339 protein-coding genes, 1 tRNA gene and 2 pseudogenes are annotated in these 340,588 nt (G+C 62.6%); 180 read left to right on the top strand and 162 right to left on the bottom strand.

Annotation, left to right across the window (positions count from 1 at the left end):
* Positions 1–344: 344 nt before the first annotated feature.
* A complete protein-coding gene (locus tag NKI37_RS05510) occupies positions 345–1,139 on the bottom strand; it encodes an SDR family NAD(P)-dependent oxidoreductase (protein WP_023815018.1) in 795 nt (264 codons plus the stop codon).
* Positions 1,140–1,319: 180 nt separating this feature from the next.
* Here NKI37_RS05510 and NKI37_RS05505 point away from each other — a divergent pair, with 180 nt between their 5' ends.
* On the top strand, positions 1,320–1,784 hold the full coding sequence (locus NKI37_RS05505; protein ID WP_352667249.1) for a MarR family winged helix-turn-helix transcriptional regulator: 465 nt from the start codon (positions 1,320–1,322) through the stop codon (positions 1,782–1,784).
* 29 nt (positions 1,785–1,813) lie between these two features.
* On the opposite strand, the gene NKI37_RS05500 is transcribed toward NKI37_RS05505, so the two are convergent.
* On the bottom strand, positions 1,814–2,992 hold the full coding sequence (locus NKI37_RS05500; protein WP_023744337.1) for an MFS transporter: 1,179 nt from the start codon (positions 2,990–2,992) through the stop codon (positions 1,814–1,816).
* 199 nt (positions 2,993–3,191) lie between these two features.
* Here NKI37_RS05500 and NKI37_RS05495 point away from each other — a divergent pair, with 199 nt between their 5' ends.
* Complete coding sequence (locus tag NKI37_RS05495) at positions 3,192–3,548, top strand: ArsR/SmtB family transcription factor (RefSeq protein WP_352789497.1); 357 nt, start codon at positions 3,192–3,194, stop codon at positions 3,546–3,548.
* Between the two features lie 23 nt (positions 3,549–3,571).
* On the opposite strand, the gene NKI37_RS05490 is transcribed toward NKI37_RS05495, so the two are convergent.
* Positions 3,572–4,042, bottom strand: a complete 471-nt coding sequence (locus NKI37_RS05490) for a nucleoside deaminase (protein WP_023672423.1) — start codon at positions 4,040–4,042, stop codon at positions 3,572–3,574.
* Positions 4,043–4,221: 179 nt separating this feature from the next.
* Between NKI37_RS05490 and NKI37_RS05485 the strand changes: the two genes are divergently transcribed.
* From NKI37_RS05485 to NKI37_RS05470, 4 genes are all read left to right on the top strand, one after another.
* Positions 4,222–4,998 carry a metallophosphoesterase family protein gene (locus tag NKI37_RS05485; protein WP_023672422.1) on the top strand — a complete coding sequence of 259 codons (777 nt, stop codon included), beginning with the start codon at positions 4,222–4,224 and terminating at the stop codon, positions 4,996–4,998.
* 248 nt (positions 4,999–5,246) lie between these two features.
* Positions 5,247–6,299, top strand: a complete 1,053-nt coding sequence (locus NKI37_RS05480) for an SH3 domain-containing protein (protein ID WP_352789509.1) — start codon at positions 5,247–5,249, stop codon at positions 6,297–6,299.
* Positions 6,300–6,534: 235 nt separating this feature from the next.
* Entirely contained in the window at positions 6,535–10,038 is a 3,504-nt protein-coding gene (gene carB, locus NKI37_RS05475) for a carbamoyl-phosphate synthase large subunit (RefSeq protein ID WP_352712059.1), read from the top strand.
* A 200-nt stretch (positions 10,039–10,238) separates the two neighbouring features.
* A complete protein-coding gene (locus NKI37_RS05470; protein ID WP_352789494.1) occupies positions 10,239–11,648 on the top strand; it encodes a hypothetical protein in 1,410 nt (469 codons plus the stop codon).
* A 51-nt stretch (positions 11,649–11,699) separates the two neighbouring features.
* Here the strand turns inward: NKI37_RS05470 and NKI37_RS05465 are convergent, their stop codons facing one another.
* The 3 genes from NKI37_RS05465 to NKI37_RS05455 all read right to left on the bottom strand — a co-directional run bounded on the left by NKI37_RS05465 (position 11,700) and on the right by NKI37_RS05455 (position 13,648).
* A complete protein-coding gene (locus NKI37_RS05465; protein WP_352789492.1) occupies positions 11,700–12,092 on the bottom strand; it encodes a Rid family hydrolase in 393 nt (130 codons plus the stop codon).
* A gap of 238 nt (positions 12,093–12,330) precedes the next feature.
* Positions 12,331–12,795: a cupin domain-containing protein gene (locus tag NKI37_RS05460; protein WP_023823444.1), complete on the bottom strand. Its 465-nt coding sequence runs from the start codon at positions 12,793–12,795 to the stop codon at positions 12,331–12,333.
* 301 nt (positions 12,796–13,096) lie between these two features.
* Complete coding sequence (locus NKI37_RS05455; protein WP_352712055.1) at positions 13,097–13,648, bottom strand: DUF4142 domain-containing protein; 552 nt, start codon at positions 13,646–13,648, stop codon at positions 13,097–13,099.
* A 325-nt stretch (positions 13,649–13,973) separates the two neighbouring features.
* Here NKI37_RS05455 and NKI37_RS05450 point away from each other — a divergent pair, with 325 nt between their 5' ends.
* Complete coding sequence (locus NKI37_RS05450) at positions 13,974–14,312, top strand: hypothetical protein (protein WP_023697061.1); 339 nt, start codon at positions 13,974–13,976, stop codon at positions 14,310–14,312.
* A gap of 287 nt (positions 14,313–14,599) precedes the next feature.
* On the opposite strand, the gene NKI37_RS05445 is transcribed toward NKI37_RS05450, so the two are convergent.
* Complete coding sequence (locus NKI37_RS05445) at positions 14,600–15,088, bottom strand: GNAT family N-acetyltransferase (RefSeq protein ID WP_352789489.1); 489 nt, start codon at positions 15,086–15,088, stop codon at positions 14,600–14,602.
* 5 nt (positions 15,089–15,093) lie between these two features.
* Positions 15,094–15,942: a transglycosylase SLT domain-containing protein gene (locus tag NKI37_RS05440; RefSeq protein WP_502896358.1), complete on the bottom strand. Its 849-nt coding sequence runs from the start codon at positions 15,940–15,942 to the stop codon at positions 15,094–15,096.
* 258 nt (positions 15,943–16,200) lie between these two features.
* Between NKI37_RS05440 and NKI37_RS05435 the strand changes: the two genes are divergently transcribed.
* Positions 16,201–16,782 carry a methylated-DNA--[protein]-cysteine S-methyltransferase gene (locus tag NKI37_RS05435; RefSeq protein ID WP_023691537.1) on the top strand — a complete coding sequence of 194 codons (582 nt, stop codon included), beginning with the start codon at positions 16,201–16,203 and terminating at the stop codon, positions 16,780–16,782.
* 162 nt (positions 16,783–16,944) lie between these two features.
* On the opposite strand, the gene NKI37_RS05430 is transcribed toward NKI37_RS05435, so the two are convergent.
* Positions 16,945–17,271 (bottom strand): hypothetical protein, encoded by a 327-nt coding sequence (locus NKI37_RS05430; protein WP_352789506.1) that lies wholly within the window; start codon positions 17,269–17,271, stop codon positions 16,945–16,947.
* A 298-nt stretch (positions 17,272–17,569) separates the two neighbouring features.
* Between NKI37_RS05430 and NKI37_RS05425 the strand changes: the two genes are divergently transcribed.
* Positions 17,570–17,782, top strand: coding sequence for a cold-shock protein (locus tag NKI37_RS05425; RefSeq protein ID WP_015316174.1), 213 nt, complete (start codon positions 17,570–17,572; stop codon positions 17,780–17,782).
* Positions 17,783–18,012: 230 nt separating this feature from the next.
* Positions 18,013–18,213 carry a hypothetical protein gene (locus tag NKI37_RS05420; protein ID WP_023671961.1) on the top strand — a complete coding sequence of 67 codons (201 nt, stop codon included), beginning with the start codon at positions 18,013–18,015 and terminating at the stop codon, positions 18,211–18,213.
* A 100-nt stretch (positions 18,214–18,313) separates the two neighbouring features.
* On the opposite strand, the gene NKI37_RS05415 is transcribed toward NKI37_RS05420, so the two are convergent.
* On the bottom strand, positions 18,314–19,174 hold the full coding sequence (locus NKI37_RS05415; protein ID WP_023689726.1) for an EAL domain-containing protein: 861 nt from the start codon (positions 19,172–19,174) through the stop codon (positions 18,314–18,316).
* On the bottom strand, positions 19,171–20,070 hold the full coding sequence (locus NKI37_RS05410; RefSeq protein WP_023828094.1) for an EAL domain-containing protein: 900 nt from the start codon (positions 20,068–20,070) through the stop codon (positions 19,171–19,173). Before NKI37_RS05410 ends, NKI37_RS05415 begins: the two co-directional genes overlap by 4 nt.
* Positions 20,071–20,344: 274 nt before the next feature.
* Between NKI37_RS05410 and NKI37_RS05405 the strand changes: the two genes are divergently transcribed.
* Positions 20,345–21,547 (top strand): pyridoxal phosphate-dependent aminotransferase, encoded by a 1,203-nt coding sequence (locus tag NKI37_RS05405; protein WP_023744327.1) that lies wholly within the window; start codon positions 20,345–20,347, stop codon positions 21,545–21,547.
* A gap of 59 nt (positions 21,548–21,606) precedes the next feature.
* Here NKI37_RS05405 and NKI37_RS05400 read toward each other — a convergent pair whose 3' ends face one another.
* Both NKI37_RS05400 and NKI37_RS05395 read right to left on the bottom strand, forming a co-directional pair.
* Positions 21,607–22,002 (bottom strand): (R)-mandelonitrile lyase, encoded by a 396-nt coding sequence (locus NKI37_RS05400; RefSeq protein WP_023695758.1) that lies wholly within the window; start codon positions 22,000–22,002, stop codon positions 21,607–21,609.
* A 48-nt stretch (positions 22,003–22,050) separates the two neighbouring features.
* A complete protein-coding gene (locus NKI37_RS05395) occupies positions 22,051–22,602 on the bottom strand; it encodes a methyltransferase family protein (RefSeq protein ID WP_023695759.1) in 552 nt (183 codons plus the stop codon).
* A gap of 148 nt (positions 22,603–22,750) precedes the next feature.
* Here NKI37_RS05395 and NKI37_RS05390 point away from each other — a divergent pair, with 148 nt between their 5' ends.
* The 3 genes from NKI37_RS05390 (at position 22,751) to NKI37_RS05380 (ending at position 27,131) form a co-directional block, all read left to right on the top strand.
* Positions 22,751–23,611: an alpha/beta fold hydrolase gene (locus NKI37_RS05390; RefSeq protein WP_023711179.1), complete on the top strand. Its 861-nt coding sequence runs from the start codon at positions 22,751–22,753 to the stop codon at positions 23,609–23,611.
* 245 nt (positions 23,612–23,856) lie between these two features.
* Positions 23,857–25,908 (top strand): elongation factor G, encoded by a 2,052-nt coding sequence (locus tag NKI37_RS05385; protein WP_023711178.1) that lies wholly within the window; start codon positions 23,857–23,859, stop codon positions 25,906–25,908.
* Between the two features lie 725 nt (positions 25,909–26,633).
* Positions 26,634–27,131 carry a methyltransferase family protein gene (locus NKI37_RS05380; RefSeq protein WP_023711177.1) on the top strand — a complete coding sequence of 166 codons (498 nt, stop codon included), beginning with the start codon at positions 26,634–26,636 and terminating at the stop codon, positions 27,129–27,131.
* 22 nt (positions 27,132–27,153) lie between these two features.
* On the opposite strand, the gene NKI37_RS05375 is transcribed toward NKI37_RS05380, so the two are convergent.
* Both NKI37_RS05375 and trxB read right to left on the bottom strand, forming a co-directional pair.
* A complete protein-coding gene (locus NKI37_RS05375; RefSeq protein ID WP_023671970.1) occupies positions 27,154–28,050 on the bottom strand; it encodes a LysR family transcriptional regulator in 897 nt (298 codons plus the stop codon).
* An 80-nt stretch (positions 28,051–28,130) separates the two neighbouring features.
* Entirely contained in the window at positions 28,131–29,105 is a 975-nt protein-coding gene (trxB, locus tag NKI37_RS05370; RefSeq protein WP_023689720.1) for a thioredoxin-disulfide reductase, read from the bottom strand.
* 256 nt (positions 29,106–29,361) lie between these two features.
* On the opposite strand from trxB, the gene NKI37_RS05365 reads away from it, so the two are divergent.
* Positions 29,362–29,838, top strand: coding sequence for an Lrp/AsnC family transcriptional regulator (locus tag NKI37_RS05365; RefSeq protein ID WP_352789479.1), 477 nt, complete (start codon positions 29,362–29,364; stop codon positions 29,836–29,838).
* A gap of 422 nt (positions 29,839–30,260) precedes the next feature.
* Here NKI37_RS05365 and NKI37_RS05360 read toward each other — a convergent pair whose 3' ends face one another.
* The 5 genes from NKI37_RS05360 to NKI37_RS05340 all read right to left on the bottom strand — a co-directional run bounded on the left by NKI37_RS05360 (position 30,261) and on the right by NKI37_RS05340 (position 34,925).
* The gene (locus NKI37_RS05360) at positions 30,261–31,241 is read right to left on the bottom strand and encodes a phosphodiester glycosidase family protein (protein WP_245260033.1); all 981 of its coding nucleotides are present in this window, start codon (positions 31,239–31,241) and stop codon (positions 30,261–30,263) included.
* A gap of 206 nt (positions 31,242–31,447) precedes the next feature.
* Positions 31,448–32,101, bottom strand: a complete 654-nt coding sequence (locus NKI37_RS05355; RefSeq protein WP_352789476.1) for a D-glycero-alpha-D-manno-heptose-1,7-bisphosphate 7-phosphatase — start codon at positions 32,099–32,101, stop codon at positions 31,448–31,450.
* Entirely contained in the window at positions 32,094–32,666 is a 573-nt protein-coding gene (locus NKI37_RS05350) for a D-sedoheptulose-7-phosphate isomerase (RefSeq protein ID WP_023701614.1), read from the bottom strand. The genes NKI37_RS05355 and NKI37_RS05350 overlap by 8 nt, the downstream gene beginning before the upstream one ends.
* A gap of 8 nt (positions 32,667–32,674) precedes the next feature.
* On the bottom strand, positions 32,675–34,168 hold the full coding sequence (gene rfaE1, locus NKI37_RS05345; RefSeq protein ID WP_352655126.1) for a D-glycero-beta-D-manno-heptose-7-phosphate kinase: 1,494 nt from the start codon (positions 34,166–34,168) through the stop codon (positions 32,675–32,677).
* 124 nt (positions 34,169–34,292) lie between these two features.
* Positions 34,293–34,925, bottom strand: coding sequence for a LysE family translocator (locus tag NKI37_RS05340; protein ID WP_023671977.1), 633 nt, complete (start codon positions 34,923–34,925; stop codon positions 34,293–34,295).
* Positions 34,926–35,059: 134 nt separating this feature from the next.
* Between NKI37_RS05340 and rfaD the strand changes: the two genes are divergently transcribed.
* Genes rfaD through waaC form a run of 3 tightly spaced genes read left to right on the top strand, consistent with a single transcriptional unit; the run spans position 35,060 to position 37,961 of the window.
* The gene (gene rfaD, locus NKI37_RS05335; protein ID WP_352789473.1) at positions 35,060–36,010 is read left to right on the top strand and encodes an ADP-glyceromanno-heptose 6-epimerase; all 951 of its coding nucleotides are present in this window, start codon (positions 35,060–35,062) and stop codon (positions 36,008–36,010) included.
* Positions 35,983–36,990 carry a lipopolysaccharide heptosyltransferase II gene (gene waaF, locus NKI37_RS05330; RefSeq protein WP_023683755.1) on the top strand — a complete coding sequence of 336 codons (1,008 nt, stop codon included), beginning with the start codon at positions 35,983–35,985 and terminating at the stop codon, positions 36,988–36,990. Before rfaD ends, waaF begins: the two co-directional genes overlap by 28 nt.
* The gene (gene waaC, locus NKI37_RS05325; RefSeq protein WP_023683754.1) at positions 36,987–37,961 is read left to right on the top strand and encodes a lipopolysaccharide heptosyltransferase I; all 975 of its coding nucleotides are present in this window, start codon (positions 36,987–36,989) and stop codon (positions 37,959–37,961) included. The genes waaF and waaC overlap by 4 nt, the downstream gene beginning before the upstream one ends.
* A gap of 23 nt (positions 37,962–37,984) precedes the next feature.
* Here the strand turns inward: waaC and greA are convergent, their stop codons facing one another.
* Complete coding sequence (gene greA, locus NKI37_RS05320) at positions 37,985–38,458, bottom strand: transcription elongation factor GreA (RefSeq protein ID WP_023683753.1); 474 nt, start codon at positions 38,456–38,458, stop codon at positions 37,985–37,987.
* A 288-nt stretch (positions 38,459–38,746) separates the two neighbouring features.
* A complete protein-coding gene (locus NKI37_RS05315) occupies positions 38,747–39,283 on the bottom strand; it encodes a tetratricopeptide repeat protein (protein WP_023683752.1) in 537 nt (178 codons plus the stop codon).
* A 229-nt stretch (positions 39,284–39,512) separates the two neighbouring features.
* Between NKI37_RS05315 and NKI37_RS05310 the strand changes: the two genes are divergently transcribed.
* The 3 genes from NKI37_RS05310 to NKI37_RS05300 all read left to right on the top strand — a co-directional run bounded on the left by NKI37_RS05310 (position 39,513) and on the right by NKI37_RS05300 (position 42,135).
* Positions 39,513–39,938 (top strand): DUF3775 domain-containing protein, encoded by a 426-nt coding sequence (locus NKI37_RS05310; RefSeq protein WP_023683751.1) that lies wholly within the window; start codon positions 39,513–39,515, stop codon positions 39,936–39,938.
* A 198-nt stretch (positions 39,939–40,136) separates the two neighbouring features.
* Positions 40,137–41,213 (top strand): extensin-like domain-containing protein, encoded by a 1,077-nt coding sequence (locus NKI37_RS05305; RefSeq protein ID WP_352789503.1) that lies wholly within the window; start codon positions 40,137–40,139, stop codon positions 41,211–41,213.
* A gap of 130 nt (positions 41,214–41,343) precedes the next feature.
* Positions 41,344–42,135 carry an extensin-like domain-containing protein gene (locus NKI37_RS05300; protein ID WP_023695766.1) on the top strand — a complete coding sequence of 264 codons (792 nt, stop codon included), beginning with the start codon at positions 41,344–41,346 and terminating at the stop codon, positions 42,133–42,135.
* Positions 42,136–42,154: 19 nt separating this feature from the next.
* Here NKI37_RS05300 and NKI37_RS05295 read toward each other — a convergent pair whose 3' ends face one another.
* Positions 42,155–42,874 carry a gamma-glutamylcyclotransferase gene (locus NKI37_RS05295; protein WP_502896357.1) on the bottom strand — a complete coding sequence of 240 codons (720 nt, stop codon included), beginning with the start codon at positions 42,872–42,874 and terminating at the stop codon, positions 42,155–42,157.
* 112 nt (positions 42,875–42,986) lie between these two features.
* Between NKI37_RS05295 and NKI37_RS05290 the strand changes: the two genes are divergently transcribed.
* Together NKI37_RS05290 and NKI37_RS05285 are read left to right on the top strand one after the other, a co-directional pair.
* On the top strand, positions 42,987–43,694 hold the full coding sequence (locus NKI37_RS05290) for an LssY C-terminal domain-containing protein (RefSeq protein WP_023724930.1): 708 nt from the start codon (positions 42,987–42,989) through the stop codon (positions 43,692–43,694).
* 70 nt (positions 43,695–43,764) lie between these two features.
* On the top strand, positions 43,765–45,075 hold the full coding sequence (locus tag NKI37_RS05285) for a hemolysin family protein (RefSeq protein ID WP_023689708.1): 1,311 nt from the start codon (positions 43,765–43,767) through the stop codon (positions 45,073–45,075).
* Between the two features lie 28 nt (positions 45,076–45,103).
* On the opposite strand, the gene NKI37_RS05280 is transcribed toward NKI37_RS05285, so the two are convergent.
* The gene (locus tag NKI37_RS05280) at positions 45,104–45,982 is read right to left on the bottom strand and encodes a DMT family transporter (RefSeq protein ID WP_023671990.1); all 879 of its coding nucleotides are present in this window, start codon (positions 45,980–45,982) and stop codon (positions 45,104–45,106) included.
* A gap of 258 nt (positions 45,983–46,240) precedes the next feature.
* Between NKI37_RS05280 and NKI37_RS05275 the strand changes: the two genes are divergently transcribed.
* On the top strand, positions 46,241–47,536 hold the full coding sequence (locus tag NKI37_RS05275) for a glucoamylase family protein (RefSeq protein ID WP_023671991.1): 1,296 nt from the start codon (positions 46,241–46,243) through the stop codon (positions 47,534–47,536).
* A gap of 165 nt (positions 47,537–47,701) precedes the next feature.
* On the opposite strand, the gene NKI37_RS05270 is transcribed toward NKI37_RS05275, so the two are convergent.
* On the bottom strand, positions 47,702–48,307 hold the full coding sequence (locus NKI37_RS05270; protein WP_023671992.1) for an NADPH-dependent FMN reductase: 606 nt from the start codon (positions 48,305–48,307) through the stop codon (positions 47,702–47,704).
* Between the two features lie 89 nt (positions 48,308–48,396).
* Between NKI37_RS05270 and NKI37_RS05265 the strand changes: the two genes are divergently transcribed.
* Positions 48,397–48,765 (top strand): winged helix-turn-helix transcriptional regulator, encoded by a 369-nt coding sequence (locus NKI37_RS05265; protein WP_023683744.1) that lies wholly within the window; start codon positions 48,397–48,399, stop codon positions 48,763–48,765.
* Between the two features lie 500 nt (positions 48,766–49,265).
* On the opposite strand, the gene NKI37_RS05260 is transcribed toward NKI37_RS05265, so the two are convergent.
* The gene (locus NKI37_RS05260) at positions 49,266–49,661 is read right to left on the bottom strand and encodes an acyl-CoA thioesterase (protein ID WP_352789467.1); all 396 of its coding nucleotides are present in this window, start codon (positions 49,659–49,661) and stop codon (positions 49,266–49,268) included.
* 223 nt (positions 49,662–49,884) lie between these two features.
* On the opposite strand from NKI37_RS05260, the gene NKI37_RS05255 reads away from it, so the two are divergent.
* The 3 genes from NKI37_RS05255 to NKI37_RS05245 are packed head-to-tail and all read left to right on the top strand — an operon-like array spanning position 49,885 to position 53,626.
* Positions 49,885–51,501 (top strand): GMC family oxidoreductase, encoded by a 1,617-nt coding sequence (locus tag NKI37_RS05255; RefSeq protein WP_023724935.1) that lies wholly within the window; start codon positions 49,885–49,887, stop codon positions 51,499–51,501.
* Entirely contained in the window at positions 51,498–52,712 is a 1,215-nt protein-coding gene (locus tag NKI37_RS05250; RefSeq protein WP_352789464.1) for a mandelate racemase/muconate lactonizing enzyme family protein, read from the top strand. Before NKI37_RS05255 ends, NKI37_RS05250 begins: the two co-directional genes overlap by 4 nt.
* Entirely contained in the window at positions 52,709–53,626 is a 918-nt protein-coding gene (locus NKI37_RS05245; RefSeq protein ID WP_023728216.1) for an NAD(P)-dependent oxidoreductase, read from the top strand. The genes NKI37_RS05250 and NKI37_RS05245 overlap by 4 nt, the downstream gene beginning before the upstream one ends.
* Positions 53,627–53,718: 92 nt before the next feature.
* On the opposite strand, the gene NKI37_RS05240 is transcribed toward NKI37_RS05245, so the two are convergent.
* Entirely contained in the window at positions 53,719–54,657 is a 939-nt protein-coding gene (locus tag NKI37_RS05240) for a diacylglycerol/lipid kinase family protein (protein ID WP_023683740.1), read from the bottom strand.
* A 660-nt stretch (positions 54,658–55,317) separates the two neighbouring features.
* On the opposite strand from NKI37_RS05240, the gene NKI37_RS05235 reads away from it, so the two are divergent.
* A complete protein-coding gene (locus NKI37_RS05235) occupies positions 55,318–55,554 on the top strand; it encodes a hypothetical protein (protein ID WP_023683739.1) in 237 nt (78 codons plus the stop codon).
* A 118-nt stretch (positions 55,555–55,672) separates the two neighbouring features.
* Here NKI37_RS05235 and NKI37_RS05230 read toward each other — a convergent pair whose 3' ends face one another.
* Positions 55,673–56,305: a hypothetical protein gene (locus NKI37_RS05230; RefSeq protein ID WP_155923215.1), complete on the bottom strand. Its 633-nt coding sequence runs from the start codon at positions 56,303–56,305 to the stop codon at positions 55,673–55,675.
* 286 nt (positions 56,306–56,591) lie between these two features.
* Here NKI37_RS05230 and NKI37_RS05225 point away from each other — a divergent pair, with 286 nt between their 5' ends.
* The 3 genes from NKI37_RS05225 to NKI37_RS05215 all read left to right on the top strand — a co-directional run bounded on the left by NKI37_RS05225 (position 56,592) and on the right by NKI37_RS05215 (position 58,716).
* Positions 56,592–57,107 carry a hypothetical protein gene (locus NKI37_RS05225; protein ID WP_023672002.1) on the top strand — a complete coding sequence of 172 codons (516 nt, stop codon included), beginning with the start codon at positions 56,592–56,594 and terminating at the stop codon, positions 57,105–57,107.
* A 62-nt stretch (positions 57,108–57,169) separates the two neighbouring features.
* Complete coding sequence (locus tag NKI37_RS05220) at positions 57,170–57,703, top strand: YegJ family protein (RefSeq protein WP_352789461.1); 534 nt, start codon at positions 57,170–57,172, stop codon at positions 57,701–57,703.
* An 11-nt stretch (positions 57,704–57,714) separates the two neighbouring features.
* Entirely contained in the window at positions 57,715–58,716 is a 1,002-nt protein-coding gene (locus tag NKI37_RS05215; RefSeq protein WP_023823422.1) for a serine hydrolase domain-containing protein, read from the top strand.
* A gap of 28 nt (positions 58,717–58,744) precedes the next feature.
* Here the strand turns inward: NKI37_RS05215 and NKI37_RS05210 are convergent, their stop codons facing one another.
* Both NKI37_RS05210 and NKI37_RS05205 read right to left on the bottom strand, forming a co-directional pair.
* Positions 58,745–59,722: a DUF3137 domain-containing protein gene (locus NKI37_RS05210; protein ID WP_023741083.1), complete on the bottom strand. Its 978-nt coding sequence runs from the start codon at positions 59,720–59,722 to the stop codon at positions 58,745–58,747.
* Positions 59,723–59,768: 46 nt separating this feature from the next.
* Positions 59,769–60,815 carry a CapA family protein gene (locus tag NKI37_RS05205; protein WP_031199227.1) on the bottom strand — a complete coding sequence of 349 codons (1,047 nt, stop codon included), beginning with the start codon at positions 60,813–60,815 and terminating at the stop codon, positions 59,769–59,771.
* 146 nt (positions 60,816–60,961) lie between these two features.
* Here NKI37_RS05205 and NKI37_RS05200 point away from each other — a divergent pair, with 146 nt between their 5' ends.
* The 3 genes from NKI37_RS05200 to NKI37_RS05190 all read left to right on the top strand — a co-directional run bounded on the left by NKI37_RS05200 (position 60,962) and on the right by NKI37_RS05190 (position 67,387).
* Positions 60,962–62,227, top strand: coding sequence for a hypothetical protein (locus NKI37_RS05200; protein ID WP_023754565.1), 1,266 nt, complete (start codon positions 60,962–60,964; stop codon positions 62,225–62,227).
* A gap of 122 nt (positions 62,228–62,349) precedes the next feature.
* Positions 62,350–65,520, top strand: coding sequence for an excinuclease ABC subunit UvrB (gene uvrB / locus NKI37_RS05195; RefSeq protein WP_352789458.1), 3,171 nt, complete (start codon positions 62,350–62,352; stop codon positions 65,518–65,520).
* A gap of 340 nt (positions 65,521–65,860) precedes the next feature.
* Positions 65,861–67,387 carry an ABC-F family ATP-binding cassette domain-containing protein gene (locus NKI37_RS05190; RefSeq protein WP_352789455.1) on the top strand — a complete coding sequence of 509 codons (1,527 nt, stop codon included), beginning with the start codon at positions 65,861–65,863 and terminating at the stop codon, positions 67,385–67,387.
* Positions 67,388–67,424: 37 nt separating this feature from the next.
* Here the strand turns inward: NKI37_RS05190 and NKI37_RS05185 are convergent, their stop codons facing one another.
* Positions 67,425–69,548 carry a hypothetical protein gene (locus NKI37_RS05185; RefSeq protein WP_352789452.1) on the bottom strand — a complete coding sequence of 708 codons (2,124 nt, stop codon included), beginning with the start codon at positions 69,546–69,548 and terminating at the stop codon, positions 67,425–67,427.
* Positions 69,549–69,860: 312 nt separating this feature from the next.
* On the opposite strand from NKI37_RS05185, the gene NKI37_RS05180 reads away from it, so the two are divergent.
* Complete coding sequence (locus tag NKI37_RS05180; protein WP_023672009.1) at positions 69,861–70,034, top strand: hypothetical protein; 174 nt, start codon at positions 69,861–69,863, stop codon at positions 70,032–70,034.
* A 49-nt stretch (positions 70,035–70,083) separates the two neighbouring features.
* On the opposite strand, the gene NKI37_RS05175 is transcribed toward NKI37_RS05180, so the two are convergent.
* Complete coding sequence (locus NKI37_RS05175; protein WP_352629404.1) at positions 70,084–70,698, bottom strand: glutathione S-transferase family protein; 615 nt, start codon at positions 70,696–70,698, stop codon at positions 70,084–70,086.
* 220 nt (positions 70,699–70,918) lie between these two features.
* Between NKI37_RS05175 and NKI37_RS05170 the strand changes: the two are divergent.
* A pseudogene (locus NKI37_RS05170) lies at positions 70,919–71,260 on the top strand (VOC family protein); the annotation flags it as partial.
* On the opposite strand, the gene NKI37_RS05165 reads toward NKI37_RS05170, so the two are convergent.
* On the bottom strand, positions 71,167–71,532 hold the full coding sequence (locus tag NKI37_RS05165) for a hypothetical protein (RefSeq protein ID WP_352460608.1): 366 nt from the start codon (positions 71,530–71,532) through the stop codon (positions 71,167–71,169). The pseudogene NKI37_RS05170 and the gene NKI37_RS05165 overlap by 94 nt on opposite strands.
* Between NKI37_RS05165 and NKI37_RS05160 the strand changes: the two genes are divergently transcribed.
* Entirely contained in the window at positions 71,419–71,772 is a 354-nt protein-coding gene (locus NKI37_RS05160) for a DUF1428 domain-containing protein (RefSeq protein WP_023683729.1), read from the top strand. The genes NKI37_RS05165 and NKI37_RS05160 overlap by 114 nt on opposite strands.
* Before the next feature lie 7 nt (positions 71,773–71,779).
* Here NKI37_RS05160 and NKI37_RS05155 read toward each other — a convergent pair whose 3' ends face one another.
* On the bottom strand, positions 71,780–73,414 hold the full coding sequence (locus NKI37_RS05155; RefSeq protein ID WP_023831415.1) for a tetratricopeptide repeat-containing sulfotransferase family protein: 1,635 nt from the start codon (positions 73,412–73,414) through the stop codon (positions 71,780–71,782).
* Positions 73,415–73,617: 203 nt separating this feature from the next.
* Positions 73,618–73,800, bottom strand: a complete 183-nt coding sequence (locus tag NKI37_RS05150; protein ID WP_023695784.1) for a hypothetical protein — start codon at positions 73,798–73,800, stop codon at positions 73,618–73,620.
* 321 nt (positions 73,801–74,121) lie between these two features.
* Here NKI37_RS05150 and NKI37_RS05145 point away from each other — a divergent pair, with 321 nt between their 5' ends.
* The 3 genes from NKI37_RS05145 to NKI37_RS05135 are packed head-to-tail and all read left to right on the top strand — an operon-like array spanning position 74,122 to position 74,829.
* Complete coding sequence (locus NKI37_RS05145; RefSeq protein WP_023701590.1) at positions 74,122–74,391, top strand: hypothetical protein; 270 nt, start codon at positions 74,122–74,124, stop codon at positions 74,389–74,391.
* On the top strand, positions 74,388–74,654 hold the full coding sequence (locus NKI37_RS05140) for a hypothetical protein (protein WP_023814998.1): 267 nt from the start codon (positions 74,388–74,390) through the stop codon (positions 74,652–74,654). The genes NKI37_RS05145 and NKI37_RS05140 overlap by 4 nt, the downstream gene beginning before the upstream one ends.
* Before the next feature lie 37 nt (positions 74,655–74,691).
* Positions 74,692–74,829 carry a hypothetical protein gene (locus tag NKI37_RS05135; RefSeq protein ID WP_023695786.1) on the top strand — a complete coding sequence of 46 codons (138 nt, stop codon included), beginning with the start codon at positions 74,692–74,694 and terminating at the stop codon, positions 74,827–74,829.
* A gap of 554 nt (positions 74,830–75,383) precedes the next feature.
* Here the strand turns inward: NKI37_RS05135 and NKI37_RS05130 are convergent.
* On the bottom strand, positions 75,384–75,806 hold the full coding sequence (locus NKI37_RS05130; protein WP_352789447.1) for a Kazal-type serine protease inhibitor domain-containing protein: 423 nt from the start codon (positions 75,804–75,806) through the stop codon (positions 75,384–75,386).
* Positions 75,807–76,290: 484 nt separating this feature from the next.
* Here NKI37_RS05130 and NKI37_RS05125 point away from each other — a divergent pair, with 484 nt between their 5' ends.
* The 3 genes from NKI37_RS05125 to NKI37_RS05115 all read left to right on the top strand — a co-directional run bounded on the left by NKI37_RS05125 (position 76,291) and on the right by NKI37_RS05115 (position 77,687).
* Positions 76,291–76,503 carry a cold-shock protein gene (locus NKI37_RS05125; protein WP_006202520.1) on the top strand — a complete coding sequence of 71 codons (213 nt, stop codon included), beginning with the start codon at positions 76,291–76,293 and terminating at the stop codon, positions 76,501–76,503.
* Between the two features lie 352 nt (positions 76,504–76,855).
* Positions 76,856–77,068 (top strand): cold-shock protein, encoded by a 213-nt coding sequence (locus tag NKI37_RS05120; RefSeq protein WP_023672019.1) that lies wholly within the window; start codon positions 76,856–76,858, stop codon positions 77,066–77,068.
* A 193-nt stretch (positions 77,069–77,261) separates the two neighbouring features.
* Positions 77,262–77,687: a BA14K family protein gene (locus NKI37_RS05115; protein WP_023672020.1), complete on the top strand. Its 426-nt coding sequence runs from the start codon at positions 77,262–77,264 to the stop codon at positions 77,685–77,687.
* Positions 77,688–77,754: 67 nt separating this feature from the next.
* On the opposite strand, the gene NKI37_RS05110 is transcribed toward NKI37_RS05115, so the two are convergent.
* From NKI37_RS05110 to NKI37_RS05100, 3 genes are all read right to left on the bottom strand, one after another.
* Positions 77,755–78,393 carry an MBL fold metallo-hydrolase gene (locus tag NKI37_RS05110; RefSeq protein WP_023683724.1) on the bottom strand — a complete coding sequence of 213 codons (639 nt, stop codon included), beginning with the start codon at positions 78,391–78,393 and terminating at the stop codon, positions 77,755–77,757.
* A gap of 231 nt (positions 78,394–78,624) precedes the next feature.
* Positions 78,625–78,939, bottom strand: coding sequence for a hypothetical protein (locus NKI37_RS05105; protein ID WP_023686110.1), 315 nt, complete (start codon positions 78,937–78,939; stop codon positions 78,625–78,627).
* A gap of 145 nt (positions 78,940–79,084) precedes the next feature.
* Positions 79,085–79,978, bottom strand: coding sequence for a branched-chain amino acid aminotransferase (locus NKI37_RS05100; RefSeq protein ID WP_352789445.1), 894 nt, complete (start codon positions 79,976–79,978; stop codon positions 79,085–79,087).
* A 244-nt stretch (positions 79,979–80,222) separates the two neighbouring features.
* Here NKI37_RS05100 and NKI37_RS05095 point away from each other — a divergent pair, with 244 nt between their 5' ends.
* From NKI37_RS05095 to NKI37_RS05080, 4 genes are all read left to right on the top strand, one after another.
* On the top strand, positions 80,223–80,756 hold the full coding sequence (locus NKI37_RS05095; protein ID WP_023683723.1) for a MarR family winged helix-turn-helix transcriptional regulator: 534 nt from the start codon (positions 80,223–80,225) through the stop codon (positions 80,754–80,756).
* On the top strand, positions 80,743–81,462 hold the full coding sequence (locus tag NKI37_RS05090; protein ID WP_023744302.1) for a response regulator: 720 nt from the start codon (positions 80,743–80,745) through the stop codon (positions 81,460–81,462). The genes NKI37_RS05095 and NKI37_RS05090 overlap by 14 nt, the downstream gene beginning before the upstream one ends.
* Positions 81,463–81,537: 75 nt before the next feature.
* Positions 81,538–82,953, top strand: coding sequence for an ATP-binding protein (locus tag NKI37_RS05085; protein ID WP_352521343.1), 1,416 nt, complete (start codon positions 81,538–81,540; stop codon positions 82,951–82,953).
* A 223-nt stretch (positions 82,954–83,176) separates the two neighbouring features.
* Entirely contained in the window at positions 83,177–84,199 is a 1,023-nt protein-coding gene (locus tag NKI37_RS05080) for a glycosyltransferase family 4 protein (RefSeq protein WP_023683722.1), read from the top strand.
* A gap of 10 nt (positions 84,200–84,209) precedes the next feature.
* On the opposite strand, the gene NKI37_RS05075 is transcribed toward NKI37_RS05080, so the two are convergent.
* From NKI37_RS05075 to NKI37_RS05065, 3 genes are all read right to left on the bottom strand, one after another.
* Entirely contained in the window at positions 84,210–84,569 is a 360-nt protein-coding gene (locus NKI37_RS05075) for a tRNA-binding protein (RefSeq protein WP_023672028.1), read from the bottom strand.
* Positions 84,570–84,575: 6 nt separating this feature from the next.
* On the bottom strand, positions 84,576–85,076 hold the full coding sequence (locus tag NKI37_RS05070) for a type III secretion system chaperone family protein (protein WP_352789440.1): 501 nt from the start codon (positions 85,074–85,076) through the stop codon (positions 84,576–84,578).
* A gap of 310 nt (positions 85,077–85,386) precedes the next feature.
* The gene (locus NKI37_RS05065; protein ID WP_023711152.1) at positions 85,387–85,689 is read right to left on the bottom strand and encodes an accessory factor UbiK family protein; all 303 of its coding nucleotides are present in this window, start codon (positions 85,687–85,689) and stop codon (positions 85,387–85,389) included.
* A 77-nt stretch (positions 85,690–85,766) separates the two neighbouring features.
* Between NKI37_RS05065 and NKI37_RS05060 the strand changes: the two genes are divergently transcribed.
* From NKI37_RS05060 to NKI37_RS05015, 10 genes are all read left to right on the top strand, one after another.
* On the top strand, positions 85,767–86,003 hold the full coding sequence (locus tag NKI37_RS05060; protein ID WP_352789438.1) for a hypothetical protein: 237 nt from the start codon (positions 85,767–85,769) through the stop codon (positions 86,001–86,003).
* Positions 86,004–86,085: 82 nt separating this feature from the next.
* Positions 86,086–86,325, top strand: coding sequence for a BrnA antitoxin family protein (locus NKI37_RS05055; protein WP_023683720.1), 240 nt, complete (start codon positions 86,086–86,088; stop codon positions 86,323–86,325).
* 103 nt (positions 86,326–86,428) lie between these two features.
* On the top strand, positions 86,429–87,313 hold the full coding sequence (lgt, locus tag NKI37_RS05050; protein WP_352789437.1) for a prolipoprotein diacylglyceryl transferase: 885 nt from the start codon (positions 86,429–86,431) through the stop codon (positions 87,311–87,313).
* Entirely contained in the window at positions 87,310–88,374 is a 1,065-nt protein-coding gene (locus NKI37_RS05045; RefSeq protein WP_352521345.1) for a class I SAM-dependent methyltransferase, read from the top strand. Before lgt ends, NKI37_RS05045 begins: the two co-directional genes overlap by 4 nt.
* 151 nt (positions 88,375–88,525) lie before the next feature.
* On the top strand, positions 88,526–89,320 hold the full coding sequence (gene pgeF / locus NKI37_RS05040) for a peptidoglycan editing factor PgeF (RefSeq protein WP_023695793.1): 795 nt from the start codon (positions 88,526–88,528) through the stop codon (positions 89,318–89,320).
* Positions 89,320–90,471: a M24 family metallopeptidase gene (locus NKI37_RS05035; RefSeq protein WP_023733348.1), complete on the top strand. Its 1,152-nt coding sequence runs from the start codon at positions 89,320–89,322 to the stop codon at positions 90,469–90,471. Before pgeF ends, NKI37_RS05035 begins: the two co-directional genes overlap by 1 nt.
* Positions 90,472–90,526: 55 nt before the next feature.
* Positions 90,527–91,114, top strand: coding sequence for a hypothetical protein (locus NKI37_RS05030; RefSeq protein WP_023695795.1), 588 nt, complete (start codon positions 90,527–90,529; stop codon positions 91,112–91,114).
* Positions 91,115–91,255: 141 nt separating this feature from the next.
* Positions 91,256–92,191, top strand: coding sequence for a ribose-phosphate pyrophosphokinase (locus tag NKI37_RS05025; RefSeq protein WP_023686119.1), 936 nt, complete (start codon positions 91,256–91,258; stop codon positions 92,189–92,191).
* A 92-nt stretch (positions 92,192–92,283) separates the two neighbouring features.
* Positions 92,284–92,799, top strand: a complete 516-nt coding sequence (locus tag NKI37_RS05020) for a hypothetical protein (protein ID WP_023670049.1) — start codon at positions 92,284–92,286, stop codon at positions 92,797–92,799.
* A 146-nt stretch (positions 92,800–92,945) separates the two neighbouring features.
* The gene (locus NKI37_RS05015) at positions 92,946–93,917 is read left to right on the top strand and encodes a Bug family tripartite tricarboxylate transporter substrate binding protein (RefSeq protein WP_023695796.1); all 972 of its coding nucleotides are present in this window, start codon (positions 92,946–92,948) and stop codon (positions 93,915–93,917) included.
* A gap of 35 nt (positions 93,918–93,952) precedes the next feature.
* Here the strand turns inward: NKI37_RS05015 and NKI37_RS05010 are convergent, their stop codons facing one another.
* Positions 93,953–94,825 carry an AraC family transcriptional regulator gene (locus tag NKI37_RS05010; protein WP_352510482.1) on the bottom strand — a complete coding sequence of 291 codons (873 nt, stop codon included), beginning with the start codon at positions 94,823–94,825 and terminating at the stop codon, positions 93,953–93,955.
* Positions 94,826–95,028: 203 nt separating this feature from the next.
* Between NKI37_RS05010 and NKI37_RS05005 the strand changes: the two genes are divergently transcribed.
* Together NKI37_RS05005 and NKI37_RS05000 are read left to right on the top strand one after the other, a co-directional pair.
* On the top strand, positions 95,029–96,273 hold the full coding sequence (locus NKI37_RS05005; protein ID WP_023670046.1) for an MFS transporter: 1,245 nt from the start codon (positions 95,029–95,031) through the stop codon (positions 96,271–96,273).
* A 141-nt stretch (positions 96,274–96,414) separates the two neighbouring features.
* Entirely contained in the window at positions 96,415–97,329 is a 915-nt protein-coding gene (locus tag NKI37_RS05000; protein ID WP_352789434.1) for an alpha/beta fold hydrolase, read from the top strand.
* Between the two features lie 79 nt (positions 97,330–97,408).
* Here NKI37_RS05000 and NKI37_RS04995 read toward each other — a convergent pair whose 3' ends face one another.
* Positions 97,409–98,251 (bottom strand): alpha/beta fold hydrolase, encoded by an 843-nt coding sequence (locus NKI37_RS04995; RefSeq protein ID WP_155921599.1) that lies wholly within the window; start codon positions 98,249–98,251, stop codon positions 97,409–97,411.
* Between the two features lie 150 nt (positions 98,252–98,401).
* On the opposite strand from NKI37_RS04995, the gene NKI37_RS04990 reads away from it, so the two are divergent.
* Positions 98,402–98,833 (top strand): MarR family winged helix-turn-helix transcriptional regulator, encoded by a 432-nt coding sequence (locus NKI37_RS04990; protein WP_023670043.1) that lies wholly within the window; start codon positions 98,402–98,404, stop codon positions 98,831–98,833.
* Positions 98,834–98,855: 22 nt separating this feature from the next.
* On the opposite strand, the gene NKI37_RS04985 is transcribed toward NKI37_RS04990, so the two are convergent.
* The 4 genes from NKI37_RS04985 to NKI37_RS04970 form a co-directional block, all read right to left on the bottom strand.
* The gene (locus NKI37_RS04985) at positions 98,856–99,617 is read right to left on the bottom strand and encodes a glutamine amidotransferase (protein ID WP_352789432.1); all 762 of its coding nucleotides are present in this window, start codon (positions 99,615–99,617) and stop codon (positions 98,856–98,858) included.
* A gap of 79 nt (positions 99,618–99,696) precedes the next feature.
* Positions 99,697–100,698 (bottom strand): rhamnose ABC transporter substrate-binding protein, encoded by a 1,002-nt coding sequence (locus tag NKI37_RS04980; protein ID WP_031203833.1) that lies wholly within the window; start codon positions 100,696–100,698, stop codon positions 99,697–99,699.
* A gap of 46 nt (positions 100,699–100,744) precedes the next feature.
* Positions 100,745–101,734 (bottom strand): ABC transporter permease, encoded by a 990-nt coding sequence (locus NKI37_RS04975; protein ID WP_023670040.1) that lies wholly within the window; start codon positions 101,732–101,734, stop codon positions 100,745–100,747.
* Positions 101,731–104,292, bottom strand: coding sequence for an ATP-binding cassette domain-containing protein (locus NKI37_RS04970; RefSeq protein ID WP_352510480.1), 2,562 nt, complete (start codon positions 104,290–104,292; stop codon positions 101,731–101,733). The genes NKI37_RS04975 and NKI37_RS04970 overlap by 4 nt, the downstream gene beginning before the upstream one ends.
* A gap of 242 nt (positions 104,293–104,534) precedes the next feature.
* On the opposite strand from NKI37_RS04970, the gene NKI37_RS04965 reads away from it, so the two are divergent.
* From NKI37_RS04965 to NKI37_RS04935, 7 genes are all read left to right on the top strand, one after another.
* Complete coding sequence (locus NKI37_RS04965) at positions 104,535–105,767, top strand: ROK family transcriptional regulator (protein WP_023701572.1); 1,233 nt, start codon at positions 104,535–104,537, stop codon at positions 105,765–105,767.
* A gap of 265 nt (positions 105,768–106,032) precedes the next feature.
* Complete coding sequence (locus tag NKI37_RS04960; RefSeq protein ID WP_023686131.1) at positions 106,033–106,677, top strand: 50S ribosomal protein L25/general stress protein Ctc; 645 nt, start codon at positions 106,033–106,035, stop codon at positions 106,675–106,677.
* Between the two features lie 21 nt (positions 106,678–106,698).
* Entirely contained in the window at positions 106,699–107,439 is a 741-nt protein-coding gene (gene pth / locus NKI37_RS04955) for an aminoacyl-tRNA hydrolase (RefSeq protein ID WP_023701571.1), read from the top strand.
* A 95-nt stretch (positions 107,440–107,534) separates the two neighbouring features.
* Entirely contained in the window at positions 107,535–108,638 is a 1,104-nt protein-coding gene (gene ychF / locus NKI37_RS04950; protein WP_023701570.1) for a redox-regulated ATPase YchF, read from the top strand.
* Positions 108,639–108,847: 209 nt separating this feature from the next.
* On the top strand, positions 108,848–109,822 hold the full coding sequence (gene corA / locus NKI37_RS04945; protein WP_023701569.1) for a magnesium/cobalt transporter CorA: 975 nt from the start codon (positions 108,848–108,850) through the stop codon (positions 109,820–109,822).
* Positions 109,823–109,900: 78 nt separating this feature from the next.
* Complete coding sequence (locus tag NKI37_RS04940) at positions 109,901–110,362, top strand: MaoC family dehydratase (RefSeq protein WP_023670033.1); 462 nt, start codon at positions 109,901–109,903, stop codon at positions 110,360–110,362.
* The gene (locus NKI37_RS04935) at positions 110,359–110,823 is read left to right on the top strand and encodes a MaoC family dehydratase (RefSeq protein WP_023748156.1); all 465 of its coding nucleotides are present in this window, start codon (positions 110,359–110,361) and stop codon (positions 110,821–110,823) included. Before NKI37_RS04940 ends, NKI37_RS04935 begins: the two co-directional genes overlap by 4 nt.
* Before the next feature lie 128 nt (positions 110,824–110,951).
* Here the strand turns inward: NKI37_RS04935 and NKI37_RS04930 are convergent, their stop codons facing one another.
* The 5 genes from NKI37_RS04930 to petA form a co-directional block, all read right to left on the bottom strand.
* Positions 110,952–111,497, bottom strand: a complete 546-nt coding sequence (locus tag NKI37_RS04930) for an adenine phosphoribosyltransferase (RefSeq protein WP_013529989.1) — start codon at positions 111,495–111,497, stop codon at positions 110,952–110,954.
* 9 nt (positions 111,498–111,506) lie between these two features.
* Positions 111,507–112,652, bottom strand: coding sequence for an alpha-hydroxy acid oxidase (locus NKI37_RS04925; RefSeq protein ID WP_023821603.1), 1,146 nt, complete (start codon positions 112,650–112,652; stop codon positions 111,507–111,509).
* 186 nt (positions 112,653–112,838) lie between these two features.
* Positions 112,839–113,711, bottom strand: coding sequence for a cytochrome c1 (locus NKI37_RS04920; protein ID WP_352789590.1), 873 nt, complete (start codon positions 113,709–113,711; stop codon positions 112,839–112,841).
* A 23-nt stretch (positions 113,712–113,734) separates the two neighbouring features.
* The gene (locus NKI37_RS04915; RefSeq protein ID WP_023683697.1) at positions 113,735–115,078 is read right to left on the bottom strand and encodes a cytochrome b; all 1,344 of its coding nucleotides are present in this window, start codon (positions 115,076–115,078) and stop codon (positions 113,735–113,737) included.
* Between the two features lie 16 nt (positions 115,079–115,094).
* A complete protein-coding gene (gene petA / locus NKI37_RS04910) occupies positions 115,095–115,655 on the bottom strand; it encodes a ubiquinol-cytochrome c reductase iron-sulfur subunit (RefSeq protein WP_023670027.1) in 561 nt (186 codons plus the stop codon).
* Between the two features lie 259 nt (positions 115,656–115,914).
* Between petA and NKI37_RS04905 the strand changes: the two genes are divergently transcribed.
* Genes NKI37_RS04905 through NKI37_RS04895 form a run of 3 tightly spaced genes read left to right on the top strand, consistent with a single transcriptional unit; the run spans position 115,915 to position 116,962 of the window.
* Positions 115,915–116,190, top strand: a complete 276-nt coding sequence (locus tag NKI37_RS04905; protein ID WP_023701566.1) for a type II toxin-antitoxin system Phd/YefM family antitoxin — start codon at positions 115,915–115,917, stop codon at positions 116,188–116,190.
* Positions 116,190–116,612, top strand: coding sequence for a type II toxin-antitoxin system VapC family toxin (locus tag NKI37_RS04900; protein WP_352594782.1), 423 nt, complete (start codon positions 116,190–116,192; stop codon positions 116,610–116,612). Before NKI37_RS04905 ends, NKI37_RS04900 begins: the two co-directional genes overlap by 1 nt.
* A gap of 5 nt (positions 116,613–116,617) precedes the next feature.
* A complete protein-coding gene (locus NKI37_RS04895; protein WP_023701564.1) occupies positions 116,618–116,962 on the top strand; it encodes a cupin domain-containing protein in 345 nt (114 codons plus the stop codon).
* A 20-nt stretch (positions 116,963–116,982) separates the two neighbouring features.
* On the opposite strand, the gene NKI37_RS04890 is transcribed toward NKI37_RS04895, so the two are convergent.
* From NKI37_RS04890 to NKI37_RS04870, 5 genes are read right to left on the bottom strand one after another with little or no spacing between them, the layout of a single operon-like run.
* Entirely contained in the window at positions 116,983–117,291 is a 309-nt protein-coding gene (locus tag NKI37_RS04890; protein WP_023701563.1) for a DUF6665 family protein, read from the bottom strand.
* 1 nt (position 117,292) lies between these two features.
* Entirely contained in the window at positions 117,293–117,769 is a 477-nt protein-coding gene (locus NKI37_RS04885; RefSeq protein ID WP_352789594.1) for a GNAT family N-acetyltransferase, read from the bottom strand.
* A gap of 3 nt (positions 117,770–117,772) precedes the next feature.
* Positions 117,773–119,656, bottom strand: a complete 1,884-nt coding sequence (locus NKI37_RS04880; protein WP_352789597.1) for an ABC transporter ATP-binding protein — start codon at positions 119,654–119,656, stop codon at positions 117,773–117,775.
* A gap of 10 nt (positions 119,657–119,666) precedes the next feature.
* Positions 119,667–121,562: an ABC transporter ATP-binding protein gene (locus NKI37_RS04875; protein WP_023701561.1), complete on the bottom strand. Its 1,896-nt coding sequence runs from the start codon at positions 121,560–121,562 to the stop codon at positions 119,667–119,669.
* A gap of 27 nt (positions 121,563–121,589) precedes the next feature.
* Positions 121,590–121,997, bottom strand: a complete 408-nt coding sequence (locus NKI37_RS04870; RefSeq protein ID WP_023705916.1) for a hypothetical protein — start codon at positions 121,995–121,997, stop codon at positions 121,590–121,592.
* 445 nt (positions 121,998–122,442) lie between these two features.
* On the opposite strand from NKI37_RS04870, the gene NKI37_RS04865 reads away from it, so the two are divergent.
* Both NKI37_RS04865 and soxR read left to right on the top strand, forming a co-directional pair.
* Positions 122,443–122,901, top strand: coding sequence for a tRNA (cytidine(34)-2'-O)-methyltransferase (locus NKI37_RS04865; RefSeq protein ID WP_023751254.1), 459 nt, complete (start codon positions 122,443–122,445; stop codon positions 122,899–122,901).
* Positions 122,902–123,047: 146 nt separating this feature from the next.
* Positions 123,048–123,494, top strand: a complete 447-nt coding sequence (gene soxR / locus NKI37_RS04860) for a redox-sensitive transcriptional activator SoxR (RefSeq protein WP_023691595.1) — start codon at positions 123,048–123,050, stop codon at positions 123,492–123,494.
* Here the strand turns inward: soxR and NKI37_RS04855 are convergent.
* Positions 123,491–123,748, bottom strand: a complete 258-nt coding sequence (locus NKI37_RS04855; RefSeq protein WP_023683688.1) for a hypothetical protein — start codon at positions 123,746–123,748, stop codon at positions 123,491–123,493. The two genes, soxR and NKI37_RS04855, sit on opposite strands and share 4 nt — an antisense overlap.
* A 275-nt stretch (positions 123,749–124,023) precedes the next feature.
* Here NKI37_RS04855 and hemF point away from each other — a divergent pair, with 275 nt between their 5' ends.
* The 3 genes from hemF (at position 124,024) to NKI37_RS04840 (ending at position 125,855) form a co-directional block, all read left to right on the top strand.
* Entirely contained in the window at positions 124,024–124,938 is a 915-nt protein-coding gene (gene hemF / locus NKI37_RS04850; protein WP_352789601.1) for an oxygen-dependent coproporphyrinogen oxidase, read from the top strand.
* Positions 124,939–125,176: 238 nt separating this feature from the next.
* Positions 125,177–125,437, top strand: coding sequence for a DUF1344 domain-containing protein (locus NKI37_RS04845; RefSeq protein WP_352789604.1), 261 nt, complete (start codon positions 125,177–125,179; stop codon positions 125,435–125,437).
* A 232-nt stretch (positions 125,438–125,669) separates the two neighbouring features.
* Complete coding sequence (locus NKI37_RS04840; protein WP_023670013.1) at positions 125,670–125,855, top strand: DUF1059 domain-containing protein; 186 nt, start codon at positions 125,670–125,672, stop codon at positions 125,853–125,855.
* A gap of 6 nt (positions 125,856–125,861) precedes the next feature.
* On the opposite strand, the gene NKI37_RS04835 is transcribed toward NKI37_RS04840, so the two are convergent.
* The 3 genes from NKI37_RS04835 to NKI37_RS04825 are packed head-to-tail and all read right to left on the bottom strand — an operon-like array spanning position 125,862 to position 128,391.
* On the bottom strand, positions 125,862–127,133 hold the full coding sequence (locus NKI37_RS04835) for a CCA tRNA nucleotidyltransferase (protein ID WP_352789605.1): 1,272 nt from the start codon (positions 127,131–127,133) through the stop codon (positions 125,862–125,864).
* Positions 127,130–127,762, bottom strand: coding sequence for a CoA pyrophosphatase (locus NKI37_RS04830; protein ID WP_352789679.1), 633 nt, complete (start codon positions 127,760–127,762; stop codon positions 127,130–127,132). Before NKI37_RS04830 ends, NKI37_RS04835 begins: the two co-directional genes overlap by 4 nt.
* On the bottom strand, positions 127,762–128,391 hold the full coding sequence (locus NKI37_RS04825; protein ID WP_023670010.1) for a DUF1285 domain-containing protein: 630 nt from the start codon (positions 128,389–128,391) through the stop codon (positions 127,762–127,764). The genes NKI37_RS04830 and NKI37_RS04825 overlap by 1 nt, the downstream gene beginning before the upstream one ends.
* Before the next feature lie 144 nt (positions 128,392–128,535).
* Between NKI37_RS04825 and NKI37_RS04820 the strand changes: the two genes are divergently transcribed.
* The 4 genes from NKI37_RS04820 to NKI37_RS04805 all read left to right on the top strand — a co-directional run bounded on the left by NKI37_RS04820 (position 128,536) and on the right by NKI37_RS04805 (position 135,572).
* A complete protein-coding gene (locus tag NKI37_RS04820) occupies positions 128,536–129,540 on the top strand; it encodes an AAA family ATPase (RefSeq protein ID WP_023754586.1) in 1,005 nt (334 codons plus the stop codon).
* Positions 129,540–130,454, top strand: a complete 915-nt coding sequence (locus NKI37_RS04815; RefSeq protein ID WP_023683683.1) for a DUF58 domain-containing protein — start codon at positions 129,540–129,542, stop codon at positions 130,452–130,454. The genes NKI37_RS04820 and NKI37_RS04815 overlap by 1 nt, the downstream gene beginning before the upstream one ends.
* Positions 130,451–133,276, top strand: a complete 2,826-nt coding sequence (locus NKI37_RS04810; protein WP_352789608.1) for a DUF4159 domain-containing protein — start codon at positions 130,451–130,453, stop codon at positions 133,274–133,276. The genes NKI37_RS04815 and NKI37_RS04810 overlap by 4 nt, the downstream gene beginning before the upstream one ends.
* 211 nt (positions 133,277–133,487) lie before the next feature.
* On the top strand, positions 133,488–135,572 hold the full coding sequence (locus NKI37_RS04805; protein WP_352510473.1) for a hypothetical protein: 2,085 nt from the start codon (positions 133,488–133,490) through the stop codon (positions 135,570–135,572).
* 44 nt (positions 135,573–135,616) lie between these two features.
* Here NKI37_RS04805 and clpS read toward each other — a convergent pair whose 3' ends face one another.
* The 4 genes from clpS to NKI37_RS04785 form a co-directional block, all read right to left on the bottom strand.
* On the bottom strand, positions 135,617–135,922 hold the full coding sequence (gene clpS / locus NKI37_RS04800; RefSeq protein WP_023705923.1) for an ATP-dependent Clp protease adapter ClpS: 306 nt from the start codon (positions 135,920–135,922) through the stop codon (positions 135,617–135,619).
* A gap of 133 nt (positions 135,923–136,055) precedes the next feature.
* The gene (locus tag NKI37_RS04795; RefSeq protein ID WP_023728268.1) at positions 136,056–136,403 is read right to left on the bottom strand and encodes a hypothetical protein; all 348 of its coding nucleotides are present in this window, start codon (positions 136,401–136,403) and stop codon (positions 136,056–136,058) included.
* Positions 136,404–136,557: 154 nt separating this feature from the next.
* Positions 136,558–136,788 (bottom strand): hypothetical protein, encoded by a 231-nt coding sequence (locus tag NKI37_RS04790; RefSeq protein ID WP_023670004.1) that lies wholly within the window; start codon positions 136,786–136,788, stop codon positions 136,558–136,560.
* A gap of 39 nt (positions 136,789–136,827) precedes the next feature.
* A complete protein-coding gene (locus NKI37_RS04785; RefSeq protein ID WP_023705925.1) occupies positions 136,828–137,130 on the bottom strand; it encodes a hypothetical protein in 303 nt (100 codons plus the stop codon).
* 258 nt (positions 137,131–137,388) lie between these two features.
* Here NKI37_RS04785 and NKI37_RS04780 point away from each other — a divergent pair, with 258 nt between their 5' ends.
* The 3 genes and pseudogenes from NKI37_RS04780 (at position 137,389) to NKI37_RS04770 (ending at position 140,008) form a co-directional block, all read left to right on the top strand.
* Positions 137,389–138,105, top strand: coding sequence for a response regulator (locus tag NKI37_RS04780; protein WP_023670002.1), 717 nt, complete (start codon positions 137,389–137,391; stop codon positions 138,103–138,105).
* Positions 138,102–139,511: an ATP-binding protein gene (locus tag NKI37_RS04775; RefSeq protein WP_023670001.1), complete on the top strand. Its 1,410-nt coding sequence runs from the start codon at positions 138,102–138,104 to the stop codon at positions 139,509–139,511. The genes NKI37_RS04780 and NKI37_RS04775 overlap by 4 nt, the downstream gene beginning before the upstream one ends.
* A gap of 93 nt (positions 139,512–139,604) precedes the next feature.
* Positions 139,605–140,008, top strand: a pseudogene (locus NKI37_RS04770) (YciI family protein).
* Positions 140,009–140,026: 18 nt separating this feature from the next.
* Here NKI37_RS04770 and NKI37_RS04765 read toward each other — a convergent pair.
* Both NKI37_RS04765 and NKI37_RS04760 read right to left on the bottom strand, forming a co-directional pair.
* The gene (locus NKI37_RS04765; RefSeq protein ID WP_352789611.1) at positions 140,027–141,502 is read right to left on the bottom strand and encodes a pyridoxal phosphate-dependent decarboxylase family protein; all 1,476 of its coding nucleotides are present in this window, start codon (positions 141,500–141,502) and stop codon (positions 140,027–140,029) included.
* A 19-nt stretch (positions 141,503–141,521) separates the two neighbouring features.
* Positions 141,522–142,607, bottom strand: coding sequence for a PLP-dependent cysteine synthase family protein (locus NKI37_RS04760; RefSeq protein ID WP_352789614.1), 1,086 nt, complete (start codon positions 142,605–142,607; stop codon positions 141,522–141,524).
* Between the two features lie 202 nt (positions 142,608–142,809).
* On the opposite strand from NKI37_RS04760, the gene NKI37_RS04755 reads away from it, so the two are divergent.
* Complete coding sequence (locus NKI37_RS04755; protein ID WP_050485815.1) at positions 142,810–144,840, top strand: transcriptional regulator; 2,031 nt, start codon at positions 142,810–142,812, stop codon at positions 144,838–144,840.
* A 97-nt stretch (positions 144,841–144,937) separates the two neighbouring features.
* Here NKI37_RS04755 and choV read toward each other — a convergent pair whose 3' ends face one another.
* From choV to NKI37_RS04740, 3 genes are all read right to left on the bottom strand, one after another.
* Complete coding sequence (choV, locus tag NKI37_RS04750; RefSeq protein WP_023669996.1) at positions 144,938–146,119, bottom strand: choline ABC transporter ATP-binding protein; 1,182 nt, start codon at positions 146,117–146,119, stop codon at positions 144,938–144,940.
* Positions 146,116–146,970, bottom strand: coding sequence for a choline ABC transporter permease subunit (choW, locus tag NKI37_RS04745; protein WP_023669995.1), 855 nt, complete (start codon positions 146,968–146,970; stop codon positions 146,116–146,118). Before choW ends, choV begins: the two co-directional genes overlap by 4 nt.
* Positions 146,971–147,107: 137 nt before the next feature.
* Positions 147,108–148,043, bottom strand: a complete 936-nt coding sequence (locus tag NKI37_RS04740; protein WP_023686157.1) for a choline ABC transporter substrate-binding protein — start codon at positions 148,041–148,043, stop codon at positions 147,108–147,110.
* Positions 148,044–148,280: 237 nt separating this feature from the next.
* Here NKI37_RS04740 and NKI37_RS04735 point away from each other — a divergent pair, with 237 nt between their 5' ends.
* The 7 genes from NKI37_RS04735 to NKI37_RS04705 all read left to right on the top strand — a co-directional run bounded on the left by NKI37_RS04735 (position 148,281) and on the right by NKI37_RS04705 (position 155,355).
* Positions 148,281–148,892, top strand: a complete 612-nt coding sequence (locus tag NKI37_RS04735) for a thymidine kinase (protein ID WP_352789618.1) — start codon at positions 148,281–148,283, stop codon at positions 148,890–148,892.
* A 14-nt stretch (positions 148,893–148,906) separates the two neighbouring features.
* A complete protein-coding gene (locus NKI37_RS04730) occupies positions 148,907–150,085 on the top strand; it encodes a glycosyltransferase (RefSeq protein WP_023744275.1) in 1,179 nt (392 codons plus the stop codon).
* An 84-nt stretch (positions 150,086–150,169) separates the two neighbouring features.
* Complete coding sequence (locus tag NKI37_RS04725; protein ID WP_023669991.1) at positions 150,170–150,553, top strand: c-type cytochrome; 384 nt, start codon at positions 150,170–150,172, stop codon at positions 150,551–150,553.
* 321 nt (positions 150,554–150,874) lie between these two features.
* Positions 150,875–151,963 (top strand): hypothetical protein, encoded by a 1,089-nt coding sequence (locus NKI37_RS04720; protein ID WP_023669990.1) that lies wholly within the window; start codon positions 150,875–150,877, stop codon positions 151,961–151,963.
* Between the two features lie 27 nt (positions 151,964–151,990).
* Complete coding sequence (locus tag NKI37_RS04715) at positions 151,991–153,136, top strand: hypothetical protein (RefSeq protein WP_023683666.1); 1,146 nt, start codon at positions 151,991–151,993, stop codon at positions 153,134–153,136.
* A gap of 59 nt (positions 153,137–153,195) precedes the next feature.
* The gene (locus NKI37_RS04710; protein ID WP_352789622.1) at positions 153,196–153,423 is read left to right on the top strand and encodes a hypothetical protein; all 228 of its coding nucleotides are present in this window, start codon (positions 153,196–153,198) and stop codon (positions 153,421–153,423) included.
* 21 nt (positions 153,424–153,444) lie between these two features.
* On the top strand, positions 153,445–155,355 hold the full coding sequence (locus NKI37_RS04705; RefSeq protein WP_352789624.1) for an ATP-binding protein: 1,911 nt from the start codon (positions 153,445–153,447) through the stop codon (positions 155,353–155,355).
* A 68-nt stretch (positions 155,356–155,423) separates the two neighbouring features.
* On the opposite strand, the gene NKI37_RS04700 is transcribed toward NKI37_RS04705, so the two are convergent.
* Positions 155,424–155,561, bottom strand: a complete 138-nt coding sequence (locus tag NKI37_RS04700; protein WP_352789627.1) for a hypothetical protein — start codon at positions 155,559–155,561, stop codon at positions 155,424–155,426.
* Positions 155,562–155,688: 127 nt separating this feature from the next.
* Between NKI37_RS04700 and NKI37_RS04695 the strand changes: the two genes are divergently transcribed.
* The 3 genes from NKI37_RS04695 to NKI37_RS04685 all read left to right on the top strand — a co-directional run bounded on the left by NKI37_RS04695 (position 155,689) and on the right by NKI37_RS04685 (position 160,125).
* The gene (locus NKI37_RS04695) at positions 155,689–156,993 is read left to right on the top strand and encodes a DUF6638 family protein (protein ID WP_023744273.1); all 1,305 of its coding nucleotides are present in this window, start codon (positions 155,689–155,691) and stop codon (positions 156,991–156,993) included.
* A gap of 16 nt (positions 156,994–157,009) precedes the next feature.
* On the top strand, positions 157,010–158,134 hold the full coding sequence (locus NKI37_RS04690) for a DUF2333 family protein (RefSeq protein WP_352789630.1): 1,125 nt from the start codon (positions 157,010–157,012) through the stop codon (positions 158,132–158,134).
* 311 nt (positions 158,135–158,445) lie between these two features.
* Positions 158,446–160,125: a formate--tetrahydrofolate ligase gene (locus NKI37_RS04685; protein WP_023686166.1), complete on the top strand. Its 1,680-nt coding sequence runs from the start codon at positions 158,446–158,448 to the stop codon at positions 160,123–160,125.
* A 74-nt stretch (positions 160,126–160,199) separates the two neighbouring features.
* Here NKI37_RS04685 and NKI37_RS04680 read toward each other — a convergent pair whose 3' ends face one another.
* Entirely contained in the window at positions 160,200–160,838 is a 639-nt protein-coding gene (locus NKI37_RS04680) for an isochorismatase family protein (protein ID WP_023748141.1), read from the bottom strand.
* 127 nt (positions 160,839–160,965) lie between these two features.
* Between NKI37_RS04680 and NKI37_RS04675 the strand changes: the two genes are divergently transcribed.
* Positions 160,966–161,961, top strand: a complete 996-nt coding sequence (locus NKI37_RS04675; protein ID WP_023669983.1) for a GlxA family transcriptional regulator — start codon at positions 160,966–160,968, stop codon at positions 161,959–161,961.
* Between the two features lie 15 nt (positions 161,962–161,976).
* Here the strand turns inward: NKI37_RS04675 and NKI37_RS04670 are convergent, their stop codons facing one another.
* Positions 161,977–162,534, bottom strand: a complete 558-nt coding sequence (locus tag NKI37_RS04670; protein WP_352789633.1) for a sugar O-acetyltransferase — start codon at positions 162,532–162,534, stop codon at positions 161,977–161,979.
* Between the two features lie 154 nt (positions 162,535–162,688).
* Here NKI37_RS04670 and NKI37_RS04665 point away from each other — a divergent pair, with 154 nt between their 5' ends.
* The 4 genes from NKI37_RS04665 (at position 162,689) to NKI37_RS04650 (ending at position 166,979) form a co-directional block, all read left to right on the top strand.
* A complete protein-coding gene (locus NKI37_RS04665; protein ID WP_023686170.1) occupies positions 162,689–163,150 on the top strand; it encodes a membrane protein in 462 nt (153 codons plus the stop codon).
* On the top strand, positions 163,147–164,538 hold the full coding sequence (locus NKI37_RS04660; protein ID WP_023686171.1) for an FAD-containing oxidoreductase: 1,392 nt from the start codon (positions 163,147–163,149) through the stop codon (positions 164,536–164,538). The genes NKI37_RS04665 and NKI37_RS04660 overlap by 4 nt, the downstream gene beginning before the upstream one ends.
* A 115-nt stretch (positions 164,539–164,653) precedes the next feature.
* Entirely contained in the window at positions 164,654–165,832 is a 1,179-nt protein-coding gene (locus NKI37_RS04655) for an MFS transporter (RefSeq protein ID WP_023683655.1), read from the top strand.
* 91 nt (positions 165,833–165,923) lie between these two features.
* The gene (locus tag NKI37_RS04650) at positions 165,924–166,979 is read left to right on the top strand and encodes a succinylglutamate desuccinylase/aspartoacylase family protein (protein ID WP_352789636.1); all 1,056 of its coding nucleotides are present in this window, start codon (positions 165,924–165,926) and stop codon (positions 166,977–166,979) included.
* Between the two features lies 1 nt (position 166,980).
* Here the strand turns inward: NKI37_RS04650 and NKI37_RS04645 are convergent, their stop codons facing one another.
* Complete coding sequence (locus NKI37_RS04645; protein WP_023683653.1) at positions 166,981–167,751, bottom strand: isocitrate lyase/PEP mutase family protein; 771 nt, start codon at positions 167,749–167,751, stop codon at positions 166,981–166,983.
* A gap of 321 nt (positions 167,752–168,072) precedes the next feature.
* Here NKI37_RS04645 and NKI37_RS04640 point away from each other — a divergent pair, with 321 nt between their 5' ends.
* Positions 168,073–170,262, top strand: coding sequence for an anthranilate synthase (locus NKI37_RS04640; protein WP_023683652.1), 2,190 nt, complete (start codon positions 168,073–168,075; stop codon positions 170,260–170,262).
* Between the two features lie 5 nt (positions 170,263–170,267).
* Positions 170,268–171,215 (top strand): cation diffusion facilitator family transporter, encoded by a 948-nt coding sequence (locus NKI37_RS04635; protein ID WP_352789639.1) that lies wholly within the window; start codon positions 170,268–170,270, stop codon positions 171,213–171,215.
* 6 nt (positions 171,216–171,221) lie between these two features.
* Here the strand turns inward: NKI37_RS04635 and NKI37_RS04630 are convergent, their stop codons facing one another.
* The 3 genes from NKI37_RS04630 to NKI37_RS04620 all read right to left on the bottom strand — a co-directional run bounded on the left by NKI37_RS04630 (position 171,222) and on the right by NKI37_RS04620 (position 173,004).
* Positions 171,222–171,608, bottom strand: coding sequence for a type II toxin-antitoxin system VapC family toxin (locus NKI37_RS04630; protein ID WP_023711114.1), 387 nt, complete (start codon positions 171,606–171,608; stop codon positions 171,222–171,224).
* Positions 171,605–171,850 (bottom strand): antitoxin, encoded by a 246-nt coding sequence (locus tag NKI37_RS04625; RefSeq protein WP_023724992.1) that lies wholly within the window; start codon positions 171,848–171,850, stop codon positions 171,605–171,607. The genes NKI37_RS04630 and NKI37_RS04625 overlap by 4 nt, the downstream gene beginning before the upstream one ends.
* A gap of 65 nt (positions 171,851–171,915) precedes the next feature.
* Complete coding sequence (locus tag NKI37_RS04620; RefSeq protein ID WP_023817394.1) at positions 171,916–173,004, bottom strand: hypothetical protein; 1,089 nt, start codon at positions 173,002–173,004, stop codon at positions 171,916–171,918.
* A gap of 100 nt (positions 173,005–173,104) precedes the next feature.
* On the opposite strand from NKI37_RS04620, the gene NKI37_RS04615 reads away from it, so the two are divergent.
* From NKI37_RS04615 to NKI37_RS04595, 5 genes are all read left to right on the top strand, one after another.
* On the top strand, positions 173,105–173,533 hold the full coding sequence (locus tag NKI37_RS04615; RefSeq protein WP_023686179.1) for a DsrE family protein: 429 nt from the start codon (positions 173,105–173,107) through the stop codon (positions 173,531–173,533).
* A gap of 73 nt (positions 173,534–173,606) precedes the next feature.
* A complete protein-coding gene (locus NKI37_RS04610) occupies positions 173,607–174,386 on the top strand; it encodes an SDR family NAD(P)-dependent oxidoreductase (protein ID WP_023686180.1) in 780 nt (259 codons plus the stop codon).
* Positions 174,387–174,465: 79 nt separating this feature from the next.
* Positions 174,466–174,774 carry a putative quinol monooxygenase gene (locus NKI37_RS04605; RefSeq protein ID WP_023691624.1) on the top strand — a complete coding sequence of 103 codons (309 nt, stop codon included), beginning with the start codon at positions 174,466–174,468 and terminating at the stop codon, positions 174,772–174,774.
* Between the two features lie 80 nt (positions 174,775–174,854).
* Positions 174,855–175,943, top strand: a complete 1,089-nt coding sequence (locus tag NKI37_RS04600) for an AbrB family transcriptional regulator (RefSeq protein ID WP_352789644.1) — start codon at positions 174,855–174,857, stop codon at positions 175,941–175,943.
* Positions 175,944–175,988: 45 nt separating this feature from the next.
* The gene (locus NKI37_RS04595; RefSeq protein ID WP_023669968.1) at positions 175,989–176,741 is read left to right on the top strand and encodes an SDR family NAD(P)-dependent oxidoreductase; all 753 of its coding nucleotides are present in this window, start codon (positions 175,989–175,991) and stop codon (positions 176,739–176,741) included.
* Between the two features lie 53 nt (positions 176,742–176,794).
* Here the strand turns inward: NKI37_RS04595 and NKI37_RS04590 are convergent, their stop codons facing one another.
* Positions 176,795–177,691, bottom strand: a complete 897-nt coding sequence (locus NKI37_RS04590) for a LysR family transcriptional regulator (RefSeq protein WP_023669967.1) — start codon at positions 177,689–177,691, stop codon at positions 176,795–176,797.
* 146 nt (positions 177,692–177,837) lie between these two features.
* On the opposite strand from NKI37_RS04590, the gene NKI37_RS04585 reads away from it, so the two are divergent.
* Positions 177,838–179,373 carry an MFS transporter gene (locus NKI37_RS04585; RefSeq protein ID WP_352789647.1) on the top strand — a complete coding sequence of 512 codons (1,536 nt, stop codon included), beginning with the start codon at positions 177,838–177,840 and terminating at the stop codon, positions 179,371–179,373.
* 10 nt (positions 179,374–179,383) lie between these two features.
* Here the strand turns inward: NKI37_RS04585 and NKI37_RS04580 are convergent, their stop codons facing one another.
* From NKI37_RS04580 to NKI37_RS04570, 3 genes are read right to left on the bottom strand one after another with little or no spacing between them, the layout of a single operon-like run.
* The gene (locus NKI37_RS04580) at positions 179,384–179,698 is read right to left on the bottom strand and encodes a nuclear transport factor 2 family protein (RefSeq protein WP_031197571.1); all 315 of its coding nucleotides are present in this window, start codon (positions 179,696–179,698) and stop codon (positions 179,384–179,386) included.
* Positions 179,698–180,474, bottom strand: a complete 777-nt coding sequence (locus tag NKI37_RS04575; protein ID WP_352667077.1) for an esterase family protein — start codon at positions 180,472–180,474, stop codon at positions 179,698–179,700. The genes NKI37_RS04580 and NKI37_RS04575 overlap by 1 nt, the downstream gene beginning before the upstream one ends.
* A gap of 5 nt (positions 180,475–180,479) precedes the next feature.
* The gene (locus tag NKI37_RS04570; RefSeq protein WP_023686186.1) at positions 180,480–181,646 is read right to left on the bottom strand and encodes an ATP-grasp domain-containing protein; all 1,167 of its coding nucleotides are present in this window, start codon (positions 181,644–181,646) and stop codon (positions 180,480–180,482) included.
* 481 nt (positions 181,647–182,127) lie between these two features.
* Between NKI37_RS04570 and leuA the strand changes: the two genes are divergently transcribed.
* From leuA to NKI37_RS04550, 4 genes are all read left to right on the top strand, one after another.
* The gene (gene leuA, locus NKI37_RS04565; protein WP_352543309.1) at positions 182,128–183,804 is read left to right on the top strand and encodes a 2-isopropylmalate synthase; all 1,677 of its coding nucleotides are present in this window, start codon (positions 182,128–182,130) and stop codon (positions 183,802–183,804) included.
* A 192-nt stretch (positions 183,805–183,996) separates the two neighbouring features.
* Positions 183,997–185,766 carry a tetratricopeptide repeat protein gene (locus NKI37_RS04560; RefSeq protein WP_352789650.1) on the top strand — a complete coding sequence of 590 codons (1,770 nt, stop codon included), beginning with the start codon at positions 183,997–183,999 and terminating at the stop codon, positions 185,764–185,766.
* Between the two features lie 103 nt (positions 185,767–185,869).
* A complete protein-coding gene (locus NKI37_RS04555; RefSeq protein ID WP_023686188.1) occupies positions 185,870–186,673 on the top strand; it encodes an alpha/beta fold hydrolase in 804 nt (267 codons plus the stop codon).
* Between the two features lie 84 nt (positions 186,674–186,757).
* Positions 186,758–187,375 carry a hypothetical protein gene (locus NKI37_RS04550; RefSeq protein ID WP_023686189.1) on the top strand — a complete coding sequence of 206 codons (618 nt, stop codon included), beginning with the start codon at positions 186,758–186,760 and terminating at the stop codon, positions 187,373–187,375.
* Here NKI37_RS04550 and NKI37_RS04545 read toward each other — a convergent pair whose 3' ends face one another.
* A complete protein-coding gene (locus NKI37_RS04545) occupies positions 187,376–188,302 on the bottom strand; it encodes a metallophosphoesterase family protein (protein ID WP_023683636.1) in 927 nt (308 codons plus the stop codon).
* 70 nt (positions 188,303–188,372) lie between these two features.
* Here NKI37_RS04545 and NKI37_RS04540 point away from each other — a divergent pair, with 70 nt between their 5' ends.
* Positions 188,373–188,873, top strand: a complete 501-nt coding sequence (locus NKI37_RS04540; protein WP_352789653.1) for an NUDIX domain-containing protein — start codon at positions 188,373–188,375, stop codon at positions 188,871–188,873.
* Between the two features lie 16 nt (positions 188,874–188,889).
* Here the strand turns inward: NKI37_RS04540 and NKI37_RS04535 are convergent, their stop codons facing one another.
* Complete coding sequence (locus NKI37_RS04535; RefSeq protein WP_352789656.1) at positions 188,890–189,876, bottom strand: glutathione S-transferase family protein; 987 nt, start codon at positions 189,874–189,876, stop codon at positions 188,890–188,892.
* A gap of 271 nt (positions 189,877–190,147) precedes the next feature.
* Here NKI37_RS04535 and NKI37_RS04530 point away from each other — a divergent pair, with 271 nt between their 5' ends.
* The 6 genes from NKI37_RS04530 to NKI37_RS04505 all read left to right on the top strand — a co-directional run bounded on the left by NKI37_RS04530 (position 190,148) and on the right by NKI37_RS04505 (position 194,889).
* Complete coding sequence (locus NKI37_RS04530; RefSeq protein ID WP_023683633.1) at positions 190,148–190,684, top strand: GNAT family N-acetyltransferase; 537 nt, start codon at positions 190,148–190,150, stop codon at positions 190,682–190,684.
* Between the two features lie 106 nt (positions 190,685–190,790).
* Entirely contained in the window at positions 190,791–191,552 is a 762-nt protein-coding gene (locus NKI37_RS04525; protein ID WP_023683632.1) for a 3-hydroxyacyl-CoA dehydrogenase, read from the top strand.
* 6 nt (positions 191,553–191,558) lie between these two features.
* On the top strand, positions 191,559–192,725 hold the full coding sequence (locus NKI37_RS04520; protein ID WP_352789659.1) for a CaiB/BaiF CoA transferase family protein: 1,167 nt from the start codon (positions 191,559–191,561) through the stop codon (positions 192,723–192,725).
* Positions 192,726–192,760: 35 nt separating this feature from the next.
* On the top strand, positions 192,761–193,531 hold the full coding sequence (locus NKI37_RS04515) for a HugZ family pyridoxamine 5'-phosphate oxidase (RefSeq protein ID WP_352789682.1): 771 nt from the start codon (positions 192,761–192,763) through the stop codon (positions 193,529–193,531).
* Between the two features lie 153 nt (positions 193,532–193,684).
* A complete protein-coding gene (locus NKI37_RS04510; RefSeq protein WP_023669951.1) occupies positions 193,685–194,023 on the top strand; it encodes an ArsR/SmtB family transcription factor in 339 nt (112 codons plus the stop codon).
* A gap of 71 nt (positions 194,024–194,094) precedes the next feature.
* On the top strand, positions 194,095–194,889 hold the full coding sequence (locus NKI37_RS04505; protein WP_023683629.1) for a TrmH family RNA methyltransferase: 795 nt from the start codon (positions 194,095–194,097) through the stop codon (positions 194,887–194,889).
* Between the two features lie 38 nt (positions 194,890–194,927).
* Here NKI37_RS04505 and NKI37_RS04500 read toward each other — a convergent pair whose 3' ends face one another.
* The gene (locus NKI37_RS04500) at positions 194,928–196,088 is read right to left on the bottom strand and encodes a coiled-coil domain-containing protein (protein ID WP_352794382.1); all 1,161 of its coding nucleotides are present in this window, start codon (positions 196,086–196,088) and stop codon (positions 194,928–194,930) included.
* Between the two features lie 155 nt (positions 196,089–196,243).
* Entirely contained in the window at positions 196,244–196,780 is a 537-nt protein-coding gene (locus NKI37_RS04495) for a DUF1134 domain-containing protein (RefSeq protein ID WP_245259859.1), read from the bottom strand.
* Between the two features lie 390 nt (positions 196,781–197,170).
* On the opposite strand from NKI37_RS04495, the gene chpT reads away from it, so the two are divergent.
* A complete protein-coding gene (gene chpT, locus NKI37_RS04490) occupies positions 197,171–197,800 on the top strand; it encodes a histidine phosphotransferase ChpT (RefSeq protein WP_352789663.1) in 630 nt (209 codons plus the stop codon).
* A 243-nt stretch (positions 197,801–198,043) separates the two neighbouring features.
* Positions 198,044–198,412: a response regulator transcription factor gene (locus NKI37_RS04485; protein WP_023669946.1), complete on the top strand. Its 369-nt coding sequence runs from the start codon at positions 198,044–198,046 to the stop codon at positions 198,410–198,412.
* An 86-nt stretch (positions 198,413–198,498) separates the two neighbouring features.
* Here the strand turns inward: NKI37_RS04485 and ctrA are convergent, their stop codons facing one another.
* Positions 198,499–199,194, bottom strand: a complete 696-nt coding sequence (gene ctrA, locus NKI37_RS04480; RefSeq protein WP_006203583.1) for a response regulator transcription factor CtrA — start codon at positions 199,192–199,194, stop codon at positions 198,499–198,501.
* A 449-nt stretch (positions 199,195–199,643) separates the two neighbouring features.
* Here ctrA and NKI37_RS04475 point away from each other — a divergent pair, with 449 nt between their 5' ends.
* Entirely contained in the window at positions 199,644–200,021 is a 378-nt protein-coding gene (locus NKI37_RS04475) for a flagellar export protein FliJ (protein WP_023669945.1), read from the top strand.
* 109 nt (positions 200,022–200,130) lie between these two features.
* Here the strand turns inward: NKI37_RS04475 and NKI37_RS04470 are convergent, their stop codons facing one another.
* Entirely contained in the window at positions 200,131–200,532 is a 402-nt protein-coding gene (locus NKI37_RS04470) for a winged helix-turn-helix transcriptional regulator (protein ID WP_352789666.1), read from the bottom strand.
* 92 nt (positions 200,533–200,624) lie between these two features.
* Between NKI37_RS04470 and NKI37_RS04465 the strand changes: the two genes are divergently transcribed.
* Positions 200,625–201,554 carry an NADP-dependent oxidoreductase gene (locus tag NKI37_RS04465; RefSeq protein WP_352789669.1) on the top strand — a complete coding sequence of 310 codons (930 nt, stop codon included), beginning with the start codon at positions 200,625–200,627 and terminating at the stop codon, positions 201,552–201,554.
* 67 nt (positions 201,555–201,621) lie between these two features.
* Here the strand turns inward: NKI37_RS04465 and sciP are convergent, their stop codons facing one another.
* A complete protein-coding gene (gene sciP / locus NKI37_RS04460) occupies positions 201,622–201,897 on the bottom strand; it encodes a CtrA inhibitor SciP (protein ID WP_013529904.1) in 276 nt (91 codons plus the stop codon).
* A 257-nt stretch (positions 201,898–202,154) separates the two neighbouring features.
* Here sciP and mnmA point away from each other — a divergent pair, with 257 nt between their 5' ends.
* The gene (gene mnmA, locus NKI37_RS04455; RefSeq protein WP_352789672.1) at positions 202,155–203,345 is read left to right on the top strand and encodes a tRNA 2-thiouridine(34) synthase MnmA; all 1,191 of its coding nucleotides are present in this window, start codon (positions 202,155–202,157) and stop codon (positions 203,343–203,345) included.
* Positions 203,346–203,410: 65 nt separating this feature from the next.
* Here mnmA and NKI37_RS04450 read toward each other — a convergent pair whose 3' ends face one another.
* The gene (locus tag NKI37_RS04450) at positions 203,411–204,370 is read right to left on the bottom strand and encodes a Gfo/Idh/MocA family protein (RefSeq protein WP_023699712.1); all 960 of its coding nucleotides are present in this window, start codon (positions 204,368–204,370) and stop codon (positions 203,411–203,413) included.
* 235 nt (positions 204,371–204,605) lie between these two features.
* Here NKI37_RS04450 and NKI37_RS04445 point away from each other — a divergent pair.
* Positions 204,606–204,682, top strand: a tRNA-Met gene (locus NKI37_RS04445).
* Here the strand turns inward: NKI37_RS04445 and NKI37_RS04440 are convergent.
* The 3 genes from NKI37_RS04440 to NKI37_RS04430 all read right to left on the bottom strand — a co-directional run bounded on the left by NKI37_RS04440 (position 204,639) and on the right by NKI37_RS04430 (position 207,881).
* On the bottom strand, positions 204,639–206,267 hold the full coding sequence (locus NKI37_RS04440; RefSeq protein WP_352789685.1) for a recombinase family protein: 1,629 nt from the start codon (positions 206,265–206,267) through the stop codon (positions 204,639–204,641). The two genes, NKI37_RS04445 and NKI37_RS04440, sit on opposite strands and share 44 nt — an antisense overlap.
* Positions 206,268–206,737: 470 nt before the next feature.
* A complete protein-coding gene (locus NKI37_RS04435; RefSeq protein ID WP_023807257.1) occupies positions 206,738–207,193 on the bottom strand; it encodes a helix-turn-helix domain-containing protein in 456 nt (151 codons plus the stop codon).
* Between the two features lie 7 nt (positions 207,194–207,200).
* Positions 207,201–207,881 (bottom strand): hypothetical protein, encoded by a 681-nt coding sequence (locus tag NKI37_RS04430; RefSeq protein WP_023686248.1) that lies wholly within the window; start codon positions 207,879–207,881, stop codon positions 207,201–207,203.
* A 137-nt stretch (positions 207,882–208,018) separates the two neighbouring features.
* Here NKI37_RS04430 and NKI37_RS04425 point away from each other — a divergent pair, with 137 nt between their 5' ends.
* A complete protein-coding gene (locus NKI37_RS04425; protein ID WP_023699715.1) occupies positions 208,019–208,261 on the top strand; it encodes a helix-turn-helix domain-containing protein in 243 nt (80 codons plus the stop codon).
* 85 nt (positions 208,262–208,346) lie between these two features.
* On the opposite strand, the gene NKI37_RS04420 is transcribed toward NKI37_RS04425, so the two are convergent.
* Entirely contained in the window at positions 208,347–208,562 is a 216-nt protein-coding gene (locus NKI37_RS04420) for a helix-turn-helix transcriptional regulator (protein ID WP_023669907.1), read from the bottom strand.
* A 129-nt stretch (positions 208,563–208,691) separates the two neighbouring features.
* Positions 208,692–211,739, bottom strand: coding sequence for a Ti-type conjugative transfer relaxase TraA (gene traA / locus NKI37_RS04415; protein WP_352794380.1), 3,048 nt, complete (start codon positions 211,737–211,739; stop codon positions 208,692–208,694).
* 173 nt (positions 211,740–211,912) lie between these two features.
* Between traA and NKI37_RS04410 the strand changes: the two genes are divergently transcribed.
* The gene (locus tag NKI37_RS04410) at positions 211,913–212,239 is read left to right on the top strand and encodes a conjugal transfer protein TraD (RefSeq protein WP_023669905.1); all 327 of its coding nucleotides are present in this window, start codon (positions 211,913–211,915) and stop codon (positions 212,237–212,239) included.
* A gap of 1 nt (position 212,240) precedes the next feature.
* Positions 212,241–212,489 (top strand): conjugal transfer protein TraD, encoded by a 249-nt coding sequence (locus tag NKI37_RS04405; RefSeq protein WP_023669904.1) that lies wholly within the window; start codon positions 212,241–212,243, stop codon positions 212,487–212,489.
* Positions 212,490–212,665: 176 nt separating this feature from the next.
* On the opposite strand, the gene NKI37_RS04400 is transcribed toward NKI37_RS04405, so the two are convergent.
* Positions 212,666–212,977 carry a DUF736 domain-containing protein gene (locus NKI37_RS04400; protein ID WP_023669902.1) on the bottom strand — a complete coding sequence of 104 codons (312 nt, stop codon included), beginning with the start codon at positions 212,975–212,977 and terminating at the stop codon, positions 212,666–212,668.
* Positions 212,978–213,638: 661 nt separating this feature from the next.
* Between NKI37_RS04400 and NKI37_RS04395 the strand changes: the two genes are divergently transcribed.
* On the top strand, positions 213,639–213,785 hold the full coding sequence (locus NKI37_RS04395) for a hypothetical protein (RefSeq protein WP_155927107.1): 147 nt from the start codon (positions 213,639–213,641) through the stop codon (positions 213,783–213,785).
* 3 nt (positions 213,786–213,788) lie between these two features.
* Complete coding sequence (locus NKI37_RS04390; RefSeq protein ID WP_023696809.1) at positions 213,789–214,019, top strand: hypothetical protein; 231 nt, start codon at positions 213,789–213,791, stop codon at positions 214,017–214,019.
* A gap of 281 nt (positions 214,020–214,300) precedes the next feature.
* On the opposite strand, the gene NKI37_RS04385 is transcribed toward NKI37_RS04390, so the two are convergent.
* Together NKI37_RS04385 and NKI37_RS04380 are read right to left on the bottom strand one after the other, a co-directional pair.
* Positions 214,301–214,588 carry a hypothetical protein gene (locus NKI37_RS04385; RefSeq protein ID WP_245260592.1) on the bottom strand — a complete coding sequence of 96 codons (288 nt, stop codon included), beginning with the start codon at positions 214,586–214,588 and terminating at the stop codon, positions 214,301–214,303.
* Positions 214,589–214,665: 77 nt separating this feature from the next.
* Positions 214,666–214,803: a YHYH domain-containing protein gene (locus NKI37_RS04380; RefSeq protein WP_023669898.1), complete on the bottom strand. Its 138-nt coding sequence runs from the start codon at positions 214,801–214,803 to the stop codon at positions 214,666–214,668.
* Between the two features lie 97 nt (positions 214,804–214,900).
* Between NKI37_RS04380 and NKI37_RS04375 the strand changes: the two genes are divergently transcribed.
* The gene (locus NKI37_RS04375) at positions 214,901–215,167 is read left to right on the top strand and encodes a hypothetical protein (RefSeq protein ID WP_155927106.1); all 267 of its coding nucleotides are present in this window, start codon (positions 214,901–214,903) and stop codon (positions 215,165–215,167) included.
* A gap of 583 nt (positions 215,168–215,750) precedes the next feature.
* Here NKI37_RS04375 and NKI37_RS04370 read toward each other — a convergent pair.
* The 5 genes from NKI37_RS04370 to NKI37_RS04350 all read right to left on the bottom strand — a co-directional run bounded on the left by NKI37_RS04370 (position 215,751) and on the right by NKI37_RS04350 (position 220,537).
* A complete protein-coding gene (locus tag NKI37_RS04370; protein ID WP_023807252.1) occupies positions 215,751–217,094 on the bottom strand; it encodes a hemolysin family protein in 1,344 nt (447 codons plus the stop codon).
* A 479-nt stretch (positions 217,095–217,573) separates the two neighbouring features.
* Positions 217,574–218,290, bottom strand: a complete 717-nt coding sequence (locus NKI37_RS04365) for a HoxN/HupN/NixA family nickel/cobalt transporter (RefSeq protein ID WP_023807251.1) — start codon at positions 218,288–218,290, stop codon at positions 217,574–217,576.
* A gap of 20 nt (positions 218,291–218,310) precedes the next feature.
* Positions 218,311–218,955, bottom strand: coding sequence for a DUF1007 family protein (locus tag NKI37_RS04360; RefSeq protein WP_155921602.1), 645 nt, complete (start codon positions 218,953–218,955; stop codon positions 218,311–218,313).
* An 87-nt stretch (positions 218,956–219,042) separates the two neighbouring features.
* On the bottom strand, positions 219,043–219,570 hold the full coding sequence (locus tag NKI37_RS04355; protein ID WP_023685957.1) for a hypothetical protein: 528 nt from the start codon (positions 219,568–219,570) through the stop codon (positions 219,043–219,045).
* A 154-nt stretch (positions 219,571–219,724) separates the two neighbouring features.
* A complete protein-coding gene (locus NKI37_RS04350) occupies positions 219,725–220,537 on the bottom strand; it encodes a class I SAM-dependent methyltransferase (protein WP_050587014.1) in 813 nt (270 codons plus the stop codon).
* Between the two features lie 204 nt (positions 220,538–220,741).
* Here NKI37_RS04350 and NKI37_RS04345 point away from each other — a divergent pair, with 204 nt between their 5' ends.
* Positions 220,742–221,335 (top strand): TetR/AcrR family transcriptional regulator, encoded by a 594-nt coding sequence (locus NKI37_RS04345; RefSeq protein ID WP_023807249.1) that lies wholly within the window; start codon positions 220,742–220,744, stop codon positions 221,333–221,335.
* 229 nt (positions 221,336–221,564) lie between these two features.
* Here the strand turns inward: NKI37_RS04345 and NKI37_RS04340 are convergent, their stop codons facing one another.
* The 3 genes from NKI37_RS04340 to NKI37_RS04330 all read right to left on the bottom strand — a co-directional run bounded on the left by NKI37_RS04340 (position 221,565) and on the right by NKI37_RS04330 (position 225,099).
* A complete protein-coding gene (locus tag NKI37_RS04340) occupies positions 221,565–222,602 on the bottom strand; it encodes a Cj0069 family protein (protein ID WP_031198281.1) in 1,038 nt (345 codons plus the stop codon).
* 86 nt (positions 222,603–222,688) lie between these two features.
* On the bottom strand, positions 222,689–224,104 hold the full coding sequence (gene chrA / locus NKI37_RS04335; RefSeq protein WP_031192963.1) for a chromate efflux transporter: 1,416 nt from the start codon (positions 224,102–224,104) through the stop codon (positions 222,689–222,691).
* Positions 224,105–224,121: 17 nt separating this feature from the next.
* Positions 224,122–225,099 (bottom strand): chromate resistance protein ChrB domain-containing protein, encoded by a 978-nt coding sequence (locus NKI37_RS04330; protein WP_352791645.1) that lies wholly within the window; start codon positions 225,097–225,099, stop codon positions 224,122–224,124.
* Between the two features lie 570 nt (positions 225,100–225,669).
* Between NKI37_RS04330 and NKI37_RS04325 the strand changes: the two genes are divergently transcribed.
* Both NKI37_RS04325 and NKI37_RS04320 read left to right on the top strand, forming a co-directional pair.
* Positions 225,670–226,644, top strand: coding sequence for a Fe-Mn family superoxide dismutase (locus NKI37_RS04325; protein WP_023669886.1), 975 nt, complete (start codon positions 225,670–225,672; stop codon positions 226,642–226,644).
* A complete protein-coding gene (locus NKI37_RS04320) occupies positions 226,641–227,111 on the top strand; it encodes a chromate resistance protein ChrB domain-containing protein (RefSeq protein ID WP_023669885.1) in 471 nt (156 codons plus the stop codon). Before NKI37_RS04325 ends, NKI37_RS04320 begins: the two co-directional genes overlap by 4 nt.
* 34 nt (positions 227,112–227,145) lie before the next feature.
* Here NKI37_RS04320 and NKI37_RS04315 read toward each other — a convergent pair whose 3' ends face one another.
* The 9 genes from NKI37_RS04315 to NKI37_RS04275 all read right to left on the bottom strand — a co-directional run bounded on the left by NKI37_RS04315 (position 227,146) and on the right by NKI37_RS04275 (position 236,175).
* Entirely contained in the window at positions 227,146–228,129 is a 984-nt protein-coding gene (locus tag NKI37_RS04315; RefSeq protein ID WP_031198285.1) for an ABC transporter ATP-binding protein, read from the bottom strand.
* Positions 228,122–229,132, bottom strand: coding sequence for an ABC transporter ATP-binding protein (locus NKI37_RS04310; RefSeq protein WP_023725080.1), 1,011 nt, complete (start codon positions 229,130–229,132; stop codon positions 228,122–228,124). Before NKI37_RS04310 ends, NKI37_RS04315 begins: the two co-directional genes overlap by 8 nt.
* A complete protein-coding gene (locus NKI37_RS04305) occupies positions 229,129–230,040 on the bottom strand; it encodes an ABC transporter permease (protein ID WP_023669882.1) in 912 nt (303 codons plus the stop codon). Before NKI37_RS04305 ends, NKI37_RS04310 begins: the two co-directional genes overlap by 4 nt.
* 4 nt (positions 230,041–230,044) lie before the next feature.
* Positions 230,045–230,986 (bottom strand): ABC transporter permease, encoded by a 942-nt coding sequence (locus NKI37_RS04300; protein ID WP_023703912.1) that lies wholly within the window; start codon positions 230,984–230,986, stop codon positions 230,045–230,047.
* A gap of 28 nt (positions 230,987–231,014) precedes the next feature.
* A complete protein-coding gene (locus NKI37_RS04295) occupies positions 231,015–232,577 on the bottom strand; it encodes an ABC transporter substrate-binding protein (protein ID WP_023713971.1) in 1,563 nt (520 codons plus the stop codon).
* 130 nt (positions 232,578–232,707) lie between these two features.
* Entirely contained in the window at positions 232,708–233,148 is a 441-nt protein-coding gene (locus tag NKI37_RS04290; RefSeq protein ID WP_031197584.1) for a YqaA family protein, read from the bottom strand.
* A gap of 9 nt (positions 233,149–233,157) precedes the next feature.
* Positions 233,158–234,480, bottom strand: coding sequence for an MFS transporter (locus NKI37_RS04285; protein ID WP_023669878.1), 1,323 nt, complete (start codon positions 234,478–234,480; stop codon positions 233,158–233,160).
* Positions 234,481–234,544: 64 nt separating this feature from the next.
* Positions 234,545–235,885, bottom strand: a complete 1,341-nt coding sequence (locus NKI37_RS04280; RefSeq protein ID WP_023713973.1) for a cation diffusion facilitator family transporter — start codon at positions 235,883–235,885, stop codon at positions 234,545–234,547.
* An 8-nt stretch (positions 235,886–235,893) separates the two neighbouring features.
* Positions 235,894–236,175 carry a metal-sensing transcriptional repressor gene (locus tag NKI37_RS04275; RefSeq protein ID WP_023669876.1) on the bottom strand — a complete coding sequence of 94 codons (282 nt, stop codon included), beginning with the start codon at positions 236,173–236,175 and terminating at the stop codon, positions 235,894–235,896.
* 104 nt (positions 236,176–236,279) lie between these two features.
* Here NKI37_RS04275 and NKI37_RS04270 point away from each other — a divergent pair, with 104 nt between their 5' ends.
* From NKI37_RS04270 to NKI37_RS04260, 3 genes are read left to right on the top strand one after another with little or no spacing between them, the layout of a single operon-like run.
* Entirely contained in the window at positions 236,280–236,669 is a 390-nt protein-coding gene (locus NKI37_RS04270) for a hypothetical protein (protein WP_023696825.1), read from the top strand.
* Positions 236,670–236,717: 48 nt separating this feature from the next.
* On the top strand, positions 236,718–237,452 hold the full coding sequence (locus NKI37_RS04265) for a HupE/UreJ family protein (protein WP_023713974.1): 735 nt from the start codon (positions 236,718–236,720) through the stop codon (positions 237,450–237,452).
* Between the two features lie 34 nt (positions 237,453–237,486).
* A complete protein-coding gene (locus NKI37_RS04260; protein WP_023669873.1) occupies positions 237,487–238,134 on the top strand; it encodes a hypothetical protein in 648 nt (215 codons plus the stop codon).
* A 210-nt stretch (positions 238,135–238,344) separates the two neighbouring features.
* Here NKI37_RS04260 and NKI37_RS04255 read toward each other — a convergent pair whose 3' ends face one another.
* Positions 238,345–239,415, bottom strand: coding sequence for an NAD/NADP octopine/nopaline dehydrogenase family protein (locus NKI37_RS04255; protein ID WP_031207870.1), 1,071 nt, complete (start codon positions 239,413–239,415; stop codon positions 238,345–238,347).
* A 231-nt stretch (positions 239,416–239,646) separates the two neighbouring features.
* Between NKI37_RS04255 and NKI37_RS04250 the strand changes: the two genes are divergently transcribed.
* The 8 genes from NKI37_RS04250 to NKI37_RS04215 all read left to right on the top strand — a co-directional run bounded on the left by NKI37_RS04250 (position 239,647) and on the right by NKI37_RS04215 (position 246,267).
* Positions 239,647–240,618, top strand: coding sequence for a LysR family transcriptional regulator (locus NKI37_RS04250; protein ID WP_023669872.1), 972 nt, complete (start codon positions 239,647–239,649; stop codon positions 240,616–240,618).
* Positions 240,615–242,084, top strand: coding sequence for an NAD(P)-binding domain-containing protein (locus tag NKI37_RS04245; RefSeq protein WP_023669871.1), 1,470 nt, complete (start codon positions 240,615–240,617; stop codon positions 242,082–242,084). The genes NKI37_RS04250 and NKI37_RS04245 overlap by 4 nt, the downstream gene beginning before the upstream one ends.
* Entirely contained in the window at positions 242,081–242,563 is a 483-nt protein-coding gene (locus tag NKI37_RS04240; RefSeq protein WP_023669870.1) for a CMD domain-containing protein, read from the top strand. The genes NKI37_RS04245 and NKI37_RS04240 overlap by 4 nt, the downstream gene beginning before the upstream one ends.
* Complete coding sequence (locus NKI37_RS04235) at positions 242,560–243,123, top strand: peroxidase-related enzyme (protein ID WP_023669869.1); 564 nt, start codon at positions 242,560–242,562, stop codon at positions 243,121–243,123. Before NKI37_RS04240 ends, NKI37_RS04235 begins: the two co-directional genes overlap by 4 nt.
* 57 nt (positions 243,124–243,180) lie before the next feature.
* Positions 243,181–243,921, top strand: a complete 741-nt coding sequence (locus NKI37_RS04230; protein ID WP_023669868.1) for an amino acid ABC transporter ATP-binding protein — start codon at positions 243,181–243,183, stop codon at positions 243,919–243,921.
* Between the two features lie 24 nt (positions 243,922–243,945).
* A complete protein-coding gene (locus NKI37_RS04225; RefSeq protein ID WP_023669867.1) occupies positions 243,946–244,773 on the top strand; it encodes a transporter substrate-binding domain-containing protein in 828 nt (275 codons plus the stop codon).
* 67 nt (positions 244,774–244,840) lie between these two features.
* Positions 244,841–245,557 (top strand): amino acid ABC transporter permease, encoded by a 717-nt coding sequence (locus tag NKI37_RS04220; protein WP_023669866.1) that lies wholly within the window; start codon positions 244,841–244,843, stop codon positions 245,555–245,557.
* A 17-nt stretch (positions 245,558–245,574) separates the two neighbouring features.
* Positions 245,575–246,267, top strand: a complete 693-nt coding sequence (locus tag NKI37_RS04215; protein WP_352789518.1) for an amino acid ABC transporter permease — start codon at positions 245,575–245,577, stop codon at positions 246,265–246,267.
* A 277-nt stretch (positions 246,268–246,544) separates the two neighbouring features.
* On the opposite strand, the gene NKI37_RS04210 is transcribed toward NKI37_RS04215, so the two are convergent.
* The 6 genes from NKI37_RS04210 to NKI37_RS04185 form a co-directional block, all read right to left on the bottom strand.
* Positions 246,545–246,982: an oligopeptide/dipeptide ABC transporter ATP-binding protein gene (locus NKI37_RS04210; RefSeq protein ID WP_050592897.1), complete on the bottom strand. Its 438-nt coding sequence runs from the start codon at positions 246,980–246,982 to the stop codon at positions 246,545–246,547.
* Positions 246,979–247,428 (bottom strand): acyl-CoA thioesterase, encoded by a 450-nt coding sequence (locus tag NKI37_RS04205; protein WP_023669863.1) that lies wholly within the window; start codon positions 247,426–247,428, stop codon positions 246,979–246,981. The genes NKI37_RS04210 and NKI37_RS04205 overlap by 4 nt, the downstream gene beginning before the upstream one ends.
* Entirely contained in the window at positions 247,425–248,360 is a 936-nt protein-coding gene (gene kce / locus NKI37_RS04200; RefSeq protein WP_352789521.1) for a 3,5-dioxohexanoate:acetyl-CoA acetone transferase, read from the bottom strand. The genes NKI37_RS04205 and kce overlap by 4 nt, the downstream gene beginning before the upstream one ends.
* A gap of 31 nt (positions 248,361–248,391) precedes the next feature.
* Positions 248,392–249,420: an ABC transporter ATP-binding protein gene (locus NKI37_RS04195; protein WP_023713978.1), complete on the bottom strand. Its 1,029-nt coding sequence runs from the start codon at positions 249,418–249,420 to the stop codon at positions 248,392–248,394.
* A gap of 77 nt (positions 249,421–249,497) precedes the next feature.
* Positions 249,498–250,235 carry a GntR family transcriptional regulator gene (locus NKI37_RS04190; protein ID WP_023713979.1) on the bottom strand — a complete coding sequence of 246 codons (738 nt, stop codon included), beginning with the start codon at positions 250,233–250,235 and terminating at the stop codon, positions 249,498–249,500.
* Entirely contained in the window at positions 250,235–251,569 is a 1,335-nt protein-coding gene (locus NKI37_RS04185) for an aspartate aminotransferase family protein (RefSeq protein WP_023713980.1), read from the bottom strand. Before NKI37_RS04185 ends, NKI37_RS04190 begins: the two co-directional genes overlap by 1 nt.
* 121 nt (positions 251,570–251,690) lie before the next feature.
* Here NKI37_RS04185 and NKI37_RS04180 point away from each other — a divergent pair, with 121 nt between their 5' ends.
* The 6 genes from NKI37_RS04180 to NKI37_RS04155 are packed head-to-tail and all read left to right on the top strand — an operon-like array spanning position 251,691 to position 257,757.
* On the top strand, positions 251,691–252,746 hold the full coding sequence (locus tag NKI37_RS04180) for an ABC transporter substrate-binding protein (protein ID WP_023696855.1): 1,056 nt from the start codon (positions 251,691–251,693) through the stop codon (positions 252,744–252,746).
* A 31-nt stretch (positions 252,747–252,777) separates the two neighbouring features.
* Positions 252,778–253,977 (top strand): ABC transporter permease, encoded by a 1,200-nt coding sequence (locus NKI37_RS04175; protein ID WP_023686279.1) that lies wholly within the window; start codon positions 252,778–252,780, stop codon positions 253,975–253,977.
* Positions 253,974–254,783, top strand: coding sequence for an ABC transporter permease (locus tag NKI37_RS04170; protein ID WP_050588874.1), 810 nt, complete (start codon positions 253,974–253,976; stop codon positions 254,781–254,783). Before NKI37_RS04175 ends, NKI37_RS04170 begins: the two co-directional genes overlap by 4 nt.
* Complete coding sequence (locus NKI37_RS04165) at positions 254,780–255,958, top strand: M20 aminoacylase family protein (RefSeq protein WP_023713984.1); 1,179 nt, start codon at positions 254,780–254,782, stop codon at positions 255,956–255,958. The genes NKI37_RS04170 and NKI37_RS04165 overlap by 4 nt, the downstream gene beginning before the upstream one ends.
* Positions 255,958–257,391, top strand: a complete 1,434-nt coding sequence (locus NKI37_RS04160) for an NAD(P)/FAD-dependent oxidoreductase (protein ID WP_023713985.1) — start codon at positions 255,958–255,960, stop codon at positions 257,389–257,391. Before NKI37_RS04165 ends, NKI37_RS04160 begins: the two co-directional genes overlap by 1 nt.
* Before the next feature lie 3 nt (positions 257,392–257,394).
* Positions 257,395–257,757 (top strand): EutQ-related cupin domain-containing protein, encoded by a 363-nt coding sequence (locus NKI37_RS04155; RefSeq protein ID WP_023671808.1) that lies wholly within the window; start codon positions 257,395–257,397, stop codon positions 257,755–257,757.
* Positions 257,758–258,298: 541 nt separating this feature from the next.
* Here NKI37_RS04155 and NKI37_RS04150 read toward each other — a convergent pair.
* From NKI37_RS04150 to NKI37_RS04140, 3 genes are all read right to left on the bottom strand, one after another.
* Positions 258,299–259,453 carry a GNAT family N-acetyltransferase gene (locus tag NKI37_RS04150; RefSeq protein ID WP_023747195.1) on the bottom strand — a complete coding sequence of 385 codons (1,155 nt, stop codon included), beginning with the start codon at positions 259,451–259,453 and terminating at the stop codon, positions 258,299–258,301.
* Complete coding sequence (locus tag NKI37_RS04145; RefSeq protein ID WP_023686296.1) at positions 259,450–260,442, bottom strand: sterol desaturase family protein; 993 nt, start codon at positions 260,440–260,442, stop codon at positions 259,450–259,452. Before NKI37_RS04145 ends, NKI37_RS04150 begins: the two co-directional genes overlap by 4 nt.
* Before the next feature lie 203 nt (positions 260,443–260,645).
* The gene (locus tag NKI37_RS04140) at positions 260,646–262,652 is read right to left on the bottom strand and encodes a heparinase II/III family protein (protein ID WP_023671805.1); all 2,007 of its coding nucleotides are present in this window, start codon (positions 262,650–262,652) and stop codon (positions 260,646–260,648) included.
* Positions 262,653–262,668: 16 nt separating this feature from the next.
* On the opposite strand from NKI37_RS04140, the gene NKI37_RS04135 reads away from it, so the two are divergent.
* Both NKI37_RS04135 and asnB (NKI37_RS04130) read left to right on the top strand, forming a co-directional pair.
* Positions 262,669–263,910, top strand: coding sequence for a glycoside hydrolase family 5 protein (locus NKI37_RS04135; protein ID WP_031192949.1), 1,242 nt, complete (start codon positions 262,669–262,671; stop codon positions 263,908–263,910).
* A gap of 221 nt (positions 263,911–264,131) precedes the next feature.
* Positions 264,132–266,021 carry an asparagine synthase (glutamine-hydrolyzing) gene (asnB, locus tag NKI37_RS04130; protein WP_352789524.1) on the top strand — a complete coding sequence of 630 codons (1,890 nt, stop codon included), beginning with the start codon at positions 264,132–264,134 and terminating at the stop codon, positions 266,019–266,021.
* 18 nt (positions 266,022–266,039) lie between these two features.
* On the opposite strand, the gene NKI37_RS04125 is transcribed toward asnB (NKI37_RS04130), so the two are convergent.
* The gene (locus tag NKI37_RS04125; protein ID WP_352789527.1) at positions 266,040–267,158 is read right to left on the bottom strand and encodes a glycosyltransferase family 4 protein; all 1,119 of its coding nucleotides are present in this window, start codon (positions 267,156–267,158) and stop codon (positions 266,040–266,042) included.
* A gap of 168 nt (positions 267,159–267,326) precedes the next feature.
* Here NKI37_RS04125 and NKI37_RS04120 point away from each other — a divergent pair, with 168 nt between their 5' ends.
* The gene (locus tag NKI37_RS04120) at positions 267,327–268,766 is read left to right on the top strand and encodes a lipopolysaccharide biosynthesis protein (protein ID WP_352789530.1); all 1,440 of its coding nucleotides are present in this window, start codon (positions 267,327–267,329) and stop codon (positions 268,764–268,766) included.
* Between the two features lie 41 nt (positions 268,767–268,807).
* Here the strand turns inward: NKI37_RS04120 and NKI37_RS04115 are convergent, their stop codons facing one another.
* From NKI37_RS04115 to wecB, 3 genes are read right to left on the bottom strand one after another with little or no spacing between them, the layout of a single operon-like run.
* Positions 268,808–269,611 carry a WecB/TagA/CpsF family glycosyltransferase gene (locus tag NKI37_RS04115; protein ID WP_023725122.1) on the bottom strand — a complete coding sequence of 268 codons (804 nt, stop codon included), beginning with the start codon at positions 269,609–269,611 and terminating at the stop codon, positions 268,808–268,810.
* Complete coding sequence (wecC, locus tag NKI37_RS04110) at positions 269,608–270,945, bottom strand: UDP-N-acetyl-D-mannosamine dehydrogenase (RefSeq protein ID WP_023686301.1); 1,338 nt, start codon at positions 270,943–270,945, stop codon at positions 269,608–269,610. Before wecC ends, NKI37_RS04115 begins: the two co-directional genes overlap by 4 nt.
* The gene (gene wecB, locus NKI37_RS04105) at positions 270,938–272,092 is read right to left on the bottom strand and encodes a non-hydrolyzing UDP-N-acetylglucosamine 2-epimerase (protein ID WP_023804769.1); all 1,155 of its coding nucleotides are present in this window, start codon (positions 272,090–272,092) and stop codon (positions 270,938–270,940) included. The genes wecC and wecB overlap by 8 nt, the downstream gene beginning before the upstream one ends.
* 735 nt (positions 272,093–272,827) lie before the next feature.
* On the opposite strand from wecB, the gene NKI37_RS04100 reads away from it, so the two are divergent.
* Positions 272,828–273,742: a glucosamine inositolphosphorylceramide transferase family protein gene (locus tag NKI37_RS04100; RefSeq protein WP_352624245.1), complete on the top strand. Its 915-nt coding sequence runs from the start codon at positions 272,828–272,830 to the stop codon at positions 273,740–273,742.
* A gap of 42 nt (positions 273,743–273,784) precedes the next feature.
* Here the strand turns inward: NKI37_RS04100 and NKI37_RS04095 are convergent, their stop codons facing one another.
* On the bottom strand, positions 273,785–274,888 hold the full coding sequence (locus NKI37_RS04095; protein ID WP_352789534.1) for an acyltransferase family protein: 1,104 nt from the start codon (positions 274,886–274,888) through the stop codon (positions 273,785–273,787).
* Positions 274,889–275,267: 379 nt separating this feature from the next.
* On the opposite strand from NKI37_RS04095, the gene NKI37_RS04090 reads away from it, so the two are divergent.
* From NKI37_RS04090 to NKI37_RS04070, 5 genes are all read left to right on the top strand, one after another.
* Positions 275,268–276,527 (top strand): VpsF family polysaccharide biosynthesis protein, encoded by a 1,260-nt coding sequence (locus NKI37_RS04090; RefSeq protein ID WP_023751290.1) that lies wholly within the window; start codon positions 275,268–275,270, stop codon positions 276,525–276,527.
* A gap of 218 nt (positions 276,528–276,745) precedes the next feature.
* On the top strand, positions 276,746–278,344 hold the full coding sequence (locus NKI37_RS04085; protein WP_031243977.1) for a GumC family protein: 1,599 nt from the start codon (positions 276,746–276,748) through the stop codon (positions 278,342–278,344).
* A gap of 1 nt (position 278,345) precedes the next feature.
* Complete coding sequence (locus NKI37_RS04080) at positions 278,346–279,452, top strand: glycosyltransferase (RefSeq protein ID WP_023671792.1); 1,107 nt, start codon at positions 278,346–278,348, stop codon at positions 279,450–279,452.
* A gap of 169 nt (positions 279,453–279,621) precedes the next feature.
* Positions 279,622–280,350 carry a N5-glutamine methyltransferase family protein gene (locus NKI37_RS04075; protein ID WP_023671791.1) on the top strand — a complete coding sequence of 243 codons (729 nt, stop codon included), beginning with the start codon at positions 279,622–279,624 and terminating at the stop codon, positions 280,348–280,350.
* Positions 280,347–281,462, top strand: coding sequence for a hypothetical protein (locus tag NKI37_RS04070; protein WP_023671790.1), 1,116 nt, complete (start codon positions 280,347–280,349; stop codon positions 281,460–281,462). Before NKI37_RS04075 ends, NKI37_RS04070 begins: the two co-directional genes overlap by 4 nt.
* 134 nt (positions 281,463–281,596) lie before the next feature.
* Here the strand turns inward: NKI37_RS04070 and nadE are convergent, their stop codons facing one another.
* The 4 genes from nadE to asnB (NKI37_RS04050) are packed head-to-tail and all read right to left on the bottom strand — an operon-like array spanning position 281,597 to position 286,392.
* Entirely contained in the window at positions 281,597–282,601 is a 1,005-nt protein-coding gene (gene nadE, locus NKI37_RS04065; protein ID WP_352789537.1) for an NAD(+) synthase, read from the bottom strand.
* Entirely contained in the window at positions 282,598–284,145 is a 1,548-nt protein-coding gene (locus tag NKI37_RS04060) for a class I adenylate-forming enzyme family protein (RefSeq protein WP_352789540.1), read from the bottom strand. Before NKI37_RS04060 ends, nadE begins: the two co-directional genes overlap by 4 nt.
* Positions 284,146–284,168: 23 nt before the next feature.
* Complete coding sequence (locus NKI37_RS04055) at positions 284,169–284,429, bottom strand: acyl carrier protein (protein WP_023696872.1); 261 nt, start codon at positions 284,427–284,429, stop codon at positions 284,169–284,171.
* Positions 284,430–284,454: 25 nt separating this feature from the next.
* The gene (gene asnB, locus NKI37_RS04050; RefSeq protein WP_352789543.1) at positions 284,455–286,392 is read right to left on the bottom strand and encodes an asparagine synthase (glutamine-hydrolyzing); all 1,938 of its coding nucleotides are present in this window, start codon (positions 286,390–286,392) and stop codon (positions 284,455–284,457) included.
* Between the two features lie 298 nt (positions 286,393–286,690).
* On the opposite strand from asnB (NKI37_RS04050), the gene NKI37_RS04045 reads away from it, so the two are divergent.
* A complete protein-coding gene (locus tag NKI37_RS04045) occupies positions 286,691–287,560 on the top strand; it encodes a hypothetical protein (protein WP_023671785.1) in 870 nt (289 codons plus the stop codon).
* Positions 287,561–287,767: 207 nt separating this feature from the next.
* On the opposite strand, the gene amaB is transcribed toward NKI37_RS04045, so the two are convergent.
* The 11 genes from amaB to NKI37_RS03990 form a co-directional block, all read right to left on the bottom strand.
* Positions 287,768–289,282 carry an L-piperidine-6-carboxylate dehydrogenase gene (gene amaB / locus NKI37_RS04040; RefSeq protein WP_023710989.1) on the bottom strand — a complete coding sequence of 505 codons (1,515 nt, stop codon included), beginning with the start codon at positions 289,280–289,282 and terminating at the stop codon, positions 287,768–287,770.
* A 175-nt stretch (positions 289,283–289,457) separates the two neighbouring features.
* Positions 289,458–290,732, bottom strand: a complete 1,275-nt coding sequence (locus NKI37_RS04035) for an RNA polymerase sigma factor (protein ID WP_023683451.1) — start codon at positions 290,730–290,732, stop codon at positions 289,458–289,460.
* On the bottom strand, positions 290,729–291,103 hold the full coding sequence (locus tag NKI37_RS04030; protein WP_023671781.1) for a YciI family protein: 375 nt from the start codon (positions 291,101–291,103) through the stop codon (positions 290,729–290,731). Before NKI37_RS04030 ends, NKI37_RS04035 begins: the two co-directional genes overlap by 4 nt.
* A gap of 82 nt (positions 291,104–291,185) precedes the next feature.
* Positions 291,186–292,286 carry a DNA topoisomerase IB gene (locus NKI37_RS04025; protein WP_352789547.1) on the bottom strand — a complete coding sequence of 367 codons (1,101 nt, stop codon included), beginning with the start codon at positions 292,284–292,286 and terminating at the stop codon, positions 291,186–291,188.
* Between the two features lie 63 nt (positions 292,287–292,349).
* Positions 292,350–293,111, bottom strand: a complete 762-nt coding sequence (locus tag NKI37_RS04020; RefSeq protein WP_352789550.1) for a hypothetical protein — start codon at positions 293,109–293,111, stop codon at positions 292,350–292,352.
* Positions 293,108–293,986, bottom strand: coding sequence for a glycosyltransferase family 2 protein (locus NKI37_RS04015; protein ID WP_286457639.1), 879 nt, complete (start codon positions 293,984–293,986; stop codon positions 293,108–293,110). The genes NKI37_RS04020 and NKI37_RS04015 overlap by 4 nt, the downstream gene beginning before the upstream one ends.
* Positions 293,979–294,914, bottom strand: coding sequence for a glycosyltransferase family 2 protein (locus NKI37_RS04010; RefSeq protein ID WP_352789553.1), 936 nt, complete (start codon positions 294,912–294,914; stop codon positions 293,979–293,981). The genes NKI37_RS04015 and NKI37_RS04010 overlap by 8 nt, the downstream gene beginning before the upstream one ends.
* Before the next feature lie 101 nt (positions 294,915–295,015).
* A complete protein-coding gene (locus NKI37_RS04005; protein ID WP_023683456.1) occupies positions 295,016–295,900 on the bottom strand; it encodes a transglutaminase family protein in 885 nt (294 codons plus the stop codon).
* Between the two features lies 1 nt (position 295,901).
* Positions 295,902–298,313, bottom strand: a complete 2,412-nt coding sequence (locus NKI37_RS04000; RefSeq protein ID WP_023703955.1) for a circularly permuted type 2 ATP-grasp protein — start codon at positions 298,311–298,313, stop codon at positions 295,902–295,904.
* Between the two features lie 6 nt (positions 298,314–298,319).
* Positions 298,320–301,679, bottom strand: coding sequence for a transglutaminase family protein (locus tag NKI37_RS03995; RefSeq protein WP_023733417.1), 3,360 nt, complete (start codon positions 301,677–301,679; stop codon positions 298,320–298,322).
* A gap of 248 nt (positions 301,680–301,927) precedes the next feature.
* Entirely contained in the window at positions 301,928–303,124 is a 1,197-nt protein-coding gene (locus tag NKI37_RS03990; RefSeq protein ID WP_027049851.1) for an acyl-CoA dehydrogenase, read from the bottom strand.
* Positions 303,125–303,230: 106 nt separating this feature from the next.
* Between NKI37_RS03990 and NKI37_RS03985 the strand changes: the two genes are divergently transcribed.
* Positions 303,231–304,142, top strand: coding sequence for a LysR family transcriptional regulator (locus tag NKI37_RS03985; protein ID WP_352789557.1), 912 nt, complete (start codon positions 303,231–303,233; stop codon positions 304,140–304,142).
* Positions 304,143–304,153: 11 nt separating this feature from the next.
* On the opposite strand, the gene NKI37_RS03980 is transcribed toward NKI37_RS03985, so the two are convergent.
* The 9 genes from NKI37_RS03980 to NKI37_RS03940 all read right to left on the bottom strand — a co-directional run bounded on the left by NKI37_RS03980 (position 304,154) and on the right by NKI37_RS03940 (position 315,012).
* Positions 304,154–304,336 carry a hypothetical protein gene (locus NKI37_RS03980; protein WP_023714001.1) on the bottom strand — a complete coding sequence of 61 codons (183 nt, stop codon included), beginning with the start codon at positions 304,334–304,336 and terminating at the stop codon, positions 304,154–304,156.
* Between the two features lie 65 nt (positions 304,337–304,401).
* Complete coding sequence (locus NKI37_RS03975) at positions 304,402–306,714, bottom strand: Tex family protein (protein ID WP_352789560.1); 2,313 nt, start codon at positions 306,712–306,714, stop codon at positions 304,402–304,404.
* 114 nt (positions 306,715–306,828) lie between these two features.
* Positions 306,829–308,010: a serine hydrolase domain-containing protein gene (locus NKI37_RS03970; protein ID WP_352536585.1), complete on the bottom strand. Its 1,182-nt coding sequence runs from the start codon at positions 308,008–308,010 to the stop codon at positions 306,829–306,831.
* Between the two features lie 33 nt (positions 308,011–308,043).
* Positions 308,044–309,240 carry a serine hydrolase domain-containing protein gene (locus NKI37_RS03965; protein WP_352536584.1) on the bottom strand — a complete coding sequence of 399 codons (1,197 nt, stop codon included), beginning with the start codon at positions 309,238–309,240 and terminating at the stop codon, positions 308,044–308,046.
* 62 nt (positions 309,241–309,302) lie between these two features.
* Complete coding sequence (locus NKI37_RS03960; RefSeq protein WP_352510423.1) at positions 309,303–310,337, bottom strand: ABC transporter substrate-binding protein; 1,035 nt, start codon at positions 310,335–310,337, stop codon at positions 309,303–309,305.
* A 23-nt stretch (positions 310,338–310,360) separates the two neighbouring features.
* The gene (locus tag NKI37_RS03955) at positions 310,361–311,161 is read right to left on the bottom strand and encodes an ABC transporter permease (protein ID WP_023686325.1); all 801 of its coding nucleotides are present in this window, start codon (positions 311,159–311,161) and stop codon (positions 310,361–310,363) included.
* Positions 311,154–312,074 (bottom strand): ABC transporter permease, encoded by a 921-nt coding sequence (locus NKI37_RS03950; protein WP_023686326.1) that lies wholly within the window; start codon positions 312,072–312,074, stop codon positions 311,154–311,156. Before NKI37_RS03950 ends, NKI37_RS03955 begins: the two co-directional genes overlap by 8 nt.
* A 2-nt stretch (positions 312,075–312,076) precedes the next feature.
* Positions 312,077–313,177, bottom strand: coding sequence for an ABC transporter ATP-binding protein (locus tag NKI37_RS03945; protein WP_023691713.1), 1,101 nt, complete (start codon positions 313,175–313,177; stop codon positions 312,077–312,079).
* 155 nt (positions 313,178–313,332) lie between these two features.
* Entirely contained in the window at positions 313,333–315,012 is a 1,680-nt protein-coding gene (locus NKI37_RS03940) for an amidohydrolase (RefSeq protein WP_352789568.1), read from the bottom strand.
* Positions 315,013–315,289: 277 nt separating this feature from the next.
* On the opposite strand from NKI37_RS03940, the gene NKI37_RS03935 reads away from it, so the two are divergent.
* Complete coding sequence (locus tag NKI37_RS03935) at positions 315,290–315,943, top strand: TetR/AcrR family transcriptional regulator (protein ID WP_023804754.1); 654 nt, start codon at positions 315,290–315,292, stop codon at positions 315,941–315,943.
* A gap of 24 nt (positions 315,944–315,967) precedes the next feature.
* Positions 315,968–316,999 carry a histone deacetylase family protein gene (locus NKI37_RS03930; protein WP_352789571.1) on the top strand — a complete coding sequence of 344 codons (1,032 nt, stop codon included), beginning with the start codon at positions 315,968–315,970 and terminating at the stop codon, positions 316,997–316,999.
* 90 nt (positions 317,000–317,089) lie between these two features.
* Here the strand turns inward: NKI37_RS03930 and NKI37_RS03925 are convergent, their stop codons facing one another.
* On the bottom strand, positions 317,090–318,283 hold the full coding sequence (locus tag NKI37_RS03925; RefSeq protein WP_352789574.1) for a TMEM43 family protein: 1,194 nt from the start codon (positions 318,281–318,283) through the stop codon (positions 317,090–317,092).
* A 64-nt stretch (positions 318,284–318,347) separates the two neighbouring features.
* Positions 318,348–321,254 (bottom strand): M16 family metallopeptidase, encoded by a 2,907-nt coding sequence (locus NKI37_RS03920; RefSeq protein ID WP_352789576.1) that lies wholly within the window; start codon positions 321,252–321,254, stop codon positions 318,348–318,350.
* 507 nt (positions 321,255–321,761) lie between these two features.
* Here NKI37_RS03920 and NKI37_RS03915 point away from each other — a divergent pair.
* Together NKI37_RS03915 and NKI37_RS03910 are read left to right on the top strand one after the other, a co-directional pair.
* Positions 321,762–322,472, top strand: a complete 711-nt coding sequence (locus NKI37_RS03915; protein WP_023671758.1) for a helix-turn-helix transcriptional regulator — start codon at positions 321,762–321,764, stop codon at positions 322,470–322,472.
* Positions 322,469–323,239, top strand: a complete 771-nt coding sequence (locus tag NKI37_RS03910; protein WP_023733429.1) for a helix-turn-helix transcriptional regulator — start codon at positions 322,469–322,471, stop codon at positions 323,237–323,239. Before NKI37_RS03915 ends, NKI37_RS03910 begins: the two co-directional genes overlap by 4 nt.
* 33 nt (positions 323,240–323,272) lie before the next feature.
* Here the strand turns inward: NKI37_RS03910 and NKI37_RS03905 are convergent, their stop codons facing one another.
* From NKI37_RS03905 to motA, 6 genes are read right to left on the bottom strand one after another with little or no spacing between them, the layout of a single operon-like run.
* Positions 323,273–323,710 carry a BspJ family T4SS effector nucleomodulin gene (locus tag NKI37_RS03905; protein WP_023820681.1) on the bottom strand — a complete coding sequence of 146 codons (438 nt, stop codon included), beginning with the start codon at positions 323,708–323,710 and terminating at the stop codon, positions 323,273–323,275.
* The gene (flhB, locus tag NKI37_RS03900; RefSeq protein ID WP_352789579.1) at positions 323,707–324,789 is read right to left on the bottom strand and encodes a flagellar biosynthesis protein FlhB; all 1,083 of its coding nucleotides are present in this window, start codon (positions 324,787–324,789) and stop codon (positions 323,707–323,709) included. Before flhB ends, NKI37_RS03905 begins: the two co-directional genes overlap by 4 nt.
* Before the next feature lie 13 nt (positions 324,790–324,802).
* Positions 324,803–325,819 carry a flagellar motor switch protein FliG gene (locus NKI37_RS03895; protein WP_352789582.1) on the bottom strand — a complete coding sequence of 339 codons (1,017 nt, stop codon included), beginning with the start codon at positions 325,817–325,819 and terminating at the stop codon, positions 324,803–324,805.
* A 38-nt stretch (positions 325,820–325,857) separates the two neighbouring features.
* Positions 325,858–326,247, bottom strand: a complete 390-nt coding sequence (gene fliN / locus NKI37_RS03890; RefSeq protein WP_023714014.1) for a flagellar motor switch protein FliN — start codon at positions 326,245–326,247, stop codon at positions 325,858–325,860.
* 33 nt (positions 326,248–326,280) lie between these two features.
* Positions 326,281–327,213: a FliM/FliN family flagellar motor switch protein gene (locus NKI37_RS03885; RefSeq protein ID WP_352789584.1), complete on the bottom strand. Its 933-nt coding sequence runs from the start codon at positions 327,211–327,213 to the stop codon at positions 326,281–326,283.
* A gap of 35 nt (positions 327,214–327,248) precedes the next feature.
* The gene (gene motA / locus NKI37_RS03880; protein WP_023671751.1) at positions 327,249–328,124 is read right to left on the bottom strand and encodes a flagellar motor stator protein MotA; all 876 of its coding nucleotides are present in this window, start codon (positions 328,122–328,124) and stop codon (positions 327,249–327,251) included.
* 144 nt (positions 328,125–328,268) lie between these two features.
* Here motA and NKI37_RS03875 point away from each other — a divergent pair, with 144 nt between their 5' ends.
* The 15 genes from NKI37_RS03875 (at position 328,269) to NKI37_RS03805 (ending at position 340,512) form a co-directional block, all read left to right on the top strand.
* Positions 328,269–330,080, top strand: a complete 1,812-nt coding sequence (locus tag NKI37_RS03875; protein ID WP_352758654.1) for a DUF1217 domain-containing protein — start codon at positions 328,269–328,271, stop codon at positions 330,078–330,080.
* A 7-nt stretch (positions 330,081–330,087) separates the two neighbouring features.
* The gene (flgF, locus tag NKI37_RS03870; protein WP_023671749.1) at positions 330,088–330,813 is read left to right on the top strand and encodes a flagellar basal-body rod protein FlgF; all 726 of its coding nucleotides are present in this window, start codon (positions 330,088–330,090) and stop codon (positions 330,811–330,813) included.
* A 4-nt stretch (positions 330,814–330,817) separates the two neighbouring features.
* On the top strand, positions 330,818–332,239 hold the full coding sequence (fliI, locus tag NKI37_RS03865) for a flagellar protein export ATPase FliI (RefSeq protein ID WP_023751306.1): 1,422 nt from the start codon (positions 330,818–330,820) through the stop codon (positions 332,237–332,239).
* Positions 332,226–333,092, top strand: a complete 867-nt coding sequence (locus NKI37_RS03860) for a hypothetical protein (protein WP_031195436.1) — start codon at positions 332,226–332,228, stop codon at positions 333,090–333,092. The genes fliI and NKI37_RS03860 overlap by 14 nt, the downstream gene beginning before the upstream one ends.
* An 85-nt stretch (positions 333,093–333,177) precedes the next feature.
* Positions 333,178–333,558, top strand: a complete 381-nt coding sequence (gene flgB / locus NKI37_RS03855) for a flagellar basal body rod protein FlgB (protein WP_023683310.1) — start codon at positions 333,178–333,180, stop codon at positions 333,556–333,558.
* Positions 333,559–333,560: 2 nt separating this feature from the next.
* Positions 333,561–333,977, top strand: a complete 417-nt coding sequence (gene flgC / locus NKI37_RS03850) for a flagellar basal body rod protein FlgC (RefSeq protein ID WP_023686341.1) — start codon at positions 333,561–333,563, stop codon at positions 333,975–333,977.
* A complete protein-coding gene (gene fliE, locus NKI37_RS03845) occupies positions 333,977–334,312 on the top strand; it encodes a flagellar hook-basal body complex protein FliE (RefSeq protein WP_023673649.1) in 336 nt (111 codons plus the stop codon). Before flgC ends, fliE begins: the two co-directional genes overlap by 1 nt.
* A gap of 12 nt (positions 334,313–334,324) precedes the next feature.
* Positions 334,325–335,113: a flagellar basal-body rod protein FlgG gene (flgG, locus tag NKI37_RS03840; RefSeq protein ID WP_023673650.1), complete on the top strand. Its 789-nt coding sequence runs from the start codon at positions 334,325–334,327 to the stop codon at positions 335,111–335,113.
* Positions 335,114–335,119: 6 nt separating this feature from the next.
* Complete coding sequence (gene flgA / locus NKI37_RS03835) at positions 335,120–335,647, top strand: flagellar basal body P-ring formation chaperone FlgA (protein WP_023714018.1); 528 nt, start codon at positions 335,120–335,122, stop codon at positions 335,645–335,647.
* Positions 335,644–336,885 carry a flagellar basal body P-ring protein FlgI gene (locus NKI37_RS03830; protein ID WP_352673412.1) on the top strand — a complete coding sequence of 414 codons (1,242 nt, stop codon included), beginning with the start codon at positions 335,644–335,646 and terminating at the stop codon, positions 336,883–336,885. Before flgA ends, NKI37_RS03830 begins: the two co-directional genes overlap by 4 nt.
* A 9-nt stretch (positions 336,886–336,894) precedes the next feature.
* Entirely contained in the window at positions 336,895–337,470 is a 576-nt protein-coding gene (locus NKI37_RS03825) for a MotE family protein (protein WP_023710974.1), read from the top strand.
* Entirely contained in the window at positions 337,467–338,171 is a 705-nt protein-coding gene (gene flgH, locus NKI37_RS03820; protein WP_023673654.1) for a flagellar basal body L-ring protein FlgH, read from the top strand. The genes NKI37_RS03825 and flgH overlap by 4 nt, the downstream gene beginning before the upstream one ends.
* Before the next feature lie 17 nt (positions 338,172–338,188).
* Entirely contained in the window at positions 338,189–338,689 is a 501-nt protein-coding gene (locus NKI37_RS03815; protein WP_023673655.1) for a flagellar basal body-associated FliL family protein, read from the top strand.
* Positions 338,686–339,417, top strand: a complete 732-nt coding sequence (gene fliP / locus NKI37_RS03810) for a flagellar type III secretion system pore protein FliP (RefSeq protein ID WP_023686348.1) — start codon at positions 338,686–338,688, stop codon at positions 339,415–339,417. The genes NKI37_RS03815 and fliP overlap by 4 nt, the downstream gene beginning before the upstream one ends.
* A 210-nt stretch (positions 339,418–339,627) precedes the next feature.
* Positions 339,628–340,512: a flagellin N-terminal helical domain-containing protein gene (locus NKI37_RS03805; protein WP_023683303.1), complete on the top strand. Its 885-nt coding sequence runs from the start codon at positions 339,628–339,630 to the stop codon at positions 340,510–340,512.
* Positions 340,513–340,588 lie beyond the last annotated feature (76 nt).

The following is a 340,588-nucleotide window of genomic DNA, read 5'->3' as shown; positions in this document are numbered from 1 at the left end:
CCAACCTTGCCAAGGCAGTAAGCCAGTGTCAGGCGCAACAGGTCGCTCGCCGACCTGACGCCGCGCGGGCGCAGGAACGCCTTCGTCTCGCGGGCGCTCTGCGTGAGCAAATCTTCGCCGCCCAGAAGCTCAATCGTCTCGGCCCAGCCGTCATCAACAAGCGATTCGTGTGTCATCGCAGTGTAGAATCACACCCGATTCCGCAGGGCAATACCTATCTTAGCGCCTATGCCCACAAGGGGGAGGTAGGGGAGCGCGCACTTTACCCTCCCCCCTTGTGGGGAGGGTCGCGAATGTAGTGAGCGGGGTGGGGTCCTGGTTCGCGAAGCGAACCAGCTCTCTCCTCAGGCCGCGTAGCGGGCAGCAGGCTTGTCGGCGTGCAGGCTGCCGTAGAAGACTTGCCTTGCGCCGAGGAAGGTGTCGAGCTTGGTCGCATCGGCAAGTGCCGGCACGGTGACGGCTTCGCCCCTGGATAGGCCCACAAGCGCGGCATCGACCATATCGTCGGCGGACATGATGATCTCCTTCGGCAGATTGTCGATGTCGCCGCCGGCAAGCTCCCAGAAATCGGTGCGGGTCGCGCCCGGCAGCACCGCCTGCACCTTCACATTGGTGCCGGCGACTTCGCGGTGCAGCGCCTCGGTGAAGTTGACGACATAGGCCTTGGTGCCGCTGTAGATGCCGCCGAACGAGGTATCATAGGCGAGCACAGAGGCGATGTTGACGATGGCGCCGCGGTTGCGCGCAAGAAGCCCCGGCAGAACGGCGCGGGTCAGGCGGGTCAAGGCGATGACGTTGACCTTGATCATGCGCTCGGCCTCGTCGGCGTCGGCCGTTGCTACCACGGCCTGGCCGCCAATGCCGGCATTGTTGACCAGGAACGTGGTGCTATCGTCGGCTGCGATCGCCTGCTCGACGCGGCGCACATCATTGTCGTCGGCAAGATCGGCTGATATCACGCTGACCTTGCGCTTGTAAGCATATCGCAGCTTTTCAGCCAGTTCCTGCAGCCGGTCGGCGCGCCGCGCCACCAGCACCAGATCGTAGCCCTGCCCGGCCAGCCGGTCGGCATAGACAGCACCTATGCCGGCCGATGCGCCGGTGACGACTGCGGTACCCTTGTTGTCCTGTCCACTCATTGTCCTGTTCCTTTTTTCTGCCCGGCGAGACAGGTCGATGAACCCTCGTCCCGCCCTGGTCTCCAATTAGTGGCATATACCACTTTCAGGAAGTAGGCATATACCACCATCTTGTCAACGGAGGCGGCAGAAACTATTTCTGCGACAGGCCGGCAGCGGTTTTGCCGGCAAGGAGTCGTGATGAGCAAGACCGTGCTGCCGGGATTCAGCCTTTGCAACAACGCCACGCTGCGGCGCGCCGCGCGCAAGCTCGGCCGCTTCTATGACGATGTAATCTCGCCTTCGGGTCTGAAGGGCACGCAGTACGGCCTGCTCTACCAGATCCATGTCAGCAACGAGCCGGCGATGGGCACGATAGCCGAAGCGATGGTCATGGATCTCTCGGCGCTCGGCCACACGCTGAAGCCGCTGATCCGCGACGGCTATGTCGACACCTTCGCCGACAAGGACGATCGCCGCGTCAAGCGGGTGCGGCTGACGCCGCAAGGCCAGACCAAGCTCGAGGAGACAACGCAATTGTGGAGCACTGCTCAGCAGCGCTTCGAGACGCTGTTCGGCCCGCAACGAGCGGCAGATCTGCGCGCTATGCTGGATGAAGTCGCGGCGCTGGACTACGACGTGCCGGCGGCCGCCCCTTCAAGCTGAAAGAACGGCCGCCGGTCCTTTGCAAAGATCTATTCCGCCGGCATGGCGACCGGCCGGGCCGCCCAGCGGCCGGCCAGCACCACGCCAAGCCCGATCAGCGGGAAGATGGCGGCGACCAGGCCGAGGTCGGCCGGCACGCCGTAGCGAAGCACGGCGCCGCCGGCCACAGCGCCCAGCGCCACGCCGAGATAGAGGGCCGAAGCGTTGAGCGACAGCACGATCGGGGCGGCGTCGGGCGCCAGCTTGATGATGCGGCTGGCCTGCGCCGGCGGAAATGCCCAGCCGACCATGCCCCACGGCACCATCATGGCCATCAATGCCGGCCCGGCGAGATGCTGCGGCAGGAAGGTCGGGATGACCGAGAGCATCACCAGCATGACGGCGCTCAGCGCCAGCGACCAGCCGACGGTGCGCGTCGCACCAAAACGGTCGGCCGCCTGGCCGCCGGCTATGTTGCCGATGACGGCGCCCACACCGAAGGCGAGCAGCATGCCGGGCAGCGCAATCGGGCTGAGGCCGCCGCTCTGGATGGCCAGCGGCGCGATATAGGAAAACACCGAGAAGGCGCCGATCAGGGCAAGAGCGGTGGTCAGCAGGATCGGCATGACGCCGGGGCGCAGCGCCGCAGCCAGCCGCCGCCTGAGCGGCAGCTTGGTGCCGACAATTCCGCGCGGCAGCCGGTACCACAGAATGGCGCCGACCAGCGCGCCGAGCCCGGCAATGGCAAAGAAGGTCCCGCGCCAGCCGGCTATCGTGGCAACCAGCGCGCCGAGCGGTGCACCCAGCGCAACCGCCACCGTGGTTCCGCCGACGACGACTGCAATGGCCCGCGCCCGGTGGTGGTCATCGACCAGCGCCACCGCCGTGCCTTGAGCGGTCGCGGCAAACAGGCCTGACGACAGCGCCATGATGATGCGGGCAATGAGCAGCAGCTCGAAGGACGAGCTCAGCGCCGCCACCACATTGCCGATGACGAAGAACGCCAGCGTCCACAAGATGACGCGGCGCCGGTCCCATTCGCCGGTCAGCGTTGCCAGGATCGGCGTGCCGATGGCGTAAGCCAGCGCGAAGGCGGTGATCAGCGTGCCGGCGAGCGGAATGGAAATGCGGGCGTCGGTGGCGATATCAGGCAGCAGGCTGGAGATGACGAAGCCTTCGGTCGAGATCGTGAACGATCCGAGCGCAAGCCAGAAGAGGCGCTTGTCCATAGGGCGTGTCCTTAGTTCAAAACTTATTGAACAATTGGACATAACAGGACATGATGTCAATGAAGCCAGGTGAAAATAGCTGAAGCCTGCTGACAGCCCTGTGTCAGGACAGCCATTGGGCCAATCGCGAAACGGACCGTGCATGCCCGCGAAAGATCGACGCGTTGAAATCGCCACCGACTGTGCTTAGTTTCGGGCCATGACTTTGCCGCACCCCAATACAGACCAGATCAGCCTGCCGGTTGTGCTCGGCGTGCTTGGCGACCCGACCCGGCTCGCCATCGTGCGCTATCTCGCCTGCAAGGAAGGCGTGCCGCTGAACTGCAGCCGGTTCCTCGACCTCGGCTCCAAGACCAATCTCAGCTATCACCTGGCCAAACTGCGCGAGGCCGGCGTCACCCGCGCCGAAGTGGCCGGCACCAACCGGATGATCACGCTGCGCCGCGCCGACCTCGACGCCCGCTTCCCCGGCCTGCTCGACAGCGTGATTGCGGCGGCCGGAGATGACCCGGCTCTACCCATCGTCGGCGGCCACGACATCGAAATGCCGGCGTAGCTGGTGCCGAAGTCAGGCCGCTCCTAGCGCTGCCAAAAACCGATATGCGGGGCGAGGAGTTCCTCGTCCATCTCGGGGAAAGGGCCGTGGACCTCGACCGGCTTCTGCCCGGAGCCGAGGACTGTGCGCGACGAGAGGTTCATCGTCGGGTTCTCTGCGTGATTGCCGGTCAGCGCGAGAAGCTTGGTTTCCTCGAAGCCGTAGACCAGCCGGCCGATATTCGCCCAGTACAGCGTTCCCGTGCACATCGCACAGGGCTCGCCGGTTGTGACCAGCGTGCAGGACCAGAGGAAATCCGGCGGATAGGTGTCGGCGGCACGCCGGGAGAGCTCGGTTTCGGCGTGGCGCACGGTGTTGATGTTGCCTTGCCGCATCAGGATGCGATCGTCGGGGCCGACGAGCACGCAGCCGAAAGGATGGTGCCCGTGCGCGGCAGTCTCGCGCGCGACGTCATTGGCGGCGCGAAGGTGGGCAACCATCTGGTCGCGGGTCATCGCCTGTCCTCCCCCGGATGAACTCTGGAGCGGCGTGGACGCTAGCAGATGGAGTGCTTCCGCGATAGGCGGGGCTCCCGGCTGTCTCGAACGATCTCAAGGGCTTGATAATGAAGGCAGGGGCTTGATAACGAAGACGGGCCGCAAGCCTCAACGGGCTGCACCAAGGAGCCCGCCGCATGCGCATTGCCGTTCTCGCCGACATCCATGGCAATGTGCTGGCGCTGGATGCCGTGCTCGCCGATCTAGCGCGGCGCGGCGGCGCCGATCTCACCGTCAACCTTGGCGACTGTGTCTCCGGCCCGCTCTGGCCGCGCGAGACGTTCGAGCGGCTCGAAGCGCTCGACCTGCCGACGGTGCGCGGCAACCATGACCGCCGGGTCGCGGTCGATCCGGCCGACGATATGATGTGGGCTTCAGACCGCTATGCGCAGGAACGGCTGACATCAGCGCAGCGCGAAGCCCTGCTCGCCCTGCCCTTCACGCTGGAGATTGTTCCCGGCGTGGTCGCTTTCCATGCGCGGCCCGACCATGACGAGAAATACCTGCTCGACGCGATCGTCGATGGCCAACTGGTGCGCGCGCCGCTTGCCGCTATTCAGCGGCGGTTGCAGGCGCTGGACCCGGCCTGCCGCATCGTGCTGTGCGGCCACAGCCACCGCGCGGAACTGGTCCGTATCCCCGGCGGCCCCTTGCTCTTCAATCCCGGCAGCGTCGGCGCCCCCGCCTATGAAGATGACACGCCCCCGGCGCATGTTTCGGAGCAAGGCAGCCCGCATGCGCGCTACGGCATCCTCACCTTGGATGGCGATGGTCCAGACCGTTTCGAGACCATCGCCGTCGACTACGACCACGAAGCGGCGGCGAGACAGGCCGCACAGGCGGGCCGACCGGAATGGGCGCATGCGCTGAGGACCGGCTTCATGCCCAAACCCTCTTGGCAAGGCTCCGCTTGACCGCACGGCTGCGCCCTGCTTCCGCCTCGCGGCACCAAACATCGGACGCATTTTCAGACTTACATGGCCGCGTATCGTCCCTTATAAAACCGCCTTGGCATACGGCAGGACTGCTGCCGCAAGGGTAATCGGCGCACGGCCAAATGATGAGGCGCACAATCCGAACCATTTTGCATCGACTGACTGGCGCTCCGCTCCTGCGGGCAGCCCGGTTGTTGGCGGGTCCGTTGGTGGTGGGCCCGTTGTTGGTGAGCTTGCCGGCCAATGCCGAGGACGCGCCTGCCGACATCGTTTCCATAGTGACCGAGCTCGGCCCAGGCGATCTCCTCAACATCCGCGCCACGCCGTCGCCGGTCGGCAGAACCCAGGCGCGCCTGCCGATCGGCTCGAGCGTCAGGAATTTCGGCTGCAGCGAAGTGGACGGCCACCGCTGGTGCAAGGTCGAGGAGATCGACAATCCACTGGTCAAAGGCTGGGCGCCCGCGCGCTATCTTATCCCCGACAATCCGACCGTGGTCGAAGTTGACGCCGCGCCGCCCCAGGCGACCGCCAGCGCTGAAGCCGGCGGCCCGACGCTCGCGCCCGACATGCCGACGCAGCCGGCCGACGTGGCCGCAGCGCCCCGGACGACTGCACCCGCCGCCTCTGCCGCTCCGCCTGTACCCACTCAGGCTCCACCCACCCCGGCTGCACCCGCGCCGGCTCCACTCGACCTGACGGAGCGCCTTGGCAGCACGGATCCGGGCGCGCCGAAGTCCGCCGCCGAGATCGGCAGGACCGCCATGCAGGATGCTTATGGCCTCGCCTTCGCAGCCAATGAAAGCCCGAGGACGGGCGAGATCCCCGCCACGGAGGCTCCGGCGACGGAGGCCACGGGGACGCCGGTACAGGATTCCGCCGCGTCTGCGGGAGCAGCGCCGGATACGGCGTCCGCGCCGGGGGTACCATCCCCGACGCCACGGCCAGACCAGGCCAAAGCTGCGACCGCTACGCAAACCGTTGCACGGCTGGAACCCCCGCCCGCCCTCGGCGCCACCGCCGAGATCCCCTGCGCCCGCTATGTCGGACAACCGATGACCCGCTGCGCCGTCAACATCGTCCACAATGGCGCCGACAAGGCAGACATCACCGTGACCTGGCCCGACGGCGGCACCCGCGTCATCTCCTTCTATGCCGGCATGCCGGCCAACTCGGATTCGCCCAGCGACTTCCGCTTCACAAGGGAAGGCAGCCTCAACATGATCCGCGTCGGGGTATCAGAGCGGTTTGAGATTACGGATCAGCTCGCGCTGGGGGATTAGGTGTCAGGCAGTAGGGAATGGGCAATAGGCGCCTTAACCTCGCTCCTGCCTAATCCCCACTGCCTGATCCCTACTGCCTAATCCCTACTGCCTAGCCTCATTTTCGGGGTTACATCTCCCAAAACTCTTCCCTATAAGGCCCTCCTAGCCTGATACCAGAATCGCAAGCACAACCGGCCGGGTCTTCCCGTCCCGGTTTTTCGTGCAAGCCGCTCGCCGAACGGAACTCACAACGATGCCAAGACGCACCGACATCAAGTCGATCCTGATCATCGGGGCCGGCCCCATCGTCATCGGCCAGGCCTGTGAGTTCGATTATTCCGGCACACAGGCCTGCAAGGCGCTGAAGGAAGAGGGCTTTCGCGTAATCCTGGTCAATTCCAACCCGGCCACCATAATGACCGACCCGGAACTGGCCGACGCCACCTATATCGAGCCGATCACGCCTGAAGTCGTCGCCAAGATCATCGCCAAGGAGCGGCCCGACGCGCTGCTGCCGACCATGGGCGGCCAGACCGCGCTCAATACTGCTCTGTCGCTGCGCCGCATGGGCGTGCTCGAACGCTACAATGTCGAGATGATCGGCGCCGACGCCACGGCGATCGACAAGGCCGAGGACCGGGCGCTGTTTCGCGAGGCGATGAAGAAGATCGGCCTGGAAACGCCGAAGTCGATGCTTGCCAATGCCACCGATGTCAAGAACGCCGACCGCAAGACGCACGAGGCCGAGCGCGCCGCCGTAAAGGCCGAGGCGCCTGCCGACCTCGATGCCGCGCTCGACGCGCTGGAAACCCGCTGGAACCTCGGCGAAGGCGACCGCAAGCAGCGCTACATCAGCCATGGCATGGCGATTGCCGCCCAGGCGCTCGACCATGTCGGCCTGCCCGCCATCATCCGCCCGTCTTTCACCATGGGCGGCACCGGCGGCGGCATCGCCTACAACCGCGCCGAATTCTACGACATTGTCCAGTCCGGCCTCGACGCCTCGCCGACCACCGAAGTGCTGATCGAGGAAAGCGTGCTCGGCTGGAAGGAATATGAGATGGAGGTCGTCCGCGACAAGGCGGACAATTGCATCATCGTCTGCTCGATCGAGAATATCGACCCGATGGGCGTACACACCGGTGACTCGATCACCGTCGCGCCCGCGCTGACCTTGACCGACAAGGAATACCAGATGATGCGCAACGCCTCGATCGCGGTGCTGCGCGAGATCGGCGTCGAGACCGGCGGCTCCAACGTGCAGTTCGCCGTCAACCCGGCCGATGGCCGCCTCGTCGTCATCGAGATGAACCCGCGCGTCTCGCGCAGTTCCGCCTTGGCTTCGAAGGCGACCGGCTTCCCCATCGCCAAGATCGCGGCAAAACTCGCCGTCGGCTACACGCTGGACGAGCTGGAGAACGACATCACCGGCGGCGCCACGCCCGCCTCCTTCGAGCCGAGCATCGATTACGTCGTCACCAAAATCCCGCGCTTTGCCTTCGAGAAATTCCCCGGCGCCGAGCCGGTGCTGACCACCGCCATGAAGTCGGTCGGCGAAGTCATGGCCATCGGCCGCACCTTCCAGGAGTCCCTGCAGAAGGCTTTGCGTGGATTGGAAACCGGCCTCACCGGCCTAGACGAGATCGAGATCCCCGGCCTCGGCCACGGTGCCGTGGCTGCCAACCACGCCGACGACCGCAACGCCATCCGCGCCGCGCTCGGCACGCCGACGCCCGACCGGCTGCGCATGGTGGCGCAGGCGATCCGCATGGGCACCTCGCTGGAAGACGTGCACGCCATGTGCAAGATCGACCCGTGGTTCCTCGAACAGATCGCCGGCATCGTTTCCATGGAAGCCCGCATCCGCGAGCACGGCATTCCGCAAGACGCCGTCAATCTGCGCATGCTGAAGGCGATGGGCTTCTCCGATGCCCGCCTCGCCTCGCTGACGAAGACCGACGCCGAAGTGATTGCGAAGATTCGTGAAAAGCTCGACGTTCATCCGGTTTATAAGCGCATCGACACTTGCGCGGCCGAGTTCGCCTCGCCCACCGCCTACATGTACTCGACCTACGAAGTGCCCTTCGCCGGCGCGCTGGCCAATGAAGCGCAAGTGTCAGCGCGGAAAAAAGTCGTCATCCTTGGCGGCGGTCCGAACCGCATCGGCCAGGGCATCGAGTTCGACTATTGCTGCTGCCATGCCGCCTTCGCGCTGCGCGACGCCGGCTATGAAGCGATCATGATCAACTGCAACCCCGAGACCGTCTCGACCGACTACGACACCTCCGACCGGCTCTACTTCGAACCGCTGACGGCGGAGGACGTGCTGGAGATCCTGCGCGCCGAACAGGCCTCGGGCGAACTGGTCGGCGTTATCGTCCAGTTCGGCGGCCAGACGCCGCTGAAGTTGGCCGATGCGCTGGAGAAGGCCGGCATCCCGATCCTCGGTACGTCGCCCGACATGATCGATCTCGCCGAAGACCGCGACCGCTTCCAGAAGCTGCTTCATAAGCTCAACCTGACCCAGCCGAAGAACGGCATCGCCTATTCGGTCGAGCAGGCGCGCCTAGTCGCCGGCGAGCTCGGCTTCCCGCTGGTGGTGCGCCCCTCCTATGTGCTCGGCGGCCGCGCCATGCAGATCATCCATGACGAAGGCATGCTGCAGAGCTACCTGCTCGACACCGTGCCCGGCCTGGTGCCGGAGGACATCAAGCAGAAATACCCCAACGACAAGACAGGCCAGATCAACACGCTGCTGGGCAAGAACCCGCTTCTGTTCGACACCTATCTCTCCGGCGCCATCGAGGTCGATGTCGACTGCCTCTGCGACGGCAAGTCGACATTCGTCTCAGGCATTCTGGAACACATCGAGGAGGCCGGCATCCACTCCGGCGACAGCGCCTGCTCGCTCCCCGTTCACTCGCTGCCTTCCGAGCTGGTCGACGAGCTGGAGCGCCAGACGGCGGCCCTTGCCCGCGCGCTCAATGTCGGCGGCCTGATGAACGTGCAGTATGCGATCAAGGACGGCACGGTCTATGTGCTGGAGGTCAATCCGCGGGCATCGCGCACCGTGCCCTTCGTCGCCAAGACCATCGGCCGTCCCATCGCCAAGATCGCCGCCCGCATCATGGCCGGCGAGACACTTGAAGATGCCTTCGCCCATTACGGCGCCATGCCCGACCCCAGGAACCCCGGCCACATAGCGGTCAAGGAAGCCGTCTTCCCCTTCGCCCGCTTCCCCGGCGTCGACATATTGCTTGGCCCGGAAATGCGCTCGACCGGCGAAGTCATGGGCCTCGACCGCGACTTCGCGCTCGCCTTCGCCAAGAGCCAGCTCGGCGCCGGCGTTGATCTCCCCCGCTCCGGTACGCTGTTCGTCTCGGTGCGCGACGAGGACAAGGCCGGCATCCTGCCGGCGGTCAAGCGCCTCGCCGGCCAGGGCTTCAAGGTGTTGGCGACATCCGGCACGGCCCGCTTCCTCGCCGAAAACGGCGTCGACGCCCAGAAGATCAACAAGGTGCTGGAGGGCCGCCCCCACATCGAAGACGCCATCCGCAACCGCCAGGTCCAGATCGTCTTCAACACGACGGACGGCCAGAAGGCGGTGTCGGACTCCAAGTCGCTGCGCCGCGCAACGCTGATGCAGAAGGTGCCGTATTACACGACGCTGTCGGGCGCCGCGGCGGTGGCCGAGGCGATTGCGGCGCTGAAGGCGGGGAGCCTGGAGGTTCGGCCGCTGCAGGAGTATTTTGCTTGACGCAATTGGCGCTCTCACCACATCTTTCGGAGATGGCAAGCAGTTTCCATTTTCTCTATAAGGATTTTGGACAACCGAAATTGACCAGAAAAACACAAAATGATAGCTCCGGCAATTGCTGTGAATGGGTCGCGAAATAACTTCTCAGAAACTCAACTTTATGTAGAATGGTACTTTGGATTTTCCGAAAGTGATATTCTATGGCCACGGACAAAGCCCCTATAACGCCTGCAGTGGACCTCCCAGCGCCACCGACCCAGCTCGATTTATCTGGAATCCAAGAGCTAGCTAGCGCGTCAACTATTCCTCCTACAAAGGAAATTGACATTTCATTCTTTTCGCATCGATCGCGAAAATCCACTCAGCTGGTTGGTAACAAGAATACAGTAAATCTCCTCAAAGCAAAGAGAGAGTGGCTCAGTTTCGACCTTGTCGATACCGTATATATAACTTCGATAAAAGTTTTTGCGACCGGTTATGAAGAACACCATGAAATGGAGATTAGCTTCGTAGACGGGTCGAACGGTGGCAGAACCGAAGAGTCGAAACGATATGACGGATCATCTTTTAATTTTGAGCCGAATAGATTTGTAAACGGCTTCGGAATTAGGCCGAGTGAACGATTCTGGAAATCGGCAACCATAACAAGAATCGAAATTAAGGGAGTTGAGCAGAAATACTTTTCCGCGATCGTAAAACTTTTTGACGATATTGCAGGCGAGCGGGAAAAAATCGAAAACTCTCTTAGGGCCTATCTTGAAGAAGCCAAAGTCTCGTTTAACAAAATTGAAGAAAACAGCTTAGAAATCTCCAACCAAAATGACGCGATTGAGGCAGGAGAATCCGAAATCAAAGACCTCAACGCGAAGGTGCAGGAATTAGCCGACACAGCTGACGAGGTTGAAAGACGAATTGCGATTGGTGTTTCGGTTGAGAACGAGCGCAACGAGCGCGTGACGGCGATAGAACTAAACATTGACAAGCTAAATGCCGACAGGAAAGCACTTAGCTCCGAAATATCCAGCAAAGAGGCGATACTTAGGGAGTTAAAGAATAACATAAATTTATTTCCAACCGAAATTGCCGGTTATGTCAAACAAGGAACAAACAACATTAAGCTATATACTGGAATTTGCGCTGTGCCAATTTTAATAATTGGACTAGTAACAGCTAGATTATTTTTAAACTCTGAGCGACTATTGGATTTCTTCCTTCAGAATAATCAAATGGGAATCATCGAGTTCCTGATCTCACGAGCACCGTATGTGATCATATCGGCATCAGTCCTAGCTGTGTGCTATTCAATTCTATATCGTCTAATATCGGAAATTATAAATATCAACCGCAAGAGACAGGACCTCTACAAAATAAGCATCATTGCCACTGACGTCTCTTACGCTTCCCAAGACGAAATGGAATTAACCAATGATGAGCGATATGAACTCCGAACACAGACTAAGATCGAGATGTTAAAGGAGCATCTTAAGCATCATATGAGCGAGGATTATTTATATGCTCCAAGCAAAAGCTACGCGAGTACACTTCTATCGATGCTAGCTAGGCGGGGTAGCAAGGCGGACAACGATGAGACTGATAAGGCGGCCGCATAGAAAATAGCACGGCCGGATTGGAACGCCAGAGACGGCGGCTGCCACCGCTCCTCACGCCATCGCCACGCACTCGATCTCGATATCGAACTCCATCGGCCATGATGCCACCGGCACAAAACTGCGCGCCGGCGGGTTGACGCTGAAATACCTGGCATAGACCCGGTTGATGGCGTTGTAGAAGCCGGAATTGACGGCGTAGATGCGCACCATCACCACGTTTTCCAGCGAGGTGCCGGCCGCTTCCAGGCAGTGTTTCAGCGCCTTCAGCGACGCCTCGGTCTGCACCTCGATGTCGCCGCGCACCATCTCGCCGGTCACCATGTCCACCGGCGGCGTCGCCGAGATGAACACGAAGCCGTTGGCCCTCACCGCCGTCGAGCAGGGCAGCCCGAGCGCCCGCACCTTGGCCGACATCACGGGCACTTCGATGACTTCTTTTTTCACGGTGATGCTCCCTTTGTTTGCCAAGCTGGCGCCAAGGCCCCCTCACCCAGCCTCCGCTTCGCTCGGCTGACCTCTCCCCGAGGGGAGAGGAGCCGGTCAGCGCCAGCGCTTCCCTCTTCTCCCCAGCGGGGAGAAGGTGGCCGCGAAGCGGTCGGATGAGGGGGCCGGCGCCACCTTTAATCGTGAGGAACTTATCCCCCCACCCAGCGAACACCAGCGCCGAAGCATGGTCCAGCCCTCACCCCTGCCCCGGATACAGCGTCCCATCCTTGTGCAGGAACCGGCCATCTGAACTCGGGCTCATCATATCGATATCGGAGCAGGTGATGACATCGTCGGGATTGCGCGAGCCGACTTCGAGATAGCGCGCCGTTGCCGACGAGCGGTTGATCATGTGATGGCCGTTGCCGCTGTTCTTGGCGAACGTCGCGCAGTCGCCGGCTTTGAGCACCGTCTCGCCGCCATCCTCGACCAGCACCAGTTCGCCTTCCAGCACATAGACGAGCTCATCCTCATGGCTGTGCCAGTGGCGCTGGCTCGACCAGCCACCGGGCGGGAGGGTCATCAGATTGACGCCGAAATCGCTGAGCCCGCCGGCATCGCCGAGGCGGCGGCGCGTGCGCTCGGCGCAAGGGGCGTCGAAGGGTGCGGGGTAGCCGGAGCCCTTGCGGACAGGCACGGTGGACAGGTCGATCTTGGGCATGGGAGCTCCATTGAATTGGTGGCGGCAGTGTATGTCACTGCCGGCGCACCCACAGAGCCACTTTGCCGCAATGCCTTGCCAACGGCAGGCATCGGCCGTCGCACTCTACGGCGCCCCCCTCTGTCCTGCCGGACATTTCCCCCACAAGCAGGGAGATTGGCTGTCGCCTCAGCCTTCGCCAATTTTCACCGTCGGTAGAAAAGCACGGCGCCGACGCTGCTGATCTCCCCACTCGTGGGGGAGATGTCCGGCAGGACAGAGGGGGCGCCGTAGAATGCTATTGCTGGCCAGTCACCAACCCTCAACCCTGATGCGCGGCCGCGAGTTCCTTCACGTGCTTCTCGTGCATCTGCAGCGTCGGCAGCGTCTTCTTGGCGAATTCCTTCATCGCCGGGTCGTCGCCCGAGTTGGCATAGGTGCTGAACAGGGCAACGGCCTCCTTGTGCGCGTCCGTCTGCATCTGGATGTACTTGGCGTCAAAATCCTTGCCGCTTGCGCTCTTCAACTCGTCGAGCATTGCCTGCTCCTTCGGCTGCAGGGCCGGTCCCGCGGCTTTGGTCGAACCGGTGGTCTGGCCCTGGCTCAGCGCCGCCTTGAACTCCTTGCCGGCTTTGGTGTGGTCCTTGACCATCTGCTTGGCGAATTTCTTCACGTCAGCCGCCTTGGATTTCTCCTCCGCGAGCTTGCTCGACTGGATTTCGAATTCGTTGGAGCTAGGCACGGTCTTGACGAAGGTTGGGGTATCGACCTTGCTGGCGGCCAAGGCAGGCGCGACCGCAGTCGAGTTGGCCGCAAAGGCGGCAGGGGCACCGGCGAACAAGGCGACGGCGGCAATGGTGAGAAGCGTTTTCATCTGAGGTCTCCGATTTGAAAATTTCCCTCGGCTAATCAAACGCGGCATTGGCGGCAGGGTTGCGTCCGGAGAACTATTCGTCAGCGACCATCTGCCGAAGAGCCGTCCCGAGCCCCTGGCGGACAAACCTCAGGACAGCACGCCTCGCCATATTGCAGCTGTTCGTTCCAGTTCGGTCGACCCTCAGGCGTGAAATCCATAAGGTTCCACAGGATCTCGCAGATGCCGATGGCGCGCTGATCCTAATGGACGGCGCTGCATTGGGAGCCGGTTGCACTTCCCTGTATTGCGTCTGCAGGTTAGATTTCCGGAGCTGGGGAGACACATGCAAGAGGATGAAGAGATCGATCTGCGCTGCCCGCAAGTGGTGGCCGACAATGCCGCCAAGGGGTTGAGGCTGCGAAGAGAATTCGGCCGGGGCGGCACCGAGATCGGCGTGGCGCGGGCGACGGAACTCAAGAACCGCGAAAAGCTGGCGCCATCCACTATCCGCCGCATGGTCAGCTACTTCGCCCGCCACGAGGTCGACAAGCGCGGCAAGAATTACGGCAATGAAGACAATCCATCGGCCGGCCATATCGCCTGGCTGTTGTGGGGCGGCGACGAGGGCCGCGCCTGGGCGCTTGAGCTCAAAAAGAAGATCGGCAATGCGCCCGATATCTGAGGGCTGCCGTAAAACGACTGGCGGGCCCCAAACCCCCGCCTGGGACCCGCCAAGGAGCGGCTGAACACATGCCGGTGCAGCCCCTCCACATCTGCCAGTCGTCGATCCGCCATCGGTCGAAAGGCATGGATGGTGAGGTAGCATCCGGTTGCGGCGGCCAATGTGAAGCAGTTCACAATCCGGAGGTTTTCAACAGCGCTCGAGCAATTCCAGGAAAGGTGGGAACCGGTTTTCCCGGGAAAAGCGGGTAGCGTTTTCCCCAGGGAATTGCGGCAAGAAAAAAGCCCTTACCCTTCCCAGGCGACAGGCATCATTCCCAACCGCTCGTAGAGCCTGAGCGCGGCGGCGTTCTCGACCGTGTTGGTCTTGAGGTCGACATGGGCCGCGCCCCGATCGCGAAAGGCGTTGAAAGCCTGCCACATTAGCGCTTCGCCAATTCCTTTGCCGCGCGCTTCGGGATGGACCGCGAGGTCCTTGACGAAGGCCCTCGTCCAGCACAGCGCTGCCGCCGCCAGCCGTCCCTTGGCGTCGATGACCAGGAAACACAGCGCCGGGTCCAATTCGGCATCGCTGGATATGCGCGGCCACCATTCGTCGAACGGGCCGTCGGTGCCGTCGTCGAACACCTCGGTCAAAAGCGCATGCAAGGGCTGCGCGTCACCATGTTCGAAGCAGCGCATGGCAAAGCCGGCCGGCCAGTGCGGTGCAACGAGCGTCTCGTCGAGGATCTTGCGCAGCCGGATGTCGTTTGGAGCCGGCGGGCGCGGTTCAGGCATCGCGCTCAGGCGTCGGGCTGCAGCCGGCGGCGCTTGCGGTCGACACCGAGGCCGGTGGCCTCGAGCAGGCCTTTGCGCTTGGCGTCGAAATAATAGCCGGTCTGGTAGAGCCAATCGGCCTTCTTGGCGTTGCCACCCGCCACCAGCCAGGCGCCACGCAGATATTTGACCGCGTATTTCAGATTGGTCTCGGCGTCGAACAGGCCCTTGGCCGGCCCGTCATAGCCCATGCCGCGCGCCGTCGCGTGCTTGATCTGCATCAGCCCCCAATGGCCGTTATTGTAAGCCTTGGGATTGTAGGTGCTTTCGCGGTTGACGACGTGGCGCACCAGATCGACCGGCACCTCGTAGAGAGCAGCGTATTTCTGGATCAGCCGGTCGACGTCGCCGCGCATGCCGGTCGCATGCTCTTCTTCCGGGAGACCGAGGGGCGCGGCGGGGAACTGGCCCAGGAAAGCAGGGTTCTGCGGCACGACATAGGCTACCTGCTGCACGCCGGGCATGGCGTTCTGGCCGCCCTTGGCGGTCGCCGGCATGACAAGGCTGGCGGTCGTATATTGCGCCGCGACCGGCTGTCCGGCCTTGGCAGGCGCAGGCGCCTGCCAAGCGTTGGCGGCCATCACCGCAGGCAGGGCCGGGGCCGTGGGCGTCGCGCCGGCAAAGGCCGCGGTCGCGGCAGCCGGCTGCGGGGCGGCGGCAAGTGCTGGTGTGGCGGGAGTTGCTTCGGCCGCCTGGACGGGTGTTATGCCCGAGGATTGCGGCAGCACCGAAACCGTATCAGGCAGCGGCACGGTGAAGCCGGCATCGCTGCCGGCAGCGGTCGCGGTTTCGGTCAGCGCAGGCGTAGCCTTCATTTGCGAGGTCGATTGGCAGCCGCTGAGGGCAGCTGCGCCGACGATCACAGAGATTGCGATAAGGTTGAACTTTGCTGGCAAGCCGCGCGGGTCCGATTTGTCGGTTGTTAAGAAGTCCTTACACCAGCGATTCCTGGTGGGCAATCGGGACCATCTGGTGGTTTTCGGGTGGCGAGAGCCGGGATCAGATGCCATATTGTTCTGCATATGTACCGGTTGGTATCCCGGTTTTCGCCGCTTTGCGGAAAGGAGCGCATCATGGAAACGGCATCTTCGATCACAGCCGGCCACGCAGTGTTAGAAACAGTGATCGGCTTCATGGGCATCGCCTGGAGCGAAAAGGGCCTGATCCGGCTCTGCCTGCCCGAAAGGAGCCGCGAAGCAGTGGAGCGCCGGCTGATGCGGCATGCCGGTGTTGCCGCCAATACCACTGCGAACACTGGGCAGCCGCAATGGGTGGTCGAGCTGATCGCCTCGATCAAGGCGTATGCCACAGGCGAGGACGTCGATTTCTCCGGCGTGCCGGTCGATCTCGACGGCGTCGACGACTTCCGTCTCGCCATCTACGACGCGGCGCGAAAACTGCATTACGGCGAAACCACCACGTATGGCGAACTGGCCAAGCGCGCCGGCCAAGCCGGCCTGCCGCGCGAAACCGGGGCAGCGCTGGGCGCCAACCCGGTGCCGCTGGTCATCCCCTGCCATCGGATTCTAGCCGCGGGCGGCAAGATCGGCGGCTTCTCGGCGCCCGGCGGCTCGGCCACCAAGGAAAAGATGCTGGCCATGGAAGGCGTGCGCGTCGGCCCGCCGCCGGCGGCGCAGGTCTCGTTCGGGTTCTAAGAGCTTGAATGGTATGCCGGCTGGGTATGTTGAGATTCAGGTCAGGCCGCACCGAGAACTATGGTCTTCGAGAACCGGAGCGGAGCGTGCTTAATGTACGTGGGCACCGGACGCGCAGAAGACCATCGTTCGCAGGCCGGCCTCACCTGAATATCAATATGCCTAATGACGGCGCAGGAAGCGGCGGTGAAAATGGTCGTTCTCGATCCGCTTGCAGAGATAGACCGGGCAGGATTCGGTATCGGCGCTCGGTACATAGGCGCGCTTTCTGATCTCGCCGACATTGCAGAATTGCTGGCTCTGCACATAGCGGTCGAAGAGCGGCAGCCCCGGCACACGCCTGGACTGATAGCGCAGGATGACCGCGCCCTGGCGCGCGATCGTGCCTTGCACCCTGTCGCAGCTCATACGAGTGGGGTCGTAGCGCGAGATCGCCTGCGCCTCGGCGGCCGCCAGCGTCAGGCAGGCAGCAAGCAGAATGGTTTTCACAACCGTTTTCATGACAGTCTCCCAAAACCGGACTAACGCCGTCGGGCGTCCCGATCTTCCCGATTGCTGGACGCTTTCATGCGATTGGGGCGGCCTTTGGGCGGCGCCACCGCAACGCCATTTTTCGAGCCATCTTGTTTTTGGTGCGAAACCCGCCTATATCAGCTCCATTGATATTTCGGCCGATCGATCCGGGCCTCGCGATCTTCGCGTTTGCTGACGTCTATCTCCAAAATCTCGATACAAACCGGCTGAACCTCGGTTCGGTCAAACCAAAGCAAATGCGAGGACTATTCATATGGCAACTGGTACGGTCAAGTGGTTCAATGCCACCAAGGGCTTCGGCTTCATTCAGCCTGATTCGGGCGGTGCGGACGTTTTCGTTCACATCTCCGCTGTCGAGCGCGCTGGACTGTCGACCCTGGTCGAAGGCCAGAAAATCAACTTCGAGATCGAGCAGGACCGCCGCACAGGCAAGTCGTCCGCTGGTTCTCTGAGCAAGGCAGCCTGATTTTGCGATAGCGCGCGCCGGACGAGAGTTCGGGGCGCGCGGCAAGTCACGGATGTACTGACGGTCGCGCGAGAAGCGCGCTGGAGCGGAAAGACCCGACAAGCTGGATCAGCAGATAGCTGCCGGCCCGGACTTAAAGCTCCGATCAGGCTAGCGAAAATGGGAAGGCGGGATTTATCCCGCCTTTTTGTTTGTCTGGAATTGGACGATGGCCATGCTAGTATCGCCCCATGACCAAGCTCGAACAGATTGAAAGATCCATCGCAGCCCTGAACACCAAAGAACTAAAGGCCTTTACCAAATGGTTCGCAGCGTATCAGGCAGAGGTGTGGGATATGCAGATCGAGGCGGACGCCAAGGCTGGCCGGCTGGATAAGTTTGCCGAGCAGGCTTTGGCTGAACTTCACGCGGGCCGAGTTCGCCCTCTTTGAATGCGCGCTACGGCCGAAGGCCGCAAGCCCAACCGGGCATCGCGCCCGTTGGCGTCCGGTCCGGAACGAGCCGCGAAGCGGCGGCAAGCGCGAGCACAAATCAGCGCCGCAGATGCAGCGGCACCACCTTGTTGTCGGCGCCAAGCAGCGCCTCGATCGACAGCGGCTCCCGGTTGAAGATCGTGCCGGCCAGCGCCGGGCGGCCGAGATGGAACCCCTGTAGCAGGTCGACGCCGCCATCCAGCGCGACGCGCAGATGCACGGATTGCTCGATGCCTTCCACCAGCACCTTGGCGCCGCGATCGTGCAGCGACGAGACGAGCGGCCGGAAGAAGCGCTCGGCGGCAGCGTGGCGGCAGAATTCGGCGAACCAGCCGCCGTCGATCTTCACGATATCCGGCTGGAGCAGGCTCATCCGCTCCGCGGTCGAGTGGCCGGTGCCGAAATCGTCGATGGCGATGCGGATGCCGTGGCGCCGCATCTCTCGCACCAGCGGGGCCAGCACATTATCGTCGGCCGCCTGTTCGGTGATCTCGCAGACCAGCATGGCGGCATGCAGGTCGAGATCGCCGAGATGCCGCGTCATCAGCCGGATCTCGGCCAGCGCCCGCCCGAGATGATCGTTGATCATCGGATTGTAATTGAAGAACAGGTCGAGCCCGTCGACGCCGATGTTGCGGAAGTTTTTCAGATGCAGCATCCGGCACATCGTCTCGACAAACAGGCGGTCGCCCGGCGCAACACTGTCGAAGAACATGGCCGGTGCAACCGGCATGGAGGCGCGCTGCGGTTCGATCAGCGCCTCGACGGCAACCGCGGCCAACGCGCCACCGCGTGGCGCAAAGATCGGCTGGTAGGCGCTCTTCAGCCGGAACGCGCCGTAGACGCCGTATTCGATGCCGACCTCGTCGGCAAAGATCGCTTCGCCGATATCGCGACGCCTCTCGCGCTGCCCGGTCATGGCCCGGTCCTGCGCCCGAACACCCTGCCCGGCCGCGCCGGAGGCGCTGCAGTCGGGCCGGCAGGCGTCTTGCCAGGCTCGGCCGCCGCGACAGATGGCTGCCCATCCTTGCCGAAAGCGCGAAAGCTGGTCGGCGCCAGTTCCGGCTTCGCCAGCACGAAGCCCTGCACCATCGATGCGCCGGATTTCTCGGCCAATTCAAGCTGCCAGCCTTCCTCGATGCCTTCGAACACCGTGCGGATGCCCTGTAGTTCGAAGTTCGTCACCATGGCAGTCAGCAGGGCAAAGCCGGCGCCGGATTCCATGAGCTGCGTGATCCAGTGCGCATCGAATTTGACGATGTCGGGCTTGAGCTCCTTGATGCGGTTGATGTCGGATTCATCGGCGCCGTAATCGTCGACGGCAATGCGAAAGCCATTGGCCCGCAGCGCCTCGACAAAGCTGTAGAGCGTTTCCTGCGACGCCGACTTCTGCTCGGTCACCTCGCACACGATGCGGCGCGGATCGATCCCGGCTTCGTGCAGCACCAGCCGCATGTCGCGCAGCGCGTTATCGGCGATGGAGCGCTCGGTAAACACCGACGGATCGAAATTGACGAAGATCGAAGCCTCTTGCGGCAGGCAGGCGCCGGCATTGAGCAAATGCAGCGTGCGCGTCAGCGCCTCGATATGCAGGCGGTCGCCGGCCGGACAGGTGCGGAAGAAGTTCATCGGCGATTGCGGCTCGCCGTCACGAAACGGCCGGATCAGCCCCTCGAACGCTGCGATCGAGAGCTTGCTCTCCTTGAAGGCGAAGATCGGCTGAAAGGCGCTCTGCAGCGTGTAGGGACCCCAGACACCTGAAGCGGTGCCGTCATCGTGACGGATGATGTGGGCAAGCCCGGTGCTGCGCGACAAGGGTCCCTCGCTCCGCGAGACAGGCGAAATGGCTGGCGATCCTGCCGTCAAAGGTTTTAGCGGCCGTTGATGAATTTAGTCTTGCCGGGGATAGGCGTCGATTGCAGAGCCCGCAACGCAGAGTGAAACCGTCATGCACGCGCTCCAAAAAGCCGATCTCCACGGGTCCTTGACCCTGGCTCATCCGACAATGCTTGCACTTGCCGGGTCGATGCGACATGAGAGGCGCCGCAGCTGTTTGCGGTTGCGCCGACCCCTCTGGAGATATCTGGCCATGGCCTTTCTTGCCGACGCCCTTGCCCGCGTAAAGCCTTCCGCCACCATCGCGGTGACGCAGAAAGCCCGCGAGCTGAAAAATGCCGGCCGCGACATTATCGGCCTCGGCGCCGGCGAACCGGATTTCGACACGCCCGACAACATCAAGAATGCGGCGATCGAGGCGATCCGCCGCGGCGAGACCAAGTACCCGCCGGTTTCGGGCATCGCGCCGCTGCGCGAGGCGATCGCGAAAAAATTCAAGCGCGAGAACAATCTCGACTACAAGCCCGAGCAGACCATTGTCGGCACCGGCGGCAAGCAGATCCTGTTCAACGCCTTCATGGCGACGCTGAACCCAGGCGACGAGGTCATCATCCCCCGCCCCTATTGGGTCAGCTATCCCGAAATGGTGGCGATCTGCGGCGGCACCTCGGTGTTCGCCGATACTTCGATCGACAATGGTTTCAAGCTGACTCCCGCCGTGCTGGAAAAGGCGATCACGCCGAAGACCAAATGGCTGTTGATGAACTCGCCGTCGAACCCGTCCGGCGCCGCATACACGGAAGCCGAGCTGCGCGCGCTGGCCGACGTGCTCTTGAAGCATCTGCATGTCTGGACACTGACCGACGACATGTACGAACACCTGACCTATGGCGACTTCGTCTTCAGGACGATCGCCGAGGTCGAGCCGAAACTCTACGAGCGCACGCTGACCATGAACGGCGTCTCGAAAGCCTACGCCATGACCGGCTGGCGCATCGGCTATGCCGCGGGTCCCGTCCAGCTGATCAAGGCGATGGACATGATCCAGGGCCAGCAGACCTCGGGCGCCTGCACCATCGCGCAATGGGCCTCGGTCGAGGCGCTCAACGGCCCGCAGGATTTCGTCGCCAGGAACAAGGCGATCTTTCAGGGCCGTCGCGACCTCGTCGTGTCGATGCTCAACCAGGCGCGCGGCATAACCTGCCCGTCGCCGGAAGGCGCCTTCTATGTCTACCCGTCCTGTGCCCAGCTGATTGGCAAGAAGACCAAAGCCGGCAAGATAATCGACACCGACGAGACTTTCTGCTCCGAATTGCTCGAAGGCGAGGGTGTCGCAGTGGTGTTCGGCTCGGCCTTCGGCCTCGGCCCCAACTTCCGGATCTCCTACGCCACGTCGGAGACGCTGCTGGAGGAAGCCTGCACCCGCATCCAGCGGTTCACGGCATCGCTGACCTGAACTGGCGGCACCGAGACATGAAACCCGGCTTCGAGCCGGGTTTTTGTCAGGAGCAGACCTCAGCCGCCATACTGCTCGCTGGTGACCGCTTCCATCCAATCTGCGTGGACGCCGTCCAGCGCTTCCTGCATGGCGACGTGGGTCATTGTCGTCTTTGGACCCGCGCCGTGCCAGTGCTTCTCGCCCGGCTCGAACGAGATCACGTCGCCCGCCTTGATCTGCTGGATCGGCCCGCCCCATGTCTGCGCAAGGCCGGCGCCCGACGTGACATAGAGCGTTTGGCCGAGCGGATGCGTGTGCCAGTGGGTACGCGCGCCAGGCTCGAAGCTGACCAGCGTGGCCCGCAGCCGCGCCGGCGCTTCCTTCTCGATGATGGGCGTCTGCAGCACGCGGCCAGTGAAATACTTCTCCGGTGCGATGAGGGTCGGCACGCTGCCGCAGGCAATGATCTTCATCTCTGGTGACCCCTAAGTTTGGCAGAACCTACCCTGCCCCGGTGCCGGCTACCACCCCAGCCGGGGCCAGAACAGGCCGGCACGTACGCGATAGTCCGCGTAGGCTCCGGCCAGCGGCGTGCGCGAAAATTTCTTCTCTTCGTCCAGCGCCGCAAACACATAGAGGATAGCGATCCCGGCGACCGGCACCACCGCCCAGACCGACCAGATCGCGATCCCCCACCCGATCCAGAAGACGATGTAGGACGTATAGAAGGGGTGGCGGACATGGCCGTAGGGGCCGTCGGTCAGCAGGCTGTGCGGATCGTCGGGTGCGAAGGCGAAGCGCAACCGCGCCTTGCGCGACGTGACAATCGCCCACCAGAACAGGGCAGAGCTCGCCAGTTCGACGGCAAGTCCGGTGAGCTTTGCCGAACCCGGCTGCGATTGGATCCAAAGGATGGCGAGAAAGAACAGCGCCGTGGCGATGACCGCCGCCGAAATCACCATGGCGCCTGGAGACATCGCCTGCGATTGGAAATGCGCCCGCATCGACCAGACATACTGGCCAAGCGTCGCGATGCTGCAGATCGAGACAAGAAGATCGAGGACTGGTTCCATTGTCGGGATTCCGCGGGTGGTTGCCATGGAGCCGGAGGTTCGTGCCGGCTATCTCTTTAGAAATCGTTTCTTAACCACATGTTTAAAGAACATATAGAGCCAGCGATGCGATGTTGGCGGTCAGGCAAATCTCAAGGTCTAATCCAGCATGAGCATCACTCACCGCACCATCCGCACGCCGCAGGCCGACTTGCGCCTCAGCCAGTCGTCTGGGTCCGGCATGCCCATCGTCATGATCCATGGCTCGGGCAGTTCGCGCGCCGTGTTTGCCCGTCAGTTCGATAGCCCGCTTGCCGACGGCCATCGGCTGATCGCCTTCGACCTTCCCGGCCACGGCGAGTCCTCCGATGCCCGCGACCCGGCGACCGCCTATACGATTACCGGCCTTGCCCAGACCACAGCCCGGCTTCTCGACGCTTTGGGCATCGGCCACGCCATCATCTTCGGCTGGTCGCTCGGCGGCCATGTGGCGGTCGAACTGGCCAGCTTTCACCATGCGGTCAGCGGCCTGGTGCTGACCGGAGCGCCGCCGGTGTCGCGAGGGCCGCTTGGCATGCTGCGCGGCTTTCACGCCAACTGGGACATGCTGCTCGCCTCCAAGAAGGTCTACTCCGAACGCGACATCGAGCGTTTTGAGGCTCTGTGCTACGGCGACACCGCCAGTCCGTCTTTCCGCGAAGCCATCAGGCGCACCGACGGTCGGCTTCGCGCCGGCGTGGCGCGCTCCATGTTTGCGGGCAAGGGCGCCGACCAGAAACAGGTGGTCGAGCACGCTCCGTTCCCCGTCGCGGTGATCAATGGCGAGCATGATCCGCTGGTGCGGCTAAGCTATTTCGAGACCGTCGCCTACAGCTCGCTGTGGGAACAGTGCCATGTCATACCAGGCGCCGGCCATGCGCCCTTCTGGGAACGTCCGGACCTGTTCAACCCGTTGCTGTCGCGCTACGCCGAGATGGTGGTGAAGCAGAGTGCAGCCGCCACGCCCACGCGCCGCACTCAGGCAAGCTGAAATCGCCCGACGGTTCTGATCCCCGGGTCTTGCCTCGGCCGCCTGACGGCGGCGCGATTTCTATTTTCCTTGCCCTCCCGGCTAACCCGTGGGACGATGGGTTGGGCAGGTGGCTAAATGAAAACAACCCCGCCCGCGACGGTCGAACAGGCCGGCCGCCGCTCACGACAGGGTGCGATCGGCGCAAAACCGTTTCCACTTTTGCTGATCGCACTCCAAGGGCAACGCCTGAGTGGAGGTCAGCCATGGGTACTCGCGCCGGAGGACGACGCACGGGACCGAAATGCATTGCCATAGTCGGTCCCTTTGCAAGCGGTAAGACGACACTTCTCGAAGCCATCCTCGCCCGTACGGGCGCCATCCCCCGCCAAAATCCCGTTTCATCGGGAAGCACCGTTTCCGATCATTCGCCCGAGGCGCGGGCGCACGCCATGAGCGTCGAGGCGACCTTTGCCACCACCGAATTCATGGGCGAGCAGATCACCTTCGTCGACTGTCCCGGATCGATCGAATTCTCCTTCGAGGCCGAGCCGGTGCTGGCAGCCTGCGATCTCGCGGTGGTCGTCGCCGAGGCCGACGAGAAGAAGATCCCAGCCTTGCAGCTCATCATGCGCAAGCTCGACGATCTCGGCGTGCCGCGCATCCTGTTCCTCAACAAGGTCGACAAGGCAATCGCCGGCGTACGCGATACGCTGAAGATGCTGCAGCCGACGAGCGCGGCGCCGCTGTTGCTGCGCCAGATTCCGCTGCGCAAGGACAATGTGGTGATCGGTTCGATCGACCTGGCGCTGGAGCGCGCCTACATCTACCGCGAATATGCCGAAAGCCAGGTTGCCGAAATTCCAACTGACGACAAGGCGCGCGAACTGGAGGCTCGCTTCTCCATGCTGGAGACGCTTGCCGACCATGACGACCAGTTGATGGAGCAGTTGCTGGAGGAGATCGAGCCGCCGAAAGACGCGGTCTTCGACGATCTGTCCGCCGACCTGCGCGCCGGCGCCATAACGCCGGTGCTGATCGGCACCGCCGAAAAAGGCAACGGCGTGCTGCGCCTTTTGAAGGCGATCCGCCATGACGCACCGGATGTCGAGGCGACGCGCAAACGGCTCGGCGTCCCCGACGGCAATCACACCGTGGTCCAGGTGATGAAGACCATCCACACCGCGCATGGCGGCAAGCTGTCCGTGTCGCGCGTACTCTCCGGCCAGATCGCCGATGCAGCCGAACTCTATTTGTCGAATGGCGAGACGGCGAAGGTCTCCGGCATCTACAAGATGCTCGGAAAGGACCAGTCCAAGCTCACCGCTGCCAAGGCCGGCGACACGGTGGCGTTGGGCAAGCTGGACGAGGTCAAGACCGGCCAGACGTTGAGCTCCACGAAGGGCGGTATCAAGCCGCTGGTCACGCTGACGCCGCCGCAGCCGGTCTTTGCCTTTGCCCTGCGGCCGAAGGAGCGCAAGGACGAGGTCAAAATGTCGGCGGCCATCCAGCGCCTGGCCGAGGAAGATCCCTCGCTCACCTTGCGCCACAATCAGGACTCGGCCGAGACCGTGCTGTCCGGCCATGGCGAGATGCATCTGCGGGTCGTGCGCGAGCGGCTGGAAGGCAAGAATCAGATTCCGGTCGAAGGCCATGCGCCTGCCGTCCCCTATCGCGAGACGATCCGAAAGACGGTGCAGCAGCGCGGCCGCCACAAGAAGCAGTCCGGCGGCCATGGCCAGTTCGGCGATGTGGTGATCGAGATCAAGCCGCTGCCGCGCGGCTCCGGCTTTCAGTTCTCGGACACCATCACCGGCGGCGTCGTGCCCAAGACCTACATCCAGTCGGTCGAAACCGGCGTGCGCGATTATCTGAAATCCGGCCCGCTCGGCTTCCCTGTGGTCGATGTCGCCGTCAACCTCTCCGACGGCTCCTACCACGCCGTCGATTCCTCCGACATGGCTTTCCAGATGGCGGCCAAGCTGGCCATGAAGGAAGGCATGGCGGCCTGCTCGCCGGTGCTGCTCGAGCCGGTCATGAAGGTCGAGATCGTCACGCCGTACGAAGCCACTTCGAAGATCATCGCGCTGATCCCGCAACGGCGCGGTCAGATCCTTGGCTACGACGCGCGGCCTGACTGGCCGGGATGGGATGTCGTGGAGGCGACCATGCCGCAGGCCGAGATCGGCGACCTGATCATCGAACTGCGCTCGGCGACCTCCGGCGTCGCCAGCTATCGTTGCGCCTTCGATCACATGGCCGAGCTGACCGGACGGTTGGCCGACGAGGCGATGAACGCCAACGGCAAGGCTGCCTGACAGGCCGAAGGATGATCCGCACAAAAAACGGCGCCCGGATGATCCGGACGCCGCTCTTATTGCGGACCGTCTTCTTGGGAGGAAAACGGCAGGTCCGCCGCACGTATCCGCCGCGCCATACGGCACTGACAGACGAATAGGTTCGGACGCGGTAGCCGCCTGAGCCCGGATCTTCCGAGTGATGCCCCCATCTCCCGGTCGAACCACACCGCGTCCTATGATCTGCTTAAACGATGAATCACGCCTGCGGCATGTTACCTGAGGTTACATGTCACTGTTACGCGGCGATTTTGCTCGATTTTTCGCTGGCTACGGCAGGCCCGGAAACAAAAAAGCCGGATCAATGAAGATCCGGCTGAGTTTGATTGGAAGTGCCTGTTAAGGCTAACCTCCAGAGGGGAACACTCGAGGGCGCTAATGGGAGGAGAACGCACCCAGGAGATGATCTATATATGTGCTGTTCATGCCCAAGAAACAAGCATCTATTTTGCAACACACGCATGCAAAAAGGTACAGGCTGTGGTCTAACCCATGTCTAGGGGCCATAGGACCACGAAAAGTTGCCAAATGAATGGCGCGACCATGCTGTTGCCTTCGCAGAACCGCAAGTCGGGCTGATTCTCGCGCTCGCGGGCAAAAAGCCGAATGACGTTGAATCGGGCACCAGGCGTTTATTTTTGCGGCAGCGGGATGGGAAGGGTCGGCCGGAAGAAGGGAGACCTGACATGCGGACACCCCAGGCGATCGCCGGCAGCGCGGTCTTCTTCATCGCCGCACCTTGTGTCGTCGCCGGGCTGGTGCCCTGGCTGCTCACGGACCGCTACCGTCTGCCGCTGTCGACGGTGCCCGGCTTCGTGCCGGCCGGCTCCATCCTGATTGTCGCGGCCATCGCCCTGCTCGTCCAGTCCTTTGCCCGCTTCGCGCTCGAAGGCCTCGGCACGCCGGCGCCTGTCGCGCCCACCGAGAGACTGGTGATCGGCGGCGTCTACCGCCATGTCCGCAACCCGATGTACGTCGCCGTGCTGTCGATCATCCTCGGCCAGGCGTTGCTGTTTTCAAGCTGGAGCGTCGCTGCCTATGCCGCCATCGGCGCGATCGTCATGGGCTCTTTCGTCAGGTTCTATGAGGAGCCGACTCTCGCCCGCCGCTACGGTGGCGAATACGAGACCTACCGCCGCAATGTTCCCGGCTGGCTGCCACGGCTGACGCCTTGGCGGGGGTGACCAGCACCTCCCAAGGGCATGTTTAAAATGACCAGCTGCGCGCTTTGGCGATGATGAAGTCGCGGAAGACGTGCAGCTTGGCCTGGTTCTTCATTGCATCGGGATAGGCGAAATAGGTGTCGAAGGACGGCACCTCGGTCTCCGGCAAAAGCTGCACCAGATCCGATTCCTTGGAGATCACGTAATCGGGCAGCATGGCGATGCCGGCGCCGCCCTGCACGGCGCGCTTGATCGACAAGATGTCGTTGATCTGCAGCGTCGGCACCCTTTGCCCACCGTCGAAATCGCCGATCGTTTCCAGCCAGTTCAGCTCCGACAGATGCGACGGCACCGGCACACCGAAAGTGACGATGCGATGGTTCTTCAGATCGGCGACCGAGGTCGGCTTGCCGTGCTTGCCGACATAGGACGGCGAGGCATAGAGGTGGAAATGCACAGTGAACAGGCGGCGCTGGATCAGGTCCGGCTGCTGCGGCTGGCGCAGACGGATCGCGCAATCCGCCTGGCGCATGGTGAGGTCGAGTTCCTCATTGGCGAGGATCAACTGCAGGCTGATTTCGGGATAGAGCTCGATGAACTCCTGCACCCGTTCGGTCAGCCAACCGGCGCCAAGCCCGACTGTCGTCGTCACCCTGAGCACGCCTGAGGGACGGTCCTTTGCCTCGGTCAGCTTCGACTTGATGGTCTCCAGCTTCATCAGCACGTCATGCGCCGTGCGGAACAGCATTTCGCCCTGCTCGGTCAGCACTAGGCCGCGGGCATGGCGATTGAACAGCGGCACCCCGACGTCATGCTCGAGCGCGCTGACCTGGCGTGAAATCGCCGATTGCGACAGGTGCAAAGTCTCGGCGGCATGGGTAAACGACCCAGCCTCCGCCGCTGCGTGAAACACGCGAAGCTTGTCCCAGTCCAACGCCATTGAATTCCCCTCGTTCTGTTCTTGGCGTCTGAATGAAAAATCAGGCTTTTGAACGGCTTGCGACGCCGTCTTGATAGATTTTATTCCGCCGCTTCGCGGTGCACCTCGATGCCGGCCAGGTATTTTTCCGCCTCGAGCGCGGCCATGCAGCCGAGCCCGGCGGCGGTCACCGCCTGACGGTAGATGTCGTCGGTTACGTCACCGGCGGCGAACACGCCGGGCACATCGGTGCGGGTCGAATTTGGCGCCGTCCACAGATAGCCGTTCGGCTTCTGCTTCAGCTTGCCGACAAACAATTCCACCGCCGGCGCATGGCCGATCGCCACGAACACGCCGTCCACCTGGAGATGGGTGACCTCGCCGGTCACCGCATTTCTGAGCTTCAGCCCTTCGACCGAAGGCGGCAGCGGCGTCTTGCCGGGCCGGCCGGTGATCTCGTCGACGATCGTGTCCCAGATGACTCGGACATTGTCCTTTTTCAACAGCCGCTCACGCAGGATGCGCTCGGCGCGGAAATCGTTGCGCCGGTGGATGACGGTCACGCTCTTCGCCAGATTGGAGAGATAGAGCGCCTCCTCCACCGCCGAATTGCCGCCGCCGATGACAGCGACATCCTTGCCGCGATAGAAAAAACCATCGCAGGTGGCGCAGGCCGACACGCCGAAGCCCATGAAGGTCTGTTCGGTGGGGATGCCCAGCCATTTCGCCTGCGCGCCGGTGGCAATGATCAGCGCGTCGGCCGTGTAGGTGGTGCCGGAATCGCCCGTGGCGCGGAACGGCCGCACATTGAGGTCAACCTCGGTGATGATGTCGTTGACGATGTCAGTGCCGACATGCTCGGCCTGCTTCAGCATCTGCTCCATCAGCCACGGGCCCTGGATCGGATCGGCGAAGCCCGGATAGTTTTCGACATCGGTGGTGATCATCAGCTGCCCGCCCTGCTGCAAGCCTGCTACGAGCATCGGCTTGAGCATGGCGCGCGCGGCGTAGACTGCGGCGGTATAGCCGGCCGGGCCGGAACCGATGATAAGGACAGGCGCGTGCTTGGTGGTCATCTAAAGCCTCTGCGGGGCAGACAATCGAGTGTGCCTTGGAAAACGACGTGAAATGTTGCTGGTAATGTAAGGGTTGCCAACCACACCAGCAAGACGATCAGGCCGTCGTCCCCGGAAAGCTTCGGCCTACAGGCTTATTCGCGCAATGGCCGCTTTCGTTACGGTTGCGAAATCGCCCGACCAAAGGGCTGGCATCGACACAAAAGTCGTTTAAGGACGAGAGCGCGAAAGATTCTTGCGCTAAGCCGAGACCGCCATGCCCCTGAAAGCCGACCTCGATGCCATCGACTGGAAGATTCTGCGCGAGCTTCAGGCCGACGGGCGCATGACCAATGTCGAACTGTCGAGCCGTGTCGGCATTTCCGCCCCGCCCTGCCTGCGCCGTGTCCGGCGGCTGGAGGAAACCGGCATCATCAGAGGCTATCGCGCCTTGCTCAACGCGCCGGCGCTCGGCATGGATGTCGTCGCCTTCTGCCTGATCGGCCTGCATCACCAAGCCGACGCGGAGCTCAAAGCTTTCGCCGAGCGCACTCGCGGCTGGCCGATCGTGCGCGACGCCTGGATGGTCTCGGGCGAATCCGACTTCCTGCTGCATTGCGTGGCGAGTGATCTCGGCACCTTCCAGACCTTCGTCATCGAAGAACTGGCTTCGGCGCCGAATGTCAACACGGTGCGCACCGCGCTGACCATCCGCCGCGTCAAGGACGAAGGGCTGGTGGCGTTCAGCGCCTGATAAGCGAGATTAACTTCGAAAAAGCATGTGCGACGCCGACCAAGACATACCCCAACAGACACACTGCTACCTCTCCGACAACTGGCAAAAGAATGAAGCCGTCCCCAGGGCCGGGGCTCTCACCAGGGGACATCTCCGGCAAAGCTAAAAAGGCTAGCAAAATAGGTGAGCAAGCAAGCCAGACGAATGTGATGACATGCGGCAACCATTTGAGACGGAAAATGTTTTTTGACGCGAGAACGCCGCGCCGATCACAATCATGTTGACGACGAATATGAGCCAGAAAGCGAATTCTGGCGCCGAAATCGTAGGGTATTCCGGGTCAGATTGCGTGAACATGAGCGGCCAAGGTTGAATATGCCATCCGGTTTCAGCTACGGAATCGGGAGTACTTTGACCCACCCTGCCAAGGGCAGGATCTGCTACCTGCGCTCCACCGTGAGAACAACAGGCAATCCCCAGGGCACATCTAGCGGTGCTTGAAGCAGTGAGACGTCGCCATCCGCGACCTGGGCTTCCCACTTGGCATAGTGTTTCAACCGGTAGTTCCCGGAGCGGACGCTGAGGCAGGCAACAGGCCCGCCATCGAGGTTTAGCGCCGTCTTGAGATCGAGGTCGGTCTGCAACAGGAAGTTTGCTAGCCGGTCCAGCGAGAAGAAAGCGTCCTTGGTCGAACCGACGATGATCCAGCCCTGACGATCTTCCGCGATAAAGGTGCGGTTGGCCAACCAGTTGCTCTTGGCGCGTACATTGTTGCGGCCGTCCTCACCGACAAGCAATGGATAGGAAACCATAGCGTTTTCGGCATTCTCCGTGACTGCGCGCCAGTCACGTGAATTGAGATCGACCACATGCGTGCCGGAGGCATTCACGAACCAGGCGCCGGCCTTCGCATCGTATTCATCCGGCCCGAGCCTCGCACCCATGCTGACAAAGGGCGTGTCGGCTTCGCCCTTCAGTCCGAAATAACTGCCATTGACGATCAGAACGGTGCCGCCTGTGCCTTGTGGATTGAGTGCCGCTTCCCACTGGTCGATGTCCTTGGCACCACTGGGCTCGTTACGGGCAACGAAACGGAATTTGGCTGGATCGAAACGGTTGAGATAGAGCCGGTCAATTTCACGGTCGCCCGCCATGACGGGGATTTCTCTGACCTGGAATCCAGGCTCGGTTTCATTCCATGAGCTGGCTCCAGCGGTCACATCAGGAATTTCCGATTTCAACGCAAGCTGCATGGCAGGCGAGAGACGCGCATCGTCGGGTGCAACGGCGATCCAGTAGCTTCCGCCGCGGCGAAGAAGTGCATTGAGCCCATACACGCCGTGTTTTTGCCAGACATACCCCACGGCTGAAAGCACAGCCAATATCAACAAGACAACGGCAACAGAGATTGCTTTCTTCAATGAATTCCCCTCGTTCTTCGATGGAATGACATCTGCAAATTTCTTGCTTGAATGATGTCTGATCTCTGCAGTTTTTCCGCAAAAGAGCGTGGTGCTTTCCTGGGGAATAGCGTCAAAGCAAAGAAATGGATCGGCTCGCCGTTTCTGCGAAACGGTGAAACGCTCAAGCTAACCCATTGAGATTGCGTCGCAACAGATCCGGAAAGCTAAATCAGTCTCGATCCGAGCGACTCGACAGCTCTCAAAAGCCGTTCCAGATCATCGGGGTTGCGCAGCGGCAGAACCTCGAAGCCCGGCTCATTAGTTCCCTCGCCATCCACCAGCCAGCCGCGCGGCAGGCCGGCACGTTGTCCGGCCTGCATATCCGCGGCCTTGTCGCCGACTATCAGCGAGCGCTTGAGATCGAGGCCGAGACGCTGCCGGGCCTGTAGCAGCATGCCCGGATTGGGCTTGCGCATTGGATGGTCGGCGACCGCCAGTGGCCCGCTGCCCGCCTCGTGGTAGGCGCAGGCCAGAACCATGTCGACGAAGGCATCGCCGGCGGCAAGCAGCTTGAGAACCCGGCCGTTGACCGCGGCAAATTCCTTCCAGCCGAAATAGCCGCGCGCGATGCCGGACTGGTTGGTGACGATGACCACCGGGATGTTGCCCCGGTTGGCCGCCGCGATGACCGGCACGATGCCGTCGCGCAGCGCCATTTTGGCGGGATCGTCGGGATAACCCGTATCGACATTGATGGTGCCGTCGCGGTCGAAGAACAGCGCCGGCGTCCCAGCGAGAAAGGACTGCAAACCCACCCGCTCGACCCACAGGCCGGGTTCAGCCAGCGGGTATGGGCCGTAGGCCCCGATGTCAGCCATTCGACAGACGGTCTTCCACCACCTCGCAGAGATAGTGGTAGAGGCAGAGATGTCCCTGCTGGATGATCGGCGTCGAGGTCGAGGGCACGTTGAGCAGGATGTCGGTGAGCGGCTTGAGTTTGCCGCCGCCGTCGCCGGTGAGGCTGACCACCGTCATGCCCATCATGCGCGCCTGTTCGGCGGCAGCCAGAATGCTCGGCGAATTGCCGCTGGTCGAGATCGCCAGAAGCACGCCGCCGGCCGCGCCATGCGCTTCGACCTGGCGCGAAAACACGGTGTCGAAGCCATAGTCATTGCCCCAGGCGGTCAGCATGCCCGCGTTGGCCGGCAGCGCAATCACATTGTAGGCCTTGCGCTCCTTAAGGAAGCGGCCGACCAGTTCGGTGGCAATGTGGATGGCGTCGCTGGCCGAGCCGCCATTGCCGCAGACCAGCAGCGCCTTGCCCGAGGAAAGCGCGGCGACGACCGCACTCACAGCACGTTCCATCTCGGCGGTCAGGTCACGCTCGACTGTCGCGGTGATCGCGGCCGCCGAGCGGACCAGATAGTCATTCAGTCCGGACATGAAATCCCTCAGTTGGTACCGCCGCCGGCGCGCAATTTGCCGATCGTGCCGGTGGTGCTCTTGCCGGCGACAAGGTCGACCAGGACGACGCGCCCGCCCGCCTTCTGCACCACATCGGCGCCGACAACGGTCTCGACCGTGTAGTCGGCGCCCTTGACCAGAATGTCGGGCAGAAGCGCCTCGATCAGCGCCAGCGGCATATCCTCTTCGAACACCACGACCGCATCGACCGAGGCCAGGGCGGCGAGCACGCAGGCACGATCATGCTGATCGTTGACCGGGCGCCCGGCGCCTTTCAGCCGACGCACCGAGGCATCGCTGTTGAGGCCGAGCACCAGCCGGTCGCACTGGCTGCGCGCCGCGTGGAGAAGACTGACATGGCCGGCATGCAATATATCGAAGCAGCCATTGGTGAAGCCGACGCTCAGGCCCTCGTCCTTCCACGCCGCCACCATGCGCGCGGCCGATGCGGCATCGAGGATGGCGTCCTTGTGGGCGGTGGGGCCGTGCGAGCGGAACAGCGCGCCGGTGAGTTCCTCCACGGTCAGCCGCGCGGTGCCGCGTTTGCCCACCACCACACCGCCGGCGGCATTGGCGATGGAGGCGGCCATGACGCGATCGGCGCCCGCGGCCAGAGCCAGCGCGAAGCTCGCGATGACCGTATCGCCGGCGCCCGAAACGTCGAACACTTCGCGCGCCTGGGTGGCGATGTGGCGCGCCTCATCCGCGCCGACGACGCTCATGCCCTTTTCGCTGCGGGTGGCGACGACGAACTCGAAGCCATGCGCCGAAATCAGCTGGCGTGCCGCCGCGACGATCTCGTCGTCGGCGAAAACCGGGCGACCGACAGCTTCGCCAAGCTCCTTGCGGTTGGGCGTGATGGCGGTCGCGCCGGCATAGCGCGCATAGTCGCGGCCCTTGGGATCGACCAGCACCGGTTTTCCCGCCTCGCGGCAGATGGCGATCAGGTCGGCGGCGACGCCGTCGAGCAAGATGCCCTTGCCATAGTCGGACAGAATGACGATGTCGGCGCGCGTGAGTGCGGCGCGAAAATGCCGGACCAGGTCCGCCCGTTCCTTGTCGTCGAGCGGCTTGATCTCTTCCTCATCGAAGCGCAGCACCTGCTGATTGAGCGCGCTGAAGCGGCTCTTCGACGACGTCATGCGGCCGCGCTCCTGCCCTAGGCCCGCCGTGTCGGCGCCGAGTTCGCCAAGCATCCGCACCAGATTGTCGCCGGCCACATCGGTGCCGATCACCGATATGGGAATAGCGCTGGCACCCAGCGAGACGATGTTGGCGACAACGTTGCCTGCGCCGCCCATCGTCGAGGTCTCGCCGCGCCCGTGCAGCACCGGGATCGGCGCTTCCGGCGAGATGCGCTCGATGACGCCGTTGACGAAACGGTCGAGAATGAAGTCGCCGACCACCAGCACGGCAACGTCGCCAAAGCGGGCAATGGCGCGGTGCAAAGGTTCGGGCGAAGGCGGATTGTGCTTGATCATGTCACTGGCAATGCGAGGGAAAGGCCGACCTCAATCACGCTGAAAATTGTCTATTTACGGGCCGGATCGTTCATGGCGAAGCCGATATACCGCAAATCCGCGCAGCGCAACGTCAGGGCGGCCGTCAGCTCTTCTGCAACGCGACGTGGACGCCCAGTCCGACCAGCACCGCCCCGCCCGCCCGCTGCATGATGCGCTGCGCACGGCTGGAGCGCTTCAGCCGGGCGATCACCATGCCTGCCAGCAACACGCAGACAATATCTGCCGAAGAGAACATTAAATTGACGATGGTGCCCAGCACGACGAATTGCAGCCACACAGGGAACCCCGCCGAGGCATCGATGAACTGTGGCAGGAACGCCATGAAGAAGATCGCCGTCTTCGGATTGAGCACTTCGACGGTGATGCTCTCGAAAAATGCCCGGCGCGCCGATTTGCGCTCGATCGCCGGCAGCGCCGTGTCACCGTCCCCGCGCTTGCGGAACAAGGACACGCCAAGCCAGATCAGATAGAGCGCGCCGATGAGCTTGACCGCCATGTAGAGCGGCGGCACCGCATGGAAGAGCACCGACAGCCCGGCGGCAGCCGCAAAGACATGGAAATAACCGCCAAGATGGATGCCAAGTGCCGCCGTCAGCCCCGACCAGCGCCCGCGCGCCATGGTCTGCGCGGCGGCATAGAGCATCGCCGGTCCTGGAATATAGGCAAAGATCGCCGTGGTGGCGAAAAACGCAATGAGCAGTTCGGTCGACGGCATTTTTTGTCCCCTAGCTTGCGGGCCTCGAATAAAGCGGGCCGCTTCGCGGTCTCACTGTGGCGTCGTGGTGCTTCATCGACAGTACGCTTGGCCTCCCTTATAAGGACCGGAATCGCAAGCAACCAGAGGCATTCATGATCATCGTCACGGGCGGGGCCGGCATGATCGGCTCCAACATCGTCGCCGCACTCAATGCCGAAGGCCATTATGACATCCTCGTCGTCGACGACCTCACCGACGGCCACAAGATCGCCAACCTGGCCGATTTGCAGATAGCCGACTATCTCGACAAGGACGAATTCTTGGCCACCTTGGAAGCCGGCGACCTAGGCCGCGTCGAGGCCGTCTTCCACCAGGGCGCCTGCTCGACCACCACGGAATGGAACGGCAAGTTCATGATGGACGTGAACTACGCCTTCTCAAAGCGCTTGCTGCATGGCTGTCTTTCGCTGCGCATACCGTTCCTCTATGCCTCCTCGGCTTCCGTCTACGGCGGCGGTTCGGAGTTTCGCGAGGATCCCGCACTTGAGCGGCCGCTCAACGTCTACGCCTATTCGAAGAAACTATTCGACGACTATGTCAGGCGCACCGTGTTCGACACCGATCATTCGCAGGTCGCGGGCCTGCGCTACTTCAACGTCTATGGCCCGCGCGAGGCGCACAAGGGCGCCATGGCCTCGGTCGCCTTCCATCTGTTCAATCAGGTCGGGCGCGGCGAAAACCCAAAGCTGTTCGGCGCCCATGACGGCTTCGGCCCCGGCGAACAAAGCCGCGACTTCATTCACGTCGGCGATGTCGCCGACGTCAATCTGTGGCTGTGGAAGCGCGGCTCGAGCGGCATCTTCAACTGCGGCACCGGCCGCGCCCAGCCGTTCCGCGCCATTGCCGAGACCGTGATCGATACGCTGGGCCAGGGCGAGATCGAGTTCATCGAATTCCCCGATCACCTCAAGGGCAGCTACCAGAGTTTTACCCAGGCTGATATGTCCCGCTTGCGCGCAGCCGGCTATAATGGGCAATTCCGCAGCGTGGAAACCGGCGTCAGAGACTATGTCGAATGGCTGAAAGCCCAACGATCCTCGTGATCGGCCCACGCTGGGTGGGCGATATGGTCATGGCTCAGTGCCTGTTCTCGGCATTGAAGGAGCTCCATCCCAACGCCGCCATCGACGTGCTTGCCCCGGCCTGGGCGGCCCCGCTGGTCAAGCGCATGCCCGAGATTCGCCAGCAGATCGATTTCCCGCTGCAACCCGGCGCGCTTGAATTCATCATTCGCCGCCGCTTCGGCCGCCTGCTGCGCGGCCGCTACGACATGGCCTACGTCCTGCCGGGTAGCTGGAAATCGGCGCTTATCCCGTTCTTTGCCCGCATTCCGCGCCGTTTCGGCAATTTGCGCGAAATGCGCTATGGCCTGCTGACCGACATCTTGCCGCTGCCCGATGCCGTCAAACGGCACACCGCGCAGGCCTATTTTGGCCTCGCCCAAGGCGGACATTTCCGGCCGCCGCGGCTCACCGTCGACGCCGGCAATCAGAAAGAGCTGCTCGCTCGCTTCGCACTTCAGCCGGGAAAATTCGTCGCCATGATGCCCGGCGCCGAATTCGGTCCGGCCAAACGCTGGCCTAGCGAAAGCTATGCCGGCCTCGCCAGAGAGATGATGGCGAAAGGATTCAAGGTCGCGTTGTTCGGCTCGAAGAACGATCGCGACGTCACCGCCGAGATCGCAGCACTCGCGCCCGGTGTCGTCGATCTGGCAGGAAAGACGCGGCTGGAGGACGCCATCGACCTGATCGCCGCGGCCAGGCTGGCGGTGTCCAACGACAGCGGGCTGATGCATGTCGCGGCCGCCGTCGGCACGCCGGTCGTTGCCGTCTACGGTTCGACCTCGCCGGAAAACACGCCGCCGTTGGCTGAACAGCGCGAACTGATCTGGTTGCATCTGTCCTGTTCGCCCTGCCACCGGAAGGTCTGTCCGCTCGGCCACCTCAACTGCCTGAAGACGCTGGACGTTGCCCGAGTGGCAGCGGCGGCGGACAGGTTGCTGGAACTCCCGGCCGCCGCATGAAGGTGTTGATCGTCAAGACCTCCTCGATGGGCGACGTCATCCACACCTTCCCCGCCGTCGAAGATGCACGCCGCAAGCGCCCCGATATCGCCTTCGACTGGTGTGTCGAAGAGGCCTTTGCCGGCATCGTCGCGCTGCATCCGGCGATAGCAAAGATCCATACCGTCGCCATCCGGCGCTGGCGCAAGCATCTGTTCAACGCCGGCACATGGCGGGAGGCGACAAGCTTGCGCCGCGCTCTGCAAGCAGGCGAGTACGACCTCGTCATCGATGCGCAGGGGCTGCTGAAATCGGCCCTGGTGGCGAAACAGGCAGCGGCACCAATCGCAGGTTTCGACCGCGCAAGCGCGCGGGAGCCCTCGGCAACGTTGTTTTACCAGCGCAAATACGCCGTGCCCCGCAACCTGCACGCCATCGAACGCACGCGCCGGCTGTTCGGGCTGGCGCTCGGCTACGAGCCCGATCTTTCGGCGCTCGCATCCGGGATTGTGCCGCCTCCCGGCGGCCTGGCCGGCATTGACGGCAAGACGGCCTTCCTGCTGCACGGCACCAGCCGCGAGGACAAGAAATGGCCCGCCGAAGACTGGATCGAAACGGCTCGCCTGCTGGTTGGTAGCGGAATGACGCCGGTCACCACCTGGTCGAACGAGCGTGAGAAGGCGGTGGCCAAGGCGATCTCGAAAGCCGTGCCGTCAACGATCGTGGTGCCGAGATCGCCGCTGGCAGACATTGCCGCGATCCTTGGCCGCTCGACGCTGGTTATCGGCGCCGACACCGGTCTGACCCACCTCGCCAGCGCCTTCGGCCTGCCGACGGTCGCGGTGTTCCTGGCGACCGAGCCGGGTTTGACCGGCCCGCGCGGGCAATATGCCTCAACGTTGCTGGCCGCAGCGGGGGAGCGCCTCATGCCGGCACAGGTGGTGCCGGAAGCAGAAAAGCTATTAGCCCTTAAGCTCCAAGCTTCGGCATAGGACCTTCCAGCAATTCTGAGGTGCTAGATAAATTGCACCTGGACGATCTCATAACCCCTGGCGCCGCCGGGGGCGTTGACCTCGATGGCGTCGCCGACTTCCTTGCCGATCAGCGCGCGCGCGATCGGCGAGGAGATCGAAATACGGCCCGATTTCACATCCGCTTCCTGGTCGCCGACAATCTGGTAGGTCTTCTTTTCCTCGGTGTCCTCGTCGACCAGCACCACCGTGGCGCCGAACTTGACCTTGTCGCCGCTAAGCTTGGTGACGTCGATCACCTCGGCCCGAGCAATATAGTCTTCCAGTTCGTTGACACGGCCCTCATTGAGGCTCTGCGCCTCTTTGGCGGCATGATATTCGGCATTTTCGGACAGGTCGCCATGCGAGCGCGCTTCGGAGATCGCCTCGATGATACGTGGCCGCTCTTGCTGCTGGCGCCAGCGCAGTTCTTCCTTCAATGACGCGAACCCCTCGCCTGTCATCGGGACCTTGTTCATGATGCCTGACCTTTCCTGCCGCCACCCCCGCATTTCGGGGAAAGCCTTGTCGATGGGTATAAAAAGAAAACGGGTCCGGCAGCCTCGGGCTAACGGAACCGTTTCACCGCAATTTTCCCCAATATAGCGATCCTCGCGCGTTTTTCACGCTGAAAAAGCAGGCTTTTTGAAAAATCATGAGCCGACTTGCGCAATTGCCGTCACGGCATGTGCAGCGTGTTGCAGTTGCGACAACAAAAACCGGCTGCGATTGCTCGCAGCCGGCCCAGAGAAGCCGTTGGGGTGGGGTCAGCTTCTCATGAAATGGTAGATCTGTTCGGCCAGCATGCCGTATTCGCGCGAATCTTTGCCCGTCCGCTTCTCGATCTCGGCCAGCTGCGCCTGGGCGCCGGCCAGATCGCCGATCTGCAGATGGGCCTCGCCGAGATATTCGCGCACCAGCGTGTAATCCGGGTTGATGCGGAGCGCTTCCTCGTAATAGCCGAGACCGACGGTGACACGGCCGGAATGGCGATGCGAATAGCCGAGATAGTTGAGGATGCGTGGATCCTGCTTGTTGGCGGCAAGGCTGAGCACGGCGATCGCCTCATCATAACGCCCGGCCATGGCCAGGTCGTGACCAGCATCGTAGATGTTGTCGTCGTCCAGCATGCCGTACTTCGGCGCGACGCATTTCTGCTTTTTCTTGTCCCAGACCTGCCCCTTCTTGCACTGGGTGGTGGTCTCGGTACCACCGCCACCGCCGCCGGCCGCAAACACCGGAACCGCAAAGAACTGCAGCGCCACAAGCGCCGCAGCCGCCTGGATCAACACTCTTTTATGCATCGAAGCCTCCTTGAGGGATAATGACGATCTTGAGGGAAAATGACGATAATGAAAAGCTAACGCCGGGATGCAGACTTTTCATCCCGGAAACCCGCAGCCGCCGAAACTATTTGTGCGGCCGTGCCTAACCTGAATTCGGTCAAAGGCGGGAGCCAGGGATCAGAACATGACGTGACGCGCGCTGCAAATCCGCTATCATTCGGGAAATGATCAGCGGGGGTGCCCGAGAGTGCAACAGCGCCGTGAGCGGGAATGGGAGCTATCGATCGGCCCGGACACCGTGCGCCTGTTCATTCTCAAGGCAAAGGGACTGAGTGCTGCCGTCAACGAAGACTATGCCGACGGTGCCGAGCATGAGGTCGAGCTCGATGGTGAATCACATGCCAATCACCACCATGACGGTCTGGCGGAGGAAAGCGCGGAAGACCTCACCGAGGAAGAGCTGCGCGAGCTGATCAACGACCTCAACGTCGACGAAGCGGCCGAGTTGATCGCGCTGGCCTGGGTCGGCCGCGGCGACTATGACGCAGCGGAATGGTCCGATGCGGTTGCCGCCGCGCGCGACCGCGCCAACAAGCGCACGGCGAAATACCTGCTCGGCATGCCGCTTTTGGCCGACTGGCTAGAAGAAGGGCTGGAAGCGATTGGCGCGTAACGACGTCGTTACCGTTCGTGATGGGCCGCAGGCAACCTCCGGGCGTTCGCGCCGTTGAGGACGATGGGGTCTGTTGTACTTTCCCGAACATGCAGGGTTGCACTGGTCATGGTCGTCACGGCTCTGCTGCTGACGCCCCTGCTGACGCAAGCCGACGCCAAACAGCGCAAGAAGCATTACACGCCGCTGTCACAGCGGTTGGAGCAGTTGTTTTCACCGCGGGTCGACTCGCATCCTAAGCCGCGCAGCAAACACCGCCAGAAGCCCAGGCCACAGCGGCACATCACGCCAAAGCAGGTGGAACAAAAGACCCCGGATAAAGAGCCCTCGCCCGCCGATGTTCCGGTGCAGCCCTCGCGCGTTGTCCCGCTGCCCGAGGCGCGTCCTTCAGAGGCGCCGAAGACCGGCGCGGCACCGATCGAAAAGCAAAAGGCCGAAGGTCCGAACCCCCTTGGCGCGCCCAACCGGTCCAATGACGATCGATTCAACGAAGAAAAGTCCCGTTTTAAAAAGCAGGCGCGGCCCGGACCGTCAGCCCCGAAGCCGTCGACCGATAAGCAAAGCGAGCCCGAGCCGCCGGCCGCGGTGCCGATTCCGACACAAAAGCCAGACACTTCGGAACCTGAAGCTCAGCCGCTGGCCGTTGCTCCGCAACCACCTGAAAAACCCGATGCCGGCGACAAGAAGATGCTGCCTGATCCGCGCTCGGCCGATGTGCCCGATGCAAAAATGCCGGCGGCGGAAGTCGCCTGTCGCGAGCGGCTGACGGCCCTTGGTGTCGAATTCGAGGAGCATAAGGCGGAAAGCAATCCCGACATCGGCTGCTCGATCCCCTATCCCCTGCTGCTGAAGTCGCTCGGAAAATCCATCGCTATCGGCCCCGCGACCGAACTCAACTGCCCGATGGCCGAGGCGGCAGCCCGCTTTGCCGCCGAAATCATACAGCCGGCGGCGAAAGCCGAGTTCGGAGCCGACCTGAAATCGATCAACCAGGCATCGGCCTTTGTCTGCCGGCCGCGCAACGGCACGCGCCATCTGTCGGAACATGCCTTCGGCAACGCGCTCGATATTGCCAGCTTCACGTTGTCGGATGGCAGAAAGGTCGAAGTCGGTCCAACGCCGCCCGAGAAGGACGGCAAATTCCTCAATGCGGTGCGCAAGGCCGCCTGCGGACCGTTCAAGACCGTGCTTGGACCGGGCGCGGACCCGGACCATTCCCTGCATTTCCATCTCGATCTCGAACCGCGCCGGAATGGTGGCACTTTCTGCCAGTGATGGCCCTTCAGTGATCGTCACCGGTGATGGTCTGGCTGCCGCATTTCGGCCGCAGGCATGAACGGGAACGCTGAGTTTTCCTTTACCCTTGATCGCTAAAATCCCACCGATCAAGGACAGGATTCCGCCCATGGCCGCAATATTTCGCGCCGCGAAGGCAAAAAGCGCAGCGATACTGGCCGCCGGTCTTGCGCTGGCCGCCGTTTCGGCTTGCAACACTGGCAGCGTGCTGTCGCTGCAGCCGGCCGTCGATGTCGGCTCGCAGACCGCGGCCGTGCCGCAATATGAAGGCATGCAGAAGCTCGTCCCGTCCAATCCCTATATGACTGCCGCCTATCCGCACATGGACGAGCCGATGTCGGAGTCGGAGCCGCAGCAGATGCCGGCCAGCGAAACCGATTGCCGTGGCGAGCTGAAGCGGCTTCGCGTCGTCTACACCGATGTCCAGCCGATCCATGAGGGACAGTGCGGCATAGACTGGCCGGTCAAGGTCTCCGCCATCGGCGGCATCCAGATGAAGCCCGCCGCGACATTGACCTGCGACATGGCCGCAAGTTTCGCCGCCTGGACCAGCAACGAACTGGTTCCTTCCGCCCGCTGGCGCTATTTCTCGGGCGTCAAGACCATCCACCAGGGCTCGAGCTATTCCTGCCGCAACATCGCCGGCGAAGGTGTCCTGTCCGAGCACGGCAAGGGCAACGCCCTCGACGTCATGAGCATCGAGCTCAACAACGGCGACGACATCGATGTGCGCAAGCCCGGCCTGTTTGCCTTCCGCACCCGCGGCTTCCTCAACAATGTGCGCGCCGACGGCTGCCAGTATTTCACCACCGTGCTCGGTCCCGGCTACAATTACGATCACCGCAACCATTTCCATTTCGACATCAAGAACCGCAAAAGCGGCTACCGCGCCTGCCGCTAAAGCGTTCACCGTTCAGAAATCAGTCGGGATTGGCGTTCCCGGTGGAAGCGATGATTTGCTCGGCCACCAGATCCTGAATGCGCCAAAGGTTCCTGTCGCGGATACCGCTCTCTTCCAACTTGCTGACGGTTCGGAACAGGTATTGAGCCGACGAGCCCCAATGCCCGGCAGCCCGCGCCAGCGTGTCGGCAACCTGCTCCAATGGCAGCCGGCCCGCATAGGCCCTGCCGTCTGGCGCGGCGACGAAAGCCAAGGCCCGCAACGGCCCATCCTTGGTCTTGACCTTGATCCAGCATGGCACGTTAGTCGGCGGGTTGGCATCGATCTCGCGGCGCATCAACTGGCCAAGTTGCCCGAAATGGTCTTCCGCGGGCAGCCGATAGACGATGCCGTTGCAGCTGCCGCCTCGATCGAGCGCCAGCATCAGCGCCGGCAAATCACGGGTTCCGCGCCAACGGGTCAGCGTCAGGCAGAACGAGCGGTGCCATCCTGGCGCCGTGGCCGGGCGCTGCTCGACATGTGCAAATTCGGGGTTCCAGATCAGCGACCCGTAGGCAAAGACCCATAGCGCTTCAGGCCGATGCTCCGACAGAAGTTGCTCGACAAGACTATCGAACTCCGCGTCTGTATGCTCGGTTGTTCCGGGCTCGGGACCCGGATCCGGTTCGACACGCTCGACCCTTGCGACAAGGTCCGCGGTCAATGCCATCGAGCTGCGACCCACCGGCTTCTTATCCATTCCTGCTCACCCCACGCAAAAACGATGGCCGACGATAGAACGGCTGCTCGCCGCTGGCCATTGATTTCCAGGGTCCGTCAGGCACAGATACCGCACGGATCGAGCCGCTTTCATGAGCCGACGAAGCCTGCAACGACGCGCATTGACCTGGCTCGCCGCTCTTCTGGCGGTCTGGCTGGCCCTCGCCTATGTCGCTGCGCCGGAATTCTGGACGGTTCGCGACCGCGGCTTTCGCACGCAGACTTTCGAGATGGTGACACACACGCCGCAAGGCATTCCGGGCGACCCGATCAATATCGGCCTTGTCGGTACCGAAAAAGAGATGATCCATGCCTTCGCCATGGCCGGATGGGATACGGCCGATGGCGTGACGCTAAAGACCGCGATCGAAATCGGTGAGAGCGTGCTGTTCGATCATCCCTATCCTGACGCCCCGGTCAGCCGGCTGCTGTTCGAAGGCCGCGCCCAGGATCTCGCCTTCGAAAAGCCGGTCGGCGGCAGCGCCGACCGGCGCCATCATGTCCGCTTCTGGCGCAGCGATGCGACCGGCGACGACGGCCGAACGCTCTGGATGGGCTCGGCCAGCTTCGACCGCGGCGTTGGTCTCAGCCACGATACCGGCGCCATCACCCACCATATCGCCCCTGACATCGACGCCGAGCGCGATCTCGTGATCCACGACCTGTCGGCGGCCGGCATGGTGATCTCGGTGAGCGACATCCCGGGCATCGGCGCCACCAGGACCGGACGCAACGGCGGCGGCGATCCCTATTTCACCGACGGCAAGGCTGTTGTCGGGGTGCTCAGGCAATTCCCCTGAACCACTGTCATTTTCCAAAAATCATCGCGGACTATTTTCCTGCGGCCCGCCGCAATGCTATTGAGCCCTGATGCTATACGTCGAAATCGCCACCGTGGTCGTCCTCATCTGTGTGAACGGCCTTCTGTCGATGTCCGAGCTCGCCATCGTGTCGTCGCGCCCGGCGCGGCTCAAGGCGATGATCGACCGCGGCGTCAATGGCGCCGGGCGTGCGCTGACGCTCGGCTCCAATCCCGGCAAATTCCTGTCGTCGGTGCAGATCGGCATCACTCTGGTCGGCGTGCTGTCGGGCGCCTTCTCCGGCGCCACGCTGGGCGACAGGCTTTCGGTGTACCTGGCCACGACCGGCATGCGCGAAAACATCGCCGACCCGCTCGGCGTCGGGATCGTCGTCGCCATCATCACCTATTTCTCGCTGATCGTCGGCGAGCTGGTGCCCAAGCAGATCGCGCTGCGCGATCCCGAGCGTGTTGCCGCCCGCGCGGCGCCTGCGATGACCATCCTAGCCACCGTCTCCGCGCCGCTGGTGTTCCTGCTCGACATTTCCGGCCGCGCCATATTGTGGCTGCTTGGCCAGCGCGGCGAGAGCGAGGAGAAGGTCACCGACGAAGAGATCAAGATGCTGGTCGCCGAGGCCGAGCACCACGGCACCATCGAATCCGACGAGCGGCGCATGATCGCCGGCGTCATGCGGCTCGGCGATCGCGCCGTGCGCGCCGTGATGACGCCGCGCACCGAGGTCGACTGGATCAATTTGCAGTCCGATGAGGGTGCCATCCGCAAGCTCTTGATGGAGACCCAGCATTCGCGCCTGCCGGCCGGCGATGGCGGCGTCGACGTCATGGTTGGCGTTGTTCAGACGCGCGACGTGCTGGCCGCCCTGCTCGCCGGCCGCGCACTCGATCCGCGCAAGCATGTGCGCGCCGCCCCCATCGTCTACGATCAGGCCGACGCGCTAGATGTGCTGCAGAAGCTGAAGGAATCCGACGTGCCGATGGCGCTGGTGCATGACGAATACGGCCATTTCGAAGGGATCGTCACGCCTGCCGACATTCTCGAGGCCATCACCGGCGTCTTCCGCGCCGACCTTGATGCCGGCGACGAGGAAAACGCCGTCAAGCGCGAGGACGGCTCATGGCTGCTCGCGGGATACATGCAAGCCGACGAGATGGCTGACGTTCTCGGTATCGACCTGCCGGAAAACCGCGACTACGAGACCGTCGCCGGTTATGTGCTGTCGCACATGCACCATCTGCCGGCGACCGGCGAATGCGTCGACGCGCAAGGCTGGCGTTTCGAGGTCGTCGACCTCGATGGCCGCCGCATCGACAAGCTGATCGCCACCCGGCTGCCCAGCGGCCATCGCGAAGTGGTGCGTTGACGCTCTGCCGTCAAAGCGAATAGCGCCCTCAGACCGCGGCTTCGATCGGTTCGGCAAGCTTCGGATTGGAGCGCGAGGCGATCAGGCAACTGGCCACGATCAGGGCCGCTCCAGCCAGCGTGGTCCAGGTCGCCGCCTCGTCGAAGAACAGCCAGCCAAACACGATCGCCCAGATGAAGGCGGAATACTCCGTCGGGATTAGATATTGCGCTTCGGCCCGCGCGTAGGACCAGCTCATCAGGAACTGGCCGGAGAGCGACAGCCCCGTCACCCCGGCCAGTGGAAGCCAGAGATTGCCCGGCAGGGCAACCGCGAGCCAGGGAGCGGCGGGGAGAAGGACGGCGGCAACGCACAGGTTCTGGAACAGCATGATCTCGACTGGTTTGGCTACCAGCGCCTGCCGCCGCGAGAGGATCAGATTGTAGGCGTAGAACACCGTCGATGCGAGCACCGCCACCGTGCCAAGCAGGGCATCCCCGGTATAGTTCCCTTGCCCGAACTGTCCGGCCATGATGATGACGACGCCGGCGATGCCCGCCAGCGACGCCCAGATCGCCTGGCGCTGTATGCGTTCGCCCAAAAGCAGCGCCGCCAGCAGGAGAGCGAACAGCGGCGCGACGAAACTAAGCCCGATCCCATCCGCTAGCGGCAATCTGGCAAGGCCCCAGAAGAACGACAGCAGAACGATGCCCACGATCACGGCGCGCAGCGCGTGTAGCCGCAGCACGGAAGGCGTGGGAAGGGAACGCGGCCCCGCCGCCCAGGCCGTGCCCGCGACCACGCTCGCAAGCATGCTTCGCCACAGCACCGTGTTGTAGACACCGACGGCGATCACCAGGATTTTCATCGCCGCATCCATGGCGGACAGAAGGAAGATCGCAAGTGCACAGACCAGCACCGGGGTCATGGGGGAAACGACGCCTGACAGGCTGGGTGACTTCACGGGGCATGCTCATGTGATGGATCGCAGCCGGATATATCAGGGGAGGACGGCCAGGCCAGATGGCAGGGCCGTGCATATGGCGGTCCAACCGATCTTCGCAGCCCCTCGATTTGAATTCGGTGCGTCGGCAGCGCCTTTCGCTATCGGCCCCAGCCTGCCCTCACCCATGATTGATCCGCTGGAAGAATGGCAAAAGCAGCCAAAGCCTCTATATTGATTGTCATGGATGCATCGAACGAACACGCGCTAAACGACGAGCTTCTCCAAGATATCCAGCGCCTGTCCTTCGAGTATTTTCTCAACGAGGCCAACCCTGCCAACGGCCTGGTCGCCGACCGCAACACGCCAACGTCGCCTGCCAGCATAGCCGCTGTCGGGCTCGCTTTGTCGTCCTATCCCGTCGGTGTCGAGCGCGGTTTCATGACGCGCGATGCCGCAATCGAGCGGACGCTCGCCACGCTTCGCTTCTTCTGGAACGCCCCGCACGGGCCGGAGCCCGATGCCACCGGCTACAAGGGTTTCTACTATCATTTCCTCGACATGAAGACCGGCCGCCGCGTCTGGAATTGCGAACTGTCCACGATCGATACCGCACTTCTGCTTGCCGGTGTTCTGGCTGCCGGCGCTTATTTCGACCAGGACGATGAGCTCGAACTGGAAATCCGCCAGCTTGCCGATGCGCTCTACCGCCGTGCCGACTGGCGCTGGGCGCAGAACGGCGGCGCCACCGTCACCCATGGCTGGCGGCCTGGAAAAGGCTTTCTCCGCTACCGCTGGGAAGGATTTGACGAGGCGCTGATCCTGTACGTCCTGGGTCTCGGTTCGCCGACCCACTCGCTAACTCCCGAGAGCTACGCGGCCTGGCTGTCCACTTACAAATGGAAGACCATCTACGGCCGCGAGATGGTCTATGCCGGCCCGCTTTTCATCCACCAGTTCTCGCATATCTGGATCGATTTTCGCGCCATCCGCGATACCTTCATGCAGGGTCACGACATCGACTATTTCGAAAACAGCCGCCAGGCGACGTATCTGCAGCGCGATTACGCAATCCGCAATCCGAGGGGGTTCGCGGGCTATGGCGAGAATTGCTGGGGCGTCACCGCCAGCGACGGCCCAGGTCCGATCGCGCGGCGAGCCGATGGACGCCGCTTCTTCGGTTATCTCGCCCGCGGCGCACCGTTTGGCCCCGATGACGGCACGCTGTCGCCATGGGCGGCAATCGCCTCCTTGCCTTTTGCGCCGGAAATCGTGCTGCCGGCGCTGCGCCATTTCCACGAGATGGACCTGCGCGACGGCAACCCTTACGGCTTCACCGCGAGCTTCAACCCGACGATCGCTGCCGACGACGGCCGCGCCTGCGGTTGGGTATCGCCGGACCATGTCGGCATCAACCAGGGGCCGATCGCCCTGATGATCGAGAACTACCGGTCCGACTTCCTGTGGCGATTGATGCGCCGCGTGCCGGCCATCACCACAGGACTGCGCCGGGCCGGGTTTTCCGGCGGTTGGCTGTGACAGGCGGCGATCCTTCGCGCGGGATCGTCAAGGCATCAGCGCGACCTTGCCGGTCCGACTCCACCATCCGGCCAAGGGAGCCGAGAGCGCCTCTTCACGTGAATGAAAAAGGGCGGCGCAAACGCCGCCCTTTGGAAAAATCATCGGTCCTTGGGAGGATAAGGCTCAGGCCGCCTGGGCTTCGCCGGCAATCGCGTCGGCCTGACGCGCTGCCTTGAGCACGCGGGCCCACCAGGCAACGTCGTTGACCAGCGCCGTGGCAGCCTGGTTCAGATGCTCGATCTCCTCGAGCTTCTTCTCGCCCTGGCGCACCGCCAGGAAATCGCTCCAGGCAATGTGAACGGCGGATTTGACCGGCGCCATCTGCAATTCGACCGCGGCAAGACGCAAATGTTCGACAGCGCGCGAGCCGCCGACGCTGCCATAGCCGACGAAACCGGCCGGCTTCTTGTTCCATTCATTGGCGGCGTAATCGATGGCGTTCTTCAGCACGGCCGTCGGGCCATGATTGTATTCGGCGGCGGTGAAGATGAAGCCGTCGAATTCGGCGACCTTCTTTTGCCAGCGCTGGGCAACTTCGTTCTGCGACGGCGCCCAGGCGGACGAGGCGACCTCGTCGAAGAAGGGCAGCGGCCAGTCGCGCAGGTCGACGGTCTCGACGTCGATGTCGGCATGGGATTTCGCGATCTTGGCGATCCACTGGGCGGGCACATCGGCGAAACGCGCGGCGCGTGTCGAACCGACGACGATGGCGATTTTGGGCTTGGACATGGGGCTCTCCATATATGCAAAAGCTGGTATCGTTTGGATACCGGCGCTATATGAGATACTGACAAATGGCAGCGCAAGGAGGCACCGTTATGTTACTGAGGCACCCGCACAACACCGAAGACTGCCGCGCCGTCTCGGAAATCCTGCAGCGCGTCGGCGACAAATGGACCGTTCTGGTCGTCGGCAAGCTGGGCGGCGGACCGCTGCGTTTCAATGAGTTGCGCGCCGCTGTCGGCGGCATTTCGCAGAAGATGCTGACCACCACCTTGCGCGGTCTTGAGCGCGACGGCTTCGTCACCCGAACCGTGTTCCCGACCATCCCGCCACGCGTCGACTATGAGCTGACGGAGCTCGGCCATGAGCTGCTGGTGCCGGTCGGCGCGCTCGGCGAATGGGCGCGGAAGAACACCTCGCGGGTCCAGGCGGCGCGTGAAAGATTCGATGGCGTGCACGCCTGAAAACCGTTGCCCAGCAATAGTTTACGGATTTTGCCGTCGACGACGCGTACCCGGGTTTAACTGGATCCGCCCTGGCATCGTTGGTCGCGCCATCGCGACATAGCTGCAGCGTTTCGTTCGCCGGCGCATGATCATTTTGAGGCTGACGAGGTCTTCCGCTGACGGGCCCTCAGGCCTTTGACGCAGGGTTGCTGCAACACACTGCGCCGCACGTCTCTACCCTTGCAGACCGCTGGGCAGTCCGCTCGTTGCCAACGGTCCGGTCGTGCGTGCAGGCAACGCTTGGAAGCTCTTTCCTGATCTCGGTATAAGCGGTCGTGCCAAGCAGCCAGATCACCGCGACGAGGGCCGCCACGAGCCAGCCGTTCAGCATGTGTTGACGCATTGTCTTCCCTCCGCCGCCCGCAGAATCGGATGTGAAGGCAACCATTGGATGTCGCGCAGCGCATCGCCCGCGCGGGGGATGTTACATAAGCGCAAGCTTGGCAGAATCGACGATGTCAACTTTCGGTTGGAATCGGCTTCGGCTTGCCGTCGCTATCCAGCGCCACCATGACGAAATCGGCGTGGGTGACCTTCTCCATCAGGTCGGAGAGGTAGCGTTGCGCCCAGGCCTCGACCTTGAGCGTCATGGAGGTGCGGCCGATGCGCTCGACATGGGTGTAGATGCACAGCGTGTCGCCGATCTTCATCGCCTTGGCGAAGGACATTTCCTTGACCGCCGCCGTCACCACGCGGCCCTTGGCCCGCTCGGCCGCACGGATGCCGCAGGCAAGATCCATCTGCGCCATCACCCAGCCGCCAAAGATGTCGCCGGCCGCATTTGCATCGGCCGGCATGGCGAGCGTACGCAAGGTCAGATCGCCGATCGGCCGTCCGTCCGCGTAATGCACCATCCGAGATTCCCCTAAAGCGATAGCCCTTGATCCCGTAGCGTCACGGGCCCAAGAGGTCAACGCGACGGGCGAGGCTCCCGGCGCAATGTCGGTTCCATGGCAGCTTTTCCGGCCAGGCGTCTCACGGTCGCATTTTTCACAACGCATGCCGGAAGGCACCGCGACTTCGGAAGCCTGCCGCGGATAGGCTGCAGCCAGTTTTGCGGAGCCGCCAACACCAATCATGCAGACCTATGACTTCATCATCGTCGGCTCCGGCTCAGCCGGCTCGGTTCTCGCCGACAGGCTGTCGGCTTCCGGCCGTTACTCCGTGCTGGTGCTGGAAGCCGGCGGCAGCGACCGCCGCTTCTACGTCCAGATGCCGCTTGGCTACGGCAAGACTTTCTTCGACCCCGCGGTCAACTGGAACTACAAGCCCGAGCCGGACCCCGGCCTTGCCGGCAATGTCGACCATTGGCCGCGCGGCAAGCTGCTTGGCGGCTCAAGCTCGATCAACGCCATGGTCTGGATCCGAGGCGCGCGCGAGGATTTTGATGACTGGCGCGATGCCGGCAATCCCGGTTGGGGTTATGACGATCTGTTGCCGGGCTTCAAGGCGCTTGAGGACAATGAGGCCGGCGCCGATAGATGGCGCGGCACCGGCGGGCCGCTGCATATCACCGACACGACGAACGCCGTCCATCCGCTGACCAGGCGCTACCTCGCCGCCGGCCAGCAAGCCGGGCTGCCGCTCAACCCCGACTTCAACGGTGCCGCCCAGGAAGGCGTCGGCACCTACCAGATCTCCACCAAAAACGGCCGCCGCATGTCGGCCGTGCGCGCCTTCCTGCGCCCCGCGATGAAGCGCAAAAACGTCCGCGTCGAGACGAATGCGCTGGCGAGCAGGATCCTGTTCGAGGGCAAGCGAGCCGTCGGCATCGAATATCTGCAGAACGGCGAGACCAAGACGGCGCGGGCCGGCCGCGAAGTCATCCTGTCCGCCGGCTCGATCAACTCGCCGCAGCTCTTGCAACTGTCCGGCGTCGGCCCCTCGTCACTGCTCAAGGGGCTTGGCATCCCGGTCGTCCACGCCAACGAAAATGTCGGCGCGCATCTGCAGGACCATGTCGGCATCAACTATACCTTCAAGGGAAACGTGCCGACGCTCAACCAAATCCTGCGGCCCTGGTGGGGCAAGCTGCTGGTCGGCATGCAGTACATCCTCACCCGCTCCGGCCCGCTGTCGCTGTCGATGAACCATGGCGGCGGCTTCTTCCGAACCGACCCGGCGTTTTCGCGCCCCAACATGCAGCTTTATTTCCAGGCTTTCTCGACCGTCATTCCGAAGAGCGGCGAGCGGCCGATCCTGACGCCGGATCCGTGGCCGGGCTTTTCCATCGGCCTCTCCAACTGCCGCCCGTCCAGCCGCGGCGAGATCATGATCCGCTCCAGCAATCCGCTGGACTATCCCAGGATCGTAGCCAACGCCTATTCCACCAACGCCGATGTCGACGAGATGCTGGCGGCGGTGAAATTCGTGCGCAAGATAGCCTCGATGCCCGCCATGGCCGAGATCATCACTGAGGAGGTTTTGCCGGGCCCATCGATCCAATCGGATGCCGACCTGATCCAGGATTTCAGGAAGCGCTCAGGCACCGTCTATCACCCGGTCTCGACCTGCCGCATGGGGCCGGACGCCGGGGCCGCCGTCGTCGACCCGCGCCTGAAAGTGCACGGGCTCGAAGGTCTGCGTGTCATCGACGCCTCGATCTTTCCCGCCAACATCACCGGCAACACCAACGCCGCCTCGGTCATGACCGGATGGAAGGGCGCCGAACTGGTTCTGGAGGACCAAAAATGAAGATCACCGACGTCAAGACCTGGGTAGTCGGCAACCCGCCGCCCGGCATCGGCGGCAAGTATTTCATCTTCGTCAAGCTGACCACCGATGGCGGCGTGGTCGGTTACGGCGAGGCCTACAACGCCACCTTCTCGGCTCACATAACGGCCAAGCTGGTCGAGGACATGGCCGAGCGTTACCTGATCGGCCACGATCCGCATGACATCGAGACCTTCTTCCGCCGCGCCTATTCCTCAGGATTTACCCAGCGCCCCGACGTTACCGGCATGGGCTGTTTCTCGGCGCTGGAAATGGCCTGCTGGGACATTGTCGGCAAGGAAGCCAACAAGCCGGTCTACAAATTGCTCGGCGGCCAGGTGCATGAGACGCTGCGCTCCTACACCTATCTCTATCCGCACACCGGCAGCGTCCATTCGGAAGACGCGCCGGACGGCAGGAACGTCTACAATGACCCCGAATTGGCGGCCGCCTGCGCGCTCGAATATGTCGAGCAGGGGTTCAACGCCGTCAAGCTCGACCCGGCCGGACCTTATACCGCCTTCGACGGCCACCAGCCGCGCCTGATCGACATCGATGTCTCCACCCGCATGGTCAAGGCGATCCGCGAAGCGGTCGGCACCCGCGCCGATATTCTGTTCGGCACGCATGGCCAGTTCACCGCGTCGGGTGCGCTGCGCATGGCACGAGCCATCGAGCCCTACGATCCCTTGTGGTTCGAAGAGCCGGTCCCGCCGGACATGCCCGAAGTGATGGCGCATGTCGCCCGCGGCACCTCGATCCCGATCGCCACCGGCGAGCGGTTGACCACGAAGTTCGAATTCGCTCGCGTGATCGAGAACCGCGCCGCCACCATCCTGCAACCGGACCTTGGCCGCTCAGGCGGCATTCTCGAAACCAAGAAGATCGCCGCCATGGCCGAGGCATACCACATCCAGATCGCGCCGCACTGCTATTGCGGGCCGATCGTCGGCGCCGCCAACATCCAGCTGGCGGTGACGCTGCCCAATTTCCTCATCCTGGAATCGCTGAAGCAGTGGGACGGTTTCCACGCCACGCTCTTGAAGAAGAAGATCGAGTGGCAGGACGGCAATGTCATTCCGTCGAAGGAGCCCGGCCTCGGCGTCGAGCTCAACGAGGCGGTCTGCGAGGCGCATCCCTACACCGGCAAGGACCTGCATTTGCAGATGATGCAAATGCCGCTGATGCCGTGAGCGAACGTTACGCCTTCATCGGCCTTGGCCATCTCGGCGGCAACCTCGCCGCCAGCCTGTTGCGCAACGGTTTTGTCGTCATCGTCTTCGACCGCGACCCCGCCGCCGTCGAGCGCCTGGTTGCGCTCGGCGCCATCGCAGCGAACAGCCCGGCTGAAGCGGCAGCGCTAGCCGGCAACGCCATCACATGCCTGCCCTCGCCCAAGGTCAGTGAAGCGGTGCTGGCTGGTCCCGGTGGACTGCTGGAAGGATTGCCCAAGGGCGGCACATGGATCGAGATGTCGACGAATGGCCGCGACGAGATTCTGCGCCTCGCCGCCCTCGCCTCGGCCAAGGGCGTCGAAACGCTTGAGTGCCCGGTCACCGGCGGCGTGCATCTGGCCGCGGTCGGAAAGATCACCGCGCTTGTCGGCGGCGATGCTGCGCTTTACGAGCGCCATCGTCCGGCCATCGAAGCGATGTGCGCAAAGTCGTTCCTGATGGGTCCGGTCGGCTCGGCGGCGGTGATCAAGGTCATCACCAACATGCTGGCCTTCATCCATCTCGTCGCCGCCGGCGAGGCGCTGATGTTGGCCAAGCAAGGCGGCCTCGACCTCGCGCAATCCTACCACGCCATCGTCGCCTCCTCCGGCAACAGCTTCGTCCATGAGACCGAAAGCCAGCTCATCCTCAACGGCTCCTACGACATTGGCTTCACCATGGACCTGGCACTGAAGGACCTCGGCTTTGCGCTTGCGATGGGCAGGGAGTTCAGACTGCCACTCCAACTGGCGCCGCTTGTGAGTGAGATTTTCCTGATGGGCAAACAGGAATATGGCGGCGGCGCCTGGTCGACCCAGATCGTCAAACTGCTCGAGGATGCCGTCGACATGGATCTGCGCGCGCCCGGTTTCCCAGCCAAGCTGGAAAGCTAAGCCGGGTAAATATGTCCTGCGATTTCAGGCCCTTGGCCGGTTCGCCGGAATCGCCGCTCAAACCACCTGAATCAATCCCTCAACGCCTTGATTCAATATCTCAGCGTCAGCGCTCCGGGCAGGATCTCAAACGTCGCGGGTATACGCCCCGGCGACTCGCCATCTATGTCGACCAGCGCGCCGTTCTTCTCGACATCGCCGATAGGTTCGACCACCACTTTCCGGCCACGCAATATGGTGATGGCCGGATGGTTGCGGTGCCGGCCGCCATAGAGCAGCCGAATATCCCAGATCAGCTTCAGCTTGCCGGCCGCGCGCAGGATGACGATGTCGAACTGGCCGTCGGCGAGTTCGGCGTCCGGGGCGATCATCATGCCGCCGCCGAAGAACTTTCCGTTGGCAACCGCCACCAGCGCCATGCGCGCCTCGACCGGGGTGCCATCGTCGACGGTGATCCTGACGTCCTGGAAGCGGTAGCGGATGAACTCGACCACGGTGCGCCAGAAAAACAGCGCCTTGGCCGACATCCTGCCCTTGCGCTTGTCGGCATTGACCGCACGGTCCGTGGCGCCGGATAGGCCGAGGCTGGCGATATTGATGAAGTGCCGGCTGGCCAGCGCGCCATGGTCGTCGATGTAGCAGATGCGCCCTGCATCGACCTTGCGCGCCTTGGCTTCGGCGATCCGCTTCAGCACCGCATCCACCTCTTTCGGCAGCCCGAGCCCGCGCGCGAAATCGATGCCGGTGCCGCAAGGCAGCAAGGCAAGTTCGGTTGTCCGGCCGCTCTCATCGAAAGCCTGCAGCAATCCGTCGGCCACTTCGCTGGCGGTGCCGTCGCCGCCGGCCGCGATCACCAGCTCGAAGCCGCTTGCCGCGAGGTCGAGCGCCAGCCTTTCGGCGTCGCCCTCGGCCTGCGTCTCGCGCAGCTCGAATTCGCCGAAATGCTTTTTCAGCGAAGCAGCCACCTCCGGCCAATGCCGTTTCAGCCGGCCGCCGCCGGCAATCGGATTGAGCACCACCCCGACTTTCAATGCGCACCCTCCCCGCACCGAGCCGATAGGCTTGATGCTTTGCCGGCATTGAAGCCCGCGCCAGCCGGCGGAGCAAGGGGCACAGCCGATCAGGCGCCAAAAAGCGGGCGGGCTGTCTAATGCAGCTGGAGTCGAAATTCCGAGCTTTGTGGCAAACGATCCCCGATAATCCCGTTATCCACAGGCTCACGCCCATTCCCCAAAACCCTTACCCAGCGTAAGTTTAGCCCATCTCAGGCGGCTACCGATCGCCACGCCGAAAGGCAAAGCGAAAAGGCGGATTTCCTGAGGCCCGTACGGCCCGAAGCGAGAGCAGGCTTGCCTGTTCGAGGGACGGATGCCGAGACCTACGGGGCCGCGGAAAGCGTGCGAACGCCAACGGCGGACCGATGCTGCCATGAAGGACGGCGAAAACCTTCGATGGCGCGCCGAACGAAGCTCGCAAGGGTGGAGAACGGCGTGGTCTGGAACGGGCACTGCCCTCGGGCGGTGACTGGCAGGACCGTCAAAATCAAGGCCGGCATGGCGCGACGACTTCACGGAAGTTGCTGCCGCGACCGTGTCCTGATCTGACAGGGAGGCGCTGGGAGAAATCCCGGCGCCGACTGTCTTTTGGGCCAAGGGTCCGGTCGGCGAAGCGACGCGTAAGAAGCCGATACTTTGCTGGAACGCGATTTCGGCGCTGACGGCACCATCTTCATCACCAGGCGCGGTCAGCAATTCACCGACATGATCCCGCGCCTGATCGACAGAGGCGTGTCCTTCGTCGAGATCGGTGGCAACGACGCGATCATGCTCACCGTGCTTTCGGCGGCAGACTTCGCTCCGCCCGAAGGCGCCCGGGCGCTGTTCAGCCAACCGTTCCGATCGATCCGGCCACCCGTCGCACCGGGCTGATCGTCGCCGTGCGCAAGCTGCACATCGTGCTGCCGGCGCTGTTCGAAGCAGGCGCGAGGCTGGAGCGCGTCTACAACTGAAGCCGCGCCCTGCACCGCGGCCTGCCCGGCGGGCCAAGCTACTTCTTCGGGCCGATGCCCGGGATCAAATTGAGGCCAGCGTTTATATATTCCGGCCGTATGGCGCCGCTGATGAGCGTGAAGGTGGCGAGCATGATGCTGGCCAGCGCACCGTCATGCCATGGCCTGAGGGCCAGCGCGTTTACGGCATAGGCCCAGAATGGGAAGGCGAGCATCGACATGACGATGTTGGCTCCCGGAGCCTCCGCATTGTCGGCTGAATCGCTGACCGATTTCAGATACACCGGCGTCATCGCCAGCGCGACGATCAACATGATCCATGAAATGGTCCAGACGCTGATACCGGCCATTTCAATCTTATAGATGGCTGCCTGCACCTTACCCGGAATGTCCCCCGGATTGCCTTTGGTCTCTTCCGCCACCGCATCGGTCAACGCCTTGGCAACCGGCTGCTCAGTGGCATTGACCAGGATGGAGTTGACGAAGATGAAAAATGCCACGACTTCGGCAGGCACGTACTTCGCCACCCGGTCGAGATAGCCGTCGCCGCCTTTCGATCCTTGATCTTCTTGCTTGTCATCGTCGACGCCGAGCGGAGCATCGCCTGGAATGCCCTCGAGCGTTGAATCCCTTTTCGGCACAGGCTCAGCGGACCGAACAATTCTTCCCATGACAAACCCCTCCTATATTGTTGTATCGCCCCGTGAGTATCGTAGTAGAAAACCGGGCCAAGAAACAGTTGTCGCGGCCATAGCCAACAAGATTTATTCAGGCTTCTTCCTGCAAATGCATCACGCTCCCGCCCTATCTGCTACCGGGTGTCTCGAAATCCACCTATAGTGAGCCGTACCCGAAAAACGCATCCCCCGGCTCATCGCGTGATCGCGGCCAAAATCCCGCCTTGTTCGCGCGCGATGGAAGGACTGGCTGCCGGGGGGCAATCCGAAGGACAAGACCGTGATCAAGACCGCCCTTGTCGCCATGACCATTGTCGGCTGCGACTGCGACGCCAAGCTTTGCGAATATATCGGCGAGACGCCGGCGAAGTGGGCGACTATCGCCGACTGCGAAGCGGCGATGAAAAGCCAGATGCTGCACCAGAAGAACTTCGACTATCCGCTGGTCTCTGGCATCTGCCGCAGCAAGGGGTCGGCGTCTTCTTCGCAACTGGCGGCGGCCGCATCCCGCCCGGAACTGAAGCCGGCCAGCCGGAATGTCCAAACCCCGTTGCCGCCGGAACTGAGCCATCGGCCGAGCGTTCCCGTCGGCTCCCCGACGACGGCCATGGAGGCAGCAGCGGTACGGCCCGTCGCCTACGAGCAAGTGGTCGATGGCGGAACAGGCGTGCTCTACCGCACCAGGAACGGCTACGCCGTGGTCAAGACAGATCTCGGCCGCGTCGCGTCGGCAACGGTCGGCATTGCCAAGCGGTCCGCGAACTGGCTGGCAGGGCTGGTGCCGAGCGGGTTGTGAGCGGCCTGCCGTTCGGACCATACCACGCTGTCGCACTGCCGTTGAAAACTCCAGATAGATGCATGATGGTGTCAGGCATCGACACGCAGGAGCGCCATTTCATGAAGCATGCAGTTCGAACCGTGCTGTCCCTGGTGCTGGCCTTGGCGCCGATTCCGGCCGGTGCGCAGGATTCCGGCCAGGGCGGCGACAAGGTTGTAGGCGTCGCCAGGGACGATCCGGAAATGGCGGCGGCCATTGCGCAGGCGCGCGCCAGCCTCGATGAATTCCTGTCCTTGTCGGATGCGCCGCCAGCCGGGACAACCAGCTACAAATTGAAGGTCGAGGTCAGGGACGGAGACGCCTCGGAACATTTCTGGATCATCCCCTTCCACAAGACCGCGACCGGCTTTGCAGGAACATTGGCCAATGAGCCGCAAGCGGTGCACAATGTCGTGGCCGGCCAGGAACTCGAATTTAACCGGGACGATATTTCCGACTGGGGCTACACCAGAAACGGTCGCCAGGTCGGCAGCTTCACCGTCTGCGTGATGTTCAAGACGATGGCGCAAGAAGATGTCGAATATTATCGCCAGAACTACGGCTTCGACTGCTGAGGCGCGGCGACATGAAAGGGGCTGAATATCCCGGCGAAAAATGGAACGTCGTATCGGCGGCCGATGCCGGATGGAACGTCGATCTCCTCGCCGAGGCGAAAGCAGCGGCACGGCAATTTGGTTCGATAGCGTCTGTGGCCATCCATCGCGGATCTGTCGTCGCATCCAGCGGTTCGGCCTCGAAAAAAGTCGTCATCCGCTCGGTCCGCAAAAGCCTGCTGAGCGCTCTAATCGGCATCGAGGTCAAGCGCGGACGCATTCGTCTGGACAACACGCTGGGCGAGCTCGGCATCGATGATGTCGCGCCGTCGTTGAGCGAAGCCGAAAAGCAGGCAACAGTCGGCGATCTCATCAAGGCTCGGTCCGGGATTTACCACCCGGCGCTCGCCGAATCCGAACAGATGAAAGCCAACCGGCCCGTCCGCGGCAGCCACCCCAGGGACAGCCACTGGTATTACAACAATTGGGACTTCAACGCCCTTGGCACCATCTATGAGAGGGCAACCGGCCGCTCCGTTTTTGACGGCTTCCATGCCGACATCGCCGTCCCGCTCGGCATGCAGGATTTTCACCCTGACGACGGCGCGTATTTGCGCGGCCCCGAATCGGAGCACCCCGCCTATCATTTTCGCATGACCGCGCGCGATCTTGCCCGATTCGGCCTTCTGTACCTGCGCAAAGGCAGCTGGCGCGGCACGGAGATCGTGCCGCGGGCGTGGATCGAAGACAGCACAAAGGCTTATTCGATCACTCCAGACGGAAGCGGCTATGGTTACATGTGGTGGACGACCGGCCGTGATGGCGAAGCCCAGTCCGAAGCCACCGTTCTTCGCAATGCGGATTTGCCCAGGGTTCGCTATTTCGCCCATGGCGGTTTCGGTCAGATGATCGGCGTCTTGCCGGCAGCCGAACTGGTAGTCGTCAACCTCGCGGTCAGCCGCTCCAGATCCGCCGAGGAGCAGCGCAGGCTCGGCGATATTGTCCGCCTTGTCGCGAGAGCCGCACCCGGATGAATGGCGGCTTGTTGCAATCGGGAACTGCCTAGCTTGCGGCCGCCTCGCCATCCGTCGCGCCGATCTTGCGCACCAGCGCCGCGGTCGCCAGGATCGCGCCCATATCGGCGATCATCGGGGCGATGTGCTTGGTGTAATCGAGTGGCACGGAAATGGCGGGCAGTTCGAAGAAATTCTTCGGCTGCGGCAAGAGCAGGAAACCATCGCTGCCATTAAGTGCCACCCGCGCCGGATCATCGCGCCATGTCTCGTGCAGCCATTTCAGCGCCTGCGCCAACCGGCCGCTCACCAGCGGCTGCGCGGCGGCGACATTGTCGGTGCGAAATTCGTAGTCGCCGTCGAGCAGCGGATCGCCGCTGGACAGTTCCTGCATCTTGCCGGCGAAGATGCCGCGGAAGAAACCGACCACCGCGTTGCTGCGGCGCGTCGCGACCAATATGCCGGGGAACGGCGCGATCGTCTCGAACGCAACGATGACGCCCTTGAAGACCGTCGACGAGCCTTTGCCCGAACCTTGGCGCAACTCCGCCTCGTAGAGCTCGAACGGAAAATCCTCGTAGCGGCCTGACACGATGTCGTCGAAGCTCTGCCGGTTGAAGGCGCCGACCACGGCGCGCGGCAGCCGGTCGAAGGAATTCGGCGTCACGCTGTGCTGATAGCGCACATCCCTGATGAAGCCGAAGATGATCGGCAGCAGCGTGTCACGGAACGATTGCTGCAGCCGCGTCGCCGGCCTGATCGCCAGGAAGTACAGCAGCAGCGCCGCGAAGAAACCGCCGACATAGAGGAACACATGCGGCGTCGAGAACCATTGCTCGTTCAAGTCGGCGACCTTGTTGAACAGCCAGGCCACCAGCACGACAAAAACCAGCAGCAGCCCCAGAAACACCGGCACCCGCCAGCGCACCTGGCGGCAGGCCGAAGCCCGTCCAGCCTCATAGATCTCGATATTCTTCCTGATGCCGGCGACCACCGCTTCATCAGGCATGAACTCAGCTGCTTCCATCGCCCCCTCGCAAAGTCCTATTATACCTATGATAACGGGAAAGTTGTCAGTCGCCAAAGATCGCCTTCAGCCTGGCCTGGACCTTGCCCTTCATCCGGCCAGTCAGCGCCTCGACCGGAACCAGCCGCTCATGCCCGCCTGCGCGCAGCCGCATGAAGGGATGCATCCGGTACCCGGCGATCGCACCGCGCATGCCGAGATCTGCGCTGACATCGACGACGAAAATGCCGGCGATGCGGCCGGGCCAGGGCTGCCGCGCCAGCGCCGTGCCGAGGAAGTCGCCAAGCCCGTAAGCCACGAGCGTCTTGCCGACCCATTGCACCGGCTGCACGACATGGGCGTGGTGCCCGGCAATCAGCCCCACGCCGTGACCGGCCAGCAACCTCGCCAGCGTTTGCGTTTGCGGCTGCGGAAAATGCCGGAACTCCCAGTCCCAGTGCGGCACCGCACAGGTGAGATCGATGTTCTTGTCGGCCGCGCCTCTCGGCCATGCCGCCGGATCGCCTTGCATCGAGACAAGCTCGGTGAATGGCCCGGCGTCACCATTGCGCCACAGTGTGAAGGCGGCAAAGCCGATCGTCAGCGGCCCGGCCTTGACCTGCTCGACCGATCCTTTTTTCGCGGTGCCGATGGTGCGGATTCCAAGCCGCTTCAACGCCGCAACGGTCTCGTCGAAACCGGCGACGCCCTGGTCGAGCACATGGTTGTTGGCCAGCGACAGCACGAGCTTTTCACGCGCGATGCCTACGGCAGCAAGCGCCGCGGCAAGAAACCGCTCGCTCATCGCATGGTGAGTGCCAAGCCGCGTGCCAAACGCCACGCTCGGCCGCTCGACGACCGGACTTTCGCAATTGCCGATCACCAGATCGGCTGAGCCCAAGAGCTTTGCGATTTCCGGATCGCACTCCGGCGCACTACGGTTGGCCACCGCCGAAATATCGCCGACAAAGGCCAGCCGCACCTTCCGCCCCGGCGGCGGATCGATGATCGTCGTCGCCGCCCTCGGTGCGAGATCCCTGACATCGCCGCCGAGAGACGGTTTCAGGAAGCGCGGCAGCCATGACAGTTTGTAGGAAAGCGGATAGTTCGACACGCGACGCCCAATCGTTTGCCCAATCGGTTAGCTTGTGTAGACGGTCTGCCCGGGAAGTGTCGACCGTCAGTCCTTGAAACACTGCCGCCGGCAGACACGGCGCCAAATGCGTGTAATGTCTGCGCATCGCATAGTGGAGGGATGAGATGACACGTTTTGCAGGCCTGCTGGCGTCCGCCCTCCTCCTGTTGCTGCCTTTATCTTCGGCCCGCGCCGCCGCGCCCAAAGCGGCAACCGCTTTGTTCGAGGCCAAAACGGTGACCGAGCGCAACGCCGCGCTTACCACGCTCGAGGCTGCAGCCCAGGGCGATCCGGCGTCAGCCTATGCCGCCGGGGCCGGCGAATTCTTCACCGCGCTGGAAATCCTCGCCGGCGGTCTGCACCGCCACGGGTTCGAAAGCCCGCAATCATTCATGCTGCCGCTGATGCGGCTGCCGATTCCGGACAATCCCAATCCCGAACCGCTGACCTATGAGCAGTTCCGCGCCATTCTGGTCGCCTTCCGCGACCGGCTGGAGACATCCGCGGCCACTCTGGGCTCGGTACCCGCCGATGCCGATATCGGCATGGTCGTCGACCTCACCCATGCCGGCATCGATCTCAACGAAGACGGTGCCATCGCGCCGGATGAAAGCATGGCCGCGATCATGGCCTCGCTGTCGCGCGGCGGTATCTCGTCGGACGGCGCCGCTCCCTCGCTCACATTCCGCTTCGACCGGGCCGACGGTTTCTGGCTGCAGGGCTATGCCGAATTCCTGATGGCGCAGGCCGATTTCTGGCTGGCGCATGATTTCAGGACCATGTTCGACGGCTCGTTCCACATGCTGTTCCCGCGCGCCAAACTGCCGCTGCAGGACGTTCTGGTGCCTCCCGCCGGGGACATGGGCAGCAGCATCTTCTCATCGGAATGGCGCATCGCGGATTTCATCTCCATGGTTCACCTCGTCAACTGGCCGGTGGTCGAGCCCGAGCGACGTCAAGCGGCGCGCCGCCATCTGCTCGAAATGATCCGGCTGTCGCGCCAGGACTGGAAGGCGATCCGCGCCGAGACCGACAATGACCGCGAATGGCTGCCGGGACCGCAGCAGAAGGGCGAGAACCCGCTCACCGGGCTCGAAGTCGGCGAGGAGCAGGTCGAGGCCTGGCTCGCCACTCTGACCATGGCCGAAGACCTTTTGGAAGGCCGCAAGCTGCTGCCGCATTTCCGCATCACGGTCAGCACCGGCCAGGGCATCAACATGAAGCGTTTCTTCGAAGAACCGAAGCCTTTCGACCTAGTGCTGTCGATTACCGGCCCGGCCATCGCGCCCTACCTCGAGAGCGGTGAGATCGTAACCAGCGGCGAGTTCGACCAGATCCAGCGCCAGTTCGGTGGCGGTGGGTTTTTGACCTTCGCGCTGTGGTTCAATTGAGCAGGCGGCCTGGCTTCGCGTAACACAGCTCCTGACACCCTTGTGTCAGGAGCTTCGACCCGCTTAGCGCCCTTCGCCACTGCACTCTTTCCATTTTGGCGGACTCTGCCCATATTTGGGGCATGGCCAAACTCCCTGACAAAAAGACACCGTCTCCGGCGGGTGACAACGGCGCTTCGCCGCCGAAGCGGCGCAGCCCGCTGACCGATTTCCTCGATGCCTCGGAGCCTCTGCACAGAGGCGGCTTCGCCGAGGCGCCGCAGGCCGACTTCACCGGCACGCCGCTGAGCGGCTCGATTGCCGACTGGGCAGAGCAGATAGAGCAGGAGGCCGAGAAGGAAGGGCGTAGTTCCGGCGGCGCCAAGCCGCCGAAGGTGGCGAAGAAGATTCCGGAACGCTCAACCTCCCCCGGCCGCAGTTCGCGCGGCACCTCGATGGGCGGCGCGGCCACGGCCCGCGAGCGCACCGCCGCCGGCCTCAACCCGGTCGCCGGTCTCGACATCTCGCTGGAAGACGCCGAGACGATGGCCTCGGGCAGCGTCACCGCGACGGTCGCGGCGCTGTCGGCGCTGATCGAATCCGGCAACCCGCTGCACAAGGACGGCGTGCTGTGGACGCCGCACCGCCCTGCCCGCCCGGAAAAATCCGAAGGCGGCATCGCCATCAAGATGGTGTCGGATTTCGAGCCGGCCGGCGACCAGCCGACCGCCATCAAGGATCTTGTCGAGGGCGTCGACAACAATGATCGCACTCAGGTGCTGCTCGGCGTCACCGGCTCCGGCAAAACCTTCACCATGGCCAAGGTGATCGAGCAGACGCAGCGCCCTGCTTTGATCCTGGCGCCCAACAAAACGCTGGCCGCGCAGCTCTATTCCGAGTTCAAGAAATTCTTCCCCGACAATGCGGTCGAGTATTTCGTCTCCTACTACGACTACTACCAGCCGGAAGCCTACGTTCCGCGCACCGACACCTTCATCGAGAAGGAATCCTCGATCAACGAGCAGATCGACCGGATGCGCCATTCGGCCACGCGTTCGCTGCTCGAGCGCGACGACGTCATCATCGTCGCCTCGGTGTCCTGCATTTACGGTATCGGCTCGGTCGAGACCTATACTGCGATGACCTTCCAGATGCAGATCGGCGACCGGCTCGACCAGCGGGCTCTGCTCGCGGATCTGGTCGCCCAGCAGTACAAGCGCCAGGACATCAATTTCGTGCGCGGCTCGTTCCGCGTGCGCGGCGACACGATCGAAATCTTCCCGGCCCACCTTGAGGACCGCGCCTGGCGCATCTCGATGTTCGGCGACGAGATCGAGGCAATCACCGAATTCGATCCGCTCACCGGCCAGAAGACCGGCGAGCTGAAGAGCGTCAAGATCTACGCCAACTCGCACTACGTGACGCCGCGTCCAACGCTCAACCAGGCGATCAAGTCGATCAAGGAGGAGCTCAAGCACCGGCTGGTCGAGCTCGAGCGCGCCGGCCGCCTGCTGGAGGCACAGCGGCTCGAACAGCGCTGCCGCTTCGATCTTGAGATGCTGGAAGCCACCGGCTCCTGCGCCGGCATCGAGAACTATTCGCGCTATCTCACGGGACGCCAGCCGGGCGATCCGCCGCCGACTTTGTTCGAATATATCCCCGACAATGCGCTGGTCTTCATCGACGAAAGCCACGTCACCGTGCCGCAGATCGGCGGCATGTATCGTGGCGACTTTCGCCGCAAGGCGACACTGGCGGAGTATGGTTTTCGCCTGCCCTCCTGCATGGACAATCGCCCGCTGCGCTTCGAGGAATGGGACGCCATGCGTCCGCTCTCCGTCGCGGTTTCTGCGACACCCGGCGCCTGGGAGATGGAACAGGCCGGCGGCGTGTTCGCCGAGCAGGTCATCCGCCCGACCGGCCTGATCGATCCGCCGGTCGAAGTCCGCCCGGCGAAAAGCCAGGTCGACGATGTCGTCGGCGAAATCCGCGACACCACGGCCGCCGGCTACCGCACGCTGGTCACCGTTTTGACCAAGCGCATGGCCGAAGACCTGACCGAATATTTGCATGAGCAAGGCGTGCGCGTTCGCTACATGCACTCCGACATCGACACGCTGGAGCGCATCGAGATTCTGCGCGATCTCCGCCTCGGCGCTTTCGACGTGCTGGTCGGCATCAACCTGCTGCGCGAAGGCCTCGACATTCCCGAATGCGGTTTCGTCGCCATCCTCGACGCCGACAAGGAGGGCTTCCTGCGCTCCGAGACGTCGCTGATCCAGACCATCGGTCGCGCCGCCCGCAACGTCGACGGCAAGGTCATCCTCTATGCCGACCAGGTCACCGGCTCGATGGAGCGGGCGATGGCCGAGACCAACCGCCGCCGCGAAAAGCAGATGGAATGGAATGCGGCCAACGGCATCACCCCGGAATCGGTGAAGTCGCGCATCTCCGACATTCTGGACTCGGTCTACGAGAAGGACCATGTCCGCGCCGATATCTCGCAGTTCACCGACGGCGCCGGTGCGATGATGGGCAACAATCTCAAGGCTCATCTCGACGCCATGGAAAAGCAGATGCGCGACGCCGCCGCCAATCTCGACTTCGAGAAGGCCGCCCGCATCCGCGATGAGATCAAGCGGCTGCGCGAAATGGAACTGTCCATCTCGGAAGATCCGCTGGCCAAATACGCCGACATGGAAAGCCCGGTCTCGGGCCGCGAGAAGGGCAAGCACAACAAGGGCGTGGCCAAGCACCGTACGGCTGAGGAACAGGAGCGGTTCCGCAAGTTCGATGAGGCACGTGCCGCCGAAGAGGCGGCCAGGGCTGCCCGGTCCAACCTCTTCCGCAAGCCGGCGCTCGACGAAATGGGCGCCGACGGCGCCGTGCCGGTAAAGAAGCCACTGTTCGCCAAGCCCTCGATCGACGACATGGGCCCAGGCACCGACATGCCGACACCGGCCGGAGCGGTATCGCGCTCGCTGTTCAAGAAACAGTCGGCCGAAGAGGCGCACGGCTCCGACTTCGGCATTCCGGGCGATGCCACCAAGCCGCTGTTCAAGAAAAACTCGCTGGACGAGATGACCGTGCGGCGCACGGAAAAGCCGGTCGAAGGGAAAGTGCCGGCCAGGCCCCAGCCAATCTCCCCCCGAGTGGGGGAGATGCCCGGCAGGGCAGAGGGGGGCGCGAAGGAACGCGACGATTCCCCAAAACCATTCGTTCGCCAGCGCGCCGGCATCGGCTCCTACGAAGACCCAGGCGACGCCCGCCGCGAAAAGCGCCGGCCGGGCAAGACGGGACGGCCGGGGAAATAGCACCTCTTTCCTACTCCCCTTGTGGGAGAAGGGAAGAGCGCTCCACCACCGCCGCATCCGTCGCCCACTTGCCTCCACCCCCGCCTTTGGTGTAATCGCTCCACACACTCAAAGTTTTGTCTTGAAAGGAGGGCTGCGTGTCTATCGATCACCATCGTCAGCGTGGCCCGATTTCTGCCCTGCGAGTTCGCTTGCAGGGCTGACCAGGGACATCACGGGTTTTTTCCCGTTTCGATTTTTTGGTCTGCCCTTCGTGGTGCGCAAAGCTGAGCCTGATGGCCGGCAAGCACACCGTCAAAGTGCATCCGGAGTTGTCTCCGGCAAGACCAGAGAAATCACAATGGCCCTGATCAGCCTCAAATCCCTTGGCGTCACCATGAGTGCGCCGCTGTTTTCCAACCTCGACCTCACCATCGGCACCGGCGACCGGCTCGGCATCGTTGCCGCCAATGGCCGTGGCAAGTCGACCTTGCTGAAGTGCCTGACCGGCGCGCTGGAGCCGACCTCGGGCGACATTTCTCGCACGCGCGGCCTGCGTGTCGGCCATGTCGAGCAGTCGGTTCCGCCTGCCCTTCTTAGCCGCAGCTTCCATCAGGTGGTGGCCGATGCCTTGCCGGCCGAGCAGGCCGACAGCGAGATGTGGCGCGTCGATGTGGTGCTGGATTCGCTCGACGTGCCCGAGCCGATGCGCGAACGGCCGATGCAGGCGCTGAGCGGCGGATGGCAGCGGCTGGCCCTGATTGCCCGCGTCTGGGTCACCGACCCCGATGTGCTTTTGCTCGACGAGCCCACCAACCATCTCGACCTCGCCAAGATCAGCCAGCTGGAAAGCTGGCTGAACGCCCTGCCGCGCGAGGTGCCGGTGGTCATCGCCAGTCACGACCGCGCCTTTCTCGACGCCGTCACCAACCGCACGCTGTTCCTGCGCCCGGAGGACTCGCCGGTGTTTGCACTGCCCTATTCCAGGGCGAGGCAAGCGCTCGACGACCTGGACGCTTCGACGGCGCGCCGGTTCGAGCGCGACATGAAGGTGGCGCAGCAACTGCGCAAGCAGGCCGCCAAGCTCAACAACATCGGCATCAATTCCGGCAGCGACCTTTTGACGGTGAAGACCAAGCAACTCAGGGAACGGGCGGAGAAGCTGGAAGACGCCGCGGTATCGGCGCATCGCGAGAAATCAGCCGGCGCGATCCGGCTGGCCAACCGCGGCACCCATGCCAAGGTGCTGATTACGCTGGACGACGCCAAGGTGGAAACGCCGGACGGCATGCTGCTGTTCAAGACCGGCAAGCGCCACATCTGCCAGGGCGATCGCATCGTGCTGCTCGGCCGCAACGGCGTCGGCAAGTCGCGTTTCGTCAACCTGATCCGCAATGCCATCTCCGAGCCTGACACGGTGCCGAACGTCAAAGTGACGCCGTCGACGGCGCTCGGTTACAGCGACCAGGCGCTGGCCGGCATCAGTGGCGACGACACGCCGCTGGCCATGGTCTCGCGCCGCTACGATGTCGGCGAGCAGCGCGCCCGTTCGCTGCTTGCCGGCGCCGGCGTTGTCATTGAGATGCAGGAGAAGAAGATCGGCGTACTGTCCGGCGGCCAGAAGGCGCGGCTGATGATGCTGGCGCTGAGACTCGCCAACCCCAACTTCTACCTGCTCGACGAGCCGACCAACCATCTCGACATTGACGGCCAGGAAGCGCTGGAGGAGGAACTGCTCAAGCACCAGGCGAGCTGTGTGCTCGCCTCGCATGACCGTTCCTTCATCCGCGCCGTCGGCAACCGCTTCTGGCTGATCGACAAGCGGCGGCTGACCGAGGTCGAGGATCCCGAGGATTTCTTCCGCTCGGTGGCTGAAACGGCGGGCTGAGGAGCCGCGCCCAGATCGCAGTGGATGGCGCGCCAGCCTATTTTGCCTGGCGCGCATAGCCGCGCAGACGGATCCAGTTGATAACGGCCAGAAGCACATTCACGGCATAGGCGCCTGCTGCCCCGATCGTGCCAAAGGGGATCGGGTCGTCCTCAATCGGGTAGAGGTGTAGTAGCACCACGCCACAGCCAACCGCGCCTAAAACCGAAACGAGCGCCGCGATGGCGACAAGGCGCGGCGCTCGACGGGCAAGGTCGGCATATTCCGGAATGTCGCTGCCCAGAACCTCCTTGAGTGTCGAAATGCTCCGGCTTTGCACCACCGAGGCAATGATGTTGGCGAACGGGATCACCGAGATCGCTAAAACGACTTGGAAGCTCGCCATGTATTCGTCGCGCACCTGGGCAGGGATTTGGCTTGATATGCGTTCGGCGTCACCAAATGCGATAACGAGCTTTTCGCTGTCGGCACGCTTCTGTCGCAAATCGGCCTTGGCTGTGAGATAGCGGGTCAGGCCATGTTTGCCGATTGTCTCGGTGGCGTCCTTGGTCAGAAGCTGGCGCCCAATTGCCTGATCGATCATGTCCTCGACCTTGGTTCCGGCGCGTCGATCCGCCTCGATGTTCAAGGCCGCGCAAAAGTCTGCTGTCGACCGGCTGACCTCTGTCGAGGTCGTCGCGTTCGAAATCAACGCTTGCATCCACCATGTCGCCTGGGCGGCTGACGCATCGTATCTGGCGGTCATGTCCGCCAACATGCCGTCGACACTGGCCTTCACCGCATCGATCATGGCGCTCAATTCCGGCGCCCCATTGTCCAACTCGTTTTTCAGCGCTTCGATGTGCTTCACGGTCATCGCGCGCCCGCTGTGGCGTTTCTTTTTATCATCAGCGAGATCGGCGGGATTCATCCGGCCTTTCGAGTCGGGGACTTCAGGCAAATCGACCTTCTGCAATTTGTGGAAATCATCCAGTTTCCCGGCAAGTGCGGCGGCGGGCAATTCGGCAAGCTTGGCCGCTATCGCGTCCAGTCCCCCACGGTTTTCGGCAAGCACGTGCTGGAGAAAACTGGCGCTCCCCAACCACAATCGCCCCAGTTGATCGCTCGCCTTCTCGATCTGCTCCCCGATTGCTTCCTTTTTGTTGGAAAGCAGATCGGAGACTGTCTGGACACTTCCTGTCTGCGCCAGCACGTGTTGAAATCGTTCACCCAGGCTTGCCGCAAGGAGATACAGGGCGAACCCTTCGAAGCTGCCATCCGACAGCAGCGGCGGCGCGCGATCCAGCAGGTCCGACAGGCAAGCGATAATGTCCCTGTCGCGCGCGACACTAATGGCGGCTTCGTAGCTCTTCTTGACTGGAACCTGGTCGAGGCGAGAGCTTTCTATCTCACTGTCCAGTCTTTTCGCGTCGGTTTCCTTGCTGGCAAGCTCGGCCTCCATGGCGGGAATCTTGGCCTGCGCGTCGTTGTATTTTGTCAGGTCACTTTTGTAGGCGTCCAATGATTCATGATATTGCTTGACGCTGAAGTCGCTGGCGCCGGGCGTCGAGAGCACTTTTGAATCGGGCTCGCGCGGGGCAGCGGCCGATTTAGTGGACCGTATCAAATCGCGCAGTTGACTTATGCTCCTGGACATCTCGGATTTCTGCGACTGCAAAGCTTGCTCGTGCCGAGAAACCTGACTTAAGTACAGCTGCATGGCCGCCTTCGCTTCGACCGTGTTCTTCCCCGGAAGCGCGCCGTCTACGTCTTCGACCGTCAATGGTGACGTTTTCAGAGCAAGCTCGACGAATCCTTGTGGCGTATTCTTGAGCGCCTCGACCAGCGCGGCGAATAGTTTCGCTTCTTCGGCACCATCGAACGATATCGACGACAAATCGATCGTGCTCAGAGGCAGGTTCGCATTGTCATCCGTTTCCTGCAAAAACTTCGCGGCCAGTTCGGAAAGGCCCGCGTGCTGCTCGACTATTTGATCTATCAGCTTTGGCAATTTTTTTTGCCTGCGGCCTTGCTCCAAAAGCAAGGACCATGATTTCAACGGCTCATCATTTAAGTCGACTTCCGTCATATCGATCTCGGCCTTTACACCAAGCTGGTTCACCTCTTTGTCCGACCAGTAGATATCCGCAAGCTCGTGACGCAGTTCAAAATAAAAGCGCATTGCAGCGTACTTCTTTCTGGGATTTATTTGCCCGGAATAGATACAGACAGATAACGACCGTGCGCAAGAGGCCGCAGCAGCCGGCGTTTTGGTAGGTCGATGTCCGATGCGGTCGCTCACCGGTGCCAATGCCCGCCTGCCGCTTCGGGCGAAGGCCGCACAGCTGATCGATTTTCAGCGGGCGGGGATTATATCGCTCTATTGAAACCAGCCTGCCGTAAATATTTTCAGCGCTCTGTCGGATCGCCTGAACCTGCTGCGTCCTTGGGATGCCGACACGATGATGCCGGCTTCATCTGAGGAGAACGCATCATGTCCATCCTGTCATCCATAGGCCGCGTCGCCGCCCGTTACGCACAGAACCGCGCCCGCTATCGAAGCGAGCGCGAGCTTCTGGCCCTGCCGATCGAACTGCGCAAGGATATCGGCTGGCCGGAAATCCTCATCGACGCGCAAAACGGCCCGCGGATCTGCAGGGCGCCCTGACCATGCGGTCGGGAAAGATCGATGCAGGCCGCCGCGGGGCGACCGTTGCTCAGTCATGCGTATCGCCCGACAGCGGCGTCGCCTGCATCGATCGACGCTTTTCGAACGCCTCGAACCAGCGCGTCAGCCGCGCCCGCGCGCGAAAGGACGGCAGCTGGCGGAACGCCATCCAGGACAGCGTGGTGGCAAGCGCTATATGGCCGACATGGAGCGGTGTCTCGTCGTCCAGCGCGCTTTCGATCCAGTCATAGCTGGCCTCGATTTTTTCCCGGTAGCCTTCGGCAAGCGCTGCATAGCGCAACTGTTCGGGCCGCCTTTCCGTCTCCCAGCGCAGGCCTATGCCCGTCTGCGCCAGGCCTTGGGCGACCGCCTGCAGCCGCAACGCCTGCCAGCGCGCTTCGCCGTCCTGCGGCAGCAATTTGCGGCCGTCATGCAGCGTATCGAGATAGGCGCAGATGACATCGGAATCGAAGAGCGGCGGCGCATCCGGCCGCAGCAGCACCGGCACCTTGCCGAGCGGGTTTTCGGCGTAGACACGGGCATTGCGCAAGGTCGGGCTGGTCTCGTGATGAATGACCTCGAGCCGGTCGGCAAGCCCGACCTCATGGGCGAAGACGAGCGCCTTGCGCGCAAAGGGCGAATGGGTCTGGTAATAGAGGATCATTGTCGTCTCAGCGGGTTGGAGAAGCAGTCCCCTTTTCTAGCCTGCTCATACCGAGGATTGCGCTCTGATTGGGCGCCGCCGACGCAAGTTCATTTCACCCCAAAAATCGCATCGGCCCAAAAAATCGCATCAGACATGTAGGATTGCCGCCGCCTCGTTCGTCCTGAGGTTCGCAAAGGCCAGACCAAGCGCCCAGACCAAACCCAAAGAGGAACAAGACATGACCGACCAGACCCCCATTCAGCCGGCCGCGAAAGTTCTCGGTGGATTGACCCCCTATCTGCAGCTGGACGGCGCCTTCAAGGCCGCCGAATTCTACAAGAAGGCCTTCGGCGCCGAGCAGGTGTTCTTCTATCCGCCCGATGAGCAGGGCCGCACCATGCACATCCATCTCCACATCAACGGCTCGACGCTGATGATTTCCGATTTCTACCCCGAAAACGGCATGCCTGCCGTCAAGCCGCAGGGCTATACCATGCAGCTCCATCTCGGCGCCGACGAGATCGATGACTGGTGGAAGCGCGCGGTCGATGCCGGCTGCGAAGTCGCAGTGCCGCTGCAGCTGATGTTCTGGGGCGACCAGTGGGGCAACATGCGCGATCCCTTCGGGGTCGAATGGGCGATGAACGCGCCGGCGAAGAAAGACTGACCACTGCTGACAAAGCTCCTCACCGGCTGACGCCGGTAAGGAGCTTTGTGAGATACTCCAAGGAGAACCTGATGTCCTATGTCGATGGTTTCGTGCTCGCCGTGCCGAAGGCAAATATCGATGACTACAAGAAGCTGGCCAACCTCGCAGGCCCGATATGGAAGGAACACGGAGCGCTCGCCTATGTCGAATGTATCGCCGACGACGTGCCCTATGGTGAGTTGACCTCGTTTCCGCGTGCCGTTCAGGCAAAAGACGACGAGATCGTCGTCTTTGCTTGGGCCGTCTATTCGTCCAGGCAAAGCCGCGACGCGGTAATGGCCAAGGTGATGGCCGATCCCCGTTTGACACCCGATTTGGGGCCCATGCCCTTCGATATGAAGCGCATGATCTTCGGCGGCTTCCAGCCCTTCATCGAGCTTTAGCCGCTGCTCAGTCCAGCTTGTCCAGCAGCGGCTTCAACCTGGCGCCATAGCGCTTCCAGAGATCGACCGAGCCCTGATACATCGGCTGGCGCACCTGCGCGGCCGAGGCCGTGCGCACCGGGCGGTCGGTCTCGTGGAACGACAGCGCCTTGTCGTCCCAGGAGAGGCCGAGATGCCCGATCAGCGCCCGCGTCTGTCCCTCCTGGTCGGCCACGAAATCCTCGTAACGCACGTCATGGACGACGCCCGGCAGAACATCGTGCCAATGCGCCATGATGTCGGTGTAGATGTTGTGGAAATCGGCGAGCTCGCCCAGATCATAGCCGTAGCGGTGGTTGTCGCCGCGGAAATGCACCTTGTAGATCGAAAGGCAGGTCGCCGCCGCATCGCGCGCGCAATGGATGATCTTGGCTTTCGGCAGCATCATATGGATGAAGCCGATGAGCAGGAAGTTGCCGGGCATCTTGTCGGTGACATGCCTGAAGTTGGGATAGCGCTCATGCAGCATGTCGAGATAGGCTTGGCCCGCCTCCGCAAACTCCGCGTCGGATACATCGACCAGTCCCCAGGGGAAACCTCCCGGCATGGTCAGCGGAAATTGCTTGCCGACCGCGGTTTTCAACATGCTGAGCTCGCCCGCGCCATAGACTTGTGGATGGCTGGCGATGATCTGTTCGACCAGCGTGGTGCCGGAGCGCGGCATGCCGACGACGAAAATCGGCGTGTCGTCGGAGATTGCACTTGGCTTGTGCTTTTCGAAAAAGCCGGCGTTGAACACCGTCTTCATCGCCTCGAATTCGGCCCGCGTCCTGACCGGATCATAATCGATGCCCTTGCGGCGGATCGCATTGCCTTCAGCGAAATAGTCGAAGGCCCTGTTATAGTCCTTCAAATCGTCATTGGCCTTGCCGAGACCGAAGGACAGCTGCATGCGTGCCAGGCTGTCGGCCGGCGCCTTGGCATGCTGGGCCTCCATGCCGGCGAGTTCGGCGTCGCGCTCCTTCTGGCGCTTGACCTGCGTCAGCATCAGCCAGGCCTTTGCCATGCCTGGCGTGATCGCCAACGCCTGCCGAAACAGGTCTGCCGCTTCATCGAGCTTGCCTTTTTCCATCAGCCCGACGCCGAGCCCATGCAACAGGTCGGCATCCTTGGGCCGGATCGTCAGCGCCTCGCGAAAGGTCGCCAGCGCCTCATCCAGACGACCGGCTTCCTGCAACGTTTCGGCAAGCCCGATGCGGGCGCGGACATGGAAGGGATTGCGCCCGATTGTGCCGCGATAGATGTCCTCCGCAGCCTCGAACTGGCCGAGCTGTTTCAACGCCGAACCCAGATTGTCGCGTGCCGCGAGCTGGTCGGGCTTGAGATCGACCGCGCCGCGGAAGAAATCGGCGGACGCGGCAACGCGGCCGAGATCGCGCATCACCGTGCCGAGATTGTTGAGGAAATCGGGATTCTTCGGCTGCAGACGCACAGACTGCTCGATCAGCTCCAGCCCTTCGGGGCTGCGCCCGGTCTGGTGCAGCAGCAGGCCCAGGAAATGCGCCGCTGCCGGGTGATTGGCCTTGCGCGCCAGCACCTGCCGGTACAGCGTCTCGGCCTCCTGCCGGCGCCCGCCCTGATGCAGCTGCAGCGCCTGCTGCACATATTGGTCGAGGCCCAGCGGCGGCTGTCCGCCAGCTCCAGCACCCGCCGCTCTTCTCTGATCTCTGTTGATGGGAAACCTGCCGTGTTTGTCCGCTTGCCGGACCTAAGGCATGGAAGAGACAGATTCAAGGGTGCCGCCGGATATCCTCTTCGGTCCGGACAAGGTGTTGCTGCGGTTGAACCCAAAGCAGCGCAGCCCGGTCAAATCAACCGGTTGCTTTCGGCGAGCCGGCGCTCCCGCCGCTGCGTGCCGTCGGTGTCGGCAATCTTGCGCCGTGCCGCTTCGTCGCTTCTTATCGTCAGGCGCACTGACATTGCCTTGGGGAAGAGGACGATTGGCTCGATTGTTGCGGTCGGACGATCCGGCGTTTTCATGATTCTCATATATTTTGCCCTTTCGTAAAAAATAATCTTAGGCACTGGAATAATTATTCCGATGCTCTCTAAATAAGAAACTGGCTGATATTGTTCCAGGATAGCAGATTTATTAGAGGTTTATACGAGAAATTTTTTATATCGGCCGAGCCGTGGCGGAAATCAGCTTGAATAATCAGCAATTTCGGATTATTGGTCTGAGATCGTTTTTTGGGCCAAGCTTGGCATATAGCGGCGTCGGAGATACTCGACCCGCCAAACTCATTCCAATCGCCGATGGTTGAGTTCCCGGTTGATGCCGGAAAGCATCGACGAACCAGAGCCAAGCCAATGCCGGATCGCACCACCCGTTCCATCGCCCATTTCGCGGCACCCTTCGTGCTTAGCGGGCTGGAAGGGCAACTGCCGGCCGGCGACTATGACATCGATCACGACGAAGAGCTGATCGAGGGCATGTCGCGGCTTGCCTGGCGTCGCGTCGCCACCTTCATCCACTTGCCGGCAAGGGCGGTGAAGAACCCGGCCACCAGCCAGCTTGTCGCCATCGACTACCTCGAACTCGAAACAGCGCTGAGGCGCGACCAGGAGAACGCAGCATGATCCGCTTCCAGCAGAATGCGCGTCCGCGCACCGACACGCCCTCGCACCTTTTCGCCATCGGCCAGACCGTGCGCATGAAGAGCCGCAGCGGGCTCGCCCAGCAGACCGCCGAGCTGTTTCAGATCAAGAGCAGATTGCCGGTCAAGGATGGCTCGCCGCAATATCGCATCCGCAGCGAGGAGGAGACCTATGAGCGGGTCACCACGGAAGACAACCTCGAAGTGGCGGACGCCCCGGCTGTCCCCGACAGCCCGGCCGTCTGACACCGCACCCACCCAGCACGTACGAAGGAGCAGACAGATGGCCAAGGGTCAGCAGCGCAGCAATCGCGAAACGCGCAAGCCCAGGAAAGACAAGGTGGTGGCCAAGGCCGCCTCCCCGTTCGGTTCCTCGGTCAAGCAGGCAGAGAGCAGCCTGAAGCCGAAGTCGAAGGGCTGACCAGGCAGGGCGCGCCTGGCGCACCTGCCGGCAATGGACTGACGATCTCGGACTGACGATCTCGCGCAAAACTCTGCAACGGAGGCTTGCTTGACGTTCTTCGTCGAGCCGCTCGCGCGACGTCTACGAAGCCACGCTCGACAAGGTATCGCTGGACGCGCCGAACCTGCGCGCCGCCCTGCAGGGCGCCACCGCGCTGTTCCACAGCCTCGCCATGCCGCAGATCCCCGACCGTCTGCGCATTTGCGACGAGGACGGCGCAGAGCTTTATGCCGGCCCGGCCGACGGGGCGTATTCGGCGTAGGCAACCACTCCGATCCGCGACCTTGCCTTCTCCCTTGGGGGTGAGAAGCGGTCCGCGCAGCAGACGAAAAGCCAATTGTTGGCTTTTCGAGTTTCGAACGCCCTGAGCCTGCGAAGGACCAAGGGTGGTCCGGTCCACCCGCCCGGTCCCCGCTGCTTCGCAGGGTCCCGGCATTCGCCGCCTTTTTTATCGTGCCAGTGGGACGGTGAATTCGCCTCCGGCGGACTCACCCGACAGGGGAGAAGGAAAATCAGCAGGGGCCGTCCTCGACGACATGGTAGTCGGCGGCACGGGCCTCGCAGGCGTTGGGAAAGGTGCGCAGCTCGCCATGGCGGCGGGCGCAGACCGGGGCGTATTCGCGCGTGCAGAATGTCGGCTCTTCGCCGCCACCACCGCCACCACCGCCACCACCGCCGTCGCGGCAAGGGCCGTCGCGAACGATGCGGTAGCCTTCCCGTTCGGCAAGGCAGGCATTGGCGAAGGTCTGGCGGTCACCGCCGCGCCGCGCGCAGACCGGCTCGTACTGCCTGGTGCAGAATTCCGGTTCCGGCCGTGGCGGGCGCGGACGTGGTCCCGGCCCGTCATCGACGACGACGGTGCAGGCCGCAAGAAGACCCGACAGGAAGAGAATAATAAAACCCTGGCGCGAGAAGATCGTCGCAAGAAATCTCATGAATATGCCTCCCTCGAGACCCCCGTCCCCGGCGCAAAACGCGCCTGTCGATCCTCGCCATTCCCTTGCCAAATGCAACCCCCGTTTGCGGCGCGGGAGCCATGCGATGCCCGGCCCGCGCATTGCTTTGGCCCTGGACCAGACCGCTGGACCATGCGTGGCCGGGCTCTGGCTGATGAACTCTTAAGAACCCAGGTTTATCGAAGCGCCTTCGTTGGGATGCGTCGATGGACGCGGCCCGCGGCGCTATCTTGCAACTATCACGTTTCCGTGCGATAAATTTTGTGTTCGGGCATTTGCGACCCGGAGAGCGGAACGTTTTGGACGACCTTTCCCCGATACTGTGAATCTCTGACGGCCCCGTTTTCGGCGGGGGGTTTTACCATGCGCAAATGCAGGACTGCCGAAGCAACCACCGGGACTTGCCCACGATGCCAGGCGGCGGGCAAACCATAAGACTGACACGGGTGAAGGAGTTTCCCCAATGGCCCAGACCGGCACCGTTAAATTCTTCAACGCGACCAAAGGCTTCGGCTTCATCACGCCCGACGGCGGCGCCAAGGATGTGTTCGTCCACATTTCCGCGATCGAGGCCTCGGGCCTGCGTACCCTCGTCGACGGCCAGAAGGTCACCTTCGACGTTGAACCCGACCGCATGGGCAAGGGTCCGAAGGCCGTCAACCTCCGCGCGGCCTGAACCGGCGGTGCCCGCGCGCCCGTCAGGGCGCTCGAAAAAGCACCTCAAGCGTGCTTGAACCGGCGTTGTCAGCCGTCCAGAGTTTCGAAGGCGCGACGTTTCCCGTTGCGCCTTTTTCATGTCCGCCGTCGCCGCAGGCAAAGGACGCTTTACCGGTCAATGCCGTGGCTGATCGCCGGAGCAATCGTCTGGCGCGAATTGCCTTCGGTGCAACAATCTATTTGACCAGCCTTCAGCGTTGCCGCCCTGGCCAAAACTTTCTCTTGCCGATAGCGCTAAAATAAAGGACAAATTTCCCTTCGGGCATTTGCCGGCCCGAAACTGGACTTTATGGGATCAAAGGGAGCTTCCCATGCCGCAGACCGGCACCGTCAAATTCTTCAATCATGCCAAAGGCTTCGGCTTCATTACACCCGACGACGGGCAGAAGGATGTCTTCGTTCATATTTCGGCCGTGCAGGCTTCGGGTCTTTCCGGTCTGGAGGATGGACAGAAAGTGACATTCGACACCGAGCCGGACAAGCGCGGCAAGGGTCCGAAGGCCGTCAACCTGTCGGTCGGCTAAGCCGGCTCAAGACAGTCCGGACGGAGATTGACGAGGCGGAGCGCCTTGCGTACGCGCTTGGTTTTGCCGCAAGAACTGGATCGTATCAGCCAATTCCGTTCAGCCCCCGTTCAGCCACGGTCTTCCTATTAATCGTCCCCTAGGCTGGACCGCATCCCCGAAAACTATCCGGGCCGGCACGAAGGAGACCAAAATGAATCGCATTTTCAAGACCGCCATCCTGGGCGCCGCTCTCGCCGCGACCACCCTCGCCACCTTGCCTGCCGCCAATGCCAAGGACTGGAACCGCTGGCATCATGGCCATGGTCGTCATCATAATGGCGACGCGCTTGCGGCCGGTGTCGTCGGCCTTGCGGCCGGCGCTCTGATCGCCGGTGCGCTGAGCAACCCGCAGCCGCGCTACAGCAGCTATGACGACGATTACGACTACCGCGAAGTGCGGCCGGCGCCGGTGCGCCGTTACTATGCCGAACCGCGGGTCGTCTATGCCGACCGCTATGCCGAGCCGTGGACCCGCGACTGGTACGAATACTGCTCGGACCGCTACCGGAGCTTCAATGCCCGCAGCGGCACGTTCACCGGCAATGACGGTGAGCAGCATTTCTGCGTCGCGAATTGAGCTTCCCTGTCCCACAAAAAGCGCTGACCGCAAGGCCAGCGCTTTTTTTCTTGGCAGAAAGACATCGCTAAGTCAGGAAGGGATTGGTCCGCCTTTCCTCGCCAAAGCGGCCACCCGGGCCGTGGCCGCAGATGAAGCCGATCTCGTCACCGAGCGGCAAAAGCTTGTCCTTGATCGAGGCGATCAGCGCCGCATGGTCGCCGCCCGGCAGGTCGGTGCGCCCGACCGAGCCGCGAAACAGCACGTCGCCGACATGAGCGAACTTCGCCGCGCGATTGTAGTATACGACATGGCCGGGCGCATGGCCGGGGCAGTGCAGCACCTCGAACATATGTGAGCCGAACGAAACCGTCTCGCCCTCTGCGAGAAACCGGTCGGGCACGCAGTTGCGCGCCCCGGCAATGCCGTAGCGCTGGCCCTGGTTCTCAAGATTGTCGAGCAATAGCTTGTCGGCTTCGTGCGGGCCGATGATCTCGATGCCGAGTGCTTCCTTCAGCTCCATGGCGCCGCCGGCGTGATCGATGTGGCCATGGGTGATCCAGATCGCAGCGGCGGTGATCGCATTGTCCTTCAGCACCGCCAGCACCTTGTCGATGTCGCCGCCCGGATCGACGACGACGCCATGCTTGTCATCCATGTCGAACAGGATGGTGCAGTTCTGCTGGAAAGGCGTGACCGGCACGATGCCGGCATTGAGCTGACCCATGATTGTCCTTTCGCTGTTCCAGCGTGATGTAGAGGCACGGGCGAAGGCCGTCCACTGCTGAAAGGCAAACAGTCCGTCCTGAAACAGAAATGGGCGGCCCAACAGCCGCCCATTTGACGAAGCCTCAGTCTCAAGCAATTCCAGGAAAAGTGTAAAGCGGTTTTCCGTCCGGAATTGCGTAAAACAACAAACTAGATCATTCGCCGTGAAACGGTGAATGATCTAGTTGGCTTACTTCTTCATCGCGCCCATGACCGCACCGATGATGCCGGTCAGGATGGCGCCGCCGCCGGCGCCGCCGAGCAGGTTTTTGAGGTTCAGCGTATCGCCCAATCCGCCCGCTGCCGTGGCAGCCGCTGCCGGGTCGGCCGTGCCGCCGAGCAGGCTGCCGAGGATCGCCGCGCCGCCGACGCCGCCAACGGCGCCACCGATGATTTTGGTCAGCTGGCCCATCGCCGCATTCTTCAGCGCAACGCCGACCGCCTGACCACCGACAACACCTGCAATTACCTGTACAACGAGCGCAATGAGCGTATTCGTATCCATGTACCTAGTCCCTCCATAGCTGCCAGCCTCCCGGGCCGACACCATCATGAGACGCTGAATTATACGAAAGTCAAATGCACAGATGCTGAAATAAAGGGGCGGGCCTCAAAACCGCCCCTGCTTGCGAAAAAAGCTGTGACTTCCGTTATTCTGCGGCTATCGAATGCTTAGGTTGCACCGCAGCAGAATAGTCGTTCATCAAAGTCTTGGCGATCTCGCCGACCTCGAATCGGTACGGACCGATCTCGGAGACCGGCGTCACTTCCGCTGCCGTTCCGGTGAGGAAGCACTGTTCGAAGCCTTCGAGTTCCTCAGGCATGATGGCGCGCTCGACGACTTCAAGGCCGCGGTCCTTGGCGAGGCCGATGACGGTGCGGCGGGTGATGCCGTCGAGGAAGCAATCGGGCTTCGGCGTGTGGATCTTGCCATCCTTGACGAAGAAGATGTTGGCGCCCGTTGCTTCGGCGACCTGGCCGCGCCAGTCGAGCATCATGGCATCGGCATAGCCCTTGGCCTCGGCGGCATGCTTGGACATGGTGCAGATCATGTAGAGGCCGGCGGCTTTCGACTTCGACGGCGCGGTACGCGGATCGGGCCGGCGCCATTCCGCCAGATCGAGACGGATGCCCTTGAGCTTCTGCGCCGGGTCGAAATAGCTCGGCCATTGCCAGATGGCGATGGCGCAGTTGATGCGGCTGTTCTGCGCCGACACGCCCATCTGTTCGCTGCCGCGCCAGGCGATCGGCCTGACATAGGCGTCCTGGAACCCCTGCTTCTTCAGAAGGGTGGTCGAGGCGTCATTGAGCTCGGCCACGGAATAGGGAATATTGAAGCCGAGCAGGCGCGCCGATTCATGCAGGCGCTCGGTGTGCTCGTTGAGCTTGAAGATGGCGCCGCCATAGGCGCGCTCGCCCTCGAAGACGGCGCTGGCATAGTGCAGGCCGTGGGTCAGCACGTGGATCTTGGCGTCGGCCCATTTGACGAACTCGCCGTTGATCCAGATGAAGCCGTCCAGTTGGTCGAAGGGAACGGATGCCATGGAAACCTCCCGCGGGCGGCGACCCGCATATCATTGGTGTTGTTCTTGTTGCGCGACAGCCGCGTCGGGCGGCCCTTGAAGCGTAAGCGGAGAATCGAACTCTGGCAAACTCAGGAAGTTCCGGAAAAACCGCACTCCCTTCCCTTTTCGTTCGCAATCCGCCCAAAAGCTTGCCAAAAAGTTACCATTGCAGGGGAATTACGTCAATAGTACTGACATATTTGCCTCTATGGACGGAGAAATGATGACGGACCGAAGCCCAGCTGCCGGAAAACCGATCAAGACGCCGATCACCGACGAGGATGGCATCGACTTCGCCATCATCGAACTGTTCTTCTTTGCGTATCGCGATTTCACTTCCGATCCGGACCAGATCCTGGCCGATTACGGCTTTGGCCGCGCTCATCACCGTGTGCTGCATTTCGTCAACCGCCGGCCGGGACTGACGGTCGCCGAACTGCTCGACGTGCTCAAGATCACCAAGCAGAGCCTGGCGCGGGTGCTCAAGCAGCTGATCGACACCGACCATATCGTCCAATTGCAGGGTCCGCGCGACCGCCGCCAGCGGGAGCTCTATCCGACAGCCAAGGGCCGCGCCCTGGCGCTGGCCCTGGCGCGGCCACAGTCACGCCGCATCCGTGCTGCATTGGAAGATTCCGGAGCCAGCGAGCGTCCCTTGATCGAACGATTCCTGGAAGCCATGGTCAATCCGGAACTAAGGGCGCAGATCGACATTGTGCCTGCAAACATGTCAGGGAAAAGCCATGGAGACCATTGAGAGGGTTGACCAGCCGGCGGCGCCGGACGATGACGCGCCGCATCTGCTTGTGGTCGACGACGACACCCGCATCCGCAATTTGCTCAAGCAGTATCTGACCGAAAATGGCTTTCGCGTCACTGTCGCCGGAAATGCCGGCGAGGCCAGGCGCAAGCTCGCCGGACTCGACTTCGACCTCCTTGTCCTCGACGTCATGATGCCCGGAGAGACCGGCGTCGACCTCACCAAGGCGCTGCGGGCGGAGAAGAACGTGCCGATCCTGATGCTCACCGCGCTATCGGAAACCGACAGCCGCATCACCGGGCTCGAGGCCGGCGCCGACGACTATCTGCCCAAGCCCTTCGACCCGCGCGAACTGATCCTGCGCATCAACAACATCCTGCGCCGCGGCGGCCCGGCGACGACGCCCAAGGTCGAGCAGCTGGTCTTCGGCCCCTACACCTTCCAGATCGCCAGGCGCGAGCTGAAGCGGGGCGGCGAGGCGCTGAAGCTGACCGACCGCGAGCAGGAGATCCTGGCGATCTTTGCCGCGCGGGCCGGCGAAACGATCCCGCGCCATGAACTTGTCGGCGACGATTCGGAAGTCGGCGAGCGCACCATCGACGTTCAGATCAACCGGCTGCGCCGCAAGATCGAGCGCGATCCGTCCAATCCGGTCTGGCTGCAGACGGTGCGCGGTATTGGGTATCGGCTCAGCGTGGAATAGAATGCCGCTGACGGCCGCCCTTGGCCATAGATGTGTGGCCATCGACCAGCGGCCATTGACCCAGCGAAAGGACAAATGGCGACCACGCAACTGGAACGGCCGGAACAGGGCGGCTTTGGCGCGCGCGTATCACGCGCGCTGAAAGCAATGCCGCGTGCCTGGAAGCGGTTCTGGCGGCTGGTTGCGTTCTATATGCCCAAGCGGCTTTATGCCCGCTCGCTGATCATCGTCATCGCGCCGATGATCCTTCTGCAGTCGGTCGTCGCCTTCGACTTCATGGAACGCCACTGGGCAACCGTGACGCAGCGCCTGTCGCAGGCCACCGTGCGCGACATCGCCGCGATCATCGACATGATCGAGACCTATCCGCACGATGGCGACTACGCGAACATCATCCGCATCGCCCAGGACCGCATGCAGTTGAAGGTCGACCTCTTGCCGCCCGACCCGTTGCCCGCGCCTGGACCCAAGCCCTTCTTCTCGATCCTTGACGACGTCCTTTCCACCGAGATCACCCGCCAGATCAACCGCCCGTTCTGGATCGACACGGTCGGCAATTCCAACATCGTCGAGGTTCGCATCCAGCTCGAGGGCAAGGTGCTGCGCGTCTTCGTGCGCCGCAGCCAGGCCTATGCCTCCAACACCCACATCTTCCTGATCTGGATGGTCGGGACGTCGCTGGTGCTGCTGACGATCGCCATCCCCTTCCTTCGCAACCAGATCCGGCCGATCCTGTCTCTGGCCGAGGCCGCCGAAAGCTTCGGCAAGGGCCGGCCGATGCCGCGCGATTTCCGCCCACGCGGCGCCGAGGAGGTTCGCCGGGCCGGCTTTGCCTTCATCCAGATGCGCGAGCGCATCGAACGCCAGCTGGAACAGCGCACCGCCATGCTCACCGGCGTCAGCCACGATCTCAGAACCATCCTCACCCGCTTCAAGCTGCAGCTGGCGCTGGCCGGCGGCAAGCCCGAGACCAAGGCCGCGCTCAACCAGGACATCGACGACATGCAGTCGATGCTGGAAGGCTATATCGCCTTTGCCCGCGGCGAAGCGTCGGAAGATGCCGGCCATTTCGATCTCGAGGCCTATTTCCAAAAGCTCGGCGAGGAGGCGTCGCTGCACAAGCGCAAGCTATCGACCGTGCTCGCCGGTGATCCGGACGTGCATGTGCGCCCGCACGCTTTCGCCCGGCTGTTGTCCAATGTCGCCGGCAATGCCTTGCGCTATGCCAAGACGGTGGAGATCAGCGCCGATCACGGCCGCGGCTCGCTCGTCGTCACCATCGACGATGACGGTCCGGGCATTCCGCTGGAAAAGCGCGAGGACGTGTTCAAACCGTTCGTGCGGCTCGACGAAGCGCGCAACCTCGACGCCAGCGGCACCGGCCTTGGCCTCTCCATCGCCCGCGACATCGCCCGCAGCCATGGCGGCGACATCACGCTGGAAGACAGCCCGCTCGGCGGCCTGCGCGCCGTGATCAAGGTGCCCGCCTGACCGGGGCATGATACCGGGAAGGCGGGTTCAGCCCAAACCACCTTCATCCGCCCGTCATGAAACCATGGTCAAGAGCGCGCATGAAGCGCGCGACCTCAGTTGATTCGGCTCAGCCGCCTTACTTCGACCTCGTGCCTGCCCGGGTGCGGTGGAGCGAAGCGAGGGCAGCCGGGCCGTACCGCTATCGCATCAAGGCAACCGTCGACCCGAGCAAAGGACCGCCATGCGCATCCTGATGGTCACCGACGCCTGGCGGCCGCAAGTCAACGGCGTCGTCCACACGCTGGAGCGGCTCACCGAAACGCTGAAAACCTTCGACGTTGCGGTCGACTTCCTGACCCCGAATATCTTTCGCACCTTGCCGTTGCCGACCTACCCCGACATCAGGCTGGCGCTGACCACGCCCGGTCATGTCGCGCGGCTGATCGAGGCTCGCAAGGCCGACCATATCCATATCGTCACCGAAGGCCCGCTCGGCATCATGGCGCGGCGCTATTGCCGCAATGCCGGCCGTCCCTTCACCACCAGCTATCACACCCGCTTTCCCGAATATCTCAGCGCCCGCCTGCCGGTGCCGGAGAGCTGGGCCTATCGCTGGCTGCGTGATTTCCACAATTCCGGACAAGGCACGCTGGTCGCCACCCAGTCGCTGGCGGAGGACCTTGCGTCGCGAGGCTTCACCAAGCTCAGGCCGTGGACGCGGGGCGTCGACACCGATCACTTCCGCCCGGACAAGAAGAAGGACCTCGGCTTTCCCGGCCCGGTATTCCTGTGCGTCGGCCGCGTCGCCATCGAGAAGAACCTGAGCGCCTTCCTCGATCTCGACCTGCCCGGCAGCAAGGTGATCGTCGGCGAAGGACCGGAACTGGCCAGGCTCAGGGCGAAGTACCCGCAGGCGCACTTCCTCGGCCATCGCCCGAACGATGAGCTGGCCGAGATCTACGCCTCGGCTGATGTTTTCGTTTTCCCCAGCCGCACCGACACGTTCGGCAACGTGATCATCGAGGCGCTGGCCAGCGGCACGCCGGTGGCCGCCTATCCGGTCACCGGACCGATCGACATTGTCGGCGACGGCATCGGCGGCGCGGTGTCGACCGATCTGCGCGAGGCCTCGCTCGCAGCGCTCAATGTCGACCGCGCCGAGGCGCGCGAACGCGCCATGCGCTACAGCTGGAAAGCCTGCGCCGAAATGTTCATGGACACGGTCGAAGAGGCGCTGAGCACAAGGCGCAAGCTGGCCGCCTGACGCAATCTTCCTAAAACAACCTGCCGCCGTCCGGCACCTTGCGCTCGATGGCGCCAAGGACCACGGCGCCTTCCTCATCAGGGAAGCCGAGCGTGAGCACTTCCGACATGAACGGACCGATCTGGCGCGGCGGGAAATTCACCACCGCAAACACCTGCCGTCCCACCAGCGTTTCCGGCGCATAGTATTTCGTGATCTGTGCCGAGGATTTCTTCACGCCGATCTCAGGGCCGAAATCGATCTTCAGCTTGAAGGCGGGTTTGCGCGCCTCGGGGAAAGGCTCGGCCTCGACGATCGTGCCGGCACGGATGTCAACACGATCAAAATCGGCAAAGCTGATCTCGGGCTTGCGCGCGCTGCTCGAACTCATGGAAGCTCAAGCGTTGCCATAGGTCTCGAACAGGACGCCGGCCAGCGCATCCTTGGCCGAGGTTCCCGACCAGACAACGAACTGGAAGGCCTGGAAATAGCACTCGCAGGCTTCAAGCGCCGACGACAAAAGCACCTCGACCTGCTGGCTCGACGGTTCGACCCCGCCGGCGAGCAGCAGCGACTGGCGAAACATGATCGCGCCCTCCTGCTCCCAGAGATCGAAATGGCCAAACAGCATCTGCTCGTTGATCAGCGACAAAAGCCGCATCACTTCCAGCGCGCGGGCTTCCGGCACCTTGATGTCGAAAGCACAGGCCAGATGCAGCGCCTCGAAATCCTCCATCCATGAGAAGGAGACGTGATAGTCGGTCCAGCTGCCGGCAACCGAGATCGAGATTTCGTCATCGCCGGCCCGTTCGAAGGACCAGTCATTGTTATGGGCGACCTGCTCGATGACATCCACCGGATGGATGTCGCGGGAGAATTCGAGTTCGAGAAGTTCCATGGAATGCTTCCTGTGTTCAGGGGAGCGCCACACGCTCCGCGGGGCACACACGACGAACAATCTTGTCTTGAACTCGGACGGCCAGGACTTCACGACACAAAGACCCCGGACCCCACCGCCCGGCCGCATGACCCTGCTCCGAATCATGCAACAAATTCAGTCTATTGATCGGGAGTCGCGTGAACAGCCTAATTTTTCGCACTGCGTCATCAGCATGTGGAAAGGCGCTGTCACAAAGATTCATGCATTGCCGGTAAACGATTCACGTCAAAGCATTTTTTCGGATTGTGCTTTGTGGAAAAGTTCAAATTTATTTTTTTGCTTTGGGCTTTGCCGCAGCCGCAGGTGCGGCCTGTCCGGTCAATTCGGCAAGCCTGGCCTCGAGCGCGTCGATGCGGGCGGCCAGCCTGGTGTTTTCTTCGCGGGCCTTGGCAGCCATGTCGCGGGCAGCCTCGAACTCCTCGCGCTGCACCACATCCATGGTGTTGAGGATGCGCTCGGCCTGCCCCTTGAAGGCAGTCTCCACCTCGCGGCGCACGCCTTGTGCGGCACCCGCAGCATCGGTCATCAGCTTGGCGAATTCATCGAGAATGCGGTTCGGTCCGGTTGACATGGCAAATCCTCGCTTGCTCGAATTGACGTAGTGGCACTGCCTGCGGAATGCAAGAACGTTGAAGCTGGTGCGGCTTCATGTCGGACGCGATTTGGCTCACGGTCCGGCCGACAGATTGCTATTATCTCAAGTGGATTCTTGGAACGACGGTTGCCGTGACGGACAGTGCGGACTTGGAGAAGCGCTTTGCAGCACTCGATGCAGCACTCGCAAAGGGCATTTCGGATGCCGATGCGGGCCGGGTCAAGCCTGGCGACGAGGTGCTGGACAGGCTTGAAGCCAAATACAGGGCAATGGCAGAGAGAACCAAGTGAAGTTACTGGTCTTCGCAGACCAGCGGCCTAGTTTTCCTCACGACTTGCTCAGGCAAGAGTCACTCTCATTCAGGATCAACCAATGGCAACGCCCCCGCGCCGACCGACCAATCCGATGGAAGCCGCTGAAGCGGCCTTCAAGCCGGTCAAGAAACCCGCGCCTCCCATTCGCGAACCCTCCGCCGCACCAAACGTTCGCGAGCTTGTCTCGATCAGGATCGATCGCGCCGTGCTCGACCATTTCCAGGAAGATGGCCCCGGCTGGCAAGACAGGATCAACGATGCGCTCAGGCAATTGGTCGCCGGCAAGCCGCAGGGTTGAGCCCATTATCTCTGACGATCAGGCTGTCGTCACCTTGCCTTGACCCCGCCAAAACCCTGCCGCATGGTCCGCGCCCTAACGCGAGCCCTCCCAGGAGATCCTGTTGAACGACTATTTCCCGCTGCCGATGGCGTCGCTGTCCTTCCCCAACATCGACCCGATCCTGGTTCAGATCGGCCCGCTGGCTGTGCACTGGTACGGCGTCGGCTATATCGTCGGCATCCTGTTCGCCTGGTGGTACGCCAAGCGGCTCGTCACCAACACAAGGCTGTGGCCTGATGGCGTCTTGCCGATGAAGCCGATCGACCTCGACGATTTCATCGTCTGGGCCGCCGTCGGCGTCGTGCTCGGCGGACGCACCGGCTATGTGCTTTTCTACGATTTAAAGCGCTATATCGACCACCCGCTCGACATCTTCGCCGTCTGGCAGGGCGGCATGTCGTTCCATGGCGGCCTGCTTGGCGTCATCCTCGCCATGACGCTGTTTTCCCTCAAGCGCGGCATCCGCACCTGGACGCTGTTCGACGTGGTGGCAGCCGGCGTGCCGGTCGGGCTCGGCCTCGTCCGCATCGCGAACTTCGTCAATGCCGAACTCTGGGGTCGCGTGACCGACGTGTCGTGGGGCGTCGTCTTCTGCAACGAGCGTCTCCAGCAGACCGTGGCGGGTTGTGTCGCGGGCCTGGAGCCTCGCCATCCGAGCCAGCTCTACGAAGCGCTGCTCGAGGGCGCGGTGCTGTTCCTGGTCCTGCGCTTCCTCACCCATTCGCGGCTGAAGCTGAAGACGCCGCGCTTTGTCGGCGGCGCTTTCATTTGCGGCTACGGCCTGTCACGCATCTTCGTCGAGTTCTTCCGCGAGCCCGACCAGCAGCTCGGCTACCTCCTCGGCGGCTGGCTCACCATGGGCATGGTGCTGTCGCTGCCGATGGTGCTGGCCGGCATCTGGGCGATGGCCACAGCCAAACCGGCGCCGCAACCACAGCCGGCATGACACGGCTGAAGACCCGCATCGTCGACCTGATCGGCGCGCTCGGCCCCCTCCCCGTCAACGAGTACATGGCGCTCTGCCTGTTCGATCCCAGCGACGGCTACTACACCACGCGCGAGCCGTTCGGCGCCGCCGGCGACTTCGTCACCGCACCCGAGATCAGCCAGATGTTCGGCGAACTCGTCGCCGTCTGGCTCTATCAGGCCTGGCTGGCGATCGGCCGACCCCTGCCGGTCACCATCGCGGAGATCGGGCCTGGCCGCGGCACGCTGATGAAGGACATGCTTCGCACCCTGACGCGGCTCGATCCGGCTATCGCCGCCGGAGCCTCCTTCGCTCTGGTCGAGACCAGTCCGCGGCTGACCGAAATCCAGAAGCAGACGCTTGCCGAAACTTCGGTTGAGCTCGGCTGGCACGAAACCATCGCCACACTACCGCAGGCGCCGTTGCTGATTGTCGGCAACGAATTGTTCGACGCTGTGCCGATCCGCCAGTTCATCCGCGCCGGCGCCGGCTGGCGCGAACGGGTGATCGGCCTCGATGTCTCAGACGAGTTGAGCTTCTTCGCCGGCGCCGGCTCGGTCGAGGCGATGCTGCTGCCGGAAGACGCCGCCGAGGCGCCACAAGGCTCTATTTTCGAAATAGCACCGGCCCGCGCGGCACTGATGGCGACCATTGCCGAACGCATAGCCGACCACGGCGGCGCCGGGCTGTTCCCTGATTACGGCCATCTCCAGCCCGGTTTCGGCGACACATTGCAGGCCGTGCGCAGGCACGCCCCAGAAGATGTGCTGGCCAATCCCGGCGAAGCCGATCTCACCGCCCATGTCGACTTCGCGGCACTGGCCGCCGTCGTGCGGGCGCATGGCCTCGATGTGGAATTGGCGACGCAGGGCGACTTTCTGCTTGGCATGGGATTGCTTGAGCGAGCTGGCCAGTTGGGCAGCCAGGCAAGCCAAGAGGCACGACAAACCATTGCCGATGCCGTCGAGCGCCTGGCCGGACCCGACGGCATGGGCACGCTGTTCAAAATCCTGAAAATCCTGCCGCATCAGCCAGTCTGACCCTCAGAGATCGTTACAAGCCGTCCCGCCATGTCGCTTGTGGTCGCATGCCTGCTTTTGGCCAATGCAAAGTCGACGCAGCAGCACTGTCGCAATCACTCGGCCGAACTTCGCCTTGACGAAAACGCCGGCGCGGACAACAAACCCATCCATGCTGAATCAGACCAAACCGGATCCTGTTCGCTCGCCGCTGCTGGAAGCGGCCAAGCCGCGAGGTATCCGCCATGGCTATTTCACCCGTATCGGCGGCGTCTCCGGCGGCATCTATCAGGGACTTAACATCGGCACCGGGTCGGATGACGATCAGATGCTGGTCGCCGAGAACCGCCGCCGCGTCGCTGCCTGGATGGGTGTGCCGGCCAGCCATCTCCTGACCGCGCATCAGGTCCACTCGCCCGATGTCGTTATTGCCAGGGAACCCTTTCCCGGCCCGCGGCCCAAGGCCGACGCCATCGTCACCGACCGGCCGGGCATCGCCATCGGCGCCTCGACGGCCGATTGCGGCCCGGTGCTGTTCGCCGATGCGCAAGCGCGCATCATTGGCGCTGCACACGCCGGCTGGAAGGGCGCTTTCACCGGTGTGCTTGAAAACACCATTGCCGCGATGGAAAGCCTCGGCGCCCGCCGTGAGCGCATCATTGCGGTTCTCGGTCCTTCGATCGGCCCCGACAATTACGAGGTCGGGCCGGAATTCGTCGCCCGTTTCGTCGAAGCCGATGCCGAAAACATCGGCTATTTCGCGCCTTCGGCCAATCCGGCGCATGCAATGTTCGATCTCAACCTCTATACGGTCGACCGGCTGAAGAAGGCTGGCGTGACCGCGCAGGGGCTTGGCCGCTGCACCTATGCCGAGGAGGATCTCTTCTTTTCCTACCGGCGCGCGACGCATCGCAAGGAACCGGACTACGGTCGGCAGGTTTCGGCAATTGTTTTGGAGAACGGATAATGGCGCTGCATTTCGAACGGTCGGAATTTGACGCCCGGCGTGACCGGTTGATGATCGAGATGACGGAAAAGAAGCTCGATGCTGTACTGCTTTTCGCCCAGGAGAGCATGTACTGGCTAACCGGCTACGACACGTTCGGCTTCTGTTTCTTCCAGTGCCTGGTTGTGAAGGCTGACGGCTCGATGGTGCTGCTCACCCGCTCGGCCGATTTGCGCCAGGCGCGCCACACATCGATCATCGACAACATCGTGCTGTGGACCGACCGCGACGGCGCCAACCCGGCGGTCGACCTGCGCAACCTGCTCAACGACCTCAATCTCCTCGGCGCTCGCATCGGCGTCGAATACGACACCCATGGCCTGACCGCCTTCAATGGCCGCCGCGTCGACGAGCAGCTGCAGACCTTCGGCCAGATCGCCGACGCCTCCGGTATTGTCGGCCGTCTGCGCCTGTTCAAGAGCCCGGCTGAAATCGCCAAGGCCGAAAAGGCCGCCAACCTTTCCGACGACGCGCTCGAAGCGGCCCTGCCGCTGATCAAGCAGGGCGGCGACGAAGCGCTGATCCTTGCCGCCATGCAGGGCGCGGTGTTTGCCGGCGGCGGCGACTATCCGGCCAATGAATTCATCATCGGCTCGGGCATCGACGCGCTGCTCTGCCGCTACAAGGCCGGGCGCCGCAAGCTGACCAAGAACGATCAGCTGACGCTCGAATGGGCCGGCGTGTTCCATCACTATCACGCGCCGATGATGCGCACCGTACTGACCGGCAAGGCGTCGAAGCGTCATCAGGAGCTGTTCGACGCCGCCCGCGCGGCTCTTCTGGCGGTCGAGAAGGCGATGACGCCCGGCAACACCTTCGGCGACGTCTTCGACGCGCATGCCCGCACGCTGGAGGCGCACAGCCTGACCAAGCATCGGTTGAATGCCTGCGGCTATTCCGTCGGCGCCCGCTTCACCCCGTCCTGGATGGACATGCCGATGTTCTACCAGGGCAATCCCGAGCCGATCGCGCCCAACATGACATTGTTCGCGCACATGATCATCATGGACTCCGAAACCGAGACGGCGATGACGCTTGGCCGCACCTACCTGACCACCGAATCCCAGCCGAAGCCGCTTTCACGCCATGATCTCGACTTGATCGTACAGTGAATCCATAATGGTTGGTCCACGCGGGGGCGTTCACGACTAAGGAGTTTTCGGGCAGATGAGACGATCGCATGTGACGACCGTGTCATTGCTCGCAGCGCTTGTGCTAGCCGCTTGCACCAACGCCAAGGACGTCCTTGAGCCGTCCGCCATCACGCCGCCGGCAGCCTCGGCTCAGCCCTTGGCTGCCCCGGGCATTGCGCCCGCCGCCACACCAGCGCCGGCCGTCGGCGCCACGACACCCGCCAACCCCGCGCAGAGCGCCGCCGCTTTGTCGAAGACCCGGCTGCAGATCGCGCCGATCGTCGGCGCCTCGGTGGAAGCGGCAACGCCGCTGACGGCCGAACTGCAGACACGCGCCAAGCAGCGCGGCATCACCCTTGCCGGCAGCGCCGACCAAGCCGCCACCCATGTGCTGAAGGGCTACTTCTCGACGATGACGGAAGGCAAGGACACCACCGTTATCTATGTCTGGGACGTCTATGACCCCGCCGGCAACCGGCTACACCGCATCAATGGCCAGCAGAAGGCGCCCTCGGTCAATGCCGCCGAAGGCTGGCCCGCGGTTGCACCCGCTACCATGCAGGCGGTCGCCGACCAGACGATCGACCAGTTCGCGGCCTGGCTCGGCGGCAGCGCCGGCTGATCCGCCTGTTACCGGCTTCCGTTCACTGTTGACGTTTTTGAGATTAGCCGGCGGATTCCCGTCAACGAGGCTTGCAATACCGGCACGGCTCGCTACAAGCCCGATTAAGAGGACCTCCCCATCCTTCGCCAGGAACGGTGCATGAAGCTTTTCGCGGGCAATTCCAACCGGGTGCTGGCCGAAGCGGTCGCCCGCTATCTCAATGTCCCGCTGGGCAAGGCCAGCGTCAGACGCTTCGCCGATCAGGAAATCTTCGTCGAAATCCAGGAAAACGTGCGCGGCGAGGATGTCTTCATCCTGCAGTCGACCTCGTTCCCGACCAACGATCATCTGATGGAACTGCTCATCATGATCGATGCCTTCATGCGCTCCTCGGCCAAGCGCATCACCGCGGTCATCCCATATTTCGGTTACGCCAGGCAGGATCGCCGGGCCTCGGGCCGCACACCGATCTCGGCGAAGCTGGTCGCCAACATGATCACCCGCGCCGGCGTCGACCGCGTCTTGACGCTCGACCTCCATGCCGGCCAGATCCAGGGTTTTTTCGACATTCCGACCGACAATCTGTTCTCGGTGCCGGTGATGGCCCGTGACGTGAAGGCAAAATACAAACAGCTTGCCAATGTCGTCGTCGTCTCGCCCGACATCGGCGGCGTGGTGCGCGCCCGCGCGCTCGCCAAACGCTTCGACGCACAACTGGCCATCGTCGACAAGCGCCGCGAACGTCCCGGTGAATCCGAAGTGATGAACATCATCGGCGCGGTCGCCGGCAAGGATTGCCTGCTGATCGACGACATCGTCGATTCCGGCGGCACGCTGTGCAACGCCGCCGATGCGCTGCTCGCCAACGGCGCTACCAGCGTCACCGCCTATATCACCCACGGCGTGCTGTCGGGCGGTGCGGTCGCCCGCATCAGCGGCTCGAAGCTGCAGGAACTGGTGATCACCGATTCCATCCAGCCGACGCAAGGCGTGCTCGACGCCCCGAATATCCGCGTCATCTCCATCGCCGACCTGATGGGCGAGGCGATTTCGCGCACAGCGACCGAAGAGTCCGTGTCGAGCCTGTTCGATTAATCCATGTTGCCCAAAAGCGTGCCCCCGGGCCTGGCTCGGGGGTAATCTCGTTTTTGGAATCTGCCCCAAACCGTCGTGAAAGGAGCCAGCTGATGCGCAATCGAATCAAGGCTGCAGGCATCGCAGGAATGCTTCTCGCAATCGGCATCGCCAGCGCGGCCTATGCGCCGACAATCGCTCCGGTTTCGACCGCGCAGGCGCAAACGGAATATCTTCCCACCGAAAAGGATTTCATCGGCAAATGGAGCATCGCAGGGTCCGCAATCCGGCCACCGCGTGATCTGAAAGAGCCGGCGAAGCCCGACCAGGAAGCGGCTGCGACCGAATTTCAGCAGACTGTGACCGCCTTTTATGGCGCCTTCGACTATCTGGAGATCACGGCGGACGGCCGCTACAATTTTCACCAACCGGGTGACCCGGCATCGGGGCCTTGCGTCTGGTGCGGGACATGGTCGTTCAAGAACGATTCCGTGTGGCTCGAACTGGACACGGCACCCAGGCTCGACATCTACACCGAGGGCGGCGACATGCAGATGACCTACACGGCCGAGCCTGAAGAGACGTCACGATACAAATGGCTTGTTTTCAGCTGGACCAAGGCTGATTGAACTGAGGGGTGAGGCGTTCTCGCGCACGCCAACCGAAGCATCGGTGTCAAGCCCGATCTCCTGAGGCGGGCAGTCAGTCCATGGTTGCATTGTGCGAGGAGTTCACCATGGCCATACTGCCCCTCCAATCAACGGAGGAGTAGCAGATGCGGCGTAGGACTTTGCTCGGGCTCGCGGTTTCCATTGCAGCCACCCTTTCAGTACCGGCGGCCTGGGCCGCCGATTTTCCGGACCGGACCATCACCATGGTTGTCCCCTTTTCCGCCGGTGGCTCGACGGATCTGGTCGCGCGCCTAGTCGCCAACAAGATGTCCGAAAAGCTGGGCCAGCAGATTGTCGTCGAAAATGTCGGCGGCGCCGGGGGCAGCATCGGCGCTGCCCAGGTCGCCCGAGCCGAACCGGACGGCTACACGATCCTGATGGGCACGGTCGCAACCCACGCGCTCAACCCGCTGATCCTGAAGACAAAGCCCTACGATGCGGAGAAGGATTTTGCGCCGATATCGTTGCTCGTGCTGGTGCCAAACGTCCTGGTCGTGAACCCTGAATTCCCTGCCAAGGACGTCAAGGAACTGATCGAGATGCTGAAGAAGGACCCGGACAAATATGCCTACGCCTCATCAGGCAATGGCACCCCGCTCCATCTCTCCGGCGAGCTTTTCAAGACGATGGCCGGCGTCAGCATGCAGCACATTCCCTACAAGGGCGCCGGACCGGCCTTGAACGACGTTATCGGCAATCAGGTGCCGATGATGTTCGACAACCTCCCCTCTTCATCGGGCCATATCAAGAGCGGGACGCTGAGAGCGCTTGGCGTCACCACCAAGGAGCGCGTTCCCTCCTTCCCCGACATACCGGCCATTGCCGAAACCATTCCCGGCTATGAAACCTACAGCTGGAACGCTCTGTTCGCGCCCGCAGGCACGCCGCCGGAGGCCGTCGCCGTTCTTCAGAAGGCGGCAGTTGAAGCCCTGAAAGACCCTGATGTGATCGCCCGCATGGCCCAGTTCAGCGCCTCGATCGTGGCCTCCACCCCGGAAGAGCTTGGAGTGCATGTGAAGGCCGAACTCGCCAAATGGGAACCGATCGTCAAGGCCAGCGGCGTTCAGCTGGACTAGGGCCTACGGCAAAGTACTGCGGGCTTTTCCTGGCGCTACGGCGCCGGGGCCTCAAGTCGGGGCTGAGCCCGCCGCATGCCTTCGTCGCGGGCGCCGCGCATATAGCCGCGCGGCGAGGCGCCAAGCATGCGCTTGAACATGGTTATGAATGCCGGCACGCTGTCATAACCGAGGTCGAGCGCCACCCTGGTGATCGGCTCGCCATCGGCGAGCCTGGGCAGGGCCGCAAACAGGCAGGCCTGCTGGCGCCAAGTCGACAAGGACAGTCCGGTCTGGCGCTGGAAGGCGCGGGTGAACGAACGGCGGCTCATGCCTGCGGCATCCGCCCACTCGTCGATCGTGGCGTGCGGCGAAGGTGCCGCGACAAAGCGTCGGCAGAGCGCCGCCAGCTTCGGGTCGGACGGGAACGGCAGCCCGAGCGGCCGTTCCGGCAAGGTCGGGATCTCGTGCAGCAAGAGGTTCATGATCAGCCCGCCGCGGCCTTCCAGTTCGCTGCCTTGCGGCAGCTTTTCCGATTCGACGATCAGGCTGTGCATCAGCTCGGTGATGCCGACGACGCGCAAACCTTCCGGCAGGCCGGGGATAGCGCCCGGCATGACATAGACCGAGCGCATCGAGACGTCGCCCAGCATTTCGACGGAATGCTCGGTGCCGGCCGGTATCCACATTGCGTGGTCGGGCGGCACCATCCAGCGCCCGTACCTGGTCGTCACCAGCACGACACCGACCAGCGCATGCAGCAGCTGGCTGCGGCTGTGGCGGTGTTGCGGCACGAGGTAACCGTCGGGATATTCGGTCGGCAAAGCCACCGCCGGCCCGGAAACCTCCTCCAGCCACTGCCAGCGGCTTTCGTGCAATCGGCCGAGATCGGCATTGCCGGCGCGGAAGATGTCCCTGCCATGTGGCATCGGCTATGGCCCACTTGCGAAACTATTGGACCAAACCACGAAAGAAGTCGCCTGGCAAGCGGCTTATAAGGCAGCCATCCCCAAGGCGCTCCGCAGGGGCGTCGCCCAAGCGCTTCAGACGAGCGTCCTTAAGGCGGTCCGCGGGAGCGGCCGCCAAGCCTGCCCGCGGGCAAACACCCGCCAAAAAGACCTCGGAGCCTGCCTTGACCGATACGACAGCCACCAGCATTGCACCGCAGCCAAGCGCCAGCCTCCCTTCAGCCCAGGCGACCGCCTTCACCGTCATTCTGGCGGTGAGCTTTTGCCACGGCATCAACGACATCATGCAATCGCTGCTGCCGGCGATCTATCCGCTGCTGAAAGAGAACTACGGTCTCGATTTCTGGCAGATCGGTCTTTTGACCTTCACGTTCCAGGTCACGGCGTCGCTGCTGCAGCCGGTCATCGGCATGATCACCGACAAGCGGCCAATGCCCTATTCGCTGCCCTACGGAATGGCGTCCTCGCTGATTGGCCTGATCGTGCTCGCCTATGCCGGCCACTATGCGCTGCTTCTGGTCGGCGCCTCGCTGATCGGCATCGGCTCGGCGATCTTCCATCCGGAATCCTCGCGCATTGCCCGCTTTGCCTCCGGCGGCCGCTTTGGCCTGGCGCAATCTTTGTTCCAGGTCGGCGGCAATTTCGGCCAGTCGATGGGGCCGCTGCTCGCTGCCTTCATCGTCGTGCCCTTCGGCCAGACCAGCATTTCATGGTTCGCCGTCGGGTCTCTGATCGGCATCATCGTTTTGTCGCGGGTCGGCGGCTGGTACAGCCGGATGCGCGCCGCGCAGGGCAATCGCAAGGCGGCAAGCTTCGTCTCCCCCTTCCCGCGCAAGAAGGTGATGGGAGCGCTGGCGGTGCTGACGCTGCTGGTGCTGACCAAGAACGCCTACATCGCCTCGCTCTCCAGCTACTACACCTTTTATTCCATCCATAAGTTCGGCGTGTCGGTGCAGATGAGCCAGGTCATGCTGTTCCTGTTCCTCGGCGCCTCGGCGCTGGGCATCCTGCTCGGCGGACCGTTCGGCGACCGCTACGGCCAGAAGGCGATGATCTGGTTCTCGATCGTCGGCGTGCTGCCGTTCACGCTGGCGCTGCCCTACGCCAATTTCGAATGGACGATGGTGCTGACGGTGCTGATCGGCCTGATCCTGTCCTCGGCCTTCTCCAACATCGTCGTGTTTGCGCAGGAGTTGGTGCCGGGACGTGTCGGCACCATCGCGGGGATCTTCTTCGGCTTCGCCTTCGGCATGGGCGGCATTGCAGCCGCCGTGCTCGGCGTCGTCGCCGACATGAAGGGCATCGATTTCGTCTTCCAGATCTGCTCGTATCTGCCGCTGCTCGGCCTGCTGACGGTGTTCCTGCCCAACATGAAGGAAGCCAGGAAGGCGCAAGCGGCGGCCAGATAAAACCGGTCGATTTTGCGGATTTGACGCAGGGCGCGGCATTGCTGCGCTCTCTGTGATTCTTTCACCATGCGCTGGTTGAAAAGCCTGCTAGAGATAGTCATCAACGAAGGCTTGGGGCCTTCGACGTCTCTGGGGGATGACATGCACAAGATCGTATTGGCCGTATTGGGTGTGCTTCTTGTTACCTTGCCGGCGACGGCACGCATCGTTCCCTTTCCGCCGGGTTTCAAGACGCAGTCCGTCGAAACCAACGGCACCAAACTCTATGTGCGCGTTGGCGGCAAGGGTCCCGCCGTCGTGCTGCTGCACGGCTTTGCCGATACCGGAGACATGTGGGGCGCCGCGGCCATCGCCCTCGCAAAGGACCACACCGTCATCGTGCCGGACCTGCGCGGCATGGGTCTGTCGGCCCACCCGGAAGCGGGCTACGCCAAGAAGAACCAGGCCGTGGACATCGCCGGCGTGTTGGATGCCCTGAAGATCGACAAGGCAGATCTCGTCACCCACGACATCGGCAACATGGTCGGCTATGCGCTTGCCGCGCAATATCCCAAGCGCATCACCAAATGGGTCATCATCGATGCTCCGCTGCCCGGCATCGGCGATTGGGAAAAGATCAAGCAAAGCCCGCTGCTTTGGCACTTCAACTTCCGCGGCCCGGATATGGAGCGGCTGGTCGCAGGGCGCGAGCGCATCTATCTCGATCGCTTCTACAACGAACTGTCGGCTGACCCCAAGAAGATCGACGAGGCCACGCGCAAGCACTACGCCAAACTCTATGCCCGTCCGCATGCGATGCATGATGCTTTCGAGCAGTTCAAAGCCTTCGACCAGGATGCGATCGACAACCAGGCGATGCTCGCCGCCGGCGGCAAACTGACCATGCCGGTACTGGCTGTCGGCGGTGAAAAATCCGCTGGCACTACGCAGGCCGATCTCCTGCGGCTTGTTGCGACCGATGTCACGGGCGGCATCGTGCCCGCTTCCGGACACTGGATCATGGAGGAAAACCCCGACGACACCGTCAAGCTGATCACTGGTTTTCTCGATAAGTAGGCACTGTCCCGCTGACATTTCGACGAAACCAAAAGCACCCGCCTGACGGCGGGTGCTTTGCCTATCCAGGTGGACGATTCTAGGCCTTGAAGAAGGCCAGCAGGTCGGCGTTGATGACATCGGCATGGGTGGTCGCCATGCCATGCGGGAAGCCCTTGTAGATCTTGAGCTCGCCCTTCTTGAGCAGCTTGACCGAGAGCAGGGCAGAGTCGGCGATGGGAACGATCTGGTCGTCGTCGCCATGCATGACCAGCACCGGCACGTCGATGGCCTTCAGATCGTCGGTGAAGTCGGTTTCCGAGAACGCCTTGATGCAATCATAATGCGCCTTGGTGCCGCCCATCATTCCCTGGCGCCACCAATTCTCGACGACAGCCTGCGATACCTGGGCGCCGGGGCGGTTGAAGCCGTAGAACGGGCCGGCCGCAATATCGTGGAAAAACTGGGCGCGGTTGGCTGCCTGGGCGGAGCGGAAACCATCGAACACCTCGATCGGCAGGCCACCCGGATTGGCCGCCGTCTTCAGCATGATCGGCGGCACCGCGCCGAGCAGTGCGGCCTTGGCGACACGGCCACCGGAACCGTACTTCGCGACATAGCGGGCCACTTCGCCGCCACCGGTGGAATGGCCGACATGGATCGCGTCCTTGAGGTCGAGATGCGCCGCAAGCTCCGCGACATCAGCGGCGTAGGTGTCCATCTCGTTGCCGGTATCGGTCTGGGTGGAGCGGCCATGGCCGCGCCGGTCATGGGCAATGACGCGATAGCCCTTGGACAGGAAGAACAGCATCTGGGCGTCCCAGTCGTCGCTGCTCAGCGGCCAGCCGTGATGGAAGACGATGGGTTGTCCCGTTCCCCAATCCTTGTAGAAAATTTCGGTGCCGTCCTTGGTGGTGATCGTGCTGCTGCCGGGCTTGGTCATCTCGCTCTCCATTGATTGCTTCCGCGATAATCAATATCGCGATAACCATACGACTAGCGCAGGTCCAAATCCTTGTCTACAGAAAATATGTATCGCGATATCATTTTTCGTGCTACATATTGATGTGCTCAGTCGGCAAAGGAATGCCTCGTGCCTCTCCCGTTGGACAACCAGCTCTGCTTCACGCTTTACGCCACCAGCATGGCAATCAATCGCACCTACAAGCCCATGCTGGACGAGATGGGCATCACCTATCCGCAATATCTCGTGCTGAACGCACTTGCCGAAGCCGGCGGGATGTCGGTCGGCTCGATTGCGCACAGGCTCGCTTTGGAATCGAGCACCATCACGCCGCTGGTGAAGCGCATGGAACAGGCCGGTCTCGTCACCCGCCAGCGCAGCCAGACGGACGAGCGCCAAGTGCAGGTCGACCTGACGCCTGCCGGCCGCGCGCTGCTCGTCCAGTGCAACTGCCTCAACGAAACCCTGATCGAACGCTCGGGCATGACGATGGCTGATCTCGATGCCTTGAATCGGCGGATCCAGGCGCTGCGCGAAGCGTTGAGCAGCAAGCCGGACTAGCTGCCCTACAAACACGCCAGGCTTAATCCTTGCCGGCCAGCCAGCGCACGACGTTGCCCATCAGCTTGCCGTAGAGCGGCCAGCCGAGAAAGTCCTGCGACAGCCAGTGCGGGCCGATATCCGTCGCCCAGGCGACAGTGCGGCCGTGGCCAACGCTGCGAGCAGCAAGCAGCGGCCAGTCCGTGCCGCGATACTGGCAGGTCGCCAGAAGCTGGGACGAGCCGTCGCGCCTGAAATCGAGTTTGTTCATGCCGAGGATCGGCGGCAACGGACCCGCGACACCGGCAAGGATCGGATGCGACGCCTGAAGGATCGACGGCTGCAGGCCTTGCGGCACTTCCAGCCCGTCCGAGAATGGCAGGCAGCGCACGGGCAGCACGTCCTCGACCGGGGTGTCGTGGAAACGCGCCGTGCCGAACATGCCCTGGAACCCCATATAGCCGCCGGCCAGCATCAGCCCGCCGCCGCCTTCGACATAGGCCTTGAGGACGTCGAGGCGGTTGACGCCGATGCGCCCGGCGCGGGCCTCCGGCGTGACCAGCAAGGTCAGCGCGCCGACATCGGAGATCACCACCGCCTGGTATTCGGCCAGCGCGTCGAGGTCATACGGAAATTCGGCCGCACAGCGATCGCCACCGATCTGCGTCACCGCTATGCCCTCTGCGGCAAGGGCGGCATTGAAGGCCGTCGCGCCATTCACCCATGTCGCACTTGTCAGAACGTCGCCGCCGGCAGCGACCGACGTCGTCGCCGCGAAGGTCTCGCCTGCCAGCAAGAGTTTCATCGTCGCCCTCACGCTTTTCGACTGACAATTGAACGAGCGGGCGCCGGCTTGAACCGGCGCCCGCCGGGCCTTGGGAGGCTTAGAACTTAAACTCGGCCAGGTTTTCCGGCGTCACGATCTTGGCCGGGCCAAGGATCAGTTCGCCGCTGGCCCCGATCGTGTATTCGCCGAGCCTGCCCGCCGTGAACTTCTCACCTTCCTTGCCGGTGATCTTGCACTGCGCCAGCGCCTGGGCCGCCTGATAGGTCAGGTAGCCGAGATCGGTGACATTCCACCAGATATCCTGGGCAGAGCCATCCTTGATGTATTTCGAAATCAAAGTGGCCGGCGCAAGGCCGGTCAGCTTGACCTTGCCGATCATGCCGGCTTCCTCGAGTGCGCGCGCGGCCGCCGGAAGGCCAATGCCTGCCGGCACGATGATCACCTTGAGATCCGGAAACGCCTGCACCAGCGCCAAGGCCTGCTGCTGGTTGACCTGCTCGCTCTCCTCGCCATAGGCGACCTGCACCAGTTTCATCTTGGCGTATTTCGGCTCTGCCGCCATCTTCGCCTTCATGAAGTCGATCCAGGCGTTCTGGTTGGTCGCCGTCGGCGTCGACGACAGGATGGCGAACTCGCCTTCGCCGCCGCTGAGGTTGAATGCGCTTTCCAGCATCATTTCGGCCAGACTGTCGCCCTTCACCTGGTTCACGAACACCGCGCGCGCATCGGCCGCGACGTCGGAATCGTACGATATCACCCGGACGCCTTGCTGAACGGCGCGCTTCAGCGCAGGCGCAACCGCATTGGCGTCGTTGCCGGCGATAGCGATGACCCCGACCTTCTGCGACACAAGGCTGTTGATGAATTCGATCTGTGCCTCGGCCGTCGCCTGCGACGGGGCAACCTGGGTGGCGGTGCCGCCAATTTCCTTCGCAGCCTCCTCGGCGCCGCCGAAAGCCACCTTGAAGTAGGGATCGGTGTCGAGCTTGGGCAGGAAGCCGACGGTCACCGGTTCCTTGGCGCATTCCTGGCTGTAGGCCAGCGAGGCCGGCGCAAGCAGAACCGCGGATGCGAGCAGGGCTATTCTAAACGCTTTCATTGTGTCTCCTCCGTCAGAATTCGGGCTTGAAGAAAGGGGCCCGAGATCACCCCTTGGTTTCGCGCAGGACGCGCGATCTTGACAGCCGCTCCTCCAGGGAGCGCCAGTAATTGCCGACCAGCAGCGAGCCGATCAGAAGCAGGCCGATGATCATGCCTTGAGCGTCGCCGCCGATCTGGTTGAGCGCCAGCACATTTCGGATGATGGCGATCAACAGCAGCGCCAGCATGACCCCCGTGAGCCGCCCCTTACCACCGAAGACGCTGACGCCGCCGAGCAGCACGATGGTGATGACATCGAGCTCCATGCCGAGCGCATTGTTGGCGCGGGCGTTGGAGAGGCGCGCGGTATAGACGATGCCGGCGATGGCTGCGACCATGCCCGAAACGACGAACAGCTTCAGCACCATTTTGCGCGTATCGATGCCGGAATAACGCGCCACTTCGGGGCTGCCGCCGAGCGCATAGATGCGCTTGCCGGTCGGCGTCTTCTGCAGCACCACCGCGAAGATCGGCGCCAGCAGCAGGAACGGCACGATGGTCCACGGGATTTGTGTGCCCGGCAGATTGCTGATGCCGAAATCGACGACCGCCGGCGGCAATATGTTGACCGAACCGGTGCCGAGCAGGATGTAGCCAATGCCCCGATAGAGCGCCATGGTGCCGAGCGTCACCACCAGCGACTGCAGCCCCAGCCCTGAAACCAGATAGCCATTGAAGGCGCCGAGCAGGCCGCCGAAGACCAGCGTCAGCGGAATGGCCGCCAGCGTCGGCACGCCGCCCTGGACGAGCAGGCCAAACACCACGGATGTCAGCGCCAGCACCGAGGCGATCGACAGGTCGATCTCGCGGGTGATGATGAGCAGCGTCATCGGCAGGATCAGCAACGCCTTTTCCGAGGCGCTTGCGGCCAATTGCGAGAGGTTGAAGCCGGAGACGAAATTCGGCACGAAGACCGCCGCATAGATAAAGACGGCGAGGCAGGCGGTCGCCAGCAGCAGATCCCAGAAGTCGATCGAGCGGATAAACTTTCTCATCTCGCCCTCGCCTGTCTTGCCTGTTCGGCACGCCGCACGATGAAGGTGTCGATGCCGATGGCAACCAGGATCACCAGGCCATAGACGCCCTGCAGCCAGAGCGGGTCGACACGCACCAGCGTCAGCCCGTTCTTGATGACCAAGAGAGTGAGCGCGCCAAGGATGATGCCGAGCAGCGTGCCCGAGCCGCCGCGGATGGCGACGCCGCCGACCACTGCCGAGGCGATCACCGTGAGTTCGAAGCCGAGCGCGACGCGGGCATCGATGGTGGCATAGCGCGATGCCCACAGCGCCCCGCACAGACCGCCGAGCAGGCCGGCCATGCCGAAGGCCAGCAGAATGCGCCGGTCGACCGGGATGCCGATCAGCCGTGCGCCGTCGGGGTTGGAGCCGGTGGCAAACAGCTCGCGCCCGGTTGCGGTGCGATAGAGCAGCACATAGCCGGCGCACAGGATGACAATAGCGATGATGACGATCAGCGGCACGCCTGCGATCTTCAGCCCGGTCATGTCGAGCCAGGCTTGCGTGACTTCGTCGGCGCTGACCTGGTCGCCCGCCGCCCAGATCGAGTTGAAACCGCGGAAGATCGACATCGAAGCCAGCGTAACGACGATGGCCGGGATCTTTCCCCAGGTAACGACAAGGCCGTTGAGCAGTCCGGCAAAGCCGCCGACCGCGCAGGCGGTGATCAGGCCGATGCCGATGTCCAATCCGGGATAGGCCTGAACCATGCTGGCCGCCATATAGGCGGAGAGGCCGATCACAGCTGCGATCGACAGGTCGATGTTGCGGGTGATCAGCACCAGCATCTGCGCCAGTGCGGCGACAATCAGCAAGGCCGCGTCCATCGACACAGCGGTGAGGTTCGCCGCGCTCACCATGCGCGGGTTGATGATGGTAACCGGGATGGCGACGGCGAGCATCGCGGCGAGCAGCCCGAACTCCCGCCGCTTCAGAAAATCGAACGGTCCTTTTGCCTTTTCCTCCCGGGCGGCGCGTTCTATCTGCGCTGCCTGGCCGGCGCGTTCATCGGTCCTGGTCGCCGCTTCCAGTACTTTTTCCTGCGTGGCTTGCCCGCGCGAAAACTCGGCAGTCTGGCGGCCTTCGCGCAGCACGACAATGCGGTCGCACATGCCGATCAGCTCGGGCATCTCTGACGAGATCAAAAGGATCGCCATGCCTTGCGCGGCAAGGTCCGCGATCATTGCATGCACTTCCGCCTTGGTGCCGACATCGATGCCTTGCGTCGGCTCGTCGAGGATGAGCACGCGCGGCTCGGTGCGCAGCCACTTGGCCAGCACCACCTTCTGCTGGTTGCCGCCGGATAACTCTTTCACCGGCTGCCCGTAGCCGGAAAAGCGCAGCTTCATGCGCTTCAGCCAGTCCGCCACCAGACCGATGGCGCGGTCGGTGCCGTAGAGACCGCGTTGTGCGGCCTTGTCGAGAACAGGTAGCACCGCATTGTCGAGGATGGAGAAATCCATCACCAGGCTCTGGCCCATGCGATCTTCCGACACATAGGCGATGCGCGCATCCATGGCGTCGCGCGCCGAGGCGAACTGCACGGGCTTGCCGTCGATCAGGATTTCGCCGGCGTCGGGCCGGTCGATACCGAACAGCACGCGCGCAATCTCGGTGCGTCCGCTGCCGACCAGGCCGCCAAGCCCCAGCACCTCGCCGGCGTGAAGCTTGAGGTCGATACCGGTAAAGCCGCCGGCGCGCGAAAGTCCCTTCCCCTCCAGCACCAGCGCGCCTGAGGCATGGCGCCGTTCGGGATAGAGGTCGGTGACTTCACGCCCGACCATCATGCTGATGGCGGCAGCACGGCCAAGCTCGGCCTTCGGCTTGACGCCGATCAGGCGCCCGTCGCGCAGCACCGCGATGCGGTCGGCGATGCGGAAGATCTCGTCCATACGGTGGCCGACGAACATCATCGCCACGCCGTGCAGCCTGAGATCGGCAACGACGGAAAACAGCCGCTCGACCTCGCGCTGCGACAGCGCCGCCGTCGGTTCGTCCATGATCAGCACGCGCGCATCCAGCGATAGCGCCCGGGCTATTTCGACCAGTTGCTGTTCTGAGGTACGCAGGGTTCCCAGCCGCGTTGCCGCCGGCACGTCGAGGCCGACGGTCGCCAGCACCTTGCGGGCGCCGGCCAGCATGGCGGCATTGTCGATGCCGCCAAAGCGGTCGCGCGGCATGTGGCCGAGATAGATGTTCTCCGCCACCGACAGATCGGGAAACAGGCCAGGATGCTGGTGCATGACCGCAATGCCGGCCGCCTGCGCGTCATGCGGCGAATGGAAGACGGCTGATTTGCCGTCAACCTCGACATGACCGCTGGTGGGAGAATGCACACCGGCCAGAAGCTTCACGCAGGTGCTCTTGCCGGCGCCGTTTTCGCCAAGCAGCGCCAGCACCTCGCCGGAGCGCAATTCGAAGGAGGCGTCCTTGAGCGCAATCGTGCCGCCGAAAGCCTTCGTCGCCTGAACCAGGGCAACAGGAACAGCCCGCACCACCGCAGCGTCGGCTTCGCTTTGTGTGCTCGAGTGCAGCACGTCTCCTCCCTGACTAGTTATTTTTTCAATTTGCTATATTAAATAGCGCAAAGGCGCAACGGCAAAATTGACTTCCATGGTTCCGACGCGCACTGTCGCCGCCAACATAGGCACCGCAGGGTGCGCTCGGCCGCAGGTGGTTTGCGGGCTTCGCGCCGGGAACGGGACATTTGGGGAGTGTGCGGGTTTTGTCAGGGAAAGGCAGCAATTCTGTCAAAGTTCGGCACTATAATGAGCGTTTCGTGCTCGACGCCATCCGTCGCCTCAAGGAAGCCTCCAAGTCCGATCTGGCGCGCGCGGCAAGCCTGACGCCGGCGGCCGTCGCTGCCATCGTCGACGGCCTGGAATCTTCCGGATTCGTAAAGCAAGTGGGAAAAAGGTTCGGGCAGCGCGGTTCGCCCTCCACGCTTTACCGGCTGACGCCGGAGCGCATCTACAGCGTCGGCATCAAGATCGGCCGGCGTGCGCTTGAAGCCGTTCTGGTCGACTTCGCCGGTGAAATCCGCGCAAGAGAGTCGCACGAATACCGCTTCCCCGATCCTGATTTGGTGCTGAAGGCCGGCAACATGGCGCTGGCCACCTTCGAAAAGCTGGTGGATGGGCTTGGCGATGCCAGCATCGTCGGCGTCGGCATTGCCTCACCCTATTTCCTCGGCGGCTGGAGCGAGGAACTCGGCTTTCCCGACGATCTCGGCAGCCGCTGGGAGGCGATCGACCTGACGACATGCTTTGCCACGCCGGCGAAGACGCCGGTGTTCGTGGAAAACGACGCCACGTCGGCGGCGCTGGCCGAACTTGTCCAGGGCGCCGGCGCCCGCTTTCGCGATTTCATGCACATCTCGATCGACACTTTTGTCGGCGGCGGCCTGGTGCAAGGCGGCAGGGTCCATACCGGGCCGCATGGCAACAGCGCTGCCCTCGGACCCTTGCCGGTCTCGCCCTCAAGCCTCGATTCGGTGGCGGCGAAGCCTGCGCGCTACCAGAGCCTGCTGCATCGCGCCTCGATCTATGTGCTGGTCAATCACCTGAGGTCGCGCGGCGTGGTGATCAATCGTGTGCGGGAACTCGATCCGTTGCCAGCCGAAGCGCGCGTGCCGCTGTTCGAATGGATCGACGATTGTGCGAGCGCGCTGGTCGAGGCGATCATCGCCATCACCTCCATCATCGACATCGAGGCCATCGTTCTCGACTCGATCCTGCCCAGGCCGATCCATCTCGAACTGCTGGCAAGGGTGCAGACCCAGTTCAACCAGGCCAGCGCAATCGGCATCGTGGCGCCGGAGATCGTGTCGGGGCAATTCGGCCCTGAGGCCTCCTCGATCGGCGCTGCCATGCTTCCGTTCTCGGCGCTGCTGGCGCCCGACAGCGGCGTGCTCATGATCGGCAAGGACCGGACGAAACTGCTGAGCGCTCTGTCCACGCTCGGTGGCGCCAAGGGAAACGGATCAAATCCGCCCACCGACCTGCCGGCCTGAGCGCAATGCGGCGCGCCCAACGCAGGCATCGGCCGCCCTTGCCCGCCATGGCTTGCACGCCTGCCCGCCTTCCGCTATAGAGCCGCCACCCGCGTAGACACCCTTGGAGGCAACGCGGCGGAAGGCTGCCTTCCCTTGTGATCCCGAACAAAGCTCCGCGTATGCGGTTTCTGGCATTCGGACATCCAGGCCTGGCGGCTTTCGACGTTTACGGTCCAGGCACACTGCCACCGCAAACGCTCCATAAAACGCGAAAGGAAATGCCATGAGCCACGATACTTACGAGCTCAAGGCCGAAGCGCGCGAACAGGTCGGTAAGGGGTCCGCCCGTGCAGTTCGCCGCAACGGTAAAGTGCCTGCAGTTATCTACGGCGACAGACAGCCTCCCCTGGCGATTGCGCTGAACTACAAGGACGTCTTCTACAAAATCCATGGCGGCGGGTTTTTGACCACGATCGCCACGATCGATGTCGACGGCAAGAAAATCCAGGTTCTGCCCAAGGATTTCCAGCTCGACCCGGTCAAGGATTTCCCGGTCCATGTCGACTTCCTGCGCATCGGCAAGGACACCGAGGTCAACGTCGACGTGCCCGTCCACTTCATCAATGAAGACAAGTCGCCCGGCATCAAACGCGGCGGCGTGCTCAACATCGTGCGTCACGAAGTCGAGTTCCACTGCCCGGCCAATGCGATCCCGGAATTCATCACCGTCGATCTCACCGGCGCCGACATTGGCGATTCGATCCACATCTCGGCGGTTACCTTGCCGGCCGGCGTCAAGCCGGTGATCTCCGATCGCGATTTCACCATCGCGACCATTGCCGGCTCCTCGGCGATGAAGCCGGAGACGGAAGAGACGGCGGAAGCGGCAGCCCCCGAAGCGGCGGCTCCTGCTGCCGAAGAGAAGTAATTTTCGGGCCCGGAGTTCACGATGCTTGTCTTTGCAGGCCTCGGCAATCCGGGCGCGAAATACGCTGATAACCGGCACAATGTCGGCTTCATGGCGGCGGACGCAATTGCCCGCCGCCATTCGTTTTCGCCCTGGTCGAAGAAGTTCCAGGGCCTGATCGCCGAAGGCACGATTGCCGGCGAAAAGATTCTTCTGATCAAGCCGCAGACCTTCATGAACCTGTCGGGACAGCCGGTCGGCGAAGCCCTGCGCTTCTACAAGCTCGGCCCCGAGGCGCTGACCGTCTTTTACGACGAGATCGACCTGCCGGCCGGCAAATTGCGGGTTAAGGTCGGCGGTGGCGCCGGCGGACACAACGGCATCCGTTCGCTCGACCAGCATGTCGGCAAGAACTTTCGCCGCGTGCGCATCGGCGTCGGCCATCCCGGCGTCCGGGAAATGGTGCAGTCCCATGTGCTCGGCGATTTCGCCAAGGCCGACCGCGAATGGCTGGACGTGCTGCTCGACACCATCGCCGACGATGCCGGGCTGCTGGCCAAGGGCGACGACAGTTCTTTCATGAACCGGGTGACGCTGGCCTTGCGCGACAAACTAACGCCAACCGGCGACGACGACCGGCCGCCGCCAAAGGCGCCGAAGGCTGAGGGCCCGAAAGCTCAAAGCCACATCCGCCAGGCACGGCCACAGCAGGCGCCGGCCAAGCTGCCGGAAAGCGGCCCGATGGCCGCCATGCTGAAGAAACTGTTCGGCAAGAAGGACTGAGCGTCGACAGGATCGGGACCGCGGGGCTTGACGTTGCTCACTCCTATCGCCCATAGCCCTCATCAAATTTCTAGTTTCCCGATAGGACCGGACACATGGGTTTCAAATGCGGCATCGTTGGCTTGCCCAACGTCGGCAAGTCGACGCTTTTCAACGCGTTGACCAGGACGGCGGCGGCGCAGGCCGCCAACTATCCGTTCTGCACCATCGAACCGAACACCGGCGAGGTGGCGGTGCCTGATCCGCGGCTGCAGAAGATCGCCGCAATCGCCAAGTCTAAGGAGATCATCCCGACCCGCATCTCCTTCGTCGACATCGCCGGCCTGGTGCGCGGCGCCTCCAAGGGCGAAGGGCTGGGCAACCAGTTCCTCGCCAACATCCGTGAGGTCGACGCCATCGTGCATGTGCTGCGCTGTTTCGAGGATGACGACATCACCCATGTCGAGGGCAAAATCGACCCTGTCGCCGACGCCGATACGGTCGAGACCGAGCTGATGCTCGCCGACCTCGACAGCCTCGAGCGCCGCATCGTGCAGATCCGCAAGCGCGCCGGCAGCAAGGACAAGGAAGCAACCACCGTGCTGCCGATGATGGAGGCAGCACTCGAGCTCCTCCAGGCCGGCAAGCCGACCCGCATCCTGCTCAACGGCATTTCAGCGGAAGACCTGCGCATCCTGCAGGGACTGAACCTCTTGACCTCGCACCCCGTGCTCTATGTATGCAACGTCGCCGAAGCCGACGCCGCCACCGGCAACGAGCACACCAAAGCCGTGGAAAAGATGGCGACCGCGCAAGGCGCCGGCACCGTGGTGATCTCGGCCGCGATCGAGGCCGAAGTCGCCCAGCTCTCCGACGAGGAAGAGATGGAGTTCCTGTCCTCGCTCGGCCTCGACGAGCCTGGCCTCAACAAGGTCATCCGCGCCGGCTACGATCTGTTGCATCTCATCACCTATTTCACCGCCGGGCCGAAGGAGACGCGCGCCTGGACGATCCACAAGGGCGACAAGGCCCCGCAGGCGGCCGGCGTCATCCACACCGATTTCGAGCGCGGCTTCATCCGCGCCCAGACCATCGCCTACAACGACTACATCACGCTAGGCGGCGAAGTGGCGGCCAAGGAAGCCGGCAAGGCGCGCGACGAAGGCAAGGAATATGTGGTCCAGGATGGCGATGTCCTGCTGTTCAAGTTCAACACCTGAGACGCCGAGGCTCTCGCGGCTCGCGCGCTGACGGCGGCCGATCACGGCTTCGTCAAGTGGAGGAGCCGGCATGCCGCTTCGCTTGACTGCCCTTGGCACCGGGTCTATGGCCGTTTGCATGCGACTTGGCCGTCCCCGTGGGAACGGCGGCGCGTGCAAGACCCATCGCTATTAAACGAAACCTTGGGCTCAACCAACGGAGACCGGCGATGATCAAGGCCTTCGTCGTCGACAATGATCGCCTGCGCCTCGCCGACGATCTCGTGGCCAATGGCGATCAGGTCGTCTGGGCCGACCTTCTCAACCCGACCAAGGAAGAAGAAACAACGATCGAGACCTGGCTCGGCGTTGCCATCCCGACGCGCGAGGAGATGGAGGAGATCGAGATTTCGAGCCGCCTCTACATCGAGGACGGCGCCTACTTCATGACCGCCACCTTGCCGGCGCAGACCGAAATCGATGATCCCTTGATGTCACCGGTTACCTTTGTGCTTGCCGGCCCGAGACTGGTCACCATCCGCTATCATGAGCCGAAGGCGTTCAAGACCTTCCCCCTGCGCGCCGAGAAGGTGGCGACAGGCTGCACCACCGGCAACACCATCCTGATCGGCCTGCTGGAGGCGATCGTCGATCGCCTAGCCGATATTCTCGAACGCGCCGGCCGTGACATCGAGACGATCTCGCGCGACATCTTCGAGGCGCGGTCGACCAAGGTGAACAAGCGCAATCGCGATTTCCAGGAACTGCTCAAGGCCATAGGCCGCAAGGAAGACATTGCCTCCTCGATCCGCGACAGCCTGATCTCGCTGCAGCGCCTCACCGGCTTCCTTGCCCACGTCGCGACCCAGATCAAGATGAGCAAGGACGTCCGCGCCCGCATCAAGACAGTATCGCGCGACGTGCTGTCGCTCGCCGACCATGCCACCTTCCTGTCGCAGAAGATCTCGTTCCTGCTCGACGCGACGCTCGGCATGATCTCGATCGAGCAGAACGCCATCATCAAGATCTTCTCGGTCGCCGCCGTCATCTTCCTGCCGCCGACGCTGGTGGCTTCGATCTACGGCATGAATTTCGACGTCATCCCGGAGCTGAAATGGGAGCTCGGCTATCCCTTCGCCATCGGCCTGATGATCCTGTCGGCGATCCTGCCGTTCTGGTATTTCCGCCGCCGCGGCTGGTTGTAGGCCCAATAGAATTCGCTTGACCAAACGCCGCCCGGACGGCATCCGGATGCCCGGTGATCGTACAACCGGATTGAGATCATGACCGCAAAAAGCTGGGCCTACGAGGATTTCACCGAGGGCGCATCGATCGACCTCGGCGCCAAGCAGGTGAGTGCGGCCGAAATCATCGAATTCGCCACCGAATTCGACCCGCAGCCGATGCATCTCGACGAAGCCGCCGGCAAGGCCAGCATCCTTGGCGGCTTGGCCGCCTCCGGCTGGCACACCTGCGCGATCTTCATGCGCATGCTGTGCGACGCCTTCCTGCTCGACTCGACCGCGCAAGGCGCGCCCGGCATCGACCAGGTCAAATGGAAGAAGCCGGTGCTGGCCGGCGACACACTGGCCGGCAGCACCAGCGTGCTTGCCAGGCGCCTGTCGAAATCCAGGCCTCAGCTCGGCCTCGTCACCTTGCGCAGCGAACTGTTCAACCAGCGCGGTGAAAGCGTCTTCGAACTTGAGAACACTGTCATGTTCTTGACCCGCGAGGCCGGCGCATGAGCCTCGACGCGTTCTTCCGCATCGGCGATACCATCAACCTCGGTTCGCACACATTCGAAACCGAGGCGATCAAGGCGTTCGCCTGCAAATACGATCCACAGGTCTTTCATGTCGACGAGGAGGCGGCGAAGAAAAGCGTGTTCGGCCGCCTCTGCGCCTCAGGCTGGCACACCGCGGCCACCTGGATGAAGCTCAATCTCAAAAATCCTATGGACGCTTCTCAATGGACCGGACCCGGCCCGGTACCAGAATTCGGCCCCTCCCCCGGCTTCAGGAACCTGAAATGGCCAAAGCCGGTCTATGCCGGCGAAACCGTCACCTTCACCCGCACGGCCGTCTCCCACCGCCCGCTGGCCAATCGCCCCGGCTGGCGGCTGCTCGCGCTGCGCTCGGAAGGATTCGATTCGACGGGCGACAAGGTGCTGGAGTTCGACAGCGCGGTGCTGGTGAAGGCTGGGTAGGGCTAGGGTTTAGGCAGTAGGGATTAGGCAGCAGTGGGTGCTGCGCCTTGCACGGAATGCGGAGCTTCCTCCCTACTCCCTACTCCCTACTCCCTACTCCCTACTCCCTACTCCCTACTCCCTACTCCCTAATGCCCCTCAAACCCGATCAACGTCCGCACCGGCACGCCCAGCGCTTCGAGCTTCGCCCGTCCGCCGAGATCCGGCAGGTCGATGACGAAGCACGCGGCAAGAATATCGGCGCCGATCTGCCTCAGCAGCTTGACCGCCGCCTCCGCCGTGCCGCCGGTCGCGATCAGGTCGTCAACCAGGATCACCTTCTCGCCCGGCGCAACGCCGTCCTTGTGCATCTCCATCTCGTCCAGCCCGTATTCCAGGCTGTAGGCGACGCGTACCGTCTCGTAAGGCAGCTTGCCCTTCTTGCGGATCGGCACGAAACCGGCCGAAAGCTGGTGCGCGACCGCACCGCCGAGGATGAAGCCGCGTGCCTCGATGCCGGCGATCTTGTCGATCTTCTGCCCGGCATAGGGATGCACCAGCTCGTCGATGGCGCGGCGGAAGGCGCGCGCATTGCCGAGCAAAGTGGTGATGTCGCGAAACAGGATGCCGGGCTTGGGGTAGTCCGGAATGGTGCGGATCGCGGCGAGCAGCGTGTCTTCGAGCGAGGATTTCATGGGTCGAGATTACCTGAAACGGAGGTTGTTGCGCGACAATTGTTCGATCGAACTGCAGCCCATCAGCTTCATGCCGCGCTCGATCTCGATCCGCATCTGCTCCAGCGCCCGCTCGACGCCCGGCTGTCCGGCCGCCGCTAGCGGGAACAGGTAATAGCGGCCGACGCCAACAGCCTTGGCGCCGAGCGACAGCGCCTTCAGCACATGGGTGCCGCGCTGCACGCCGCCATCCATGATGACGTCTATTCTGTCGCCGACGGCATCGACGATCTCGGCCAACTGGTCGAACGCCGCCCGCGAGCCGTCCAGCTGCCGGCCGCCATGGTTGGACAGCACAATGCCGCTGCAGCCGATCTCGACGGCGCGCTTGGCATCCTCCACCGACATGACGCCCTTGAGACAGAACGGACCTCCCCACAGTCTGACCATCTCGGCAACATCGTCCCAGGTCATCGACGGATCGAGCATCTCGGTGAAGTAGCGGCTGATCGACATCGTGCCGCCGCCCATGTCGACATGCTCGTCGAGCTGCGGCAGCTTGAACCCCTCATGGGTGAAATAGTTGATTGCCCAGCCCGGCTTCAGCGCGAACTGCAGCATGCCGGCAAGGTTGAGCTTGAAGGGGATGGCAAAGCCGGTGCGCTTGTCGCGCTCGCGGTTGCCTCCGGTGATGCTGTCGACGGTCAGCATCATCACTTCGACTCCAACCGCTTTCGCCCGCTGCATCATCGCCCGGTTGAGGCCGCGATCCCGGTGGAAATAGAACTGGTAGACCTGCGGGCTGCTGGTGATCTTGCGCGCTTCCTCAAGACTGACAGTGCCGAGCGAGGACACGCCGAACATCGTGCCGAATTTGGCCGAAGCCTTGGCCACCGCGCGCTCGCCTTGATGATGGAACAGCCGCTGCAAGGCGGTCGGCGAGCAATAGACGGGCATGGCCAGCTTCTGGCCCATCACCGTCACCGACATGTCGATCTCGCTTACCCCGCGCAGCACGTTGGGAACGAGGTCGCAGCGCTCGAAGCTCTCGGTGTTGCGGCGATAGGTGACCTCGTCGTCGGCCGCGCCATCGATGTAGTTGAAGATTGGCCCAGGCAACCGCTGCTGGGCCATGCGCCGGAAATCGGAAAAGTTGTGACAGTCGCGTAGCCGCATCATCGATCCCAAATGCCCCTTTAGCCCGCGATCCGCCGGGCGCGCGTGCAATACCAATCGCATGGCGCCGTGCCAACGGACTTCTTACTGGACGGCTGCTGCGCCAAGATGCGAACCATGCCCGGTTTGGCAAGCAAAAAGGGCGTCCGAAGACGCCCTTTCCATTTCCGAGGAATAAGATGCGGCTTAGTGCGCCACGCCTTCCCACACCTTGCGCTTGGTCAGATACATCAGCGCCCCGAACAGAAGCAGAAACACCAGCACGCTGAAGCCGGTCTTCTTGCGGTCTTCCATATGCGGCTCGGCCGCCCACATCAGGAACGCCGAGACGTCGCGCGAATACTGGTCGATCGTCTGCGGCGAACCGTCATCGTAGGTCACCTGGCCGTCGGAGAGCGGCTTGGGCATCTTCAGCGACACGCCGGACATGAAGTATGGATTGTAGTGGGTGCCTTCGGGGATCACCATGCCGGCAGGTGGCGTCTCGTCGTAGCCGGTCAGCAGCGAATGGATGTAGTCCGGGCCGCCCTGCGCATATTGCGTGAAGATATCGAAGACGAAGCGCGGGAAGCCGCGCTCGACGCCGCGCGCCTTGGCTAGCAGCGACATATCCGGTGGGGCAGCGCCGCCGTTGGAAGCGGCAGCCGCCTCCTCATTGGCGAACGGCGCCGGGAAATGGTCGGACGGCTTGCCCGGGCGGTCGAACATGTCCCCGGCATCGTTGGGTCCATCATGGATGGTGTACTCGGCCGACAGGGACTTGATCTGCGCTTCCGAATAGCCGAGGTCCTCCAGCGTGCGGAACGCCACCAAATTCATCGAGTGGCAGGCCGAGCAGACTTCCTTGTAGACCTTCAAGCCACGCTGCAGCTGCGCCTTGTCGTAGGTGCCGAACGGACCGGCAAAAGTCCAGTCCATCTCCTTCGGCTCGTGGATCGGGAAATGCGTCGGTGCCGCCGCGTTGTGCGCCTCTTCAGCGGCGATCGCCACACTGCCGACGGCTCCGATGCCAGCGGCAAACACGCCTAGCAGGGCGAGCGAGGTGAGAATCTTTTTCATGCCAAATCCCCTTAGATTCTCACTCAGCCTTTGGTTTCCGGCGCGGCGGTCGCACCGGCCGGATGTCCCCCTCCGGCACCCTTGTTCTTCTCCAGCACCGCCTCGGTGATCGAATTCGGCAGTCTGCGTGGCGTCTCGATCAGGCCAAGCACCGGCAGGATGACGAGGAAGAAGGCGAAGTAGAACAGTGTCGCCGCTTGAGCGTAGCCAACGTAGTTGCCCGAGACCTCACCTATCAGGAGGGTCAACAGACCGCCACCTTCCGCCGGCTGCGAGCCAAGCCAGCCAAGCAGGACAGCGTCGGCGACGAACAGCCAGAAGAACAGCTTGTACCAGGGCCGGTAGACCGCCGAGCGCACCTTGGAGGTGTCGAGCCACGGCACCAGGAACAGCATGACGATGGCGCCGAACATGCACAGCACGCCACCGAGCTTGGAGTTGATCGGCCCGATGTTGAAGGTGATCGCGCGCAGGATCGCGTAGAACGGCAGGAAGTACCATTCCGGCACGATGTGGGCCGGCGTCTTCAGCGGGTTGGCGATCGTGTAATTGTCCGGATGGCCGAGAAAGTTCGGCAGGTAGAAGACGAAATAGGCGAAGAAGAACAGGAACACGATCATGCCGAATGCATCCTTGATGGTCGCATAGGGCGTAAAGGCAACGGTGTCGGTTTTCGATTTCACCTCGATGCCGGTCGGGTTCGACTGGCCGACCACATGCAGCGCCCAGACGTGCAGCACGACGACGCCGGCAATCATGAACGGCAGCAAATAGTGCAGCGCAAAGAAGCGGTTGAGCGTCGGGTTGTCGACGGCGAAACCGCCGAGCAGCAGTTCCTGGATCCAGTTTCCGACCAGCGGAATGGCGCTGAAGAAGCCGGTGATGACGGTGGCGCCCCAGAAGCTCATCTGACCCCAGGGCAGCACATAGCCCATGAAGCCGGTCGCCATCATCAGCAGATAGATGATGCAGCCGAGGATCCACAGCAGCTCGCGCGGCGCCTTGTAGGAGCCGTAATAAAGCCCGCGGAAGATGTGGATGTAGACGGCGACGAAGAAGAACGAGGCGCCGTTGGAATGCATGTAGCGCAACAGCCAACCGGAATTGACGTCGCGCATGATCTTCTCGACCGAATTGAAGGCGAGATTGGTGTCGGCGGTATAGTGCATGGCGAGCACGATACCGGTCAGGATCTGCGCCACCAGCATGATCGTGAGGATGCCGCCGAAGGTCCACGCATAGTTGAGGTTGCGCGGCACCGGATAAGCGATGAAGCTGTCATAGATCATGCGCGGCAGCGGCATGCGGGCGTCGAACCAGCGTTCGATACCGGTCTTGGGCGTATAGGTCGAGTGTCCCTCGCTCATCGAAATATCCCCTGCCTCAACCGATAAGGATTTTGGTATCGGAAATGAACTTGAATACCGGCACGGCCATGTTTTCCGGCGCCGGGCCTTTACGGATGCGGCCGGCGGTATCGTACACCGAACCGTGGCACGGGCAGAACCAGCCGCCGAAATCGCCTTCCTGGCCAAGCGGAATGCAGCCCAGATGCGTGCAAACCTGCACCATCACCATCCAGGCTTCCTTGCCGGGCGTGGTGCGGTTGGCGTCGGTCGCCGGCGCATCGGCGGGCAGATTGGCGTTGCGGGCAATAGGATCCTTGAGGTCGGCAAGGTTCACGGCCTCGCCGTCCTTCATCTCCTGCTCGGTGCGGTTGCGCACCACGACCGGCTTGCCGCGCCATTTGACGATCAGCGACATGCCAGGCGTCAGCGAGGCGACGTCGACCTCGACCGAGGCCAGCGCCAGCGTCGAGGCATCGGGGCGCATCTGGTCGATGAAGGGCCAGGCAACGGCGCCTGCGCCAACCACTGCGGCCATGCCGGTGGCGACGTAGAGAAAATCACGACGGTTGGGATCCTGGGTGTCGGTTGCGCTCACGGGTGCCTGATCCTTTCGCCTCTTCCGAGCCGGCGGCCGAGCTTTGTCCCCGCTCCATCGCGCCGGCCCGACAGCGCATGGCGAACAAGCTAGCGAATTCCTCCGGCATTTGGATTTCGGTTTATGCGTGAAGCCCGTTTTTGTCCAGCGGGCTGAGGCCACAAGGGCAGATTGTCGCGGGCGTTCCGCACGAAGAGAAATTTGACGAGCTTGGCCGAATGTAGCAATATGTCTACATCTTCCGGATGGAGGTGTTGATATGAATATCTCGACGAAGACGATAACCATCATGTCGAGCCGTGAATTCAACCAGGACACGGCGCATGCCAAACGGGCAGCCAAGAACGGGCCGGTCATCATTACCGACCGCGGCAAGCCCTCCCATGTGCTGATGTCGATGGAGGAATATCAGCGTTTAGAGAAGAAGCCGAGAAGCCTCGCGGACGCGATTGCCGATGATCGCCCCGAAGCAGATTTCGACTGGGAACCACCTCGCCTGGAAGGACCGTTTTTCAAGATTCCCGAACTCGACTGATGTTCATTCTTGACACCAATGTCGTTTCGAATCTGCGTCGTCGGGACAAGGCCGATCGCAACGTTTTGGCCTGGTCAGAGACCCACGACATCGCCAGCTTTTTCATGTCGGTCATTTCGATCCTGGAACTCGAAATCGGAACATTGCTCTTGTCGAGGAAGGATACTCGCCAGGCCACCACGTACCGTGAGTGGTTGGATCAGACACTCATTCCACAGTTTGACGACCGGATATTGAGCATAGACACGGCTGTTGTCGTGCGTTGCGCAAACCTCCACGTTCCCGATCCAAAGCCGGAGCGCCACGCCCTCATAGCCGCTACCGCGCTCGTCAAAAACTTGACAGTCGTGACTCGCAACACCAAGGATTTTGAAGGCACCGGCGTGAAGCTTTTCAACCCTTGGATACCGACGAAGGGTTAGAGGCTATGGCACACATCATCGACCGCGAGACCTGGACCAGGACGCCCGGCCGCTGGCAGGGCGAACTGCAATGCGGCGCCTACGGCTCCAACTCCTGCCTGATTTTCAACTATCAGGAAGAGATTGGCGGCGGCCCGCGCCTGCACACGCATCCCTATTGTGAGATATTCATCATCCGGCAAGGCACCGGCCTGTTCACGATCGGCGACCAGCAGATCGAGGCCACGGCCGGCCAGATCCTGATCGTGCCGCCCGATACGCCGCACAAATTCACCAATCTTGGCCCAGGCCCGTTCGAAACGACCGACATCCACGAAAACGGCAGCTTCATCACCGAATGGCTGGAATGAATTTTGCCGGCTGATGACCTCTAGCTTGCACCGAGCCTGACCAGCACGGCCCTTGGGATATCGTATTCGCGGATGACCGACTCATGCCGGCGCAGGCCGCAGAGTTCACGCTGGATGAAATAGGCGTGCACCGCTGCGGCAGCCTCCTTGAGCAGCCGCGGTCGCTGCTCCTCGTCGTCGTTGTTCTGACGGAGCTTGGCCAGCGTTTCCTCGACCCGTTGGCCGGCACGGCCGAGCGCTGCGGCCTTTTCAGCCAGTATCTCATGGCCGAGGGCGTCGAACGCGGCTTCGGCAGCCGAGGCGCCTAGGGATGGCGGATGCAGTGACATCTCAGCCTCCTTTTCTGTCTTGAGAGAGCATCATGCGGTGCGTGACGAATTCTTCGCTCACCACCGGCTGGAAACCAAGCCGTTCATAGAAGCCAAAGGCTTCTTGTGGCGCGCGGGTATTCAGCACGGCAAAATGCTGACGTGCCCTGTCAATGACGGTCTCGACCAGCATGCGGCCAATGCCGCTGCGGCGATGACGCGCGCTGACGAACAGGTGCCTGACCCGGCCGTGGTCCCTGCCTTCGAAATAAGGATCGATGTTCAACCCGCACACACCAGCGAGTTCTCGGCCATGCCATGCGCCAAACAGCGCCTCGCCTCGTTTCAGGAACTTGTTGCGGCCGCCTGCCCAGCCATCCGCCAGACGCACCAGCATCCAGTAGCCCTCCAGCCGGCTCTCCTCCTTCAGCGCGTCGAAGGCCGGCGCGGTTGGCCGCAGCCGCTTGAGGACGTAGCCGACATCAGGCGACCCTGCCATGCCCTACTCCGCCGGCCGCGCCTCTTCCAGCACGCTGTCCTCGTGGTAGAGGAAACCGCCGGACTGCCGCTTCCACAGCCGCGCATAGAGCCCGTCGCGTGCCACCAACTCGTCATGCGTACCCTGTTCGACGATGCGGCCGTCGTCCAGCACCACCAGCCGGTCGAGAGCGGCAATGGTTGACAGCCGGTGGGCGATGGCGATGACCGTCTTGTTCTCCATCAGCCTGGCCAGATTCTCCTGGATCGCCGCCTCGATGTCGGAATCGAGCGCCGAGGTCGCCTCGTCGAGGATCAGGATCGGCGCATCCTTGAGGAAGACGCGGGCGATCGCCACGCGCTGGCGCTGGCCGCCCGACAGTTTGACGCCGCGCTCGCCGACAAAAGCCTCGTAGCCGGCACGGTCCCGGTTGTCGCGCAGGCCCAATATGAAGTCGTGCGCCTCGGCCTTCTTCGCCGCCGCAATCACCTCGGCATCGGTCGCATCGGGCACGCCGAGCTTGATGTTGTCGCGCAGCGAGCGGTGAAACAGGGCCGTGTCCTGGCTGACCACGCCGATATTGGCGCGCAGCGAATTCTGCGTCACCTCTGACACGTCCTGCCCGTCGATGGTGATCTGTCCGCTCTCGAGGTCGTAGAGGCGCAGGATGAGGTTGGCGAGCGTCGTCTTGCCCGCGCCCGACGGCCCGACCAGCCCGACCTTCTCGCCCGGCTTGACGATGAGGTCGATGCCGTTCAGTACGCCGAACCCTTTGCCGTAATGGAATTCGACGTTCTTCACATCTATACGGCCGCCGGCGACGACAAGCTCCTTCGCATCGCGCGCATCGACAAGGCCGAGCGGCTGCGAGATCAGCGCCTTGGAATTTTCCAGCACGCCGAGATTTCGCAATATGCCATTGAGCTGCATCATCACGCGTCCGAGCAGCATGTTGAGCCGCAGGACCAGGGACAGCGTGAAAGCGACGGCGCCGACGGTGATCGACCCTTCGACCCAGAGATAGACGGCAAAGCAGCCAATCGCGGTGATCATGATGCCCGACAGCGTCGTCAGCGCCATGCGCACGCCGGTCAGCCGGCGGGTGAAAGGCCGCAGCGCATCGAGATAGATGTCGAAGCCGTTCCGGATGTAGCGGTCGTCGCCGTCGGCCGAGAACAGCTTCAGCGTCTGGACGTTGGAATAGGAATCGATGATGCGCCCATTGATCATCGAGCCCGCTTCAGCCGTGGCCTCGGCATGCCTGCGGATCGAGGGCAGATAGAGCTTGGCCAACCAGGCGAAAGCGAGAATCCAGATCACCACCAGCACGGCCAGGCGCAGATCCAGCCCGGCGACCAGCGCCAAGGTCGTCACCGTATAGATGAGCATGAACCAGATGACCTCGATGAAGCTCTCCATCAGGTCGCCGGTCGCCTGCCCCGCCTGCCAGACTTTTGTCGCGATACGGCCGGCGAAATCGTTCTGGAAGAAAGTGTAGGACTGCCGCGACACATGCCGGTGCGCCTGCCAGCGCACCAGATTGTAGAAGCCCGGCGTGATCGTCTGTTCGTTGACCAGCGCCGACAGGCCGACGACGACGGTGCGGATGACCAGCACCACTGCGATCATGAAAACAAGCTCAGGCCCGGCGGCGGTCCACAGCGCGTGCCAGCTGCGCTCGCCAGGAAGCTGGTCGAGAATATCGACCAGCCGCCCGACGAAGTAGAACAGCCCGGCCTCGATCAGCGGCGCGATGCCGCCGATGACCAGCATGGCGAAGAAGGCGAACTTCGCCTGGCCGACATAGTGCCAGAGGAAGCCGCCGACGCTTGACGGCGGCCGAAGGTCCGCCGGCTCCCTGAACGGATAGACCCAGTTCTCGAACCAGCGATAGACGGCTGTCATCATGCTGACGTCATCACTCTGCGGCTTCACCCTTCACGCCGATATCGTTGGCAACAGCGTCATTGGCGGCATCGACCGGACCGTCGTCGAGCAGGAACCCGCCCGACTGGCGCTGCCAGAGCTGCGCGTAGAGCCCGCCGCTGGCGACGAGTTCCTCGTGCGACCCCTCCTCGATGACACGGCCCTTGTCGAGGACGACGAGCCTGTCCATTGCCGCGATAGTCGACAGCCGGTGCGCAATGGCGATGACGGTCTTGCCTTGCATGAGCTTGTAGAGATTCTCCTGGATGGCGGCCTCGGCTTCGGAATCCAGCGCCGACGTCGCTTCGTCAAGGATAAGTATCGGTGCGTCCTTCAACATAACGCGAGCAATGGCGATGCGTTGCCGCTGGCCGCCGGACAATTTGACGCCGCGGTCGCCGACATGAGCGTCGAGCCCTTTACGTCCGGTGTGATCCGAAAGCCTGCCGATAAACTCCAGCGCCTCGGCCCGCCCGGCTGCCTCGACAAGCATTTCCTCCGTCGCATCGGGCCGCCCGTAAAGAATGTTGTCGCGCACCGAACGATGCAGCAGCGAAGTGTCCTGCGTCACCATGCCGATCTGCGCGCGCAGCGAATCCTGCGTCACCGAAGCGATCTCCTGGCCGTCGATCAGGATCCGGCCGTTCTCGAGGTCGTAGAACCGCAACAGGAGATTGACCAGCGTCGACTTGCCCGCACCCGAGCGCCCGACAATGCCGACTTTCTCGCCGGGCTTCACCGTCAGCGACAGGTTCTCGATGACGCCCTTCTGCTTGCCATAGTGGAAACGAATGTCGTCGAAGCGGATCTCGCCCTTGGTGACGGCAATGTCCTTCGCCCCCGGCCGGTCTTCGACCAGGCGCGGCAGCGAGATCGAGGCGATGCCGTCTTGCACCGTGCCGATGTTCTCGAACAGGCTCGACATTTCCCACATGATCCACTGCGACATGCCCCACATACGGAGCACGAGGCCGATGACCACGGCGACGGCGCCGATCGTCACCGCCTGGCCGAGCCACAGCCACAGCGCCGTCGCCGTCACCGAAAACAGGAGCAGCGCGTTGAGGATATAGAGCAGGCCGTAAAGCACCGTCACCAGCCGCATCGACCGGTAGACCGTGTCGAGGAAGCCTGCCATGCCTTCTCTCGCGAACGTTGCTTCGCGCCGTGCATGGGAAAACAACTTGACCGTCTGGATGTTGGTGTAGCTGTCAACGACGCGGCCGGTCATAGTCGAGCGCGCATTGGCCTGCGCCTCGCCGACCTTGCCCAGCTTCGGGATGATATAGCGCAACAACCCGATATAGCCGAGCAGCCAGACGCCGAGAGGTGCCGCCAGCCGCAAGTCGGCCGAGCCGACGATGAACAGCATGCCGAGGAAATAGACGATGACGTAATTGAGCACCTCGATCACCTTGATGACGCATTCGCGCACGGCGAGTGCCGTCTGCATCAGCTTGGTGGCGATGCGGCCGGCAAATTCGTCCTGGTAGAAGCTCATCGACTGCTTCAAGAGATAACGATGCACCTGCCATCGGATGCGCATGGGGTAGTTGCCCATCAGCGTCTGCTGGTTGAGCAAAGAATGCAGCCATACCGTACCCGGCAGCGCGAACAGCACGACGAAGGCCATGCCGGCAAGCTTCCAGCTCTCGGTCTGCAGGAAGGTTTCGCGGTTCTGCCCGGACAGCCAGTCGACGATGTGGCCCATGAAGCCGAACATCCACACTTCCGCGATGGCAATCGCCGTCACCAGCACCGCGTCGACGATGATGTATGGCCAGGCGCCGCGCGTATAATGCACGCAGAAGGCAACCAGCGTCTTCGGCGGCTCGACCGGTTCCGCTGCGGGGAACGGATCGAGCCTTCTTTCAAACCAGCTAAACATAGTGATGCTCACAAAACTTTTGTCCGCTCATGCGGCGCGGGAAAAATCCCCGGGGCGCTCCGCGTCCCCAGACCGTACGTCGGCGGGGACTGACGGCCCGGAATCACCCGGGCCATCGGTCCTGCTTCGCGCAATATAGGGACTTGCGGGCTTTTCACCGACAGAAGCCTTCGACTGAGCTGACGGCACGCCGCCGCCAGTCCGGTTTTTCGCGCCCGGCCGGATCAGCCGGATGATCCGGCGCACCAGCGACGGCCGGCTGTGGTCGGGAACCGCACGCGAGAAATCGACATCCGGCAACATGCCGCGATGCGGACGCCGGCGCGTCTCGGCATGAACCGCCGACGAATAGGTCTCGCCGACTAGCAACGCCCAGGTCGCCGTCTTGCGTTCGTGCAGGCTTCTTGAACCAGGTATCTTATAGGGATCGAACATCGGTCCGTCCTCCGTGTGAAAATAGACATAAAAAGGCGAAGCAATGTCGTGCGCCGGCCTTCGGCCGGAGGCACGGATTGCATCCGTCGGGACACGAGGATAGGCCTCGGTCGCGACATGCTCAGCTGGGGCTCTAGGCCCCTTTAACCGGTTGAAAAACATCGCAGGATTCCTTCAAGAGCCGAAAATTGGGTTCGGCGGGAATCGGTGCGATCAGATCTAAGAAATCAGGTAAATCGTCGTACCGAAACCGCCGGCAGGCAGGTAAGCCCACGGGAGGGGCGCAGGATGTGCATGGTCAGCATGAAATACCCCTCCATCGGTTCGGGTTGACAATGCGTGCGGTATAATCGACTTCGCAGAAAATGGCCACCCGCAGGTCCAGCAATTTCCAAAACCAGCCACCCGCTGTGGCCGATCTGCCACTTATTAGAAAGACGCGGAAATGAACCACCGTCTCCGCATCGCCCTCTACCAGCCTGACATCTCCGGCAACACCGGAACTATCCTGCGCTTCGCCGCCTGCCTCGGCCTTGGCGTCGACATCATCGAACCAGCCGGGTTTCCGCTCTCCGACAAAGCGCTCAAGCGCGCCGGGATGGACTACCTCGAAATGGCTGCCCTGACCCGGCATGTCGACTGGAACGCCTTCGAGGATTGGCGCAAGGGCCAAGCCTGCCGGCTGGTGCTGCTCACCACCAAAGCCGCGACCCCCTATACGGGCTTCAGCTTCGCCCAAGGCGACATCCTGCTGTTCGGCCGCGAATCCGCCGGCGTGCCGGATCCTGTCCATCAGGCGGCCGATGCGCGGCTGACGATCCCGATGCAGCCGGGCACGCGCAGCATCAACGTCGCGCTGTCCGTCGCCATGGTCGCCGGTGAAGCCATCCGGCAACTCGGCTAGAACCTTCAACGCGTTGTCGTCATCGCCAACGGCCCTTGCGTCTTGCATCATTCTCACCCAGGCGCACATCGCCTTCTCCTCAATTGCCCTATCGACATTTCCTGGCTACAAGCTCAACTTAAGTTGAGGTCAAGCGGAAAATCGAGATGGCTCCGGTAAAGGAATTGACGGTCGGCCAGTTGGCCATGCGTAGCGGCGTGGCGGTGTCGGCGCTGCATTTCTACGAGGCGCGCGGGCTGATCCGCAGCCACCGCACGTCGGGCAACCAGCGGCGCTATGGCCGCGACGTGCTGCGGCGGGTGGCGATCATCCGGATCGCCCAGGAGGTCGGCATCTCGCTGGCCGAGATCGGCGCCGCACTTGAATCGCTGCCAGAAGGCCGTACCCCGACGCGCGAGGACTGGAACCTGTTGTCGACCGGCTGGCGCGACGACCTCGATCGCAAGATCACTCAGCTAAAGAAGCTGCGCGACGGCCTTACCGACTGCATCGGCTGCGGCTGCATGTCGATCGACAAATGCCCGCTGCGAAACAGGGAAGATCGCTTGAGTGCGCAAGGGCCGGGCGCAAGGCGACTGCTTGTGGAATCCTAATCCGCCGCGGGCAGCCGCCGTATGGTGAATTCGATTACGTCGCCCGGCCGCTCGAACCAGCTTTCGATCTCGGTCCAGTAGGCCTGCTTGGGAAAACGCTCGAACCATTCCTTGGCCTTGAGCCGCGCATCCGGGCGCGGCAGGACGAAGGTCTCGCGCAAAAACCCGTCACGCGGCATGCGCTCGCGCTCGGCGCGTGAACGATCGAGCCTTTTCTTCAGGCCATGCAGCGGCGGTCTTGCCGGCGTGCGCATGAAAGAACTCCTGGGCCGAACCAGATGACACTTGACCCTTGCCCCTAAGAGATTAGGGATCGCGCCCGGAAAAGGCTAGTGGTCCGATTCCAACATTCGCCTCCCTAATCCCCAGGCGCCGTTGCGAATGTTGGAATCACAAGGACCGCTAGCAAGTTTATGTTTCTGGTGGAGTTTTCGAATTTGACATTTGCATCGTGCCCTGCGCCACGCTGTGTGCAAATGTCAAATTCACTCCACTAGGTCCTTTGTCGGCCGCGACCGGAGACAGCATTTTGGAACGACCAGAAATACCGGCAGGCCTGCCACCCGACATCGAACAGAAGAAAATGAAGGCCAGGCTCTGGTTCGAGACGCTGCGGGAGCGCATCTGCACCACCTTCGAGCAGATCGAGCAGGACTTGACCGGTCCGCTGGCCGAATGGTCGCCCGGCCGCTTCGAAAAGACGCCGTGGGAACGATACCATGGCAAGGGCGGCGGCGGCGCCATGTCGATGATGCGCGGCCGCGTCTTCGAGAAGGTCGGCGTCCATACTTCGACCGTCTATGGCGAATTCTCGCCCGAATTCAGGAAGCAGATGCCCGGCGCCGAGGAAGACCCGAGCTTCTGGGCATCAGGCATTTCGTTGATCGCGCATCCCTGGAACCCCAACGTGCCGGCCGTGCACATGAACACCCGCATGGTCGTGACGTCGCGCCACTGGTTTGGCGGCGGCGCCGATCTGACGCCGGTGCTCGACCGCAACCGCACGGAAGATCACCCCGACACGGTCGCCTTCCATCGAGCCATGCAGTTCGCCTGCGAGAAGAACGCTGCGATCGCCGACCACCCCAAATTCAAGGCCTGGTGCGACGAGTATTTCTATCTGCCGCACCGCCACGAGCCGCGCGGCGTCGGCGGCATCTTTTTCGACTGGCTGCATTCGGGGGAGGAGAAAGGCGGCTGGAATGCCGATTTGAACTTCGTCCAGGATGTCGGGCGTTCTTTCCTTGTCGTCTACGGCCACCTGGTTCGCGCCCATTTCAACGAGAACTGGACCGACGACGACCGCGACGAGCAGCTCATTCGCCGCGGCCGTTACGTAGAATTCAACTTGCTTCACGATCGCGGCACCATTTTCGGCCTGAAGACCGGGGGCAATGTCGCCTCGATCCTGTCCAGCCTGCCGCCGGAGGTCAGGTGGCCGTAAACTATCGGTGAGCGCAACGTGAGCCGCATTGACGTCCCATTCGCCGAATCTGGGCGGCCAATGTGGCATCGCCATTATCTTTTTCGTCTAATAGGCAATTGAAATAAAAAGACTATTTGTCGTTTCGGGCCGGGAAGCGCCGGCGGTTCAGTCCCGAACCGCGACACGACGCTACCGGACGGCCCTGAACAAGGCGGAGCATTTTCCAAACGGATGCCCGCATTTCCAGGAGTATTACATGCGAAAGCTCATTGTTTCGGCAGCCGCCGCTGCCCTTCTCGCTTCCGGTTCGGTCGCCTTTGCCGCGGTCAAGCACACCACCGGTACGGTCAAGACCTATGATGGCACGGCCATGAGCCTTGTTCTGGACGATGGATCCACCTTCACGCTGCCCCAGACCTTCAAGGATCCAGGCTTGAAGGCCGGCGAAAAGGTCCGCGTTTCCTGGGACATGAGCGGCAAGAACAAGGTTGCCGAGTCCGTCAAGATCGTGAAGTGATGGGGACAAGACCGAACGGTCTCGCCTTGGCTTAGCCTGACAAGAGGGGGCGGAGCAGCGCGGCTCCGCCTTTTTCGCACCCACGGCAACTAAAATGGTCGAACCGTGTTATGCTAGCTCCCCCGTGCGCGCCCCCGAAACCGACTGCTGTGACAGGGCGCGGAACAGGAGATGGCGGAGCTTCGTGTGCCCATGAGAGGCACATGCTCCAAGGAGGAAAGGAGAAAATCCCATGAAGGAATTCCATTGCGGCTCGCTGGTTCCCGGCTGTGAGTGGCACACGCGTGCCGGTGAGGAAGCCGAGGTCATGCGCCGCGCCGTCGACCATATGCGCGAGACACATGGCGAAACGGTCATTCGAGAGACGATGATCGAGGCGATCCGCTCGCGCATCGAGAAAGTTCGCGACGCGGCCTGAGCAGTCCTATCTGGCCTTCAAGGCTCCCGCGGCGCGCTCCAGCAGCGCGTCGCGATCGAGCGCAAAGCCGGACCCGATCCATTCCTTTTCCAGGTTTTTCAGGATCGCACCGAGTATTGGCCCCGGCGACGCGCCAAGCGCCGTCAGATCGCCGCCCTTGACTGGGAACACCGGTTTTTCCCATTTCAGCGCAAAAGCGAGCAGGCGCGAAAACCCGCCGGCCTGAACCAGCGCGTCATTGTCCTCGAGAGCCCGCGCTCGCGCCGACGCCAGCGACAGCCGCAGGCGATCGAGAAAACCCTGGCGCTCGCCGGAATAGAGTTTCTTGGCCAGTTCCGCTTCGCTTGTCTTGGGCTCGACGGCAGCCGTCAGCGCCCACTGGCGCAGGCGCTCCGCCTCAGTGGTCGAAAGTTTCAGCCGCTCGGCCAGTGTCTTCATCCGCGCCGCATCGGGCGGCACGATCGCCTCCAGCCTGAGCAGCGGGTCCGGCGCCCAGCCCAGATCCTTCTCTGTCTTGGTCAGCCCATGAATGGCATCGATGCCCCATTTCTCGCTTTCCGGCAGGGCGCTGGTGAGCACGCCGGCCTGGCGCATCCACAGCAAGGCGCGCGACGGATCTGGGGCCGATAACAACTTCTTCAGCTCGGACCAGATGCGTTCGGCCGAGAGATGGGCGAGACCGTCCTTGAGCCGGGCGCAGGCCTTCAATCCCTCGGCATCGGGCCGACCCTCGCCATACCAGGCGAAAAAGCGGAAGAAACGCAGGATGCGCAGATAGTCTTCGCGGATCCGCTGCTCGGCATCGCCAATGAAGCGCAGCCTTCGTGCCTCGATATCGCCGACGCCGCCAACCAGGTCGACCACCGTCCCGTCAGCCTCCGCATAGAGCGCGTTGATTGTGAAATCGCGCCGTTCGGCGTCGGCCTTCCAGTCGCGGCCGAACGACACTTTAGCGCGGCGGCCATCGGTCTCGATGTCGGCGCGCAGCGTGGTGACCTCATAGGGCGCGCCGCCGGCAATCACCGTGATCGTGCCGTGCTCGATGCCGGTCGGCACCGCCTTGAAGCCCGCCGCCTCGGCGCGGCGAACGGTTTCCTCGGGCAGGCAAGTGGTAGCAAGATCGATATCGGCGACCGGCTGCCCAATCAGCGCATTGCGCACCGCACCGCCGGCGATACGGGCTTCTTCGCCGCCTTGCGCCAGCACGGCAAGCAGCCGCTGGAGATGCTTTTCACCCAGCCAGTCGGCTCTGCGCGCCAGCGATACCGGATCACTCAAGCATAGAGCCTTTCATAGAGGGTGCGGAGGATGCCGGCGGTGACGCCCCAGATGCGCTGGCCGCCATAGGGCATATCGTAGAAGAACCATTCCAGATCGTTCCACATGCGGCTGTCCCTGGTGTGGTTAGCCGGATCCATTAGGAACGAAAGCGGCACTTCGAAGGCGGCATCGACCTCGTCGGAATTGAGCGACAGCGTAAAACCGGGCTCGACGACCGCCAGCACCGGGGCGATGCGATAGCCGCTGCCGGCGACATAATCGGGCATGCGGCCGATGATCTCGATGCGGTCCTGGCCGAGCCCGATCTCCTCGAAGGTTTCGCGCAAGGCCGCTGCTTCCGGGGTCGCATCGGTGGGATCAATGGTGCCGCCGGGAAAAGCCACCTGCCCGGAATGGCTGCGCAGTTTTTCCGCCCGCTTGGTCAAAAGCACGGTCGCATCGCGTCCATGATCGACGACCGGGATCAGCACCGCGGCGTCGCGCAGCGCTTTGAGCTGCGTCAACCGTGGATGGCCGGGGTTGAAGCGATGATCGCCATAATCGTCGCCGGCATGGGCTTCAGCTTGCGCCGCGACCCGCGCGCGAAAATCCGCTGTGGAAAACGGCGGCGGCCTCACCTGATCCATCATGCGCTCAGCCGCTTCAGTTTTTCCGCCGGCATGATCGGATAGATTTCGCCTTTCGAGCGCACGGCAAACATCGTCTTGCCGCCGATATCGATCTCCTCGCCATGCTCGACCAGTTCGTACATCACCGGCCGCGCCACCAGCGCTTCCAGCCGCCCGCGCACCAGCACATAGGGTTTTAGCCCGCCGGTCTCGTTCTCGTCGACGAAGCGCAGCGGATGGCCAGGCCCGGCCTCGACGACATCGCCGACATTAGTGCGGAAAGTGATGGTCTGCTCGGCGCCGGCGCCGGAAACATCCATTTCAACCGCGATGAAAGGCGCGTCCACGACGCGGATGCCGACCCGTTCGACCGGCGTCACCAGATAGGTCCTGCCATCCTCGTCCTTGCGCAGCACGCTGGAAAACAGCTGCACCAGCGGCATGCGGCCGATCGGCGTACCGAGATAGAACCACGTTCCGTCCTGTTTGATCTCCATGTCGAGATCGCCGCAGAAGTCGGGATTCCAGCGCTCCACCGGCGCCGCGCCCTTGCCGGCGCGAGCCGCACGCGAGATCAACGCTTCGAGACCGCGCGCCTCGGTTGCGGCAGCAAGGCTGTGTTCGCGATGTTCGGAGCGTTCCGTCATGGTCACGAAATAGTCACTGTTGTTCCGCTTGTCAGCCTAAGTCTGTGATTTAAATTCATTCGTAGGCGCCAGGCGAAGCCGAATCGCGGCATTCTAAGGCACTACAGTGCAAGCCGGTACTTCCAGCACAAGGATCGATGCGGCATGAGCGTAATGGTCAAGGAAAGCCCAATCAGCGAAAAGGACATGATCGCCCAGGCCGAGACGGCGCTGGCCGATATTTCCAGGGTGCGCGACGGCGTCGGCCGTGTCATTTTCGGCCAGGAAGTGGTGGTCGAGCGCACGCTGGTGGCGCTGCTTGCCGGCGGCCATGCGCTGCTGGTCGGCGTGCCCGGCCTTGCCAAGACCAAGCTGGTCGAAACGCTCGGTGTCGTGCTCGGCCTCGATTCGCGCCGCATCCAGTTCACACCCGACCTGATGCCGTCGGACATTCTCGGCTCAGAGGTGATGGAACAGGACGAGGCCGGCAAGCGCTCCTTCCGCTTCATCTCTGGCCCGATCTTCGCGCAATTGCTGATGGCCGACGAGATCAACCGCGCCTCGCCGCGCACCCAGTCGGCGCTGCTGCAGGCGATGCAGGAATATCACGTCACCATCGCCGGCATTCGCCACGACCTGCCCGCGCCCTTCCATGTACTGGCGACGCAAAACCCGCTGGAGCAGGAAGGCACCTATCCCCTGCCCGAAGCGCAGCTCGACCGCTTCCTGATGCAGGTCGACATCCTTTATCCCGAAATCGAGGCCGAGCGGCGCATCCTGCTCGAAACCACCGGCATCGAGGACGCCAAGGCGCAAAACGTGCTGCAGCCGGCGCGGCTGAGGGAAATCCAGACGCTGATCCGCCGTATGCCGGTGCCCGAAACCGTCGTCGACGCCATCCTCAAACTGGTGCGTTCGGCGCGTCCCGGCCAGGGCAATGCCGAGACCGACAAGCATGTCGCCTGGGGTCCCGGCCCGCGCGCCAGCCAGGCGCTGACGCTGTGCGCCCGTGCGCGCGCGCTTTATGACGGGCGGCTGGCGCCGTCGGTGGACGACATCCGCGCGCTGGCCGAACCGGTGCTGCAGCACCGCATGGCGCTGACCTTTGCCGCCCGCGCCGAGGGCACGACTGTGCGCGACGTGGTGGCGAAACTGGCCAAAGGAATCTGATGGCGCGTATCGGCGAAGTCCAGGCACCGGCAGCGACGCGCGACGCGCTCGCCAGGGGCCGGTTGCGGGCTTCGCTGGTGCCGGACCTGCTGGTCGAGGCACGCCGTATCGTCAATACGGTAATTGCCGGCTGGCATGGCCGCCGCAAGCGCGGCATCGGCGAGAATTTCTGGCAGTTCCGCCCCTATGTCGAAGGCGATTCCTCGCGCATCGACTGGCGCCGTTCGGCCCGGGACGACCACACCTATGTGCGCGACCGCGAATGGGAAGCAGCCCACACGGTGTGGCTTTGGGCCGACCCATCGCCCTCCATGCTCTACAAATCGACTGGCGCCAGCGTTTCCAAGGAATCGCGCGCGCTGGTGCTGGCACTGGCCATGGCCGAATTGCTATCTCGCAGCGGCGAGCGCATCGCATGGCCCGGCCTGACAGATCCGTTCACCGCCCGCAACGGCGCCGAGCGCATCGCAGCGCAATTGATGCACGCCGCGGACCTGCCAGCAAAGCCTGACCTGTCCGCCATCCGCCGCTTCTGCGACATCGTCGTCGTGAGCGATTTCCTCGACCCGGTCGAGGAGACCATGGAATGGCTCGATGTGCTGGCGCGGCATGGCGTGCGTGCGCATCTGATCGAGGTTGCCGATCCGGCGGAGGAGACCTTTCCTTATGCCGGCCGCACCGAATTCACCGATCCCGAGACCGGCGACAAGTTGACCGCCGGCCGCGCCGAAATGCTCGGCGACGAATACCGCCTGCTCTACACCGCCCGCCGCCAGGAGATGGCCAGCTGGTGCAAGCGCCTCGGCTGGAGCTACACCGTCAACCACACCGATCGCCTCGCTTCCGAGGCGCTGGTGCGCATCCACATGGCGATGACCGCCGATGGCGCATTCGTGGGAAGGGCCGGCGCATGAGCTGGCTGCCGCTCTCCTTTGGCGCTCCCATGGTGTTGTGGGGCCTGCTCGCGCTGCCGGTGATCTGGTGGCTGCTCAGGCTCACACCGCCCAAGCCGCAGTCCGAAATGTTTCCGCCGCTGAAGATCCTCGCTCGCGTGCTGAAGCGCGAGGAAACGCCGCAGCAGAGCCCGTGGTGGCTGACGCTGCTGCGGCTGTTGATGGCAGCCCTTGTCGTCGCGGCATTAGCCGAACCCGTTTTCAATCCGCGCGAAAAATTGCCGGCCGAGGGCGCCGCCCTGGCGCTCGTCATCGACAATGACTGGGCGAGTGCCGCCGACTGGGGCAAGCGCGTCGCCACCGCCCAGCGGCTGATCGGCGATGCCGGTTCGAACGGCGTACCGGTCGTCATCGCCTTCACCGCCGAAAAGCCGAACGCCGAGATCGGCCCCTTCGATGCCGCGGCTGCCCTCGACCGGCTGCGCGCCGCCAAGCCGAGGCCGATCCCAACCGACCGACCCGCCGTCTATGCCCGCGTCGCCGGCGTGCTGGAAACCTTGCCCGGCGCCAGCGTTGCCGTTCTCGCCGACGGCCTTGCGGCAAAGGGCGACGAGGCCGCCTTCAACACACTGCTGTCGAAAAATGCCGCCCGTGTCGTCTGGGCCAATTCCGACCGGCTGGCGCTGACTGGGCTCACTGGCGCCGAAAATCAGGTCGACGGCTTCGCCCTGACCGCCATCCGCGCGCCCGGCGACCCGGCGCCGGCACAAGTCACCGCCGGCGCCTTCGACGACAAGGGCCGCCGCATCGCCGACGCGACGCTGACCTTCGCGCCGGGTGAGACTACCGCCAGCGGCACGATGGCGGTGCCGTTCGAACTGCGCAACGACTTCGCCTCGATCGCGCTCGACGGCGAACGCCAGGCAGGTGCGGTGCGCGTGCTCGACGAAAGCTCCAAGCGCCGCCGCGTCGGACTTTTATCGCAGGCCGAGGCCGACCAGGCGCAGCCGCTTCTGTCGCCGCTCTATTACATCAGGCGCGCGCTGCAGCCTTTCGCCGATCTGGTCGAACCGTCGAGCGTCGATCTCGCCGACGCCATCCCGCAGCTTCTCGACCAGAAGCCGGCGATGATCGTCATGGCCGATATCGGTACCATTCCGCCGCAGGTCCATCAGCGGCTGGTCGACTGGGTCGACAATGGCGGCACGCTGGTGCGCTTTGCCGGTTCGCGGCTGGCCGCCGCCGGCAATGACGATGATCTGTTGCCGGTCAGGCTGCGCACCGGCGAGCGCTCGCTTGGCGGCGCGCTGTCATGGACGACGCCGCAGGCGGTGACCGAATTCCCGAAGAACGGCCCGTTCGCCGACCTCGCACCGCCGGCCGAGGTCACGGTGAGCCGGCAGGTGCTGGCCGAACCGACGCCGGACATCGTCGAACGCACCTGGGCAACCCTTGCCGATGGCACCCCGCTGGTGACCGGGTTGAAGAAGGGCAAGGGCACGCTGGTTCTGTTCCACATCACCCCGGAAGCGACATGGTCGACGCTGCCGATCTCCGGCAGCTTCGTCGAGATGCTGCGGCGCATCGTGCAGCTGTCGCGCAACCAGGGTGCGGCGGTTGCCAACGCCGAAGCCGCTGCTACGTCGCTGGCACCTTATCGCATGATAGCCGCCGACGGCACTTTGGTGCCGCCGACGCCGGACGCGCGACCGCTGGTCCCCGGCGCCGGCACGCTGCCGGTGACGTTCGAGAACCCGCCCGGCCTCTACGGCTCGGAAACCGGCGTTTTCGCCCACAATCTGCTCGAACCGGCCACCGCCTTCGCGCCGCTGGTGCGCCCGCAATTCACAGTGCCGGTGACCAATATCCAGTACGCTTTCGATGAATCGCGCGACCTCAAGGGATCGCTGGTCACAGCGGCACTTGCGCTTATGCTGCTCGACACGCTGGCGGTGTTCTGGATGGGCGGGCTGATGTCGCGCCGACCGCGCCGCGGCCGATCGGCCGCAGCAACGACGGCTGCGCTGCTGCTTGGTCTCGGCATGCTGTTTGGCCATGCCGACCTCGCCCACGCCGACGACGCCAAGCCCGGCGATGCCGCGGCAATCGAGGATATTGCCAAGACCCGCATCGCCTATGTGCTGACCGGTGTGCCCGGTGACGATTCGATCAGCCGCGCCGGGCTCGAAGGCCTGACCCGCTTCCTGATCGAGAAGACCGCGCTCGAGCCGGGCGCGCCGGCGGGCGTCGATATCTCGAAGGACGAGCTTTCCTTCTATCCGCTGATCTACTGGCCGATCGATCCTTCCGCGCCGATGCCGAGCCAAGCCGCGATCGCCCGCATCGACGCCTATATGCAGCAGGGCGGCACGGTGCTGTTCGACACGCGCGACCAGTTCGCCAACGGCATCGGTGCGGATTCGGCGAGCCCGGCGACGGAACGGTTGCGCGACATTCTCGGCAATCTCAACGTGCCGCCGCTGGAGCCGGTGCCCGCCGACCATGTGCTGACCAAATCCTTCTTCATCCTGCCCGAATTTCCCGGCCGCTTCTCCGGCAGCCCGCTCTGGGTGGAAGCCTCGCTCGAGGCCAGCAATGCCGAGAATCGGCCGGTACGCGTCGGCGACGGCGTCTCGCCGATCCTGATCACCGCCAATGATTTTGCCGGCGCCTGGGCCGTCGACGGGAATGGTGACCCGCTTTTGCCGACCGTGCCATCGGATCCGATGCAGCGCATCTATGCGCTGCGCGCCGGCGTCAACATCATGATGTACATGCTGACCGGCAACTACAAATCCGACCAGGTGCACGTGCCCATCCTGCTCGAACGGTTGGGGCAATAGGATTGCAGTATTGGCTAATTTCGTCTCGATCCTGTCTGGCGCCGGCGGCGCAGCCTCACCCTCACCCTCCCCCTTTTGGGGAGGGTCGGCTCGCTGTCGCAGCGAAGCGAAGACAGTGGGCCGGGGTGGGGGTGCAGCCAGCGCTCTGTCGCCTACCCCCACCCCGCTCCGCTACGCGGATCGACCCTCCCCACAAGAGGGAGGGTAAACGATGAACTGGTCGATTTCGTTCGAACCGCTGCTGTCCTGGCCCTTGCTGGCTTTGGTGCTCGCACCGCTGCTGGTGCTGGCCGCTGTCGGCTTGTGGTTTCGCCAGCGCGGCGCGATCTTCCGCTTCGCGGCGCTGATTGCGCTGGGCGCAGCACTCCTCAATCCGGTCTTCCTCGATGAGGAGCGCGAGGCGCTGAAGAGCGTCGTTGCCGTCATCGTCGACCGCAGCCAGAGCCAGGATATCGGCGACCGGACCAAACAGACCGACGAAGCGCTTGCCGGTTTGCAGCAGCGCCTTGGCCGCTTCAAGCAGTTCGACGTCCGCGTCGTCGAGGCCGGCAAGTCGGAAGCCGCCGACGAGCGCACCGAGACCAAGCTTTTTGCAGCGCTTGAAGGCGCCTTCCGCGACGTGCCGCCCTCGCGCATCGGTGGCGCCATCATGATCACCGATGGCGAGGTGCATGACGCACCGGCCGCCCCCGACTTCAATGCGCCGCTGCACGCGCTGATCACCGGCAACGAGCACGAGAAGGACCGCCGCATCCGCTTCGAGAACGCGCCGCGCTTCGGCCTCGTCGGCAAGCCGCTCGACATGACCTACCGCGTCATCGCCACCGACGGCGAAACCGGCCCGGTCGATGTCCGCGTCTCGGTAAATGGCGAGCAGGTCGCGGTCGAAGAGGCGACCATCGGCCAGGCGATGCCGCTGCAGGTGACCATCCCCGGCGCCGGCCGCAACATCGTCGAACTCTCCATCGACCGCGAGCCGGGTGAACTGACCGACGCCAACAACCGCGCCATCGCGCTGATCGACGGCATCCGCGAGAACTTGCGCGTGCTTTTGGTTTCCGGCGAACCGCATGCCGGCGAGCGCACGTGGCGCAATCTGCTGAAATCCGACGCCTCGGTCGATCTCGTCCATTTCACTATTTTGCGGCCGCCGGAAAAGCAGGACGGCACGCCGATCAACGAACTGTCGCTGATCGCCTTCCCGACCCGCGAGTTGTTCGTCGAGAAGATCAAGGATTTCGATCTCATCATCTTCGACCGCTACCAGCACCGCGACGTGCTGCCGATCCTCTATTACGACTACATCTCCGAATATGTCGAAAAGGGCGGCGCGCTGCTGATCGCCGCCGGGCCGGAATATGCCGGCGACGCCTCGATCGCCCGCACCCCGCTAATGTCGTCGCTGCCGGCAATGCCGACCGGCGAAGTCATCGACAAGGCCTTCTATCCGCGCCTCACCGATCTCGGCCAGCGCCATCCGGTGACGCGCGGCCTCGACGGCTCGGCGACCGAGCCGCCGCGCTGGAGCCGCTGGTTCCGCACCATCGGCGTACAGAACCCCGAAGGCGAAGTGGTGATGAAGGGCGCCGACAACCGCCCGCTGCTTCTGCTCGATCATAAGGGCGAAGGCCGCGTCGGCATGCTTCTGTCCGATCAGGGCTGGCTATGGGCGCGCGGCTTCGAGGGTGGCGGCCCGCATGTCCAGCTTTACCGCCGCATCGCCCACTGGCTGATGAAGGAACCTGAACTCGAGGAAGAGCGGCTGACTGCCGACGGCCGCGGCATGATGCTGGAAATCCGCCGCCAGACGATGAGCGACGATCCCGGCCCGGCGCAGGTGATCACCCCTTCGGGCAAGGCGCTGATCGTCAAGCTGGAGAAGTCCGAACCCGGCGTTTTCCTGGGCAGCATCGAGACCAAGGAGATCGGCCTCTACCAGATCGGCAATGGTGACCTGACCGCACTCGCCCATGTCGGCCCGGTCAACGCGCCGGAATTCTCCGACGTCGTCTCCACCGAGGACCGGTTGAAGGCTCCGACTGAGGCCACCGGCGGCAGCGTGCGCCGGCTGGCGGCCTCCTCCACCCTTGGCCAGCTCACCGGCAGTGTCGCCCTGCCCTCCATCGTCCCGGTCCGCGCCTCCGGTGCGGCCTCGGGCGCAGACTGGATCGGCCTGCGCAGCACCGACGACAGCGTGCTCAAAGCCGTCTCGCGCGTACCCCTGTTCGGCGGCTTCCTCGGCCTTTGCCTGCTGCTGCTGGCCATGGGCGCGATGTGGTATAGAGAAGGAAGGTGAGGATCCCTTCTCCCCGTCACTATAGGGGGAGAAAGACGCTCAACCTACTCCTCCGGCTCCGTCGTAAACAGCAGCGGGTAGCCCTTGGCCTTGCCGGCATCGGTAGCCCGTGTCGCCTTGGTCTCGGCGACATCCCTGGTGAAGACGGCAACGACGCAAACGCCGAGCCGGTGCGCGGTGATCATCACCCGGTTAGCCTGGTCTTCGCTGAGCTTGAACTCGCCCTTCAGCACCGTCACCACGAATTCGCGCGGCGTAAAATCGTCATTGATGAGGATGACCTTGTAGAGCTTCGGCCGCTCGGTCTGCGGCTTGGTCTTGGTGCGGGGTTTGGAACTGATTTCAGGCATCGGGAACCGGTATCGCGCGAGGGGTCGCTCTCACTTTGTCATGGGGGAAAGCCGTCGTCCATTTTGATCGGCGCGCCAAACCGGCTTCCCGGAAGTGCTGCCGTTCACAAATTTAGGAAGTGTATGCTGCGGTTCAACGGCCCTGGCGATTGGCGACGCGACGAGCCTGGAATTGCCGTGCGCTGGATGCCGCATCCGGCCTTGATCCGGCCGCCTTGTATTCGACCCAGGCGACCGCGAGCCAGCCGAAGAAGCAGGCCAGCGCCGCGCCGGTGATCACGGTAAGCAGCAGGCTTTGCCATGGTGTGATGTATTGCCAGCTGCTGGAGATTGCCGGTGCAAACAGCGACGGCTCCGTGCGCCCGCTCACCGGATCGGGCACCGGGCTGGCGGTAAACTGGACCAGCACCCTGACCATTGCCGAGGCGACAAGGCCGCCGATGGCCATCGAGCGCAGAATGGATGAAAGCCGCTTCTTCATGCGGGCTGTCCTACCGGACCGGCATTGCAAACGGGTTAAAGATCTGGGTGGCCGGCACCCATCAACGGGTAATCATGCTCTCACACGACAAGGCCGCTCCAGCCGGGGGGTGCTGGAGCGGCCTTGTTACAGACAAGCCTGTTGGCTGTCTGGATCAGGCCTTCGGGGCGTCCGTCTTGACGACCTTCTTCGCCTTCTTGTGCTTCTTGACGGGCTTCTTGGCGACGACCTTCTTCACCGGGGGCTTGGCGGTCGTGGTCGCCGGAGCGGTGGTCGTGGAAGCAGCCGGAGCAGCGGTCGTGGTGGCAGCGGCATTGCCCAGAGCCGGCATTGCGAAAGCGAGAGCGACGGCGAGACCGGTGGCGGAGAGGATGGACTTTTTCATGGCTTCATTTCCTTCTTTGTGCGGGTCGAGTTTCGAGTGTCACTGAACCGGGTCGATCGGTGTCACTCCAAGCAGCTTCAAAGCGTTCGCGAGCATCCGGATACCCTGTGCCTGTTTCTTGTTGGCGCAGAACCGGTTTCCCTTTCTTTGCAGTGCTTTCGCCGCGGTGACCTGCGTTGCCGCGGCATGGGTTTCGAGGGCTTCGTCTACCTGGCGATTGAGATCGATGCAGCGCTCGCTCCTTGTGATCGGCGTCACCTTTGCGGTTGTGGCTCCGATCGCGGCTGTGACGAGCGGAATGCTGAGCAGCGCACCCATCAAGCTGATCGTGAACCTGTGCATCGGTAATGTCCGTTACTCCGGAGACTTCGCGTCGCAGCCGATGTCCTGACCGCCACGGCACCCTTTATGCCCTTGATTCTTTTCGGGAGTTTTTCCGGACTATAGAATTTTGTTTCTGGACTGTTTCTGGCAAATCGGCTTTGCGGGCGATCATCGCCGCTGGCCAACATGTGGCCAGAATTCTATCGTGTGGGTGACGCCACAGAAGCAGACTCAGAAGGCAGCCGCCGACCGGCCGCCAGCAATGACAGGATCGCCGTGAAATCCGATGCGCACATACTGATCGTCGACGACGACAAGGGCATTCGCGACCTGCTTCAGGAATTCTTCCAGAAGCGGGGCCTGCGCACCACGGTTGCCGCCGACGGCGTCGAGATGGAAGACATACTGCGCCGCACGCAGGTAGACCTGATCGTGCTTGATGTGATGCTGCCGGGAAAGAGCGGGCTGGAGCTCTGCCGCGACCTGCGCGCCAGCTACTCGACGCCGATCATCATGCTGACGGCGGTGACCGAGACCACCGACCGCGTCGTCGGCCTGGAAATGGGCGCCGACGATTATGTGCCCAAACCCTTCGATCCGCGCGAGCTGCTGGCCCGCATCCGCGCCGTTTTGAGGCGCAATGGTGCTGCTGAGCCGAAGCGCGCCACCACCAAGCAAATCTACCATTTCGCCGGCTGGACGATGGACTGCTCGCGCCGGCGGCTGATGGCGCCGGGCGATGTCAGGGTCGAGCTGACGATGGCGGAGTTCAACCTGTTGCAGACCTTCGTCAAAAGCGCGCAGCGCGTGCTCACCCGCGACCAGCTCATCGAGCTTTCCGGCGGTGACAGCGACTATTCCTTCGATCGCAGTATCGACATCCTGGTCAGCCGTCTCAGGCGCAAGATGGAAGACGACCCCAAGACGCCGAAACTGATCCTGACCGTGCGCAGCGGCGGCTACCAGTTCCTGCCCGAGACCACCTCCGAATGAGACGGTTCCTGCCGCAAACCCTGCCGGTCTGGGTTTTGCTCATCGTCATTGCCGGCCTGCTGATCAGCCAGGTCGCTACGCTCTATATCGTCTCGCGCGATCGCGCCGTCGCCAATGACGAGGTCGATCTCTACCGGCTTAACGACCGCGCCTATTCGCTGGTGCAGCTGATGCATGACGACACGCCGGAGCAGCGCAAGCTGACGGCCTCCGGTCTGTTCAACGCCACCTATGCGCTGACCGTGTCGGACACGCCCGCGGTCACCTCGTCGATCGCCGGCGACGACGAACTGGCCGAACTCGAGGACATCCTGGTCGGGCGGCTGTCGAAATTCGGCATCACCGACGCCCGCGTCCGGCGCGATCCGGCAACCCAGGCAGCCAACGCGCCTGGCGGTGTGGCCGTGACCAAGGATGTCGGCGCGGTGGAGCGTGACCTGTTATCGCTGGCGGCCAGCTTCGCCCAGAGCGACAAGCTGACGGCATCTGTCCGCTTCGCCGACGGCCAATGGCTGAATTTCACCGAGCCCAACACACCGGTCGGACCGATATTGAGCTTCGACAGCCTGCCGCTCTATTCGCTGATCGCGGCCCTGGTGGTGATCATGTCGATCTGGTCGCTGCGCCGGCTGACGGCGCCCTATCGGATGATGGAAACGGCGGTCAACCGGATCGGCACGGACCTGAAGAGCCCGCCGATCGCCGAGACCGGCAGCCGCGAAATCCGCGCCGCGGCCAAAGCCGTGAACGCCATGCAGGTGAGGCTGCGCGACTATGTCGAGGACCGCGAACATCTGGCCGCCGCGCTCGCCCACGATCTGCGCACGCCGCTGACCCGCATGCGGCTGCGCCTCGAACTGTTGCGCAGATCGACGGCGCGCGAGGCGCTCGCCCACGACCTCGCCGACATCGAGAGCATCGCCAGCTCCGTCATCGACTTCGCCACCTTCGAAGTCACCGAGGAGAAGAGCGAGCGGATCGATTTCTGGTCGCTGGTGGAATCCATCGCCGACAGTTTCGAGGACGTCACGTTCGATCATGACGGCGCCAGGCCGCGTGGCATGATCTGCATGGCGCGGCCGGTGGCGCTCAAGCGCTGCGTCAACAATCTGGTCCAGAATGCCGTGACCTACGGCAAGAAAGCCCATGTCAGCCTGCGGCAGTCGGACGGCACGGTCACGCTGGTTATCCGCGACGAGGGGCCGGGCATACCGCAGGCGCAGCTCGATCAGGTGTTCGGTTCCTTCGTGCGGCTGGAGCAATCGCGCAACCGCCAGACCGGCGGCCTCGGCCTCGGCCTGACCATTGCCCGCAACATTGCGCGTGCCGCCGGCGGCGATGTCAACCTGTCCAACCATCCCCGCGGCGGCCTGCTGACGGAGCTCAGCCTGCCGCTGGCGGCATAAGGCAGCAGACTAGCGTCTCGCTGGGCACCGGGGGTGGATCAACCAACCCGCCCTTGCAATAGTGCGGCCGCTCGAACAGGAGGAGATCGCCGCATGTTTTACGCCATCCTGGCCTATCACGTCGAACAGACCACCCAGTCCCTGACGCCGCAGCAGGATGCGGCGCTGATGCACGACCTGCTCGAGGTCAATGCCAGATTGACCCGCGAAGGCAAGCTCGGGCCGGCGGCAAGACTGGGCGCGACCGCCGACGCCGTCACGCTGCGTGGTCCGGGAGACGGCATCGTCATCGACGGCCGTTTGCCGAGACCAAGGAACAATTGCTGGGTCTTTATGTCCTCGACTGCGCCACGCAGGAGGCGGCGATTGCGGCTGCGCGCGACTTGCGCCGCGTGAATCCCTCGGCAGTCTACGAAATCCGGCCGATCACATTTTACCTTCCCGGCGTGACGTTTCCCGCTACGGAGGGCGATTTAAAGGAGGCCGCCAGCGGCTGAGAACTACCCCATGGCCGGTCAGGCAGAAGCGATCTCGTTGCCCAGGCGAACCGTTTCGGCGACCAGAAGGTCGAGGTCCTCGCGCCGGGTCCGGTGGTTGTTGATCGCCACCCTCAGGCAATGCTGGCCTTGCACCGTGGTATCGGAAATGGCGGCGATGCCCTCTTCCTGCAGCGTCAGCATGATCTCGGTGTTGAGCGCCTTCGCGCGCTCGCTATCGAGACCATCCGCGCGATAGCGGAAGCAGACGATATTGATGCTGGTCGGCGCCGTCAGTTCGAGCGCTGGATCGGCCGCGATCAGGCCCGAGAGATAGTGCCCCTGCGCAATGTTCTGGTCGATCAGGCGGCCGAATTTTTCGACGCCGTGTTCTCGCAACGCCATCCACACTTTGAGTGCCTTGAAGCCGCGTGACGTCTGCAGGCCATAATCGTGCAGCCATTGGCCGGAGGCGAGGCCGCGCGGTGTCGATTCCAGATATTCCGGCGTCACCGCGAAGGTCTTGCGATGCGCCGAGGCATCCCTGACCAGCGCGCAGCCTGCCTCGAACGGAGCGTGCAGCCATTTGTGGGGGTCGAGCGCGATGGAATCGGCCCATTCGATGCCGGCGACACGACGCGCATTCTCGGGCGCGATCGCGATCAGCGCGCCGATGCAGCCGTCGACATGGAACCAGAGATCCTCCTCATGCGCCAGCTTGGCCAGTGCCTGCAGATCGTCGATGGCGCCGGTGTTGACAGTGCCGGCATTGCCGATGATGCAGGCCGGCTTGAACCCGGCCGCGCGATCTTCCGATATCGCAGTCCTCAAACCTTCAATGTCGATGCGCAGGCCGGTGTCGCTGGCAATGCGGCGCAGCGCCTTGTTGCCGAGACCGAGCGCTTCCATCCCCTTGCGGTGACAGGAATGGACCTGGTCCGAGCCATAGAAACGCAACGGCTTTTCGATGGCGGCAACGCCGTGCTCGCGCACGTTGATGCCGGCCTTGGTGTTGCGCGCCACGGTCAACCCGATGATGTTGGCCATCGAACCGCCGCTGACCAGCGTGCCGCTGGCCGAAGCCGGCATGCCCATCATCTGCTTGCACCAGTCGACCACCTGGCCGTCCATCAGGGCGGCGGCATGGTTGCCGCCGCCGAGATTGGAGCCCTGGATTGCCGCCAGGAAATCGCCGATCGCGCCGGTAAAATTGCTCGACCCCATATACCAGGACCAGAAGCGCGGATGGATGTTGCCCATCGGATAGGGCATCACCTTGTCCACGACATCGCCATAGATGTCGGCAAGCGGGGTCGGCGATTGCGGCAGAGAGGCGGTGAAGAAATCCCTCACATCTCCAGGCATCTCCTGCCACACCGGCCGTTGCCTGACATCGCGCAGGTAAGCGACGGCATCGTCAACGATCCGATGCGACAGGCTTTGCACATCGGCCCAGTCCGAGGGGTCAAGCGTTTCCTCGGTACTGGTAGCCGAGTGTCCAGGCATCGCGTCCATGCAATTTGCTCCCGCGTCATCATGCCGGGAACTGGCAACCGGGCGTCGAGAGCGAGAGAGCAAGCTCTTCCGCATTCATCTCGGCCTCGATGCCGTCGAACAAAGGCGTGGTCATGTAGCGTTCACCGGTATCGGGAAGCATGCACAGGATCACCGATCCGGCCGGTGCCGTGCCGGCGATCTGGCGCGCCACGGCAAAAGCCGAACCGCCGGAAATGCCGGTGAAGATGCCTTCCTGCTGCGCCAGCGCCTTGGCCCATCTCATGCCCTCCGGCCCGGCGATCGGCATCACCTCGTCATAGAAGTTGCCACCGATGGCCTCCTGCAGGACGTGCGGGATGAAATCCGGCGTCCAGCCCTGGATCGGGTGCGGTTCGAAAGCCGGATGGCTGGCGGCCGGCGCTCCGCCGGCGCCACGCATCTGCGGCTTGCCGCTGCCGACAAGCTGCGCGTTGGCCGGTTCGGTGAGCACGATCCGGGTCTCAGGCCGCTCGCGGCGCAGCACCCGCGCCACGCCGGCGACGGTGCCGCCGGTGCCGTAGCCGGTGACGAAATAGTCGAGCCGCGAGCCGGCGAAATCGTTGACGATCTCGCGTCCCGTAGTTGCTTCATGGATGTCGGCGTTGGCCTTGGTCTCGAACTGGCGGGCCAGGAACCAGCCATTGGCTTCGGCCAGTTCCACCGCCTTCTTGTACATGCCGAAGCCTTTCTCGGCGCGCGGCGTCAGCACCACCTTGGCGCCCAGCATCCGCATCAGCTTGCGGCGCTCGACCGAGAAACTGTCGGCCATCGTCACCACCAGCTTGTAGCCCTTCTGCGCACAGACCATGGCAAGACCGATGCCCGTGTTGCCGCTGGTCGCCTCGACGATGGTCTGTCCCGGCTTGAGCGCGCCGGTGCGTTCACCTTCCTCGATGATGTTGAGCGCCAGCCGGTCCTTCACCGACGCAGCCGGATTGAAGAACTCGGCCTTGACGTAGATGGTGGCGTGCGCCGGTCCGAGATTATTGACGCGGATGACCGGCGTGTCGCCGATGGTGTCGAGAATGCTGTCGAACAGGCGGCCGCGGCCGGCCGTGGTTCTGATTTTCTGCTGATGCAACATGGTAGACTCCTGGTTCTTGCTCACGGGCCGGTTACACACCGGCGGTTTGAGCGGCGAGATTTCGACACCTTGCCGCACTACAGGTCCTTGACGTGCGGCAGTGTGGTAAACACCACATTCGGCGCACAAATTTTGCCAGCCGGGTGCACTTTGTCGTGCTCGGTGGTAAAGCAGGGGCCGGCAGGTCAGCGTGGGAGCAGGCGTGGTATCTGGCGTGGAATCGAGCCTGGCGAGCAGCCATCAAGGTGTTGTCGTGCGCCTGTTTGGGCCGCCGACAATTGCGCGCGACGGCGTCCCGGTGGTCTTGCCGGCATCGCGCAAGCTGCGCGCGCTGCTGGCCTATCTGGCGCTGGCGCCCCATCCGGTCGGACGTGGCAAGCTCTGCGAGTTGCTGTGGGATGTTCCAAATGATCCCAGGGGTGAGCTGCGCTGGTGCCTGAGCAAGCTGCGGGCCGCGCTCGACGAACCGGGCCGCCGCAGGATCGAAACATCGGGCGATACGATCGCGCTCGATCTCGACGGCATCTCAGTCGACGTTCTGGATGTCGCGGCGGCGGCTGCCGCAGGCATCGAAACGCTCGAGCCGACGCGACTGCAGTTGCTCTCCGACCTGTTCGTCGGCGACTTCCTCGAAGGGCTGGAGATCGACCGCAGCCCTCTCTTCAACAGCTGGCTGACCGCGCAGCGCCGCCGTTTCGGTTCCTGCCAAGCTGCTATACTGGAACATTTGGTCAAGACGCTGCCGGCCGATTCCGAAGCCGTCTCCGCCCATCTCGAAAAATGGCTGGAACTGACCCCGTTCGACAGCAGCGCCCATGTCGCACTCCTGGTGAGGCTGGCGCGGCGCGGCCAGTTCGGCGCCTGCGAAGACCATCTTGCCGCTGCGGCGCAGTTGTTCCAGTCGGAAGAGCTGGATTTCGGCCCGGTGCGCGAGGCGTGGCTGTCCATCCGCAGCGAACGGCCCTGCGCGATTTTGCCGGCACAACCGGCAGCTCCGCCCGGGCCGAACCAGGCGTCAGTCATGCTTGCCGGTTCAGAAGCCGCGACGCCGCACAAGGCTTCGCTGGCCGTGATGCCATTTGCCGAAGACGCCGGTAGCGGCGTTCGTGGCGGGCTGGCCGATGGCTTGACCCACGACATCATTACCCGCCTCGCCAAGCTCAGGGACTTCTTTGTCATCGCCCGGGGCTCGGTCTTTGCGCTGGCGGAAAGGAACATCGCGCCGGAAGATGCCGGCCGAAGGCTGAATGTCGACTATGTCGCCACCGGCACGGTGCGCAGCGCGACGGGTCGCCTGATCGTCACTGTCGAGCTTGTCGAGGTTCGCACGGCCAGGATCGTCTGGGCCGAGACCTTCGAGCGCAAGGCCGAGGACATCTTCATTGTCCTCGACGATATCGGCAACAGCATCGTGGCCTCTGTCTCATCCGAGATAGAGATGGTCGAGCGCAACCGCGCCATGCTGAAGGCGCCCAATTCGCTCAATGCCTGGGAGGCCTACCATCGAGGACTCTGGCATATGTATCGCTTCACCCGCAGCGAAAACGAGCAGGCCAGGCATTTCTTCGGCATCGCACTGCAGCAGGATCCGACCTTTACCCGCGCCTATGCCGGCCTGTCCTTCACCCATTGGCAGAGCGCCTTCCAGCGCTGGGGCGACCGCGACCAGGACAGCGCGCTTGCCTTTGAGGCGGCCGGCCAGAGCGTTTTGGTCGACGATCATAATCCCGCCGCGCACTGGGCGATGGGCCGGGCGCTGTGGCTGCGCGGCGAGGGTGATGCGTCCGTGCTAGAACTGCAAAGAGCCGTCGACCTCAGCCCGAACTTCGCGCTTGGCCACTATGCGCTGTCCTTCGTGCATTCGCAGTCGGGCGACCCGCACGCGGCGATCGGATCGTCGGATCATTCGCGCCATCTGTCGCCGTTCGACCCGATGCTGTTCGGCATGCTGGGCGCACGCGCCATGGCGCATGTCCGCCTCGGCCAGTTCGACGAGGCGGCCGAATGGGCGCTGAAGGCGGCCGCCCGCCCCAACGCACATGTCATCATCCTGTCGATCGCCGCCCACTGCCTGGCGTTGGCTGGGCGGCTGGACGAGGCGAAAAACTTCGCCGCCGCCATCCGCAAGACGCTTCCGGATTACCGAGCCGACGACTTCATCGACACCTTCCGCTTCGACCGGGATGCCACAGCCCTGTTCAAGCTCGGCGCCACGCGCATCGGGCTGGCTTAGAGCATGATCCCAAAAAGTGGGTACCGGTTTTTGGAAAAGATCATGCTCCAACAAAGGGTTAGATCATGATGAGATTTCAACCAAATCTCATCATGATCTAGCGCCGCAACACCGCGCTCAGCACATCGCGTATCCCGATCGCGCCGACAAAGCGCGACTGGTCGTCGAACAGCGCCACGGGTGCCGTCTGCGAGCGGTGCATGGCCAGCATCACCGTCTTCAGCGACGTGCCGGGGTTGGCCCAGAACACCTGCGCCGTCTCCTCCGGCTGCGCCTCGACATCGGCGCATGAAACCCATACCGCCGGTTTGCCGTCGCGTTCCGCCGCCGCCACCAGCCCGTGCTCGTCGATCTTAAAGCGCGTCGTCTTGCGCCGGTCGAGCCACACCCAGCCATTATCGCCGTGCTCGAGGTCGCGGCTGTCGCGCATGACGTTCCAGGCGGTCAGCACGGACAACGGATTCACATTGGCGATGAAGTCGCGGACATAGTCATTGGCGGGCTTGAGCACGATGTCTTCCGGCGCCCCGGTCTGCACGATGCGACCGCCCTCCATGATGGTGATGTGGGTGCCGATCTTCAGCGCCTCTTCCAGATCATGGCTGACGAAGATGATGGTCTTCTTCAGCTCCGCCTGCAGCTGCAGCAATTCGTCCTGCAGCTTGGTGCGGATCAGCGGATCGAGCGCCGAGAACGGCTCGTCCATCAGCAGGATCGGCGCCTCGGTGGCGAAGGCACGGGCCAGGCCGACGCGCTGCTGCATGCCGCCGGACAGCTCATGCGCGTATTTCTTCGACCACTGGTCGAGATTGACCAGTTTCAGCTGGCGTTGCACGCGCTCCTTGCGCTCTTGCTCCGGCACGCCGGCGAGTTCGAGGCCGAGGCCGACATTCTCCTCCACCGTACGCCAGGGCAGCAGGCCGAACTGCTGGAACACCATCGCCACCTGCTTCTGGCGCAGCCGCCGCAGCGTAGCCTGATCGCAGGTCACGACATCGACGATATTGTCGCCGTCCTTGACCAGCACCTGGCCGCGCGACACCACGTTGAGCCGGTTGACCGCCCGCAGCAGCGTCGACTTGCCCGAGCCGGACAGGCCCATCAGCACCGAGATTTCGCCCTCATGCACGGTCAGGCTGGCGCCGGCGCAACCCAGCACATTGCCGGTCTTTTCAAGGATTTCGGCGCGCGTGGCGCCGCCATCGATCAGCGCCAGCGAACCGGCCTGGTCGGACCCGAAGACGATATCGACATTTTTGAAATCGACGGCGACGGTCATTTCTTGCCTCCAACGCCGATACGCGTCATCCGGTCGAGCACGATGGCGAGTACGACAATCGCCAGGCCCGCCTCGAGCCCGAGATCGATGCGGCGCGAGCCGAGCGCGCGGTTGATTTCAGTGCCGAGGCCGCCGGCGCCGATGAGTGCTGCAAACACCACCATCGACAGCGACAGCATGATCGATTGCGTCAGCCCGGCCATGATGGTCGGCAGCGCTGAGGGCAATTCGACCTTCCACAGCAGCTGCTGCTTGGTGGCGCCAAACGCCTCGCCGGCCTCGATGATCGACTTCGGCACCGAGACGACGCCGAGATGGGTGAGCCGGACCGCGGTCGGGATGACGAAGATGATGGTGACGATGAGGCCGGGCGCGTTGCCGAGACCGAACAGGGTCAGGACCGGGATCAGGTAGACGAAGGTCGGCAGCGTCTGCATCAGGTCGAGCACCGGCAGCATGATGCGGTAGACCTTCGGCTTGTGCGCGGCCCAGATGCCGAGCGGCACGCCGATGGCCATCGCCATGGCGGCGGCGGCCACGACCAGCACCAGCGTCTGCACCGTCTGCTTCCAGAGGTTCTGGTTGATGATGAAGATCAGGCCGAGAAAGACGCCTATGGCCAGCGGGCGCGAGCGCTGCAGCAGCCAGGCGATGATGGCGATGATCAGCGCCAGCAGCACCGGCGGCACCATCAAAAGGATGCCAACCAGCCCGTCGAGCAAGAAATTGAGGCCATTCGAGAAGGCCCTGAACACGGTGTCGAAATTGTCGGTGAGGAAACCGAAGAACGCCTTTCCCCAGGCGCCGATCGGTATCTTGTGATCGACCATGAATTTCGAAATCGGATCCATATCGCCCCTCTCATGCGAGAGACCGCCTGCTTCCGGCCTCCGCTGTCGTTAGGTCATCTTCTCACAGGATATGAAAAAGGGCAGCCTTTTCTAGATTGGCTGCCCTTCCTGGTTCGGCTTTGCCGAATTCAGTCGGCTCAGCTTCCGAGCGCGGTCTTGACCGCCGCTGCCGCATCACCGCCATCGAAGGTGGTGACGCCGGCAATCCACGGCGCAACCGCGTCAGGGTGCTTCTTCAGCCAGTCGGCAGCGACCGTGTTGGCGTCGCCGCCCTTCAGGATCGCGTCCATCATCTCGCCTTCCATATCCAGGTTGAACTTCAGGTTGGCGATGAACTTGCCGGCATTCGGGCATTCCGTGGTGTAGCCCTTGCGCACATTGGTGTAGACGGTGGCGGCGCCGAAGCCGCTGTCGCCCATGCCGTCGAGATAGGTGAGCTTCATGGCGCCCATCACCGGATGCGGCGTCCAGCCGAGGAAGGCAATCCACTCATTGTTCTTGATCGACTGCTCGGCCTGCGTCAGCATGCCGGCTTCCGAGGACTCGACCAGCTCGAAGCCTTCGAGATTGTCCTTCGGGTTCTTGATCATGTCGAGGATGATGCGGTTGCCGTCATTGCCCGCCTCGATGCCGTAAATCTTGCCGTTGAACTTGTCCTTGAACTTGCCGATGTCGGTCAGCGACTTGACGCCGGCCTCCGCGACATAGGTCGGTACGACGATGCCGTAGCCGGCGCCGGTCAGGTTGGTGCCGATCGTCTCGACCGAACCATCGGCGGTGTAGTCCTTGATGTCGTTAGTCATCGACGGCATCCAGTTGCCGAGGAAGACGTCGAGATCCTTGTTTTTCAGCGACGCCATGGTCACCGGTACCGATAGCTGGATCGTCTGCGGCTCGTAGCCGAGCGCGGTGAGCAGCACCGAAGCGACGCCGGTGGTTGCCTGGATGTCGGTCCAGCCGACATCGGAAAGGCGCACCGCCTTGCAGCTCTCCGGATCGCCGGCAAGTGCAGCGCTCGTGGACAGAAAAGTCGCCAGGCCGAGACCGGCGACGAAGGTGTTCATACGCGACATTGGCAGTCTCCCATTGTGATTCTTTGGCGAAGCGTAGTTACGGTTTCTCTGCCCGCCTTGTTTCGTCAGCCAAACACCATTCTGGTGTGGTTTCAAGCGCTAAGACAATCACGATCAACGGCGCGGACTGGCCAAACAGCGACACGCCCGCCGCTTTTTCGATTGCAGACGGCTTTTCCCATGAAATGCAGCGGTGCCCTCTCCCCGCGCCGCGCCAACTCGGCTTAAAAGGACGGCATGGCCAAGCTCTACTTCCACTATGCGACGATGAATGCCGGCAAAACGACAATGCTGCTGCAGGCGTCCTACAATTATCGCGAACGCGGTATGACGACCATGCTGTTCGTCGCCGGCCACTATAGAAAGGGCGATACCGGGTTGATCTCGTCGCGCATCGGCCTGGAGACGGAGGCCGAGATGTTCCGCGACGGCGACGATCTCTACGCTCGCGTCGCCGAGCATCACGAACATACGACGGTGCATTGCATCTTTGTCGACGAGGCGCAATTTCTCGAGGAAGAGCAAGTCTGGCAGCTCGCCCGTATCGCCGACCGGCTGAACATCCCGGTGATGTGCTACGGCCTGCGCACCGATTTCCAGGGCAATCTGTTTTCCGGTTCGCGAGGGCTTCTGGCCATCGCAGACGATCTGCGCGAAGTGCGCACCATCTGCCGCTGCGGCCGCAAGGCGACGATGGTCGTGCGTCTCGGCGCTGACGGCAAGGTGGCCAGACAAGGCGAACAGGTGGCGATCGGCAAGGACGTCTATATCTCGCTCTGCCGCCGCCACTGGGAAGAGGAAATGGGCCGCGCCGCGCCTGACGATTTCATTGGCTTCACCAGAGGCTGAACGGCCGGGACAACATGAAAATTCTGCAGTTCACAGTCGATTGCCCGTTTCCGCCGGTCTCCGGCGGAGAGATCCGGAACGCCGCCAATGCACGCGCCCTGGCATCGATGGGCGAGGTCCTGACGGTAAGCCTGACTGGCGCCCCGGCACCCTCCACACCGCCGAACATCCGTCACCGGATCATCGAGGCAGCGCGCGGCAGGGCGCCGTGGGGCAGGCGCGGCCCGCACCCGACCGTGCATATGATGCCGGACGACGAGCTGGCCGAGGCCGACGCCATCTGGAGGGAATTCGCGCCCGATCTCGTGGTAATCGAGGAGATCGTGCTTTCGCAGCTGCTGACGCTGGCGCCGAAGCATCGCGCGCGCACCGTCCTTGACCAGCACAACATTGATTCCCGGACGGTGTCCGACCGGATCGCCGGCCTGACGCTGTGGCAGCAAATTCGAGACTGGCGCCAAAACAGGCGAAGGAAGGCAGAGGCGCGCGAAGCCGACAGGTGTGCGGCTGCCCTGGCCGACCAGGTCTGGGTTTGTTCGCGGGCCGACGAAGCGCTTCTGTCCGCTCTCGGCCCCGTCAACGACGTCAGGTTCGTCGCCAACCCCATTCCAGACGAGAGCGTGCTTTCCCTGCCGATTGCTGCCGAGCGCTTCAGTGAACTCAGCCTGTGTTTCATAGGCCATCTCGGCTATTTCCCCAACATCGATGCCGTCAAGCAGATCGGCCGCGCGATGGCGCCGCGCCTCGCCGCCTCCGGCCGGCCCTGGTCGATCACCGTCGCCGGCAGAAACCCGCGCGATGTCGTGCGCGGTCTATGCACCAGGCATGGTCTGCGGTTGATCGAGAACCCACCGCATCTGCCTGAATTGCTTGGGCGTGCCGGCTATGCGCCGATCCCGCTGCGCTTCGGCGGCGGAACCCGCATCAAGGTGCTGGAGGCGATGGCGGCGGGCCTTGTCGTCGCCGCCACCGAAAAGGCCGTCGAAGGGCTTGGCCTGCAGGCGGGCAGGCATTTCCTGTCCAGCGACGATGCCGGCAAGTTGGCATTGAAAATCATCGATCTCGCGACACGCCCGCAAGCGGCCGCCGAGATGGCGGAGATCGGCCGCGCTTTCGTGCGCGACAATCATTCGTCGGCGGCGATTGAAAAGCAGGTCAAGCAGGCGGTCGCGGCGATCCCGCGCACGGATTGAGCCCGGCTGCTATCCACCGGCATACGGCGTTTGTTAAGGCCTGCAGCCTATTTTGCCCTCAGCCAGAGCCAGCCGGGAACCGCCATGCTTCGAGCCATTTCATCAGGCCTTGTCATTTACTTGGCCGGTATCCTCGCCGCGCTGGCCGACGGCGATGCAGCACTTGGCAAGAAAGTGTTCTACCGCTGCATGGCCTGTCACGAGGCGGCAAGCGACCGCGACAAGGTCGGCCCGCATCTCCTCGGTATCGTCGGCCGGACCGCCGGCACCGCCCAGAACTTCAACTATTCGCAGGCCATGAAGGACGCCGGCGCGGCCGGCCTCGTTTGGGACGAAGCCAACCTCAAAGCCTATCTCGGCGCTCCCAAGCTGAAAGTACCCGGCAACAGGATGGGCTTCTCCGGCCTGAGCAGCGACGAGGACATCGCCAACGTCATCGCCTATCTGAAGGCCGATCCGAAGCCTTGAACGGCGCGATGCGTAGCGTGATGGCGACGGCTTCCGCCAGCTGTCTCGCGCTTGCAACTCATTGAGCCCTCTGTCGAATTCAGCACACCCACACTGTCCGAGATCGACTTCTTCGCAGCCGTCAAAGTTCAATGACAATTGAACAATACTTGGCCGGCTGGTTAATCACGCCATGACCCCGCCTTCATTGCCTTTCAAGACGACCAGGCATTTTTTTGTTTTCGGGGCGGGTCTTGTCTTGCGTCTTTCAATCCCCTGATACCCCACATATATTCGCCGCTGTTCGCAGCCAGCGACCGGAAGCCGAAGCGGGAGGCCCCTATGGCGACATTGCAGAATTTCGATGCCGAAATTGCCAAGACCAGGCAGGTCGTGCAGGACATGCGCTCCAAGATCGAGCAGTCGGGCACGGTGCTTGATACGCTGGCCACCGCCGACAAGAAGATCGGCGACGCCAATTTCGACATCGAGAATGCCCGCATCGAGGACGTGCTGAAGCAGCAGAAGGTGATGGAAGGCAACATTGCCGACCTGATCATCGGGCTGGAAGACGCCACCAACGTCTTCGGCACCGAATTCGAGAGCATGAAGAACTACACCGGCTGGGAAAGCTTCGTCGGCGTCTTCTCGGCGCAACGCAAGCAGCGCATGCGCACCGACCGCGTCCGCAACATGTCGCTGGCCGGCAATCTGCAGGAGCTTCTGGTCAAGTCCGACACCATCGTCGGCATCCTGAAAGCGCAGAAAGAGGTCCTCGACCAGCGCTACAAGACCTCGGAAAACAGCCTGTCGCAGGTGATCGAGCGCCGCAAGGTCACCATGACCAACCTCGAGGCGGTGCAGAAGCGCATCGAGGAGGTCAATCCGCTGCTGCTCGACATCGAAAACAAGATCGCCGCTTCTACCAGTCAGAAGGAGCGCACGCAGCTTGAGGGCGAGCGCTCGAAACTGGCGACCGAATACAATGAAAAGCAAGCCAAGGAGCAGGAGCTTCTGGCCGAGAGCCAGACGCTGGAACGCTACACCTCGATGTTCCAGACCTTCGTCGATTCGCTCAACAATCAGATCGCAGCCCAGTCGACGCTTATCAACAAGCTGACCATCGATACGGAGCAGCGCATCGTGCTCTACAAGGCACTGGAAGATTCCTTGAAGACCGCCGCCCAGCAGGATGTCGCCCACAAGATCAACACGCTGGGCAGCCAGGTCGACAACACCGCCGAAGAGACCATGGCCGGCATTGGCGCCGCCTCGCAAAAGCACATCGGCGATCTCCTCGAAATGCACGAGAAGAACATGGTCGCCAGCTCCGACATCCAGCGCCGCAAGAAGCTCGCCGACGACGCCTTCGCCCGCCGTTTCGACGACGTGATGAAGAAGCACAATTCGGCCAACTACGTGCAGTCGTAAGGAGCGGCTGCACGCGGGCACACCGGCATGACTCCCGAAAACGAAGCGGCGGCGCGCTATTTTTCCGCCATCACGGCGGCACTCAGCGGCCTTGAAGTGTTCATGCGCGACGACCGCTCGCCGCTTTACCGGCACGGCATCGTCGCCAAGATCGTCGCCGAATACATTGCCCGGCTGGACAAATCGTTTTCCTGCTGGCGCAACCGGCTCGGCTTCATGGACACGTTCCGCATTTCGCGCGCCGACAGCGGCTATCCCGTCTTCCAGAACCTGCTCGAGCTGGAAAACGACCGCCGCCAGGCCGAGGCGCGGCTGGCCAACATTCCGCTGGCCGGCGAATTGCGCGAGGAAATGGCCGACTTCATCCTGCGCCACAAGGAATTCCCCGAAGCGCTGCAGAAGTCGATGGCCGAGCGGCTCTATCTCGAGGACGTCAAGAGCGAACAGACTTTTGGCCCGTTCTCGCTGGCGCAGACGGCAAAGGTCTCGGTCAATCCAAAGACCGGGCGCCCCTATTACCTCGTGCACTGGGCGAGCTTCGACGGCAGCGCCAACCTGCCGCTGGTCTACATGGTGACGGTGGAGGATTCTTCCGAAAGCATGATCCGGCAGCTCGTTGACAGCAACGGCAAGCTCAATGAACGGGTCGACATCCCGCTGCCGGTGGACGGTCTGCTCAACCCCGAACTCGCCCATCGCTTCGACGATTTCACCGAGAAGAATTCCGCCTATACGCTGTCGCCGGCAACGATTGCCGTCAATCTCGACAAAGATTTCGAGCCGCTGCACCCTAAGCAGCTGCGCCGCGTCGTGCTCGGCCCCTTTTATTCCGCAGGCATTACCGACAACAATTCGACCGTGACCGAGGTGCTGGCCAAGGTGCGCAAACCGGAAAATGCCTGGCTGCTCACCTGGACCATCCAGGAGGTCTACTCCAAGGGCGAGAAACCCGGCCGCAAGGGCCTGTTTTCGAGCGAGAAGACCACGCAGGAATTCTTTATCAACACCGACGATCTCGAAGCCGCGCGCCAGGGTGTGTCGAGCTACGAGAACCACGCCCTGATCCCGCACGAAGCCTATCAAGCACTCTACGCCGCCGGCGAAGCTCAAAAGATCTTTTCCGGCTACAAGGTTCACATCCTGTCAAATGGGCAGGTGATCAGCGATGTGTGAGGTGGCATTTTTGGTGGGCCTGACAATCTCCGGGGCGCGGTCAGGGGCAGAAGGCGATTGTGATCGAAACGGATAACCTTGCTTCCCGCAGTAATGAATCGCCCTGCCGGGTTCTCGCTTGGTGGGATGTCGATATGCATATCGGTGCTTACAAGAAACACAAACTGACCGCCCGACCATTGCGTTGGCCGGGAGAGGCCATCTTTCAAGCCGAACGCTTTCCCGATCACGAACCCTTTGACGGGATGTTTTCAATTTTGCTCACGCGAGGGCAGGCACAAGAGTGAGTCGCGAGGAGGATTGATACGATGGACACCGGCCTGACCACCGTCCCGGAAGCCGCAATCGAAAAGCACCGCGCCACGGCGCAGAGCTTCATCACCCGCGTCGTGGTTCTGGAAGACCCTGCGCGCGAATCCGGCACAGCACTTGCCGGCACCAATCGCCGCTTTGTCTCGACAGTCTCGGTCGGCTCGGTGCGCCGCACACGCGAGGTCGAGCTGACCAAGACCGTGGCCGCAATCCATCCCTACGACCAGCTGATGAGCATCCCGCAGCACACGCTGTTGTTCCGCGCCCGCCGCGGCCTGGCGATTGCGCTCGCCATCTCCGACGTCTTCGCCGAGGGCTCCGACCTCGAAAGCCTCCAGGCCAAGAACACCCGCGCGCCTCTTGAGGGCGATGAGGCGGCGACCTTCAAGAAGCTTCTGTCAGCCTCGGCTTACGTTTCAGCCTTCAGCCTCGCCTCTTACCTGTTCCAGCTGATCGACAGCGACGGCGAGGCTCCCAACGATATCCCCGAACCGGACTTCCTGTTCGACACGCCGCAGGACGCGGTGAAGTCGATCGTCGCCGGGTTGGACAAGGCGATTGCAGGCTCCAAGGACGACGGCGACCTGACGACGCGCGCGCGAGCTTTTGCACGGGTCGCCATTGATGGGCTGCTGGCCCGCAAAGGCCGCTTCGACGGCATCGGTCCGTTCGAGAACGCTCATATCCGCATCGACGCCGACGATTTCACCCTCGATGGCTTCGACGTCGCGCCCGGCAAGCGCTCCAAGCCGCTGGTGATGACCTTCAAGAAGCCGGAAGAGGTCGTCGGCAACCACATTGCCAAATACCAGTCGGTCAAGCTCGCCAAGATGCTGATGGCCTACGATTTCGAGCGCGAGTTGAACCCGTTCGTCGAACTCGGGGGCTTCCTCTTCACCTTCATCGGCGACGGCGCGCCGGGCACCGGCAAGACGACGCTGATCCAGATGATCGCCGGCCTCGTAAACGGCTATTGCCAGGTCGCCGGCTATCCCTTCGCCTATGAGAATTTCGGCGTCGACCAGATCTCGTCCTACCAGGGCAAATCCGGCCAGAATTGCCGCCAGTTCATCAACAATGTCTTGAACCCACGCGTCATCGGTTTCGGCACCGTCGACGACATCGACCAGGTGGCGGCCCGCCGCTCCGACGACCGCGCCTCGGCCGGCCAGCAGGAGATCACCGGCGTCTTGATGGATGCCTTTGCCGGCGCCGGCACGGTAGTGCGCGGCAACTGCTCGTTCGGCATGTTTTCCAACTATCCCGAAAATGTCGACGATGCGCTGCGCCAGCGCGCCGGGGCCCGCTGGCTGGTCGACGGCCCACAGAGCCGCGACGACTATATCGACATCTTCGTCCTGCTTGCCGGCAAGAACCACAAGATCCCACTCGGCGACCACAAGCTCTACGCCGCGCAGGAGATCCAGCGCGCGGTGACCGAAGCCTATGAGGAGCACGAGAAGCCTCAGGAAGACGGGCTGATGAAGGTCTATGAGCGCTACATGAAGGAGAATGGCGCGCCGAAATCGATGGCCGACATCGGCACCTATCTGCACCTGATCAAGGATGCCGAGCCGCGCTTCACCGGCCGAGCCATCAAGAACGTCACCGACGCCATCAAGATGCGCGCCATGGACATCGAGCTGCCCGACGACTGGTTCGAGAAGCCGGAAGCCTTCATGCACAAGGGCTACGACGAGAAGAAAGCCATGATCGAGGAACTGCGTGGGCCGTTCTCGATGGACATGGTCATGCAGGAGATCAACCGCTACGCCGACTCGGAGTTCCGCTATTCCGACAAATCCGACGACGCCGCGGTGGAGAAGCTGCTGCGCGACGCACGCCTGCGCGAACGGGCGGGGCGCGAGATGGAGGAGATGAAGAAGAAGGGGCTGTGGAATGCGTGAGCTTCCTTCGCTGCCCGCGGGTGCTGAAAGGCTTGGCGCTAACGCTGACGCCCCCCTCTCCCCGTCCTTCACGGGGCGAGGGCAAGGGTGAGGGGCGGCGCATGCGTGGACCAGAGATCGCTACGACCATACTGGCAGCTATCGAACAGCGCCTCGATCGGCACATCCGGACCAATGATCTTCGATTCATTGCCGCCAAAGGCCATGGGGAGACATGTCCTTGAATGCTAGCGCTGCCCCTCACCCTTGCCCTCTCCCCGTGCAGAACGGGGAGAGGGAGGCGTCAGCGTTGGCGCTTCGCCACAACAGGCAACGCCGCTCGGAACGTTCTGCATGAGCCACGCCAAAAAGCCCGACCTTCTCCGCGACAATGAGCTGATCTACGGCCGCTTGCTCACCGTCGACGAGCCGCACCTCATCCAGCGTTACAACAAGGCGCTTGTCGCCTTCGGCCTCAAACCGACCAAGCTGAAGAGCTTCCAGATCGACCGCACCGGCTTCTCGCCCGAAGTGGCCGAGGAATGCGGCGACTACGACTATCTCGATCCCAACGAGGTCAACCGCCGCTTCATCATCCTGACGCCGTCGCAGATCGATCTGCCGGTGGTGCACACCGCCTTTTCCAACACCTCGCAGCTGATGTTCGAGTTCATGTCCAAGAACCAGCGCGCCATCGATGCGCTGACCATCAAGGATGTCATCTACGGGGAGATCGAGGATTCCGTTCCCCTGGTCAACGACATCGAGGATCTGCTGTCGATCAGCCAGGTCGAGTTCAGGGTGCTTTCGGCCGAGGACGTGCTGGGCAAGGCCGCCGAACTCGGCAAGCTGGTCGACCGGCTGAAGCAGGAGCCCGATGCCTGGCGCGACAACACCATGCTGAGCCGTATGGTGGAACTGGCGAAGGTGTGCGGCGATATCCGTGAGAATGCGCTGGTGCCCGACCAGGTGATCTTCCGCCACAACGCCTACTGGACCAGCCATTTCGGCGGCGTCTACGTCTTCGTCGATCCTGATATGACTACCGTCATCGGCGACCCGGCCGCCCCCGGCTTTCGCCGTTCGCGGCCCTGGCAGGTCAGCTATCTTTCGATCAACGATGCCGACAAGGTGTTCAAGTTCCTGGCCAGCACCGGCCGCATCGAACTGCCGCGCGCGTCATGGGTCGAAAGCTCGGGCTATCTCGAGCATCGCGCCGAGATGGTGGTGCGCTCTCTCATCCGCGACACAGAGCCGAACCGCAATTTGACCGAGGTCGACAAGGTCTGGCTGCAGACCTGGATCCATGGCCATGCCGATCTGATCACCAAGGACGGCAATTTCCCCTTTCTCAACGCCGCCAAGCGTGAGATCGCCCAGCTCGGCCATCTCAAGATCGAGGATGTGTTTCCGCAACAGCGCTTCCTGGTCGTGCGTGGCAAGCCCGACCATCCCGACGCCTGGCTGACCAACCAGCTGATCTCGGATTTCGTGCCGCAGGACTTCGTCTCGCGTTACGTCTTCAACAAGCCGGGCTTCTACAAGGACTATGACGGCTACAGCGACGCCTGGCGGTCGCATGTTGTGGACGTTCTGAAAACCACATATTTGAAAGACAAAGTGGCGTTTCGCACGCGCCTTTACGGCCTGACTGACTGAGGGGTGAACGAGAGCCATGCTTGATCCGATCGTGAATTTCTTCACCCGTATCTTCCAATGGATCGGCCGCGGCATCGGCCTCGTCATCGGCGCGATCCTGTGGCCGTTCCTCTGGGCTGGGCGCTGGTATACGCAGCGCGGCTGGATCCTGAAGGCTGTGGTCGGCCTCGCGCTTCTGGTGTTGATCGGCCTCTACGCCAATTTCTTCTACGCCACCCAGTGGTGGAACAAGTTCGATCCCGACTACGTCGACAAATACACCTTCGAGAACCGCAACATTTCCGCCGGCGAACAGGTCGCCGCCGGCGCCGGCACCGACACCGCCAAGACCTGCGGCAATTCGGGCATCGCCCAGGTGGCGGCCGACCTGACGGACTTCAACGTCAACCAGAATGCCTGGATCTCGTCGATGATCCTCTACAAACTCGGCCTGTTCGGCATCGACTGGGACAACACGCCGTTCATGGACAACAAGGCCTCGTTCCAGCGCGGCATCAACCAGGCGGTGCGGCGCACCGCCACCGAGCTTGCCGACAATCTCGGCCGTGTCCGCACCACATCGCAGATCGACGGCGACCTGCAGGATGCGCGCGGCAATCTGCAGTTCGACGAGGAGACCTGGTATTTCGGCCTCAACCCGTTCGGCCCCAAGACGCCGACGCCGAGCTATTATCGCGATGCCGTCACCAAGCTGCGCTCCTTCAACGCCCGCCTCGGCAGCTGCCAGGCGACGTTCGATGCCCGCGCCGACAATCTGAAGCAGTATATCGACCGCATCTCCTCCGACATCGGTTCGACCTCGGCGATCCTCAAGGAGCGCGCCGAAAACCATAACAATGGCTGGTTCGACTTCCGCGCCGACGACCGCTTCTGGTTCGCCTATGGCCAGCTCTATGCCTATTACGGCCTGATGAAGGGCGCCCAGGCCGACTTCGAGGACGTCATCAAGGAAAAGCATCTCGGCAATCTGTGGGACACAATGGATGCGCAATTCGTCTCGGCGCTGCGCATCCAGCCCTTCATAATCGCCAATGGCCGTGAGGATGGCTGGATCATGCCGACGCACCTGACGACGATGGGTTTCTACGTGCTTCGCGTGCGCTCCAACATGGTCGAGATCAGCAACGTCCTGACTCAGTAGCGTTCACTGCTTCCCGGTGAGCGATGGCGAATTTGCGCCGTCGCCTCTGTCGCATTCCGTGCATTGGGCGGCTGTTTTGAGACGGCGGAACGTCGCGTCCTCTGGCTTCTATACGGCGCGGCAAAGGAGCCAGGAAGAACCGGCGACAGGTCGGCCGGCCGCGGAGACACTTTCTTCATAGGAAACATAGTTGCATGCAAGTTGACGCCACGGGAGCGACAGGGTTAGAACATGCCCGCGCCCGGGTTCAACATGCCTGCGAGTGAGATCAAACCCGTCCCCTCCACCGTCCAATCCGAAGGAAAGCCGTCATGGCCGAAGTGAAGTCCGACATCGAGATCGCGCGCGGCGCCAAGAAAAAGCAAATCCAGGAGATCGGCGCCAAGATCGGCATCCCGACCGAGCACCTTTTGCCCTACGGCCACGACAAGGCGAAGATTTCGGCCGAATTCATCAAATCGGTGAAGGGCAACAAGGACGGCAAGCTGATCCTCGTCACCGCCATCAACCCGACGCCGGCCGGCGAAGGCAAGACGACCACCACCGTCGGCCTTGGTGACGGTCTGAACCGCATCGGCAAGAAGGCGATCGTCTGCATCCGCGAGGCTTCGCTCGGCCCGAATTTCGGCGTCAAGGGCGGTGCTGCCGGCGGTGGCTACGCGCAGGTCGTGCCGATGGAGGACATGAACCTCCACTTCACCGGCGACTTCCACGCCATCACCACGGCGCACAACCTTCTGTCGGCGCTGATCGACAACCACATCTACTGGGGCAATGAGCTCGGCATCGACACCCGCCGCGTCGCCTGGCGCCGCGTCATGGACATGAACGACCGGGCGCTGCGCGAAATCATCTGCTCGCTCGGCGGCGTCGCCAACGGCTATCCGCGCGAGGCCGGCTTCGACATCACCGTCGCCTCGGAAGTCATGGCTATCCTGTGCCTTTCCACCGACCTCAAGGATCTGGAAAAGCGCCTTGGCGACATCATCGTCGCCTACCGCCGCGACAAGACGCCGGTCTATGCCCGCGACCTCAAGGCCGACGGCGCCATGGCGGTGCTGCTGAAGGACGCCATGCAGCCAAACCTGGTGCAGACGCTGGAAAACAACCCGGCCTTCGTCCATGGCGGTCCGTTCGCCAACATCGCCCATGGCTGCAACTCGGTCGTCGCCACCACGACGGCGCTGAAGCTCGCCGACTACGTCGTCACCGAAGCCGGCTTCGGCGCCGACCTCGGTGCTGAAAAATTCTTCGACATCAAGTGCCGCAAGGCGGGTTTGAAGCCGGCGGCTGCCGTCATCGTCGCCACGGTGCGCGCCATGAAGATGAATGGCGGCGTCAAGAAGGAAGACCTCGGCAAGGAAAACATCGAGGCAGTCAAGAAGGGCTGCCTCAATCTGGGCCGCCACATCGAGAATGTGAAACAGTTCGGCGTGCCTGCGATCGTGGCGATCAATCATTTCACCACCGATACCGAGGTGGAAATCCAGGCGATGAAGGATTTCGTCGCCTCGCTCGGCGCCGAGGCGATCCTGTGCAAGCATTGGGCCAATGGCTCTGCCGGCATTGAGGAGTTGGCGCGCAAGGTCGTCGAGATCGCCGAATCCGGCGCCTCGCAGTTCGCGCCGCTCTATCCCGACGCAATGCCGCTGTTCGAGAAGATCAACACCATCGTCCAGCGCATCTATCGCGGCGACGAGGCGATCGCCGACAAGTCGGTGCGCGACCAGCTGCATGCCTGGGAGCAGGCCGGCTACGGGCACCTGCCGGTCTGCATGGCCAAGACCCAGTATTCCTTCTCGACCGACCCGAACCTGCGCGGCGCGCCGACCGGGCACACCGTGCCGGTACGCGAGGTCAGGCTTTCGGCGGGCGCCGGCTTCGTCGTCGTCATCTGCGGTGAGGTCATGACCATGCCCGGCCTGCCCAAGGCGCCGTCCTCGGAAAAAATCTTCCTCAACGAGATCGGCCAGATCGAAGGCCTGTTTTGAAAATTTCGAGATCGTTGCGAGATCCAAGAAGGGCGGCCACTGGCCGCCCTTTTGCTTTTCGGGGACAGATTTGCCTATGCAGCGTTGCGCGCCAGCGCGCGCTGGTTGGACGCATAGGGCGTGTCGCGTTCGGGCAAAGCACCGGTCTTCAGGCAATCGATCCATTCGGCGGTCTTGAGCACGGCCGCAAAGCGCGACTGCAGGATGATGGACACCACGCGGTGGATCTCCTCGGCCGAGGCGTAGCCGGCGCTGTTGGCGTAAGGCAGCGAACCGGTGGCGTCGGACAGGAACTCGACCGCAAAGCCGACATGCGCGGCGTGGATGATGCTCGACAGGTCGCAATTATGCGTCATGTAGCCGATCACCGTTATCGTATCGATGGTATTGGCGCGCAGCCACGCCTCGAGGTCGGTGCCGGCAAAGGCGCTAGGCAGTGACTTCTCGACATAGTGGTCGCGGCTTCGCCGGGCGATCTCGGGATGCAGTTCGCCGCCATGGCTGCCCTTGGCGAAGACTGGCGAGGTCTCGGGCGCCATCTGCTTGACGACCACCACCTTCACGCCGGCCGCAGCGGCGGCATCCATAGCGCGCGCGACATTGACGACGCTGTCGCGGAACGGCGGATACTGGATGGCGAGGTTGCCGCCATCATAATCGTTCTGGACATCGATGACGATGAGCGCGCGGCGCGGCGTGATATTGGCGGACATGGTGTTCTCCTTCGGGCTTGAATGGGATAGGTCGAAAATAGGCGGATCGCCCGACTGCCAAAAGTGGCCCGATTGACATCATTCGAAAGAATTAGGACAATTCGCTTTTCGCTTGCTGGAAACACGCATGGCCGACCCGATCATTGCCGTTCTCGCCTTTGACGGCATCAGCCCGTTCCACCTCTCCGTGCCGTGCGTGGTGTTCGGCACCGACCGCACCAAGCTTGGCTTGCCGCGTTTCGACTTTCGCGTCTGCGCGCTCGACGATGGAGCGATCCACACCGATGCCGGGCTGACCATCGCGGTGCCGTATGGCCTTTCCGCATTCGACGATGCCGACATCGTCATCATTCCGAGCTGGAAGGATCTCGAGGCCCCACTTCCGCCGCCGCTCCTGGCAGCGCTCACCCACGCGCACCGGCGCGGTGCGGTGATCGTCGGCCTCTGTCTCGGCACCTTCGCCATTGCCGCCGCCGGGCTGCTTGCGGGCCGGCGTGCGACGACACATTGGGCCTCCACCGACCGGCTGCAAACATTATACCCGGACATCGAAGTCGACGCCGACGTGCTCTATGTCGACGACGGCGACATCGTCACCTCGGCCGGCGTCGCCGCCGGGCTCGATTGCTGCCTGCACATTGTGCGCGCCCGCTATGGCGCAGAGGTAGCGCTGCGGCTGGCCAGGCACATCGTGCTGTCGCCGCACCGGCAGGGTGGGCAAGCGCAGTTCATCGAGCGCCCGCTGGCGAAAACCCCGGCCACCGACCGCTTCACCCTGGCGCTCGACACGGTGCGGGCAACGCTCGGACAAACGCACAACCTCGACCGCGTCGCGGAGGCCGCGGGCCTGACCCGGCGCACTTTCACCCGCCGTTTCCAGAAATCGATCGGCACCAGCTTTGGCGAATGGTTGGCCGGCCAACGCATCGAACTGGCGCAACGGCTGCTGGAGGCGACGGAAAAATCGATGGACATGGTGGCCTTCGAAGCCGGCTTCGGCAGCGCCACCTCGCTGCGCCAGCATTTCGCCGCACGGCTCAAGACGTCACCGGCCCAATACCGGCGTGAATTCTCGCGACGAGCCGGTCCGGACGAGCGCATGGCACGCACGGCTTCATACTGACCGCCCACGACGAGTTCAGCCCCGCTTGACCGCCCGCGCCGGATTGCCGACCACCGTGGTGTTGTCAGGGACGTCGCGCGTCACCACCGCGCCGGCGCCGACTATGGCGCCATCGCCGATGCTGATGCCGCCGAGGATGATGGCGCTGCCGCCGACCCAGGCGTCATCGCCGATGGTGACCGGCCTGGCAATCTCCAGTCCCGACTGACGGCCAGCGGCCTCCTTGTGGTGCTCGGCGCAGTAGATCTGCACATTGGGGCCGAGAAGCGTCCGCCTGCCGATACGCACCGGCGCGGTATCGAGGATGGTGCAGCCGGCATTGAGGAAGGCGCCGTCGCCGAGATGGATGTTGAAACCGTAGGCGCAGTGGAACGGCGCCTCGATGCGGGAGCCTGCGCCCGCGCTGCCGAGCAGCGCCAATAGCGCCGGGCCGATATTGCCGCGTTGCTGGGGCCGTAGCGTATTATGCTCGAACACCGCATCGCGCGCGATCGCCCGCAGCGCCTCCAGTTCGTCGTCGATGCAGGTGTACCATTCGCCTGCAATCATCCTTGTGCGTTCGCTTCCGGCCATCACAGCGACTCCGTCCCTTCGTCATGTTCGACTGGTTACCAAAGTACAATGCTCGCTGATGGAAGAAGCACCATCGCCTACTCTCGTCAAACGTAGGACCTATGCTAGCTTGCCCTCGTGGGCCAGTCCCGGGCCTGCTTTCGAGGGGATCGACATGCTCTATTTGCTTGCACTTCTGATCGGCGTCATTGCCGGTCTTCGCGCCATGACCGCGCCGGGCGCGATCGCCTGGGGCGCCTATCTCGGCTGGCTGCCGGTGGCCGGCACCTGGGCAAGTTTCATGGGCCATTGGGCCGCCGTCGGTATCTTCACCATCCTCGCCATCGTCGAACTGGTCACCGACCAGCTGCCCTCGACGCCGAGCCGCAAGGTTCCGCAGCAATTCGGCGCCCGCATCCTGCTTGGCGCCTTCAGCGGCGCGGTGATCGGCGCCACTGCCGGTTCCACCATTGGCGGCCTGATTGCCGGCGCCATCGGTGCTGTCATCGGCACCTATGGCGGCGGCGAAGCGCGCGGCCGGTTGGCCGCCGCCTTCGGCAAGGATTTGCCTGCCGCCCTCATCGAGGACGCGGTGGCGATCATCGGCGGCCTGCTGATCGTGGCGGCGGTGGTATGACTGCCCAAGCCTCAGACGCCAAGACATACGACGCCATCATCATCGGCGCCGGACAGGCCGGCCCTCCTCTCGCCGGCCGGCTGACGTCAGCCGGCATGAGCGTGGCGCTGATCGAGCGCAAGCTGGTCGGCGGCACCTGCGTCAACACCGGCTGCATGCCGACCAAGACCATGGTCGCCAGCGCCTATGCCGCGCATCTGGCGCGGCGTGCCGCGGACTACGGCGTGACGTTCTCAGGCCCTGTCGGCGTGGACTACAAGAGGATCAAGGCGCGCAAGGACAAGGTCACAAACGACTCCCGCAGCAATCTGGAGACGTGGATCGCCGGCATGAAGGGCTGCACGCTTTATCGCGGCCACGCCCGCTTCGAATCCGCCAACACCGTGCGTGTCGGCGGCGACCTTCTGACCGCCGAAAAGATCTTCCTCAACACCGGCGGCCGCGCCTCGGTGCCCGACCTGCCGGGCGTCAACGACGTCGACTACCTCACCAACTCCTCGATGATGGATCTCGATGTTTTGCCGCGCCATCTTATCGTCGTCGGCGGCAGCTACATCTCTCTTGAATTCGCGCAGATGTTTCGCCGCTTCGGCTCTGAAATCACCGTCATCGAGAAGAGTTCGCGCCTGACCGGCCGCGAGGACGAGGACGTGTCGGCGGCCGTCCTATCGATCCTCGAAAACGAAGCCATAGAAGTCCATGTCGGCGCCGACGACATCCGCTTTGCCAGACAGGGCAAGGAGATCGCCGTGACCTTCTCATCCGGCAAGCCGCCGGCGGTCGGCTCGCATGTGCTTCTGGCACTCGGCCGCACCCCCAACACCGACGATCTCGGCCTCGATAAGGCCGGCGTCGCGGTCGATCTGCGCGGCTTCGTCACCGTCGACGACCAGCTGCGCACCAGCGTGCCCGGCATTTGGGCAATGGGCGACTGCAACGGCAAGGGCGCCTTCACCCACACCTCCTACAACGATTATGAGATCGTTGCCGCCAATCTGCTCGACGACGATCCGCGCAAGGTCAGCGACCGCATCGAGGCCTATGCGCTCTACATCGATCCGCCGCTCGGCCGCTGCGGCATGACCGAGGCGGCGGTGAAGAAATCCGGGCGCAAGGCGCTGGTCGGCCAGCGGCCAATGACCCGCGTCGGCCGCGCCATCGAAAAGGGCGAGACGCAAGGTTTCATGAAGATCCTGGTCGATGCCGACACCAGGCAAATCCTCGGCTGCTCCGTGCTCGGCCCCGGCGGCGACGAGGCGGTGCACTGCGTGCTCGACCTGATGTACGCCAAGGCGCCGGTCGATACGCTGGCGCGCGCCGTGCATATCCACCCCAACGTCTCGGAGCTGTTGCCAACCATCGCCCAGGAGCTAAAGCCGCTCGCCTGACATAACCCCGCGTCAAGCTCAGCGCTTTCTGCATTGGTGCGTTGCAGCAATGTGCATTGCGCGCGGCAAGGCTTCTCGTTCAGTCTGAATTGAACCGATTCAGTCTGGATTTTCCATGCCTTTGCCGATCCTTGCGCTTGCCATTGCGTCCTTCTGCATCGGCACAACCGAATTCGTCATCATGGGCCTGTTGCCGGAGGTTGCGGCCGATCTCGGCGTGTCGATCCCCTCGGCCGGCCTGCTGGTTACCGGCTATGCGCTGGGCGTCGTCTTCGGCGCACCCATCGTCGCCATGGCCACCGCGCATCTGCCGCGCAAGCCAGTGCTGGTCGCGCTGACGGCGATGTTCGTCGTCGGCAATCTGCTCTGCGCCATTGCGCCCAATTACTGGCTTCTGATGGCCGCGCGCGTCTTCACCGCGTTCGGTCATGGCGCCTTTTTCGGCATTGGTTCCGTCGTTGCCGCCAGCCTGGTGCCGCGCAACAAGCGCGCCAGCGCCATGGCGATGATGTTCGCGGGATTGACGCTCTCCAACATTCTCGGCGTTCCTGCCGGCACCGCGCTTGGCGAAGCCTTCGGCTGGCGCTCCACCTTCTTTGCCGTCGTTGGCATCGGCCTGATCTCTGTTGCGGCCATCGCCTGGCTGGTGCCATCCAATGTCGCCGAACCGAGCGGCGGCGGCCTGCGCAGCGAACTGCGCGTGCTGGGCAAGCTGCAAGTCTGGCTCGCCATGCTGATCGCCTCGCTGGCCTCGGCCAGCCTGTTTGCCGTCTTCACCTACATCAAGCCCTACCTTGCCGATGTCTCCGGCCTGTCGACCTCCGCGGTCACCTGGGTCCTGCTGCTGTTCGGCGCCGGCATGACCATAGGCAACATCATCGGCGGCCGGCTGGCCGACTGGAAATTGATGCCGACGGTGATCGGCACGCTGCTTTTGATGGCGGTTCTGTTTGTCGGCTTCATGCAGTTCGGCGCTATCGCCAGCGTCGCCATCGGCGTCGTCTTCTTGTGGGGACTGCTGATCTTCGTCGTCGTGCCGCCGCTGCAGATCCGCGTCGTCGAAGCGGCTTCGGAAGGGCCGAACCTCGCCGCCACGCTCAACCAGGGCGCATTCAATATCGGCAATGCCAGCGGGGCCTGGATCGGCGGCGTGGCTCTGTCGGCCGGCGTTTCCTATGCTCATTTGCCGCTGGTCGGCGCGGTGCTGGCCCTGCTGGCGGTCAGCGTAGCCGTTGTCTCGCAGGCGCTCGAAGGATCGGCGCCGATAACGACGGTTCCGGCCGCCGCCGAATAATTCCATTGCGCCCATGGCGGCGCGAACTGGACCAATCGACAGCCCTTCGGCAAAAGTGCATGTGTTCTGCCTCTTATCCTGGAGGCATCCCATGCAGAAATCGATCGAACGCATCGCCGGCGACACCGAAGGCGTTTCCTACGAATTCCCGGTGTTCCGCTTCGCCGGCACTGATAAGGCCGCACCCTCGGCCTATCTGCAGGCGGCACTCCACGCCGGCGAACTGCCTGGTGTCGTCGCCATCGACGCCTCGATGCCGGCGCTGAACAAGGCCGAAGCTGAAGGCCGCATCAAGGGCAACATCACGGTCGTGCCCTGGGCCAATCCGATCGGCCGCGCGCAATATCATTTCGGCGAGCACGAGGGCCGCTTTCATCTCGGCACCCGCAACAATTTCAACCGCGGCTTTCCGTTGCTCGCAGCACCGGACGCCAAGCTTTTGCCCGACACCACGCTTGGCACCCCCGACCAGCGATTGAAGACCCGTTTGGTGCAGCTGTCGCTCGGCCACGACATCGTGCTCGACCTGCATTGCGACGACGAGGGCCTGGCCTATCTCTACGTCCACACCAGCCTGTGGCCGGCGATGGCCGATTGCGCCGCCGCCATGGGCATCGACGCGGTGGTGTTGTGGAGCGAGGACACGGACGGCACCTTCGAGGGCGCCACGATCATGCCCTACCAGAACGTCCCCGCCAACGTGGCGAAGCTCGACCGCCGCGTTGCCACCACGGTAGAATACCGTGGCATGCTGGATGTCGACGGCACGCTGGCAAATTCCGATGCCGAAGGCCTCTACCGGCTGCTGGTAGCGCGCGGCGTGATCGCCGATGCCGCCCTTCCCGAACCCGGCCCGTTCAAGGGCCTCGTCGCGCCGCTGGAGAACATCGACATGATGCCGGCGCCCCGGGCCGGCGCCATCCTCTACGACGTCAAGCCCGGCGACCGCGTCGCCAAGGGCGCGCGCCTCGCCACCATCGTCCACACACCGGGCGAGGCCGGCGGCCGCACCGAAGTGCTGGCGCCGCAGGACGGCGTCATCCTGACCCGCCGCTCGCGCCGCATCATCCGCGCCGGCGAGGATCTCTTGAAGCTGGTCGGCGACAAGAAGAGCGCCGACGCGAGGTCAGGCACGCTGGAGGACTGAGCTAACCCGAAATCGCCAGCCGCGCCTTGGCCTCCAGCCATTCGGCCATCTGCCGGTACGGCACCGGGCCGTGGCTGACACGGGCGACACCAAGCTCGGCCAGGCGCTGGCGCGGCGGCACATGCGCCAGCGCGATGATGTTGACCGGCAATGCCGTCGCCTTGCACAGCGCCTCGATCAGACCCTCGTCGCCGAGCCCCGGCGCAAAGAAGCCGCTCGCTCCTGCCTTTTCATAAGCGTGCGCCCGCTCGATGGCCTGGTCGAGCAGCACGCTGTCATGCGCATCCGGCTTGGCCTTGAGGAAAATGTCGGTACGGGCGTTGATAAAGGCGGGAATGCCGGAAGCCTTCACCGCCGCCGCTGCCGCCTCGATGCGCTTCACCTGTATGGCGATGTCGTGCAGACCGGCGCCGCCGACGATCTGGTCCTCGAAATTGAAACCGATGGCGCCGGCCTGCAGGGCACGTGTCACCGTCTGGGCGACAGTCTCCGGCTCGACGCCGTAGCCGCCTTCGAGGTCCATGGTCACCGGCAGGTCGACTGCCGCCACGATGCGCCTGATGTTGTCCAGCGCTAGCTCCAGCGGAATTTTCTCGCCATCGGCATAACCAAAAGCAGCCGCGACCGGCCAGCTTCCGGTGGCGATCGCCTTGGCGCCCGCCTTCTCGACGATCTTGGCCGAGCCCGGATCCCAGGCATTGTAGAGAACGATCGGGTTGCCCCTGACGTGGAGCGCATGGAACCTGCGTGCGCGCTCGATCTGCTCGGTCATTGCTGTCTTCCCGTCTTTCCGATGTTGGACGAACAGTCTAGGCAGGACCCCAAGCCTTGGCGATGTGCCATGGGCTGCGGAAGCGGCGGCCACAAACAGGCCTTTCAAACCTGTTGCGCATCCGGCTTTTCGCCGCTATGGATTTCGCCCATGAACATGCGCTCGATCAAGACCATTTGGTGGTGGGCTCGCTGACAGCGGCCTGTTCGAACGCGTGCGCGTGAAAATAGAGGGTGGCCGCAACGGAATGTCCGGGCGGCCATTTGTTTTTTCAAAGCCAGTCCCGGGTCCGTTGCCCCAACAAGCCATATGGAGACGGCAATGACGATCAAGGCTCTGGAAAACGGCGCGGAAAGCTTCGTGACCGCAGGTGGTGTCACCATCACCCGCGAACGCCACGACAAGCCTTACGCCGGTGCGATCGATGCCTATGTCGATGGCTTGAACTCGCGCCGTGGTGCGGTGTTTTCCTCGAATTACGAATATCCGGGCCGCTACACACGCTGGGATACGGCCATCATCGATCCGCCGCTGGTGATTTCCGCGCGTGGCCGCGCCATGCGCATCGAGGCGCTGAATGGCCGTGGCGAAGTGCTGCTGCCGGTGATCGGCAAGACGCTGGCCGGCGTTGCCGAGGTGACGATTGCTGAAACCTCGAAAAAGCTGATCCGCCTCGATGTCGCCAAGCCCGGCCGCGTCTTCACCGAGGAAGAGCGCAGCCGCGTCCCCTCTGTGTTTACTGTGCTGCGCGCCATCACCGCTTTGTTCAAGACCGATGAAGACGCCAATCTCGGCCTTTACGGCGCCTTCGGTTACGACCTCGCCTTCCAGTTCGATCCAGTCGACTACAAGCTCGAGCGCAAACAGAGCCAGCGCGATCTCGTGCTGTTCCTGCCTGACGAGATCCTGGTCGTCGACCATTATTCGACCAAGGCCTGGACCGACCGCTACGACTATTCCGGCGACGGTTTTTCAACCGAGGGGCTGCCGCGGGACGAAATTGCCGAACCGTTCAAGACCGCCGACCGCATCCCGCCGCGCGGCGACCATGAGCCGGGCGAATATGCCAATCTGGTGCGCAAGGCGATGGACAGTTTCAAGCGCGGCGACCTGTTCGAGGTCGTGCCCGGGCAGATGTTCTACGAACGCTGCGAGACGCAGCCTTCCGAAATCTCGCGCAAGCTGAAGTCGATCAACCCGTCGCCCTATTCCTTCTTCATCAATCTCGGCGAAAACGAGTATCTGATCGGCGCCTCGCCCGAAATGTTCGTGCGCGTCAATGGCCGCCGCGTCGAGACCTGCCCGATATCCGGCACCATCAAGCGCGGCGAGGACGCCATTTCCGATAGCGAGCAAATCCTGAAGCTGCTCAACTCCAAGAAGGATGAATCCGAGCTGACAATGTGCTCGGACGTCGACCGCAACGACAAGTCCAGGGTCTGCGATCCGGGCTCGGTGCGCGTCATCGGCCGCCGCCAGATCGAAATGTATTCGCGCCTGATCCACACCGTCGATCACATCGAAGGGCGCCTGCGCGAAGGCATGGATGCCTTCGACGCCTTCCTGTCGCATGCCTGGGCGGTCACCGTCACCGGCGCGCCGAAACTGTGGGCCATGCGCTTCATCGAGCAGAACGAAAAGAGCCCGCGAGCCTGGTATGGCGGCGCCATCGGCATGGTCAATTTCAACGGCGACATGAACACCGGCCTGACGCTCCGCACCATCCGCATCAAGGACGGCATTGCCGAGGTGCGAGCAGGCGCCACGTTGCTCTTCGACAGCATCCCCGAGGAAGAAGAAGCCGAAACCGAACTGAAGGCATCCGCCATGCTCTCCGCCATTCGCGACGCCAAATTGGGCAATGCCGCAGGCGCCGAACGCACCACCGCGCGCGTCGGCGACGGCGTCAACATCCTGCTCGTCGACCACGAGGACTCCTTTGTCCACACACTGGCCAACTATTTCCGCCAGACCGGTGCCAATGTCTCGACCGTGCGTTCGCCGGTGCCGGAAGAAGTCTTCGAACGGCTGAAGCCCGATCTCGTCGTGCTGTCGCCCGGACCGGGCACGCCGAAGGATTTCGACTGCGCCGCGACCATCAAGAACGCCCGCGCCCGCGACCTGCCGATCTTCGGTGTCTGCCTTGGCCTGCAGGCGCTGGCCGAGGCCTATGGCGGCGAACTCAGGCAGTTGCACGTGCCGATGCACGGCAAGCCGTCGCGCATCCGCGTCTCCAAGCCCGGAATCATCTTCTCCGGCCTGCCCAAGGAAGTGACCGTCGGCCGCTACCACTCGATCTTTGCCGATCCGGTGCGGCTGCCCGACGATTTCATCGTCACCGCCGAGACCGAGGATGGCATCATCATGGCCTTCGAACACCGCAAGGAGCCGATCGCCGCCGTCCAGTTCCATCCGGAATCGATCATGACGCTCGGCCACAATGCCGGCATGCGCATCATCGAAAACATCGTTGCGCATCTGCCGCGCAAGGCCAAGGAAAAGGCCGCTTAGAAACGATGGCGGAGACGGACAACATGGCGGCGATCGCAGCGAAGGCAGCGGCCAGGCAAAGGATCGCCAGCCTTGCCTTCTGGTCGATTGTCATCGCCTGCGTGGTGCTCGCGCTCAAGCTTGCCGCATGGTACGTCACCGGCTCCGTTGCGCTCTATTCGGATGCGCTGGAGTCGATCGTCAACGTCATAGCCTCGGCCGCCGCCTATTGGGCGGTCCTGGTCAGCTACAAGCCGGCCGACCAGGACCATCCGTTCGGCCACCACAAGGCCGAGTATTTTTCGGCGGTGCTGGAAGGCGTGCTGATCGTGCTCGCCGCGCTTTTGATCCTCAACGAGGTCTGGCGCTCCTGGCAGACGCCGACCCCGCTCGAACAACCTTGGGAGGGCCTGGCGATCAACGGTGTCGCCACCGTCATCAACGCCTTCTGGGCCTGGACGCTGATCCGCGCCGGGCGCAGCGCAAAATCACCGGCGCTGGTCGCCGACGGCCGGCACATCATGACCGACGTCGTGACCTCGGTCGGCGTCTTCGGCGGCCTCGTCGGCGCTATCCTGACCGGTTGGCAGATCCTTGATCCGGCGCTTGCCGTCATCGTCGCGCTCAACATCCTGTGGCAGGGCTGGCACGTCATCGGCTCGTCGATGAACGGGCTGATGGACCGCGCAGTGGACACGACCGAACACATGCACATTCGCGACATCATCTCGGCCAATTGCAAGGGCGCGCTGGAGGTTCATGACCTCAAGACCCGCATCGCCGGCCGCGCCACCTTCATCGAGTTCCACCTGGTCGTCGACGCCGACATGACGGTCGGCGCCAGCCACGTCATTTGCGACCGCATCGAGGACGCGCTGAAGGCCGAAATCCCCTCGGTGCGCGTCACCATCCATGTCGAACCGGACGACGAGGCGAAGCTGCCGAAAGGCACGACGGCGGTGCCGTTCGCGTGAGGCGAGTTACCACGTTTCGATAGTGAGATCTTTGATCCGCTCGAATTCCCGGATATTGCGGGTTATCAGCGTGAGGTCCCGAGCACGTGCCTGCCCGCCAATCAGCGCATCGTAGGGACCAATCGGGGTTCCCAGTGCCGCAAGCCCAGCACGAATCTCACCGGCATGTCTCGCGTCGTCTCGGTCGAATTCAAGTACCGGGAACTGCAAGGCGTCGATGCGCGCCAGATTTTGGACCTTTCGCTGGCTCTTTTCAGCGCCGTAGTACAGCTCATGCAAAACGACCGCCGAGAGAGCAAAGTCTTGTGGTGCATGCCGTTTGAGCAAAGCCAGCAGACCCTCGTCGCCCGCGATGACCGCTATGACGGCATTGGTGTCGAGCAGGTAGGTCACTTAAAGAGGTCATCCAAAGCAGGTCGATCCTGACCATCCTGACGCTCCAGCGCTCCCTGGACGAAATCGTCGTCAACCGGTCCGATGACCTGGTCGAGCCATGCCCAATCCTGCGCAAGCGGCTCCAAGATGACAGTTTGCCCATGACGACGGATCGAAACCTCGTCTGCCTCGAACCGAAACTCCTTAGGCAAGCGCACAGCTTGTGACCGGCCTGACCAGAACACCTTTGCCTTGTCCATGTGCTATCCTCAAATGAGATATAGCAAAGATATATACCATGGTAGCGTCATAGACAAGATCGAACTCAACGAGTGCAGGCCGACTGCGGCATAGCCTCCAACCGGTAGACCTTGTCATCGGACTTGGTCTTGCCATCCGCCGAGCACAAATCGACGATCGCCAGGCTGCTATTGGGGTTGGCCAGCATCAGGGTGCCGTTGGCGCCGCGCTTGAGGAAGATTTCCTTTTGCGCGATATCGCAGGAAAAGTTGCTCATCTTCGAACTGGCCGCGCAGCGCCATTGATCCGCTTCACCCTGGCAGGAATAGGTCTGCGTGACCTTCGTCCCGTTCTTCCTGGTGGTCACCGAAACGGCGACATCGGAGCCGTCGGGCCAGTTGGCGACATCGCCTGAGGCAAAGGAGGCGAGTTCGACCGGCCCGCGGAAGACCCGGATCGACTGCGTCACCTGGTCGGGATGCGAGGAGAGATGCGCGGCATCGTAGTCTCGCCCGAAACAGAAAGGCTGGTCCGGCTTCAGTCGCTCGCGCAAGGGAGCCCCAAGCGCCGGATCGATCGGGTCGATCTTGGCGAATTCAGCCTGGCAGGTTGCGGCCGGCATCGGGTCGAGGCGGAAATTATTGTCCTCCGAGCCCAGAGCCTGCCGGTCATATTCGGCTTCGCCCAGTTCGTCTTCCGATCCGGCGTCGAGATAGAGATCGGACGAGACGTCGGTGAGGATCAGGCGGCCTTTGTCATCGAGCTTCAGCGACGCCATGGTGCGGTCGCAGTCCATGCCGCAGCGGATCGGACCTGACTTGCCGTCCTCGGACTCGTGATTGCACCAGCCGCCGGCCCATTGCGGCGCCTTGGCGCCGCGCACCGTGGTGGTGAGAAAACCGTTGTAGGAGGTGTCGGCGTTTGCCATCGGCTCTTCGTTCGGATGGCTCACCGGATCATGGCCATAGAGGAAGAAGATCCGCGCCACCTTCTGCTTTGGATGCGCCTTGAGGTGCGCCGCATCATAGACGCGGCCGAAACACGCATCGGCGCCATTCGGGCTGAGTTCGGGTAATTTAAGCGCATCGCCGGCAAGGGCCGAACTTGCAAGCGCGCCGAGCAGCACGGCGCCAAATCCAGCGCTGGCAACAACCTTCCACTTCCTGAACGCCATGTGACCCCCTCCTCGCATCGACAGGACGTAACGTGAATTTATGCTAGTATCATGGCCGCAGCCACGCAATTTGCGGGGAGCGCCAAGCCGAGAGGATGCCATGCGTCGACGCGACATGTTCCGGGCCAGCCTTGCCGGTGCCGCCGGCCTGTTCGGGCTGAGCCGGGCCGCCGCCGCTGAAGACAGACCGAAGGTCGCCTATCACCTCAGCGACCTCGATAAGGTCAACTTCGTGCTCGGCAACATCAAGAACCACTATGAAGGCACCGGCGGCAATGTCGACATCGTGTTGGTCGTGCATGGTCCGGCCCTCGCCGGCTTCAAGTCGAAAGGCATATCGGCGGCGATCTCGGGACGCTTTGCCGGCCTTGTCCAGCAGGGCCTTGAGCCGCATGCCTGCGGCAACACCATGCAAGGCATGGAGATCACGCTTGCCGACCTGCTCGAGGGCTTCCACGCCGCCGACAAGGGCGGCGTCGTCAAGCTCGCCGAACTGCAGCGCCAGGGCTACGCCTATCTCCGGCCCTGAGCCGCCACGGGCTTGAACGTGAAGGCCATGAGAGCCTACGAAGGGTGGCCAAACAGCCCGAAGGAAAGTGCTCATGACCGCGACCACCCTCGTCATCCCCGATCTTGCCGGCAAGGCGGTGCTGGTCACCGGCGCTTCGACCGGCATCGGTGCCGCCCTTGCACTGGCCTACGCCGCCCAGAAATGCCGGGTCGCCCTGCACTACAATTCGAGCCGGGAGGCCGCAGAAACGCTGGCCAAAAACATCCGCGACAGCGGCGGTGAGGTGTTCCTGACACAGGGCGACTTCTCACAGGCAGCCGATGTCGAGCGGGTAGTCGAGGAGAGCGCCGAAACATTCGGGCGGCTCGACGGGCTGATCAACAATGCCGGCGGCATGCTCGGCCGCGTACCTTATGCGGAGCAGACCGAGGCGCACTACGACGCGGTGATGGACCTCAACGCCCGCTCGGTGCTGACGGCCTCGCGCAAGGCGATGCCATGGCTGAAGAAGCAGGGCGGCTTCATCGTCAACACCTCGTCGATCGCGGCGCGCAATGGCGCTGGCGGCGGCGCCGGGCTGTACGGTTCGGCCAAGGCCTTTGTCTCCAATGTGACGCGCGGCATGGCCAAGGAACTGATCGGCTTCGGCATCCGCGTCAACGCGGTGGCGCCGGGCACCATCGCGACACCCTTCCATGAGCGCTATTCCACCGACGAGCAGATGAAGGGCATGGTCGCCACCATTCCTCAAGGGCGTGCCGGCACGGCCGAAGACTGCGTCGGCGCCTATCTCTTCCTGTCCTCCGATCTCCTGAGTGGTTACATCACCGGCCAGGTGATCGAGGTGAACGGTGGCCAGTTGATGCCGTGAGCCGGCAATTGCATACTGCGTCTCGCAACCATGCATGTCGTGCGCACGTTTGCTGAGGTTGGAAGAAAGGGGAGAGGCAATGTACGGATTGATCGGAAAGATGCGGGCGGCGCGCGGCCAGCGCGACGCGATCATGGATGTGCTGCTCGCCTCGACCGGCGCCATGCCGGGTTGCCTGAGTTATGTCATCGCCCGCGACCCGGCCGATGCCGACGCGATCTGGGTGACCGAAGTGTGGACCGACGCCGCAAGCCACAAGGCTTCGCTGCAGCTGCCGGAGGTCCAGGCAGCGATCGCCAAGGCCCGGCCGATCATCGCCGGCTTCGAATTCCAGGTCGAGACCCATCCGGCCGGCGGTTTCGGCCTGCCCGCCATCAAGAACGAGTGACATCCCAACGCGGGGTCGGGGTCGTGAATTTCGTCCGAGACAGCGTTCGCATTTTTCTCTTCCAGGTCTAAGACCCAAACATGGACTCTTCGCCAGACCAACCGGCCGTCGAACGCATGGCGCGCATGCGTCCGGTTCGGCAGTGGCTGGTGCTGCTGATCGTCTCGCTGCTGTTCGCCGGCGCGCTGGAATACGCCGCACTGCCGGCGGCGCTGCTGATCGGCCCGATGCTGGCGGCGATCCTTGCCGGCACCAATGGCGCCACGGTGCGCGTGCCGCGGCCGCTGTTCGCCGCCGCCCAGGCCTTGGTCGGCTGTCTGGTCGCGGCGTCGATCTCCACCGACATTTTTTCGGTGTTCTACAAGGAATGGCCGCTGGTCCTTGTCGTGGTGCTGGCGACCCTTGCGGCGTCCAGCCTGCTTGGCTGGTTGATCAGCCGCTGGCGCATCCTGCCCGGCACCACCGCGGTCTGGGGCACGTCGCCGGGTGCTGCCACTGCCATGGTGCTGATGGCCGGTGCCTTCGGCGCCGATCAGCGCCTCGTCGCCTTCATGCAGTATCTGCGCGTCATCTTCGTCTCGATGACGGCAGCACTCGTCGCCAAGATGTGGGTCGACACTTCCGGCATCGAGGTACCAGCCATCGTCTGGTTCCCGCCGATCGAACCGGCAGCCTTTGCCGCCACGCTCGGCGTGGCGCTGGTCGGCGGCCTGCTCGGCCGGTTGTGCCGGCTGCCGTCACCCTTCTTCCTCGGCACCTTCATCATCGGCACCATCGTCCATCTCGGCTTCGGCGTGGCGATGCAATTGCCGCCATGGCTGCTGGCGCTCTCCTATGCGATGGTCGGCTGGTCGATAGGGCTGAATTTTACCCGGGCGATCCTGCGTCATGCGACACGGGCGCTGCCGCAGATCGTCGGCTCTATCGTCGTGCTGATCGCCTTTTGCGGCGGGCTAGCCTGGCTGATCAGCCACGTCCTTGGTATCGATCCGCTGACCGCCTATCTCGCGACCAGCCCCGGCGGCATGGACAGCGTCGCCATCATTGCCGCCGCCGCGCAGAACGTCGACATATCCTTCGTCATGGCCTTGCAGTCGACCCGCTTCCTGGTCGTGCTCATCGCCGGGCCGAGCATAGCGCGGCTGGTGGCGAGAGCCGTCAGGGACTGAGATTCAAATATCCAGGGAAGAGGAAAAGTGCCCATGAAACGTCGTGTGAATGCCGTCGATCTCTCAGGCCGGGTCGCCGTGGTGACCGGCGGCGCGCAAGGCATCGGCCTTGCTGTCGCCCGGCGACTGCTGTCATCGGGCGCCAGCGTCGCCATCTGGGATGTGGACGAGACCGCAATGGCGAAGGCCGTTTCCGAACTCGCCCCGCTCGGCCGGGTCGAGGGTTTGCTGTGCGATCAATCGCTGATGGAGGCCGTCGACAGCGCCGCGACCGAAACCGAGCGCTCGCTTGGTCCGGTCGATCTGCTGGTAAACAATGCCGGCATCGCCGGACCGGCAGCGACGGTGGCGGATTATGATCCTGCCGCCTGGCGCCAGATAATCGACATCGACCTCAACGGCGTCTTCTACTGCTGCAAGCGCCTGGTGCCCGGCATGATCGCGCGCAGCTACGGCCGCATCGTCAACATCGCCTCGGTCGCAGGCAAGGAAGGCAATCCGAATGCCGCCGCCTATTCCGCCGCCAAGGCCGGCGTGCTCGCGCTGACAAAATCGCTCGGTAAGGAGTTGGCTGGCCACGACATCGCCGTCAACGCGCTGACCCCATCGCCCGCCCGCACCCGCATCCTCGAACAGCTCACTGAGGCCCAGGTCGCCTACATGCTGGGCAAGGTGCCGCGAGGCCGGTTCGTCGAAGTCGAAGAGGCGGCTGCGATGATCGCCTTCATGCTATCGGACGAAAATTCCTTCACCACCGGCGCAACGTTCGATCTCTCCGGCGGCCGCGCCACCTACTGAGAAGCGCCGCTGTTCCTTGCTGTCGCCGTCGCTGTCGGCCGCGAAGGACTAATTCAAGAGCCGCTCAGCGTCGCGGCAAGCCGGTCGGGAAGAAAGTCGACGAAGGCGCGAACCTTTGGCGACAAATGGCGATTGGACGGCCAAAGCAACCGGAACTGGCCGCGGCCGTCGACATGGTCGTCCAGCACCGTGCGCAGCAGGCCGTCACGCAGCGCCTCGCGGACCAAGAAATCGGGCATCGAGCTGATGCCGAGCCCGGCCATCGTGGCGCCCTTCAGCGCCTCCGTGTTGTTGCAGGTCAGCATCGAGCGGACCTGCGGCTCGGCGCTGCCGCCGATGAACGGCCAGCCTTGCAGCTTGCCGCTGTTGGGAAAGCGGAAGCGGATGCCGTAATGGTTCACGAGATCGTCCGGGCGGCTCGGGTTGCCGTGCTGCTCGATATAGGAGGGTGCCGCACACAACAGCAGCCGGAAGGGTGCAAGCGGCCGCGCCACCAAGCGCGAATCCGGCAGGTCGCCGCTGCGGATCGCGATGTCGACGCCTTCGTCGATGAGGTCCACGATGCGGTCGTTAAAGTCGATGTCGAGTTCGATTTCGGGATAGCGCGCCATGAACTCGGACAGCACCGGGAACAGCAAATGATAGGTCACGATCGGCGTCGAAACGCGCAGCCGCCCATGCGGTGTTTCGCGGCTCCGCGACAGCATCGCCTCGGCATCGTCGATGTCGTCGAGGATGCGCCGCACCCGCTCGTTGAACAGCTTGCCCTCTTCGGTCAGGCCGATGCGGCGCGTGCTGCGCTGAAGCAACCTTACGCCGAGATCCTGCTCGAGCCTGGCGACGCTCTTGCCGACGGCCGATGCCGAGATGCCGAGCGTGCGGCCCGCAGCGATGAAGCTGCCGAACTCAGCCGTGCGGGCAAAGGCCAGGAGCCCATTGAGGCGTTCCATCGCATCTCTCCATTCGAGCGTTTCAGTCCGGTATATCTGGAGATTTAACACTATTTTTCTCGAAGTGTCGCGAGCCTATCTTCCCGTTACGACCGGCGCAGCAAGCTTGCGGCAGGCCGGCGGATCCTGGTTCAGATAGGAAATCCATGACCTCGAAGACCACAAACGGCGCGGTCGCGCCATGGCTTGTCCTGTTGTCGGTATGCCTTGCCGCCATGACAATGCCCTTGACCTTCACCGGCCCGGCCGTCGCGCTTTCCCGCATTGCGGCCGACCTCGGCGGCAGCCCGATCGCGCTCAACTGGGTGACCAACGCCTTCATGCTGACCTTCGCCGCCACCTTGATGGCATCAGGCGCGCTGGCCGACAATCATGGCCGCAAGCGGCTCTTCCTTGTTGGCCTCGCCACCTATGTGCTGGCATCGCTGGGATCGATGTTTGCCCCTGATATCGTCTGGTTCGATGTGCTCAGGGCTGCGCAAGGGCTCGGCAGTGCCGCCGCCTTTGCCGGCGGCGCCTCCGCTCTTGCCCAGGAATTCGATGGGCCATTGCGGCTGCGCGCCTTCTCCTTCCTCGGCACCAGTTTCGGCATCGGCCTCGCTTTTGGGCCGATCGCGTCGGGCCTGCTCATAGATGCTTTCGGCTGGCGATCGATCTTCGTCTTGGTGGCAGTGCTCGCGATTGCAGCCGCTTTGCTCGGCCTGCGCACCATCAGGGAATCGCGCGATCCGGATGCGACCGGCCTCGACTGGGCGGGAGCCGGCACCTTTACGATCGCGCTGGCATCGCTGACCTACGGCGTGCTGCAAGCGCCGCAGAGCGGCTGGACCGATCCCCTGGTGATCGCGCTTCTCGTGGCGGCCGCCCTTTGCTTTGCCGCTTTCGTCGTCGTCGAGCGGCGCGTGCGCCGGCCGATGCTCGATCTCTCGCTGTTCCGCTTTCCCCGCTTCGTCGGCGTCCAGTTCCTGGCGGCCGCTCCCGCCTATGGCTTCGTCGTCCTGCTGGTGCTGTTGCCGATCCGCTTCATCGGCATCGAGGGGATGAGCGAGATCAAGGCGGGGCAGTTGATGATCTGCCTGTCGGGACCGCTGTTGATCCTGCCACTGCTCGCCGGCCAGGTAGCGCGCTGGATCGCTCCGGCAACGATCTGCGGTGTCGGCCTGCTTGTGGCCGCCGGCGGCCTTGTCTGGCTGAGCCTGACATCGCCTGTCGTCGCAGCGCTGGTGGCGCCGCTGATCCTCATCGGCGTCGGCATCGCCCTGCCCTGGGGGCTGATGGACGGACTTGCCGTCGGCGTCGTGCCGAAAGAGCGTGCCGGCATGGCGGTCGGCATCTTCAACACCACCCGCGTCGCTTGCGAAGGCGTGGCGCTGGCGATCGTCATGGCAGTCCTGTCGGGTTTCACGGCAGCCCAACTGGCGGCTCAGGGAACGGCATCTTCCCTGGATGCAACCGCCGCCGCGCAGCTGCTGGTGACCGGCAACATCGGCGAAGCGGCAGCCCACTTGCCGGGTGCCGGAGCCACGGTCCTGGTCCAGGCCTATGAGACCGCGTTCGACAGGCTGCTGATCGTGCTGGCGGCAATCACCATCGTCACCGCTCTTGTCGTCTTTCTCGGCTTGCGCCGTGGATCGGCGGTGGAACACGAGACCATTGCTCTGCCGGTTTGCCAGGAAGGGTAGCTGAGCCGTGTCAGGAGATGGCGAGGCTCGCTATGCGGTGGCCGTCCAGCACGAAGGTCATGTCACCCTCGCCGTTGAAGCCATTGCCTTTCACGGCGATGCGGACGCGATAGCTGCCCTCGACCTCGGCGATGCGGACAATGCGAAGATTGGACTTCACGCCGATATTGTCCGACTGGTTCCAGCGCGCGATCTGCTGGCGGCCTTGGAAGGACCGCCCCCAGTCGGTCAGGGACGCGTCGGCTGTGAACGTGTCGAGAACGGCTTCGCTATCACCCGCATTGGTGGCCTCGATAAAGCGGCGGATAGGTTCGGGTGTGGCCATCAATCGAGCCGGTGCATCAGATCGTCATCCAGCCAGCGGCCGAAGAAATAGACCAGCTGCTTGTGCCACCATGGCCAGTCATGACTGACATCGCCGCCCCAATAGTCGACCCAGGCGGGAATGGATTTGTCGCGCAGGATCTGTTCCAGCCTGCGCGTCTCGACCAGCATCCGCTCTTCCCAGGCGCCCTGCCCGCAGCAGAAGATCATCCTCAGCGACTTCAGCCGGGCAAGCAGTTTTGGGTCTACGATGCCGGGCAGATAGTCGAGCGGCGAATTGTAGAAAATGTCGCCTTCCAGCACCTTGCCGAAGAAGTCGCCCGCCGAATAGACGCCCGACAGCGCGATGACGCCGCTGGCGAGTTCGGGAAAGCGAAAGACGAAGTTCGAGGAATGATAACCGCCCATCGAACAGCCGGTGAACAGCGGCTTTAATTTGCGCCCGCCATTGGCTTGCTCGGCGGTCGCCAGAAACTCCGGCAGCGCCTCCTCGCGCACATATCGGAAATAAGCCTCGTGGCGACCGATACGGTGGGCGGCGCCGGCATGCTTGTTGAAGAACGATTCCGAATCGACGCCGTCGACCGCAAACAGCTGGATGCGGCCGGTATTGATGAATTCGGCCAGCGCTCCAACCCCGCCGGAATCCTCGAACTGGTAGAACCGCCCCTGCGACGTCGGGAACACCACCACCGGCCGGCCGGCATGGCCGTAGCGCTTGTATTCCATGTCGCGGCCGAGATTGCCGGAGAAACCCTTGTGATAAGAGATGTCCATCGCGTCTAAGCCTTTTCCGCGTGGATGTAGGCGACAGCCGCGCGCAGTGCTGCTTCGTCCTTCGAGCGCATCTGGTAGGCGTAATTTCCCATGGCGCGGCTGAAAACCTCTTCAATTGGCTGATGATGGACGATCTTGTCGCGATGCGCGGCTATCACGTCCTCATGGCTGTGCAAATAGTCGAGGCGCCGCTTGCGGCTGGCATAGGCGGTGAAATATTTGCCCTCGTAAGGCCCGCCGGCGGCATCCTTCACCACCATGTCCGCCCAGGCCGCGTAGACGTCGATGTCGAACGTGTAGTTGATCGCATCGGTCATCCAGGCGCCGGGCGGCCGCATGTTGACCTCAAGCGCGATGACGCGGTCGTCCTTGGTTTCGAACAGCTCGATGTGGAAGAAGCGCTCGCGCACGTCGAACGCCTTGAGGATTTTGCGGCCGGCCTCTTCGATCGCCGGTCGGACCTTGGGAAAGCAGGTGTAGCTCATGTGGCGATCCTTGTTGACCACTTCCATGATGCTCTGGTCGTAGCGGTGGCTGGCCGCCAGCACCACCTCGCCGTCACGGTTGACCAGCCCATCGAAGGTCACCACCAGCCCCTCGATGAATTGCTCCATGACGAAGGTCACGTCCTCGGGCTTGTCTCTGAAGAACTGGTCGAGTTCCCTGGCGTTGGAAATCTTGAAGGTGTTCGAGGCGCCGGAACCGGAATCGGGCTTCACCACCACGGGATAGCCGACGCGGCGGATGAAGGTCATGGCACCGGCCCGGTCGGAGCATTTGCGCTGGGCGATGGTGTCGACGCCGCTCTTGCGAAAGAATGCACGCATGCGGCTCTTGCGCTTCAAATTCTTCACGAAATCGAGCTTGGTGCCGTAGATGTTGAAGTCGGTGCGGATATTGGCTTCCAGCTCCAGCCAATGTTCGTTGAGGGACTCGAAGCGCTCGATCCGGCCCCATTTGTGGATGAAATGACCCATCGCCCGGAACACCGGGTCGTAGTCCTCCATGTCGGCGATGCGGTAATATTCCGACAGGGCCACCTTCAGCTTGCCGTCCAGCGCCTCATAAGGAGCATCGCCAATGCCCAGCACCGTGGCGCCGGCCTTCTTCAGCCGGTCGCAGAAATCGGCGCCGTTGGCGGGAAAATGCGGCGAGAAGAAAACAAAATTCACGGATGACCCCTCCGACGGCGAAGCATTGCGGCCTCGGCTACACGCAAGTCTGGCGCATTTGCCGCGCATGGGGAAGAGTGCTCGCGAGTGGTGGAATGGCAGCCCACTTGCCTGTCCATGGCGGCTCCTGTATGAAACCCGCCATGAACACGCGCGTCTCCTCCGTCGCTTCCCGTCCGACTGGCTTTGCCGGCGAGACGGTGCGCGCGCTGGCATCGACCCTGCTTCTTCTCGGCCTTATCGGCGATCGCCGGGTTCGCTGAAGGAGCGCCCGGCGGTCGAACCGCCGCTTACGCGCACGCTCCTTGGCCAGTTCAGAAATTGGCAATTCACATCAACGAACGAAAATCTGATAAGGCGCTGCTCGCCTTGGAATCCGTCCGAAGACCGATCCGCGAGCCGCCGGGAGAACCAGACGATGAACGCACGAGAAGACATCCGCGCCGGCGAAGCCGAAAGCGTAAAGCGCGCGGCCGGCCGCATGCCGGGCGCGGCCCGAAAATACCAGCCCTATCCGACGGTCGGTCTCACCGACCGCACCTGGCCCAACAAGGTCATCGACAAGGCACCGGTCTGGTGCTCGGTCGATTTGCGCGACGGCAACCAGGCGCTGATCGATCCGATGGGTCATGAGCGCAAGGCGCGCATGTTCGCCCTGCTGCTCGACATGGGTTTCAAGGAGATCGAGATCGGTTTCCCCTCGGCCTCGCAGACCGATTTCGATTTCGCCCGCTGGTGCATCGAGGAAGGCAATGTGCCGGCTGATGTTTCGCTACAGGTGCTGGTGCAGTGCCGTCCCGAACTCATCACCCGCACCTTCGAATCTCTGAAGGGCGCCACCAACCCGATCGTGCATTTCTACAATTCGACCAGCGAGTTGCAGCGTCGCGTCGTCTTCGAGAAGGATGTCGGCGGTATCAAGCGCATCGCCACCGACGCGGCCAAGATGATCACCGACATGGCGGCCAAGGCCGGCGGCGGTTATCGCTTCGAATATTCGCCCGAAAGCTTTACCGGCACCGAGCTCGAAGTCGCGCTGGAGATATGCAACGCCGTCACCGAGATCGTGAAGCCGACAGCCGACAACAGACTGATCATCAACCTGCCGTCGACGGTCGAGATGTCGACGCCCAACATCTATGCCGACCGGATCGAATGGATGTGCCGCAACCTGGACGACCGCGAGAACCTGCTGATCTCGCTGCACCCCCACAACGATCGCGGCACCGGCATCGCCACCACCGAGCTCGGCCTGATGGCGGGTGCGGACCGCGTCGAAGGCACGCTGTTCGGCAATGGCGAGCGCACCGGAAATGTCGACATCGTGACGCTGGCGCTCAACATGTACACGCAAGGCGTCGATCCCCATCTGGATTGCTCCGACATCAACCGGATGAAGGACGTCTACGAATATTCCAACCAGCTGAAGATCTCCGAGCGCCATCCCTATGTCGGCGAACTCGTCTACACCGCCTTTTCCGGCTCGCACCAGGACGCCATCAACAAGGGCATGAAGGCCTTGAAGAAGGCCAACACGCCGGTCTGGGAAGTGCCCTATCTGCCGATCGATCCGGCCGATGTCGGACGCAGCTACGAGGCGATCATCCGCATCAACTCGCAGTCGGGCAAAGGCGGCATCGCCTATGTACTGCAGGCCGATTACGGCCTCAATCTGCCGCGCAACCTGCAGATCGAGTTCAGCCAGGAGATCCAGGCGATCACCGACGCCGAAGGCAAGGAAGTGCCGGCAAAACGCATCCATGACCGCTTTATTGAAACCTATGTCGACCAGCCCGGCGCACGACTGAAGTTCCTCGACCATCACACCTATCCCGATACCGAGAAAAAGGGCCGGCGCGTGGTCGAGGCGGTGATCCTCGACAACGGCAAGGAGACGACAATCGCCGGCTCCGGCACCGGCCCGATCGACGGCTTCGTCGATGCGCTGTCGCGTCATGTTGGCGTCGACATGTCGGTGCTTGATTATTCCGAACATTCGCTCCAGCGCGGCTCGAACGCCTCGGCGATTTCCTATGTCGAGATGGAATATCCCGGCGGCAAGCTGTTCGGCGCCGGCATCAACACCAACATCGTCGCCGCCTCGCTGGAAGCCGTTGTTTCGGCCGCCAACCGAATAATTAGCCGCAAGGCCGGCTGATATTTTCCTGGGCGCCGAATGTCCGCGGCGCCCGGAAATCCCTCATTTGCCGGGAGAAATTCCGGTTTTTCGTGTCTCCACCAGTAACTATCCGGTGTGTTACGCGATCGCATAACATAAGCATGCTTGTATGGAAGTGCAGGCTCTATATGATTGCGCCTCAACCTGTGCCGAGTTCGAGAGGATCGACACTTGCAGCATGCCACGCCTGCCGCCCCCGCAGTGCGCGAGACACTGGAGCGACTGCTCGCCAGCGAAACGTTCGGCCGTTCCGAGCGCGCGCGCAAGTTGCTGCGCTATCTTGTTGAGCGCGAGCAGGCCGGCGAAGCCGACAGGCTCAAGGGTTTCTCCATCGCCATGGACGTCTTCGGCAAGGACGGCGATTTCGATTCGTCGACCGACGCCGTTGTCCGGGTGCAGGCAGGCCGGCTGCGCGAACTTCTCCAGCATTATTTCGCCAATGAAGGCATAGCCGAACCGGTTCGCATTGCCATTCCGCGCGGCGGCTACGTGCCGTCCTATGAGCTCAACGCCATACGCCTGCCGGTTGGGCAGGAGCCGCTTGCGGCGGCGGTAGCCGCCTTGCCCGGATCGCCCGACCAGACGGCTCTTGACGCCGTTCCCGCTGCCGCGACAGCTTCGGGGGTTACAGAACCTGGGCCTTCGCTGGCGCGCCATCTCCAGTTCTTCTGGGTCGCCATGACGCTGGTCATTCTCATGCTGGGCGTGCTCATCCTGCGCCAGGGCAGCGGCGCATTGCTTGCCAGCAGCGATCCTACCGCGGTGGTCGAGACCGCGGGCGTAACGAGCAGCATCGCATCGCCGTCGATGGAGGCCCTGCCCCTCGTCTACATCGCCGTGAAGGCCACCGGCCCCGAGGCCGGCCGCGTCGCCGCTTCGCTGCGCGCCGGCCTTGCCGGTTTCGACACGATCGACTTCATCGGCCGCGACGCCGACAGCAAGCGCGATCCGAGCACCGACCCGACCAGCTTCGTTTTCGATGTCCTGCCGGGACCAATGGCAGGTGACGTGACGCTCGAACTGCAGAGCGTGGCGACCGGCCGCGTGCTTTTGTCCCGCAGTCTGACGGCCGCCGACAGCGCACCTGGCACCGTCGAGGATCGTATCGCCGCCATCCTCAGCTCGACCGTTCCCGCCTCCGGCCCGCTCTACAGCTACATCGAACAGAACGGCATTCAGACCGGGCTGACGAGCTGCCTGATCCTCAACGACAGATACTATCTCGACCAGAGCACCAGGACGCACGAGGCCGCCTATCGCTGCCTGGACAACCTCGCCGGCCAGGGTGCGAAATCGTCGTTGGTCTATTCGGAACTGGCCTCCCTGACCCTTGAGGCCGCCACCGATCATTACGCCTATCCGCCTGGCGCGACGGTCGAACAAGCAATGTCTTTCGCCCATCGCGCCATCCAGATGGGACCGACCAGCCCCTATGCGCACCGCGCCTATGGCTACCTCAATTCGCGCCTCGGCAACACCGAGGAATCGATCCGCTGGATGCGCAAGGCCTATGAGCTCAACCCCTACGACCTCGGCATGGCTGCCGCTTACGGCTATGGCCTGATCTTTGCCGGCAAATATGCCGAGGGAACACCCATCCTGACCCATGCCGTCGAGACGTTCAGCGGCCATCCGACATGGTGGGATTTTGGGCTTTTCGCCGGGCAATTTATGCTGGGCGACATGAACAAGGCCGCGATAGCCAGCGAGTCGCTGCGCACGACGGCGATGAAATCGCATTATCTGGCAGCGCGGCTGATCGGCGCCAAGGCTGCCGGCCGCGAACAGCTGGCAGCCAAGCTTCTGGATGAGCTGACCACCAAATTCCCGAAATTCGCCGCCGATCCGCGCGCGGCCTTCGCCGAGCGCAAATATCCCGCCGATCTGACCGACCGGCTGGTTGAGGCGCTGCGCGCCGCGGGCCTCGGCAACGCCAGCTAGTCTTTCCGGATCGCGAAAACTTTACTGGCCATCGGTCTGGACTGGGAGCAATCCAGCCTCGATTCGAATTTCCTCTCCAGTCTTGCAACAATCGCACATTTTCATGGTCTCATCCCTCTATGTTGCCGAGCGGGGCGCCGGGCCGAAGACGGTCGTCCTGCTGCATGGCTTCGGTGGTTGCCATGATATCTGGCGCGAGGTGACCGCGTCGCTAGGGCCCGATGTCAGGACTTTGGCCTACGATCTTCCGGGACACGGACTGTCTCTCGAATTTCCTGGCAGCGGCCCGGCCAAAACAGCGGCGCGAGCGGTTCTCGCCGATATCGCCGCACGCGGGATAGCAAGGGTGCATGTCGCCGGTCATTCGATGGGCGGCGCGGTCGCCTCCCTGATGGCGCTTGCCGAGCCTGAAAGGATAGGCTCGCTGACGCTTCTGGCGCCGGGCGGTGTTGGCCCCGAGATCAACGGACCGCTGTTGCGCCGCTACGCCGCGGCCGCCGACAGACGGGAAATCCGCGCCTGCCTTGCCGCCATGTCGGGACCGCGAAGCCCGCCGCCCGAACGCATCGTTGGCGTCCTGGCGGACCTACGCCGTCGCCCCGGCCAGTTGCGCAAGCTGATTGAGATATCGGCCGTCATGACCAGGAACGAGCGGCAGGGGGTCATACCCCGCGAACAGCTGGACACCCTCGACATGCCGGTGATGGTGGTTTGGGGAACGGACGATCCGGTGCTGCCCTTTACCCAGGCTGATTGTCTGCCGGCGCATTTTCATATTCATCACGTGCTCGATGCCGGCCATATGCTGGTCGAGGAAGTGCCTGATGTGGTCGCCCAGGCCGTGCGCCGAAACATGGCACGCCGCGGCAGGCGCCTGCGTCCGACATTCGAGGCCGCGGCGAGCTAACTTACTTGCGCCCCGCATCTCGCCAGTGCATTTTGCCGCCGCCTGTGTTAACTCGCAATTAACCATATCAGCGAGGCGACGCCGATGAAGGACACTGGCGAAAACATCACCCCCATCGACACCTCCCGCAAACTGTCCGACGCCGTTCGCGATGTGAAAAATGCCTTCGCCGATCGCGACGATGTCGTGGTCGACATGCGCGAGGCGCACCGGATGCGGCTTGATCTGCTCGCCGCCGAGCTCGCCCCGGTCTTTGCCGACGTGCCCGCCGACATGGACAATTTCGACTTCGTCGTCTCCTCCGGCCTGCAGCCCCGCCTGTGGATCGACGCCGTCAGCCATGTCGCCATGGGGCGCGACCGCCGCACCTACCGCTTTCTCAGGGATACCCGCATCGGCCGCGTCGTGCTCGCCGAATCGACCGATATGAAACCGGTCGCCGATCAGGTCACGCGCTATGTGGCGGAGCGTATCGTCGAGCGCCAGCGCATGATGGAGGGCGGTGTCGAGCCGGCCGTCGCCGACCTGAAACGCCCTGCGGTGGTCGAAGCGGAGCCGCCCTTGCAAGCAGCCGCGCCAGGCAAGAGCTGGTCGACCTTCTTTGCAGGCCTGGGCTTCGTCGCCGCCGGCGCGCTTGTTGGCCTGGCGGTGGCGGCCGCGCTGTTTTGGGATCGCCTGATGGCGATGAAGATCAGCTTCTGATCAACGATCTGGAGGCCTCGGTGTCTGCGCGCCGAGTTCAATGACCTGCAGGTCCGATGGCGGCAAGGCTGGCCCGGTCAGGCCGCGCCGCGTCAGGCGAATCAGCCAATTGCCCTTCTCCCCGTCAATATCGAGCAGATTGTACTGTGCCGCCGGGTTCTTGCTGCCTGGCGACTGCCCGGCGGCGGCGACGCCGACGACCGGAATCCTGGCGCCGCGCCCGCCGATGAAGAACAGCGACGGCAGATGCGAATGGCCGTGCAGCACGAGTTCGGCGCCATGCCTATGAACGGTCTTGTGGAAGCGGGAGATGCCGAACAGGCGCTTTTGCTGGGCGACGGCGCCGCGCACCGGCGGATGATGGATCATGATCACCCGCAACAGGCCGCGTTTGTTCGTTGCGTCGAGCACTGTCGCCAGCCTTTGCGCCTGACCTTCGAGGAAGAAGCCGTTGGCCATGAACGGCGCCGTGGCGCGCGCCGTCGAAACGCCGATCAGCGCGACATTGCCGCGTACGCGCAGATAGGGAAAAGCGTTGCGGTCGATCGGCGCAGTCACGCCGTCGCCGCTCATCCACGCCGCCCAGGAGCGGCAGACCTTGTCGAAGGCGCCCGGCACATAGGCGTCGTGGTTGCCCGGCACCACCGAGACATCCTCCGGCGAACCCAGCGTCTCAAGCCAGTGCTTGGCCATCTCGATCTCGCCGTCGAGCGCCAGATTGACCAGATCGCCGGTAACGGTGAGGTGGTCGGGTGTGCTCGCCTTCATGTCGGCGACGATGGTGTCGATGACGGCATCGTGCATATGGCGGCGGCGGTTGCGCTGCCAGTTGACGTAGCCGACGACGCGCTTGGACGCGAGTTCGCGATAGGTTACACCGGGAAGCGGCCCCAGATGGACATCGGAAATATGCGCGAGCCTGAACATCCTTCCTTCATAGGCGACGCGCTCCCCGCTTTCCACTCACTGTTTCCTGCCCATCCACGGTTTCGCTAGCATGGCTATATTGGACCCGGAGCAGGCCTTCCGCCAGATCGGCTGGGCGAGCCTCAGGGCGAGGCTGTTCCATCTCTATTTCCTGCTGCGGCGGCCGATGACGCTGGGCGTGCGCGGCCTGATCCACGAACGCGCCTCGAACACCGTCTTCCTCATCCGCCACACCTACGTTCCCGGCTGGCAATTGCCGGGCGGGGGCGTCGAGGTCGGCGAAACGCTTGGCGAAGCGCTGGTGCGCGAACTGGCCGAGGAAGGCAACATCGCGCTGACAGCCCAGCCGGTGCTGAAATCGATGCATTTCAACCGCCGCTCCAGCCGCCGCGACCATGTCGGCCTCTATCTCATCGAAACCTTCAACCAGACCGCGCCGAAACTGCCGGACCACGAGATCGCCGAAGCAGGCTTCTTTCCGCTCGACCGCTTGCCGCATGGCACGACGCCGGCGACGCTGCGGCGGCTTGCCGAGGTTTTTGAAGGCGAGCCGGTATCGCCGTACTGGTAGGCTGTCAATCCGATGCTCACGCCGCCTGCCTGAACCGCGCCCGGTCGTGCGGCGCGCCATAGTCGAGCCCAGGCCCGACCGGCACGATGCGCGTCGGGTTGATGCTCTCGTGGCTGCCGTAATAGTGCATTTTGATGTGGTGCAGGTTCACCGTGCCGGCGATACCGGGCACCTGGTAGAGGTCGCGCAGATAGTTCGAAAGGTTCGGATAGTCGGCGATGCGGCGCAGATTGCATTTGAAATGGCCGACATAGACCGGGTCGAAACGCACCAGCGTGGTGAACAGCCGCCAGTCGGCCTCGGTGATACGCTCGCCAGTGAGATAGCGCTGTTTTGACAGTCGGCCCTCCAGCGTGTCGAGCGCCGCGAACAGCTCGCCGAACGCCTCTTCATAGGCCGCTTGCGTGGTGGCAAAGCCGGCGCGGTAGACGCCGTTGTTGACGGCTGGAAAGACCAGCGCATTGACCTTGTCGATCTCGCCGCGCAGGCCTGGCGGATAGAAATCGAGAGCGGCATCGCCCCACTCGTCGAAGGCCGAATTGAGCATGCGGATGATTTCGGCGGATTCGTTGGAGACGATGGTCTCTTCCTTCTTGTCCCACAGCACCGGCACCGAAACCCGGCCCGAATAGGCTGGATCGGCCTTGGTGTAGATCTGATGCAGGAAGTCGAGGCCGTAGAGCGTGTCGCCGGTGGCGCCATCCTCGGCCAAAAACGTCCAGCCCTCAGCACCGAGGAAATGATGCACGACTGAAACCGGGATGATGTCTTCTAGCTTCTTCAGCGCGCGAAAGATCAGCGTGCGGTGCGCCCACGGACAGGCGAGCGAGACATAAAGATTGTAGCGTCCTGGCTCGGCCTTGAAGCCGCGCGTACGACCTTGCGCCGGCGCGCCGTCGCGCGTGATCCAGTCACGCCACTGCGTCTCGGCGCGGATGAACCTGCCGCTGCTATCGACATTGGCCGGACGGTCCTGCCATTTGCCTTCGACCAGCAATCCCATACGAAATCTCCTTGCGTGCCTTGGCCAATGTAGTCGCAAGGCGGCAATGTCGAAGCCGTCATCTGCTGAACAGAGCGTCACTCGTATGAAACGCCGGATGAAAACAGCCGATTGCAGCCGCCGGAAATTGATGCTAGCGGACACTCCGCATGTTCGATCTTGGCTTGATCCGGTTTGACCGACGACGAAAGGGCGCCCGCGCTTAGAAAGCGCTGACTGGCGAACGCTGCCGCTTGCAGCAACCTTTCCACTTTATCGGACCGCGAAGACCATGAGCCTTGCCGACGTGAAATACCTGCCGGAAACTCCGGCGCATGATCCCGAAATCGAAGCCATCAACGACGAAGCCTTTGGCCCCGGCCGTTTCGTGCTGGCCGCCTACAAGATTCGCGAGACCGGCGGCCACGAGCGCTCGCTATCCTTTGTCGCCATGAATGGCGACATCGTCGTTGCTTCGGTGCGCATGACCCGCATCGCCGCCGGCGCCGGACGCGCGCTGATGCTCGGGCCGCTCGCCGTGCGGCCCGCCTTCAAGAATCTCGGTATCGGCCGCCGGCTCGTGGCGATCGCGCTGGAGGCGGCCGCCAAGGCCGGCGCGCCGGCGGTGATCCTTGTCGGCGACGAGCCTTATTACGGCCCGCTCGGCTTCAGAAAGATCCCCCGCGGCCAGATCTCCATGCCGCGCCCGGTCGACCTCGACCGGCTGCTGTCGCACGAGATCGTGCCCGGTGCCGTGGCGCGGCTCTCCGGCGAGGTCGGCCATGCCAGCCTTGCCAGGATCGCGGAGCAGGCACCAGTGATGGCCTGAGCTCCAGGATCGGTCGCGGCACCGGTCGCGATGGATCCCCATTGGTCAGGTTGCACCATGGCGGCGACCTCCGTAGCATGACCCGGAACAGCACGGAGCATGCAGCATGAACCCGAACGGCCAGATTGCGATCGTAACCGGCGGCGGCTCCGGCCTCGGCGAGGCAACCGCCCGCGCGCTGGCCGACAAGGGCGCGCGCGTCGCCATTTTCGATATCGGCATCGACCGGGCATCGAAGGTGGCGGGCGACATTGGCGGCGCCGCCATCCAGTGCGATGTGAGCAGCGCCGACAGCGGTGCGGCCGCGGTCGCCGAGGTGGAAAAGAGACTTGGGCCAGCGCGCATCCTGGTCAATTGCGCGGGCATTGCCATCGGCGTGAAGACGATCGGCAAGGATGGTCCGCATCCGCTCGACCAGTACCGCAAGGTGATCGAGATCAATTTGATCGGCACCTTCAACATGATCCGCCTCGTCGCCGACCGTGCCGCCAAACTCGAACCGCTGCAGGGCGGCGAGCGCGGCGTCATCGTCAACACCGCGTCGGTGGCCGCTTATGATGGCCAGATCGGCCAGGCCGCCTATGCCGCATCCAAGGGCGGCGTCGTCGGCATGACGCTGCCGGTTGCCCGCGACCTGGCGCGCTCTGGCATTCGCGTCTGCACCATCGCGCCCGGCATCTTCAAGACGCCAATGATGGCCGGCATGCCGCAGGAGGTGCAGGATTCGCTCGGCGCGGCCGTGCCCTTCCCGTCCCGCCTCGGCGAGCCGTCCGAATATGCCGCGCTCGCCCTGCATATCGTCGAAAACCAGATGCTCAACGGCGAAACCATCCGCCTCGATGGGGCAATCCGCATGGCGCCGAAATAGACGGCCATGGCGGCCGGCGCAGTGAAGACCGGTCCGCTGGCCGGCCTTAAAGTCATCGAGATGGCTGGGCTCGGCCCGGTGCCGCTGGCGGGGCTGATGCTGTCGGACATGGGCGCCGAGGTGCTGCGCATCGAGCGCACCGGTTCGGACCAACCCCTGCTGCCGCTCTCCGATGCGCACAATCTCGACCGTCACGGCCGCTCCATCCTGCGCGTCGACCTCAAGCAGGCAAAAGGCACGGAACTGCTGCTGCACCTTGTCGAAAAGGCCGATCTGTTTGTCGAAGGCTTTCGCCCCGGTGTGATGGAGCGGCTCGGTCTCGGCCCGGATGCTGCATTGGCGCGTAATCCGGCGCTGATTTACGGCCGCATGACCGGCTTCGGCCAGGACGGGCCGCTCGCAGGTCGCGCCGGCCACGACATCACCTACCTCGCCTATTCCGGTGTGTTGCACGCCATCGGCCGGGAGGAAGGCCGGCCGGTGCCGCCGCTGAATCTGATCGCCGACAATGGCGGCGGCGCCATGATGCTGATCGCCGGGGTGCTTGCAGCGCTGTTCGAGCGCTCGCGCTCTGGCAAAGGCCAGGTGATCGACGCGGCGATGGTCGAGGGCGCTTCGATGCTGGCGGCCCCCATACACGCCTTCATGTCGGCAGGTCTGTGGAGCGACCGGCGCGGCGCCAACCTGCTCGATTCCGGTGCGCCCTTCTACGACACCTATGAGACGGCGGACGCACGCCACGTTGCGGTCGGCTGCCTTGAGCCGCGCTTCTTCGCCGCCTTCGCAAGGCTGCTGCCGCTCGGGGAGGATTTTGTCCGCGGCCAATACGACGAGGCGTTGTGGCCGGACATGCGCGCGGCCATTGCCGACCGGTTCCGGCAGAAGACACGCGACGACTGGGACGCGCTGTTTGCCGCAAGCGATGCCTGCGTGGCGCCGGTTCTGTCGCTGGCCGAAGCCAGGGATCATCCGCACAACCGGGCGCGTCACGCATTTGTGAAGGCCGGTGCGCTCGAGCGCCCCGCGCCCGCGCCACGCTTCTCGGCCTCGCAGCCGGCGCTTGCCGGCATGTCTGAAGATGACGATCAGCTGCCCCAGACTGTGCTGGCGCGCTTCGGCTTTTCGACAGCCGAGATCAAAGCGCTTGTCAAAGCCGGCATGATTGGCCAGTAACTGGATTTAGAAAATCAACTTACCTGGTGAGCATTTTGGACCAGCCGAAGAAGGACGTCATTCGCGCGACGGACGCCGAGGCGATCAGGCTGGCCGCAACGCTGATCCGCAGCGCCCGTTTCGGCGCCCTCGCGGTGATCGAGCCGTCGACCGGCGCACCGCTGGCCTCCAGGGTCGGAGTCGCCACCGACATCGATGGCACGCCTCTGATCCTTGTCTCGGCGCTGTCAGCCCATACCGGCGCCATCCTTGCCGAGCCGCGCTGCTCGCTGCTTGTCGGCGAACCCGGCAAGGGCGATCCGCTGGCGCATCCCAGGATAACGCTGGTCTGCCGGGCGCAGCCGCTGGAACGCGGGTCGAGCGCGCATGCCCGCGCCGAGCGGCGCTATCTCAACCGCAATCCCAAGGCAAAGCTCTATGCCGAGCTCGGCGATTTCTCGATCTTTCGCCTCGAGCCGGAGCGCGCCAGCCTGAATGGCGGCTTCGGCAAGGCCTACCTGCTCGACCGTGCCGATCTCATCACCGAGGGGTTGATCGTCGACGAGCTGGCCGCCAGCGAACAATCCGCTCTCGACCACATGAATGCCGACCATCTCGACGCCATCGCCGTCTATGCCCATCATTTCGCCAGGGTTGAAGGTGATGGTTGGACCATGACCGGCTTCGATGCCGATGGCATGGACCTGGCATCGGGCGACACCGTTTGCAGGGTCTATTTTCCGCAGCCATTGAAGACCGCGCGCGACCTGCGGCCGGTTCTGGTCGACATGGCCAAAGCCGGTCGTGCGCCAGCTACGCAAGGATAATCGTCATGAATCAAAAGCACGTCTTGAGATTTGGGCGAAATGATCTACGATTCAGGTGACGCTGAATCAGCAGCGTGATCCATAGCTGAATTATAGCAGCCAACGCTATTTGCCCCCATAGCGTTTGGATGAGCAGGAAAACATGGGGCATCGATGGTCTCGACCAAACTAATCGCCAATGCCGAATCGGCGGCGACATTTCTGACCCTTATGGGCAACGAAAAGCGGCTCTTGATCATGAGCTATCTGGCCGACGGTGAAATGTCGGTCGGCGCCATCGCCGAAAAGGTGATGCTCAGCCAGTCTGCTTTGTCGCAACATCTGGCCAAGCTCAGGGCGCTCGATCTTGTCGAGACCCGCCGCGACCGGCAGATGATCTACTATTCCTGCAAGTCCGAAGCCGTGCGCGAACTGTTGCGCATGCTGGACGGCATTTTCGGGATAGGCGACTTGTCCCAAATGGCAACGCGTCTGCGCCGCGCCGGGACTTGACCTGCAGGGCTTGACTGGCGGCTCCGATCGCTCCTTACGTCGCTGACGATTTTTCGCCGGCCGAGGTATTGATGGATCCGATCCAGATCGACGACGCGCGCGATCCGCGGGTCGCCGCCTATCTCGACATCCGCGAGCGCGATCTCACCGGCCGCCATGGCCGGTTCGTTGCCGAAGGCAAGGTGGTGCTGGACGTCCTGCTGTCAGCCGGACGCTTTGCTGCGGAGTCGGTCCTGGTCCTCGAAAACCGGCTGGCCGGGCTCGACGACATCCTGCGCAAGGCCCCTGCCGACCTGCCGGTCTACGTTGCGGCAAGCGCCGTCATGGACAGGATCGCCGGCTTCCACATGCATCGCGGTATATTGGCGATCGGCAGCAAGGGCACGCCACAGCCCGCCGAGGCCTTGCTCGACACCTTGCCTGCCGAAGCGTTGATCGTCGTTCTCATCGGCATCGCCAACCATGACAATATCGGATCGATCTTCCGCAATGCCGCCGCCTTCGGCGCCGATGCCGTCTTCGTCGACGCCACCTGTTGCGACCCACTGTATCGCAAGGCGATCCGCGTCTCCGTCGGCGCCGCGTTGAAGGTGCCCTTTGCGTCCTTCGGCGACACTGAAGCTTTCATCGCGAAGCTCGGCGAGTTGGGCTTCGGCCAGGTCGCTTTGTCGCCGCGTGGTGAGGCTGACATTCGTGATGCCGCGCGACCGAAACGACTGGCGCTCTATCTCGGCACCGAAGGCGAGGGCCTCCCGGAGAGCCTGCTTGCCCGCCTGCGGACGGTGCGGATCGCGATGTCGGAAGGGTTCGACAGCCTGAATGTCGCTGCCGCGTCAGCCATTGCGCTGCACCATTTTTCGCCCTGATAGGCGTAGTCAGGCAATTCCAAGCCGGGGCTTGAAACTCAGCTCGGCAAATCTGCCTTCTGCAACGCCCGCACGCGATCGGCCAGGCTGGTGGTTCCCGACCGCGTTTCCTGCGGCGCCGCCAGCGCCTTGGCGATCGGTGAATCAGGTCCTTCGAGCTTGGCCGTCAAATGGACGACCTCAGCCGCCAGATTGTTCATCTGTTCGCGCAAGGCAGAACCGGCATCATTGCCATTGCCGGGGCCATTCCCGGGCTTCGCGGATCCAGAACCGCCAAGCTCCGCCTTCATCCGCTTGTTTTCGCGGGCCAGCGTCGTCAGCCTGGCTTCGAGCCGCTCTCGGTCGCCTTCAAGCTTGGCGAGCGTCTTGTCGATGTCCTCGTTCCTGGCGCGGGCACTGTCTTGCGCACCAACCAGGCCAGCAGCCGCGGCGCCTCCCGCAGCCTCGCCCTTCACCCGTTCGCGAAGCCGGGCCAGTTCCTTTTCGCGGCGATCGAGCTTGTCCTCGCGATCGGCAAGCGTGGCGAGCAGACGCTCGAGCTTTCTGTCGAGGTCGGCGGTTCTTTTCTTTTCGGCCTTCAAGGCATCGCGCGTGGCCTTGGCCTCGGTGACGACTTCCTGATGGCGCCTGTCGGCCTCCTTGCGCTGGCCGCGCAGCACTGAAATGTCGTTGGCAAGTTTTTCCAGCTCGGATTCGCGAGCCACCAGTTCGATCTGACGATTGCTGGAGGAGAAGGACGCGTCGTCGTACATATGCTCGAGCTTTTCCAGCTCGAGCGCGCGCTTTTCCATCGTGCGCTCTGTTTGTGCAAGCCTGTCAGACAGCTGTTGTATCTGCTGCTCGCGATGCAGGAGCAATTCGTTTTTTTCCCCGAGCTCCGAAAGCGCCTGCTTCTTGTCCTTGCGCTCGACCGCCAGGCCCTTCAGCGCCTCGCGGCCGCGATTGATTTCGACGAGTTGCTCATTCGCCTGCTCACGCAGCGTCTTGATGCTGATTTCGAGCCGGCGCGTCGTCATGGCGAACTCGGCCCGCAAGCTGTCCTTGTCGGCCTGGATCTCGGCCAGCGTTCGCGGCACCGACGCCTCGACACGCTTGCGTGTCAGCGCGACCGCCCGCCGCCAGATGGCCGGCGCGACCAGCAGCGCCAGAAAGCCTGCGCACAGAAAGCCGAGGGCGAAGAACAGGATCGACTGAACCAAGGTGACTACCCGTTACGGGCGGGCCGCTATCCGGCAACCGCCAAGTCTGGACTTTGCCATGTTCGCATGACGCAAATCCAGCGCTGCGGCAAGGGTTTGCCGCAGCTGCACCGGGTCAGAATCTGTTGATCGGGTCGAAGTGTGGTCGGAATCGCTCAGAAGGGATTCCAGGTCGGCCTCTGCGTCAGCTTCAGATAGCCGAGATTGACGCCAAGCCGCGCGCCGACGCCGGTGCGGATCGGCACCAGCAGCACCCTGTTGTTCTGCAGCACGTTGAAGCCGACGCCGGCCACGACATAGGCCGAACCGGCAACGCCGCCGAACCGATTGTAGAGATTGCTGACGTCGTCGAGGTTATAGACGAGCATCATCACCCGCGATCCCTCGCCGCCGAAATCCCAGCCGAGCGAAGGCCCTTGCCAGAACACCTTATGGTCGCCGGCATTCTTGGTGTAGAGCGTACCTTCGCCATAGGTCAGGCCGCCGATCAGCGCGCCGGAGCCCTCTTCGCCGAGCAGATAGCCATTGGGCAGGCCGTAGGAGGCAAAAATCTTCTCGACGACGGTGGCGAGACCGCCCGACGTCGCGCCGAAGAACTTGTGACCGGAATCGACGATCTCCTGAGCGGTGTATTCCTGTGCCCGCGACGCAGAGGTTGAGAAAGCGAGAGCGCCCATGAGGGCAATCGCCATGAAGAAGACGCGGACAAACGTCCGGTCGTAGAATCGGGAAACCATGCTTCCAATCTCCGTCAGGGAGCACTTTCGCCGACGCCTCGCACCCCGTCCGGCTCTTTAGGCGGCCGTTAAGGATGACTGTTACGGGCAAACTATGCCGTAATCCTTTTTCAACCATTAACCTCCCACATGAACATGGCGGTTCGAAGGCCGTTTCTGACTGTCTGCGCGGGCTCCCATCCTGTGCAAAGATGCCGTTTTTTCTCACGAGAATTGTGGATTGTTGCTGCACGCTCGGGCGCTGTGTATTCAGAATGCCTGGGGAGAGAGCGTGATTCGGGTGGTGAGCGTGGCAGTCGGTCGCGCGGCCACCAGGATGTGAATTTTAGCAGGGATTTTTCGCCGATGGCTGAGCCTTTCTCTCTCTCCGCACCCGATCTCGCAGCCTTGTTGTGCAGCCGAGTCTGCCACGACATCATTTCGCCGGTCGGCGCCATCAACAACGGCCTTGAACTCCTGGACGAGGGCGGCGCCGACGAAGACGCCATGAAACTGATCCGGCAGAGCGCCAGAAACGCTTCGGCCCGCCTGCAATTCGCTCGCATCGCCTTCGGCGCCGCCGGTTCGGCCGGCATGATGATCGACACCGGCGATGCCGAGTCCGTCGCCATCGCCTTCCTGAAGAACGAGAAGCCGGAATTGATCTGGAACGGGGTTCGCGCCCTGCTGCCCAAGAACAAGGTCAAGTTGCTGCTCAATTTGCTGCTCGTCGCCAATGCTGCCATCCCGCGCGGCGGCAGATTGGTGGTCACGCTGGAAAACCTCGACACCGAGCCGCGCTTTGCGCTTGCCGCAAGCGGCCCGATGCTGCGCGTGCCGCCGAAATTCCTCGAACTCCATTCCGGCAACAAGCCCGAGGAGCCTATCGACGCCCATACCGTCCAGCCCTACTACACGCTGCTGCTGGCGCGTGAGGCCAACATGACGATCTCGATTCACGCGACCGCCGAAGAGATCGTGCTGTCCGCGGCCTGAGCGAAGCCGTTCGGCAGGACGCCGAGCATCAAGAACAATCAAGTATCTTTTCCCGCTGATATTTGCGGCAATTCAGAACAGGCAAGTTTCATCGCCGGCAACGCCCCTGCAGAATGGGGCTGCAAACGACATGTTTGTAAAAACTTTACCTAACGGCTTTTCTACTTCTTTACCAGATCGGCCTAGTGTGCATCCCGATACCCGGATGCCGCCGGTTCGCCCCATTGCAAAGAGGACCCGGAAATGAAGCGCTGCATGTTTGTCGACGATTCGAGCGTCATCAGAAAGGTTGCAAAACGGATTCTTGGCGGCTCCGATATGGTGGTGATCGAAGCAGCAACTGGACTTGATGCTGTCGAGATGTGCGCTGCCGAGATGCCTGATGTGATTGTCGTCGACGGCGCCCTGCCGGACATGCAAGCGGTCGACGTCATTCGCCAGGTTCGCGCCATGGAGAGCACGATCAAACCGCAGATTCTGATCTCGCTGGTCGAGGTCGATGTTGCCTCGATCATGAAGGCAAAGCGCGCCGGCGCCCAAGGTTATCTGTTGAAGCCGTTCAACCGGCCGCAACTGCTCGAACGTTTTCGTACCTTGAAGGTTGCCGCCTGATTCGGCTCGTTTTCGGCCAAAAAAGGACAGCAAAAAACTCGGCCTGAGCCGGGTTTTTTGCATTGATTCAATTGGATGATGTTCGCTCAGGCGCTGACGCGGATGTCTTCCGGCTCGCGCAGCACATAGCCGCGACCCCAGACCGTCTCGATGTAGTTCTGGCCACCGGATGCTGCGTCGAGCTTCTTGCGCAGCTTGCAAATGAAGACGTCGATGATCTTCAGTTCCGGTTCGTCCATGCCGCCATAAAGGTGGTTGAGGAACATTTCCTTGGTCAGCGTGGTGCCCTTGCGTAGCGAGAGCAACTCCAGCATCTGGTATTCCTTGCCGGTCAGATGCACGCGTTGACCGCCGACTTCGACGGTCTTGGCATCGAGATTGACCACCAGGTCGCCGGTGGTGATGACCGACTGGGCATGGCCCTTGGAACGGCGCACGATGGCATGAATGCGGGCGACCAGCTCGTCCTTGTGGAACGGCTTGGTCATATAGTCGTCGGCGCCGAAGCCCAGGCCGCGCACCTTGTCCTCTATACCGGCCATGCCGGACAGGATCAGGATCGGCGTCTTCACCTTGGACAGGCGAAGTGTCCGCAAGACTTCGTAGCCGGACATATCGGGAAGGTTGAGGTCGAGAAGAATGATATCGTAATCATAAAGTTTACCGAGATCGACACCTTCTTCGCCGAGGTCGGTCGTGTAAACATTAAAACTTTCAGATTTGAGCATCAGCTCGATGCTCTGAGCGGTTGCACTGTCGTCTTCTATCAGCAGAACGCGCATTTCATTCCCCTTTTCTGCCGCCGGACCATGTCACGACCCATCCGGGACCGGAGCAGTGATTGCCTGAACAGAGGCTGCCATCGAATGGTTAACAAAACCTAATTCCGCACCAAGGACGGTACCAGATTTTTTAACCCCTTTCTACACCCTCTTGAATCTAATGATGAATCACAGAACCAAATCGCTAATGCAACACATTAATAAGTCGGACTAAGTGACTCAAGGGACTCGCTGGCCGGCTTCCGTATCGGGAGCCGGAATTTTTACCCGGCCTTAAGTCCTCGCCCTTATGATTAACAATGCGCGTAAACGAATGGTTACCGCCGGCAAAAAACTTTAGGGATTTGTTTCCCATAGTTCGGGGAATGCCGGTGGATACGGGCGGCGCCAGGCCCTGGCGGGCGGATTGGACGATATGTGCAGGTGTGCGTTTCCGGGAGTACCGAATCATGAAGTCACGTGAAAACCTCGTTCGGCTGAAGCAATTTCAGGTGAATGAGAAGCGGCGGCAGCTGCTGCAGCTCGACATGATGATCGCCGAGTTCGAGCGCATGGCCGTTGAACTGGAGCTTCAGATCACCGCCGAGGAGAAGAAGGCCGGCATCACCGACATCAATCATTTTGCCTATCCGACCTTCGCCAAGGCGGCGCGTCTGCGCCGTGATAACCTCAGAAACTCTCAAAGCGACCTCGCCCAGCAGCGAAGCGCTGCCGAATCATTACTCGGCGAAGCTGAAGCGGAGCTTTCCAAGGCCGAGATGCTGGAATCGCGCGACACCAAGATCCGCGACGCGGAACTCGGCGGTCGCAGCGCCATGATCGGCTGACGGCAAGGTTTTAACCCGACCGGCGCCGCCTGACGCCGCGCTTTGCTTTGCGTGTAGCGCGCCAAAAGGCTCCGGCGCTGCTGATCCGGCCCGTAAGGCGGCCGCAGCTTCAGGCCCGTGCCAAATCCCTGTCCAGGTTCGCCGCTGCCCTCGCCCGCGCTTGCTTGATGTCAGGCACATGCTCTTCCGACCAGGACCGTATCTGGGTGAGCAGCCCCGCCAGGTTCTGGCCAAGTTCGGTCAATTCATATTCGACCCGCGGCGGGATCACCGGAAAGATTTCGCGCCGCACCAGCCCGTCGCGCTCGAGGACGCGCAGGGTCTGCGTCAGCATTTTGGGTGTGATGCCTTCGAGCTTACGCGCCAGTTCCCCATTGCGCATCCGGCCACGGCGCAGCGCACAAACCGTCAGATAGACCCATTTGCTGGCCAGCATCTCGAGCACGGCGTGCGAAGGACACGTCCGCAGGAAGGCGTTATAGCCGGAGCCGCAATCATTATCACTATCCATGAGGTGCCTATATATGGAAAAGGTACATACTGGACAAGGGAATGTTACTATCGAAATGATAGCGGCTCAGAAAACCCCAGCAGGAGCCTCCCATGCGTGCCGTTATCCAGAATTCCGTCGGCGGGCCCGACGTCCTCGTCATCGCCGATCGCCCCGCGCCCTCGCCCAAGTCAGGCGAAGTGCTCGTGCGCGTGCATGCCGCCGGCATCAATCCGGTCGATGGCTCGGTGCGCGCCGGTTACTATCCTTTGCTGGGCGAACCACCCTTCACTTTGGGCTGGGATATTTCAGGCACGGTCGAGGCGGTAGGCCCAGGCGTCGATGGCGGCCTCAAGGTCGGTGACGCCGTGTTCGGCATGCCGCATTTTCCCAAGCAGGCCGCGGCCTATGCGGAGCTCGCTGTCACCCCGGCCGATGAAATCGCACCGAAGCCGCAAGGCATTGACCACAATCATGCCGGCGCGCTGCCGCTGGCCGGTCTGACCGCCTGGCAAGGCCTTGTCCGCCATGGCGGCCTGAAGCGCGGCCAGCGCGTGTTGATCCATGCTGCGGCCGGCGGCGTCGGGCATCTGGCGGTGCAGATCGCCAAGGCGCACGGCGCTTATGTCATCGCCACCGCCAGCCCGAAGAAACTCGATTTCGTCCGCTCGCTCGGCGCCGATGAAGTGGTCGACTACACCAAGCGAGATTTCACCGCCGAGGTCAGCGACGTCGACCTGGTGCTGGAGCCGATGGGCGGCGACCATGCCGACCAATCGCTGACAGTCCTGAAGGACGGTGGCGCCTTGGTGTCGCTGCTCAATGTCCACGACACCACCCGAGCCAAGGCTGCTGCGCGTGGGATCCGCGTCGAGCGCATGTCCGTCGTGCCCGACCGTGAAGGCCTCGTCGAACTTGGCAAACTGGTCGATGCGGGAAAGCTTGCGGTCCATGTGGCAAAGAGCTTTCCGCTCGAACAGGCGGGCGCCGCGCACGCTTTTCTCGCCACCAGGCCGATCGGCAAGGTGGTGCTGACGGTCTGAAGCAGCAGGCATTACCGACAGGCAAAAGGGCGCGGTTACCGCGCCCTTTTCTATTGTGGTCCTGGCTCTAGTGCCGGTATTGCTGGATGCGCGTCGTGCGCAGCCCGGCAAGGCCGTATTCGTCGATCGACGCTTGCCAGGACAGAAATTCCTCGGTGGTCAGCTTGTAGCGCTGGCATGCCTCGTCGAGGCTCAAAAGCCCGCCGCGCACCGCAGCAACCACTTCCGCCTTGCGCCGGATAACCCAGCGACGTGTATTCGTCGGCGGAAGATCGGCAATCGTAAGAGGGCTGCCGTCAGGCCCTATAACATATTTGACTCGCGGTCTAACAAGATCGGTCATCGTACTCTCTACTAAAAACTCAAAGACCCAATCCCCACCACATTACCGCCACAGCTTTAAAAATTGCCTAAGCGAACCCTAATGAGTAGGTAAGGATCATGAACGCCGCGTTAGTCTTTTCGTCGGCATTTGAGGCAACGGCGGGCAGGCGCGCAATTTTCCCGCAAAATCGGCACCGCCGCAAAGCTGGCGCCGCTGGTGTAGTTGACCTATATTCGCGCCACTGCCATTGAAGCGCCGCGCAGAACGAAAGAACCATGAACAGCCTCGACCTTCCCGCCAGCCCGCAAAACACCCGCGTCGTCGTCGCCATGTCGGGCGGTGTCGACTCGTCCGTCGTCGCCGGTCTGCTGAAGCGCGAAGGCTATGATGTCGTCGGCGTCACGCTGCAGCTCTACGATCATGGCGCCGCAACGCACCGGGCCGGGTCGTGCTGCGCCGGCCAGGACATTGACGATGCCCGCCGCGTTTCCGAGACATTGGGCATTCCGCATTACGTGCTCGACTATGAGGAGCGCTTCCGCAAGGCGGTCATCGACCCGTTTGCCGAGAGCTACGTTGCCGGCGAAACGCCCATTCCGTGCGTCTCTTGCAATCAGACGGTGAAGTTCGCCGACCTTTTGGCCACCGCCAAGGACCTTGGCGCCGATGCGCTCGCCACCGGCCATTATATCCGCTCCGGCGCCAATGGCGCCCACCGCGCGCTATTCCGGCCCGTCGATGCCGACCGCGACCAGAGCTATTTCCTGTTTGCCACCACGCAGGCGCAGATCGACTATCTGCGCTTTCCGCTGGGTGGGCTGTCCAAGCCTGCGGTGCGGGCCATCGCCGAAGAAATGGGGCTGACCGTTGCCGCCAAGCAGGACAGTCAGGACATCTGCTTCGTGCCGCAGGGCAAATATTCCGACATCATCGCCAAGCTGAAGCCAGCTGCCGCCAACCCAGGCGACATCGTCCATATCGACGGCCGCGTGCTCGGTCGCCATGACGGCATCCTGCGCTATACGATCGGCCAGCGCCGCGGCATCGGCATCGCCTCGGGCGAGCCGCTTTACGTCGTCCATCTCGACGCCGACCGGGCCCGTGTCATCGTCGGCCCGCGCGAGGCGCTGGAGACCCACAAGATCTATCTGCGCAACATGAACTGGCTGGGCGATCGCGCGCTGTCCGACATTCCGGCCGCCGGCATGGAGCTGTTCGCCAAGGTCCGCTCGACGCGGCCGCCGCGCCCGGCCGTGCTGCATCACCGCGCCGGCAGCACCTTTGTCGAACTGGTCGACGGCGAGTCCGGCATCGCGCCCGGACAGGCCTGCGTGCTCTATTCCGACAACGGCAACGAAGCCCGCGTCTTCGGCGGCGGCTTCATCGAGCGCTCCGAGCGCGGCGCCGAGGCCGAAGCCATGCTCAGCCGGCTCGCAGCCAGGCCGGCGCAGATTCCCGCAGAGTAAACACTACCCCTCTCGGAGACAGTTTTAGTTTCGATCTGCCTTAAGGGCAGAGTTTCGAAACGGTCTCAGGACTTTGTATGCGTGACTGTACCCGCCGTCAGGATGCGGAGCACCCTGATGGCTTCCTCGCCGCTGGTGCGCGGCTCGGCCCGCGTCTCGATACACTGGATGAAGTGCTCGAGCTCGCGCGTCAGCGGCATGCCCTGGCCGACCGCGACATAGGACGGCTCGTTGGTGGTGAAGGCCCACTGGCCGCTGTCCTGCCACACCGCGTGGCGGTAGACGGCCAGCTTGCGCTCCCATGGCTCGACATCGTCGAACACCGCCATTGCCTTGGTGCCGACCACGGTCAGCCGCCGCTCGCGGTAGGGATTGAGCCGCGAGGTGAAGAGATGGCTGCGCAAGCCATTGGGAAAACGCATGTGCAGATGCGCGAAATCGCTGAGATTGTCGAGGAGTGCGGCCCCCTCGCCCCTGACGTCGATCGGCTCGGTGCCGGTGATGGCCAGGATCATCGACAGATCGTGCGGCGCCAGATCCCACAATGCGTCGTTCTCGGTGTGGAATTTGCCGAGGCCGAGCCGGTGCGAGTGGATGTAGCGAACCTCGCCGAGCTCGCCATTGTCGATCAGCGCCTTCAGCGTCTCGAAGGCGGGATGGAATCGCAAGACATGGCCGACCATGAACACGCGGCCGTTGTCCCTGGCCGCCTGCACGGCGCGCTCGGCGTCGGGCACGGTCAACGCAATCGGCTTTTCCACCAGCACGTCCTTGCCGGCCTCAGCGGCGCGCACGGCAAGATCGGCATGGAATTGCGGCGGCAGCGCCATGACGATGGCGTCGATATCATCACGCACGAACAGCTGGTCGGGCTCGATCGCCAGGCAGTCCTGCTCGCTGGCAAAGCCTTCGGCCCGCGCCCGATTGGCATCGGAAACCGCATGTAGCGCGCCGAGCGCCTTGAGGGTGCGGATGTGGTTGCTGCCCCAGTATCCGCAACCGAGGACTGCAATGCGCGGCTTCATCAGCTTCAAACTCTAATTTCTTGGCCGAGACATAGCGGCGTGCCCCGTCGAACTCAACCCCGGTGGCTTACCGGAGATGCCAGCCCGGCAAAGCTTTTACCGGCGACAATATGCCGGCGCCCTCGCGCATCGATGCTTGACAGGCTCGCCCTCCCAACCTTATATCCGCGCGACCTTGGCGAACGCCTCGAAATGCCTTTCGATTTAAGGCGGATTTCGGGCCTTTCGCCGCCCTGGCGGGGTAGCTCAGTTGGTTAGAGCACGGGAATCATAATCCTGGGGTCGGGGGTTCAAGTCCCTCTCCCGCTACCACCATTCCCCCCGCTCGTTTGACGCCGTGGGGGAAGGCACCCTCGCCCAAGAGTGCCGTTAACCGCCCAGCGATTTCGACTTCGACGCCGCCGATCCTCGATGGATCTCGAAACACCGTGACGGTTTCGACCAAGTCGCGCATTGCCTCTGCACATTCGGAATCGCCAAAAGCAATGCCCTTAGCAAGCCCGGTCCGAAGTTGGTTTAGTTGTTCCTCGTAGCGAGCGAGCACCGCAGGGTGCAGCGCGATCACTCCCGTAGCGGCGGGCACCCGATCCAACTCGGCTAGAATGCCCTTACGCTCTTCATTCAGCGTTGTTGATTGCGGTCCCAGCACGGCTGGGTCGCCATAGCCCTTGGCAATGGCGTTGACCAGGCGCTCGATCTCCCGAGTTAGTTCTTCAAGCCGTCGCTCCAAACGGCTGCGCCTGGCATCGGTGTCGGCTGCCAAGCGCTTCCGTTCTTCGTGGTAGGTCTGGACGTACTGGGCAATCACTTCGGGATGGCGCAACTCGGCGGAAAGGCCGTTCAGAACTGCAGCTTCGACCGTATCCAAATAGAAGGTCTTGGGATCGGCGCATGTTCCGCTTTCAGTCGCGGCGGAACAGCGGATGCGAATGCGCTTGGACTTGTCCACGCCTTTCGACGACATTCCCGCACCACAGGCACCACACCTCAGGAGCCCCGTCAACATGTGCCGTGGTCGGCGCTGGTGGCTTGGATGAGTGGTTGCACGCGCCTTCTTGCGTGCTTGTGCTGCGTCGAACAGGTCGGACGGAACAATAGCGAGGTCGGGCACTGCGACTACTCGCCAGTCACCCTTGGGATTTGGGCGCGAGACACGTTTCCCCGTGTCAGGATCCTTGATCATTCTGACCCTGTTCCAGATCAGGCGGCCAGCATAAAGCTCATTGTGAAGCAGCCCCGTCCCTCTCTGCACATTTCCATTGATGGTGGAGGCATTCCAGGCACGACCGCGAGGCGGCGGTATGCGGTCTGTGTTTAGATCGTGAGCGATAGCGCGCGGGGTTTGCCCTGCGACATACTCTCGAAAGACACGACGCACGATTTCCGCTTCATCCTCTGCGATCATCCGCTTCCCGGGATCGCCTAGCACGTACGAATAGCCATAGGTCAGACCGCCGGCGTGAAGCCCTTTGTTGACTCGGCCGGCTTGGCCCCTGCGGACTTTGTGAGCGATGTCCTCTCGGTATAGCTGGCCAACGAGACCGCGCAGGCCGACCAAGACCGTGTTCACCACGCCTTCGTGAACGGCACGAATTTCGATGCCGAGAAATGAAAGGCGTTTGTGAATGCCCGCAAGGTCTTCCATGTCGCGCGAGAGCCGATCAAGTGCCTCTACGACGAGCACGTCGAATTCGTGCTCACGCGCTTTGTCCATGAGCTGAAGTAATCCGTCACGGCCCAGGACGGAGCCACCGGAGCGTGCTCGGTCGTCAAACGTTGCGACAACGTTCAACCCCTCACGTTCTGCATATGCTCGGCACAAAGCGAGTTGATCGTCGATTGATCGCTCATTTTGGAGGTCGGTTGAGAAGCGTGCGTAGATCGCGGTTCGAGTCATGATAAGTTTTCTCGGCCTGTTCACGCTCGTGGTCTTCGCGAGCCGCTTGGCGCGCAAGTGCTTTTGCAAGGCGCAGAATCGCTCTATCAGGCGCTCGGAACAAGGCCCTTTTTTGGTGCCTCACAACCATTGCGAGTAGCGCTCGCTACGGATCGGCTGGGCTTCTGCTGAAAATAAGAATGCTCGGCTTGGTTCGATCCTGCCGAGATCATGATCTTGGTCCATGTCTCCCAGATGCGCGCATGCAGGAGATGAGAAAAGCCATCAAATTGATTAGTCGCAGAATTGGATAGCAAGGCGTGCTTTTCGGAAATCCGTAAGTCCCAACCTCAAGCCGCAAGCTATTCCGGGCGGCTCTGGAGAAGCTCTCAGGCATGTCTGGCGGGATCGCCTGACTACACCCACCGCCGTCTTTCCGAGGTTGTAGGCAACAAGTGGCGCGGGCCCTCACGACCTCCTCAACCTCGTTTCTAATACTCGTCTGGGCATTGCACAGGATCGATTTCCTTTCCCAATTCAAAGAGCAGAGACGACACGCGGTTGCGCACACGCGGGGGGAGTCGCATCAGCCTTTCGATCAAGCGTCTGCCTTCCGCGCTGGCGATGAATCCCAGGCGTTCGTCTACGGGCAGGAGCGGAGCGGTTGCCTCGCCATTGCCCAGCAGACCATCGAAGAAGCGGCTGACAGGAACAACCAGCGAGCGGGCGATTTCGTAGAGCGTGGAAGCGCTGACGCGGTTGCGCGCGCTTTCGTATTTCTGGAGCTGTTGAAAGCTGATGCGGATCGCACGGGCCAGTTGCGCCTGCGAGACGTCCGACTGGACTCGCAGAGTCGCGATCTGCCTGCCGACGTGACGGTCGGCCGGATGGGGACCGACCTCACCGTTAGGTGCCACACCGCTTTGAAAACGATCCAAGATTTTCATCAAGGCTTCACCTGCTCTGTGAGTTTTGCTGCTTTTCTGAGCTTGGGTTCGTCGCAACGTCTAAACGGTGAAGACGGACCAGGTCATTCAGTACCGATCGGATGTGCGGCCAGGGAAAATCGTCTGGATGTTCCCAGTGCTCACCGTCACGCAGGATGACCTTGAGCTTGGCCAAAATGCCTTCGATGGACGTGGCCGCTGTCTGCGGTAGATCATCCAGAAGTGCCCCTTCGACTGTTTCCGATTGCCGGATCAGTTCGTCTGTTCTCGAATAGCCGATCTCAGCATCAGCAGCGTCCCAGCGCGCCTGGTGTGCCACGAAATCCGCAAGCGCCCTGCCCCATTCGACTTCATTTTCAGGAGAGTGGGCATCGTTCAGGCTCTCGATGGAATGGAGCGTCACGTCCGTACCATCGGCAAGCCGCACCTTGGCGCAGGGAAAGCCAACTATCCTGGCGAGGTGTGTCTCCAACCGCTGCTGTTCGCGGCACAGCGCCAGTGTCTCATCATGGATTCTTTGCCAGCTCCCACACAGACGAAGAGCAGGATCGGCCGCGCTGCCGTCCGTCAGTTCGCCAGCCAGCGATTTTGCCTGGAAGGGCCATGCCGCCGCGCCCGTGGCCGTTCCCGTCAGCAAGCGCCGCCGGGTGATGAAAAACAAATTTATGCTATCGTCGGAATCATCCATGATCCGAGCTCCAAACAGCTTTGCATGGTTGGTGATACAGCCAAACGCTTTGGCGGCCTCAGCTAAATATCTGAATTTAAGATAACTGAAAATCAGATATAAAGGAAGCCCCCATCTGAGTTCAGATGAGGTGATAAGTGGTCGATACACTCGGTACGAATCGGCACAAAGCTTTGATCGCGCTGCTGATCAAAAACCGTGAAGCGGCAGGCCTTACGCAAGTTGAGTTGGCAACCAGGCTCGGCCAATACCAATCGTTCGTAGCTCGACTAGAAAGCGGACAGAGACGTGTTGATGTCGTGGAGTTTATAAACCTCGCCGAGATTCTCGGTTTTAGCGCTCCGTCAGCCATCAAGAAGCTATCGGAAGTAACAGGTTGAGCGATGGGAGCGTGTGACCGCGCTAGTGCAAATTGACAATTTGCAGAACCGGCAAGGAAGCCCCCAGGTTCTTGCACCTACCCGTTCAATCGGACCTCTTCACCTCAGCCTTCGACCCCCATCGAATGGGATCCTCAACCCAGCGGTTGATCTCGGATTCATGCCACCCGGCGCCATTGGTGCTGATCCTCAGTTGAGCCGGGAACGTGCCGTCGGCGATCTTGCGATAGATTGTCGAGCGGGACAGACCGGTCCTGGCGAGGACTGTTTTGAGACGAACGATACGATCCGGCTCGGACATAGCTTGCGTCCACCTGAATGGTTGTTGCTGATTTCTGTTGGGACAGACAGGACGAACCCATGCCGGAGGCAATCCGATTTTTCGCTTCATCCGCCTGTAGCGTGAAAACGGTGGCAAATCGGAGGGGTGTCAGAGCCCAAGGCCCCGCCCCTTTCCGATGCCATGGCTGAATGCCAGTTCCACACCCAGACGCCGGCCGGATTCGACCTCGATGCCAAGCGCCTTCTTATGATTGGCAAGAATGGATTCAAGCTGCGGATCGCGTTCAAGGCTCTTGGCCATATCGGACATGGCCGAGCGCGTTGACTTGTAGCCGGACATGTCGCCGGCCTGATATTGCTCCCGTCCCGTCCGATCGAGCTTTTGCCAGCGTTCGACGAAACGGTCGGCGCGGCGGCCGGGATCGATGTCCATCCCGGTGCGGATTTCCGTTTCAAGCTGGAGAGCAAGCACGATTCGATTGACGCGGCCGGCACCCGCTTCACGAACCAGCTCGGGATTTTTCACATAAGCCGCTTCAGCATCGCGCCAGCCATACGGCCGCACCTTCTCGAAGGCGCTACGTGCATCCCTCAACTCGCGCATCTGCTCGGGACTGCCCAGCCCATCCGCATCTCCGTTGTGCGATGTCGCGTCGAGAGCGCGTGCGTGACGAACAAGCGCCTTCGTACGAGCGCTTCGCAACGCCGCTTCCGCGTCCACCGGCACATTCGCGGCGCGTGGCACTCCGGTGGCGAGATTTCCTCTGCCGGGCGTCGCGTCTGCATCTCCGATCCGCACCCCAACACTCTCCCTTCCCGGCCCAGGTCCACGTTCCTGCATGGGCTCGCCGTCTGCGGGCGAGCGCAACCCGTCCAGCAATCCGCCGATCCTGTCGCGCAGCTTCTCCGGAACGATCCGACGCACGATCTCGACCACACGCTGTCGGAAGGTGATCCCGCGCCGCTCGGCATAGTGTTGCGCCGGGTCGATCTGCTCGTAATCCGACGCCATGTCCTTGGCGCGGTCCCGTGACAGCGTCCGGACGAGGCGTTCGCGCGTCGCGAAGTCGTCGCCGCCATAATGCAGGTTCATTCCTTCTTGATGCCGCGACAGGGCAACGTAGCTGCCATGTGCATCCATGCCCGTCGTGGCGAGGACATGGGTCCGGTCGACGGTCATGCCCTGCGCCTTGTGAATGGTCGCGGCATAGCCGTGGTCGATGTGCGCGTAGTCTTTCAGGTCGAACCGCACAGACCTGCCATCGTCTGTGCGAACCGTCATGCTTTGTGTGGTGACTTCCTCCACGATGCCGAGCGTGCCGTTCTTGACGCCGAGCCCGCGCTCGTTGCGCAGGAACATGACCCGTTCTCCACTGGCGAAGGCCCTTGCACCGCGTTCGACATTCACCTGAACCTCGTCGCCGAGATCGCCGGCAGCACGCATGCGCTCGCGCGCAGCCTGGTTGAGTGCGCGCACTTCATCGTTTGTGTGGGTGAGGATGATCCGGCTTGCCTCTGGATGCGCCTGCCTGTCGCGATCCCAGCGCTCGACGAGTTCACCTCGCGCCTCATCGCGCGTGGCAGCCTGATGCACCATGCCTTTGGCCTCATAGGCGCTGATCGCGGCGCCGATCCTGCCGGTTGCCAGATCGCGCGTGGCATCACGCTGCCAGTCTTCACGCTGCCTGCGCACCTGACCGATTTCGACGCCGCCATGTCGCTCGTGGATAGAGCGGAACGCAGCGCCCGCTTCGATTGCCTGTAGCTGCTGCGGATCGCCGACGAAGACGACTTTCGCGCCAGCGTCCGCAGCATGGGAAAGCACGCGCTCCAACTGGCGCGTGCCGACCATGCCTGCCTCATCGATCACCAAGACGTCGCGCGTGGTGAGCAGATCCCTGCCCTGTCCCCAGCTATGCTCCATACTGGCGATGGTGCGTGACGAGATACCTGATCCACCTTCCAGATTCTCGGCGGCAATGCCGGAGAGTGCGGCGCCTCGAACCTCGTAGCCTGCGGCTGCCCATGCCTGGCGTGCAACGCCCAGCATGGCGCTCTTTCCCGTTCCGGCAAAGCCGACCACGACACCAAGTCCGCGGCCTTCGGTGATATGCACAAGCGCGTCGGTTTGCTCGCCGGATAGGACAAGCCCGCGTTGCGCAGCCCGCGCCAGAGCTGCCTCGCGAACCACGTCACTCACCGCGTGTCGCTCGTCCAAGTCGATACGCTCCGCCGCGCGGTGAAGGCGCTGTTCGGTCTCGATCATCTGCCCGGTGGTAAAACGGTCTTCGTCGCGTCCGTCCTTGCCGAGTTCGACCAGATCGGGTGCGTTGCTGATGGCTGCCACCACCTCGTTGAACTGCTCCATTCCGTCGCTGTGGCGATGCGAGAACTTCGCAATGTCTTTTCGGGTGAAGGTCGATTGCTGATGCGTGATGGCATCGAGCGCCAGGGATGGATCGGCAATAATGCGCGCACCATTGTTGCGTGCGATCTCGCGATGCAGTTCGGCGCGATCTGCTTCAGTGTCGCCAGCGTCCAGGCCACTGCTCTCGATGCGTTGGGCTGGCGCACCAATCTGCGTCTGCGGCTCCAGGGCAATGCCCTGCGCTTCCAGACTGCGATGATCGATGCGCGCGTCGATGTCGAGTTCGGCCAGACGTTCATTGGCAAGCTCCGCCCACCGCTCGCGCCAGCGCTCAACCATCTGGGTAGCATTCCAGTCTCGAACCTTCGGACCAAATCCGTTCTGGTCCACGGACCGCATGGTCAGCATGACGTGGGCATGCGGTTTGGGGCTGCCATCCTCCGCCCTGTCCCAATGCACATTGAGATCGGCCACCATGCCCCGGCTGACAAACTCGACTTGTACAAAGTCGCGCGCCAGTTCGATGCCTTCCGCCTGGCTGAGTTCGCGCGGGAGCGCAAACTCGACCTCGCGGGCAAGCTGCGCATCCTTGCGGACTTCGAACGCCTCGACATCGTTCCACAGCCGTTCGCGGCCGCGCCAGGCTTCTGGTGCATTCGCAGGCAGCATCACTTCGGAATGGACGACACCACGTTTGGCTGAAAAATCATGGCTGCGTTCGATCCGCTCGTCACGCAATCGCGAAGCCGAGCGGTATGCGGCCGACGCCACGGCGCTTGAGCCTGCCTTGCGGCCAATGACCTTGACGTGAAGATGATAGATCGCCATCGCGACAGGATCATTTGCACGTCAAAGCGCACGTCGGCACGACGTATAAGCGCGCCCTCCCCTCGAAAAAATCTCGGGATGGACCAGCCCGTCCCGGGCTGTCTCGGCGACCCTGAAGCCTTCCGGCAGCCGCTCCCCTATCATCCTCCGACCGACAACCGATGGAGACAGCCATGCGCAAACCGCGGGACTTCGACGCAGAACTTCAAGCCCTGGAAGAAAAAGCGCGAGAGCTCAAAACCAGAAAGGTGCAGCAGCTTGGCGAGCTGGTGATCGCCACCGGCGCCGATCAGCTCAGCGCCGACGAACTGGCGGGCGCACTGGTCGCAATCACTGAGACGAAAGACACGGCAAAGCGTGAGGCATGGGCTAAGCGTGGGGTGATGTTTTTCGAGAGCAGGTCCCGGCGAACTGCTTCGGCATCTCAGCGCAACCCTCGCGGCGCTCCAGCGCAATCGGGCAGCGCGCAATCGCCGGCAGGCGGCACAGGCTCGCAATGACATGAGAACATGGCAGGTGGAGCGTCGCAAACGCACCCGACAGCTGATCGAGCTTGGCGGTCTCGTCCTCAAGGCAGGCATTGTCGAGCTCACCAATGACGATCGCGCAATCATCTACGGCGCGATGCTCTGGATCGCCGCGAAGCTGCAGGGCCATGACGGTAAGCATGCCCGGGAGCTTTTGGCCGCGAAGGGAAAGCAGGCATTCGATGGTGAACGGCGTGAAGAGCAGATGGACTGGCGAACATAGCCACACTCGTGCGGCGGCAGCGGCGACGACTGCGGCGGCCATGAAGTCGCCGCTGAAGAAGGTCCGCAAGGCGCCGGCCAAAGCGTAACGCGCTGCACCTAGCGGACGTGCCAAGTTGTATAGGACCTGAACATGGCAAAGCCCCGCCTTGCGGCGGGGCTTTGTGTTTTGTCGGGTCACTCTGCGGCGCGGCGTGACCAGATGAGCGAGAACTCACCCTCGGTGTCGGTCTCGACCAGGCTCGCATAGATCGGAGCGGGGAAGCTGGGATCGTCGAGCTTGACCGAGTGGTAGTCGCGTCCCTCGCGCGAGGTCTTCTTCCATGCCGCCCCGAACTCGGTGGCGCCAGCGAAGATGCGGAAGTCGGGACCCTTTTCATTTTCGCCATCCGTCGGAGCGAACGTTACCGTCTTGACGTTGAGATTGAGGGTCTTGACCGAGCCGGAGAAGCCGTTCGCGGTGCGGGAGAAAGTGCCGATCGTAGCCATGGTGATGTTCCTTTGTGTTTTCTCGGGCCGCGCCCATCGCGGCCTCGATGGTGGACGTGAGACCGGAAACGATCGGTCTGCATCCCGAAGGGGCTGAAACGAAGTGGAAGACGGCGACGCGAGGCTTTCTTGGACCGTGAGGAATGGACGCGCAGCGGACAGGGGAAGAAAACGCAGCGCCGACGTTGCGAGAAGACGATCGAGACGGAGTGAAACGAAGACGGTCTTCGGTCAGACCCAATCCATTCGAGGACGCCTTGGGCGTGGCCTGGAAAGAATACCCGGAAGGAACGCCACATTGGCTAAGATCAGTCAGGGCCATTGTAGCTTGCGCCCTGCGCTTCTGAATTTCGGTCACAGACCTTCCTCACGCGCCAGGGCGGTGTTGGTCCTACTCCTAACCGGTGAAGAAGGGACGTCCGATTTCCCTAATCTTTGGGCTGAATCGTCATCGCGTTCGGGGCGGCTCCGAAGGCGACCAATTGATTGCTGAGGGCAGCACTTCTAAGCCGACAGATGCCGACGATTTCCTATAGATGCGTCACACCTGATCCTCCACCGCATGGCCGAATGTTCCCGCTGCGGTCACGCCGACGCGCGGTGAGGCATTGCTGGAAGGTCGGATTCACGCCGGGCGTCTGACGCCGAGGTGATGCGCTGCGTGACTTTCCCGATAAGAGTGGTGGAAATTCCCGGTTCGACCATTGGTTTGGAGGTGCATCCCGAGCATCTGCCGAAGCGCTTGATGATCCACAAGCCGATGAAGATCGACGGCAAGGTCGTCTGGCACACAGAGATTTCGAGGTAGGACATGGCCAGGTCGAAAGGTTCGCAGCAATTATCACAGGCTGAAATTGAGCGCTTTGTGACGGCAGCGGAGGCACTGCACTTAAGTATCATCAAGCCGTTTATATCGCCCCATAGCGACCACTACCGGCAGACGCGCGTCCTGCATGAGGTGCTGTTGAAAGCCGTGCGGGAAGTCACCGGGAAGGAAGTGGCGTTCATCCAGTGGAACGGGACAGGGCCGTCCAAGCCGTAGCGTGGCTCTAGCCGTTTTCGCAGCCGATCCCATCGCCGTCGCGTCCAGATCATAGATATCCCTGCCGACAACAGTGACCGGGCCGCGTACATAGGCGGACCATTGCCCTTTCCGGAGGAGCAATCGACGTCGCTGGCGATTGGAACGCAGGCTCCCGCGTAGTTTGGGGCGCACGCGTCTTCGGCATGAGCGCAGCCGATGAAAGATGCCACACCAAAAGCGACCGCGCCTACACGACGGGAAGCCGCCGGCTGGATCCTTATCCGAATCAGCGCTGTATCTCAGTCGTCTATCTCTTCGCCTTCATCGTCTTCGTTCGAACCGCGAGACGGGTCTTCGACGAAGGTTTGGCAGCCCTCATTAAATGGTTGGCTGTTTGAGCTGCAGTCGCTGTCGTTGGAAATCTGATTTTGCTCAGCCCAGTCGTAGCCAGCTTTATGCCCGGAACAATCTTCGGTGCAGTCATTTCCTCCGAAAGTCCCCTGCGCATGACATGGCGTGGCTGATGCCGCCGCAAGCATCAATGTGCCAAGTGGAACAGCCTTCGAATTCTCATCTGCGCCCCCCATGGTGAGCAACGCTGCTATCTAGGCGCCGCGAATATGCCTACTCGCACGAACCCAAATCACGCAATTTGGTCCTGATATCAGTGGCAGTGATACTCGCCAGTCTTGTGGTTGGTATGGCACCCATTGGCATCGGTGCCGCCGCCGTGTGCGAAGGTATCGACCGAAAATGCCAACATGGTCAAAGCCGCCATGGCGGCGAGAATTGTAGATTTCATATCGCCCTCCCAAGATAATTCGGACAGAAGAGCACTATCGTGGAGTTAGCACAACTGGCTGATTGCAAATCACCTACTGGTTAAGTGCCAATCTACAATGTCCAATATTGCTCCCGCGCATCATGATTGGCCGATGAAATGGCGAGCGACGGGCTTAGACACCCAATTGCGCGGCCATCTTTTGCGTGGCCGCCGTTGTCCGGTCAATGCCGCTGGTGATCGACAGCAGATGTCGTTTCGTCGAAAGAAATTCGGAGTCGCTGCAATCGGCCACAGCGCGCTTGAACAGGGCTCGCATGGCGATGAGCGCGACCTCGCCGTTACCAGATCACAGACCAGCGATGCATCTGTCGGCGCAAGTTGATTTGCGACGGCCTTTCGGATCGCAAAGCTTCGCGAACTCGGCTTTCTCAAAGCGGGTCAACGGCGCGGCGGCGGAAAATCAGGGGATTTGGGATTGGTCTTGGCCATGACTTCTGTACACGATTCAAAAATCATTCTTCGCCGCAAAACATTGCCGCATGCCGCATCTGTGGGTTCGTCGACACGCAACCGACATGTCCCTCCGTCGCGCAGTCGCTGTGGTAATGGGGGTGCCACCGCCCCGGCGCCACAACGGCCTGTGGCGAGTGTCGATCAGCCTGGCTGACTCATAGCAGCCCGAATGCCATTGCGGTGAGAAAGGCCACCACTAGCACCACCAGGACCCCAATAATCAGCCAGACGGCGCTCTTGACGTCCATTTAGACCCTCAATTGTCGGTTCCATTGATCACATAGCGCGACGCGAAGACGCTCACCAGCCACTGTGACCTCCAGCGGAGACGCGTCCTGGGAGAACTGACGGGCGTTTGTGGATAGGGACTACTGTGGGAGCGTGGGTTCGAAAAGTGGAAATATTCGCGCGCAAAAGGCCGGCCGGCTTACCGGCCTATCGCGCGGTCAGTCTCAACTCGTTGCCGGCTTGGATGTAGGCGGCTCACGGCGAGCGAGCAGCTTGTCGATCCGCCTTCCATCCATATCGAGGATCTCGAAGCGCCAGCCCTCGTAGTCAAAGTGCTCACCGGCTTCCGGCAAGTGCCCAAGGCGGGACAAGGCGAACCCAGCGATCGTGTGAAAATCCCCTTCGGCAGACCCCGATCGGAATCCTAGGCGAGCGAACGCATCGTGCGCCAGCATCATTCCGTCGATGAGCAAGGACCCGTCATCGCGCTCGATGACATCAGGGTCCTCATTGTCCAAGTCAGGAAGGTCGCCTGCGATGGCTTCGAGCAGATCGGTCTGGGTGACGATCCCCTCCAGAGCGCCATATTCGTCGATGACGATCGCCAGACGCACCGGCGTCCGCTTGAACTGATCGAGTACACGGAAAATCGGCGTTGCCTCGTGAACGATCAAAGGTTCTCGGATGACCGCCATCGGGTCAAGCGTTTTGCCGTCGAGCACCTGGTCGAGAAGGTCCTTCTTCAGAATCATGCCAAGCGGTTCGTCTATCCCCCCACGGCCGACCAGAAGCCGCTCATGGCGACATTGCCGGATGGTGCGCAGAATCTCGTCAGGGATGTCGTCGGTATCGATCCAGTCGATATCGCGTCGCGGTGTCATGATGTCGGCAATGCGCCGATCGCCGATGTTGAAGACACGCTCGACCAGTTCCTGTTGCGTCTGATGAAGGAGCCCTGCCTCCTGGCTTGCCGCCACGAGCAGCTTCAGCTCTTCGGGCGAATGCAAGGACTCCTCGCCTGTGCCCGGACGCAGACCGCACAGACGCAGCACCAGATTGCCGAGACCGTTGAGAACAAGAATCGCCGGCCTGAGCAGGAACAGGAACAGACCGAGAGGGCGGACGACCCGAAGTGCCGTGCTCTCGCTGCGCTGGAGCGCCAGACTTTTCGGCGCTAGTTCACCCAGGACAATGTGTAGCGCGGTTATGATGATGAAGGCGATTGCGACGGCAATGGTGTGCGAAGCTGCCGTGGCCAGCGACCCCATCACTCCCAAGAGGAGTGGCTCGATCAGATGAGCGAGTGCAGGCTCGCCGACCCAACCGAGCGCCAGCGATGAGATGGTGATGCCGAGCTGAGTTGCTGCAAGGTTCGCATCGAGATTCACCAAAGCCCGTTGAAGGAGGCTGGCGTTCGAGCGTCCAGCTGTAGCCAATTCGTCGACGCGGCTTCGTCTAACCGCGACCAGCGCAAATTCGGCGGCGACAAAGAAACCGTTGGCGCCTACGAGTAGGAGAACCAACAGAATTCCAAGAATGTCGCGTAGACTACCATCGTCCGCAGGCATGATATCCTCTTTATGAAACAGCCACTCTCATCTCTCAAGCGCGTATGCCGCCGTCGTGGAACCGCCGTTGGCCATCATTGCGGAGCGATCACCGCAGCTCCGCCTCTGACAAAGGGGCAAGATAGCCAAATCCGCGCTGAGTATCCTACCCCCGCAAAAAATCCGCCGGCGCGAACCGGCGGGCCAGAAATCGGATAGAAAAAGAACCGGTCATGCCGGCCGAACTAAATGTGGCGTCTGGGTAGTCGAAGTCAATGGACCCGCCGCGTAGAGATCGCCTTTGATCCAGTGATTTAGCAATATCACCCCGATGCCGGCGAGGATCGCCAGCGCTATCATCCAAATGATCTTCTGACGGTCGCTCAATGTTCTAAACCCAAACCCGAACCGCGCGTGCCGGCACTTAATGGCACGACGTCGTTAATTGCAATGTGATCCCTATGAGAATCGCTGTGGCCTTAGCGGTCGGTCAAACTTTCTCATTTCGACGAGATTTGCCAGACAGCCACGCCAGTAAGAATAAGGCCGGCGGTACCTTCCATAGTTCGCGATATCACATCGAACAGGCGCGGCCGACGGTCGAAGAAATGCACCAGCCGTTCCCGAAACAGGATCGACAGAACTGCCACGCAAGACAACGTCAGTGCCACGCCGGCCATCATGGTGATTGCAAAGAGTATGCCCGCGACCGGAACACCTCTTGAGATCGCGAAGGTCATCGCGAAGAGCGTCAATGGACATGGGATCAGGCCGGCCATGACGCCCACAACCTCGCCTTCATGCTGATGGTGATGACCGTGGCTGAGCGCCCGCCAAAGCATCCACAGACCAATTAACCCGAGCAGGCCACGACTGACATCCTCCAAAAGCGGCGCCCGGCCGACGCTGCCCAGCGCAATCGAGACCAATGGCAACGAGAGGGCTGCAATCACAACGGCAATCGTGACATGGGTGAAGGAGAGTGTCAGCGACACCAGTAGGCCGCGACGGATGCTGGCATCCGATCCGGCCAAATAGGTAGCCAGCACGGCTTTGCTGTGTCCGGGTGTCAAAGCATGCGCAGCTCCGAACAGGACACCCATCGGCAGGAAGGCAGTGAACGCCAGCCAGTCGCCCCCGGCTGACAGCAATTTGATCTGTTCGGCGAGCGCCAAGTATATCGTGCGTTGAAACTCGACCAGGGTTTGGAAAAACACGTTCTATCCGTTCCGCCGCTTCAACTGCACGTCAATTCAAGGCGTGTCGCGAATATCTTGCCGAGATCGGTTCCGGTCGGATCGCTGAAGAAGGCATCCGTCAATTTCGTCTGATTCTGTGCGATTGCGGTATTCGGATCGGGGCGGACGACGGCCCTCGTGCAATCTTTGGGTAGGCCAGCCACGGCGATCTTATCGTCATCGGTGAAATCGATCGCGGTGTAGAAGGTCGGATCGTAGACGCCGATGCTCACCTTGCCGGCGAGCGCCAACGTGTCTTTCGGCTGCGTCTCGAATTGGATGACGAGTTGATTGTTCTCGTAGCTAGTGACCAGCCTCGCCGGCGGCGTCATCGCCACGTCCTTGCCTTCCACAGTGACCATTTGGAAATAATTGTATTCTTCCAGTGAGGCATGGATGGTGAGGGCGGCGGCGTCGAGTTCTTCGGCGTCGAGAGTAAGGTCGGAATTCTTGTCGAACTCCATCAGCACCGTCGAGGAGAAGAGCTCGTCGAACCGCCAGAGATGCTTGAGCGACTTGACCGACTTGTCAGCGCCAACCGTTAGGTCCAAACGGGCTTCCGCGAAGACATGAGGATGAGCGCCGACCGCGACGGTGGAGGCGAGCAGGAGCGCCATGCCAAAAATCGTGCTGGTCAGTCGCATTTGCGCTCGCTTTCTCGTCATTGCGTGCCAACCGAGTGATCTGGCAGCGCAAGCAGGCTAAATTGGGACGCGGCCCGCGAAGCCTTTTCAATCATCGACGATCGAACTTGCTATGATGGCGTTCGCTGTGCCCCGAACGGCTGGCGACGTCAAATGCACGAGCTGCTTGCGATTGCCCGCGATCAGTATGAACAGCCGGGAAACCTGCCTGCCCTTCCTCTCCTCGCCGATTTTTTCGGCGTCGGTGCGGTGGAAGAACCGTTTTTCAAACTCGGCGCGGTCGACATCGAAAAGCTTGAGCGAGCAGGTCTGGACGGACCTGCCGTCCATGGTCGCCCTGGTCACCGCGACCATCGTTCCGGCCGGAAGGTCGTCGCCGGTGACCTGCCATCCGCGGAACGCCTTCATGGCATCCACAGGAGCAAGTGCCGCGCCGTCGACGAGCGGCGTCCATCCGCGCGTCTTTGCCAATGTCGCGGTTCGCTCGAAGTCGGGGCCGTGCGCCAGGCATGTCGCGTGGAAGGCATCCAGCGCCCGGTCGACGCCATCGGCATGCGCAAGCGGTGATGCCAACCATGCGGCCGCAAGCGTCAAGGACAAGTAGGTCTTGGGCATTCGGTAGACTCGCGTATCGAAGCAGGCCGGGATAGCCAATCGGCAAGATAGCGCCGCGGCGGCTACGCACGCAATGCAGCGCGGCCCGCGACTACCGGCCCGCGCGTCTTCCTGGCGGCGGCGCGCCCGGTCCGGTCGCCGCGGCATGCCGCGCTCAGGCAGGCAGGATCTTGTCCGTGGTCGCGCGCACATAATCGAGGTTCATGGTCCCGACGGCGCCGGTATCGTCGACCCTGAAGCCTGTCTCGACCAGTAGAGTTCCGACCGCATTCATGTCGATATGCCCGTGCCGATGGAGCCTCGGCAATCTGGATTCGTGCAGCGGCCTTCCGAAGTCGATCAGCAGCAGTCGGCCTCCCGGCTTCAGAACCCGCTCCGCTTCACGGAAGAAGGTCGATCGGTCGGGTTTCGGCAGGTGATGCAGCATGAGCGTACCGATCACGATGTCGAATTGGCCATCCTCGAAGGGAAGTTCCTGGGCCGTCGCCTGGACGAAGGTAAGATCAACGCCGGCTCGCGTAGCCTTGACGCGCGCCCTCTCGACCATTTCGACCGATGCGTCGACGCCCGTGACGCGTCCGACCGCTCCGACCAACCGTCTCGCGGCTATGGCAAGCGTGCCCGTACCGCAGGCGACATCGAGCATCGCCTCGCCGGGCTGGAGCCTTGCCAGACGCAGCATGAATTCACGGAACCGGTCCTCGCGGCCCCAAGTCAGGACGCGCGCAAGCAGGTCATAGCCGACCGCCCTATGCAGGACGATGCCAATGCCCCTTTCGCCGGCGCCATGCGCGCCGGCAGTCCGCATGTGATGGAAGCCGCCCCAGAGTGCGAATGCCGCGACCGCAGCGAGGATGAGGCCGTGGACTGCAGCCGTCCAAGCACCGGCATTGAGATAGCCGTCCCCGAAATGAAGCATTAGCAGAAAACCGGCGACCAGCGACAGTTTGACGAGCACGGCAAGCATAATAACACCCTTTCGCGAATGCTGTCCGTTTCCAGCCCGATGACCAAATTGGTGCATTTCCTTTTGCCTCCTCGTCCGTTTCCGGAGTGCTCAAGGCATTCTTGAGCTTCTGGACTCGGCGTATCATACTGGACAGATTGTCCATTAGCGCTGTTGCTGGACAACGGACCGCTGAACGTCCCAAACCGCACGGTGGAAAGAGCAATGACCATTAAAATCGAGCGGCCCGACGACAGGGGTACGATCGACCGTCGTGTCGCGCGCACGCGCGCCATGCTGCAGGACGCGCTGATTGCCCTGATCCCAGAGTGCGGCTATGCGGCTCTCACCGTGGAAGACATCTGCCAGAAAGCTGATGTCGGCAGGTCGACCTTCTATACGCACTATGCCGGCAAGGACGAATTGCGCAGCGCGGCCCTTGAGGCGCATCTGCTGTCGCTGAGCAGGCGCGTGTCGGCAGACGAAAAGACAGGCAATCGCCTGTTCGAATTCAGCCTGCCGATGTTCGAGCACGCGCGGGCGTTCCGGTCGCTTCACAAAGCGCTACTTGCGAGTAGCGGCGACACGATCCACGATCAATTGCGTGAACGCATACGGCGCGCAGTGCGAACCGAACTGTCTGGCAAGCGGATCGGCGACGCGGGCGTGCCGCTGGAATTCGTCGTCCAGTTCATATCGGGAGCCTTTCTCTCGGTGCTTGCCTGGTGGATCGCCGAGGACTCCAGCCTATCGCCGGCCCAGGTCGACGACCTGTTCCAGCGGATGGCGGGTTCAGCTCTTCCGGGGCGGTCACCCTAGCAAGACCTTCCAAATCCAGATCTCGCGCCGGTTGAGGCTAACGTTCCTCGGGCGGCCGAATCTTGCGAAACGTTATGAGCAAAGGATTTCGTAGATGGTGTTCAAGCCACCGGCGACGAGAATTGGTCAGCCGAAACCGGAAACGGCAAGCAGGGGTCCGGCGACCATCGGACTGACCGCCGAACCGCGTTCGGCCAGAGCCCCACTCGGACCGCCAATCTTCGTCGATTCAAAATCGCATGGCAACGAGTCGAGCTATTTCGGCCGGCGCTTGATCGGGGATGGCAAAGACCGAGCTGACGTTGATCTCACAAAGCGCATACGTGTCTTCACCTGACACAGTCCGTGGTCCGTAGAGAAAATCGGCATCCCAAATGATCGGCAGCGACCTGGCATCGACGCCTAGCACAGCCATCATTTGCGGCGTCCACCCGGTTTCCATATTGGTCCGCAGCGACTGAAACGGTTCGGCCGTGGCGGGATGCATTATCCGCGGCCCTGGTTGCGCAGCCTCGGAATCTGGCCCTTCAGGAGGTGGTGGGATTAGGGCCTTGATGAACTGGTGGCCAAAGCCGACCACCTTGTCGGCGCCCATGTAACAGCGGATCATCCCGTCGGGTAAACGCGGTTGGAATGGCTGATCCACGATGCAGCCATCGGGTGTCAAATACACCTCGCAGCGCGCCAGGAAATCCGGCAGTGCGAGTTCTTCCGGCATACTGCCGCGTCGCGCGTGCAGCACCCGAACCGCCGGCTCTCCGCCAGGAAGCGAACCGATCAGCTCGACCTTCCATACTCCCTGGCCGCCATTGCCGCGGTTCTGCTTCAGCACCCGTGGACCGGCCGTCCGAAGCCGCTCCGGAAACGCCTCGCGAAAAGCCTCGGCGGAGCCGTAGAGGTAAGTATCGGTTCCCCATCCGAGATGCTTCGTACGGTGCAGAACTTCCTTCACGCCCATTTTCAGGATCACGTCTGGATGTGCACTCACCCAGGGGCCGCGTGCCGCCACGTCGCGCAGCAGCGGGTCGAGCACCGCACGGGTTTTTCCCTCGTGCAAGGGATCGACCCAGACCAGCACGCCGTCCGTCGCCAGGAGCTGGGTCCGAACCTCCTCGGCAAACTCTTCGTCATAAACGGCCGGTTCGGCGTGAACACCGATCGCAGCGAGTTCCTCGAACACGCGATGAAACCGGTTGTTCTGCGGTGTCGCCGTGCGACGCGCCTCCCGGTCACCGCGCCAGACCACAGCCACTCGCCTCGTGCCCATTATACCTCGCCTCCTACTTGCTCGCCCATCAGGCAGCCCCGATACGAAATAGACTGCGATGCTCGCATCCGAGCAGAAAGATCGCCCTAGACCGAGCCCGCCGCGACGCCGAAAAGCACCCCCAGGATCGAACATGCCGCTAGCACCGGGATCACGCCGACCTTGAAGCGGAATACCGCCAGCATCGCACCGAGGGTCAGTACGAGAGACGGAATGTTGAGGGAACCGAGGACTGGCACGTCGAGCCTCATGCCCAGCAAGCCGATCTCATGCAAATCGCGAAACAGGACATGAAGCGCGAACCACACCGCGAGGTTCAGGATCACTCCAACCACCGCTGCCGTGATGGTCGACAGTGCGGCTGACAGGGCCTTGTTGCTGCGCATCGTCTCTATGTACGGCGCGCCGAGAAATATCCACAGGAAGCACGGGACGAAGGTCACCCACGTCGTCAGAAGGCCGCCGAGCGTTCCAGCGACCAACGCGTTAAGAACCCCCGGCTCCCGGAATGCTCCCATGAAACCAACGAATTGAGTGACCATGATCAGCGGACCCGGCGTTGTTTCGGCCATGCCGAGGCCATCCAGCATTTCTCCAGGCTTCAGCCAGCCATAGTGCTCGACTCCTTGCTGGGCGACATAGGCAAGCACCGCATAGGCCCCGCCGAACGTCACCACCGCCATCTTGGAAAAGAAGATGGCGATGTCGGTGAAGACATTGCCTTGCCCAAGAAACAGCAACAAGAAAAGGACCGGAACGAACCATAGCAGCAGAAACACCGCCGCAATCTTCAGCGACCATTCGATGGATGGCCGGGCATGCGCCGGCATCCCTTCGCCAAGCGCCGAGTCGACATCATCGACCTGCTTGCCACCAAGCTTGCCATGTCCATTGCCTGGCTGGAATGCGGCCCAACCCATCTTGCCCCCGACGTAGCCGATCACGGCCGCAACCAGGATGACCAGCGGGAACGGTGCATGGAAGAAGAACAGGGCGATGAAGGCTGCCGCAGCGAGGCCGACCATCACATTGTTCCTGAGCGCCCTCCTGCCGATCCGCAGGACCGCTTCGAGCACGATGGCCAGAACCGCCGCCTTCAGGCCGAAGAAGAGCGCCTGGATAGCGCCAACGTTGCCGAAGATGGCGTAGATCCAGCTCAGGACCATGATGGCGACCGCGCCTGGCAGCACGAACAGGATTCCCGCGACGAGGCCGCCTTTGGTCTTGTGCATGAGCCAGCCAATATAGATGGCCAATTGCTGCGCCTCCGGACCGGGCAGCAGCGTGCAGTAGTTGAGCGCATGCAGGAATCTCGTCTCGCCGATCCAGCGCTTTTCCTCAACGACGATCCGATGCATCATGGCGATCTGGCCGGCCGGGCCGCCGAAGCTGAGCATTGCAACGCGGGCCCATACTCGCATGGCGTCCGCAAACGAAATGTCATGGTCGTGGGTTTCGGCCAGAGATGGCGGCGTCGTGACGGACTGCTCCAGATTGGCCATAGTTTGAGTCCCTGCGGTCATCCGCGTTTCTTGCGGAAATACTGATAGAGGTTGTCGAAGACAGGAGCGCCCTGCGCGATCCGCTGTTCGTCGCTCTCGTTCGCCATGGCGATGCCTGCAATCAGACTGGCAATCCCAGTCGCCTCCTCGCGACCGAACTTGTTGTCCTTGAGGTCGATGTCATGGACGATCTCGGCGATGGCCTGGAGTGCCGGATCATTGATGCCGGCGCGGGTAAGCAGAACTTCGAAGCTGCAGCGATCGCCCTCATGGGTGATTTCGCCTTCGAACATGTCGAAGCGCAATTCCCCCTCCTTTGGCACGTATCCCTTGCCCGCCACGAAGCGGATCGTTGCATCGGCATCGATGAACCGGCGGATCAGCCAACTGCAGGCGATGCGGTCGACATGCACGTCCCGGCGCGTGACCCAGATTCGGCCCTTGAGCTCGCTCGGCTCGGCGGTCTTCTTCGGTTCCTTGGTCATGGCCTTGTCCTCTGTAAGCTGTGTTTCAAGTTCGGCGATCAGTCCCTCGATCGTGAGGCGACCGCTGGCACCAAAAAAGTCGATCATCACCACTTCAGTGAGCCGCTTGCGCAAGCGACCAAGTTGCGGACGCGCTTCTGCGTGTTTTTCCGATGTCGCGTCGGCCCCAATCGCTGCAGCCAGCTCGCGCGCTTCCCCAGCGATCTCCGCATAGTCGGCATCACGGGCCGCGTCGAACATCGCCCGCACCTGCGCGTCCGACAGACCGTCGACAAGGCGCGCCTCGCAAATCATGGCCTCGCCGCCGCCGGCGACGATCTCCTTCAGAAGCCATTCGAAATCCTCCTGCATCTCGGCATTGGCCGGCAGGGCGTAAACGGTGCTTTTGACTGCGACCGCGCCGATGCCTTGCAACCGTCGCCAGATCTTCACCCGGAAATAGGCGGGCTTGCTTGGCAGCTGATAAATCAGGAGCAGCCAGCGCTGCTCCTGCGATTGCCCCTCACTCATAAGTGAACCGTATCATGGACTGAATTAGATGCAACACTTGTATCATGGCTCATGCGCAAACCATACTAAATGGCCAAGATCCGCAGAGACACCATACTTCAATGCGGGCGAAGCTCATCGTCGGTTGTCGAAGCGCCCCAGCGCACTTCCGGGCGAAGAAAGAAAGCTCATGTGGCGCCCCTCGAACGTCGTCCGGCAGGAATGGAGGCCCCGGAAGTAATGGCGACGGCACCTTCGTGTACACAGTCACGGACAATCGCATCACACGCCTCGCCATCAAGGCTGGTGTCACCGACAACGGTCGCGTCGAGGTGACCGCGGGCCTTTCGGAAGCGACATCGGTGGTGGCAACCACCCAAGGCGTGCCGCCCCTGAGGACTGCGGTTCAGCCGCAGATGGTTCGCTCCTCGTCCTTGGTGGAATACCCGGCGCAGCTGGGATCGATTCCCTCTCGCCCATAAGTGACCCGTATCAAACGCCTGAGCAAGATGCAACACTTGTATCATTTCTCGTTTGGGCATAACGTGCGCCTGCTCACGGATGGGCCGTGCCACCGAGCGAGGAAATCCAATGCCGCACCAGATCATGCCGCTGCCGTTCAAGCCGCCCAGGCTCGTCGGACTGTCCGAACGCCTGCTGGCCAGCCATTATGAAAACAATTACGGCGGTGCGGTTCGCCGCCTCAACGCTATCGAACAGCGGCTCGATGAACTCGACTGGGGCGCAGCACCCGTCTTCGACATCAACGGGTTGAAGCGCGAAGAGCTGGTCGCGGCAAATTCGGCGATCCTGCACGAGATCTATTTCGATGGGCTCGGTGGTTCCGGCGATGCCGGAGGCGATCTTGCCGCAGCACTGGAGCGCGACTTCGGCAGCGTGGCGGCATGGCGCGCCAAGTTCATGGCTTGTGCTAAGGCGCAGGCCGGAGGCTCGGGATGGACGCTGCTGACCTGGTCGGAGCGCCGCGATCGGCTGACGATTCAATGGGCGGCGGATCACACCAATTGTCTCGCCGGCGGCATGCCGATCCTCGCGCTCGACATGTACGAACATGCCTACCACCTCGATTTTGGCGCCAAGGCTGGCGCCTATGTCGACGCGTTCATGAAGAACATCCATTGGGAGCGGGTTGCCGCCCGCCACCGGCGGGCTGTCGCGCAGCGCGATCCTTCAACAGGACCTGCATCGGACAATAAGGTTCCAACTGTTGCGCCAGAAGAACTGCGGGCCCGACTCGACCAGGGCGAAGATCTGGTCGTGCTCGACGTCTGCCTGGCCGACGATCTGGCAAAACGCAGCGATATGCTGCCGGGCGCCAAGCTCCGCGCTCCCGAGACCATTGCCGATTGGGCCGATGAACTGCCGAGGGACAGGCCTGTCATCGTCTATTGCGTCTACGGCTTCCAGGTCAGCGGCGACGCAGTCGCCGAACTGCGTCGCCGCGGCGTCGATGCAACGGCGCTCTCAGGCGGCATCGCCGCCTGGCACGCCATCGGCGCGCCAACCGTCCCTCTGGTGATGAGCGAAGAAAGGATTGCGTCATGAAATGGGTTACCCGTGAACGCCCGGTCATCGACCGCATCGCCTGCCCCTGGCTGATTGCACGCTTCATCGACAAGGAACCTGATTTCCTGTTCGCGGCACCTGATCAGGTGATCCGTGTTGCCCAGGAAGCGGGCGCGACACCCTACGACGTGCCCGGCGTCGAATTCACCCATGTCGGCGACGGTTGCAGCTTCGACACCTTCGTCTCGAAATTCGGCCTCGATCGCGACCCGGCGATCGTGACCATTGCCGCGATCGTGCGCGGCGCCGACACGGATCGGCACGATCTCACGCCACAGTCTGCAGGACTGCTCGCGATCTCCATGGGGCTGCGGGACGTGACGCCCGACGACCACGAGATCCTGAAGCACGGCTTCGTCATTTACGATGCGCTTTATGCCTGGGCCTCACGACGCAAGGCGGAGACCCATAGCTGGCCACCCGTCACGAAGCCGGCGGCGGCCTGAAGTAGCGGGCAACGAGGGCAGATCAAGTCGGCACTCAAATCACCGGCCGCCGCTCGCCGTCGGCCAGGTGGCAGGCCGCGACCCCGCCATGCGGCACCGAGCGCAACATCGGCTCCTCGGTCCGGCAGACATCGATCGCCACAGGACAGCGGGTGTTGAAGCGGCATCCCGGTGGCGGCGCGCTGGGGCTTGGAGGGTCGCCCGCGAGGATGATTCGGCGACGGCCGGCCTCGATACGAGGATCCGGCGAAGGAACCGCCGAAAGCAGTGCCTGGCTGTAGGGATGGGCCGGCTCGCGAAACAGCGGCCGCGTCACGCCGGCTTCCGCGATGCGGCCAAGATACATCACCGTCACGTTTGAGCAGACCTCGCGCACGATCGCCAGGTCATGCGCAACGATGACGATGGTAAGGCCAAGCTGTTTCTGCAATGATGTGAACAGGTTGACGATCTGCGCCCGGATCGAAACGTCAAGCGCGCTGAGCGGTTCGTCGCAAACCAGGATCGATGGCTTCAGCGCAAGCGCGCGAGCGATCGAAACGCGCTGGCGCTGGCCGCCGGAAAGCGAACGCGGCAGGCGGTCGAGCACGGTCGCTGGCAGCGCCACCAGATCCAGCAGCTCGCCGATACGGCGCCGGCGCTCGGCCGAAGATCCGAGGCGATGGATCTGCAGCGGCTCTTCCAGCGTCTGGTAGACGGTCTGGCGACGGCTCATCGAGCCCAGCGGATCCTGGAAGACGAACTGGACCTCGCGGCTGAACGATTTGCGGTCCGACTTCAGCCACTGGGCGCGATCCCGCCCCGAGATCAGCACCGTACCCTCAGTCTCCTTCTGCAGGCCGACGACGCTGCGAGCCAGCGTGGTCTTGCCACAACCGGATTCGCCAACGATGCCATGGAAGGCACCACGCGGAATGGTCAGGTTGATGCCGTCGACCGCCCGCACGGCGCCTGTGCCGGAGCGGTTGGCGAAATGGACCTTCAGGCCCTTGACCTCAATCGCCGCAATGTCAGCCATGGACCGCTATCCCTTCCCGCCTCAGCACCACCGGGCATCCCACCTTGTGCGGCGTCCCGCCCGTCGAGATCGTCTGGAGCGGCGGCCGATGCACGTGGCATTCGGGCTCAACCAGTTCGCAGCGGGCGGCGAAACGGCAGCCCGGCTCCAGCCTGATCTGGTTCGGCGGCAAACCTGGTATTTCCTTGGTCGCGGCGCGTTCGTCGGCGCGGAAATCCGGTACAGAGGCAAGCAGCCCGCGTGTATAGGGATGCGTCGGCCGCGTCAGCACATCCATCGCGGTCCCCTCCTCCGCCACCTGCCCGGCATAGAGCACCATGACCCGGTCCGCGACCGAGGCGACGACGCCGATGTCGTGCGTGATCAGCACGACCGCGATGCCTTCCTCGCGCTGGATCTGGCGGATGAGCTCCAGGATCTGCGCCTGCACCGTGGCGTCCAGCGCAGTGGTCGGCTCGTCGGCGATCAGCACGCGCGGCCGGCTTGCCAGGGCCAGTGCGATCATGGCGCGCTGCAGCATGCCGCCAGACATTTCATGCGGATAGCGATCGTAGCGGTCTTCCGGGTCAGGGATGCCGGTGCGGGCGAGCAGCGAGACCGCTTCCTTGCGGGCATCCGCATGCGAGAGATTGGCAAAGCGGCGCGCCTGGCGCGCCAGTTGCGGTCCGATCTTCAGCATCGGGTTCAGCGCGCTCATCGGGTCCTGGAAAATGACGCCGAAATAGCGGCCGCGAAGGTCAGACAAGCGCCTGGACTCCATTCCGACCAGTTCGCTCGCTTCGGCTCGGGCCGATCCCTTGATGTCGACGGTGACGCCCTCGGGCAGCAGGCCGAGCGGCCCAAGCGTCATGACAGTCTTGCCCGAACCGCTCTCGCCGACGACGGCGACTGTCTCGCCGGGACGGACGTTGAACGACACCCCATCGACCGCGCGCACGGAAACGGTCGTGGCGTAGAGATCAATGACCATGTTTTCTATGGAGTAGATCGGCTCGTCGCTCATGGCGCGGCTGTTCCCGTTTCGACGGCGTTCCGCTCCGCTTCCTCAACGGCGCGCGCCTTGCGACGCTTGCGCAGCAAACCGCCGCGCACCGGCCTCGGCACCTTTTGCAACGCGAAGGTCTCGCCCAGCAGATTGAAGCTGACCACCACCAAAGTGAGCGCAAGGCCCGGAAGGACGACCAGCCTCGGGTATTCCTCAATGTAGCTCATGCCGTCGACCAGCATCTGGCCCCATTCCGGCGCCGGCGGCGCGACGCCCAGGCCGAGGAAGCTCAGCGTCGCGATGGCCAGGACAAGGGCGCCAGCATCGGCGCTGGCATAGACCACGACGAGGGCCAGGACATGCGGCAGGATATGGCGCACAAAGATCCACAGATGGCTGGCGCCCATCACCCTTGCCGCTTCGATATAGGGCTGTTGCAATTCGGCGGTGACCACGGCGCGGCTCATGCGGGCATAGTTCGCCCACCACGCCAGCGTCAGCGCCGTGATCATCGACCAGTAGCCGGTGCCGAGAATGCCGATCAGCGCCAGCGCGATCACCAAGCTTGGCAGCGCCAGCGCGATGTCGATGAGGCTGATCAACACCAGCTCGACGCGCCCGCCGACATAACCGGCGAACGAACCGATGCTGACGCCGATGGCAAGTGCGGCCACCAGCACGATCACCATCGCCACCAGCGATATGCGGGCGCCGCCGATGATGCGGCTCAGAATATCGCGGCCGAGATAGTCGGTGCCCAGCCAGTGAGCCCAGCTCGGTCCCGCAAGCGTGACGTCGTAGTCTTGCGCGCCGGGATCGTAAGGCATGATCGAGGGACCGAGCACACCGACCGCGACAAAGAAGACGACTGGCAGCAGCACCAGCCAGGGCCAGTCCTTCATGCTCCTGAACAAGGAAGTGTTCATCGGATCAAGCTCCTCTCGCCCTACGCATGCGCGGGTCGACAAACATGCAGATCACGTCAACCATCAGGTTGACGACAACGAAGAACACCACGAACAGCAACAGAACCGACTGCATGCCGACGAAGTCGCGGAAGCGGATTGCATCGATAAAGAAGGCGCCGACGCCGCGCAGCGCAAACACCGTTTCAACCACGATCGAACCGATGATCATCAGCGTGAACTGGGCGCCGAAGGTGGTCAGGAACGGGATGGCGATGTTGGGCAGAGCCTCGCGCATCAGCACCTGTGTCCTCGTGTAGCCCTTCGCGAAGCCCGTCGTGGCGAAGGGTCGCGACATGGCCTCCTGGAGGTTGACGCGGACGACGCGGCTCAGCACCGATGCCGGAAACAGGGCGATTGTCACCCACGGCAAGAGCCACGAGGTGAAGCCGCTGACGCCGAAGGTGGGCAGCCAGCCCAGCATCACCGAAAAGACGATGACCAGCAGCGCCGCCACGAAGAAGTTCGGCGTCGAGGCGCCGACCAGCGAGAAGGCGTGGAGGAACCGGTCCAACGCGCCACCATTGCTGACCGCACCGGCAACGCCGAGCGCCAGCGACAGGAAAAAGGCGAGAATGCCGCCGCCCGCAAGCAGCGCCGCCGTCATCGGGATTCTGGCGGCGAATTCCTGCGCGATCGGCTTGCCGGTGCGCAGCGAGACGCCGAGATCGCCGGTGATAGCGCTGAAAAGCCATCGGCCGTAGCGGACCGGCAGCGGATCATAGAGCCCGAGGTCCTCGCCGATCTTCTTGATCATTTCGGCATCCGCGCCCGGGCCTGCCGCACGCTCGGCCATGAGCGCGGCGACGTTGCCCGGCGCCGCGGCAACCAGGGTAAAGGTCAATGCCGATGCCGCCACGACAAGCAGACAGGCAAGCAACATCCTTCGCAGAATCGTGCGTCTCATCGGAACTCCCCCAGGAGATTCGAGGCGTTCAGGCCTTCAGCGTGATCGCCTTGAACGGCAGGTCGTAGTCCGTCGCGGGAAGCGCGAAGTTCTCGACGCGAGGATTGTGCGCCCACAGCCGCTGGCTGACAACGAGCGGGCAGATCGCCCGGTTGTCGTGCAGCCAGTCGTAGAGCGCCTGCATCTTGGCTTCGCGTTCGTCGCCGCTCGCTTCGAGCGCGGCCTTGACCACGCCATCAAGCTCCGGGGAAACATAGATCTTGCCGTCCGGCCCGCTGTCGGCGGTGGATACGAACGCGTTGCCGAGCGTGCCGTGCGGATCATAGGGCGCGCCATAGGTGGTGAAGAAGGCAAGATCATATTCGAACGCCGGGCGACGGTCGTGCATGGTGGCGTTGTCGACTGACGAGACCTGAACCTGGAAGCCGACCTCGGACAGCTGACCCTGGATCATCTCGGCGATGCGGCGCGAACCCGGCAGCGATTCCTCCGATACGAGGAAATCGATCGCCAGCGGCGCGCCCTCCTTGCTCCAGGCGCCTCCGCTTTCGCTCCAACCGCCATCGGCAAGGATTTTCCTGGCCGCGGCGACGTCGCGTACCGGCACGTTATGCCGCTTGCCCGAGGAAGGCACGTTGGCCGGAAAGAGATCCGCCGCCGGATCTGCGTAGCCTTCGAACAACACCTTGGCGATCGCGGCGCGGTCGACCGAGACATAGATGGCCTCGCGCACGGCCTTGTCGGCCATCATCTTGGCCTTCGGCGAATAACCGAGCAGCATGGTTGCGGTGCCGGCCTCGGCCACCACTTTCATGCCGTCCTTTTCAAGCGCGCGGGCGCGGCGCGGCGACAGCGTCGCCACCCAGTCGCCGCCGATCACGTCGAGGTCGCCGGAACGCAGCGCGTTGGCGCGGGCGAGTTCGTCGGGAACCACCTTCAGTTCCATGCGAGCAAACAGTGGCTTCTCGCCCCAGTATTTGTCGTTGCGCACCAGCACGGTGCCGGAGGAATCGTAGCTTTCGACGATCCACGGTCCGGTGCCGACCGGAGCGGTCTGCTTGCCGCCGGCGTCGACCGCCTTCGGCGACAGGAAGCGCACCGGACGCACTATGGTGAGCTCCAGCAAGGCGGCGGGCACCGGACGCTTTAGCTTGATCGTCAACTTGCTGGGTCCATCGGTGACGATGCTGTCGAATGCGTCGGACACACCGATCCATGAGAAATCCGCGACGCCCAGCCAGCGTTTGAGATTCCATTCGGCGGCGGTCGAATCGAAGGGCGTGCCGTCACTGAAGGCAACACCTTCGCGCAGGTCGAAGGCGATCGAAAGCTGGTCGCCGGCGACAGCCCACTTGGTGGCGAGCCCGGGCTCGAGCGCGCCGTCCTGGCCATAGTGTATGAGGGCGTCGAACACGACCGTGTAGGAACTCAGCGTGGAGACGTTTTGCAGCAGGTCGAGATCGCCGGTTTCGGCGGCAATGGCGACCTTCAACGTTTCATGCCCCTCCGAGTACGCGGCGCGTGGAAACGCGGCAATGAAGGCCAGGCCGGCTGTGGAGGCCAGGAAATTGCGGCGGTCGAGAGTCATCATGTTAGTTCCCCTTTTTGTTTGATTGGCAACGATCATGTGCACGCTTGCTAATTTGTATAGACATAAGACATAAAGTCGGAAAACCGTTTGAGAGTTTTACCCCAGCGACCCACTTGGTCGCGGTTGCGGCCTACAGCCAGTTCAGCGCCGCCGCCGAGAGCGCGAGATAGCGGCCGGCTTTCGCCATCGTGACGATCGCAACGAAGCTCCAGAGCGGCTCGCGCAGAACACCGGCCATCATCGTCAGCGGATCGCCGATGACGGGAACCCAGCTCAGCAACAGGCTCCATCGTCCGCAACGGCGGTAGCGCGCCGCGGCGCGATCGAGCGCAGTGGGCTTGACCGGAAACCATTTGCGGTCGCGAAAGCGGTCGATGCAGCGGCCGAGCAGCCAGTTGACAACCGAACCAAGCACGTTGCCGATCGTCGCGACCAGGATCAGCGCCGCCGGTGACTGGCTTCCGGTCAGCAGCAGGCCGGCCAGCACCGCCTCTGACTGCAGCGGCAGAATTGTCGCTGCGGCGAACGCGGTGAGGAACAGCGCGCCGAAGGCACCAACATCTCCCAGCATTGGGGCCGCTCAGCTCGCTTTCGGCCATTTTGGGTGCCTATCGTTAACGACATAACCATGCGCATGCTCGAAGCCTGCTTCGGTCCAGACGGCGTCCTCGAGGTGCGAATGCCCGTCAGACAGATCGTCATGGGCGTGGCTGAGAACGTCGGGATCGTGACGCGGCCACAACCACATCGCGGCAAAGAGTGCCGCGGCGCCAATGACGCCAAGCAGGATAAAGGTGAAGGGCAGGCCCATCGCCGCGCCGACGAGTCCGGCGATCGGATAGGTGATGAGCCAGCAGGCGTGCGAAAGCGCGAATTGCGCGGCAAACAATGCCGGCCGGTCGACGGGATCGGCCGAGCGCTTGATCAGCCGCCCAGACGGGGTCTGCGCCAGCGAATAGCCGAGCCCGAGCACGAACCAGAGCGGCAAGAGCAGCTGATAGCTGATGGCAAACGGCCCTGCGAACACGCCGGCAACCAGCAGGCCGGCGCCTGACAACATCGCAACCCGATCCGGGATGCCGTCCAGCAGCCGCGGCAGGACCAGCGCCGCGATCATCGAGCCGCCACCGAAGGCGGCAAGGGCAAATGCCGTGTCGCTCTGGGAGAGGTCGAATTTTGCCTGCACCAGGACCACCGTGTTGACGATCACCATGGCGCTGGCCGCCGCGACGGCAAGATTAAGGGCCAGCAAACCGCGCAAACGCGGCGTCGTCAGATAGATGCGGATCCCGCCCGTCGTGCGTTCATAGATGCCGCGCGGCTCGGAGGGCTGCGGGCTGGGCAGCACCACGGAGACGACCAGCGCCGCTGACGCCAGGAACCCGACAACCGTGCCGGCGAACAGGCTATGGAAGCTTATGACCGAAAGCAGCGCCGCCGCGAGGAGGGGGCTGACGACGCTTTCCAGGTCGTAGGCCAGTCGCGAGAGCGACAAGGCCCGTGTGTAGTCCTTCTCTTCGGGCAGCACGTCAGGGATCGAAGCCTGGAAGGTCGGGGTGAAGCCGGCTGACGCCGACTGCAGGATGAAGATGAGAAGATATATCTGCCAGACTTCGGTGACGAAGGGCAGGAATACGGCAACCCCTGCCCTGATGAGGTCGAGCGAAACCAGCATGGTACGGCGTGGTAGGCGCTCGGCGAACGCGGCGGCAACGGGCGCCACGCCGACATAGGCGATCATCTTGATGGCAAGCGCCGTGCCGAGCACCGCGCCGGCATCGGCGCCGGCAAGGTCATAGGCCAGCAGCCCGAGCGCCACGGTGGCAAGGCCAGTGCCAATCAGGGCGATGACCTGGGCCAGGAAAAGATGGCGATAAGTGCGATTGGCAAGGACTTGCAGCATATGTCTGTCTTCTTGGAGGAGCGATGGGTCGTTGATCCGTGGCGATTGAATGGCGGGCCTGATCTCAGTGATGGTGGCCTTCCGGCTCGACCATTTTGAACGGCAGCACCTGCTCGCGACCCTTCGCGGCCAAGACCAGCCTCGCCTGGAACTCATGCGGCTCAGCAGGAGCCACGGTGCTCTCAAGGCGATGATGGTTGTCGGCGATGGGTTCGAGGCGAAGCGTCTCCGGCCCGCCAGGCCTATCGATGATCACCGTTGCCATCAGATCGTCGGCATGCCGGTCGATGGTCAGCCGCATCCGCTCGCCAGCCGGCGTGTCGACGATTTCCAATGTCCCGGCAGCCAGATCGCAGTCGACCTTGAAGGGCTCCGGCGCATGATGACCATGTGAGTGAGAGGGTTCCGTGCCCGTCGCGGCAGACCCGGCCGAACTCTCCAGACGAACATTCGCTTCAGCCAACGCCGGCAAGTGGGCGAACAGTTCCTCCTTGAGGGCTTCGGTGACGCCCATCACGTCCTTGGCCGTCGCCGCGTCGGCGACACTGATGGCGACGTCGGCATGCAGGCGATGGCCGATCCAGCGCGCCTGCACGCTTTGGACACGTTCGATACCGGACACATGCTCGGCGGCATGATGGATTTCATCGACGATGCCGGGCTCGACACCGTCGAGCATGCGCGTGAGGACTGCCTTCGAAGACTGCCAGACGATCGCGAAGATGGCCACCGTGATCAAGAGCCCGATGATCGGATCGGCCAGCGGAAACCCCAGCCATACGCCGATAGCACCCAGCACAACCGCCAGACTGGTAAAGCCGTCGGTGCGCGCATGGTAGCCGTCGGCGATCAGCGCCGCGCTGTTGATCTCGCGGCCGACCCGGATACGGAACACTGCAACGGCCTCGTTGCCTAAGAAACCTATAATGCCGGCTATGGCGACCCAGCCAAGAAATGCGATCGGCTGCGGATTGATCAACCGGTCGATCGCCTCGTAGCCGGCAACGATGGCGCTGAACAAGATGATGAGGACAATCAGAATGCCGGCCAGATCTTCGACGCGACCCAGCCCGTAGGTGAACGTCTTGCTCGGTTTGCGACGGGCCAGCATGAAGGCGACCCACAATGGGATGGCGGTGACCGCGTCGCCGACATTGTGGATCGTGTCGGCCAGCAGCGCCACGCTGCCGGAGAGGAACACAACCACCAACTGCAGCGCCGCCGTGATGGCCAGAACGACGAATGACCATTTAATCGCCCAGATGCCGCGCGTCGTCGTGGCGATCGTCGGGTCGATGACGCCATGCGTGTGGCCATGGCCGCCCTCGCCGTGATCATGTCCGTGGCCGCCCATGCCTTGCGTCATCGGGCCGAACCCGAACCAATCGCGAACTTTGTCCATCATGGCGCTTCTCACAGGTACTTGGTGATATCCTTGAACTCGTCGATCGAGCGGCGCTGCTCGAGCGCCAGCGGTCCGACGACGTCTTCAAGGCAGTGGTTGAGGTGGTCCTGGATCAGCGTCTTCTTGGCCTGGGCGATGGCCTTCTCCACGGCATGAAGTTGCTGGGCGATGTCGAGGCACGGTCGCCCGGCCTCGATCATCTCGACGATCCCGCGCAGATGGCCGTCGGCGCGCTTCAGCCGCTTGATGATGGCAGGATGGGTTTCGTGGACGTGGGGACGCTCATTCATGCCCTTGATGCTATCCCCCCCGAGAGGATATTCCAAGCCTCAAAGTGGCCTCGATTCTGGTGCATGCCACCATTCGTTAGGATTTTAGAGAATAATCGTTAAGCATGCCGAATTGGATCCCTAGCACAGCCTTTCGTCTCATCGTCGCGTTCGCGATGACTCTCGGCGTGCTGCTCTCCCCAGTGGGTAGTTCGGCCTCGCATAGCCCGATTGCGCTCGCTGCCGCCGAGGCAGCGCGTCACGCAGAGCTGACAGCACAGATCGGAAAACACGGCCACAGCCATGACGATGGCGAAGCCGATGAGCAGAGCTTTGGTCATACCCACGGCCACAATCCGGCCGACCACACCCATGAAACGGCGAGCACGCTTCCGGGCTTCGCGCAGCCAGCACCGCCGATAGGCCGGAGCTGGCTGGTTTACCCGCCTTCGTTTGCCGACCTAGAAATCCGTTTCCGGCTTGAGCGCCCTCCCAGGCAGATCGTCATCGCATGATCGCGGCCGCACGCGCGGCCATCCTCAACGACGACGATTGGAATTCTCATGCAAGGATCCTTCTACAAGGGTCCGCCACGCACGCCTTGCGCGCGCTGGCGGTTTGCCCTTCCTGTGCTCATTGCTCTCCTGACCCTCCCATTGCTTGGGTGGACTGCCCTCGCCCATGCCGTTGCCGAAGGCGACAAGGGCTATATCCAGGAGATCACGGGCATCAATCTGCTGCCCTTCATCTATCTCGGCGCCAAGCACATGGTGACGGGATACGACCACGTCCTGTTCCTGTTCGGCGTGATCTTCTTCCTCTACCGGATGAAGCACATTGGCATCTATGTGAGCCTGTTCGCGCTCGGCCATTCCACGACCATGCTGCTTGGCGTCTATTTCAACGTTGGCATCAACAGCTACATCATCGACGCGATCATCGGCCTGTCGGTCGTCTACAAGGCGCTCGACAATATGGGTGCCTTCCAGAGGTGGCTCGGCTTCCAGCCGAACACCAAGATCGCGACGCTGATCTTCGGCTTTTTCCACGGCTTCGGCCTGTCGACGAAGATCATCGAATACAACATCTCGCCCGACGGGCTCGTGCCCAACCTACTTGCCTTCAACGTCGGCGTTGAGGTCGGTCAGCTTCTGGCGCTCGCTGCTATCCTTATCGTCATGGGCTACTGGCGCCGGACCGACAGTTTCTGGCGCCACGCATACACCGCCAACACCATCATGATGACCGCCGGGTTTGTGCTGATCGGCTATCAACTCACCGGCTGGGTCGTCTCCTGAACCTCCAAGTAAAGATCAAAAAAGGAATTCTCCCATGTACAACACAGACATCCCGACCCGCGCTGAACTGCCGACATCCATGCAGCTCCTCCGATCTACCCTCATCGCCATTGTCGCGGCAGCGGCCATCCTTGTGACCATCGTGCTGCCGGCCGAATACGCCATCGATCCCACCGGCGTTGGGCGAGCGCTCGAGCTCACCGAGATGGGCGAGATCAAGACACAACTCGCCGAAGAGGCCGAGCAAGACCGCCTTCGCGAATTGCAAAACGGCACGCCGACCGCAGTGCCAGGCCAAGATCAGCAGTCGAGTCTTCTGGAGCGCGTCTTCGCTGAACTGGTGATTGGTTCCGCCTCTGCCCAGGAACTGCGGACGGACGAAATGTCGGTCACCCTCAAGCCCGGCGAAGGAGCTGAGATCAAGCTCGTCATGGCCAAGGGCGCAAAGGCAAACTACTCTTGGACAGCCAATGGCGCGGCGGTGAACTTCGACACCCATGGTGACGGCGGCGGCGAAAACATCTCATACGAGAAGGGACGCGGTGCTGCAGAGGACGAGGGCGTACTTGAGGCAGCCTTTGACGGCAATCACGGTTGGTTCTGGCGCAACCGCACCGGTGCCGACGTCACCGTGACGCTGAAGACGAATGGCGCGTACACCGACATCAAACGCATGATGTGATCGATACGGCACGTCTTATCCGGCGCCGTTTGGCGCCGGGGGAGATCAAGCAGGTGAAATAGCCAACTCGGACCAACACAGTTTGATAATATCCAACCTGTGTTGGTCCCCTTCGGATGTCGTTGGTTAGAATCAGCTCGCAATGATGTAACAGGAGCGTCGCGCTAGCTTCCTCAAAGCGTAATCACGCCGCATTGGCCGCGAGCGCGCTCAAAACCCCTTGCGGCAAAGGGCTTCAAGATCCGTCTTTGTCATGTTCTCGATGCCGAGCCCAGGAAGAATATCATTATCTCCCTTGAGATCCCGGCCATAAGCCGCCGACAATATGGAAATTCCGGATTCATGGAGAACCGCCGGATTTCCGCTGATCTTCCCCAGGACTGCGGTTGGTAACAGGCCGAACGGAACGTCCTCGAGAATATAGCGGCTCTCGATAGTCGTCGGGCCAAAGCCGCCACGACCTTGGCGATCCATCTCCAGGTTCATTTCCGAAACGGTGCTCATGGGGACGTGGAACGACAATGAAAAATGTTCCTGGACGGTACGAACCGCGATACCGAAATTGCCAGCTATGGCCAATCGTTCGGCATCCAGAGCCTCGATGAAGCGACCAACGGCAGGAGTGACATTTCCCCCCTGGCTCCATCGCTCGGCCCTCTCCATTCGTGTGAGATTGAGAAGGGCAATTCCCAGATGGTTCTGCGGATTGAGGTTGCTGAGCGCAATTGCCAGCAGACCATCGCGCTTGACGAAACGATCGCCGAACAAGGCCGTGCAAAGCTTGTACCCTTGATCGAGCGCATCGAAAGGCAGCGTCGCAACATCAAGCTTCTGGCGAATGGAAGTGACCTGGACTTCTGTTGGTCCGAGCTGGCGGCCGGTCAAGAGCGTTGTGCCCCAAACGACGATCGGCAACCTGACCTTGCGCTCGGCTAACCGCTTGGAGAGATACAGCGCGCCGAACGAACTGTGCGAACTGACGATGACAGGAATACCATCTGCCAGGTGAGGGACCGCGGCATCCATCACCATCTTGTGGCCGTAAGCGGGAAGCGCGATCACCACCACATCCGCGTGATCGATGGCATCTTTACAATCATTGGCAATACGCACCGGCACCGTCGCCTCGATATCCCCCGTCGCCTTCAATAATTCGCCAGTCGCCAACGTTCTGGTGCGGTCTCCCGACGGTGACCAAAGTGTTGGCGTATGTCCCGATTGTGCCAAATAGGCCGCAAGGCCATAGGCAATTGCTCCAGCGCCCAGAATACCCACGCGCATAACATTCCTCCTGTCGCCGGCTTTATGGTTCGAGAATCCTTGCCGTCCCCGCCTACAAGTTTTTTCATCGGGAGGATCCGAATTGAAGTCACGTCGGTTGCCATCAGCCGTTTCGATCAGGACTCCGGCTCTGAGCCGGCAAACGCCGCAACGACTATTAGTTTCCGCTTGACATATATCAAAAATGAATGAGACGATGTCAATCATACGAATTACGCATGTAGGGAGAACATGGAAACCCGGGACCTTCAGACCTTCCTTGCGGTTGCTGCCAGCGGCAGCATCACCAAGGCGGCTGACATGCTCGGGCGTTCCCAACCTTCGGTGACACGCACCATTCAGGAGCTCGAGGCCGAACTTGGCTTCGAATTGCTGCATCGGATCGGTCGACGGGTGCAGCTGTCTGAAGAGGGTGTCGCATTCGAGGAGGAAGCGCGGCGATTGTTGATGTCTTTCACCGAACTTGCAGCGCGGGCCAAGATGATCGCCGCCGGCCGTGGGCGGATCCTGCAGATTGTCACAACCTCCGCGATCGGCACCGGCTTGATCCCGGCGGCCCTGGCCGAGCTCAAGGGTGTCGAGCTTCCGCACGAGACGCATCTCGGGCAGTTTCTTCCCTCGATCGTCGCCCAGGAAGTGCGCAGCGGACGTGCCGAGATCGGGTTTTCAAGCCTGCCGCTCGATACGCCCGGTCTGGATGTCCTACGGCTCTATTCGGCGCCTGATGTTGCTGCCGTGCGGGAGGACGATGCGCTGGCTGAACTTGATGTCATACCGCTTTCGGCTTTTGCGGGTCGTCGCGTGGCTACGTTGCTCAATCCGCTGCGGTTTCAGTTGCATGTCGCCAAGGCACTCGCTGCCCGGGGCATCGACACCGGCCCGGTGATCCGGACCAATACTGCCTACGGCGCGTTGCAGATCGTGCGCCATACTGGTGTCGCGGCCGTCATCGATCCCCTCACGGCCTATGGCGTCGCCCTGCCTGGGGTCGTCATTCGCCCGATCGATGTAACCGTTCTCTTTTATTGGGGCGTTGTGGCTGCCTCAAAACGTCCCCTTCGCCCAGTCGCGCAGGCGCTGATGGATGCGGTCGAAGCGGTGGCTGAACGGTCGATCGTCGGTTTCAAGAAGCTCGATCCAGCTTTGGCCAGCCAATTGGTGAACGATCCCGCGTCGGGCACAAATAACGGAACTGGAATATGAAGCATACTCCCACCCCGGCAGCATCGACGGGCCTTGCCGCGTTGGAAGCCCAGCTTGCGCAGGATCTCGACTTTGTCGAGCTGCCCGCCAAGCCCTGGGTCCCCACACGCATGCATGAGGGCGCCCCGGTCCGTGATGTCGTGGTCATTGGCGCTGGCATGTGCGGACTTGCTGCCACGGCAAAGCTGGTGCTGGCAGGGATCACCAATGTCGTCGCCTATGATGCGGCGCCGGCTGGGCTCGAAGGACCGTGGATAACGTTTGCCCGCATGCAAACACTCCGGTCGCCGAAGACCCTGCACGGTCCGTCGCTCGGCTTGCCGCAATTGACGTTCCGCGCCTGGTTCACGGCGCAATGGGGCGTCGACGCCTGGCGGTCGCTGGACAAAATCCCCAAGGGCCAGTGGATGGATTACCTGGTCTGGTACCGCAAGGTTCTTGCTCTGCCTGTGCGCAACGGCGTGCGCATGACCGGCGTCGCACCGGTTGGTGATCTGATTGCGATCGATATCGAAGGCGCGGAATCCGGCCGGGTTCTCACCCGTCATCTCGTTCTGGCCACCGGCCGCTCTGGTCTGGGCGGTTTTGCCGTGCCCGATTTCCTCAGGGGCATCGATCGCGCTTATTGGGCCCATTCTGCGGACGAGATCGATTTCGACGCGCTGCAAGGTAAGCGTGTGGCGGTCATCGGCGCCGGTGCCTCGTCCATGGACAATGCCGCAACCGCACTCGAGGCGGGCGCCGGATCTGTGGACATGTTGATCCGGCGCAAGGAAATGCCGCGCATCAACAAGCTGACCGGAATCGGCAGTCCGGGTGTTGTACTCGGCATGCATCAATTGCCCGATGCCTGGAAGTGGAAGTTCTTCGACTACACCGCCTCAACCCAGACGCCGCCGCCGCGTTCATCGACGCTTCGCGTTTCTCGCCACCCCAATGCCCGGTTCTTTCTCGACTGCGGCATCGTCGCGGTCACGGAAGATGCGGGAGGCCTGCTTATCGAAACCACCCAGGGGCTGATGCGCTACGACTTCCTGATCGCGGCAACCGGCTTTTCAAACGACTTCAACGGCCGCCCGGAATTTGCAGCCATCGCGCCACATATCCGCACCTGGTCGGATGGCCGATATACACCGGACATGGGGCCGGCGCGTGCAGGCATGTCCGATGCACCGGACCTAGGTCCCGCCTTCGAGTTTCGTGAGCGCGTCCCCGGCTCCTGCCCGATGCTGTCGCATATCCACTGCTTCAACGACGCCGCCATGCTGACGCACGGCAAGGTCTCCGGTGATATCCCAGCCGTCAGCGCGGGTGCCGACCGTTTGGTCCGCGGCATTGCCGCATCGCTGTTTGCCGAAGATGTCGAAACCCACTTCGCCAACCTGATCGCTTACGACACGCCCGAACTTCTGGGCGACGAATGGGTCGATTCAACACCCTTGTTGGAGAAGGAGGCCGCGCTGTGATCGACGCAATGGACAAGGCCGCCGGTCTATCACCGCACGATGCGCTTTTCAGCGCGCGTCGGTTTCGGCCTGAATTCGTGCTGGGGGCCGAGGAATGTCGCCTCTCCGTCCTGCAGCCAGCAAACGACCAAGGGCTTGCGCCTAATTTGCGGGTTGCTCTGGCCCGTCGCATGGCCGCTCTGAATGCCGATCCGGTCCTGATGGCCGAATTTGATGTGCAGCTGGCTCAGCTCGATCCGACTGAGCAGCTTCTGGCCTTAGCCCAGGGGGAAACGGATTTGGAAGAGCCATTGGCGACCATCGCACGTCATGTGGACCTGATTACGCTGACACCGAAAAAGGCGGAAGCGGGCCACATCGCCCTGCTCGCCCAAGCTGGATTGAACAATCCTCAGATCGTCGCCCTTTCCGAGCTCATCGCCTTCGTCAATTTCCAGACGCGGGTGGCAACCGGCCTGCGATTGTTGAGGACGGCATGATTTCCGCGGTGCGCCTGAAGCCATTGAATTGGCATCCGTACATAGCGCCGGTCGAGCTATCCGAGGCCACGCCGGAACAGCTTGAAGCGATGAAGGTCACGCCATCAGCCAAGAAAGTTTCGGAATATGTGCGCACCCTTGCGCATGACCCTGAGAGCTACCTTGCCCGCACCATCTTGTTCAACGCCATCATGTATGTCGAAGGCGGGCTTGCCCGCCCTGACCGCGAGCTTGGTGCATTAGGTGCGTCCATCGTCAATGGCTGCAAATTCTGCGCCGTTGTTCACGCCCGCAGGCATGCAGAGCTGACCAAGAACGACGAAGTGGTCACCGCGCTCTATCTCGATAAACCTGAAGCGCTCGGCCCACGCGATGCGGCAATCTACAGTTTTGCCCGCCGCCTGTCGGCGGCCCCGTCGGAAGCGACGGCAGACGATATCGCCGCGCTTCGATCAGTCGGCATGGACGACCGCGAGATTATCGACCTGATCCACGCCATATCGATCTTCGGCTGGGCAAACCGGCTGATGCACGTTCTCGGCCATGCGGAGAGCGGGTGATGATGTCGCATGCGGTCGAAGCAGTCCGTCTCACACTTTCCGAAGGGACAACCAGCAATGCTTGAACTCAAAGATGTAAAGCTGTCTTACGGAAGCACGCAGGTTCTGAACGGCGTCAATCTCTCGGTAAAGCGGGGTGACGTGGTTTCGATCATCGGCCCCAGCGGCACCGGCAAGACCACGTTGCTGAAATGCATCAACTACCTGGCCAAGCCGTCGTCAGGAACCATCGCGTTCGATCAGATCCGGATGGATTACCAGCGTGCCGACAAGGTCGCTGTCCAGGCGATCCGGTTGCGAACGGCGATGGTCTTTCAACAATTCAACGTCTTCAAGAACATGACGGTCCTGCAGAACGTGATGGATCCACTGGTCGTCGTGCAGCGCAAGTCCGCGGACGAGGCGCGGGAGATCGCCTTGCGGGAGCTCGAGCGGGTCGGCCTCACCCCGAAGCGAGACAGCTATCCCTCCCAACTGTCGGGCGGCCAGCTCCAGCGCACCGGCATTGCGCGCGCCCTGGCAGTTCGTCCCGACGTGATACTCTTCGATGAGCCTACGTCATCGCTGGATCCAGAACTCGTCGGTGAAGTCCTGAAGGTGATCAAGGACGTCACCTCGTCAGGGATCACTTCGCTGCTTGTGACCCACGAGATGCAATTCGCAAGGAACATCTCCAACCGGATCGTCTTCATGGACCGTGGCGTGGTCGCCGCCGATGGCAGCCCGGCTGATATCTTCGACGCGCCTTCCAGCCCACGACTTGCTCAATTCCTGCAGTCAGAACTCGCTTTTCAATAATCCAACAACAAGGGAACCTAAGAAATGTCTGTAATCACATCCCGCTTTTCCCGTCGTCATGCCCTGGCTGTCGTCGGCGGCATCGCAATAGCCCTTGCAACCGCAGGAGTCAGTTATGGTCAGACCGTTCGGACAATCAAGATCGCGACGTCTGCCGAATCCAAGCCGCTGGCATGGGGCGCGATCGGCGTCGAGCCGCAAGGCTATGAGCCCGATCTCCTGAGGGCGATCAACGCAAAGCTGCCGCAATACAAGTTCGAGATGGAAGGTGTCTCTGACATCGCGCAGGAAACTGGCCTCGCCACGGGCAAGTACGACATCGCGGTGGGTGGCTACTACAAGTCGCCCGAGCGCTCCAAGCAGTTCTTCATTCCGGAAAATCCCATGGGCGCCAGCCTGATGAAGATCTACAGCAAGAAAGACAGCGGCATCAAGGAAATGAAAGACCTGGTCGGCAAGAGGATCGTTCCGACCACGGCCGGCGGTGGAACCTACAAGTTCATCATGAACTGGCAGAAAGAAAACCCGCAATACAAGCTCGATGTCACGGCATCGAGTGCAGGCATTCCCTACCCGAACCGGCTGGACGAAGTTCAGAACGGCAAGTTCGACGCTCTCGTCTTGCCGTCCAATCTCGGTGAGCAGACCGTCATCGAGCAAAAGAAACTCGATATCGTGGCGTCCGAACCAGTGTTCAGCAACAACACCTACATGCTGATCCACAGATCAGACGAGAACAAGGTTCTGGCTGACGATGTGAACAAGGTTCTCAAGGAATTGAAAGACGACGGCACGATCGAGAAGCTCTCGCAGAAGTGGTTCGGCGAGGGCATCGTCCAGTACATGAAATAGCACGGCCGTTGAGGGCCATATTCGCTAGTCAGCGGCAAGGCTGAATTGCAAGAAGGAGCGTTTCAAAGTGGATGTATCTGCTATGATTCCCGAGTTGCTAACGGCACTGCCGCTGACGCTCGCCATCACGTTTACGGCCCTCATTTCCGGGTTCTGTCTGGCTCTCATCGCGACAACACTCCGTGTTCGCAGGGTGCCACTGATCAGTCACCTGGTGGACCTCTACGTGTCCTATGCCCGGAGCGTTCCTGTCGTCCTGCAGCTGTTCGTCGCGTTTTATGGGCTTCCGCTGTTGGTGATCCTGTTCGGCGCCAAAGATTTTATTTCGCCGACGATGGCTGCCATGGTGGGGTTGAGCCTCTACCATGGAGGATATCTGTCGGAAGTCATGCGGCCTGCATATCTTGCCGTCGATCGCGGCCAGCACGATGCGGCCGATAGCCTTGGATATACGTTCCGGCAGAAAATTACTCGCGTCGTCGGCCCGCAAGGGGTGCACTTCGCACTACCGGGCTACGGGAACTCCGTCATCTACCTGATCCATAACGTTGCGCTGGTCATGTACATCGGCGCCGCCGACGTCATGGCGACTGCGCATTTGATCATGGAGCGCGACTACAACCAGTTCCAGTTCGAAACCTACCTCGTCCTGGCGGTCATCTATTCGCTGATGTGCCTGGTCGCATGGCTCATCGTGCGCTTCTTCGAGCTTCGATCACCGATGCAAGCGCCAGAGGCAACGACAACAACTCAGATCAAGAACGAGCTCCTCGCGAGCGTCTGACGTAAGGGTATTCAACCATGTTTGATACCGATATTTTGCTCCAGGACACGCAGGAAATTCTGAGTGCCGTACCCGTGACCGTTGGAATAGCACTCTTGATTTTCGTCCTGTCGACGATAGTCGGCAGCATATTCGCGCTGATCGAATACAGACGGGTGCCGGTTCTGCGAGAGCTCATCATGACTTACAAGATCGTCTTCAAGGGCGTTCCAATGGTCATCGTGATTTTCCTCGCCTATTTCGGTCTGCCGCCCGCATTCCAGTTCCTGTTCTCGTTGCTCGGGATCAACTTCAACGCTCACGAAACCCCCAATTGGGTCATTCTTGTCGTTGCGATTACCGGCTGTGTCGCCGCGTTCCAATCCGAGATTATCAAGGGAGCCCTGAATGCATTCGACACCGGTCAGTCGGACGCGGCCCATTCGCTCGGCTATACGGGCGGCCAACTGTTTCGACGTATCCTGTTTCCCCAGGTGGCCCTCACGGCAATTCCCGACCTGACGACTTCGATGATGGTCATCATGAAGGCGCTTTCTCTCGGATTCGCCATCGAGGTCGTCGATATCTTCGCCCAGTCCCAGCTGACCGCCGCCCTGAACTACTACTACCTCGAAGCCTTCGTGATTGCCGTCGTGATCTACATGGTGATTGCCTATATCGTCACACAGATTGCCGACAGGCTGGAGCAGGCGTTGAGGGTGCGGACGTGAGGCGAATGTGGGATAGAATCGTCAAGCTTCGGATATCGAGCCGCACCTGGGAGGCAATTCTTTCGGGGATGAAAAGCTTGAGGAGAAACCCAAGTAGCCGATGCATGTACCGCTGAATGCCGACTGAAGCACCGATCGCGCCGACGCAACGTTGCGACTGTGCCGACCAGAGGAATCCGGTCTCCGGCTACTGGCATGGAGATCCCCAAGCCGTATTCGGCGCCGCGAGTACGCATCAATATTGGAGAACCTGGGCCTCTCCGTCTCCCACGCCGGTTTATCCGACTTGTCTCACGTCGTATTCCTGCAGGATACCCGCTTTGATCCGACCAGCGAAATGACAACTTGCGAGATTCGATTCCGACAAGCTGTTGACCGGAGGCGATGTCTCACAAACACTTTGCACGGCAGGGCAGCGCGTACGAAAACGGCATCCGGTCGGCGGATTCACAGGGCTTGGCACATCTCCCTTTAGAATGATCCGCTGACGTTCGCGCTCCTCAACTGGATTTGTCGACGGGACCGCGCTGAGCAGCGCCTGTGTATACGGATGTGCGGGCTGGCTATAGAGCGCGCCGCTCTCACCTTCTTCCATGACGCGGCCGAGATACATCACGTAGACGCGCTGTGCGGCCTGGCGAACGATGGCCAGATCGTGCGCAATGAGAAGACATGACATTCCGAAATCATCGCGCAGCTTCAGAAACAGGTTCATGATCTGCGCTCTGACCACGCATGCGCATCGGCTTCACCCCTCGGGAGATTTGCGCTCGCTTGTCGGGCCTTGCCTTCGATCTCGATCTTGCTCCGCGCTTGAAGATCGAAGCGCACCGTTACGGTGCGCATGCGTGCATGCAGCACATCGTCCAGCGTGCCGCGCATTTCATGCAGATAGGTCAGAGACGACTTCCCAACCTTTTCGACAACCGAGCGAATGGTGACCAAGGTTCCAACCGCGGTTTCGTGCGCATAGTCGATCTCCATCCTGACGTCCGCCCAGCCGAGAGTCGGCGTTAGATTGGGAGCGGCAATCCTGCCCAGCAGTTGAAAGCTGGCATCATCGAACATGGCGACGTAGTGACGAACGTTGAGATGGCCCATCGCGTCGCACATCCAAGGGTGCACGACGCCGACATAGGTTTCAATGCCGGGCGCGGTCAAAACCCGACCTCGTTGCCACCCTTGAGATCCAGCAGCTGCCGCGCCTCTTCGGGCGTCGCTATTTCAAGCGAGAGTTCGCCAAGGATTCGCTTGATCTTGGCGACCTGCTCGGCATTGCTCTTGGCAAGCGCGCCCTTGCCGACATAGAGACTGTCTTCCAGCCCAACCCGCACATTGCCGCCCATGATCGCTCCCATCGTGCAAAGGTTCATCTGATGCTTGCCGGCTGCAAGGATCGACCAGAGATAGTCGTCTCCGAACAGTCGCTCCGCCGTGCTGCGCATATGCATCATGTCTTCGGGGTCAGAGCCGATTCCACCTAGAAGTCCGAAGATCGTCTGGACGAAAAGCGGTGGCTTCAGCAGCTTGCGGTCGAGAAAGTGCGCCAGCGTGTAGAGGTGACTGACATCATAGCACTCGAACTCGAACTTCGTCCCATAGGCCTGGCCGACCTCGACGATGATGCGCTCGATCTGCTGGAACGTGTTGGAGACGATGCCGTTCTTGGTGTCCTCGAGATAAGGCTTTTCCCAGTCGAACTTCCATTCGGTGTATTTTGGCGCGATGTGGTGCAAGGCAAAATTCATCGACCCCATGTTGAGCGAGCAGAGTTCGGGCTTGGCGGCATGAGCGGCTTCGAGACGTTCGTCGAGCGTCATCTTGAGGCCGCCGCCGGTAGAAATGTTCATCACCGCGTTGGTTTGCTGCTTGATGCGCGGCAGGAAGTCCATGAAGAGCTTGGGATCGGGGGTCGGTTTGCCCGTCTCGGGGTCGCGGGCATGCAGATGGATCACCGAGGCGCCAGCTTCGGCTGCGCCGACGGCGGCATCGACGATCTCTGACGGCGTTATGGGCAGATGCGGGCTCATCGTCGGCGTGTGGATCGAGCCGGTGACCGCACAGGTGATGACGACTTTCGGCGATTTCTTCATGGTTAGAGTCTCCCTTGTCTGCCTTTTGTTGTTATCTATCGAGCGCGAGGCAATCCTCACGACCACAGCCCAGCCGGATCGCCGTACCTGGATCGAGCTTCGGCTGAGACGATGAAGTGGCTAGCTTGACGATGAATTTCTGGCCGCTCGCGGTCGCGGCGACGAGCCGGACATGATCGCCGACGTAGATTGATTGAACGACCGTCGCCGGAATCTCGTTGAGCGCCGTGACGCCGTCCTGCAGAACGGACAGGCGCTCGGGCCTTATCGACAGCGTCACCCTGACACCCGCAGAAAGCGCAGCACCGCAGGACATGGCGTTCAACACAACGTCGCCGTCGTCGAGGCGGACGGATACGCCGCCATCCTCGCTCCCGGCCAGCACGGCACCCAACATGCGGTTGCTCTCGCCGATGAAACTTGCGACAAAGCTCGCCGCGGGACGCTCGTACAGTTCGCGCGGCGTCGACAGTTGCTCGATGCGGCCGGCGCTGAACACTGCGATCCGGTCCGACATGGTCAGCGCTTCAGTCTGGTCGTGCGTGACGTAGACGAAGGTCACGCCCAGCCGGGCGTGAATATCCTTGATCTCGAACTGCATCTGCTCGCGCAGCTGCTTGTCGAGGGCGCCAAGCGGTTCGTCCATCAAGACAAGATTTGGTTCGAAAATCAGGGCCCGGGCAACCGCCACGCGTTGTTGCTGCCCGCCCGAAAGCTGCGCTGGCCGCCGATTGCCGAATTCGGGCAACTGGACCATGTCGAGAACGTTCCCGACACGTCGCCTGACCTCCTCGCGGCCAAGTTTGCGGACCTCGAGCGGGAAAGCCAGATTTTCGGCGACCGTCATGTGCGGGAAAAGCGCGTAGTTCTGGAACACCATGCCGATGCCGCGACGATTGGCGGGAACGTTGTCGATGCGCTGACCGTCAATGAGAATTTCGCCCTCGGTCGTATCTTCGAATCCTGCCAGCATCATCAACGCCGTCGTCTTGCCGGACCCGGAAGGGCCTAGCAGCGTCAGGAATTCGCCGCGCATGATTTCCAGGTCGAGCTGGCGCACCGCTTGGACCGCATGCCCGTAGCGCTTGCTGACGCCGCGAAACTCGACGTGAACCGGCCCACGCGGAGATCCGCCCATCACCGAGCCTGCGCCTTCGGATCACGGCGCACCGAAGTCGAGCGCTTTCGAGCAGGCTGCGCCTCAGCCGCCGCCGCGGCGCGAAGAATGATGTCGGCGGCCTCGCGCAGATCGGCCACCAAGGCCTTGCGCGCAGCCGCGCCATCGGCGCGACGCAGCGCCGCGAGCATTTCGTCGTGATGGTCCAGGCCCAGGCCGTAGGTCACGTCCGAGCGGACGATGTTCAAAAACGGTCCTGCCTGCAGCCACAATTTCTCGATGATCTGCTGGATGAGAGGTGACCGCGCGGCATGGTACATCGTGAAATGGAACCGCCTGTTCAGGCCGAGATAGTTAGCCATGACGTTGCTCTCGACGCACTCGCGCATCAGGCTGTTCAGCTTCGCCAATTCATCGAGTTCTTCGGGCGTGATGGTCGTCGCAGCCCATTCGGCCGCGGTCCCTTCGACGCTGCAGCGCACACGCACGAGATCCGAAATACGCGCCACCGTGGCCTCGGGGACGATGACGCCCCGGTTTGGGTGGTCGAACATCGCCTCGTCGCTGACGAGTTGCCGCAAGGCCTCGCGCACCGGCATGGCGCTGGTCCGGTACTGTTCGGCAAGCTGTCGCACGACCAGTCTTTGGCCGGGCAGGAAGTCACCGTTCATCAGTGCTTCCTTCAAGCCCGTATGGACACGAACATGAGCTGTCTTTTGCGCGGCCGAGCCGGCGGTGGCATCCTTGCGATCGAGCATCAGTTTGTCCGGCGGGGCAGTATTTTGAGGTTGCTCGACAGGAAATCGTCGAATGCGGCGGCGAAGCCGTCGAGTTCGGCGTCGCCAAATGGCAGTGACAACGCCAGCATGCCGCGCGGCGTCACGTAGTACCCTCGCAACAGCATCTCGATATGCCACAGCGCAATCACCGATGGATCGGCATCGTCGAGCCGCGCCGGCTTGTCCACCGGCCCCCTGACGAAATGCAGGTTCATCAACGACCCGCGCCCTATGACGATGCCCTCGACGCCATGTCGTTCAAGGGAGACGTTCATCGCTTCACGCAAGCGATCGCCGCGCGCATTGATGGCGCGGCTCGCCTCTTGCGTCAGCACCTGCGTCAGACCGGTGAAACCAGCAGCCATGCTGAGAATATTGTTGTTGAACGTCCCGCCATGCGAGAACGCACCAGGCAAAGCCGGATCGAAGCGGTCGACGAGGTCGGCGCGTCCACCGAATGCGCCAAAACTCGCACCGCCGCCGATGTACTTTCCGAGCGTCACGAAATCGGGAAAAATTTCATGCGCACCATGGAGCGCTCGATAGTCGAGGCGCGAGGTCATGACCTCGTCGAAGATCAGCAGCGCGCCGGTCTCCTTCGTCGCTGTGCGCAGCGCCTGCAGGAACTCGCGTGTCGCCGGGATGCAGCCGCCGCCGCCCATCATCGGTTCGACGATGACGGCGGCAAGCTCGTCGCCCTGTTCCTTGATGAGCGCCACGGCGCCTGCACTATCGTTGTAGTCGGCGAAAACAAAGGGGAAAGGCAAATTGAGCGGTGAGCCGCCATGCGCAAAAGTCAGTACGCCGCCGTGATAGCCTTCCCGGAAGGCGAGTATCTTCGAACGCTTCGTGATGGCGCGAGCGGCGGAAATCGCCATGATGTTCGCCTCGGTGCCCGAGTTGCAGAAGCGCACGCGCTCGATGGCTGGAAAACGCTCGACCACCGCCGCTGCCAGGCGCGCCTCGTAGCGGTTGGGTGCACCCAGCATGATGCCGCCCTGTATGACGTCCACAAGGGCCGCCGAAATCGCCTTGTCGGAGTGGCCGTAGAAGCCGGCGCTGTATTCCGAGACCAGGTCGACATAGGTATGGCCGTCCAGATCGGTCACCCTGCAGCCCTCGCCGGAGACGAACGAAACAGGGAATGGCGGGTACCAAAGTACAGCCCTCGTATTGCCGCCCGGCAACGATGCCGCGGCCTCGTTCTGACGCGCCAGGCTGTTTGGGTTGGCGTCAGCGAAACACTGTCGCGCCTCGTCCAGAACAGCAGCGAGACTGACATTGGCGCGCACGTCTCTAGTGCCTTGCAGCATTCGATCAAATCCCCTTGTCTTTTTAACTTTTTTGCACCCTATCGCAAATTCCTGTTGCTAATCAATCCATTTTGCGTTTGAAATTTGATCAAATCCGCAACGATAAGAAAGGGGAACTGCGATGAGGACTTATCTGCAAGCCGTATCTGCCGCCGCTATCTGCCTCGCGACCTCGACTTTTGCCGCGTCCGCGGCCGATCCCGTCACGGTGGTCGGCTGGGGTGGTACATGGGACAAGGCCTACAAGGATGGAGTCTGGGACAAGTATACCGAAAAGACGGGCGTCCCGATCATCATGGAAGAGTGGGGCGGCGAGGTCGCCAAGGTGCGTGCCCAAGTGCAGGCGGGCAACATTACCTACGACGTCGTCTCGGTGGAAGCGCCCGCCATGGAGGTCGGCTGCGCCGAAGGCCTGTTCGTCCCGCTGACGCCCGAGATCACCGGCGACGCGGCGAATTATCTCCCAGGCACCCTGCATGAATGCGGTGTCGCGTCCGACACATGGGCAACGGTTCTTGCCTACAACACCGATGTCTATAAGGGCGACGCCGCGCCAAAGAGTTGGGCGGACTTCTGGAACGTCGAGAAATTTCCAGGAAAGCGCGGCCTCTACCAGCAAGCGCAGTTCACGCTGGAAAACGCGCTCATGGCCGACGGCGTGAAACGCGAGGACATGTACAAGGTGTTGGCCACGCCGGAAGGTGTCGACCGGGCTTTCGCCATGCTCGACAAGATCAAGCCGAACGTCGTCTGGTGGTCCACCACGACGCAGGGCATCCAGAACCTCGACAGCGGCGAAGTGACGCTCAGCGACGCGTTCAATGCACGCATCACCAACGAAGCCATCAACGAGAAGAAGCCCTACGCCATCGCGTGGGACGCCGGCTTCTTCTACGGCACCGACTACTGGGCCGTGGTGAAGGGCGCACCGCACCAGCAAGGCGGGCTGGATCTCCTCAAGTGGTTCTCCATCCCTGAAAACCAGGCCGGCTTCTCCAAGCTCTATGCCTATGGCACCGGCCGCAAGGAAGCCGCCGACCTCATTCCCGCGGACTGGAAGGCCAACCTGCCGACGTCGCCGGAGCACCTCCAGTACGGCGCCGCCTATGACAACGACTTCTGGACCGAGCACAAGGAAGCGTTGGAAGAACGCTTCAAGGCCTGGCTCGCGAAGTAACTTGGGCATGTTGGTCGGGACAAAACCGGCTATGAAGCGACGCCAACGGGGCGGCATGCTCGCCCTGTTGACGGCTCCGCTTATATTATTCGTCGTCATTCTGTTTCTGTGGCCGGTGGCGCGCTTCCTCGCTCTGGCCGTCGACAACTCGGATTTCTCGAACAACCTGCCGCGCACCATTGCCGCTCTTGCCGGCTGGAAAGCAGAGAGCGGCCTGCCTGGCGAACCCGTCTTTGCAGCACTCGTCGAGGACCTGGCCGACGCGCGGCGCGCCGGGAAGGAAGGCGTCCTGGCGCAACTCGTGAACCAGCGCGTTGTCGGTAGCCGTTTCCTCGTCATCAAGACGGCAAAGGATGCGGCCGACGGCAAGCTCGGCATGCGCCCCGTGCGCGACGAGGTGCTCGCCAAACAGGCCGGCTGGAAAAACATCGATCTCTGGCAGGTCATAGCGCGTCAGCAAAGCGCGCGAACGGACTATTATCTGCTTGCGAGCCTCGACCTGAAGCGCGGCGCGGACAATTCGATCGAAGCCGTTTCGGCCGACCGCGCCATCTTCGTCGACGCGCTGCTGCGTACGATCTGGATCAGCATCGTGGTGACGGTCATCTGCGCGGTGCTCGCCGTGCCGCTGGCGCAGGCGATCGTCAGCGCGCCGCCTGCCTGGTCGAAGCTGATGTTCGCGCTGATCCTGTTTCCGCTCTGGACATCGCTGCTGGTGCGCACCGTCATCTGGATCATCGTGCTGCAGAAGAACGGTCCCGTGAATTCCACACTGCTCGGATTGGGTATCGTCAGCGAACCCCTCGACCTCATCTACACCCGCTTTTCGCTGTATCTGGCGATGGTTCAGGTTCTGCTGCCCATGATGGTCCTCTCCGTCGTCGCCGTCATGCGGCGGGTTCCGACCACCTACATGCGCGCGGCGCTGTCGTTGGGGGCGCCGTGGCTCACGGCGTGGCGCCGCGTCCAGTTGCCGTTGATCCTGCCCGGGATCCTGTCCGGCGGGGCGATCGTTTTTGTCTTCGCGCTCGGCTATTACATCACCCCGACGCTTGTCGGCGGGCCGACAGACCAGATGATCTCCAGCTACATAGCCTTCTACACCAACAGCACGCTGAACTGGGGCATGGGCGCAGCGCTTTCCCTGCAACTGCTGATGATCCTCGTATTGTTTGCGTTCCTGTTCTGGACGGCATCCGTCCTCTTCCGCAGCAAGGCGCATGTCGCATGAGCGCCGACCGCTTCCGGAAAGGGCTGATGTATGCCTATGCGGCGACGTTGCTGGCTTTCATGATCCTGCCCCTGCTGATCGTGGTCCCCATGTCGCTGACCTCGAGCAATTCGCTGGCATTTCCGACGCCGGGCTGGTCGTTGCGCTGGTATGCCGAACTGTGGATCGACGAGCGCTGGCCGAACGCGCTGTGGAACTCGGTCGTCATCGGGCTATCCACCACGGTTCTGGCTTTGCTGCTCGGAATACCTGCGGCGATCGGGCTCGCCTGGGGTGATTTTGCCGGGAAACGGATCCTCTACGCGATCATCGCCGCGCCTTTGGTGACGCCGGTCGTCATCGTCGGCGTCGCGGCCTTTTCATTCTTCGCCACGCTGGGACTCGTTGGCAACAAGCTATCGATCATTCTGGTGCACACGGCGATGGCCGTGCCTGTGATGCTAACCACCGTCGTCGCCAGTCTTTCGACCTTCGACCGGACGTTGGTTCGTGCGGCGGCATCGCTGGGCGCCGGCGCCATGCGCACCTTCTTCAAGGTGGTGCTGCCGCTGATAGCGCCGGGCGTCGTTACAGGGGCCATCATCGCCTTCATCATTTCTTTCGACGAAGTCGTCGTCGCAAGCTTCCTCTCGACGGGCGCGGAGCGAACCTTGCCCCGCATGATATTCTCCGGGGTGCGCGAGTCCATCAGCCCTGCCATCGCGGCTGTCGCCGTGCTGCTGATGGCTTTCTCGGCGATCCTGCTTGGGCTCATCGCTATCCTGCAGAGCCGCTCGCAAGCTCTCCGCGCAAAGGCATCGGCATGAAACTGGTTCCGCCGGTGCAGCAACTCGAGACCGAGATGACGGCGTGGCGGCGGCATCTCCATGCCAATCCCGAGCTCGGTTTCGAAGAGTTCGAGACGGCCCGTTTCGTGGCGGACAAACTGCGCGCGTGGGGCATCGAGACGACCGAAGGCGTCGGACGCACAGGTGTCGTCGGCACGCTCAGGGGCAGGCTTGGCGCTGGTCGCAGCCTTGGCATCCGCGCCGACATGGATGCCCTGCCGATGACTGAGGCACGGCCGCTGGCGCATGCGTCCCGCACCCCCGGGCGGATGCATGGCTGCGGCCATGACGGCCATACCACTATGCTGCTCGGCGCAGCCTCGGCGCTTGTTCGCTCGCCCGACTTCGCCGGCACGGTGCATTTCATCTTCCAGCCGGCCGAGGAGGGTCGAGGTGGGGCGCTTGCCATGCTGAACGAGGGCCTTTTCGAGCGTTTCCCCTGCGATGAAGTCTACGCGCTGCACAATTGCGAACGGCCGCTCGGCGAGATCGCCGTCCACCGCGGAACGGTGGCCGCGGGGGCCGATCGCTTCGAGATCGTCGTCCACGGAAGGGGCGGCCATGCGGCGATGCCGCATCTGGCGATCAATCCACTCCCCATCGCCGCGCGCATCCTGCTGGCAATCGAAGCCCTGCCCGGCCGCGTCACCGATGTGCATTCTCCCGCAATCGTCACCGTTGGCAGCCTGCGCGCAGGCGAAGCCTTCAACACCATCCCCGATACGGCGTTTCTGACCGGCACCGTGCGCACCTTCGACCACCAGGTTCAAAAGGCGCTGGAGACGGCAATCCGCCGCATCGCGAAAAACGAAGCTGAAGCTTTTGGCGCCGGCGTCGACCTCCGCTACGAAACGCCCTTCGCACCGACGATAAACACTGCGGCGCAAGCCGACGCGATGATCGCGATTGTGAACGAGGTGATGGGACCGGCAAGTCTCGTCATCGATCCGCCTCCCGAGATGGGTTCTGAAGATTTCTGCTACATGCTGGAACAGCGGCCCGGCTGCTATTTCCTGCTCGGCCAGGCCGACGATGCGCACCAGGCCGCGGCTCACGACACCAACTACGATTTCAACGACGCAATCCTGCCGATTGGCGCGAGCCTTTGGGTCAGGCTCGTGGAGCGCCGCCTATCAGCCAGAGGCGCATCGTGATGCAACTGACGGAAAAGGACATCGTCTGGCGAAGCCATTGGCTGCGGCAGGCCCTGCCCGAGGACCCAGACCTTGCGCCTCCGCTCGAAGAGGCGACGCAGGCTGACATCTGCATCGTCGGCGGCGGCTATCTGGGCCTGTGGACCGCTATACGCCTCAAGGAGCACAATCCCGCCTTCGATGTTGTCATCGTCGAGCGCGACATTTGCGGCGGTGGCCCGAGCGGCCGCAACTCCGGCATGGTGCTCTCGGCATGGACGAAATACAGCGCGCTCGCCGCGCTGCGCGACGGAAACGATGCACTTTCGATCATCAAGGCATCCGAAGCCGCAATCGGCGGCATCGAGGCTTTCTGCAAGGCCGAGGGAATAGACAGCTGGTTTGATCGCATCGGCTGGATCTGGGGTGCGACGTGCGAAGCCCAGCTTGGCGCCTGGGACGACGCGTTGAACAAGCTGGCGGCGCATGGCTACGTGCCGGCGCGACGAGTTTCGCGCGACGAGATCGCAGCGATAGCCGGCACGACGAGCCACCTCGGCGGCGCGTTCGATGCGTCGTCGGCAACCGTGCATCCCGGTTTCCTCGTGCGCGGCCTGCGCCGGGCAGCACTAACACGCGGCGTGCGCATCTATGAAAAGTCGCCGATGACGCGGTTTTCGCGCGACGGCACGCTCAAGGTGGAGACGGGGAGAGGCACTGTGTCCTGCGGCAAGATTGTGCTTGCCATGAATGCATGGTCCGGCGCCATTCGAGAACTGGCGCCGGCAATCTTCAACATCTCCAGCGACGACGCCATGTCAAAACCCATTCCAGACCTTCTCGACAAGATCGGCTACCGCCGCGCGCCGCTGATGATCGATTCCCGCGTTTTCGTCGGCGGTTGGTCGCCGACGCGCGATGGTCGGCTGTCTGTCGGCGTCAGTGGCGGCGTCATCGGCCTCGGCGGCATCGTCGACAGGCGGTTTCATGGTCTATCGCCACGGGTCGCCGACATGCGCCGCGCGTTGCGGGATGGTCACCCGGCGCTCGCCGACTTTCCGCTCGATACATCATGGAACGGCCCGATCGATCGGACCGTCAGCGGCGTGCCACTGTTCGGCGCCCTGCCCGCCAACCGCGACATCGTCTACGGCTACGGCTTCTCCGGCAACGGCACGACGATGGCCTATCTCGGCGGCAAGATCCTGACCGGCCTGTTGACCGGCGGCGAATCCGAGCTCACCCATTCGGCGCTCGTGCGCCCAGTGACGCGAGGCTTCCCATCCGAACCATTCCGGTTCGTCGGCGCGCATTTCGTTCGTGGCGCGGTGCGGCGGCGCGACGATCTCGAACATGCCGGCCGAAAACCCGACCTCTTGACCAGATGGCTCGCGGGACTGGCCCCGTCCGGCGTCACCCCTTCGAAAGCCAACCTCCGCGCAAGGAAAGGATAAACGGTGTCCAAGGCCAAGATCTTCAAGCACAGCGAATTGACCCTGAAGCCGTCGGTCACACCGACTGGCACATCCTCGATTGCCCGCGTCATCAATGCCGATATAAGTCGGACCATGGGCGGCGGCATCGAGTATCTCGAGAACGCCTCGATCGACTGGACCGTGACCTACGACGAGGTGCTGTTCATCCACGAGGGCACCTTGACGATCGAACTGGACGACGGTCGCCATGAGTGCAATCCCGGCGATATCGTCTGGCTGCCAAACGCCACCCACCTGAAATACATCGCCACCGAGCGTACCGGCTATTTCTATTGCCTTTACCCGTTCGACTGGGCAGCGCGGCAGGGAACGGTAGAACCCTGAACTGACAGGCACTCCTTTTCCATGCGTTGGCCATCCGCAGCGCAGTTCCGAACCCGGGGCGTCCAGACATCGACTCCGGCTCACACTCCTTGGGTTGTCACGTTCATCATATGTCATGCTGGCGCGCATGTCTGGCGGGAGATTGCAGCGACACAGCTCAGCCGCAGCACCTAAGCAGGAACCGGTAGTTCGACGAGTGGGCGGAAAGGCGGTAGCGCTCTCCCGCTACCAGCCTACCTTAAGCTACTGAAATTATAGAAAAAACGCCGACCTATGGTAGCGCCCTGTCCGAAAAAATCTTCAATGATTTTCAGGACCTAGCCTGCTACCGTTGTGACGCCAACGAACGTGTTGCAACGCTTCGCAGACGACAAACTGCGCCTCGAGAGACGTGATTTGCGGGAATTGGCTGAAGTCTGCACCTGCGGACCCATTCGGTCCCGATTCCGAGGCGCAATCGACGCGGATTTTCGAATGGCGCGCCCATGTCGCACGCCAGCCCTCAACGCTCGGCGGCTTATGCCCAAGTTATCCAGCTAAATTAAGCAGTCTCATCGGGCGGGCGCTCTGGATTCGCCGACGCCAATCCGCGTGAGCGTACGCGGATCGTCTGACAGATACGATCAGCGAGAGAAGCGAGCGCGCCCTGCACAGTGCGTGCCCCAAGAACGGATTGGAGGGTAACGGCCTGTGTTGCAAACCTATGTTTGAAGGCCTCTCCGCCACAGAGGAAATCGACCAATCCCAAGCCGTGATCAAACGACCACTGTATATACTCCGTAATCAGGACCGCACCCGGCGACGCTCGGCTAAAATCAGGGTCGTAGGTGGTAACGAATGCCATCATGACGTTGTGCTGGACGATGTTGATGGAAACCGCGACCATCGCACCATTGCATTCAAGTACGAAAATGCGCAGCACACCGGCGCGTGACAGCGCGTCGACCAGAGCGGCAAGAACCGGCTCGCCCTCTTCGAAAAGGTCGGATTCACGCGTGTGCTTTTCCAGCCATCTGCGCTTCAGCGCCGATAGTCGCTCCAGCAATGGCTGCAGCGGCTCGTCGGCCGACAGGAGGCGGAATTTCACTTCGCCTGTTTCTTCCAGTATCTTGATGCCGCGCCGATAGTTCTGGCGCATCTTTTTCGGCTGGTCCGCCAGCCACGCTGCTCCGCTGGCCCACTGTCCAGCGACGCGATAACTGACTTCCTCCCGGTGATTGGCGCGAAGCTTGACGCCGCTGGAAGAGGCCGGTGTAAAAATCCTGCGGGCTGCCGCATCCGGAGACAGACGATTGATAAAAGCAAGATCGAAGCCACCTGCCGAACAGATCCGGTTCCAGAGGTTCTGGAGGGCCGATAGGGAGCATTCCGGCGCGACAAGAATATCACCATAGTCCGTATAGCTATTGGCGGCCCATTCGAGGAGCCGAAGTCCTTTTCGTCTGCCGATCGCCAGGGGAATGACAGCGACCAGCCTGTCATCGCTCCATACCAGGCCGATCCGCAGCGAGCGCCGGTCGCGGTCACGCACGGTGCTCCACCATGCCGAAACCCAGGCATGGCTCTGAAAGATCAGTGCATGGGTACGATGCCATAGGTCTACCCATTCGGCTTCGATGGCGGCCAGGCGATCCGTCGAACTGACGATTTCCAGTCGCTCCGCACCAACAGCGTCAATCGAAGCCATTTTGTTCATGGTTGGAGACGGTCCTGCGGCTGCGCGACATCGATGCGCTTTTGAAAAAGTCGCATGATATGGTTTGCCATTTTCTTGAGCGGCAGCACGTAAAGTCCGAAAAGCGACTGATAGTCGCGTACGTCGCGATCTATCAGTCCAAACTTGAGGTCTTCGTCCGGATCCGGGATGAACTGCGTTCCGAATATGCGATCCCAGAATGAAAAAAGCAGCCCGAAATTCTTGTCGTAGTGGCGAGGGTCGACACTGTGATGCACCTGGTGCCAGTGCGGACACAAGATGACGCCGTTCAACCGGCCGAAGGAAATCTTCAGATGGGTGTGGCGAACAAAGTCCATCATGAGAATGTTGCGAATGACATAGACGTTGATGCCAAATATGGCGATCTCGACCGGATCAAGCGCAATCAGGCTCCACAAGCCGAAACTGATCCCCGGTATGACGCCGTCCCAGATCCGGTTCATCAGATCGTCCAGGGGGTGAACCCGGTCCTTGGTGATCCCAACCATCACTTCGGCCGAATGATGCACCTTGTGCAATTCCCACAGGAACGGGAAACGGTGCTGGGCAACGTGATATAGGTAGTAGGAGATATCGTAAGCAACGAGCATGGTTGCGGTGAAGAGGATGATCGTCACTGGGCCGGCGGGGCCGGGTATCAGCGGTTGCGAGATGCTGAAGAGCCAACCGACTGCCTGGTTTGTTGCATATCCCGTGGCGGCAACGAAGGTGACACCGGCGGGAATGAGCAGGAAGGGCATCACCAGCCTTTTCGTGATCCAGAACAATGCGTCCGCTCGCGCCGATGGGTGCATGATGACTTCCGCGGGAAAGGCGAAGTCGAAAAAGTCCCGGAAGGATTTCTGTTCGACCGTTCGCCAGTAGGCGACCACCGCGCTCCCCAGCGCCGTGAGCAACAGGAGACCGAGTGTCAGCAGATCGATGTGTGAGAGTTTTTCCACGATCACTCTGGCGAATTCCGAAAACATCGATGCAGTGGCTCCTAGGTGGTGAAATGGTGATCCGGCTCGTCGCGAAGCACATATTGCCAGGCCTATCATATGCTGCCCGCAACTGTGTATCGGGATGCGACTGGCAGAACAATCATGGCCAAATTAGCAGATCAACGGTGTCAAAACCGCTAAATATCTGAACGTAATTAATGTCGAACGCTGCGCCTGCAACCTGCCCGTTATCGGGTCTGCGGCGGACTTGGCGCGAGCCGGATGACTACTCCCTTTTCGCCTACTTGGCCACGCCATGCGAGGCGTTCGGCTGGCTGCCTTGCACCAAAACGCGGCGAAACCCAGCCGCCCTGGCCCGGTGTGTCGCCGCCGGAACGGATGTGGATCGCTGCGTCTGGAAAGTGGATAGTCATCAAAGGTTCAGCGCCGCGCAATATCGTGACAATGTTTCCATCCCTGTTGGCGTGGAGGTCGGCGGCGAGTTGGAAGACGATCTCAGCGACGCGGCTGCCGCCGAGCAGTTGGTCGGTCACGAGGATGCCGTCGCCATCGCGTGTCACGGCGCGTTGATGCACAACGCCGAAGCGGCCTTTGTACCCGTCATGTCGGGCACACAGCCTCCAGTGCGGCCCCGGCTCGCTCTCCACCAATGTCGCAACCGCCTTGTGCGACCAGTTGAACGCCCCGGAGATGATGCTTTGGCTTTTACCCTCTAGGTTCAGCGTGTTGTGCGCCGGCGTCGAGCGGAACCAGTCGCGCCAGCCTCCCCCCGAACCATAGAGCCATGTGCCGGGGTCGACCAGCACCGGATCGCCGTCAATGCACAGGGTGAGCGACAGCGCGTCGGCATGACCGTGCGCCGCTATCGAAAGGTAGCCCAGCGGGCCGTGGTCGTATGTCAGATGGACGTTGCGACCATTCATCTCGCCGCGCCAGACGGAGAGCCCGCCTTGCGTGAATGTATGCAATCCATTCGGCACCGGCGCCGGCCGCGGTGGCGCGCCGAAGAAAAGCGCACGAAAATCGCCAGGCTCCGGTGCGCTGCCCGGCATCCGTAGAAAACCACGGATGGCGGCCGCGACCGATCCGACATAATCGGTTTCGCCCCCCAGCGTGATCACGCGGCCTTCATCATTGTCGCCGAAGCCGCTGGTTTTCGGCGGGAGCCAGCCTGCGAAATTGGCGAAAGCGGCCAAACGCGCTTCGACGGGCTGGGGAAAAGGCAGTCCGGCCTGGCGCGCCGCCGCAGCGCACAGCAGGAAAAGTTCGGCACTGAAGGCGGCGTAGGTCGGGGTCTGCTCGGCCCCGGCGCCATCGGCCAGGATCTGTTTGAGCACCTCAGCCAGGAGCGACTCGCGAGCCACCTCGGCCCCGAAAGCCAGACCGATCAAATATTCGCCAGCCAATTCCGCGACGAGATGGTTGTTGGCGGACGAAAAACGGGAGGGAAACCGCGGCAGCCAATAGGCGCTTGCCGCCAGTATTTCACCGACTTTTTCTCGCGTCGCCGCGCCAAGCCGGTCGCCGACGAGGTCGAGCGTGACAATCAGGCTGATGGCTCGTAGCGCGACCTCGATGCCCGAGGCCCAGCCAACGCCCCGAAATGGTGGGTTGGCGAAATGCCAGCTCTCGATCGCCGCCTCGATGGCCGCACGGGATTGATCATCGCCGGTGAGAAGCAGATGGGCAGCCAGTGGCGGCAGTTGCTGCAGCCGGTTGATTTCCCAGACATATTTTACATCGCCACGGCCGGTGGCATGGCGAAAATCGATATCGAAAGTATGGGTCTTGGGGCCTGGCCAAAGCCGGCCGGTCACCGGATCAAGGCGCCAGAGCTCGGGTGGAAAGAGAGTATAGGGGTCTCGCTGTGGCCAGGTCTGCCCAAGTGCTGAAAACTGGCCCCGAAGAGTGTTTTGCGCAGCCGCCTCGATAGCTTGCCGCTGGGCTGGTGTCGCAGCGGCCGGCACAGCATTCCGCAATCCGTGCAGCACCGGGTGCAACTGCGGCGACGCATAGCGCTGCCAGCCGTTGTCGCGGCGGCGCGAAACGGTCCTCCGGCGCTGCTCGTCCAACCGATGCAATATCTCGGCCAACTCCATGCTGCGCAATCGGTTGAAATACCACCCGACCCTCATCCGCGCTCCGCCAAGATTTTGATCCTCATACACCATCCCGTCGAAAAAGCGTGTGGCGGCATCCTCTTTTCCGTTCCCGCGGTTAATATCTTCGGCCATGACGCGGAGTTTTGCGATGAGAAAAGTTGTCTACGTCATAGCGTGCGCGCTTGGCATGGCTTTGTCAGCCGAGGCGGCGCCGATCCCGCTTGAGCGCGGCGTTGGCGTCCATGAATGGCTCAACTGGTCGCCGGTGGAGAAAGATGGTTCCTACAAATGGCCGCCCTATCGCAGCGAGAAGGAATGGCTTGCGGGCGGCAGGCCGCTCACCGATTGGCCGGACGGCGACCAGTTTGGTCGCATTCGATCCATGGGCTTCGACTTTGTCCGGCTGAGTGTCGACCCTGGCCCTCTGCTTGCCAGCGAGGGCGCCAAACGACAACAGGCGCTGGACATGCTTGCCGCTGCGGTGCAGCGGGTGGTTTCAAGCGGGCTCAAGGTGGTTTTCGATCTGCATGGCGTCAGCCAGGTTCCGGCCTACAGCATGGAAATGATCCATGGCGGGGCCGACAGCGAGGGTGTTGCCCGCTATCGCAAAATGGTAGTGGCGGTGGCTGCCATGCTGATCAAAATTGGCGCCGACAAGGTCGCCCTCGAGCCCTATAACGAGCCCGCCTACTACCCTTGCGATTCAAGCGGCAGCGATGACTGGCAGCGGATCATGGCAGGCACGGTTCGCGATATTCGCGCCGTCAGCAGCGAACTCACCATCGTCGCGACCGGCGCCTGCGGCGGGAGCATCGCGGGACTGGTCAACCTGGACCCCAACTTCGACGACCCCAACGTCTATTACAGCTTCCACATGTATGATCCGCACAGCTTCACGCACCAGCGGGCCGATGACAAGAACGCTTTCTCCTCCGGCCTTCCCTGGCCTGCCGACGCCAGCACGCCCGAAGTGGTCGCCGAAACCCTCAAGGCGCAGATGGACGCCGCCGGCTTGAGCCAGATCGAAGAGGTGATGAACATGGCCTCGGCGCGTGAAACGATCGCCCGATACTTTGAGCAGAATTGGGGGCAGAGCCAGCTCGAAGCGGGTTTCCGTCAGGCGGTCGACTGGGCTGAAGCCCATGGCATAGCGAGCAGACGCCTGTTCGTGGGCGAATTCGGCGTTATCCTGATGTCTGCGGATGGCCGCATGGGAGCTTTCGATGCTGATCGCCTGCGCTATCTCATGGCAGTGCGCAGAGAGGCGGAACGCTTCGCGATGCCGTGGTCGGCCTGGGAATTCTCCAATCCTTACGGAATGAGTGTTATCCAACCCAAGGGGCCTGCGATCCCGGACCGGGAGATGTTGCGGGCACTGGGCCTGCCATAACTCGTCATCGGGTCAGGATCGGTTCGAGCGGTCTGCCTGGTTGCTGGCGATCAATCGCGTGAAACCAAGGACTGTCGTCTCCAGTTGCAGCCGAGAGGGCCTGATCGAACCAAATCAGGCTCAGTTTTAAAATCACTCCACCGAGCAGCTATTTAATATATTCGCTGTAGATTGGTGTCCTCGATCATACGCAAACAAGGGAAAGAGGGCCAAGGGAAAGAATGTGCGGAATTGCCGGCTGGATTGGGCGCAGGGTCGAGAAGCCACAAGATCGGGCCGCCGGGATGTCGAATGCCTTGCAGCATCGTGGTCCCGATGCCGAAGGCATCGAACTCCTGGACCTGAACACAGGCGAGGACCAGTTGGCATTGGTGCATCGCCGCCTGGCGATTATTGACTTAAACGCCGATTCAAATCAGCCGATGCAGACCGAGGACGGACGGCTCCGGATTATTTTCAACGGCGAAATATACAACTACATCGAGTTGCGTGAGGAGTTGATCGGTCTCGGCCACCGTTTTCGCACACGCTCCGACACGGAAGTGCTGCTCAGGGCTTATGACCAGTGGCGCCTGGCCATGTTCGACCGATTGAGCGGGATGTTCGCTTTTGCGCTGTGGGACGCTCAACGGCGCGAATTGATCCTCGCTCGCGACCCCTTTGGAAAAAAACCCCTTTACCTCATGCAAGGCAGAAATTTGCTGTCGTTTGCCTCGGAGATCAGCGCGTTGTTGTCTGCGCAGCCAGATGGCCAGCAGCTCGATCTGGATGGAGTGCGCGAGTATCTGACCTGGCGTTACGTGCCTGGACCGCGGACGCTTTTCAAACAGATCCGCAAGCTCAACCCGGGAAGCTACGCTGTGTGGTCGCAAGGGGAAGTAACGGAAACGCGCTACTATGCGCCCCCGGATCAGACCGATCTGACAGCGGATATCGATCCAGGAACCGCCAAGCGGCGATTTCTGGAATTGCTCGACCGTTCTGTCGAGATCAGGATGCGCAGTGATGCGCCGTTTGGCGCCTTTCTATCCGGGGGGCTCGACTCGTCGGCAATCGTTGCCCTGATGACCAGGCACAGCGACAACCCCATTCGTACGTTTTCGGTCGGTTTCAGCGAACAGGCTTACAGCGAGCTTCCATTCGCCCGGCGCGTCGCCGATCATTTCAAGACCGATCATTGCGAAATCGTCATCCAGGCGGATGACCTGATGAATCATCTGCCTAAGATGGTCCGCCATCGGGGGGCACCTGTTTCACAAAGTACGGACATTCCAATTTACCTGATGTCGGTTCGAGCCTCGCGGGACGTCAAGATGGTGCTTACGGGCGAAGGGGCGGACGAGATTCTCGGCGGCTACCCCAAACATCGCGCAGAGTCTCTGGCGGGTGTCTACCGGTCACTTGTTCCAGCGTCGCTTCACAACAATCTCCTCGCCCCTTTGATGCGCGCATTGCCCGGCGCATCGGCCAAGTTCGACATATTTGCCCGAAGCGCGGGTGAACGGGACTTTGCAACCCGGATGATCTCCTGGTTTGGAGCCATGACGGCGCGGGAACGCGATTCGCTCCTCGGTGGGTTGGCCACTTGCGGCCATGACCGCAACGATTTCCCGTTCTCTTCGAGTGTGACGGAATCCCATCTGCGCCGTGTGTTGTTTTTTGATCAGACATCGTGGTTGCCCGACAACCTCTTGGAACGGGGCGACCGGATGATGATGGCCGGTTCAATCGAGGGGCGAATGCCATTCCTTGATCGCGATCTGGTTTCCTTCGTCAGCCAACTGCCCGATCGTTACAGGCTGGGCCTCCTGCACAGCAAACAGATCCTGCGCGACTGCATGGCCGGCATGGTTCCCGACGAGGTCCTCAACCGCCCAAAGATCGGCTTCAAGGTGCCCGTCGCCGAATGGTTCCGCGGGCCGATGAGCGATTATGTACGGGACCATCTGTGTTCGTCCCATTCGGTCATCCGTAGCTATTTGAGCGCCAAGAAGCTGGACCAGATTGTCAGGGAGCACGCCGAGCGCGCCGCGGACCACGAAAAACTGATATGGGCGCTTTTGAACCTGGAGATATTCCACCGCGAATTCGCGCTTGGCCCGCCGCAGTGACGACAATGAAGGACAGCGTCAGCGCTTGACCGATCGCGCCTCGGACGCGACCGATCTCCAGACATCGCAGATCGCGTCGACAAACGGTGCAAGCTCAAGCCTTTCCCGGTGCACCGCCATGGCGGCGGCGCCAAGCCGCGCGCGCAGCGCCGTATCCTCGACCAGCCGAGTTAACGCCTCGGTCAACGCCGCCACATCGCCGGGCGGCACCAACAGACCGGATTGTTCGTGGGTGATGATGTCCTCGACCGCGCCAACCGGGGTGGCCACGACAGCCAGGCCGGCCGCCATGCCTTCGATCACCGACATTGGCAGATTTTCGGCGAACGAGGGGAGCACCAGAATATCGGCCGAAGCGATCAGTGATGCGACCTCGTCAGGTCCCACCCAGCCCGGAAAAGCAATACGGTCGGCAATCCCTAGAGCGACCGACCTCGCTCGTGCCGGCTCGACCTCACCATCGCCGGCGATCGTGGCACGCCAACCCCTGAGATGTTTCATCCGCTCCAGCGCCTCGCCCAACTGCGGCACGCCCTTTCGCTCGCCGATGCGGCCGAGGAACAGGATGTGCACGTGATCGCCTCCGCCGACATGCGCCAGGGAAGGAACTGCCGTGGCGTTGGGAACGATGACAATATTGCCGCCGTTCGCCGGTGCCCGGCTGGCGACGAAATCGCGCCAAAGCTCCCCCAGGACAATCACCCGGCCGGCATGCTCGAACAGAGCCCTGATACGGCGGCTCATGAAACTATGATCATCTTTCCAGAATGTCTGATACTGCGCCCCATGCAGATGAAGGACATATGGTATCGACAACAGCCTGGCGCAGGCGGCGATCATCATCTTGCGATAGGTGCTGCCGGAGACCGATATATTGATGTGAATGACGTCGGCGCGTCTGTCGAGGCGGGCCGCAAGCATCCGCGCGCAAAAACCAAGCATGTAGAAGATCGAAAGCCCGACATGTCCCGGGCCACGGCTGGAAAGAAAGCGCAGATCGATGTCGGCGATCTCTTGCCGTTCGAACTCCTGCTTCAGCGCCCCCATGATCCGGTCGATGCCGCCTTGTCCCGAAACGCCCGAGGGCGTTGCGACCAGGACATGTATTTTTCTATTGTGGGCGAGACGCTGCAACATGACACCATTTGGATTGCGGATGCCGGGTGACCGTAAAGCAAAGGATCCAAAAAAGATTTACGACAAATCTTTTGGTTCAAACTGTATCCGTTCACCCTTTGCCGTCATCGTGCTGGAATTCCCGTCGGTCAACGATTAATCGACGGCAAATTTTCCGGGAACAACCCTTTGCTGCTCCGTTCCACACTCATCTATGGCCCAGCTATTCTGCTGACGCGGGTTTCCGCTCTGCTCCTGCTGGTCGTCATGACGCGGCTGATCGACCAGACGGAGTATGGCCTGCTGACCCTGGTGGTCACCGTGGGCGAAATGACGGATGTTGCCGTTACCAACTGGCTGCGCATTGCCTTGCTGCGGCTTGGCGGAAAAGGCGACGTCAGCCGTGGCAGCCTGATGCTTGCCGGACAGGTATTGCTTGTCACCACGGTGCTGGCCCTGATCATATCCGTGATCGCCTCGGCGGTGATCGTGCCGGAGCGCTGGATCGAATTTGCAATCGCCGTCTGCAGCTATCTGATTGCCGGCTCCATCAGCCGGTTCGCGTTGACGGTGCTGCAAATGCAGCAGCGTCATTCCCTCTATTCGATGCTTGAATATCTGCGCGGCCTGCTGCAACTCGCCTTGCCGATCGCCGCCATCCTTATCTTCCAACGCTCGTTTCTGACGGTATCGCTCGGCTCGAGCCTCGCCGTGCTGATTGCCGGCATCGTGGCGTGCGTGGTGGCATCCGGGCGCGTTATTGGCGGCCCGCCGCGCTTCACCCACAAGGAGTTTTTTGCCCTCGGCGTGCCCCTGGTCATCATGGCGCTGGTCGGTTTCGGTCTCAACAGCGCTGAACGCGTCTTCCTCAAGCTCTACTACGATGCCGGCGCGGTGGCTGTCTTCGCAGCCGCCTACGCATTGGCTCGGCAGCCGATCGATATGGTCGCCAACGCAATCAACATGGGCGCATTTCCAGAAGTGGTCAGCCGCTTCGACGAAGAGGGATCCGAGGCGTCCGGGCGGTTGTTGTCGCAACTCATGGCTTTGATGATACGCCTTTGCCTGCCGGTCGCAGCAATGCTTATCGCGCTCAGCGGCGACATCACGCGACTCCTGCTGCCCGCGGAATATCATGGTCGCTTCGGCCTGCTGTTCCCGATCATCGCCTTCAGCGTTCTTTGTGCCAATCTCACAAGCTTCGTTTATGGCGTCGTGGTGCACGCACATAAGCGGCCGTGGTTGCTGATCATCGCCAATTCCTTCGGCTCGGTGGCAACGATTTCACTGTCTTTTCTGTTGATTCCCACCATGGCGGAGGTTGGCGCGGCTTTGGCGTTGGCGGGCGGATCGCTGGCAGGTCTTGCAGCCTGCATCGTCATCGCCGAGAGGCTCACGCCGGTGCCGGTTCCCTGGCGCGACATCGCTGTCTCGGTCATCATTTCTATCTGCACCGGACTGGCCGCCAGCCTTGCCAGCACTGGGCTGGGCAATATGCCGGCGATCTTTCCGCTCGCGGCGGGCGGTGTCGCCGGCGCTGCGGCATTCCTGGGACTGACCTGGTTGTTTCACCCCGCGGCCGTGACGCAGTTCATCGGCAAGCTAAGGGCACGGCTCCGGATCGCATAAATCCCGCGCTATGAGGCATGCTTGTCTGAAAAGTCGCGAGCCTACGGATTGACGTTTCGGCGTCCCCGGCGAGACCAGAACTCACGCCACAGCAGCAGTGCATAGGCGGTGTTGGTATCGTAGTAGCGGCGCCACAAGCGTCGCGGCTCCTGCGCCACGCGAAACAGCCACTCCAGGCCGGCCGCCTGAACCAGTTTCGGTGCCCGGGCGACCTTTCCACCATAGACGTCGAAGCTGCCGCCCACGCCCATGACGAAACTCGGAGCGAGTACGTCGCGATAGCGCTTGAGAAAGCGCTCCTTGCTCGGCGTGGGCATCGCCACAAACAGGCAGTCGGCACCTGAAGCGTTGATGGCCTCGACGATCGCGGCCTCTTCCTCCGCCTTGAAATACCCATTGCGCCGGCCGGCAATGGCCAGGCTCGGATGATCTCTGGCAAGTCGGCTTTCAACTGCGTCGAGAATGTGCTGTTCAGCGCCCAGCAGGTAGGGGCGATAGCCACGCTTGGCGCACAGCGCAAGCAGGTTGATCATGACGTCGACGCCCGTCACACGCTCCGGCAACTCGACGCCGCAGAGCCGTGCGCCCCAAAGCACGCCTTTGCCGTCGACATTGACCATATCCGCCCCGACGACATCCTCGCGCAGTTCGGCATTCTTGCGCATGTTCACAAGCTTGGCGACGTTCACGACAACATGATGAAGCGGCCGCCGCGTCGCCATCGCCTCGTCTGCGATGGCCAGCGTCTCGGCCATGGTCAGCGCATGGATGGTCGCACCGAGAAACTCGCGGCGGCGTGATGCCAATAGGGAGTGTTGCGCCCATGCCGGGTCATGCGAGTTCATGCCGCTTCTCCGGTGCGAGCGAGAGACTGCGAGCGTTCCATTTCGGATTTCTTGCCTTCGATGCGGGCGTCGGGCTTGCGCGCCTTGCGCCAGGTCCACAGGCCCCGTGTGTCGACGAGCTTCTTGTCCTTGAGCGCTTCGGGATCGATCAGATTGAATTGTCGATGGTCGACCAGCAGGACGACGATATCGGATTGGTCAATAGCGGAAAGTGCATCGGTGAACATGACGCCGCTGCCCTCGAGCTCGTGTGGCAACTGACGCGCATTGGGCTCGGCAGCGACGATCTTGATATTGGGAATCTTGGACAGAAGCTTAACAACCTCGACAGCCGGGCTCTCGCGCATATCGTCGATATTGGGTTTGAAGCTGAGGCCAAGACAGGCGATCGTCTGCTTGCGGGTCGGGTCGAGCAATGCCTCGATGTCCCTGACCACCGACAAGGGTCGCTCGGAATTGATGCGCCGTGCCGAACTGATCAGCCGCGTATTGTTCGGTGCGGCGTCGATGATAAAATACGGATCGATCGCAATGCAGTGGCCGCCCACGCCCGGGCTCGGCTGCAGGATGTTCACGCGAGGATGCCGGTTGGCGAGATCGATTACCTCCCAGACGTTGAGCGACAGATCCTGGCACACCGCCGCAAGCTCATTGGCGAAGGCGATATTGACATCGCGGAACGCATTTTCAGTCAGCTTAACCAGTTCCGCGCTTTCGGCCTGGGTTATGAACAGGTCGCCGGCGACGAAGCTTGAATAGAGTGCCGCTGTCCGCTCCGAAGACTTTCGGGACAGTCCGCCGATCGAGCGATCATTGTTGATCAGCTCGGTCAGCACCTTTCCCGGCAGCACGCGCTCGGGAGAGTAGGCGACCAGGACGTCAGCTTCCTCGCCATGCGCAACGGGAAATTTGAGATCGGGTCGCAGTTCCGCGAGCAGCGCTGTCATGACACGCGTCGTACCGACCGGCGATGTTGATTCCAGCACCACCAGGTCGTCCCGTTTTAGCACCGGAGCGATGCTTCGCGCTGCCGCAAGCACGTAGCTGACATCCGGCTTGCGGTCCGGGGTGATCGGAGTTGGAACGGCGATAATATAGGCATCGGCGGGCTGAGGCGTGCTGAATGCCTTGAGCTTGCCATTGGCGACAACTTTCTGGATCAAACCATCCAGGTCCGGTTCGATGATGTGGATTTCGCCGCGGTTGACCTTCGCGACCACCGCCTCGTTGATATCGACACCGATGACATCGAGTCCGCGGCTGGCAAAAATGGCACAGGTCGGCAGGCCGATATAGCCCATGCCGATAACGGAAACGGTTTTGATTTCAGCCATGATTCAGCAATTCCTCAACGATCCGGCTCGCAGCTTGGCCATTGCCGTATGGATTGTGCCTCTCCGCCATGCCGCGATAGACGCTCTCATCATCGAGCAGGCTATTGGCATTGGCCAGAATTTTTTCGATATCGGTGCCGACCAGCCGGGCAGTACCAGCGGCGATCCCTTCGGGTCGCTCCGTGTTTTCCCGCATTACCAGCACCGGCTTGCCGAGTGAAGGCGCCTCTTCCTGCACGCCGCCGCTGTCGGTCAACACCAGGTAGCTCTGTTTCTGCAGGTACAGGAACGGCAAATAGTCCTGCGGGTCGATCAGGTGGATGTTCGGCACCGTCCCGATTTCGGCCTCGACCACGGAGCGCACATTCGGGTTGGGATGGACCGGGTAGATGATCTGCACATCCCTGCGCGCCGACAATGCCTTCAGCGCGGTGCAGATTCTCTGGATGCCGCCATCGAAATTCTCACGGCGATGACCGGTGACGAGTATCATTTTCTTGGTCGGATCGATGAAGGGGAAACGAGCGGCGAGCTTGGCGTTCATCAACTTGTCGGCATCGATCTCGCTGGAGAAATGCAGCAGCGTGTCGATCACGGTATTGCCGGTTACGAAGATGGTGTTCGCAGCCTTTCCTTCGGCGATGAGATTGTCGCGCGCCTCGGTGGTCGGCGCAAAATGCCAGGTGGCGATGTTGCCGGCAATCTTGCGGTTCAGTTCCTCCGGAAAGGGAGAGTTGATGTTGTGGCTGCGCAATCCCGCCTCGATATGGGCAACCGGAATGTGCTTGTAGAAGGCAGCTAGAGCCGCGGTCATCGCGGTGGTTGTGTCGCCCTGGACGACGACGATGTCCGGCTTCGCCTTCTCCAGCACCCCCGCCATTCCGAGGAGCACGCGCGAGGTCACGTCGAACAACGTCTGACCTGGCTGCATGATGTTGAGATCGTAGTGCACCGGCAGGCCCGTCAGTTCAATGACCTGATCGACCATCTCGCGATGCTGGCCCGTCACACATATTTCCGTGGTAAAGCCCGGATGGGCAAGCGCGGCGCGCGCCACCGGAAAACATTTGAGCGCCTCCGGCCTCGTGCCGAACACGATCAGCAGTTTTCGCCTTGAGGGCAATTTCGGATGTGAAACGGCGTTCATGGTTGACCCTGGTCACCGAAAGCGTGGGCGCCCGGCTGATATGTGCTTACAGCCTAACAATAGCGCCCTGAACCGCCTTCGTATTCAAAAAAATTAACGTATGATTAACGCTAGAGTCCGCAGCCCCCCTTGGGCAACCCTTGCCAGGAACAGTGGGGAAAGATACCAAAGCAAAGCCATTTTTTGCTTTAACGAGAATAACTTGGGTTGACTAATATTTTAATCATCGGCCACGCCGTCGCATCCCGGCGCTGGGAAAATGAGCTTTTTAAGCGGTTGGATGCGGCAGGTTATGTGGTCTCGAGTTGCAACGCGCCGGCGGCGGCGCCAACCGCTCGGGGGCTGGACACTGTCTTGGCGATCGAGAGCCGGCGTTTCGGTCCCTCGCTGGCGGGCCGGTCCGAGCCGCTGCCGCCCATCGATCGCGGCCCTCCGGACCTCGTCATAGATCTCACTGCCAGCGCAACGGGGCAAGGCGCGCCAGTCCTGAGGCTCGAATTTTGCGGCCGCAACAGCTTTCCAGCCGGCGTTGCCGCAATGTTGGCGAGCGGACAATTGCCTGAACTTGGCGCTCGCCTCGATGGCGTTGTCGTGGCCCAGGCTAGACCGATGCTGGCAGACAGGCTCTGGCTATCTCGAAGCTGCAACGACCTGCTCGCCGGCGCCATGTCGCTGATCATGCAAACCGTCGCCCGCTTCTTTGCGGGCAAGCTTGTGCCGGTAAGCGACAACCCGGTGCCGATCCTGAAGAACGACAGTTTTGTTCGACACTATGTGCCCCTTTTCGGCAGGGCTTTGATCGATCGCGCCGTGCAAAAAATCAGGCGGGGACGACGCCCCTTCTATTGGCAGGTTGCCTATCGGGTGATCGACGGACCAGGCATCGCCGAAACCGGGCAACTCGACGGCAAACCGTTCACAGTCCTGCCGGACGATGGCCAACGCTTCTATGCCGACCCGTTCGTCTTCGAGACCGACCGCCGCCATCATCTGTTTGTCGAGGAATTCCCCTACGCGACGAGTCGCGGCGTGATTTCCGTCGCCGAGCTCGGTGACGATGGCACTTTCGGTGTTCCAAGGGTTGTATTGGAGGAAGCGCACCACCTGTCGTATCCGCAGGTGTTCGCACACGATGGCGAGATTTTCATGATCCCCGAAAGTGGTTCGGCTCGCGAACTTGTGCTCTATCGCGCCGCGCAGTTTCCCGACCGCTGGGTCCGCGACACGGTGCTGATGACGGACAGGGATTTCAACGACGCGACGCTGCTCGAATCCGACGGTCGCTTCTGGCTGGTTGGAACGGAGCGGTTCGGCTACGGCAGCGCGTCGGACACGATGGCGGTCTATTGCGCGCCCTCGCTGCGCGGGCCATGGGTCGCCCATCCGCTCAATCCCATTGCCGTCGATCATTCGGCCACCCGGCCGGGCGGCGCCTTTATCCGCCAGGACGATGCCCTGGTGCTGCCGGTGCAGAACGGATCGAGGGCCTATGGCGGTGGTCTGGGGCTGATGCAGCTTGAGCGACTCGACGCGTCAGACGTCCGCTTCGCCTCGCCCCGGCCGATCGGCGCGGGTCCAGCATGGGCACGCACGGGCATTCATACGCTTAACCGCGCCGGCAATGTCGAGGTCGTGGACAGCGCGGGCTGACTGAAGCGCTGAAAGCCGTGAGCGTCCCGTTGCGTGACCTGCTTATTTGTTCTCCGTGGCAATATGAGGAAGCGGTGTGTTTCTCGTCTTCCTTCTGCCGTTCAGGGTCTGAAGAATCGGCTTCTCGATCATCTCGTAAATCACCAGACTGACGAGGCAGGCTGCCACGATGCTGACCACCGACACCAACCATACCGTTGTCGGATGCTCGTATCCGACGGTGCGTCTGGCCAGGTACGCCACAGCGCCGATCACGAAGATATGCGACAGATAAAGCGCGTAGGAAGCGTCGCCCAACTGCTCGAGAAGGCTCCAGTGCTTGAGTTTCGGCTCCAGAATGAGGCTGAGATGAAGCAGGCCCGCCGCCCACATTGCTTGTCCCGCGAAGCTGATCTGACCCAAGAGCGGCGTACCGTCATCGACGAATGAAAGCACCACGCCTGCAGCGGTCATTACGCCGAATATCCAGGCACGGCGTATGTCGGAAGTGAAATCACCGTCCAAATAGCGCCGCCCTATCCACATGCCGATTACGAATGCCACCGGAGAAGGGTTGAGATAGAACTGGATAACAGGGTTGGTGGGAGCCAGCCACAGCCCGGATATCCACATCGCAATGAAAAAGACCGTCAGCACAAATACGCGCGAGGTCACGGACAGGAATGCGAACACCGCAAAAGCGATATAGAAAAATACCTCGTAATTGAGCGTCCAGCCGAGTGAGAGGATTGGACTGGCGCTATCCCGTCCAGGCGCTTCGTGAACAATGAAGAGGAGCGACTGAAGATAGTGGGGCCATGTAAAGACGGTCTTCTGGAAGAGACTTGGCGCGAGCGCCGCCAGAACCGCGGCGAGGCTGGTGAAAAGCCAGTAAAGGGGGATGATCCGGATTGCTCGGCGTTTCAGGAAGGTGGCAGCGGAAAACGGACCATCTCCCGTAATATGGACCATTATGAAACCGCTGATGACAAAGAACAGAACGACGCCCAGGCGGCCCGCCGTCACAATAATCAGATTGTCCACGCCAATCTGATAGGAAAAGGCGTGTGCGAACAGAACCAGCAAGGCGGCGCAGGCGCGAAGATACTGAATCGAATAGAATTTCTTCACCTTGATCTCCTGCGCTTTGCCGGCGCCTGATGCCATTGTGCCGTCCACAGGCAGCGCGTCGGGCGCCGTGCAAAGCATCGCCATCAATACGACCGGCCAATTAAGTGTGGGTTACCGAGTTCACGAAATAGCGTAAATCCGGCTGCCGATGCATGTCGCGCAAGTGCATTGCGTGCATTCGTTCCCACGCGGCGCACTTTGGTGAGATTTCAATGAGCGGTGTCCGGCTTTTCGGCAAAGCTGACATGTGGCGGCCCATGCCCGGCATCGCCACTGTTAAGATCGGGTTATCCATATTCCTTTACGTTCGTGCAGGAAAATGTACCCGGGGGCGCGTTCGTCCCCTGCCATCTCAATCGCAAGCCGCAACGCTGGTCGGATAATCGTGAGTGTCACCCCCACAGAGCAACAGTTCGTGACCGCGCAGGCCAGCCGCCAAGACGCCCTCACACTCCTGTTCTTTCTCCTCGCGGCCTTCGCTTTCCTGCTCCGCTCGACCATCTCTCCGCAGTTGATGAATATGGTGATGTCCTATTCGACGGAGGGGGGGTCGTTTCCCGAAAAGCTGCATATCGGGACCTATGCCATCTTTCTGCTGCTTGTCGTCATCGCCACGACCCGGCCAATTCGGCTCGAAGGCGATGAAGTCAGGCTGTTCAAGGCGACATTGTTATATTCGCTGCTGCTGTTGTGGCTGGTGCCTTATCTCTTCGTGATAGGCCGTGCCGGCTCGGCCGGCTTCATAATCGATTCCTATCTGGTCTCTTGTGCCGCGGCGATGATCATGCTTGCCCTGGGTGACCATGTGCGCAGGGCGCTTGGCAATGTCATCGTCGGCATGATCGTCCTCAGCGCCATCATCGGAACGATCGAGGCCGTCACCCAGCATCGATTCCTGCCCTATCCCCTCGTTGAGCTGGACTTTCGGCCGATCGGACTGTCGGCCCATCCGCTGGCGCTGGGCGCGCTTTGCACCACCGCCATAGGTTTCGTTGCATTGACGCGGTGGCGTATCTGGGTGTGCGCGCTTTGCATCTTCATTCTCTTCATCGGCACGGCCGCTTCGGGCGCGCGCACCGCCCTGCTGCTCGCTTGCGGCGAGATCCTGTTCCTGCTCGTGTTCCTGCCTTGGCCGGACTTGTCACCCAGACATCAACGCCAGGCCAAACTCCTGGTGCTGATGCTGACGCTGGCCGGTGGCGCCATACTGATTGCGATACTCTTTTCGGCGGGGCTGCTGAACCGCTTCAGCAACACGCTCTTTGATCAAAATTACGACGCGCGCGTCAAGATCTACGATGTATTCAAGTTCGTTGAATGGAGGGACATCCTGCTTGGCATGAATCCCAACGAGTTGTTGAAGATCGTCAACGAAAAGCTCAACCTCCCCTTCATCGAAAGCACGCCGGTCGTTCTTACGCTTTTGTTCGGCCTGCCGATCGCCCTGCTCTTCGCGTTTGCTTTCTTCCGGTTCCTTTTCAAGCTCCTGCGCAATACGCCTCGGGCCGCCCATATCGCAGCGGCCGCGTCCATTCTCGCGGCATTGTCAAACAATGCCCTTTCTTCGAAGGCGCCGGATATCATGCTGCTCGTCATCTTGTTGCTCGCTTATCGAAAGCCGGATGGGCGCCTCGGCACGCCCCTTCAAGGCCAACCAGCATCAACAGCGACATGACGCCAAGCCCGCTCCTTGCGGGTGCCCTCGCGACGACCTCTTGTATTTCCATTTGAAACGCCTGCACGCTTTGCCAGGCTACGACGGGCGTGGCAGAATACCGACCAAGGGTGGATAGATCGCTGTTCCGGAACGCGCCTGACACGCCTGGAAAATGAAATGTTAACGATGTTTCCGTAAAGCAGGCTGTGCGTATTGAATATTAAAGGGTTAGCATGATGTCCGCCGCTTCCGGTCCTCCTCCAGCCGCGGCCGCCGCCGGCATTAGCCCCTATGAACGGATCGAAAATGCGCGGCGCGCCAGCAGGCCAAAGCCGCAACAAACCGCGCCGATCATGGCACATGCGGCGGCACCCGCTGTAACGTCGGCCCCTGTAACGTCGGCCCCTGTGTCGCCTGCACCCGTGGCGCCGCCTGTAGCCGAGCCCGTCACGACGGTGACGCTCAACAAGATCGGAACCTTTCTCGAACTCGATTTCGGGCGTCTGTTTGTCTGGCTGCGCGCCGGCCTCGCTCTGGTATGCCTGCTGGCAATCGCCGGCGGGATCATCGGCGGTGCCTACGCTCTGCTGAGCAAGCAGCGCTACACCGTGACCACGGACATCCTCATCAATCCCGCCAATCTTCAGGTTGTTCCGAATGATCTTTACCCGCAATCGGCCCAGGTCGATGGACAGCTGCTCAGCGCGCGCAGCAAAGAGCGCATCTTGACCTCGGGCAGCGTGCTTTCACGTGTTGTAGACGATCTTGACCTGGCCAGTGACCCGGAGTTCTTCGACGCGGACCGAAGCCGCACAGGGACGGACGGCGCCAAACCCGACCCAAAGCTTACCGCCCTGAAGAACCTGGCGGAACGGGTTAGCAGCATCGCGGATGAAAAGTCGTTTGTCACGACCTTGATGGTATCGGCGGAAACCCCCGCTAAGGCGATCCTGATTTCGCAGGATATCGTCAAGACTTTCCAGGAAGAGCTGGCCAGCGCCGAGGCTTCCGGCGCCAGCCGTGCCGCGGCCGCGCTGGACGGGCGGCTGGGCCAGCTCAAGAGCGATGTGCAGGCGGCCGAAGAGAAGGTCGAGGCCTATAGGCGCAGCCACAATCTGGCCACCAGCAATGGGCAGCTTGTTTCCTCGCAAACCATGACCCAGCTCAACGGCCAGATCGTGGAGACGCAATCGCGCGTCATCGCCGCGCAGGCAAGTTACGACGCCCTGCTTGCCGCCGGCGCAAACGGCACCAATTCCGGTCCCGCCACGTCGGAGGCGCTTGTGGCGCTGCGCGCAACGGCCAACGGCCTGCGCCAGCAGATCGATTCGCAGTCGATGACCTTTGGCCCCCGTCATCCGTCGATCGTCAGGCTGAAGACGGAGTACAACACGGTCAGCGCGCAACTCAGCGCCGAATACGCGCGCACCCTGCGCCTGGCGAAGGTCAATCTCGATGCCGCCAAAACCTCGTCGGCCTCCCTCAATGCCAAGATGAATGACTTGAAGGGCAACGTGTTCTCGGATAGCGATTCCGAGGTCGCCTTGCGTGAACTTGAACGTGACGCCGCGTCGAAGACGGCTATCTATGAAAGCTTCCTGTCGCGGGCACGCCAGATAACCGAGCGCGAACAGATCGACAGCACCAATGTGCAGGTGATTTCCACCGCAGTGCCGCCAAAGGGCCGTTCATGGCCCCCGCGCACGGTCGTGATGATCGGCCTGGGGGCCATTGGCGGCATGATCCTTGGCATGTTGCTCGCCATTACCCTGGGTATCGTGCGCGACATGCGTCTTCCGCCGAACCGCCCGGACGTCATTGCCAGCCGCGCCTGAAATGGCGAAGCGGATTGTCTTTCACATTGCCAGCCTCAGGGGCGGCGGCGCCGAGCGTGTGTTCGTCCTGATAGCGAACGAGCTGGCATCGCGCGGCCACAACGTCACGCTTTTTACCTGGAACGCGCAGGGGCCCAATGCCGCCCTGCTTTCGCCTGCCGTGCATCTGGTCGATTTCGGCCTCCCCATTCGCGGCGAGGGTTATGGCAAGTGGGCGACATTGAAAGGCATCGTGCGAAGCGCGGGCCTGCTTGGCCGCCTTTCTCCCGACGCGATCTACAGCGCCCCGGAATTCGCCAATCTGGTCGTGGCGCTGGCGCTTTCCCTCGCGCGAAGCAGGGCGCGGTTCTTCCCGAGTTTCCACGCCGCCGCCTCACTGCCTTCCGGCAGCCTTGGCGCGAAAATGGCGGTCTGGCTTTCGGCCCTGGTTGCGGCCCGCGCCACCAGGGCCATCGCGGTTTCTGAGGGTGTCGGCGGCGATCTTGTGGCCCGAGGCTTCCCGAAATCCAAGGTCGTGGTCATCAACAACCCGCTGCCGCCGGCTGCGGCATCCCAGCAACGCTCCTACGCCTGGCAGGCAGAGCTCGCGGCGATGGGCGACGGCCCCATCATCATCACCGCCGGACGCCTGGTGCCCGTTAAGGATCATTGGACGTTGCTGCGGGCCTTCGCTGTGCTGCGCGCCGGCCGCCGGGCCCGGCTTGTCATCTTCGGCGAGGGTCCGCTGGCCGACGAGCTGCGCGCCTATGCCGAAGAATCCGGTATCGGCGCAGACGTTCTGTTTGCGGGCTATGTCAATGATCCGGCGGCCTGCTACGCCGTAGCTGACTTGTTCGTCCTATCATCGACCAGCGAGGGCTTCGGCAATGTTCTGGTCGAGGCCATGGCAGCGGGGATTCCGGTGGTCTCCACGGACGCGCCGCACGGCCCGCGCGAAATACTTGATGACGGCCGCTTCGGCGCCCTGGTGCCGGTCGGCGATGCCGCGGCCCTGGCAGTGGCGATGGCCGGAATGCTCGACCAGCCGACAACCGCCGCGATCCTGAAAAGCAGGGCGGCGGATTTCGAAATTGAAAAGATCGGAGACCGGTACGAGGCGTTGCTCTGAATTAGCGCATGGATCGGCTTGCGGCGGCACAGGAATCCGCCATTGATGGGACAGGACGCCGCCAACATAGGCCGGTTACTCCCAATCCAATCATGATCTTTAACATCAATTTACCCGGAGTTGGTAACAACAGGGAACCCGCGTTTTATCCTCAGGATAGGGATTTTCCTTGCCGCAGCATCACAGCCTTCCTGCCGGCCGTGCAAACGATCGCAATTGGCCGCGATTGCACCGCTTCATGCGGGTTGAGCTGGAACTCGCGCCTGACGTCCTGGTGCCGCGAGCCGAAACGGAACTGCTTGGCCGGACGGCCGCGGCCATTCTTGGCGAACAGGCGCACGAAACGATCCTGATCGACATGTGCTGCGGCAGCGGCAATCTTGCCGTGGGCATCGTCAGCGAATGTCCTCGGGCTCGGGCGTGGGCGGCGGACCTGACCGACAGCACGGTTTCGCTTGCCCGCCGCAATGTTGTGCGCCTCGCCCTGCAGGACAGGATCAAGGTCCGGCAAGGCGACCTATTTGCCGCGATCGAGGGTGACGGCCTCCGCGGCGCTGCCGACATGGTTGTGTGCAACCCGCCCTATATTTCCTCATCCCGTCTCGATAGCGAAAGCGCGCATCTGTTGGAGAACGAACCTCGGGAAGCTTTCGACGGCGGCCCTTACGGTATTTCGATCCTCCAAAGGCTGGTCCGGGATGCCGCAGCTTTCCTCAAGCCAGGCGGATGGCTGCTATTTGAGTTCGGCGAAGGTCAAGATCGGCAGATAGCAACCCTTTTATCGAGAACGAAATCCTACGAAACCCCAACCTTTGCCGTGACGGCCGACGGCCAGCCCCGTGTCGCCATGGCGCGCAAACATGGTGGCCGGGTTCCCGGAACCGGGAGCCCGGCGTGAGCGTCGTCCGCGCCCTCGATCAGGCCGACCTTGCGGCCGTCGCGGGCATGTTTCAACGCATGCTGCGCAAGAAGCGGGGGCCAGCGCCGGCCTCCCTCGTCGATTACATGAGGCGGTTTTATCTGGACGCACCCGACTGGGGCAGCGGGCTCCGTTCGCTTGTCCATGTCAATGACGCCGGCCAGGTTTCCGGGTTCGTCGGCGTTCATGCGCTGCCAATGAAATTCAACGGCCGGCAGCTCTACGCTGCCATCTGCAGCTCGCTGATGGTCGAGGATCACGAGACCGATCCGATGGCCGGTGCCCGCCTGTTGAAGGCCTTCCTCGATGGTCCGCAGGACATCTCCTTCAGCGAAACCGCCAATGATACGTCCGTGAAACTGTGGACGCGGCTTCGCGGCGTTGTGCTGCCGCAATACAGCCTTGACTGGGTTCGCGTGATGCGGCCGGCGACCTTCATGCTCAGCCTTTTTGCCAATCACATGAAGCTTGCCTGGATGTTCAACCCGCTCGCCCGGATCGTCGACCGGCTCTACCTTCGCAAAATGAAGGGCAGTCAACGACGCTGGACCGGCGTCGTCGCCAACGCATCGAGCCGGGGGGCATTTCGGGCCTCCGAGATCGACAGCGGCAGCTTTGCGGGGCTGCTGGAGCCGCTTTGCGCCCAATTTCCGCTACGTCCGCAGTGGGCGGAAGGTCAGCTCAACCATATTCTGGGCGATGCGGCGCAAAAGCCGGATTTCGGAGAGCTTGTCTACGTGTCGGTGGCATCGCCGAACGGCGCCAATGTCGGCGCTTTCGCCTATTACGCGCGACCGGACGGGATCGGCCGCGTGCTGCAGGTCCTCGCTCTTCCCGGCCAGGCCGGGCCGGTGATCGATTGCCTGGTCGAGCATGCCGCCCGGCGCGGTGTCTCCGGCTTGCGCGGCCGCGTCCAGCCCGCGCTTCTGGACGCCATGCTTGTAAGACGCATAGCCTTCATACCGGTCGCCTCGACCGTCGTGCATTCACGCGATCCCGAGCTTCTCGATGCCATGAAGAACGCGCAGGTCTTTCTGAACGGGCTTGCGGGCGAGCAGTGGAGCCAGTTGATCGGCGGCCGCTTCACCTGAAGCGTTCCGCCTACAGCAATTCCAGGAAAGGGTGCGCGGCTTTCCGTCCGGAATTGCGTAAAGACAAGAGCTTAGTATTTCTTTCATGCATGTCGTATCGCAAGACCGGATCACTTTTGCTCGATATGCATAGGTCAGGAGCCGACTTCGTCCACGCCGTCAACGAGCTGCGGGCGCAGGTGCAGATAGCGCGTTGCCTTTCGCTTGGCGGCGATGTCGGCCCAGACACGTTCGATCTGTGAGGCGGCCAATCCCGCCGCTTGCCCTACCACCTCGGCGGACACGCCGTTGTTGAGGCCGTAGAGACACAGATCCATCCGATCGTAAGGCAGGGAGAAGTAGAATTCTTCCTGCGTCTGCGCCAGCGAGTAGGTGTCGGTGGTCGGCGGCCGGTTGCGGACCTCTTCCGGAATGCCGAGATAGGCGGCTAGCGCATAGACCTGCGTCTTGTAGAGATGCGCGATCGGCTTGACGTCGGCGGCGCCGTCGCCGTTCTTGACGAAGAACCCCTGGTCGTATTCCAGCCGGTTCGGTGTGCCGAGCACGGCGAAGTTCAGCCGGTCGGCATGATAATATTCGAGCTGCTTGCGGGTGCGCTGCTTCATGTTGGTGGCGGCAACGATGCCGAGATAGACTGCCACCGGCATCCGCAGTTTCGTCTGCTTGCCTTGCGGGTCCTGCACCACCAGCGACGAGATGTTGTAGCCCTCGCCTTCGAGCACGTTCGCGATCACGATCTTCGAGGCCCAGCCCTTGCCATAGTCCGGGACCAATTCGCGGATGAAGGCGTCGCGGCGTTCATAGCAGCCCATTGCCCGCAGGGTCGGCCCGATATCCTCCACAACGGCCTCGACGCCGAAAGTGTCGGCGACCAGATGGCCGAGCCGCAGGCTTTCGGGGTCGGAATCGCTTTCCGGCATGAGGACGCACAGCACATTCTGGTGGCCGACGGCCCGCGCGGCCAATGCAGCCGAAACGCTGGAATCTATACCGCCCGAAAGACCGAGCACGAGGCCGCGCTTGCGAATGCCGCGCAACTGCTCGCGCAGGGCCGCCACGATCCTGTCCGTTTCGGCGGGGGGATCGATGGCCAGGGCTTGCGTGAAGGCCGGCGCATCCTGGGTTGAGCCGATGTTCATTGCTCGGCCTCCATCATCTCAGCCGCGAGCCGGCGGCTGACCTTGCCCGACTCAGTCTTCGGTAATTCGCTCCGGAACTCTATGATTTTGGGGACCATGAAATCCTCCAGGTGGCGCGCGCAGTGACGAATGATGTCCTTTCCGCCAAGCGCCGGGTCGGACCGCACGACGAGCGCGCCGATCGCATGCCCCAGCACCGGATCCGGCACGCCGACGACCACCGCTTCCGCGATACCTGGATGAGCGTGGAGCACGGCCTCGACTTCCTTGGGGGCGACCTTCTCGCCACGCGTCTTGATGATGTCGTCCTTACGCCCGACAAAATAGAGAAAGCCGTCCTCGTCGGTCTGGAACAGGTCGCCCGTATAGAGCACCTTTTCCCAAGGGTTAGGCCCCGGCCGGAGCGCTCGTTCCGTCGCGGCCTGGTTGCGCCAATAGCCCTGCATGACGTGCGGACCGCGGATGACGAGCTCACCCGCCACGCCCGCCGGCATGCGTTGTCCAAGGTCGTCGACGACAAAGGCTTCCGTGTTGGGGATGGCTATGCCGACCGACCCTGGCCGGCGGTCAAGTTCCTCGGGTGGCAAATAGGTGCAGCGCTTGCATTCGGTCAGTCCATACATCGAATAGATCCGGACGCCGGGCAGCAGCGAGCGCAGGCGTTCTATGTGGGCTGGCGGCAAGGCGGCCGCGGTGTTGGAAATATAGCGGAGGCTGGGCAAGAAACCCGGCGCCAGATCACGCATCTGCAGGATCATCGCCGCCATGGTAGGCACCAGCGGAAGGCCGGTGACGCCCTCTTTGCGGATGCGTTCGAAGATCTCGTGCGGGAAGGCGAAGGACTTCTCGAGCACCAGCGTGGCCCCGAGCCTGACTGCCATCAGCAACTGGTAGAGGCCATAGTCGAAGGCAAGCGGGAGGACGTTCAGGATGATGTCGTCCGGCGCGTTGCGCAGATAGGTGGCGATCGACCCCGCGGCAGCGTCGCAATTGCGATGCGTCATCATCACACCCTTGGGCCGGCCGGTCGAACCTGACGTGTAGATCAGCATCGCAAGGTCGACGTCGATGCCGCGATGGTTCACCTCCGCGCCATCGAACGTCAGGCAGTCAGTCAGGGACGCGGCCCCTGCCGGGCATTGCCCATCGGCCCCAGGGGTGGAAGCCACGAAGATGCCGGTCTTGCCGTGCGATGCGCAGGCTTCGGTGACCACGGGCATCAGCTTCGCCTGCGTCAGGACCGCCCTGGCGTCGCAATCGGCGATGACGTAACCGAGCTTGTCGGCCTTTGTGGAGGGGTTGATCGGACTGAAGGTCGCACCTGCCTTGAGTGCGGCAAAGATCGATACGGCGGCCTCCCAGCAGTTGTCCATGAAGATCAGGACGCGGTCGTCGCGCCTGATGCCATTCATGAAGAGAGCGGTGGCCAGCCGGCTCGAAAGGTCGTCGAGTTCTTCGTAGCTCAGCTTTTTGCCCCTAGTGACCAATGCCGTCTTGGCCGGGTGGGCAGCAGCCTTCGCCATCAGAAAATGCTCGATCCGCACGGGACGTTCCTCGCCGTTGGCGCTTACGCTGCCAGCGTTTGTGCTCTCGCCTCGATGAAGGACGAGATGCGGTCAAGCGAGTCCAGGTTGGCCGGAACGATGTCGGCATCCACCATCGCGATGCCGAAATTGTCCTCGATGAAGGCCACCAGCTCAAGCACCGCAGTCGAGTCGATAATGTCGTTCTCAATCAGCGAGGCTGAATCCGACAGTTTGTAGGAGGTGTCGCCGAACAGGAAGTTGTCGACGATAAAGCTTCTGACCCTGTCCTTGATTGCCGTCATCGTGTCTTTCCTTTTCCTCGCCGTCTCAGGCCGCTCTTGCCGCGCCGACCGCTTGGCCGGCGAAATTCTTCTGCCACAGCTGCGTCGACAGAATGCCGACGAAGGCGGCGTTGTCGCGAAATCCGGTCGCGGTCTCCATGCGGCATTTCTCGTGGAGCTTGGCCACCGCCTTGGCGTTGAACAGGCCGCCGGCGGTAATGCTCGCCTCGCCCAGGCAGTCACGAACATAGTCTAGTTCCTCCGCCCCGACGAAGGAGCGGGCCTCCGGGGCGCGGTAAGGTTGCTTGGTGCGTTTACCGATCGCCGCCGGAAGGTGGTGCCTGGCCACCTTGCGCAATATGTGCTTCTCCATCAAGCCTTTCAGTTTCATCTCCGGCGGAAGTCTTGCCGCGAACTCTACCACGCGATGATCCAGGAAAGGAAACCGCCCTTCGATGCCGTGCGCCATGGCCATCCGATCGCCTTGGCTGGAGAGGATGTAGCCGGGCAGGAGGAAGCGGGTTTCGAGATATTGCGCCTGATGCAACGGATGCCATAGGGAAAACGCCTCGGGCAGGCGGCTGGTCAGCTCTTCAGCCGCGTCATAACCCTTCAACGTCGCACGCAGATCGCCGGAAAAGAAGATTTTCGCCGCCGCCGTGGTCTTGAAGCGTGGCCGATGCGAGAACAGCGGATCGTCGAGGGCAGCGTTGCTGGTGCCGAAGAAGGCAGCCAGATACTCCACCGATTGCTGTTGCAGGCCCGGCAGATACGGGTAAAGCCGGCGGAACAGCTGCGGCCTTATGCGCGATGTGGGCTGCCGCCCGCAGAACCGGCGGACACGCGCCTCCTTGAAGACGTCGTAGCCGGCGAAGACCTCGTCGGCGCCTTCACCCGTCAGCACCACCTTCAGGCCGGCCTGGCGAACCAGGGCGGATAATTTGTAGAGTGGCGCTGGCGCCGTGCGGATGATCGGCCGCTCGGCAAAGCGGACGACCTCAGGAAAGACCCCGGCGATATCGCGGGCGCCGCATTCTATGGCGTGGTGGCGCGTGCCGAGCGCCGAGGCCATTTCGATCTGAAAGGCGCTTTCGTCATGCTCGGCGCTGTCGAAGGTTACGGAAAATGTCTCCAGTCTCCGAGGAGTCATGCCGGCGGCAAGCGCCGAAACAAGCGAGGAATCGAGCCCTCCGGAAAGATAGGAGCCGACCGGCACGTCGGCCCGCATGCGAAGCCTCACCGCATCGGTCAGAAGGGCTTGCAATTCCTCTGCCGCGTGGTCCTCGTTCGTGATCTTCGACGGCTCATCACGATGCGGATAGTCCAGGTGCCAGTACCGTTTGACCGTGACCTGCCCCTGCGTCGCGATCATCACACTTGCCGGTTCCAACTCGTGGATATTGCGGAACGCCGTGCGCGGAGCGATCGGCACCCACAGCGTAAAGATCTGATCCAGCGCAATCGGATCAATTTCAGCGGAGACGCCCGGGACCTTCAGCAGGGCTTTGATCTCCGAGGCAAAGTAAAGCACCCCGTCCTTACTTGTGTAGAACAGCGGCCGGACACCCATCCGGTCTCGTGCAAGCACCATTCGTCGCTGCCGATTGTCCCATATCGCCAAGGCGAAATCACCGTTCAGGAGAGACAAGCAGTCTTCGCCCATCTCCTCATAGAGCTGAAGGATGACCTCTGTGTCGCTCGACGTCCGAAAGTGCCGGCCCTTGGCGATCAGCCCTTCGCGCAGTTCTATGTAGTTGAAAATCTCGCCGTTGAACGCAATCGTCAAATTGCCGGCCTCGTCGGACATCGGTTGCTGGCCATCGCCGATGCCGATCACCGACAGCCGCGCATGCCCGAGCCCGGCATCGGGTGCTACGAATTTCCCTTGCTCATCCGGCCCACGATGGGCAATTGCGGCTACCATGTGCGTGAGCAAAGCTTCCGCATCCCGGATTGACCCGAAATAACCCCCGAATCCACACATCCCTTGAACTCATATTGAACGCTAAGGTACGGAACATAACCTCGATAGTGGCATCTGAGGTTAATCCGATATTTTCACCGAGCATGTGGTTAACAAGAAGTTTGCCACGATGTGGTGTTCGTGGCTAGGACGCGATGGCTCTCCATCACCTCGCGGTTGCGGCCGTAATAGCCGGAACGATAGCCCAGGCTCGCTCTAGGCCTTTTGTCCGGGTTGGCATGGCTGGACACGGGCGGCTAAGGCTGGAAATGTGATTGCACGTCTTCGCTGCCGGGGGGCTGGCCGGAGGACGAGGAGGATGGCGCTGAATTTCGAATATATTGCCGGCCATCCGGCGCTGCACCGTCATGTCGAGGCGCAGTCGAAGGCGCTGCTGCATATCTATGAAACGAGCCCACGCCTGGCCGCCGTGTTCGCCACGCAACAGCGCTGGTTGCTGGCTCACACCGGCCTAGCCCTGCATTTCGCCCGCGACCCGCGCGATCCCCGCACGGAACTGACACTGGCCCGCTTCATCGATGCCGTGCTTCACTATTCCGTCGCTAGCCGCAACACGGCCGAAGCCTTCATCAAGGAGATGCTGCACTATCACATCATCGAATACCTGCCGCACACCGGTGACGGACGAGCCCACCCGTTTCAGGTGACGGCAGCGACGCTGAAGGAATTCGACGGCTGGGTGGTTGCGCATCTGCGCACGCTCGACGGTCTCGACAGCGGCAGCCGCCTCGCCGCCTTTCTCGAGCAGCACGGCATGATTTCCAGGCTGCAGCCGCTGGTGGCGGAAGGCCTGCTCTCCTCCAACCCTGTGCGTGAGCCCAAGCAGACGTTTTCGCTGTTCATCTGGCTCAACAATGGCGGCATCGTCATGGATTGGCTGATGTCCGGCATCGATCCCGACAATGCCGCCCTCGACCGGATCCCGACCAGCGTGGTTTCGATCGGCGAATTCGCCAGTTGGCTAAAACTCTCGCGCACCCATCTTGCGCGCAAATTGCGCGACGCCGAAAAGCTCGGCAGCGTCGGCTGGCTGGGCCGGCGCGGGCATTCCGTAATGTGGGTCTCGAACAGCTTCTACCAGGAATACATGACCGTCCAGGCCGCCAAGCTTGCCGTTATCGATGCCGCGTTCGAGGCCTGCCGACCGGCGTCGCCGCACGCTGGCTGAACGTTCGGCGCAGACGCTGTTGCGCAGCCGGTCGTGCCGACCGCGAGGACCCGTCCGGGCGCATGGCCGAGGTGGCCTTTCCGCCGTCGGGATACGGACATCTGGACAGCGGGGGCGAAGCCTGAAAGCGGAACGATCCGCGCGAGCGGCAGCGATCCGCCCGACGGGTTCGGGTGGATCAACTGGTCAAAAGCCGGGCGCAGCATCTCAATCGATGTCGAATGACACGCCCTGCGCCAGCGGCAGCGCCTTGGAATAGTTCACCGTGTTGGTGGCGCGGCGCATATAGGCCTTCCAGGCATCGGAGCCGCTCTCGCGGCCGCCGCCGGTTTCCTTCTCGCCGCCGAACGCGCCGCCGATCTCGGCGCCCGACGTGCCGATGTTGACGTTGGCGATGCCGCAATCCGAACCATCGACGCCGAGGAAGCGCTCGGATTCCTGCAGGTCGCGGGTGAAGATCGACGACGACAGTCCGGCGCCGACCGCATTGTGCTCGTCGAGCACTGCATCGAAATCGGAATATTTCATCACGTAGAGGATCGGCGCGAAGGTTTCTTCGGTGACAGGAGCCACCTGCTTCGGCATTTCGACCAGCGCCGGATGCACGTAATAGGCATCGGGATGGCCATTCTCGACCCGCGAACCGCCGGTCAGCTTGCCGCCGTGAGCGGTGGCTTCCTTGAGCGCCTTCTGCATGGCGTCGAACGCCCCCTTGTCGATCAGCGGCCCGACGAGCGAAGACGTCTCCAGCGGGTTGCCGACCGAGACGCTCTCATAGGCCTTCTTCAGCCGCGGCAGCAGCGTGTCATAGACGCTGTCATGCACGAACAGGCGCCGCAGCGTCGTGCAGCGCTGGCCCGCGGTGCCCATGGCGCCAAAGGCGATGGCGCGCAGCGCCATGTCGAGATCGGCGGTCGGGCAGACGATGCCGGCATTGTTGCCGCCGAGCTCGAGCACGGCGCGGGCAAAGCGCTTGGCCAGCCGCGGGCCGACATCCCGGCCCATGCGGGTCGAGCCGGTGGCAGAAACCAGCGCCACCTTCGGGTGGTCGACCAGGATCTCGCCGACGGAGCGGTCGCCAATCAGCACCGGTGCCAGGCCCTGCGGCGCATCCGCGCCGAAGCGCTTGACCGCGCCGGCAAAAATCGCCTCGCAGGCGAGCGCCGTCAGCGGCGTCTTTTCCGAGGGCTTCCACACCACGGCGTCGCCGCAGACCAGCGCGAGCGCCGCGTTCCACGACCACACCGCGACCGGGAAGTTGAAGGCCGAAATGACGCCGACGACGCCGAGCGGATGCCAGGTCTCCATCATGCGATGTCCCGGACGCTCGGTGGCGATGGTCAGACCGTAGAGTTGGCGGGAAAGGCCGACGGCGAAATCGCAGATGTCGATCATTTCCTGAACTTCGCCGAGGCCTTCCGACGGGATCTTGCCGACCTCGATCGACACCAGCCGGCCAAGCTCGGTTTTGTGCGCGCGCAACTCCTCGCCGAGCAGCCGCACCAGTTCGCCGCGCCGGGGACCCGGCACCATCCGCCAGGCCTGGAACGCCGTGTGCGCGGCATCGATGGTCTTGGCCGCATCGGCCGGCGAAATCGTCTTCAGCGCCGCGATCTGTTCACCCGTCACCGGGCTGCGCACGACGAGGTCGCCGCCGGTCAGCGCGTCCTTGGCCACACCCAGTTTCGCCAGAAGTTCGGCCGTTTCCTTCGCTATCGTCATTTTCATCCCTTTCAGATCCGCTCGCCATCATAGGGCGGCGGTCGAGCCTTGGCGCCATTATCGCCCGCATGCCGCAGGCGCTGTCATGGCGTGCCATTACTCGTTTCAGGGGAAAATCGCCACCCCGGCATGGTCCAAGCCGGGATTGCACGATTGAGCCACAGGAGGAACAGGTTTAGTGCGCTGTCTTCGCCGGCGCCTTCACGGCTCCGTCTCGCATCAGCCGGTCGATATGCATGCGGATATGGGCGGCTTCCGCTGCCGTGTTGGCCAACGCAATGGCGCGATCGAAGGCGACACGCGCCTCTTCGCCACGGCCGAGCTGCATCAACAGACCGCCCTTGAGGCCGAAGAAGTGGAAATAGCCGGACAGCCTCTCGCCAAGCGGCTCGATCATGGCAAGGGCAGCTTCCGGCCCGCGCACCTTGGCGACCGCAACCGCACGGTTCAGCGTCACCACCGGCGAAGGTTGCATCGCCTCCAGCAGGCTGTAGAGCAGGTCGATCTCTGTCCAGTCGGTCTCCTCGGGGGTTGCCGCCCGCGCATGAAGGGCGGCGATCGCCGCCTGCACCTGGTAGGGTCCGGGCTTCTGGTGGCGCAGGGCCTTGTCGACCAGCGCCAGGCCTTCGTCGATCATCTTGCGGCTCCACAGCGAGCGGTCCTGGTCGTCGAGCAGCACGATCTCGCCATTCTCGTCGAAGCGGGCCGGCGCGCGCGCATGCTGCAGCAAAAGCAATGCCGTCAGGCCCATGATCTCCGGCTCGGTCTGGAACAGCCGCAGCAACAGGCGCGCCAGCCGGATCGCCTCCTCGCAAAGCGGCGCACGCGCCGGCGCCTCGCCGCTGTTGGTGGAATAACCTTCGTTGAAGATCAGATAGACCATGGCGGCAACGGCGCCGAGCCGCTCCGAGCGCTCGACCGCGCCGGGCGTCTCGAACGGCACGCCGGCATCGGCAATGCGCGCCTTGGCGCGCGTGATACGCTGTTCCATGGCGCTTTCGCCGACCAGGAACGCACGCGCGATCTGCTTGACGGTGAGACCGGAGACGATGCGCAGCGCCACCGCGATCTGCTGCGTAGGCGGCAGATCCGGATGGCAGCAGATGAACAAGAGCCGCAATATGTCGTCGCGGTAGTGCGCGCCGTCCAGCCGTTCGGCGATATCGCTCTCGGCATCTTCCAAGTCCGAGATCTGGTCCTCTTCCGGCATCGGCGCCTGCTTGGCGCGCTTGCGCACCGCGTCGATGCCGGTGTTGCGGCCGACAAAGATCAGCCAGGCCGCAGGATCGCGCGGCGGCCCGTTCTGCGGCCAGTTCTTGAGTGCCCTCAGGCACGCGTCCTGGAAAGCTTCCTCCGCCGTATCGAGATTGCGGAAATAGCGCAGCAGCGCACCCATAGCCTGCGGGCGGGCAGCGCTGATCGCCGAGCTTATCCAGGCGAGGTCTGTCATGTGGCTACTCTGGTTGGGTTGAAGACGGAAACCGGTCGGATCTCATAGGATCCGCCGCTGGGATTGACCTCGGAAAGCTCGCGCGCGAAGTCGACGGCTTCGTCGAGATCGGCGCATTCCAGCGTGTAGAAGCCGAGGAACTGTTCCTTGGTCTCGGCAAACGGGCCGTCGATGACGACCGATTCGCCCTTGACCTTGCGCAGCGTCGTCGCGGCGGTGGTGGGCAAAAGCCGCGCCACCGGCCCAAGCCGGCCGGCTTGAGCGTATTTTTCCTGCACATGCATGAGCTTTGCCATGACCTCGTCATCCTGTGCCTTGCTCCAGGAGGAGACGACATCTTCGGAGGCATAGCAGAGGATAGCGTAGAGCATGGGACGTCCTTTTCTGTCTCAAAGGACGAAACAGTAGGGCCTATGCCGACATGGCGTCGACAAAAAAGTTACGCCATTTTTGTCAGCCTTCGCTTGCCTTCAACCATCTCAGCACAAGAGCCTCTTCATCATCGAGACCGTCTATCGATCGCTTGCGCTTGTTGGCCTCGGTCATTTCGCTAAGCAGCCGCCCTTCCACCCAGGCTTCGAAAACCTGTGGATGGATGTAGCATTTGCGGCAGACGGCGCGTGTGTTGCCGAGCCGCTCGGCCACCTTGTCGATGACGGCGTTCATTACACGCTTGGTCTGCGCCTGGCTTTCGGGAAGATCCGTCCGCGCAAACAGCGACGCGGCATGGATGGTACCGCCCCAGGTGCGGAAATGCTTGGAGCTGAAATTGGCGCCGATCGCGTCGCGGATATAGCGGTTGACATCGTCGGAACGCACCCCATGCCTCTCGCCGTCCTCGTCGAGATATTGGAACAGTTGCTGCCCCGGAATATCCTGCGCGCCGCGCACGACCCGGGCGATGCGGCGGTCGACCAGCTTCAATTTCCATTCCTTGCCGGACTTGCCCTTGAAGGCAAAGCGCAGGCTCGATCCCTTGATGTCGACGTGGCGGTCGCGTAGCGTCGTCAGCCCAAAGCTCTTGTTGTCGCGGGCATAGGCGGCATTGCCGACCCGGATCATCGTGTTGTCGAGCAGCCAGACAATTGCCGCCACGACGCGCTCGGCCGGCAGGCCACGGCGGCGCAGATCGGCATCGATCCGGCGGCGCAGCTCCGGCAGGCTTTCGGCAAAGGCGACAAGGCTGGAGTATTTGGCGCCGTCGCGCTCGGCGGCCCACAGCGGATGGTAGCGGTACTGTTTGCGCCCGCGCTGGTCGCGGCCGGTCGCCTGGATGTGGCCGGCGGGATCGGGCGAGATCCACACATCCGTCCATGCCGGCGGAATGGCCAGCGCCTTGATGCGGGCAATGGCTGCCGCGCCGACGGCCTGTCCTTTCGCGCCCTTGTAGGAAAAGCCTTCGCCCGCCTTCAGGCGCCGGATCCCCGGCTCGCTGTCGCTGATATAGGTGAGCGAGACCTGTTCGGCAGCGGTCTGCGCGCCGTTCTTCGGCGCTCCATCGTCCCCCCGTCCGGCAGCCGACCGGCCGGATGGCGTCCCAGATTTGTCAAGCATGCCCGCTCCACGAAATTTTTCTCGTAGATAAGCGCTAAGCCGACTGCTGGTTCCACCCCGTTGCTATGGAATGTGGTCGGGTCCACCAATGGTGGCACCAGCCGGCACGGCCATCCAGAGGCCGCCATCGTCGACGTGAGGCGGATGGTAGTCGCGCCCGGGCGGAATCTGTTCGAACACGGCCCCTGCCTCATCGGCAAGGTAGTCATAGCCCAAATCCTGCAGGAGCCCCTTTGGATCAAGGTGGTGGTAGAGATTGCGGCGGGCGATCCGCCGCTTCGGCTCCATCATCTTTAAATGATAGAGGTTGAGCCCGCTGTTGCGGGCCTTGAAACCAAGATCGGGAGGATACCAGAGCCCGTGCAGGTCCTCTGGTCGGTACTTCGCCGGATCGTAGGCTCTGAACAGACGATACTGGAACTTTTCGGCCCACAGCCCGTCGACCCGGTACTCGGTCGGCGAATACAATTCGCGGAGCCGGAACCCCCAGGCCATGCGCCTGTAATCCCCCGTCAGCTGTCCGATCCGCTCCGCGGTACCGCGTTCCAGCCGCTCATCGGGATCAATAGCCAGGATCCAGTCGGCGGCAGCTTCATGCGCTGCGTCGAGCAAGATCCGCCGCCGCTGCGGCTCGCTGCTGAACACGCCGGTCGCCCCGCGATCGTCATAGGCAATCCAGCCGTCAACGACCGGATCGATATTGGTGATCAGATCGGCAACCAGATGCGCGTCATAACGATAGCTGAAAACTGCGACCGTTCTCTGGCGCGTCCAGAACAGTCGGCTCCGTCGCCAGCGTCGAGGCTTGATTTGGCTCGTTATCATTTTCTTGTTGCCGCTTTCACGCGATTTCGCACGCCAATATAGACACCCACGGATTTGACCAGCAGGGCAAGCCAGACAATTGGCATCGACATCATCGCGAAAGTTCGATCCCGATCGGAAAGCCCGATCTTCGCCAGCTTGCGGGCATTCCGCCGATCGCGAAACGTGTCGCGAAAACACCGAAACGGAGTGTTCAGGGCGGACGCTGCGAGGTAATCGCCGCGGCGACAGCCGCGCCTGTACTGATCGGCAAGCAATCTGGACAGCCGGGTTTCGTTGCGATGAACGGTTTGCACCTTAGGCTCCCAGACCGGCTGCAGTTCCTGCGGCAGCCGCCCCAGGAATTCGGTGTCTTCGGCAGCAGGCATGGTTTCATCGAACAAGCCATATTCATCGAACAGCCGCCGATCGAACGACACGCCGTAACGCAGCGCACGATCCGACGGCAGACCGGGAAGCCGTCGCATGAACATGATCAGATGAGCCGCACAGGCGATCAGATTGCGCGGATGGCTATTCACCATCGCGCTCGCCACGGCGCGGTCGCCAGCCAGATGCCGCTGCATCCGTGCCTCGGCCCAGCCCGAACAGGCGAGGCAATCATCGGCAAGAAAGGCAACGAAAGGCGCTTTGGTGGCCGCAATGCCGAGATTGCGGGCTGCGCCTACAAACAGCCTTCGACCGACCTCGATCACTGGCACCTTGACCCCGGCGCCGGTCAGCAGCGCCAGGACCTCGCCTCCGCCCGAGTTGACCACCATGATCTCGAGCGGCTCATCCTGATCCAGCAGGGATGTCACCGCCTCGACGATTTGAGCCGGCGCGCGATAGCCGATGACAATGACGGCAAGCTGCGGCGGGGCTGATTCAGGCACGTTGCAACTGGACGCGCGGAGAGGAAAACCAGCGCCGCAGCGCCAGCTTCAGCTGGTAGCGCCTGCAACGCCAGGTGTTCGACCGCACCTTCGGCGCCGCCGCCGCGATCCTCAGGAACCGCGCCGCCGTCTCCAGATCGCCGCGCGCATAGTGAACCCGGGCGATCTTGAGGGCGACCAGCCCCTCCCTGGTCTTTAGCGACGACAGTGGGATGCTACAGTCAGTCAGCTCGCGCAGCGCCAGCCGCCAGTCGAGAAAGCGGCGCACCGGCCTGGTGATGAAGCGATCATCGGAACGCACTGCCGAAACGTGGTAGATCATGACGGGATGCACGATCAGGGCAAGCGACGCCCTGCCCATCAGCCTGGACCAGAACAGCGTGTCCTCGTCATAGGCAAGCCCGGTCGGGAAGCGCGTGTCGCCGACGACGCGCCGGGAAACCAGCGCACTGCCCACGGCGATCGAGCGAATGTGACCCTCCAGATAGGCCGAGGCATTGGCTATACCGTCTTCTATGTAGCCGGCTGGAAGCTTGAGGTTCCGGTTCTCGCCATCGGTGCGCCGACGGTAGGCGCCGATCACCATGTCGGCGGCCGGTTGCTCCCCCGCCCGGACCAGCATCGACCGCAGCCCGCCCTCCAGATGCAAGTCGTCGGCGTCGATCAGGTAGATCCAGGAGCATTGCGCCTGCGCCAGCGCCACATTGCGGGAGCCGCCCGCGTCCCGGCAGCTGCTCTTGAGCACGCGCAACGGCAACGAGAATTGCGTGGCGGCATTCAGCGCGGCTTCTGCCGTCCCGTCCGAGGAGGAATCGTCGACCAGCAGCACCTCGCCGATAACCTCGGCTTCGGAACGAAGCGAGGCCAGCGTGGCCGCAATGGTTGCCGCCGCATTGTGCGCCGGGATGATGACACTGATTGCCGTCAATACCGAACTCCGCATCAGCATGCCTGCCGACCGATCCTCCCCGAAGTTTCGACCGAGCATAACGGGCATGGCCGTTGTTGAGAAGCTGTGCTTCGAGGCTGTCAGGCCTTCTCGAGCGCGACCGGGATGACGTCGACGGCCTGGTCGCCGACCTGGCCGCCGGTGGTTTTCAGCACGCCGACGATCGGAGCCACGTCGGAATAGTCGCGGCCATAGCCAACGGTGATGTGGTCGTTGCTGGCCCGCATGCCATTGGTCGGGTCGAACTCCTGCCAGCCGGCATCGCGCCCACACCACACCTTGACCCAGGCATGCATGGCATCGGCGCCTTCGAGCCGCGGCTTCCCTTTCGGGGGAATGGTGCGCAGGAAGCCGCTGACATAACCCGCAGGAATACCTAGCCCGCGCAGGCCGGCGATCATGATGTGGGAGAAGTCCTGGCACACGCCCCGCTTCAAACGGAAGGCATCGCTGGCCCCGGTACGCACCGTGGTCGCTTCCCCGTCATAGGTGAAGTCGCGGTGGATGCGGTTGCACAGATCGATGGCCATGCCGACCGTCGAGCCGCCGGCGCTGTCGCGGGCATAGGCGGTGATCGCCGCATCGATGCCGGCATGATCGCTGGCGGCGAGAAAGTGATGCGGTGCATCCGGCGCCAGTGACCGTACGGCGCCGAGTTCTTCCCGCAGGCGCTGCAGATCGGGCGACACGTCGAGCCCAGGCTCCGGCCGTGACACCGACACGCGCGCGCTCATTCTGATGTCGAGCCCGTCATGGACGTCGCGAAAGGCGATCGCGGTGACATTGTTGCCGAAGAAATCGGCAAAATCCGTGCGCTCCGATGGGGTCGGCACAAACGAAAGCGAGGCCGCGATCACGCGCTGCACGCCGGCAATGGTCGGCGGCAATACACGCACCTGATGCCGGCTGCCACCGGCCGCGGCGTCATAATCGTAGCTGAGATGAAGCCTGATATCGTACAGCATGTTAACCGAAATACGCTTTAGCCAGGCTGCTATAGAGGTTGCCGATCTCAGTTGCGAGATCGTCCAGCACCTCCGCCGACATCTCCGATGGCTCCATGACGGCAATTGCCGTGTTGAGCTGCAGGATTTCCTTGGCCGCGACCGACATATGCCCCTCCGGCCCAACCGATGGCAACAGGCCGATCTCCGCCTTCAGCCGTTCGAGCTGGAACAGGATCGAGCGCGGGTTGAGTGGGTCGAGCGCCAAGAGGTCGATCACCGTGCGCCGTCCGGCCCGCACCGGATATTGCCGGCGGTGGGTCATGACGCTGTCGCCGATCTCCAGCATCATGTCGAGCGAGCCGTCCGGCGCACCGGACCTTGTCAGTCGGGCTAGCGTACGGGCGATCTGGATGCCGCGCTCGATCCGCCGGCCGATCTCGAGGAAACGCCAGCCGGTGAAACGGTACATATTCTCGTGCAACAGGCCAGAGAAACCGGCGAGCTTGCGCAGCATGACCGTCATCGCCCGTGTCGCGTCGTCACCCGGCGCCACCGTGGTGGCGAACTGATGAATGGTCTTCGACAGGTCCTTCAGCGCCAGCCAGCCATCGGGCGAAAAGCGGTCGCGGATCTGTCCGGCGCTGTAGACGGCGCTGTCCAGCGTGCCGATCAATCCGGGCGGAATGGCCGCTTCGAGATCGATGCCGAAGGGTTCGAGATAGTCCCTGATATCGGCGAGCAGCAGCATGTCAGGATCGGACGTCTCGGCCAGCCGCACATGATAGGCGCGCAGGATACGCACCGTATCTTCCGAACGCTCGATATAGCGGCCGAGCCAGGTCAGGTTTTCCGCCGCGCGGCTGGGCAGGCTGCCCGGCATGGTGCGGACGAAGCTGTCATGCTCCTGCGGCAGCAGCGTCTCGCGCTCGACCGACCGGTCGCTGACCACCCAGACGTCGGCCGCCTGGCCGCCGCGCTGCATGGCGATGGCCGTCGGGTCGAGCGACAGGCCGACACGGGCGAAACCGCCGGGCATTACCGTCCAGCCATCGGGCGTGCGCGCGAGATAAACGCGCAGGCTTGCCGGCCGTGGCTCCAGCCAGCCGCCGACATAGACCGGCGTCGTCGACAGCGTCACCGCTTCCTGGCCGACGAAACCGCTGCCATCGCTCTCGATGCGCGCGATCAGCGCGATGCGTTCCTCCGGCGTCAGTGCCGAACCGAGCCTGGTCTGGCCGTCATCCTCAAAGGCCAGCCGCGTCGACAGCGCCGGACCGATCACCATGCGATCGATATTGGCAAGCACATGGGCCCGTTCGGTTGCTTGCCCGCACCACCAGGTGGCCACGCTTGGCAACAGAAGCTCTTCGCCGCGCAATGCGCGCGAAATCTTCGGCAGGAAGGCGAGCAGCGCCCGGGTTTCCATCAAGCCCGACCCCAGCGCATTGACCGTAGACACGGTGCCGCGGCGGATCGCCTCGACCAGCCCCGGCGTGCCGATATGCGAGTCCGACCTCAGTTCCAGCGGATCGGCAAAGGCGGCATCGAGCCGCCGCCACAGCACGCTGATCGGCATCAGCCCGGAAACCGTGCGCACCATCAGCTTGCCGCCGGAGACGGTCAGATCCTCGCCCTCGAGCAGCATGATGCCGAGATAGCGGGCGATATAGGCGTGCTCATAATAGGTCTCGTTGAGCGGCCCCGGCGTCAGAATGGCGACGCGGCCGTCATTCTCCTTCGCCATGCCGATCAGAGCATCGCGAAAGCGACGGAAGAAACCGGCCAGGCGATGCACATGCATCTCGCCATAGATGTCGGACAAAGCCCGCGTCGTGGCGACGCGGTTTTCCAGCGCAAAGCCGGCGCCCGACGGCGCCTGCGTGCGGTCGCCTAGCACCCACCAGCTTCCATCCGGTCCACGGCCGAGCTCGAAGGCGCAAAAATGCAGGAAATGACCGCTGGCCGGCATGGTGCCGACGACGGGGCGCAAATATTCGGGGCTCGCCGCAATCAGGCCTGCCGGCAGGATTCCCTTCTCGATCAGCCGGTTCGGCCCGTAAATATCAGCGACTATCTCCTCGAAAAGCTCGGCGCGCTGGACGAGACCGGCGCTGATCCCGGCCCATTCCTTGTCTTCGATCAGCAGCGGGATATGCGCCAGTGGCCATTCGCGCTCGTTGGCGCCGGCCTTGTCGTAGACGCGATAATAAACGCCGGCGTCGCGCAGATACTGGTCGGCGCGGGCAAAGCGCTGGCCCAGCTTTTCGGGACCCAGCTCCTCCAGCGCCTCGATGAAGGGCGCCCAGGCCGGACGCGGATGGCCCGAAGCATCGACCATCTCGTCGACGACGCCGTCAATCGGCTGGTAGTGCTCCAGCAGACTGTGCCTCAGCGGCTTGCCGCGGACCTTTTTCTGATTCCCCTTTGCCATTGCTGATCAGAGTCTTGCTGGCCGCCTGAGGTCAAGGGTCATGGGGAAGTCTTCAGAGGCTTCTTCATTGCGCAGCACATAGGCCGACGGCGTATGGCCGCGCGGCTCGAAGCGGGCGAGACGCCTCGCCTCGGCCTCATTGCCGTTGACCGGGAACGTGTCGTAGCTGCGCCCACCTGGATGCGCGACATGGTAGACGCAGCCGCCCACCGCCCGCCCCGACCAACGGTCGTAAATGTCGAAGACCAAAGGCGTGTTGACCGGCAGCGCCGGATGCAGGCCCGACGAAGGCTGCCAGGCCTTGAAGCGCACACCGGCCACCGAGACCTCGCGATTGTCGGTGACCTTCATCGGCACGATTCGGCCATTGCAGACAATGGCATGACGTTCCGGGTTGAGGCCTTCGGTCCTGACCTGCAGCCGTTCGACCGAGGAATCGACGAAGCGCACGGTGCCGCCGATGGCCCCTTGCTCACCCATCACATGCCACGGCTCCAGCGCCTGCCGCAGTTCCAGCTTGATGCCGGCATGCTGGACTTCGCCGCAGAACGGAAAGCGGAACTCCAGCTGGGCATCGAACCATTCCGGCCGGAATTCGAAACCGTTGAGCTTGAGGTCGTCGAGCACGTCGAGGAAATCCGCCCAGACATAATGCGGCAGCATGAAACGGTCATGGAGCGAGGTGCCCCAGCGCACGAAGCGGCCATCAAGCGGGTTCTTCCACGCACGGGCGATGATGGCGCGCACCAGCAATTGCTGCGCCAGCGACATGCGCGCATTGGGCGGCATCTCGAAACCGCGGAACTCGACAAGCCCAAGCCGGCCGGTCGGGCCATCGGGCGAAAACAGCTTGTCGATGCAGATTTCCGAGCGGTGCGTATTGCCGGTGACGTCAGTCAACAGATTTCGGAACAGTCGGTCCACCAGCCAAGGCAGCGGTGCGTTGCCCTGGTCGGGATGCGGCACCTGCGCCATCGCGATCTCGAGTTCGTAAAGCGAGTCATGCCGCGCCTCGTCGAAGCGCGGCGCCTGGCTGGTCGGGCCGATGAACAGGCCGGAGAATAGATAAGACAGCGACGGGCGCCGCTGCCATTGTAGCACCAGGCTCTTCAACAAATCGGGCCGGCGCAGGAACGGGCTGTCATTGGGCGTTGCGCCGCCGACCACAACATGGTTGCCGCCGCCGGTACCGGTGTGGCGGCCATCGATCATGAACTTGTCGGCGCCAAGCCGTGTCTGCCGTGCTTCCTCGTAAATCGCCGTCGTCGTCGCCACGCAGTCCTGCCAGTTGGCAGCCGGATGGATGTTGACCTCGATGACGCCGGGATCGGGTGCCACCCTGATGACGTTGAGGCGCGGATCGTGCGGCGGTCCATAGCCTTCGATATGCACGGGAAGGCGGATCGCCTTGGCCGCGTTTTCTGCGGCTGCGACCAGTTCGAGATAATCTTCCAGCGCCTCGACCGGCGGCATGAACACGCAAAGCCGCCCGTCGCGCGGCTCGACCGAAAGTGCTGTACGCACCGCGCCGCCGATCTCGGTGATCTCCTGCTCCACCCGGTCTTGCTGGCCGGTCGTCGCAGTGAACGATACCGCCTGCTGGCGCCGCGCCATCTCGTCGGCGCCTTCCAGTTCGGCCGGAGCCGGTTCTGGCAGTATGGCTTCCCGCGCCGGCAGCGGTCCACGCGGCAGCGACGGATCGACCGGCACGACATAGGGGAACTGTGCCGGCGGCACATAGGGCAGCGTGCCCAGCGGCAGGCGGTAGCCGACCGGGGAATCGCCCGGTACCAGGAACAGCCGCCCGCGCCGGGTCTTCCATTTTTCCGAGCGCCAGCGCGGGTCCGAAGCCTGGCTGTTCCAGCGCTGCACCGGCAGCACGTAGCCGGACGGCCTGGTCAGCCCGCGCTCGAACACTTTCGCCATGCGGCTGCGCTCTTCGGGGTCTTCCAGTTTGGAGTTGGACGGATCGACATTGTCGGGCAGCTTACCTTCCTTCAGCAGCCATTCGGCCGGGTCCTCATAGGCCTCGCTGACCATCGCCTTGTCGATGCCGAGTTCGCCGGCGATTGCCGTCAGCAGGCTTTTCGCCTGCTGCGGCCCGACCTTCGCATCGCTCTTTTCGCGTGCGATCAGCGACGGATCGCTCCACACCGGCTGGCCGTCGGTGCGCCAATACAGCGAGAAGGTCCAACGCGGCAGGCTCTCGCCCGGATACCATTTGCCCTGGCCGTAATGGAGGAAACCGCCCGGCGCGAAGCGCTCGCGCAGTTTCCGGATCAACGCATCGGCCTTTTCGCGCTTGGTCGGGCCGACGGCGGCGGTGTTCCACTCGGCGGACTCGAAATCGTCGATCGACACAAAGGTCGGCTCGCCGCCCATTGTCAGCCTGACATCACCCGCTTGAAGTGCGGCGTCGACCTTGTTGCCCAGCGCATCCAGCGCCTGCCAACTCTCATCCGAAAACGGCTTGGTGATGCGCGGATGTTCGGCAATGCGGTCGACACGCATGTCGAAGCCGAACTCGACATTGGCAAAGCTCGCCATGCCGGAAATGGGCGCGGCGTTGCGGAAATGCGGCGTGGCCGCCAGCGGCACATGGCTTTCGCCGGTGAGCAGGCCGGACGTCGGATCGAAGCCGATCCAGCCGGCGCCCGGCAGATAGACCTCGCACCAGGCGTGCAGGTCGGTGAAGTCGACGGCGGTTCCGGCTGGGCCATCGAGCGCGACCAGATCGGGCTTCAGCTGGATCAGATAGCCTGAGACGAAACGCGCGGCGAGGCCGAGATTCCTGAGAATTTGCACCAGCAGCCAGCTCGAATCCCGGCACGATCCCTTTTTCGCGGCCAGCGTTTCCTCCGGCGAGAACACGCCGGTTTCCATCCGCACGATATAGGCGATCTCCCGCTGCAGCCGCGCATTGAGGTCGACGACGAAATTGACGGTGTTGGTGGCGCTACGGTCGATGGTTGCGAGGAAAGCCGACAGCAGCGGCCCCGCCGGCTCCGGCGTGCGGTAGATGGCGAGATCGTCCCTGATGTCTTCGGGGTACTCGAACGGGAAGGTCTCGGCCGATGGCTCGACGAAGAAATCGAACGGATTGTAGACCGTCATGTCGGCGACGAGATCGACCTCGATCTTCAATTCCGTCACTGGTTCCGGGAAGACGAAGCGGGCCAGGAAATTGCCGTAGGGGTCCTGCTGAAGATTGACGAAGTGGTTCGCCGGCCCGACCTTCAGCGAATGGCTGAGCACCTTGGTGCGGGAATGCGGTGCCGGCTGCAGCCTGATGACCTGGGGCCCGAGAACCACCGGCCGGTCATATTTGTAATGGGTCAGGTGGTAGACGGCTGCCAGTATTGCCATGGGGCCCCGGAGATCGGCGTTTCTTCAGCCGAACCCTGACACATCTATTGGCCATTCTCCAAGCAGAGATGTTGCGCTGCACCTAAATTAAGCAGCCGAAGCCGGCTACGCTGTGTCGAGATTCAGGTCAGGCCGAGTCGAAAATGGCTGATACCGAGAACCGGAGCAGAGCGTACTTTTGGCACGCGAGCACCGGAAGCGCAGGTATCGGCCATTTGCAGGCCGGCCTCACTTGAATTCGGCACAGCTTAGAAAAACGCCTGTATCCCCGTCTGCGCCCGTCCCAAAATCAGCGCATGCACGTCATGCGTGCCTTCATAGGTGTTGACCGTCTCCAAATTCTGCGCATGGCGCATGACGTGGTAGCCGATCTGGATGCCGTTGCCGCCATGCATGTCGCGGGCCTGGCGCGCGATGTCGAGCGCCTTGCCGCAATTGTTGCGCTTGACGATCGAGATCATTTCCGGGGCCATCTTGCCTTCATCCATCAGCCGCCCGACGCGCAGCGAGCCCTGCAGGCCCAGCGCGATCTCGGTCTGCATGTCGGCGAGCTTTTTCTGGAACAGCTGCGTGCCGGCGAGCGGCTTGCCGAACTGCTTGCGGTCGAGTCCATACTGCCGGGCCCGGTGCCAGCAATCCTCGGCGGCGCCCATCGCGCCCCAGGAAATGCCGTAGCGGGCCCGGTTGAGGCAGCCGAATGGGCCGCCGAGGCCCCTGGCGTTGGGCAGCAGCGCGTCTTCGCCAACCTCGACGCCTTCCATCACCACCTCGCCGGTGATCGAGGCCCTAAGGCTGAGCTTGCCGCCGATCTTCGGCGCCGACAGCCCCTTCATGCCCTTCTCCAGCACGAAACCGCGGATTTCGTCCTTGCCGTTGTCGCCCTTCAGCTTCGCCCAGACCACGAACACGTCCGCGATCGGCGCGTTGGATATCCACATTTTCGAGCCGGAAATCTTGTAGCCGTTCGCCGTCTTCTCGGCCCGCGTCTTCATGCCGCCCGGATCGGAACCGGCATCCGGCTCGGTCAGGCCAAAACAGCCGATCCATTCGCCCGAAGCCAGCTTCGGCAGGTATCTCTTGCGCTGCTCTTCCGTGCCATAGGCATGGATGGGGTACATCACCAGCGACGATTGCACCGACATCATCGAGCGGTAGCCGGAATCGACCCGCTCGACCTCGCGCGCCACCAACCCGTAGGTGACGTAATTGGCGCCGAGCCCGCCATATTCCTCAGGGATGGTGATGCCGAGCAGGCCGGCCTCGCCCATCTCGCGAAAGATGCCGGCATCGGTCTTTTCCTCGAGATAGGCCTCCTCGATGCGCGGCGCGAGCTTGTCGGCGGCAAAGGCGGCCGCGCCATCGCGCACCATGCGCTCATCCTCGGAAAGCTGGTTCTCGATCAGGAAGGGGTCTTCCCAAACGAACGCGTTCTTGTCGGCGGCCATGGCTTCGCTCTCTCCCAAAATCTTGAAGTGCTCGGGCTTATCCGCCTTCGCTTCGGAAAAATCAAACAAAATTGCATCACCGATCAATGAGGTTTAGTAATGGATCATGAACGTCCAACGCCGGCTTTTGCCCAGCACCAGCGCCCTTGCCGCCTTCGAGGCCGTGGCCCGCCTTGGCTCCTTCACCGCTGCCGCCCAGGAACTCGATTTGACCCAAGGGGCCGTCAGCCGCCAGATAGCCCTTCTGGAGGAACAGTTCGGCCGCCGGCTGTTCGAGCGCGACAGCCGCAATGTTCGGCTGTCCACGGCGGGCGAAATCTATGCCGAAGCCGTGCGGGCGGCACTCGGGCAATTGCGCGACGCCGCGCTCGGATTGATGAGCAATCGGCATAGCGGCATGCTGAACCTCGCCATACTGCCGACCTTCGGCACGCGCTGGCTGATGCCGCTGATCCCGGATTTCGTCGCAGAAAACCCTGACATCACCATCAACTTCGTCACCCGCATCAGCCGCTTCGACTTCGCCCGCGAACGCCTCGACGCCGCTATCCATCATGGCCAGCCGGACTGGCCGGACGCCGATTCCACATTGTTGATGCGCGAAACCGTGATGCCGGTGGTTTCGCCCGACTTCCTTGCCAGCCGCGATATCACCACGGCGGCCGACATCAGCCGCCTGCCGCTGCTGCACATGGCGACGCGTCCCGGGGCCTGGGGCGAATGGTTCGAGGAACAGGGCTTGAGCGCACCGATCGGACCCGGCATGCAGTTCGAGCAATTCGGCACAGTTGCCCAAGCCTGCATGGCGGGGCTTGGCGTCGCGCTCCTGCCGCAAGTTCTTATCGCCGGCGAATTGCAGCGCGGTCAGCTCGTGCCGGCGCCGGGACAGCCGATGCAAAGCCGCAGCGCCTACTACCTCGTCGTCCCGAACGACAAGCGCGGCCACCCGCCCGTCGTCAGCTTTCGCGACTGGCTGCTGGGCCAGGTTGAGAAGGAACCGGCCGTTCTGGCCTGGTAGCTACTTCCGCTTCATCGGCTCGGTTTCCGGCTGGAAGCGCAGCGTTTTTGCGACTTGCGTTCGGCAACTTTCGCATCGAGCTTGCTTTTGATCCGGGCGAAAGCCTGGTCTCCATCGACCGAACTGCCACTCGCCATGCCCCCGTCCCAAAGACGCCCCAACTCTTGGACACTCACTTTCTCGAAACTTGCCATATCGCGCGTATCTCCACACAAGGATGGTAGATAACGCTCTAGCGATTGCAAGGAACCATTCGAGGCTACTTCCGCTTCAAGGCATCGGCCAGTGCTGCGCCAAACGCGCCTTGCTGTGCCGGTCGACGCTGCGGCATCGGCGAAGGTTGCGCCGGCTTGCCGCCGCCATTGTCGCGCGGCCCTTTCGGTGCACCGCCCTCGCCGCCATCCTTGCGCATGGAGAGCGCGATGCGCTTGCGCTTGATGTCGACATCGACGACCCGCACCTTCACCACGTCGCCGGCCTTCACCACCTCATGCGCGTCCTTGATGAAGCGGTCGGCGAGTTGCGAGACGTGCACCAGCCCGTCCTGATGCACGCCTATATCGACGAAGGCGCCGAAGGCCGCGACATTGGTGACGGTGCCTTCGAGAAGCATGCCGGGCTTCAGATCCTTGATATCGTCGATGCCATCGGCAAAGGTCGCGGTCTTGAAGCCGGGGCGCGGATCGCGGCCGGGCTTTTCCAGTTCGGCAATGATGTCGCGCACCGTCGGCAGGCCGAAGCGTTCGTCGACGAAGACTCGCGGATCGAGCGCCTTGAGCGCTGCGCTGTCGCCCATCAGCGAGCGCACATCGCGGCCGCAGGCAGCGACGATCTTCTTGGCCACGCCATAGGCTTCCGGATGGACCGACGAGGCGTCGAGCGGCTCGCTGCCATTGGCAATGCGGAGGAAGCCTGCGGACTGTTCGAACGCGCGCGGGCCGAGCCGCGCTACCTTGAGCAGTTCCTTGCGGCTGGCGAACGGCCCGGTCGCATCGCGATGCGCGACAATGGCATCGGCAAGCGACGCGCCTAGGCCTGACACGCGGGCCAAAAGCGGCGCCGAGGCGGTGTTGAGATCGACGCCGACAGCATTCACCGCGTCCTCCACCACCGCCTCCAGCGAGCGGCCAAGCCGGTACTGGTCGACATCATGCTGGTACTGGCCAACGCCGATCGATTTCGGCTCGATCTTGACCAGTTCGGCGAGCGGGTCCTGCAGGCGCCTGGCGATCGACACCGCACCGCGCAGCGACACGTCGAGCCCGGGAAACTCAGCCGCCGCTGTCGCGGAGGCCGAATAGACCGAGGCGCCGGCTTCGCTGACGATCACCTTGAGCGGCTTTGGCCCACCATCCGAAGGCATGTCGGACAGCATGTCGGCGACCAGCTTTTCAGTCTCGCGGCTGCCGGTGCCGTTGCCAATCGAGATCAGCTCGACCTTGTGCAGGCGGATGAGCTTGGCGAGTTCCGCCTGTGTGCCGCGCACATCGTTCCGCGGCGGAAATGGAAAGACCGTCGTCGTCGCCAGCACCTTGCCGGTGCCATCTACCACCGCGACCTTGACGCCGGTGCGGATGCCGGGATCGAGCCCCATGGTCGGACGCGATCCGGCGGGCGCTGCCAGCAGCAAATCCTTGAGGTTGCGTGCAAAGACATGGATCGCCTCTTCCTCCGCCCGCTCGCGCAGGTCGCGCATCAAATCGAGCGTCAGGTGCAGCGAAAGCTTGATCCGCCAGGTCCAGCCGGCCACTTCCATCAGCCAGCGGTCGCCCGGCAGGCTGCCGCCGATGGCGTAGGCATTGGCGATCATCCGCTCGACCGGCTTCACCGGCGAGGCATCGTCGGCATCGACCTCGATGTCGAGCGACAACACCTCTTCGTTGCGGCCGCGCAGCATGGCCAGCGCACGGTGGCTCGGAACATTGGCCCAGCGCTCGACATGCTCGAAATAGTCGGAGAATTTCGCCCCGGCCTCCTGCTTACCGTCGACGACACGGGCACGCATGAAAGCGCGCTCCTTCATGTAGGTGCGAAGCTTGCCGACCAGATCGGCATTTTCCGCGAACTGTTCCGACAGGATGTCGCGTGCGCCTTCCAGTGCGGCCTTGGCGTCGGTCACATCCTCGGTCACATAAGCCAGCGCCGCCTCGGCGGGCACCAACGACCGGTTGGCCAAAATAGCCTCCGCCAATGGCCCCAGCCCGCGCTCCCGGGCGATCTCGGCCTTGGTGCGCCGCTTGGGCTTGTAGGGCAGGTAGATGTCTTCCAGTTCAGCCTTGGTGGCGGCAGCCACAATTTTGGCCTCAAGTTCTTCGGTCAGCTTGCCCTGCTCGCGGATCGAACCGAGAATGGTATCGCGGCGCGCATCGAGTTCGCGCAGATAGGCCAATCGCTCGGCAAGGTCGCGCAATTGGGTGTCGTCGAGCCCGCCGGTGACCTCCTTGCGGTAGCGCGCCACGAACGGCACCGTCGCGCCCTCATCGAGCAGCCCTATAGCTGCTGATGCCTGCTCCGGCCGCGCCCCGATCTCTGCCGCGATGATGGATGCGATGCGTTTGCTGTCTGCTGCCATGCTGGTCCCTGTCGCAAAGAGCGGCGACCATAGGCGCTGATGTCCGTCACGCCAACCGCAGTGTTCTCAAGCGTCAAAGAGGTCCACAGGAAAGCGCCTTGCTTTGGCTCGTCCTCAGACCATCCCGCTCAGCGCCTCGAAAAAGGCAACGATCTCGCGTTCGAGCGGATAATCTTCAGGCACCGGCTGCGACCCCATTTTTGCAATCACCACTTCCATCTTCGGATCGACGTAGAGCCATTGGCCGTGGATGCCGATGCCGCAGAAAGCACCGTTTGCCGCACCCGTCTGGTACCATTTGTTGCGATAGCGGCCCTTCGGGAACAGATGCACCATCGTGCCGCGCTGCCAGGCCTCCGCGCTGCCGCCGGCAACGGTCGTATCGCGCACCCAGCCTTCCGGCACGATGCGCCGGCCATTGGCCGTGCCGCCCTGCCGCATCATCTCGCCGATACGCGCCAGGTCGCGCGGCGTCACCGAAATGCCGCCGGCGGTGCGCGCCGTACCTTCCATGTCGACGCCGATCGAAGCCTCGCTGACAGCACCCAGGGGTAGCCACAGTTTCTCGCGCATCAAGTCCGGGAAGCGCAGGCCGGAAGCTCGTTCGAGCAGCAGGCCGAGCAGATCGGAATTGGGCGAACGGTAGCGGAAGGTTTTGCCGTGCGGTTCTTCGAGCCGCTGCAAGGTCAGAATGAATTCGCGCAAGCTTTCAGTGCCGCCGCCCGGATTCCACAGCGTAGCGCGACGGTAACGGGCAAAGGCGCTTTCGGGATCGAGATAGGCCTCCTCGAAGTCGAGGCTGACGCTCATATCGAGCACATGCCGGCAGCTTGCATCGGCATAGGCCGAACCGGCGGCTTCCGGAATGTACTGGGTCACCGGCGCTTCCGGGTCGAACACGCCCTCGCCTTCCAGTATTCCGGCGATGATCGCGGTGACCGATTTGCTGATCGAAAAGATGATGTGACGGGCGCCGAAATCCATATTGGGCGCGAACCAGTCGCCGATGACCTTGCCAGCCTTCATCACCGTCAGCGCGTCGCTGCTCGAACGTGTGAGGAATTCGGCCACCGTTTCCGGGGCGCTGGCGATCGAAACCTTTTCGCCGAGCAGGCCGCTCAGGTCCCGCACCGGCGCTTCGACGCTTCCCGGCGTCGCCGCCACGGGAGCGGTCGGCACCAGTTCGCCAAGGTTCTGGAATGACCAGCGGTTGAACGGGTTTTCGCGCCAGTTGGAGAGCAGCACCTCATTGCGGGCAAAGCCGTAGCGGATCTCGAACGCAGTCTTGCCAGTCATGAACGTTTCCTCGGAGGGATGATTTGTTGTGGGTCAACCAAGCGCCTTGGCGATGGCGTGCACCGCCTTCAGCGTTGCCACCGAATAGGCGACATTGCTGAAATCCGGATAGCTTGAAAGCTTGACCACGACCATGCCGGTGTCCCAGTCGATATGGATCATCTGCCCGAACACGCCCCGGCACATCAGTGCGCGTGAGCGCGGGTTTTCGATCCAGAACTGGTTGCGGTAGCTGCCCTCCGGCAGGCTCGGATTGAAATCCGGCGCATGCCTGCCGTTGCGCGTCGCCTCGATCCAGTCGGCCGGCACGATGCCGCGGCCATTGTCGAGGATCAACTGGCCGAAGCGGGCGTAGTCTCGCAGCGTCGCGTTGAAGCCGCCATCGGCCAGCGCATAGCCGGCGCTGTCAACCGTGAAGCAGGCGCTCTCGTCGGCGCCGAGCTTTTGCCACAGCTCCTCGGACACCAGCTGCGCCAGCCGTTTACCGGTGACCCGCTCCATGATGAAGGCAAGCACGTCGGTCTCGATCGAGCGGTACTCGAACGCGGCGCCATGCGGCCGCACCTTGTCCTTCAGCTGCAGGATCAACTCGAACAGATGCGGCGGCCATTGGAAATCCGGATCGCTGTCCGGCGGCACCGGCTTCCAGCCGGTGGCGACATCGACCTGGCCGATATCGGAATAGCGATCGGTGTATTCCTCGGAAAAGCGAACACCCGTCGTCATGTCAAGCACATGCTGCACGCTGGCGCCGTCCCAGCCGGTCGCGCCGAGCTCCTGCAGATAGGCGGTCACCGGTTTGGCCGGGTCGATCAAGCCGCGCCCAACCAGAATACCGAACACGGTGCCTGTTACCGACTTCGCCATCGACTGCGACAGATGCAGCGTGCGCTCGGCCATGCCGTTGAAATAGCGCTCATAGGCGACCTTGCCGTCTTTGAGCACCAGGAAGCCGTCCGTGTAGGTCTCGTCGAGCAGGCCAACGAGCGTCGTCGGACGGCCCTTGCTGTCTTCCACCGGCAGCGCGTCGAGATCGGTCTCTGCGCGCTCAAGACGATGGCGATGGCCATTACCGCGCCAGACCTCGATGGTCGGCAGGAATTCGCGGATGTGTTGGAAGGCCCAGCGATTCCATGGCGGCCGGTCCCAGTCGAGCTTCGGCAGCACCATTTGAGGCGGCGAGCCCCGCATGATCGACGGCCGCGGATCGCTGTTGCGATAGGAGTCCATGAAAGCCATTCCGGAAAAGAAAAGACCCGGCGGCGGATGCCGCCGGGTCTGTCAGACTGCGGTTATTTCTGCAGTTCGGTCCAAATCTTGGTGTAGATGTCCTGGATCTCAGGCGCGCACATCTTCTGGAATTCGCCTTGTGCCTTCGCAGTCTCCGGAATGACGACTTCCGGCGCATCCTTCATGTCGGCCGGCATGTACTTGTCCGAGCCGGTAATGGCGTTTGCGTAGCGATGGAAGGCCGAGAGGCCGGCCGCGTTTTCCGGATCCATGATGAAGTTCTGGAACAGCTTGGCGTTCTCGACGTTCTTGGCTTCCTTGAGAACGACGACGTTATCGCTCCACAGGCCGTAGCCTTCCTTCGGATAATTGTAATGGATGGCCGGATTGGCCAACCGCTGGCGTAGCGCCGAGCCGTTCCAGTCGCTGGTCGCCTTGAAGTCGCCGGCGCCCATCTTTTCGATGGTATTGTATTCCATGGCGATCCAGTTCGGCTTGGCCGCGACAAGCGTGTCGCGCACCTTCTTCAGCACCGTCTTGTCGTCGGTGCACTGCTGGCCGCCGACATATTTGATCGCCGCGAAGATAACGTCATTCATCTCCGGAACGACATTGGTCTTGCCCTTCAGCTCGTCCGGCGTGTTGAAGATGATGCCCCAGCTGTCGGCTGGTCCCTTGTAGGCATCGGTGTTGACGACGACGCCGACGGTGCCCAGCGCCCACGGCACGGAATATTTGCGGCCGGGGTCGAAGTCTGGATTGGCCCATTCCGGCGCCACGTTCTTGAAGTTCTCCATCTTGCCCGGATCGGTCTCCTGCACGAGGCCCTCCTTGATCCAGATCGGCACGTAGGTTTGCGACGGAACGGCTATGTCGAAGCCGGTGCCGCCCTGGCGTACCTTGGCGAGCGCCGTATCGTTGGAATCGTAATCGGTAATGGTCACCTTGACGTTGTATTTGGCTTCGAACTTTTTGATCACGTCGGGGCTGGTATAGTTGCCCCAATTGTAGATGTTCAGCTCGCCATCGGCGCTGGCCAGGCTCGTCGTTGCGAGCAGCGCCAACCCCATGGCGGCTGTCGTTGTTTTCCAGTTCATGGTTTTAGCTCCCATTTGTCGGTTCAGTCTCTTTTCCTGCTGACGAAGAAAAACAACGTGACGATCGCGACCGAAAGCAGCAGGAAGGCGGTCGATATCGCGTTGATCTCAGGCGTGATGCCGCGGCGGATCTGGCCGAGCATGTAGGTGGGCAGCGTATCCTGGCCGCCCGATTTGACAAACTCGGTGATGACGACGTCATCGAGCGAGATGACGAAGGCCAGCATCAGTCCGGCCAGTATGCCGGGCCACAAAAGCGGCAGCGTGATGCGGCGGAAGGTCTTCCAAGGCGTCGCGTACAGATCGGCGGCCGCGCGCTCCAGCGTCAGGTCCATGTTTTCCAGCCGCGCCCGGATCGGCAGATAGGCGAACGGGATGCAGAAAGCCGTGTGCGCGGCGATCAGATAGCCAATGCCGGAATAGCCGGTGAAGATCTTGATGCGCGAGAAGAAGATCAGCAGCGCCACGCCGGTGACGATCTCGGGCACCATCAGCGGCTGGTTGATCGCCGCATATTTGAAGGTGAGGCCCGGATAGGATGCGGTGCGCGTGGTGGCGAGCGCGGCCATGGTGGCAAAGATTGTCGACAGCACCGCAGCGACGGCGCCGATCCGGAACGAGCGTAGCGTCGCGTCGATAACTTGCACGTTCTGCCAAGCCGACTGAAACCAGCGCATCGAAAAGCCGCCCCATTCCGACGTCGAGTTCGCCGCGTTGAAGGCATAGGCGACCAGCACGATGATCGGCAGATAGAGCACGATAAAACAGGTCGCAGCGATCACCGTGAAGCCGGTCTGGTGCTTGATGGAAAAGTTCTTAGCCATGCCGCGCCCCCGACTTGCCGGCATTGCGCACATAGGCAAGCAAGGCAACCATGACGATGATCATCACCGTGATCGACAGCGCCGAGCCGAGCGGCCAGTTGCGGCCTTGGCCGAACTGCAATTCGATCAGGTTGGACAGCATCATATTCTTGCCGCCGCCAAGCACGCTCGGCGTCACATAGGCGCCAAGGGCTGGAATGAAGACCAGGATGGAGCCGGCAATGACGCCGGGTTTGACCAGCGGGAAAATGATCTTCCGCAATACATTGAAACGGGTCGCGTAGAGGTCGTAGCCCGCCTCGACGAGGCGAAAATCAAGCTTCTCCATGCTGGCATAGATCGGCAGCACCATCAGCGGCAGATAGACATAGGCCATGCCGATCAGAATCGCCGTGTCGGTGAAGAGAATCTGCACCGGCGCTGAGACGATACCAAGCTTCATAAGGATGGTGTTGATGATGCCTTCGTTGCGGATGATCTGCAGCACGGCGAAGGTGCGGATCAGCAGGTTGGTCCAGAACGGAATGGTGATCAGGAACAGCCAGAGATCCCTGGTCTTCTCGCTGCGCGTCGCCATGAAATAGGCGGTTGGAAACCCTAATGCCAAAGTTGCGATCGTCGTTATCACCGCCAACTTGATCGAGCGCCAGAATATGGTGACGTGCGCTGCCGCAAGCGAAAGCGTATCGTCGAAAATGTCGCGTTCCATGAACACCGACAGCCAGGCATCGGGCGAGAACTGCCACTTCACATCGCCATAGGGGCCAGGCGTCAGGAACGAGTAGATCAGCACGATCAGCAAGGGGCCGGTCGCGGCGAGGAAGATCACCAGCAAGGCTGGCGCTGACAGCAGCCACCGGTCGCGCACATCGCGTCGCTGCGCTGCCTTGGCGACTTGTTCCGCGGTCGCCATGATCAGTCCTTCAGCACTTGCGCGGCGTCGTTGCCGATCATGATGCCGATCTGGCCGCCCTGCACGAAGCCGTCACCGGCGCCGCGGCTGTTCTGACGCCGCACGATGAACGGCTCGCCACCGGCAAGGCGCAGATGGAAGTGCGTGTCGGTGCCGAGATAGACGATGTTTTCGACGGTGCCGGACAGCGAAGCGCTCGGGCTGGCCGTGCCCAACTGCGCATGCTCTGGACGCACGACGATGGTGACCTTGCCGCTGGGGCTGAAGCCTTCCGGCAGCGAGGCTGGGATTTCCACACCAGACGGCAGCTTCACCGTCGCCCGGCCACCAGTCGCGCTAACCACATCCGCCTTGAGGAAGTTCGACTCGCCGATGAAGTCGGCGACGAAACGCTCGGCCGGCCGGTCGTAGATGTCGCGCGGCGAGCCGACCTGCAGGATCTTGCCCGACGACATCACCGCGATGCGATCCGACATGGTCAGCGCTTCCTCCTGGTCGTGGGTGACGAAGATGAAGGTGATGCCCGTCTCGTGCTGCAGCCGCTTCAATTCGATCTGCATTTCCTTGCGCAGCTTGTAGTCCAGGGCCGAGAGCGGTTCGTCGAGCAGGAGCACCTTGGGCTGCGGCGCCAGCGCCCGGGCGAGCGCCACGCGCTGCTGCTGGCCGCCGGAGATCTGGCTGGTGCGGCGGCCCGCCAGCGCCTCCATCTTCACCAGTTTCAGCATCTCGGCGACGCGCGCCTTGATCTCGGCCTTCGGCTTGCCCAGCATTTCCAGGCCAAAGCCGATATTGTCGGCGACCGTCATATGCGGGAACAGCGCGTAGGATTGGAAGACGGTGTTGACCGGCCGCTTGAAGGGCGGCAACGGCGCGATGTCCTGACCGTAGAGGAGGATTTCGCCGGCGGTTGGGAAGTCGAAGCCGGCAATCAGCCGCAGCAACGTGGTCTTGCCGCAGCCGGATGGTCCCAGCAGGGTGAAGAACTCATTCTCGCGGATGGATACCGAGACCGTATCGAGGGCAGCAACCTGCCCCTCACCCGATCCGAAAATTTTACTGACGTTTACGACTTCAATTGCATTCCGATCCGGTTTTTCCGGCACGATACGCCTCACTGTTGACCCCGCTCTTGCTGGCGGAGTTTTTCCCCTGTTCGATGTGACCACACGGCCGGTAGGTTGGCAAGTCCGGCATTGAATCACAGTTCAGTCGGTCATTTCGTCTGCAAGCGGCAAGCTGTGCAAGCCGCATGCCATTGTCAGGCCTGGTAGGTGACCTTGCCACCGCAGACCGTCGTCACCGGCCGCAGCTTGTGTAGATCGGCCGGCGCCGTCTTCTCGATATCGGCCGACAAAACCACCAGATCCGCCATATAGCGGGGTTTCAGAACGCCTTTGCGATGCTCGGCGAACTCGGCATAGGCGCCCTCGACCGTGTAGGCGGCAATCGCTTCCTGCAGCGAGAAACTCTGGTCAGGATCGCCTTCTGCCCATGGTTTGCGCTGCACTGCCGCCTGAATGCTCAGGATCGGGTCGATCGCTGCCACCGGCCAGTCCGAGGCGAACACGACATGGGCGCCGGCGCTTTTCAGGGTGCGCCAGGCATAGCTCAGCGGCCAGCGGGCCGGCCCGATGCGTGACACCGTCGGCTCCAGCGGAAAATCCATGGCGCCGGGCGGATGCGACGGCTGCATCGAGGCGATGACGCCGAGTTCGGCAAAACGCGGCACGTCGGCTGCTGTGGTGACCTCGATGTGCTCAACCCTGTGCCGGCTGTCGCGCTTGCCATTGACCTTCTGCGCCGCCTCGTAACCGTCGAGCACTGCGCGCACGGCGCCGTCACCGATCGAGTGCACGGCGATCTGCAGCCCGCGTTTGTCGATAGCCACGGCGAGATCGATAAATTGCTGCGGCGTGAACAGCGGCTCGCCGACCCAGTCGGGACGATCCGCATAGGGTTCGACCATAACCGCGGTCCAGGAATCGAGCACGCCGTCATAGAACACCTTGACCATGCCCGATGACAGCCACTCGCTGTCGTAGCGCTCGGCCATGACGGACGCCTTCTCGAGCATGTCGAGCGTCATGAAATTCTTGTAGTGGAACGGGATCTTGACGCGGCAGGGCAGGCCTTCCTCGGCCTCGATCTCGGAAAGCAATTCGAGTTGGTAGAGATTGCCGTCCATGTTCTGGATCGAGGTGATGCCGTGGCGCGCGCACCAGGCAAGTCCGCGCCGCATGATGTCACGGTCAGCGGCCCGCTCGGCGGCCGACGGCATTGGGTCCGGCTCGCCGCCGGTCGACAGCCCCAACCGCACCCGGCTTTCGCCGGCAAGGTCGAGCACCGGACCGAAGGCCTCGCCCTCGCGCAATTCGCCCGCGGCCAGGCCGTCGTCACCCATCACGATCTCGTTGCCCGGACCGAGCGTGCGTCCCTTCAGGATGCCGGCCATCTCCAACGCCTTGGTGTTGGCCCACATCGTATGGTGGTCGGGTGCCGCCATGCAGAAGGGGCGGTCGGGCAGGATGGCGTCGAGATGATGGCGTGTCACCCGCTCGTCGCCGAGCACGGTGTAGTCGACGCCCTGTCCCACAAGCATCTTCGCCTCGGGCCACGTCGTGGCGTAGTCGCGGATGGCGCTTTGAAGCGCCTCGAAGCCATGGATACCGCCGAGTTGAAGATGCGCGAGCTCAGCCCCTCCCGAGAACAGATGCATGTGGGCTTCGATGAAACCGGGCAGGACCGAACCGCCCTTGGCGTCGATCACGTCTGTGGTCGTTCCCTTGAGTTTTTCGATGGCGGCGTGGTTGCCGATGGCGATGATGGCGCCGTCCTTGACGGCAATCGCCTCGGCGGCGGGATTGTCATCGTCCATGGTCCGCACGCGACCATTGATGACGATCAGATCAGCAGTTTGACCCGCACCCGTGACAGACATCGCGACTCCGCGCTTTTGACGACTGGCTGAGACCGACAACCCTCTTGTCCGACAAGCTGCCACTCCGCAGGAGCGGCGTTATCGGACGAAAACTGATGCCAGTGCGCTGTTTCGAAATTCCCCTTGTGATCTCTCAAAACAGCGTGGATAAAAGAATGCGACTAATTATTCGCGTTTGTCAACGTGCCGAATTTCGAATGTATTGTGGACAACACACCACGCCAATGTTGAGACCGGGACCTGTGTTGAAACCGGCAGGGAACGAAGGCATCAATCCGTGAAGCGCAGTCTCAGCCGCGAAACCAGGATGGCGCTCGAACCGCGCAAGCAGCCGCGGCAGGAACGGTCGAGCAAGGTGGTCGACCGGATACTCGACGCGGCTTTGATCCTGACGCGGGAGCAGGGAACCAAGACGCCGACGACGCTCGCCATTGCCCGGCGCGCGGGCCTGTCGGTCGGTTCGGTCTACCAGTACTTTCCCAACAAGGAAGCCATTCTCCTCGACCTCGCCCGGCGCTGGCTGTCGTCCTTTCCCGAGGTGATCGCCAGGCGCATCGAGGTCACCCCACCCACCAACCGCGACGAGTTTCGGCAGGAGGTGCGTAAGCTCTTCATCGATACCTCCAGAATATATCTCGAAAACGCCACCCTAATGCCGGTGATCGAGGCGATATCCGGCAATGCCGACCTCAGGCCGATCCAAGACGAATATGACGAGCAGATCATCGCGCTTTACGCCGCGTGGCTGCAGCATGTGAACCCGGCCCTTGAGGACAAGATCGCCAGCCGGCTCGGCGTGCTGATGATGGATGTCGGGCACGCCTGCCGGCTTGTGGGGCTGAAAAGAGACCGCAAGACATACGACCTCATCGAGGACGATGTGGAAAGAATGTGGCTCGCTCTGGTCACCCCCTATCTCAACCTTGAGTGATTTCGCTATTTCGAGAGGAAATTCATGAAGACTGTCTATTCGCCGCTTCATGCCGGCCATGCCGGCCAGATGGAACTGGTGACATCAGCCATCGTGCCGGGTTTCGAGAAGCCATCGCGGGCCGAGTTCATCAAGGCGCGGGTCGAGAGCGAGAAGCTGGGGCCGATCATCGGACCGGTCGAGCACGATCTCACAGCCGCCAAGCGCATTCACAAGGCCGACTATATCGACTTCCTGCCGACCGTCTGGCCGGCGTGGAAGGCCGCCGGCTTCGAGGGCACGGCGATGCCCTTCACCTGGCCGACGCGCGGCCTGCGCGGCGACGTGCCACCCAAGCGCGTGGACGCCTTGCTCGGCTACTATTCCTTCGACGCCGGCGCCACCTTCGTCGAAGGCACATGGACCGCGATCAAATCGTCCTATGACGTGGCGCTGACGGCGGCCGCCTTGGTCAAGGGTGGCGAGCGGTCGGCCTTCGCGCTTTGCCGCCCGCCCGGCCATCACGCCGGTGCCGGGTTCATGGGCGGCTACTGCTACATCAACAATGCCGCGGTCGCCGCGCAATGGTTCCTCGATCAGGGCGCAAAACGCGTCTCGATCCTCGACGTCGACTATCACCACGGCAATGGCACGCAGGAGATCTTCTATGAACGCGCCGACGTGCAGGTTCTCAACCTGCATGGCGATCCCATGGTGGAGTATCCGTTCTTCCTCGGCCATGCCGATGAACGCGGCGCCAGCGCCGGCGAAGGTTTCAACGTCAATTATCCCATGCCCTTCGGCACCAATTGGGACGCCTGGAACGCCTCGCTCGAGGACGCTTGCGCCAAGCTCGCCGCCTACGCCCCCGATATCGTCATCGTGTCGCTCGGCGTCGACACCTTCGAGAAGGACCCGATCAGCCGGTTCAAGCTGAAAAGCCCGGACTATCCGAAGATCGGCCATCGCATCGCCAAGCTCGGCCTGCCGACGCTGTTCGTGATGGAAGGCGGCTACGCCGTCGAGGAGATCGGCATCAACGCCGTCGGCGTGCTCACCGGCTTCGAGGACAAATAGGAAAGCAATTCCAGGACAAGTGTGAAGCGGTTTTCCGGCCGGAATTGCGCCAAAGAGATATGGGGCGGCTCCGGCCGCCCCGACCTCTATCTAGGCGGCCGCCGCCGGGTTGGGCGCAACCACCGGAACGGCTGGCCTTCGCGACCGACCGATACGGTAGACAATCACCGCCGCAATCACGCCTGCCGCCAGGATGGCGAGCGCCAGCAACGGTCGGTACCAGAACCAGGCAATCGCAATCGTCACCGTGCCGACCAGGATCGCCAGGACGAAGGCGATGATGCCGGTGCCCATCCGCGCCATGCTGCCGAGGAAGGGTATGACGTCGAGGATCACCCCGATCGGGCTGAGGAACAGCGTAAAGCCTATGGTCAGCAACAGCAAGCCGGCGCCGCGCAGCAGCCAGGTGATCAGCGTGTTGGCGCTGACCGCGTCGGCGAACATCTTTTCGGCCGGGACGTTGCCGGTATCGACCATCAGCAGCGCATCGCCGGCTTGCGTCTGGTAGGGCTCGAAGCGGCTGCCGGCCTGGCGCGCGATGATACTGATCACGCCCAGCGGCGCCAGCTCGTAGCCGATTCGATAGTCACCCAAAGCGGGCGTCGTGTTGTCATTGCCGAGAAAAATCTTGCCATCGACGATGCTGAGCGGTTTCGTTCCGGTATAGGCAGCCTTTATCGCCGCCGACTGGTCGGCTGAGAGCGAATAGTCCTTGTCACCCTCGATACGGTCCAGCACTGGCGTATCGAGATCGAAGGCGACAAGCTTGCCCTCAGGAATCTGGAAGGTCCGGCCGTGGATTTCCATCGGCGGATTCTGGTGGCCGTCCGGCTTCTTGAAGTCCGACGAGTCGATCTGGCTGTCGTCCCACACCTTGGAATAGCTATAGGTGGTCACCGTCTCTTCGCCACCGCCGAGCTTCTTCGTCGTCTCTGACTTGGACTCTTCCTTCCACTGATACATCTCGACGCTCCGCGACAGCCGCAGCCCTTGCGCCGCAATGCCGAAATCCGGATCCGCCAGGCCGCTGTCCGCCGTCACCAGTCCGCTGACATGAACCAGCTTGCCGTCATTGGCGGTATCGACGCTGTCGGCGCCGACCGAAACCACCGCTCCAGAACCTTCGGCCAGCGAGCGCGCCGTCTGCACGGCGCGGCCTTCGTTCCAGAACAGCCCGATCACCATCAGCACGATCAGGATAAGGCCGAAGATGACCCCGCCGACCGCGCGCTTGATCCGCCCGAACCACGAGACGGATGTGACTTCCCGAAATGAATCGCTCATCGTTTCCCCCGAAACAAAGTTACCCCAAAATTACAACGCGGCCGGCGGCCGCGCGTTTAACCCATCAATCGGCGTGGATCTGCGCGCCGCAATCCCTGTCGCCGGCGCAGGAGTGCACCGCCCGTGTCGTGCCGCCATCGCCAACCCGCCACGGTGAAGCGGACAGTGGCGCTTGCCTCTTATTGCCCAGAAGATCAAGCGCCCGCATAGCGGTCTGCTCCTCCGCCTCGTCACGCTTGACGATCTCGACGTCCTTGAGGCCGATCGCGGCAAGCTGCGGCATCACCACATCAGGGTCGCCCGCCACCACGATCAGCGACGGATCGAGCGACGCCAGGGCCAGCGCCTGTTTCTGAACCGCATCGAGCGTCAGCTTTGTGCGCGCCGCCATGCGGGTTTGCTGGTCCTCCAGCGTCGATCCGCTGCCGACCGCGCCAATCAGCGAGGAGAACAGACCAGCTGACGTCTCGGCCGATCCAGCCAGCGCCCGGCAATAGACAGTCACCGTGCGGTCGACCTCGTCCTGCGCCACTGGCAAGGTGGTCAGGCCGGCAAATCCTTTCAGGATTTCGGTAATCGCCGGCCCGGTGTTGGCGCGCTCGACGGTGGTTGCCACGACCAATCCCGAGCCGGCCTTCATCGGGCTCATCAGATAGCTCGACACGCCATAGGAGTAGCCCTTCTCCTCGCGGATCACCGAATTCAGCCGGCTGGAGAAATCGGCGCCAAGCAGGTTGGAGACCGCGGTCGATTCAGCGCGCTCGCTCTCGTCGGTGCCGGGCGCCGGCCGCGCCACGAACAGCGCCGACTGGCTGGCGCCGGGTTCGGGCACCAGCAGCACTTTCTGTCCCCCGTTGAAATGCGCCGCCGGCGACGGCTCGACGGCATAGCCGGCGGTGTCGCTTGTCCACGCGCCGAATGCTTTTTCAAGGCTGGCGGCGACGGTCGCGACCGGCATCGGGCCGACGCTGTAGAAGGTCACCGCCTTCGGCGTGAACTCCGCCTTGAATGCCTCCCTCGCCTCGTCGAGCGAGATCGAGGCCAGCGCCTTTGCCGACCAGTCCACCGCTGCCTTGCCCGGCACCTGCGGGATCAGCGTCGCCTTTGCCATGCGGCCGGCAACGCCGGGCAGATCCGCCTCGCGGCCGTTTAGCCAGTCGACCGTCTGCGCCATCAGCACCGTCCATTCGGTCTTGTCGAAACGAGGCTTCAGCACCGCGTCGGCGAGCAGGCCAATACCCTGGTCGAGCTTTTCCGGCGGCACGCCAAGCGTCATCATCGTGGTCAGCGTTCCGGCCTGGTGGCCGACGCCGGCGCCGATGTCGCTGGCCGCCTTGGCGAAATCAGCCGAGCCGCGATCGGCGGCCCCGCGTGTCGCCATGCTTGCTGCAAGCTCCAGCAATCCCTCCTTGCCTTCCGGCACGCTGTTCCAGCCGCCGGCGGCACTGGCCGCGACATACACCATCGGCGCTTCCGGCATTGTGTAGTGGACGAGTTTGATGCCATTCGAGAGCGTCGCCGTTTCCATGGCGGGCAGTGTTGCCGAAGGCGCTTGCCCGGCCGCATGCTTCGGAATGTCGATCGCCGCTCGCTCCGGCGCGGTGAACGGCTGCGGTGTGCCGGACGACCCGATCAGTGCATCGGGATAGCCGCCGCGCGGGCCGGGCTTCAGCACCAGTATGCTGGCGTCTTCCGGTTTCAACAGCCGCTTCATCGTTGCCTCGACGCCCGCCACGCTGGCGTCCTTCACCCGCGGGTCGTCGACCAGCGCGCTCTGCGCATCACCGAGCACGTCGGCATTGTAGGAGACGACGCCGGCGCGATCCTTCAGTGCTTCGCTGCCGAGCCGCGCTGCCTGCAAGATGCCGGTGCGCGCACGCTCGACATCGACCGGATCGAGCGGGGTCTTCAGGAAATCCGCAAACGCCGTTTTCATCGCGCTTTCCAGCGCTTCCGGCGCCACACCTTCGGCGGCACCCGCCTCGAAGGTAAAGCGGCCACCGAGCAGACCGCCGGTCCAGCTCGCGCTGGCATAGGTGGCAATGCCCAACTGCGAAACCAGCCGGTTGCGCAAAAACCCATATTCGCCGTTGCCGAGCAGTTCGGCGGCAATGCTGAGCGCACCATTGTCGGGCGACTGCGCCACCGGGCCACTGAAGCCGACCACGACGATGGGGCTTGGCACACGATCCTCGAGCACCAGCTTGAGCCGGGCCTGCGTCGGTGCCGGCACGGCGGGCCGCGCCACATCGGCGCCGCGCGCCACGCGGCCGAACGTGTCGGCAATCAGCGCCTTGGTGTCGTCGATCTCCAAGTCGCCGACCAGCACCAGCACCGCATTGTTGGGCAGATAGTAGCTGTTGAAGAAACCCCTGACATCGTCGAGCGTCGCCGCATCGAGATCGGCGACCGAGCCGATGACCATGCGGCTATAGGGATGCGGCTTCGGGAACAGGCCGGACCAGAAAGCTTCCCAGCCGGATGCGCCGGCCTTGTCGAGCACGTTCTGGCGCATCTCGTTCTTGACCACCGAGCGCTGCAGATCGAGCTTGGCCTGAGTCACCGAGCGGCCGAGATTGGCCATGCGGTCTGCCTCAAGCGACAAGATCATCGGCAGTGACGACGACAGCCCGTCGACGTAATAGACCGTGCCGTCTTCGGTGGTCCAGGCATTGATCTCGTTGCCGAGCGCGGCATGCGCACCGAACACGTTCGGCCAGGCCGGCGTGCCGGAAAACATCAGATGTTCGAACAGATGCGCAAAGCCCGAGCGTCCCGCGGGTTCATTCATCGACCCGACGCGGTAGCGCAGGTTCATCACCACCTTCGGCACGCGATGGTCGGGCACCAGCACCACCTGCAGCCCGTTTTCGAGCGCATAGGTAACGGTCGGCTCAGCCTTGGCGGGCGCTGCCATGCCGGCAAGAACCGCAAGCACCACCGTGAACGCCAGGAAAACCTGCTTCATCATGACCCCCGATGCTGATGGCCGCGAGCAAGCGCCGCCAAATCCGCCGTATGACCGAAGGGATGCCCACCCCTCCCGGCTGCCGAGACCCTATCGGAATCGATCGGCCCTCGATACGGCAGTATCGCAACACCCTCTGGCTTTTTCGTGTCGGCGTTTCAGGCCTTTTGCGGCGGAAAAGGCCGCGAAAGCCGCCCCTGAGTCGCTTGAGTCCAATAATATTGATTTTGTCAAATCGCGTTTGATGTCGGATTCATCTGCGGGTAGATTAGACCCGAATCAGCCGGTCCTTGGGGGGCGCGGCGACCACCCAAAGTCTCAAGTTCCGGCCAATGACCGGCACCAGACGCGGACGGCTTCGCGTTCCCTGAATGGATTCGGCGATCAGCGCGACCGCCGCGCCGTGTGAGTGCTTCGTAAACGTGATGCGTCTTCAAGTTCGGCCGCTGCCAACCCCAGCGTCCGGGCTCAAGAAAAGACTCCGGCCATGACATACAACCAAAGCATCCAATGAGCAGTTCCGCCGCGCTTCTCCAATCCGATACGTTAGGCTCGCGCCTTGAATCGCGCGGCGATCTCACCTCCTTTTTCATGCAGCTTGCCGCCGAGATCGGCGCCGACAGCTACATGCTCGTCGCCATCGTCCACGACCAAGATCGCAACGACGCCCGCATCGTCTCATCCAACTGGATCTTCGACGCCATTGAACTGATCGGCAAGCGGCTGATCGCCGGCCTTGCCCAGGGACCGCTGACCGTTGCACCTGGCATCCGCCCGAGGCCACTGGTCGCCGCCGCGGCGCCCGACGCCGGCGGACTGCTCACCGGCGAAGAGGCGCGCCTGCTCGACGTGCTTGGCCATGCCGAAGTCTATTCACTGCGGCTCAATGTCGGTCGCCAGCGGCTGTTTGCGCTTTTCTCGGCGGCCGAGGCCGGCAGTATCGACCAGCCGGCGCTGATGAAGGCTCAGTTGAAGTGCTGCTACGCGCTGTCCGCTATCCCGCAATTGATCGCCGCCGCCGCCATGCAGGACCCGCTGTCCGACCGTGAGCGCGAATGCCTGTTCTGGGTGTCTGAAGGCAAGACCACCGATGAGGTCGCGGTGATCCTCGGGGTCTCGTCCAACACCGTCAACAGCTACATCACCCACGCCATCCAGAAATTCGCGGCCTCGAACCGCGCGATGGCCATCGCCACGGCGATCAGGAGCGGCATCATTTGAAACACGCTGACATCAAGGCGGCGGCCGAAGCCCTTTTCAACGAGCAGCGCAATCCGTTCGGCGCCTTCTCCATCGGTTCCGAGACGCACCATGCCGTTACCATCCCGGACGCGGTGCGCCGCTGCCGCTGGATCGCCGTCGACATCAACGCGTCGGCGTTTGGCCTCTATTTCGTCAGCCCCTCGCCGGAACGGGCGCGCCTGGTGCCGAGCTTCGATTCCGACTATCCAGCCACTGCGGTGACAACCAAGTTCATCGCCGGCGCCAATGGCGAGGAGATGGTGCGCCACAGCGGCGCCTCGACAGCGCCGCGCTGGTGGGCCGATGACGGCATCGCCGGCTCGGACGCCGTCTTCAAGAACCTCGCCTGGGCGGAGCGGACGGCGCCGCTGGCGCCGGGCACCAACGGCATTGCCTTTCCCGTCCATGCCGATCGCGGCCATTGCGGGCTGGTGGTGTTCCTCGGCTCGACGATCGCTTTGCCGGAGGACACGCTCTACGAAATCCACGCCCGCTGTTTTTCGCTGTTCGCCGCCGTCGCCCGAATTCGTCCGAACGATGCCGGCCGGATGCGGTCGATCTCCAAGCGTGAACTGGAGTGCCTGAAGCTGACCGCCAACGGCAACACCAGCGAAGAGATCGCCAGGCTGCTGAAGCTGTCGGTCCACACCGCCAACCAGTATCTCACCCAGTCGACGCAGAAGCTCAACGCGGTCAACCGCAACCAGGCGGTGGCCAAGGCGCTGCGGCTGGGGCTGATCGAGTAGTCAGCGTCCAGCGATTCGGCTTGCGAAAGAAAATCAGCGATAGGCGAGCGGCTCGGTCCTGCGGATTCGCGCCTCTTCGATCACCGTCTCCAGCAAAGCGGTGTTGTGCTCGGGGTCCTCCCCGGGCTTTTCGAACGACACATAGTTGACCGCGACCGAAGACCTCTCCTGGCTCAGCGTCAGCTGGAAATAGACGGTGACGCCCGGCGGCCGAAGCTCGAGATCGAGCACGATGCGCGGGCTGCCGCTCCAGTCGACATGTGCCTCTCCGCCATGGCCGAGCCTGAGCGTGCCTGGCAGGAAAAAAAGCTCCACAGCCGAATCCACCAGATCCGACAGGCAAGCGAAATGCTCGAGCCGGATGAAGGCGATGTAGTCGGCGACGTCGATCAGCCGCAACTCGTCGACCACCTGCTCGATGGCCTTGGCAACGATGAGTTCGCGGGATTTTGCGTGCGGTTGGCGGTTCATGAAATTTGTCTCCGCTCAGCCTTTTTGGAGTAGACGATCCGCACCAGTTCGGCGACGGCCTGGTAGAATTGCGACGGGATCACGCTATCAACCGAAACTTGCTTGTACATGGAGCGGGCGAGCGCCACGTCCTCGAAGATCGGGATGTTGTGCTCCTTGGCAATCTCGCGAATCTTGAGCGCCACAAGGTCCTGGCCCTTGGCCAGCACCAGGGGCGCTGAATCCTCGTCGCGGACATATCTGAGCGCGATGGAAAAGTGCGTCGGATTGGCGATGATCAGCGTCGCGCGCGGCACCGCCGTCATCATCCGCTTGCGCGCCCTGTCACGCGCCAGCGAGCGCAGCCGCGACTTGATGATCGGGTCGCCCTCGGACTGTTTGAACTCGTCCTTGACCTCCTGCTTGGTCATCCGCAGATCCTGCTTCCAATGGAAGCGCGACCAGACGACGTCGACCGCCGCGATCAGCCCCATGACGAAGACGATCGCCACCAATATGTCGACGGTGATGCTTTTGATGACGAGGCCGAAAGCGACGGGGTTGGTGATCATGCCGGCCAGGAGCTGGCGGTAGTCCTGCGACAGCGTGAAGTAGAGCACGATACTGGCGAAGCCGAGCTTGCCCAGCGATTTCAGGAATTCCACCCAGCCCTGAATACCGAACATCCTGGTCCAGCCCTTAGCTATCGAGATGCGCGACAGTTGCGGCCGGATCCGCTCGCCGACGACTTGCGGCATGTTCTGCAGCACCGAGGCGCCGATGCCGGCCACCACCAACAGCACCAGCAGGCTGACGACGGCGTTGCCTATTTCCATCATCACGGTCTTGTAGAGCGCGATGACGTCGGTCTCGGTGTCCATCGGCCACGCCTCGGGCTTTTCCAGGAACATCGACAGGAACATGCCGAGATCAACGACCGCGTCCTTGGCGTAGAAGACGGTGAACAGCAGTATGGCGATGAAGGACGCCAGAAGTGCGGCCTCTCGCGAATGGGGCAGCTTGCCCTGTTCGACGGTGTCGCGGATCTTCTTTTCGGTCGCGTCTTCGGTTTTGGAGTCTTTGTCCGCCGCTTCAGCCATTCAGCGCTCGGCGTTAAGCCGCTTCGCTCTGCTGCGATGAGGGCAGTTCGAAAGCCCCCTCGCGCGAAAGCCGGATTGTCGCCACCGCGATGTTCTTGCGCGCCGTCATGATGTCGGCAAGCTGAATGCCTTCCGAGCCCTGTCCGAGCTCGGACTCGATCATGCGCCGCGACCGTGCGCCGATCGCCGACAGCACCGACTCCGTCAATGCGGGTGGTGCACCGCGCAGCGCCAGCGTAATCAGTTCGGTCGACAGCCCGTCGAACAGAAGCACCCGCGCCTTCTGCGTCAAAAGCGGCAGATCGTCGAAGGCAAACAACCTGGAGCGGACACCGCCGAGGTCCGGCGTGCCGGCCTCTTCCAGATCCTGCATGACCTCTTCCAGCTGCGGCTTGTCCATTTCGTTGAGCACACTGGCGACGCGCGCCTGTCCGGCCGAGATATCCTTGGTCGCTGTCTGCGCCAGCACGCTGGCGCGCAGCTGGTTCTCGATGATCCTGGTCGCCGCGTCCGGAATGGTCGCCATCGTCACCATGCGCTTGATGATCTCGCTGCGCATCGGCTTTTCCATGGTCAGCAAAATGTTGGCGGCGGCCTGCGGCGCAAGCTTCGACAGCACCATGGCCGCGGTCTGTGGATGCTCGGTGGCAAGGAACGCGCCCAGACGCGTCGGTTCGAGCTTTTCCAGCTCCGGCCAGATCGGCGGTGGCCCTTCCGGCGCAACCTCGAAGCGCTTGTCGCCCATGATGGCGCTCATCTCTTCGGGCGACAGCGATTCATTGAGGATCGTGTCCATCCGGTCGGCGGAATCGAGCAGGCCCGCACCTTCGGTGAACTCGGCCTCGAATTCGGCGACGATGCGTTCAAGATCGCTTTGCGGAATGGTCCGCAGCAGCCGCGCCCCTTCGATCAGTGCCTTCAGTTCTTCCTGCTTGAAGAATTTCAGCAGCCGGCTGGCCGAAGGTTTGCCCATCGCCACCAGGATGGCGGCGGCCTTTTGCGGGCGCGTGAGCGTCACCGGCGTCGTCATGGCATCCGCTCCTGCTGAGACCGCATGTCATTCATTGCTCAAGCGCCCTTGGTCGCAGCGATGATTTCGGTCAACCTGATGCCAAAGCGCGACGGATCGCTTTCCAGCACGGTGATTTCGCCGCGCGCGATCTTGCGGCCGTTGACCACGACATCGACCGGTTCGCCGATGCGCCGGTTGAGCGCCACCGTCGAGCCCTTCTGCAGCGCCATCAGGTCCGACACCGACATTTCCGTGCTGCCGAGGATGATCTGCACATCGACGGGGATGCTCATGATGATGTTCGAATTGGCGCCGGACGTGGCAGCCCGCAAGGCGGCGTCGGGGCGCTTTTCCTCCTCCTGGAGGACACCGCGCAATTCCTCGATGGCGCGGTCGAGCTGTTCGTCCGGCTGGTCGATATTGGCTTCCACCTTGGTCTTGGCCATCACTCGTCTCCAGATGCTTGGGCTTGCCCGGCGTCAGCCCGGCATGAGCCCATCGATAAAATCCTGACCGGCATCGTAAGGATGCCTGATCCGGACGGTGTAGTTCTGCCCGAGTTTACCGAACTCGCAGACAAACAGCGTCTTGTCGCGCGCGCTCAGCTTGGCTTGGGACTGCGCCGTCTCCTCGAGCTCGATGATCTGGCCCGGCTCGAAGCCGGCGAGGTCGCCGAGCGTCAGGCGGGCCAGCGGCATGGTCGCTTCGAGCGTCACCGTCGAGCGCATCACTTCTTCGGAAAAACGTGCCCGCCAGTCGGAGGTCGTGCCTTCGCTGTCGTGGACATCGGCGATACCGCGTGTGGCCAGCAGGATGCGCTGCGGGATCATCACCGTGACCGTTCCGCTGTCGGTCGGCGTCGAGATGCCGAAGACGATGCGCACCGCCGCGCCATCGCGCAGCACGCGGCGCTTGGCTTCGCTGCCCGAAAGCGCCCGCGGCACCGGCAGCCGCAGCTCGAGCGAGCGCCGGCCCGATCCGTTCAACGCCTGCGCAACTTCCTGGAAGACCGTGGTCGCGACATCGGTCTCGATCTGCGACAGAGCGCGCTCGATCGGCGAAACCGGCTGATCCGGATCGCCGCCGAACAGCGCGCACACCATCACGGCGATGGCCGGCGCATCAGCCACCAGCGTCATCGCATCCGAAGACGTCGGCGATGCTATGATGGCCATGGCAAAGGCATCGCCGGCATTCGTGCGGGCATCGGGAACACGGCTGATCTCGACCGTGCGCAGCTCGACGGTGACCGGTGCACCGAGCTCGCCGGCCAGGCTCTTCTGCAGCAGCGGCAGTGCGCGCTCCCCCATCGAGCGCCCGGTGCCGATGACGTGAGCGGCCTCACCGCTGTCACCGACCAGACGCTCGATGATCAGCGAGCGGGCTTGCGAGGGGCTGCCAGGACTTGTCATGACGGCGTGCGGTCCTGTCTGTCGTCATGCATGGCTCAAGCCGCTTTCTTCTCGGCGGAAGCTGTGTTCATCGTGCTTTGCTCGACGGCATCGATCGTCGGCCGCTCATAGGACGAGATGGTCTTGCGACCGAACTCGATGGCCACCTGCGGCAGGGCGCCGTTCATGTAGGCAAGCAGCGTCTGCTTGACGATGATATAGAGGCGGTTCTTCTTCTCGCGCACCGTCTTGATCTTGGTGGCGACCGGCCCGACCACCGCATAGGACAGGAAGATGCCGAGGAAGGTTCCGACAAGGGCGGCGCCGATCAGGCCGCCGAGGATTTCGGGCGACTGGTCGAGCGCGCCCATCGCCTTGACCACGCCGAGCACGGCGGCGACGATGCCGAGCGCCGGCAGACCATCGCCCACGGCCACCAGCGCATGGTAAGCCTTCATCTTGTCGGACTTGATGGTCTGGATTTCCTCGTCCATCAGCGCCTCGATCTCATGCGAGCGGGCATTGCCGATGATGATGATGCGGCAGTAGTCGCAGATGAAATTCGTCAGGTCGTGATTCTTGAGCACGGTCGGGAATGCCTGGAAGATCGCCGATTCCTCCGGATTGTCGATATGTGCCTCGACCTCGCTGCGCGACTTCGAGCGCAGTTCACGCATCAGGCTGTGCAGCACGCCCAGCGTCTCCAGATAGTCGCGCTCCTTCGGCACCGCCTGCTTGAACGCTTCGAGGATACCCCTGCCGGTGTCCTTGACCGTCTTCATCGGGTTGGCGACGAGAAAGGTTCCAAGTGCGGCGCCACAGATGACCACCGCTTCCCAAGGCTGCATCAGCACATGCAGATGGCCGCCCATCGCCATGAAGCCGCCGAGAACACAGCCGAGCGTCACCACAAGTCCGATCAGAATGCCCACGCCAGATCCTTCCGCATCACGTCAGGCCTAACCGATAGCCCCCGTGCCTTGTGTGAGGCTTGAATCATGCAAGGTGAGGCGATTCAGCCTCGCGCAAGCAAGTCCGCATACTCTTGCTTTTGAAGTTGCGACCGGAGGCATGTCGTGTTGAGCACTTTTACCAGCTACCAGCTCATCGCCAGGGACATCCCCAAGGCGATCGACCGCATCGAGGCGGAGCCGATCACCAAGCGCGACACCGACTACTATCTCGCCAACATCGGCAGCGTGAAATCGATAGACGATTTCGTAAAGAACGACCGGCTGTTCAAATATGCCATGAAGGCCTTCGGTCTCGGCGACATGGCTTACGCCAAGGCCTTCATGGTCAAAGCCCTGAAGGAAGGGGTGTCGGATTCCGACAGCTTCGCCAACAAACTGAGCGACAAGCGTTATGCCGAGTTCGTGTCGGCCTTCAATTTCGCCGCCCTGGGCCCTAATGCCACGAGCTACAATTCGGCGCAGCAGGGCGTGACCAACAATTACGGCCTCCAGGTCTCGGTCGGCCCTTCGCAGAACGGCTTCACCTACTACAAGGGCGAAACCTCGTACTACCTGAGCAACATTTCCAACGTAAAATCGATCGACGACCTGATGGGCAACGATCGCCTGCTCACCTATGCGATGGCCGCGTTCGGCCTGGACGCCGACGCCGAGCCGGCTGCGACCGTGCGGGCCATGCTGGAAGGCGGCGTCACCGACCCGAACAGCCCCGCAAACACGTCGACAAACAAGGGCTATGCGGCTTTCGTCGCGGCTTTCGATTTTGCCCAATATGGCGACCAGGCTACGGCGGGCGACGCCGTCCAGCAGGCGGTCCCAAAAGCTGTGATCGGCGGAACCGGGCTGCTGCTCGTCAAGCCGACCGCGCAATACATCAAGGGCGAGGCCGACTACTACGCAGCCAACATCTCCAAGGTGAAGTCCATCGAAGACCTGCTGAAGGACAAGCGCCTGCTGACCTTCGCCATGGCTGCCTATGGGCTTGATGCATCGACCCAGACGACGAAGCAGATCCGCACCATGCTTACCGGCGGCGTTGCCGATCCGTTGAGCCCCGCCAATTTGTTGACCGACAAAAGCTACGCCAACTTCGTCACGGCCTTCAATTTCGCCCAGTATGGTGATCAGACGACCACCCGCGACGCCGTGCTGAAGACCACGCCGAAGCTCTACACGACCGAGTCCAGTCTTGGCCTCATCAAGCCGAATGCGGACGCCGTCCAGGCCGAGACCAGCTACTACCTCGCCAACATCACCAAGGTGAAATCGGTCGACGACCTGATGGCCGACAGCCGCCTTTATAACTATGCTCTGTCCGCAAGCGGGCTCGATCCGGCGACCACCAACAAGGATCTCGTCCGTGATGTCCTTGAGGGCGGTGTCCGCGATCCCGCCAGTGTCGCCAACAAGCTCTCCAACAAGGCCTATGCCAGGCTCGCCACCTCGTTGAATTTCGAGGCCTACGGCGAAGCGGCAACGACCCGCAGCCCGTCGCAGCAGCCGGTGGTCGACAAATACATGCGCCAGACCCTGGAAGAAGACGCCGGCAAGACCAATGAGGGCGTGCGGTTGGCGCTCTATTTCGAGCGCAAGGCCTCGACCATCACCAACTGGTACGACGTGCTGGCCGACACGGCCCTGGCCAGCGTGGTACGCACCGCCATCGGCCTGCCCGATTCCTTCGCTGCCGCAGATATCGACAAGCAGGCGCAGGCCTTCGAGGCAAAGCTCGACCTCACCGATTTCACCGACCCGGCCAAGCTCGAGAAATTCCTCACCCGCTTCACCAGCCTTTGGGAAATCAATCATCCGACCTCGACCGCCCAGACATCGATCGGTGTGCTGTTTGCGCAGCCGACCACCGTCGGGATCTCGACCGATCTGATGATGGCCATGCAGAAACTGAGATTCTGAGAACACCATGCAGGACAGCCTTTACGTCGCCCTTTCCTCGCAGATCGCGCTTGAGCGCCGTCTCGACACCATCGCCGATAATGTCGCCAACGCCTCGACCATCGGCTTTCGCGCCACCGGCGTGAAGTTCGAGGATGTCGTCTCCGGCAGCGGCCCCAAATCGGTGTCCTTCGCCTCCTCCGGCAAGACCTATTTGTCCGGCGCGCATGGCGCGATGACGCAGACCGGCAACCCGTTCGACTTCGCCGTCCAGGGCGATGCCTGGTTCGGCATCGACACCCCGGCCGGCACCGTGATGACGCGCGACGGACGTTTTTCGATGAACGAGAACGGCGAGTTGATGTCGCTCGAAGGCCATCCGGTGCTCGACGCCGGCGGTGCGCCGATCCAGCTCGACCCGCGCGACGGCCCACCCAAGGCGGGCGCCGACGGCTCGCTGCGCCAGGGCGACAAGCTCGTCGGCGCCATCGGCCTGTTCAATTTCGATCCCGGCCCGAATTTCGTCCGCTACGGCAATTCTGGCATCGTGCCCGCGCGTGCGCCGGAGCCGGTCACCGACCGTTCCGATCTCGGCGTCGCGCAGGGCTATGTCGAGGAATCCAACGTCAATCCGGTGCTGGAGATGACGCGCCTGATCATGGTCCAGCGCGCCTTCGAGAACACGGCGGCGCTGATGCGCCAGACAGATGCCTCGACCGACGACGCCATCAAGACGCTCGGCTCCAAGTCGTAGCAGCATGTCGAGCAGCAAATCATCGATACGCGCGCTTGAACGGCAACCGGAGACAGCACCGGAAAACCGGCTGGCTGCGCTGGAGCGGATCTGGCGCCGCTTCGATGACACCGAGACGTTGCTGCGGCGCGGCGGCCGTGTTTCGGAGGTTTCGCCAACGCATTACAAGGTGCGCGGCCTGTCTGAAGTCGCCAGGCTTGGCGACCTCGTCGAACAGCGCGGCAATGCCGGCACGCGCCGCGGCGAGATCGTCAGGATCGGCCGCGACGAAGTCGTCATCGCCCCCTTCGAACGCAGCGCCGACGCCGGCATCGGCGACGCCGTGTTTCGCCGCGGCCCGCTGACGGTAACGCCGCTTGCCTCGTGGCGCGGGCGCGCCATCGACGCGCTGACCCGCGTCATCGATGGCGGCCCGCCGCTGATCAGGATCGGCGAGGCTGCGAGCGGCGACGGCACCACGCCCGGCGCCATGGCGCGGCAGCGCGTCGGCACCGCCTTCACGACCGGGGTCAAGGTCATCGACATCTTCACGCCGCTCTGCCTCGGCCAGCGCCTCGGCATTTTTGCCGGTTCCGGCGTCGGCAAGTCGACGCTGCTCGCCATGCTGGCCGGCGCCGACGCCTTCGACACCGTGGTCGTGGCGCTGATCGGCGAGCGCGGCCGCGAGGTACGCGAATTCCTCGAAGACACGATCGGCGCAGAGAGCATGGCCAAGACGGTCGCCGTCGTCGCCACCAGCGACGAGAGCGCCATGATGCGCCGGCGCGCGCCGGATACCGCCATGCGCGTTGCCGAACATTTTCGCGACCAGGGCCATCGCGTGCTGCTGGTGCTGGATTCGATTACCCGCTTTGCCCATGCGCTGCGCGAGGTGGCGACCGGCACCGGCGAGCCGCCGGTCGCCCGGGGCTATCCCGCTTCGGTTTTCACCGACCTGCCGAAGCTGCTCGAACGCGCCGGACCTGGCGCTGAAGGCCCCGGTATCAAAGGACAGGGATCGATCACTGCCATCATCTCGGTGCTGGTCGACGGCGATGACCACAACGACCCGGTCGCCGATTCGGTACGCGGCATCCTCGACGGCCATGTCGTGCTCGACCGCGCCATTGCCGAACAGGGCCGCTACCCCCCGGTCAATCCGCTGTCGTCGATCTCGCGCCTCGCCGACAAGGCATGGAGCCCCGAGCAACGCATGCTGGTGACCAGGCTGAAATCGATGATCTCGCGCTTCGAGGACACCCGCGACATCCGCCTGCTCGGTGCCTATCAGGGCGGCGCCGATGCCGAGCTCGATATTGCCGTGCGCCAGGTGCCGCTGATCTACGAGGCGCTGACGCAGTCGCCCAGGGATCGCGCCTCGAGCGACGCATTCTCCGACCTCGCCCGTCATCTGAAAGGCAAGCAAAGTGTCGATGCAGGAGACTGAGCTTCAGTACACCGAGCGGCTTTTGCGCGAGATGATCGCAGAGGCCAGTGCCGCCGAGGAAGCCCGGGCCAACGAAGCGAGAGCTGTCAGGGCAAAGGCCGATCTCGACAAGGCCGCCAAGGCTGAGGCCATTCTGGCCAGGGCCGCCAGGCCATTCTTGCCCAGGGTAGCCAGCGTAGTCGAGTCCACTGTGCCTCGCTTGGCCGAGCCTGCCTTGCCCAGCGTCGTCAAGCCTGAATTGCCAAGGACCCCTCGCGCCGGCCCCAAAGAAGCGATCGAGACCAGTCGTGACTCGCTTCTCGACGGGCTGTTCCCGGTCACCGAATGGCCGCAGCCGCCAAGGCCGCAATATCCCAGGCTCGACAAGAAATCCGACCGCCGCAGCGATATCGTCTTTGCCGCGCTCGGCATCACGCTTGGCCTGATCTGCGCGCTGTTTCCCTGGTATATCTTCTTCAATCAGGACCAGTTCGGCGTGCAGGCGATCAAGTTCGGCGGCAGCGGCACCAATGCAGGGCGGGTCAGCGGCGGCTCGCAGATGGAGAACAGCGGTCAGCCGCTGACGGCAAACGATGTTCCCGATGTCGACCTGTTCGCCACCGGCACGCTGCAGGACCCCGAGGACAAGACCCAGCCTCCCGGCGTCGACGAGCAGCCCTTCCCGGCGGGCGCCAAATTTCGCATGGTTCATGTCGCCAATGGCCGCGCCATGATCGAGGACGATGCCGGCCTGTGGATCGTCCAGCGCGGCTCGAAGCTGCCCGATACCAGCGTCGTCTCGTCGATCGAGCAACGGGGCGGCAAGTGGGTCATGGTCACCAGCACCGACCAGGTGATCGAACTCTCCAAATAGCGGCACACCGGATTTACCCCCGAGCCGCGCAAGGTCCGCGCAAGACTGGCAGCCTAGTCTTGTACGTACCAGCCCGGAGATCCCCATGGAGCCCGTCAATCTTTTCGATCTCGCCGCCAAGCAGTCGCAATGGCTGTCGGTGCGCCAGTCGGCCATTGCCGGCAACATCGCCAACGTCAACACGCCGGGCTACACCGCCGGCGATGTCGAGCCGTTTGAGAAGGTGCTCGACCGCACGGCAGTGTCGCTGACCGCCACCCAGGCAGGCCACCTCGGCACTGCCGCCACCAATGCCGGCTTCACGGTCAAGCCAGAAGAGACGACCGGCGCCATCATGCCCTCGAAGAACACGGTCGTGGTCGAGAACGAACTGATGAAGGCCGGCGAGGTCCGCCGCTCGTTTGAACTCAACACCGCGATCGTCAAGGCCTTCCATTCGATGATGATGATGGCGGTGAAGAGCTGACCATGGACGCTTTGACCTCAGCCCTCAAGATCGCCGCGTCCGGCCTCAGCGCCCAGTCTGACCGTTTGCGCGTCGTTTCGGAAAACCTTGCCAACGCGCAGTCGACCGGCAACACCCCGGGCGCCGACCCCTATCGCCGCAAGACCATCAGTTTCGTCTCGGAACTCGATCGTGCCTCGGGTGGCACGACGGTTGAGGTCAACTCCATCGACCGCGACCCCAGCGACTTTCCCGTCGAATTCCAGCCCGGCAACGAGGCCGCCGACGACAAGGGCTACGTCAAGATGCCCAATGTCAACGTGCTGGTCGAGATGGCCGACATGAGCGAAGCCAACCGCTCCTACGAAGCCAACCTTCAGGTCATCAAGCAGGCGCGTGATCTGATCTCCATGACCATCGACCTGATGAGGAACCAGTAATGATCAGCGGCATTGGCGGTATCGGATCGCTTCCCCTCAAGCCGGAGATCGGCGGCGCCGATACCACGACCGACCTGTTCCAGGGCACCAGGGCGCCGATGGCCGGCAGCGAAATCGGCACCACCTTCGCCGAAGCGCTGAGCCAGGCTGCTTCAAAGACCGTCAACACCTTGCAGAATGCCGAGCAGGTGTCGATCCAGGCGCTGAGGGGCGACGCCGACACCCGCCAGGTCGTCGACGCCGTCATGAGCGCCCAGCAGGCCCTGCAGACCACGATCGCCATTCGCGACAAGGTCGTCTCCGCCTATCTCGAAATCAGCCGTATGGGCATCTGAGGAGAACTTGCCGTGAAAGCACTCGCCATCGCAGCGACCGGCATGAATGCCCAGCAGACAAATCTGGAAGTCATCGCCAACAACATCGCCAACATCAACACCACCGGCTACAAGCGCGCGCGCGCCGAATTCTCCGACCTGCTCTACCAGGTCGACCGCACGCAGGGCGTGCCCAACCGCTCCAATTCATCGCTTGTGCCGGAAGGCGTGTCGATCGGCCTCGGCGTCAAGACGACGGCGGTGCGCAACGTCCATACGCAGGGCGAACTGACCTCGACCGGCAACAGTTTCGACATGGCGCTGACGGGCCGCGGCTGGTTCCAGATCGAGGGCGGCGACGGCGGCACGCTCTACAGCCGCGCCGGCGCCTTCAACACCAACGCCACCGGCCAGCTGGTGACCGTCGACGGCGCCAATGTCATCCCGGCCATCACCGTGCCGACCGATGCCATCGAAGTTGTCGTCAACAAGACCGGCCAGGTCTTTGCCCGCATCGACGGCCAGACCGACCTCCAGCTGCTGGGCCAGCTGCAGCTCGCCAACTTCGCCAATGAAGCAGGCCTCGCGCCGCTCGGCGACAATCTGTTCCAGGAGACGCCGGCCTCCGGCCCGGCCAATGTCGGCGTGCCCGGCGATCCCGGCTTCGCCTCGGTCGAGCAGGGTTATCTCGAGGCCTCCAACGTCGATCCGGTCAAGGAAATCACCGAGCTGATCTCGGCGCAGCGCGCCTATGAGATGAACTCCAAGGTCATCCAGGCCGCCGACGACATGGCCTCCGTCGTGTCCAAGAACATCAGGTAAGATTTGATGGTCTCTCCGGCCTTCCGCTCCGCGCTTTGCCGCACCGCGCTGATCCTGGCGCTGGTGGCCGGCGGTGTGCCGGCGTTTGCCCAGGAGAGCGCAGACCAGCAGACCACCACTCAGGTCGCGAGCAGTCAGGCAACCGGCGAGATCGTTCTGATCCCCAACCGGGTCATTTATCCCGGCGAGATGATCGACACCGGCGTGCTGAAACCGGTGACGCTGCTCCCCGGCAAGCACAGGCCAGATGCGGTCGCCACGCGGGCCATGGAACTCCAGGGCAAGGTCGCCAAGCGCACGCTGCTGCCCGGCCGCTATATCCCGGTCGCCGCCATCCGCGACGCCTGGCTGGTCGAACAGGGCGCCGACGTGCAGGTCTATTTCATCGCCGGCGACCTCACCATTTCGGCCACGGCGGTGTCGCTGCAGCCGGGTGCCGCCGGCGATTTGATAAAGGTCCGCAACACAGACAGCGGCAAGATCTTTTCCGGCACGGTGATGGCTGACGGCACCATCCGGGTCAGCGCGTCATGAGACGCGGAGCTGCCCTTCTGCTCGCGGCCGTTGTCGGCCTGCAGCCGGCGCTGGCCGACGGTCTTACGCCGAAGCAAAAGCGCGATCTTGCCGGCCAGAATGGCGGCGCCTTTGTCGATCCCGAATACGATCCGGCCACCACCAACCGCATGTTCAGGGTCTCCAACGGCCCAAGCTCTCTGCCACCCGGCCAGGTCGCATCGCGCATCAAGGACATTGCGCAGCTGCAGGCTTCGCGCGACAACCAGCTCGTCGGCTACGGCCTCGTCATCGGCCTCGCCGGATCGGGCGACAGCCTGCGCAATTCGCCCTTCACCGAACAGTCGATCCGCGCCATGCTCGAAAATCTCGGCATCGCCACCGAAGGTGGCAGCGCGCGGGCCAAGAACGTCGCCGCCGTCATCGTCACCGCCAACATGCCGCCTTACGTGCAGTCGGGCGCCCGCATCGACATCGACGTCTCCTCCATGGGCGACGCCACATCGCTTGCCGGCGGCACGCTGATAATGACGCCACTGAAGGCGGCCGATGGCGAGATCTATGCTGTCGGGCAAGGCTCGGTCATCGTTTCCGGCTTCACTGCCCAAGGCGATGCCGAAAAGCTGACGCAGGGCGTGCCGACGGCCGGCCGCGTGCCCAACGGCGCCATCGTCGAGCGCACGGTGCGCGCCGAATTCGAGGACCAGGCGCTGCTCACCTTGCAATTGCGCAACCCCGATTTCTCCACTGCCGTTCGCATCGCCGACGCCATCAACGGCTACACCTCGCAACGCTTCGGCATGCGCGTGGCGGCGGAGCGCGATGCACGTACCGTGCAGATCAGGCGGCCGAAGAATATTTCGGCGGCGCGCTTCTACGCCGAGATCGAGAATTTGGTGGTCGAGACCGACACGCCGGCACGCGTCGTCATCGACGAACGCACCGGCACCATCGTCATCGGCAACGAGGTCAAGATCTCGCGGGTGGCGATCAGCCACGGCACGCTCACCGTGCGCATCACCGAACAGCCGAAGATCGTCCAGCCGGAACCGTTCTCCAAGGGCGTGACAGCGGAGGAACCCTTCACCACCATCGATGCCACGCGGCCTGACGCCCGCGTCAATGTGCTCGACGGACCGAACCTCGAAACGCTGGTGTCGGGCCTCAACCGTCTCGGCGTCAAGCCGGACGGCATCATTGCCATTTTGCAAGGCATCAAGTCGGCCGGCGCTTTGCAGGCCGATCTGGTTCTCCAATAGGCCATACCGATGATCGATTTCTTTTCCCAAAAGCAGCACCGCCGAAGCGCAGCCTTGGCGGCTTGCGTCATCGCCGCCACCGTCCTTGCCGGCGGCACTGTTCGCGCGGAAGAAGCGGTGCGGCAGGTTCTTCCTGGCGGGCAACAGCCGGCGGCAGTGCAGCAGCTGGTCCGCGAGAAGGTGCCCGATGAAAGCGAGATCCAGCGCTTCTGCTCCAACATCGCCGACGCCGCCCGCGACCGCCGTTACGCGCTGCAGGCCGACGAGTTGAAGCAGTTGCAGGCTGGCATCGACCAGCGCATGAAGGCGCTGGACGACAAGCGCGCCGAATACGAGCAATGGCTGAAGCGGCGTGAAGTTTTCCTGGCCCGCGCCGAGGATGGCGTCGTCAAGATCTATGCCGGCATGAAACCGGATGCCGCGGCCGAGCGCCTGGCCATGGTCAACACCGATCTCGCCGCCGCCATCCTGATGAAACTCGATTCGCGCAAGGCCGGCGTCATTCTCAACGAAATGGACCAGAAGGCGGCAGCCACGCTCACCGGCATTATGGCCAGCGCGGCGCGAAGGGTAGACCCGTCATGAAGTCGCATATACTCGCCCTGGTCGCCACCGCTTCACTTGCCGGCTGCGCCTCCGACCCCAGGGAGATCGGCAGGGAGCCGGCGCTGTCGCCGGTTGGCACCGGCATTACCGGCAGCGTCAATGCGCCCTACTCCTATCCCGAAACGCCACCCGCGCCAGTGAAGAAATTCTCGCTGTGGGATGATCGCCAGAGCCGGTTGTTCACCGACCCACGCGCGCTGCGCGACGGCGACATCCTCACCGTCAGGATCAAGCTCAACGACAAGGCCAACTTCAAGAACCAGAACGACCGCAGCCGCACCGCCGGGCGCAAGCTCGGCTATGACGTCAACCTCGGATGGGAAGGTGCCACCACCAGCGGCAAGGGCGACGCGGGGCTGAGCTCCACCACCGAAACCAATGCGGACGGCGAAATCAAGCGCTCGGAGAACCTCGAGCTCAACGTCGCCGCCGTCGTCACCGAAGTCCTGCCCAACGGCAATCTGATGATCCGGGGCTCACAGGAGGTGCGCGTCAATTACGAGCTCAGAGTGCTGACCATCGCCGGCATGGTGCGTCCATCCGATATCGGCGCTGAAAACACCATCTCTTATGAACGCATCGCCGAGGCGCGCATCTCCTATGGCGGCCGCGGCCGCGTCAGCGAAATCCAGCAGCCCGCTTACGGTCAGCAGATCCTCGACCAAGTCCTCCCCTTTTAGGACTGGAGAACGGCGCCGTGGCAAATGTCGAACAGGTTCAGCAAAAAAAGGGCCCGTCGCTTGTCATCCAGCTTGCGATGCTGCTGGCGGTGACGGGCGCCGCGATCGGCATGGGCTGGATGTCCGGCGGCTATCTGAAGGGCGTCGGGGGACCGGTGCCTGTGCCCGCCGCACCGGAGAACCAGTCCAATGCCGAGCAACCGAGCAAGGCGGCCGAACATGCTCCCGGCACCGGGCCGACGCTTGTCCAGCTGGCGCCGATCACCACCAATCTGGCTTCGCCTGCTGACACCTGGATAAGGCTGGAAGCGTCGGTGGTCTACGATGCGCCGCAGCCGCCGGAACTTACCGAAAGCATTCACCAGGACCTGCTTGCCATGGTCCGCACCCTGAAGATGCATCAGATCGAAGGCGCCAGCGGCTACCAGCATTTGAAAGCCGACCTCGAGGAGCGCGCCGCAATCCGCAGCGGTGGCCATGCCAAACAGGTTCTGATCAGGACATTGCTGCTCGAATGAGAAAACTCGTCCTCGCCGCCGCGATCGTCGTCGCCGCCACCTCTGTCGCCGCCGCCCAGCAGCTCGATCTCGGCGGCATCGGCAAGGCCGACGGCGCCACCGTCGGCTATATCATCCAGATGTTCGGTCTGATCACCGTGCTGTCGGTGGCGCCGGGCCTGTTGATCATGGTGACGAGCTTCACCCGCTTCGTCATCGCCTTCTCGATCCTGCGCGCCGGCATCGGCCTGCAGTCGACGCCGGCCAATCTGATCCTGATCTCGCTGTCGCTGTTCATGACCTTCTACGTCATGGCGCCGACCTTCGACCAGGCCTGGAACACCGGCGTCAAGCCGCTGATGGACAACCAGATCAGCCAGACCGAGGCGTTCGAAAAGATTTCGGACCCGTTCCGCACCTTCATGCTGCACAATGTCCGCGACAAGGACTTCGACCTGTTCGCCGATCTCGCCCGCGAACGCGGCCAGGTCGTTGCCAGGGACACCGTCGACCTGCGCATCCTGGTGCCGGCCTTCATGATCTCCGAAATCCGCCGCGGCTTCGAGATCGGCTTCCTGATCGTGCTGCCGTTCCTCGTCATCGACCTGATCGTCGCCACCATCACCATGGCCATGGGCATGATGATGCTGCCGCCGACCGTCGTTTCGCTGCCCTTCAAGATCCTGTTCTTCGTCCTCATCGACGGCTGGAACCTGCTTGTCGGCAGCCTGGTGCGCTCCTTCACCTGACCGTCCGCGCGCCGTTGGCGCCTTGCTAAAGTTTTATGCAATATATTTCCGGTTAACCGTCCCGTTTAGCCCTTTGGTAGGGACTTGCCCGCATATTGCTCGCAGATGGCGGGTGATCGGGTCTCACGATCATTGGCATGATGCCGCTCCGTCATACCGGAAAAGCCGGTATGTCAAAAACACCCTGTAAAAATCAAGGTACGAGTAGCCATGTCCAGTATCATGACGAACGCCTCGGCGCTGACCGCGCTGCAGAGCCTGAACAACACCAACAAATCCCTCGAGCAGACGCAGGCCCGCATCTCGACCGGCTACCGCGTTGCCACCGCTTCCGACAACGCCGCTTACTGGTCGATCGCGACCTCGATGAAGTCCGACAACAAGGCCAACTCGGCCGTGCAGGACGCCCTCGGCCTCGGCGCCGGCAAGGTTGACACCGCCTACACCGCCATCAACGACGTCAAGGACCAGGTCGACCTGATCAAGACCAAGCTGGTCACTGCCCGTAGCGCCTCGAAGGAAGACCAGCAGAAGATCGCGACCGAAATCAACGCCATCCAGGCGCAGATCAAGTCCTCGGTCGCCAACGCCAACTTCGCCGGCTCGAACCTGCTGCAGAACGACGCTGCCGCCGCGTCCGACCTGAAGATCGTTGCGGCTTACAACCGTACCGGCGCGACCGTCACCATCGACACCATCGACGTCAAGGCTGCCGATACGCAGGTTCTCGATGTCGCCGGCACGGGCGGCATCGTCGGTGGCCTGCTCGCCGCGGCCTTCTTCGACCCCAGCACCACGGCGGTTACCCCCGCCGCCATCGACACCGCGCTCGGCACTGTTGAAACGGCGCTTGCCAAGCTGTCCACCGGCGCTGCCTCGCTCGGCGCTGCCAAGTCGCGCATCGACACCCAGAAGAGCTTCCTGTCGAACCTGTCGGACTCGATCGACAAGGGCGTCGGCGCTCTGGTCGACGCAGACATGAACAAGGAATCGACCCGTCTGCAGGCCCTCCAGGTCCAGCAGCAGCTCGGCATCCAGGCGCTGTCGATCGCCAACGGCAACTCGCAGTCGATCCTGTCGCTCTTCCGCGGCTGATCTCTCGACTTTACGACTGACACCATCCGTGGGGGGGGGGGGGCGGCCCCGGCCCCGCGGGAGGGGCTGGTGGTGG

It is taken from the genome of Mesorhizobium sp. M0626 (assembly GCF_040320665.1).
Taxonomy (GTDB): domain Bacteria; phylum Pseudomonadota; class Alphaproteobacteria; order Rhizobiales; family Rhizobiaceae; genus Mesorhizobium.
This window is presented reverse-complemented; position numbering and strand designations above follow the sequence as displayed.

What these genes read in the sequence shown, in the direction of transcription:
- NKI37_RS03990 (WP_027049851.1), bottom strand. Translation starts at nt 303,124, where the DNA reads ATGGCCGCCGACAAGAACGCGTTCGTTTGGGAAGACCCCTTCCTGATC.
- NKI37_RS05420 (WP_023671961.1), top strand. Translation starts at nt 18,013, where the DNA reads ATGACCAAGCTCGAACAGATTGAAAGATCCATCGCAGCCCTGAACACC.
- NKI37_RS04985 (WP_352789432.1), bottom strand. Translation starts at nt 99,617, where the DNA reads ATGAAACTCTTGCTGGCAGGCGAGACCTTCGCGGCGACGACGTCGGTC.
- NKI37_RS05315 (WP_023683752.1), bottom strand. Translation starts at nt 39,283, where the DNA reads ATGCATAAAAGAGTGTTGATCCAGGCGGCTGCGGCGCTTGTGGCGCTG.
- NKI37_RS04180 (WP_023696855.1), top strand. Translation starts at nt 251,691, where the DNA reads ATGAGGACTTATCTGCAAGCCGTATCTGCCGCCGCTATCTGCCTCGCG.
- NKI37_RS04845 (WP_352789604.1), top strand. Translation starts at nt 125,177, where the DNA reads ATGCGAAAGCTCATTGTTTCGGCAGCCGCCGCTGCCCTTCTCGCTTCC.
- NKI37_RS04615 (WP_023686179.1), top strand. Translation starts at nt 173,105, where the DNA reads ATGCGTCGACGCGACATGTTCCGGGCCAGCCTTGCCGGTGCCGCCGGC.
- NKI37_RS04720 (WP_023669990.1), top strand. Translation starts at nt 150,875, where the DNA reads ATGGCGACATTGCAGAATTTCGATGCCGAAATTGCCAAGACCAGGCAG.
- corA (WP_023701569.1), top strand. Translation starts at nt 108,848, where the DNA reads ATGATCAAGGCCTTCGTCGTCGACAATGATCGCCTGCGCCTCGCCGAC.
- NKI37_RS04885 (WP_352789594.1), bottom strand. Translation starts at nt 117,769, where the DNA reads ATGGCAGGGTCGCCTGATGTCGGCTACGTCCTCAAGCGGCTGCGGCCA.
- NKI37_RS05160 (WP_023683729.1), top strand. Translation starts at nt 71,419, where the DNA reads ATGTCCTATGTCGATGGTTTCGTGCTCGCCGTGCCGAAGGCAAATATC.
- choW (WP_023669995.1), bottom strand. Translation starts at nt 146,970, where the DNA reads ATGGATCCGATTTCGAAATTCATGGTCGATCACAAGATACCGATCGGC.
- NKI37_RS05215 (WP_023823422.1), top strand. Translation starts at nt 57,715, where the DNA reads ATGAAAGGGGCTGAATATCCCGGCGAAAAATGGAACGTCGTATCGGCG.
- NKI37_RS05505 (WP_352667249.1), top strand. Translation starts at nt 1,320, where the DNA reads ATGAGCAAGACCGTGCTGCCGGGATTCAGCCTTTGCAACAACGCCACG.
- NKI37_RS04610 (WP_023686180.1), top strand. Translation starts at nt 173,607, where the DNA reads ATGACCGCGACCACCCTCGTCATCCCCGATCTTGCCGGCAAGGCGGTG.
- NKI37_RS04935 (WP_023748156.1), top strand. Translation starts at nt 110,359, where the DNA reads ATGAGCCTCGACGCGTTCTTCCGCATCGGCGATACCATCAACCTCGGT.
- NKI37_RS04535 (WP_352789656.1), bottom strand. Translation starts at nt 189,876, where the DNA reads ATGGGATTGCTGGTCGAAGGCAAATGGCAGGACCGTCCGGCCAATGTC.
- NKI37_RS05065 (WP_023711152.1), bottom strand. Translation starts at nt 85,689, where the DNA reads ATGTCAACCGGACCGAACCGCATTCTCGATGAATTCGCCAAGCTGATG.
- asnB (WP_352789524.1), top strand. Translation starts at nt 264,132, where the DNA reads ATGTGCGGAATTGCCGGCTGGATTGGGCGCAGGGTCGAGAAGCCACAA.
- NKI37_RS04420 (WP_023669907.1), bottom strand. Translation starts at nt 208,562, where the DNA reads ATGTCCGAGCCGGATCGTATCGTTCGTCTCAAAACAGTCCTCGCCAGG.
- wecC (WP_023686301.1), bottom strand. Translation starts at nt 270,945, where the DNA reads ATGGCTGAAATCAAAACCGTTTCCGTTATCGGCATGGGCTATATCGGC.
- NKI37_RS04115 (WP_023725122.1), bottom strand. Translation starts at nt 269,611, where the DNA reads ATGAACTCGCATGACCCGGCATGGGCGCAACACTCCCTATTGGCATCA.
- NKI37_RS03930 (WP_352789571.1), top strand. Translation starts at nt 315,968, where the DNA reads ATGAAGACTGTCTATTCGCCGCTTCATGCCGGCCATGCCGGCCAGATG.
- NKI37_RS04215 (WP_352789518.1), top strand. Translation starts at nt 245,575, where the DNA reads ATGTTTGATACCGATATTTTGCTCCAGGACACGCAGGAAATTCTGAGT.
- NKI37_RS05100 (WP_352789445.1), bottom strand. Translation starts at nt 79,978, where the DNA reads ATGGCATCCGTTCCCTTCGACCAACTGGACGGCTTCATCTGGATCAAC.
- NKI37_RS04585 (WP_352789647.1), top strand. Translation starts at nt 177,838, where the DNA reads ATGACCTCGAAGACCACAAACGGCGCGGTCGCGCCATGGCTTGTCCTG.
- NKI37_RS04810 (WP_352789608.1), top strand. Translation starts at nt 130,451, where the DNA reads ATGAGCTGGCTGCCGCTCTCCTTTGGCGCTCCCATGGTGTTGTGGGGC.
- NKI37_RS04080 (WP_023671792.1), top strand. Translation starts at nt 278,346, where the DNA reads ATGGCGAAGCGGATTGTCTTTCACATTGCCAGCCTCAGGGGCGGCGGC.
- NKI37_RS03980 (WP_023714001.1), bottom strand. Translation starts at nt 304,336, where the DNA reads ATGGCAAGTTTCGAGAAAGTGAGTGTCCAAGAGTTGGGGCGTCTTTGG.
- NKI37_RS05270 (WP_023671992.1), bottom strand. Translation starts at nt 48,307, where the DNA reads ATGTCCAAGCCCAAAATCGCCATCGTCGTCGGTTCGACACGCGCCGCG.
- NKI37_RS04895 (WP_023701564.1), top strand. Translation starts at nt 116,618, where the DNA reads ATGGCACACATCATCGACCGCGAGACCTGGACCAGGACGCCCGGCCGC.
- NKI37_RS04400 (WP_023669902.1), bottom strand. Translation starts at nt 212,977, where the DNA reads ATGGCTACGATCGGCACTTTCTCCCGCACCGCGAACGGCTTCTCCGGC.
- NKI37_RS04125 (WP_352789527.1), bottom strand. Translation starts at nt 267,158, where the DNA reads ATGTTGCAGCGTCTCGCCCACAATAGAAAAATACATGTCCTGGTCGCA.
- fliP (WP_023686348.1), top strand. Translation starts at nt 338,686, where the DNA reads ATGAGAAAACTCGTCCTCGCCGCCGCGATCGTCGTCGCCGCCACCTCT.
- flgB (WP_023683310.1), top strand. Translation starts at nt 333,178, where the DNA reads ATGGAGCCCGTCAATCTTTTCGATCTCGCCGCCAAGCAGTCGCAATGG.
- NKI37_RS04210 (WP_050592897.1), bottom strand. Translation starts at nt 246,982, where the DNA reads ATGAACCTGTTTCTGAAGCTGCGCGATGATTTCGGAATGTCATGTCTT.
- NKI37_RS04890 (WP_023701563.1), bottom strand. Translation starts at nt 117,291, where the DNA reads ATGTCACTGCATCCGCCATCCCTAGGCGCCTCGGCTGCCGAAGCCGCG.
- NKI37_RS04670 (WP_352789633.1), bottom strand. Translation starts at nt 162,534, where the DNA reads ATGGCCGGAAGCGAACGCACAAGGATGATTGCAGGCGAATGGTACACC.
- waaF (WP_023683755.1), top strand. Translation starts at nt 35,983, where the DNA reads ATGGCTGAAAGCCCAACGATCCTCGTGATCGGCCCACGCTGGGTGGGC.
- NKI37_RS05510 (WP_023815018.1), bottom strand. Translation starts at nt 1,139, where the DNA reads ATGAGTGGACAGGACAACAAGGGTACCGCAGTCGTCACCGGCGCATCG.
- NKI37_RS04815 (WP_023683683.1), top strand. Translation starts at nt 129,540, where the DNA reads ATGGCGCGTATCGGCGAAGTCCAGGCACCGGCAGCGACGCGCGACGCG.
- NKI37_RS04310 (WP_023725080.1), bottom strand. Translation starts at nt 229,132, where the DNA reads ATGAGCGACGAGCCGATCTACTCCATAGAAAACATGGTCATTGATCTC.
- NKI37_RS04235 (WP_023669869.1), top strand. Translation starts at nt 242,560, where the DNA reads ATGATTTCCGCGGTGCGCCTGAAGCCATTGAATTGGCATCCGTACATA.
- NKI37_RS04805 (WP_352510473.1), top strand. Translation starts at nt 133,488, where the DNA reads ATGAACTGGTCGATTTCGTTCGAACCGCTGCTGTCCTGGCCCTTGCTG.
- fliE (WP_023673649.1), top strand. Translation starts at nt 333,977, where the DNA reads ATGATCAGCGGCATTGGCGGTATCGGATCGCTTCCCCTCAAGCCGGAG.
- NKI37_RS05210 (WP_023741083.1), bottom strand. Translation starts at nt 59,722, where the DNA reads ATGGAAGCAGCTGAGTTCATGCCTGATGAAGCGGTGGTCGCCGGCATC.
- amaB (WP_023710989.1), bottom strand. Translation starts at nt 289,282, where the DNA reads ATGACGATAGCGAAGGAAACGGCCGAACTTCTGGCGAAACTGGGTGTG.
- NKI37_RS04410 (WP_023669905.1), top strand. Translation starts at nt 211,913, where the DNA reads ATGCGCAAACCGCGGGACTTCGACGCAGAACTTCAAGCCCTGGAAGAA.
- NKI37_RS05200 (WP_023754565.1), top strand. Translation starts at nt 60,962, where the DNA reads ATGACACGTTTTGCAGGCCTGCTGGCGTCCGCCCTCCTCCTGTTGCTG.
- NKI37_RS04900 (WP_352594782.1), top strand. Translation starts at nt 116,190, where the DNA reads ATGTTCATTCTTGACACCAATGTCGTTTCGAATCTGCGTCGTCGGGAC.
- NKI37_RS04960 (WP_023686131.1), top strand. Translation starts at nt 106,033, where the DNA reads ATGAGCCACGATACTTACGAGCTCAAGGCCGAAGCGCGCGAACAGGTC.
- NKI37_RS04865 (WP_023751254.1), top strand. Translation starts at nt 122,443, where the DNA reads ATGAACCACCGTCTCCGCATCGCCCTCTACCAGCCTGACATCTCCGGC.
- NKI37_RS04280 (WP_023713973.1), bottom strand. Translation starts at nt 235,885, where the DNA reads ATGATGGACAAAGTTCGCGATTGGTTCGGGTTCGGCCCGATGACGCAA.
- NKI37_RS04030 (WP_023671781.1), bottom strand. Translation starts at nt 291,103, where the DNA reads ATGCTCTACGCTATCCTCTGCTATGCCTCCGAAGATGTCGTCTCCTCC.
- NKI37_RS05385 (WP_023711178.1), top strand. Translation starts at nt 23,857, where the DNA reads ATGGGTACTCGCGCCGGAGGACGACGCACGGGACCGAAATGCATTGCC.
- NKI37_RS03965 (WP_352536584.1), bottom strand. Translation starts at nt 309,240, where the DNA reads ATGGACTCCTATCGCAACAGCGATCCGCGGCCGTCGATCATGCGGGGC.
- clpS (WP_023705923.1), bottom strand. Translation starts at nt 135,922, where the DNA reads ATGCCTGAAATCAGTTCCAAACCCCGCACCAAGACCAAGCCGCAGACC.
- NKI37_RS05125 (WP_006202520.1), top strand. Translation starts at nt 76,291, where the DNA reads ATGGCCCAGACCGGCACCGTTAAATTCTTCAACGCGACCAAAGGCTTC.
- NKI37_RS05250 (WP_352789464.1), top strand. Translation starts at nt 51,498, where the DNA reads ATGAAGATCACCGACGTCAAGACCTGGGTAGTCGGCAACCCGCCGCCC.
- NKI37_RS05105 (WP_023686110.1), bottom strand. Translation starts at nt 78,939, where the DNA reads ATGGATACGAATACGCTCATTGCGCTCGTTGTACAGGTAATTGCAGGT.
- NKI37_RS05185 (WP_352789452.1), bottom strand. Translation starts at nt 69,548, where the DNA reads ATGCGCTTTTATTTTGAACTGCGTCACGAGCTTGCGGATATCTACTGG.
- NKI37_RS04690 (WP_352789630.1), top strand. Translation starts at nt 157,010, where the DNA reads ATGCTTGATCCGATCGTGAATTTCTTCACCCGTATCTTCCAATGGATC.
- NKI37_RS04005 (WP_023683456.1), bottom strand. Translation starts at nt 295,900, where the DNA reads ATGCTGTACGATATCAGGCTTCATCTCAGCTACGATTATGACGCCGCG.
- kce (WP_352789521.1), bottom strand. Translation starts at nt 248,360, where the DNA reads ATGAAGAAATCGCCGAAAGTCGTCATCACCTGTGCGGTCACCGGCTCG.
- NKI37_RS04995 (WP_155921599.1), bottom strand. Translation starts at nt 98,251, where the DNA reads ATGACCAAGCCCGGCAGCAGCACGATCACCACCAAGGACGGCACCGAA.
- NKI37_RS04495 (WP_245259859.1), bottom strand. Translation starts at nt 196,780, where the DNA reads ATGGCGATTGCCCTCATGGGCGCTCTCGCTTTCTCAACCTCTGCGTCG.
- NKI37_RS04665 (WP_023686170.1), top strand. Translation starts at nt 162,689, where the DNA reads ATGCTCTATTTGCTTGCACTTCTGATCGGCGTCATTGCCGGTCTTCGC.
- NKI37_RS04300 (WP_023703912.1), bottom strand. Translation starts at nt 230,986, where the DNA reads ATGAGACGCACGATTCTGCGAAGGATGTTGCTTGCCTGTCTGCTTGTC.
- NKI37_RS04020 (WP_352789550.1), bottom strand. Translation starts at nt 293,111, where the DNA reads ATGATAACGAGCCAAATCAAGCCTCGACGCTGGCGACGGAGCCGACTG.
- leuA (WP_352543309.1), top strand. Translation starts at nt 182,128, where the DNA reads ATGCCGGGCGCGGCCCGAAAATACCAGCCCTATCCGACGGTCGGTCTC.
- NKI37_RS04320 (WP_023669885.1), top strand. Translation starts at nt 226,641, where the DNA reads ATGAAATGGGTTACCCGTGAACGCCCGGTCATCGACCGCATCGCCTGC.
- NKI37_RS04405 (WP_023669904.1), top strand. Translation starts at nt 212,241, where the DNA reads ATGAGAACATGGCAGGTGGAGCGTCGCAAACGCACCCGACAGCTGATC.
- NKI37_RS04260 (WP_023669873.1), top strand. Translation starts at nt 237,487, where the DNA reads ATGTACAACACAGACATCCCGACCCGCGCTGAACTGCCGACATCCATG.
- NKI37_RS05055 (WP_023683720.1), top strand. Translation starts at nt 86,086, where the DNA reads ATGGCAACGCCCCCGCGCCGACCGACCAATCCGATGGAAGCCGCTGAA.
- flgC (WP_023686341.1), top strand. Translation starts at nt 333,561, where the DNA reads ATGGACGCTTTGACCTCAGCCCTCAAGATCGCCGCGTCCGGCCTCAGC.
- NKI37_RS05350 (WP_023701614.1), bottom strand. Translation starts at nt 32,666, where the DNA reads ATGTCCGGACTGAATGACTATCTGGTCCGCTCGGCGGCCGCGATCACC.
- NKI37_RS04360 (WP_155921602.1), bottom strand. Translation starts at nt 218,955, where the DNA reads ATGCGACTGACCAGCACGATTTTTGGCATGGCGCTCCTGCTCGCCTCC.
- NKI37_RS04295 (WP_023713971.1), bottom strand. Translation starts at nt 232,577, where the DNA reads ATGATGACTCTCGACCGCCGCAATTTCCTGGCCTCCACAGCCGGCCTG.
- flgH (WP_023673654.1), top strand. Translation starts at nt 337,467, where the DNA reads ATGAAGTCGCATATACTCGCCCTGGTCGCCACCGCTTCACTTGCCGGC.
- NKI37_RS04795 (WP_023728268.1), bottom strand. Translation starts at nt 136,403, where the DNA reads ATGAAGAAGCGGCTTTCATCCATTCTGCGCTCGATGGCCATCGGCGGC.
- rfaD (WP_352789473.1), top strand. Translation starts at nt 35,060, where the DNA reads ATGATCATCGTCACGGGCGGGGCCGGCATGATCGGCTCCAACATCGTC.
- NKI37_RS04715 (WP_023683666.1), top strand. Translation starts at nt 151,991, where the DNA reads ATGACTCCCGAAAACGAAGCGGCGGCGCGCTATTTTTCCGCCATCACG.
- NKI37_RS04325 (WP_023669886.1), top strand. Translation starts at nt 225,670, where the DNA reads ATGCCGCACCAGATCATGCCGCTGCCGTTCAAGCCGCCCAGGCTCGTC.
- NKI37_RS04940 (WP_023670033.1), top strand. Translation starts at nt 109,901, where the DNA reads ATGACCGCAAAAAGCTGGGCCTACGAGGATTTCACCGAGGGCGCATCG.
- greA (WP_023683753.1), bottom strand. Translation starts at nt 38,458, where the DNA reads ATGAACAAGGTCCCGATGACAGGCGAGGGGTTCGCGTCATTGAAGGAA.
- NKI37_RS05020 (WP_023670049.1), top strand. Translation starts at nt 92,284, where the DNA reads ATGCGCAATCGAATCAAGGCTGCAGGCATCGCAGGAATGCTTCTCGCA.
- NKI37_RS05095 (WP_023683723.1), top strand. Translation starts at nt 80,223, where the DNA reads ATGACGGACCGAAGCCCAGCTGCCGGAAAACCGATCAAGACGCCGATC.
- NKI37_RS04250 (WP_023669872.1), top strand. Translation starts at nt 239,647, where the DNA reads ATGGAAACCCGGGACCTTCAGACCTTCCTTGCGGTTGCTGCCAGCGGC.
- asnB (WP_352789543.1), bottom strand. Translation starts at nt 286,392, where the DNA reads ATGTGTGGATTCGGGGGTTATTTCGGGTCAATCCGGGATGCGGAAGCT.
- NKI37_RS04855 (WP_023683688.1), bottom strand. Translation starts at nt 123,748, where the DNA reads ATGCGCACGCCGGCAAGACCGCCGCTGCATGGCCTGAAGAAAAGGCTC.
- NKI37_RS04245 (WP_023669871.1), top strand. Translation starts at nt 240,615, where the DNA reads ATGAAGCATACTCCCACCCCGGCAGCATCGACGGGCCTTGCCGCGTTG.
- NKI37_RS04740 (WP_023686157.1), bottom strand. Translation starts at nt 148,043, where the DNA reads ATGTCGCGTATGAACACCTTCGTCGCCGGTCTCGGCCTGGCGACTTTT.
- NKI37_RS04175 (WP_023686279.1), top strand. Translation starts at nt 252,778, where the DNA reads ATGAAGCGACGCCAACGGGGCGGCATGCTCGCCCTGTTGACGGCTCCG.
- NKI37_RS03970 (WP_352536585.1), bottom strand. Translation starts at nt 308,010, where the DNA reads ATGACTGGCAAGACTGCGTTCGAGATCCGCTACGGCTTTGCCCGCAAT.
- NKI37_RS03925 (WP_352789574.1), bottom strand. Translation starts at nt 318,283, where the DNA reads ATGAGCGATTCATTTCGGGAAGTCACATCCGTCTCGTGGTTCGGGCGG.
- NKI37_RS04660 (WP_023686171.1), top strand. Translation starts at nt 163,147, where the DNA reads ATGACTGCCCAAGCCTCAGACGCCAAGACATACGACGCCATCATCATC.
- NKI37_RS04540 (WP_352789653.1), top strand. Translation starts at nt 188,373, where the DNA reads ATGGCTATATTGGACCCGGAGCAGGCCTTCCGCCAGATCGGCTGGGCG.
- wecB (WP_023804769.1), bottom strand. Translation starts at nt 272,092, where the DNA reads ATGAACGCCGTTTCACATCCGAAATTGCCCTCAAGGCGAAAACTGCTG.
- NKI37_RS05460 (WP_023823444.1), bottom strand. Translation starts at nt 12,795, where the DNA reads ATGCCCAAGATCGACCTGTCCACCGTGCCTGTCCGCAAGGGCTCCGGC.
- NKI37_RS05080 (WP_023683722.1), top strand. Translation starts at nt 83,177, where the DNA reads ATGCGCATCCTGATGGTCACCGACGCCTGGCGGCCGCAAGTCAACGGC.
- NKI37_RS05260 (WP_352789467.1), bottom strand. Translation starts at nt 49,661, where the DNA reads ATGGTGCATTACGCGGACGGACGGCCGATCGGCGATCTGACCTTGCGT.
- NKI37_RS05355 (WP_352789476.1), bottom strand. Translation starts at nt 32,101, where the DNA reads ATGGCTGACATCGGGGCCTACGGCCCATACCCGCTGGCTGAACCCGGC.
- NKI37_RS05435 (WP_023691537.1), top strand. Translation starts at nt 16,201, where the DNA reads ATGGAAACGGCATCTTCGATCACAGCCGGCCACGCAGTGTTAGAAACA.
- NKI37_RS04725 (WP_023669991.1), top strand. Translation starts at nt 150,170, where the DNA reads ATGCTTCGAGCCATTTCATCAGGCCTTGTCATTTACTTGGCCGGTATC.
- NKI37_RS05380 (WP_023711177.1), top strand. Translation starts at nt 26,634, where the DNA reads ATGCGGACACCCCAGGCGATCGCCGGCAGCGCGGTCTTCTTCATCGCC.
- NKI37_RS04085 (WP_031243977.1), top strand. Translation starts at nt 276,746, where the DNA reads ATGTCCGCCGCTTCCGGTCCTCCTCCAGCCGCGGCCGCCGCCGGCATT.
- NKI37_RS05030 (WP_023695795.1), top strand. Translation starts at nt 90,527, where the DNA reads ATGAGACGATCGCATGTGACGACCGTGTCATTGCTCGCAGCGCTTGTG.
- choV (WP_023669996.1), bottom strand. Translation starts at nt 146,119, where the DNA reads ATGACCGTCGCCGTCGATTTCAAAAATGTCGATATCGTCTTCGGGTCC.
- NKI37_RS05295 (WP_502896357.1), bottom strand. Translation starts at nt 42,874, where the DNA reads ATGGATAAGAAGCCGGTGGGTCGCAGCTCGATGGCATTGACCGCGGAC.
- NKI37_RS05365 (WP_352789479.1), top strand. Translation starts at nt 29,362, where the DNA reads ATGCCCCTGAAAGCCGACCTCGATGCCATCGACTGGAAGATTCTGCGC.
- NKI37_RS05015 (WP_023695796.1), top strand. Translation starts at nt 92,946, where the DNA reads ATGCGGCGTAGGACTTTGCTCGGGCTCGCGGTTTCCATTGCAGCCACC.
- NKI37_RS05445 (WP_352789489.1), bottom strand. Translation starts at nt 15,088, where the DNA reads ATGCCTGAACCGCGCCCGCCGGCTCCAAACGACATCCGGCTGCGCAAG.
- NKI37_RS04380 (WP_023669898.1), bottom strand. Translation starts at nt 214,803, where the DNA reads ATGAAATCTACAATTCTCGCCGCCATGGCGGCTTTGACCATGTTGGCA.
- NKI37_RS04680 (WP_023748141.1), bottom strand. Translation starts at nt 160,838, where the DNA reads ATGTCCGCCAATATCACGCCGCGCCGCGCGCTCATCGTCATCGATGTC.
- NKI37_RS04170 (WP_050588874.1), top strand. Translation starts at nt 253,974, where the DNA reads ATGAGCGCCGACCGCTTCCGGAAAGGGCTGATGTATGCCTATGCGGCG.
- NKI37_RS05085 (WP_352521343.1), top strand. Translation starts at nt 81,538, where the DNA reads ATGGCGACCACGCAACTGGAACGGCCGGAACAGGGCGGCTTTGGCGCG.
- NKI37_RS04160 (WP_023713985.1), top strand. Translation starts at nt 255,958, where the DNA reads ATGCAACTGACGGAAAAGGACATCGTCTGGCGAAGCCATTGGCTGCGG.
- NKI37_RS05045 (WP_352521345.1), top strand. Translation starts at nt 87,310, where the DNA reads ATGACACGGCTGAAGACCCGCATCGTCGACCTGATCGGCGCGCTCGGC.
- mnmA (WP_352789672.1), top strand. Translation starts at nt 202,155, where the DNA reads ATGAACAGCCTCGACCTTCCCGCCAGCCCGCAAAACACCCGCGTCGTC.
- NKI37_RS03940 (WP_352789568.1), bottom strand. Translation starts at nt 315,012, where the DNA reads ATGTCTGTCACGGGTGCGGGTCAAACTGCTGATCTGATCGTCATCAAT.
- NKI37_RS05455 (WP_352712055.1), bottom strand. Translation starts at nt 13,648, where the DNA reads ATGAAAACGCTTCTCACCATTGCCGCCGTCGCCTTGTTCGCCGGTGCC.
- NKI37_RS04705 (WP_352789624.1), top strand. Translation starts at nt 153,445, where the DNA reads ATGGACACCGGCCTGACCACCGTCCCGGAAGCCGCAATCGAAAAGCAC.
- NKI37_RS04345 (WP_023807249.1), top strand. Translation starts at nt 220,742, where the DNA reads ATGACCATTAAAATCGAGCGGCCCGACGACAGGGGTACGATCGACCGT.
- NKI37_RS03915 (WP_023671758.1), top strand. Translation starts at nt 321,762, where the DNA reads ATGAGCAGTTCCGCCGCGCTTCTCCAATCCGATACGTTAGGCTCGCGC.
- NKI37_RS04305 (WP_023669882.1), bottom strand. Translation starts at nt 230,040, where the DNA reads ATGAACACTTCCTTGTTCAGGAGCATGAAGGACTGGCCCTGGCTGGTG.
- NKI37_RS04145 (WP_023686296.1), bottom strand. Translation starts at nt 260,442, where the DNA reads ATGTTTTCGGAATTCGCCAGAGTGATCGTGGAAAAACTCTCACACATC.
- NKI37_RS04600 (WP_352789644.1), top strand. Translation starts at nt 174,855, where the DNA reads ATGGACTCTTCGCCAGACCAACCGGCCGTCGAACGCATGGCGCGCATG.
- NKI37_RS04375 (WP_155927106.1), top strand. Translation starts at nt 214,901, where the DNA reads ATGTCCAATATTGCTCCCGCGCATCATGATTGGCCGATGAAATGGCGA.
- NKI37_RS05120 (WP_023672019.1), top strand. Translation starts at nt 76,856, where the DNA reads ATGCCGCAGACCGGCACCGTCAAATTCTTCAATCATGCCAAAGGCTTC.
- NKI37_RS04920 (WP_352789590.1), bottom strand. Translation starts at nt 113,711, where the DNA reads ATGAAAAAGATTCTCACCTCGCTCGCCCTGCTAGGCGTGTTTGCCGCT.
- NKI37_RS04225 (WP_023669867.1), top strand. Translation starts at nt 243,946, where the DNA reads ATGTCTGTAATCACATCCCGCTTTTCCCGTCGTCATGCCCTGGCTGTC.
- NKI37_RS04575 (WP_352667077.1), bottom strand. Translation starts at nt 180,474, where the DNA reads ATGGACATCTCTTATCACAAGGGTTTCTCCGGCAATCTCGGCCGCGAC.
- NKI37_RS05035 (WP_023733348.1), top strand. Translation starts at nt 89,320, where the DNA reads ATGGCGCTGCATTTCGAACGGTCGGAATTTGACGCCCGGCGTGACCGG.
- NKI37_RS05175 (WP_352629404.1), bottom strand. Translation starts at nt 70,698, where the DNA reads ATGATCCTCTATTACCAGACCCATTCGCCCTTTGCGCGCAAGGCGCTC.
- NKI37_RS04650 (WP_352789636.1), top strand. Translation starts at nt 165,924, where the DNA reads ATGCAGAAATCGATCGAACGCATCGCCGGCGACACCGAAGGCGTTTCC.
- traA (WP_352794380.1), bottom strand. Translation starts at nt 211,739, where the DNA reads ATGGCGATCTATCATCTTCACGTCAAGGTCATTGGCCGCAAGGCAGGC.
- sciP (WP_013529904.1), bottom strand. Translation starts at nt 201,897, where the DNA reads ATGACCGATCTTGTTAGACCGCGAGTCAAATATGTTATAGGGCCTGAC.
- chpT (WP_352789663.1), top strand. Translation starts at nt 197,171, where the DNA reads ATGGCTGAGCCTTTCTCTCTCTCCGCACCCGATCTCGCAGCCTTGTTG.
- NKI37_RS04355 (WP_023685957.1), bottom strand. Translation starts at nt 219,570, where the DNA reads ATGCCCAAGACCTACTTGTCCTTGACGCTTGCGGCCGCATGGTTGGCA.
- NKI37_RS05220 (WP_352789461.1), top strand. Translation starts at nt 57,170, where the DNA reads ATGATGGTGTCAGGCATCGACACGCAGGAGCGCCATTTCATGAAGCAT.
- NKI37_RS03960 (WP_352510423.1), bottom strand. Translation starts at nt 310,337, where the DNA reads ATGAACTGGAAAACAACGACAGCCGCCATGGGGTTGGCGCTGCTCGCA.
- pth (WP_023701571.1), top strand. Translation starts at nt 106,699, where the DNA reads ATGCTTGTCTTTGCAGGCCTCGGCAATCCGGGCGCGAAATACGCTGAT.
- NKI37_RS04505 (WP_023683629.1), top strand. Translation starts at nt 194,095, where the DNA reads ATGGATCCGATCCAGATCGACGACGCGCGCGATCCGCGGGTCGCCGCC.
- NKI37_RS03825 (WP_023710974.1), top strand. Translation starts at nt 336,895, where the DNA reads ATGATCGATTTCTTTTCCCAAAAGCAGCACCGCCGAAGCGCAGCCTTG.
- NKI37_RS04880 (WP_352789597.1), bottom strand. Translation starts at nt 119,656, where the DNA reads ATGATGACAGCCGTCTATCGCTGGTTCGAGAACTGGGTCTATCCGTTC.
- chrA (WP_031192963.1), bottom strand. Translation starts at nt 224,104, where the DNA reads ATGGCCAATCTGGAGCAGTCCGTCACGACGCCGCCATCTCTGGCCGAA.
- flgA (WP_023714018.1), top strand. Translation starts at nt 335,120, where the DNA reads ATGGTCTCTCCGGCCTTCCGCTCCGCGCTTTGCCGCACCGCGCTGATC.
- NKI37_RS05285 (WP_023689708.1), top strand. Translation starts at nt 43,765, where the DNA reads ATGCTATACGTCGAAATCGCCACCGTGGTCGTCCTCATCTGTGTGAAC.
- fliI (WP_023751306.1), top strand. Translation starts at nt 330,818, where the DNA reads ATGTCGAGCAGCAAATCATCGATACGCGCGCTTGAACGGCAACCGGAG.
- NKI37_RS04790 (WP_023670004.1), bottom strand. Translation starts at nt 136,788, where the DNA reads ATGAAAAAGTCCATCCTCTCCGCCACCGGTCTCGCCGTCGCTCTCGCT.
- NKI37_RS04190 (WP_023713979.1), bottom strand. Translation starts at nt 250,235, where the DNA reads ATGCTCGATCGCAAGGATGCCACCGCCGGCTCGGCCGCGCAAAAGACA.
- NKI37_RS04025 (WP_352789547.1), bottom strand. Translation starts at nt 292,286, where the DNA reads ATGCTTGACAAATCTGGGACGCCATCCGGCCGGTCGGCTGCCGGACGG.
- NKI37_RS05275 (WP_023671991.1), top strand. Translation starts at nt 46,241, where the DNA reads ATGGATGCATCGAACGAACACGCGCTAAACGACGAGCTTCTCCAAGAT.
- NKI37_RS03885 (WP_352789584.1), bottom strand. Translation starts at nt 327,213, where the DNA reads ATGACAAGTCCTGGCAGCCCCTCGCAAGCCCGCTCGCTGATCATCGAG.
- NKI37_RS04735 (WP_352789618.1), top strand. Translation starts at nt 148,281, where the DNA reads ATGGCCAAGCTCTACTTCCACTATGCGACGATGAATGCCGGCAAAACG.
- NKI37_RS04760 (WP_352789614.1), bottom strand. Translation starts at nt 142,607, where the DNA reads ATGTTGCATCAGCAGAAAATCAGAACCACGGCCGGCCGCGGCCGCCTG.
- NKI37_RS04045 (WP_023671785.1), top strand. Translation starts at nt 286,691, where the DNA reads ATGGCGCTGAATTTCGAATATATTGCCGGCCATCCGGCGCTGCACCGT.
- NKI37_RS04870 (WP_023705916.1), bottom strand. Translation starts at nt 121,997, where the DNA reads ATGTTCGATCCCTATAAGATACCTGGTTCAAGAAGCCTGCACGAACGC.
- NKI37_RS03830 (WP_352673412.1), top strand. Translation starts at nt 335,644, where the DNA reads ATGAGACGCGGAGCTGCCCTTCTGCTCGCGGCCGTTGTCGGCCTGCAG.
- NKI37_RS05280 (WP_023671990.1), bottom strand. Translation starts at nt 45,982, where the DNA reads ATGACCCCGGTGCTGGTCTGTGCACTTGCGATCTTCCTTCTGTCCGCC.
- NKI37_RS03955 (WP_023686325.1), bottom strand. Translation starts at nt 311,161, where the DNA reads ATGGCTAAGAACTTTTCCATCAAGCACCAGACCGGCTTCACGGTGATC.
- NKI37_RS04150 (WP_023747195.1), bottom strand. Translation starts at nt 259,453, where the DNA reads ATGAACAAAATGGCTTCGATTGACGCTGTTGGTGCGGAGCGACTGGAA.
- NKI37_RS04775 (WP_023670001.1), top strand. Translation starts at nt 138,102, where the DNA reads ATGAGACGGTTCCTGCCGCAAACCCTGCCGGTCTGGGTTTTGCTCATC.
- carB (WP_352712059.1), top strand. Translation starts at nt 6,535, where the DNA reads ATGCCAAGACGCACCGACATCAAGTCGATCCTGATCATCGGGGCCGGC.
- NKI37_RS05485 (WP_023672422.1), top strand. Translation starts at nt 4,222, where the DNA reads ATGCGCATTGCCGTTCTCGCCGACATCCATGGCAATGTGCTGGCGCTG.
- ctrA (WP_006203583.1), bottom strand. Translation starts at nt 199,194, where the DNA reads ATGCGCGTTCTGCTGATAGAAGACGACAGTGCAACCGCTCAGAGCATC.
- NKI37_RS04695 (WP_023744273.1), top strand. Translation starts at nt 155,689, where the DNA reads ATGAGCCACGCCAAAAAGCCCGACCTTCTCCGCGACAATGAGCTGATC.
- NKI37_RS05230 (WP_155923215.1), bottom strand. Translation starts at nt 56,305, where the DNA reads ATGGGAAGAATTGTTCGGTCCGCTGAGCCTGTGCCGAAAAGGGATTCA.
- NKI37_RS04590 (WP_023669967.1), bottom strand. Translation starts at nt 177,691, where the DNA reads ATGGAACGCCTCAATGGGCTCCTGGCCTTTGCCCGCACGGCTGAGTTC.
- NKI37_RS04140 (WP_023671805.1), bottom strand. Translation starts at nt 262,652, where the DNA reads ATGGCCGAAGATATTAACCGCGGGAACGGAAAAGAGGATGCCGCCACA.
- NKI37_RS04980 (WP_031203833.1), bottom strand. Translation starts at nt 100,698, where the DNA reads ATGAAAGCGTTTAGAATAGCCCTGCTCGCATCCGCGGTTCTGCTTGCG.
- NKI37_RS05375 (WP_023671970.1), bottom strand. Translation starts at nt 28,050, where the DNA reads ATGGCGTTGGACTGGGACAAGCTTCGCGTGTTTCACGCAGCGGCGGAG.
- NKI37_RS04230 (WP_023669868.1), top strand. Translation starts at nt 243,181, where the DNA reads ATGCTTGAACTCAAAGATGTAAAGCTGTCTTACGGAAGCACGCAGGTT.
- NKI37_RS05115 (WP_023672020.1), top strand. Translation starts at nt 77,262, where the DNA reads ATGAATCGCATTTTCAAGACCGCCATCCTGGGCGCCGCTCTCGCCGCG.
- NKI37_RS04730 (WP_023744275.1), top strand. Translation starts at nt 148,907, where the DNA reads ATGAAAATTCTGCAGTTCACAGTCGATTGCCCGTTTCCGCCGGTCTCC.
- NKI37_RS04315 (WP_031198285.1), bottom strand. Translation starts at nt 228,129, where the DNA reads ATGGCTGACATTGCGGCGATTGAGGTCAAGGGCCTGAAGGTCCATTTC.
- NKI37_RS03950 (WP_023686326.1), bottom strand. Translation starts at nt 312,074, where the DNA reads ATGGCGACCGCGGAACAAGTCGCCAAGGCAGCGCAGCGACGCGATGTG.
- NKI37_RS04620 (WP_023817394.1), bottom strand. Translation starts at nt 173,004, where the DNA reads ATGGCGTTCAGGAAGTGGAAGGTTGTTGCCAGCGCTGGATTTGGCGCC.
- NKI37_RS05140 (WP_023814998.1), top strand. Translation starts at nt 74,388, where the DNA reads ATGATCCGCTTCCAGCAGAATGCGCGTCCGCGCACCGACACGCCCTCG.
- NKI37_RS04840 (WP_023670013.1), top strand. Translation starts at nt 125,670, where the DNA reads ATGAAGGAATTCCATTGCGGCTCGCTGGTTCCCGGCTGTGAGTGGCAC.
- fliN (WP_023714014.1), bottom strand. Translation starts at nt 326,247, where the DNA reads ATGGCCAAGACCAAGGTGGAAGCCAATATCGACCAGCCGGACGAACAG.
- NKI37_RS05390 (WP_023711179.1), top strand. Translation starts at nt 22,751, where the DNA reads ATGAGCATCACTCACCGCACCATCCGCACGCCGCAGGCCGACTTGCGC.
- NKI37_RS04930 (WP_013529989.1), bottom strand. Translation starts at nt 111,497, where the DNA reads ATGAAATCCTCGCTCGAAGACACGCTGCTCGCCGCGATCCGCACCATT.
- NKI37_RS05490 (WP_023672423.1), bottom strand. Translation starts at nt 4,042, where the DNA reads ATGACCCGCGACCAGATGGTTGCCCACCTTCGCGCCGCCAATGACGTC.
- NKI37_RS04185 (WP_023713980.1), bottom strand. Translation starts at nt 251,569, where the DNA reads ATGCTGCAAGGCACTAGAGACGTGCGCGCCAATGTCAGTCTCGCTGCT.
- NKI37_RS04450 (WP_023699712.1), bottom strand. Translation starts at nt 204,370, where the DNA reads ATGAAGCCGCGCATTGCAGTCCTCGGTTGCGGATACTGGGGCAGCAAC.
- NKI37_RS05405 (WP_023744327.1), top strand. Translation starts at nt 20,345, where the DNA reads ATGGCCTTTCTTGCCGACGCCCTTGCCCGCGTAAAGCCTTCCGCCACC.
- NKI37_RS04820 (WP_023754586.1), top strand. Translation starts at nt 128,536, where the DNA reads ATGAGCGTAATGGTCAAGGAAAGCCCAATCAGCGAAAAGGACATGATC.
- NKI37_RS05110 (WP_023683724.1), bottom strand. Translation starts at nt 78,393, where the DNA reads ATGGGTCAGCTCAATGCCGGCATCGTGCCGGTCACGCCTTTCCAGCAG.
- NKI37_RS05400 (WP_023695758.1), bottom strand. Translation starts at nt 22,002, where the DNA reads ATGAAGATCATTGCCTGCGGCAGCGTGCCGACCCTCATCGCACCGGAG.
- NKI37_RS05495 (WP_352789497.1), top strand. Translation starts at nt 3,192, where the DNA reads ATGACTTTGCCGCACCCCAATACAGACCAGATCAGCCTGCCGGTTGTG.
- NKI37_RS03805 (WP_023683303.1), top strand. Translation starts at nt 339,628, where the DNA reads ATGTCCAGTATCATGACGAACGCCTCGGCGCTGACCGCGCTGCAGAGC.
- NKI37_RS04270 (WP_023696825.1), top strand. Translation starts at nt 236,280, where the DNA reads ATGCCGAATTGGATCCCTAGCACAGCCTTTCGTCTCATCGTCGCGTTC.
- NKI37_RS03920 (WP_352789576.1), bottom strand. Translation starts at nt 321,254, where the DNA reads ATGATGAAGCAGGTTTTCCTGGCGTTCACGGTGGTGCTTGCGGTTCTT.
- NKI37_RS04510 (WP_023669951.1), top strand. Translation starts at nt 193,685, where the DNA reads ATGGTCTCGACCAAACTAATCGCCAATGCCGAATCGGCGGCGACATTT.
- NKI37_RS04640 (WP_023683652.1), top strand. Translation starts at nt 168,073, where the DNA reads ATGACGATCAAGGCTCTGGAAAACGGCGCGGAAAGCTTCGTGACCGCA.
- NKI37_RS04525 (WP_023683632.1), top strand. Translation starts at nt 190,791, where the DNA reads ATGAACCCGAACGGCCAGATTGCGATCGTAACCGGCGGCGGCTCCGGC.
- NKI37_RS05470 (WP_352789494.1), top strand. Translation starts at nt 10,239, where the DNA reads ATGGCCACGGACAAAGCCCCTATAACGCCTGCAGTGGACCTCCCAGCG.
- NKI37_RS05060 (WP_352789438.1), top strand. Translation starts at nt 85,767, where the DNA reads ATGTCGGACGCGATTTGGCTCACGGTCCGGCCGACAGATTGCTATTAT.
- NKI37_RS04275 (WP_023669876.1), bottom strand. Translation starts at nt 236,175, where the DNA reads ATGAATGAGCGTCCCCACGTCCACGAAACCCATCCTGCCATCATCAAG.
- NKI37_RS04330 (WP_352791645.1), bottom strand. Translation starts at nt 225,099, where the DNA reads ATGAGTGAGGGGCAATCGCAGGAGCAGCGCTGGCTGCTCCTGATTTAT.
- NKI37_RS04555 (WP_023686188.1), top strand. Translation starts at nt 185,870, where the DNA reads ATGGTCTCATCCCTCTATGTTGCCGAGCGGGGCGCCGGGCCGAAGACG.
- NKI37_RS03985 (WP_352789557.1), top strand. Translation starts at nt 303,231, where the DNA reads ATGAACGTCCAACGCCGGCTTTTGCCCAGCACCAGCGCCCTTGCCGCC.
- rfaE1 (WP_352655126.1), bottom strand. Translation starts at nt 34,168, where the DNA reads ATGATCAAGCACAATCCGCCTTCGCCCGAACCTTTGCACCGCGCCATT.
- NKI37_RS04435 (WP_023807257.1), bottom strand. Translation starts at nt 207,193, where the DNA reads ATGAAAATCTTGGATCGTTTTCAAAGCGGTGTGGCACCTAACGGTGAG.
- NKI37_RS05290 (WP_023724930.1), top strand. Translation starts at nt 42,987, where the DNA reads ATGAGCCGACGAAGCCTGCAACGACGCGCATTGACCTGGCTCGCCGCT.
- NKI37_RS05180 (WP_023672009.1), top strand. Translation starts at nt 69,861, where the DNA reads ATGTCCATCCTGTCATCCATAGGCCGCGTCGCCGCCCGTTACGCACAG.
- NKI37_RS05025 (WP_023686119.1), top strand. Translation starts at nt 91,256, where the DNA reads ATGAAGCTTTTCGCGGGCAATTCCAACCGGGTGCTGGCCGAAGCGGTC.
- NKI37_RS04905 (WP_023701566.1), top strand. Translation starts at nt 115,915, where the DNA reads ATGAATATCTCGACGAAGACGATAACCATCATGTCGAGCCGTGAATTC.
- NKI37_RS05425 (WP_015316174.1), top strand. Translation starts at nt 17,570, where the DNA reads ATGGCAACTGGTACGGTCAAGTGGTTCAATGCCACCAAGGGCTTCGGC.
- NKI37_RS04485 (WP_023669946.1), top strand. Translation starts at nt 198,044, where the DNA reads ATGAAGCGCTGCATGTTTGTCGACGATTCGAGCGTCATCAGAAAGGTT.
- NKI37_RS04675 (WP_023669983.1), top strand. Translation starts at nt 160,966, where the DNA reads ATGGCCGACCCGATCATTGCCGTTCTCGCCTTTGACGGCATCAGCCCG.
- NKI37_RS04655 (WP_023683655.1), top strand. Translation starts at nt 164,654, where the DNA reads ATGCCTTTGCCGATCCTTGCGCTTGCCATTGCGTCCTTCTGCATCGGC.
- NKI37_RS04255 (WP_031207870.1), bottom strand. Translation starts at nt 239,415, where the DNA reads ATGCGCGTGGGTATTCTGGGCGCTGGAGCAATTGCCTATGGCCTTGCG.
- NKI37_RS05070 (WP_352789440.1), bottom strand. Translation starts at nt 85,076, where the DNA reads ATGGAACTTCTCGAACTCGAATTCTCCCGCGACATCCATCCGGTGGAT.
- NKI37_RS04035 (WP_023683451.1), bottom strand. Translation starts at nt 290,732, where the DNA reads ATGACAGACCTCGCCTGGATAAGCTCGGCGATCAGCGCTGCCCGCCCG.
- NKI37_RS05500 (WP_023744337.1), bottom strand. Translation starts at nt 2,992, where the DNA reads ATGGACAAGCGCCTCTTCTGGCTTGCGCTCGGATCGTTCACGATCTCG.
- NKI37_RS04340 (WP_031198281.1), bottom strand. Translation starts at nt 222,602, where the DNA reads ATGGGCACGAGGCGAGTGGCTGTGGTCTGGCGCGGTGACCGGGAGGCG.
- nadE (WP_352789537.1), bottom strand. Translation starts at nt 282,601, where the DNA reads ATGAACATCGGCTCAACCCAGGATGCGCCGGCCTTCACGCAAGCCCTG.
- NKI37_RS05130 (WP_352789447.1), bottom strand. Translation starts at nt 75,806, where the DNA reads ATGAGATTTCTTGCGACGATCTTCTCGCGCCAGGGTTTTATTATTCTC.
- NKI37_RS05415 (WP_023689726.1), bottom strand. Translation starts at nt 19,174, where the DNA reads ATGACCGGGCAGCGCGAGAGGCGTCGCGATATCGGCGAAGCGATCTTT.
- NKI37_RS04135 (WP_031192949.1), top strand. Translation starts at nt 262,669, where the DNA reads ATGAGAAAAGTTGTCTACGTCATAGCGTGCGCGCTTGGCATGGCTTTG.
- NKI37_RS05010 (WP_352510482.1), bottom strand. Translation starts at nt 94,825, where the DNA reads ATGCCACATGGCAGGGACATCTTCCGCGCCGGCAATGCCGATCTCGGC.
- NKI37_RS05075 (WP_023672028.1), bottom strand. Translation starts at nt 84,569, where the DNA reads ATGAGTTCGAGCAGCGCGCGCAAGCCCGAGATCAGCTTTGCCGATTTT.
- NKI37_RS04285 (WP_023669878.1), bottom strand. Translation starts at nt 234,480, where the DNA reads ATGCTGCAAGTCCTTGCCAATCGCACTTATCGCCATCTTTTCCTGGCC.
- soxR (WP_023691595.1), top strand. Translation starts at nt 123,048, where the DNA reads ATGGCTCCGGTAAAGGAATTGACGGTCGGCCAGTTGGCCATGCGTAGC.
- NKI37_RS05190 (WP_352789455.1), top strand. Translation starts at nt 65,861, where the DNA reads ATGGCCCTGATCAGCCTCAAATCCCTTGGCGTCACCATGAGTGCGCCG.
- NKI37_RS04550 (WP_023686189.1), top strand. Translation starts at nt 186,758, where the DNA reads ATGAAGGACACTGGCGAAAACATCACCCCCATCGACACCTCCCGCAAA.
- NKI37_RS03860 (WP_031195436.1), top strand. Translation starts at nt 332,226, where the DNA reads ATGCAGGAGACTGAGCTTCAGTACACCGAGCGGCTTTTGCGCGAGATG.
- NKI37_RS05255 (WP_023724935.1), top strand. Translation starts at nt 49,885, where the DNA reads ATGCAGACCTATGACTTCATCATCGTCGGCTCCGGCTCAGCCGGCTCG.
- NKI37_RS03905 (WP_023820681.1), bottom strand. Translation starts at nt 323,710, where the DNA reads ATGAACCGCCAACCGCACGCAAAATCCCGCGAACTCATCGTTGCCAAG.
- NKI37_RS04915 (WP_023683697.1), bottom strand. Translation starts at nt 115,078, where the DNA reads ATGAGCGAGGGACACTCGACCTATACGCCCAAGACCGGTATCGAACGC.
- NKI37_RS04055 (WP_023696872.1), bottom strand. Translation starts at nt 284,429, where the DNA reads ATGACGGCAATCAAGGACAGGGTCAGAAGCTTTATCGTCGACAACTTC.
- NKI37_RS04765 (WP_352789611.1), bottom strand. Translation starts at nt 141,502, where the DNA reads ATGGACGCGATGCCTGGACACTCGGCTACCAGTACCGAGGAAACGCTT.
- flhB (WP_352789579.1), bottom strand. Translation starts at nt 324,789, where the DNA reads ATGGCTGAAGCGGCGGACAAAGACTCCAAAACCGAAGACGCGACCGAA.
- NKI37_RS04975 (WP_023670040.1), bottom strand. Translation starts at nt 101,734, where the DNA reads ATGAGAAAGTTTATCCGCTCGATCGACTTCTGGGATCTGCTGCTGGCG.
- NKI37_RS05265 (WP_023683744.1), top strand. Translation starts at nt 48,397, where the DNA reads ATGTTACTGAGGCACCCGCACAACACCGAAGACTGCCGCGCCGTCTCG.
- pgeF (WP_023695793.1), top strand. Translation starts at nt 88,526, where the DNA reads ATGCTGAATCAGACCAAACCGGATCCTGTTCGCTCGCCGCTGCTGGAA.
- NKI37_RS04465 (WP_352789669.1), top strand. Translation starts at nt 200,625, where the DNA reads ATGCGTGCCGTTATCCAGAATTCCGTCGGCGGGCCCGACGTCCTCGTC.
- NKI37_RS04290 (WP_031197584.1), bottom strand. Translation starts at nt 233,148, where the DNA reads ATGCTGGGAGATGTTGGTGCCTTCGGCGCGCTGTTCCTCACCGCGTTC.
- NKI37_RS04520 (WP_352789659.1), top strand. Translation starts at nt 191,559, where the DNA reads ATGGCGGCCGGCGCAGTGAAGACCGGTCCGCTGGCCGGCCTTAAAGTC.
- NKI37_RS04645 (WP_023683653.1), bottom strand. Translation starts at nt 167,751, where the DNA reads ATGACCGAGCAGATCGAGCGCGCACGCAGGTTCCATGCGCTCCACGTC.
- NKI37_RS05145 (WP_023701590.1), top strand. Translation starts at nt 74,122, where the DNA reads ATGCCGGATCGCACCACCCGTTCCATCGCCCATTTCGCGGCACCCTTC.
- NKI37_RS04700 (WP_352789627.1), bottom strand. Translation starts at nt 155,561, where the DNA reads ATGGCCTTTGGCGGCAATGAATCGAAGATCATTGGTCCGGATGTGCCG.
- ychF (WP_023701570.1), top strand. Translation starts at nt 107,535, where the DNA reads ATGGGTTTCAAATGCGGCATCGTTGGCTTGCCCAACGTCGGCAAGTCG.
- NKI37_RS04545 (WP_023683636.1), bottom strand. Translation starts at nt 188,302, where the DNA reads ATGTTCAGGCTCGCGCATATTTCCGATGTCCATCTGGGGCCGCTTCCC.
- NKI37_RS04580 (WP_031197571.1), bottom strand. Translation starts at nt 179,698, where the DNA reads ATGGCCACACCCGAACCTATCCGCCGCTTTATCGAGGCCACCAATGCG.
- NKI37_RS04635 (WP_352789639.1), top strand. Translation starts at nt 170,268, where the DNA reads ATGGCGGAGACGGACAACATGGCGGCGATCGCAGCGAAGGCAGCGGCC.
- NKI37_RS04475 (WP_023669945.1), top strand. Translation starts at nt 199,644, where the DNA reads ATGAAGTCACGTGAAAACCTCGTTCGGCTGAAGCAATTTCAGGTGAAT.
- NKI37_RS04095 (WP_352789534.1), bottom strand. Translation starts at nt 274,888, where the DNA reads ATGGCATCAGGCGCCGGCAAAGCGCAGGAGATCAAGGTGAAGAAATTC.
- trxB (WP_023689720.1), bottom strand. Translation starts at nt 29,105, where the DNA reads ATGACCACCAAGCACGCGCCTGTCCTTATCATCGGTTCCGGCCCGGCC.
- NKI37_RS04350 (WP_050587014.1), bottom strand. Translation starts at nt 220,537, where the DNA reads ATGCTTGCCGTGCTCGTCAAACTGTCGCTGGTCGCCGGTTTTCTGCTA.
- NKI37_RS04385 (WP_245260592.1), bottom strand. Translation starts at nt 214,588, where the DNA reads ATGGGGGGCGCAGATGAGAATTCGAAGGCTGTTCCACTTGGCACATTG.
- NKI37_RS05440 (WP_502896358.1), bottom strand. Translation starts at nt 15,942, where the DNA reads ATGAAGGCTACGCCTGCGCTGACCGAAACCGCGACCGCTGCCGGCAGC.
- NKI37_RS05135 (WP_023695786.1), top strand. Translation starts at nt 74,692, where the DNA reads ATGGCCAAGGGTCAGCAGCGCAGCAATCGCGAAACGCGCAAGCCCAGG.
- NKI37_RS05395 (WP_023695759.1), bottom strand. Translation starts at nt 22,602, where the DNA reads ATGGAACCAGTCCTCGATCTTCTTGTCTCGATCTGCAGCATCGCGACG.
- uvrB (WP_352789458.1), top strand. Translation starts at nt 62,350, where the DNA reads ATGGCCAAACTCCCTGACAAAAAGACACCGTCTCCGGCGGGTGACAAC.
- NKI37_RS04830 (WP_352789679.1), bottom strand. Translation starts at nt 127,762, where the DNA reads ATGGATCAGGTGAGGCCGCCGCCGTTTTCCACAGCGGATTTTCGCGCG.
- NKI37_RS04825 (WP_023670010.1), bottom strand. Translation starts at nt 128,391, where the DNA reads ATGACGGAACGCTCCGAACATCGCGAACACAGCCTTGCTGCCGCAACC.
- NKI37_RS05090 (WP_023744302.1), top strand. Translation starts at nt 80,743, where the DNA reads ATGGAGACCATTGAGAGGGTTGACCAGCCGGCGGCGCCGGACGATGAC.
- NKI37_RS04605 (WP_023691624.1), top strand. Translation starts at nt 174,466, where the DNA reads ATGTACGGATTGATCGGAAAGATGCGGGCGGCGCGCGGCCAGCGCGAC.
- waaC (WP_023683754.1), top strand. Translation starts at nt 36,987, where the DNA reads ATGAAGGTGTTGATCGTCAAGACCTCCTCGATGGGCGACGTCATCCAC.
- NKI37_RS05300 (WP_023695766.1), top strand. Translation starts at nt 41,344, where the DNA reads ATGGCCGCAATATTTCGCGCCGCGAAGGCAAAAAGCGCAGCGATACTG.
- NKI37_RS04785 (WP_023705925.1), bottom strand. Translation starts at nt 137,130, where the DNA reads ATGCACAGGTTCACGATCAGCTTGATGGGTGCGCTGCTCAGCATTCCG.
- NKI37_RS04875 (WP_023701561.1), bottom strand. Translation starts at nt 121,562, where the DNA reads ATGTTTAGCTGGTTTGAAAGAAGGCTCGATCCGTTCCCCGCAGCGGAA.
- NKI37_RS04430 (WP_023686248.1), bottom strand. Translation starts at nt 207,881, where the DNA reads ATGGATGATTCCGACGATAGCATAAATTTGTTTTTCATCACCCGGCGG.
- NKI37_RS04165 (WP_023713984.1), top strand. Translation starts at nt 254,780, where the DNA reads ATGAAACTGGTTCCGCCGGTGCAGCAACTCGAGACCGAGATGACGGCG.
- NKI37_RS04685 (WP_023686166.1), top strand. Translation starts at nt 158,446, where the DNA reads ATGGCCGAAGTGAAGTCCGACATCGAGATCGCGCGCGGCGCCAAGAAA.
- flgF (WP_023671749.1), top strand. Translation starts at nt 330,088, where the DNA reads ATGCAGGACAGCCTTTACGTCGCCCTTTCCTCGCAGATCGCGCTTGAG.
- NKI37_RS05150 (WP_023695784.1), bottom strand. Translation starts at nt 73,800, where the DNA reads ATGAGAATCATGAAAACGCCGGATCGTCCGACCGCAACAATCGAGCCA.
- NKI37_RS04625 (WP_023724992.1), bottom strand. Translation starts at nt 171,850, where the DNA reads ATGGACAAGGCAAAGGTGTTCTGGTCAGGCCGGTCACAAGCTGTGCGC.
- NKI37_RS04370 (WP_023807252.1), bottom strand. Translation starts at nt 217,094, where the DNA reads ATGCCTGCGGACGATGGTAGTCTACGCGACATTCTTGGAATTCTGTTG.
- NKI37_RS03995 (WP_023733417.1), bottom strand. Translation starts at nt 301,679, where the DNA reads ATGGCAATACTGGCAGCCGTCTACCACCTGACCCATTACAAATATGAC.
- NKI37_RS03895 (WP_352789582.1), bottom strand. Translation starts at nt 325,819, where the DNA reads ATGACGACGCCGGTGACGCTCACGCGCCCGCAAAAGGCCGCCGCCATC.
- NKI37_RS05340 (WP_023671977.1), bottom strand. Translation starts at nt 34,925, where the DNA reads ATGCCGTCGACCGAACTGCTCATTGCGTTTTTCGCCACCACGGCGATC.
- NKI37_RS05450 (WP_023697061.1), top strand. Translation starts at nt 13,974, where the DNA reads ATGCAAGAGGATGAAGAGATCGATCTGCGCTGCCCGCAAGTGGTGGCC.
- NKI37_RS04530 (WP_023683633.1), top strand. Translation starts at nt 190,148, where the DNA reads ATGAGCCTTGCCGACGTGAAATACCTGCCGGAAACTCCGGCGCATGAT.
- NKI37_RS04390 (WP_023696809.1), top strand. Translation starts at nt 213,789, where the DNA reads ATGGCCAGGTCGAAAGGTTCGCAGCAATTATCACAGGCTGAAATTGAG.
- NKI37_RS03975 (WP_352789560.1), bottom strand. Translation starts at nt 306,714, where the DNA reads ATGGCAGCAGACAGCAAACGCATCGCATCCATCATCGCGGCAGAGATC.
- NKI37_RS04000 (WP_023703955.1), bottom strand. Translation starts at nt 298,313, where the DNA reads ATGGCAAAGGGGAATCAGAAAAAGGTCCGCGGCAAGCCGCTGAGGCAC.
- NKI37_RS04925 (WP_023821603.1), bottom strand. Translation starts at nt 112,652, where the DNA reads ATGCGGCTACGCGACTGTCACAACTTTTCCGATTTCCGGCGCATGGCC.
- NKI37_RS04440 (WP_352789685.1), bottom strand. Translation starts at nt 206,267, where the DNA reads ATGACTCGAACCGCGATCTACGCACGCTTCTCAACCGACCTCCAAAAT.
- NKI37_RS04470 (WP_352789666.1), bottom strand. Translation starts at nt 200,532, where the DNA reads ATGGATAGTGATAATGATTGCGGCTCCGGCTATAACGCCTTCCTGCGG.
- NKI37_RS04265 (WP_023713974.1), top strand. Translation starts at nt 236,718, where the DNA reads ATGCAAGGATCCTTCTACAAGGGTCCGCCACGCACGCCTTGCGCGCGC.
- NKI37_RS05000 (WP_352789434.1), top strand. Translation starts at nt 96,415, where the DNA reads ATGCACAAGATCGTATTGGCCGTATTGGGTGTGCTTCTTGTTACCTTG.